Annotated in this window: 367 protein-coding genes, 6 tRNA genes, 1 pseudogene and 4 riboswitches (1 of these 378 running past the window's edge); of the genes and pseudogenes, 201 read left to right on the top strand and 173 right to left on the bottom strand. The window is 34.2% G+C overall.

The genetic code is table 11. The annotated features are described in order from the left end of the window. Positions 1-28 precede the first annotated feature (28 nt). Positions 29-268 carry a NifU family protein gene (locus QLQ94_RS06685; protein WP_213306350.1) on the bottom strand — a complete coding sequence of 80 codons (240 nt, stop codon included), beginning with the start codon at positions 266-268 and terminating at the stop codon, positions 29-31. A 116-nt stretch (positions 269-384) separates the two neighbouring features. After that, complete coding sequence (locus tag QLQ94_RS06690; protein ID WP_271337471.1) at positions 385-1,515, bottom strand: Mrp/NBP35 family ATP-binding protein; 1,131 nt, start codon at positions 1,513-1,515, stop codon at positions 385-387. 426 nt (positions 1,516-1,941) lie between these two features. Between QLQ94_RS06690 and QLQ94_RS06695 the strand changes: the two genes are divergently transcribed. Then, positions 1,942-3,561: a L,D-transpeptidase family protein gene (locus QLQ94_RS06695; RefSeq protein WP_482499399.1), complete on the top strand. Its 1,620-nt coding sequence runs from the start codon at positions 1,942-1,944 to the stop codon at positions 3,559-3,561. 92 nt (positions 3,562-3,653) lie between these two features. Here the strand turns inward: QLQ94_RS06695 and QLQ94_RS06700 are convergent, their stop codons facing one another. The 3 genes from QLQ94_RS06700 to QLQ94_RS06710 all read right to left on the bottom strand — a co-directional run bounded on the left by QLQ94_RS06700 (position 3,654) and on the right by QLQ94_RS06710 (position 8,281). Beyond that, positions 3,654-6,083: an ABC transporter permease gene (locus QLQ94_RS06700; protein ID WP_482499401.1), complete on the bottom strand. Its 2,430-nt coding sequence runs from the start codon at positions 6,081-6,083 to the stop codon at positions 3,654-3,656. 125 nt (positions 6,084-6,208) lie between these two features. Further along, positions 6,209-6,916 (bottom strand): ABC transporter ATP-binding protein, encoded by a 708-nt coding sequence (locus tag QLQ94_RS06705; protein WP_482499403.1) that lies wholly within the window; start codon positions 6,914-6,916, stop codon positions 6,209-6,211. 120 nt (positions 6,917-7,036) lie between these two features. After that, complete coding sequence (locus tag QLQ94_RS06710; RefSeq protein WP_271337475.1) at positions 7,037-8,281, bottom strand: efflux RND transporter periplasmic adaptor subunit; 1,245 nt, start codon at positions 8,279-8,281, stop codon at positions 7,037-7,039. A gap of 158 nt (positions 8,282-8,439) precedes the next feature. Between QLQ94_RS06710 and QLQ94_RS06715 the strand changes: the two genes are divergently transcribed. Both QLQ94_RS06715 and QLQ94_RS06720 read left to right on the top strand, forming a co-directional pair. Next, positions 8,440-9,786: a sigma-54-dependent transcriptional regulator gene (locus QLQ94_RS06715; RefSeq protein ID WP_482499405.1), complete on the top strand. Its 1,347-nt coding sequence runs from the start codon at positions 8,440-8,442 to the stop codon at positions 9,784-9,786. Between the two features lie 162 nt (positions 9,787-9,948). Continuing rightward, positions 9,949-11,274 carry a sensor histidine kinase gene (locus tag QLQ94_RS06720; protein WP_271337477.1) on the top strand — a complete coding sequence of 442 codons (1,326 nt, stop codon included), beginning with the start codon at positions 9,949-9,951 and terminating at the stop codon, positions 11,272-11,274. Between the two features lie 229 nt (positions 11,275-11,503). Here the strand turns inward: QLQ94_RS06720 and QLQ94_RS06725 are convergent, their stop codons facing one another. The 5 genes from QLQ94_RS06725 to QLQ94_RS06745 all read right to left on the bottom strand — a co-directional run bounded on the left by QLQ94_RS06725 (position 11,504) and on the right by QLQ94_RS06745 (position 15,929). Further along, positions 11,504-11,830 carry an MGMT family protein gene (locus QLQ94_RS06725; protein ID WP_271337478.1) on the bottom strand — a complete coding sequence of 109 codons (327 nt, stop codon included), beginning with the start codon at positions 11,828-11,830 and terminating at the stop codon, positions 11,504-11,506. A gap of 171 nt (positions 11,831-12,001) precedes the next feature. Beyond that, entirely contained in the window at positions 12,002-12,637 is a 636-nt protein-coding gene (locus tag QLQ94_RS06730) for a LysE family transporter (protein WP_271337479.1), read from the bottom strand. Between the two features lie 42 nt (positions 12,638-12,679). Next, entirely contained in the window at positions 12,680-13,357 is a 678-nt protein-coding gene (gene trmB / locus QLQ94_RS06735) for a tRNA (guanosine(46)-N7)-methyltransferase TrmB (RefSeq protein ID WP_271337480.1), read from the bottom strand. A gap of 435 nt (positions 13,358-13,792) precedes the next feature. Further along, on the bottom strand, positions 13,793-15,175 hold the full coding sequence (locus QLQ94_RS06740; RefSeq protein WP_271337481.1) for an ammonium transporter: 1,383 nt from the start codon (positions 15,173-15,175) through the stop codon (positions 13,793-13,795). A 262-nt stretch (positions 15,176-15,437) separates the two neighbouring features. Further along, the gene (locus tag QLQ94_RS06745) at positions 15,438-15,929 is read right to left on the bottom strand and encodes a nuclear transport factor 2 family protein (protein WP_271337482.1); all 492 of its coding nucleotides are present in this window, start codon (positions 15,927-15,929) and stop codon (positions 15,438-15,440) included. A 363-nt stretch (positions 15,930-16,292) separates the two neighbouring features. Between QLQ94_RS06745 and QLQ94_RS06750 the strand changes: the two genes are divergently transcribed. Then, the gene (locus QLQ94_RS06750) at positions 16,293-16,943 is read left to right on the top strand and encodes a hypothetical protein (protein WP_271337483.1); all 651 of its coding nucleotides are present in this window, start codon (positions 16,293-16,295) and stop codon (positions 16,941-16,943) included. 868 nt (positions 16,944-17,811) lie between these two features. Here the strand turns inward: QLQ94_RS06750 and wrbA are convergent. Continuing rightward, entirely contained in the window at positions 17,812-18,972 is a 1,161-nt protein-coding gene (gene wrbA, locus QLQ94_RS06755; RefSeq protein WP_482499408.1) for an NAD(P)H:quinone oxidoreductase, read from the bottom strand. A 606-nt stretch (positions 18,973-19,578) separates the two neighbouring features. Here wrbA and QLQ94_RS06760 point away from each other — a divergent pair. Further along, positions 19,579-20,235, top strand: coding sequence for an oxidoreductase (locus tag QLQ94_RS06760; protein WP_271337485.1), 657 nt, complete (start codon positions 19,579-19,581; stop codon positions 20,233-20,235). Between the two features lie 55 nt (positions 20,236-20,290). Here the strand turns inward: QLQ94_RS06760 and QLQ94_RS06765 are convergent, their stop codons facing one another. Next, the gene (locus QLQ94_RS06765) at positions 20,291-20,605 is read right to left on the bottom strand and encodes an HPF/RaiA family ribosome-associated protein (RefSeq protein ID WP_271337486.1); all 315 of its coding nucleotides are present in this window, start codon (positions 20,603-20,605) and stop codon (positions 20,291-20,293) included. A 486-nt stretch (positions 20,606-21,091) separates the two neighbouring features. Here QLQ94_RS06765 and QLQ94_RS06770 point away from each other — a divergent pair, with 486 nt between their 5' ends. After that, positions 21,092-21,325 (top strand): hypothetical protein, encoded by a 234-nt coding sequence (locus tag QLQ94_RS06770; protein ID WP_427402088.1) that lies wholly within the window; start codon positions 21,092-21,094, stop codon positions 21,323-21,325. A gap of 48 nt (positions 21,326-21,373) precedes the next feature. Here QLQ94_RS06770 and QLQ94_RS06775 read toward each other — a convergent pair whose 3' ends face one another. The 5 genes from QLQ94_RS06775 to QLQ94_RS06795 form a co-directional block, all read right to left on the bottom strand. After that, entirely contained in the window at positions 21,374-21,505 is a 132-nt protein-coding gene (locus QLQ94_RS06775; protein WP_482499411.1) for a hypothetical protein, read from the bottom strand. A 151-nt stretch (positions 21,506-21,656) separates the two neighbouring features. Beyond that, positions 21,657-24,806, bottom strand: coding sequence for a DEAD/DEAH box helicase (locus QLQ94_RS06780; protein ID WP_271336284.1), 3,150 nt, complete (start codon positions 24,804-24,806; stop codon positions 21,657-21,659). Further along, positions 24,803-25,198 carry a (deoxy)nucleoside triphosphate pyrophosphohydrolase gene (locus QLQ94_RS06785; RefSeq protein ID WP_276598308.1) on the bottom strand — a complete coding sequence of 132 codons (396 nt, stop codon included), beginning with the start codon at positions 25,196-25,198 and terminating at the stop codon, positions 24,803-24,805. The genes QLQ94_RS06780 and QLQ94_RS06785 overlap by 4 nt, the downstream gene beginning before the upstream one ends. 95 nt (positions 25,199-25,293) lie before the next feature. Then, positions 25,294-25,767 carry a hypothetical protein gene (locus QLQ94_RS06790; RefSeq protein WP_271336286.1) on the bottom strand — a complete coding sequence of 158 codons (474 nt, stop codon included), beginning with the start codon at positions 25,765-25,767 and terminating at the stop codon, positions 25,294-25,296. 555 nt (positions 25,768-26,322) lie between these two features. Continuing rightward, entirely contained in the window at positions 26,323-28,788 is a 2,466-nt protein-coding gene (locus QLQ94_RS06795; protein WP_271336287.1) for an AsmA family protein, read from the bottom strand. A 247-nt stretch (positions 28,789-29,035) separates the two neighbouring features. Here QLQ94_RS06795 and trxA point away from each other — a divergent pair, with 247 nt between their 5' ends. Continuing rightward, positions 29,036-29,353 carry a thioredoxin gene (gene trxA, locus QLQ94_RS06800; protein ID WP_041516662.1) on the top strand — a complete coding sequence of 106 codons (318 nt, stop codon included), beginning with the start codon at positions 29,036-29,038 and terminating at the stop codon, positions 29,351-29,353. A 531-nt stretch (positions 29,354-29,884) separates the two neighbouring features. Here trxA and QLQ94_RS06805 read toward each other — a convergent pair. Together QLQ94_RS06805 and QLQ94_RS06810 are read right to left on the bottom strand one after the other, a co-directional pair. Then, positions 29,885-31,975, bottom strand: a complete 2,091-nt coding sequence (locus tag QLQ94_RS06805) for an ATP-binding protein (RefSeq protein WP_427402086.1) — start codon at positions 31,973-31,975, stop codon at positions 29,885-29,887. Beyond that, the gene (locus QLQ94_RS06810; protein ID WP_271336290.1) at positions 31,972-32,679 is read right to left on the bottom strand and encodes a LytR/AlgR family response regulator transcription factor; all 708 of its coding nucleotides are present in this window, start codon (positions 32,677-32,679) and stop codon (positions 31,972-31,974) included. The genes QLQ94_RS06805 and QLQ94_RS06810 overlap by 4 nt, the downstream gene beginning before the upstream one ends. 205 nt (positions 32,680-32,884) lie before the next feature. Here QLQ94_RS06810 and QLQ94_RS06815 point away from each other — a divergent pair, with 205 nt between their 5' ends. From QLQ94_RS06815 to QLQ94_RS06880, 14 genes are all read left to right on the top strand, one after another. Beyond that, positions 32,885-33,439 (top strand): hypothetical protein, encoded by a 555-nt coding sequence (locus QLQ94_RS06815; protein WP_271336291.1) that lies wholly within the window; start codon positions 32,885-32,887, stop codon positions 33,437-33,439. A gap of 66 nt (positions 33,440-33,505) precedes the next feature. After that, entirely contained in the window at positions 33,506-34,099 is a 594-nt protein-coding gene (locus QLQ94_RS06820) for a hypothetical protein (RefSeq protein WP_271336292.1), read from the top strand. 266 nt (positions 34,100-34,365) lie between these two features. Next, complete coding sequence (locus QLQ94_RS06825) at positions 34,366-36,939, top strand: M1 family metallopeptidase (RefSeq protein WP_271336293.1); 2,574 nt, start codon at positions 34,366-34,368, stop codon at positions 36,937-36,939. Then, positions 36,936-37,862, top strand: coding sequence for a DUF58 domain-containing protein (locus QLQ94_RS06830; RefSeq protein WP_271336294.1), 927 nt, complete (start codon positions 36,936-36,938; stop codon positions 37,860-37,862). The genes QLQ94_RS06825 and QLQ94_RS06830 overlap by 4 nt, the downstream gene beginning before the upstream one ends. A gap of 86 nt (positions 37,863-37,948) precedes the next feature. Then, a tRNA-Asp gene (locus QLQ94_RS06835) sits at positions 37,949-38,022 on the top strand. Positions 38,023-39,725: 1,703 nt separating this feature from the next. After that, positions 39,726-39,799, top strand: a tRNA-Asp gene (locus QLQ94_RS06840). Between the two features lie 288 nt (positions 39,800-40,087). Continuing rightward, positions 40,088-40,909, top strand: a complete 822-nt coding sequence (locus tag QLQ94_RS06845) for an AraC family transcriptional regulator (protein ID WP_271336295.1) — start codon at positions 40,088-40,090, stop codon at positions 40,907-40,909. Between the two features lie 400 nt (positions 40,910-41,309). Then, the gene (locus tag QLQ94_RS06850) at positions 41,310-42,620 is read left to right on the top strand and encodes a TolC family protein (RefSeq protein ID WP_271336296.1); all 1,311 of its coding nucleotides are present in this window, start codon (positions 41,310-41,312) and stop codon (positions 42,618-42,620) included. 72 nt (positions 42,621-42,692) lie between these two features. Then, positions 42,693-43,745 carry an HlyD family secretion protein gene (locus QLQ94_RS06855; RefSeq protein WP_271336297.1) on the top strand — a complete coding sequence of 351 codons (1,053 nt, stop codon included), beginning with the start codon at positions 42,693-42,695 and terminating at the stop codon, positions 43,743-43,745. A 1-nt stretch (position 43,746) separates the two neighbouring features. Next, the gene (locus QLQ94_RS06860; protein WP_271336298.1) at positions 43,747-45,330 is read left to right on the top strand and encodes an MFS transporter; all 1,584 of its coding nucleotides are present in this window, start codon (positions 43,747-43,749) and stop codon (positions 45,328-45,330) included. A gap of 292 nt (positions 45,331-45,622) precedes the next feature. Further along, positions 45,623-46,285 (top strand): HAD family hydrolase, encoded by a 663-nt coding sequence (locus tag QLQ94_RS06865; RefSeq protein ID WP_271336300.1) that lies wholly within the window; start codon positions 45,623-45,625, stop codon positions 46,283-46,285. A 944-nt stretch (positions 46,286-47,229) separates the two neighbouring features. Beyond that, on the top strand, positions 47,230-47,463 hold the full coding sequence (locus tag QLQ94_RS06870; RefSeq protein WP_271336301.1) for a hypothetical protein: 234 nt from the start codon (positions 47,230-47,232) through the stop codon (positions 47,461-47,463). Between the two features lie 131 nt (positions 47,464-47,594). Continuing rightward, entirely contained in the window at positions 47,595-48,329 is a 735-nt protein-coding gene (locus QLQ94_RS06875; protein WP_271336302.1) for a hypothetical protein, read from the top strand. 4 nt (positions 48,330-48,333) lie between these two features. Then, complete coding sequence (locus QLQ94_RS06880) at positions 48,334-48,759, top strand: hypothetical protein (protein WP_271336303.1); 426 nt, start codon at positions 48,334-48,336, stop codon at positions 48,757-48,759. A 474-nt stretch (positions 48,760-49,233) separates the two neighbouring features. Here the strand turns inward: QLQ94_RS06880 and QLQ94_RS06885 are convergent. After that, positions 49,234-49,315 (bottom strand) — tRNA-Leu (locus QLQ94_RS06885). A gap of 108 nt (positions 49,316-49,423) precedes the next feature. On the opposite strand from QLQ94_RS06885, the gene QLQ94_RS06890 reads away from it, so the two are divergent. The 4 genes from QLQ94_RS06890 to QLQ94_RS06905 all read left to right on the top strand — a co-directional run bounded on the left by QLQ94_RS06890 (position 49,424) and on the right by QLQ94_RS06905 (position 53,814). Next, positions 49,424-50,812 carry a dipeptidase gene (locus tag QLQ94_RS06890; RefSeq protein WP_271336304.1) on the top strand — a complete coding sequence of 463 codons (1,389 nt, stop codon included), beginning with the start codon at positions 49,424-49,426 and terminating at the stop codon, positions 50,810-50,812. 605 nt (positions 50,813-51,417) lie between these two features. After that, positions 51,418-51,840, top strand: a complete 423-nt coding sequence (locus tag QLQ94_RS06895; RefSeq protein WP_271336305.1) for a toxin-antitoxin system YwqK family antitoxin — start codon at positions 51,418-51,420, stop codon at positions 51,838-51,840. A 175-nt stretch (positions 51,841-52,015) separates the two neighbouring features. Further along, positions 52,016-52,387, top strand: a complete 372-nt coding sequence (locus tag QLQ94_RS06900) for a BlaI/MecI/CopY family transcriptional regulator (RefSeq protein ID WP_271336306.1) — start codon at positions 52,016-52,018, stop codon at positions 52,385-52,387. Continuing rightward, complete coding sequence (locus QLQ94_RS06905) at positions 52,384-53,814, top strand: energy transducer TonB (protein WP_427402085.1); 1,431 nt, start codon at positions 52,384-52,386, stop codon at positions 53,812-53,814. The genes QLQ94_RS06900 and QLQ94_RS06905 overlap by 4 nt, the downstream gene beginning before the upstream one ends. 108 nt (positions 53,815-53,922) lie before the next feature. Here QLQ94_RS06905 and QLQ94_RS06910 read toward each other — a convergent pair whose 3' ends face one another. After that, positions 53,923-55,287: a saccharopine dehydrogenase family protein gene (locus tag QLQ94_RS06910; protein ID WP_271336308.1), complete on the bottom strand. Its 1,365-nt coding sequence runs from the start codon at positions 55,285-55,287 to the stop codon at positions 53,923-53,925. A gap of 192 nt (positions 55,288-55,479) precedes the next feature. On the opposite strand from QLQ94_RS06910, the gene QLQ94_RS06915 reads away from it, so the two are divergent. Both QLQ94_RS06915 and pckA read left to right on the top strand, forming a co-directional pair. Then, positions 55,480-55,866 carry a DUF423 domain-containing protein gene (locus QLQ94_RS06915; RefSeq protein ID WP_271336309.1) on the top strand — a complete coding sequence of 129 codons (387 nt, stop codon included), beginning with the start codon at positions 55,480-55,482 and terminating at the stop codon, positions 55,864-55,866. Positions 55,867-56,166: 300 nt separating this feature from the next. Further along, the gene (gene pckA, locus QLQ94_RS06920) at positions 56,167-57,771 is read left to right on the top strand and encodes a phosphoenolpyruvate carboxykinase (ATP) (RefSeq protein ID WP_271336310.1); all 1,605 of its coding nucleotides are present in this window, start codon (positions 56,167-56,169) and stop codon (positions 57,769-57,771) included. Between the two features lie 136 nt (positions 57,772-57,907). Here pckA and QLQ94_RS06925 read toward each other — a convergent pair whose 3' ends face one another. Both QLQ94_RS06925 and QLQ94_RS06930 read right to left on the bottom strand, forming a co-directional pair. Next, the gene (locus QLQ94_RS06925; RefSeq protein WP_271336311.1) at positions 57,908-58,966 is read right to left on the bottom strand and encodes a phytase; all 1,059 of its coding nucleotides are present in this window, start codon (positions 58,964-58,966) and stop codon (positions 57,908-57,910) included. A 73-nt stretch (positions 58,967-59,039) separates the two neighbouring features. Then, a complete protein-coding gene (locus QLQ94_RS06930; RefSeq protein WP_482499417.1) occupies positions 59,040-61,850 on the bottom strand; it encodes a TonB-dependent receptor in 2,811 nt (936 codons plus the stop codon). Between the two features lie 234 nt (positions 61,851-62,084). Between QLQ94_RS06930 and QLQ94_RS06935 the strand changes: the two genes are divergently transcribed. Both QLQ94_RS06935 and QLQ94_RS06940 read left to right on the top strand, forming a co-directional pair. Continuing rightward, positions 62,085-63,185 (top strand): DUF4407 domain-containing protein, encoded by a 1,101-nt coding sequence (locus QLQ94_RS06935; protein ID WP_271336313.1) that lies wholly within the window; start codon positions 62,085-62,087, stop codon positions 63,183-63,185. A 138-nt stretch (positions 63,186-63,323) separates the two neighbouring features. Continuing rightward, positions 63,324-64,958: an IS1182 family transposase gene (locus QLQ94_RS06940; RefSeq protein WP_072959494.1), complete on the top strand. Its 1,635-nt coding sequence runs from the start codon at positions 63,324-63,326 to the stop codon at positions 64,956-64,958. Positions 64,959-65,065: 107 nt separating this feature from the next. Here the strand turns inward: QLQ94_RS06940 and QLQ94_RS06945 are convergent, their stop codons facing one another. The 7 genes from QLQ94_RS06945 to ruvC form a co-directional block, all read right to left on the bottom strand. Continuing rightward, complete coding sequence (locus tag QLQ94_RS06945) at positions 65,066-65,791, bottom strand: PH domain-containing protein (protein WP_271336314.1); 726 nt, start codon at positions 65,789-65,791, stop codon at positions 65,066-65,068. A gap of 71 nt (positions 65,792-65,862) precedes the next feature. Further along, positions 65,863-66,234, bottom strand: a complete 372-nt coding sequence (locus QLQ94_RS06950) for an MmcQ/YjbR family DNA-binding protein (RefSeq protein WP_271336315.1) — start codon at positions 66,232-66,234, stop codon at positions 65,863-65,865. An 8-nt stretch (positions 66,235-66,242) separates the two neighbouring features. Next, positions 66,243-66,593, bottom strand: coding sequence for a DUF4260 domain-containing protein (locus QLQ94_RS06955; protein WP_271336362.1), 351 nt, complete (start codon positions 66,591-66,593; stop codon positions 66,243-66,245). Continuing rightward, positions 66,593-66,991 carry a GNAT family N-acetyltransferase gene (locus tag QLQ94_RS06960; protein WP_271336316.1) on the bottom strand — a complete coding sequence of 133 codons (399 nt, stop codon included), beginning with the start codon at positions 66,989-66,991 and terminating at the stop codon, positions 66,593-66,595. Before QLQ94_RS06960 ends, QLQ94_RS06955 begins: the two co-directional genes overlap by 1 nt. A 100-nt stretch (positions 66,992-67,091) precedes the next feature. After that, positions 67,092-67,892, bottom strand: a complete 801-nt coding sequence (locus tag QLQ94_RS06965; protein WP_482499419.1) for a cyclase family protein — start codon at positions 67,890-67,892, stop codon at positions 67,092-67,094. Positions 67,893-67,986: 94 nt separating this feature from the next. Next, the gene (gene hemW / locus QLQ94_RS06970) at positions 67,987-69,123 is read right to left on the bottom strand and encodes a radical SAM family heme chaperone HemW (RefSeq protein ID WP_271336318.1); all 1,137 of its coding nucleotides are present in this window, start codon (positions 69,121-69,123) and stop codon (positions 67,987-67,989) included. A gap of 92 nt (positions 69,124-69,215) precedes the next feature. Continuing rightward, positions 69,216-69,770: a crossover junction endodeoxyribonuclease RuvC gene (gene ruvC / locus QLQ94_RS06975; protein ID WP_271336319.1), complete on the bottom strand. Its 555-nt coding sequence runs from the start codon at positions 69,768-69,770 to the stop codon at positions 69,216-69,218. 114 nt (positions 69,771-69,884) lie between these two features. Here ruvC and QLQ94_RS06980 point away from each other — a divergent pair, with 114 nt between their 5' ends. Then, positions 69,885-70,832, top strand: coding sequence for a lysylphosphatidylglycerol synthase transmembrane domain-containing protein (locus tag QLQ94_RS06980; protein ID WP_271336363.1), 948 nt, complete (start codon positions 69,885-69,887; stop codon positions 70,830-70,832). 14 nt (positions 70,833-70,846) lie between these two features. Here the strand turns inward: QLQ94_RS06980 and QLQ94_RS06985 are convergent, their stop codons facing one another. Further along, complete coding sequence (locus tag QLQ94_RS06985) at positions 70,847-71,326, bottom strand: hypothetical protein (protein ID WP_271336320.1); 480 nt, start codon at positions 71,324-71,326, stop codon at positions 70,847-70,849. 46 nt (positions 71,327-71,372) lie between these two features. Further along, positions 71,373-71,756 carry a hypothetical protein gene (locus QLQ94_RS06990; protein ID WP_271336321.1) on the bottom strand — a complete coding sequence of 128 codons (384 nt, stop codon included), beginning with the start codon at positions 71,754-71,756 and terminating at the stop codon, positions 71,373-71,375. A gap of 48 nt (positions 71,757-71,804) precedes the next feature. Here QLQ94_RS06990 and QLQ94_RS06995 point away from each other — a divergent pair, with 48 nt between their 5' ends. Both QLQ94_RS06995 and QLQ94_RS07000 read left to right on the top strand, forming a co-directional pair. Continuing rightward, entirely contained in the window at positions 71,805-72,305 is a 501-nt protein-coding gene (locus QLQ94_RS06995; RefSeq protein WP_271336322.1) for a DUF456 domain-containing protein, read from the top strand. 262 nt (positions 72,306-72,567) lie between these two features. Further along, positions 72,568-73,164: a DUF937 domain-containing protein gene (locus QLQ94_RS07000; protein ID WP_271336323.1), complete on the top strand. Its 597-nt coding sequence runs from the start codon at positions 72,568-72,570 to the stop codon at positions 73,162-73,164. 74 nt (positions 73,165-73,238) lie between these two features. On the opposite strand, the gene QLQ94_RS07005 is transcribed toward QLQ94_RS07000, so the two are convergent. The 7 genes from QLQ94_RS07005 to QLQ94_RS07035 form a co-directional block, all read right to left on the bottom strand. Further along, positions 73,239-74,147, bottom strand: a complete 909-nt coding sequence (locus QLQ94_RS07005) for a pseudouridine synthase (RefSeq protein WP_271336324.1) — start codon at positions 74,145-74,147, stop codon at positions 73,239-73,241. Between the two features lie 333 nt (positions 74,148-74,480). Beyond that, on the bottom strand, positions 74,481-75,437 hold the full coding sequence (locus tag QLQ94_RS07010) for a geranylgeranylglycerol-phosphate geranylgeranyltransferase (protein WP_271336325.1): 957 nt from the start codon (positions 75,435-75,437) through the stop codon (positions 74,481-74,483). 66 nt (positions 75,438-75,503) lie between these two features. After that, positions 75,504-76,094, bottom strand: a complete 591-nt coding sequence (locus QLQ94_RS07015) for a DUF502 domain-containing protein (protein ID WP_482499422.1) — start codon at positions 76,092-76,094, stop codon at positions 75,504-75,506. 75 nt (positions 76,095-76,169) lie between these two features. After that, complete coding sequence (locus QLQ94_RS07020; protein WP_271336327.1) at positions 76,170-77,108, bottom strand: mevalonate kinase family protein; 939 nt, start codon at positions 77,106-77,108, stop codon at positions 76,170-76,172. Positions 77,109-77,110: 2 nt separating this feature from the next. Further along, positions 77,111-77,416, bottom strand: a complete 306-nt coding sequence (locus tag QLQ94_RS07025; protein WP_427402082.1) for a type II toxin-antitoxin system RelE/ParE family toxin — start codon at positions 77,414-77,416, stop codon at positions 77,111-77,113. After that, on the bottom strand, positions 77,416-77,634 hold the full coding sequence (locus tag QLQ94_RS07030) for a hypothetical protein (RefSeq protein WP_271336328.1): 219 nt from the start codon (positions 77,632-77,634) through the stop codon (positions 77,416-77,418). The genes QLQ94_RS07025 and QLQ94_RS07030 overlap by 1 nt, the downstream gene beginning before the upstream one ends. A 30-nt stretch (positions 77,635-77,664) precedes the next feature. After that, the gene (locus QLQ94_RS07035; protein ID WP_271336329.1) at positions 77,665-78,753 is read right to left on the bottom strand and encodes a diphosphomevalonate decarboxylase; all 1,089 of its coding nucleotides are present in this window, start codon (positions 78,751-78,753) and stop codon (positions 77,665-77,667) included. Between the two features lie 147 nt (positions 78,754-78,900). Here QLQ94_RS07035 and QLQ94_RS07040 point away from each other — a divergent pair, with 147 nt between their 5' ends. Beyond that, a complete protein-coding gene (locus tag QLQ94_RS07040; protein WP_271336330.1) occupies positions 78,901-79,377 on the top strand; it encodes a TspO/MBR family protein in 477 nt (158 codons plus the stop codon). Positions 79,378-79,433: 56 nt separating this feature from the next. Further along, on the top strand, positions 79,434-80,426 hold the full coding sequence (locus tag QLQ94_RS07045; protein ID WP_271336331.1) for a tetratricopeptide repeat protein: 993 nt from the start codon (positions 79,434-79,436) through the stop codon (positions 80,424-80,426). Positions 80,427-80,438: 12 nt separating this feature from the next. On the opposite strand, the gene QLQ94_RS07050 is transcribed toward QLQ94_RS07045, so the two are convergent. The 11 genes from QLQ94_RS07050 to QLQ94_RS07100 all read right to left on the bottom strand — a co-directional run bounded on the left by QLQ94_RS07050 (position 80,439) and on the right by QLQ94_RS07100 (position 96,325). After that, on the bottom strand, positions 80,439-81,182 hold the full coding sequence (locus QLQ94_RS07050; protein WP_271336332.1) for a hypothetical protein: 744 nt from the start codon (positions 81,180-81,182) through the stop codon (positions 80,439-80,441). Positions 81,183-81,329: 147 nt separating this feature from the next. Then, positions 81,330-81,977, bottom strand: coding sequence for an HAD family hydrolase (locus tag QLQ94_RS07055; RefSeq protein ID WP_271336333.1), 648 nt, complete (start codon positions 81,975-81,977; stop codon positions 81,330-81,332). A 4-nt stretch (positions 81,978-81,981) separates the two neighbouring features. After that, positions 81,982-83,190 (bottom strand): BaiN/RdsA family NAD(P)/FAD-dependent oxidoreductase, encoded by a 1,209-nt coding sequence (locus QLQ94_RS07060; protein WP_271336334.1) that lies wholly within the window; start codon positions 83,188-83,190, stop codon positions 81,982-81,984. A gap of 141 nt (positions 83,191-83,331) precedes the next feature. Next, positions 83,332-84,009 carry a glycerophosphodiester phosphodiesterase gene (locus tag QLQ94_RS07065; RefSeq protein ID WP_271336335.1) on the bottom strand — a complete coding sequence of 226 codons (678 nt, stop codon included), beginning with the start codon at positions 84,007-84,009 and terminating at the stop codon, positions 83,332-83,334. Positions 84,010-84,230: 221 nt separating this feature from the next. Next, positions 84,231-85,820 (bottom strand): alpha-amylase family glycosyl hydrolase, encoded by a 1,590-nt coding sequence (locus tag QLQ94_RS07070; protein WP_482499425.1) that lies wholly within the window; start codon positions 85,818-85,820, stop codon positions 84,231-84,233. 522 nt (positions 85,821-86,342) lie between these two features. After that, positions 86,343-88,217: a glycoside hydrolase family 13 protein gene (locus QLQ94_RS07075; protein WP_482499427.1), complete on the bottom strand. Its 1,875-nt coding sequence runs from the start codon at positions 88,215-88,217 to the stop codon at positions 86,343-86,345. A gap of 151 nt (positions 88,218-88,368) precedes the next feature. After that, positions 88,369-90,483 (bottom strand): glycoside hydrolase family 97 protein, encoded by a 2,115-nt coding sequence (locus QLQ94_RS07080; RefSeq protein ID WP_427402079.1) that lies wholly within the window; start codon positions 90,481-90,483, stop codon positions 88,369-88,371. 27 nt (positions 90,484-90,510) lie between these two features. Next, positions 90,511-92,814 carry a glycoside hydrolase family 65 protein gene (locus tag QLQ94_RS07085; protein WP_427402078.1) on the bottom strand — a complete coding sequence of 768 codons (2,304 nt, stop codon included), beginning with the start codon at positions 92,812-92,814 and terminating at the stop codon, positions 90,511-90,513. 272 nt (positions 92,815-93,086) lie between these two features. Further along, positions 93,087-93,740 (bottom strand): beta-phosphoglucomutase, encoded by a 654-nt coding sequence (gene pgmB / locus QLQ94_RS07090; RefSeq protein ID WP_271336340.1) that lies wholly within the window; start codon positions 93,738-93,740, stop codon positions 93,087-93,089. An 18-nt stretch (positions 93,741-93,758) separates the two neighbouring features. Beyond that, positions 93,759-95,114: an MFS transporter gene (locus QLQ94_RS07095; protein ID WP_271336341.1), complete on the bottom strand. Its 1,356-nt coding sequence runs from the start codon at positions 95,112-95,114 to the stop codon at positions 93,759-93,761. Between the two features lie 179 nt (positions 95,115-95,293). After that, on the bottom strand, positions 95,294-96,325 hold the full coding sequence (locus tag QLQ94_RS07100; RefSeq protein ID WP_271336342.1) for a LacI family DNA-binding transcriptional regulator: 1,032 nt from the start codon (positions 96,323-96,325) through the stop codon (positions 95,294-95,296). Positions 96,326-96,560: 235 nt separating this feature from the next. On the opposite strand from QLQ94_RS07100, the gene QLQ94_RS07105 reads away from it, so the two are divergent. The 3 genes from QLQ94_RS07105 to QLQ94_RS07115 are packed head-to-tail and all read left to right on the top strand — an operon-like array spanning position 96,561 to position 102,285. Next, on the top strand, positions 96,561-99,536 hold the full coding sequence (locus tag QLQ94_RS07105; RefSeq protein WP_271336343.1) for a SusC/RagA family TonB-linked outer membrane protein: 2,976 nt from the start codon (positions 96,561-96,563) through the stop codon (positions 99,534-99,536). Positions 99,537-99,571: 35 nt separating this feature from the next. After that, positions 99,572-101,176: a RagB/SusD family nutrient uptake outer membrane protein gene (locus tag QLQ94_RS07110; RefSeq protein WP_271336344.1), complete on the top strand. Its 1,605-nt coding sequence runs from the start codon at positions 99,572-99,574 to the stop codon at positions 101,174-101,176. 20 nt (positions 101,177-101,196) lie between these two features. Then, positions 101,197-102,285, top strand: coding sequence for a SusE domain-containing protein (locus QLQ94_RS07115; RefSeq protein ID WP_271336345.1), 1,089 nt, complete (start codon positions 101,197-101,199; stop codon positions 102,283-102,285). A 179-nt stretch (positions 102,286-102,464) separates the two neighbouring features. On the opposite strand, the gene QLQ94_RS07120 is transcribed toward QLQ94_RS07115, so the two are convergent. Together QLQ94_RS07120 and QLQ94_RS07125 are read right to left on the bottom strand one after the other, a co-directional pair. Then, positions 102,465-102,692 carry a DUF6814 family protein gene (locus tag QLQ94_RS07120; protein ID WP_072954970.1) on the bottom strand — a complete coding sequence of 76 codons (228 nt, stop codon included), beginning with the start codon at positions 102,690-102,692 and terminating at the stop codon, positions 102,465-102,467. 10 nt (positions 102,693-102,702) lie between these two features. Then, positions 102,703-104,199 (bottom strand): MFS transporter, encoded by a 1,497-nt coding sequence (locus QLQ94_RS07125; protein WP_482499429.1) that lies wholly within the window; start codon positions 104,197-104,199, stop codon positions 102,703-102,705. 244 nt (positions 104,200-104,443) lie between these two features. Further along, positions 104,444-104,635: riboswitch (cobalamin riboswitch) on the top strand. A gap of 320 nt (positions 104,636-104,955) precedes the next feature. On the opposite strand from QLQ94_RS07125, the gene QLQ94_RS07130 reads away from it, so the two are divergent. Then, a complete protein-coding gene (locus QLQ94_RS07130; protein WP_271336347.1) occupies positions 104,956-106,275 on the top strand; it encodes a DUF5074 domain-containing protein in 1,320 nt (439 codons plus the stop codon). Positions 106,276-106,512: 237 nt separating this feature from the next. On the opposite strand, the gene QLQ94_RS07135 is transcribed toward QLQ94_RS07130, so the two are convergent. After that, positions 106,513-106,585 (bottom strand) — tRNA-Phe (locus QLQ94_RS07135). A gap of 99 nt (positions 106,586-106,684) precedes the next feature. Here QLQ94_RS07135 and QLQ94_RS07140 point away from each other — a divergent pair. From QLQ94_RS07140 to QLQ94_RS07165, 6 genes are all read left to right on the top strand, one after another. After that, positions 106,685-107,419 (top strand): type III pantothenate kinase, encoded by a 735-nt coding sequence (locus tag QLQ94_RS07140; RefSeq protein WP_271336348.1) that lies wholly within the window; start codon positions 106,685-106,687, stop codon positions 107,417-107,419. Continuing rightward, positions 107,412-108,644 carry a BamG family beta-barrel-assembly machinery protein gene (gene bamG, locus QLQ94_RS07145; RefSeq protein WP_271336349.1) on the top strand — a complete coding sequence of 411 codons (1,233 nt, stop codon included), beginning with the start codon at positions 107,412-107,414 and terminating at the stop codon, positions 108,642-108,644. Before QLQ94_RS07140 ends, bamG begins: the two co-directional genes overlap by 8 nt. Positions 108,645-108,695: 51 nt before the next feature. Beyond that, positions 108,696-109,253 (top strand): LPS export ABC transporter periplasmic protein LptC, encoded by a 558-nt coding sequence (gene lptC, locus QLQ94_RS07150; protein WP_271336350.1) that lies wholly within the window; start codon positions 108,696-108,698, stop codon positions 109,251-109,253. A gap of 2 nt (positions 109,254-109,255) precedes the next feature. Continuing rightward, a complete protein-coding gene (locus tag QLQ94_RS07155; RefSeq protein ID WP_271336351.1) occupies positions 109,256-109,450 on the top strand; it encodes a hypothetical protein in 195 nt (64 codons plus the stop codon). Positions 109,451-109,453: 3 nt separating this feature from the next. Continuing rightward, a complete protein-coding gene (locus QLQ94_RS07160; protein ID WP_271336352.1) occupies positions 109,454-110,716 on the top strand; it encodes a hemolysin family protein in 1,263 nt (420 codons plus the stop codon). Positions 110,717-110,824: 108 nt separating this feature from the next. Continuing rightward, positions 110,825-112,924, top strand: a complete 2,100-nt coding sequence (locus QLQ94_RS07165) for a peptidylprolyl isomerase (protein ID WP_271336353.1) — start codon at positions 110,825-110,827, stop codon at positions 112,922-112,924. A gap of 133 nt (positions 112,925-113,057) precedes the next feature. On the opposite strand, the gene QLQ94_RS07170 is transcribed toward QLQ94_RS07165, so the two are convergent. Both QLQ94_RS07170 and QLQ94_RS07175 read right to left on the bottom strand, forming a co-directional pair. Next, positions 113,058-113,975, bottom strand: a complete 918-nt coding sequence (locus QLQ94_RS07170; RefSeq protein WP_271336354.1) for a GYDIA family GHMP kinase — start codon at positions 113,973-113,975, stop codon at positions 113,058-113,060. A 119-nt stretch (positions 113,976-114,094) separates the two neighbouring features. Next, complete coding sequence (locus QLQ94_RS07175; RefSeq protein ID WP_271336355.1) at positions 114,095-115,408, bottom strand: hydroxymethylglutaryl-CoA reductase, degradative; 1,314 nt, start codon at positions 115,406-115,408, stop codon at positions 114,095-114,097. A 182-nt stretch (positions 115,409-115,590) separates the two neighbouring features. On the opposite strand from QLQ94_RS07175, the gene QLQ94_RS07180 reads away from it, so the two are divergent. The 8 genes from QLQ94_RS07180 (at position 115,591) to QLQ94_RS07215 (ending at position 126,012) form a co-directional block, all read left to right on the top strand. After that, entirely contained in the window at positions 115,591-117,762 is a 2,172-nt protein-coding gene (locus QLQ94_RS07180; protein WP_271336356.1) for a S9 family peptidase, read from the top strand. Positions 117,763-117,798: 36 nt separating this feature from the next. After that, positions 117,799-119,475 (top strand): peptide MFS transporter, encoded by a 1,677-nt coding sequence (locus tag QLQ94_RS07185; RefSeq protein WP_271336357.1) that lies wholly within the window; start codon positions 117,799-117,801, stop codon positions 119,473-119,475. A gap of 78 nt (positions 119,476-119,553) precedes the next feature. Beyond that, entirely contained in the window at positions 119,554-121,212 is a 1,659-nt protein-coding gene (locus tag QLQ94_RS07190) for a peptide MFS transporter (protein WP_271336358.1), read from the top strand. A gap of 14 nt (positions 121,213-121,226) precedes the next feature. Continuing rightward, positions 121,227-122,711 carry a peptide MFS transporter gene (locus tag QLQ94_RS07195; protein WP_427402074.1) on the top strand — a complete coding sequence of 495 codons (1,485 nt, stop codon included), beginning with the start codon at positions 121,227-121,229 and terminating at the stop codon, positions 122,709-122,711. A 53-nt stretch (positions 122,712-122,764) separates the two neighbouring features. Beyond that, a complete protein-coding gene (locus QLQ94_RS07200; protein ID WP_271336360.1) occupies positions 122,765-123,232 on the top strand; it encodes a thioredoxin family protein in 468 nt (155 codons plus the stop codon). Positions 123,233-124,122: 890 nt separating this feature from the next. Then, positions 124,123-124,575 (top strand): thioredoxin family protein, encoded by a 453-nt coding sequence (locus QLQ94_RS07205; protein ID WP_271336937.1) that lies wholly within the window; start codon positions 124,123-124,125, stop codon positions 124,573-124,575. 273 nt (positions 124,576-124,848) lie between these two features. Further along, entirely contained in the window at positions 124,849-125,295 is a 447-nt protein-coding gene (locus QLQ94_RS07210) for a thioredoxin domain-containing protein (RefSeq protein ID WP_271336938.1), read from the top strand. 267 nt (positions 125,296-125,562) lie between these two features. After that, complete coding sequence (locus QLQ94_RS07215; RefSeq protein WP_427402117.1) at positions 125,563-126,012, top strand: thioredoxin family protein; 450 nt, start codon at positions 125,563-125,565, stop codon at positions 126,010-126,012. 14 nt (positions 126,013-126,026) lie between these two features. Here the strand turns inward: QLQ94_RS07215 and QLQ94_RS07220 are convergent, their stop codons facing one another. From QLQ94_RS07220 to surE, 5 genes are all read right to left on the bottom strand, one after another. After that, entirely contained in the window at positions 126,027-128,048 is a 2,022-nt protein-coding gene (locus tag QLQ94_RS07220; RefSeq protein WP_271336940.1) for a ComEC/Rec2 family competence protein, read from the bottom strand. Between the two features lie 58 nt (positions 128,049-128,106). Further along, complete coding sequence (locus QLQ94_RS07225) at positions 128,107-128,592, bottom strand: C40 family peptidase (protein WP_271336941.1); 486 nt, start codon at positions 128,590-128,592, stop codon at positions 128,107-128,109. A gap of 12 nt (positions 128,593-128,604) precedes the next feature. Beyond that, complete coding sequence (gene lpxB, locus QLQ94_RS07230) at positions 128,605-129,723, bottom strand: lipid-A-disaccharide synthase (protein ID WP_271336942.1); 1,119 nt, start codon at positions 129,721-129,723, stop codon at positions 128,605-128,607. 67 nt (positions 129,724-129,790) lie between these two features. After that, a complete protein-coding gene (locus QLQ94_RS07235; RefSeq protein WP_271336943.1) occupies positions 129,791-130,063 on the bottom strand; it encodes a hypothetical protein in 273 nt (90 codons plus the stop codon). Continuing rightward, positions 130,056-130,835 carry a 5'/3'-nucleotidase SurE gene (gene surE / locus QLQ94_RS07240; RefSeq protein WP_271336944.1) on the bottom strand — a complete coding sequence of 260 codons (780 nt, stop codon included), beginning with the start codon at positions 130,833-130,835 and terminating at the stop codon, positions 130,056-130,058. The genes QLQ94_RS07235 and surE overlap by 8 nt, the downstream gene beginning before the upstream one ends. A gap of 212 nt (positions 130,836-131,047) precedes the next feature. Here surE and QLQ94_RS07245 point away from each other — a divergent pair, with 212 nt between their 5' ends. Next, positions 131,048-133,234, top strand: a complete 2,187-nt coding sequence (locus QLQ94_RS07245; protein WP_271336945.1) for a carboxy terminal-processing peptidase — start codon at positions 131,048-131,050, stop codon at positions 133,232-133,234. Positions 133,235-133,330: 96 nt separating this feature from the next. Beyond that, positions 133,331-134,110, top strand: coding sequence for a DNA/RNA non-specific endonuclease (locus QLQ94_RS07250; protein WP_271336946.1), 780 nt, complete (start codon positions 133,331-133,333; stop codon positions 134,108-134,110). Positions 134,111-134,297: 187 nt separating this feature from the next. Here QLQ94_RS07250 and QLQ94_RS07255 read toward each other — a convergent pair whose 3' ends face one another. After that, a complete protein-coding gene (locus tag QLQ94_RS07255) occupies positions 134,298-135,833 on the bottom strand; it encodes an MFS transporter (protein WP_271336947.1) in 1,536 nt (511 codons plus the stop codon). An 88-nt stretch (positions 135,834-135,921) separates the two neighbouring features. On the opposite strand from QLQ94_RS07255, the gene QLQ94_RS07260 reads away from it, so the two are divergent. Beyond that, positions 135,922-136,761 carry an AraC family transcriptional regulator gene (locus QLQ94_RS07260; RefSeq protein ID WP_271336948.1) on the top strand — a complete coding sequence of 280 codons (840 nt, stop codon included), beginning with the start codon at positions 135,922-135,924 and terminating at the stop codon, positions 136,759-136,761. A 73-nt stretch (positions 136,762-136,834) separates the two neighbouring features. Here the strand turns inward: QLQ94_RS07260 and rpe are convergent, their stop codons facing one another. The 14 genes from rpe to QLQ94_RS07330 form a co-directional block, all read right to left on the bottom strand. Beyond that, positions 136,835-137,497 carry a ribulose-phosphate 3-epimerase gene (rpe, locus tag QLQ94_RS07265; protein WP_271336949.1) on the bottom strand — a complete coding sequence of 221 codons (663 nt, stop codon included), beginning with the start codon at positions 137,495-137,497 and terminating at the stop codon, positions 136,835-136,837. Between the two features lie 344 nt (positions 137,498-137,841). Then, positions 137,842-138,705, bottom strand: coding sequence for a sigma-70 family RNA polymerase sigma factor (locus QLQ94_RS07270; protein ID WP_140508168.1), 864 nt, complete (start codon positions 138,703-138,705; stop codon positions 137,842-137,844). Between the two features lie 129 nt (positions 138,706-138,834). Further along, positions 138,835-140,571, bottom strand: coding sequence for a hypothetical protein (locus tag QLQ94_RS07275; RefSeq protein ID WP_271336950.1), 1,737 nt, complete (start codon positions 140,569-140,571; stop codon positions 138,835-138,837). Then, positions 140,559-141,782 (bottom strand): DUF4249 domain-containing protein, encoded by a 1,224-nt coding sequence (locus QLQ94_RS07280; RefSeq protein WP_427402120.1) that lies wholly within the window; start codon positions 141,780-141,782, stop codon positions 140,559-140,561. The genes QLQ94_RS07275 and QLQ94_RS07280 overlap by 13 nt, the downstream gene beginning before the upstream one ends. A gap of 6 nt (positions 141,783-141,788) precedes the next feature. Beyond that, positions 141,789-144,530 carry a TonB-dependent receptor gene (locus QLQ94_RS07285; protein ID WP_271336952.1) on the bottom strand — a complete coding sequence of 914 codons (2,742 nt, stop codon included), beginning with the start codon at positions 144,528-144,530 and terminating at the stop codon, positions 141,789-141,791. A gap of 20 nt (positions 144,531-144,550) precedes the next feature. Further along, entirely contained in the window at positions 144,551-145,270 is a 720-nt protein-coding gene (locus QLQ94_RS07290; RefSeq protein WP_271336953.1) for a hypothetical protein, read from the bottom strand. A 199-nt stretch (positions 145,271-145,469) separates the two neighbouring features. Then, positions 145,470-145,721: a hypothetical protein gene (locus QLQ94_RS07295; RefSeq protein ID WP_271336954.1), complete on the bottom strand. Its 252-nt coding sequence runs from the start codon at positions 145,719-145,721 to the stop codon at positions 145,470-145,472. A gap of 197 nt (positions 145,722-145,918) precedes the next feature. Then, positions 145,919-146,665 (bottom strand): LytR/AlgR family response regulator transcription factor, encoded by a 747-nt coding sequence (locus QLQ94_RS07300; RefSeq protein WP_271336955.1) that lies wholly within the window; start codon positions 146,663-146,665, stop codon positions 145,919-145,921. A 250-nt stretch (positions 146,666-146,915) separates the two neighbouring features. Further along, positions 146,916-147,053 carry a hypothetical protein gene (locus tag QLQ94_RS07305; protein WP_271336956.1) on the bottom strand — a complete coding sequence of 46 codons (138 nt, stop codon included), beginning with the start codon at positions 147,051-147,053 and terminating at the stop codon, positions 146,916-146,918. 27 nt (positions 147,054-147,080) lie between these two features. Next, on the bottom strand, positions 147,081-147,221 hold the full coding sequence (locus QLQ94_RS07310; protein WP_271336957.1) for a hypothetical protein: 141 nt from the start codon (positions 147,219-147,221) through the stop codon (positions 147,081-147,083). A 57-nt stretch (positions 147,222-147,278) separates the two neighbouring features. Beyond that, positions 147,279-147,419, bottom strand: a complete 141-nt coding sequence (locus tag QLQ94_RS07315) for a hypothetical protein (RefSeq protein WP_271336958.1) — start codon at positions 147,417-147,419, stop codon at positions 147,279-147,281. Between the two features lie 372 nt (positions 147,420-147,791). Beyond that, positions 147,792-149,522 (bottom strand): tetratricopeptide repeat-containing sensor histidine kinase, encoded by a 1,731-nt coding sequence (locus QLQ94_RS07320; RefSeq protein ID WP_271336959.1) that lies wholly within the window; start codon positions 149,520-149,522, stop codon positions 147,792-147,794. A gap of 134 nt (positions 149,523-149,656) precedes the next feature. Continuing rightward, complete coding sequence (locus tag QLQ94_RS07325; protein ID WP_271336960.1) at positions 149,657-150,085, bottom strand: hypothetical protein; 429 nt, start codon at positions 150,083-150,085, stop codon at positions 149,657-149,659. A 211-nt stretch (positions 150,086-150,296) separates the two neighbouring features. After that, positions 150,297-151,259 (bottom strand): hypothetical protein, encoded by a 963-nt coding sequence (locus tag QLQ94_RS07330; protein ID WP_271336961.1) that lies wholly within the window; start codon positions 151,257-151,259, stop codon positions 150,297-150,299. Between the two features lie 102 nt (positions 151,260-151,361). On the opposite strand from QLQ94_RS07330, the gene QLQ94_RS07335 reads away from it, so the two are divergent. Next, positions 151,362-152,108 (top strand): LA_2272 family surface repeat-containing protein, encoded by a 747-nt coding sequence (locus tag QLQ94_RS07335; RefSeq protein WP_271336962.1) that lies wholly within the window; start codon positions 151,362-151,364, stop codon positions 152,106-152,108. 3 nt (positions 152,109-152,111) lie between these two features. Next, complete coding sequence (locus QLQ94_RS07340; RefSeq protein WP_427402158.1) at positions 152,112-152,714, top strand: CDP-alcohol phosphatidyltransferase family protein; 603 nt, start codon at positions 152,112-152,114, stop codon at positions 152,712-152,714. 153 nt (positions 152,715-152,867) lie between these two features. Here the strand turns inward: QLQ94_RS07340 and QLQ94_RS07345 are convergent, their stop codons facing one another. The 4 genes from QLQ94_RS07345 to QLQ94_RS07360 form a co-directional block, all read right to left on the bottom strand. Then, positions 152,868-155,003 (bottom strand): polyribonucleotide nucleotidyltransferase, encoded by a 2,136-nt coding sequence (locus QLQ94_RS07345; protein ID WP_271336963.1) that lies wholly within the window; start codon positions 155,001-155,003, stop codon positions 152,868-152,870. A 178-nt stretch (positions 155,004-155,181) separates the two neighbouring features. Then, positions 155,182-155,448 carry a 30S ribosomal protein S15 gene (rpsO, locus tag QLQ94_RS07350; RefSeq protein WP_041516556.1) on the bottom strand — a complete coding sequence of 89 codons (267 nt, stop codon included), beginning with the start codon at positions 155,446-155,448 and terminating at the stop codon, positions 155,182-155,184. Positions 155,449-155,536: 88 nt separating this feature from the next. Beyond that, on the bottom strand, positions 155,537-156,490 hold the full coding sequence (locus QLQ94_RS07355; protein WP_427402123.1) for an energy transducer TonB: 954 nt from the start codon (positions 156,488-156,490) through the stop codon (positions 155,537-155,539). A gap of 38 nt (positions 156,491-156,528) precedes the next feature. After that, positions 156,529-156,984 (bottom strand): GAF domain-containing protein, encoded by a 456-nt coding sequence (locus QLQ94_RS07360; protein ID WP_271336965.1) that lies wholly within the window; start codon positions 156,982-156,984, stop codon positions 156,529-156,531. Positions 156,985-157,160: 176 nt separating this feature from the next. On the opposite strand from QLQ94_RS07360, the gene QLQ94_RS07365 reads away from it, so the two are divergent. From QLQ94_RS07365 to QLQ94_RS07380, 4 genes are all read left to right on the top strand, one after another. Next, positions 157,161-157,559, top strand: a complete 399-nt coding sequence (locus QLQ94_RS07365) for an HYC_CC_PP family protein (RefSeq protein WP_427402124.1) — start codon at positions 157,161-157,163, stop codon at positions 157,557-157,559. A gap of 113 nt (positions 157,560-157,672) precedes the next feature. Then, positions 157,673-159,679: a TonB-dependent receptor plug domain-containing protein gene (locus tag QLQ94_RS07370; protein ID WP_427402125.1), complete on the top strand. Its 2,007-nt coding sequence runs from the start codon at positions 157,673-157,675 to the stop codon at positions 159,677-159,679. 36 nt (positions 159,680-159,715) lie between these two features. Next, on the top strand, positions 159,716-160,057 hold the full coding sequence (locus QLQ94_RS07375) for a heavy-metal-associated domain-containing protein (RefSeq protein WP_427402126.1): 342 nt from the start codon (positions 159,716-159,718) through the stop codon (positions 160,055-160,057). Between the two features lie 130 nt (positions 160,058-160,187). Further along, positions 160,188-160,868, top strand: coding sequence for a DedA family protein (locus QLQ94_RS07380; RefSeq protein ID WP_271336970.1), 681 nt, complete (start codon positions 160,188-160,190; stop codon positions 160,866-160,868). A 532-nt stretch (positions 160,869-161,400) separates the two neighbouring features. Here the strand turns inward: QLQ94_RS07380 and rodA are convergent. The 6 genes from rodA to purH all read right to left on the bottom strand — a co-directional run bounded on the left by rodA (position 161,401) and on the right by purH (position 168,645). Next, positions 161,401-162,636: a rod shape-determining protein RodA gene (rodA, locus tag QLQ94_RS07385; RefSeq protein WP_271336971.1), complete on the bottom strand. Its 1,236-nt coding sequence runs from the start codon at positions 162,634-162,636 to the stop codon at positions 161,401-161,403. Between the two features lie 14 nt (positions 162,637-162,650). Beyond that, positions 162,651-164,606, bottom strand: coding sequence for a penicillin-binding protein 2 (gene mrdA / locus QLQ94_RS07390; protein WP_271336973.1), 1,956 nt, complete (start codon positions 164,604-164,606; stop codon positions 162,651-162,653). Then, a complete protein-coding gene (locus QLQ94_RS07395) occupies positions 164,603-165,109 on the bottom strand; it encodes a rod shape-determining protein MreD (protein ID WP_271336974.1) in 507 nt (168 codons plus the stop codon). Before QLQ94_RS07395 ends, mrdA begins: the two co-directional genes overlap by 4 nt. After that, positions 165,102-165,926 (bottom strand): rod shape-determining protein MreC, encoded by an 825-nt coding sequence (gene mreC / locus QLQ94_RS07400; protein ID WP_271336975.1) that lies wholly within the window; start codon positions 165,924-165,926, stop codon positions 165,102-165,104. The genes QLQ94_RS07395 and mreC overlap by 8 nt, the downstream gene beginning before the upstream one ends. Before the next feature lie 109 nt (positions 165,927-166,035). Further along, positions 166,036-167,064 carry a rod shape-determining protein gene (locus QLQ94_RS07405; protein ID WP_026983887.1) on the bottom strand — a complete coding sequence of 343 codons (1,029 nt, stop codon included), beginning with the start codon at positions 167,062-167,064 and terminating at the stop codon, positions 166,036-166,038. A gap of 54 nt (positions 167,065-167,118) precedes the next feature. Beyond that, the gene (gene purH, locus QLQ94_RS07410; protein ID WP_271336977.1) at positions 167,119-168,645 is read right to left on the bottom strand and encodes a bifunctional phosphoribosylaminoimidazolecarboxamide formyltransferase/IMP cyclohydrolase; all 1,527 of its coding nucleotides are present in this window, start codon (positions 168,643-168,645) and stop codon (positions 167,119-167,121) included. 165 nt (positions 168,646-168,810) lie between these two features. Here purH and QLQ94_RS07415 point away from each other — a divergent pair, with 165 nt between their 5' ends. Then, a complete protein-coding gene (locus tag QLQ94_RS07415; protein ID WP_427402127.1) occupies positions 168,811-170,058 on the top strand; it encodes an ABC transporter permease in 1,248 nt (415 codons plus the stop codon). Positions 170,059-170,157: 99 nt separating this feature from the next. Further along, the gene (locus tag QLQ94_RS07420) at positions 170,158-171,204 is read left to right on the top strand and encodes an NAD(P)-dependent alcohol dehydrogenase (protein ID WP_482499439.1); all 1,047 of its coding nucleotides are present in this window, start codon (positions 170,158-170,160) and stop codon (positions 171,202-171,204) included. A gap of 585 nt (positions 171,205-171,789) precedes the next feature. Here QLQ94_RS07420 and QLQ94_RS07425 read toward each other — a convergent pair. The 5 genes from QLQ94_RS07425 to tamL all read right to left on the bottom strand — a co-directional run bounded on the left by QLQ94_RS07425 (position 171,790) and on the right by tamL (position 177,745). Further along, positions 171,790-172,191 (bottom strand): helix-turn-helix domain-containing protein, encoded by a 402-nt coding sequence (locus QLQ94_RS07425; RefSeq protein ID WP_271336981.1) that lies wholly within the window; start codon positions 172,189-172,191, stop codon positions 171,790-171,792. Between the two features lie 196 nt (positions 172,192-172,387). Further along, a complete protein-coding gene (locus QLQ94_RS07430; protein ID WP_271336982.1) occupies positions 172,388-172,990 on the bottom strand; it encodes a hypothetical protein in 603 nt (200 codons plus the stop codon). An 87-nt stretch (positions 172,991-173,077) separates the two neighbouring features. After that, positions 173,078-173,932 (bottom strand): acetyl-CoA carboxylase, carboxyltransferase subunit beta, encoded by an 855-nt coding sequence (accD, locus tag QLQ94_RS07435; RefSeq protein ID WP_271336984.1) that lies wholly within the window; start codon positions 173,930-173,932, stop codon positions 173,078-173,080. A 113-nt stretch (positions 173,933-174,045) separates the two neighbouring features. Further along, a complete protein-coding gene (gene fbaA / locus QLQ94_RS07440) occupies positions 174,046-175,113 on the bottom strand; it encodes a class II fructose-bisphosphate aldolase (RefSeq protein ID WP_271336987.1) in 1,068 nt (355 codons plus the stop codon). 58 nt (positions 175,114-175,171) lie between these two features. Continuing rightward, positions 175,172-177,745, bottom strand: a complete 2,574-nt coding sequence (gene tamL, locus QLQ94_RS07445) for a translocation and assembly module lipoprotein TamL (protein WP_271336988.1) — start codon at positions 177,743-177,745, stop codon at positions 175,172-175,174. Between the two features lie 34 nt (positions 177,746-177,779). Between tamL and QLQ94_RS07450 the strand changes: the two genes are divergently transcribed. Further along, the gene (locus QLQ94_RS07450) at positions 177,780-178,508 is read left to right on the top strand and encodes a TrmH family RNA methyltransferase (protein WP_271336989.1); all 729 of its coding nucleotides are present in this window, start codon (positions 177,780-177,782) and stop codon (positions 178,506-178,508) included. 9 nt (positions 178,509-178,517) lie between these two features. On the opposite strand, the gene porT is transcribed toward QLQ94_RS07450, so the two are convergent. The 4 genes from porT to QLQ94_RS07470 form a co-directional block, all read right to left on the bottom strand. Beyond that, on the bottom strand, positions 178,518-179,228 hold the full coding sequence (gene porT / locus QLQ94_RS07455; protein WP_271336990.1) for a type IX secretion/gliding motility protein PorT/SprT: 711 nt from the start codon (positions 179,226-179,228) through the stop codon (positions 178,518-178,520). A 1-nt stretch (position 179,229) separates the two neighbouring features. Then, on the bottom strand, positions 179,230-179,961 hold the full coding sequence (ubiE, locus tag QLQ94_RS07460; protein ID WP_271336991.1) for a bifunctional demethylmenaquinone methyltransferase/2-methoxy-6-polyprenyl-1,4-benzoquinol methylase UbiE: 732 nt from the start codon (positions 179,959-179,961) through the stop codon (positions 179,230-179,232). Between the two features lie 572 nt (positions 179,962-180,533). Beyond that, positions 180,534-181,016 carry a dihydrofolate reductase gene (locus QLQ94_RS07465; protein WP_271336992.1) on the bottom strand — a complete coding sequence of 161 codons (483 nt, stop codon included), beginning with the start codon at positions 181,014-181,016 and terminating at the stop codon, positions 180,534-180,536. 13 nt (positions 181,017-181,029) lie between these two features. Continuing rightward, a complete protein-coding gene (locus QLQ94_RS07470; protein WP_271336993.1) occupies positions 181,030-181,374 on the bottom strand; it encodes a 2TM domain-containing protein in 345 nt (114 codons plus the stop codon). Positions 181,375-181,612: 238 nt separating this feature from the next. Between QLQ94_RS07470 and QLQ94_RS07475 the strand changes: the two genes are divergently transcribed. Further along, positions 181,613-181,909, top strand: a complete 297-nt coding sequence (locus tag QLQ94_RS07475) for an isoamylase early set domain-containing protein (RefSeq protein ID WP_271336994.1) — start codon at positions 181,613-181,615, stop codon at positions 181,907-181,909. 51 nt (positions 181,910-181,960) lie between these two features. Here QLQ94_RS07475 and QLQ94_RS07480 read toward each other — a convergent pair whose 3' ends face one another. The 4 genes from QLQ94_RS07480 to QLQ94_RS07495 all read right to left on the bottom strand — a co-directional run bounded on the left by QLQ94_RS07480 (position 181,961) and on the right by QLQ94_RS07495 (position 185,546). Continuing rightward, positions 181,961-182,812 (bottom strand): thymidylate synthase, encoded by an 852-nt coding sequence (locus tag QLQ94_RS07480; protein ID WP_271336995.1) that lies wholly within the window; start codon positions 182,810-182,812, stop codon positions 181,961-181,963. A 113-nt stretch (positions 182,813-182,925) separates the two neighbouring features. Beyond that, positions 182,926-183,549, bottom strand: a complete 624-nt coding sequence (locus QLQ94_RS07485) for a bifunctional nuclease family protein (RefSeq protein ID WP_427402129.1) — start codon at positions 183,547-183,549, stop codon at positions 182,926-182,928. 165 nt (positions 183,550-183,714) lie between these two features. Next, positions 183,715-184,683: an electron transfer flavoprotein subunit alpha/FixB family protein gene (locus QLQ94_RS07490; RefSeq protein ID WP_271336997.1), complete on the bottom strand. Its 969-nt coding sequence runs from the start codon at positions 184,681-184,683 to the stop codon at positions 183,715-183,717. A 116-nt stretch (positions 184,684-184,799) separates the two neighbouring features. Next, positions 184,800-185,546, bottom strand: coding sequence for an electron transfer flavoprotein subunit beta/FixA family protein (locus QLQ94_RS07495; RefSeq protein ID WP_194615919.1), 747 nt, complete (start codon positions 185,544-185,546; stop codon positions 184,800-184,802). Positions 185,547-186,038: 492 nt separating this feature from the next. On the opposite strand from QLQ94_RS07495, the gene QLQ94_RS07500 reads away from it, so the two are divergent. The 6 genes from QLQ94_RS07500 to QLQ94_RS07525 all read left to right on the top strand — a co-directional run bounded on the left by QLQ94_RS07500 (position 186,039) and on the right by QLQ94_RS07525 (position 195,857). Then, on the top strand, positions 186,039-187,016 hold the full coding sequence (locus tag QLQ94_RS07500) for a pyruvate dehydrogenase complex E1 component subunit beta (RefSeq protein WP_173970884.1): 978 nt from the start codon (positions 186,039-186,041) through the stop codon (positions 187,014-187,016). 71 nt (positions 187,017-187,087) lie between these two features. Then, entirely contained in the window at positions 187,088-189,589 is a 2,502-nt protein-coding gene (locus QLQ94_RS07505; RefSeq protein ID WP_482499442.1) for a DUF5686 and carboxypeptidase-like regulatory domain-containing protein, read from the top strand. A gap of 433 nt (positions 189,590-190,022) precedes the next feature. Next, on the top strand, positions 190,023-190,622 hold the full coding sequence (locus QLQ94_RS07510; protein WP_427402131.1) for a DNA-3-methyladenine glycosylase family protein: 600 nt from the start codon (positions 190,023-190,025) through the stop codon (positions 190,620-190,622). 110 nt (positions 190,623-190,732) lie between these two features. Further along, the gene (locus QLQ94_RS07515; protein WP_271337000.1) at positions 190,733-191,263 is read left to right on the top strand and encodes an inorganic diphosphatase; all 531 of its coding nucleotides are present in this window, start codon (positions 190,733-190,735) and stop codon (positions 191,261-191,263) included. Between the two features lie 114 nt (positions 191,264-191,377). Then, positions 191,378-193,927: a sodium-translocating pyrophosphatase gene (locus QLQ94_RS07520; RefSeq protein ID WP_427402132.1), complete on the top strand. Its 2,550-nt coding sequence runs from the start codon at positions 191,378-191,380 to the stop codon at positions 193,925-193,927. Between the two features lie 154 nt (positions 193,928-194,081). Further along, complete coding sequence (locus QLQ94_RS07525; RefSeq protein ID WP_482499444.1) at positions 194,082-195,857, top strand: IS1182 family transposase; 1,776 nt, start codon at positions 194,082-194,084, stop codon at positions 195,855-195,857. A 538-nt stretch (positions 195,858-196,395) separates the two neighbouring features. On the opposite strand, the gene QLQ94_RS07530 is transcribed toward QLQ94_RS07525, so the two are convergent. After that, positions 196,396-197,010 (bottom strand): deoxynucleoside kinase, encoded by a 615-nt coding sequence (locus QLQ94_RS07530; protein ID WP_041516522.1) that lies wholly within the window; start codon positions 197,008-197,010, stop codon positions 196,396-196,398. Between the two features lie 513 nt (positions 197,011-197,523). Between QLQ94_RS07530 and QLQ94_RS07535 the strand changes: the two genes are divergently transcribed. The 3 genes from QLQ94_RS07535 to QLQ94_RS07545 all read left to right on the top strand — a co-directional run bounded on the left by QLQ94_RS07535 (position 197,524) and on the right by QLQ94_RS07545 (position 203,486). Continuing rightward, positions 197,524-198,429, top strand: a complete 906-nt coding sequence (locus QLQ94_RS07535) for a GLPGLI family protein (RefSeq protein WP_271337849.1) — start codon at positions 197,524-197,526, stop codon at positions 198,427-198,429. 42 nt (positions 198,430-198,471) lie between these two features. After that, positions 198,472-201,159: a carboxypeptidase-like regulatory domain-containing protein gene (locus tag QLQ94_RS07540; protein WP_482499445.1), complete on the top strand. Its 2,688-nt coding sequence runs from the start codon at positions 198,472-198,474 to the stop codon at positions 201,157-201,159. Positions 201,160-201,251: 92 nt separating this feature from the next. Then, positions 201,252-203,486: a hypothetical protein gene (locus tag QLQ94_RS07545; protein WP_482499446.1), complete on the top strand. Its 2,235-nt coding sequence runs from the start codon at positions 201,252-201,254 to the stop codon at positions 203,484-203,486. 38 nt (positions 203,487-203,524) lie between these two features. On the opposite strand, the gene QLQ94_RS07550 is transcribed toward QLQ94_RS07545, so the two are convergent. Further along, positions 203,525-205,303 carry a DUF4153 domain-containing protein gene (locus tag QLQ94_RS07550; RefSeq protein ID WP_482499447.1) on the bottom strand — a complete coding sequence of 593 codons (1,779 nt, stop codon included), beginning with the start codon at positions 205,301-205,303 and terminating at the stop codon, positions 203,525-203,527. Between the two features lie 177 nt (positions 205,304-205,480). Between QLQ94_RS07550 and QLQ94_RS07555 the strand changes: the two genes are divergently transcribed. Next, positions 205,481-206,947: a M28 family metallopeptidase gene (locus QLQ94_RS07555; protein WP_271337853.1), complete on the top strand. Its 1,467-nt coding sequence runs from the start codon at positions 205,481-205,483 to the stop codon at positions 206,945-206,947. Between the two features lie 319 nt (positions 206,948-207,266). Here QLQ94_RS07555 and metK read toward each other — a convergent pair whose 3' ends face one another. Then, positions 207,267-208,517 carry a methionine adenosyltransferase gene (gene metK / locus QLQ94_RS07560; RefSeq protein WP_427402137.1) on the bottom strand — a complete coding sequence of 417 codons (1,251 nt, stop codon included), beginning with the start codon at positions 208,515-208,517 and terminating at the stop codon, positions 207,267-207,269. Positions 208,518-209,049: 532 nt separating this feature from the next. Between metK and QLQ94_RS07565 the strand changes: the two genes are divergently transcribed. From QLQ94_RS07565 to QLQ94_RS07615, 11 genes are all read left to right on the top strand, one after another. After that, positions 209,050-211,896: a TonB-dependent receptor plug domain-containing protein gene (locus QLQ94_RS07565; protein ID WP_482499448.1), complete on the top strand. Its 2,847-nt coding sequence runs from the start codon at positions 209,050-209,052 to the stop codon at positions 211,894-211,896. A gap of 572 nt (positions 211,897-212,468) precedes the next feature. After that, complete coding sequence (locus QLQ94_RS07570; protein ID WP_271337859.1) at positions 212,469-212,657, top strand: hypothetical protein; 189 nt, start codon at positions 212,469-212,471, stop codon at positions 212,655-212,657. Positions 212,658-212,776: 119 nt separating this feature from the next. Beyond that, entirely contained in the window at positions 212,777-214,081 is a 1,305-nt protein-coding gene (locus tag QLQ94_RS07575; protein ID WP_271337860.1) for an O-acetylhomoserine aminocarboxypropyltransferase/cysteine synthase family protein, read from the top strand. A gap of 250 nt (positions 214,082-214,331) precedes the next feature. Then, positions 214,332-215,420 carry a homoserine dehydrogenase family protein gene (locus tag QLQ94_RS07580; RefSeq protein WP_271337861.1) on the top strand — a complete coding sequence of 363 codons (1,089 nt, stop codon included), beginning with the start codon at positions 214,332-214,334 and terminating at the stop codon, positions 215,418-215,420. Between the two features lie 611 nt (positions 215,421-216,031). Beyond that, positions 216,032-216,235, top strand: coding sequence for a hypothetical protein (locus QLQ94_RS07585; RefSeq protein ID WP_271337863.1), 204 nt, complete (start codon positions 216,032-216,034; stop codon positions 216,233-216,235). 188 nt (positions 216,236-216,423) lie between these two features. Then, a riboswitch (SAM riboswitch) is annotated at positions 216,424-216,532 on the top strand. Between the two features lie 78 nt (positions 216,533-216,610). After that, positions 216,611-217,594, top strand: coding sequence for an alpha/beta fold hydrolase (locus QLQ94_RS07590; protein WP_482499449.1), 984 nt, complete (start codon positions 216,611-216,613; stop codon positions 217,592-217,594). A 1-nt stretch (position 217,595) separates the two neighbouring features. Continuing rightward, a complete protein-coding gene (thrA, locus tag QLQ94_RS07595; protein WP_482499450.1) occupies positions 217,596-220,010 on the top strand; it encodes a bifunctional aspartate kinase/homoserine dehydrogenase I in 2,415 nt (804 codons plus the stop codon). Between the two features lie 245 nt (positions 220,011-220,255). Continuing rightward, positions 220,256-220,813: a hypothetical protein gene (locus tag QLQ94_RS07600; RefSeq protein WP_427402142.1), complete on the top strand. Its 558-nt coding sequence runs from the start codon at positions 220,256-220,258 to the stop codon at positions 220,811-220,813. Between the two features lie 18 nt (positions 220,814-220,831). Then, positions 220,832-221,257: an OsmC family protein gene (locus QLQ94_RS07605; RefSeq protein ID WP_427402143.1), complete on the top strand. Its 426-nt coding sequence runs from the start codon at positions 220,832-220,834 to the stop codon at positions 221,255-221,257. A gap of 177 nt (positions 221,258-221,434) precedes the next feature. Beyond that, entirely contained in the window at positions 221,435-222,607 is a 1,173-nt protein-coding gene (locus QLQ94_RS07610) for a trans-sulfuration enzyme family protein (RefSeq protein WP_271337873.1), read from the top strand. A gap of 244 nt (positions 222,608-222,851) precedes the next feature. Beyond that, positions 222,852-223,262, top strand: a complete 411-nt coding sequence (locus QLQ94_RS07615) for an RrF2 family transcriptional regulator (RefSeq protein WP_271337874.1) — start codon at positions 222,852-222,854, stop codon at positions 223,260-223,262. A gap of 342 nt (positions 223,263-223,604) precedes the next feature. Here the strand turns inward: QLQ94_RS07615 and QLQ94_RS07620 are convergent, their stop codons facing one another. Further along, positions 223,605-224,387 (bottom strand): sulfite exporter TauE/SafE family protein, encoded by a 783-nt coding sequence (locus QLQ94_RS07620; RefSeq protein WP_482499452.1) that lies wholly within the window; start codon positions 224,385-224,387, stop codon positions 223,605-223,607. Positions 224,388-224,701: 314 nt separating this feature from the next. Between QLQ94_RS07620 and QLQ94_RS07625 the strand changes: the two genes are divergently transcribed. From QLQ94_RS07625 to QLQ94_RS07725, 21 genes and pseudogenes are all read left to right on the top strand, one after another. Then, positions 224,702-225,616, top strand: coding sequence for a sulfite exporter TauE/SafE family protein (locus tag QLQ94_RS07625; RefSeq protein WP_427402145.1), 915 nt, complete (start codon positions 224,702-224,704; stop codon positions 225,614-225,616). Positions 225,617-225,635: 19 nt separating this feature from the next. After that, positions 225,636-226,346: a phosphoadenylyl-sulfate reductase gene (locus tag QLQ94_RS07630; protein ID WP_482499453.1), complete on the top strand. Its 711-nt coding sequence runs from the start codon at positions 225,636-225,638 to the stop codon at positions 226,344-226,346. Between the two features lie 234 nt (positions 226,347-226,580). Beyond that, on the top strand, positions 226,581-227,486 hold the full coding sequence (gene cysD / locus QLQ94_RS07635) for a sulfate adenylyltransferase subunit CysD (RefSeq protein WP_072954699.1): 906 nt from the start codon (positions 226,581-226,583) through the stop codon (positions 227,484-227,486). A 147-nt stretch (positions 227,487-227,633) separates the two neighbouring features. Then, complete coding sequence (locus QLQ94_RS07640) at positions 227,634-228,878, top strand: sulfate adenylyltransferase subunit 1 (RefSeq protein WP_427402147.1); 1,245 nt, start codon at positions 227,634-227,636, stop codon at positions 228,876-228,878. 118 nt (positions 228,879-228,996) lie between these two features. Next, positions 228,997-231,087 carry a nitrite reductase gene (locus QLQ94_RS07645; RefSeq protein WP_427402148.1) on the top strand — a complete coding sequence of 697 codons (2,091 nt, stop codon included), beginning with the start codon at positions 228,997-228,999 and terminating at the stop codon, positions 231,085-231,087. Continuing rightward, positions 231,080-231,856 carry a uroporphyrinogen-III C-methyltransferase gene (gene cobA, locus QLQ94_RS07650; protein WP_427402149.1) on the top strand — a complete coding sequence of 259 codons (777 nt, stop codon included), beginning with the start codon at positions 231,080-231,082 and terminating at the stop codon, positions 231,854-231,856. Before QLQ94_RS07645 ends, cobA begins: the two co-directional genes overlap by 8 nt. A 208-nt stretch (positions 231,857-232,064) precedes the next feature. Beyond that, the gene (locus QLQ94_RS07655; RefSeq protein WP_427402150.1) at positions 232,065-232,646 is read left to right on the top strand and encodes a precorrin-2 dehydrogenase/sirohydrochlorin ferrochelatase family protein; all 582 of its coding nucleotides are present in this window, start codon (positions 232,065-232,067) and stop codon (positions 232,644-232,646) included. Between the two features lie 149 nt (positions 232,647-232,795). Further along, entirely contained in the window at positions 232,796-233,848 is a 1,053-nt protein-coding gene (locus tag QLQ94_RS07660; protein ID WP_427402151.1) for an NAD(P)/FAD-dependent oxidoreductase, read from the top strand. Positions 233,849-233,964: 116 nt separating this feature from the next. Then, on the top strand, positions 233,965-234,192 hold the full coding sequence (locus QLQ94_RS07665) for a hypothetical protein (protein ID WP_213294915.1): 228 nt from the start codon (positions 233,965-233,967) through the stop codon (positions 234,190-234,192). Beyond that, a complete protein-coding gene (locus QLQ94_RS07670; protein WP_427402152.1) occupies positions 234,183-234,476 on the top strand; it encodes a type II toxin-antitoxin system RelE/ParE family toxin in 294 nt (97 codons plus the stop codon). Before QLQ94_RS07665 ends, QLQ94_RS07670 begins: the two co-directional genes overlap by 10 nt. Before the next feature lie 49 nt (positions 234,477-234,525). After that, positions 234,526-234,885: a TfoX/Sxy family protein gene (locus QLQ94_RS07675; protein ID WP_271338529.1), complete on the top strand. Its 360-nt coding sequence runs from the start codon at positions 234,526-234,528 to the stop codon at positions 234,883-234,885. Between the two features lie 339 nt (positions 234,886-235,224). Continuing rightward, positions 235,225-235,338: riboswitch (SAM riboswitch) on the top strand. 391 nt (positions 235,339-235,729) lie between these two features. Continuing rightward, positions 235,730-236,734: a homocysteine S-methyltransferase family protein gene (locus tag QLQ94_RS07680; protein WP_271338530.1), complete on the top strand. Its 1,005-nt coding sequence runs from the start codon at positions 235,730-235,732 to the stop codon at positions 236,732-236,734. Positions 236,735-236,745: 11 nt separating this feature from the next. Then, positions 236,746-237,678, top strand: coding sequence for a tetratricopeptide repeat protein (locus tag QLQ94_RS07685; RefSeq protein WP_271338531.1), 933 nt, complete (start codon positions 236,746-236,748; stop codon positions 237,676-237,678). A gap of 470 nt (positions 237,679-238,148) precedes the next feature. Next, on the top strand, positions 238,149-240,824 hold the full coding sequence (gene metH, locus QLQ94_RS07690; RefSeq protein WP_271338532.1) for a methionine synthase: 2,676 nt from the start codon (positions 238,149-238,151) through the stop codon (positions 240,822-240,824). A gap of 99 nt (positions 240,825-240,923) precedes the next feature. Further along, positions 240,924-241,880, top strand: a complete 957-nt coding sequence (gene metF / locus QLQ94_RS07695; RefSeq protein ID WP_271338533.1) for a methylenetetrahydrofolate reductase [NAD(P)H] — start codon at positions 240,924-240,926, stop codon at positions 241,878-241,880. Positions 241,881-242,123: 243 nt separating this feature from the next. After that, positions 242,124-242,777, top strand: coding sequence for a class I SAM-dependent methyltransferase (locus QLQ94_RS07700; protein WP_271338534.1), 654 nt, complete (start codon positions 242,124-242,126; stop codon positions 242,775-242,777). Positions 242,778-242,959: 182 nt separating this feature from the next. Next, positions 242,960-244,183, top strand: coding sequence for a dicarboxylate/amino acid:cation symporter (locus QLQ94_RS07705; RefSeq protein WP_271338535.1), 1,224 nt, complete (start codon positions 242,960-242,962; stop codon positions 244,181-244,183). Between the two features lie 110 nt (positions 244,184-244,293). Further along, positions 244,294-245,704, top strand: a pseudogene (locus QLQ94_RS07710) (pyridoxal phosphate-dependent decarboxylase family protein). A 287-nt stretch (positions 245,705-245,991) separates the two neighbouring features. After that, positions 245,992-248,340: a TonB-dependent receptor gene (locus tag QLQ94_RS07715; protein ID WP_482499456.1), complete on the top strand. Its 2,349-nt coding sequence runs from the start codon at positions 245,992-245,994 to the stop codon at positions 248,338-248,340. 68 nt (positions 248,341-248,408) lie between these two features. Further along, entirely contained in the window at positions 248,409-249,620 is a 1,212-nt protein-coding gene (locus tag QLQ94_RS07720) for a DUF4374 domain-containing protein (RefSeq protein ID WP_271338538.1), read from the top strand. A 109-nt stretch (positions 249,621-249,729) separates the two neighbouring features. Further along, the gene (locus QLQ94_RS07725) at positions 249,730-250,896 is read left to right on the top strand and encodes a PepSY-associated TM helix domain-containing protein (RefSeq protein WP_271338539.1); all 1,167 of its coding nucleotides are present in this window, start codon (positions 249,730-249,732) and stop codon (positions 250,894-250,896) included. A gap of 374 nt (positions 250,897-251,270) precedes the next feature. Here the strand turns inward: QLQ94_RS07725 and QLQ94_RS07730 are convergent, their stop codons facing one another. Both QLQ94_RS07730 and gldA read right to left on the bottom strand, forming a co-directional pair. Further along, the gene (locus QLQ94_RS07730) at positions 251,271-253,394 is read right to left on the bottom strand and encodes an outer membrane beta-barrel family protein (protein ID WP_271338540.1); all 2,124 of its coding nucleotides are present in this window, start codon (positions 253,392-253,394) and stop codon (positions 251,271-251,273) included. A 514-nt stretch (positions 253,395-253,908) separates the two neighbouring features. Next, positions 253,909-254,805 carry a gliding motility-associated ABC transporter ATP-binding subunit GldA gene (gene gldA, locus QLQ94_RS07735; protein WP_271338541.1) on the bottom strand — a complete coding sequence of 299 codons (897 nt, stop codon included), beginning with the start codon at positions 254,803-254,805 and terminating at the stop codon, positions 253,909-253,911. A gap of 143 nt (positions 254,806-254,948) precedes the next feature. On the opposite strand from gldA, the gene QLQ94_RS07740 reads away from it, so the two are divergent. Then, entirely contained in the window at positions 254,949-255,536 is a 588-nt protein-coding gene (locus QLQ94_RS07740; RefSeq protein WP_271338542.1) for an outer membrane beta-barrel protein, read from the top strand. A 210-nt stretch (positions 255,537-255,746) separates the two neighbouring features. Continuing rightward, the gene (locus QLQ94_RS07745; protein ID WP_271338543.1) at positions 255,747-256,349 is read left to right on the top strand and encodes an outer membrane beta-barrel protein; all 603 of its coding nucleotides are present in this window, start codon (positions 255,747-255,749) and stop codon (positions 256,347-256,349) included. 845 nt (positions 256,350-257,194) lie between these two features. Here QLQ94_RS07745 and QLQ94_RS07750 read toward each other — a convergent pair. Beyond that, positions 257,195-257,380 (bottom strand): hypothetical protein, encoded by a 186-nt coding sequence (locus QLQ94_RS07750; protein WP_271338146.1) that lies wholly within the window; start codon positions 257,378-257,380, stop codon positions 257,195-257,197. A gap of 264 nt (positions 257,381-257,644) precedes the next feature. On the opposite strand from QLQ94_RS07750, the gene pflA reads away from it, so the two are divergent. Together pflA and QLQ94_RS07760 are read left to right on the top strand one after the other, a co-directional pair. After that, positions 257,645-258,427, top strand: coding sequence for a pyruvate formate-lyase-activating protein (gene pflA / locus QLQ94_RS07755; RefSeq protein WP_482499459.1), 783 nt, complete (start codon positions 257,645-257,647; stop codon positions 258,425-258,427). A gap of 158 nt (positions 258,428-258,585) precedes the next feature. Next, positions 258,586-259,932, top strand: a complete 1,347-nt coding sequence (locus QLQ94_RS07760) for a deoxyguanosinetriphosphate triphosphohydrolase (protein ID WP_271338142.1) — start codon at positions 258,586-258,588, stop codon at positions 259,930-259,932. An 88-nt stretch (positions 259,933-260,020) separates the two neighbouring features. Here QLQ94_RS07760 and QLQ94_RS07765 read toward each other — a convergent pair whose 3' ends face one another. From QLQ94_RS07765 to QLQ94_RS07775, 3 genes are all read right to left on the bottom strand, one after another. After that, positions 260,021-261,022 (bottom strand): DUF3078 domain-containing protein, encoded by a 1,002-nt coding sequence (locus tag QLQ94_RS07765; RefSeq protein ID WP_271338140.1) that lies wholly within the window; start codon positions 261,020-261,022, stop codon positions 260,021-260,023. A 34-nt stretch (positions 261,023-261,056) separates the two neighbouring features. Next, the gene (locus QLQ94_RS07770; RefSeq protein ID WP_271338138.1) at positions 261,057-262,844 is read right to left on the bottom strand and encodes a 1-deoxy-D-xylulose-5-phosphate synthase; all 1,788 of its coding nucleotides are present in this window, start codon (positions 262,842-262,844) and stop codon (positions 261,057-261,059) included. 66 nt (positions 262,845-262,910) lie between these two features. Then, complete coding sequence (locus QLQ94_RS07775) at positions 262,911-263,747, bottom strand: energy transducer TonB (RefSeq protein ID WP_271338137.1); 837 nt, start codon at positions 263,745-263,747, stop codon at positions 262,911-262,913. A 132-nt stretch (positions 263,748-263,879) separates the two neighbouring features. Between QLQ94_RS07775 and QLQ94_RS07780 the strand changes: the two genes are divergently transcribed. The 4 genes from QLQ94_RS07780 (at position 263,880) to pbpC (ending at position 273,477) form a co-directional block, all read left to right on the top strand. Then, positions 263,880-264,323 (top strand): nucleoside deaminase, encoded by a 444-nt coding sequence (locus tag QLQ94_RS07780; protein WP_271338136.1) that lies wholly within the window; start codon positions 263,880-263,882, stop codon positions 264,321-264,323. A 202-nt stretch (positions 264,324-264,525) separates the two neighbouring features. Continuing rightward, positions 264,526-270,204, top strand: a complete 5,679-nt coding sequence (locus QLQ94_RS07785; protein WP_482499462.1) for an alpha-2-macroglobulin family protein — start codon at positions 264,526-264,528, stop codon at positions 270,202-270,204. Positions 270,205-270,368: 164 nt separating this feature from the next. After that, the gene (locus QLQ94_RS07790) at positions 270,369-270,959 is read left to right on the top strand and encodes a transposase (protein WP_271338134.1); all 591 of its coding nucleotides are present in this window, start codon (positions 270,369-270,371) and stop codon (positions 270,957-270,959) included. 142 nt (positions 270,960-271,101) lie between these two features. Then, complete coding sequence (gene pbpC / locus QLQ94_RS07795; protein WP_482499464.1) at positions 271,102-273,477, top strand: penicillin-binding protein 1C; 2,376 nt, start codon at positions 271,102-271,104, stop codon at positions 273,475-273,477. Positions 273,478-273,483: 6 nt separating this feature from the next. On the opposite strand, the gene QLQ94_RS07800 is transcribed toward pbpC, so the two are convergent. The 3 genes from QLQ94_RS07800 to QLQ94_RS07810 form a co-directional block, all read right to left on the bottom strand. Continuing rightward, positions 273,484-274,278, bottom strand: a complete 795-nt coding sequence (locus QLQ94_RS07800) for a hypothetical protein (RefSeq protein ID WP_271338133.1) — start codon at positions 274,276-274,278, stop codon at positions 273,484-273,486. A 165-nt stretch (positions 274,279-274,443) separates the two neighbouring features. After that, a complete protein-coding gene (locus QLQ94_RS07805; RefSeq protein ID WP_271338132.1) occupies positions 274,444-275,988 on the bottom strand; it encodes a ribonuclease E/G in 1,545 nt (514 codons plus the stop codon). A 393-nt stretch (positions 275,989-276,381) separates the two neighbouring features. Then, positions 276,382-276,672: an HU family DNA-binding protein gene (locus QLQ94_RS07810; RefSeq protein ID WP_007805026.1), complete on the bottom strand. Its 291-nt coding sequence runs from the start codon at positions 276,670-276,672 to the stop codon at positions 276,382-276,384. Positions 276,673-276,812: 140 nt separating this feature from the next. Between QLQ94_RS07810 and mutY the strand changes: the two genes are divergently transcribed. Continuing rightward, complete coding sequence (mutY, locus tag QLQ94_RS07815) at positions 276,813-277,862, top strand: A/G-specific adenine glycosylase (RefSeq protein ID WP_271338131.1); 1,050 nt, start codon at positions 276,813-276,815, stop codon at positions 277,860-277,862. A 3-nt stretch (positions 277,863-277,865) separates the two neighbouring features. Here mutY and QLQ94_RS07820 read toward each other — a convergent pair whose 3' ends face one another. Continuing rightward, positions 277,866-278,084: a hypothetical protein gene (locus QLQ94_RS07820; protein ID WP_271338130.1), complete on the bottom strand. Its 219-nt coding sequence runs from the start codon at positions 278,082-278,084 to the stop codon at positions 277,866-277,868. Between the two features lie 270 nt (positions 278,085-278,354). Between QLQ94_RS07820 and QLQ94_RS07825 the strand changes: the two genes are divergently transcribed. The 3 genes from QLQ94_RS07825 to gldD are packed head-to-tail and all read left to right on the top strand — an operon-like array spanning position 278,355 to position 280,676. Next, positions 278,355-278,795 carry a single-stranded DNA-binding protein gene (locus tag QLQ94_RS07825; RefSeq protein ID WP_271338129.1) on the top strand — a complete coding sequence of 147 codons (441 nt, stop codon included), beginning with the start codon at positions 278,355-278,357 and terminating at the stop codon, positions 278,793-278,795. Between the two features lie 23 nt (positions 278,796-278,818). Beyond that, on the top strand, positions 278,819-280,114 hold the full coding sequence (locus tag QLQ94_RS07830; protein WP_271338128.1) for a gliding motility-associated protein GldE: 1,296 nt from the start codon (positions 278,819-278,821) through the stop codon (positions 280,112-280,114). Between the two features lies 1 nt (position 280,115). Continuing rightward, a complete protein-coding gene (gene gldD, locus QLQ94_RS07835; RefSeq protein WP_427402415.1) occupies positions 280,116-280,676 on the top strand; it encodes a gliding motility lipoprotein GldD in 561 nt (186 codons plus the stop codon). Positions 280,677-280,858: 182 nt separating this feature from the next. Here gldD and QLQ94_RS07840 read toward each other — a convergent pair whose 3' ends face one another. Then, entirely contained in the window at positions 280,859-281,236 is a 378-nt protein-coding gene (locus tag QLQ94_RS07840) for a heavy-metal-associated domain-containing protein (RefSeq protein WP_271338124.1), read from the bottom strand. 104 nt (positions 281,237-281,340) lie between these two features. Between QLQ94_RS07840 and QLQ94_RS07845 the strand changes: the two genes are divergently transcribed. Further along, positions 281,341-282,207 carry a DMT family transporter gene (locus QLQ94_RS07845; RefSeq protein WP_271338122.1) on the top strand — a complete coding sequence of 289 codons (867 nt, stop codon included), beginning with the start codon at positions 281,341-281,343 and terminating at the stop codon, positions 282,205-282,207. Between the two features lie 651 nt (positions 282,208-282,858). On the opposite strand, the gene QLQ94_RS07850 is transcribed toward QLQ94_RS07845, so the two are convergent. Together QLQ94_RS07850 and QLQ94_RS07855 are read right to left on the bottom strand one after the other, a co-directional pair. Continuing rightward, positions 282,859-284,907: a M16 family metallopeptidase gene (locus QLQ94_RS07850; protein WP_271338120.1), complete on the bottom strand. Its 2,049-nt coding sequence runs from the start codon at positions 284,905-284,907 to the stop codon at positions 282,859-282,861. Positions 284,908-284,919: 12 nt separating this feature from the next. After that, positions 284,920-286,242, bottom strand: coding sequence for a M16 family metallopeptidase (locus QLQ94_RS07855; protein ID WP_271338118.1), 1,323 nt, complete (start codon positions 286,240-286,242; stop codon positions 284,920-284,922). A gap of 274 nt (positions 286,243-286,516) precedes the next feature. Here QLQ94_RS07855 and rplU point away from each other — a divergent pair, with 274 nt between their 5' ends. From rplU to QLQ94_RS07870, 3 genes are all read left to right on the top strand, one after another. After that, on the top strand, positions 286,517-286,957 hold the full coding sequence (rplU, locus tag QLQ94_RS07860) for a 50S ribosomal protein L21 (RefSeq protein WP_271338116.1): 441 nt from the start codon (positions 286,517-286,519) through the stop codon (positions 286,955-286,957). Positions 286,958-286,981: 24 nt separating this feature from the next. Next, a complete protein-coding gene (gene rpmA, locus QLQ94_RS07865; RefSeq protein WP_035685981.1) occupies positions 286,982-287,242 on the top strand; it encodes a 50S ribosomal protein L27 in 261 nt (86 codons plus the stop codon). 154 nt (positions 287,243-287,396) lie between these two features. Further along, a complete protein-coding gene (locus QLQ94_RS07870; protein WP_271338115.1) occupies positions 287,397-288,680 on the top strand; it encodes a hypothetical protein in 1,284 nt (427 codons plus the stop codon). Positions 288,681-288,826: 146 nt separating this feature from the next. On the opposite strand, the gene QLQ94_RS07875 is transcribed toward QLQ94_RS07870, so the two are convergent. Both QLQ94_RS07875 and QLQ94_RS07880 read right to left on the bottom strand, forming a co-directional pair. Further along, positions 288,827-291,586, bottom strand: coding sequence for an AsmA-like C-terminal region-containing protein (locus QLQ94_RS07875; protein ID WP_427402414.1), 2,760 nt, complete (start codon positions 291,584-291,586; stop codon positions 288,827-288,829). A 50-nt stretch (positions 291,587-291,636) separates the two neighbouring features. Then, positions 291,637-292,218, bottom strand: a complete 582-nt coding sequence (locus QLQ94_RS07880; RefSeq protein WP_035685975.1) for a MiaE family protein — start codon at positions 292,216-292,218, stop codon at positions 291,637-291,639. Positions 292,219-292,332: 114 nt separating this feature from the next. On the opposite strand from QLQ94_RS07880, the gene QLQ94_RS07885 reads away from it, so the two are divergent. Next, the gene (locus QLQ94_RS07885; protein WP_271338111.1) at positions 292,333-293,577 is read left to right on the top strand and encodes a glycosyltransferase; all 1,245 of its coding nucleotides are present in this window, start codon (positions 292,333-292,335) and stop codon (positions 293,575-293,577) included. Positions 293,578-293,699: 122 nt separating this feature from the next. Here QLQ94_RS07885 and QLQ94_RS07890 read toward each other — a convergent pair whose 3' ends face one another. From QLQ94_RS07890 to porV, 5 genes are all read right to left on the bottom strand, one after another. Next, positions 293,700-295,547, bottom strand: coding sequence for a hydrolase/aminopeptidase (locus QLQ94_RS07890; protein WP_482499470.1), 1,848 nt, complete (start codon positions 295,545-295,547; stop codon positions 293,700-293,702). Between the two features lie 126 nt (positions 295,548-295,673). Next, on the bottom strand, positions 295,674-297,335 hold the full coding sequence (locus QLQ94_RS07895; protein WP_271337054.1) for a pyruvate dehydrogenase complex dihydrolipoamide acetyltransferase: 1,662 nt from the start codon (positions 297,333-297,335) through the stop codon (positions 295,674-295,676). 7 nt (positions 297,336-297,342) lie between these two features. Further along, entirely contained in the window at positions 297,343-298,341 is a 999-nt protein-coding gene (pdhA, locus tag QLQ94_RS07900; protein ID WP_072954568.1) for a pyruvate dehydrogenase (acetyl-transferring) E1 component subunit alpha, read from the bottom strand. A gap of 158 nt (positions 298,342-298,499) precedes the next feature. Beyond that, positions 298,500-298,982 (bottom strand): cytidine deaminase, encoded by a 483-nt coding sequence (cdd, locus tag QLQ94_RS07905; protein ID WP_271337053.1) that lies wholly within the window; start codon positions 298,980-298,982, stop codon positions 298,500-298,502. A 77-nt stretch (positions 298,983-299,059) separates the two neighbouring features. Next, positions 299,060-300,265, bottom strand: coding sequence for a type IX secretion system outer membrane channel protein PorV (porV, locus tag QLQ94_RS07910; RefSeq protein WP_271337052.1), 1,206 nt, complete (start codon positions 300,263-300,265; stop codon positions 299,060-299,062). Between the two features lie 1,468 nt (positions 300,266-301,733). On the opposite strand from porV, the gene gldJ reads away from it, so the two are divergent. Both gldJ and QLQ94_RS07920 read left to right on the top strand, forming a co-directional pair. Beyond that, positions 301,734-303,419 (top strand): gliding motility lipoprotein GldJ, encoded by a 1,686-nt coding sequence (gene gldJ / locus QLQ94_RS07915; RefSeq protein WP_271337057.1) that lies wholly within the window; start codon positions 301,734-301,736, stop codon positions 303,417-303,419. 109 nt (positions 303,420-303,528) lie between these two features. Continuing rightward, positions 303,529-304,815: a UDP-N-acetylmuramoyl-tripeptide--D-alanyl-D-alanine ligase gene (locus QLQ94_RS07920; protein ID WP_427402413.1), complete on the top strand. Its 1,287-nt coding sequence runs from the start codon at positions 303,529-303,531 to the stop codon at positions 304,813-304,815. A 34-nt stretch (positions 304,816-304,849) separates the two neighbouring features. Here QLQ94_RS07920 and QLQ94_RS07925 read toward each other — a convergent pair whose 3' ends face one another. After that, a complete protein-coding gene (locus tag QLQ94_RS07925) occupies positions 304,850-307,729 on the bottom strand; it encodes a helix-turn-helix and ligand-binding sensor domain-containing protein (RefSeq protein ID WP_271337050.1) in 2,880 nt (959 codons plus the stop codon). Between the two features lie 344 nt (positions 307,730-308,073). On the opposite strand from QLQ94_RS07925, the gene QLQ94_RS07930 reads away from it, so the two are divergent. The 7 genes from QLQ94_RS07930 (at position 308,074) to QLQ94_RS07960 (ending at position 321,115) form a co-directional block, all read left to right on the top strand. After that, positions 308,074-311,205: a SusC/RagA family TonB-linked outer membrane protein gene (locus QLQ94_RS07930; RefSeq protein ID WP_271337049.1), complete on the top strand. Its 3,132-nt coding sequence runs from the start codon at positions 308,074-308,076 to the stop codon at positions 311,203-311,205. Between the two features lie 17 nt (positions 311,206-311,222). Then, on the top strand, positions 311,223-312,743 hold the full coding sequence (locus QLQ94_RS07935) for a RagB/SusD family nutrient uptake outer membrane protein (protein ID WP_271337048.1): 1,521 nt from the start codon (positions 311,223-311,225) through the stop codon (positions 312,741-312,743). 193 nt (positions 312,744-312,936) lie between these two features. Continuing rightward, complete coding sequence (locus tag QLQ94_RS07940; RefSeq protein ID WP_271337047.1) at positions 312,937-314,397, top strand: glycoside hydrolase family 30 protein; 1,461 nt, start codon at positions 312,937-312,939, stop codon at positions 314,395-314,397. Positions 314,398-314,463: 66 nt separating this feature from the next. After that, on the top strand, positions 314,464-315,924 hold the full coding sequence (locus QLQ94_RS07945; protein ID WP_271337046.1) for a glycoside hydrolase family 30 protein: 1,461 nt from the start codon (positions 314,464-314,466) through the stop codon (positions 315,922-315,924). Between the two features lie 120 nt (positions 315,925-316,044). Then, complete coding sequence (locus QLQ94_RS07950; protein WP_482499474.1) at positions 316,045-317,802, top strand: cellulase family glycosylhydrolase; 1,758 nt, start codon at positions 316,045-316,047, stop codon at positions 317,800-317,802. Positions 317,803-318,043: 241 nt separating this feature from the next. Beyond that, a complete protein-coding gene (locus QLQ94_RS07955; RefSeq protein WP_427402411.1) occupies positions 318,044-318,883 on the top strand; it encodes an endonuclease/exonuclease/phosphatase family protein in 840 nt (279 codons plus the stop codon). A gap of 6 nt (positions 318,884-318,889) precedes the next feature. Beyond that, the gene (locus tag QLQ94_RS07960) at positions 318,890-321,115 is read left to right on the top strand and encodes a glycoside hydrolase family 3 N-terminal domain-containing protein (protein ID WP_271337043.1); all 2,226 of its coding nucleotides are present in this window, start codon (positions 318,890-318,892) and stop codon (positions 321,113-321,115) included. 251 nt (positions 321,116-321,366) lie between these two features. Here QLQ94_RS07960 and QLQ94_RS07965 read toward each other — a convergent pair whose 3' ends face one another. Both QLQ94_RS07965 and QLQ94_RS07970 read right to left on the bottom strand, forming a co-directional pair. Then, positions 321,367-323,388, bottom strand: coding sequence for a DUF3857 domain-containing protein (locus tag QLQ94_RS07965; RefSeq protein ID WP_271337042.1), 2,022 nt, complete (start codon positions 323,386-323,388; stop codon positions 321,367-321,369). Positions 323,389-323,609: 221 nt separating this feature from the next. Next, complete coding sequence (locus QLQ94_RS07970; RefSeq protein WP_271337041.1) at positions 323,610-323,867, bottom strand: hypothetical protein; 258 nt, start codon at positions 323,865-323,867, stop codon at positions 323,610-323,612. Positions 323,868-324,226: 359 nt separating this feature from the next. On the opposite strand from QLQ94_RS07970, the gene QLQ94_RS07975 reads away from it, so the two are divergent. Further along, positions 324,227-324,982 (top strand): NUDIX hydrolase, encoded by a 756-nt coding sequence (locus QLQ94_RS07975; protein WP_271337040.1) that lies wholly within the window; start codon positions 324,227-324,229, stop codon positions 324,980-324,982. A 99-nt stretch (positions 324,983-325,081) separates the two neighbouring features. Here QLQ94_RS07975 and QLQ94_RS07980 read toward each other — a convergent pair whose 3' ends face one another. The 13 genes from QLQ94_RS07980 to ahcY all read right to left on the bottom strand — a co-directional run bounded on the left by QLQ94_RS07980 (position 325,082) and on the right by ahcY (position 335,662). Then, positions 325,082-325,693: an alpha-ketoglutarate-dependent dioxygenase AlkB family protein gene (locus QLQ94_RS07980; protein ID WP_271337039.1), complete on the bottom strand. Its 612-nt coding sequence runs from the start codon at positions 325,691-325,693 to the stop codon at positions 325,082-325,084. Continuing rightward, positions 325,680-325,925, bottom strand: coding sequence for an Ada metal-binding domain-containing protein (locus tag QLQ94_RS07985; RefSeq protein WP_271337038.1), 246 nt, complete (start codon positions 325,923-325,925; stop codon positions 325,680-325,682). The genes QLQ94_RS07980 and QLQ94_RS07985 overlap by 14 nt, the downstream gene beginning before the upstream one ends. Before the next feature lie 260 nt (positions 325,926-326,185). Continuing rightward, positions 326,186-326,899: a 2OG-Fe(II) oxygenase gene (locus QLQ94_RS07990; RefSeq protein ID WP_271337037.1), complete on the bottom strand. Its 714-nt coding sequence runs from the start codon at positions 326,897-326,899 to the stop codon at positions 326,186-326,188. Between the two features lie 10 nt (positions 326,900-326,909). After that, entirely contained in the window at positions 326,910-327,761 is an 852-nt protein-coding gene (locus tag QLQ94_RS07995; protein ID WP_271337056.1) for a bifunctional helix-turn-helix domain-containing protein/methylated-DNA--[protein]-cysteine S-methyltransferase, read from the bottom strand. A gap of 139 nt (positions 327,762-327,900) precedes the next feature. Next, complete coding sequence (locus tag QLQ94_RS08000) at positions 327,901-328,368, bottom strand: GNAT family N-acetyltransferase (RefSeq protein ID WP_271337036.1); 468 nt, start codon at positions 328,366-328,368, stop codon at positions 327,901-327,903. Positions 328,369-328,465: 97 nt separating this feature from the next. Beyond that, on the bottom strand, positions 328,466-328,798 hold the full coding sequence (locus QLQ94_RS08005; protein ID WP_271337035.1) for a DMT family transporter: 333 nt from the start codon (positions 328,796-328,798) through the stop codon (positions 328,466-328,468). Between the two features lie 72 nt (positions 328,799-328,870). Then, positions 328,871-329,479, bottom strand: coding sequence for an SMI1/KNR4 family protein (locus tag QLQ94_RS08010; RefSeq protein WP_482499476.1), 609 nt, complete (start codon positions 329,477-329,479; stop codon positions 328,871-328,873). Positions 329,480-329,482: 3 nt separating this feature from the next. Continuing rightward, the gene (locus QLQ94_RS08015) at positions 329,483-329,941 is read right to left on the bottom strand and encodes a hypothetical protein (protein ID WP_427402408.1); all 459 of its coding nucleotides are present in this window, start codon (positions 329,939-329,941) and stop codon (positions 329,483-329,485) included. A gap of 108 nt (positions 329,942-330,049) precedes the next feature. Beyond that, positions 330,050-330,685: a hypothetical protein gene (locus tag QLQ94_RS08020; protein WP_271337032.1), complete on the bottom strand. Its 636-nt coding sequence runs from the start codon at positions 330,683-330,685 to the stop codon at positions 330,050-330,052. Positions 330,686-330,687: 2 nt separating this feature from the next. After that, positions 330,688-330,972, bottom strand: a complete 285-nt coding sequence (locus tag QLQ94_RS08025; protein ID WP_271337031.1) for a hypothetical protein — start codon at positions 330,970-330,972, stop codon at positions 330,688-330,690. Between the two features lie 32 nt (positions 330,973-331,004). Continuing rightward, positions 331,005-331,556 (bottom strand): hypothetical protein, encoded by a 552-nt coding sequence (locus QLQ94_RS08030; protein WP_427402406.1) that lies wholly within the window; start codon positions 331,554-331,556, stop codon positions 331,005-331,007. Positions 331,557-331,801: 245 nt separating this feature from the next. Beyond that, on the bottom strand, positions 331,802-334,120 hold the full coding sequence (locus QLQ94_RS08035; protein ID WP_482499478.1) for a patatin-like phospholipase family protein: 2,319 nt from the start codon (positions 334,118-334,120) through the stop codon (positions 331,802-331,804). Positions 334,121-334,345: 225 nt separating this feature from the next. Next, on the bottom strand, positions 334,346-335,662 hold the full coding sequence (gene ahcY / locus QLQ94_RS08040; protein ID WP_271337028.1) for an adenosylhomocysteinase: 1,317 nt from the start codon (positions 335,660-335,662) through the stop codon (positions 334,346-334,348). Between the two features lie 321 nt (positions 335,663-335,983). Here ahcY and QLQ94_RS08045 point away from each other — a divergent pair, with 321 nt between their 5' ends. Continuing rightward, entirely contained in the window at positions 335,984-336,643 is a 660-nt protein-coding gene (locus tag QLQ94_RS08045; RefSeq protein WP_271337027.1) for a 4'-phosphopantetheinyl transferase family protein, read from the top strand. 172 nt (positions 336,644-336,815) lie between these two features. On the opposite strand, the gene QLQ94_RS08050 is transcribed toward QLQ94_RS08045, so the two are convergent. From QLQ94_RS08050 to QLQ94_RS08060, 3 genes are all read right to left on the bottom strand, one after another. Then, the gene (locus QLQ94_RS08050; RefSeq protein ID WP_271337026.1) at positions 336,816-337,223 is read right to left on the bottom strand and encodes a group III truncated hemoglobin; all 408 of its coding nucleotides are present in this window, start codon (positions 337,221-337,223) and stop codon (positions 336,816-336,818) included. Continuing rightward, a complete protein-coding gene (locus tag QLQ94_RS08055) occupies positions 337,220-337,507 on the bottom strand; it encodes a hypothetical protein (RefSeq protein ID WP_482499480.1) in 288 nt (95 codons plus the stop codon). Before QLQ94_RS08055 ends, QLQ94_RS08050 begins: the two co-directional genes overlap by 4 nt. Positions 337,508-337,587: 80 nt before the next feature. Continuing rightward, positions 337,588-338,184, bottom strand: coding sequence for a Crp/Fnr family transcriptional regulator (locus tag QLQ94_RS08060; RefSeq protein ID WP_482499482.1), 597 nt, complete (start codon positions 338,182-338,184; stop codon positions 337,588-337,590). Between the two features lie 112 nt (positions 338,185-338,296). On the opposite strand from QLQ94_RS08060, the gene pnuC reads away from it, so the two are divergent. The 4 genes from pnuC to QLQ94_RS08080 all read left to right on the top strand — a co-directional run bounded on the left by pnuC (position 338,297) and on the right by QLQ94_RS08080 (position 343,820). Then, positions 338,297-338,920 (top strand): nicotinamide riboside transporter PnuC, encoded by a 624-nt coding sequence (pnuC, locus tag QLQ94_RS08065; RefSeq protein ID WP_271337024.1) that lies wholly within the window; start codon positions 338,297-338,299, stop codon positions 338,918-338,920. Next, positions 338,881-340,995, top strand: coding sequence for a DUF4301 family protein (locus QLQ94_RS08070; RefSeq protein ID WP_482499484.1), 2,115 nt, complete (start codon positions 338,881-338,883; stop codon positions 340,993-340,995). The genes pnuC and QLQ94_RS08070 overlap by 40 nt, the downstream gene beginning before the upstream one ends. After that, a complete protein-coding gene (gene arfB / locus QLQ94_RS08075) occupies positions 340,995-341,399 on the top strand; it encodes an alternative ribosome rescue aminoacyl-tRNA hydrolase ArfB (RefSeq protein ID WP_482499486.1) in 405 nt (134 codons plus the stop codon). Before QLQ94_RS08070 ends, arfB begins: the two co-directional genes overlap by 1 nt. 258 nt (positions 341,400-341,657) lie before the next feature. Next, entirely contained in the window at positions 341,658-343,820 is a 2,163-nt protein-coding gene (locus tag QLQ94_RS08080) for a TonB-dependent receptor (protein ID WP_271337021.1), read from the top strand. Between the two features lie 54 nt (positions 343,821-343,874). Here the strand turns inward: QLQ94_RS08080 and QLQ94_RS08085 are convergent, their stop codons facing one another. Continuing rightward, positions 343,875-344,288 carry a Rieske (2Fe-2S) protein gene (locus QLQ94_RS08085; protein WP_271337020.1) on the bottom strand — a complete coding sequence of 138 codons (414 nt, stop codon included), beginning with the start codon at positions 344,286-344,288 and terminating at the stop codon, positions 343,875-343,877. Between the two features lie 155 nt (positions 344,289-344,443). On the opposite strand from QLQ94_RS08085, the gene greA reads away from it, so the two are divergent. Together greA and QLQ94_RS08095 are read left to right on the top strand one after the other, a co-directional pair. Further along, positions 344,444-344,920: a transcription elongation factor GreA gene (gene greA, locus QLQ94_RS08090; protein WP_039111852.1), complete on the top strand. Its 477-nt coding sequence runs from the start codon at positions 344,444-344,446 to the stop codon at positions 344,918-344,920. Between the two features lie 68 nt (positions 344,921-344,988). After that, positions 344,989-345,375, top strand: coding sequence for an HIT family protein (locus tag QLQ94_RS08095; protein WP_271337019.1), 387 nt, complete (start codon positions 344,989-344,991; stop codon positions 345,373-345,375). Between the two features lie 127 nt (positions 345,376-345,502). On the opposite strand, the gene QLQ94_RS08100 is transcribed toward QLQ94_RS08095, so the two are convergent. Further along, positions 345,503-346,654, bottom strand: a complete 1,152-nt coding sequence (locus QLQ94_RS08100) for a sensor histidine kinase (protein WP_271337018.1) — start codon at positions 346,652-346,654, stop codon at positions 345,503-345,505. 162 nt (positions 346,655-346,816) lie between these two features. Here QLQ94_RS08100 and QLQ94_RS08105 point away from each other — a divergent pair, with 162 nt between their 5' ends. The 3 genes from QLQ94_RS08105 to aat all read left to right on the top strand — a co-directional run bounded on the left by QLQ94_RS08105 (position 346,817) and on the right by aat (position 349,002). After that, a complete protein-coding gene (locus tag QLQ94_RS08105; RefSeq protein ID WP_271337017.1) occupies positions 346,817-347,707 on the top strand; it encodes a flavin reductase family protein in 891 nt (296 codons plus the stop codon). Positions 347,708-347,722: 15 nt separating this feature from the next. Beyond that, the gene (locus QLQ94_RS08110; RefSeq protein ID WP_271337016.1) at positions 347,723-348,094 is read left to right on the top strand and encodes a DUF3127 domain-containing protein; all 372 of its coding nucleotides are present in this window, start codon (positions 347,723-347,725) and stop codon (positions 348,092-348,094) included. Positions 348,095-348,366: 272 nt separating this feature from the next. Next, positions 348,367-349,002, top strand: a complete 636-nt coding sequence (aat, locus tag QLQ94_RS08115) for a leucyl/phenylalanyl-tRNA--protein transferase (RefSeq protein WP_427402403.1) — start codon at positions 348,367-348,369, stop codon at positions 349,000-349,002. A gap of 39 nt (positions 349,003-349,041) precedes the next feature. Here aat and QLQ94_RS08120 read toward each other — a convergent pair whose 3' ends face one another. The 11 genes from QLQ94_RS08120 to QLQ94_RS08170 all read right to left on the bottom strand — a co-directional run bounded on the left by QLQ94_RS08120 (position 349,042) and on the right by QLQ94_RS08170 (position 358,233). Next, on the bottom strand, positions 349,042-349,752 hold the full coding sequence (locus tag QLQ94_RS08120) for a HesA/MoeB/ThiF family protein (protein WP_271337014.1): 711 nt from the start codon (positions 349,750-349,752) through the stop codon (positions 349,042-349,044). A gap of 73 nt (positions 349,753-349,825) precedes the next feature. Next, positions 349,826-350,968, bottom strand: coding sequence for a 2-iminoacetate synthase ThiH (thiH, locus tag QLQ94_RS08125; RefSeq protein ID WP_482499489.1), 1,143 nt, complete (start codon positions 350,966-350,968; stop codon positions 349,826-349,828). Positions 350,969-351,109: 141 nt separating this feature from the next. Then, positions 351,110-351,886: a HisA/HisF-related TIM barrel protein gene (locus QLQ94_RS08130; RefSeq protein WP_482499491.1), complete on the bottom strand. Its 777-nt coding sequence runs from the start codon at positions 351,884-351,886 to the stop codon at positions 351,110-351,112. Continuing rightward, positions 351,867-352,505 (bottom strand): thiamine phosphate synthase, encoded by a 639-nt coding sequence (locus QLQ94_RS08135; RefSeq protein WP_482499492.1) that lies wholly within the window; start codon positions 352,503-352,505, stop codon positions 351,867-351,869. The genes QLQ94_RS08130 and QLQ94_RS08135 overlap by 20 nt, the downstream gene beginning before the upstream one ends. Next, the gene (locus QLQ94_RS08140; RefSeq protein WP_482499493.1) at positions 352,495-353,250 is read right to left on the bottom strand and encodes a hydroxymethylpyrimidine/phosphomethylpyrimidine kinase; all 756 of its coding nucleotides are present in this window, start codon (positions 353,248-353,250) and stop codon (positions 352,495-352,497) included. Before QLQ94_RS08140 ends, QLQ94_RS08135 begins: the two co-directional genes overlap by 11 nt. Beyond that, positions 353,226-353,807: a thiamine phosphate synthase gene (locus QLQ94_RS08145; protein ID WP_271337009.1), complete on the bottom strand. Its 582-nt coding sequence runs from the start codon at positions 353,805-353,807 to the stop codon at positions 353,226-353,228. The genes QLQ94_RS08140 and QLQ94_RS08145 overlap by 25 nt, the downstream gene beginning before the upstream one ends. Positions 353,808-353,900: 93 nt before the next feature. Next, positions 353,901-355,724: a phosphomethylpyrimidine synthase ThiC gene (gene thiC, locus QLQ94_RS08150; RefSeq protein ID WP_271337008.1), complete on the bottom strand. Its 1,824-nt coding sequence runs from the start codon at positions 355,722-355,724 to the stop codon at positions 353,901-353,903. Between the two features lie 141 nt (positions 355,725-355,865). Further along, positions 355,866-356,072 (bottom strand): sulfur carrier protein ThiS, encoded by a 207-nt coding sequence (thiS, locus tag QLQ94_RS08155; RefSeq protein WP_271337007.1) that lies wholly within the window; start codon positions 356,070-356,072, stop codon positions 355,866-355,868. A gap of 86 nt (positions 356,073-356,158) precedes the next feature. After that, a riboswitch (TPP riboswitch) is annotated at positions 356,159-356,255 on the bottom strand. An 84-nt stretch (positions 356,256-356,339) separates the two neighbouring features. Continuing rightward, positions 356,340-356,912 (bottom strand): DNA-3-methyladenine glycosylase I, encoded by a 573-nt coding sequence (locus QLQ94_RS08160; RefSeq protein ID WP_271337006.1) that lies wholly within the window; start codon positions 356,910-356,912, stop codon positions 356,340-356,342. Beyond that, positions 356,912-357,556, bottom strand: coding sequence for a hypothetical protein (locus tag QLQ94_RS08165; protein WP_482499495.1), 645 nt, complete (start codon positions 357,554-357,556; stop codon positions 356,912-356,914). The genes QLQ94_RS08160 and QLQ94_RS08165 overlap by 1 nt, the downstream gene beginning before the upstream one ends. Beyond that, positions 357,553-358,233, bottom strand: coding sequence for a queuosine precursor transporter (locus QLQ94_RS08170; protein WP_271337004.1), 681 nt, complete (start codon positions 358,231-358,233; stop codon positions 357,553-357,555). The genes QLQ94_RS08165 and QLQ94_RS08170 overlap by 4 nt, the downstream gene beginning before the upstream one ends. 169 nt (positions 358,234-358,402) lie before the next feature. On the opposite strand from QLQ94_RS08170, the gene QLQ94_RS08175 reads away from it, so the two are divergent. Continuing rightward, positions 358,403-360,520, top strand: coding sequence for a M3 family metallopeptidase (locus QLQ94_RS08175; protein ID WP_414655399.1), 2,118 nt, complete (start codon positions 358,403-358,405; stop codon positions 360,518-360,520). Between the two features lie 406 nt (positions 360,521-360,926). On the opposite strand, the gene tsf is transcribed toward QLQ94_RS08175, so the two are convergent. From tsf to QLQ94_RS08205, 6 genes are all read right to left on the bottom strand, one after another. Further along, positions 360,927-361,889: a translation elongation factor Ts gene (gene tsf / locus QLQ94_RS08180; RefSeq protein WP_482499496.1), complete on the bottom strand. Its 963-nt coding sequence runs from the start codon at positions 361,887-361,889 to the stop codon at positions 360,927-360,929. A 136-nt stretch (positions 361,890-362,025) separates the two neighbouring features. Next, complete coding sequence (gene rpsB / locus QLQ94_RS08185) at positions 362,026-362,835, bottom strand: 30S ribosomal protein S2 (protein WP_482499497.1); 810 nt, start codon at positions 362,833-362,835, stop codon at positions 362,026-362,028. 176 nt (positions 362,836-363,011) lie between these two features. Continuing rightward, on the bottom strand, positions 363,012-363,398 hold the full coding sequence (gene rpsI / locus QLQ94_RS08190) for a 30S ribosomal protein S9 (RefSeq protein WP_007808909.1): 387 nt from the start codon (positions 363,396-363,398) through the stop codon (positions 363,012-363,014). Beyond that, the gene (gene rplM, locus QLQ94_RS08195) at positions 363,398-363,853 is read right to left on the bottom strand and encodes a 50S ribosomal protein L13 (RefSeq protein WP_089353105.1); all 456 of its coding nucleotides are present in this window, start codon (positions 363,851-363,853) and stop codon (positions 363,398-363,400) included. The genes rpsI and rplM overlap by 1 nt, the downstream gene beginning before the upstream one ends. 194 nt (positions 363,854-364,047) lie before the next feature. Then, positions 364,048-364,860: a ferritin-like domain-containing protein gene (locus tag QLQ94_RS08200; RefSeq protein WP_271337684.1), complete on the bottom strand. Its 813-nt coding sequence runs from the start codon at positions 364,858-364,860 to the stop codon at positions 364,048-364,050. Between the two features lie 26 nt (positions 364,861-364,886). After that, positions 364,887-365,633 (bottom strand): ferritin-like domain-containing protein, encoded by a 747-nt coding sequence (locus tag QLQ94_RS08205; protein ID WP_271337683.1) that lies wholly within the window; start codon positions 365,631-365,633, stop codon positions 364,887-364,889. Positions 365,634-365,829: 196 nt separating this feature from the next. Here QLQ94_RS08205 and QLQ94_RS08210 point away from each other — a divergent pair, with 196 nt between their 5' ends. Continuing rightward, entirely contained in the window at positions 365,830-366,855 is a 1,026-nt protein-coding gene (locus QLQ94_RS08210) for a LacI family DNA-binding transcriptional regulator (protein ID WP_271337681.1), read from the top strand. Between the two features lie 74 nt (positions 366,856-366,929). Here QLQ94_RS08210 and QLQ94_RS08215 read toward each other — a convergent pair whose 3' ends face one another. Together QLQ94_RS08215 and polA are read right to left on the bottom strand one after the other, a co-directional pair. Next, on the bottom strand, positions 366,930-367,283 hold the full coding sequence (locus tag QLQ94_RS08215; RefSeq protein ID WP_271337680.1) for a hypothetical protein: 354 nt from the start codon (positions 367,281-367,283) through the stop codon (positions 366,930-366,932). A 338-nt stretch (positions 367,284-367,621) separates the two neighbouring features. After that, complete coding sequence (gene polA, locus QLQ94_RS08220; RefSeq protein ID WP_427401906.1) at positions 367,622-370,462, bottom strand: DNA polymerase I; 2,841 nt, start codon at positions 370,460-370,462, stop codon at positions 367,622-367,624. Positions 370,463-370,776: 314 nt separating this feature from the next. Between polA and QLQ94_RS08225 the strand changes: the two genes are divergently transcribed. The 9 genes from QLQ94_RS08225 (at position 370,777) to QLQ94_RS08265 (ending at position 376,079) form a co-directional block, all read left to right on the top strand. Continuing rightward, positions 370,777-371,067 carry a hypothetical protein gene (locus tag QLQ94_RS08225; RefSeq protein WP_271337678.1) on the top strand — a complete coding sequence of 97 codons (291 nt, stop codon included), beginning with the start codon at positions 370,777-370,779 and terminating at the stop codon, positions 371,065-371,067. A gap of 50 nt (positions 371,068-371,117) precedes the next feature. Next, complete coding sequence (locus QLQ94_RS08230) at positions 371,118-371,315, top strand: hypothetical protein (RefSeq protein ID WP_271337677.1); 198 nt, start codon at positions 371,118-371,120, stop codon at positions 371,313-371,315. 52 nt (positions 371,316-371,367) lie between these two features. Continuing rightward, complete coding sequence (locus tag QLQ94_RS08235) at positions 371,368-371,550, top strand: hypothetical protein (protein WP_271337676.1); 183 nt, start codon at positions 371,368-371,370, stop codon at positions 371,548-371,550. A gap of 52 nt (positions 371,551-371,602) precedes the next feature. Continuing rightward, positions 371,603-371,785 (top strand): hypothetical protein, encoded by a 183-nt coding sequence (locus tag QLQ94_RS08240; protein ID WP_271337675.1) that lies wholly within the window; start codon positions 371,603-371,605, stop codon positions 371,783-371,785. 187 nt (positions 371,786-371,972) lie between these two features. Continuing rightward, a complete protein-coding gene (locus tag QLQ94_RS08245; protein WP_271337674.1) occupies positions 371,973-372,647 on the top strand; it encodes a response regulator transcription factor in 675 nt (224 codons plus the stop codon). Between the two features lie 10 nt (positions 372,648-372,657). Beyond that, positions 372,658-373,995 carry a sensor histidine kinase gene (locus QLQ94_RS08250; protein ID WP_482499501.1) on the top strand — a complete coding sequence of 446 codons (1,338 nt, stop codon included), beginning with the start codon at positions 372,658-372,660 and terminating at the stop codon, positions 373,993-373,995. Between the two features lie 105 nt (positions 373,996-374,100). Beyond that, the gene (locus tag QLQ94_RS08255; RefSeq protein ID WP_271337672.1) at positions 374,101-374,289 is read left to right on the top strand and encodes a hypothetical protein; all 189 of its coding nucleotides are present in this window, start codon (positions 374,101-374,103) and stop codon (positions 374,287-374,289) included. 177 nt (positions 374,290-374,466) lie between these two features. Beyond that, positions 374,467-375,702, top strand: coding sequence for a metallophosphoesterase (locus tag QLQ94_RS08260; RefSeq protein WP_271337671.1), 1,236 nt, complete (start codon positions 374,467-374,469; stop codon positions 375,700-375,702). Between the two features lie 74 nt (positions 375,703-375,776). Continuing rightward, the gene (locus QLQ94_RS08265) at positions 375,777-376,079 is read left to right on the top strand and encodes a thioredoxin family protein (protein ID WP_271337669.1); all 303 of its coding nucleotides are present in this window, start codon (positions 375,777-375,779) and stop codon (positions 376,077-376,079) included. 28 nt (positions 376,080-376,107) lie between these two features. Here the strand turns inward: QLQ94_RS08265 and QLQ94_RS08270 are convergent, their stop codons facing one another. Beyond that, positions 376,108-376,743 (bottom strand): polysaccharide deacetylase family protein, encoded by a 636-nt coding sequence (locus tag QLQ94_RS08270; protein WP_271337668.1) that lies wholly within the window; start codon positions 376,741-376,743, stop codon positions 376,108-376,110. Positions 376,744-376,835: 92 nt separating this feature from the next. Beyond that, on the bottom strand, positions 376,836-380,117 hold the full coding sequence (locus tag QLQ94_RS08275; protein ID WP_271337667.1) for a glycosyltransferase family 117 protein: 3,282 nt from the start codon (positions 380,115-380,117) through the stop codon (positions 376,836-376,838). Between the two features lie 246 nt (positions 380,118-380,363). Here QLQ94_RS08275 and QLQ94_RS08280 point away from each other — a divergent pair. Then, positions 380,364-380,434: transfer RNA gene (locus tag QLQ94_RS08280), tRNA-Gln, on the top strand. 95 nt (positions 380,435-380,529) lie between these two features. After that, a tRNA-Gln gene (locus tag QLQ94_RS08285) sits at positions 380,530-380,600 on the top strand. A gap of 84 nt (positions 380,601-380,684) precedes the next feature. Here QLQ94_RS08285 and QLQ94_RS08290 read toward each other — a convergent pair. The 3 genes from QLQ94_RS08290 to QLQ94_RS08300 all read right to left on the bottom strand — a co-directional run bounded on the left by QLQ94_RS08290 (position 380,685) and on the right by QLQ94_RS08300 (position 383,984). Then, complete coding sequence (locus QLQ94_RS08290) at positions 380,685-381,491, bottom strand: helix-turn-helix domain-containing protein (RefSeq protein WP_276598381.1); 807 nt, start codon at positions 381,489-381,491, stop codon at positions 380,685-380,687. A gap of 67 nt (positions 381,492-381,558) precedes the next feature. After that, positions 381,559-382,974, bottom strand: coding sequence for an aldehyde dehydrogenase family protein (locus tag QLQ94_RS08295; RefSeq protein WP_482499504.1), 1,416 nt, complete (start codon positions 382,972-382,974; stop codon positions 381,559-381,561). A gap of 185 nt (positions 382,975-383,159) precedes the next feature. Beyond that, positions 383,160-383,984, bottom strand: coding sequence for a universal stress protein (locus tag QLQ94_RS08300; protein ID WP_271337664.1), 825 nt, complete (start codon positions 383,982-383,984; stop codon positions 383,160-383,162). Positions 383,985-384,157: 173 nt separating this feature from the next. Between QLQ94_RS08300 and rimP the strand changes: the two genes are divergently transcribed. The 4 genes from rimP to QLQ94_RS08320 all read left to right on the top strand — a co-directional run bounded on the left by rimP (position 384,158) and on the right by QLQ94_RS08320 (position 390,054). Next, the gene (gene rimP, locus QLQ94_RS08305) at positions 384,158-384,622 is read left to right on the top strand and encodes a ribosome assembly cofactor RimP (RefSeq protein ID WP_271337663.1); all 465 of its coding nucleotides are present in this window, start codon (positions 384,158-384,160) and stop codon (positions 384,620-384,622) included. A 13-nt stretch (positions 384,623-384,635) separates the two neighbouring features. Further along, positions 384,636-385,883: a transcription termination factor NusA gene (gene nusA / locus QLQ94_RS08310; RefSeq protein WP_041516381.1), complete on the top strand. Its 1,248-nt coding sequence runs from the start codon at positions 384,636-384,638 to the stop codon at positions 385,881-385,883. Positions 385,884-385,931: 48 nt separating this feature from the next. Continuing rightward, a complete protein-coding gene (gene infB / locus QLQ94_RS08315) occupies positions 385,932-388,814 on the top strand; it encodes a translation initiation factor IF-2 (RefSeq protein WP_271337662.1) in 2,883 nt (960 codons plus the stop codon). Between the two features lie 625 nt (positions 388,815-389,439). Continuing rightward, positions 389,440-390,054: a phosphatase PAP2 family protein gene (locus QLQ94_RS08320; RefSeq protein ID WP_271337661.1), complete on the top strand. Its 615-nt coding sequence runs from the start codon at positions 389,440-389,442 to the stop codon at positions 390,052-390,054. 183 nt (positions 390,055-390,237) lie between these two features. Here QLQ94_RS08320 and QLQ94_RS08325 read toward each other — a convergent pair whose 3' ends face one another. Beyond that, on the bottom strand, positions 390,238-390,627 hold the full coding sequence (locus QLQ94_RS08325; RefSeq protein WP_271337660.1) for an SPOR domain-containing protein: 390 nt from the start codon (positions 390,625-390,627) through the stop codon (positions 390,238-390,240). Between the two features lie 219 nt (positions 390,628-390,846). Between QLQ94_RS08325 and QLQ94_RS08330 the strand changes: the two genes are divergently transcribed. From QLQ94_RS08330 to QLQ94_RS08395, 14 genes are all read left to right on the top strand, one after another. Next, on the top strand, positions 390,847-392,172 hold the full coding sequence (locus tag QLQ94_RS08330) for a c-type cytochrome (RefSeq protein WP_271337659.1): 1,326 nt from the start codon (positions 390,847-390,849) through the stop codon (positions 392,170-392,172). 32 nt (positions 392,173-392,204) lie between these two features. Continuing rightward, positions 392,205-395,270, top strand: coding sequence for a TAT-variant-translocated molybdopterin oxidoreductase (locus QLQ94_RS08335; protein WP_427401910.1), 3,066 nt, complete (start codon positions 392,205-392,207; stop codon positions 395,268-395,270). A gap of 34 nt (positions 395,271-395,304) precedes the next feature. Next, a complete protein-coding gene (gene nrfD / locus QLQ94_RS08340) occupies positions 395,305-396,705 on the top strand; it encodes an NrfD/PsrC family molybdoenzyme membrane anchor subunit (protein ID WP_271337657.1) in 1,401 nt (466 codons plus the stop codon). Further along, positions 396,698-397,222: a DUF3341 domain-containing protein gene (locus QLQ94_RS08345; RefSeq protein ID WP_041516373.1), complete on the top strand. Its 525-nt coding sequence runs from the start codon at positions 396,698-396,700 to the stop codon at positions 397,220-397,222. Before nrfD ends, QLQ94_RS08345 begins: the two co-directional genes overlap by 8 nt. Positions 397,223-397,230: 8 nt before the next feature. Then, complete coding sequence (locus tag QLQ94_RS08350) at positions 397,231-397,776, top strand: c-type cytochrome (protein ID WP_271337653.1); 546 nt, start codon at positions 397,231-397,233, stop codon at positions 397,774-397,776. 27 nt (positions 397,777-397,803) lie between these two features. Continuing rightward, positions 397,804-399,183, top strand: coding sequence for a cation-translocating P-type ATPase (locus tag QLQ94_RS08355; RefSeq protein ID WP_271337652.1), 1,380 nt, complete (start codon positions 397,804-397,806; stop codon positions 399,181-399,183). Between the two features lie 19 nt (positions 399,184-399,202). Then, positions 399,203-400,387 (top strand): cytochrome c oxidase subunit II, encoded by a 1,185-nt coding sequence (locus QLQ94_RS08360; protein ID WP_427401912.1) that lies wholly within the window; start codon positions 399,203-399,205, stop codon positions 400,385-400,387. 31 nt (positions 400,388-400,418) lie between these two features. Then, complete coding sequence (locus tag QLQ94_RS08365) at positions 400,419-402,221, top strand: cytochrome c oxidase subunit I (RefSeq protein ID WP_271337650.1); 1,803 nt, start codon at positions 400,419-400,421, stop codon at positions 402,219-402,221. 303 nt (positions 402,222-402,524) lie between these two features. After that, positions 402,525-403,547 (top strand): Holliday junction branch migration DNA helicase RuvB, encoded by a 1,023-nt coding sequence (ruvB, locus tag QLQ94_RS08370; protein ID WP_427401913.1) that lies wholly within the window; start codon positions 402,525-402,527, stop codon positions 403,545-403,547. Positions 403,548-403,559: 12 nt separating this feature from the next. Continuing rightward, positions 403,560-404,906, top strand: a complete 1,347-nt coding sequence (locus QLQ94_RS08375; protein ID WP_482499507.1) for a cytochrome P450 — start codon at positions 403,560-403,562, stop codon at positions 404,904-404,906. Continuing rightward, positions 404,903-405,829, top strand: coding sequence for a tRNA epoxyqueuosine(34) reductase QueG (gene queG / locus QLQ94_RS08380; RefSeq protein ID WP_482499509.1), 927 nt, complete (start codon positions 404,903-404,905; stop codon positions 405,827-405,829). The genes QLQ94_RS08375 and queG overlap by 4 nt, the downstream gene beginning before the upstream one ends. Positions 405,830-406,323: 494 nt before the next feature. Continuing rightward, entirely contained in the window at positions 406,324-424,749 is an 18,426-nt protein-coding gene (locus QLQ94_RS08385; protein WP_482499510.1) for an Ig-like domain-containing protein, read from the top strand. Between the two features lie 53 nt (positions 424,750-424,802). Next, a complete protein-coding gene (locus QLQ94_RS08390; RefSeq protein WP_271336815.1) occupies positions 424,803-425,708 on the top strand; it encodes a PorP/SprF family type IX secretion system membrane protein in 906 nt (301 codons plus the stop codon). A 10-nt stretch (positions 425,709-425,718) separates the two neighbouring features. Next, complete coding sequence (locus tag QLQ94_RS08395) at positions 425,719-427,659, top strand: OmpA family protein (RefSeq protein WP_482499511.1); 1,941 nt, start codon at positions 425,719-425,721, stop codon at positions 427,657-427,659. Between the two features lie 392 nt (positions 427,660-428,051). Here QLQ94_RS08395 and QLQ94_RS08400 read toward each other — a convergent pair whose 3' ends face one another. Then, positions 428,052-428,366, bottom strand: a complete 315-nt coding sequence (locus QLQ94_RS08400) for a hypothetical protein (RefSeq protein ID WP_482499512.1) — start codon at positions 428,364-428,366, stop codon at positions 428,052-428,054. 88 nt (positions 428,367-428,454) lie between these two features. Here QLQ94_RS08400 and QLQ94_RS08405 point away from each other — a divergent pair, with 88 nt between their 5' ends. The 17 genes from QLQ94_RS08405 (at position 428,455) to QLQ94_RS08485 (ending at position 447,889) form a co-directional block, all read left to right on the top strand. Further along, a complete protein-coding gene (locus QLQ94_RS08405) occupies positions 428,455-428,697 on the top strand; it encodes a helix-turn-helix domain-containing protein (protein WP_482499513.1) in 243 nt (80 codons plus the stop codon). Positions 428,698-429,144: 447 nt separating this feature from the next. Next, positions 429,145-429,597: an IS200/IS605 family transposase gene (gene tnpA, locus QLQ94_RS08410; protein ID WP_482499514.1), complete on the top strand. Its 453-nt coding sequence runs from the start codon at positions 429,145-429,147 to the stop codon at positions 429,595-429,597. A gap of 435 nt (positions 429,598-430,032) precedes the next feature. After that, positions 430,033-430,458, top strand: coding sequence for a CBS domain-containing protein (locus tag QLQ94_RS08415; RefSeq protein WP_271336812.1), 426 nt, complete (start codon positions 430,033-430,035; stop codon positions 430,456-430,458). A 158-nt stretch (positions 430,459-430,616) separates the two neighbouring features. Beyond that, entirely contained in the window at positions 430,617-432,908 is a 2,292-nt protein-coding gene (locus QLQ94_RS08420; RefSeq protein WP_271336811.1) for an NADP-dependent malic enzyme, read from the top strand. A gap of 78 nt (positions 432,909-432,986) precedes the next feature. Next, positions 432,987-433,568 carry a Holliday junction branch migration protein RuvA gene (gene ruvA / locus QLQ94_RS08425; protein WP_271336810.1) on the top strand — a complete coding sequence of 194 codons (582 nt, stop codon included), beginning with the start codon at positions 432,987-432,989 and terminating at the stop codon, positions 433,566-433,568. Between the two features lie 24 nt (positions 433,569-433,592). Beyond that, on the top strand, positions 433,593-440,792 hold the full coding sequence (gene sov, locus QLQ94_RS08430) for a T9SS outer membrane translocon Sov/SprA (protein ID WP_482499515.1): 7,200 nt from the start codon (positions 433,593-433,595) through the stop codon (positions 440,790-440,792). 87 nt (positions 440,793-440,879) lie between these two features. Further along, positions 440,880-441,260 (top strand): glycine cleavage system protein GcvH, encoded by a 381-nt coding sequence (gcvH, locus tag QLQ94_RS08435; RefSeq protein ID WP_271336808.1) that lies wholly within the window; start codon positions 440,880-440,882, stop codon positions 441,258-441,260. Then, positions 441,253-441,636 carry a VanZ family protein gene (locus QLQ94_RS08440; protein ID WP_271336807.1) on the top strand — a complete coding sequence of 128 codons (384 nt, stop codon included), beginning with the start codon at positions 441,253-441,255 and terminating at the stop codon, positions 441,634-441,636. The genes gcvH and QLQ94_RS08440 overlap by 8 nt, the downstream gene beginning before the upstream one ends. A gap of 109 nt (positions 441,637-441,745) precedes the next feature. Then, on the top strand, positions 441,746-442,489 hold the full coding sequence (gene deoC, locus QLQ94_RS08445; RefSeq protein ID WP_427401921.1) for a deoxyribose-phosphate aldolase: 744 nt from the start codon (positions 441,746-441,748) through the stop codon (positions 442,487-442,489). Between the two features lie 238 nt (positions 442,490-442,727). After that, positions 442,728-443,630, top strand: a complete 903-nt coding sequence (gene cyoE, locus QLQ94_RS08450) for a heme o synthase (RefSeq protein ID WP_271336805.1) — start codon at positions 442,728-442,730, stop codon at positions 443,628-443,630. An 8-nt stretch (positions 443,631-443,638) separates the two neighbouring features. Continuing rightward, a complete protein-coding gene (locus QLQ94_RS08455; RefSeq protein WP_271336817.1) occupies positions 443,639-444,226 on the top strand; it encodes a cytochrome c oxidase subunit 3 in 588 nt (195 codons plus the stop codon). 42 nt (positions 444,227-444,268) lie between these two features. Next, positions 444,269-445,246, top strand: coding sequence for a cytochrome c oxidase subunit 3 (locus QLQ94_RS08460; protein ID WP_271336804.1), 978 nt, complete (start codon positions 444,269-444,271; stop codon positions 445,244-445,246). An 18-nt stretch (positions 445,247-445,264) separates the two neighbouring features. Next, positions 445,265-445,621, top strand: a complete 357-nt coding sequence (locus tag QLQ94_RS08465) for a cytochrome C oxidase subunit IV family protein (RefSeq protein ID WP_271336803.1) — start codon at positions 445,265-445,267, stop codon at positions 445,619-445,621. A 78-nt stretch (positions 445,622-445,699) separates the two neighbouring features. Continuing rightward, entirely contained in the window at positions 445,700-446,341 is a 642-nt protein-coding gene (locus QLQ94_RS08470) for a hypothetical protein (RefSeq protein ID WP_271336802.1), read from the top strand. A gap of 12 nt (positions 446,342-446,353) precedes the next feature. Beyond that, a complete protein-coding gene (locus QLQ94_RS08475; RefSeq protein WP_271336801.1) occupies positions 446,354-447,043 on the top strand; it encodes an SCO family protein in 690 nt (229 codons plus the stop codon). A gap of 2 nt (positions 447,044-447,045) precedes the next feature. Beyond that, complete coding sequence (locus tag QLQ94_RS08480; RefSeq protein WP_271336800.1) at positions 447,046-447,585, top strand: DUF420 domain-containing protein; 540 nt, start codon at positions 447,046-447,048, stop codon at positions 447,583-447,585. A 13-nt stretch (positions 447,586-447,598) separates the two neighbouring features. Then, a complete protein-coding gene (locus tag QLQ94_RS08485) occupies positions 447,599-447,889 on the top strand; it encodes a hypothetical protein (protein ID WP_271336799.1) in 291 nt (96 codons plus the stop codon). A gap of 24 nt (positions 447,890-447,913) precedes the next feature. Here QLQ94_RS08485 and QLQ94_RS08490 read toward each other — a convergent pair whose 3' ends face one another. Continuing rightward, a complete protein-coding gene (locus QLQ94_RS08490; protein ID WP_271336798.1) occupies positions 447,914-449,320 on the bottom strand; it encodes a DUF4403 family protein in 1,407 nt (468 codons plus the stop codon). Positions 449,321-449,496: 176 nt separating this feature from the next. On the opposite strand from QLQ94_RS08490, the gene QLQ94_RS08495 reads away from it, so the two are divergent. From QLQ94_RS08495 to tsaB, 7 genes are all read left to right on the top strand, one after another. Then, positions 449,497-450,198 carry an ABC transporter ATP-binding protein gene (locus QLQ94_RS08495; RefSeq protein WP_271336797.1) on the top strand — a complete coding sequence of 234 codons (702 nt, stop codon included), beginning with the start codon at positions 449,497-449,499 and terminating at the stop codon, positions 450,196-450,198. Beyond that, a complete protein-coding gene (locus QLQ94_RS08500; protein WP_271336796.1) occupies positions 450,191-451,435 on the top strand; it encodes an ABC transporter permease in 1,245 nt (414 codons plus the stop codon). Before QLQ94_RS08495 ends, QLQ94_RS08500 begins: the two co-directional genes overlap by 8 nt. A 2-nt stretch (positions 451,436-451,437) precedes the next feature. Next, positions 451,438-452,706, top strand: a complete 1,269-nt coding sequence (locus QLQ94_RS08505) for an ABC transporter permease (RefSeq protein ID WP_271336795.1) — start codon at positions 451,438-451,440, stop codon at positions 452,704-452,706. A 39-nt stretch (positions 452,707-452,745) separates the two neighbouring features. Then, the gene (locus tag QLQ94_RS08510; protein WP_271336794.1) at positions 452,746-453,861 is read left to right on the top strand and encodes an efflux RND transporter periplasmic adaptor subunit; all 1,116 of its coding nucleotides are present in this window, start codon (positions 452,746-452,748) and stop codon (positions 453,859-453,861) included. Positions 453,862-453,941: 80 nt separating this feature from the next. Continuing rightward, positions 453,942-455,327 carry a TolC family protein gene (locus tag QLQ94_RS08515; RefSeq protein ID WP_271336793.1) on the top strand — a complete coding sequence of 462 codons (1,386 nt, stop codon included), beginning with the start codon at positions 453,942-453,944 and terminating at the stop codon, positions 455,325-455,327. Positions 455,328-455,333: 6 nt separating this feature from the next. Then, positions 455,334-456,626 carry an efflux RND transporter periplasmic adaptor subunit gene (locus QLQ94_RS08520; protein WP_271336792.1) on the top strand — a complete coding sequence of 431 codons (1,293 nt, stop codon included), beginning with the start codon at positions 455,334-455,336 and terminating at the stop codon, positions 456,624-456,626. Between the two features lie 95 nt (positions 456,627-456,721). After that, entirely contained in the window at positions 456,722-457,396 is a 675-nt protein-coding gene (gene tsaB, locus QLQ94_RS08525) for a tRNA (adenosine(37)-N6)-threonylcarbamoyltransferase complex dimerization subunit type 1 TsaB (RefSeq protein ID WP_271336791.1), read from the top strand. A 7-nt stretch (positions 457,397-457,403) separates the two neighbouring features. On the opposite strand, the gene QLQ94_RS08530 is transcribed toward tsaB, so the two are convergent. The 3 genes from QLQ94_RS08530 to QLQ94_RS08540 all read right to left on the bottom strand — a co-directional run bounded on the left by QLQ94_RS08530 (position 457,404) and on the right by QLQ94_RS08540 (position 459,767). Continuing rightward, a complete protein-coding gene (locus QLQ94_RS08530) occupies positions 457,404-458,216 on the bottom strand; it encodes a mechanosensitive ion channel family protein (RefSeq protein WP_271336790.1) in 813 nt (270 codons plus the stop codon). 92 nt (positions 458,217-458,308) lie between these two features. After that, positions 458,309-458,716 carry a YtxH domain-containing protein gene (locus QLQ94_RS08535; protein ID WP_271336789.1) on the bottom strand — a complete coding sequence of 136 codons (408 nt, stop codon included), beginning with the start codon at positions 458,714-458,716 and terminating at the stop codon, positions 458,309-458,311. Between the two features lie 151 nt (positions 458,717-458,867). Beyond that, positions 458,868-459,767: a NifU family protein gene (locus tag QLQ94_RS08540; RefSeq protein ID WP_271336788.1), complete on the bottom strand. Its 900-nt coding sequence runs from the start codon at positions 459,765-459,767 to the stop codon at positions 458,868-458,870. A gap of 143 nt (positions 459,768-459,910) precedes the next feature. Here QLQ94_RS08540 and QLQ94_RS08545 point away from each other — a divergent pair, with 143 nt between their 5' ends. After that, positions 459,911-460,900 carry a PorP/SprF family type IX secretion system membrane protein gene (locus QLQ94_RS08545; protein ID WP_271336787.1) on the top strand — a complete coding sequence of 330 codons (990 nt, stop codon included), beginning with the start codon at positions 459,911-459,913 and terminating at the stop codon, positions 460,898-460,900. A gap of 10 nt (positions 460,901-460,910) precedes the next feature. Next, positions 460,911-461,373, top strand: partial view of a gamma carbonic anhydrase family protein gene (locus tag QLQ94_RS08550; RefSeq protein WP_271336786.1) — the 5' portion only. The gene runs 56 nt beyond the window's last position; 463 of the gene's 519 nt are visible here — the first part of the coding sequence; it begins with the start codon at positions 460,911-460,913; its stop codon lies off the right edge, out of view.

Genomic DNA, 461,373 nt, shown 5'->3' on the forward strand with positions numbered 1-461,373 from the left:
CTAAAAAATAGAAAAAATACTGTTTTTATTACATTATATTAACCACAGTTTCAATTTGTGGTGCATATTTTTTTATTGTAGTTTCAACCCCTGCTTTCAAAGTCATTTGATTAACACTGCAGCTAATGCATGCTCCTTCAAGTCGAACTTTAACGTGTTTGTCGTCGTCTATAGAAATTAGAGTAATGTCTCCACCGTCAGAATTTAAAAAAGGTCTGATTTCTTCTAGAGCTAATAATACGTTGTTTGTTAATTCTTCTGTTGTCATAATTTTATCAATTAGGTAATTAGTCAAATTAGATAATTAGAAAATTCACTTTGAAGTAAAATTGTCTAATTATCTAATTTTCAAATCATCTCATTAGTTGTATCTCAATTATCTAATTATTTCTTAACTGCTGAGCAACCTGCCATAGTTGTAATTTTGATGGCTTCTGTTGCAGGTAAATTGTCATTTCTGTTTACTACTTCCTGAACAACATTTCTGGTTATTTCTTCAAAAACAGTTTCGATTGCTGATGCCGTTTGCATTGCTGCAGGGCGACCAAAATCTCCCGCTTCGCGAATAGATTGTACAATTGGTACTTCTCCTAAAAATGGAACATCAAGATCTTCGGCAAGGTTTTTTGCACCTTCCTGACCAAAGATATAGTATTTATTGTCAGGTAATTCTTCTGGTGTAAAGTACGCCATATTTTCGATAATTCCCAAAACAGGAACATTAATGTTGTCCTGCATAAACATAGCAACACCTTTTTTAGCATCGGCAAGAGCCACAGCCTGAGGTGTACTTACTACAACAGCACCGGTAATTGGTAATGATTGCATGATCGAAAGATGAATATCTCCCGTTCCTGGAGGTAAATCGATTAACATGAAATCTAATTCTCCCCAATCAGCATCAAAAATCATTTGGTTCAAAGCTTTTGCAGCCATTGGACCTCTCCAGATAACCGCCTGACTTGGAGCAGTGAAAAAACCAATAGAAAGTATTTTTATACCATAACTTTCAACAGGTTTCATTTTTGATTTTCCGTCAACAGTAATCGAAATTGGTTTTTCGTTTTCAACATCAAACATAATAGGCATCGAAGGCCCGTAGATATCTGCATCAAGAACACCAACATTAAAACCCATTTTAGCAAGTGTTACAGCAAGATTCGCAGTAACAGTCGATTTTCCAACTCCACCTTTACCAGAAGCAACGGCAATAATATTTTTGATTCCCGGAATAGCTTTTCCTTTTATTTCGTTAGGATTTTCTTTTGCCTCAACTTTAATGTTTACTTTGATTTTTGCCTCAGGAGATACCAATTCAAGAATTGTTTTTTTGATATCGTCTTCAGCTCTTTTTTTAATGTGCATTGCTGGCGTATGCAGAACTAAATCTACTACAACTTCATCACCAAAAGTTATTACATTGGCAACAGCACCACTTTCAACCATATTTTTTCCTTCGCCAGCTATAGTGATTGTCTCTAGAGCTTTAAGAATTTCTTTTCTATCTAATTTCATTTTAATCTACTGTTTTCTATTGAAAGAAATCGATTTAAGCATTGTGTTTATTTAAACTGATTTCAGACTACAAAGATAACAGATTATGTTCGGATTCAAACCCTTTTAAATTGTATTTATTGATATTGAGATTAGTCAAAATGATTCTTATTGTTTGTATTTACTTTCTTATATCAAAAAATTGTTGGCACCATTTCACCTGCTCCTCTATACAAAGAATTCTTTTTGAGCTAAAACATATGAATTTTACGATAAATTTTAAGAATAGGTTGACTAAAATTCCAATAATCTTCGCTATATTTGAGTACCCTAAATTTATAATTTCTACTGTTTTTTAAAAATATCTGAAAACTTGTTAATAGGTAAATTATAGTTTTTCGTTATTTTTTAATAAAATTTATTTGCTAAAATCTAAATCTAAAAAGTATGCGAAATTTTACTTCTTTACCTGTTATTGCGGCCGTTATATTTTTGATGTTTTCCTTTGAATCTTCAGGAAAGGAAATCGAAATAAAAAGTAGAATGACGGGGTCTGAAAATACTTTTATAATCAAAAAGTACGTATCGAAAGTTACTGTTAATGCGGAATCGATTACTGAGTTTTACAAGAAATATCCCAAATTAAAAAAGTACCAAAGTGACGTTTTAGATCTGTATAAAAAGAAAGAATACAGTGCAATCTGGCATGACGATAAAAGAGTCAGCGAATTTGGTTCGTTACTCTATCATAAAGTACGTTTATTGGGTGACCAGGGGATCAAGGCTACTATGCCTTATATGAATTTGGTCGATGATGTTTTTAATGAAAACGTGTCCAATAAACTTCCTCAGATAGATACAGAACTTTTATTATCGAATATGTATGTCTTTTATGCCAGTAATGTATATTCTGGTGTTGATCCCGCAACCTTAAAGAAAATTGGTTGGTTTTTGCCGGCAAAAAGTATTTCGTATGCCAAGATATTAGATTCATTGATAGTTGATCCCGCAAGATTAAATAAAGATGAAAATCTTTTGTTTGGGCAATATTACAAGCTTAAAGCAATGTTGAAAAAATATCGAACTATTGAGCAAAATAAGCAATGGACAAAAATAGATATAGACAGCTTAAATTATAAGGATTTAAAGCCTTTTGATAGTGGAGTTGCTGTAAAACAAATAAGAGCACGATTGTTTGTAGTTGGAGATTTAGCACAAGATTCTAAAAGAGATGTTTACGATGAGGAGATGATGGCTGGTGTTTTAAAATATAAAAAGAGATACGGTCTTAAATTAAATTATACACTTACCAGAGATCATATCAACCAAATGAATGAGCCAATTGGAAATCGTATTAAGACGATAATGCTTAATATGGAACGCTGCAGATGGATACCAACTAACTTGGTACAAGCTAGTGAATACATTATGATTAACATACCATCATTTAGATTGGTGTATGTAAAAAATGGTAAATATGAATTGGTTTCGGATGTTTTTGTTGGAACCAGGATGACTGAAACAGTGATTTTTAGCGGAATGATGGACAGAATCGTATTTAGTCCTTATTGGTATGTGCCGCAGAGTATTATTAAAAATGAATTAAAACTCAAAATGGCCGAAGATAAAAATTATCTGGCAGATCATAATATGGAATGGAATGGCGGAAATGTTCGTCAAAAACCTGGACCTAAAAATTCTTTGGGATTGGTTAAATTTATGTTCCCAAACCCAAATGATATTTATTTGCACGATACCCCGGCTAAGAGTTTATTTGATTTTGAAAAACGTATTTTTAGTCATGGATGTATTAATGTTAAAGAAGCAAAAAATTTGGCTCTTGCTATTTTAAAAGACGATCCGGATTGGCCTGTTGATAAAATAGATCAGGCAATGAGTGGGGAGAAAGAGACAACTTGTAAGCTTAAAACTAAAATCCCAATCTATATTGGTTACTTTACAGCGTGGGTTAATGATGAAGGAGAAATTGGTTTTTATCCGGATGTGTATGACAGAGACGCGCAATTAGATAAATTGCTTTACTCAGATTCTGTTGCTATAAAATAAGTGCGAGCAAAGATTGTATTGTTAAGAATAAAAAAAAACCCGCCAGATTTAAAGGATCTGGCGGGTTTTTTTTAAAAAAATGGTCTACAAGCTTATTCGTATTTTAAATATTTCAAGATGTCTATTTTAGTTACCTGATAGGCTTTTGCTAAAACAATTATTAAGGTCAGAGCCAACAAAGAAATCAGCGCAATACTAAACGGAATAACCGAAACATTGATTCTAAAAGCAAAATCCTCCAGCCACTTTTGCAATAAAATGTAAGCAGGTATGATGCCAATTACAAAACCTATTAGGCAAAAACCAACATATTGTTTTGAAAGATCTTTTAGCAGAGCATCAGTTTCGGCGCCCAATGTTTTTCTAATCGCAATTTCTTTCAATCGTCGCTCCATCGAAAAAGAAGCTAAAGCGAATAGTCCAAAAATGGCAATTATGATTACTACAAGATTCAGAATAAAAAATAAATCTTTCTGTTTTACCTGTTCCTGATAGGTTTTGGCAAATCCCTTATTTACAAATTCATATTGAAAAGGATAATCCTGATTGATGTTTTTCTCCCAGTATGTTTTTAGTTTATCTAAAGTTCCGGTTAAATTATTTGGAGAAACCTTTACATAAATATTGTCAAAATTATTCCATTTTAAGGTTTTTATGCTGATAAAGACCATAGGCGGAACTTTATTTTGAAATCCTGTAATGTGAAAGTCTTTAACAACTCCTACAATTTTAAATTTCAAGTTTCCTTTTTCATTTCCCCAACCGGAACTTATTATCGTGTTTATGGGGTTTTTAAGTCCCAGTGTTTTAGCGAGTGTCTCATTTATGAGCCAATTGCTAATTGTGTCCGAAGCGTATTTTGTAGATAAATCGCGTCCTTTTACAATCTTAATTTTCATCATGTCCAGAAAACCAAAATCCATATCAACGTTTCTAGGTTGTACAAAAACACCATTGTATGTAAATCCGGAACTTGAATTGGTACTATTACCAAAAGAACCTGCAAAAGTAGATACGTCCTGAACACCGGATAGTTTAAGGAGTTCTTGTTTTATAGTCAGATATTGTTGTATTTTTTTATTGCGATCTGGAGATTTTAAAGGAATTTTGATTACCTGATCCCCGGTAAAACCAAGATCTTTATTCATCATATAATTTACCTGCGAGTTGACAATCAAGGCGCCAATGATAAAAAAGGCAGCAATACCAAATTGAAAAATCAACATTGAATTTCGAATCCAGATACCGCTTTTGCTTCTGGAGAAGTTGCCTTTTAAAACCTTTAAAGTTTCAAAATTTGAAATATAAACCGCTGGGAATATACCTGCAAGAACAATTACTAATCCAAAGATAAAAATAAGCTGCAGGTAAAATTCGCTGCCATTCATGGTCAAAGATTTCCTTAGGAAGTTATTGTAGTATGGTAAAGAAAGTTCTACTATTGCCAGAGCAAAAAGAATAGCTAAAACAACAATAATAGCCGTTTCGAATATAAATTGGGCTATGATTTGCGTTTTGCTTGCCCCTACAATTTTACGGACACCTACTTCTTTAGCACGTTTAACAGCAGAAGCGGTTGCCAGATTAATATAGTTTACAAGTGATAAAATTAAAATCAATATAGATAAACCTACCATGATGTAGAGCAATTGCAGATTGCCTTTTCCTTCTGGAAAATTGACTCCTGCAGTAGATTTTGTACCATACAAGCGTGCCTTGTCTAAGGGATCGAGAATAACCTTAACCTCGCCATTTTCCTTCACATATTCTTCAGGTGTCTGACCATTTGCTTTAGCGTCTTTCACGGTTCTGTTAACAAAATTTACATTTTGCATCTTCTTCAAAAGTGATTCCTCACTAGTGCCTTTCCTCACTTTAATCATCAGGGTGTAATTAAAATTTCCCCAGTTGTTAGCGTCACCATCTTCTAATAAACCTCCAAAAACATAATTTGGTTCAATAGAAGAAGGGCTCATAACTTTATAAACAGATTTTATAACATAAGATTTGTTATCATTTATAAGGATTTTGCCAATAGGATCTTCATTTTTAAATATTTTTTTAGCCTCGTCTTCTGAAATGGCTACACTGTTTTTTTCTTTAAGGATGTCTTTTTTTGCCCCTTTTACAATAGGAAAAGGAAAAGCGTCAAAAAAGTCATAATCAGCGACTATAATTTTTTTACCCATCCATTTTTGATTCTGATATTTTATTACCTCCTCATAATACCAGCTATCAAAAAAGCAAATAGATTCGATTTCGGGAATTGTTGCTTTGCAGGTAACTCCAAAAGGAATTGTACTTGATGGCCAGATATCTCCAGTTGCCCCAATTTTATTCAGTACCTGATACACGTTTTCTTTCTCAGGATTCCATTGGTCGTATGTATTTTCGTTATTCCAGTATAAAATGGCGAAAATCACTCCGGCGATTCCAATGCTTAGTCCCAGAATATTCAAAAACGAAAACAATTTGTTTTGTTTTAAATGATATATGAATATTTTAAACCAGTTAAAAATCATGTTGTATTTTTTATATTATTATAGTTGCTTTTAAAACCTGTCGGTTTTATATCGTTGCCAGTACTTTGCAAACAAATCCCACTAGAAATAAGATTGCGGTTACAATAAATTTTATCATTTTGTGATTATTTAGCGTCCATAAAAACATCAACATTTCTCTGATTTAATCGCTCAGAGAATATAACACCATCTTTCATATGAATCGTTCTTTGCGAAAACGAAGCATCATAATCAGAGTGCGTAACCATCAAAATTGTGGCACCTTTTGCATGCAAATCTGTCAAAAGTTCCATTACTTCATTACCATTTTTACTATCCAAATTTCCTGTAGGCTCATCGGCAAGAATGATTTTAGGATCGTTTACCAAAGCTCTTGCAACTGCAACCCTTTGTTGTTGCCCTCCTGAAAGCTGTTGCGGATAATGTTTTAATCGATGTGAGATATTAAGCTTCTCAGCAATCGCTTCAATTTTTTGTTTTCTGTCCGATGCTTTTACATTGTTGTAAAGCAAAGGCAATTCGATATTATCATAAACCGAAAGTTCATCGATTAAGTTGAAGTTTTGAAATATAAAACCAATATTTTCTTTACGAACAACAGCTCTTCCTTTCTCCTTTAAGCCAATCATTTCCTGATCTAATAATTTATAACTTCCGCCATCTGCACTGTCCAAAAGGCCTATGATGTTTAATAAAGTCGATTTTCCGCAACCCGAAGGTCCCATAATAGTAAGGAAATCTCCTTTTTTAATTTCTAAAGTAATCCCGCTTAAAGCTGCCGTTTCTACTTCTTCTGTTCTAAAAACTTTGGTTAAATTTTGAATTGTTATCATAGTTTTAAAATTTTAGTTGTTATTGATTGTATTTTTTGATTGATGATTGAAACTTTATTAATTGTGAATTAAACCCTGACCGTGACTGAAAACTGTGACTGAAACTATTATTGAAAACTATTATTGAGAACTAATCGACAACTCTTCGATATCTTTGTAATCCGTATAAGATGAGGTAATCACAGATTCTCCTTCTTTCAAACCTTCCAGAACTTCGTAATAAGAAGGATTTTCACGTCCTAATTTTATGTTTCTTCTTATAGCTTTGTTTCCTTTTACTACAAATATCCATTTTCCTGCTGTTTCCTGATTAAAACTTCCTTTTTGCACAACAAGAGTTTTATTTTTCTCTGATAAAATTAGTTTTACGCCAAAACTTAATCCGTCTTGTAATGCAATATCTTCTTTAGACGTAAAAGCCAATTCTACTATAAAATGTCCGCCTTTAACCTCTGGGATTACTTTGGTTACCAGAACTTCAAGATTTTTACCTTTAAATTCTACTTGACCTTTTAAGCCTTCGCGTATTTTTTCCAGATAAAATTCATCTACATCTGCTGTTAGCTTATAGCCCTGTTTAGAATCTATTCTTCCGATGCTCTCGCCAGCCTGAAATGTCTTTCCTAAAACCGGTTGAAACGATGTTAATCTACCGGATTCCGGCGCTATAATCAGGAAATTCTTTTTATTGTTTCTCAAAATATCTAAACTTTTTTCCATGGTTTGGATTGAATTATTGATTTGAGAAATCTGAACCTGATTCGTTTGTTTCTCTTTTTGAATACTTTGCTGAATCGTTCTTTTGCGTTCCTCCTGAAAACGTAAGCTTTCTTTGAAATTATTCCAGTCATTTCTCGAAATCACTTCTTTTTCATATAATCGTGCATTCATGTCGTACAACCTTTTAGCATCATTATAATCATGTTCGATCAAAACTAAATCTTTTGTCAAATTTAATTCCTGATTTCTAATGTTTAGTTTTCCGGTGTTCAAATTATTGATTTGCTCAATAATTGCTGTTTCCTGAGTTAGGTAATTCAATTCAGTATTTGGGTTGTATAAACGGGCCAATGATTGACCTTTGGTAACCATCGCACCATTTTCTACAAAAATCTCTTTTACAGATCCACCTTCAGTAACATTTACAAGCATTACATTCAAAGGTTCTACTTTGGCCTGAAAAACAACGAAATCTTCAAAAAAAGCTTTTTCAACTTTCTGAATACTTAGTTCTTCGGCTTTTACATTTAAACTTCTTTTGGTGTTAAACGAAAAAAAGATGATTGTTGCCAAAACTAAAAAAACTCCAATTGCTATTGTGAGATACCTAAATTTTCTATTTTTACGAGGAATTACTTTGTCCATTTCTTTAATAATTTACTGATAGTCAATAGGTAAATACTGTGCCATAAAATTTATTATTTGTAAAGTATTGATTTTAAAGAAGCTTTAGAAACCATTCAAAAAAAGGACTGTTCGATAATGAACAGTTGACCGTTCATTATCGAACAAAAAAAGATATCATGCGAAGAAAACTAGCCCAAATATTAATCGTTGACGATCAGGAAGAAATTCTTTTTTCGGCAAAAATGATTCTCAAAAAACATTTCGAGACGATTTTTACAGCAAATAATCCCAAAAAAATCATTTCTATTTTGAATGAAAATGAAATAAACGTGGTTTTATTAGACATGAATTATCGAATTGGTTTTGAAGATGGGCGAGAAGGCATTCATTGGCTCAAAGAAATTAAAACGCTTTCGCCACAAACAGTAGTGATTCTAATGACCGCTTTTGGTAAAATTGATACTGCCGTTGAAGGCATAAAAATTGGTGCTTTTGATTATGTTTTGAAGCCCTGGAATAACGAAAAGTTGCTCGAAATAATAGACAAGGCTGTCGCCGAAAGCAGAAAAAACAGCAAAAAGGTTGTAATAGAAAAAGTAGAGAAAAATTATTTCGTTGGCAGTTCTCTAAAAATAAAACAATCTTATTCGATTGCTGAAAAAGTTGCAAAAACAGATGTGAATGTCTTGATTTTAGGCGAAAACGGAACGGGAAAATATGTTTTTGCCGAATTTATTCACCAGAATTCAGAACGAAAAACACAGCCTTTTGTTCATGTTGATTTAGGCTCTTTGAGTGACAATTTATTCGAAAGTGAACTTTTTGGTTATGCCAAAGGAGCTTTTACAGATGCGAAATCAGATACGCCAGGAAGATTCGAAACCGCTTCAGGAGGAACTATTTTTTTGGATGAAATAGGTAATATTCCGCTTCATCTGCAATCCAAATTATTGCATGTTTTGCAAACCAAAACCGTTACGCGTTTGGGCGAAAGTAAAGCAAGACCTTTAAACGTTCGTATTATTGCAGCAACAAACAGTGATTTAAAAGCTGAGGTTAAAAACAAAACCTTTCGCGAAGATTTATTGTACCGAATAAATACGATGGAAATTTATTTGCCTTCGTTACGCGAACGAAAAGATGATATTGTACCAATGGCACACTTTATTCTGGATAAAATTGCAGAAAAATACAATCAGGAAAACTGGCATTTTGAAGAAAATGTTGGATCTTATTTAGAGAAATATCCTTGGAAAGGAAACATTCGTGAACTTGAAAATAAAATCGAACGCGCCTTAATCTTAGCAGATAATAATACAATTGCCGTAACCGATTTAGATATTCTTGATTTTGAGGAAATTCAGGAAAATGATGAAAACCCGTTATCTGAAATGGAAAAAAATGCGATCGAAAAAATACTTTTCAAACACAACGGAAATATCAGTAAAACAGCTGAAGAGCTTGGTTTGTCAAGAGCAGCTTTGTACAGAAGAATCGAGAAATACGATTTAAAGAATATTTAAACACAGTGTGATTTAACCGCAGAGCACGCAAAGTATTTTTTTTGCTGTGTTTGCAGTTGGCTTTATTAAGTTCGCAAAGCTGTTGTTGCGAACCTTGCGTAAATCCTTTGCGACCTTTGCGGTTAAATTTTTCAGCATTATTAAGTATAAAAAAATGAAACAATGAAAAACTGGAAATTCTATAATGCTTTGTTTGTAAGGGTTCTGTTTGTTATGATACCCTTTTTCTTTTGTGTTTTTTTGATTTACAAAGGATTGTATTACAATGCTGTTTTAGTTGGTTTCTTTGTTTTGCTAATGCTTTCTGAAATGTATTTTTATATCAAAAAGCAATCCTCGTTTTATGATAAAATTTTGCTTTCGATTTTGCAAAATGATTTTTCAACTAATTTTCCGGAACAACAAAAAAAGGAAAATTTTCAGAATTTATCTCTTTTATACAATAAGTTAAAATTTCAGCAACAAGAGCAAACTTCAAAACAGCTTATTTATCAATCGATTTTAAATAATATTGATACGGCAGCTTTAATTCTAGAGAAAGAAGATGACGATTGGAGTATTTTTTTAATGAATGATTGTTTTTCGAGTTTGTTTAAAGTTCCAAAAGTAAGTCATTGGAATTATCTTAAAAACTATTTGCCATCACTTTGCGATGAAATTGAAAATGTTGGTTTTACAGAGTTAAAATCAGCAATTTCGATTAAAATTGAAGATCAGGATTTGCAGACTTTTATGTTGCAGACTTCCTATACAAAAACATACGAAAAAGAATATTTTATCATTTTATTGGATAGTATTCAGCGTGTGATTGAGAAAAAGGAAAAAGAAGCCTGGATCAATTTAATGAAAATTATTTCGCATGAGCTAATGAATTCGTTGACGCCAATTCGTGCACTTTCGCAGAATCTTCTTCAAATTGTCGATCAGGAACAATTAGAAGAAGATGATTTTGATGACATAAAAAGCAGTATTTCGACCATTATAAATCGAAGTGATCACTTGCAGGTATTTGTAGAAAATTACCGAAAACTCGCCATGTTGCCAACGCCAACGAAACAAATGACGCCAATAAATGTACTTTTTGAAGATTGTATGCGAATCATGAGTCCAATTTTGAAAGCGGAAAATATCGAATTAGTAAATGATATTAATAGTTCAAGATCTATTTTGATTGACAAAAACCAAATGGAACAAGTGATTATTAATTTAATCACAAACAGTATATATGCCTTAAAAGAAAAGGCCGAAAAGAAAATGTTCTTATCAAGTTACACAGAAAATAATCGCTTTTTTATCACCATTTCAGACAACGGAAAAGGAATTGATCAGGAAATTCGAGACAAAGTATTCTTGCCCTTTTTTACCACCAGAAAAGATGGCGCCGGAATTGGTTTAACACTTTCTAAAAACATTATAGAAGCACACGGCGGTTACTTAAGCTACCAAACCGATGAAGATAAAACGAGCTTTGTGATTTGTTTGATTTGATTTTTGAACCATATAAGTGATATAGGTTCATATTAAGCATTGTACATAAATCTCTTGCAAAGTCGTGAAATTATTTTTATTAATCGCGCAAAGTCGCAGAGTCGCAAAGAAAAACTTAAAAAGAATAAAAAACTTTGCGGCTTCGCGACTTTGCGCGATTAAAAAGACAAAGTAAATCAAGCCATACTTTAAATGAACTTATATCACTTATATGGTGAAACTAACCCCATTAAAATTCAATTTCTGGCGCCCAAAAATGTTTTTCTAAATCTATAATCTGATTGTCTTTTATAACAATACCTTCACTTTCGAGAAGTTGCTGCATTAAATTAGTTCCGTCAAAATGGTGTTTTCCAGTCAAAAGCCCTTTTCTGTTTACGACCCTGTGAGCCGGAACATCGTCCATATTATGACAGGCATTCATTGCCCAACCCACCATTCGGGCAGAACGAGCCGTTCCTAAAGCTTTCGCAATAGCGCCATAAGAAGTTACTTTTCCGTACGGAATTTGTCTGGCGATCGTATAAACTCTTTCAAAAAAATTATCTTCAGCCATATGTTTAGATTATTTTACCATTAAGATATTAAGGTTCATTAAGGCAAAGTGTAACTTTTTATTGAAAAAACAATTAAGAAAGTGAAGTTTTATAAAGTCGGGCTTAATTTCTCTTAATCTCTTAATGGTTCAATATTATAAAATCTAAATTTTAATCTTTAGAAAATATTTTTACCCAAAGTAGTAACTCAAGATATTAAAAAGCGTTGCAATAGCAATTAATCCCGTGATGCTTCCTATTATAGTATTCATGTTTCGCATGAGGTAATCAGTTTTCTTTTCGATTCTTCCAAAGAAACCAATATAGCTGTACAAAGCAGCAAACGAACCCAAAACAGATCCGAATACAAAAGTGAAAATAATGTTGTTTTCGAATGCAAAAAGATGATAAGAAGCCAGCGTAACACTCACCACAACATAATAGGGAATCGGGAAAAAGTTCAGGCCTGAAAGTAACATTCCTAAAAAGAAACGGCTTTTTTTGCTGCTCTTTTTGATCTTCGATTTTTTAGCTTTAGGTTCCTTAGCGATAAACAAAAAGTAAATCGTTAGAATCGAAAAAATTGCAAACCCAACTTCGCGTAAAAGCGTTACCACATCCGGGCGATTGTCAATTACCTGAGCAAATAGAACCGCTAGGGAAACCTGAAAAAAGATGACTAAAATCGCACCGGCAACAAACCATAAAGCGTTCTTTTTTCCTTCTTTCATGTTCACTTTAGCTGCTGTCATGTTGATTAAACCTGGCGGAATAATCCCAATGAAAGCGGCAATAAAACCTGAAAGTAATGGGGTAAGTAATGCCATTCAGTTATTTAATGGGTTGGAAAAAACGTTCTTAAAATTAAATTAGTCTTTAATTTTAAAGCGAATATACGTAATTGCCTTGTTAATTTCTAAATATTGTTTCTCGTAAAAAGTCTGAAAAGCAGTAACTTCCTCAGGACTTCCTTCGTTTGTATACACGTTATGATTCGCGTATAAAACCTCATGTCCTTCACCGTGAAGCAATCCAAGAGTATAACCGTGCATGAATTCGCTGTCGGTTTTTAGGTTAACAACACCGTCTTTTTTAAGGATTTTTTTATACAATTTCAAAAACTCTGAGTTTGTCATTCTGTGTTTTGTTCTTTTGTATTTGATTTGTGGATCCGGAAAAGTAATCCAGATTTCATCCACTTCATTTTCATTAAAAATATGGTTGATCAATTCGATTTGAGTACGAATAAAAGCAACATTATGAAGTTCGTTTTCTACAGCAGTTTTAGCACCTCTCCAGAAACGCGCCCCTTTTATATCTATACCAATAAAATTTTTGTCAGGGTATCTTTCTGCTAATCCAACAGAATATTCACCTTTTCCACATCCTAATTCTAAAACTAATGGATTATCATTTTTAAAGAAATCAGAGTTCCATTTTCCTTTCAAAGGCATTAAATCGCCTACAACTTCTTCTCTGGTTGGTTGAAAAACGTTTTGAAATGTTTCGTTTTCTCTGAATCTTTTTAGTTTATTTTTACTTCCCACTTTTACAAAAATTTTCAGCAAAATTAAGGAATATAAACGAATGAAAATAGCGCAATTGGGTTTTAAAGTTTTTTGCCACGAATTTTAATGATGGATGTTCTTTTTTGCCACGAATTACACTAATTTTCGCGAATTCATTTTTGTATGTATTGTGGACAAAATATCGAAATTCCTGGCTGTTTTTTTTTGCCACAGATTTCACAGATTAAAATGATTTTTTAATTATAATTGTCTAATTAGTGTAGCCCCTACGGGACAAACTTACGGTCGTTTTTTTACCAATATTTAATCTCTACGAGATATACTCCGTTAGGAGTTAAATATTGGTAGAAAATAATAGTTACCACGCTAGACATGTCCCGTAGGGACTACACATTCATATTTACGATTAATCAAAAAAATCATTTTAATCTGTGAAATCTGTGGCAAACTTTTTTACCCGTAATGCGCCTCAGTAATAGGTTTTAATTTAGGATCAAGCGTTTCATCGTGTTGCGATAAATCAAGACCGATATGTTCATTTTCTTCAGAGACACGCAACGGAATAATAAAGTTGGTTACTTTAAACAAGAAATAAGCCCCGAAGAAAGTAAAGATAGAAACCAAAACCAATGCCATCATATGGTGTGCAAAAACATTCCAGCCTCCGTGCAATAAACTTGCATCTTCGCCATGAGCAAAGATTGCGGTTAGGATCATTCCCATAATTCCACCAACTCCGTGACAGGCAAAAACGTCGAGCGTATCATCAAATCTTTTAGAGAAACGACAATTTACAACCGAGTTAGAAACCAAAGCCGTAACAAACCCAAAAAACATACTTTCAGGAACTGATACAAATCCTGCAGCTGGCGTTATGGCAACCAAACCTACAACAGCCCCAATACAAGCACCAAGAGCAGAAACTTTTCTTCCGTTCATTCTGTCAAAGAAAACCCAGGTTAACATCGCAGCGGCAGATGAAGTTGTTGTCGTTGCAAAAGCCATTGCGGCAGTTCCGTTGGCAGCAAGAGCAGATCCAGCGTTGAACCCGAACCATCCAAACCATAACATTCCGGTTCCTAATAATACAAACGGAATATTGGTTGGGATATGAGCGCTATTTTTTCTTTTTCCTAAAACAATAACTCCCGCCAAAGCAGCAAATCCGGAACTCATATGTACTACAGTTCCTCCGGCAAAATCTTTCACGCCAAAATAACTTCCTAAAATTCCTGTAGGATACCAAACCGAATGGCACAAAGGAGCATAAATAAAAATGGTAAACAAACTGATGAAAAGTAAATACGATATAAATCGAACACGTTCTGCAAACGAACCCGTAATAATTGCCGGAGCAATAATCGCAAATTTCATTTGAAACAAAGCAAATAACATAAACGGAATTGTACTGGCTAATTTTTTATGAGGCAAAACGCCCACATAATCCATAAAAGCAAATGTTGTTGGATTTCCGAAAAAGCTGTAAAAGTGTTCGCCTGAACCAAATCCTACAGGATCTCCAAAAGCCAAACTAAAACCCACTACAACCCATAAAAGCGTTACAACGCCCAAACAAATAAAACTTTGCAACATGGTTGAGATCACATTTTTTCTGCCCACCATTCCGCCATAGAAAAAAGATAATCCCGGAGTCATGATCAAAACCAGACAACAGGAGGTTAACATCCAGGCAACATCGGCAGGAACAATATGATCCGTTGTTCCAAATTCAGATAATACGTAACTGTTTTGAGTAACAGTTGGCCAAAATGCACCGGTAATACAAACAATACTTATAATAATAAAGGAAATGACCCAGCGTTTTTCTATTTTCATTTTTCAGATACTTTATTGAACCCTATTTTTTTTGGGGTCAAAGTTAAAAAAAAATAAAGATTTTGATTTTCAAGGCTAATAAAATAGAGGTTGATCTTTTATTTTAGTCAATTTTGTAATATTCGATCCATTTTTTTGAGACTATCTTATTTTGAACTTCTAATTTACGGATAAAATTGCCAATTGTATTATAATTAATTTGATATCAGATGTTCTAAACCACTAGAAAAGTTAGGATTATAAAAACAAAACCCAAAATTGTTTATTTTTTCTGAAGCTTCGCAATCAAAACATCTTCGATAGGCGCTTTTATCTTAGTAACAGTGTCTGCTTCTGGATTAGGGATCGTCATCGATAAAACATAATGCTGAATTTTCCATTCTTTCCCCACTTTAACCAAGACACCAGAACCACGGCAAATTTTCATCTGAGTATTTAGCAATTCATCAAACCACGCAATTTTTCCTGATTTGTCAAAAAAGATATGACGTTCCAAAGCTGTAAAATTCCAGGTAGTTCCTTTGTCGAAAAAGGGTTTTGCCCAAACTTTAAAATCTTTTTTAGTCCAGTTTTCTGTAGCGTCAGTTCCTATGAAAATTCCGTCTTCGGCAATTAAATCAAAGTAAGCGTCGAATTTTACATCAGCAGCCGCTTTGTGCCAGGTATCAAGGGTTTGATTGACTTTGTCTTTTTCAGAAGTTTGTGCATTTGCAAAAGTCGCAACGAATAATAGGAGGAGAATTGATTTTTTCATGAGAGGTTTTATTTGGATTTAAAGTTAGCAAAAAATCTTTTGAAAGGAGCAAAGGGACGTAGGTTCAAAGATGCAGAGTTTTTTATTGGGATTCGTTTTAATCGCGCAAAGTCGCAGAGTCGCAAAGTTTTTTCCCTTGCCGATTTTAAAACTTAGCGCCTTTTCGCGAAATTCTAAAAGCAAAAATTTAAAAAACTTAAAATTTAAGTTAAGCCAAGTCTCAAAGAAAATAAAACTTTGCGACTCTGCGCCTTTGCGAGATTATATTACAAAGCAAAGCAAAACTTAAATTATCTTATATCACTTATATGGTGGAAAACTTTACAAAAACCAGTATATTTGAGAGCTTTAAAAATTTACATCATGAATCCAAAAATACTTATCACCTCAATATTTGTTACTTCCTTAGTTTTTACCTCTTGCAAGAAAGAACTGGAACCACAGGAAAATACACCAACATCTGAATTAGTCAAACTAGGATTAGCAAAAGACACCACAAAAATACAGCAACCGGTAGTTCAAAATCCTGCCACGAATCCCAATACCGTAATGGGAGCAACGCAAGGAATAAATCCTGCACACGGACAACCCGGACATCGTTGTGATATTGCCGTTGGTGCGCCATTAAATTCGGCTCCAACGCAAGGGCAAACGACTACGACTCAAACTGCGCAACCTGTACAAGTAAACGCAGGGCAACAAGTAACCACAACAACCGTAACGCCAGCCAAAGTTGCCAAAGGAATGAATCCTGCGCACGGACAACCCGGTCACAGATGCGATATTCCGGTTGGAGCACCTTTAAACTCTCCTGCAGCAAAACAACCTGTTGCTAATACGGCCCAAAGCGGAAGCACTTCGCAAAACTTTACCGTGACGCCACCTGCAAACAATGCGGTTCCGGCCTTATTAAGTACCGAAGAAGTAGCCACAGCAGACGGAATGAATCCTGCTCACGGAAAACCCGGACATCGTTGCGATATCGCCGTTGGAGCTCCGTTGCCAAAATCATAATATTACGTCAATAATAATCTGGGCGTGCCACCAATAAAAAAAGGGGCCAACTATGCAAATCGCTTAGTCGGCCCCTTTTTTTATTGCTGTCGGGCTATCCGCGCTACTTCGGTAGCCAGCTTCTATCCCTCACGCAAAAAACATCGATTGTGTTATAACAAATATACGTGTAGTCCCTTACGGGACATTAATACTTACTATATGTTTTTTTCTACCAATATTTAACTCCTAACGGAGTTATTATTTAAAATATCAATATTTTCAATTATTACCCACAATTTCAGGCGTGGGATAAGGATAGTGAAAAATATATTGTGTTCGAGCGATTGAAAACGTTGGCAATGTTTATAAAATGTGAAGTCTCTTCTATATAATATAGTCACTAAAAAAATATCTCGTAGAGATTACATGTTGGTAGAAAAACAATTTGCGAATCACAATTTTGTCCCGTAGGGACAACACAAAAACGTTCCCAAATTTATTCCCATTTGTAAACCAATAAACCCTTATTCAATTTCAAAAATCGCCTGAATTTCTAAAGCCGAATTGATTGGTAACGCAGTCGCACCAATAGTGGCGCTCTTGCATGTTTTATCCCTATGGGGAATGTCAGAGAGTTAAGCTTTTAAAAAATAAAATCATTGCAAATAAAATCCGTTTTTATCCGCGTTTTTACGAAGTAAATCTGTTTGATCTGCGTCAAAAATTAGACGCTGATTTTACTGATTCGCTAACGCGAAAACGCTGATAAAAACGGATTTTTTCTAATTACTTTGCGATCTCAAAGCAAAGCGTAATTCATAAAGCTTTGTGACTTTGCGTAATCCTTTGCTCCCGATAGCTATCGGGATTGCGGTAAAATTTTCTTTTATTCAATCTCAAAAATCGCCTGAATTTCTACAGCCGAATTGATCGGCAACGAAGCTGCGCCAATCGTTGCTCTCGCATGTTTTCCTTTTTCTCCAAAAACCAAAGCCGTCAAATTCGAAGCCGAATTCATAAGTCCTGCATGTTGCGTATATTCAGGAGTGGTATTAAAATATCCTGTTAGTTGCACACATTGTTTTACTTTGTTCAAGTCGCCTCCGCAAGCTTCTTTTAGAACAGCAAATACATTCAGCATCGTTTGGTATGTTGCTTCCTTTGCCTGATCTTCTGTAACTGTTGCGCCAACTTTACCCGGATTTAGGATCTTTCCGTCTTTCAAAGCCACCTGATTAATATATACCTTATGATCCGAAATCGTAAACGGAACATAATTCCCTACTGGTTTTGGTGCTTCAGGAATAACAATATTATTGTCTTTTAATGTTTTGTTGATATCGCTTTTACTTTCAACCGAAGTTGTTTTTACGGATTTTATATTCTCTGTATTTCTCAATCCAGAAGCTACTCTTGCCAAAGCTTTTCCTTGTTCTTTAGCCAGATTCAATTCGCTTTGCGACGGGCGAATTCCTGTAGATCCGACCAATGAAGTCGCTCCAAAAGGCGTATTTCCCTGAGGAACCGTTTTGTCTAAAGTAGCCGTTCCCATTATTCCGGTTGGTACGATCACCATTCCGTGGGAGGCAAGAATATTCCAGAAAGACAAAATCGCAGCTTCTTTTCCTGCCCCAGATCCTGCCGACATAAATACAGTTGCCGGTTTTCCTTCTAAAGTTCTCGAAGTCCAAAGCGGAATACTCTGGCTGAAAAAGTAATTCATATCAGCGCTAATATTCGCAAAATGCACAGGACTTCCAAAAGCGATTCCGTCATAATTGGCCAATTCTTCGATCGTTGCAACAGGTAATTTCTCTACATCAGCATTTAGTTTCTCTTTTGGATTTATAGATGGAACACGTTTTAAAGTCGCTTTTGTATTTGGATATTCCTGAACTCCATCGGCAATTGCTTTTGCCATTTTGTAAGTTCCGCCGTTTTGAGAATAAATCAAAACCAGCACATTTGTTTCCGATGATTTTGTTTGCGCATTGGAACCAAAACCTATAAATATTGCGATTAATAATACGAGTAGTTGCTTTTTCATAAGTGTAATTTTAAATAATTTGTAATGAATAATCTCAATTAAGAAGCTTGGTTTATCTCAAAAACCAAGTTGCTTTTTTGGGACTGCAAAATTACTTCTTACAATCCCGAAAAGCGTTATTATTATGTTAATCGTACTTTTATTTAAAAACAACAAGAGCATAGATTAGAAATTAAATCTTTTCAATATGCGGGAGAAATATTTAAACACATAGAGACATAGGATTTAGGAATGAACAAAAGAGAATTAAATACAAATCAAGATTTGACACATAGCTATGTGTGTTTAAGCAAATGAAATGTCTTTTCCTAAACTGCTAGAATCTATGTTTCTATGTGTTTAAAAAAAATAGACAATATAGATTAAAAATTAAAATCTGCTCAATCTGCGAGAGGAAAAAAAATAAACACATAGAGACATAGGATTTAGGAATGAACAAAAGAGAATTAAATACAAATCAAGATTTGACACATAGCTATGTGACTTTAAAATAAATGAAATGCCTTTTTTTAAGTTTACAAATCCTATGTTTCTATGTGTTTAAACAACTCAATCCAAAAAGTTAAGTTTTAATTTTCTAACTTCGAGGAAACAAATCGCCTTATTATGAAAAAAGCAATTGTATACGGAGCAAGCGGACTGGTAGGATCGTATATTCTCGAAACGTTGTTGAATAATGCCAATTACGAACAAGTAACAATCGTGGTCAGGGCAGCAATTAACATTCAGCATCCAAAACTAAAAACTCTGATAGGTGATTTTAATTCATTGCCCGAAGTTGTAAAAGGCATTCAAGTTGATGAAGTTTTTATAGCACTTGGAACCACGCAAAAGAAAACACCCGATAAAAAACTATATTATCAAATCGATCATGATTATCCGGTTTTGGCGGCGAAATTGGCCAAAGAAAACGGTGCCAAAGCAGTTTTTCTAGTTTCGGCAATTGGAGCAAACGCAAAGTCGTCGATATTTTACACCAAGATGAAAGGCGAAACCGAACAGGATATTATCAACTTGAATCTTGATCATACGCATATTTTTCGACCATCGATGATTTTAGGAGACAGAAAAGAAAGCAGACCTCTGGAAAAAGTATTTATTGGGATATTCAAATTCATCAATCCTTTGTTTGTGGGTGGAATGAAGAAATACAAAGGAATAGAGGCGAGCGATATCGCCAAAGCAATGGTCAATAGTGCGAACCAACTTAGCGAAAAAGTCAAAATATTGCATTGGGAAGAAATGAACGCTTTATTAAAATAAAAAATGGCATTATCTTAATTAGAGATAATGCCATTTGCATTTGTTTGTATATTGATTAAAACGCTTTCTGTTTTTCGAAAGTCGTCGTAAGAGATTTTTTTGCTTTGGCAAGAGCGCCGCTAAAAGCTTTTTCAAGCGTATCGGCGTGGTCTGTTACGGTTAAAGGTTGCAAATTGGCTACACGAACTTCAATCACGCATTTTTTATCGTTTAAGCTGAATTTTTCTCCGTTTTCATCGCCAAAATGTACTTCAATACGGGTTATTTTTTCCTCAAAACGAGCTAAACCTTTTTCTAATTCTTCAGAAAAATAAGTTGCTAATCTTTCGTGTCCTTCGATGTTCTTGTCGGTGTTGATTTGAATTTTCATAATCGGTTTATATTTAATGATTGTTTCTCAAAGCTATCTTTTTTAGAATGAAAAGCCAAGTGAGTTAATAAAACATTATGAAAAAATGTTGGAAAATTTTAAGCCTTTTTTTGTGAGACCTGGCGATTGTGAAATGTTATTATCGAACGCGGATTTAACGGATTCACTTCGTGAAAACGCGGATAAAAACAGATTTTTTTATTGTATTTTTTGTCATGCTGAGCAAAGTCGATATTTCATGCTGAGCTTAGTCGAAGCCCCGAAGCAACAAGCAAACTAAATTTAATCTTTTATATTCAGATAGAAAAACCATACAAATCCCAAGAGTTTTTTTGGTATCTTCGCAGTCCTAAATGCAAGAACTTATGATCTCAGAAAAACTTTGTGCCCGTGTGGTATGGTGGCGGTATTGGAAACAACTGCAACGCTCTTGCAGCGTAGGACACCTAACCTGCGCGGGTTTTATATTTCCTAAAATGCAAGATTATGAGTGTAAACACCCTTTCAAAAGAAACAGAATTGCGGTTAACCGAATTTTTCAACCAAGCGATTGATCCTGAAAATTTCGCAAAAGCAATTCGAAGAGTAAATTATCTTCTCGCCATGTCTTTAATGCGAGAATGCGAAACTCTGCAAATCGATACAAAATCAGTCGAAGACGGTTTTTATTGGTTGAATGAATTAGCAGAAATTCTAAATCCTTATTTGGATGTTGAATAAGTAAGAATGAGAAAAGCCACTGAAAAGTGGCTTTTTTTATTTTGTGGTTTACTTTGCTTTTTCCGCCTGTTTTGTCATTCCGAAGAATGAGGAATCTCCGCAAGTAACTCCGTTGCAATTAAAGTAATCTACATTTTTAGATTTTCTTAATTCTAAATTTGGTAATGTGTTCGCATCCATCACATTTAAGAAAGCTATTATCATCTACAAACATGTCTATCTCAATTTCGTAATCACAAACAGGACAATTGTAAATAATATCTATAAGTTTAATAGGCGGATTAATTACAGTTGGAGTTTCTAGGATTGAATGTTTTATCATGTTTTTACATTAACCTACCGACATTTTCGCAGACTCTTTCCATAGATAATTTGGCATTGGCTCATTTAACTCCCATTTAATGTTCATTGGTTTTTGGTCTTCATATTCTTTGAAATTGCCTTCTCCAATAAAAACATATCCCATTGTATTTCCCTTTTCATCATTTGCTTTTTCTCTGATGAAAAGTAAAATTTTCTTATCATTTTCTTGTTGTTTAATATAGGATAAACCTCTACCAATATCGGGTCTTGAAGAATTTTGACTTTGCCAATGAAATAAAGTTTCACTTATTGCATAATCGTCATACATTGTAGTCGGAGAAAAGTTTTCTTCTGATTTAATTAAGTTAATAAAAAGTAGTTCAGTGTTTAAATTAACATTCTCTGCCACACCTTCTCGACTGGAAGATTTTTTTTCAAAATTACTTAGTCCAAATGCAACTAAAATTTGATCTCTTGTGTATCTCGCATGTAATCTTAGTGGTTGATCATATGGTAATTTAATTTCTATTTCCTTGAAATCAATTCTATCAATTAATATTTCTAATACTTCAATAATTTCATCAACTAAAATTTTATTTTTCCCAATTGCTTTAATGCTCAATTCTAATGATTTAAATAAATCATGATTTTGCCATACATCATAATGCAACATAAGTAACATTGTTTTTTCGTTAGCACTAAAATCATCAAGATGAATATTAAATCCTTGCTTTGCTATTTTAAGAATAAAGTTGAAATAATTCGTTGAACTTGTAGAAAGCCATTTATTACTTATTGCAGAATAAATTTGTTTTTCATTTATGTTTTCAAAATCATCAGTTATTCCTGCTCGTTGACATAATCTTGACCAGCTATCTTTTTTATAAATCGTTTCAATAGGAATATGATATAATTCAATAAAATTATTTAAAGTTAATGGTAAATTAGTTTGATGTTGAAAATTTATAATTTTAGTAATTAATTGATTTACATTTAATGAAGTAGCTTTTTTAATGTTTTCAAGAATTGTTTCTTTTGTTTTTTTCTCCAAAACAATGGAGCAGCCTAAAGGTAAATGAGGAAAATCATCTTCAATTTCTTTTTGAACGGAAGTTGTTGTTTTGCCAATTAATGCTCTGAATTTACTTTCGAAATCATATTCTGGTCTCGAGTTTCCAACAAAATCTAAAACAGTTAAACAATCCTTTCCTTCTGCTAAACGCAAACCACGACCTAATTGTTGAAGGAAAACGGTTAAACTTTCTGTTGGTCTTAAAAACAAAACAGTATCAATTTCAGGAATATCTACACCTTCATTGAAAATGTCAACTACAAATAAATAATTGAATTCTTTTTTCTTGAATTCTTCTCTAATTCTGTCTCTTTCACTGGCATTTTTAGCGGTTAAATAATTTGCTTTTAATCCTGCCAAATTAAATTTTTCAGTCATAAAAATAGCGTGTTCAATGGTCACACAAAAACCGATCGCACGAATATCATTTATGTCATTTAGATATTTATTAAGATTTGTAATTATTTCCCCAACACGAATATTGTTTTTAGTATATAATGCTGTTAATTCGCTTGCTACATATCTACCTTTTTCCCATTTTACATTTGTCAAATCAATACTATCCGTAATTCCAAAATATTGAAAAGGACTTAACAGTTTTTTGTTTAATGCTTCAGGAAGTCTTATTTCTGCTGCAATACGATTACAGAAATCATCTAGGATATTTTCATTATCCATTCTTTCTGGAGTTGCAGTTAATCCTAATAAAACTTTAGGTTTAAAATAATTTAGAAAAGGTCTATAACTTGAAGCCGATCCGTGGTGCGCTTCATCAAGAATGATGAAGTCGTAATAATCTGGAGAAAGGTTTAGATCTTTTAATCTATTATTTAAAGTTTGTACTGAGACAAAAAGATATTCATTAGAATTCGGCTCAATTCCATCAACCCATAAATCACCAAAGTTATTATCTTTTAAAACTCCTTGAAAAGTTGCTTTTGCTTGTTGTAAAATTTCTTTTCTATGTGCTACGAAAAGCAATTTAGAGGATTTATTATTGTTCCTGAAATTCTTGTAATCAAATGCAGATATTACAGTTTTCCCTGTTCCCGTAGCAGCTACTAAAAGGTTTCTATATCTATTATGAACATTCCTTTCAACTTCTAGTTTTTCAAGAATTTCCTTTTGATAAGGAAAAGGTTTAATATCAAAATAAGCCGTGGTAAAAGTATATTCTTTTGAAAATCGACCTTGTTTGAGAGCATCAACTAATTTTTCAGAATGAATGCTTTCATCGTATAATTCAAAGTCTGCATTTTGCCAATACGCCTCAAATGTTTTTTTAAATTTATCAATGATATGACCAACTTCTTTAGTCGTAACTTTTAGATTCCATTCTAGTCCATCGGTTAAAGCTGAACGAGAAAAATTCGAGGAACCAATATAACCAGTATGAAATCCTGTATTTCTTTGAAATAAATAAGCTTTTGCATGTAAACGCTCATTTCCTGTATTATATGAAACTTTAACTTCTGTATTTTCTAATGATGCCAAGAATTCGACAGCTTTCGAATCTGTTGCACCAATATATGTAGTTGTAATTACTCTTAGTTTTCCTCCTCTTTCTGTAAATTCTCTTAATTCACGTTCAAGAATTCTAATACCTTTCCATTTAATAAATGAAACTAATAAATCAATTTTATCCGATGATAATATTTCTTTTCGTAATTCGCTTTCTAAAGTTGTTCCTGCATTTCCTCCAGTAAAAAGCTCGCTATGAATTAGCCTAGTGTAAGGTGTAATTTCTTTTAAATGTAGATCTAAGTCTTTAAAATGAGCATCGACTTTTGTAAAAACAGCGTTTAATATTTTTCCTTCTGTTTCAATTAAATCACCTTCAAATTCTGCTTTATCTAATTCATCTCTTAAAAATTGAATTATTTTATTCGAAATTTTTATTTGATTATCTATTAAGTCAATTTCTTTTTGTCTAGGTAGATTTTCTAATGCATATTTGATGACTTTGCCAATATGTTGTGATAATAATTGAGAGGCTTCGGCTTTGTCTATTGAAGTTTTTTTTATTTGAAATGTATCTTTATCTAATTCGTTTATTTTGTAGTTTATCAGTTTGGTAACTAATTCTTCATATAATCCTTGGTTCATATTTCAAGTTTTAAAAATTCTTCAACGATTGGTAAATCTGCTTCTGCCCAATCAAGTTTTAATAATTGTGATCTTTCTAGTAATCTGTAATCTTTATGTTCTGCTAATTTTATTTCACCAGAAATATACTGAACTAAGAATGGAATTAAATTGATTTTAAAAGTACCATAATCATGAATATTATTTGTCAATTTTTGTAATACTTCGATGTTGATATTTATTTCTTCTTTTATCTCTCTTTTTATACAGTCTATTTCACTCTCATTAATTTCTAATTTGCCGCCAGGAAATTCCCATTTTAAAGGTAATTTCATTTTTTCATTTCTTTGCGCAACGAGAATTTTTTCATCCTTTAAAATAATTGCACAAGTAACATTTATGATTTTAGACATTTTTTAATAATGCGATAAATGATTTATAAATTCTAATTTGGTAATGAAGCTTAATATTAGTGAAATATAATCACATTAACTATTCTTATTAATTTTTAAGAATTAAGATTTTCAGGATAAGCAATATTGAAATAGTTTTTGAAAGCCTTACAAAGTAATTCTTTATCTACTTCAAATAATTCGTTTCTAACATCCCAATCTTTAATATATTCTTCATCGCTTTCGCTAATTTCTTCTCCATAAAATTTTCGAGTTAAAATGTCACTTAACAAAACGCTGTTGCAATGAGAATACTTTGGATAATATTTCTCAATGAATGCCCAATAATCAAATTTATCATCATCTTCTTTTTCTTCTTTACCATCTTTCTCTTCGAATTCCTTGATTACTTCAAATTCAAGCCAGCCCATTGCTTCGCCAATTCCTTTATAAAATGCATTTCTTTCTACCCAAGTTTCGAAAGTATACTTTTTTAAGTTGATGATTTTTTCAAAATCATCTAAAGGTTCATTATTATGAAATTTCCTAACTTGATCTTTTCCGAAAATTATTTCTGCTAAATATTTCATTTCTTGATAATGGATTTTGTTACTAAAAAATATTTTAAAACATGCTTGATTCAAATGTAGTTTTTAGTCGAAAATTGAGCCGCTTACAATTGTCCTCATTAATAATAATTTAAAATCAATATTATTTTAGTTTTGACTTTCTTCCATAAAAAAAACACCAATTATTTCTGACTGGCGTTAATTAATATTTCTAAACTTCTTATGAAAACAAAAGCCCTAGCCCTGATGGGAACGGCATCCTTTTGTGGCGGGGTTCGCCACAAAAGATATAGTGGACAGCAGGAAATTGCTCCTGAAAATTGAAATTCCAATATTTAAAATTACAAATTCCAAAAAAGCAAATCTTTGGCGAGTTGCTTACGGAGATTCCTCGTTCCTCGGAATGACAAGATTGTGGAGAATTAGTGGTTGTTATCTTAGTTCGTGATAGACAAGATTGGTTGAGTTTTTAGTGTGATTCCTCGTTCCTCGGAATTGACAAAATTGAGTGAATTGACGATTGTTTGCTTGTTTATTTATAATGACAAGATTGTCGGGAAAGTGTTGCAAATAATATTACTTATCCTTCTTTCCCCATTTAATTTTCATTTTTCCATCATCACCATCAAGTGCAATTAAATGCAGAACAATTCCTCGGTCGCGAACGGCGTCGCGTTCGGCTTTGGTGGCGAGTTTGATGTCGTTTTTGGAGTTTCGGAGTGGGATGGTGAGGGCGAGATTGGTGCCTCGGCCAAAGGAATAAATACCTTCGGCATCGAGGTTTAAGACGCTGGAACTAATGGTGAAATTATTGACATCGATTTGTTCTCCGCGCAATTTAAGATTGCCGGATAAATCGCTAAACGTAATATTCTCGACATCGCGGAACGGAAAAGCAAACTTGCCAATTTTTACGATAGGTTCAAAGTTTAACAAAGCGCCCTGATTGACGTTGAACGTTAGATTGCCGTGCATAGAATTGGTGATGAGTTCGCCATTGCTATTGATGAATCCGGTTACATTGGCCTGACTGCTGAGTTTTCCTTTGATGTTTTTAGGGTTAAAAGACGTAACGCCAAAGTTGTTGAACGACTTTAAAAAACTCGCAATATCTACACGATTTACCTGCGCGTTGGAGCTAAAGGCAAAGTTTTTTCCGCTTGGTTTTACTTCGCTGTTAAACGTGATGCTTCCGCCGGAAGTTTGCAGCGAACCGTTTTTTATGACCAATCTCGAATCGATCATTTGCACGGTTGCGGTGGTATTGGTCGCGGTTAGTTTATTATAATTGATGTTATCGGCTTTGATGTCGATTATTACAGAACATTTGTCGATTACGGTTCTTAAATGGTTCGAAATCGTTGGTCTTTTGGCGGTTTTGGCAGTGACTTTTGTGGTTTGAGAAGTCGCCAAAACGCCCAGAAATTGTTTTAAGTCGATATTTGGGCAATAGATTTTCCAGTTTACGATCATTCTTTCGGGTGCATCATAATAGAGGTTCAGGAAATTGTCGATTTTTCCTTCGATGAAAATCGTGTTTTTATTGTGTTTATAAGTAATTTGTTTGATGAGCAAAGCTTTCTCTGTAAAATCAAGATGTATGTTGGTTTTTACGGCATGAACATTTTTTGGTATATAATGAAATGAGGCATCATCGACATCGATTTTACCAATAAAACGGGGTTTTGTAATGTACAAATCGACTATATCAAACTGAAATTTCAGGTTGGCTTTTGCATGACCGGCCGTAAACTGAATCCATTTGTCGTTGCTGATTTGGTTGAGTCTTTCGATATCGAACTCTGAACTTACGTTTCCGGTTGCCAATGGTTTTTCGAGATTGTTAATCGCTAATTGGGGAATCGTAAGCGGAATATTCTCGTATTCGCCCGCAAATCTCGTCAGGATAATAGCCGAATTGGCGTCGTTGTAACCGTCTTTTGGTTTAAAATTATTGGTAAAAATTCCTTTAAAATTACATTTTTTGATTAATCCGTCCGGAATACTCAATTCGTTGTCTTTTATGATCGCCTGAACGACAATTCTGGGATCTCCTTCGGCATTAAAATCGCCTTTTATATCGCAATTTACGTCGATAGGTTTACTTAAATTAAAGCGATTTAGCTTCGAGCTGATATTGGCAGACAGTACATTCGACGCATTTTGCCATAAAATAGAAGTCCCAATATTGATTCCGAAAAGGGCATTTCCTTTGGCAAGATTAAAAAATGCGATAATGTCAAACGAGTCTGTTCCTATTTTTAGATTTCGGGTTACGACATCAATTTTTTCTTTTTTGGAGGAATACGAAACATTAAAAGTTCCTTTGAGTTCTTTTTCTTTGGCAAAACTGCCGTGTACGGTATTAAACGCTAAACTCTTTATTTGCGTATCCAGAAAAACATCGGTTTGCCAATCGCTTCCGTCATAATTTACTTTTGTATTTAAACTCGCAACATCAAAATCAAACAATTTATGCCCAAGCCGATTGTCAAGAATAAAATGAACATCGTTGAGGTCGATTTCATCAATTGTCGTTTCTCGATCAGATTTATTTTCGGGCGTTTTTTTCTTTTTAGGTTTAAAGATATCGGCGTTCGAATAACCGTTTTCGGCTTTATAAACATAAATATCAGCGTCGTTGATGAGGATTTTATGTATGTTGATTTCGTTGTGCAATAAACTCCAAATGTTCAAACGCGCTTCGACTTCGTTAGCTTTCAGTAAAGTATGTTTGTGCGTTGCCCATTGATTGTCTTTGAGCTCGACATCTTTTAAGGCTAAAGTAAAGTTTGGGAAACCGGTTAGAAACTTATAATGAAAATCGCCAATGTGGAATTTTCCGTTGATGTTTTCGTTGATTTTTGTGTTGATCTTGGCGATGATTTCGGTTTTATTTCGGTTGAAATAAATGGATAATCCGCCACACGCAATTAATAGTAATGCAATAAGTCCTAATATAAAAAAGCCAAAACGCTTTGCATATTTTTTAAAGTGGACTGATTGAAAGAAGTTTTTTATATGAAGTAAAGTTGATGCCATCTCGAAGAAATTTTCTGGATCATTAAAGATAAGTTAAAAAACCGACGTTATTTTAAAAATATGGCCTTGGATATGTTGTAAGGTATAACTTATTTTTAAAAAATATGGGAATCGTATAATAAATGACAATACATTTATAATTAAAACTAATTTAATAATGGTGTTTCATTAGTATTTAATTTTTAAATTTGTACTCTAGTTTGAAAACGAAAACAATTCAGACAATAATTTTAAAAGATAAGAAATTATGGCATTAGCAATAACAGATGCTACTTTTGATGAAGTAGTTTTGAAATCAGATAAACCAGTAATGGTAGATTTTTGGGCAGCATGGTGCGGTCCTTGTAGAATGGTTGGTCCAATCATTGACCAAATCAGCGAAGAATACGCAGGTAAAGTAGTTGTTGGTAAAGTCGATGTAGATGCTAACCAGGAATTCGCTGCAAAATATGGTGTGCGTAACATACCTACCGTTTTGGTTTTTCATAACGGTGAAGTAGTAGGAAAACAAGTAGGAGTTGCTCCGAAACAAACCTACGCAGATAGTTTAGACGCTTTGTTGTAATCGTAAGATTATGATTTATATAAAAAAGGTTTGGCGAAAGTCAAGCCTTTTTTATTGGAATAAAATTGAATTGAGCATATTTTAAACACATAAGAACATAGCTTTTCTAATGTAATAAAAAGGCATTTCATTTGTGTGAACACACATAGCTATCTGAAAGAAAGGTGTTTCTTTGTGTATTCTTTTTTTCGGAATGTAAAGCTATGTCCCTATGTGTTTAAATAAATTGGCGTAAACAATAAACAAGAGAAAGTCAAGCCTTTTTTATTTTAAAGGTTTTTTTTTGCCACGAATTTCACGAATTAGCGCGAATTGCTTTGAGCTTAACATTCAATTTTACGAATTAAAATGTGGTATTTTTTTACCACAAATTTCACAAATTTTCGCAAATTATTTATTTGATACTGATGAAATTTTCACGCAGATTTGGCAGATTAAAGCAGATTTATTTTTGATATTAGTTATTAATAAATCTGTTTCCATCTGCTTAAATCTTTTAAAATGGGTGTAAAAAAAAATAATTCGTGAAAATTAGTGTAATTCGTGGCAAACTTTTATCGTAAATGTAGTTCCTGAATCTTGCTGAGAATTTACTTCTATTTTACAATTTATGGCGGTGGCGAGATCGCGAATAAGATGCAATCCCAGACCGGATTTGATACCTATAACTTCTGAGTCGTCGTATAAAGCTTTGAATTGTTCCTGAGTTCCTCCTTTGCCATTATCTGTGATTGAAAGATAAGTTTGGTTGTTTTCTTGCCAGGCTATCCAGATTATTTTTCCGTTTGGGGTTTTATCGAGTGCTTTTATGGCGTTTCCGGTTAGGTTTCTAATGATGGTTTTTAGGTAATTTTCATCGGTATTTAAGATGATGTTTTGAGGATCTTCAAATGAAATATGGATATTTTCTATTCCTGAGAAATGTTTCTGGGTTTCTTCGAATAAAATAGAAATTTGAACTTCTTTAAAATGAGGCTTGAAATTTTCCATTTGGCCTTTGCTCCATAATAAAATATCTTCCATTGAGGTTAATAGATTTTCGGCGCCGGTAATGACTTTGGTTTGCATTCGTAAAGCTGTGGCTTCGTCGATCAATTCCGGACTTTCTTTTTGAAGGTGTAAAAAGTGAATTAAATTTGAAACGGGGCTTCTTAAATCATGATTTAAGATACTAAAGAACCTTGCTTTTATTTTATTGGCTTCGTCAAGTTCCTGATTTAAAAGCTGTAATTTCTGATTGGTTTTTTTACGGTTTTGGTTTTGTCTGAACAATAATAATCCAATAATGCCAACGAGAATTAATCCTGAAATTAAGTAGAAACGCTGCTTTTTGGCTTGCTGAATCTGAATGTTTTTGATGGTATTTTGAGTCGAAAGGTTTTTGATTTTTTGTTGTTTGCTTTTGTTTTGATAATGTGCTTCGGCATTGGCAATACTTTGTTTTGCTGATTCCTGCATCATTTCGTCATTAGATTTGCTGTAGATTTCGTTATAATGAAAAGCCTCTTTCCAAAGCCCTAATGCGGCATAACTTTGAGATAGTTTTTTATTAATATTTACAAAGGATTCCTTATCGTAGGTCAGGGCATTTGTTGAAGCTTTTTTTAAGGTTTCGATAGCTTTTTTGTATTCTCCTTTTTCATACAAAACTGTTCCTAATACGGCATTGGCTTCCATCAAAATTTCTTCATCGTTTGATTTTTGTCCAAGCAAAACCGCTTTTTTAGCATAATTGTAGGCTGTGTTTGTTTTTCTTTCGTTTATGTAATGGTCAGACATACTTCGATTGGCAAAACTCAAATTAAGAAAAAGCGAATCTTTAGCGGTTGGATAAGTGTAAATTAAGTTGTAGTATTTTTGGATACTATCTGGTTTTTTTAATGCGACAAAACTCTGCAAGTAATAATTGCATAAAAAAGCATTTACATAAGGAGAATTTTTAACATAAGGTTTTGCTTCGTTTAAATATTCAATTGCCTTGCTGTACTGCTTCATTCTTGTATAGGAGCTCCCAATTTGCAAATAGGAAATTCCAATATTCTCTAAATTTATTTTGTCTTTTTTAAGGAGTTTTTTATAAGTTATGGCCTTTAATTGATATCCAATAAAAGTTTCATACTTAGAATTATTTTGGTAATATTCGGCTAAACTTCCATTTAACACAGCTTTTGAATAATTACTTTTGGTTGTGTCAAGAATTTGCTTAATGTAATTGATTAAGGCTTTTCCTTTTACAGTATCTCGAATGGAATAATAAATGTAATTAAGGCGCATTAAAGCCGATGTCTCATTTTTTAAATGATGGGATTTTTGAGCATATTTCCACGATTTTTCATAATTGATCAGTGCTTTTTCATATTGGTTATTACTGAATTCATAAGCTGTTCCAGTGTAAAGATAAAACCGACTAAGATAAGCAGGATTGTTTTTAGAAAGTGAAACTCCCTTTTGAGCAGCAGATATAAGTTTCGCATAATCTTCTTTTTCTAAAAGAGTGTCGGTATATTTTAACCATACTTTTAGTTTTTGATCGACAGTTTTATATCGTGCCAAATTAGGTTCTTCCTGCGCAAAAACAGTCAGGCTGATGAGGGACAAAAACAAGAACCCCATTTTTTTCATGAGAACAGGTTTAGGTTTTCCTTATAACTTCTTCCAACCGGAATGGCGACATTGTTGTTTAAAATAATTTCGGTTGAATTGATCTTCTGAATAAATTGTCTCTGAACGGCAAAACTTCTGTGAATTCTAATGAAGGATTGAAAATGGTCTTCTTTCAAAAGATTGCCAATACTCGATAAAACGCAATGTCTTTTTTTATCGGTGATAATCAAGGTATAATCTTTTAAGGCTTCGAGATACAAGATTTCATGCAATTTGACTTTCGTTTGTTCGTGTCCTTCTTTAATATAAATCGTATCACCGCCAATACTGGCTTCAAAAAGAGATGCTTTGAGTTTGATCTCCATAAACTCTTCAATCCTGCTTATGGTTTGTGCAAATCGATCGAGTTTTAATGGTTTTACGATAAAGTCTAATGTTTCGATTTCAAAACTTTCAACAGCGTGTTCAGGATGTGCAGTTATAAAAATACAAACCGGAATTTCGAGCGTTTTTTTTCTGAACTCAATTCCGCTTAAACCAGGCATATCAATATCCAGAAACAAGATGTCGACTTTTTGTTCTTCAATAAATGGAAGCGCATCTTCTGCCGATTCAAAAACACCCAGAATATCCAGAATAGGAAACTTTTTGGCAAACGATAACACCGTAAGTCTGTCTATTTCGTCATCGTCGATAATAATACAAGTGTATTTTTTGGTCATTTGGTTCGGGTTTTATGTCGTCTGTCTATTTAAAATGTTGTTGGTCTATTAGTGGTTTTTCGGTTGATTTTAATCCTGCAAATTTGTCTCGTAATTCAGTCATCATATAAAAAGAAGCTTCTTTAACTATCATTTGACTTTTACAAAAATAACGCTATTGAATTAAATAAGAACCATTTAATGAATTATTAAAACCAAAATTATTATGAAATTTTCAAAAACCATTTTCACACTTTTATTAGTCGCAATTTCTACAATCTCATGCAGCAGCGATGACGGAACAAACGGAATCGACGGAGTTGACGGACTAGCAGGAGCAGCAGGAGCAGCTGGGGCAACAGGAACAGCAAATGTTATTTATAGCGCATGGATAACTGCTCCGGTAGCAATTGCAGAAACTATAGACGGCGCGCCGGGAATGTCTACTTTTATTAATGCGCCACAATTATCAGAAGATATTCTTGCAAAAGGAACCATACTGGTGTATATGTCTTTTGGATCAGGAACTTTTACCTTGCCGTATACATCAAATGCCGGCGGAACTACCAATACTATTACGGCTATTTCTACTGCCAAGAAAATTAAATTGTTCAGATTTACACATAGTGGAGTAGGAACAGTGAATTTGCCAACAAGCCTTAGCTGGCGTTATATCCTAATTCCGGGAGGCGTTGCTGCTGCAACTGCAAAAACGGCAAAACTTGATTATTCTAAAATGAGTTATGAAGAAGTTTGTGCACATTTTAATATTCAACAATAATCTTCGAAACAAGATAAGTAATTCAATCTATTGAACTACAATAAAAACCAACCAAACCAGATTATTATGAAAACGTTAAAAATAATTTTCACACTTTTGACATTTGCAGTTTTAAGCATTTCCTGTAGTAGTGATGATGACAAAGCAGCACCAATTGTATATAATGCCGAAAATCCTCTTGATTTATATTTGTCAGGATCAGGATTTAGCCAAAAAGCAACAGATGTGAAAAACTCAGGAATCTACGAATATGGTTTCAGTTTTAAGCCAACGGTAACGGGTAAAATAACGTCATTTTTTGCAAAAATCCCAGACGCAAACATCAACTTAAGAATTACGTTATGGGATGTGGCGACCAAAACAGTTATAAAATCTGAAACTATGAATGTCTCGATAGCAAATATGCCTTTCGAAAAAACGATCGTTCCCATTCAGTTAGTTAAGGACAAAGAATATTTCTTAACAGTAAATAGTGATGACTGGATTAAAAGAACAAAAACGGACGGATCTGCAACAACTTACCCAATTGTGGCAGGAAATATTACAATAACGGGTTATGCTTATATCTCAAGTACAGCAACAGAAAGTCTTTTTCCTACGAATGCGAGTAATAATTATTATGCTGGAGACACGAGCTTTTCATTTCAACAAACTGAATAATTTTATTTTTGGATAGTTAGAATTAGTATGTTTGGAAAAAGTCTGGCGATGGTCAGACTTTTTTTATGCTTTTTTGCCACTAATTACGCGAATTATTTACTTTGATATTGTTTAAAAAGTTTGCCATAGATTAAATGATTTTCACAGATTTAAAAAAAATCATTTTAATCTGTGTAATCTGTGATAAAAAGAATTTTAATTCGTGCTAATTCGTGAAATTCGTGGCTAACTTTTTTTATTTTTACAAATCTAACATTCCTTTAAAAATGAAAATTTTCTACAGCCTTCTTTGTATTCTTATATTTACCACAATTGGTTTTTCTCAATCGAAACAAAAAGAAAATCTTGTTTTAGAGAACGGCGTTTCAGAACAATTGGCTATTTTCCGAAAACATCAAATCTCTAATGTAATTTATGGACTTTCGTTTGAAATTCCGCAGCAAAAACAGCAGGAAATCAAGTCAGATTTGACTTTGAATCTTACATTGTCTGATTTAAATGAACCTTTATATTTAGATTTTAAAGAAAAAACTTCAAATATAAAATCAATTCAGGGTAATGGCAAAAATATCGCTATTGTTCATGAGAAAGGACATATTGTTATTCCTGCTAAAGACTTGATTTTAGGAAAAAATACAGTTGTAATTTCTTTTATAGCGGGAAACTTATCTCTAAACCGAAATGATGATTTCTTGTACACATTATTAGTTCCGGATCGTGCGAGCACATTATTTCCATGTTTTGATCAGCCCGATATTAAAGCGACTTATAAACTGAGTTTAACGGTTCCTAAAGACTGGACGGTTTTGGCTGGTGCCGATGTGAAAAAGAAAGTTGAAAAAGGAGATTTTATAAGTTATACTTTTGGAGAATCAGATAAAATGAGCACATATTTGTTTTCGTTTGTTGCCGGAAAATTCAAAAGCGTAACTCAGAAACCTGGAAATCGTGAAATGACGATGTTGTATCGCGAAAACAATGCAGATAAATTTCGAGTAAGTGTGGATACTATTTTTAATTTACACCAACAATCAGTAGACTTTTTAGAAAAATATACCAATTATAAATTTCCTTTTCAAAAGTTAGATTTTGCTTCGATTCCGGTTTTTCAATATGGCGGAATGGAACATGTTGGTGCGATTCAGTACAGAGAATCTACCTTGTTTTTGGATAACAGCTCTACAGACAGCGAGAAACTGGATCGTGCAAAACTCATTGCGCATGAAACCTCGCACATGTGGTTTGGTGATTTAGTTACTATGAAATGGTTCGACGATGTCTGGATGAAAGAGGTCTTTGCCAATTTTATGGCAGACAAAATCATGAACCCGATTTTCCCGAAAGTCAATCATAATCTACAATTTTTAACAGCGCATTATCCCAACGCTTACGCGGAAGATCGTTCGTTAGGCACGCATCCTATAAAACAACATTTGGCGAATCTCAAAGATGCCGGATCACTTTATGGAGCTATTATTTATAATAAGGCTCCTATAATGATGCGTCAGTTAGAAGCTTCGATGGGAAAGGAAGCTTTTCAGAAAGGAATCGAAAAATACATTAAAAAATACGCCAACGATAATGCCGACTGGAATAATCTGGTTGAAATTCTGGATGCCGAAACGCCGCTTGATATGCAAAAATGGAGCGAAGTTTGGGTAAATAAATCAGGAAGAGCCATTTTTACCAATAAAATAGAATACGATGCTAAAAACAGAATTTCGAGCTTTGAGATAAATCAACAAGCCGAAGATAAATCAGCAAATGTGTGGCCTCAGATTTTTGATATTGGTTTAGTTTATAAAGATCAGGTAAAAGTGATCAATGTCAATATAAAAGATAAAAACCTGTTGCTAAAAGACGCTCTTGGACTTGAAAAACCGTTGAGTATCATTTATAATTATAATGGTTATGGTTATGGTGTTTTTCCGCTTGACGGAAATATAGAATCTGTTTTGAGTTTGAAAGATGAGGTAGCAAGAGCTTCAACATACATTAATATTTATGAAAATACCTTAACGGGAAATGTTGAGCCAAGTAAAGCTTTTGATTGTTTCTTAAAAGGAATTCAGCAGGAAGAAAACGAATTGGTTCTGAAAATAATTACCAGTCAAACGAGCAATGTCTTTTGGAAATTCCTGACCGAGAAGCAACAAAACAAAACACAAAAACAATTGGAAGACCTTTTATACGAACGTTTGCAGGCTAATTTGCCAAGTAATATCAAAAAGACGTTGTTTAATTTGTTTAGTTCGATTGCGTATTCAGATGCTGGTAAAGCCAAATTGTATGCGATCTGGAATAAAGAAAACGTGATTCAAAGTTTAAAGTTAAACGAAGACGATTACACCAATATGGCAATGAATTTGGCTATATTTAAACATGAAAAAGCAACAGAAATACTGAATAAAGCGAAAACTACAATCACAAATCCTGACAAACAAAAGCGATTTGAATTTTTACTCCCTTCTTTATTCAAAGATGAATTGGTTCGTGATGCTTTTGTGAAGTCATTAAAAGACGACGAAAATAGAGAGAAAGAATCTTGGGTTGCTGTAGGTTTGGCGAATATCAATCATCCTTTACGTCAGGAAAGTGCTCAAAAATATATCCGGTTTTCATTAGATTTGGTCGAAGAAATTCAGAGAACGGGAGATATTTTCTTCCCGAAAGATTGGTTGAATAATACTATTGGGAAATATTCGTCGAAATATGCTTTTGATGAAGTACAGCGATTCTTAAAAGAAAACCCTAATTTTAGTCCGATATTAAAACGAAAGCTGTTGCAGGCGACAGACGGTTTGTACCGCGCACAAAATATTAAAAAAGAAACCGAATGAAAATCGAATCGGAAATAGAGAAAGTATCCAGTTTTCAGCATCTCGAAATGCTGGCAAATCAGGTTGTAGAAGGTTTTATATCCGGAATGCACAAAAGTCCGTTTCATGGATTTTCGGCTGAATTTGCAGAGCATAAAGTCTATAATGCAGGAGAAAGTACCAAACATATCGATTGGAAATTATTTGCAAAAACCGATCGTTTGTACACCAAACGCTACGAAGAGGAAACGAATATGCGTTGTCATCTTATTGTCGATAATTCGTCATCAATGCATTATCCTGAACTAAAATCCGGTCAGCCTTTTTATGAAAAGAAGATTGGTTTTGCAGTTTTAGCGTCGGCAGTTTTAATGAATATCTTAAAGAAACAACGCGATGCCGTTGGTTTGAGTGTTTTCTCAGACAGTTACGAATATTATGCACCGGAAAAAGGAAGCGATCGCCATCATAGAATGCTGCTCAATAAACTGGAGCAATTATTAGAACAGCCAAAAGTCAAAAAAACTACCGATACGATTACGTATCTGCATCAGATTGCAGAGAAAATGCATCGCCGTTCGATGATCATTATATTTACAGATATGTTTCAGGCCGAAGATGATGAAAAGCTCTTTAATGCTTTGCAGCATCTTAAACACAACAAACACAAAGTAGTTTTATTTCATGTTGTAGATAATGAAACAGAGCTGAAATTTGACTTTGATAACACACCAAGAAAGTTCATCGACTTAGAATCTGGCGAAGAAGTATCGATTTTTGCCGATAATGTAAAAGCAGAATATGGAAAAAGGGCAGAGGAGTACTTTAAAAAACTGGCTTTGACTTGTGCAAAGAACCAAATTAAGTACGTTCCGGTCAATGTGGGCGATAATTTTGAAAAAATATTGACTACATATTTAGTTGAAAAACAAAACTTTGGCTAAAGATTTAAAAATATATTTAATTTTTTTTATCAAAACACTTGCAGAAATGAAATTCTGTACTATCTTTGCAACCGCAATAACGCAGAGGTTTGGTAGTTCAGTTGGTTAGAATACATGCCTGTCACGCATGGGGTCGCGGGTTCGAGTCCCGTCCAGACCGCAATATTGGGAAAAGCCTTTCTTAACAGAAAGGCTTTTTTGCCCAAATACGGTATCTAAGATTAGTTGTGTTGTTTTGCTACGACTTTGTAACTCGTAGCTGGTTTAGTAGTTAGACCAATGAAAAGCTTTCCACTTTTGTGGATGGCTTTTTTGATTTAAGACGTTTTTGTTTTTGAGGTTTAACCGCAAAGAGTGCTAAGATTTACGCAAAGTCCGCAAAGTTTTTTTAAAGCTTTGCGGACTTTTTGGTTGTGTGCCCAGCATGGGCGATAACTCTAGGGTGTAAGTCCCGAACACGCCTTTACAGTGGGAAGTGTTAGCTGAATGCAAGGGTGTCCATCGCGAGGTGGAATCTGAAGGAAGCAGTAGGCAAACTCTTGACCTGACGAACAGAAACTATATAAAAGGCCAAAGATGTTGGATAAGGTTGCAACACAAACTGAAGTCCAAAACTGTACGGAAACATCATGGTAAATATAGCAGGTATATGAGAGGAAAGTTGTCGTTCTTACCTGGGGAGGTCTTATAGACATAGGGGGAGTTTTTTTTTTAAGAAAAGCACTTATGGATAACAATTGCTATAAGAAGTCAGCAGAGGTCATAGTAGGTACTGTAAATGAGTACCGAAGGACTGAACTTAATTAAGTGAGTAGTAAATGAATGTTACCTATGAAGGCACGAATGCAGAAAATATCAAGTAATTTGATAACTACCTTGGAAAGGATAGGACGGAATCCGACAGCTACCAGGGAGTGCAGACCTTTATTGGGATAACTGAAAACAACCTCACGGAAGTACTTTAGGTTAGGTATCTATCTTAAAATGTATCGTAAATTAAGAACCGCCTTGGTACGGATCCGTATGCCGGGTGGTGTGGAAGGTCGCCTAGGGAATTAATCCCTAGGCTCCTATCCGATTTGTGCTTTTGGTATTTTAGTCATTGCCCGAGTTTAACCGCAAAGAGCGCTAAGATTTACGGAAAGTCCGCAAAGTTTTTTAAAGCTTTGCGGATTTTTTGGTTTTGTGCTTTTTGGTATTTTAACAATTGCCCGAGTTTAACCGCAAGAGAGCGCTAAGATTTACGCAAAGTCCACAAAGTTTTTTTTAAGCTTTGCTTATTTTTTGGTTTTGTGCTTTTGGTATTTTAGTAATTGCCCGAGTTTAACCGCAAAGAGCGCTAAGATTTACGCAAAGTCCGCAAAGTTTTTTTTTAAGCTTTGCGGATTTTTTGGTTTTGTGCTTATTGGTATTTTAGCAATTGCCCAGGTTTAGCCGCAAAGAGCGCTAAGATTTACGCAAAGGCCGCAAAGTTTTTTTTTAAGCTTTGCGGATTTTTTGGTTTTGTGCTTTTGGTGTTTTAGTCATTGCCCGAGGTTTCAATTTGAATTTCTTCACAGTATTTCAAACATAGCCCAAGGTTTTAACCTTGGGAAACGAATTATTGAGATGGTAAATAATGTATCAAGTTTCAATTGTCGAAACCATTAGTAATGTTTAAAAAGAATATGGATAAATTGTGCGAAAAAACTTTACTAAAAATTCTAGGCTTTCCCAAATTCGTAGATATTCAATTGAAATTTGAAATTTATTAGATTGGAATTTATTTAAAATCAGTTCATTAAAAATATTTTAATTTTAATTCATAAAAACCCTTGTATAATCCAACTTCTGTTGTATTTTTGCACTCACAATAACGCAGTTGGTTTGGTAGTTCAGTTGGTTAGAATACATGCCTGTCACGCATGGGGTCGCGGGTTCGAGTCCCGTCCAGACCGCAATATTGGAAGAAGCCTTTCTTAACGGAAAGGCTTTTTTGTTTTTATAGCTTAACCGCAAAGTTCGCTAAGATTTAATTTTAGTTTACGTATAGAAAACACAAAGTTCGCAAAGCTAGATCAACACAAAGCTTTGCGAACTTTGTATTTTCTAAAAAGCATACTTTAAAAAACTTAGCGTTTTTTGCGGTTGAATCTCATCCAGCTTTGGAATTTTAAAATATTGGGATTTAATTTTTTTAATTTCCCTACATTTATATATCGCAAGAAAGATATTCAATTACTTCAATGGAACATTCCGGTCAGAAACTAGATAAGTATTACATCAAAAAAGTAGATGCCGATAAAAAAAGCATTTACTGCCATCATGATTTGATGGGAGAATTGCTTGTTCCCACACATAAACACGATAAAGCGCAAATGCTATATGCCGAAGGTGATGTCGTATTTGTAACTACAGAAACCAAAACCTATTTTTTGCCGGCAAGACATTTTATCTGGATTCCGGCGGGAGTTGAACATAGTATTCATCCCAAGTCAGAAAGTGTAACAATGCGTAACTTGTATTTTCCCGTTGAAAAAGACGAGGACGTATTTTATAAAAGTGAAGGTATTTATCCTGTGAATAATTTACTATTGCAAATGATGCTTTTTACAAATCGTTGGAATGGTGATCTTAAAAAAGGAACTCCAAACTTTGCCATTGCCAAAGCGATCAAGGCAATATTGCCTCAAATTTGCCTGACCAATTTACCTTTAGAATTACCACAGCCCAAAGATCCGCGTTTGAGTAAAATTTTAAGGCATATAGAGAATAATTTGGGAGAAACAATTTTGTTTGCTGAGGTTGCACATCAATTTGGATATAGCGAACGCTCTTTGTATCGCTTATTCCAGAAAGACCTTAATATGTCATTCATTCAATATTATACTATTCGAAGAATTCTAAAAGCGATCGAACTTTTACTTGACAGAAAACTTTCGGTTAAAGAAGTCGCTCAGGAAGTAGGTTATAGTAGCGTACCGACATTCAGTAATACTTTTTTTAAATTCCTCGGACAAAGACCTTCTGATTACTTTAACGGTGAGAATATTTTAAAAGACAAATAAAATTATTCTCTTGCAGATTTTTTTAATGTATTTTATCTGTTTGATCTGCTAAATCTGCGAGCTAAAAAAAATATTTCACGCAGATTTTGCTGATTTAAGCAGATTTACGCCGATTTACGCCGATTTATTTTTATAATTATCTGCTAGACTCTGCTTAAATCTTTTTTAAATCTGCGTAAAACCTTTAAATCATGCGATATTTTTAATGCGCTGCATTCCAGTGTTTTAATATAACGTTTTCGGAAATTAAAATTTTAACATTTGTCCGAAATGAATATGTTATTGACTTTTTAGAATTATCAGTCACCGAAAAAATGAAGGAACTTTGCAGTATTAAAATCTTAAAATATTCATGTTCCTTAAAACAACAAATTCCACAAAAGATTGTTTTCTCAAAATCGTGTTGATATTTCTAATTGTATTGACATTTAATGGTTTGCAAGCGCAGGAAATTCATTCGGTTTCGTTAAGTGAAGCGGTGAAACTGGCTAAAGAAAACAATAAAAAAATCCTTAGATCTCAATTAGAGACTACGCTTTCAGAGCAAAACATCAAAGAAAGAAAAGAACTTCGTTTACCGGATATCGAATTAAACGGCGAGTACTCCAGAATTACCAATATTACAGAATTCAAAGGAAGCGGTTTCCTGAATGGTAAAGAAGTAACGAAGGCAATTCCTGAAATTTATCAGGTCAATTCTACTTTCAAAATGCCAATTTATGCCGGTAATAAGATCAACAACGCGATTAAAATTGCCAATCAGGAAAACGAAATTGCCAAAATAAAAACCGAAAAGACTCAAAATGACATCGAGCTAGAAGTGGTAGCAAATTATCTGGCGATTTACAAAATGATGGAGCTTCAGAAGATTTTTGAAGAAAACATCAAAGAAGAAAAAAGCCGATTGAAAGAAGTTCAGTCCCTGCAAAAACACGGAACAGTAACTAAAAACGAAGTTATCAGAGCTGAATTACAACTTTCGGACCGTGAATTGAACTCGCTTACAAATTCTAAAAATATAAAGATCGCATTGCACGATTTAAAAACTTTGATTCAGATTCCTGAAAATGAAGAAGTGGCAATCGATACTACGGCTTCTATGGATAAAATGAATGGTATGGATCCGTATGATTTTTATTTAGAAAAAGCTTTTCAGAACGAAGAAATGCGAATCGCAAGTCAGGAATTAAATATCAAAAAAACGGAGCTGAAGTTGGTTAAAGGAAATTATCTGCCAACGGTAAATTTTTTCGGGAATTATGGTTTTTATTATCCTAACTACAAATTTTTTCCGCCAAATCCGTATTTGTACACTTTAGGACAAATTGGTATCGAGGCGCATTTTGATATTTCGGCTTTGTATAAAAACAAAACCAAAGTAGAACAGGCGACTACACAAATTGAATGGCAGAAAATGCAGACTGAAATTACAAAAGATGAAATTCAGGATAAGCTGTTTAAAGAACATACCCAATACCAGGAAATCCTCGAAAAATTTGTGGTGGTAGATAAAGCTTTGGATCTGGCAAATGAAAATTACCGAATCGTAAAACTAAAATACCTCAATCAACTGGTTTTAATAACTGAAATGGTTGATGCTGATAATGCTTTACTACAGGCAAAATACAACAAGATTTCGACCAGATTGGATGCTATTCTTAAACATTACGAATTGCTTCATACTGCGGGAATAATGCCGAATGAGATTTAGAGGTTTTAGAAGAAAGAGAATAGAAGCAAGAGAATAGAGTAAAAGAATAAAGAAAATAGATATTTAAAGTATATGGTTAAGATAAAAAATGAAACTAAGAGAAACAGAACGTTTCATATATTAATAACAATTATCGCCTGCATATTAGTTGCAAGTGGGATTATTTTAGGAATTTGGTTTTATGTATTCAACAGAAATCACGAAGAAACCAATGATGCTCAGGTCGAGCAATATGTAACGCCTATTATGTCCAGAATTACGGGGTATGTTCAGGAAGTTCGTTTTGATGAAAATCAGTTTGTGCATAAAGGAGATACTTTGGTAATCATCGACAACAGAGAATACAAATCAAAACTGAATGTGGCGCTGGCCGATGTTCAAAGCGCGAAACAAAGTAGTGTTGTGGCCGAAAAAAACGTAGCAACAACAGCAAGTTCAACCGCAATTGGAGAATCGCAATTGGCTGCAGCCAAAACCAATCTTTGGAAAACAAAATTAGAATATGAACGTTACCAGGCTTTGGTAAAAGACGAAGCAGCGACCTCGCAACAATTAGAGAAAGTCAAAGCAGATTATGAATCGGCGCAAGCCCATTTTCAGGAAATGCGAGACAGGATTCAGTCTTCTAATTTAAGCACTTCTCAGGCGCAGGCCAATGTTCCTACGATGCAAACCAATATTGCTTCGAAACAAGCTGTGGCAGATAATGCAGCATTGTTTCTTTCTTATACGATAATTACCGCGCCTTATGACGGTTGGGTTGGTAAGAGAACTTTACAGCCCGGACAAATGGTAAAAGAAGGTCAATCGTTGCTTTCGATAGTAAGCAAAGAAAAATGGATTACGGCCAATTTTAAAGAAACACAATTGCAATATTTAACTGTGGGTCAGGAAGTAAGAATTAAGGCCGATGCCTTAAATGATAAAGAATTTACAGGAATCATCACCTCGTTATCGCCTGCAAGTGGAGCGAGATTTTCGTTATTGCCTCCGGATAATGCAACAGGAAACTTCGTAAAAATCGAACAAAGAATTCCGGTTCGTATTCAATTGAAAGAGACTGATAAACACGCTGATTTTTTAAGAGCCGGAATGAATATTACCGTTATTGCTGAGCACAACTAAAATGGAAGATAAAAGTATTTTTAAATCCTGGGTTCCCAGATGGGCAATCATTATTATTTTGTTTGTCTGTTTGCTGCATTCCATGATTTTATTAGGAGTTTATACTTCAAACGTAACCTACGCAGCAAGTTTTCTTGACATTGAGCCTGAGGATTTGCAGTTTGCGATGTGCGTTACGTACGGAACTTTGCTGGCTACGATTTTGATCGAAAGTAGATTTTCGAGTTTTTTCCCTGCAAAAAATTACCTGATGGCGGTATATTCTGTCATTGGGATTACGATTGTTTCATCGGCCTATATTACCAATTTTTATGTATTTTTATTGCTCAGAGTTGCCGAGGGAATCCTTATGGCACTTCCGGTAATTACGATCAGACAGTTGCTAATCGAGCAGTTTCATTCTAAAAATGCCATTATAATAGGTTTCTCCTTTTATTACGGTTCGCTGTTATTGTCAACGCCCTTTATTATGAATATTGCCGTTTGGTTTCTGGATCATTACGACTGGAAATACATGTTGTATGTTTCAGGCGGACTTCAGGTTTTGAATGTCTTTTTGATCCTGGTGACTTTTCGCGGACACAGAATCACAAAGAAAATTCCGTTGTATCAAATCGACTGGATCAGTTATATTTTGGTTCTAACGGCGATTCTCTGTGGCGCTTACTTTTTTGTATATGCCGAAAAAAAATATTGGTTTGAGTCTTCACACATGGTTCTAATGCTCATGATTGCCTTGATAACAGGAGGATTATTTATTTTTAAAGAGCTTTTGGTAAAAAGACCCACTTTTGATTTTGAAGTCTTTAAATATGCCAATCTCCGAATTGGGTTTTTATTGTTCTTCCTCTTTTATATTAGTAGGGCAACGTTGAGTCTTTGTCATTCGGCAATGTTCTCGATCTGGAACTGGGATCCGTCCCGAGTTGCCGGCGTACAATACATCAACGGATTAGGAAATGTAATAGGGCTTATTCTGGCCGCTTATTTCCTAATGAAATCCGTTTCGACCAAGCTTATTTTTATAATGGGTTTTTCGCTTATTGCCATATTTCATTTTTGGTTTACATTTCTTTTTGTGCCAGATGTCGCGCTATCAGATATTATCATTCCGTATATTTTGCAAGGTATTGGGGTTGGTTTTTTGTTTGTACCGTTGATCTTGTTTACCACGTCATCTGTTCCTGCAAAAATGGCGGTTTCTTCGGGAATTGTCGGAGTTTCAGGACGTTTTTGGGGAAGCACGATTGGGTTTTGTGTCATGCAGAATGCCATGGTGTTTTTAAACAAAAAACACTTTCTCAAACTAAGCCAATTCGTAACAGGCGATAATCCGCAAGCTCAGGAAACAATCACCAAAACAGCGCAGACTTTCGCTGCAAAAGGATATTCGCTTGACGAGTCGAATGCCCTTGCCTTAAAAAAAGTCTTCGGAACCATCACCAAACAATCGACTTTACTAGCCGATATGGAAATTTATACCATCGTAGGTTACGGCCTTGTAGTTTTGATTATCCTTATAGCGTGCAATCAACATCTAAGACAAACAATGACATTGGTGAAAAGTAAGGTTTGGATAGGCTGATAAATTAATCGCGCAAATTTTTTTGTTTCACGCAGATTTAAAAAGATTTAAGCAGATATGCGCAGATAATTATTATAATTAATCAAATAATAAATCTGCTTCAATCTGCAGAATCTGCGTGAAAAATCCTTTTAATCTTTTAAATCTGTGGCTATAAATAAAACTTTGCGCCTCTGCGACTTTGCGCGATTTAAAAAAAACTCAGCGAATCTCTGCAAGAAACCTCCGCGAATCTCTGTGAAATAACCCTTTATTGCCCTATCTTGCAACCGTTAAAAAAATAAAATATACAATGAAGCAGCAATGTGTAATTTTTGATATGGATGGCGTGATTTGTCACACCAATCCGCATCATGCAAAAGCTTTCGAGGCATTTTTCGATAAATATCAAATTCCGCACTCAGAACAAGAGTTCGAAGAACATATGTACGGAAAACACAATAGTTATATCCTGTCGCACTTCTTTAAACGTCCTATTGCCGGAGAAGAACTTACAAAGCTTGAGGATGAAAAAGAAGGAATGTTTCGTGAGATTTATAAACACAAAGTCGAAACGATCCCGCATTATTTGGATTTTTTAGGCGAACTGAAATCTCGTGGTTTTAAAACCGCTGTTGCAACATCGGCACCGCGCGCCAATCTTGATTTGATTATGGGAGCACTGAAATTCGAAGGCAAAATGGATTCTATAATGTCAAGCGAAGACGTAAAGTTTCATAAACCAAATCCCGAAGTATATTTGCAATCTGCAAAACGTGTTGGAGTTGCACCGTCTGACTGTCTTGTTTTCGAAGATTCTTTTTCGGGCGTTACAGCGGGACTAAATGCAGGAATGAAAGTCGTTGGCGTTTTGAGTACACATACAAAAGAACAACTTCCGCCATGTAATTTTTATATTAATGATTATAGCGAAGTGAATGTTGATAAGGTAATTCAATTACTAACCGAAGAATAAAATTTCAACTTTTTTTCAGGAGCTAATCCCGCTATCCGTTACAATCTTTTGTGGCGAACCCCGCCACAAAAGGATTTCCACTTCTATCGGGGCTAGGCCAATCATTTCATAATAATATTTTCGTCTAATTTGTCATTTCAACAAAGGAGAGCCTAGCGATAGCGAACAGGCGAAGCAAATCTCCGCAAGTAATCTGCAACGAGAATCTAATCTTTGCCGAGCTTCTTGTCAAGATTTCTCATTCCTCTAAATGACAACATTGTGGTTACTTTACGCTCCAAGGGATTAAAATCCCTCGCTACAAAATAAATCATTCTTGCGGAATTTTATAAAGAGTTCCGGAGGAACGAAACATATTGTAGGGATGGATTTTAATCCATCTTTGCGGTTAGAAATGATAAATTAAATGAATAGCCTCCTGCTTTAGCTGGAGTTTTTTTTATGTTTTGTAGGGAAAGGCTTTAGCCGAAGATTAATCCTTGTCTAAAAATTGCAATTATTAAGGCAATTGCGACGTATAGAAAAACTGATAAGCTTAATAAAAACCATAAAAATTTTGGTAATAGCTTTATTTTTAAATCCCTAAGAACTAAAATAGAATTCGCAAAAGAAAAAAACACAAGAAAAATACATAAAATTAAAGTGCCAAAATTGCCATATTCATATACCCACCGAAATTCGGTAGAAAATCTAAATCGCTCAATATAACGTTTTGTTAAACAGCTTAAGATGAACAAAACAGGAATTGCTATGGCTAATTTTTGTGTTAGATCAAGATTTTTAAGTTTTTCTATTGTGAAGGTTCGTAACATTTCTTTACGGCTAATAAATTATGATGAATTTACGATTTTTGCCTATACAAAAATAATAATTAAAGTTGAAGGCATATATGAGTTCAAATGCAAATAAGTTTTGAAGAATTTTGCTTTTCAAACTTTAAAATTATGAACAAAAATCATCTGTCCAAAGAAGTTGAAACAAGACTAAAAGATTTTTTTATTGATGTTATGGATCCTCAAGATATGGCAAAAAAAATACGAGAAGTAAATTATGCTCTTTCGTTATGCGTAATGCGAGGATGCGAAACGATGGAATCTGAAATAAATAATATCGAAGATAATTTTTATTGGCTCAATAAATTAGCCGAAGCTTTAGATCCTTATTTAGATGTTGAGTGAAATCAGGTTTGTAAAGGCAAATATTAAATTATTATTGAAGAAATTTCTGCATTTAAAAGAATTTCAAAAATCTATGGAGTTAAAAATTAATACATTTGTAAATAATTACTTAAATAAATAATATAAAATTTATGAATAATAGTACTTTTAATACAAAAACTGATTTAGCTCCTTCAGAATATAAGAATTTATTTGGGGATCCTTTTTGGAATGAACAAGGGAGCTCAAAGGCGAGAAATTTCTATCTTGAACAGAATGATAGAGATAAAGCTTTGATGTTAAAAAAGAATTATCTTGAAATGATTGAAAAATCCAGACAAAGAAATTTTAACATGGCGGCAGATTGTTTGCAATGGTGGTTAGATGGTACGGGATTTACAAAAAATATTGATTTTAATTGGCTTAGAGGCAACAATGAAGTTATTGTTGCTGAGAATATAAATATTGAACGTTTTGAGGAAAGACTTGGACTTGAAAATTTTGATAAAAAATTAACAAAAGAAGGAGATTATGTAAAGTACACTAATGAATTGCAGCGTCAATTTACTGGAGGTATTTTTCGTGAATTGTATTATGTTTGTGGTACAAGTACAATAACCTCAAAAGGTAATTTTATAGTTACCAGAAAGAAAGATAATTTTGTATTATCAGGAACAATCATTCATTATTGGTGGGATAGGTACGACTGGCACAAAGGAGCAAATGCTTATATCAATGGTTTTGGATATGTTAACGATTCAGATGCTTTGTTGGTAGAAAAATATTGCGGGGCAAGACCTTATGAAATGAGAAGTCAATGGAAACAAAGTTTTAATAAAACTTTTCAATCTGGATTTTTTGGAGGGTTAAGTATAAAATTGAAATAGAAAAATGAAAAAAAAAATATACATAGGATTAGTAACTATAATTATTTTATGCTCAGCTTATTATTATTGGGAAAACAGGTATGTGGAACTTCGTCCGGTACTTGTAAATGACGATTTGCATGGGCCAGTACTGTTTTCAGAAACATTTCATAATCAATTATTTAAAATTGCAAAGCCAAATGAAATTCCACCAAATTTTTATAAAAATATAAAGTGGGTTTTAGAAAGACAACATCAAGAATATATTGTAAAAAACGGAGTGATTTATATTAGATATAAATACATGAATGATTACGAAATGATCTGGAACCATACCACTAAAACTAACGACCTCGAATGGTTTAAATCACAAAGAGAAATGGATATTTTTAATGGGAAACGCGAAAATAAAGAAGAATTAGATAATATTATTAAGGAGCTTCAACAGTAATTATTTTTTTATTAATAATATTGGCTCAATAAATTAGCCGAAGCTTTAGATTCTTAATTTAGATGTTGATTAGTAACACAGTTTGTCATTTCGAGGAACGAGAAATCACCGCAAGAAATTCGACAACAGTGCGTGCTCAGCGTGTGAAGATTCCTCATTCTTCAGAATGACAAATATTGGGGTTGCTTTGCGTTTCAAGGGATTGATCCCGACGCTTCGGGACCTCGCTACAAAATAAATCATTTATCCGGAATTTTTATAAAGAGTTCAAAGTGTTGGGTTTAATTGCGATCAGTTGCTAAATACAAAAAAGGAAAAGGAAGTTATTCTTCTTTAAAATTATCTTTCAAAAACAGAAACACAAAAATAGAAATATGATATTGTTGTAATCTGTTTATCAACAACTTTAGCAATAAAAAGATAAAAAGTATGTAAAACAAAAAAGCTTCTGATTTCTCAGAAGCTTTTTTTCAGTGCGGATAATAGGACTCGAACCTACACGCCTTGCGGCACCAGATCCTAAGTCTGGCATGTCTACCAATTTCACCATATCCGCTCAATTGTGGGTGCAAAGATAAACATAAGTTCTATATTTCAAAGCATTTTTGAAAAAAAATATTAATTCTCTTTTTTGTATTTTTGAAATTCTATAAAAATAATTGAAATGGAAAATATAAAGTCTTACGTTCAACAACATAAAGATCGGTTTATCAACGAATTGATCGAATTATTAAAAATTCCGTCGGTAAGTGCTGACACCGCTTACTCGCAAGATGTTATCGATACTGCCGAGGCAGTAAAGGAAAGTTTATCAAAAGCAGGTTGCGATTTAGTCGAAATTTGCGATACTCCTGGGTATCCAATTATATATGGAGAGAAAATAATCGACCCAAATCTACCTACAGTTCTAGTTTACGGACATTATGATGTTCAACCACCGGATCCTATCGAATTATGGACATCGCCACCATTCGAACCCGTAATCAAAAAAACCGAAATTCATCCGGAAGGCGCAATCTTTGCTCGTGGAGCTTGCGATGACAAAGGACAAATGTACATGCACGTAAAAGCCTTAGAGCTTATGGTGCAAACCAATACTTTGCCATGTAACGTAAAATTCATGATCGAAGGCGAAGAAGAAGTTGGTTCAGCAAGTTTGGCCTGGTTTGTAGAACGCAATCAGGAAAAACTAAAAAACGACGTAATTCTTATTTCAGATACCGGAATGATCTCGAACCAGCAACCGTCGATCACGACAGGTTTGCGTGGTTTAAGTTATGTAGAGGTTGAAGTTACAGGTCCTAACCGTGATTTACATTCAGGATTATACGGTGGAGCAGTGGCAAACCCAATCAATGTTTTGGCAAAAATGATCGCTTCTTTGCACGACGAAGACAATCATATTACAATTCCTGGTTTCTACGATAACGTACAGGAATTATCACTTGAAGAAAGAGCCGAAATGGCAAAAGCACCTTTCAGCCTGGAAAAATATAAAAAAGCCTTAGACCTAAACGATGTTTACGGCGAAAAAGGATATGTAACCAACGAACGCAACTCAATCCGTCCAACATTAGACGTAAACGGAATTTGGGGCGGATACCAAGGCGAAGGAGCAAAAACGGTGATTGCAAGCAAAGCTTTTGCTAAAATCTCCATGCGTTTGGTTCCAAATCAGGATTGGCATGAAATCACAGAATTGTTTACTAAACATTTCACGAGCATTGCGCCGGCCGGAGTTACCGTAAAAGTAACACCACATCACGGAGGGCAAGGTTATGTTACGCCAATTGACAGTATTGGATATCAAGCAGCAAACAAAGCGTATACAGAAACTTTTGGAGTTCCCGCAATTCCGGTTCGCTCCGGAGGAAGTATTCCTATCGTGGCGTTGTTTGAGAAAGAACTAAAAAGCAAAACCATTCTTATGGGCTTCGGTTTAGATTCTGATGCGATTCACTCGCCAAACGAGCACTTCGGGATCTTCAATTTCTTAAAAGGAATCGAAACTATTCCGTTGTTTTACAAATATTTCGTAGAGCTTTCTAAATAGTTTGCCACGAAGGCACTAAGACACAAAGTTTATTTTCCTAACAGGTTTTAGAAACCTGTTAGGTATCAAAATATAAATCCGTTTATTCTTTATGAGTAAGCGGATTTTTTATGGGCGTTTCCCTCCGGGCCGGGCTATCCGCTATATCTTTTTGTTTTTAAAGAAAAAACAAAAAGGATATCGCTCCTATCCCTAACGCTTAGAGAGGTTCAAAGGTTTAAAAAAAAAAGGTACAAAGGTACAAAGGTTTTTTGTAGAGGCGCACAGCAGTGCGTCTAAAGTTGCAAAGGTTTTAGCATCGTAATTGAATAGGCTCCAAATTTAGCTGGAGTTTTTGTTTTATAAAGGAATTGGCTTTAGCCAAAATATTTTTAATATGTTAGAATTTATTCGGCTAAAGCCATTTTTCTCTATATTCATTCTAAACCCCAGCTAAATCTGGGGTCTATTCAATGTTCATCAAACTTGTAGGGAGATTGAAAGCTCAATTGGCAAGTAGCTTGAAACCTGAAACTTGAAACAAAAAAAACTTTTTTTTGCGCATTAAAAATTAATCTCTACGTTTGTAGAGCAATATACACATTTGTAGAGTTAATTGTAAAAACATGAAAAACCTTCTTTTATTATTTTTTTGCGGAATTATTCTTTACGGTTGCAAAAGCAAACCAGTAAATCAAAAAATTGACAAGAAAAAAGAAGGCACCTGGATTGATATTTATGAGCAGGATAGTATTACGTACAAATCATTCGAGTATTACAAACACGATGAACCAGTAAAAAAGTGGAAATCCTACATCAACGGGAAAATCTACAAGACAGAGAAATACAAAAACGGAATCTGTAAAGTAAAATATTACTATGAAAACGGAAAACTACAATCAAAAGGAAAAACAAAAATAGAAGTTAATGCCGTCGAAACACATTGGTTCTATTTTGGAGATTGGAAGTTTTATTCAGATAAAGGAAAACTAACCGAAATTAGAAACTATAATAACGGCAATTTGATTTCAGAACAAGAAATACAATAGCCCGCGGGTTTTGCGGATTAAACGGATTGGCGCGGATTTTTTTTAAGAATAAAGAATATAGAATATAGATTTGATCTTAATCATACAGGAAAAATTATTTTAATTATTCTAATCAGTGGCAAAAAAACTTAGCAACTTAGTAACTCAGAACCTTAGTGCCTTAAAAATAAAAAACATGCAATTATCAAACTCAGAAGAACAATTAATGGAGCATCTCTGGAAGCTTGAAAAAGCTTTTATGAAAGATTTGCTCGAAGCATATACCGAACCAAAGCCTGCAACAACAACCGTTGCAACGCTTTTGAAACGAATGATCGATAAGAAATTCGTAGCCTATAACGAATTCGGAAATTCGAGAGAATATTATCCTTTGGTCGAAAAGACCGTTTATTTCTCAAAGCATGTCAACGGATTAATCAGCAGTTTCTTTAATAATTCGGCATCGCAGTTTGCTTCTTTTTTTACGAAAGAAACCAATTTGTCGACTTCGGAATTAGAAGAACTTAGAAAAATAATCGATTCAGAAATTCAAAAAAAGAAAAAATGACAGACTTTTTTATAAAATCGACGATTGCTTTAAGCGTTTTCCTGATTTTTTATCATTTGATATTGGAGCGGGAAAAAATGCATCAATTTAATAGGTTCTTTTTACTTTTTTCGATTGTAGTTTCGTTCGTGGTTCCTTTTGTTTCATTCGAAATTATCAAAGAAGTTCCAATGAATTTATCAAGTCAAATCAGTATAGATGAAGCTGGGATTACTAAAATTCAAAGTGAAGAGAAGATTGATTATACAATGATTTTTTTATGGGGTTTGTATGGATTAGTCACATTTTTAATGACAATTAGATTTAGCAGTAATATTTGGAATATTTTGTCAAAATCGAACAGAAATCCAGTTGTAGATTTTAAGAATTCGAAATTGGTTTTGATTGATGAAAAAATCCTGCCGCATACTTTTTTAAATTACATTTTTGTCAATTCTGATGATTATAAAAACCGAAATATTGAAGAAGAATTGTACACACATGAATTGGTTCATGTAACTCAAAAACATACGCTGGATATTTTGTTTGTTGAGTTTTTAAAGATTATTTTTTGGTTTAACCCACTCTTTATCTTTTATAAAAAAGCAATCCAGCTTAATCACGAATTTCTTGCCGATCAGGAAATAGTGAAAGAATATAAGAATGTTTCATTTTATCAAAAACTACTTTTAGAAAAAGGAAATGGAAATCTAACTATTTATCTGGCAAGTAATTTAAATTATCTGGTAACTAAAAAAAGATTAATTATGATGACAAAAAGCACCTCAAAAAACAAGGCGTTCTTCAAAAAAATTGCTATTATTCCTGTATTTACAACTTTAATAGTTCTCTTATGTGTTAAAACTGTGGCACAGGAAGCTAAAACAGAAGTGAAAGCAGTCAGTTCTAATACTGAAACGAATCGTGCTAAAACTGCTGTTTTAAATGATGAAAAAAATGCGATTCCGCTAAATAAAAATCAGGGATCTATGGCGGGGCAAAATGAAAAAGTTTCTCCAAGATCTTCAGTTGATTCCATCAAAACATCGGACGATATAATAAGTGTGGATCCAATCCTGAAAAATCCTGAGTTTCCAGGAGGAATTTCGGAGTTTTATAAATTCATCGGAAAAAATTTTAAAATACCAGAAGAAGCCTCAAAGAATAAAATTGAGGGAAAAATAGTTATAGAATTTATGGTAGAAAAAGACGGTACCCTGTCTGAATTTAAAATTCTAAAAGATTTAGGCTACGGGATAGGAGACGAAGCGATAAAAATTCTAAAACTTTCTCCGGCATGGAATCCCGGCTCTGAAATGGGTAAGCCAGTTCGCGTTCTGTACACTTTGCCTATAACAATTCAAGATAACGAAACACCAAAAAAGTATAAGGTCGTAAAGGGAAGATATCAGAAAATGGATTTCCCGCCAACCATTTTTGGAAATTAAAAACCATCTAAATTGTCTTTTAAATAAAAAAATCCGCTTCTATGCGAGTAGAAGCGGATAAAATTAAAAACTAAAAAATTCTAAAAAAAAAAACAACAAAACCAGAGCTTAAAATAAGTCTGGATTATATCCAAAATAGGGCATATCCTGTTCATTAAAGATCACCCCATATTCTTCTAACTCTTTTAAAATTGGCTGATAAACTTCTTTTCGTATCGGAAGCTGTACGCCCGGAGTTGTAATCTTTCCATTCAAAATCAATAATGTTGCCATGGCTACCGGCAATCCAACGGTTTTTGCCATTGCAGTATAAGTTTGATCGTCGCCAATACAAACCATTTTTGAATCTATTTGCTTTTTTTTGCCGTTTAATATGTATCCAAATTTGTGATACATGACAATCATATCTTTGTCATTAGGTTCCAAAGTCCAACTGTCTGAAAGTATTTTCTCTAATATTTGGGCAGGAGTTGCATTGGGTAAATTCACTTTTTTGTCCGGATTGAACAAATCCAGTTCTAGAAGTTTATCCCACATAATATCGTCCTGATCAATTTTTAAGATCAAGCGCGTTTTAATTTCTACGGAATCTGTTGGGTGATACGGCAAAAATGAATTTACAAACTGGCGGTAACTCATGTTTTCAGAATCTTCCATGATATAACTGTCATCCGTCATCCCTAATTGCACAAACATATTCCATGCTTTCGAATATCCCACTCTTCTAATTGTTCCGCGATACAAAGTCAGGATATCGTCTAAGCCATAAATCGATCTGTATTTGAGGGAATCCCGATTCGAATAGGCTTCAAATTTTCCGTAACCTTCAACCTCGAGAAATTCAGTTCTGCGAAAAACAGTTCCGTATGGAATATATTTATAAGTACCTTCCTGAATAAATTTTGCTGCACCGCCTTGTCCGGCCAAAACTACATTTCTGGGTGCCCAGGTAAATTTATAATTCCAAAGATTGTTATCACATTCCGGAGCGACTAATCCTCCGCAAAAGGATTCAAAAAGCAGCATATTACCACCTTTAGATCTTATTTCATCAATAACCTTCATGGCGCTCATGTGATCGATTCCGGGATCAAGACCAATTTCGTTCATGAAAATAAGATTGCTTTTCTTTGCTTCTTCATCTAGTGCTTGCATGGCATCACTTATATAAGAAGCGGTTACAAGGTGTTTTTTAAACTCAAGACAATCTCTTGCGATTTCGATATGCAAATGAGCAGGCAACATTGATATAACTATTGATGCTTTTTCTATCGCTGATTTTCTTTCTTCGGTATCAAAAATATTCAAAGCAAGTGGAGTCGCATTGGGATGATGCTGTGTCTTTTTTTCGGCTAAGGCCAAAGACAGATCCGCTACAACAATATGCAGGTTTTCGCTCTCTGATTTTGATAGTAAATAACGTATCAGCGAAGAGGCAGATCTACCGGCTCCAATAATTAAAATGCTTCTCATATTTTAAATTTATCACACAAATATATTAAATTGTTAAATATATAACAATTTTAATTTTACATAAATGTTGTATATTTTATTTTAAAGCCAAAATGTAATGAATTTCTTTTTCCTGAAAAGATTTTTGCTAACAAAAATGCTTTTTAAAATGTATTGAGGTATTTTTGTTAGAGAATAAAAAGTATAGAAATTATGAAAAGAAAAATTGTTTTAGCAGCAGCTTTCATGGGAATGTTATCAATCATTTTGGGCGCTTTTGGCGCGCATTTACTGAAAAAATATTTATCTATAGAAGAGTTAAATACTTTTGAAGTTGGAGTTCGCTACCAAATGTACCATGCTCTGTTTTTACTTTTTCTTTCTACAAGAAAAGATATTGCCGAAAAAACCTTAAAAACGATCTATAATTTAGTGGTTGCAGGAGTACTTCTTTTTAGTGGTTCTATCTATTTATTGGCAACAAAAAGTCTTACAGTCTTCGATTTTAAAATTATCGTATTCGCAACTCCTTTAGGAGGTTTTTTATTAATTATTGCTTGGGCGGTATTATTTATTGCGATTTTGAAGAGAAAATCATAAAATCCCGAATAAAAAATTCTATCTGAAAATTAATCTTTAATTTTGTCTCATAAATAACATATAATCTTATTTATGTGAATTTGTCTTGTTTTTTACTTTAATTCGTAAATAATATAACAAATTCATTTAATGGATTATAAGAAAACAAATTAGAGGCGGTTATTTTTTTGTTTAATTGATTTTAAAGATAAAATTTTGCTTTATTGATATAAATAAAAGTGAATTTTAAATATTTTTAGAGGATTGATAATAAATCTGTAATTTTGCTTCTTATAAATTATCACACACAACTAAAAATTTATGGACAGTCACACAGTTTTCTCGCAATCGATTTCGCTAAATGAGTTAGGGATTGAAAATGCAAAAGTTCGTTACCAATTATCTGCTGATGAATTGCATGCGATCACTTTGCAATCAGGTCAAGGTGTTGAGAATTCTACAGGCGCATTGGCAATTAATACAGGTGAATTTACAGGGCGTTCTCCTCAGGATCGCTATATTGTAAGAGATGGTATTACAGAGGATCAAGTTTGGTGGGGAAATGTAAATATTCCTTTTGAACCAGCTGCTTTTGAAAAATTATATAATAAGGTAACACAGTTTTTATCTAACAAAGAAGTCTTTGTTCGCGATTCTTATGTTTGTGCCGATCCTAATTATAGATTAAATGTTCGTGTTGTTACAGAAACGGCCTGGTCGAATTTGTTTTGTTACAATATGTTCTTAAGACCAGAAGATTCAGAGTTGGCTAATTTTACTCCGGAATGGACAGTAATTTGTGCTCCAAGTTTTATGGCAGATCCTGTTGTAGACGGAACACGTCAATCTAATTTTGCCATTTTAGATTTTACTAAAAAAGTAGCTCTTATTGGTGGAACAGGTTATACAGGAGAAATGAAAAAGGGAATTTTCTCTGCTTTAAATTTCATCTTGCCGGTTTTCAAAGATACTTTACCAATGCATTGTAGTGCCAATGTTGGAGAAGCTGGTGACACTGCAATTTTCTTTGGATTATCAGGAACCGGAAAAACAACTTTATCAGCAGATCCTGCACGTAAGTTAATTGGAGACGATGAGCACGGATGGACTGCAGAAAATACGGTTTTTAACTTTGAAGGTGGTTGTTATGCAAAAGTAATCAATCTGACAGAAGAGCATGAACCGGACATTTTTAGAGCGATCAAAAAAGGAGCACTTTTAGAAAATGTAGTTTTCAAACCGGGAACCAATGAAGTTGATTATGATGATGTTTCAATCACTCAGAATACACGTGTAAGTTACCCAATAACACATATCGATAATATTCAGCCTGGTTCTATCGGGCACAATCCTAAAAATATATTTTTCTTAACGGCTGATTCTTTTGGAATCTTGCCTCCAATCTCAAAACTGACTCCTGGACAAGCGGCTTACTATTTTATCTCAGGATATACGGCTAAAGTTGCCGGAACAGAGGCAGGAGTTACAGAACCACAGCCTAATTTTTCGGCTTGTTTTGGAGCGCCGTTTATGCCTTTGCATCCAACACGTTACGCAGAAATGCTAACCAAGAAAATGGAAGATGCTGATGTAAAAGTTTGGTTAATCAATACAGGATGGACAGGTGGTCCTTACGGAACAGGAAGCCGTATGAAACTAAAATATACCCGCGCCATGATTACTGCTGCATTAAACGGAGAACTGGATAATGTAGAATTTAAAAATCATAAAGTATTTGGAATTGCACAACCGGAAAGTTGTCCTAATGTTCCAAGTGAAATTTTAGATCCAAGAAATACTTGGGAAGATCCTGAGCTATACGATAAAAAAGCACTTGAATTGGCCCAGAAATTCAAAGCTAATTTCGCCAAATTTGAAGAGTTTGCCAACGCTGAAATTTTAGCTGGCGCACCGATTACAGAATAAGGAAGATTACTAATTCAAACTAAAAAAAGCTGTTCAGTGATGAACAGCTTTTTTGTTGGTTTCAAGTTTCAAGTTTCAAGTTTCAAGTTTCAAGTTTTAGGTTGAACCTGAAACTTGAAACCTGAAACAAAAAAAACTATTTCTTAGCGTCGTCGATACGTTTCTGGATCAAATCCCATGCGTAATAGTGAAACGTCATTCCGTTGCTCATGGCTACGAAAAGACCATTTTTAAAACTTCCGCCTAAATTGATATTTGTTACATCGGCACCATCGCATTCAATAGTCGATGTTGGAATTTCTGCTAATAAAGGATAATCGTTCGGATTGCCTTTTGCACCTTCTCTTGGATACACCATAAAAGTATTCGCCTGCTGATTTGATACTAAAATATATCCTGTAGAATCTGTTTTTTTGTAAATCGCAATACCTTCGTTATCTGCTTTGAATCCTGTTTTTCCAAAAAGTGCCAATTCTTTGTTGTCGTTTAAGGCGGGATCTGCTTTGTATTTTCTGATTCCGAATTGTTCGTCGCAATACAAAACAGTTCCTAATTCGTTATCAACGGCAATGGCTTCGATTTCTTTCTTTCCGCTGTAAGCGCCAAACTTACGAACCACTTTTGCCGTAGCAAATTTACCGTTTCCAGAAAGTTCATATTGCCATAAGTAACTTCCGGATGGTCCTGATTTTCTGCCTACAATAGCAAATATTTTGTGATCACTTGAACGTGTGTACAAAGCAATTCCCATTGGGTCGCGTAGTTCTTCGCCTTCAAAAACGGAAATTCCGCCATTGTCTATTGCTTTTAAATCAGGTAAACTGAAAACTCTTATTTTGTTTGATTCGCGTTCTGTAGTTACGGCAACGTCTGTTTTTTTTCCGTCGATTATTAAGCCGTAAGCGATATCAACATTGTTGGGACGCTTTAAAACTTCTGATTTTGCAATGATTTTTCCCTTTAAATCAAAAGCATACAAAGCACCATCTGTATCTTTATCAGTTCCAACAATAATACTTTTAGAAGCATCTGTTGGATGAATCCAAATTGCAGGATCATCAGTATCATGCGGCAAAGCTTCAGTAACAACAGTTGGTTTTACAGCATTTGCAGCAGCGGGAGCAAGTTTGTCGTCTTTGCAAGCGATGAATAAGGTACTTAAAAGTAAAAAGGAAAGAATTGATTTATTTTTCATTATGATTTTAGTTGAATGAAATTAGACAGAACCGTTAAGTTCTGCCTAATTTAAGAAATTTATAAATTGATTGTTACAAGTCGAGTTTCAAGCCAAAATTATATCTGGCCTGGTAATATTCTGCTTGTTTAGTGTGGTCTTTAACTCCTTGATAGTAGCGCAAAGGCTGATTGGTTAAATTGTTTGCTTCGGCAAAAAGTCTAAGTTTGCGAGTAATTTTGAAAGAAGCATTTGCATCCAGAAAAAATTGCTTATCGTAGTAACTGTCTTTATAAGATTCAGAACCTAATTCATCTAAATAATCTGAAGTAAAGTTGGTTGAAATTCTGGCAGAAAAACGTTTGTTTTCCCAGGACAATGATGCGTTGAACATGTGGGGAGTTGTTCCCGGAAGACTGATGTTATTTCTTTCGTTTCCGTCTTCATCCGCAATACCTTTTGCTTTCGATTTTGTGTACGTGTAATTCAAATAGATACCAAATCCTTTAAGAAATTTCCCCGGAAGGAAATCTAACTGACGCTGAAAAGCAAATTCAAAGCCATATACGTCAACAGTATCTCCGTTTCTTGATTGCAAGAATGACCAGTTTTCGCCAGCCGGAATTGGGTTGGACTGATTTGGGAAATCAGCAGCAAATTTTGCAGCATCATATTGATTGTCACTATAATTATATATGAAATTGTCTAATTTTTTGTAGAAAACACCTCCTGAAATTAAACCAACAGATTTGAAATAATTCTCGGCCATGAAGTCGTAATTGTATGAATATGTTGCATCAAGATCTGGATTTCCGGCTGTAATTGCTTTATCAGCAGCAATATTGTTTACATACGGAGCCAATGCATAATAATCAGGTCTTGCCAATGCCGTTGTAACAGCAGCTCTTAAGACTAAATCTTTAGTAGCATTATATTGCAAAGAGATACTAGGCAATAAATTAGTATACGAATTTTTAGTATTGATCTCGCTCTCTAATTCTTCTTCGTTTAATACCCGATTTCCGGTATAATCAATATGAGTGTTCTCTACTCTGAAACCTAAAACCATAGACAGTTTATCATTAAAATCCTGATCCCATCTTACATAAGCAGCATAAATACTTTCTTTTGCATTATAGTTTACGGCTAAAAATTCTGAAGGATCTGATGATTTTTTGAATAATGCTGCGTTGTTTAAATCAAGACTTCCTAAGAAACTTGCAGAAGCAAAACTTCCCGGAACATATTTGCTTCCCGGATTAAAGTTTGTACCATCGTAATAACTGGTTGGAACTTGTGATAATAATGCCATGTCACTATTGACTGGCTCATAAGCATAAAAGTTATTTTCTCTTTCTTTTTCTTTCAATCGAAGTCTAAGTCCGGTTCTCAATCTTCCTTTTTCAGAAGGAATAATTGTAAAAGGAAAACGGATATTTAATTTTGCTCCAAATTCGCTTTCGCTGGTTTCATTTGTGTTTTCTGTAGCCGTTTGAAATTTGAACTTATCCAGAGATTCTCCAGTTGTTGTAATTAAAGGAAATCTGATATCTGATAAATCCTGAGTCATTTCTAATCCTTTTTGACGGTATTCGATATAACGTTCTCCAGGGCGATATTCCCTTGCTTTTGCATAATTGGCAGACCAGTCTAGATCAAGTTTAGAATTGATTAAATGTTCTCCGCGAATCGAGTAATTCTGAACGCGTTGATCTTCTAATCTTCTGTTTTTATCACGATCATTATCAATTCCTCCTTTTGTCTGACGTTTTACACGACCTTTAAATCCTGTAATTTCTTCACCATTATAAATAGGGGCAATATCATCATATGTAGTTCTGAAACGATTTTCTCTGTCGTCTCTCCAGTTGTAAATGGCATTAGCGAAAATAGTATTGTTTTCATCAAATTTATAGTCTAAAGCTACAGAACCGCTGCGGCGAATACGTTGTACATCATATTTTCTAATTTCTGAAGCTTGCAGATATTCATTACCAAATTTATCTTTTACCCATTCGTTTTCGATATTGTCAGATCCGTAATTTACGTTATTGTATGATCCGCTAAAAACAGCACCTAATTTATTGTCAAAAAAGCGATTTCCGTAAACTAAACCTGCTGTATAAGTCGCATGTTCGCGAATTGGCATATAACCTCCTGCAAGAGTTGCAGAGATTCTTTCGCCATTAGGAGTTGCTCTTGTTACGAGATTTACAGAACCACCAATTGCATCTGCATCCATGTCAGGAGTCAACGTTTTGTTGACTTCAATAGTCGAAATCATATCAGACGGAATTAAGTCCATTTGTACGTTTCTGTTATCGCCTTCTGCAGAAGGAATTCGGTCGCCATTTAAAGTTACTGAGTTCAGAGATGGAGCTAAACCTCTAATAATAATATTACGAGCTTCACCCTGATCATTTTGCATTGTGATACCCGGAACACGTTTTAAAGCATCTCCAACGTTGGCATCAGGAAAACGCCCCATTTGATCAGATGAAATGATATTTCCGATATTTTTACTGTTCTTTTGTTGGTTTAATGCTTTTGCCTGACCTTTTAAAATGTCTCCAACAACTACTTCGTTCAACTCTGTTCCTGAAGTTTTAAGCGCAAAATCAATCACATTATTTTTACCTTGTTCTACAATGATTTCGTGAGTTGTGGCATTATAACCAATGTATTTTACTTCTACTTTATATGTTCCAACATTAATGTTTAATAATTCGAAACGACCATTGTAATCTGAAACCGTGTATTTGTTTTCACCAACAATCTGGATCATTGCTCCCGGCAGAGGAAGTTTATCGTCAATATCTAATACTTTTCCTGAGATTATCGCTTTTTGAGCATAACCTGAAAAGGCCAATAGCATAAATATTACTACTAAATAAATTTTCTTCATTGTGTTTTAGTTTGTTTTTTGCGAAACTAGAACCTTAATGTTATTAAAGACGTTGAAAAAAATTAACATAATGTTATGGTTTTCTCTAACATTAGAAATAAATTAATGTTAAAATAACATTTAATAAAAAAGGATTTTTTATAGAGTCAAATAAAAAGAAATCAACTATTTAGCTCATTTTTAATTTTTTGGCTCTAAATTTGCCCTATCAATCACAATCAAAAATCATCAATCATGTTGAAACAATTTTTCATCCTATGTTCTGGGGCTGATCGAGACGTACTCGAAAGTTGCTCAGAAGGCGAACAAACCAAATATGTTGGTATTGGCGCCACCGTATTCTTTACAGCAGTTATGGCTTTCTTAGCCAGTGCCTACGCACTTTTTACGGTTTTTGACTCTGTTTATCCAGCTGTAGCTTTTGGGTTTGTATGGAGTTTGTTAATCTTTAATCTAGACCGATTTATCGTTTCGACTATCAAAAAAAGAGATCGCTTTTTTGATGAATTTCTACAAGCGACACCTCGAATTATGTTGGCTGTCATTATTGCCATTGTAATTTCTAAACCTTTGGAAATTAAAATTTTCGAAAAAGAAATCAATACCGTTTTATTAAAAGAGAAAAATGAAATGGAATTGGCGAACAAAAAGCAAGTAGGTAATTACTTCAAATCAGATTTAGATAAAAATAAAGGCGAGATTGCAGCTTTGAAAGGAGATATTCTGAATAAAGAAAAAGAAGTAAATGCACTTTATTCTACTTATATCACAGAAGCCGAAGGAACTACCGGAACTAAAAAACTGGGTAAAGGTCCGGTTTATAAAGAAAAGCGTGAGAAACACGATGCTGCATTAAAAGAATTTGCAACTCTAAAAACGGCTAATGAAGCTAAAATTGCTGAGAAAGAGAAAACAGGTACACAATTACAAGCCGATTTAGATAAAAAAGTATCTCAAACACAACCTATTATTGAAGGTTTTGATGGTTTAATGGCACGTATAAACGCTTTGGATAAATTACCATGGTTGCCGTCATTCTTTATCATGTTATTGTTTTTAGCAATCGAAACTTCTCCCATTATAGCAAAATTACTAGCGCCAAAAGGGGAATTCGATTTTAAACAGGAAGAAGCCGAAACTGCAATGAAAGCGACTTTGGCACAAAATAAATACCAACGTGAATTATTGGTAAAAACTAGTGCAGCGATGCACGATAAAGTATACGCTGATATCGCCGAAGATAAAAATCTGTACGATCTGCAACGAAAAAATGCAACAGAGTTATTAGAATTGCAATCGAATAGTTTTGTAGAAAAGCAGAAAGCAACTTTGTAGAGAGTTTAACCGCAAAGAACGCTAAGTTTTACGCAAAGCACGTGAAGAAAAGCATAAAGAGGCTGTCCGAAAAGTAATTTCGGGCAGTTTTTTTTTGTTTTACACATTGATTTTTCTTATATTTAAGTACTAAAATCAATGATTATGCAGCCAGTTTTTAAGCCTCATTCGGTTCACCAGCAAGATCTTTTTCCATTGAATTTAAATGATCTGATCCCAGAGAATCATTCTGCCCGATTAATAGACAGTGTTGTTGAACAGTTGGAAATTTCCGAGATTATATCACAGTTTAAAGGCGGTGGAAGATCCAGCTACCATCCTAAGATGTTATTGAAAATATTGTTTTACGGATATCTCAATAATACCTATTCCAGCCGAAAGCTGGCTAGAGCCGTGAAGGAGAATATATATTTTATGTGGCTCTCGGGAGGACTTCAGCCGGATTTTAGAACTATCAATGACTTTAGAGGAAAAAAATTAAAAGGGAATATCGAAAAACTTTTCAGCCAGGTCGTTCTGATGATGGTAGATTTAGAGCTCATTAGCCTGGAGAGACAATTTATTGATGGTACTAAAATAGAAGCCAACGCACATAAATACAGCTTTGTGTGGAAGAAAGCAGTTGAAAAACATAAAGACAGGCTTCAGGGAAAAATCGATGCTGTTCTGGCAGATATTGGTCAGGCTATCGAGTCAGATATTATGCATACTGATAACCAAACTGATACCAAGGTAGACAGTAAGAAATTAGAAGAAAAAATACACGAGATCAACCAAAGTGAAAAAAAGCAGAAGCTGAGTAAACAGCAGAACAAATCACTTCAAAAACTCGAGAAAGAACAGCTTGTAAAACTTAAAGAATATGAGAAACATCTCGAAATTCTGGGGGATAGAAACAGTTATTCGAAAACCGATACCGATGCTACTTTTATGCGCATGAAAGAAGATCATATGGGCAACGGACAATTAAAAGCGGGTTATAATATTCAGATTTCTACAGAAAATCAAATTATTACACATTACTCCACCCACCAGACTTCTACTGATTTTACCACATTAAAGACTCACTTAGAAGGATTCAAAAGCAACTACGGCAAACAATCTGCAAAAGTTATAGCCGATGCGGGCTATGGAAGTGAGGAAAATTATCAACTCCTTGAAGACAAAGAAATTGATTTTTTTGTTCCCTACAACATGTACCGTATCGAAGAGACCCGTAAGCATAAAAACAATTTATTCCACGCACAAAACCTGTTTCATAATAATGAGCAAGACTTTTTGGTTTGTCCAATGGGGCAGCAAATGCCTCGTATCTTTACTAAGAAATCAAAAACTACAACTGGTTTTGAACAGTATCATTCGGTATATGAGGCTTTAAATTGCGCAGGATGTCCTCTGCGGGGGCAATGCTTTAAAGCTAAGGGGAACAGACGGATAGAAATTAATCACAATCTTCAAAGACTGAAATTCAAGGCAAGAGAGAATTTAGAAAGTGAATTGGGCAGGGAAATTTATAGTAAAAGATGTATTGAACCAGAGCCGGTTTTTGGTAACATCAAGCAAAACAAAGGATTTAAAAGATTTACACTTACCAAAACAGCCAAAGTAAATACTGAATTTGGCCTGATTGCTATTGCTCACAACTTTTCTAAATGGATCGCTAAAATCCGTTTGGGCAATTTTAACCTCATTTTTGATCTCGTAGAAGCTTTAGAAAAGTTTATAGAAGACCATTTTAGCCCAAATTTACATTTTTCAAGAAACACTCTGTAAATCTACTAGTATAATAAAAGAAAGAGGTCGTCTTTTCAGACAACCTCTTTCTTTTATAATTTTGCGAACCTTGCGTAAAACTTTGCGTTCTTTGCGGTTAGAAAAATTTACATATAACTCAATATTTCTTTTTTGTAAACATCATATTCTCCTTGCATGATCAATCCATTATCAAGCAATTTTTTGTAATTCTGTAATTTATCAAAAAGTTCTTCTTTAGATAAATCACTTAATTTACGATCGCCTGTGGTAGGTTGAGCAGGTTGAATTGGCTCATATGTTTCCGTATACGATGGAGTAGTAGCTGGCATAATTTCAGCAAAATTTGTTACTTCCTCCGTGTCAACTTCTTCAACTTCCTCTTCAACTTCTTCAATATCATCTTCTTCTTCAATAACTTGTGCAGTTTCTACAACTGGTGTTTCGGCAACAATTGGATTTTTTATTAAATCTAACTGCTCTTTCGCGTAAGTATATATTTTTCTGGCCTGAATTTTCGGAATGTAATCAATCGAAATTGATAAATCAGTATTGGTATTAAATGAGAATTCTGAACCTAAAATGTTTTCTTTTACAAAAGCACCGGCAACATTGTCCCAGGTGTAATCTGTAAAATCCATTGAAAGACCTAAATTTTTAGGCTGGCAAATAATGATTCGTTTGTTTGTTAATACAATACTATCAGGAAAAACAGTAATTGCCGGTTTTTTTTGAACGGCAATATATCCAATTTCTTCACCTTTCATCAATAAATCATGGAGTTTCGAAGTGATTTTTTCAATCGCTTTTGGATCTTGTTCTTCGTTCAGAAATTTTTTAAATTGTTCTTTCATGTTCTATAAGTTGCTAAGTTGCAAATTAATTGAGTTGTTAAGTTTTTTATCTTACGATGCAAATGTAATGCCTAATTTTCTAATTCAATAATTTCATTCTGAATTTTCTTTGTCAAACTTTTGAAAACCAATTCATACGAATGATCGATCAATTCTTTGACTAAAGTATTTGATAAATTCCCGTTTAAGGCAATCGTGTTCCAGTGTACTTTGCTCATATGAAATCCGGGTTTTATCTCGTCATATTCCGCTCTTAATTCCTGAGCGCGTTCCGGATCGCACTTTAAATTGACTGATGGTTCGCTTTTCTCCCACTGAGATAAGGAAGATAATGCAAATATTTTTCCGCCAACTTTAAAAACCAAAGTATTTTCGTCAAAAGGAAAATGCTCGCTCGCGCCTTTCTTCGAAAGACAATATTCGTAAAATGTTTCTAGATTCATATCATTTCTTATTTGCCAATTTCACCTAAATGAGTGTATTTAAAACCTTTTTCATATTTCAATCCGTAACCAAAAATCCGATCCATTGCCGAATGCGAAAATAAAATAATCCCGGCTAACTGAATCGTTTCAATACTTAAATAGTATCCTGTAGCATAAACTAAAAGTGCAATTCCTTTATGATGAAATACGTTGTAAAAAAATGCTCCGCTTTTGTTGCCGAAGAGGTAGCCAAGCATTGATAAATCCGGGGTTAAAATTAAAACTAAAAACCACCACCATTCAAAATTTAAACGATTGAATAAAAAAATCCCAAGAATAAATAAACTTAATTCTTCGAGTTTAATAACTGTTTTCATCATAGTTTTTTCTCCATTAATTTTTCAGGATGTTCCAGAGCAGTAAAACCAAATTTACGATATAAAAAATGAGCATCAGTTGTGGCTAATCTCCAAATTTGAATATTTTTAAGAACTGGTTCGTTCATCATATTTTCGATCAAAATAGATGAATATCCTTTTCCGCGATGTTCTTTGGTAATAAAAACATCCATTACATATCCAAAAACGACATAGTCTGTAATGACTCTGGCAAAGCCAATTTGTTTACCATTTAAGTAAATTCCAAAACAAACTGAAGCATCAATAGTAGTTTGAACTTCTTCAATAGTTCTTCCTGCGGCCCAATAAATATTCTTCAAAAAGTTTTGAATGAACGGAACGTCAAGTTTAGTTTTATCTTTAGATACTGTAATCATAGTTGTTTTTTTTGCCACGAATTTCACTAATTTTCATGAATCATTTTTTTTTGCAAGCATGTAAAAAATTAGTACAAATTAGTGAAATTCGTGGCAAACTTTAAATCTTATATAAAATAGGTTTTGACGGGCTTGCGTCATTTTCAAACGATGCGATTTGAAGATTTAGAATATAATCTCCATCTTCGATTTCATCAGAAACATAAATCATTTCGGTAATTGTCGCATTTAATCTGGCATCAGCGTTTAAGTTTAAAGTGTTTTTTACATTCCAGAATGCTTTGTGTGCCAGTAATTTTCCTTCGTCATGTTCTTTGTCTACACTTGGCAAATCGATTAATAAATGCTGAATTTCGCTTTCGCGGATAAAAATCGCTGCTTCTTCAGATAAATAAGGAGGATTTGTATTCGAATATTTTCTTGACTTTTTGTCTTTTTGATTGGGAAGCGTTCTGATAATAATAGCTTCAGGTTTTGCCAGACTGAGCGAAGTCGAAGCATTTGTCACACTGAGCGGAGTCGAAGTATGCATTTCTTTTTCAACTTGACTTTTAGTAATCACCAAATCATCTCCAATCTTTTCCGGTTCAACCGTAATCAATTTTGCAAAAAAGAAAAATTGTATCAACGTTTGATTAATACTATAGAAATCAGTCGTAATATGCCCTAAACATTCCGTGTGCGTTCCATGCCCGTGCGGATTAAAGAAAATATTATTGAAATTCGTCGATGATTTTCCTTCAGAAACTTTACCAATCCAATCTCCAAAAACTACGGGTTCAATAACTGGTTTTTCAATATACCAGGCAATCGGGTTTTCGTCTGTATTCGTTAACGGAATCGAAATATCAATGGGTTTTGATAAGTCTATTTGATATTTGTTGTCAATAAGTGCTAGCATAATGAAACGCGGATTTTACGGATATTCTAACGCGGATTTTTACGGATTTTTACAATCAGCGTTGCTTGCATCCGTTTTATCAGCGTCCTATTTTTTAGTATTCCAAATTTAAGTAAAACAGATCACTTGCAATTCCATCCGTTAAAAATTTTCCTTTTGCGGTTGGTTTTAAGATGTTATTTTCGATAAAAAGCAATTCGTCATCTAAGAATTTCTGACTTTGTTTTTTTAGATAATTCAGATAATCCAAACCAAATTCGGTTTCGATTCTATCTAAAGAAACGCCCCAAATTGTTCTTAAACCCGTCATAATATATTCGTTATAACGATCAGAAATGGTTAGTATTTCAGATTCTATAGGAAGTTCATCGTTCTGAATTGATTTTATATAAAGAGAATTATTGGCAATATTCCAACCTCTTTTCTCACCATCATAACTATGTGCTGAAGGACCAATTCCTATATATTTTTTGCCCAGCCAATATGCGGAATTGTTTTTAGAGAAATATCCCTCTTTCCCGAAATTCGATAATTCGTAGTGAATAAAGCCATTTTTCTCAAGCGTTTCAACCAGAATCATAAAGTGATTCGATGCCACTTCGTCTTGAGGTTCGGCAATTTTTCCAGTATCGATTAGTTTTCTTAAAGCTGTTTTGGGTTCAACTGTCAAAGCATAACTTGAAATATGTGGAATACCAAAACTTAAAGCAGTCTCAATATTTTTTCTCCACATTTCATCTGTCAATCCGGGGATTCCGTAAATTAAATCGAGCGAAATATTATCGAAATATTTAGTTGCTTCGGTTAAACAATTTATGGCTTCCGCCGAGTTATGGGCGCGATTCATCATCTTTAAATCTTCTTCATAAAAAGACTGAATTCCTATACTTAAACGGTTTATATGGCTTTTTGATAATTCGAAAATTCGTTCTGTAGATAAATCATCCGGATTAGCTTCAAGTGTGATTTCCGGATTTTCGACAACATTATAATTTTTGTAAACTTCAGAAATTAGAAAGTTAATTTCGTCATTACTCAGAACAGAAGGTGTTCCTCCTCCAAAATAGATTGTTTCTATAATTTCACCTTTAAATTCATTTTTGCGCAGGACAATTTCTTTGGCTAAAGCCAAAACCATGTCATCTTTCTTCTTCATAGAAGTCGAAAAATGAAAATCGCAATAATGACAAGCCTGCTTGCAAAAAGGAATATGAATGTAGATTCCGCTCATTTTTTTTAATTAGATAATTAGAAAATGAGTCAATTAGAAAATTAAATATCCACAATACAAGAATTATCTAATTTTCTAATTGACACATTTTCTCATTTCCTCACTTTATCTTCGTTTTGTTTTACAAAAGCATCCCAGCCCGTATAACTTTTGCCGGCAACGATTTTGCCTGAATTAAAGAAATGACAAACCGCCGCTGCCAAACCATCAGTTGAATCCAGGTTTTTGGGTAATTCTTTTAAGCCTAGAAGCTGTTGCAGCATTTTGGCTACTTGTTCTTTACTGGCATTTCCGTTTCCGGTAATCGCCATCTTTATCTTTTTAGGTTCGTATTCTGTAATCGGAATATCTCTCGAAAGTCCCGCTGCCATTGCAACACCTTGCGCGCGACCTAACTTTAGCATCGATTGTACGTTTTTACCAAAGAAAGGGGCTTCAATTGCGATTTCGTCAGGATTGTGCGTTTCGATTAACTCGATAGTACGCTCAAAAATAATCTTTAGTTTTTGGTAATGATTGTCGTATTTGGAAAGTTGCAATTCGTTCAATTGCAAAAATTCCATTTTTTTATTAATGACTTTTATCAATCCAAAACCCATAATAGTGGTTCCGGGGTCAATACCTAATATGATGCGTTCTTTTATCAAGGGGTTTTTTGTTTCAAGTTTAAGGTTTCAAGTTTGAAAGTTGTTGAAAAAATGAGTGAAATTCATTTTCTCATTTTCAAATTGCCACATTTCCAAATTGATTACTTTTGCAGCATGATCTCAATTCCTCACAAAGCTAAACAATTCCTAGTTCTTCTGGTCAAACTTTTAATTGTAGGTGGCGCATTTTATTTTATTTATAATCAGTTGGCGAATAACGATAAACTCGATTGGCAAAAGTTTATCACGTTATTTCGTAAAAATCAATCTGTTTTAGGAATTGGGTTTATATTGCTTCTGAGTGTTTTGAATCGCTATTTTGAGATTTTGAAATGGCAGAATTTAGCCAAAGTCATTCAGGAAATTTCATTGGCAGAAGCCACAAAGCAAGTTTTGGCGGCACTTACAGCAGGAATTTTTACTCCAAACGGAGTAGGGGAATATGCCGGAAAAGCATTGTATTACCCGAAAACTGAAACGAAACAAGTAGTTTTTCTGAACTTGATTTGCAACGGAATTCAGATGGTTCTGACTGTTGTTTTTGGAATTTTCGGATTGCTATATTTCAATGCAAAATATGAGGTCATTACCACTCAGACGGTTGCCATTTTATTTGGAGGTTTTGTGTTGGTTTTTGTGATTTTGTTTTCGTTGAAGAAAATAAAAATCAAAGGATATTCCATTGAGAAGTTATTACATAAGATCAATGAAATTCCAAAACCAATTCATCGTAAAAATATTCTTTTTGGAATTTTGCGTTATTTAGTTTTCTCTCATCAATACTATTTTTTGTTTTTAGCTTTTGATGTTGATCTGCCTTATTTTACACTGATTGCCACAATTGCAGTAGTTTACTTTTTAGCCTCATCATTGCCTACTTTTCAGTTTTTGGATTTTGCTGTAAAAGGAAGTGTTGCCATATACTACTTTGGAATTTTAGGCGTAAACGAATGGATTGTCGTTTTTATTAGTACTTTGATGTGGTTTCTTAATGTAGTTTTGCCTGTGTTTATAGGAACATATTACGTCTTGAATTTTAAAACAAAAGCAGCAGAATTATAAAATAGTATTTATTTCTAGTCTTTAGCTTTAAGAATAACGGGTAAAATAAATTGAGTTTTTACCGGAAGTCCACGTTTTAATGCCGGATTTATTTTTGGAAAATCAACAAGACGGGCATGTAAAATGCTGTCTATTTTGATTGTGTCATAAGCTACTGAATCTTTAGGAAATTGTGGTTCGAATTTCATGGTAGAGTTCGGGAAAACGGTAACTTTTACTTCTATCGTGTCAAGTTGGGGATATAGGATTGAAAGTGTATCAATGTCTAATTTTTGCTGAATGAGTTGCGCCATAACTTCAAAAAAACATTGTTGACGTTGTTTCTTATCAGTGATTTTGTCGCAATTAGTGACTGATGGATATTCGTCGACTTCTTTCCAGTTGATTGATTTTAATTCTTTTTGAAGTAACTCTTTTTCAGACGGAACCTTCTTCTCAAAATATTGACAAGAATTGATAGATAAGAGAACTAAAAAAAGGAAAAACTGCTTCAAGATTTTGATGTTGAATTGAATGAACTAATTAGGTGCAAAAATACGATTATTTTTTTTGAGATGCTTTGTATTGAAGATAATCTTCGTAGCTTTCTGAAAGCCATTGTTCTTTGTTTTGCGCTGCAACTTCTTTTTGTTCAGGATATAAGGATGATAAGCGATCTGAGAAAGCAGCAATTTGAACAGTATAGTTGTAAAAATCTTTTTTAGTTAAAACAACATCCGGATCATTTTTGCGACTAAAGTATTCAAAGAAAAGTTTGTCAAAATCTTTCATAGAAAAATTTAAAACTTTTTTCTTATTACTTTTATAAATACTATCCTGAATTAATTGATCTTCGACAGAAAGCTTTTTGTTTTGTGCATATGTAGTATTATTGATCAAAATAATCAATAAAGTAAATAATGCTATTTGCAAAAGTTTACGCATTGGCTGGCTTTACTAAGGATCTTTAGATACAAAATTACAAAAAAATATATGGATTTACTATTGTTGTTACTCGGTTTTATATGTATGATTGTTGGTGTTTTTGGTAGTTTCTTACCTGTTCTTCCGGGTTTATCCAGTTGTTGGGTAGGTTTATTATTGTTGTATATGACAAAAGCGGTTGAAAATAATTATTGGGTTTTAGGGATTACACTTTTGATTACGATAGTCATTACGATTCTGGATTATGTAATTCCTGCAAAAGGAACCAGGAAATTTGGAGGAAGTTCTTATGGAATTTGGGGAACTAATATCGGTTTGATCGTTGGTATTTTGGCCCCTATACCTTTTGGAGTTATTATTGGTCCGTTTGTTGGCGCCTTTGTTGGAGAATTAATTTATGATTCTAAAAATCATCAGCGTGCACTAAAAGCTGCAACAGGATCACTACTAGGGTTTCTTGCCTCCAGCTTTATCAACTTTATGTTTTGTATTATTTTTCTAGGTATATTTCTGCACACGACATGGGAATATCGAACATTATTGTTTTAATTATGTAATACAGATTAAGCTTTTTTCTTATTTTTTTATTTTTGTATAAAATATTTTTTTACTTTGGTTTGATAACGAAAGCGTTATGTTTATTGGCTGAGAACGTTTTTTTTGTTAAATAATTGTTTGCAGAAGCCTTTACTTTTTAACTTATTTTTTGGAAATGTTAAAATATTTTATATTTTTATCCTGATAAACGATAAAAAGCCTCACTTTATCGGTTATTTTTAATGGATTTAAATAATTTTTAAACACTTTAAGTATGACCCCAAACCTACAAATTGAACTTAGACGTTTTATTTCTTCTAATGTTGTTTCAAAATTGAACAAGTTTTATTTTGAAAATGATGCACTTTTAATCAAGGGAATTGATGTTTCGATAGGTACAGTTTTAATGGGTTTGTACAATAGGGCCGAGGAATCGGGTTTTTGCAAAGAAGTTGTTTCGCAAATACAGGAAGGCTCTACATTTTATCAGGAAGTTGATTTTACATCCGGTCGGATTTTATCGGTAGATGATTGTTATCGGATAGAAGGAAACGCTTTACTGAAAGAAATCTTTACCAATAAAAAGGGTAGGATTTCTGAAATGATCTCTAACGAAGTCGGGATCAAAAGCGAGACCGCCAGAGAGATTCTAAACTTTTCAGCGTTATTAGTTGCTTCTTACCTTAAAAATAATGTCCAAATTTTAGATAGTTTAAAATTGCTACTGGACGATCAAAAAAGAGATATTTTAAATAGCATTCCTCCCGGAATCAAAATTATCCTTGGATTTTCATGTTACGAATCAGTTGAAGAAAAAAACCAATCTATCGGCAGATCTATTTTTACACTTTTTGGTCATAACTTTTTTTAACTTCTGAAAAATAAAAAATCCCGTCTTACAAATGTAAAACAGGATTTATATTTAGATCGATTTTGATTCGTTTATTAAACGTTTTTCAAATTGATAACTTCTTGGTCAGTCAAAAAACGCCAGTTACCTCTAGGTAAATTCTTTTTTGTTAAACCTGCAAATGATACACGGTCAATACGTAAAACATCATAATCAAAGTGTTCGAAAATTGCACGAACTACTTTTACATTCGATGAGCGTAATTTAAGGCCTACTTCGCTTTTTGCTTCTTTCTCTATGTAGCTTACTTCTTCAACAAACACACGGTGTCCTTCAAGAACTAAACCTTTGCTGATTTTTTCTAAATCCTCAAATTTCAAGTTTTTATCTAACGAAACCTGATAGATTTTTGATGATTTCTGACTCGGTAAAGTAAATTTACGAATCATATCCGTATCATTAGTAAACAACAACAAACCAGTAGTGTTCTTGTCCATTCTACCAATCGGAGCAATTTTTGAAGTTGTAGAACCACGAACAAGTTCTAATACATTACGAAATTCCTGACCTTCGTCAAGAGCTGTCGTAAAGTTTTTAGGTTTGTTCAATAAGATGTATTCTTTCTTTTCAGGAGTCAAAACAACACCATCAAAATTAATAACATCATTCAATTTTACTAAATAACCCATTTCAGTTACCGGAATACCGTTTACTTTAACGTTTCCAGACTGAATGTATATATCAGCATCACGACGTGAACAAACTCCAGAATTAGAGATGTATTTGTTCAAACGAATTTCGTCTGCAGCTTTTTGTCTTTTTGGAGCCTGATTCTGTTTTTTGATTTTTTCAGCCTTTTCTTCTTCGGCAGCCTTAACAGCAGGTTTCACTTTTTTTGGCCCTTGCGCGCGCTTCGCCATAGGAGGTTTTGGCTTGTTAGAGCTTGGTCTAGAACTATTTGGCCTAGAACCACCTCTTTTATTATTGCCTTCCTTATTGTTCATAAATTCTGTAATTTGTGCAAAGATAGTTTATTCTTGCTAAATAATCCTAAGTTCATTGTCCTTAGATTAATAGCCTTTTATTTTTGGTGTTACTGGAGCCGTACAATTGGCTTTTTTCAGGCAGGTTTCCCGCTTTCGGCTTTATCTTGTTTCATCCCGAAGTTTCAGGACTACAATGATATCGCCTCTATTGGGGCTAGGTTCAAACAATTGGCTTCTTTTATACATTTTGAAAAGAAGTTTTAGCCCAAAGTTTTGCAAAGTTAATGCAGAGATCACAAAACATTAAAATAAAGAAATCTGTGTAATATGCCTAATATGTGGGCTGTTTTCTTAAGACTTTAAAAGCAGATTCTTCCCGTGCCACAAAATACTCGGATTGATCAAAACGATACAGCAAACTCCCGAGACAATTAAAAATTTAAGTACATTATGAAGTAATAAATATTGTTCTTTAGAGTTCGATTTCCATAAATAAATCAGGAAAAATAGTAAAACAGCAAAACAGACATAAAAGTAGATGTCCATATAACCTACATCATAAATGTTGATTAAAACATAAACAGGAACCACTGTTAGTATTGTCAAAGTGGTAATAATTTGCTTAGAAACTGTTTCGTTATAGATGATGGGAATTGTTCTGTAATTATTAGCTAAGTCACCTTTTAGATTCTCTAAATCTTTGATCATCTCCCGAATGAGCAATAGCAAAAACAAGAAAACGGCATGTGCTGAAATTACCATAAAATGGCTCATATGGTCTTCGATTTCTTCGAACGAAACCTTATTGTAGAAATACAGCAAAATTGCGAAAAAAGGTAAAACGGCCAGGAAAGCTGCGGTAAGATTTCCAATAATCGGGTATTTTTTTATTTTGTGAGAGTAAAACCAAATCAGGAAAATATAAGCCGAAAAGAACAAGAATGCACGCCAGGAAACAATCAAAGCCATTAAAGCGGCAATAAAATTTAGCGTAAAATAAACCAAAAGTTTTGTTTTCTGACTTACCAATCTGTCCAACATCGATTTGTTGGGTCTGTTGATTAAGTCTTTTTGGCTGTCATAAAAATTATTAATAATATATCCTGATGCAATAGTAATTGCAGAAGCAAAAACGATTAAAAATAAGTTGAAATCAAGTAAAATGTCAAGGGCTCTTTTCTCTGGAGCTAATATAAAAATAGCAGATAAATATTGTGCCAAAACAATAATAGGAATGTTGTAACCTCTCACTACTGAGAACAAGCTAACAATTTTCATTACTAAAAGTTTATGCTGTCTGCTTAACATTTTTTAAAGTTCGTTTGGGATTTTAATTTAAGGGCTTGTTTTAAAACTTGAATTTGGCTGCGAATGCTAAAGTTTGTTTTTTAGTAACGCGGCTGAACCAAAACCTAATTTCCGAATGCAAGCTAAGGCTTCTTTTTGAGAAATGTCAACTTCTTTGATGTCTTTTTTTTCTACAAAACAAACAGAGCCACTCCATGGGTTTGGTGCAGCCGGAACAAAGACTGAAAAGTTGTTTTCGTTTATTTGCTCTATCAAAAAAGCAAATTGTAATCCTGCATCTGTTGGAACAAGAACGACTTTTAAATTTTCGTTAGATTCTAAACCCATAATATTTTCATTCGTTTTCTTGATGAAAGAATAGCCGGGAACGAAGCTTAATATTCCGTTTTCAAATCTTTGAACGAGTTTTTTTGCATAATCTGTTCTGGCAATTAAACCAGCAGTAATACAAATAATAAATATGATTATTATGGCTGTAATTTCCTCAATAGCCAATCCTAAAATTTTTACTTTAGGGAAATGACTTATGATTGGTAATGTGATTTTCTGGATAATATGATATCCTTTTTCCAGAATGACCAGTAATAAAACCAAGGGGGCTAAAAACAGAATTCCACCTAAAAAAGTTGTTTTGATAATCTTTAAAATACTCTTCATATTAAATAACTTTTAGGGTGATAAATTCTACGAAAGCGTATTCAATAGGCTGGAATTATTTAAAGAAGTTTAAATTTAGAATTGGTAAACAACTTCTAATTTATAATCTTTTAAAGATACTTTAGCACGTTCTAAATCCTCAGTAAATCCAAGAATGTAACCACCTCCGCCAGAACCACAAAGTTTTAAATAATAATCATTTGTATCGATTCCGTTTTGCCAGATTCCGTGAAATTGTTCCGGGATCATTGGCTTAAAGTTGTTTAAAACGACTTTTGATAGTTTTTTAGTATTCGTAAACAATGATTTCATGTCGCCATGTAAAAAGTTTTCTACGCAAGCATCAGTATATTTTACGAATTGATTTTTAAGCATCGCACGGAAACCTTTATCTTTTAGGTTTTCCATAAAAATGTTCACCATTGGAGCAGTTTCACCTACGATTCCTGAATCTAATAAAAAGACAGCACCTTTTCCGTCAAAACTTTGAGTCGGAATACCGGTTGCTTCAATATTGTCTTTAGAGTTAATTAAAATCGGGATACTCAAATAACTGTTTAGAGGATCTAAACCAGAACTTTTTCCATGGAAAAAACTTTCCATTTGAGAAAAAATATTTTTTAGCTGTAACAGTTTTTCACGAGTTAAATTCTCTAAAACCGTTATTTTGTGTGTAGCATATTTGTCATAAATAGCAGCAACAAGGGCACCACTACTACCCACTCCGTATCCTTGTGGGATACTAGAATCGAAATACATTCCGGTTTCGACATCATTTTTTAAACTTGCCAAATCAAAAGTCACCAATTCAGGTTGTTCTGTTTGTAAAGTTTCAAGGTAAGATGCAAAACGTTGTAAACTTGCATTTGATGCAATTGCTTCTGCCGAAGGATCTTCGGTTCTTTTCAATGCACCATTGTAAAAATTATAAGGAATAGAAAGTCCTTTAGAGTCGCGGATGATTCCGTATTCTCCAAAGAGTAATATTTTTGAGTAAAATAATGGTCCTTTCATGTTTATTGTATGTCTTTCTTTATTTTATTTGGGTCTTGTCGTGTGTCAAAAATGGTATGAATTTTAATTTCATTAGAACCAAAACTATACAAGAGACTTGATTGCTTTGTTACAACACATTTTTGATATTTTTTACTTACTGATGATTTAGGGAAAATTTCAGGATTCATACTTATTATTGAAATTGCTTTTTGAAATTTCACTAAAAATATTTCTTTCGATTTCTTAGACCATCTTGCTTCAATAAAATTTAAAACATCATCTAAATTTCTCTCAGCTGTTTTTGAAATATTTACTTTAAGATTCACTACCTGTATTTTTTCATCACATCTTCAAAGCTTTTAAATTCTCCTCTTTCAAATTCTAATTCACTTTGAGCAACATCTTCTTTTTGAATATCAGTCAAATCATCCCACCAATCTTTTTTCTCTTTTCGTAGCAATTTTGCAACAGCCATAATGATTGAAGGATCATTAGTCTCTTTCAACATATTTATCGCTTCGAGTTTTTCTAATTGAATGTCCATAATCAAAATTTTAACTAAAGATACGCAAAATTATAATGCAATTGCACCATCTCCAATTTGGTCGCAAATGTACTGACGATTCTGACAAAATACAACTAATTCGTCCTGAATAAATTGAAGTACTTTATCACTAACATTTTTAGGGTATAAAACGTGAACATTTGCTCCGGCATCAAGCGTAAAACAAACCGGAATTTGTGTCTCATTTCTGAATTTCCAGATTGCATTTATAATCTGCAAAGTATTTGGTTTCATCAAGATAAAATAGGGCATTGAAGTCATCATCATAGCATGCAAAGTCAAAGCTTCGCTTTCGACCACTTTGATAAATTCATCTAAATTTCCATTTTCAAAAATAGCAATCAATTGATCCAGATTTTCATGCGCCTGAGCAAAACGTCTTTCGGCATACGGATGATTGTGCATTAAATCATGTCCAACAGTACTTGAAACTTGTTTTTCGCCTTTGTCAACCAATAAAATAGTATCCTGATAATTCTTGAAATTCTCATGAATAGTATACGGGAATTCAACTCCATATAAATCTGAACTTCCTTCTATGTTTTTTTGATCTCCCCAAGCCACTACACTTCCTTTTACACTTCGGCAAGCGCTTCCAGAACCTAAACGGGCTAAAAACGAAGCTTTTTGATAGAAATAATCCTCTGCCATTTCTGGATTTAGTACTTTTTCTAAACTCATAAAATTCATTGCCAAAGCTGCCATTCCGGATGCGGAAGAAGCAATTCCGGAACTGTGTGGAAACGTATTTTGGGTATCAATCGTAAAATGATAGTCTTTCAAAAAAGGCAAATAGATTTCGATTCTTTCTAGAAACTTCTGAATTTTTGGCTTGAAATCTTCTTTTGGCTTTCCTTCAAAAAGTAAATCAAAAGAAAAATTATTATTTGCCGAAGCATCTTTTTTCTCAAAACGCAATTTCGTGATCGTTTTACAATTGTTAAGCGTAAAACTAACCGATGGATTTGCCGGAATTTGATTGTCTTTTTTCCCCCAATATTTTACTAACGCAATATTGCTGGGTGCGCTCCATTCAAAGTTTCCGTTTTCGATAGTCGAAGTATATTTTTTAGGAATAAAATCAGTTGCTGTAAACATGAATTATAAAATTTTGGCAAAGATAGTTTTTAAATATTTTTACCATATAAGTTATATAAGAAAATGTAAGCAAATCTAAAATGAACTTATATTACTTATATGGTTTAACCTTTCTTTTTAACTATTTTTGGATAAAAATTGAATAGAATGAACAAGATAGTCAAAATCGTCATAGCACTTTTTATTTGTTTAATGGTAGGGTATTCTGCGAGTACTGTAACGAGACCAAGCGTAGAATCTTGGTATCCAACGCTTATAAAACCAATTTTTAACCCGCCTAACTGGATTTTTATGCCGGTTTGGACAATGCTTTATATTTTAATGGCAGTGGCGGCAGGATTGGTTTGGGATAAAATAAAGGAACAAAACCAGGAAGTAAAAGTGGCATTAGGATTCTTTTTAATTCAATTGACATTGAATGCTATTTGGTCGTATATCTTTTTCGGCTTAAAAAACCCGATGTTGGCTTTGATCGAGATTGCACTTTTATGGTTAATGATTTATGAAACGTATTTAAAGTTTACCAAAATCAACAAAACCGCAGGTTATTTATTAATTCCTTATATGGCTTGGGTTGCTTTTGCAGGTATTTTGAATGCCAGTATTTGGTGGTTGAATAAATAGAGTTTTAGGTTTTTTTTGGTTTCAGGTTTCAAGTTTAATCGATACGTTATTATTTTATGAATAAATTCAAGGCTTTCGTTATTGTATTGATTTTAGTATCATTTAAGACTTTTGCTTGTTTGAATGGTGATACTAAAGAACTAAAAAATGGAGTTATAGTTTATGCAGATTATGAAGGACTTGTTCCTCACGGGCACAGTTTTTTTATAGAGAATTTCACAAAATTAATTTCGGAACTTGATCGTTTGTATGAAAAAACGAATAATATAGATTATTTGTCTGATAAAGGATATGTTTTAATCGTTCAAAAAAAGTACGAAGAGGCATTAAAATTATATTTGACTATTGAGCAAATTAAACCCAATCGATATTCTACCGCATCGAATATTGGTACTCTTTATGAGTTAATTGGAGAAAATGAAAAGGCTTATAAATGGATCAAAAAATCAATTCAGATTAATTCGGAATCTCATAGTGGCTCAGAATGGTTGCACTTGAGGATATTAGAAGCGAAGATTAAAAAAATAAAAAATGTTTCAGGAGAGTTTTTAATCAACACCAATTTTGGGGACAGCGTTGTTCCTCAGACAAAATTATCAAAAAAAGAGTTAGCGACATTGAGCAAAGCCGTTTATTATCAGGTAAACGAGCGTATGTCATTTATAAAACCAAAAGACGAAATTATCTCGGTTTTGCTTTTTGAATTGGGAAATATGGTAAGGATTATAGGTGAAAAAGAAAATGCTGTACGAATATATAATCTGTCAAAACAATACGGATTTCAAGATGAGTTAATCAATAGTAGATTAATTTTTTATCATCAAAATGTATTTAAATTCTATGAGAAGGAAAATATTAAATTGTATAATTTGATTGATAAGATAAAAAAAAGTAAACAGGGGGTTGATATTGAACAAGTCAATCAAATGAATACTGCTTTAATAATTTTGTCTATAACTGTTGCAGTCTTATTGATATCCTTGATATTTCTTTATTTTAAATGCAAGAAGTTAAAGGACTATATCATTTTACATGATTTTACTAAATAGATTTTTAACTTTTTATTTTTCTGTTTTTACCTTTTTGAACGCTTCATTTTTAGTATATAAAAAGTCCATTGTAGTTAACACGTTATTGTTTTCCATAAGGTTTTTAGATCTTGGATCGGCGTCGCAGAAATCTAGAAAAAGTTCAACTTCTTCAGGAGGTAATTTTAATTCTTTGGTAAAAAAAGTAGAAGGAATTGATGCTGCGACAAGTTTTCTGAAAACCGTTTCGGATGTTTTCTTTTCCAGTTCTTCTTTTTTATTATTTTTAAATAGATTAAAAACTCCTTTTCCCATTCGGCCAAAATCCATACCATTTGGAATTGTTCCGTCATAAACACCAGTATATTTCTGCAAAGATTGGTTGTCTTTTGCAAACTTTGTTGCGTCCATATCTTGTTGAGAAACTTTAAAAGGGGTGAGTTTCATATTGGTTATTACAACTTCTTTTAATTCTTCGGCTTTGATAACCATATTGATGGTAATATTGCTTTTGTCAATATTTTCCCTGGATATTTTTAATCTTGAAAAATAGTAATCTTGAGCAAAAAACAACAAGCTATCTTTTTCTCTAACCAAAATAGAAAAGTCTCCCATATAATCTGTTGTTGTGCTGGTTTTCGCTGTTTTATTGATAACCTCTACTTTTTTAAGTGGGTAGTTGTTAGATAATACTTTTCCGTGAAGTAATTTTTCTGTTTGGGAAATTGAAAACTGGTAGGTTAACAAAGAAATTGTGGTAAGCAGTTGTATTTTCATTTAATGGTATTTAGCTGAGCGTAAAATTATTAGAATTGTCTTAACGAAAACTTAGCGAATGTGTAAATTCTTGTTAATTCGAATTTTTGTAGTTTCAGTCACAGTCGCAGTTTCAGACTGTGACTTAAACTGCGACTGATTACTTTTTTACAATATTTCGATTAAATCCAAAGGTGTGTTCAATACCACTTTGGCGCCAGTTGCTATCAACTCGTCTTTTGTTCTATATCCCCAGGAAACACCCACAGCAAACATATTGGCATTAATTGCGGTTTGCATATCAATATCAGAATCTCCTACAAAGAGTATTTCTTCTGTTTTCAGGTTCCATTTTTTACTGATTTCTAAAGCTTCAAACGGATTTGGTTTTTTAAGTGCTTCTGTACTTAAACCAATGGCAGCGTCAAAATAATCAGGGAATATTTCTGCCGCTATTTTTTTGGTAAGTTCATCGGCTTTGTTGGAAAAGACAGCTAGTTTGATGTTTCTTGAGACTAACTGATCTAATAATTCGACAATGCCTTCGTACGGTTTTGTTTTTAAGGTGCAAATTTCACGATATTTTGTAATCATGCAATCAAAGCATGTTTCAATTTGTTCCTCAGAATTTTTTGATGTCGGTAAAGCTTTACTGACCAAATTCCGTAAACCACTGCCTATAAAATATTGATAAGTGTCGTAAGTATGAGTAGGGTAGTTTAGACTTGTAAGTACGGTATTCATAGCATCTGAAATGTCTTCTAATGAATTGACTAACGTTCCGTCTAAATCAAAAATAATTCCTTTAAATTTCATTGTATTAAATATTGTTTGCCAAAATAAACCCGCTTGTCCAGGCATTCTGAAAATTAAAACCTCCTGTTATGGCATCGATATTGACGATTTCACCAGCAAAATAAAGGTTCTGATGCAATTTGCTTTCCATGGTTTTGAAGTTGATTTCTTTTAAATCGATTCCGCCGGCGGTTACAAATTCTTCTTTAAAAGTACTTTTTCCGTTGACCTGAAATGTTGCTTTTGTAAGTTGAGCAGCTAAGTTTTGCAATTGAGTTTTAGATAAATCTGCCCATTTCGTTTCGGCTTCAATTCCGGATGCCAGAACTAAACTTTCCCATAAACGATTCGGGAAATCGAAAGGAGATTTTTTAGAAACGGCTTTTTTAGCGTGTTCCTGTTTTAAGTCTTTCAGGATTTTTTCAGCATCTTCGGTATCGACATCGTTTAGCCAATTGACATAAATGGTAAACTGATAATTTTTATCAAATAAAGTTCTTGCGCCCCAAGCTGAAAGTTTTAAAATAGCAGGGCCGCTCATTCCCCAATGTGTTATTAATAGAGGTCCTGTTGATTCGAGTTTGGTATCTTTTACGTTTACGGTAACTTGTGCCGCAACGCCGGGTAATTCTTTTATACGGGAATCTTTTATGTTGAAAGTAAATAGGGAAGGAACAGGACTTACAATTGCGTGTCCTTGTGTTTGCAGCATTTCCCAAATTTTAGGATTACTTCCTGTAGCCAGAACTAATTTTTCGGTAGCATAGTTTTCATCCTGAGTATCAATTTTCCAATGATTATCAGCCTTAAAAATCGATTGTACGCTTTGTCCCGTCAATACTTTTATGCCTAATTTTCCGGTTGCTTCAAGGAAACAATCAATAATGGTTTGTGAGGAGTTAGAGACCGGAAACATTCTTCCGTCATCTTCAATTTTCAATTCAACACCATGTTTTTCGAACCATTCGATCGTATCTCCTGAACAAAATTGGTGGAAAGGCCCGCGAAGCTCTTTTTCGCCACGCGGATAAAATTTGACCAATTCATTTGGTTCAAAACACGCGTGTGTTACGTTGCATCTTCCGCCACCGGAAACACGAACTTTAGAAAGAACTTCTTTTCCTCTTTCTAAAATGGCAATTTTCAGTTTCGGATTTTTCTCTGCAATATTAATCGCTGTAAAAAAACCTGCAGCGCCTCCGCCAACAATGATTATATCGAAATTTTTGATCATATTTATTTAGGTTGCCACGAATTACACGAATTGGCACGAATTTTAAATTTTGGTTTGTATTTTTTTGCCACAGATTACACAGATTAAAAGGATTTTTAAAATCTGTGTAAATCCTTTAATCTGTGGCTAAAATTTTAAACTTTATAGTTTATCCGGAAAATCACTGATAATTCCGTCTACGTTGTAACTTTTTATTTTTTTAATGTCCTTTTCGTCGTCTACTGTCCAGGGGAAAACGAGAAACCCTTTTTCTTGTATCAGTTTTACTTTTTCAGAACTCAATAACTGAAAATCGGGATTAATGGCGAATGCTTTTATCAATTCGGCGAAAGCCAGAGCTTTGTCCAGATCTTCTTCTGTTAAAACTCCAATGAGAATATTTGAATTTAGATTTGATGTTTCTTGCAGTAAATCCCACTCGAAACTTGAAACGATGAAATCTTTATAATTCCAGTTTTTCTCTGCAATATATTCTTCAATTAATGCAACAACTTTACCCGCAGTTCCTAAACCTTTTAGTTCGATATTAATGAGGCATTTTTTGTCTACCAAATCAAAAACTTCTTTTAAAGTTGGTATTTGATATTTGCCATCAATCAAAAACGTCTTTAATTCAGCTAAAGAAAAAGCATTTACAAAACCTTTGCCGTTGGTCGTTCTGTCGATTGTTTCGTCGTGAATGACTATAATATGTCCATCAGAACTAAGGTGAACATCTAGTTCGATTCCGTCAGCATTTAAGTCTAATGCTTTTTGAAAAGACTTTAGCGTATTCTCAGGTTCGTATCCTTTTGCACCGCGATGCGCTATTTTTAGCATGTATGGAGAGTTTAACCGCAAAGGTCGCAAAGTTTTACGCAAAGTGCGTTAAGGATTGGATAAAAAGTTAGCCACAGATTATAGGATTAAAAATGATTTTGTTTCACGCAGATTTTAAAATGATTTTAGCAAATCCGAGCTGATAATCTTTATAATTTAAATCTGCTTAAATCTTTTAAAATCTGCGTGAAACAATTTTGGGACTTTGTAACTGCTTTATATTATCTGAGTTCCAATAAAACAAGTCCAAATTCAGAATGTACAAAAGCTTTTCCGTCCTGAACTTCTATTTCTTGTCCTGAAAAAGAATCTTTTAGTTTGGTTCCATCCTTAAAAATAGAATCAACAGGAAGTTCTTTAACACCAATTCCTAAATCTAAACCTATTACAACTTGGTCCGTATAATTACCATTAGTATAGCTTCTAGAAAATATATACGGTTTTGCCGAAATCATATTATGTATTCCTGCGCCAATTGCTGGATGATTTCTACGAAATTGCCCAAGTTTTTGCCAATGCCAAAGTATTTTTTGTGTTTCTTCGTTCGACTGAATATCTTCCCAATTCATTAAAGATCGTAACGTAGCATCGCCTTCTGTACCTTCGATAACTAGGGAACGACCTGATTCATCACCATAATATACCTGAGAGATTCCGGGAGAAAGCAATAATTTAGTTCCTGATTCATATGTTCGGTTGCGATGTGCATCAAAAGGATCAGGATCATCGTGCGAGGATACGTAATTAAGAACACTGTAACCTTTTAATTCATTATGAAGTTTCTCAGAATATTTAGAGAATATAACTTCATAATCGTTTTGTGTATCTCGTTTAAATTCAAAATTGATCATACAATTAAAACCATGTTGGAAATAATTTACTTTTCGATCTCCAAAATCATAGTCCTGTCCATTGCTTATCTCATAACCGTATACTTCGGCAATGGTATAGAAAGGGTTTTGGTCTAATATTTCTGAGGGATGGTTTTTTTTCCAGGTTTCAAAAGCATAGTCACATTGTTTTCTAAAATCGATCCAGACAATTTCTTCTGTATGTTTTACAGTATCTGCCCTGTAACCGTCAATCCCGAATTCGAGAATATAATCGGTTAACCATTTTATGATGTAATATTTTGGACTTCTGGGATAATTGGTCCTTTTGAAAAACTCCTCTAATGAAGCAATTTCTTTATCATAACGACCTTCGTTTTTCCATTTTTCGAGTAGAAAAGTTGGCAATTCCACATTCTGAGTGCTTTCGGTTCGTACATCCGGCAGATTATCTACCAAAGTGCACATTGTAGTATTTGCGAATGATTTATAGTCACAAACGACTCCTGTTCTTACCCAGTCTTCTGGCCAGATAGGATCTTCAGGAGTTACGGGACCGGTATGATTGATAACGCCGTCAAGCATAATTCTGATACCTTTTGCATGCGCTTTTTTGACCAGATTAGCTAAATCTTCTCTGGTCCCAAAATTTGGATCTAATGCTGTCCAGTCTCTTGCCCAATAGCCATGATAACCATAACTAAGTCCGGTTCCTTCGTCGACACCACCGTGAATTTGTTCTACAATCGGTGTAAGCCAGATGACATTTATGCCTAATTTATCGAAATAACCTTCGTCAATTTTTTTAATAATTCCGATGATATCTCCGCCTTCAAAGCCACGTAATTTTCCCGGATTTTGGGTTCGGTTGAAGTTTAAATCGTTAGAAGTATCTCCGTTATAAAAGCGATCGGTAAGTAAAAAATAAATAGTTGCTCCTTCCCAAACGAAAGGTGTTTTTGAAGTATTGTCGTTATTCATTGAAATTGATTTTGAACATTATTGTAGAGACGCACAATAGTGTATTTCTAAATAAAGAATATTAAAGATAAATAAAGGAAAATGGAGTTCCTTGTTTATTTTAAATTTAACAGAGATTTATAAAAAAAAATCCGCTAGGAATTCACGAATTTCTATTCTTCATAAGAGATTAAATATAATTCGTGAATTCGTAGCGGAAACTTTGTCTTAAATTTTAAACACATAGAGACATAGATTTTATTCCTTTTGAAGAGGTGAAAATAAATGATAAATCATTTACACATACCTATGGCATAAAAAAAATCCGCCACGTATTTACGAATTATTGTTTAATAAAATTCGTGAATTCGTAGCGGAAACTTTGTCTTAAATTTCAAACACATAGAGACATAGATTTTATTCCTTATAAAAAGATTAAAAATAAATGACTAGTCATTTACACATAGCTATGTTTGTTAATGCAAGTGAAACGCCTTTTACTGCACTAAGAAAAGCTATGTTTCTATGTGTTTTATAAAAAAATTATTCCAATTCTAAAACAATTGCCGATTTTGGCTCTAAAGTAATTTCAGAAGCCAGATCGAATGTTTTACCGGTTAGGATATCTTTTCCTGATTTAAAGTTTTTGATGTTTTCTTTAAAACGATTTGTTTTGATGGTTTGTGCTGTAGCATTGTTATTAAAAACCACCATTACCGTTTTAGCATCGGTATATCTGAAATAAACATAAGTGTTGTTTTCCGGAATGTAATGTGTCATTTTTCCAAAATGAACTGCTTCATTCGATTTTCTCCAGTTGAATAATTTTGATGTAAAATCGAAGTATTTAGCTTGTTCCGGAGTTCTTCCTGCTGCAGTTAGAGCGTTGTTTTTATCGCCAGCCCATCCGCCAGGAAAATCTTGTCTTATATCAGCGTCGCCTTTGCTTTTGTCTCCGCCCATTCCAATTTCTGAACCATAATACAATTGTGGGATTCCACGAACGGTTGCCAATAAAGTCATTGCCAGTTTGTATTTTGGAAAATCGTATTTAAACTTATCATTCATACGATCTGTGTCGTGATTTTCGGCAAAAACCAAAATATTATTCGTGTTTGGATACAAATAATCCATTGCAAAATTATTGTAGAATTTAATCAGTCCATTGTCCCAGCTTGGTTCGTCTTCGTTGAAAGCAGAGGTAACCTGACTTTGAAGCGTAAAATCCATTACACTTGGTAAATTCGAATTATAGTTTTCGATTGCACCAATTTTACTGTCTTTTTGCCAATAGGCTAAATTCGCCTGATTGTGCATCCAGATTTCTCCAACAATATTGAAGTTTGGATATTCATTAGTAATTGCTTTTGCCCAATTTGCCATTGCAGCAGGATCAGAATAATTATAAGTATCTACCCTGAATCCATCAAGATCTGCATATTCAATCCACCAGATGGCATTTTGAGTTAAGTATTTTGCTACTAGAGGATTTCTTAAGTTAAGATCCGGCATAGAAGGAACAAACCATCCATCGATACAAATTTCCTGATCTATTTTTGAAGCATGAATATCTGTAATTACTTCACGACGGTGATGTGTTTGTGTAAAGGTTTCAAACTGATTAAACCATGTTTTTGTTGGCATGTCTTTGATCATCCAGTGTGTGATTCCCCAGTGGTTGGTCACATAATCCATAACCAGTTTCATGTCTTTTTTATGCATTTCGGCAGCAAGACGCACGTAGTCTTCATTGGTTCCGTAACGAGGATCTATTTTGTAAACATCAGATTGGCCGTAAGTATGATACGAATGTTGTTTGTCATTGTCTTCTAATAAAGGCGTGTTCCAAATTGTGGTTGCACCCAATGAAGAAATATAATCTAAGTTTTTGATAATTCCTTCGATATCTCCACCGTGACGACCGCTTGGGTCCTGACGATTTCCTTTTTCTGTTAAAGCTGCATTGCTGTCATTTTTAGGATTTCCGTTAACAAAACGATCCGGCATGATCAGGTACATCATATCTGATGCATCGTAACTTTTTCTGTTTGCTGAATTTGCTCTTCTTTCTTTAAGCGAATATTTTTGAGTAAAAGCAACTTTGTTTTTGGTTTTGAAAGAGAAAAGCAATTCAGATGCTTTTAGGTTTTGCGTATCTATTGTAACGAACAGATAGTTTGGATTTTCTGTTTTTTCTACATTTTTAATCACCACATTGTTCGAAACCGAAGTTTCGTATTGTGCAATGTTTTTTCCGTAGAACATAATTTGTAGTTCCGGATTTTGCATTCCTGCGTACCAAAATGGTGGTTCTGTTTTCTGGATTTGCGCTTTCGCGGAAGCAGAAAATAACAAGACCATTAAGATTATTTTATAGAGGAAATGGGTTGTTTGAATTCTTGTTTTTTGGATCTTCATAATCTAATGTGTATTAAATACCTAACAGGTTTGAAAAATCTGTTAGGATATTGTGAGGTTTCCTAACAGGTCTCCAAGACCTGTCAGGTATTATTTAAATCTTAAAAAAAAGACAAGTAATCTTGGGGAAAATCACTTGTCTTTGAAAAAATTATTTGGTTTCGATTATGCTAATAGCATAACCTCCGCCCGGAGCAGACAACTGCGATAATTTTGATTTGTTTGTTACAGCAATTTTCTTGATGGTATAAGCCTGCGGATTTGTTTTGTAATGCGCATCTTTTGCATCAGCATAAATTGTTGCCGTATATTTTTTACCTTTTTCAAGGAAACTGAAATCAATATTTGATGTACGTGGAGTTTCTCCGTTTACATTTCCTACGAACCAATTGTTTGTTCCTTTTGCTTTACGTGCAACAGTAACATAATCTCCAGGTTCAGCTTCGATATATTTACTTTCAGACCAATCGATAGCCACATCTTTAATGAATTGGAAAGCATCCGGGAAACGGTTGTAGTTCTCAGGAGTATCAGCTGCCATTTGCAATGGGCTGTACATGGTAACGTATAATGCCAATTGATTTGCAATGGTACTGTTTACATGCGATTTGTTATCAGGATTCATTTTGCTGATATCCATTTCGAAGATTCCAGGTGTGTAATCCATTGGACCTCCAATTAAACGTGTAAAAGGTAAAACCGTTACGTGATTTGGTTTAGAACCTCCAAAAGCCTGGTATTCTGTTCCTCTTGCAGATTCATTTCCAATTAGGTTAGGATATGTTCTTGCAATTCCTGTTGGACGAACTGCTTCGTGAGCATTCACCATAATTTTATAATCAGCTGCTTTTTCGATTGCATATTGATAGTGGTTTACAATCCATTGATCGTAATGGTTTTCACCGCGAGGCAAAATATCACCAACATATCCGCTTTTTACAGCATCGTATCCGTTGTCTTTCATGAATTGGTAAGCTTTGTCCATGTGACGCTCGTAATTACGAACAGAACCTGAAGTTTCATGGTGCATCATGATTTTTACACCTTTTGATTTAGCATATTCGTGTAAACCTTTTACATCAAAATCAGGATAAGGAGTTACGAAATCAAAAACATAATCTTTTGAATGACCAAACCAGTCTTCCCAACCTTCGTTCCAACCTTCAACTAAAACAGCGTCGAAACCATTTGCAGCAGCAAAATCAATGTATTTTTTTACGTTAGCATTATTTGCTCCGTGAGTTCCGCTTGGTTTTGCTTTTGCGTAATCAGAAACACCCAATTGTACCGTTGGGAAATCGTTTGTGTATGACCAAGAGCTTTTTCCTGTAATCATTTCCCACCAAACACCAATGTATTTTACTGGTTTAATCCAAGACGTATTATCGATTTTCGATGGATCGTTTAAGTTATAAGTCATTTTAGAAGCTAAGATTTCTCTTGCATCATCGCTCACCATAATAGTTCTCCAAGGCGAGTGACTTGGTGCTTGCATATAACCTTTATCTCCTTTTGCATCCGGTGTTAACCAAGATTCGAAAATCATGTTTTTGTCATCAAGATTTAGGTGCATACAAGAATAATTGATCAAAGCTGCTTCGTGCAAGTTGATGTACAAACCATCGTTTGTTTTCATCATAAGTGCAGTCTGAACTCCTGTTGGAGAAAAGTTTTTTTGCGAAACATTAGCTGTATATGCTTTTTCAGATAAACCTCTGATTTCAGATAATTTAGATTTTGTATAATCGTATTCCTGAGTGTCATAATCTCCCGGAATCCAAAATGCTGTGTGGTCGCCCGCCATTGCAAATTGAGATCTCTCTTCTTTGATTACGAAATAGGTAAGGTTTTTTTGAGTTGGAAATTCATATCTAAATCCTAGTCCGTCATCAAATAAACGGAAACGAATTATGATTTGTCTTTCAGTTCCTTTTTGATTAAGAGTAACTGCCAATTCATTATAATGATTTCTAATTTTATCTACTTCTCCCCAAACCGGTTTCCAGGTTTCATCAAAAGTCGAAGTTTTAGTATCGACAACCGTAAAGTCATTCAATAAAGATTTTTTATCATCTTTAAGTTCAAGACCTAATTTACTGGTTTTGATAACCTCTTTATTTTTATATTTCAGATTATAAGTTGGAGTTCCGTCGTTTTGAAGCGAAAATTCCATTACGAACTTGCCTTCGGGTGATTTTAATTGTTGTGCTTCAGCAATCGAGCTAAAAGCAAACAAGATTAAACTTGCGAAAAATAAGTTTTTCATGTTTTTTAGTTTTTAGAGTATTGTAATTTAATTAATTTGTACAAATTTACTTGCAATTACCGGATTTCCGTTCACTACAATTGTTAAATCCTGATCACCATCTACCGTAAAAGTAGTTTCATCGTGATTTACAGATACTTTTAGAATTTGATTTCTAAAGTTTATTTTAAAAGAGTAACCTTTCCATTCTTTCGGAATTTTTGGAGAAAAATGCAATTGATCATTTTTAACTCTCATTCCGCCAAAACCTTCAACAATACTCATCCATGTTCCTGCCATTGAGGTAATATGACAACCTTCTTCAACTTCTTTGTTGTAATCATCAAGATCAAGACGAGAAGTTCTTAAATAAAAGGTGTAAGCCATATCCATTTTGTCTAAATGTGCTGCCTGAATAGAGTGTACGCAAGGCGAAAGTGAACTTTCATGAACCGTAAAGGATTCATAGAATTCGAAATTGCGTTTCAATTCTTCTTTAGAAAAATGATCTTCGAAGAAATAAAAACACTGTAAGACATCGGCTTGTTTGATGTAAGGCGAACGTAAAACACGATCCCAAGACCATTTCTGGTTGATCGGGCGTTGAGATTTATCTAAATCTTTTACCGGAACTAAATCTTTGTCTAAGAAACCATCTTGTTGTAAATAAACCCCCAATTCTTCTGATTTTGGGAAGTACATATTGTCAGCTACTTTTTTCCATGCCTGAATTTCAGCTGCTGCAAGATTTACTTTTTCTAAGATACGTTTGTGATCTGCAGGATATTCTGCCGCTACTTTTTTAATTTGTTCTTCAGTATAATCAATACACCATTTTGCAATATAATTGGTGTAGAAATTATTATTGATATTATTCTCGTATTCATTAGGACCTGTAACTCCAAGAATAACATATTGATTTTTGTCTTTAGAGAAAGAAGCTCTTTGGTGCCAGAAACGCGCAATACCAATTAAAACTTCCAGTCCTTTTTCAGGAATATAAGAGTAATCTCCGGTGAAACGATTGTAGTTGAAAATAGCAAAAGCAATCGCACCATTTCTGTGAATTTCTTCATGGGTGATTTCCCATTCGTTATGGCATTCTTCACCATTCATCGTAACCATTGGGTACAATGCTGCTCCGTCTTTGAAACCTAAATTGTTTTGGGCATTTTCGATCGCTTTATCCAATTGATTAAAACGATAAGTCAATAAGTTTCTCGCAACTTGCTGATCTTTGGTTGCCATGTAAAAAGGAATACAATATGCCTCAGTATCCCAATAAGTAGATCCGCCGTATTTTTCTCCGGTGAAACCTTTTGGCCCGATGTTCAAACGTGAATCTTTTCCTAAATAGGTTTGGTTCAATTGAAAAATATTAAAGCGAATTCCCTGTTGTGCTTTTACATCTCCATCAATTGTAATGTCTGACATTTCCCAAATTTTAGCCCAAGCATCAATTTGGTTTTGAAGTAAAGTATTGTATCCTAAATTAAGGGCCGTTTTAATGCATTTTTCGGCTGCAGCCAAAGTATTATCGTGGTTTAGAGAAACCGTATATCCACCAATTTTCTGGATAGATGAGGTTTGCCCTTTTGCGATAATAGTGCCGTAAGTAAACTGAACTTTATCAGCTGTTGAATCGATTGTAGAAGGAGAAATATTTACATTTTCGCCATTTGCCAGAATCGTATTGTGCATAAAAGTAGTTACTTTAAAATGCGTTTTAAAAGTCTGTGCAGTAACAAAAGCTTCGTTTGTTCCTTTTTTTACTTCAAGAGGTTCCCAGAATTTTTCTTCCCAGTTGGCATCTTCATTGGTAACTCCGGCATCAACATAAGGTCTGTAAACAATTTTTGCATCTTTGTTTAAAGGTGTAATTTCATATTTGATAATTCCCACTTCATCCAGATCCAAAGAAAGAAAACGACGAATGTTTACGGCAATTTCAGTTCCGTTTTTTAGCGTTGCTTCAAAAGAACGATTGTACCATCCTTCTTTCATGTTCAACTCTCTGCGGAAGTTTCTAACTTCAGTACACGTATTTAAATCAAGATTTTCTTCATTGATTTCAACGTCGATTCCAATCCAGTTTGGAGCGTTTAATACTTTTGCAAAATATTTTGGATATCCGTTTTTCCACCATCCCACTTTGGTTTTATCCGGATAATAAATTCCGGCAATATAACTTCCCTGAAAAGTTTCGCCAGAATATGTTTCTTCAAAATTGGCGCGTTGTCCCATAGCACCGTTCCCGATACTAAAAAGACTTTCAGACGACTTTACGCTGCTGGCATCAAATCCTTCTTCAATGATGGACCAGTTGTCTGGTTTTATATAATCTTGATTCATTTTTTTCTTTAATTAGATAGTTGGGCGATTAGAGAATTAGAAAATGTGTCAATTAGATAATTATTTGATTGACGTTTCTAATTTGATCTTTAATTGCTGATTGTTTTACTGTTTTGATTGATGATTTGTAATGATTTATTCATTTGTTTCAATTTGATAATCATTTATTTTCTAATGATCTGATTTGCACATTTTAAATTAGGGAATAGAGAATTAGTCAATTAGATAATTCAGGATTAGGGAATTATCTCATTTTCTAATTGTCACATTTTCTAATTAATTAACTTGTCGATAAAGCTTTCGTCTATTAAAGTGAAATCTTTAAAAATGTAATCGGCTTCATGTAAAATTGTTTCCTCTCCAATTCCCACACTCACCATTCCGCCAATGTTTGCTGCCTGAATTCCTGCGACAGAATCTTCGAATACAATTGAATTTTTTGGATCAATGTTTAATAATTGAGCCGCTTTCAGGAAAACTTCCGGATCTGGTTTGGCATTGGTAACGTCGTTTCCGTCAACAATAACATCGAAATACGAAACGATTCCGGTTTTCTCAAGGATTGGTCTGGCATTTTTACTCGCAGATCCCAAAGCAATTCCCTGATTTTTTTCTTTTAACAGTTGCAACGTTTTAGAAACTCCCGGAAGAATCTCACTTTCATCCATGTCAACTAAATAAGATAGGTAATCTTCATTTTTCTGAATTAGCCATTTGTCTTTGTCTTCCTGAGAAGCCTGAACATTTCCTAATTCAAGAATGATGTCCAACGAACGTACACGACTTACACCTTTAAGTAGTTCGTTATTTTCGTGTGTAAAATTTATATTTAATGCCTGAGCGATTTTCTGCCAGGCTAAAAAATGATATTTGGCGGTATCAACGATTACGCCATCAAGGTCGAATATGAATGCTTTTTTGTTCATTATAAGGGGGATTCTTATTTATGATTTTTGAATAGTGTCGTCTACATCTTTTACTTTGTAGACTAAAAGAGCCGCGATTAAAAAGCTGACTCCGCTTGTGATTAAGGCGTAAATTGCGTCGCCGTTGTAAAGGTATTTTACAATTGGACCTCCAATAAGGGCATTTATAATTTGCGGAATAACAACAAAGAAGTTGAAAATTCCCATGTAAACTCCCATTTTCTTAGGCGCAATTGATCCGGCAAGAATTGCATAAGGCATTGCCAGAATACTTGCCCAGGCAACTCCAATTAAAATCATTGGTAATACAACCCAGTTTTCATTTGGCATGAAATAAATCGAGATTAATCCGATTCCTCCAATGATTAATGAAACTGCGTGAGTTGATTTTCGTCCGATTTTTTTAGCGATGTAAGGCAGGAAAAACAATGCGATTATAGCAGAAACTAAATTGTAAACTCCAAATAGAATTCCAACCCAATCCCCGGCATCCTGATATTGCTGGCTTGAAGTATCGCTTAATGGCAGTCCGTAAATGTGATGTGCAATAGCCGGAGTTGTAAAAACCCACATACCGAATAATCCGAACCAGGAGAAAAATTGTACCCAACTTAGCTGACGCATTGTTGTTGGCATTTTTGCAAAGTCCGTAAAAATGTCAGTAAGTTTTGATTTTTCTTCAGAAGGAGCGTCTTTTTCACTTTGAGGATCTTCAAAATTGGCTAATTCTTCGGGAGAGTATTCTTTTGTTGTAAAAAGTGTTACCAGAATAGAACCTATTAAAACTGCCGCTCCAATAATAAAAGAAAGCGTTAAGTTCAAAGGTACACTTCCCGGAACAGTGCTGTTTGAAACATGAAAATACTTGGTTAAAACATACGGTAAAGCAGAACCAATTACGGCTCCAAAACCAATTAATGAAGTTTGAATACTGAAACCCGCTGTACGCTGATCTGTTCTTAAATTATCACCAACCAAAGCACGAAAAGGCTCCATGGCAATGTTGAAAGAAGCATCCATAATCATCAGCATTCCGGCTCCAACCCATAATGCAGGTAATACTGAAATGAAAATATTAGCTTGCGGCATTAAAATTAATCCAACGGAAGCTAAGATTGCACCAACAAGAAAAAATGGTTTTCGTCTGCCGAATCTTCCCCAGGTTTTGTCGCTGTAATGACCAATAACAGGCTGCACTATTAATCCCATAAGAGGAGCAATAATCCAGAACCATGATAATTCATGTACGTCGGCACCAAAAATTTGAAGAATTCTGCTGGCATTTGCATTCTGAAGTGCAAATCCCATTTGTATTCCCAAGAAACCAAAACTCATGTTCCAAATTTCCCAGAAACTTAATTTACGCTTTTCCATTATCGTAATTAAAGAATTAATTAGACGATAAGCGCTTTGCTTATCAAAACTTACTTATGGTTCGAAGTAAAAGTAAAAGCTTTGAGCAGGTGTAAAAGTATTAATTATTTTTTTAATTCAAATCATAAAAAAACCATAAATAATATTTATGGTTTTAGAATGTGTTGATTTTAAGAAAATTAGTCAGTAGATTCTCTTTCTATTAAGTGGGTTTCAATAACCTCAGTAGTATAATTTTCGTTTTCCTCATCATCGTCATCGTGGTCAGCTTCGAGTCTTTCGATGAGCATTTTAGCTGCTTTATTGCCCATTTTTTCACCACTTTGGCTTACAGTTGTAATACTTGGAGTAGAATATTTAGAGATAATTCCGTCAGTAAAAGCAATTACAGCCAGATCTTCAGGAACTTTAAGTCCCATTTTGTTCGCTGTTTTGATAATGGTTACGGCAAAAAGTTCATTAACAGCAAAAACAGCATCAAAAGCTCTGTCGTGCAAAAGTTGGCTGATGGTTATTTCGCAAGTATCTACATCTTCAATTTTTATAATTAAATCTTCGTTAAACGGTAATCCGTTATCCAGAAGGGCTTTTTCGTAACCATCGGTTCTTAATTTTCCAACACTTACATAATCAACAGTAGTTACAAGAGCTATTTTTTTTCGGCCACTATCAATTAAACTCTGTACAGCTTCATAAGCAGCAGCTTTATCGTCAATAATTACTTTATCACATAAAATATCGTTAGTTACACGGTCAAACATTACCACCGGCATTCCCTGATTGATTACTTCGGTAATGTGGTGAAAATCACCTTTGTATTGCGTTTCCTTAGAGAGAGACATGATAAAACCATCGATACTTCCGTTCGCCAGCATTTCCATATTCAGGACTTCTTTATCAAAAGAATCATCAGACAAACAAATGACAACACTATAGCCATTTTCGTTCGCAACCTGTTCGATTCCGTTGATTACAGTAGAGAAAAAATAATGTACAATTTCCGGAATGATAATCCCAATACTTTTGGTTTTTCGGTTTTTTAGACTAAGGGCAATGTTGTTTGGTTTATAGTTGTAAAACTTTGCGAAAGCCTGCACTTTTAAACGTGTTTCTTCGCCTATTTCTAAACTGTTCCTTAGTGATTTTGAGACAGTTGAAATAGATACGTCAAGTTCCTTTGCAATCTGTTTTAGGGTTATTTTGCGTCTCATAGTAATTGTTGAAAAAAATCTAATTATTAATAAAGGTATCTTTTATTTTCTAAATTGATATTTTTTGACTGAAAAGATTACAAAATATAGAAAGTTTTCAACACTATCACGTTTTCGTAATGTAATATAAATTGTAACTGGTTGGTCATGTTAATAAATTCCTAATTTTGAAATTCGAAGTAAAATTAAAAACTTAAATAACAATCACAAACTCAAACTAATTTAAACAAAAAGTATGAAAACAATTTACAATAAGTTGTTATTTTTATTCCTACTGTTACCATTTACTGTACTCGCTCAAAGTACTGTAACCGGAACAGTTGCCGATCTGGCAACGGGGCAACCAATCCCGGGAGTAAATGTAAATGTACAGGGTGCCCCAGGCGGAGCATCAACAGATTTTGACGGTAAATTTCAGTTATCTAATGTAAAAAATGGAGACAAAATTTTGGTTTCATTTATTGGGTATAAAACGTCAACGATAGTTTTTAATGGTCAAAAAACTTTATCAGTTTCTTTAGAGGAAGATACCAATCAGCTTCAAGAAGTTGTGGTACAGGTAGGTTACGGTACTGTTAAGAAAAAAGATGCTACAGGTTCTGTATCCCAAATTTCTGCAAAAGAATTTAACAAAGGAATCAACGTTACTCCGGAAAGTTTAATCAGCGGTCGTATCGCTGGTGTAAATGTTGTTGGAGGAGGTGCTCCGGGAGCAAAAGCTGATATTAGAATACGTGGAGGATCTTCATTAACAGCTTCTAATGAACCTTTGATTGTATTAGACGGACTTCCGTTAAGTAATGCAGTACCAAGTGGATCAACTAGTATTTTGTCTACAATTGACCCTAATGATATTGAATCTTTTACAGTGCTTAAAGATGCTTCTGCAGCAGCGATCTACGGATCCAGAGCAGCAAATGGTGTAATTGTAATTACGACTAAAAAAGGAAGTAAAGGCGGTGTAAAAGTTAATTTTAGCTCACAAGTTGGTATTAATACAGTGGCTAATACGGTTGATGTGTTAAGTGCTGACCAATTTCGTAATTTAGTAAATACTAAAGGTACTCCTGCTCAACAAGCATTAATGGGGACTGCAAATACAAACTGGCAGGATGAAATTTTTCATACAGCCCTGACAACGAACAATAATATCTCTGTAAGTGGTTCATTATTTAATAAATTACCGGTGCGTTTATCTGTTGGTAATGTTGATAATCCTGGAATCTTAAGAAACACTTCTTTTGAAAGAACTACGACATCGATATCGTTAAATCCGGTATTATTTGATAATCACCTGAAAATTGATATTAGCGGAAATATATCGTTTAATAAAAATCAATTTCAGGATGAAGGAGCTGTTATTGGCGGAGCTATAGGATTTGATCCTACACAATCTGTTTATCAGTCAGGATCTCGTTACGGAGGGTATTTTGAATGGTTAGAACCTAACGGAAATTTACCTTTATTGCCTTCAAGAAACCCGGTTGCCAGATTAAATGAGGAAGACAAAAGATCAACTTCTACCAGAAAATGGGGTAATATTAGAGTAGATTATAAGTTTCATTTCTTCGAAGACTTAAGAATCATCGCTGAAGCCGGTATTGACAGGTTTGATAGCAGCGGATATAACAGACAAAGTACACAAAGTCCTTTAGGATATCAGCCAAATGCTTTTAGTTCGGGAAATTGGGTAAATTTAGGAAACTACAATAGTTACACTAATGATCTTCAAAATAAGAACTTAAACACCTATTTTAATTATACGAAAGACTTAGGTAAATTTAAGATTGATGCAACTGCAGGATATAACTATCAGATGTTTCAAAAACAAAAATACGAATCAGGAGAGACTACACAGCCAACTCGTAATGAATTAACAACAATTGATCCGGACGTTAATTTGCAATCTTTTTTTGGTCGTTTGACATTAAACTATGACAGCCGTTACCTTTTGACACTGAACTACAGAAGAGACGGAACTTCACGTTTTTCTAAAGAAAACAGATGGGGTAATTTTGGGGGAGCAGCTTTTGCATGGAATATTGCCGAAGAATCTTTCTTAAAAGATAATAATACACTTTCTAGTTTAAAATTAAGGGTAGGTTATGGTACAACCGGACAACAGGATATTTTAGCTCAGTACGATTATTTGAGAAGAGTTACACTTGGTACTATTAATTCTCAGTATATTTTTGGGAATACCATTTATAAAACAGCAAGACCTGAAGGATATAATGAAAATATCAAGTGGGAAGAATTAGGAGAGATGAACCTTGGGGTTGATTTTGGATTCCTGAATGACAGAATTACGGGTACAGTAAATTATTTTGATAAAAAATCAACTGATTTATTAGCAGATGTTGTGGTTCCGGATGGAGCAAATATTAGAAATACTGGAACTTATAATGTTGGTAGTGTAAGAACTAAAGGGTTTGAGTTTAATATTCAGTCAGACATCATTAAAGGGGATAAATTGAACTGGAATGTTGCTTTTAATGCTACCTATATTGATCGAAAAATTACAGATTTAGGAGTTACTGTTCCAGGTTTTGACGGATACTTAACCGGAGATAATATTGCCGGAGGTGGTGGAAATAAAATTCAGGTTAATTCTGTAGGATACTCACCAGAATCATTTTTAGTATACGAGCAATTATACGATGCTAATAAAAAACCAATTGCCGGCGCTTATGTAGACAGAAACGGAGATGGTAAAATTGATGATGGAGATCGTTACAGATTTCATAAACCAGCAGCAGATTACTCGTTTGGATTATTTTCTACTTTAAACTATAAAAAGTTTGATTTTACAATGAACTGGAGAGCGAGTTTAGGAAATTATATTTTTGATAATGTGAGTTCTAACCTTGGATATTCTGACGCAGGTTTAAGAAGACAAACAGATTTATCGAATGTGGGTTCTGATTATCTTAATACTGGATTTACGTATGAAGACAATGGTACATCTCGTTACTTATCTGATTATTACATAAAAGATGCTTCTTTTATCAAGTTAGATAATGTTACTCTTGGGTATACTTTTGATAAAACGTTATTAAAATCAGCTAGTTTAAGATTTACTGCCGGTGTTCAGAATGTTTTTGTACTTACAAAATATGGTGGTTTAGATCCTGAGAAATTCAACGGAATAGACAATAATGTTTACCCAAGAGCCAGAACATACTTGTTTGGGGTAAATGCAAGTTTCTAATCGCGCACTGAAAAATAAATTTAAAAAGAAATAAAATGAAAATATCATTTAAACATATATCTTATTTTTTCCTATTGATTTTAGGATTAAATATGACGCTTACTTCGTGTACTGGCGACTTAGATGTGACGCCTCGTGATAAAAACGAATTTTTATCTGAGACCTTTTTTGAGGACCCGGCTTCATACAAACAAGTATTAGCAAAATTATACGCAGGTTTATATGTAGGAGGTAATGACGGAGATGGTAAACCGGATATTGCAGGACTTGGAGGAGACTTTAGTAGTTATTTAAGATTGCTTTTTGTGGTGCAGGAACTTCCTACTGATGAAGCAATTATTGGATGGGCTGATGGTACTTTACCCACTTTAAATACACAAAATTGGGCTCCTGCAAATGAATTTTTGGCAGGAACATACTCAAGAGCATTCTATGAAATTAGTGTTGCGAATGAGTTTTTAAGACAAACTACAGAGGAAAAATTGAAAGCCAGAGGAGTGGATGATAATCTAAAAGCGCAAATTGTGACTTTTAGAGCAGAAGCTCGTTTTTTAAGAGCATTCTCTTACTATAATCTAATGGATTTGTTTGGAGGTGTGCCTATTACAACTGAAGCTGATCCTGTTGGATTATTTTATCCCGTGCAAAAAACAAGAGCAGAAGTTTTTGCTTTTGTTGAAGGGGAGTTAAAAGATATGGATAAAGATTTAGCTGCTTCTGGAGCAAATGAATATGGTAGAATAGATAAAGTTGCTGCTAAATTTTTATTGGCACAAATTTATTTAAATGCTAAGGTATACATAGGAGTAGAAAAAAATAGCGAAGTAGCTTCTTTATGTGGTGAAATTATTAATTCAACATATAAATTTGCAGATGTACCATATCGTTATTTATTCTCTGCAGACAATAATAGAAACGGAGCTCAAAGCGAATTTATTTTTCCAATCATTAGTGATGGTAATGCTATTAGAGCAGTAGGTGGAGGAATGAGTTTTATCATTCACGCTTCTATTGGTGGTAGTATGGATTCTGCAGATCAGGGTATGGATGGTGGATGGCAGGGAACCAGAGCTCGTAAAGAGTTTGTGGCTCTTTTTCCTGATGCTACTGCAACCGGAGATAAAAGAGGGACATTTTATACAGATGGTCAGTCTTTAGATATTAATAACGTATCAACTTTTACAGATGGTTATGCTGTAACAAAATTCATCAATGTAAACTCTGACGGATCAAAAGCGCAAAGACCAGATGTTCCGGATACTGATTTTCCAATGTTCAGATTATCTGATGCTTATTTGATGTATGCTGAAGCTACGGTAAGAGGAGCCAGTACAGGTAATATAGGTACTGCTGTAGGATATATTAACCAAATTAGAAAAAGAGCTGAAGCTAGATCAATAACTAATGGAGATTTGACTCTTGACTTTATTTTGGCAGAAAGAGGACGTGAATTATTTTGGGAATGCCACAGAAGAACAGATTTGATTCGTTTTGGGAAATTTACCGGAGGATCTAAAATCTGGCAATGGAAAGGTGGGGTTATGACTGGTACGTCGACTGAATCATTCAGAGATTTAATGCCTATTCCTGCCAGAACTATTCAGGCAAATCCAACATTGAAGCAAAATCCAGGATACTAACACCTTTATAAAATAGTAAAATGAAAAATATATATAAAATTTTAATCGCATTTATTGGTGTATTGGCGGTATCATGTAATGCTGATGCTGTAGATAACAGGCCAATTGTTGATGCTGTTACAGCGCCTGAAATAACTGCGCCAGTAACAGGAAAAGAATTTGTATTAGATGCAGATCATGCAGGAGATGTAGCTGACAAATTTACATGGTCAAAAGCAGTATATTCTGCTCCTGTAGTGCTAAAATATAAGTTGATAATTGATAAAAAAGGTGGCGATTTTACAAAAGCGATAACCCTTGAAACAACGAGTAATATTGCTGAAGTTTCTGTACTGGTTAAAGATTTAAATCAGGCAGCAATTGATTTAGGAGCAGCAACAGATGTAGTATCTCAGTTTGACGTAAAAGTTTCTTCGGATATTTCAGGAGAAGTTCCTCAGATGTCTAAAGCTATCACAATCAGTGTAACACCTTACTCGGGAAGAGTAGCATATGATTTTACGGATTGGTATTTAGTAGGAGCTGCTGTAGAAGGTGGTTGGGATAACAACCTTGACACGAAGCATCAACCGATGTATAGAGATGGAAAAAATGCAGATCTATATAAATTTACAGGTTTCTTTAAAGCAGGTAATTTTAAGTTGATTTCTGAAAAAGGAAGCTGGGCGACTCAATTAGGGAAAGCCGGAAGTGATGCTATTGAAATAAATAGTAATGCAGGCGAATTTACAATTCCGGCAGATGGATATTATACTTTTCAATTTAACACAAAAGCTTTAACGTATACATTAGTAACTTATAATGATGCTGCTGCAAAAACGAACGCAACGGTTGGAATTATTGGAGACAGTACACCAAAAGGTTGGGATGCTTCTACCCCTATGGTAAACTCTACTTTTAATAAACACGCATGGAGCCTTGGCGTGACTGCCTTAAATGATGGTGGACTTAAGTTTAGAGCAAATGATGGTTGGGATGTTGCCTGGGGTGGAGATACTGCTTTTTCAGGAGGCGGTAATGGAGAAAACATACCAGTAGAAAAATCTAAATATGTTATTTATTTCAATGATTTAGACGGAAGCTATTTAATGATTCCGAATCAAGGATAACTTCCCTGAAATTAATAAGGGCTATCTCTGTAGGTAGCCTTTTTTTAATCGAAGCTATATTTATGGAAGTTGGTAATGAATAAAAACACACTTACAAAGTAAAAATTTTGGTTTGGTTAGTAATGCAAAAGGGCTGTTCTACATAACGTAGACAGCCCTTTTCTCGTGTAATTTATTTTCTATTTCTTCTTATCGTTGTATTCCCCAATTACGGCAAAATAACCAAAAGTTCCCAATCCCAGAACAATTAAAGGAGTAAGAATAAAAAGGATAATGATTCCAAATACTAAATCGTCCTGTTGGTCAGAAAGAAGTTTGGGCAAGCCAAATTCAAAGACACAAAAGTAAGCTGCTGCAGCTGCAAGAATAATCCATAAAACACCTAAAATTTGTTTGATCGTATTCATAATTATAGTATTAAAGGTGATTAGTTTTGTTTTTATTATCAATGTAAATCATTCCAATTACAAAGCAAACAGATGCTATAATAATAGGATACCAGAGTCCGTCAAGATAAAAATCCGGTTTTCCGGCTTGCTTGGCATGTGTTACGAAATAGGTAGAAATGGCAGGCAGTAAACCTCCAAAAATACCATTCCCAACGTGATAAGGCAGAGACATTGATGTGTATCTGATTTTTGTTGGAAACATTTCGACCAAAAATGCGGCAATTGGGCCATAGACCATGGTAACAAACAAAACCTGGATAAAAACCAAGAGAATTAAAGTCCATTCATCGCTTGAATTTATATTGATCGATATATGAGTTTGAGCCTCTTTTTTATCTGCAAAATCTGTTTTCTTTTCGATATACGAAGTTCCGTCAGTATAGGTTTTTGAGATTGACGTTATTTTGTCATTATTTTTGTTTGTGTCAATAGATTGATTTCTTTTATCTGTGATTTCAGTTTTATAACTCACATCTGTGGTCGTATACATCATTTTATAAATAGGTCTGTAAAACAAAATGGCGAGTAACATTCCGCTCATCATGATGTATTTTCGTCCTACTTTATCACTCAGCCATCCAAAAAAGATAAAAAACGGAGTTCCCATTAATAATGCAATTCCAAGTAAAGTGTCAACCTGTGATGAGTCTACATTCATTACAGTTTTCATAAAACTCATGGCGTAAAATTGTCCGGTATACCATACAACACCTTGTCCCATTGTAGCGCCAAATAATGCCAGCAAAACAAATTTTAGATTATATCTGTTTCCAAAACTTTCCTTTAATGGATTTTTACTCGTAGTACCTTCTTTTTTAGCTTTGGCAAATACAGGAGATTCATCCATGTTTTTACGGATTAAATAAGAAACTCCTACCATTACAATAGAAACCCAAAACGGAACGCGCCATCCCCAGGAATCAAAGTCTTCAGGAGAAAGTGCATTTTTTGTCGCTAAGATCACCATTAAAGAAATGAATAAACCAACCGTTGCCGTGGTTTGAATCCAGGAAGTCCAGTATCCTTTCTGTCCCACAGGAGCATGTTCAGCAACATAAGTGGCAGCACCGCCATATTCTCCGCCAAGAGCAAGTCCTTGTAGTAAACGTAAAATCAAAACTAATAACGGAGCCATAAAACCAATCGTTTCATAACTCGGGATACAGCCTATTAAAAAAGTAGAACCGCCCATTAGCAGTAAAGTAGCCATAAAAGTGTATTTACGACCAATGATATCTCCAAGTCTTCCAAAGAATAATGCACCAAAAGGACGCACCACAAATCCTGCTGCAAAAGTGGCTAAAGTGGATAAAAATGCTGCGGTGGGATTGTCGCTTGGAAAGAATTTAGTTGAAATTACAACGGCTAAACTTCCAAAAATATAGAAATCATACCATTCGATCATTGTACCCATTGACGAGGCCGAAATTACTTTCCAAATGCCTTTTGTAGAAGTTTTGTTCATAAGTTGACTTTGTGTACTTGATAATAAATAAAACTATAAAATATTTTTTTACGAATATAAAAGATATTTTTTTATTTATTTGATACTTTTTTAACAAAAGTTATTTAATTGTTAACTCAACATTTATTCGGTAAATCACAGCCTGATAATTCCGTATAAATTATATGTTGAAGAAATGCTGAAACCCTTTAAAGTAAAGAATCTATTGTTTTTTTAAGAAAGAAAACACTAGTTTTGCACCTCAAATTTTGAATCAGGAAATGGTTGTCATATTGAAGAAATATAGACATTAAAAGGGAATTTGGTGTAAATCCAAAACTGTCCCGCAGCTGTAAGCTCATTAACCGAAACCCTTTAATACGTCACTTTTCATTTCGAAAGGGAAGGCTGGGGGTAGGGAGCAAGTCAGAAGACCTGCCATTTTTATAGTAATAAATAGCTTTCGGGGATTGAAGCTTGAATTAAGAACAATACTTTTTCACTTTACGTGATCATGGTATGGTTTGGTTATTCTATTCTCGTAAGCCAAAAATGGAATTTATGAGATTTTTTTTCTGCAAATATAACATCGCAAAAGCAATTTCCTTCTGGAGGTTTTTCATTCCGATATTTTCTTTTTCTTCACAAAAAAAATCATTACAACCTTTCGCTGTACAATATGCTGTGCTTTTACAAAAGTTTGTTTATAGAACTTTTGTTAGAGTAAGCTGTATTTCGATTTAAAGATTTAAGTACTAAAATTTTAAATATTTAATAATGAAAAACCAATTTTTTTCCAGGCAATTAATTGCAATTGCTTCTTTGATGATGCTTACAGTTTCGTGTAATAATGATGATGATTTTACAGCGCCTCCTGTAATAAAAGGCGAGCAGCAATTGAAAGATACTTTGACCATTGGAAAAACACTACAGTTAAACTCGAAATTAGCAGATAGAAAAAATGTGTCCTTTGAATGGGCAGTAAATGGAAGTGTTGTAGGGTCTGATTCTACTTATGTTTTTAAACCGGAAACCAGAGGTGATTTTAAAATTACAATGACAGCCAAAAATGAAGGTGGAAAAGTAGCTCTTACCTATGATATCCATGCATACGGAGCATATGAGAATGGTTTTTATGTAATCAACGAAGGATGGTTTGGTCACGGAACAGGAACGGTAGGGTTTTATAGATACGATACAAAAGCCATAGAAGATAGTGTTTTTGTAAAAGTAAATCCGGACAAAGATTTAAAACCGGCATCCTCTACATTAGAATTTGGAACTATCATTAATAAAAAACTATTTTTAGTTTCTAAAGTTGGCGGACCGGTAGTAGTAGCAGATGCTTATTCTCTAAAAGAAGAGAAAAGAATCCCTGCAAAAGGCGGAAACGACTGGCGTGCGGTAGTAGGTATTGATGAAAATCAAGCTTTGTTAACAGCCAGTAAAGGGATATTTAAGCTTAATCTTAATACGATGGAGGTTAGTGGGCAAATCGAAGGCGTTACAGGTCAGGTAGGAGATGTTGTTAAGGCAAACGGTTATATTTTTGCATTGTCAGCTACAAAAGGTGTTATTGTTATTAATGCTTCAACATTGACAGTCGAAAAAACGATTCCGGGAATAGTTTTAGGATTTGCTGTTACCGATGATAAAAAAGTTTGGGCTGCAGGAGGTAAAAATCTTATCAGTATAGACTCAAATACGCTTGAAGTAAAAGAAATTGCATTAGGTTTTCAGGCTTACGGAAGTTGGGGAGCATGGCATCCGGGATCTATAACGGCTGCTAAAAATGATATTTTTATTGCTAAAAATGGTAGTTTTAGCGGTGGTAAACAAGTGTATAAGTACAGTGGTACTCCAGAGTCTCTTAGTGCGCCTTTTATTACATTAACAAATTCAAATATCTTATATGGGGCAGGAATTGGATATGATCGAAAGAAAAACACTTTGGTGGTAAATACAGTAAATGAAGGTTTTGGTGTGAATTTCGCAATCAATAATCTTTATCTGTTCAATGCTGACTCAGGAGCTAAAACAGAATCCGTAAATTATTCAGGATATTATTTCCCTGCAGTTTCGGTGTTTCATCAATAGTTTTTTTTGGAACCGGATTTTAGAAAAAAAAATTAACTGCAAAGATAGCAAAGTAAAAAACGCAAAGTTCGCAAAGCTTTATCATAAAGCTTTGCGAACTTTGCGTTTTTAAACGTAGTCCTAAATAAAAAATCTTTGCGCTCTTTGCGGTAAAAAAACGGTCAATTTTCGGATTCTTGGCGGTTGAAAAACTATTAAAAACAAAAAACCCGAATATTTCTATTCGGGTTTTAACGGTGGTGCCTCCAGGGATCGAACCAGGGACACATGGATTTTCAGTCCATTGCTCTACCATCTGAGCTAAGGCACCGTGCTGATTGCGGGTGCAAAGATAGAATCATTTTTCATTTATCCAAAACATTTTTTTAAAAAAATCAATTCGTATCTTCGCACTGATAAAAAAGTAAAGATGATTTTAACGGTTGATGTTGGAAATACTCGAATTAAAGCAGCTGTCTTTGAGGGAAATACTGTTCTTGAAAATTTTGTTTTTGAGAAAAATGAGCTTGAAAAAAAAATTGAAAAAATTTTAGAAAAATTTCCAAACTGCTCTGATTTGGTTGTTGCATCAGTTGGAAACATCGATAAGCAATCTTTTTTGACGTTCGAAAACGAATTAAAAATTCATTTTTTAACGAATGAAGATGTTTATCCTTTTGTAAATAAATATGCGACCCCAAAAACGTTAGGGATCGACAGAATGGTTTTGGCTTCGGGAGCAACACTGCAGTTTCCTAAACAAAACAGATTAGTCATCGATGTAGGAACCTGCATTACCTACGATTTTATCGACGAAAATGATAATTATTTGGGAGGAGCCATATCTCCGGGATTACGATTACGTTACGAAGCATTGCATAATTACACCGCTAAACTGCCTTTGCTGGCTTTTGAGGCGCCTGAGTTGTATATAGGAAACTCAACAACACAAGCCATTCATTCCGGCGTTGTAAATGGGTTCGTCTATGAGATTGACGGTTTTATCGATGAATATCGAGCAAACTTTTCAAATTTTATAATAATTTTAACGGGAGGAGATGCAGTTTTTTTGGCTAAACGATTAAAAAATACCATATTTGCCAATTCAAATTTCCTTTTAGAAAGTTTGAACCAAACATTTCAATATAAAATCGACAATGATTAAAAAAATTATAGTAAGCGCTTGTTTGCTTATCTCGTTCGTTTCATTTGCTCAACAGGGTACAGCTTCTCCTTATTCTTTCTTCGGAATTGGAGATGTCAGATTTAGAGGAACTCTTGAAAATAGGTCTATGGCAGGGGTTTCGGTAGAGCAGGATAGTATCCATTTGAATATTGAAAATCCATCCAGTTATGCCAGTTTAAGACAAACTGTTTTTACAGTTGGAGGAACATTTGGTTCATCTACTTTAAAAACTACAGATGAATCTGCAAAAGCACAAAGATCTACTTTTGATTATTTAGCGTTGGGAATCCCAATGGGAAAATTTGGAGCAGCGTTTGGTTTAGTACCTGTAACTTCAGTTGGATATAAAATTCTAAATGACCAGACAGCGATAGTAGACGGAACAAGTTCACAACTTCAGGGAAAAGGTGGAGTTAATAAAGTATTTGCAGGTTTAGGATATAAAATTACACCTAAGTGGAATATTGGAGCTGATGCACAATATAATTTTGGTAAAATTACAACTACAAGTGTTGAGCTTGCTACAGGAGTTCAAAACGGTACTCAGGAAACAAATACTTCTGAGTTGTCCGGGGTTAGTTTTAATATTGGTACTATGTATCAAACAAAAATTGATAAAAAATTAAGTTTGTTTACGAGTTTGAGCTATACTTTTGCAAGTACATTAAACTCAAACAGTACAAGGTTTATTACGGTAGATGGTGATCCGGATCCTTATGAAGGAGCTGCACAGGAAACTAATTTAAAACTGCCAAACAAAATAACATTTGGTGCAGGTATAGGACAGGCAAGAAAATGGTTAGTAGGTACTACACTTGCTTTTCAAGGTAACGGACAACTTGCGAATTATTATAATGCAGCAGATAATGTGCGTTATGAAAAGTATCAGAAATATGCAATTGGTGGATATTATATCCCTAATTACGCTTCATTTACCAGTCATTTAAGCAGGATCACGTACAGAGCCGGATTAAAATACGAGAAACTGGGTCTTGTTGTTAATAACGAATCAATCAATGATGTGGGAATGAGTTTAGGTGCCGGGATTCCTCTTGGTAACGGATCTTTCTCAAATGTAAACGTTGGTGTGGAATTTGGTAAAAGAGGAACAACTTCTGCAGATTTGATTCAGGAGAACTATTTCAACTTTAGTTTGAGTTTTTCTTTCAATGACAGATGGTTCGTGAAAAGTAAATTCAACTAAAGATACACTTTTGCGTTTTTTTAAGCTCGTACAATTTACTACATTTGGCAAATGAATTTACCAAAGAGATATATTATAGCGGTTGTCACAGTTTTTACTGTGACACTGTTTTTTGGATGCGAAAGTAATTTTAAGGAAGTTCAGAAAATTAATTTCTCAGAGTTTGTTCCCGGAAGTGATGCAGATACTGTTAATATCAAATACACTGATTCCGGATTAATTACAGGAGTTCTTAAAAGTCCAAAAATGTTAGATTATTCCAATTTGGATTTCCCTTTTACGGAGTTTCCAAAAGGAATCGATGTTACATTATACGATAAAAAACAAAAGCGTACTTTTATAGTGTCAAATTATGCGGTTTCGTATAAGCCAACCGGCATAATAGATTTACAGGGAAAGGTCAAAATTACATCAGAAACAGGGCAGATACTCGAAACGGAACAATTGTTTTTCGATCAGAAAAATGAATGGTTTTATACTGAAAGAAAGTTTAAGCTTACAGATGCAAAAGGAATTTCTTACGGTCAGGGAATAGATTTTAGTAAAGATTTTAAAGTGATTAATTCGCAACGAGTAAGTGGCGAAATAGAATCAGACGAAAAAATATAATTATGAATTATTTAAAATATACACAGTACGTTTACTTGGCATTTGCCGTTTACTTTATTTATGACGGAGTTATAAAAATAAACGAAGGTAATGATGGTGCTACCCTGAGTTTTATAATTGCGGGTATGGCAGTTTTTATGTTCTTCTTCAGGAGAAAATTTGCCAGGAAATTTGATGATCGTAACAAAAAACAGTAAAAAATGGAAATTGGTATTATAATACTATGTTTAATACTATCAGCATTTTTTTCAGGAATGGAAATAGCTTTTGTTTCCTCGAATAAAATTTATCTTGAAATAGAAAAAAAACAAGATAATTTTTTATCACAAATCTTAACGAAACTTACCGAAAATCCCTCGAAGTTTATCGCTGCAATGCTTATTGGTAACAATGTCGCATTGGTTGTTTATGGTTTTTATATGGGAGATTTGATTCTGGAATGCATTGTCAATTTAGGATTTCATTTCTCTGATTTAACAAGTTTATTGGTTCAAACCATACTTTCGACTTTTATCGTTTTAATAACAGCAGAGTTTTTTCCTAAAGTTTTTTTTCAGATCTATGCCAATTCATTAATTAAGTTTTTTGCAATTCCGGCATATCTGTTTTATAGGCTGTTTTATTACATTTCCACTTTTTTTATCTGGATATCAGATTTTGTATTGCAAAAATTTTTCAAGACAGAGGGCGATCAGGTTCAATTGTATTTTAGTAAAATAGAACTGGGAAATTATATTACAGAGCAAATGAATTCTGTTGAAGATGATGATGAAGTAGATTCCGAAATTCAGATTTTTCAAAATGCTTTAGAATTCTCAGGAGTAAAAGCACGCGATATAATGACACCTCGTACAGAGATAGTCGATATTGATTTGTTTGACAGTATTGCAGAGCTTAAGGAGTTGTTTATAGAAACAGGTTATTCTAAGATAATAGTCAGTCAAAACTCAGTAGATGATATTGTGGGTTATGTGCATTCATTTGATCTGTTTAAAAAGCCCAAAACAATAAAATCAGTTTTAATGACTGTTGAATTTGTTCCTCAGACTATTTTGATAAAAGATGCGCTGAATTTATTGATTAAGAAAAGAAAGAACGTAGCGGTTGTTTTAGATGAATACGGAGGAACCTCAGGGATCATTACAATAGAAGATATAGTTGAAGAGCTTTTTGGAGAGATTGAAGATGAGCACGATTCAGATGAAGAAGAGTTGATCGAACAGGAATTAGGCGAAGGCAGGTATTTATTTTCTGCCAGATTAGATGTTGAGTACTTAAACGAAACTTATAAGTTATCTATTCCTGAAGAAGATTCTTATGGAACATTAGGCGGTTTTATTGTTAATTCTACCAAGGAAATTCCTCAAAAAGGTGACGAAATAGTGATAGACAGCTATCATTTTGTGATTGAGGAAGCTTCAAATAAGAAAATCGAATTGGTGAAATTGACGATAAAAGAGTGATTTTTTAAATTAATGAAAAAAATTGTGTAAAATAAAACCCTAGTTGTATTGTTATTAACTAGATAATTGTATTTTCGCAAACTGAATATAAAATTAACGATAATAAAAATGGCAGTTTTAGCAAAAATTAGACAACGTTCGGCTTTATTGATAGGTGTTATTGCACTTGCATTATTTGCATTTATAATAGAAGGTATCTTTACCTCTAAAGGTGGAGGATCTAGTGCAAAGGATGTAGGAAGCATCGACGGAAAAGATATTTCATTTGAAGACTTTAGAGTTAAAGTTAGTAATGCTGAAAAAAGTGGTCAAGGAATTACTTCCACTGAAGCTGCAAACAGAGTTTGGGATCAAGAGGTTTCGATCGCATTATTATCATCTCAGTTTGATAAATTAGGATTAAGAGTTGGTGAGAAACACTTACTTGAAGTTTTAAAATCAGATCCGAATATTGGTAAAAACCCAATGTTTTTAAATGCAGCCGGAGCTTTTGATGTAGCTAAATTTAAAGAATACTTTAAAGCTAATCCTGAGGCAGCACAATATATCTCTGAAAAAGAAAAAGATGCTGAATTAAATGCAAAATTCCAAATCTACAGCACATTAGTAAAAGCAGGTCTTTATACTACAGCTAGTGAAGGAAAGTTGAAATATGAAATGGAAGCTAACAAAGTAAACTTTGCTTATGCTGCTGCATTATATTCTTCTATAAAAGATAGCGATGTAAAAATTTCTGATTCAGAAATTGTAGATTATATGAAGAAAAACGAGAAGAAATTCAAAGCGGATGCAACTCGTGAAATTCAATATGTTTTAGTAGAAGACAAAGCTTCAAAAGAAGACGAAGCTGAAATTAAAGCAAAAATCACTGCTTTATTAAACGGAAGAGTAGAGTACAACGCAAAAACAGGTAAAAATGATACTTTGCCAGGTTTTAGAAATGCAACTAACATTGCTGAATTTGTAAACTCAAACTCTGATGTTCCTTACGATTCAACTTATGTGCCTAAAAATGCTTTACCTGCTATCGATGCTGATAAATTATTCAGTTTACCTGCCGGAGCAATATACGGACCATACGTTTTTGGAAGATACTATGCTATTTCTAAATCTTTAGGATTTAAAGCAGGTGTTAATGCAAAAGCAAGTCATATCTTAATTGGTTATGAAGGATCTCAAACTCCAAACCAAAAAGAAAAAAGAACAAAAGAAGAAGCTAAAGCTAAAGCAGAAGAAATTCTTGCTCAGGTTCAGGCAAATCCGGATAGTTTCATGATGTTGGCTTTTACAAGCTCTGATGATTCATCTGCACAACAAGGTGGTGATTTAGGATATTTTGGTCCAAACCAAATGGTAAAACCATTCAATGATTTTGTATTCAATAACCCAATAGGAAAAGTTGGTTTAGTAGAAACTCCTTTTGGATTTCACATTATCAAAATTACTGATAAACAAGACGGAATTCGTTTAGCTACAATTGCTCAGAAAATTGAGCCATCTGAAGCTACTTCTGATAAAGTATTTACATTAGCAACTAAATTTGAAATGGATGCTGCAAAGAAAGATTTCAATGCAACAGCAAAAGAATTAGGTTTAAAAGTTGCTCCTCCTGTAACTGCAAAAGCTATGGATGAAGCATTTGGTCCTCTAGGAAACCAACGTAACATCGTGAGATGGGCTTATGATAAAGAAACTAGTGTTGGAGACGTAAAACGTTTTGAGATCGCTAATATTGGACACGTAATTGCTCAATACAAAAGTGAGAACAAATCTGGTTTAGTTTCTGTAACAGTAGCAAGACCATATGTTGAGTCAATCTTGAAAAATAAGAAAAAAGCTGAAATGCTAAAAGCTAAAATGACAGGTGCTACAATAGAAGCTATTGCTAAAAGCGCTGGTGTAGCAGTTCAACAAGCGGCTGATGTTACTATGGAGAATCCTGTTTTATCTGGTGGAGTTGGACAAGAGCCTAGAGTTGTTGGTAATGCATTTGCATTAACTCCAAATAAAATCTCTGCTCCAATTGAAGGAAATACAGGAGTTTATGTGGTAAAAAATATTAGTACTGTAAAAGCACCTGCTCTTACAAACCATGCTGAGTATGTTGCTAAAGTAAAAGCTCAAAGCGCAAATGATGCAAGTAGAATTTTACCGGCTTTAAAAAGCAATGCTAAGATTGAAGATAACAGATTACAATTTAATTACTAGTTTTTAGTAAATAAAGGTTAAATATAAAACCCGAAACGTTCTAATGAATGTTTCGGGTTTTTTTATGAGTTGTATTTTTTGTTAACGCTCTTGAATGTTTTGAAAATTTGAAGAGACAGATAGTTTTTACTGTCTAATTCAATATCATTTCATTATAGGTAAGAATGGTTTCGTATCCTTTTGAAGCAAAATATGTCGTTGGGTTTTCTTTTGAAATTACCATGACAAAATCTCCTCCCCAGGCTCCAAGGCTTTTTATGACGCCATCAAAATCAGGAAAAGCAGCTTCTTTAATCGTTTTCACTTTTAGAATAGTACTCAAATGGATTTCATGTTTTTCCAAAGCATTCGCAAATTCCTTTAGTGTTTTTGCATTTAAAACCGCCTCAGTAATTTTATTGTTGTCAATGATATTGTGCGCTAAATTTTGATTTTTATTGTTGTAATAACCATTTATCGCTGTTTTGCTATTTTGCTTTTTATTAAGGTAAACGAAATAAATGTCTTGGGTAAAATCCGGATTAAAGCTTACAGATTCCACTAGAGGTAAGTTCTCTTCTAAGCGGTATATAATAGGAGTGTCGTTTTGTGCACAGGCAATGTCGTAACCACTGCCTCCAAAACTATTTTTTAAGAGTGTAAACGCATCGATGTTCGTCCATTGAGCAATGTTGTTCAATAAAGTAGAAGACGTTCCTAATCCCCAGTTTTTTGGGAATGTAAGTTGTGTGCTGATTTTATATCCGTCAGACTTGCTTATAAAATCGGGATTTAGAAGATAGGCTTCATGTAGAATTTGTACCAAAGTTGTCTTTACAGTTTCGGCTTTTGTATCTGTATTATTGATGATCTCAGTAAAAGAAATAGTGTCTTCGTACCAAAGGTGTTCATCAAAATCATAGCTTTTCCACTGAATTTCCTCATTTGAGGCATTCTCTACAATTAAATTTTGTCCAAATTTAGTAGGTAATGCAAAAGCTTTGGCGCCATCTAAGACTAAATATTCGCCTGTAATTAAAAGTTTTCCGTTACTGTAAAAGGTTGTTTTCATGCATGTATGTTTCACATAAATTCCAATCCCAAAGCTTCGGGATAAAATTCCAAATTCCACTTATTGTTGGAATTTAGAATTTATTTAAAGATTTAATAATTTGGAATTTATAAATTGTGTTATTTTCTTAGATTCTCAATAAATTCAACTACAGCGCTATGAGATACGGCATTTTTCTTAAAATAAGATTTAATTAAACGACGTTCTTCTTCATTGGCTTCAAATTGGTTAATGATATTGTTTAAGTGCATTTTCATGTGACCTTCCTGAATTCCGGTTGTTGTTAGCGAACGCAAAGCGGCAAAATTTTGTGCCAGACCTGCAACAGCTACAATCTCCATTAATTCTTTTGCTGAAGGTTTTTCGAGTATTTCAAAACAAAGTTTTACTAAAGGATGTAAAGAGGTTAATCCTCCAACAGTTCCTAATGCTAAAGGTATTTCAAGCCAGAAAGTAAAAATTCCGTTTTCGATTTTAGCATGAGATAAACTGGCGTATTGACCATTTTTTGAAGCATACGCATGAACTCCGGCTTCAACTGCTCTAAAATCATTTCCGGTTGCCAGAATTACGGCGTCAACTCCGTTCATGATTCCTTTATTATGAGTTACGGCTCTAAAAGGTTCCACTTCGGCAATCTGAACGGCTTGTAGAAATCGTTCTGCAAATTCTTGTGGATTTGGAATGTGTTTCTCTGTTAAATCTTCAATAGGGCAGGAAACTTCAGCTCTTACAATACAATTTGGGACATAATTTGATAAAATGCTCATGACAATTTTTAAGGTTTCGTCTTCTGAAAATAAATCAGAATTTTGAAATTCATCTTTCAAAGTTGTTGCAAATTGCTCCAGGCAGGAATTTATGAAATTTGCACCCATACTGTCTTTAGTTTCGAAAGTAGCATGGAGCTGAAAGTAATTTTCAAGCAGGCTTCTTTTGTCTTTAAGTTTGATGTCTAAAATGCCACCGCCACGTTGTTGCATGTTTTTGGTAATGCTTTGTGTGTCAGAGAAAAATTTTGGTTTTATTTGCTCAAAGAAAGACTGCAGTTTTTCTGCGTCTCCATTAAAAGTAAAATGCACCTGACCAATTTTTTCAGTGTCAATTACGGTTGCTTTAAAACCTCCTCGTGTAGACCAGTATTTTGCTGCTTTTGATGCTGCAGCAACCACAGAACTCTCCTCAATAGCCATTGGGATAGTTTTATATTTTCCGTTAATTAGGAAATTAGGGGCAACCCCAAGTGGAATATATAAATTTGAAATCGTGTTCTCTATGAATTCATCATGCAATTGTTGTAGCTTCTCGTCTGAATTCCAGTAATTTCTTATAATATTTAGTGCTTCTTCAGGCTTTGAAAAATAAGTATTGGCGATCCAGTTTGTTTTTTCTTTTTTGGATAATTTAGAAAATCCGGCAACAGCGTTGTTCATTCTCAGTATTTTAAATAATAAAGTTGCGGCAAAGATACCATTTTAAGAGTTTTGTTTGCAATGTATTTGAAATTTGGAAAATACGCAAACGTTATTTTTTTTAACATTTAACACTTAAAATGTGTATTATGTTCATTTTTTTTACTAAAATTGGGCTCTTTTTTATATTTAAAATAATTCTAATGAAATCAGGTAAAATTACTGTAATACTTTTGTTTTTAGTTGCTACCGTTTTTGGTCAACAGAAAATTACTGTCGAAAATATTTATAGTGGTGTATTTAGGGCGAAAGGAATGGATGAATTGCAATCGCTAAAAAATACAGATCAATATACGGTTTTAAATGTAGATCAGGCAAGTAGAAGTATGCAGATTGATTTATATGATTTTGCAACCCTCAAAAAAGTGTCTAATTTAATCGATACTAAGAATCATAAGGCGCTTGCTGAAGGAATTGACAGCTATACTTTTGATGCTTCTGAAAAAAAGATCCTGATTGCATGTAATACAAATAAAATCTTTCGTCACTCTTTTACGGCAGATTATTTTTTATACGATATAACGACTAAGTCACTAACGAAACTTTTTGATTTTCAGGTTCAGGAGCCAACGTTCTCTCCTGATGGAACCAAAATTGCATATGCAAGAGAAAATAATTTATATGTTTATGATGTAGCTTCTAAAAAATCGACCGCTGTTACAACTGACGGAAAGAAAAATGCCATCATTAATGGTATCACGGATTGGGTTTATGAAGAAGAATTTGCATTTGTCCGGGCTTTTGACTGGAGTAAAGACAGTAAAAAACTAGCTTATATTCGTTTTGACGAAAGTCAGGTTCCTGAATTTTCGATGTCAATGTTTCATAAAGATTTATATCCAACAATCGAAACCTTTAAATATCCGAAAGCGGGAGAAAAAAATTCAGAAGTTTCATTACATATATATGATGTAGCAGGTAGTGCGGCTAAAAAAGTTAATTTAGGAAATTACAATGACTTTTATATTGCAAGATTACAATGGACAAATGATAATAATGTATTATCAGCTCAGGTTTTAAACCGTCATCAGGATAATCTTGATTTATTATTTGTAGATGGAACTACGGCAACTGCAAAAGTGGTTCTCAATGAAAAAGATAAAGCATATGTCGATGTTACAGACAATTTGACTTTCTTAAAAGATAATAGCTTTATCTGGACAAGCGAAAAAGACGGTTTTAATCATATTTATGTATATGACAAAACCGGAAAACTTAAAAATCAGGTTACAAAAGGAAACTGGGAAGTAGTATCTTACTACGGTTTCGACGAAAAAACAAAAACTATTTTCTATCAATCTACAGAAAATGGTTCGATCAACAGAGATATCTACAGAATTGCTTTAGACGGAAAAAATAAAGTACGTTTAACTTCTAAAACAGGAACTAGTGCTGCGACTTTCAGTCCTAATTTCCAATTTTTTATTACTACTTTCTCAAGTGCATCTCAGCCTACGACTTATACTTTAAATGAGTCAAAAACAGGAAAAGAAATTCAGGTAATCGAAAACAATCAGGCACTTTCAGCTAAATTAGTGGCTTATAATTTACCAACAAAAGAATTTTTCGTTTTAAAAACGGCAAAAGGAAACGAGCTTAATGCGTGGATTTTGAAACCGAAAGACTTTGACCCTTCTAAAAAATATCCTGTTTTCATGTACCAATATTCTGGTCCGGGATCTCAACAAGTAAACAATGATTGGAATAATAGTGATGATTACTGGTTTGCTTCATTAACACAACAAGGTTATATTGTAGCTTGTGTAGATGGTAGAGGAACTGGTTTCAAAGGTGCTGATTTCAAAAAAGTAACTCAAAAAGAATTAGGGAAATACGAAGTAGAAGATCAGATCGATGCTGCAAAAGTAATTGGTGCTTATCCTTATGTTGATGCTTCAAGAATTGGAATCTTCGGATGGAGCTATGGTGGTTTTATGGCTTCAAACTGTATTTTTCAGGGAAATGATGTGTTTAAAATGGCTATTGCTGTTGCTCCGGTAACCAACTGGCGTTTTTATGACAGTGTTTATACAGAAAGATACATGACGACTCCACAGGAAAATGCAAGCGGATACGATCAAAATTCTCCAATAAATCACGTTGATAAATTAAAAGGTAAGTTTTTATTGATTCACGGATCAGGCGATGACAACGTTCATGTACAGAACTCTATGCAAATGATGGAAGCGTTGATTCAGGCGAACAAACAATTTGATTCTCAGATATATCCGGATAAAAATCATGGTATTTACGGGGGGGCAACCAGAATTCAGCTTTACAATAAAATGACTAACTTTATCAAGGAAAATTTATAATCTAAAACTTTAAACCAAAAACAAATAATGAATAAAATGGGAGAAACTCAAGTAAAAACTGCGCATCCAAAAGGGCTTTGGGTATTGTTTGGAACGGAGATGTGGGAGCGATTCAATTTCTATGGAATGCGGGCTTTATTAACTTTATTTCTTGTGAATTCATTATTGATGAAGGAAGAAGAAGCATCTTTGATTTATGGTGGTTTCCTTGGGTTGTGTTATCTAACGCCAATGTTAGGTGGTTTTGTAGCCGATCGTTTTTTAGGTAACAGAAACTGTATTTTATTAGGCGGATTGATGATGGCAGTTGGGCAATTGTTATTGTTTACAAGTGGTAGTCTTTTTGATTCAAATCTTGGTTTGGCAAAAATCATCATGTATTCTGCGTTAGGGGTTATTGTTTTTGGTAACGGATTCTTCAAGCCAAATATTTCCAGTATGGTGGGGAGTTTATATCCTAAACAGGAAAAAACAAAATTAGATAGTGCCTTCACTATTTTCTATATGGGTATTAACATTGGGGCTTTTTTAGGTCAGTCTATTTGTCCTTTGTTAGGTGATGTTAAAGATGTAGGAGGAATTAGAGATATCCATGCTTTTAGATGGGGATTTATGGCGGCTTCTGTTGCGATGTTTTTAGGAACGATCCTTTTTTACTTTTTAAAAAATAAATATGTGGTTACTCCGGAAGGAAAACCATTAGGAGGTTTACCTTCTAAAAACGATGCTTCTGATTTTGAAGAAGGAGAAGCGCAAAAAGCTAATTTTTCTAATAAAGCTTTGGTCATTGCAGGAATTGCATTTATCGCTTTAGGATTCTTTTTTCATTATGTTGTAGGTCAGAATTTAATCTATACACTGATTTACTCAAGTGGTTTATCATTGGCCGGATTAATTATCTCAGATACTTCTTTAACTAAAATCGAAAGAGACAGAATTATAGTTATCTATATCGTTTCATTCTTTATTATCTTCTTCTGGGCAGCTTTTGAACAAGCAGGTTCGTCATTAACTTTTATTGCGGATAATCAAACAGACAGAAATTTCTTTGGCTGGTTGATGCCACCTTCAATGGTTCAGATTTTTAATGGATTGTTCGTAGTTATGTTAGCAGTTCCTTTCAGTATACTTTGGGATACTTTAAGAGCTAAAGGTAAAGAACCTATTTCTCCGGTAAAATTAGCCGTTGGTTTAGTTGTAATTTCTATTAGTTTCTTTATGATCGCTACACAGGTTTCGTATATCGGAACTTCAGGATTATTATTGGTAAAATGGTTGATCTTATTGTATTTCTTAAATACATGTGCTGAGTTGTGTTTATCACCAATTGGTTTATCATTAGTAGGTAAATTATCTCCAAAACGTTTTTCTTCTTTATTATATGGCGTATTCTTCTTGTCGAATGCATCAGGTTATGCTTTAGGAGGAACTTTAGGTTCTATCTTGCCTGCAACTGGTGATAAATTTGCAAAAGCAAAAGAATTAGGAATTGATCTTCAGGGAGTTTTAGATAATAAAATTGTACCAACTGCAGAGCAGTTAGCTTTATTAGATCAGCATCAGATTAGCGCTCACAATCACTTTTTTGCAGGATTTGAAATCCATAATTTATATGAGTTTTTTATGGTATTTGTTGTCCTTACAGGTATCGCGGCAATTGTATTATTTGCTTTAACTCCATTCCTGAAAAAAATGATGCACGGTGTGCGATAAATGATAATAATGATATGTAAAAAATTACCTATAGGTTTAGACTTATAGGTAATTTTAATTTTAAAAGAGTTTATAGTTATGTGGAAAAAACACCCAAAAGCACTGCCTTTTTTGTTTTTATCTGAAATGTGGGAGCGTTTTGGTTACTATTTAATGATCGGAATCTTTACTTTATATCTCAAGGACGTAAAGGATGGTTTTGCCATGACCGAGAAAGAAGCTTCTGATTTATATGGAACTTTTATAGCATTGGTTTTTTTAACTCCTTTTATTGGCGGTCTTGTTGCTGACAGGTATTTAGGTTATAGAAAGTCTATTGTTTTTGGTGGGATTTTAATGGGTATTGGTTACTTCTTAATGGGAGTACATGATATAACGGTGCTTTATATTGCCATGACTTTGGTAATTATAGGAAATGGTTTTTTTAAACCCAATATTTCAACCTTATTAGGAAGTTTTTATTCTAAAGAAGAGTATAAAGATAAAAAAGACGAAGGCTACAATATTTTCTATATGGGAATTAATGTTGGCGCTTTTATTTGTAATTTCTTTGGTGCTGCATTGCAGATCCTTTTAGGGTGGCATTGGGCTTTTATGGCTGCTGGTGTTGGTATGTTCATAGGTGTTATTGTATTTTTATTAGGTACAAAACATTATGTAGGCTACGATCAGAAAAAAGGAGTTCAGGAAGGAGATATGCCGTTTTATAAAATTATCCTGTTTATTTTATTGCCTTCTGTTGTTTTTGGAGTAATAGGCTGGTTGATAAAAGGTGTTGCTTCAGAAACTAATTTAGACAGTTATATCTTTGGTTCAGATAGTACAGATGCTTTTATTTTTGCCTGTATTCCGATTGTTTTCTTTTATGGTTCACTTTATTTTAAAGCCAAAGTAGAAGATAAGAGGCCAATTGGTGCTCTGCTGGCTATTTTTGGCGTAGTGATTTTATTTTGGGCTGTATTTAAGCTCAATGGTTCGGCACTTACTACCTGGGCAGATCGTTATACTGACAGAGAAGTAACCGGGACAGCCGGTCAGGTAGTTGGTAAACTAAAATTAGCAAAAGAAGTCGAATATAAAAAAGAGTCCACAGAGCTTTATGATCATCAGTTTCGTTTACAAAAAGTAAATGGAGTCGTAGAGACAGAGGTAAATTATCCATTATATTTTAGAAATGTTGCTCCGGAGAAATTACCTGAAGAAGGGGCTAAAGTGCATCTTTGGGCAACTAATTTGAGTCAGTCAATCAATCCGGCCTGGGTAATTATATTAACACCTTTGATTGTTGCGTTTTTCTCATTTTTGCGATCCAGAAAAAAAGAACCCTCGACACCTACGAAAATTGCTTTTGGTTTGTTAATTTCGGCGTTGTCTGTTTTGGTCATGGTAGCAGCTGTAGAAATTGGTCATGATGGAGCAGAAAAGGTGAGTGCCTGGTGGCTGGTGGCAAATTATGGAATCATAACAATCGGGGAACTATTCCTGAGTCCAATGGGATTATCAGTAGTCTCAAAGTTAAGCCCTGTTAATATCACTTCCTTAATGATGGGAGGTTGGTTTTTGTCGACTTCGATAGGGAATAAGTTGAGTGGAGTTTTGGCCAGTATGTGGGATACGTACGATAATAAAGCCAACTTCTTCTGGGTAAATTTTGCACTGTTAATGTTTGCAACTGTACTAATGTTTGGTTTGGTGAAACAGCTTAACAAGGTGATGAAAGAAAAAGGAATTAATTAATTATTTATAAATAAATGGAGCAGAAGATCACTTTAGAGGAGATTCAAAATTTTAAAGGCAATTACCCGAAACAATTGTGGTATTTGTTTTTTGTTGAAATGTGGGAGCGTTTTTGTTTTTATGGAATGCGTGGTGTTCTTGTTATTTTTATGGTAGATCAGCTTTTTTTGAAAGAAGATCATGCCAGTGAGCAATATGGAGCTATTCAGGCTTTTGTATATGCTTTTACTTTTATTGGTGGTATTTTTGCTGATAAAGTTCTGGGGTTTAAAAAGTCATTATTTTTTGGTGGAATCGTTATGATTTTAGGGAATCTTTTGATTGCTATTGCCCCTCATGATTTCTTTTATTACGGAATTGCTTTTTCGATTATAGGAACTGGTTTTTTTAAGCCAAATGTTTCTTCGATGGTTGGAGAATTGTATCATGAAAACGACGGTCGTAGAGATGCCGGTTACGGAATGTTCTATGCCGGAATAAATGTAGGCGGACTTTTTGGTGGTGCTTTATGTGTTTATTTAGGGAAATTCTATTCGTGGCAATTGTGCTTTTTATCAGCTGCAATTGTAATGTTTTTAGGTTTGATTACCTTTTTGTTTACTAAAAAGCATTTAGGGCCAATTGGTGATTCTCCATTATTACACTTAGATGTCAATAAGAGAAGAATTCGTGAAATAGCAGTGTATGCTGCGTCGATTTTGAGTTTGCCTTTTATTTTTATAATGGTTAAGAATACTAAGTATACAGATTATTTCATGTATACTATTGGTACAATTGCCGTTTCATATTTCGCATATGAATTGTTTAAATTGGGAGATGCTAAATTACAAAAGAAGCTTTTTGCAGCATTTCTGTTTGTGTTTTTCTATTTCTTGTTTAATTCTATTTACGAACAAAGTGGCGGATCATTGTCGCTTTTTGCAAAAGACAATCTAAATGATCAGTTATTGTTTTTTACAATTGATCCCAATGTTGTCAATAACAGCTCAAATACTTTTTTTGTAGTAGTTTTGAGTCCGCTTATTGGTTTGTTATGGATCTGGTTAGGCAAGCGAAAAATTGAACCTAATACTTTGATTAAATTCGGAATTGGATTTTTGTTCCTCGCGGCTTCTTTCTATATCTTCTATCTTACTAAATTCTTTGCAGACGTAAAAGGTATTACTTCATTGAATGTATTTACGTTTGCCTATTTGATAACTACTATTGGTGAGCTTTGTTTGGGGCCAATCGGAATGTCGATTATTACCAAACTTTCTCCAAAAAGACTCTTTGGGATGATGATGGGATTATGGTTCCTGGCAAGTGCTTTTGGGCAATTGGCTGCAGGTAAACTTGGGGCAGAAATTTCCAGATCAAATACAGGAGATACTTTAGTTTCTAAGCTGCAATCGTATACAGAAGGGTATTATCAACTGGCAATTTATTCGCTTATTGCGGGATTGGTTTTGTTGGCAATTTCGCCATTTATTAGAAAATTAATGCAAGAAGTAAAATAGACGACATTTTACAATTCTTTTTTTGTTTAAATTTGTCAAAAATTAAAAGGATCATGAAAAAGATATACTTAATAACATTGTTTTTAGTTGGAGCTTTTGCAACACAAGCGCAAGAGTTAAAATGGTACACTGATGTAAGAGAGGCGATTACTGTAAGTAATAAAGAGCAAAAGCCAATGTTAATGTTTTTTACCGGAAGTGATTGGTGCGGATGGTGCATTCGTTTGCAGAATGAAGTGTTGAAAACACCGGAATTTACTAAATGGGCCAAAGAAAATGTTATTTTAGTTGAGCTGGATTATCCTAGAAGAACACCGCAAACGCCTGAGATTAAAAATCAAAATAACGAATTGCAGCAAGCTTTCGGAATTCAGGGATTTCCAACCGTTTATTTTACCAGCGCTGAAGCAAAAGATGGTAAAGTCAATTTTAAAGGGCTTGGGCAAACAGGTTATGTTGCGGGAGGTCCATCTGCTTGGTTAACAGTTGCTGAAGGAATTGTTCATCCAAAGAAATCTTAAGAAGTATATTATACAACAATATTTTTGCAAAAGCTCCCTGTGTTCTCACAGGGAGCTTTTTTGTTGTGTGCCCAGCATGGGCGATAACTCTAGGGTGTAAGTCCCGAACACGCCTTTACAGTGGGAAGTGTTAGCTGAATGCAAGGGTGTCCATCGCGAGGTGGAATCTGAAGGAAGCAGTAGGCAAACTCTTGACCTGACGAACAGAAACTATATAAAAGGCCAAAGATGTTTGGATAAGGTTGCAACACAAACTGAAGTCCAAAACTGTACGGAAACATCATGGTAAATATAGCAGGTATATGAGAGGAAAGTTGTCGTTCTTACCTGGGGAGGTCTTATAGACATAGGGGGAGTTTTTTTTTAAGAAAAGCACTTATGGATAACAATTGCTATAAGAAGTCAGCAGAGGTCATAGTAGGTACTGTAAATGAGTACCGAAGGACTGAACTTAATTAAGTGAGTAGTAAATGAATGTTACCTATGAAGGCACGAATGCAGAAAATATCAAGTAATTTGATAACTACCTTGGAAAGGATAGGACGGAATCCGACAGCTACCAGGGAGTGCAGACCTTTATTGGGATAACTGAAAACAACCTCACGGAAGTACTTTAGGTTAGGTATCTATCTTAAAATGTATCGTAAATTAAGAACCGCCTTGGTACGGATCCGTATGCCGGGTGGTGTGGAAGGTCGCCTAGGGAATTAATCCCTAGGCTCCTATCCGATTAGTAAGAAAAGTTATTCAATGTTTTGTGCTGTTTTAGGATTTTAATATTTTATTGTATTAAAAAAAACATATAATATATTTTTTGTATTAATAAAAATTGGAAAATTAAAATAATATGTTAATTTCGTCATGCTATACTAACCAAGACCAATTATATTATGACTAAAAAATTACTTATCCTACTATTTTTTTTAGGTTCATTCTTTCTGCATTCGCAAAACTTAGTTTGGAGAACAAACATGACTGATGCTATTGCAATAAGTAATGAATTAAGAAGACCAATGTTAATTTTATTCACTGCCTCAGGTGTACCCGAAAATCTTCAAAACGAAATCTTTAAAACCCCGGATTTTGCCGTATGGTCCCGTGATAATGTAGTCCTTGTTAAACTGGATTTATCAGATCCTAACGCAGATCAAAGTGATAAAGATCAGAATATCAAATTAAAAAATGCTTTTGGTGTTCAGGACCTGCCGGAAGTTTGTTTTGCAAGTGCTTCGATTCGAAAAAGTAAAACAACATTTAGTGCATTAGGAAAAATTGCTTACAAACCAGGCGGCGCAAAAGCTTGGATAGCAGAATCAAATGCAATTTTGCACCCAAGTGAATAATAAAATTTAAATTAAGTTTCTTAGTTTAATTTGTAGATTCCCTTTTCGTTTTTTAAACGGAAAGGGATATTTTTTTATAGGTCTGTTTCAGCAAGTTAATTAGGAGTTTAGCTATTTAAAACGGATTATTTTTTAGTTTTCTTAAAAAATTAGTGTTTTATTATTGTATTGCTGTTTTTGTTGTTTTTTATGTATTTTGTGTTTGAATATAGCTTGTTTGGTGAGGATATTATGTTAATTTAGTCGCGTAAACCTACTTAAAACCAATTTAATATGACCCAAAAACTACTTATTCTACTCTTATTTTTAGGCTCATTTTTTCTGCATTCACAAAACTTAGTTTGGAAAACAGATATGAATGATGCTATCGTGGCAAGTGATACACAAAAACGACCATTATTGATTTTTTTTACTGCTACCGGTATTTCGACAAGAATCCAGAGCGAAATTTTTGCAACACCGGATTTTGCAGTCTGGTCACGCGACAATGTTATTTTAGTCAAACTGGATTTATCTGATGCTGCAGCATCTGATGTTGTAAAAGAACAAAATGTGAAATTAAAAAATGCTTTGGGTATTGACGAATTGCCACAGGTATGCCTTTTATTGGCTTCTGTCAGAAAGGGAAAGACAACTTTTAATAATATGGGTTTGATTCCTTATAGACAAGGAGGGGCAAAAGTGTGGATAGCAGATGCAAATTCGATCCTGAATCCATAAATAATTTAAGTTAAACTCCTTTAATCTAAAAGACCCCTTTTTGTAGTTTAAGCAAAAAGGGATTTTTTATTTTAATCTCTTTTTTTGATTGTTAGTCAGAACTTTATAAAATAAAGCTTGATTTTTTATTAAACAATTAAAAACCTATGGATTTATTGTTTAATCTGTATTTGTGTGTCTTTTTTAGCATTTTTAATTAATAAATATTAATTTTTAGTATCATTTGTGTTAAATTGGCTAAATAAATGTAATTTAAAAAAGCCTCATATGATTAAAAAATTACTTGTCCTGCTATTTTTTTTAGGTTCATTTTTAGTTCATTCGCAAAATTTGGTTTGGAAAACAAATATGAATGATGCAATCAAAATGAGCGATGAGCAAAGAAAGCCCTTGTTGATTTTTTTTACTGCAAATGGTATTTCTAAAAGCATACAAAGCGAAGTTTTCGAAACATCAGATTTTCTGGACTGGTCAGGTAAAAATGTTGTTTTATTGAGGCTCGATTTGTCAGATTCTTCAATATCTGATGAAGAGAAAGAACAAAATATTAGATTAAAAGAAGCTTTGGGTATCGAAGAGTTGCCGCAAGTGTGTCTTGCTGCAGCATTTATTAGAAAAAACAGGCCAAGAATCGACAAACTGGGACTGCTCAGTTATAAAGTTGGAGGAGTAAAACAATGGATCTCTGACGCTAAAATAATATTGCTTGGCGAATAAAAGCAAATTTCAATTTAGTTTAATTTATAAAATCCCTTTTCATTTGTAGCGTGAAAAGGGGTGTTATTTTTCAGGCAGGTCGTTTTCCATATTTTCTGGATAGCATATGAATTTGAAGCATCGGCAATTATAATTTTGGGATGTAAATCTTCTAAAATGCGTTCTAAGTTTATTTTCGGTGATTGGGTTAGTATCAAAATATCAGGTTGAATTTTACTTTCGTAAGTTCCTGAACTATCGATTACAAAAATCTTTTTTCCGTTGTAGAATAAAGTGTTTTTAATTCTTTTAGTGGATTTTATTTTACTGAAATTTCCAACTAAATAAGAATTCAAAGCGTTATTTTTAGAAAAAGTGTCTTTTGTAAAGACAGTGATTTCTTTGCCTTTTCGTTTTGAAATCAGTGTGTTTTTCTTTGTGTTGTATACAATTAATTCATTTCCGTTTTCGATTTCTTTTTTTGTGCAGATCAAAGAAGCCTGTAACGAAACTATTGTGATTAGTAAGAATACTAATTTGCTGTACGTTGGTTTTTTACTCCAGATTACAGCTGAGATAATCACTAAATAAAGAGTCAGCAGATAATAAGAATTAAAACTAATATCTCGTATAACAAACCATTCAAACGATGCTACAATGTGAATTGTTTTGTTTAAAAGATAAATGCTTTTTTCGAAAATTTCAATTAATAATATTGGCGGAGAACAGTAAATGGCAATAAGCATTACGATGATTCCCGCAATCATTATAAAGGATAAAAGTGGAATTATAATAATATTGGTAACAAAAAATAAGCCCGGAAATTGATGAAAATAGTACAAGCATAACGGCAGAGTGCCTATCTGAGCAGCAAATGAAACGGTAAGTGCATTCCAGATCGTTATTTGGATTTTGTTTTTAGGAGTCCATATTTTTTTTAATACAGGCTGCAGCCAGACAATAAAAAATAACGCAAGATAACTCAGCTGAAAACCAACATCAAATAAAAAATAAGGTTCAAAAAGTAATATTAGCAACATAGAAACTAATAAGGTATGATAAATACTTCCGCTTCGTCGCAAATGGTTGCCTATTGCCAGAAACGAAAACATTACGACAGAACGTAAAACAGACGGAGATAATCCTGAAATTACAGCAAAAGTTGTGAGAGATAATAAAATAGAAAGCAGTTTTATTAGGGAGCCTTTTCGTGTATTTGGAATTGGTTTTAAAATAAAATTGATAAAAATCATGATAAATCCCACATGCAATCCTGAAACCGAAAGTATGTGAGTCGCTCCTGAATATTGGTAATCCTGAATAATATCTGACGCAATTTCTTGTTGCTGTCCCAGGATAAGAGCCAATGCTACATTCATTTCTTCTTTGTTGAATTTGGCCTTTTCAAGATTGCGGACTATTCGGGAATGAAGTTTGCCGGAGTAGTACCAAATATCTTTTTTGAGTTTTTTATTAATTGTAATTTCAGCTTTGTTAATATAAACCTGAGCATAAATTTGCTTGTTGGCCAGATATTTACTGTAGTCAAATTGGTTTGGATTTTTGTTTGAAGTGTTTTGCTGTAATGTAGTTTTTACTTTTATGACGCTTCCTATAATTGGGTTTTTAAGGCTGTCTTTTTGTATGTTGACAATTATTTTGCCGGAATAAGCCTGATTGTTAATCGTGTTTATTACTGCAGTAAAGCGGTCGCTATAGGAGTTGCTTTTGAGTTTTTCCCGTAATGTAAAGGTTATAAATTGTGGCGTTTCGAAGGCTTTTTTGCAATGAATGTAATTGGATTTCTGAAGGGAATTAGTGTGCAGTAATAAAGTTAAAATACCCACGAAGAAAGAAATGAAATAAGTGCTTGAACCAAAAAGGATATTCAGGTTTTTATTTCTTTTAATCGTAAAATAAGAAAGTAAAAAAATAATTAAACCAATACTAAATACTGGAAGGACAACATATATTGACGGTTGACAGTAGTAACAAAATAAAATACCGATAAGAAACCAAATTGTAATTTTTGTTAAAGGAAAATCTAATACTTTCATTTGCTAAAAGTATTAAATATTTTGTAAGAAAAGAATTATATTTTATTTTTAAGGCAATCTATTCGATAACCCTGTTAATCTGTACATATGAATTTTGATAATAGGCTTCTTTAGTAGACGAAATAATGACTCCTTTTGAAGTAGAAGAATGCACAAATTTTATTTCGGTAGAATTGACTTCGACAATAAGGCCAACATGATTGATTTGTTTACTTCTGTTGGTTTTAAAAAAGATCAAATCACCTTTTTGAGCATCGCTGAATTTGATTATTTTTCCAACCTTTGCCTGTTCATAAGAAGGTCTTGGCAATTTAATATTTTCAGACTCAAATGTAGTATATACTAAACCGGAACAATCATAGCCATTTCTTGTTGTTCCGCCAGCTTTATAGCGAACACCAATATTATCTGTGGCTTTGCTGATCAAATTGTTTACCACGTATTTGTTCTCTTTTTTCGACTCTTTTTTGCTCACAGCAGTCGAAGTCGATTTACAAGAAGCAAAAAGCACTGATAAAAGGAGTAAGATGTATATTTTTTTCAAACCAAAAAATCTTTAAACTTGTTTTAAATCAGCAACAATAAGTTTCGCCGTTTTTTTGCTTGCACCAACTCCGCCTAATTTTTGCTCAAGGATATCATAATTCTTAAGCAGTTTTTCGCGATAATTCGGTTCCAGTAATTTTTGTAATTCTTCTTTGATTCGTTTTGTATTGCAATCGCTCTGAATCAATTCAGTTACAACCTCCTCGTCCATGATTAAATTCACCAGAGAGATGTATTTTAGAGTAATAATACGTTTTGCAATTTGATAAGAAATAGTACTTCCTTTATAACAAACTACTTCCGGAACTTTAAAAAGAGCCGTTTCAAGAGTTGCAGTTCCTGAAGTTACCAAAGCCGCAGTCGAAGAACGCAATAAATCATAGGTTTTATTCGAAATGAACTTAATGTTTTTATTGCTGATAAATTGTTGGTAAAACTCAAAATCCTGACTAGGAGCTCCTGCGATTACAAATTCATAATCCTGAAAATCATCGACAACACTTAGCATGACACTCAGCATTTTGGTAATTTCCTGTTTTCGGCTTCCGGGCAAAACCGCAATAATAGGTTTTTCGCCTAACTGGTTTTCTTTTCTAAAAGTAGCTTCATCAAAAGGCGGCTGATTCTGAATAGCATCAATTAATGGATGCCCAACGAATTCTACAGGAAAATGATGTTTGTCCTCATAGAAGCTTTTTTCGAAAGGTAAAATCACAAACATTTTATCAACGTCATGTTTGATCGCTTTAATTCGGTTTTCCTTCCAGGCCCAAATTTGAGGTGAAATATAATAATGAGTTTTATAATTTAATTCCTTGGCCCATTTTGCAATACGCATATTGAATCCCGGATAATCAATAAAAATCAAAACATCAGGTTGAAATTCCAGAATGTCTTTTTTGCAAATTTTGATATTGTTTAAAATGGTTTTCAGATTAAAAATCACTTCAATAAAACCCATAAATGCCAATTCACGATAGTGTTTTACTAAAGTTCCTCCGGCTTTTTGCATTAAATCACCTCCCCAAAATCTAATATCAGCCTGAGGATCTTCCTCATATAAAGCTTTCATTAAATTAGAACCATGCAGATCTCCGGAAGCTTCGCCAGCTATTATGTAATATTTCATATAAATTTTCTTGAAAGTGTGCTCCAATAATCAAACACAACATTTTTTTGCATAGCAAAGATAAGATTTAAATAAATAAAGTAGAAATTGCAAGAACAATCACTGCAAGAACAACACCTCTTGCCATGAGTTCCTCATTTCTTTTTAACAGAATTCCAAAAACCGCAAGATCCAATACTGTTCCTATAGTGATTACTTTTCCCATGTATCCTTGCTGTTTTATGGTTTGAATTCCTGTAGAGATGTCAAACTTTGTAAAAAAAGCAACAAATAAATAACTGCCTAATAATGCAGTAAAAATCCCGATGATAAAACCAATAAGGATGTCTTTCTTACTCATTTAAGTTCCATGTATTAAGGAGTTGCATAGAATGATGTGCCGTTAGGTCAAATTGCACCGGAACTACAGAAATATAACCATTTTCTAAAGCCCATTCATCAGTATCTTCACCTTGGTCTTCGTTAGTAAATTTGCCTGTAAGCCAGTAATAATCTTTACCGTGAGGTGTTTGGCGCTTGTCGAATTTCTGTGCATAGTACGCTTTCGCCTGACGGCAAATTTTGATTCCCTTAATCTCTTCTTCTTTTAGTTTCGGGAAATTAACGTTCAGAACAACACCCGGAGGAAGCTTGTTTTTAAGCGTTTCCAAAGTGATTTTTTTTACGAATGATTTTATTTGTTCAAAATCAGCATTCCAGTCAAAGTCTAAAAGGGAGAATCCAATGGCCTGAATTCCTTCTATTCCTGCCTCGACAGCAGCACTCATGGTTCCGGAATAAATTACATTTATAGAAGAATTTGTACCGTGATTAATACCTGAGACACATAGATCAGGTTTTCTTTTTAGGATTTCATTTACTGCCAGTTTTACACAATCAACAGGAGTTCCTGAGCAGCTGTATTCGGTTATAGGATCTTCTTCTTTCGAAATTTTGTCAAGAAATAAAGTGTTGTTTATGGTAATTGCATGACCCATTGCGCTTTGAGGTTTGTCCGGAGCTACTACAACTACCTCTCCAATAGTTTCCATAACACTTATCAGAGCCCTGATTCCGGGTGCTAAGATACCATCATCATTGGTTACTAATATTAGGGGTTTTTCATTTTTCATGCTGTGATATTTATTCTGATTTGTCAAAATTAAGACTTATAAAAACAAATGTAGTAACAGATTTTAGTAGAATACTAACAAATAAGTAAAAATTGTAAACTAAATTCAAGAAGACTTTTGAGCGTCAAACATTTTTATATCTTTAACAAAAAATTATAGTGAACTTGGCAAGTTGACATAGTTTTTACAGTTAACTTAGATTAAAAAATTTGATGAATGCTATTATTAAGTTTATGAAAAGAAATTATAAAATACTTATAGCCGTATTATGCTTGTCTTTAACCTTATTTGCTTTTAAAATTAATGCAGATAAGTCAGTTGATCCGGACCCGAACAGAGATAAAACACTTTTAGAATTACTTGCATTTGTTATTGAAAAAGGACATTATAGTCCTGCGGAAATAAATGATGAATTTTCTAAAGGAATTTTTAAAGATTACGTAAATGCACTGGATCCTTCAAAAAGATTCTTCTTACAGTCTGATATTGATGAGTTTAAGCAATATGAGCTGCAATTAGATGATCAGTTTTTGAATAAGGATTTAACGTTTTTCAATCTTACTTACACAAGATTGATGAAACGTATGGAAGAAAGCAAAAAACGTTATAAAACGATTTTAGCTCAGCCATTTAATTATGATGTTGATGAAACTTTCAATGCTGATTATGATAAGCTGCCTTATGCAAAAAATGCGACAGAGATTAATGAAAGATGGAGAAAACAAATTAAATTGTCGACACTTTCTTCACTTGTAACGAAGCAAAAACTAGAAGAAGATAAAAAGAAAGCAGATCCTAATTATAAGGAAAAATCTTTCGAGACTCTGGAAAAAGAAACTCGTGATAGTTCTTTAAAATCATTAGATGATAACTTTAGCCTTATTAAAGATCTTAATAAAGAAGATTGGTTTTCTGTATATGTAAACTCAATTATGAGTCGTTTTGATCCGCATACAAGTTATTTTGCTCCGGAAGAAAAAGATCGTTTTGATGTAAATATCAGTGGAAAACTAGAAGGTATCGGAGCAAGATTAACCAAGAAAAATGATTTCACTCAAATAGATGAGTTAATTTCCGGCGGACCAGCCTGGAAAGGAAAACAACTGGAAGCAGGAGATTTAATCTTGAAAGTAGCGCAAGGAAACGAAGAGCCTGTAGATGTTGTAGGGATGCGTCTGGATGATGTTGTGAAAAAAATTAAAGGTCACAAAGGAACAGAAGTAAAACTAACAGTTAAAAAAGTAGACGGAACTATCAAAGTAATTTCGATTGTCAGAGATATTGTCGAAATTGAAGAAACCTATGCTAAATCTAGTATTGTAGAAAGAAACGGATTGAAATATGGTGTGATTTATTTACCTAAATTTTATATCGATTTTGAAAATAAAGACGGTCGTGATGCAGGAAAAGATATCGCTCTTGAAGTTGAGAGATTGAAAAAAGAAGATATCAGCGGTATTGTACTTGACGTTCGTGATGACGGAGGTGGATCTTTATCTACAGTGGTTGATATTGCAGGTTTATTTATTGAAGACGGACCAATTGTTCAGGTAAAATCAGCAGGTAAAAAGAAAGAAGTTTTATACGATAAAGATAAAAAAATCGAGTGGGACGGACCATTAGTAATTATGGTAAACAGCTTCTCAGCTTCGGCATCAGAGATTTTGGCTGCTGCAATTCAGGATTACAAAAGAGGTGTGATCATTGGTAGTAAACAAACTTACGGAAAAGGAACTGTGCAAAATGTTCTGGATTTAAATCAATTCGTTCGTAATGCCAATTATGGTGATTTGGGAGCATTGAAAATTACAGGACAAAAGTTTTACAGAATCAACGGAGGTTCAACTCAATTAGAGGGTGTTCATAGTGATGTTGTTATGCCGGATCGTTATGCTTACCTAAAAATGGGAGAGCGTGATAATGAAAATGCTATGCCATGGGATAAGATTGATCCAGCGGATTATACTACGTGGAAATCGAATGAGAATTTTGCTAAAGCAATTGGCAATAGTAAGAATAGAATCGCTCAAAATGCACAATTCAAATTAATTGAAGACAATGCAAAATGGATCGATGTTAAAAACAAAGAGAACACTTACAGCTTAAATATCAATAGCTTTAAAGCAACTCAGGAGCAAGTTGAAAAAGAAGGTAAAAAATACAAACCAATTTCAGATTATAAAAATGATCTGGTTTTTAAATCTTTGCCATACGAAGAACTTGAAATGAAAAGTGATGCGAGCTTAAAAGAAAAAAGAGATGCATGGCATCAGTCATTGTCTAAAGATATTTATGTAGAAGAGGCATTGAATGTTTTAGATGATTTGCAATCTAAAGGTGGTGTCGCAAAAGGATCTGTTTCTCCTAAAATGAAAAAGGATAAATTAGTAAAATCTTAATTCTTTAAAGGATTAATTTGTTAGAAAACGCTTCAAAAAGTACTGCTTTTTGGAGCGTTTTTTTTGTAAGTTTAACTCAAAATTAAATACGGATAAATGAGGAATTGTATTGTTTTAGGTTTGATGGTCTTTGCATTATTGTCATGCAAAAAAGAAATGAGTGATAATGTTATGATTCAGGAAAAGGAATCTGGTTTTGTTTCCGGTCAAAATAGTACAGACTCACTGTATACATTTGCCTATCTGCCAAGTTCTACAACCAGACAAATTGTAAAACATCAATATTATACACTTTCTTATAATGAAAAGTTTGAGCAGGCTGAATGGGTTGCTTATGAATTAAAGAAAGAATACCTGAAAAATTCAAATTACAAACGTCCTTATTTTATTGAAGATCCAAAGGTAACAACACGTTCTGCAGATTGGAGAAATTACAAAAATTCAGGCTATGATAAAGGACATCTTTGTCCTGCCGGCGACATGGAATTTGATCAGAATGCTTATAATGATACCTTTTATACTTCAAATATTTCACCTCAGGATCATGATTTTAATAGCGGAATCTGGAATAGACTGGAGCAAAAAACACGCTATTGGGCAGATAAATACAATGATATTTATGTAGTAACAGGAGGGATTCTGAAAGATTCAGATAAAAAAATAGGAACAGAAAAAGTAGCTGTTCCTAAATATTTTTATAAAATTGTCCTCGCTAAAACGGGAAAAGAGCATAAAGCGATTGCTTTTTTGATTCCAAATGAGGACAGCAAGAAATCGCTTTATGATTTTGTAGTTCCAATTGAGACTTTAGAAAAAATGACAGGAATTGATTTCTTTCCCAATTTAAAAAACTTAAAAGACAGTAAGGATTTTTAGGATAGCGCTGCTTTCATAAGAACTCATTACTAAAGATATTTAGCGCAAAATAAACACGAATTAGTTGGTAAAATAATGTCACAAACTAAGTTAGCGTAATTAAACTTTGTGCAAGTTCTTACAATTGGTGTTTATAATATTTTTGTCTATAATAGTAGCTATTGGAACAGTCATCAGAATTGGAAAATTACAAGTTTTTTTGTGCTTTTCCCGGGTTAAATAGCATATAACTTAATAAGGCTAAAATCCAGACACCAATTCCTCCGTACAATAATACCATCTCAAAACCATGGGCAAGAGCTGCATGTAAAACAGATCCGGAAGAGTCTAAGATATTCAATTCCGGAAAATCCTGATTCAGGGACGAAAAGTTTCCGGCTGCCACTTTTTCTGCAATAGTGTGCAAGGCTGTTTTATTAAGAGATCCTGCAAAAGCAGCATTCAGATAAGAATAAATTCCCTCGACCAGAATAAAGCCCATTAATGCAATGTTAATAGATAGTGCAATCATTCTTGCGCTCATATCGATACCGGATGCCATACCAGCCCGATTACTCGAAACTGAACCTGTGGTGGTATTGGTCACCGGAGTATTAGTAAAACCAAGTCCAATACCGGCCATCAAAGAACCCGGAAGCATTGTAACCCAACTTGGATTGTCTGCAATCATACCATATCGCATCAAAATAAACCCTAATCCTAATATAAAAAGGCCAAATGGAATTACGATTCCTGAACGATATCGAACCGAAAAATATTCGGCAAATGGAGGAATGATTAAAGTAGGCAGCGTGTAGGCAAGCAAAGAAAGTCCTACTGAGACCACATCATATCCTAAATAGGTTTGAAAATAAATAGGCAAATAAATTATAAAGGGCCAGAAGCTGAAATTCATTCCTATAGAACCCATGATTGCGCCCGAAAAATCACGTATTTTGAATACAGAAAAATCAAACATGGGATATTCATTTGTTTTTTCGACCCATATAAATAAGATAAAACTTATTGCTGCAACAATTATACTGCCCAAAGCTATTGGGCTTGTGAAACCTAGATCCGGTCCTTGTGTAATAAAATAAATTAAGCCAAAAATAGCTGCCGACAAGGTAATCATACCCCAAATGTCGATTTTTTTAGCATGAGAATCCTTAGACTCGTCTACATAACCGTAAACCAAAGCCACGGCAAGAATAGCAATGGGAAAATGAATTAGAAAGACCCATTCCCACGATAATAATGCTATTATTGATCCGCCAATAATAGGTCCGAACCCTAATCCGACACCAAGAATAATTCCCCAGATACTAAATGCCCTGCTGCGTTCCTTTCCTTCCTGAAATTGATGGGATAAAGTGGCTACCTGACAAATTAACATTGCCCCGCCGCTTACTCCCTGAAAAAAACGGCTAATAACCAGAAACGTTATATTTTGAGCGAGACCGCAAGCTAAAGAAGAAATCCCAAATAAAATTAAGGTTATTATAAGAATGCGTTTTCGGCCATATCGATCAGCAAGAGTTCCTGCGGCCATTAGAACCGTAGTACAGCCAATAGTATAAATATTCATGATCCATTGCATGTCTCTAAGGTTCGCTTTTAGTACTTTTTCTAATGTTGGGAGTATTACGGGAACACTTGAGATTTCGAGAGAAAACATTAATGTAGCCAGGCAAATGGCGATTAAGGCAATTGTGTTTTTGGTTGAGGAAATTTTTTGCTCCATTTCTTATGTTGTTTTATGTTTGGCAAAAATAAACTGCTATAAGATGTTATTTCAGTACTATTTTGTTATAAAAAGGTATCTTTGCAGGATGAGAAAAGAAAACATGCATCAATCTGTCGAAGTGCTTTATAAAAAAGTAGATGAATGCCCAATTGTAAATTCACAATTTAGTTTCTTTCAATTGGTATATGTTATTTCAGGAAATGGATTTCTTCATATCAACGGCAATTGTATTTCTTATCAAACAGGGAATCTGATGTTGCTTACTCCAAATGACTATCACACATTTGATATTACAAATACAACTGAGTTTTTGTTGGTAAAGCTTAATAGCGAATATGTAAAAGAGTACAGGTCTAAAAGTATTGATCATATCGAATGTTTGTTGCATTATGCAACGCATTTGTCAGGCTGTATTTTGAATAGAAAAGAAGACGAGTTTCTTGTCAGTTCAATATCAGAATCGTTAGTACATGTTATAAACAGCAAAGATATTTATGATGAGGATTTAATAATTCACTATGTAAATGCGCTAATTGTAATTGCCGCAAGAAACATTGCAAAAATAAAACCACTGGGAATAAAAGAAAGTGCTGATAAAAGAATTCTTGAAATCATCAATTATATTCAGGCTAATATTTTCTGTCCTCAAAAAATAAAGGTCTCCGTTATAGCAGAGAAATTTGATATATCAGATTCCTATTTAGGAAGTTATTTTAAAAATCATTGTGGCGAAACGATCCAGTCTTTTGTCTCCAATTATAAAATAAGATTAATAGAGCACCGCTTAAGTTTTAGCGATATGAGGATCAATGAAATTGTAGATGAATTTGGTTTTTCTGACGAAAGCCATCTCAATAAATTTTTCAAGAAACATAGAAATATAAGCCTCACAGGATATCGAAAAGCTAAGATTCTGTTGGCTTAATTTTCGCTCTAAATGGATACAAAAAAAGCCGAAGATTACTCTTCGGCTTCTGTTATTTTTATCAGTTTTGAGCTTAGAAAGCAGTCAAAGCTTTTAATTCTGCAATAGTCTGAGTTGGATTCTCTGCTTTAAAAACAAAGCTTCCTGCAACTAATACATCAGCACCGGCTTCTACCAATTGTTTGGCATTTTTGCTCGTTACACCACCATCAATTTCGATAATTGTAGAAGCATTTTTGCGGGTAATTAAAGCTTTTAGCTTTTTAACTTTATCATAAGTGTTTTCTATAAATGATTGTCCTCCAAAACCTGGATTCACGCTCATAATGCAAACTAAGTCAATATCGTTTATTACGTCTTCCAGCAAATCAATATTAGTATGAGGATTAATCGCTACTCCGGCTTTCATTCCTTCTGCTTTGATTGCCTGAAGAGTTCTGTGAAGGTGAGTACACGCTTCATAATGAACAGTTAGGTTATTTGCACCTAAATCTGCAAAAGTTTTGATATATCTGTCCGGATCAACAATCATCAAATGAACGTCGATTGTTTTTTTTGCATGTCTTGAAATTGCTTCTAAAACCGGCATTCCAAAAGAAATATTAGGAACAAAAACACCATCCATAATATCAATATGAAACCAATCAGCCTGACTGTTATTGATCATTTCGATATCACGTTGTAAATTGGCAAAATCAGCTGCAAGAACAGAAGGAGCAATAAGTGTATTCTTCATTGTGTAGTTGTGTGTAGTGTTATTTTTGCAAAAGTAAGACTTTAGTTTTTGTTTACAATGAAATTAGATTTCATTTTTTATGAACCATTAAGAGATTAAGCTAATTAAGTTTAGTTTGCTTAATTAGCTTATTTTAAATTCATTGATAATTTAACTTTATGAAGCTTAATATGTTAATGGTTAAAATAAACACAATAAAAAACTCCGGTAATCAGCCGGAGTTTCAATCATCAATCAAAAAACGAACAGTCAATCAAACTGTTGTTTGCGTTAAAAAAATTCCAAGTTTTAAGTTTCAAGTTACTCAAAGTAGCCTGAAACCTGAAACCTGAAACAAATATTTTTTATCCTAAGTAAGTTTTAAGAATTTTACTTCTTGAAGTATGTTTTAATCTACGGATTGCTTTTTCTTTAATCTGACGAACACGCTCACGAGTAAGGTCGAAAGTTTCTCCAATTTCTTCTAAAGTCATTGGGTGCTGATCGCCAAGACCAAAATACAAACGAACAACATCTGCCTCTCTTGGAGTTAATGTTTCTAATGAGCGCTCGATTTCAGTACGTAATGATTCGTGAATTAACTCTCTGTCCGGGTTTGGAGATTCTCCAGAACGTAAAACGTCATAAAGGTTAGAATCTTCACCTTCAACAAGAGGTGCATCCATTGATAAGTGACGACCGGAGTTTTTCATAGACTCTTTTACGTCATTTACAGTCATGTCAAGTTCTTTTGCAATTTCTTCAGCAGAAGGCGGACGCTCGTTAGATTGCTCTAATAAAGCATACATCTTGTTAATTTTATTGATAGAACCAATTTTGTTTAATGGTAAACGAACAATACGGGATTGTTCAGCCAAAGCCTGAAGGATCGATTGACGAATCCACCATACAGCATAAGAGATGAATTTGAAACCACGAGTTTCATCAAAACGCTGAGCAGCTTTGATCAAACCTAAGTTTCCTTCATTAATTAAATCCGGAAGAGTTAATCCTTGATTTTGATATTGTTTAGCAACCGATACAACGAAACGCAGGTTGGCTTTTGTTAATTTTTCTAAAGCTTTTTGATCACCAGCCTTTATTCTTTGTGCTAATTCTACCTCTTCATCAGCGGTAATTAGGTCAACTTTTCCAATTTCTTGTAGGTATTTGTCTAACGATGCAGTTTCACGATTGGTTACCTGCTTGGTGATTTTAAGTTGTCTCATGTTTTTTGTCTCCTCAATTTTTAAGTGTACAAGTAGTTATACGTAAAGAGATGCGAAAAGGTTACAATATTTTTTATTTTTTTATTTTTCTAATAAAAAGAAAGCTCTTATTTGAGAATTGTTAAAGTTCTAATTCAGGCTTGAGCCCTTTATATCGATGATTTCTTTGATGAAAACGGGTTTTCCGGTGGACGAAAATCCTTCTAAAATTATTTCGAATTTACCTGAAACATCAGATGCGTAAAACTTTATTTTTGAATCAGCGGCACTTAAATCTACTTTTGGCAACCATAATAACTGATGTCTGTAATCAGGAATTCTGGCATTTTTAGGAGTGGCATAATCAGGACTGAAATATTCTTTTTTAGACTGAGGTCTCAAAAGCTCCGGTCTTATGATAAAACTTCCTTTAAGTTTTGTTTCATAATCTCCGTTTTTGGTAGTAAACGCAACCACACCATTAAAAGATTTTGAGCCATAATAGTAGATTCCTTTTACAACATTGATTTTATAAATATTTTTAGGATTATAGGCAAAGAGTTCATTCAGGTCTTCTATTATTAATCCGTCAACAATGATTAGTGGAGGCAGCTCAGATTCGTAATTTTGGTCGAAGTCGTAAACATGAATCGCATAGTTGTTTTTGTTCTTTGTATAGTACGTACCGTAGACAACCTCAGTTATAGTTTCCTGTACCGTTGGAAATCTTGTATAATCATCTAGTTTGTATTCTTTTGATAAATTACTGTAAAAAGGAATCGTATCGTTTGAAGATAATATGCTGTCTTTTTTGATGTTGTAATAAGCATTCTCTATTTGACTCGCGATTAACCTTTCGGAAATGTTTTGTTTGAATTCTGAATTGAAGGAAAGAGTAGGGAATGTCAGGCTTGAGAAATCGAGATCTTTTGGTTTGTCTATTTCAATAGTATAATCCTGTTTGTTGTCTTCGATGATTTGAACAACGAGATTTGAACCGGTATTGGATTTTCCCAGATTAAAAATGAATCTGCTTTCAGCATCAGTTTTGGTTAATTTTAAAACATAATTTTTGCCTACTATAGACAGGGCAACTTTTTTATTTTTAGTGTCTGAACTGGCGGAGGATATTTTTCCTGAAATTATTTCACCACGTAATTCCGGTAGAATATAATTGGTATTGTGTATTGCATTATCAGAGTTTTTATTGAGATTGCTTATTTGCAATTCTTTGAAGTTGGTTTTGTTTTGAGATAAAAAACCATCCGCTTTTTTTATTGAAAGGCTATAGTTGCCCTTGGTAAAATCATCAGAATTTGTTTTTATTTTAAAAGCTATTAAATCCCTGTTTGTATATGTTTTGCTTGTTAAGTCAAAAGATATATTTTCATCAGTTGCATTTTCTGAAAGATTTGATTCTTTCTGAGAAATTGTGTTTGTTACTTTTTCTTTATAGGGATTTACAATATAGAGATCGATATTGCAATATTCCGCAGCTCTTTTGTTTAGCATCCAATTGGTATAACCAATTAGTTTATAGTTTCCTGTTTCGAGCGTTGTAGGAATAAAAAAATCACTATTAGCCGTGCCGTCTTCAAGAAATAACTTATGAGTAAAAACGGTTTTTTTATTGCTGTCGATCAGTTGTAGGTAGGCAATCTTGCTGTATTTCGAAACTTGATTTGTTGATTTGTCGATACAGAAAACCTTGTACAATAAAGTTTCTCCCGTAAGATACGCATTAGCATTTGTGCTGATATAAAGCGACTCGTTTAGCGTTTTGTCTATCTCATTGAGTTCAGTAATAGAATTGGTTTTTTGAGCAAACGAACTTTGCTGTAAACTAATTGCCAGAGCTACGAGTAATATGTATTTTAATCTATCCAAAATAATGGTTTTATATTTGATGAAAATGAAGTGCAGTCTCCGCATTCTATAGGATATAATATATAGTCTCCGCTTTCGTCAGGAAAGTATGTTCTTAGTCCGCTTGCCAATAAGTTTAGAATTACATCTCCTTGGCAAGGCGGTTCATCAAAGCAATATTTATAAATATAGCTGTCCTTATCTGCTACAGGAATTGGAGCCGGACAATCATACTGATATTTTGGGATAAACTGCCCGGGAAGAACATCAATAAAATTGAAAAATAATCTCTTTTCTGAATAAGAAGATACCTCAAAATAACCAATTACTTTTTCTCCGGGGTTGTCAACCGGATTAATGTTTCCGTAAAAGAAACCGGGCTGGGTTTGTGATAAAATACTTCCGTTATTTGATATTTCTTTCAATGTTTCAAAGAAAGTATGAGCAGCAAGACTCTGAACATATTGTTTGACTAATATGCTATATCTGCTTCTGATAATAGGATCTTTACTGCTAATGAATCTCACAGGAAAATTAATTACTCTGTCCTCGCTCAGCTGGTTGGTATTTGTTAAGATTAATTCATTTGATTTCTGGCTTAAATAACAAATTCGGGCTTCTGAGGTTCTGTCTTCAAAAACGACTTTTCCTCTTGGTTTTGTACCGGGAGTAAAAAGAACCGGAACAGCTTTTTGATAATACCATTTAGGGGCAACAACCCTATAGGTTTCTTCGTATTCGTACCTGTAATATCTTGATTTATTGGTAGGATCTGCACTGTTTACGGTAATTTCGACACCAAGTTCACCATTTTTTGTTACCGCTTTAGATTCTAAACTGTTAATCTGGGTTTGTTGCGGCAATTTTTCTGTAGTCGAAACATAAGATCTTCCATTGCTTGTGCGAACATGCAATTGATATTGTCTGTCCGGACTTGCCTGAAATTGATCTGAAGAAACATACAAATCTTTAGTTTCCTGAAAATCATATTTAGTGCCAAGATCATCCGTTATAAACACTGTTGCTTTAGTCTCGAAGGTTGGTGTTTTTTCTTCAAGTTTATAGGTTCGGGATAATTTTATTTCCTGATGCTTATATTCATTAGTAATTGTTGCTTCTATCACAATAGCATCTTCAAACCCATTGGTCTGATACTGATAAGGTGTCGTACAGCCCAATACCGAAGAAAGAACTAATAGTACAAGAAATCTATATAGGAAGATTTTTTTCATAACCTTTTAAAATTTAAAATTATAGGTAATAGTTGGTATCGGCACCGAGAAAATAGAAGTCTGGTAGGCTTTTACCTGGCCTTCTTTAGTCACAAAAAAGATAGAGTACGGATTGTTTCGGCCTAATACATTATAAACAGAAATATTCCAGAAACTGTGAGCCAGTTTTTTTATTTTGTGATTCCCCTCAATATTTAATCCAATATCTAATCTGTAATAATCCGGTATTCTGTATCTGTTACGATCACTATACATCGTGTATTCTGCTCCGTTATACGTATATTTTCCAATAGGATATGTAATTGGACGTCCGGTTTGATAAACAAAATTCGAAGAAAAACTATAGCGATGAGTGATCTTATAATTCATTACGATACTCACATCATGAGGTTTATCAAAATTCGTTGGAAAGAAAGCACCATTGTTTACTTTTTCATCATTAAACTGACTGTCCAGTTTTATAAATGTTCTGGAATAAGTGTATCCAATCCAGCCATTAAGTCTTCCTGTTGATTTTTTTAGTAAAAACTCAATACCATACGCCTTACCATTTCCTTGTAATAATTCTGTTTCTAAATTTTCATTTAAAAGAATGTTTGCACCCACCTTATAATCTAATATGTTTTTAGATGTTTTATAATAACCCTCCAGGCTCAACTCAATATCTTTATAGTCTAGTTTTTTAAAGATCCCCAGAGAATACTGCAAGCCGCTTTCAGGTTTTACATTCAGGTCAGACAGTTTCCAGGTGTCAGTAGGCGATTGGGTTGTATTGTTCGTCAGGAGATGAATGTATTGATAGTTTTTATCAAAACCGGCTTTAACGAACAGGCTTTCATCAAAAATATAACGTAATCCTATTCGGGGTTCAAACCCTCCGGAAGAATTTATGACTTCATTATTCGCATAAACTTTTTCTTCTGTTACAGTCGACGGAGTTTTGGGAACGCCCTCTTGATAAATTTTTTGAGTAGAAGGGCCAAGAGCTGCATAATAAGAATATCGGGCACCAATGTCTAACAATAATTTTTCGGTGATTTTATATTTGTCAGAGAAAAACAAAGCCGATTCCAGACCTTTTTCATCGTCAATTTTTATAGAATTCACTAAGGATGATGCTCCGTTTGGATTAATTTCTCCCGGATTGACTTTGTATAATTTACTGGCTATTCCGTAAGTTAATCTGTGTTTGCTGTTCAACTCACTATTGAATTTCAGGCTTGCCTGAGTTTCGTTTATTTTATATTTAAAAATAAAAGATTCAGGATTCGCTGATTCATAATCAATGCTAAATTTATATTCACTGTTCGTCACATTAAGCTCACTGTTGTTTTTCTCGTTAAAAGAATGTTTCCATTTCAAAGAAACAAGACTGTTGCTGTACCTGTACAAAGAGTCAGGCGTTATGCTGTATTTGTCTTTACTATAATAACCCGTAGCCTCAACTGAATTGTTTTTATTTATTTTGTGACTGTATTTTGCAAATAAATCATAGAATGATGCCTGGCTATTTTTCAGGTTCTCATCGTCTAATGATTTTAAAATCCAATCAGAGTATGTGGCTCTTCCGCCCACTAACAAACTCGCTTTTCCTTTTACAACAGGAATAGAAGCAGTAAGATTACTCGTTACAGGACCAATACCTCCTTCTCCGGAAAATTTTTCAGTGTTGCCGTTTTTAGAAGTGATATCAAAAACAGAAGACAATCGGCCTCCAAATTCTGATGGTATGCCGCCTTTATAAATATCAACTTTATTTATCGTGTAGGGATTAAGAGAAGAGAAAAATCCAAAAAGATGAGCAGGATTGTAAATGGTTCCGTTATCCAGCAACATCAAGTTTTGATCTTCTTTTCCGCCTCGTACATTAAATCCTGAAGAACCTTCTCCAGCCGTTTTTATTCCCGGAATGGTTAAGGCAATTTTTAGTACATCTCTTTCTCCCAGAACCAACGGAACGGTTTTTATGCCCTCGGCTTCAATTGTTGTAACGCCTGTTATGGCAGTTCTGATGTTCTGACTGTTCTTTCCTTTTACAATAACCTCTTTTAATTGATTTATTTTTTCGATTATAGAAAAATCTAACGTTCCGTTACTATAGATCATTATTTTTCGGGAAGTATTATTGTACAAAATCGACTGAATTTCGATCGTAGCCAAACCTACCGGAAGTTTTAAACTATAAAATCCTTCACTATTAGTTATCGTTGATATTTCCGTATTTTTTACCTTAACAGTTACATCTCCTAATTTTTTGTCATCTTTTAGATCTGTTATATGACCGGAAAGCGTATAAAAATCAATCTCAGCATCTATCGTTTCCTTACCGATTAATGCGATTGGAGCTGTTTTTTCGGCTTTGTTTTTGGTAACCGAGTCGTATTGCTGAAAAAACACCGGGACATTTATATCCTTTGTTTTAGTATTCTGAAACGTATTATAAATGATGCTGTTTTTTGTTAAGATGATCCTGTTCTTATCCATAAAGAAGTTAAGGTCAGTATCTTCAAAAACTTTAGTCAAAACATCCTGGAACGGTTTGTTCGAAAAATTTCCTGACACTAATATCGTCGTATCAAACCAATCGTCCTGAAAATAGAACCTGTAATCAGTAGAAGCTTCTATTTTTTTTAAAACATCTATCCTGTTGATGTTGCTGTAACTAAGGTTGATATTGTTTTTTTGATCTTGTGAATAGAGCAATGGATTAAAACCGAAAAATAATAAAAAGATGATAAATATTCTCATTTGGCTAATTTCTACTGATTTTAATTATTGATATATTTTAAAAGATTCTTTGTGAATAGCGGAATATTCTCTTTTTTTAAGTTTCTATAAGTAAGGTAGAAATCATTTATTTTTCTTTTGCTGTCAGGGAACAATGCTATGATTTCTTTTTTATCATTGGCGGGGTAAAATTTGCCTTCTTTAAGTATGATAAATTCATGTTTGGGTATGAATTCTATTAAATCAATTTCTTGGTTGCTGTTTTTCTTCCTGTCTTTATAATATTTTATATAAAGAACAATGTTATTTCCTGCCGGAACCTCCTGATAGTATCCTTTTCTAAAAATGGCAGAATTAAATTCTTTAAGGTTGACAAATTTTTCAGTTCCTATTTTAAAAGAGCTGATGTTATTTTTAATAAGATTGATTTTTGTGGTGTTTTGGTCACCATACGGTTTTAGAACCAGTTCATCGCTATAAGTGTCAAGATTTAGAAGCAAATCAAAATATTCCTGATCGTTATAACGAATGCTTCCTTTTATAAAATCCTGCGAAATATAATAGCGATTGTGACCACTGATGGCCCTGTCAAAGTTTAAATGGGCAGGTCCGTTTTCAAATTCCAGCGATTCTACACCAAGGTTTTTATCGAACCAATTGTAGGCAGTGATTTCATTGCTGGTTTGGCAATAAATGGCGGGAGTATTTAATAATATTCCAAATAGAATAAAAGAAAGAGACTTTTTTTGAAGTTTTTTCAAAGGATTGGTGGTTTGAATGTTTTGGTATAGCTTTCCAAAAATATCAAAAAAATGTTAATATTTGATTTATTTTTATTAATATTTGTTATTTTAATGTGAATTTTGAGTAAAATAAGGGCTTGGTCTAAAATAAAAAAAACACCCAGACTTAAAAAAATTAAGCTGTAGTGTTTTTTAGCGAAAAAAGGGGCAAACTTTTTTATTCGGATAAGTCATCATATGCATCAAGCATATCATCGAATATTTTTTTTAATGATTTTATATAAATCGGAAATGCAATGAATAATAATATATATTCCTTTCTGAAAACAGTAACGTCATCAAGAATTTCATATAAGCTAGGAATAATTAATGTTAATGAAACCGCAACACCAACCCACGGATTATCTTTTATTTTTTTTAAAATGTCTAAAATTTTCATGTCTGCTTGTTTGGTTATTGCAATTTTCATTTTAGGCTATCTTGATTTTGGGGTTTCTAAGGGTAAATGTAATTTTGATTTCCCCGTTTGGTATAAAAAATGTCACGAAAGCCTTTTTTTATGTCATGAAATCTGGAGAACTTCTTTTGGATTGGGATATTTCTTTCAAAACAAAAAATCCTCCCGGGATGGAGAGGATTTTTAGAAATGTTTTTCGGATTGGTTTTTTAAGATAAAATATTCATTTTCTTTAAAAAATCTTTATACGTATCGCTAAGATTTATTTTATGATCGCCTTTCAGGATAATCAGATTATCTGCCAGAATAATCTCTTCGATTTTATCTGTATTGACAATCGTATTGCGGTGTGTTTTTACGAATTTATTCTTATCTAATAAATTACTGATTTTAGTCAGTGAGATCTGAATGACAAATTTTTCCTTTTCAGTAATGATATTGCAATAACGTTCTTCGACTTCAATATAGATAATGTCATTTAAGGCTACTTTTTTCAGAGAGCTTTTTTTCTTTATAAACAAGTAATCATTGCTAATCACGGTATCTTGTTCTTCGCTCATGAAAACATTTGTTTGAGCATAGAATTTTTCTACAGCCATTTCGATCGCATATAGAATTTCAAGTTCATTAAATGGTTTCATCAAAAAGCTAAAAGGTCTTGTGAGTTTAGCCCTTTCAAAAATTTGACGGTCTTGCGAACTGGTCAAAAACACGAATGGTTTCGAAGCATTAGGAATAATATTGATGGATTCTGCAAAAGTTATTCCGTCTGGTTTCCCGTCCAGAAAAACATCGATGATAATAATGTCTACAGGACTTTCGTAAAAAAGTTTTAATGCGTCTGTAAAATTTGCAGCAACTCCCGCAACGTTATAATTGTTTTCAAGTAAAACCTTGATAAGGGCATCACTTTGTTCAGGAGTATCTTCTATGATTAATACATTGATATTATCCATTGTTTATTGTTTTTGGAAGGCAAGCAGGTATGTGGTATTTTAAAGAAGTAAAGTAAAGAATTATTATAGAGAAAATGATTGTTTAAAAAAGGATTTTTTCAGGATGTTTGTTTCAAACAAAAAGACATATAGTTTTTTTTAAGATCAGTCAGGCTTATTTATGTTAGAGCATGCGCTAAAATGAAACCCCAATGTTTCTATTTAAAGAAAGATTGGGGTTTGTAAATATTAGTTTTTTAAATTCAATGAATTAATCTGATATACTTGTTTTTGTACCTCTAGATGTTTTAGGATCTTCCCCTCCCGCAATAACTTGTAATTGTTTTCTGGAAAGAGCAGTAAAGTTTTTAAGGCTCGATGTTTTTGCCGTGTTTGTTTTATTTTTCATGGTCTGTCTTATTGATTTGGTTTTAAATTAATCAGCTACACTCGTCTTTGTACCTCTAGATAGTTTTGGATCATCTCCTCCTGTGATAACTTGTAATTGTTTTCTGGAAAGAGCAGTGAAGTCTTTTAGGTTTGATGTTTTTGTAATTGCTGTGGTTTTGTTTTTCATAGGTTTATATTCTTTTTAGTTATCTAATGTTTCAATTTGTCTTAAATCATTTTTGAATTAATCATTTACACTCGTCTTTGTTCCTCTAGATGTTTTAGGATCGTCTCCTCCTGTAATAACTTGTAGTTGTTTTCTGGAAAGAGGAGTGAAGTCTTTTAGGTTTGATGTTTTTGCCGTTGCTGTGATTTTGTTTTTCATGGTATTTTATTTTTTTGATTATAGCAATAAAAATAAACAAAAAAATAAGGCGAGTACATAAAAAAATGTAGGATAATTTAGAGTGAAATAAGTTTATTGATTTGTTTAGTAGATTATTACGAGAAACCCGTTGGGTGAAATGCCTAAATATTTTAATTGGCACCCATAGAAATATAGCATTTATGATTGTGAAAAAAGTAAAATAAAAAGAAACTCGTTTCTCACACATAGTCCAGATAGCTATCGGGATGTGTTAATGCTGGTGAAACGCCTTTTTTAAGTTCAATAATTCTATGTTTCTATGTGTTAAAAATAATTACACCCAACGAACGGGTTATGAGAAATAAAAAAGATTGCCCAATAGAAAGATTTTTAAGCAATCGTTTTTGGGAAAGTCAATATCATTTTAGTTCCTTTTCCAATTTGACTTTCTATGGCTAGCGTGCCACTATTTTTTCGGATCATTTGTTTGCATAGTTGCAAGCCTAAACCAGTTCCTATAATCTCTGAGTTTTCTTTTTTTGCCAACAATTCGTTCTCAGTAAGCAATTCTTGAATAGTTTGCTGGCTCATTCCAATTCCGTTGTCCTCAATGATAAGGGTGCAGAAATCGGGATTAATTTCCTGAGTATAAAAACTTATTTTTCCATCTCTATTAGAGAATTTAATGGCATTGTCTAGTAAATTCCTAAGCACAATCTTTAGGGAATCAAGATCTACATAAATAAAAATATTTTTCGAAACCGAATTATCAAAAGTAATCGATTTGTCCAGAAGCAAAGGTTTGTAGTTGTATTCGATTTGCTGAACGATAGAATACAAATGAATAGATTCCTTATGAAAATACAATTGTTTCGTTTGCAGCATCGCCCAATGCAGTAAATTGTCTAGTAAGCTATAAGCGCCATTGGCAATAGTGCTATTCTGGATGATAAGTTGATGAAGTTCATCATAGTTTTTAGTTTCGAGTGTAGCAGATAATTTAGCGTTACTCGTTTTTAGTGCATTTACAGACGATCTCAAATCATGACTAACAATAGAGAACAATTGATCTTTAGTAGCATTGAGTTCATCGAGTTTGTTTTTTTGGAGTAAAATGGTCTTCGCGTTTTTTACTTTTTGACCGTATAAGTAAACGCCTCCGGTTAAAATTAAAAGTAAGCCTATTGAGGCAAAAAACAGACTGTTGCGTTGAGTATCTTTTAGCTTGTTCTCGACTTCTAGTACTTTAATTTGTTTTTGTTTTTGAGCAACAGTAAACTTTTTCTCAAAATCAGCGACTGCCCATATTTTGTTTTGGTTGTTTAGAGAGTCCTTCCAATCTTCTGCTTCTTTTCTGTAATCTATAGCTTTTTTATAATTGCCTCTATTTTCTTCTACAACAGCCATGTTGAAGGCTGTGGTTTGTTTAAGGTCGAAATCTTTTATGTCTTTAGATAAATTATAAGCTTTTTGAAAATAGTATATGGCTTGTTGGTCTTTATATTGTGCATAATAGAAATTGGCGATGTTTATGTTAGCTCGTACAACACTTTTTGTAATATGTTTTGGATTTAAAAAAATATCGTTTGTTAAATAAAACTCCGCTTTATCAAACTGTTTTAAGTGTAAATAACAGATCCCAATATTTCTGTATAAATCGGCTATTTCAGTTTCGTCTTTATGATTTAATATTTCTTTTTGAGCCTTTAAAAAATAAATAATTGCTTTTTCAAAATTTTTCTCAAAATAAAATAACAATCCAATATTATTATCAACTAAATAATAATATTGGAATGATTTACTTATTAAGTCAAATTCAATACGTGATTGTTGGTAGAGCCCTTTCATCATCAATGAGTACCCTCTGAAATAATGACAATATTGTTTAGTTGCTAAATCGGTATTAGAGTTTAATTGTTTTACAGAATATACTAATGTAGAGTCCCATTCTTTTCTTAAAAAAAAAAACTGTGCCTTGCTGAAGTTTTTTTCGCTTTTTATGGTAGCTGCTTTTTTTTGAACAGCAATATCAAAATACTTCGAGTTCTTTTCTTGTTGAGAGAAAATTATTGAGGGTAAAAAAAGAAACAATAAAAGAAAGGTGTGTATTTTTTTTGTCATTATTAGTATTTAATAAAATCAATAATGTTCAATTGTATTTATGATTTATGGATTGTAAACTTAATAATTGTCAAATATTTACTGCAATGTATATACAGATGATGAAAATGTGATAGAGATGCCTTTCTTTTATATTAAGTTGATGCACTTGTTTTTGTGCCTCTAGATATTTTTGGATCTTCTCCTAAACCACCTCCAACATGAGTTGTTGAATTTAAATTTTTCAAATAAGAAACAACTTCTGTGATGTTTCCAACGGTTTTAGAAGTGTAGTCGATCTCTACGTACCAAACATCATAAGTTTCTGGTGAGGCATCATCCCAATCGTAATCGAAAAAAATTTCGAAAACATTCTCATCTTCTGATAGGCTTCCCACAACCGGGGTTTTTGAATCTTTAGAATTAATGTAGATCGTAGCACAGATTTTTAATGTGTCTACGCCATTGTCTGAAAAATGGTTTGCCGAAGCTAGGGGAGGAACAGGAAAGGTAAGATTCTCTGTGTCTGTGAATTTGAAATCGATGTTGTTGATTTTGGTAATCTGGATAACTTTAAATTCCATAAAAGGGGTTTTAGGGTTAATATGTTTATTTTTGGTGGGTTAAAGTTATTTTTTTTCTTCGAATAAAGAGTGAATTTGGTGTGTTTTTTTTGGTTGTATTCTTGTTAAAAATGTTTTTTATTGTGATTGCCGTTTTAAGATAAAAACGAAAAACCCCAATTCAACTAAATGAACTGGGGTTTGTGTGAATAAACTTTTAGTAAAAGATGCTTCAAAAAAATAAATCAACTTGAGCATTTATTTTTTCGACATAATACTCTATTTTTCTAATCGCTCTGTTAAAGAATAGATTTTGTTCTTTAATCCCGGACTGTCCTAAAGGCTTAGAATTGGAGATTTGCTGTTTGAAAAACCGATATACATTTTTGCAGCTCTCTTCATTATCAGTAATAAAGTAACCTAAAAGTGTATAAGGTACAAACATCGTTAGTTTTTCGTTTGCTTCTATAAGCATGTTATTATTCAGTAATATTAGCTCATTATAATAGATAGAGAAGTTGTTATTGGGGTCGTTGCATTTTTCTTTAATCAAATTGATGATTCTCTTTAAGTCAGTGCATAATGCGTTGGCATTTTTCAGATTAAGCAAGCCAGCTTCATAGAAGTATAAGATTTGCTGTAAACTGCTGTTTATCGTAGTGTCGTTCCAGATTTCATTTACCGTTCTGTTTTCGTAGGCATTTTTTAGTTTTTGCATGTATTCTGTAAAAGATTCTTCGATTACAAAGTTTTCAAAGGCAACTTTATTCTGATTTGTATTCAAAAGATTCAACCATACGAAAGCTTTAAATTTTGATAAAATAGTGCCGTCCATAAAATAGAATAACGGAATATCCTTAGCAGAATAGAAAAGTGTGGTTTGCGGGTTTTTAGTCAGTAGTTCAATTTGCTCCGCCGATGTTTTGAAATAGTGGTGCATGTCTTTCAGTGTCTCAATTTCGATTGTTTTCTCTACAATTACTTTTTCCTTTTTTGAAAATAAATTATCAAGAGAAATATTGAAATGATCCGCCAGCGTAATAGTTTCATCAATAGAAAATTTACTTTTTCCCGATATCCTGCGATGCGATGCATCGTAACTGATTTCTAAAACAGTTGCAATTTCATCTATTAGAGAAATTGAGGTTTGAATTTTATTTCTGATTGCTTTTAAAAACGTTTCCTGATATTTCATAATTTGCGATAATCGCAAATATACAAAATACCATTATTGATTTCTGCAAAATTATATGTGATAATTGCAATAGGTTTGTCCTGTAATTTTAAAACTATAATTATGAAAACATCATTTTTAGTGCTCTTGTTATTTGTCTTTGGAGTAATGCGCGCTCAGGATACAATTAAAAATCAGGCCATTGATTCTGTTGAGCAGCATTCGAGAATTTTTAGTCTTTCGCCCATTTCTAAAAAAACAGACAAAGTAAACGGATTGGTTCTGGGGGTTGGACATGTTGAAAATAAACGCATAAGTTCTCAGACAATTAATGGTATAAATATAGAGGCAAATCCGGCGCCGGCAGCAGGAGTTTTATATGCTTTTATGTGTTTAATGTATATGGAAAAAATAATCGAAAATTATAAAAAGGAAGTGATTGTAAAAGCGACCGAAGAAGATTATAAGATTAAAAACATGAATTATACGCCCTATTTAAAATTAAATGGTCTAAATGTTAGTTCCGGGTGTTTTTTTACAACCACAAGTATGAACGGGCTGAATATTTCTGCTGGAAACAAATTCAAAAATTTCAACGGACTTTCAGTTACTGTTTTGGGAACTATTGCTGATCAGCAAAACGGAATTTCAATTGGATTGTATAGTGCAAATAATAATTTGACAGGTTCAGCGATTGGTGTTTACAATAGATCGTATCAATTGAGCGGTTTGCATATAGGAGTTTTTAATCAAGCCAGAATTAATAAGGGGTTGCAGATTGGTGTTTTTAATAAATCAGACTCTAAGGGTTTTCAACTGGGTTTTTGGAATGTAAATAACAAAAGGGCAATGCCTTTTTTAAATTTTTAAATGATGAAAAAAGTTCCTTTTATACTTATTGCTATTCGATTAGTGCTAGGTTTTGTGATGATTGTGATAGCAAATAACAATTTTACTTATGCCAGATTAATTTTAGTGGCACTAATGATATTGGGATTATTAACCGATATTCTCGATGGTATCATTGCGCGAAGAGTAGGTGTGTCATCAGAAAAATTAAGAAGGATGGACAGTCAGGTCGATTTGGTTTTTTGGCTTTGTGTTGGTTGGTGCGCCTGGTTGTTAAATCCCGAAATTATTATAGAACATAAATATGCTATTTATTTAATTTTTGTGATGGAAGGACTAACCTATGTTTTCAGTTTTTTAAAATTCAAAAAAGAAACCTGTACACATGCTCTTTTGTCTAAATTGTGGGGAGTAACATTGTTGCTTGCATTTGTCTCTATGATTGGTTTTGGTCACGCTGGAATTCCTTTTTTTCTGGCTGTTTTTTTTGGTGTAGTGGGGCATATTGATGTATATCTGATAATCTATTTTCTTCCTAAATGGACACATGACGTTCCTAGTTCTTATCATGCATATTTAATCCGTAACGGAAAATCAATTAAAAGACATAAATGGTTCAATGGATGATTGTTCAATAATTACTCAATTAATGGTTGGAACTTGACTAAATGAGTGTAATGTTGTAATTATTTAGCAGTAGGCATAAAAAACGAAAAACCCCAATTCAACTAAATGAACTGGGGTTTTCTATGAATAAACCTTTAGTAAACTAAGATCTGATTACTCTTTTTTCTCCTCACGTGGAGGTCTTGGTAAAAGTGCTTTTCTTGACACTTTTTCTTTTCTTGTTTTAGGATCAAGTCCTAAATATTTCACCTGGAATACATCTCCCATGTTTACTACATCAGTAACATTTTCTGTACGTTCCCAAGCAAGTTCAGATACGTGAAGCAATACTTCGTTTCCTGGTGCAGCAGTATATTCTACTACAGCTCCAAAATCAAGCATTTTGATTACTTTAACTTCGTAAGCTTCTCCCATTTGAGGTTTGAAAGTGATAGATTGGATTTTTGCCAATACCGCTTCAATTCCAGCAGGATCTGTACCTAAGATTTCGATAACACCTTCTTCGTTTACTTCGTTGATCACGATAGTTGTACCTGTAGCTTTTTGTAATTCCTGAATTACTTTTCCACCAGGTCCAATTAATGCTCCAATAAAGTTTCCAGGAATAGTTCTGGTAATGATTTTTGGAGAATGCGCTTTAACATCTGCATTTGGTTTTGCAAGTGTTTCAAGTAATTTTCCTAAAATATGCAAACGTCCATCACGAGCCTGAGCCAAAGCCTGCTCCATGATTTCGTATTTCAATCCGTCAATTTTGATATCCATTTGACAAGCTGTGATACCTTCAGAAGTTCCAGTTACCTTGAAATCCATATCTCCTAAATGATCTTCATCACCTAAAATATCAGATAAAACTGCAAAACGGTCACCATCAGTAATTAATCCCATTGCAATTCCAGAAACTGGGCGAATCATTTGAATACCAGCATCCATTAATGCTAATGTTCCTGCACAAACTGTAGCCATAGAAGATGAACCATTTGATTCCAATACTTCAGAAACAACTCTGATTGTATAAGGATTTTCAGCAGGGATCATGTTTTTCAATGCTCTTTGTGCTAAGTTTCCGTGACCAACTTCTCTTCTTGAAGTTCCTCTTAACGGACGAGCTTCTCCTGTAGAAAATGGAGGGAAGTTATAGTGCAAATAGAATTTTTCTTCTCCTTGTTCAGATGGTGAATCAATTTGGTTTGCTTCTCTGGATGTTCCTAAAGTTGCAGTTGCCAATGCTTGAGTTTCTCCACGTGTAAACAATGCAGAACCGTGTACAGATGGTAAATAATCTACTTCACACCAGATAGGTCTGATTTCTGTAGTTTTTCTTCCGTCAAGACGAGTTCCTAAGTCTAAAGTTACGTTACGAACAGCTTCTTTATTGGTTTTGTAGAAGTATTTAGAAACTAAATCTCCGTTTTCTGCCAATTCTTCTTCTGTAAATAATGCTTTTACTTCCTCTTTTACAGCATCAAATGCAGCAGAACGTTCGTGTTTAGCCGAACCAACTTTTGCAATGTTGTAAATTTTATCATAAGCCGCTGCTTTTACTTTTGCGTAAATAGCATCGTCAGTTTTTTCAGTTTCATAAGTACGAACTTCTTTTTTTCCAAAAGCAGCCTGTAAACGTTCTTGAGCAGCAATTTGGTTTTTAATATGTTCGTGAGCAAATTTAATTGCTTCTAACATTTCAGCTTCTGAGATTTCTTTCATTTCTCCTTCTACCATTGCGATAGAATCAGTCGAAGCTCCAATCATCATATCTATATCAGATAATTCTAATTGTGCGCGAGATGGATTGATGATAAATTTACCGTCAATTCTTCCAACTCTTGCTTCAGAAATTAAAGTTTCAAAAGGAATGTCAGACAATGCAAGAGCTGCCGAAGCTGCTAATCCTGCTAATGCATCCGGCATCACTTCTTCGTCATGAGACATTAACTGAATCATAACCTGAACTTCTGCGTGATAATCACTTGGGAAAAGCGGACGTAAAACACGGTCAACTAATCTCATTGTTAATACTTCGCTATCGCTTGGGCGAGCTTCTCTTTTGAAGAAACCACCTGGAAAACGACCTGCTGCTGCAAATTTCTCGCGGTAATCTACCGTTAACGGTAAAAAGTCAATACCCGGACTTGCTTTTCTTGATGATACAACTGTTCCTAAAATAACAGTTTTACCAATTCTTACTACTACAGAACCATCAGCTTGTTTGGCTAAACGTCCTGTCTCGATTGTGATGCTTCTGCCATCACCTAAATCGATACTTTCTACAAATAATTGTGGAATCATAATTTTTTCCTTATTGGTTATACAATGGGTTTTAGTTGTGTTGTAGTTGTTGTGTGTAGTTGTTGTTTATTCTAAAACCCAATGAAAAACCAAACTTTTTTTCTTTTTAAAAATGCTTGTAATATATATAATCTGTAAAAACAAAAAGAGGCACTTTCGCACCTCTTTTCTATATTGATTATTTTCTGATATTCAATACTTTGATAATCTCACGATATCTGTTGATCTCTTTCTTTTTCAAGTAATCAAGCAACGATCTTCTTTTACCTACTAATAGTACTAATGAACGCTCAGTATTATAATCGTGACGATTTTTTTTCAAGTGCTCAGTCAAGTGACTAATTCTGTAAGTAAACAATGCGATTTGAGCTTCTGCTTTTCCAGTGTTTGTTGCTTCACCGTGTTGTGCAAAAATCTCTTCTTTTTTCTCTTTAGTTAAATACATTCCAATATTATTTAATGATTTTTATGTATGTCATACATCTTTTGTAAGACGGGTGCAAAATTAGAACTTTTTTTTGGAAAAAAGAATTTTACGACCTGTTTTTTACAATTGTTATAGGTAACGAGTAACGAGCTCTTACCGGGATACCTCTTTTTGTGCCCGGATTCCAGTCTTTAGCATTTTTTATAGCCAGGATTGCAATTTCATCCAATCCGTATCCAACTCCTTTTAATATCTTAGGATCAACTAAACTTCCGTCTTTATCGACGATAAAAGTCAGGTATATTTTTCCATATGCTTTATTTCTGGCTTCTAACGGTATGTACATTGCTTTACTAATATAACTATAAAAGGACTTAATACCTTTTTTAGGACTAGGGCGCTGTTCGGCAATAGTATAAGGATGTTCAATATTTAAAGAATCTAGGGTTATTCCGGAAACCAGTTTGCCGTTTTCATGATTCTCTGTAAAACTATATTTTGATTTTAGAAACTTACCTTTCCAGATTCCATCTCGTAAACCGTTTTTTACTTTTCCATTTTCTTCTATATATTCATCTTTATAGTCGAGATCTCCATTGCCCGAAATTACTTTTTGCTCCTTTTGATCGTTCCAGTAATTATTTAATTTATAATCTGTGTTATCATCATTAGTAGTAAAATATTCAAATTCAGATTTTATGTTGCCGTTTTCATACCAGTTAAATTCTTTTCCGGTCTTTTTTCCGTTCAAATAATTAACAGTCGATTTTTTGTTTCCGTTTTCATAATAGTAAACAAACTGGCCTTCACGCTTGATAACATCTTTATCTGCAGAAGTCCCAATCATTTTTAAAACTTTGGATTTGTAGTACTCTTTTAAAACGTAAGCCTTCTTGTCTAAAAAATATTCTTCAACAATTCTAATGTATTTATAGTTGTCCTCCGTACTTTCGACCCAACTGGAGTCCAGATAAGTGATCTTGCTCGCTGGAATTGTAGTTTGAGAAAATAGTTTTGTCGAAATTGTGAAGAAAATAAAAACGCGTAAAATTAGTTTCATATTAATAGTTAAAAGTAAGTTAGGCGAATGTGTTATTTTTAGTACAATTTAGCAACTTCCTGATTTACAAATTCTAAAAATCTTTCATCAGCTTCTGTAAATGGATCTATCACATGACTGTCAATATCAATTTGACCAATGTTTTGCCCGTTGACAAATAAAGGAACAACGATTTCAGATTTTACCGTAAAGCTACAGGCGATGTAATTGTCCTGAGCGGCAACATCCGGCACCACAAAATTGGCGTTACTTTCGGCTACTTGTCCGCAAATTCCTTTTCCAAATGGGATAACGGTATGATCTGTTTCTGCTCCTATATATGGACCTAAATGTAATGTTTTGGTTTCGTGATTGGCAAAATAAAAACCAACCCAGTTGTAGTATTCGATTTCTGCATTTAAAAGCTGGCAGATCGATAATAATTTTTCGTCTCTAAGAGTTTTAGTGTCAGCAACAATAGCGCTTATTTTTGGTTGTAATTCCTGAAATGTCATGATGTGAAAATTTTATACAAAAGTATTTAAAGCTAATCTCAAAAAACATATAAATCTCAAAATTTTTTCTTTAAAAAATACCTGCTAAAATTTAAGTCTTACTGGGATACTATATATTGCATTTTTTCCTGTATAGATAAATTAGTTTATATTCTTTTTTTAGGTAATTTTGCAGCATGAATTTAAAAAAGTGCACAGGACTATTTTTAGCATTGCTCTTGTTGGTTTCCAACATAGGGTTTGCTTTTGATGTGCATTATTGCGGAGGTAGAATCGCTTCGGTTTCATTAAATACTTCCGTTTCTGCATCTCACGGAAAGAAATGTTGTGGAGTGTCTGAAAAAGAATCTTCTTGTTGTAAGGACAAAGTGGTTCATTTTGAAAAAAAATCAGACGATGCTACTCTTAAGTTTTTCTTTTTTCAATTTGCTTTTGCACCTGTAGTACAGGAATTCAAATCAATTGTTTTTGTAACAATTCCAATTTTTAAAAGCAGTCAGATCATTTCGTATTATTCTGATGCGAATGCTCCTCCTTTATTTAAATTATATCACCAGTATATTTTTTATTCCTGATTTTGATAGTTTAGAGTCAAGCCATCTTTTGGTTTGCAATACGCTGTTTGCTTATTTCTCAATTGAGGATATGCTTAAAAACAGCTTTTCTAATTACTATTAAAATCTTTTTCATGAAAAAAAATATGATGCTTTTGGGCGTGATTTTACTTTCTTTTTCTGCTTTTTCACAAGAGAATTTAGAGGAAGTGAAAATTACCAAAAAGCAAAAAGGAATCAAAAAATCCTATACGCTTACTGCCAATACAACTGTTATTACAAGCAAAGAACTGTTAAAAGCCGCTTGCTGTAATCTGGCCGAAAGTTTTGAGACAAATCCTTCAATCGATGTGAATTTTTCTGATGCTTTAACAGGAACCAAGCAAATAAAAATGCTTGGTCTGACAAGTCCTTATTTAATGATTACAGAAGAAAATATTCCTTCGGTTCATGGCGCTTCCCAGGCTTACGGTTTGTCATTTACACCCGGAACATGGATCGAGAGTGTTCAGATTACCAAAGGTGCCGGTAGTGTTGTAAACGGTTACGAGAGTATTTCAGGACAAATAAATACAGAACTTCTAAAACCTTTAAGCGACATTCCGTTCTTCCTGAATGTTTATGGTTCTACCGATGCCCGTTTTGAGGTAAATACTCATTTTAATAAAAAACTGTCTGATAAATGGGCAACAAGTTTATTTGTTCACGGGAATGCCCGTGTTGCAAAAAATGATATGAATGATGATGGTTTTCTGGATAATCCGTTAGGGAAACAAATCAATGTCCTGAACCGTTATCAATATTATAATCCCGAAAGCGGTATTGTGAGTTTTATCAATTTTAGATATATGAATGATAAAAAACAAACGGGAGAAGTTGATTTTGATAAAGACAGAGATCGCGGTACTACAAATCATTGGGGATCTGAAATTAATACAGAACGTTTTGATGTGTCTACAAAAGTAGGTTACGTTTTTAAGGATATGCCATATCAGAGTATTGGTTTTCAGAATGCTTTCAACAGTCACAATCAAAACTCTTATTTTGGGTTGAATTTATATGATATCAGACAGAATAGTTTTTATTCTAATTTAATTTTCAATTCGATTATCAATAATACAAAACACAAGTTTTCGACCGGTTTAAATTTTACTTACGATCAGTATCAGGAATTTGTTAATGTAACGGATTACAGTAGAATTGATAATTCGGTTGGAGCATTCTTTGAATATACATATGATAATAATGATAATTTCAGTTTGATTTTAGGAGGCAGAGTTGACAATCATAATCGTCTGGGGTTCTTCGCGACACCTCGTTTGCATATGAGATATAATCCCTGGAAAGATGGAGTACTTCGTTTTTCTGCAGGAAGGGGAAAACGCTCAGCGAATATTTTTGCTGAGAATCAACAGCTTTTTGCTAGTTCCAGAACGTTCTCCATTTTAGATACCGGAGGAAAGATTTATGGATTGAATCCTGAAATTGCATGGAACTACGGTGTGAGTTTTTCTCAGAAATTTAAACTTTTCAGTAAAAATGCTGAGGTAGGATTTGATTTCTATCGTACCGATTTTAAGAATCAGGCAATTGTAGATTTGATGCAAAGCCCGCAAGAGGTTTCGTTCTATAATTTAAGAGGAAGCTCTTTTGCAAATAGCTTTCAGTTCGAGTTTAATTATGAGCTGATTCATAACTTGAATTTAAGAACTGCTTATAAATATTATGATGTTCAAACGGATTATTTAACGGGTACTTTTCAGCGTCCGTTGCAGGCAAAGCTTCGTTTTTTAGGAAATCTGGAATATGAAACCCAATTGAAAGATGAAAAACAATGGAAGTTTGATTTTACCTTTAACTGGTCCGGAAAACAACAGCTGCCTTATACAGCATCAAATCCTGTGGAGGATCAGTTTCCTGATTTTTCGCCATCATATGCCGTTATGAATGTTCAGGTAACAAGAGTTTTTTCGTCAGTTTTAGAAGTATATGCAGGAGGGGAGAACATTGGAAATTACAAACAGAAGAAAGCTATTTTGGGTGCCGGAGATCCTTTTGGTCCTAACTTTGATGCTTCTATTGCATATGCTCCAATTTTTGGTCAAATGTATTACGCAGGATTACGATTTAAAATAAAATAAAGAATTCAATTTCAAAAATCAATAACAAATAATAAAATGAAAAATTTAATTTTAATTGCAATGATCACTTTTTTAGGATTTTCGGCTCAGGCTCAAACTAAAAAAAATAAGAATTTAAAATACACAACAGAAGTAAACGGTAATTGTGAGCAATGTAAAAAGCGTATCGAAAAAGCAGCATTTAGTGTTCCTGGAGTAAAATCAGCTATCTGGGATATTAGTTCGCATCAATTGGCAGTAATTTTAAATGAAGAGAAATCGTCTCCGGAAGATTTGAATAAAGCCGTTGCTAAAGTAGGGCATGATACTAAGGATGTTAAAGCAACTGAAGCTGATTATGAGAATTTGCATTCTTGTTGTAAATATGTAAGAGAATAATTATTTTGAGAGCCCATGTTTTTGTCAGGGCTTTTTAATAGTTAATTTATCTTTAAAATAGAGCAAATTATTGGTGTTGAAGCAAATTATTGTTAATTTCACGAACTTATAAATATAACCAAACGCATTTATGAATAATTTTGATTGGAGTCAATTAATTAACCCTGAATTTTATATTACATTAAGTATAGGAGGTGTTCAAATTGGTTTGTTTATTGTTTTGTTTATTGTTTTTGCAGAGACAGGACTTTTTGCAGGTTTCTTTCTTCCGGGAGACAGTTTACTTTTTTTAGCGGGTATTTATAGTCGTGACTTAATGCTGAATGTTGTTGATATTCCGGCAGATTTCATAAATGTATTTGTCCTTTCTACTCTTGTTGCAATAATGGGAGTTTTGGGTAATATGACAGGATATTGGTTTGGTGCCAAAAGTGGCTATTATTTGTTTAAAAAAGAAGATTCATTTTGGTTCAAAAAGAAGTACTTGTTACAATCTAAGGATTTCTTTGAGAAGTATGGCGGTAAGGCGATTATCTATGCGCGTTTTCTTCCAATTTTCAGAACATTTGCACCAATCATTGCAGGGATCGTTTCTATGGATAAAAAGAAATTTATGTTCTTTAATGTTTTAAGTTCATTTTTATGGTCGTTCATCCTGATTTTTGCAGGTCATTATTTGTATGGAATTTTTCTAAGACAAGGAATTGATCTAAAGCACCATATTGAATATATCATTATCATAATTGTTATCATATCTACATTTCCGGTTTTGGTAAAGCTTTTAAAGAAAAGACCAAGCGAAAAGATATAATTAAATATACAAATACAAAAAAGTCCGAAGTTTAAAGCTTCGGACTTTTTTTATGCTTGATAGTTTTTTTAAGTATGGCGATGATTTAAACGTTGGAGCACAATATGAATCAATGCTAAATCTTGTGGAAAGTATAAAAAAATATACAAAGTGACTATTTTTTACCGCAGAGAAAGCAAAGATTTTTCGCAGAGTTCACTAAGATTTAAGTTGTGTTTACATAATCTAAGTGTACAAAGCTTTGTGTCTCGAGGCTTTGGGCAGTATCATTAAGTTAACGAATGGGTAATAGACAGAGAAGTAACCACAAAGTTTGTCATCTCGACGAAGGAGAGATCACACTAGTATTTCCGTTCAGCTATTCGCTAATCTTTGTCGATTTTTTTGTATGATCTCTCCTGCGTCGAGATGACAAGATTACGGATTCTGAAAGAGTTAATTCGCATTAAAAAATTTCTTAACTTAATGACATTGTCCGAGCGATAGCGAACAGGTGCAGCAATTTTTTAAATTTAGAATTTATCCCAAAGGATTACCATTCATTTACTTTATTGGCATCCATTTTCAAGAAGATAAACAATAAAATAGTGAATCCCCAAAGTCCGGAACCGCCATATGAAAAGAACGGCAGGGGAACCCCAATTGTTGGGAAAATTCCAATAACCATTGCAATGTTTACAAAAAAGTGAGTGAATAAAATTCCGGCAACACAATAGCCATAAACTCTGCTGAATTTTGTTTTTTGTCTTTCAGCCAGATAGATTACTCTTAATAATAAACCAACAAAAAGTGCGATCACAACCATTGATCCTGCAAAACCCCATTCTTCGCCTACAGTTGTAAAAATGTAATCGGTGTGTTGTTCCGGAACGAATCCTCCTTTTGTCTGAGTTCCTTCCAGAAAACCTTTTCCAATCCAGCCTCCTGATCCAATGGCAATTTCTGATTGGTTGGTATTATATCCGATCCCTTTCATATCGACAGTTTTACCTAGTAATATGTTAAAACGGTCACGGTGGTGTTGTTTGAAGATATTGTCAAAAACATAATCTACAGATAAAACAAAAGCCGAAATAACAGCTAATAAAATACTGCTTAAAATTATATTTCGATCAACGGCCCTGCCTTTAAAATGTATAATAATTAATACACCCAAGGCAATTAAAATAACTGCGTAAGGTTCTAAAACAAGCGTTAAGACAAATAATACTATGGTGATAAAACCAGTCCAGACATACCATGAAGGCAGCCCTTCGCGATACAAAACAACAATAAAAATACTGTAAATTAAGGCACTCCCGGGATCCGGTTGTGGTAAAATCAATAATACAGGCAAAAATACAATGGCTAAAGCCTGAACTTGCCTGTTTACATCTTTCAGATTGATTTGTGTATCACTTAGATATTTGGCCAGCGCTAATGATGTGGCAGCTTTTGCAAACTCAGAAGGCTGTATGGTAAAACTTCCAATAGCGTACCAGCATCTTTGTCCTGCGATGGTTTTTCCAAAAAGAAATAAACCGGCTAAAGACAAAAGGGAAACCCCGAAAATAATACTGGCATATTTTTCATAAAACTTTCCATCAACAAAAAGTACGATAAAAATCAAAGGAATTGTACAACCAATAAAAATTAATTGCTTTTGATAAGTTCCGTCCGTAGATAATAATGATGAGGAATAGATGTTGAGCCACCCCAGTATTACCAACGCAGTGTAAATAAAAACACTTATCCAGTCAATGTTATTTTTTATACTTTGGTTTTTCATTTGAAATAATGGTATTAATTTTCTTGGGTGGTGTCTAAACGTACTTTTTTTACTTCTACTTGTGGTTGCTTTACCATTTTAGCTCTCATAACAGAGTCTTTTGGAGTAGATTCAATAGCGCTCGCTGCAGTCATTCCTCCTAATTTTGCATATTCGCTTACAAGACTTTTGTTTAATACCCTAATTTCTAAATCATTTCTAGTAATTTTCTTTCTTAGGTATTTTTCTATCATCAAACTTGCAATTGGTCCGGCAACTGCAGCACCAAAACCTCCATTTTCAATCATAATTGCGATTGCGATCTTAGGATTGTCTTTTGGCGCAAAGGCTACAAATATTGAGTGATCTTTAAGCTGTGTTCTTTTTCCGTTTATTTTAGCAAAATTCTCCGCTGTCCCGGTTTTTCCACAAATATCAATACCTTCAACTCTTAATGCACGCGCAGTACCAAGGTTGTAAACATCAAACAAACCGCTGATAACCGGAGGGAAATATTTTTGATCTACCGTAGTAACGTGTTTTGTGGTAAACTTAGCATCAATTTTTTTGCCCTCAATTTTTTTTATGATATGAGGTGTATAATAATAACCTTGATTCGCTACAGTAGCCATCATATTCGCTAACTGAATAGGCGTCATTAAAACCTCTCCCTGACCAATAGCATTCGATACAATTGTGGTACTTCGCCATCCTCCGTTAGGATATATTTTTTTGTACGTTTTAGATGTTGGTATATTTCCTCTTTTACCGGTTGGTAAATCATATCCCATAAACTGACCTAGCCCAAAACTTTTTACGTGATCACTCCATACATCTACAGCTTTAGCCGGATCTGCATATTTATTTATAGTTAGCATATAAGTCTGTGCGAAATAAGTATTACATGAATTGTAAATACCATTATGTAACTGTTGGTTTGGTGCGTGACTATGGCATTTCATAAAACGACCTCTTCCATAACTGAATCCATTATGACAAAAAAACGTGGTGTTTTCGTTTATTACCTGTTCCTGTAAGCCAATTAAACCTGTTAAAATTTTGAAAGGTGAACCTGGCGGGTATTCTGCAAGTAATCCACGGTCATATAATGGTTTTGCTATAGAATCATGATATAATAAAGTATAGTTTTTAGAGCGTTGTCTTCCTACCAAGATACCCGGATCATAAGACGGTGCAGTAACTAGCGCTAAAATTTCTCCTGATTTAGGTTCAATAGCGACAATTCCTCCTCTTTTATTGATCATTAATTCTTCTCCGTACTTTTGAAGTTCAGCATCAATAGTCAGATTAATGTCTTCTCCGGCAACAGCGATAGTGTCGTATTTACCTTCTTTATAAGAACCAATTTCTCTATTATATTTATCTTTCTGGATGTATTTTACGCCTTTTATTCCGCGTAAAACTTCTTCGTAGCTTTCTTCAACACCTTGTCTTCCAATCAAGTCACCGCTATTGTAATAAGGGTTTTTAGCAATTAATTTTTCATTTACCTGTAAAATAGAGCCAAAAATATTGGCGCCATAATCTACTTCGTAATCACGAAGTGATCTTTTTTGGAAATAGAAACCTTCATATTTTCTGATCTTTTCCTGAAAAGCGGCAAATTCAGATTTATTTAATTGCGGTAAAAATACAGAAGGTAATCGTGGGCTGTATACTTTGGCTTTTGCAATGCGCTTATCGTAGTCTTCTTTGGTGATATTCAGTAATGCACAGAATTCAGTGATATTTAAGTCATCTTTGATTTCTCTCGGAATAACCATGATATCGTAAGAAGCCTGATTGGCTACTAATAATTTCCCGTATCGATCATAGATATATCCCCTTTCAGGATAGTCGTACTGTTTCTTTATTGCGTTATTATCTGATTTTAACTTGAAAGAATCATCTATAATTTGCAAATAAAATACCCTCATCACAAGCAAAGATGCTGCGATAATAATTAAAGAGGGCAGCAGAACTTTTCTCATCGTTTATTGGGCTTAATAAGGTAAATTATTATAATTGAGGTGATTATTGTAAATATAGAACTAAATAAAGTTCGGAGCAAAATGTCTCCAATAAATCTAAATTCAAAAGCTTCCAGTATAAATAATACAATATGATGTATTACAACAGAGACCAGAATAAATGAGAATCGTTCAGGAGTTAATGAATCGTTCAGCTTTATAGTTTGGTATTCATAACTAAGCCCAAATGAGAACTTAAAAATATAAGGTCTGTAATAGGCGAGAATAACACATGCCGTAGCATGAATTCCTCCGGAATTGCAAAACATATCCATTGTTAGACCAAGTAAAAAGCTCGAGAAAATTAATCCCGCCTTGTTGCCGTTTACCGGATACAAAATAATGTATAGGATGTATGGGAAGGGACTTATGTACCCTAAAAAATTCATATTATTGAAAATAACAATTTGAATTGTTAGTAACATAATAAAACGAAGAATATTGACTAACAAAGCGCTATTCATTTTTTTTCTTGTTTTCTAAATTAATAAGTTCCTCTCTGTCCCTGCTCTTAATAATATAAACGTGTCCTAAGTTGGTCATATCGTTAAATAGTTTAACGTTTATGACATAGGAACTAGTGTTCGCTTTTGTTGAAATCTTATCGACAGTACCAATGTTGATTCCTTCAGGGAAAATTACAGATTGGCCACCTGTAACAATTGTATCTCCTTTTCTGATAGAAGCTAATCTTGGCACATCTTCTAATTGAACAAATCCGGTGCTTTTTCCGTCCCAGGTTAAAGAACCAAAGTGATTTGATTTTTTAAGTTTTGCATTAATATGCGATCTCATATTCAAAATACTAACTACTGTAGAGTATCTTGGCGAAGTATTATCAATTATACCAATAATTCCTAAGCTGTTGATTACTCCCATATCCGGCTTGATTCCTTCGTTTGCTCCGGAATTTAGCGTGATAAAGTTCTCATGCGTATTGTATGAGTTATGAATTACTTTTGAAACAATAATATCTGCAGGTTTTACGCCTTTGATAGTATCCGGTGGAGGAAGTTTTGTGGTATCTTCTTTATTAAATAACAGGCTTTTTAATCTTGCATTTTCAAGTACAAGTTCGTCATTTTCAGTTTTTAAATTCAAATATTCGTTTACACGATTAATTTTTTCATAAACACCGCCGCTTAAAAAATTAGCAGAACTGATTACTTTACTTCTATGATAAGAATGGGATTGAATTGTGAGAGCCAACGAAATGCCTAAAAGCAGCAAAAACAGCAATCGATTACTGTTTCTTATAATAAAATTAAAAATTTGCTGCATTTCTTGTTCGATTATTTTGTTTCAGGATATGCTTTTGGGTTCAAGTTTTACAAGAGTCAGATTAATCGAACCTGACTCTTGTAAGGATATGTTTTATTTGTTTAGTGTCTTATTTGATTAAGATACTTTTGAATTTTGCAATGTTTTTAAGTGCCATTCCGGTTCCACGAACTACAGCTCTTAACGGATCTTCGGCAATATAAACAGGTAAATCTGTTTTTAGCGAAATACGTTTGTCAAGACCTCTTAGCATAGATCCACCACCAGCTAAATAAATACCGGTGTTATAGATATCTGCAGCTAATTCAGGAGGAGTTTGCGATAATGTTTCCATTACAGCATCTTCAATACGTTGAATCGATTTGTCTAATGCTTTAGCGATTTCACGGTAAGAAACATCAACCTGTTTTGGTTTACCCGTAAGTAAATCTCTACCTTGAACTGACATATCTTCCGGAGGTCCGTCTAAATCTTCGATAGCAGCCCCAATTTGAATTTTTATTTTTTCAGCAGTACTTTCTCCCACAAAAAGATTGTGTTGTGTACGCATGTAATAAACAATATCGTTTGTAAAAACGTCACCTGCAATTTTTACAGATTTGTCACATACAATACCACCTAAAGCAATAACTGCAATTTCAGTAGTACCACCACCAATATCTACAATCATATTACCTTTTGGCTGCATAATATCGATACCAATACCAATTGCTGCTGCCATTGGCTCATGAATCAGGTAAACTTCTTTTCCGTTTACTCTTTCACAAGATTCTTTTACAGCTCGCATTTCAACTTCAGTAATACCGGAAGGAATACAAACTACCATTCTTAAAGCTGGAGTAAACATTCTTTTTTTCAAAGCAGGAATACTTTTGATGAACATATTGATCATCTTTTCCGAAGCATCAAAATCAGCAATTACACCATCCTTCAAAGGCCTTATGGTTTTGATATTTTCATGCGTTTTACCTTGCATCATATTGGCTTCCTTACCAACAGCAATGATTTTGCCTGATATTCTATCACGTGCAACGATTGACGGACTATCAATAACAACTTTATCATTATGTATGATTAAAGTGTTTGCGGTACCAAGGTCTATCGCAATATCCTCGGTCATGAAATCAAAAAATCCCATAAGTTTTTTAGGGGTTTAAAATGTTATAAATTATTTTGAACAAAGTTAAACAAATTAATGTTTAAAATGACGTGTTCCTGTAAATACCATTGCAACATTATTTTCATTGCAATAATTTATGCTTAATTCGTCTTTTATTGAACCTCCCGGCTGAATTACTGCTGTAATTCCTGCATTTTTAGCTAATTCTACACAATCCGGAAATGGGAAAAATGCATCACTCGCCATAGAAGCGCCGGTTAAATCAAATCCAAAAGCTTTAGCTTTATCTACAGCTTGTACCAAAGCATCAACTCTTGACGTCTGGCCTGTACCTGAAGAAATTAATGTTCCGTTTTTTGCAAAAACAATCGTGTTCGATTTTGTGTTTTTACAAATCTTAGAAGCAAATATTAAATCTTCTATTTCCTGAGCGGTAGGCTCTGTAATTGTAACGGTTTTTAAATGCTCTTTAGTATCTGTAATATTATTTCTGTCCTGAATTAACAAACCATTAAGACATGTTCTTACTTGTCTTGAAGGCAATTCAACTTCATTTTGAACTAATATGATTCTGTTTTTCTTTTCTTGTAAAACTGCAATTGCATCGTCATCATAACTTGGTGCGATTACTACTTCACAAAACAATTTGTTGATTTCCTGTGCAGTAGCCAAATCAATTTTAGTGTTTGCAATCAAAACTCCGCCAAAAGCAGAAGTTGGATCACAAGCCAAAGCTGCTAAATAAGCTTCGCTAATTGTTTTTCTGGAAGCCAGGCCACAAGCATTATTATGTTTTAAAATTGCAAACGTTGGACCATCAGTTTTAAACTCATTGATTAAGTTTACTGCAGCATCAACATCTAATAAGTTATTGTATGATAATTCTTTTCCGTGAACTTTTTTGAACATTGCGTCAAAATCGCCAAAGAAGAAACCTTTTTGATGAGGATTTTCTCCATATCTTAAAATCTGACCACCTTCGATACTTTCTTTGTAGATTGTTTCGTCAGTATTGAAATAATTAAAAATAGCACCATCATAATGAGATGAAACGTGGAATGCTTTTGTAGCAAGCAATCTTCTGTTTTCAAGAGTTGTTGCTCCGTTTTGTTCTGTGATCAAATCTAGAAGCAAACTATATTCGTTTACCGAAGCTACGATTACAGTGTCTTTGAAATTTTTTGCACCGGCACGAATCAATGAAATTCCGCCAATATCAATTTTTTCAATAATATCCTGCTCACTTGCACCTGAAGCAACTGTTTTTTCAAACGGGTACAAATCAACAATTACCAAGTCAATCTGAGGGATATCAAATTCCTTCATTTGCTGAACGTCACCTTCGTTATCCTGACGGTTTAAGATTCCACCAAAAATTTTCGGGTGCAATGTTTTTACTCTTCCACCAAGAATTTCAGGGAATGAAGTAATATCCTCAACCGGAACTACAGGAATTCCAAGGTTTTTAATAAAATCTTCTGTTCCTCCAGTCGAATAAAGTGTTACGTTTTGTTCGTGTAATTTTCTAACGATTGGCTCAAGTCCGTCTTTTGAAAAAACAGAAATTAATGCCGATTGTATTGTTTTAGTTGTGCTCATTGTGTAGTTATGATTTTCAGACTGCAAAAGTAGTTTTTTTAAATATTATTTTAAAGAAAATTAATGTAACATTATGCTAAAAAAAACTACTGATGAGTAAGTTAACTTTTATTAGGTTTTTGTTTTTAAATTATTGAATTTTACTTTAATGAAAAATACACATACATGCTTGTTTATCTAAGGTTATTAAAAGAAAGTTTTCGCTTTGCCATAAACGCTTTGCGAAATAATAAATTACGTACCTTATTGTCACTGTTGGGAGTTACGATTGGTATTTTTTCGATTATAGCAGTATTGGCTGCTGTAGATTCCTTAGATCGAAAAATTTCAAAAGATTTAAGCAGCTTAGATAAAAACACGATTTATTTGATGAAATATTGTTTCGGGCCTTCTGAAATTCCGCAATGGAAAAGAGAGCAGTTTCCAAATGTGAAATATGATGAATATATCAGTCTGAAAAATTCTCTTAATAATACAGAGCAAGTGGCGTATCAGCTTTTTGTAAATCATGAAACTTTAAAATACGATTCAAAAACCGTTAGCGATGTTAATGTAGTTCCTTCGTCAAGCGAAATGGTCGATATCGAAGGATTGAGTTTTGATAAGGGAAGATTTTATAATGAATCCGAATCAAATTCAGGAAGTCCTGTTATTGTTTTAGGATATGATATTGCCGAAGGCCTTTTTGGAACAAGTGATCCCATCGGAAAAAATATTCGTTTGTATGGGCAGCGTTTTACTGTAATTGGAGTAATAGCAAAACAGGGTGCCGGTTTTTTTGGGAATAGTAATGATACATCTGTTTATTTGCCAACTAATTTTTTACGTCGCATGTATGGTGATAGTGATTCAATGACTCCGGTAATTGTACTAAAACCTGTAAAGGGTGTAGATATGGAGGCGTATAAGGCTGAAGTTGCCCAAAAACTAAGAGCAATTCGCGGAATGAAAGCAGGGGAGGCAGATAATTTCTTTATTAATGTGCTTTCTGGTTTTACTGATTTTGTTGACGGAATTTTAGGGAGTTTAAGGTTTGGAGGAATTTTTATAAGTTTCTTCTCTTTCCTTGTTGGAGGTTTTGGAGTGGCAAATATTATGTTTGTTTCGGTAAAAGAGCGTACGAACTTAATTGGAATTCAGAAATCCTTAGGGGCAAAAAATAGATTTATATTGTTTCAGTTTTTGTTTGAAGCCGTTATACTTTGTTTAATTGGCGGAATAATTGGTTTGTTGATTGTTTGGCTAATGTCTATTCTTTTAACCAATTTGTTAGATTTTGAATTTGTGTTAAGTTTCTGGAATGTTATTATTGGGGCAGGATTGTCAATTATGGTTGGCGTGATTTCAGGAATTTTGCCTGCAATTTCAGCATCGAAACTTGATCCTGTTGAAGCAATCAGAACCGGAATGTAAAGTCAATCCTTGAAAATTTCATCTTTTTACAACTTCAAATTTTGATTTGTTATCTTATTTTGTCGTAATTTTAATAGCTTAAATTAAAAATACAACAATATGATACCAGTAAAAGCGTATGCAGCCTATGATGCCGAAAATCCCTTAAAACCTTATACGTTTGAAAGAAAAGAAGTAGGTGCTCATCAGGTTCAGATAGAAATTTTATATAGTGGCGTTTGCCATTCTGATATTCACACCGCAAAAGGAGATTGGGGACCTGTAGATTATCCTTTGGTTCCGGGACATGAAATTGTAGGCCGAATCGTTGCTGTTGGAAGCGAAGTTTCTAAATTTAAAGTTGGAGAGTTAGCCGGAGTAGGTTGTTTCGTAGATTCGTGCAGAGTTTGCCCAAGTTGCCAATCTGGCGAAGAGCAATTTTGTGACGAAGGAATGACGGGAACTTACAACAGTGTCGAAAGAGGAACAAATATCCCAACTCGCGGAGGATATTCAACCAGCATGATTGTCGATGAAAGTTATACGCTTCATGTATCTGAAAAATTAGATATAAAAGGAGTGGCGCCATTATTATGTGCAGGAATCACCACTTATTCGCCATTACGTTATCTAAAAGTAGGTAAGGGGCATAAAGTTGGTGTTTTAGGCCTTGGTGGTTTAGGGCATATGGCAGTGAAATTTGCTGTTTCGTTTGGTGCAGAAGTTACTATGTTAAGCCATTCGCCATCTAAGGAAGCTGATGCTAAAAAATTAGGCGCACATAAATTTGCATTAACTTCAAATCCTGAAACTATGGAATCTATGGCCAATAGTTTCGATTTTATCTTAAATACGGTTTCAGCAAAACACGATCATAATGCCTATTTGAATTTATTAAAAACTAACGGAACCATGATTGTAGTAGGAGCTCCGCCAGCGCCTGCTGAAATTCCTGTTTTTACTTTAATCATGAAACGTAGAAGTATTATGGGAAGTTTAATTGGTGGAATCAAAGAAACTCAGGAAATGTTAGATTATTGTGCTGAACACAATATTACATCAGATGTTGAAATCATCGATATGTCATACATTAATGAAGCATATGATCGTATGAATAAAAGCGATGTAAAATATCGATTCGTAATTGATATGGCTTCACTTAAATAGGTTCAAAGGAACAGAGTTGCAAAGGTTCAAAGGTTTTTCCAGTATTGGGCTACAACTTTGTGATTTTAAAATTAATAATAAAGTTCCGGAGGAACGATTTATATTGTAGGGATGGATTTTAATCCATTCTTCTCCATCCATATTGCAATCTATCACTATCACAATTGATATCGCATTTTTGTCATTTCGACCAAAGGGAGAAATCACATAAAGTGGCTCGACAAAGATTGTCGCTAATTTGTACGGAGTTACTTGATGAGATTCCTCGTTCTTCTCAATGATGTCGCATTTTTGTTATTTCGACCAAAGGGAGAAATCACATAAAGTGGCTCGGCAAAGATTATCGCTAATCTGTGTGGAGTTATTTGATGAGATTCCTCGTTCTTCTCAATGATGTCGCATTTTTGTCATTTCGACCAAAGGGAGAAATCACATAAAGTGGCTCGATAAAGATTATCGCTAATTTGTACGGAGTTACTTGGTTAGATTCCTCGTTCCTCGGAATGACAAAAATACTCACATAAAAAAAATCCTGAGAAAATATTTCTCAGGATTTTTTTATAGCAATCAATGTATTTTAGAATCTTATTTTTCTTTTAATAATTTTTCTAAATACTCTACTTTTTCTTTTTCTGCCTGAAGCATACGCTCATAAAGTTCAATTACTTTGTCTAATGGGTTGAATGAACAATGACTAGGACTGAATATTCCATTTACACCATTACTAATGCTGTTGTCGTAAAAATTATTAAAATAACTTATCATGTTTTCTTCAGTAAAGTTTTTTATAGCTTCAACACTTACGCCAAGGGCTTTTGCTATATCAGCAAGTTTTCCATCATCTATTGTTTCGCTGTTTTCAATAGCCGAAATTGCCTGTTGGTTTGTTCCTAAAGCTTGTGCCAATGCTTCTTGCTTCATGTCTTTCAGTTCACGAATACGGCTAATTTTTCGCCCTATATGGTTTGGTTTTGTTGCTGCGCTCATAATTCAAAGATATTTATATTCCTTTAAAGAAAAATGCTTTTGGTAAAAAACAAGTTAGTTTATGTAAGTTACATTTTTTTTGTAAGGCCATTATTTACTTTTTTAAAAAAGTAAAAGTACAATTTTTCAGACAAGTATTGATCAGCGATAGAATATTTAGATATAAAAACAAAAAGCGAATCTTGTCTTTCTGTTTTTACTTTCTATTAGAGAACTTGATTTTAGTTCGATCCCATTTAATAGAATCAGAGTAATAATAATCGTTATTCATTTTGTATTTCAAAACAGTATCTTCTTCTTGAGTGGTTCTTCTAATTTCGTAAGCTTGTAATTGATTCTTGTTTATAAACTGCATAAAGAAAGTGTTCTTTATGGTGTCGTTTTGGGAAGCGACAATTAATATTCGTCTGTTTTTTTCTTTGCTAAGAATATTTTCTGATAAAAAATCAACTAAGCTTGTTTCTGGAATCTTAACAATGTCTTTTGGCTGTAGGTCAAGAAAATGTGGAAGTGTATCTTTTTCGCTACCATAACTACAGAATTCAAGAAAATATCTTTTTTGATAAAAATATAGATTTCCTTTTTTGTCAATTATTAATTGGCTTTCTGCATAGAAAATTTTTCTTGGCGGCAGAGCAACTCTGCTAGTATTTGTTTTTATGGAATCGTAATATTTTTCAAGTTTCTTGTCTTCATAGGAGATTATATAAGGTTTATTTTTTGCAATAAGTTTTTCTTCTTTCTTGGCACAATTCAAAAGAAAGAGACAAATTATAAAGCCAATAAAAACTCTTTTCATAAAAACTAAGATTTAAAATAAAGATATAAAAAAATCTCACCTGCAATTAAGCTGATGAGATTTTATATGTTTTAGAAGTTTAAAAAACTATCTAATTGTATTATTCTGAATCAAATCGATATATAAGTTAATCTTATCTTTCAATTCTTTTCTTGGCGTGATAAAGTCTAAGAAACCGTGCTCTAATAAGAACTCAGCAGTCTGGAAACCTTCCGGTAAATCTTTTCCTGTAGTGTCACGAACAACACGAGGACCAGCAAAACCAATCAAAGCTCCGGGCTCAGAGATATTGATATCTCCTAACATGGCATATGATGCAGTTGTTCCTCCGGTTGTAGGATCTGTACATAAAGAGATGTAAGGTAATCCTGCTTCTGCAAGTTGAGCAAGTTTTACAGATGTTTTGGCTAATTGCATTAATGAATAAGCCGCTTCCATCATACGAGCTCCACCTGATTTAGAAATCATTAAAAAAGGCATTTTGTTTTTGATCGCGTGATCAATACCTCTGGCAATTTTTTCTCCAACAACAGCTCCCATAGATCCACCAATAAAGGCAAAATCCATACAACAAATAACAAGTTCTTTTCCTTTAGATTTTCCCACTCCTGTACGCACAGCGTCCTTTAGGTGGGTTTTTTCCATTACATCTTTAAGGCGATCAGCATATTTTTTTGTATCAACAAAATGCAATGGATCTTTTGATGTCATGTTTTTATCTAATTCAACAAATTCGTTATTGTCAAATAAAATTTCAAAATAGGTTGCGCTTCCAATTCTAACGTGAAAATCATCTTCAGGGCTTACAAATAAGTTTCTGGCTAATTCGTCAGCATCAATAATTTTTCCCGTAGGAGATTTGTACCACAATCCTTTCGGAACGTCCATTTTATCTTCAGTCGCAGTGGTAATCCCTTTTTCTTGTCTTTTAAACCAAGCCATTTGTCTAGTATTCAGTGTTCAGTAATCCGTTTTCAGTATTCAGCTTTTAATAATCAGTTTTTAAGTATTCAGCATTTGAGAACTGAATACTTAAAACTGTAAACTGAATACTTTTATAGTGTATTCACATTATTCAAGTCAGCAAAAGCTTGCTCAAGTCTTGTGTTGAATGTTACTTCACTTTCACGTACCCATCTTCTTGGGTCATAATATTTTTTGTTAGGAACATCAGCACCTTCTGGGTTACCAATTTGAGATTTTAAATAGTCAATGTTTTTAACCATATAATCACGAATTCCTTCAGTATATGCAAATTGCAAATCAGTATCGATGTTCATTTTGATAACTCCGTAGCTAATTCCTTCTCTGATTTCTTCAAGTGTAGAACCTGAACCTCCGTGAAAAACGAAATCTACCGGGTTAGCACCAGTGTTGAATTTGTTTTGAACGTAATCCTGAGAATTTTTTAAGATTTTTGGAGTTAATTTTACGTTTCCTGGTTTGTAAACACCGTGAACGTTTCCAAAAGCAGCAGCAATTGTAAATTTAGGGCTTATTTTAGATAATTCTTCATAAGCATAAGCTACTTCTTCTGGTTGAGTATATAATTTTGAACTATCAATGTCAGAGTTGTCAACGCCATCTTCTTCACCACCTGTAATACCAAGTTCGATTTCTAATGTCATTCCCATTTTGCTCATTCTAGCCAAGTACTCTTTACAGATTTCGATATTTTCTTCGATTGGCTCTTCAGACAAATCGATCATATGAGAACTGAATAATGGTTTTCCTGTTTCTGCAAAATGTTTTTCAGAAGCATCTAATAAACCATCGATCCAAGGTAATAATTTTTTTGCACAGTGGTCAGTATGTAAGATTACAGTTGCACCGTAAGCTTCTGCCAAAGTATGAATATGTTTTGCTCCGGCGATTCCACCAGCGATTGCTGCTTTTTCACCTGCATTAGATAAACCTTTTCCAGCGTTAAATTGTGCTCCTCCGTTAGAAAATTGAATGATAACCGGTGCATTAAGTTTTGCTGCAGTTTCAAGAACTCCATTGATTGTGCTTGATCCAGTAACATTTACTGCAGGTAAAGCAAATCCTTTTTCTTTTGCATAATTAAAAATTTCCTGTACTTGATCTCCTGTAGCTACTCCGGGTTTAATATTGTGTGCCATTGTAATTTTTTTTAGTTGTTTTTAGTTTTTAGGTTGCAAAAATAAGAATTAATTAGCATTAGAATGGATAATTTATCCCAAAATTTAAAACCGAATGACCAAAATTGTATTCTTTGAACCAGCGATCTCCTTTCTCATGTGCTGGGTTATAGGTCTTAAAGCCTAAATCTAAACGAATAACAAAAAAGCTTAAATCGTAACGTAAACCGAATCCTGAACCTAAAGCAATTTCAGCTAAATCGTTTAAGTTGTTGAATCTTGCCTTCTCGTCAATCACATTATCGAGCACATTCCAGATATTTCCGGCATCTGCAAAGATAGCTCCCTTCACGTCACCAAAAAGTTTGAATCGGAATTCAGCACTCATCGCAATTTTCATGTTTGCCTCGTTAAAATCGTTCGCTGCATTCGTACTGCCCGGACCCAATTTGTAGGGTTGCCATGCACGGTTATCGTTTGATCCTCCGGCGTAATAACTTCGTGAAAACGGAATGTAATTTGAATTGCCAAACGGAACTGCTATCCCAAAAAAGCTTCTTACTGCTAATACTTTTTCTTTACCAAAGTCCCAGTGTTTGATATAATCAAATTCTGTTTTTATGTATTCTGAATATTCTAAGTTGAATATTTCATAGTTGCCATTTGTGTTTTTAGGTAATTTTGCAATGTCAGATATTGCAGTTAATAAAGTTCCTGCAGATTCTATTTTTGTTCTAAACTGATAAAATGTATTGTCAGCAAGATCTTTTTTAGTGGTTTTGCTAAAAGTATAACTTGTAGCTAAGATAAAATCATTTTCAGTCAGACGAACTCTTCTTTCTTCTATACTTTGTACATCCTTATATTGAGGATCTCCGGGAAGTAGAGCAGTTTTATTTGTTAAGACATCACTAGTAAAGCCTGTAGTTCCTGTAGGAATAGTCAGGTCTTTTCTCGCTTGCTCCTCAGGTGTATCTCCCCAATTTAGAGGTGTAGTATTGTAGTCTTTACCAATACCATTTAACTCGTTGTAAGAAGAAGTATAGACTTTGAAATAGTTGCCCGGATTTAAGTTTCGTACAAATTGAGCATTAAGTAATTCAAGCTTTGCAGTATTGTTTCGTTTAGGAGACCAGTTGTAAGCAAGTCCGCCGGTAAAGTTTTCCTTGTCCAGACCAATATTCCTTTGCTTAGAGAAACCTGCTGTAATACTGGTAGAAGGAATCATTCTTTTCGGGATAATTTTTTCAGTCCCAAAAGGCATCAGGATTCTTGGGAAGTTTAATTTTAAATCGACACCATATTCTGAAACATTAAAGAAATTATCATTAGGGTTGGCCATATCTTTAGAGGAACCCAAATTTAGACGAGTAGAGATTTCGAGAGTTTCAGCTCTGTTAAATACGTTTCTAATAGTTTCAGATATACTTGCTCCAATACCAAAATCCTGAATATTAGAATGCGTCACATCAAAAGTAGTCCCAAAACTATATTTTTTTCTTGGGGTTAAATAAATATTAGCAATTAAGGATTGTGCAGTCGAGTCGCGTTTGTCAACCTGATATTGGATTGAAGGGTAATTAAAAATTTTCAGATTATTTAAATACCTTGATGAAAGAGTTGTTCTGGTATCAGAAAAAGTGCTTCCTTTATTAATAAAAATCGCATCAGTAATAGCGCGGGGTTTGTATTTTAGTTTTTTGTAGCTATACAGGTTAAAGTTGTTGTAGCTTATACTATCAGTTATTTTCTTTTTTGCATTTGCAGCAGAATAATCGGTGTAAATATTAACATCACTTATTTTGTAAAGCTTGAAAGGTTCTGTTCTGCTCGAATCTCTTTCCTGAATATTGTTGTTGTTTACAATTAAAGTAACATCAGCTTTGTTCTTCTTTCCAATCGTATCAATGTCGAAAGTAACATAAGTAGGCTGGAAAAAATAGGCGCCATGATTTCTGAAATAAGTAGTAAGTCGGTTTTTTTCTTCTTCAAAATCAGCAGTTTTGTACTGATTGCCAGATTTTAAAAATGAAGGTTCATTGTTGTTTTTGTATAATGAATCTAACGCCGGAGTCATAATATTAGTTCTGATAGTGTCTAATTTATAAGCTGGTCCGGTAGTAATGATATAATTTATTTTTGCTTTTTTTCTTGCAACGCTATCAATGCTGTAATCTGTTGCAACATTAAAATATCCAGTATTAAAATAGTAGAATTTTAAACGTAAAAGAGATTTTTTTGTTTTTGCGGTATCAATAACTACAGGCGCTTCGCCAGTGTTTTTCAGGAATTCACTAAGACCCTTGTTTAAAAAAGATTGTCCAAGTCTGTCAACTTGTTTTGCAGATAATATTTTTGCCTGACGCTCATATAGACCAGGATGTTTTTTAAATTTTGCCTGATAAGTAGAGTCCGGATTCAGGTTCGCCAAATTATATAAATTCAAGCGTAAGCGATATCCTAACAAAGTACCATTTGGTTTTTGATACATCTGGTTAGATGCTATTTCGTCATTTGTCGCCTTTCCGTTTACAAGAATAGTATTTTTAACAAGAAGGTTTTTTCCATCAGGAACTCTTTTTACAGCATTACAACCGCAAATAAATATTGCTATTAGAATAAATGCTGTTATTTTTGTGGAACTATTTTTCAAGTGTTAAATATTTAATTCAAAAGTACATTATTTTATGGTTAGTAAAAACCAAATAAAGCTTATCTCAGGCTTACATCAAAAAAAGCAACGTTTTGCAAATCAATTATTTTTCGCCGAAGGAGTAAAAGTAATTCAAGAATTGTTGCTTTCCAATTTTGAATTAGAGCATTTGTATACGACTCTAAATGATTTTGAAGAAGTTTCTTCTTCAAAACGCACGCTCATTACTGATCAGGAACTTAAAAAAATTAGTGCTTTATCAACTCCAAATTCATGTCTGGCAGTGTTTAAAATGCCAGCCGAAAATAAAATAATCAATTCAGGATTGATCGTAGCTTTAGACGATATTCGTGATCCTGGAAATTTAGGAACGATTTTGCGCCTTTGTGACTGGTTTGGTATCAAACAAATAATTTGTTCAAAAGAAACCGTCGATATTTATAATCCAAAAGTAGTACAGGCAACAATGGGGTCTATTGCGAGAGTAAATGTGAATTATATTGATTTAAAGACTTTTATTGCACAAACGGATCTACCGGTTTTTGGAACCTTTATGGATGGTGAGAATATTTATCAATCAAGTTTACCTCAAAACGGAATCATTATTATGGGTAATGAAGCCAATGGGATTTCATTAGAGATTGAAAAAATGGTGACAAGCCGACTCACAATTCCAAGGTTTGGAGAACTACAAAAAACCGAAAGTTTAAATGTAGCTACCGCAACAGCAATTATTCTTAGTGAATTTAAACGAAATAGTTAGAGTTTTGTTTTAATGAAAAGTAAAATTAATTAAAAGAGCTCTGGATTTCATCGAATCGATATTGTCCGTCCACGGGCTAGGTCCGTTTGAAGGATTATCACGAATTAATTCATTAGTAATACCAAACATACCTCTGATAGAAGGAGAGAAGATAAAATACTCTGAGAAAATATCAATTCCAAAACCTACCTCATAAGCCGCAGTCCATTGCTTAACCCTGAACTTTCCTTCAAAGTTATCGTCTTTGGATTTTGCGTTGCTGGAGAGATTTAATGTAGTCGACATTCCGCCAACTAAATACGGACGGATATTTCCGGTACGTAATGCAGAGAATTTTAATAATAAAGGAAAGTGAATATAAGTACTGTTTACTTCTCTTAAATAATCTTTCTCTAATGGTTGATTTGGATAATATAAATCACGTTTTGTGTAATACAAACCTGGTTCGAAACGTAAGTTTATGTATTCCTGTAATCTTAGATCGGCAACAACACCAACATTAAAACCGGTAGTTTTTTTAATCTGAATATCCGGACCGGGAGTTTTGTAGTCAAATTTAAAATCGAAACTATTAAAACCCAGGTAATATCCAAAATAGAGACGTTGTTTTTGCCAGTTTTCCAGATTAATAATAGGATCTTTACTAAACATGCTTTTGGCAAATTGAGAGTATCCGTTTGTCGTTAAGACTAATAAAAGTAAGACTACAATTTTTTTCATACTATTTTTTAGAGGCAGAATAAATGGTTGCAACACCAAAAGTTTGAGGCATAGCTATAACATCTATAAACCCAATTTTTCTTAAAATATTGTTTAAGGCTTCTCCGTATGGAAAAACAGCAGCAGATTCAGACAAATAACCATAAGCAGAATTATCTTTAGAAAATAATTTTCCGATGATTGGAAGTATGTTTTTGCTGTAGAATTTATATCCTTGTTTATAAGGTGTTTTATCAGGAACCGATGTTTCTAAAATTACAAATACACCATTTGGTTTTAAAACCCTTAAAATCTCAGCAAAACCTTTCTCCAGATTCTCGAAATTTCGAACACCAAAACCTACCGTTATAGCATCAAAATGATTGTCTTCAAAAGGTATTTTTTCAGAGTCCCCTAAAACTAAGTCAATAATATTGGATAGTTTTTTTTCTTCGACTTTCCTTTTTCCAACTTCAAGCATTCCGGCAGAAATATCCAGGCCAATTATTTTTTCGGCATTCGTTTGTGTCATTAAAATAGCCAGATCACCAGTTCCTGTTGCAATATCAAGAATGATTTTTGGTTTTTTGTCGGACACTATTTTTAAAACTTTTTTACGCCACTTAATGTCAATTCCAAATGAAATTACGCGGTTTAAATTATCGTAGTTCCCCGAGATGTTATCAAACATTTGGGCAACTTGTTCTTTTTTACCTAAAGAAGAGTCTTTATATGGGGTTATTTTTTCAGACATTTTTTTTATTTACGCAAATATAATACAATCTGACTTAACTGTAATTGAGTTTTTTTATTTGTAAATTAAATGTTGTCAGTAAAAGGCTTTTAATTGTTGTTTAACTGCTAATTTCTGCCCATCACTAAAAGTGGGTATTTTGAAAAAATCACTAAAAGTGGGTATTGTGGAGTATGAATTTTAGAGCCAACTTTGCTACAGTTAAAAGATAAAATTTTAATGATTGAAATAATGACTTAAGTCAGATGAAGGCTTTTTTTGCACTGGTATTTCATTTGTTCTTGTAAGCAGTTTTGAAAGTATTTTTCTTGGGACCAATATTCTTTTTAAAGTGCGAAATACGTTCTTAGGATTAAATTTGTTTTTGGAAATTTTAATTTTCTTGCCTTTAATATCTTAGTGGTATTTGTTATTAAAGGCTCTTTGAGACTCGTTCTCATTTAACATTATGTTATTCAGTTATTCAAATGTTTCTTAACATTTGAGTTTTTTTACCAAAACTATTACTTGAATTAGTCAGATTAAAAAATCAATCGTTTTTTAAAAAACATCCTTCACAAGAGGATGTTTTTTTATTTTCTTATGTATGTTTCATAAGTGTAATCGTAAAGATGTTTCTCGTCTTTCAGGTTTTCTTCAGATTCGACAATTTGCCATTCATTTTTATTAATTTTTGGAAAAAAAGCATCCGCGTCAAAAGTGTGATGAACTTTGGTTATTTCTATGATATCTGTATAAGGTAAACCCAGATTGTAAATTTCACCTCCGCCAATAATATACGAATCTTCGTCTTCAGGACATACCGCGATCGCTTTTTCGATACTGTCAACTACAATGCAGCCTTCCGGATGATAGTCTTTTTGACGTGTAATTACAACATGAACTCTGTTTGGAAGTGGTTTTGGGAAACTCTCAAAGGTTTTTCTTCCCATAATAATATGATGATTCGTAGTAAGTGTTTTAAATCTTTTAAAATCATTTGGTAAATGCCAAACTAATTCATTGTTTTTTCCAAGTGCATTATTTTCGGCTACTGCCGCTATCATTATAATCATAGCAATTTAATAACTAAATTTTATTTTCAGTATCATCATTTATTCTCGACTCTAATTGAGTAATTCTTTTTTGTTGCAATCCAACAAGTCGGTCAATTTGTTCTCTTTCCCATTTTTTATTCATAAATCGATCTGTTATGTACACTTTTATAAAGTGTAGAATAAAGATAAAGAACCATATAGTAACGCCCCAAATGCACCAGTTTTGCTCTGTGTTAGCGCCAAAACCAAAAAATCTATTGGCAATAAATAAAAATAAACTTCCTAGTAGAAAAAGTACAAAATGAAAATATAGAATTTTTTTTTGTCTAAGTCTTCTTCTGGCGTATTCGTATTGTTCGTGCACTTCTTTTTCCATAAGATATAAATGAGGTCATAAAGTTAAAATTTATTTTGTAATCACCCTATTTAGATTCGGGAATATTTCTTCTAAAGTGAGCTGAGAGTTTGAATTCCAAAATTTTATGCGGGTTAAATTATTGATACAGCTAAAATAATATTCTGTTTTTGATATTATCACAAATCGGATGTGAAGGTATCGAAAGTTCGTGTGAATTTATGTAATTTTAATTTATGAATCTAAAAACTAAATAGTTATGTCCTTAAAGAAACAATTTATTAAAACAAAGCCTGTAGTTAAAGTTACATTTTCTATAGTTGCCAAAGATGCTGATTCGGCAGCGGTTGTTGGTGATTTTAACAACTGGAATATTGAAGAAGGAGCTTTAAGTAAGTTGAAAAACGGAACGTTTAAAGCGACTTACGACCTGGTTAAAGATGCGATTTACGAGTTTAAGTACGTGATTGATGGAAGTTATGTTAATGATCCTGAGGCAGATTCATACAAGTGGAATGATTTTGCAGGAAGCGAAAACAGTGTTTTGGTAATATGAAAAATGATATAAAAAAATCCGCTTAATCGATTAAGCGGATTTTTTTATATTTTATACAGCAACACTGCCTTTTATACCGGCATGTGGTTCGTAATCTACAAGTGTAAAGTCATTATAATCAAAATCAAAAATATTCTTAATCTCTGGATTCAGGATCATTTTTGGCAATGGCTTTGGTTCACGGGTTAATTGCAGTTCTAATTGTTCAAAATGGTTGTTGTAGATGTGTGCGTCTCCAAAAGTGTGAATAAAGTCGCCAGCTTCCAGATCGCAAACCTGAGCAATCATCATTGTTAACAAAGCATAAGATGCAATATTAAAAGGAACTCCTAAAAAGATATCAGCGCTTCGCTGGTACAACTGGCAGGATAATTTTCCTTTTGTTTCTCCTTTTTCAAGATCAGGACTACTTACATAAAACTGAAAAAAAGCATGACAAGGAGGTAAAGCAGCTTTGTTATTAGCTACGTTTTCTTCAAATGATTTTTTAGTATCTGGCAAAACAGACGGATTCCATGCAGAAACCAGCATTCTTCGGCTATTTGGGTTTGTTTTAAGTTCTGTAATCAACTCAGAGATCTGATCAATTTCTTCACTATTCCAATTGCGCCATTGATGTCCGTAAACAGGTCCTAAATCACCATTAGAATCTGCCCATGCATCCCAGATTTTCACTCCGTTTTCCTGAAGGTATTTAATATTTGTATCACCTTTTAGAAACCAAAGCAATTCGTAAATAATAGATTTTAAATGTAATTTTTTGGTTGTGACCATTGGGAAACCTTCACTTAAATCAAAACGCATTTGGTAGCCAAAAACACTTTTGGTTCCCGTTCCTGTTCTATCTCCCTTTTGACAACCGTTTTCTAAAACATGTTGTACTAAATCTAAGTATTGCTTCATGGTGCTTTAAGCTTTAGGCTTTAAGCTTTAGGCTTTCTCCTAATGCTTATAAGCTTGATTTTTATGTTGACGCTTAAGCTTACAGCCTAACGCCTATGGCTTATAGCCTTAAATTATCTTTTTGAGATTTCGTCTCTAATCTTAGCTGCTTTTTCATAATCTTCCTGAGAAACAGCCTGATCTAAAAGCTCGTTTAGTTCCTGCAAACTATGTTTAGCATAAAGATCGCCGGATTGATTGCTTTCTTCCTCGCGGCCAAAAGTTTCAGGATTAGAAAGTACATCATCAATTTCCTGAGAACCCTGATCAGTTTCTGCAGTATTCGATTTTAAATATATACCAGCTTTGTCCAAAATGTTTTTATAAGTAAAGATTGGTGCGTTAAAACGTAAAGCCAATGCAATTGCATCAGATGTTCTCGCGTCAATAATTTCTTCGATTTTGTCTCTTTCACAAATTAAACTCGAATAAAAAACACCATCAACTAACTTGTGGATAATTACTTGTTTTACAACAATATCAAACCTTTCTGCAAAGTTTTTGAATAAGTCGTGCGTAAGCGGACGTGGAGGTTTAATTTCTTTCTCTAACGCAATAGCGATTGACTGGGCTTCGAAAGCTCCAATAACTATTGGTAATTTTCTTTCGCCATCAACTTCATTCAAAATTAAGGCATAAGCGCCATTTTGAGTTTGACTGTATGAAATTCCTTTTATGGATAATTTTACTAGACTCATATATGTGGGTAAAAAAGGGCAATTAATGCCTCATTTTAAGACTTTTTTTGATTGAAAAATAAAGGTGCAATTTTAATCAAAAAATATGGAACAAAAAAGCCACCTAAAACAAAGATACGATTATCTTGTTTTTAGGCAGCTATATTTTTATAGAGAATTTTTAAATTAAGAATGTTGAGCTTTAAAAGCTTTCAATTTCTCAATTAATTTTGGTACAATTTCGAATGCATCTCCAACAACTCCATAATCTGCAACTTTAAAGAAAGGAGCTTCAGGATCGTTATTGATAACCAACTTTACTTTTGATGAATTAATACCTGCAATATGCTGGATTGCTCCGGAGATTCCAATAGCGATATACAAGTTTGTCGCAACAGGTTTTCCTGTTTGACCAACGTGTTCACTGTGAGGTCTCCATCCTAAATCAGAAACTGGTTTAGAACATGCAGTTGCAGCGCCTAAAACAGCCGCAAGATCTTCGATTAATCCCCAGTTTTCAGGACCTTTTAATCCACGTCCGCCAGAAACTACGATATCAGCGTCAGCGATAGATACTTTTCCACTTACTTTTTCTACAGATTCTACTTTTACTCCAAAGTCATTGTCGCCAATTGATGGATTAAAATCTTCTTCGGTCGCAGATCCTGCGCTTTCGAAGATTCCGTAAGAGTTTTTAGCTAAGCCAAGAACTTTTACATCTGTATTAATTTCTGTAATGTTGAACGCTTTGTTTGAGAAAGCATTTCTTTTTACCTGAAAAGGAGAAGTGCTTACCGGTAATCCAACAACATTTGATGCAAAACCAGCATTTAAAGCCACAGCAACCAATGATGAAAGATAAATACTATCTGTAGAAGAAGAAAGTAAAACTACTTTTGTTCCTTCTTTTTCAGCAGCTTGTTTGATAACATCGGCGTAAGCCTTAGCAGTAAAACCAGCTAATTTATCGTTAGTTACTTTTAATACTTTGTCAACTCCGTATTTAGCTAATTCGCTAACATCGCTGTTATTTATAGTTAGAGCTGTAACAGTTGTTCCAAGTGATTCTGCTATTTTTTTAGCATAAGAAGCTAATTCAAAAGCAACTTTTTTAAATTTTCCTTCTGCAGATTCTGCATATATTAATATTGACATAATTTTTTGTTTAGAGGTTGTAAGTTTCAGGTTTCAGGTTTGCTTCGCCTGTTCGAGCATAGCTCTCGGGTTAAGTTCATAAACTGAGACTGAAAACCGAGACTGAAAACTGATTACTAGATTACTTTAGCTTCGTTGTGTAATAAATTGATTAACTCATCTAAATTATCAGGAGAAACTAATTTTACTGCTGATTTTGGAGCTGGTTTTTCAAATTTCACTGCTTTTGTATTTACAGGAGCGTCAACTGGCTCAAGAATAGTAAGTGCTTTTGTTCTTGCAGTCATGATTCCTCTCATGTTAGGGATACGAAGATCTTTTTCTTCAACAAGACCTTTTTGACCACCAATGATTAAGGGTAAAGAAGTGCTTACAGTTTCTTTTCCACCATCGATTTCACGAACTGCTTTTACGTTATTCCCGTCAACGGTAATTGCAGTACATGAATTTAAAAAATTAGAACCTAAAATTCCTGCAATCATTCCGGGAACCATTCCGCCATTATAATCCAAAGATTCTTTTCCTGCAATTACAAGATCATAACCACCGTTTTTAATTACTTCAGCTAATTGTTTTGCAACAAAAAAACCATCAGTTGGGTTGGCATTTACGCGAATTGCTTCGTTTGCACCAATTGCTAATGCTTTACGTAAAGTTGGTTCAGTATCCGGTCCTCCAACATTTACTACAGTTACAGTAGCGCCTTGTTGTTCCTGGAACCAAATTGCACGTGTCAAACCAAACTCGTCATTAGGATTAATTACATATTGTACACCATTGGTATCGAATTCTGAGTCACCATTAGAGAAGTTAATTTTGGAAGTAGTATCAGGCACGTGGCTGATGCAAACTAATATTTTCATAAGTATATATTTTATAATTTATAATATGCTTTTACAAATTTAGAATATTATTTGGAATAATTATACTATGCATGCATAATAATTTTAAAAACTATTACGATTTCGCGGATTGTGAAATTTAGAAGCTGTTTCGTTGTAATCGAAAAGAGATTATGTATTCATTTCTGTTGATTCTTAGCAATTTTGCAATTTAGCCAACTTGTGCAACTGTTAAATTTTGTTTGGTTTATACTACTTTTTGAATTGTTGCGTTTTAGAAAAAGAATTTCGTGCACAGTAGAATTAAACAAAAAGAGCTGAATTTGTATGATAAGCGTTTTTATGAACGAAATAATTGCAATTATATCGATTTCGTAAATGTCACAATTTTTTTTAAAAAGTTAAAAGCGCAAGGCTGGAGGAAGATGATGTGATTTTAAATCTAATTTATGCTTTTAAGTTATTTAAAATAATTATTTTTGCTCTTCAGAAAATTCAACATACAATATAAATATGAGAACAATACAATTTAGAGAGGCCATTTGCGAAGCGATGAGCGAAGAAATGCGTCACGATGAATCCATATATTTAATGGGCGAAGAAGTTGCAGAATACAACGGGGCATACAAAGCTTCAAAAGGAATGCTTGCTGAGTTTGGCGAAAAAAGAGTAATTGATACTCCAATTGCTGAGCTTGGTTTTACAGGAATTGCAGTAGGATCAGCTATGAATGGTTGTCGTCCTATTGTCGAGTACATGACTTTCAACTTCTGTTTAGTAGGTATTGATCAAATTATAAATAATGCTGCTAAAATGCGTCAAATGACAGGGGGACAATTTAATGTGCCTATCGTTTTTCGTGGACCAACTGCTTCTGCAGGTCAATTAGGAGCTACACACTCACAAGCTTTAGAAAACTGGTTTGCTAATACTCCGGGTCTTAAAGTAGTTGTGCCATCAACTCCTTATGATGCAAAAGGACTTTTGAAAGCTGCCATTCGTGATAATGATCCTGTAATTTTTATGGAGTCTGAGCAAATGTACGGTGACAAAGGCGAAGTGCCGGACGGAGAATATACAATTCCTCTAGGAGTTGCTGATATCAAACGTGAAGGAACAGATGTTACTATTGTATCTTTTGGTAAAATTATCAAAGAAGCTTTTATTGCTGCTGATGAATTAGCTAAAGAAGGTATTTCTTGTGAAATTATCGATTTAAGAACAGTTCGTCCTATGGATAAAGATGCTATCTTGAAATCTGTTAAAAAAACAAACCGTTTAGTAATTTTAGAAGAAGCATGGCCGTTTGCAAGTATTTCATCTGAAATCACTTATATTGTTCAGGAACAAGCTTTTGATTTTCTTGATGCGCCAATTCAACGTATTACAACAGCAGATACTCCTGCACCTTATTCTCCAGTATTATTAAAAGACTGGTTGCCAAATGCAGGTGATGTAGTAAAAGCAGTTAAAAAAGTGTTATACAAATAATACACATTCAAAATACTCACAAAACTTCATCATTCATAGTTAATTGATGAAGTTTTTTTTTTGCTCAGACAATGAAAAAAATAATTTTACTCAGCCTGTTTTTTGTATTCGCATTTGCGGCTATTGCTACTGCACAAACGAAAGTGAGTGGAATTGTTTTGGATAAAACGAATCAGCCTGTTCCGTTTGCAAATGTTGTTTTTAAAGGATCAAACACAGGAATCGTTTCAAATGAAGACGGTCGTTTCTATCTTGAATCTCCAGTTACTTACACAGCATTATTAATAAGTTCTGCAGGATTTTCAGACAAGGAAGTTCCTTTGGAGAAAGCTGTGAATTATGATTTCAAAATTATTTTAAGTGAAGCCGAAGCACTTAATGAAGTCGTAATTTATACCGGAAAAACTTCTAAAAAGAATAATCCGGCATTAGATATATTGAGAAAAATATGGGAACGAAAGCGTAAAAACGGTTTGTACCAGTTCAATCAGTATCAAATGCAAAAGTACGAGAAAGTAGAGTTCGATATGAACACAATCGACAGTGCTTTTATGAAAAATAAACTCTTTAAAGGAATGGAGTTTGTGTTTAAGCATGTTGACACGTCTGATGTTACAGGTAAAACTTATCTGCCAATTTTCATCAACGAATCAGTTTATGATGTTTATGGAGATAATAAATTAAAGAAAGTAAAAGAAAACATTACAGGGAATAAAATGTCTGGTTTCAACGGAAATCAACAGATTTTATCCTTCGTAAAAGATCTTTATTCAGATTATAATATTTACGATAATCACCTTAAGTTTTTCGATAAAAGTTTTACAAGTCCGCTTTCGGGAACCGGAATAGACGTGTATAATTATGTACTAAAAGACAGCGCTTATATTGACAAAAAATGGTGTTACAATATTGTTTTTTATCCAAGGCGTAAAAATGAATTAACCTTTAAAGGAGATTTTTGGGTAAATGATACCACTTTTGCAATCAAAAAAATTAATATGGGCGTTACTAAAAGTGCCAATATTAACTGGGTAAAAGATATTTATATCGAACAGGAATTTGAAGTAGAGAATGATTCGACTTTTTTGCTGACCAGGGATTATATGATGTCTGATTTTGCGTTGAATAAAAAAGAAAAATCAAAAGGAGTTTACGGAAAAAGAACCACTTTATATCGAAATCATAAATTTAATATTCCAAAGCCGGAGAAATTTTATAAAGAAGAAGTCAATTATATAGACAACGCTGTTTATGACCGACCGCCTGAGTTTTGGGAAGAAAATCGTTTTGAAAAATTAAATAAAGACGAAGCGGGTATTTATAAAATGCTCGATACATTACAGACTGTCAAAAGATTCAAACAGCTTTATAGCCTGGTTTCTATATTAGGAAGTGGTTATGTAGAATTTAAGAATTTTGATTTCGGGCCTATATTTTCGACATTTGGTTATAACGAAGTCGAAGGTGTAAGAATCCGTGCAGGAGGAAGAACCTATTTTGGACCAAATGATCCCTGGCGTATTCAAGCGTATACAGCTTACGGTTTTAATGATAATAAGTTTAAATACGGTGTTTCCGGAAAATGGATGCTCGATAAAAAAAATCGGGTTATTATCTCTGGAGGAAACAGGAGAGACATTGAACAAATTGGTGCCAGTTTAACCACAACAAATGATATTTTAGGGCGAAGTTTTGCATCTTCGGCATTGTTTACAACGAGCAGCAACGGAAAATTAACCAACATTAATCTGAGTAACGTTTCTGTTGAAATAGAACCTATAAAGAACTTTGTTGTTCAGGCAGGGGTTTCGTATCGAACATTAGAATCAGCTTCACCAACATTTAGTTTAGATTATTATACCACTATGCCAACTGCAGCAAATCCTGCAGGTGTTATTGCAAGTGCTGTAAAACAATCAGAAGCCAATATTCAGTTCGAATATATGCCAAATCGAAAAACAATTGGTTTTGGAGTAGAAAGAGATCTTGTTGACAGTCCGTTCAGTCATTTCTTTGTGAATTTTAGTTATGGATTGAAAGGAGTATTAGATAGTGATTTTGCTTATGAAAAAGTGCAATTATTCTACAAACAGCCTATTATAATAGGGCCATTAGGAAGATCGAATATTATACTTGAAACCGGAAAAACTTTTGGTACAATTCCGTTAGGGTTAATGAGCGTAATTCCTGGTAACCAGACTTATTTTACAATCGAAAATACGTTTAGTAATTTGAATTTCTATGAATTCGTAACCGATCAGTATACAACTCTACAATGGAATCATGATTTTGGCGGAAGGTTATTTGCCAGAATTCCGTTTATGAGAAAACTGAACTGGAGAGAATTTGTTGGTGTAAAAGGTGTTTACGGAACTATCTCAAATGCAAACAGAGCGATCAATGCATCTGGACAACCTTATAATGCGCCTGAAAACGTATATTGGGAATACAACGCCGGAATAGGAAACATTTTTAAAGTATTCCGTATCGATTTCTCCTGGAGAGGAAGTTATTTAGATGATCCGGGCGCCAATAAATTTGCAGTAAAAGGATCTTTCGGATTCTATTTCTAAGTTTTTTGTCCGGTTGAGCGAAGTCGAAACTTATTTGATAATCTCCCAAAAACGCCAAGTTGCTAAGTTTTATTTCTTGCAGCTTGGCGTTTTTGCTTGAGATAAATACATAATATTGTCATTGCCTGTTCGCAAAACCCGACAGGTTTTTAAAACCTGTCGGGTTTACTATGCGTTAAGGTTGGGATATGATTTTTCTTTTGTAATTACAAATTGAAGCGTTTCTGTTTTTTTATCATAAGAAAGATCAAAAAAAATCTGCTTAATCTGCAAAATCTGCGTGAGAAAAAAACTTTGCGTTTACGAGTCATTGCGAGATTTTTAATTAATTTTAGGAGCTAATCCCGCTATTCGTTCCAATCTTTTGTGTCTCCCGAAGCCTCGGGTCGACACAAAAGGATTTCCACTGCTATCGGGGCTAAAAAAACATATTATGCAAGAAGCCATTGATTTTCTATCAGCTAAAAATCTAATTTTTCTGGAAATCATCGAGAAATATGGATTACCACCAATCCCGAAACGTCCGCAAGGTTTCGAAACTTTAGTTTTATTGATTCTCGAGCAACAAGTTTCTATAGACTCAGCAAAAGCCACATTCTTAAAAATAAAGGCTTATGCCACTTGTAATCCGGAAACGATGTCTGTCTTGCCAGACGAAGAATTTCGTGCTCTTGGAGTAAGCAGGCAGAAAACAAAATATATTAAAATCCTTGCTGATGCTGTTTTAAATAAAGAATTAGATATCGAAAGTTTAGCCAGTAAATCAGCAAAAGAGGTTAGGGAAGAGCTCATCAAATTGAAAGGAATTGGAAACTGGACAATTGATATTTACTTAATGTTTTGTCTTGAGGAACCGGATTTGATTCCGTTAGGAGATATTGCAGTTGTAAATACGATCAAGGAATTACTCAATATTCACGACAAACAAGAAATGGAAATCCATGCCCAACAATGGAGTCCGTACCGATCTTATGCAACATATTTGCTGTGGCATTATTACTTAAACAAGCGAAACAGGAAAATTACCTATTAACTGTCTGTTATTTAAAAGAAATGTAAGTAGATTAATGCCGTTTTGTATTGTAAAAAAGGATTCTTTAGTTACTTTTGCAATCGAAATTATAGAAATAATAAAAAACGAAAATGACCGCAGACAAACTAACAACTTTCGATGTATTAATCGAAATACCAAGAGGAAGCAGAAATAAATACGAGTACGATTTTGAAATCAAAAGAATGCGTTTCGACAGAATGTTATTCTCTTCAATGATGTATCCGGCTGATTACGGATTTATTCCGGAAACTTTAGCACTTGACGGAGATCCTCTTGATGTATTGGTTTTGGTAAACGAGCCAACTTTTCCAGGATGTGTTATGGAAGTAAAACCAATTGGTGTTTTCCATATGGCAGATGATAAAGGACCGGACGAAAAAATTATTTGTGTACCTGTTTCTGATCCAATCTGGAATTCTTTGACTGATCTTTCAGATATGAATCCACACTTAGTAAAAGAGATCGAACATTTCTTTCAGGTTTATAAAGATCTTGAAAATAAAAAAGTAGATGTTGGAGGTTGGGGAGACGTAAAAGAAGCATTTGCAATTATTGCTGAGTGCACGAAGCGTTTTGATGATATCGAAAACAAACCGGAAGGATTATTTAGTATTAAATAATTTTAACCCTATTCTATTATAAAAAAAGCAATATTACGGTCAGTAGTATTGCTTTTTTGTTTAAATTCGTTTTAGTTAGTTTATTGAATATTAACCAATAACCATTAAAATATTATGAACGAATTTATGATTTACTTGCCAATTGTTATGGCAATTATAGGTTTACTTTTCATGGCAATAAAAAGAACTTGGGTTTTAAAGCAAGATGCCGGGGATGGTAAGATGAAAGAGATTTCAGATTACATTTATGAAGGCGCATTAGCATTTTTAAAGGCCGAATATCGATTGCTGACCTTTTTTGTAATTGGTGCAAGTTTAGTTTTAGCCGGAATATCTTTTATTGTTCCTACTACACATATATTAATAGTGGTGGCGTTTATTTTTGGAGCATTTTTCTCGGCTTTGGCCGGAAATATGGGAATGAAAATAGCGACTAAAACAAATGTCAGAACAACTCAGGCTGCTCGTACGAGTTTGCCACAAGCCCTGAAGGTTTCTTTTGGCGGTGGAACTGTAATGGGATTAGGAGTTGCTGGTTTGGCTGTTTTAGGATTGACAGGATTCTTTATTATTTTCTTTCAAATATTCATGCATGGGGTTTGGACTTCATCCGAAGATATGACTAAGGTTTTAGAAACTTTAGCAGGATTTTCATTGGGTGCAGAGTCAATTGCTTTGTTTGCCAGAGTTGGTGGCGGAATCTACACAAAAGCTGCCGATGTTGGAGCCGATTTAGTGGGGAAAGTTGAAGCCGGAATTCCGGAAGATGACCCTCGTAATCCGGCAACAATTGCAGATAACGTTGGAGACAATGTTGGAGATGTTGCAGGAATGGGAGCTGATTTATTTGGTTCTTATGTGGCAACAGTTTTGGCAGCGATGGTTTTAGGAAACTACGTAATCAAAGATATGGGTGGAAATATTCAGGATATTTTTGGCGGAATTGGTCCAATTTTATTGCCAATGGCGATTGCCGGTTTCGGAATCTTATTTTCGATTATTGGAACTACTCTGGTAAAAATTACCGATGATAACGCCAAAGAAGCACAAGTACAAAAAGCATTAAATATAGGAAACTGGGTTTCGATTGTCTTAACTGCAATTGCGTGTTTCTTTTTAGTAAGATATATGTTGCCGGAAACTATGCAGATGAGCTTTTTTGGAGAAGGTTTTAAGGATATCTCATCAATGCGTGTTTTCTATGCGACTTTAGTTGGTTTAGTAGTTGGTGGAGCTATCTCATCAGTAACAGAATATTATACAGGATTAGGTACAAAACCCGTTATGGCAATTGTGCAAAAATCATCTACAGGAGCAGGGACAAACGTTATTGCAGGATTGGCAACCGGAATGATTTCTACTTTTCCAACCGTATTATTGTTTGCAGCTGCAATCTGGATTTCATATGCATTAGCAGGATTTTACGGAGTGGCGCTGGCAGCTTCAGCAATGATGGCAACTACAGCGATGCAATTGGCAATTGATGCTTTTGGACCAATATCTGACAACGCAGGTGGAATTGCAGAAATGAGCGAATTACCAAAAGAAGTTCGTACCAGAACAGATATTTTAGATTCAGTAGGAAATACAACTGCAGCAACCGGAAAAGGTTTTGCAATTGCTTCAGCAGCATTAACATCATTGGCTTTATTTGCTGCTTATGTAACGTTTACAGGAATTGATGGAATTAATATTTTTAAAGCACCTGTTTTAGCGATGTTATTTGTGGGCGGAATGATTCCGGTAGTTTTCTCGGCTTTGGCTATGAATTCAGTAGGGAAAGCAGCTATGGATATGGTTTACGAAGTTCGTCGCCAGTTTAGAGAGATTCCGGGAATTATGGAAGGAACAGGGAAACCTGAATACGCAAAATGTGTAGATATTTCGACCAAAGCAGCTTTACGCGAAATGATGTTGCCGGGAATTTTAACGATTGGTTTCCCAATTGCAATTGTGCTTTTAGGTAAATTAGTTTACGCAGATAACAATCAGTTAATTGCCGAAATGCTAGGCGGATATATGGCCGGAGTAACTGTTTCAGGAGTACTTTGGGCAGTTTTTCAAAACAATGCCGGAGGTGCCTGGGATAATGCTAAAAAATCTTTTGAAGCAGGAGTTCTTATCAACGGAGAAATGACGTACAAAGGTTCTGATGCACATAAAGCGGCCGTAACTGGAGATACAGTAGGAGATCCGTTTAAAGATACTTCTGGGCCATCAATGAATATTTTAATCAAATTAACTTGTTTGATTGGTTTGGTAATTGCACCTATTTTAGGCGAAGGACATTCAGCTCCAGGTTTGACAGAAAAAGGTTCATGTTGTACCAAAACAGAAATGCATGCAGCTGGTGTTTCTAAATGCGGAGACATGGCAGGTATGACCAAAGAAGAGTGCATTAAAATGTGCAAAGACAAAGGTTGTACACCAGAAGAAACAGCAAAATGTTTAGCGCATTATGATGCAAAGGGAAAATATCTGTACCAAAAAACAGATTGTTTTGATACAACTAAATACAGTAAAAACAGGCTTGAGGTTAACCTAGCAACTGTAAACGGTATTACAGTAGGAACGGTAACCAAAACTGTAAACGGTACAACAACAATCGAAGTTTATGAAGGTACAGAAGCTGAAGTAAAAGCGAAAATCGAAGCAGCGAAATAAAAAATATCCTATCCTGACAGGTTTTAAAAACCTGTTAGGTTTAGTTAAGTTAATTCAAATAAACAGAATAAAAAGAGGCTGTCCGAAAAGTAATTTCGGGCAGTTTTTTTTTGTTTTACACATTGATTTTTCTTATATTTAAGTACTAAAATCAATGATTATGCAGCCAGTTTTTAAGCCTCATTCGGTTCACCAGCAAGATCTTTTTCCATTGAATTTAAATGATCTGATCCCAGAGAATCATTCTGCCCGATTAATAGACAGTGTTGTTGAACAGTTGGAAATTTCCGAGATTATATCACAGTTTAAAGGCGGTGGAAGATCCAGCTACCATCCTAAGATGTTATTGAAAATATTGTTTTACGGATATCTCAATAATACCTATTCCAGCCGAAAGCTGGCTAGAGCCGTGAAGGAGAATATATATTTTATGTGGCTCTCGGGAGGACTTCAGCCGGATTTTAGAACTATCAATGACTTTAGAGGAAAAAAATTAAAAGGGAATATCGAAAAACTTTTCAGCCAGGTCGTTCTGATGATGGTAGATTTAGAGCTCATTAGCCTGGAGAGACAATTTATTGATGGTACTAAAATAGAAGCCAACGCACATAAATACAGCTTTGTGTGGAAGAAAGCAGTTGAAAAACATAAAGACAGGCTTCAGGGAAAAATCGATGCTGTTCTGGCAGATATTGGTCAGGCTATCGAGTCAGACATTATGCATACTGATAACCAAACTGATACCAAGGTAGACAGTAAGAAATTAGAAGAAAAAATACACGAGATCAACCAAAGTGAAAAAAAGCAGAAGCTGAGTAAACAGCAGAACAAATCACTTCAAAAACTCGAGAAAGAACAGCTTGTAAAACTTAAAGAATATGAGAAACATCTCGAAATTCTGGGGGATAGAAACAGTTATTCGAAAACCGATACCGATGCTACTTTTATGCGCATGAAAGAAGATCATATGGGCAACGGACAATTAAAAGCGGGTTATAATATTCAGATTTCTACAGAAAATCAAATTATTACACATTACTCCACCCACCAGACTTCTACTGATTTTACCACATTAAAGACTCACTTAGAAGGATTCAAAAGCAACTACGGCAAACAATCTGCAAAAGTTATAGCCGATGCGGGCTATGGAAGTGAGGAAAATTATCAACTCCTTGAAGACAAAGAAATTGATTTTTTTGTTCCCTACAACATGTACCGTATCGAAGAGACCCGTAAGCATAAAAACAATTTATTCCACGCACAAAACCTGTTTCATAATAATGAGCAAGACTTTTTGGTTTGTCCAATGGGGCAGCAAATGCCTCGTATCTTTACTAAGAAATCAAAAACTACAACTGGTTTTGAACAGTATCATTCGGTATATGAGGCTTTAAATTGCGCAGGATGTCCTCTGCGGGGGCAATGCTTTAAAGCTAAGGGGAACAGACGGATAGAAATTAATCACAATCTTCAAAGACTGAAATTCAAGGCAAGAGAGAATTTAGAAAGTGAATTGGGCAGGGAAATTTATAGTAAAAGATGTATTGAACCAGAGCCGGTTTTTGGTAACATCAAGCAAAACAAAGGATTTAAAAGATTTACACTTACCAAAACAGCCAAAGTAAATACTGAATTTGGCCTGATTGCTATTGCTCACAACTTTTCTAAATGGATCGCTAAAATCCGTTTGGGCAATTTTAACCTCATTTTTGATCTCGTAGAAGCTTTAGAAAAGTTTATAGAAGACCCCATTTTAGCCCAAATTTACATTTTTCAAGAAACACTCTGTAAATCTACTAGTATAATAAAAGAAAGAGGTCGTCTTTTCAGACAACCTCTTTTGTTATTACAATTTTTTAATTCTAAGTATATCTGTTTTATTATTCTCCAGGCAATGAATTTCGATAGGCATCCCGACATAAACTTCTGAAAAGATAAAAATAGGGTTATTGACCAAGGATCAATCCTTCTATATTCGGTTTGTATTACATATTGGCGTGATCCATTGTAAATCCATCCTGATTCTATATTGGTAACAAATGTAGATATGATCAATTTATTTACCTCTTTAAGATTTTTGTATGATCTTCTGTAAAATGGTATTACATATTTAAATACTAAAAAACAGATTAGGCTAATTAACGCGATAGGAAAAAATGATAGCTCAAAATCATAATATGGAGAAGTAACATAATCAATAATAAAGAACAATACTGGGGAAACGAGTAAAATCGAAAAAATCAAACGAATTTTAAATGCTCTTCGGAGTAGTTTTTTTTCATTATCTGATAAAGGCTGAGTTGTAATCGTCATCTGACTTCAAAATTAAATTCGGATCAAATGTAATCTTTTTCTTTAAAACGATGTGTTTGATCAAAGTATTAGACAAACTGTAAAGTTATGTAACTAAAAATGCCTCTAAATTTAGAGGCATTTTTTATTCTATAAGTCTGTAAAATTTTTGTTTTCTAAAACAATCCGTTCAATTCAGCATCGATTCTATTAATGATATTTCCTAAATCTTCAGGATTATCCACAAAATTGATATTGTCAACATCGATAATTAATAATTTTCCTTTCGTATAAGTTTGTACCCAGGCTTCATATCTTTCGTTCAGACGACTTAAATAATCGATAGAAATGGAGTTTTCGTAATCACGTCCGCGTTTGTGAATTTGTCCGACAAGATTAGGAATCGAGCTTCTTAAATAAATCAATAAATCAGGAGCTTTTACCAATGATTCCATTAATTCAAAAAGAGAAGTATAATTTTCGAAATCGCGGCTGGTCATTAATCCCATCGAATATAAGTTGGGAGCAAAAATATACGCATCTTCATAAATCGTTCTGTCCTGAATGATTTTCTTACCGCTTTCGCGAATTTGTAATACCTGACGGAAACGACTGTTCAAGAAATAAATTTGCAAATTAAACGACCAACGTTCCATTTGGTGGTAAAAATCATCCAAATACGGATTATCAACTACATCTTCATAATGAGGTTCCCATTTGAAATGTTTGGCTAATAATTTAGTTAAAGTTGTTTTGCCTGCTCCTATATTTCCTGCTATTGCTATGTGCATTACCGTGTTACGATTTTATAATTTGTTATTTCTTAATCTGTAAAAATAGATAAAATTTGGTGTTTGCAGCAGAATTTGTTAAACGATTTTTTTAAAATTTCAATTTCAGAAAATCTGCTTCAATTTCTAGCCGTAATGTCTTTAAAATACAACAAATTAGCTTTGCTGAAAAAATGTGGATTGATTGGTAGTTATTTCAATTGAATTAAAATCAGACACCTTCCGTAAAGTAATTGCTTTTCTAAAAAAAATACACAATAATATAGAAGAACAAGCAAAGTTTGTTTATGAGATCCAGATCATTTTAGAGCCAAAATAGAAAAAACTGCAATAAGCATTACTTCAATAATCGAGATGTAATCTATAAACCTTATTTTGATGTAATGGTCTAATTAATAGCCTATTTTGTCTATGTCTTAGAGGTGTTGATATATTTAATTTTTTGTATTTTAAAATAAACAATACATTTGAGTGTAGGTATTATGGGATTTATCCAAATTTAAAAAAAATGTAATGAAAAAAACAATCTATTATATGTTCATGATGCTTGTATTTACTCAAATGCAGGCTCAGAAAGATTTTCAGGGAATGGCAGTTTACGAATCCAAAACACAACCGCCAAAGTTGGATGGTATGCGTGGTCCTCGTGATATCACACCAGAAATGCAAAAGAGTATGGAAGAGCGAATGAAAAAAATGCTGGAAAAAACATTTATCCTGAATTTTGACAAATCGGCTTCGATTTATAAAGAAGAAGAAAGATTAGAAAATCCGGGACAACAAGGAGGTGGAATGCGTGTGATGATGAACTCATTTATGGGCGGTGGAGGAACTTTTTATAAAGATGTAAAAAACAAATCCTATACTGTTGATAAAGAATTTATGGGGAAAGAATTTCTGGTAGTAGATTCTTTGCCGAAGTTGAATTGGAAAATGGAATCTGAAACCAAACAAATTGGTGGTTATACCTGTTATAAAGCAACGGCCGTTAAAGAAGCCAGCAAAACTGATTTTAGAAACTTCAGACCTAAAAACAACGATGATAAAAAACCGGAAGAGAAAAAAGAGGATGTAAAGAAAACTTCGGGAGTAACGAAAACCAACTTTGAGGATAATTTCGAAATGCCAAAAGAAGTAACTATTACTGCTTGGTATACACCAGAAATTCCCGTAAATCAGGGACCTGAGAATTATTGGGGATTGCCGGGTTTAATTCTCGAAGTAAATGATGGGAGAACTACTATTTTGTGTTCAAAGATAGTCTTGAATGCTAAAGAAAAAGTAGAAATAAAACCATCTAAAAGAGGAAAAGTAATTTCTCAGAAAGATTATGACGAAACAGTGATCAAAAAGATGGAAGAATTTAGAGAAACGAATCGTGGTCGTACACTAAGTGCCCCTCCAATGATGGGAAGATAAAACGTCAGTCTAAAATTATTTTATCCTAAATCATTTTTTTTAATGAACAAGTCTCTTTTTATACTCGCCTTTTTGTTTACTTCTATATGTTTTTCTCAAAGTGTCCGTTTTGATGGTTTTATTCAGGATGAGCAAAAAAATCCCTTAGAAATGGCCAACATTATGGCTGTAAACATTACTACAAAAGCAATGGATTCTTACGGGATTACCAATGACAAAGGAAAATTTCAACTTACATTAAAGCCTAATACGTCTTATTCAATAAAAGTCAGTTATCTGGGAATGAAATCGAAAGAGATTTCAGTTGTGACTCAAAGTGCAAATATTGTTCAGAACATTGTTATGGATGATGCCGGAATTGAACTTCAAGGCGTTGAGATTGTGCGTGAAATGCCTGTTTCTATAAAAGGGGATACCATTGTATATAATGCTGATTCGTTTAAATCAGGAACAGAAAAAAAGCTCGAAGATGTATTGAAAAAACTACCGGGAGTTGAGGTAAATGCTGACGGAGAAATTGAAGTTGAAGGTAAAAAAGTTACCAAATTAATGGTTGAAGGCAAAGATTTTTTTGACGGAGATACAAAACTTGGTGTTAAAAATATTCCTGCAGATGCCATTGATAAAATTCAGGTTTTAAGAAATTATAACGAAGTTAAGGCTCTAAAAGGATTGGAAAATGATCAGGATAATGTGGCGATGAATATTAAACTGAAAGAAGGTAAAAAGAATTTTTGGTTTGGTGATGTGACCGCCGGAACTGGAGTTGGAGAACTTGACAGCAGGTATATTATTAATCCAAAACTGTTCTATTACAGTCCAAAATATAGCATTAATCTAATCACTAATTTTAATAATATTGGTGAATTACCTTTAACAGCGCAGGATTATTTTAAGTTTACAGGAGGGTTTAAAAACCTGATGAAAAAAGGCGGAAGTAATTTTAATGTTTCCTCAAATGATTTAGGAATTTCGATATTGAGAAACAATCGCGCAAAAGAAATTGAAACAAAATTTGGAGCAACAAATTTTGCTTATTCCGTTACTAAAAAATGGAATATTAGCGGTTTCGGAATATTGTCGACTTCAAAAACAGACTTGGAAACAAAATCTCAAACTACCATTTTAGACTCTGGAGATGAGCAAAAAAGGGAGGAAGAAACACATCAAAAAAATAATCTGGGACTTTTTAAATTAAGTTCGACTTATAAGCCAAATGACAAATTTCAGTTTGATTATGATATTTTGACGAAGATATCCAGACAAAATGAAAATACTGATCTGTTGCGTGAATCTGTTGTGAATAATGTATCTGCTTTAGAAACAATTTTAACCAATAAAAAGCAAGATCCTACATCTATCAATCAAAATTTGAGTTTGTATTATACACAAAGTGACAAGAATATTTTTGCTTTTGAAATGCAACATTTGTATCAGGAAGAAAATCCATTTTACAATGCCAATCTAAAAACACAACCTTTTGATCTTTCAGGTTATACTTCAGGGCAAAACAGGAACGATCTTAATCAGGATAGATTTGTAAAAACCAATAAAGTAGATGCCAAGCTAGATTATTACTACATGGTAACGCCAAAAAGCAATATCAATATTACGTTAGGAAACACATATTCGTATCAGGATTTTAACTCTCATATTTTTCAGATGCTGGATAATGGAGATAAAAATGATTTGAATGATCCTGAAAATAATAATAAAGTCAACTACGATTTTAATGATGTTTTTTTGGGTTTTCATTACAAGATTTTATCCGGAAAATTTACCTTAACTCCCGGAGTCAGCGTGCATTCATATACAATGAAAAACACACAATTAGGAACTGATTATTCGCAGAATTTCATGAAGGTATTACCTGATTTTTTTGCTTTGTATCAAATTAAAAAATCAGAAACACTAACGTATAATTTCTCATTGTCAAATGATTTTACAGATATCAATCAATTGGCTTCGGGTTATGTTTTGTCAGATTACAGTAGTTTGTTCCGCGGAAATCGTTTCTTGGAAAACGCTACGTCGCAAGTACATTCGTTACGTTATTTTAAATATAATATGTTCAATTTTGAGAACATTTTTGCCAATGCAACGTATACCAAAAAAGTAGACGCCATTAAAACCAAAGCTGATTTCGAAGGAATTAATCAATCATCATCACCTTATAATTCTAATTTAGCCGATGAAACTTTTTCAGGAATGGGAAATTACGGACGTTCTTTTTTAAAGAATTACAAAGCTTCCGTAAATGCAACTTTCAATTGGTCAAAATTCAATAATATCCAAAATGATGTATTGGCAACAACAGAAAGTTTTAGTCAAAGTTATACCGTAAAAGCTTCAACAAACTATAAAAACTTTCCCAATATCGAGTTTGGTTATAATGCGCTTATTAATAAATATAGCGGCTCTACTTATTACACAGATAAGCCCTTTGCGAGATTGGATTATTATTTTCTGGAAAGCTTTTCGTTTGTTTCAGAGTATGAATTCTATCATTATTACAATGGCAATAAAACAGTCGATAACGAATATGATTTTTTAAGTGCCAGTTTAATCTATCAGAAAAAGAACAGCAAATGGGAGTATAAAATAGCGGCAACTAACTTACTCAATACAAAATATCTCAATGATGACAGCTTCTCTCAGTTTTCTACAAGGGTTTCACAATATACTGTGCAGCCTCGCTACATCATGTTTTCGATGAAATATAATTTATAGTATTTTGGTTACAAATTTTTGTATCTTTTGGTGCTTTTTTAAATAAGAAAGAAATACCTTTGCGCTAATTAGTAACAACTAAAATAATAGTTATGCGTAATTTTATATGGAGTTTCTTAGCGTTCTTTTGTTTAATATCCAGCGCTTTTTGTCAAACAACAAATATTGAAAAAGGATCTTATTTGTCTACAGGCCAAAGTCAAAAAATCAAATTGAATTTATTAGATAATAATAAATACGAATTGGTTTTTTACTCCGGCGATTATGAGATAAAAGGAGATTCATTATTATTTACTCCAAGCGTAAAAGCAGAGAATATGTTTGATCTTACCTTTAAAAATGATAAAAAGGCAAAGAAAATTAAGGTAAAATTCGTAAATCCTAACTACAATTCTTTTTATATAGGGACACAAAAAAAATCAGATCCAATTCAGTATGAAAGATTAGCTGACATAGGAGCCAGAGTTAATCCTAATTATGACAAAATAGATGTAGATTTTGAAATTGATCGTGCTGATTACTTGTATTTAATTTATGAACTATATGGAGGAGACAGCAAAGTTTCGAAATTTGCTTTACCAAAAGATGTTTCAGAAGTTACAATCCAATTTAATTTAGATGCTACAGCTGATTTGAATATTACCGGTTTTTATGATCAAAAAACAAAGGATTTAATGATCTTAGAACAATCAGTACCAACCCCATTGATTTTTCGTAATGCAAAGGATGTTCAGCCTGAAAAAGTTTCAAAAGTAATTGCTTTAGAAAATAAAACAATTACCAATTGGACTTATCCTGGAAAAGAACCTTTGGTTAGTGACGATTTTGGGACAGCAGTTGATTCTACCGTCGTCGTAGCTGATACTACTTCTGTAGCAACATATGATTTTAAATTAAAAATCGAAAACAATTTAAAAAGTGCTATTTCATTTAATAAAACTGCTAAAACTAAATTTTTGGTAGTGGAACTTGATAGTAAAAATGCTTCGGCAAAAACTGACTTCGATGCTTTTATTAAAGATCAGGAAACGCAGATTGGTTATGCCATGAGTGATTCATACAAAGCTGAATATGACTTATATAATTTTTATTTGGCTACAGCCGATGATGCAAAATGGTTAAAAGCAAATAAAATTACACATATACCAAGTTTAGCAATTTTGAACGCAGATGGAAATATTATAGCAACTGTAAAGTCTAATTTAGACGATAAAAAATATGAGTTAAATTATTACGATCCCTTTTACAAAAAATTACAAAGTGTAAGTGGATTATATGATTTTGATAGAACAATAAAAGATAAGAAAGCAAAAGATACAGATTTAGTTCTTGCTTTTAATAAAGTAGCTCTTCTTGAAATACCATACGATTATTATGCGGATACTGGTGAAACACCTGTTGAAACCCCTATGGATTTTAAGTATGTAAGTACGGTTTTAGATAAAAAAGAAGTTGCTCAAATCTGGAAGAAACTAATAGAAGCACATCAAAAAGATGCTAAACCAAATATGTATTTGGTAGAAACTATTGTAAAAGAAATTAAAAATCAGGGATTCTCGAAACAGTTTATTAAAGATGATAAAGTTTTAAACGATACTGATTATCTGGCGATAGATTATTTGATCAGGCATTATGATGCTATTGATGCTCAACGTTTAGAATTTAATAGTAAAGAAGGTGAAACACATTCAATAGAAAGCCTGAATACTGAAATTGCGGCAGCATTACAGCAAAATAAAGATGTTGAACAAAATGACATTTCAGGAAGCAAAAATAAAAATCAAAACAAAACAATTTCAATTTATAAAAAATTAATTGCCCTCGGGAAAGGAAACTTTGACTGTTACCAGAATTACTTTATCTATCTCGCAGAATTGGAAGATAAAGATGGATCTAACACCACCTACTTAAAAGAATTCAGTACTTATTTTGATAGTTACTTAACAACAGATAGAGTAAATCCTATTGTACGATTAGATGAATTGTTTACTTTGTTAGATGAGAATTCAGGTTACTCTAGTTGGAATTACTTCAAAGAATATCATTCTAATTTGGCCAATTCCGCCGCATGGACCGTAGTTTCAAAACCCGGAAATACCGCTTTTATAAAATCAGCAATTATCTGGTCTGAATATAGTCTGGTAGTAACGAAAAATAATCCTTATTACTTAGATACTCTGGCTCAGTTGTATTATAAAGATGGGCAAAAACAAAAAGCAATCGAAACACAAACTCTCGCGGTTAAGTATTTAACTGATTATGTAGAAGAAGAAACAGCAACAGAAATAAAAGAGACGTTAAGCAAAATGCAAAACGGAACGTATTAAAATGAGAAAGCCTTTGAAGTAGTTCAAAGGCTTTCTTTTTAGTTCTTAATTTTTACCAGAAGCTTTATATTGTAACTGTTTAATACTCTTTTATTGTTTTTAATTTTGCCATTGGCATTCAGATAAGTGATCAAAATTTTATACTTAGGGGTTTCAAGTTCCTGAGTTATTTTTTTATTTAGATTGTTGTTTTGATCAAAATCAGAATTTTTATTCACAAAATTACTAATTTCCAGCGGAATACTATCTTGATTAATCTGTAGCTTGATACCGTAATCTTCAACGGTAGCTTTAATCGAATAGCTCTTATTTTCAATCTTTACACAATCTTTGCATTCAAAATTTTTATCATAAAAAGACAGCGTAAATGCCATATCATATCCGTGAATGTTTTCTATAGTGTTTTGGTCATTTTCATAATAATAGTAGTAAAATTCGTTTTTATATTTTTCTGGTCTATCATAGGATGTTTTGTAATTATAACCCAAAGCTTCCATTATTTTATAATCACTGGGAGACTTGTCTTTTTTAATCAGCGCTTCTAACTTGGTTTTCGCATAAGGAACCATAATTTCTACACCATAATTATTTTGGAGAAAAGAAACAATACTGCTTAAATCCTGTTCTTGTTCGAAAGTTAGTTTTTTATGATTTGAATTTTGCACATAAGCTTCAAATCGGGATAACTGGCTGTGTTTTGAGATAGAATTCGCACTTTGCGGGCCAGCAATCGAAAACAATCCGGCCAGACACATACTTATTGGAATAAACTTAATTTTAGGATTCTTTTGAATTAAAAAATATCCTACAACAATAGAAAGCCATATCGATAACAAGAGAACATAATAACGTTCATGAGTAAATCCGTAAAGATTGATTCTGTATAAAATTGCCCAAAAAAGTAATCCAAGTAGTGGAATCAATAGAAAGTAAAACCAACGATTGAAGGTTCGCATCCAAAGATTATTGGTTTCAGTCGCAATAGGATGAACCAATAAAAAGGAAAGAATCCCAAAAATAGCAAACACCAAAACAAGATACGAAACCCAACCAACAGGCAAGGAAAGCGTAACAAGAATTTTAACTTCATAACAGATTAAAATCACCAGATAAAGGCTTATCAAAGGCAACAAAACATATTGAGTAAAGTTTTTAAGCCCTTTTGGATAATTTAAAACCAACGGAACCTCGTTATTATTGGTTTCCGGAACTCCGCTTAAAAAGAAAATGGTATTAAAAATGCCGGCAATGACAAAAAAGATGTGAAAGTAAATATGATCATAGAATTCAACCTTAAACAGCTTATCAACGGCTAATATAGCCAATGCCAAACCCGAATAAAGTACAATGCTGTACAATGCTGCCGTTAAAATTCGAAGAAAAAGCTGTTTATTGAACTCCCAGAATTCATCCTGATTATATTTCCTTGGTAAGAAACCCGCAAATGAAACCAACAAATGCAGAGCAATATTAAGAACTAAAAATTGTTGTATTTCAATTTCTGTAATGTATTCATGAAAATTAAAAATAAAAAGAACGATAAAACTGCCAAGAACTAAACTGGTTATGAAACGTAAAAGAATGCCCTTTTTTGAAGCTAAAAAAAATAAACTGACAGAAAGAAATAAGACCAAACATAAAGAACAGCTCATTATTGCTTTTTGATAAAGCTCTCTATTAGGATCATTATATTCTTTCTCGTTAAGAATTATTGCCAGAATAGTACCCAAAATCACAGTTATAGTTTCTAACGGAAATCTAAGAACTGTTTTTAGTGTTGCACTTAGAACATTTTGTAACGAAGGAAGTCTGCCCATTTTTTATCAGTTATTTTGTATAAAGTAAACTAAATTGCAAGGGATAACCAAATAAAATAATGATACAAAAAAAAGGAGACCATCATTTTGTCAAATTTACATTTCAGTACTATTTCAAATGCAAACAGGCTTTTTTTCTCTATAAATTACTAAGTTTGGGTTATTAAATTAAAACGTATGAAAAATAAAATGATTCTCGTTTTGATTGCCTGTGGAGGAGTAGCTTTTTCGCAAGCAATTAAAAAACCGCTAGTTTCAGCAATTACAGATAAAGACCTGAGAACGGATATGTATCAAATGGCCGGTGATCATTTTAATGGTCGTGAAGCAGGAACTTTAGATGAATTAAAGGTCTCGATGTGGCTGGCAAATAAAGCAAAAGAAGCAGGAATGGCTCCAGCGGGTGATGATGGAACTTATTTTCAGTTTTTTGATTTGTACAGGCATCAGGTAACTCCAAATACAAAATTCAAAATTGGGCAAAAAGAATATAAACTGTGGAAAGATGTTCTGGTAGCAGAAACGACAAACATAAAAGTTGATGCGCCATTAGTATATCTAGGAGCAGCAACAAAAGAAGAAATCGAAAAAGCAGATATCAAAGGAAAAGCAGTAGTCATATTAGCTTCTAAAGAAGGAATTGCAGATGATATTTCGCTTTTTGACAGACGTTATCCGGGTCTTGTACGAAATAAATATTATGATGTTGTAGTCAAAAAAGGCGCTGTAGCAATGATTATGGTAGCAGACCAATTAGGAGAGGAAAGCTGGTCTCAGGTTGAACCACAAATGACAAGAGGTATTTACGGAATCGAAGGTGTTCGCGATAAAATTGGTGCTACAATGCCGGTTTTTTGGCTACACAACGATCAATTAGCATATCTTAAAACTACGAAAGATCTTTTATCAACAGAGGTAATTTCTGAAACCTATAAATATCCTTCAGTAAATGTTGTAGGTAAGATAGATGGAACTGATGCTAAATTAAAAAACGAATATGTTCTTTTTAGCGGACATCAGGATCATGATGGTGTGAGACAAAAATACGGGCAGGATTCTATTTATAACGGAGCCGATGATAATGCAAGTACTTGTGTAGCAATGTTAGCCATTGCAAGAGCTTACAAGAAACAACCCGGAAAAAGATCTGCCTTATTTGTATTTCATGGTTCAGAGGAGCGCGGATTGTTAGGGTCAAGATGGTATGCGTCGCATCCTACAGTTCCGGAAAAGGATATTATTGCGGTACTAAACGGTGATATGATTGGTAGAAATAATGTAAATCAGGCTGCTTTACTGGGTTCCAGTTCACCTCATGAAAACTCTTCAGATTTAGTGGCTATTGCCAAAAGAGCAAATGATGAAGGCCCTAAATTCGATTTAGATAAACTTTGGGACAGACCAGAGCATCCGGAATATTTTTATTTCCGTTCAGATCACTTGCCATATGCAAAAAGAGGAATTCCAGCTGTTTTTTATACCAGTGTTTTACACAGTCAATACCATACGCCAATGGATGAATCTGAAAATATTGATTTCGTAAAATTGCATAAAATGACTGAATGGATCTACCGTACAGGCTGGATTTTATCTAACGATGCCAATCGTCCTAAAACATTACCAAATGTACAATTAGAGCGATAAAGGATTTACAGATTATATTATATTTGGATTGAAATTTAGACGCGGATGAAACGGATTCGCTACCGCGAAAACGCAGATAAAAACAGATTTTTTTCTTTCTTTATTTTCTACTTTAAGCAGGATATAAATAAAATCCGTTTTTATCCGCGTCTTTACGAAGTAAATCCGTTTCATCCGTGTTCAAATAAACACACAGAATATTGCAAAATCTACTAAATAAAAGAGGCTGTCCAAATAAATAGACAGCCTCTTTTTTATGTTTAAGAGTAACTAGTTTGTCAAAAAATCTAACAATCTAAGTTAGTCTAATAATCTATATTTACAATCCAAATTCAGCTTTTACTTTGTCTACGAAATCAAGTTTTTCCCATGTAAATAACTCAACAGTAACAGTTTTTACATTTCCTCCCGGAGCAGAAAAAGTTTTAGTTACCACTTCCGGCGTACGTCCCATATGTCCATAAGCAGCAGTTTCGCTATAAATAGGATTTCTTAATTTCAAACGTTGCTCAATAAAGTAAGGACGCATATCAAAGATAGCTTCTACTTTTTTAGCAATTTCACCATTAGTCAAGTTTACTTTAGAAGTTCCGTAAGTATCAATGAAGATTCCCATTGGTTGAGCAACTCCAATTGCGTAAGAAACCTGTACTAAAATCTCGTCAGCAACACCAGCTGCAACTAAATTTTTAGCGATATGACGTGTAGCATAAGCAGCACTTCTGTCTACTTTACTTGGATCTTTTCCAGAGAATGCACCACCACCGTGAGCACCTTTTCCACCGTAAGTATCCACAATGATTTTTCTTCCTGTTAAACCAGTATCTCCGTGAGGTCCTCCAATAACGAATTTTCCTGTTGGGTTAATATGATAGTTGATCTTGTCATTGAATAAATGCGCGTGACTTGGATTTTTAGCAATGATTCTTGGAATCAGGATTTCGATAATATCTTTTTTGATTTTAGCCAGCATTGTAGCTTCTTCATCAAAATCATCGTGTTGAGTCGAGATTACAATCGCATCAATACGAGTTGGTTTGTTATCGTCGCTATATTCTAAAGTTACCTGCGATTTTGCATCAGGACGTAAATAAGTGATTTCTTTATTCTCACGTCTTAAGATTGCTAATTCCTGCAATAAACTATGAGATAAATCAAGTGCCAATGGCATGTAGTTTTCAGTCTCGTTAGTTGCGTAACCAAACATCATTCCCTGGTCTCCTGCACCTTGCTCCTCTGGCTTAGCTCTGTCAACACCTTGATTAATATCTGCAGATTGCTCATGAATTGCAGAAAGAATCCCACAAGAATTTGCTTCAAACATATATTCACTCTTAGTATATCCAATTTTACGGATTACGTCACGAGCAATTTGCTGAACATCAAGATAGGTATTCGATTTTACTTCACCAGCTAAAATTACCTGACCTGTAGTAACAAGAGTTTCACAAGCTACTTTTGAGTCAGCATCAAATGCCAAAAAGTTATCAATTAATGCATCCGAAATTTGATCTGCAACTTTGTCTGGATGCCCTTCACTAACAGATTCTGACGTAAATAAATAAGCCATAATAATTTATTAAATTAAAATTAAGTGAGGAAAAAAATTGCTAAAAAGGGCTAAAGGAGAATGTCTGCTTTAGCATTTTTTACTACCGAAATTAAAAACTTTCAGTATTCATAACGAACCATTTCATTATGAAGAGGTTGCAATCAGTTCAAATTTTTCCTCTGTATTAGGGTGCAAAGGTATAAAACCATTTTGATTTGCAAATTAAAGTTTTGATTTTTTTGATTTTATAAGTAGAAATTTAACATAACATACTATTTTGATAGGGTAATAGAAATTATTTCTGTTTTTGTTTGGTCGATTAAAAAATAGTTTGCAAATTTGCCCCATCAAAATAATAGAAAAGATGAAATTAACAGTTTGCAATATGTCTTGTAAGATGCCGGAGCCTTCCGCAGAGACGATATTGTAGTTTTATTTCAAAAATACATATAGAGCCTCTGCCAACTGCAGGGGCTTTTTTTTATTTCAAAAAGTACCAAATTGTAAATAACTTCTTAACTTTAAATAGTAATTAATCAAAGAAAACCAAATGAAAAAAAATGTACTATTAGCATTGGGTCTTTTAACATTTTCTGGAATCTATGCTCAGAATAATAAAAAAGAGCAAGATACTTTAAAGAACAATGAACTGTCTGAAATAACGATAGTAGGATCCAGAAGTAAAAACCGGGTAAAAACTGATGTTCCTGTTCCTGTAGATGTTTTTAATATCTCAGAGATTACAAAAGGTTCGCCGCAAACAAGTGTTACTCAGATCTTAAATTATGTTGCGCCTTCTTTTACCAGTAACGCAACTTCTACAGCAGATGCTACAGATCACGTCGATCCGGCACAATTAAGAGGTTTAGGACCGGATCAGGTTTTGATTTTGGTAAACGGAAAAAGAAGACATTCAAGTGCATTAGTAAATATTAACGGATCTCCGGGAAGAGGATCTGTTGGAACAGATTTAAATGCAATTCCATCATTCGCTATCGAAAGAATCGAAGTATTGCGTGATGGTGCAGCAGCTCAATATGGTTCAGACGCCATCGCGGGAGTTATCAATATTGTATTAAAAAAAGATGCTAATTTTATTTCGGGAGGTATTCAATATGGATCGAATTTATCTTCAGGGTCTAATAATTTTAAAGGCGGATCTGATGGACAGAATTTACAAGTAGATTTAAACTACGGTACATCATTAGGTAAAGCAGGAAGTTTCCTGAATGTTACCGGAAGTGCCGTAACCAGACAAGCAACAAGCAGAGCGGGAATTAGAAATAATGGTATTTTTAATGCTTACAATGCTGTAGAGAATAGAGCAGCCCAAAATGGTGTAGCTATTAATTCATTGTTTAGTAATATCAATAACACGCCAAACTCAGCACAAATTCTTACTTCATTAAAGCAATATGCACCGCAGGTAGGTTATTTTACACCGGCACAGCAAACTGCAATTTCATCTGCCGGAACACTAGCCCAAATGCAGACAGCTTTGAACTTTGATGTAACCAATAACGAGATTGCTTATAGAGGTCAGGAAAGAAGCGATTATAATATGAGTGTAGGTCAGTCAGAATTGGCTTCAGGACAATTGTACTATAACGCTAAATATCCTATAAGTGATATTACATCTTTGTACTCTTTTGGTGGAGTTTCGTATAGAAATGGTAAATCGTATGCATTCAACAGACTTCCTAATGGTTCAGGAACTTTTACGCAAGTGTATCAAAACGGATTCCTGCCAGAAATACAATCTAATATTTTAGATGCATCTTCTGCAGTTGGAGTAACAACAGAATTATTTGGTTTTGATACTGATCTTAGTACAAACCTGGGAACAAACTCTTTTCAATATGATGTGAACAATACTATTAATGCTACTTTAGGAGCTAATTCGGCTACAAGTTTTGATGCCGGAAAAGTTTCATTTTTACAAAGTACAACCAATCTTGATTTCAGTAAAAAGTTAGATGTTTTAGAAGGACTAAACGTTGCTTTTGGTGGAGAATTCAGATATGAAAACTATCAAATTAAAGCAGGAGAAGAAGCTTCTTATGGATTATATGATATAAACGGAAATTTGGTTTCAGGAATTCTGCCAAGTAATTCACCATTAATTGTTACAGACTTTTTTGGAAACAAACGTGGAGCAGGAGCACAGGGTTTTTCCGGGTTTCAACCAACAGATGCTAAAGAAAAAGACAGAAAAAGTGGCGCTGCTTATATTGATTTAGAATTAAATGCGACGAAAAACTGGCTTTTGAACGGAGCAGTCCGTTATGAAAATTATTCTGATTTTGGAAGTACGGTGATCTTTAAACTAGCCTCTCTTTTAAAATTAAACGATAATATCAATTGGAGAATTTCCGGACAAACAGGATTTAGAGCACCATCATTACAGCAAAAATATTTTGAAGCGAGTTCAACCCAGTTCATAAATGGTTCACCTTATCAGGTAGGTTATTTTACAAATGATTCTCAGGCAGCAAAAAGTATAGGAGTTGAAAGTCTGAAACCTGAAAAATCTAAAAGCATCAGTACAGGATTTACATTCAAAATTCCTGCAGCAAATATTACCATTGCAACAGATGCGTATTTTACAAGAATCAATGATCGAGTTGTGTTAACAGGGCAATATGCAAGGCCAACAGATGCGCAGATAAATGCGGCAACAACGCCACAACAAAAAGATGCATTGACATTGTTTCAACAAGCATTTGATTTAAAAGGAGTAGAAAGAGCTTCGTTCTGGACCAACGGAATTGATTCTGAAACAAAAGGTATAGATGTGGTAATTTCTCAAAAATACAATGTAATCCAGGATTTTACCATCAGAAACGATTTTGCATTAAGTTATAACACTACAAAAAGAGTAGGTAAGCTAAATGTACCTCAATCTATTATTGATGCAGGTGGAGATCCTTATGTATATTCGTTTTTCCCGGAATCAAGCAGAATTTATTTAGAAGAAGCAATTCCTAAATTGAAAGCAAATTTAATGACCACTTTCAATATTAAAAAACTGGATATTTATTTAAGAAACAGTTATTTTGGAAAAGTTACTGATCCGGGAGCAACAGATGTAAATTTAGACGGATCATCTTCAGTTTACGAACATCCTGAATACAGTTCAAAAATAGTTACAGATTTATCTTTCGGATATCAAATCAACGAAAAGTTCAGATTCACACTTGGATTTAATAATATAGGAGACGTTTATCCGGATAGAAATAATCCTGCAACTCCTGCATTTACCAATACAACCCCAACATTGTCTCCTGCACCAAGTACAGATTTAACCAATGCAAATCAGTTTGCTTATTCAAGAGCAGTATCACAATTTGGATTAAACGGAAGATTTGGTTTTGCCAGATTAAGTTTCAAATTCTAAAAGTAAAAGATTTGCCCACGGATTGTACGGATCAAACGGATTTGCACAGATTTTTTAATCCTTTTAATCTTTTATCCCGATAGCTATCGGGAGCGGCTAATTTTAGAAGTAGATAAAGGAGAATAAAAAAAATAATCCGTATTCATCAGTTTAAATCTGTTCAATCCGCGTGCTAAATTTTTTAGTCAGGAGAGAAAAATAAAAAAATCCGCGTAAACCGGTTTAAACCAGTACAATCCGTGGGCTAATATTTTTAAGATATTCCCTGTATTTGCAGGCTAATAAAAAAATAATGTTAAATGTTCTTTTTTGATTTGGTAGATCTAAAAATAGTTTCTATATTTACTCTATCAAATTAGTCGAGTTTAAAAAAGAGAATTAATTTAAATAAAATGATAATGAAAACAATAGCGAATAATATGATGATATGTTGTGAGATGATGCAAATGTGCATCCAAAATCGCTGTTGCCAAAAGTGAAAGAGTAAATCTTTGTTATAGTTAGAACTATAAGCCCTTTTGGTAGCCATCCGAAAGGGCTTTTTTTATTTCAACACTTTTAAATCAAAAATCATGAAAACATTAAATTCAATAGCAATAGAATATTTATTAAGAAACGATTCTCAGAAAAACAACAATAAATCAGAAGACATAACCAGAGAGGTTATAAGGATAAATGCAGAGCAACTTATAAAAAGTCAAAAATCCTTATTGTTTCACATGTATGATCTTGAAGAAGAAGGAGAAGAGTTTTTTGTTTAAATCAAATTCATTCCTCTTTCAAAACTAATTGCATGAAGATGAAAATCTTTTTGTATAACTTAGAAACATTTTTATAAAAAAATATAAACGAATTAACAACATTAAAAAACTAAGAAATCATGAGTACAAAAAAATTCGCCACCAACGCATTACACGCAGGACACGATGTTACTAAAAATGCAGGAACCAGAGCAGTGCCAATTTATCAGACATCGTCATATGTTTTTAACGATTCAGATCACGCTGCTAATTTATTTGGTCTTGCCGAAGCCGGATTTATCTATACGAGATTAAATAATCCAACAAACGACATTCTTGAACAACGACTTGCAGCGCTTGAAGGCGGAATTGGAGCTGTTGTTACTGCATCAGGAGCATCAGCAATTTCTACAGCTTTATTGACTTTATTAAAAGCGGGTGATCACATTGTAGCTTCAAACAGCTTATACGGAGGAACTTATAATTTACTAAATGTAACTTTACCTCGTTTAGGGATTACAACCACGTTTGTAGATCCGTCTCAACCGGAAAACTTTACAAAAGCTGCTAAAGAAAATACAAGAGCCTTTTTTGTAGAATCTTTAGGGAATCCAAAATTAGATGTATTAGACTTAAAAGGAATTTCGGCAGAAGCCAAAAACTTCAAAGTTCCTTTTATTGTAGACAATACGGTTGCTACACCTTATTTATTGAACCCAATTGAATATGGAGCAGATATCGTAATTCATTCCTTGACCAAATATATTTCAGGAAACGGAACTTCATTAGGAGGTGCTATTATTGACGCTGGAAAATTTGACTGGTCTAACGGAAAATTTCCTGAATTTACAGAACCTTCTGCAGGATATCACGGATTAGTATATCATGAAGCTCTAGGAAATGCAGCTTTCATAGCAAAAGCAAGAATCGAAGGTTTGCGTGATTTTGGCGCAGCTTTAAGTCCTTTTAATGCTTTTCAGATTATTCAGGGATTAGAAACATTACCAATTAGAATCCAGAAACATAGCGAAAATGCTTTGGCTTTAGCCTCTTGGTTAGAAAAACAAGATGAGGTAGTCTGGGTAAATTATCCAGGTCTAAAAACTAATAAATATTATGATTTAGCACAGCAATATTTACCAAAAGGTCAAAGCGGTGTAATTACTTTTGGACTAAAAGGTGGTTTTGATGCTGCTAAAAAAGTGGTTGATAGCACGAAGTTATTCTCGCTTTTGGCGAATATTGGTGATACAAAATCATTAATTATTCATCCGGCAAGCACAACGCACCAACAATTGTCAGATGCAGACCAACTAGAAACAGGAGTTTCTAAAGATCTGGTGCGACTTTCTGTCGGGATAGAAGATATCGAAGATTTAATAGCTGATTTGAAGGCTGCATTCGCAAGCGTGGTCCAATCGCAATACAGCGTTAATAAAAATTAGGTTTTTTTGTTTTTTGTTTGAAAAATTGCCTTTAGTAGCGTGAGTTCTGCTAGAGGTGATTTTTTATAAAAAGCATTCCATATAAAAGTTTTTTCACCATATAAGTGATAGGAGTTCATTTTAGTAGAGGCGCACATTAGTAGAGACGCACAGCAGTGCGTTTAACATTGGATGACGATTATACGTTGATAATTAAAATGAACTTATATCACTTATATGGTTTAATTAACCCCCCAATAAATTAAAAATTATGTCAAAGCTTAAAATAAATATCATCCTTTTTGGAATTGGAAATATCGGAAGTACTTTGATCAATCAAATCATCGAAAGTCAGGAGTTTTTTCTTGAAAGTAAAAATGTCGACTTTCATTTTCCGATAATCACAAATTCAACAGTAGCTTTTTTCGAGAAAGAAGGCGTAGGATATGCTTGGGAAACCAATTTTTTAGAATTGGCAGTTCCGTTTAAAGTGCAGGATATTATTGAATTTGCCAAAGAAAATGAATTTGAAAATCTAATTGCAGTTGATGCAACGGCAAGCGACGAGCTAATTCATCATTATAATACCCTGATCGAAAACGGATTTAATATTGTAGCGGTAAATAAAAAAGCCAATACATTACCTATTGATTTATATAAAGAAATTAGGGTAAATCTTAAAAAATACGACAAAGAGTTTTTGTACGAGACATCAGTAGATACAGGATTTCCGGTTTTGCAAACCTTAAGAGATTTGTATTATTCCGGAGAGAAAATCACCAAAATACGAGGTGTTTTCTCTGATAATCTAAGTTACGTATTTAATAGATTTGCAAATGAAGAAGCTACTTTTTCGTCACTTCTAAAAGATGCCAGTTTACTCGGATTAATGCGTTCTACTTTTAAGGAAGATTTATCCGGAAATGATACAGCAAGAAAACTATTGATTCTGACCAGGGAAATAGGAAAGGATTTTGATCTTTCGGATATTAAAATCAACTCTCTTATTACAGAAGAACATCTGGAGAAAAACGGAATACTGAACAAAGATGCAATCGACAAATCATTTAAAATTGCAAAAATAACCCAAAAAGACAATCACGTATTAAGATATGTGGGAGAATTTGATGTCGAGAAAAACACGCTGGAAGTCAAATTGGTTTCAGAACCGGTTACATCAGCAATTGGTCAGTTAAAAGGATCAGATACCATTTTCGAAATTTACACACAATCATACGCAGATGTTCCAATAGCAATTCAAAGCGCTTCGGCATGTAAACAAGCTATTTCAAGAGGGATAATAACTGACATTTTGAAAGTAGCAGAAAAAATTAAAAATAAAGAAGCAGTTTGGTCGTAAGTGGTTTTAATAGTAGTTAGTTGTTCTTTGATATAATGAAACAGGAAAATTATTAGATATTTTTTTGTAGGTTTTTACGTTAATTTTTTTAAATCTTAAATTTGTAAGATGTTTTTTAACGTTAAAAAGGTAATTTTTAACGTTTTTTAAGATTAATTTGCTGATCCTCACTTGCGTAATTGAAAAAATATTCGCACATTTGTAATACCTCAAAACTACCAAAAGTAAATTTTCAATTCTGAAGAATTGTTATGTCGATTGGAACAAATGTTGAATGACTTTATTTCTTATTTAATTAAAAAAAAACAAGGATAAAAGTAAAAACAGTCAATAGTTTCGAGAAGTTAAATAAAATAAAAAAATGCAAGAATTTTTTCAAATAGCAAGTAAATCACAGATGAATAAATCCCTACAGATGAACAAGATGTTTAACGTCGCACGTATTTGTGTATGCGTCTGTTGATACTAAAAGTATATATAAGTTGTAAAAAACTTAAACCCTTTTGGTATTCAAATCCAAAAGGGTTTTTTTATTCCATTTGGTTGCCATAACAAAAAATTAAACAAATAATAAAGATTATAAAACATAAACTAACGTAAACTTAAATATCATGAGCACATTAAACTACTTAACAAAGACTTTTTCTACATTGAAAAACTTAAGAGCAAAAAGAAACAATCCGCCACCGCCAACAAATGAATTAGTACACCCGAGATTCGGAATTACTGAGGCAGATAAAACAGCGGAGAAAAAAGAGCCAAACTCATTATTGTTTTTGATGTATTCAAAAGAAAATGAAACACTTTTTATCTAAATCAAAAAGTATCATAAAATAGGGGAATACCTGCTTAAATTTACTGGGCTGATAGTTCGGTAATTTTTTGCGTACAAGAGTTTGTGTTTGAATTATCTTTAAGAAATTGCAGAATCAGTTTCGATAAAATTTGTTTGTTTAAGAAATTAGTAGTTAATTTGCACCTTTAAGTTCAAAAACGTATTGAAATGTTATAAAGAAAGGACGAGGGATTAGACCCGATGAATCCTTAGCAACCCTTCGTTAATTCGAAGAAGGTGCTGCATTCTACCACGCCCAAACGTGGAAAGATAACAACAAGAATTTTTCTAGTTTCACTCTAGTACTTTCTTTCTAATATTTCCACATACAAATCAATAATAAAAAGATTTGAAATTGGAAAATATACCAAGTCCCATCATAATTCACGATTTCATCACAGAAAGTGGTGCATCATATCATTCATTACCATTAAGCTTTACCCTTTCTGGTTTGCCATTGTATAGCGCGCCTATAGTTTTGGTCAATCATGCATTGACCGGAAATTCTGAGGTTACAGGTAAAAATGGCTGGTGGAATGACCTGATTGGCGACGAAAAAACAATCGATACCCAGAGATATACCATATTGGCATTCGACGTTCCCGGAAACGGAAACGATTCGTTTATAGTAGAAAACTATCAGGACTTCACGACAAGAGATATTGCCCGAATTTTTATAAAAGGATTAGAATCCTTAGATATCGCACAATTACACACAATTATTGGCGGTTCTGTTGGTGGAGGAATTGCCTGGGAAATTCTTGCATTAGAACCCAACATTACTCAAAACTTGATTCCAATTGCAACAGACTGGAAATCGACAGACTGGATGATCGCTAATTGTTACTTACAAGAGCAAATACTCAACAATTCTTCAAAACCTATAGAAGATGCCAGAATCCATGCCATGTTGTGTTATCGCTCTCCTGAATCATTCAAAGAAAAATTTCAACGTACAATCAACAACGAGCAGCTCATTTTTAATATCGAAAGCTGGTTGGCGCATCACGGACAAAAATTACAAAAGAGATATCAATTGGCATCATATAAACTGATGAACCAATTGCTTAAAACCATAGATATTACCAGACATAGTCAAGATTTCGAGACTTTATTGTCCAGAACAAATGCAGCGATTCATATTATAGGAATCAACTCAGATTTGTTTTTTACACCAAAAGAAAATCGCGAAACTTATAATGAATTAAAAAAGTTCAAAAACAATGTCTTTTACAGCGAAATAGATTCGGTACACGGACATGACGCTTTTTTAATCGAGTACAAACAATTAGATCATTTACTTGCCGATATTTTTAAGGCAGAAACAATAGAAAAATAAAATGAAAATATTAAAATTTGGAGGTAAATCGTTATCAAACGGAGAAGGACTTAATAAAGTAGTTTCAATCATTTCTGATAAAGTAAATCAAGGAGAACAAATTGCAGTTGTCGTTTCGGCCCGAGGAAAAGCTACCGATGAGTTAGATTATATTTTGAAGCTTGCCGCTAAAAATGGTAATTACAAACCATTATTTGAAAATTTCAAAACCTATCAGATTTCAGATTATCCTCAGGTAGATTTTTCTGAAGAATTTAATATTTTAGAAAAACTTTTTGAAGGCGTAAGCTTAATTGGAGATTACAGCAATAAAATCAAAGATCAGATTTTGTCAAAAGGAGAATTGCTTTCGGCTAAATTATTGACCGCAATTTTAATAGAAAAAGGAATTCCGGCAAATTTTGTTGATTCAAGATTATTATTAAAAACGGATTCGAAATTTGGAGATGCACAACCGTTAGAACAGCTTTCTAAGAAAAATGTTGTCAACTATTTCAAAGAACACAACGGTAAAACTGTAAATATTGTAACCGGTTTTATTGGTTCAAACAATAATAACGATACTACAACTTTAGGTAGAAACGGCAGTAATTATACAGCATCTTTAATCGCCAATTACTTAAATGCCGAAGAGCTTCAAAACTTTACCCACGTTGACGGAATTTACACAGCAAATCCAGATTTAGTTGCCGATGCTAAAAAGATCGAATTTTTGTCTTTTAATGAAGCAAACGAATTGGCTAATTTTGGCGCGACAATTCTGCACGCTAAAACGATAATTCCACTATTAGAAAAAAATATTCCGCTTCGTATTTTAAATACATTCAATCACGAAAATCGCGGAACTTTAATCACTTCAGATTCGGCTAAAGAAGGAATCAAAACCCTTTCGGTTTTAGAGAATTTATCATTGGTAAATCTTGAAGGACGCGGATTACTTGGAAAATCAGGTGTTGATGCCAGAATTTTTAAAGTAATGGGAGATCACAATATCAGTGTAAGTATCATTTCGCAAGGTTCTTCAGAAAGAGGAATCGGGTTGGTTGTCGCTACAGATAAAGCTACAACAGCCATGATCGAATTAGAAAAAGAGTTCGAAAACGACTTTTATTCTAAAGATGTAAATCAGATTACGGTAACAGATAATGTTTCGGTAATTTCGATTATTGGTCAGGATTTGAGCACTTTCCACAAACCATATACAGCATTAATCAAAAATAAAATAGTTCCAATTTTGTTTAATAACACCGTTACGGGTAAAAACGTGAGTTTGGTGGTTAAAAAATCGGAACTTAACAAAGCATTAAACGTAATTCACGGAGAAATTTTTGGAGTTTCCAAGAAAATCAACATTGCTATTTTTGGTCACGGATTAGTGGGAGGAACTTTAATCAATCAAATTTTAGAATCGGCTGCAGCAATCGAAAAACGGAAAGACATTAAACTGAATGTTTTCGCAATTGCCAATTCTAAAAAAATACTTTTAAACAAAAATGGCGTAACATCAAACTGGAAAAATGACATCCAGCAAGAGGGCCTTGAATATACCATCAATGACGTAATTGCTTACGCGAATCAACATCATTTAGAAAATTTAATTGCGATTGACAACACCGCAAGCGCGACTTTTGTTGAGAATTATATTTCGCTGATTGAGAGTAGTTTCGACTTGATTTCATCTAACAAAGTTGCCAATACATTAAGCTATGGTTTTTATAAAGAACTGAGAAAATCTTTAGCAGAAAATCAGAAGAATTATTTGTACGAAACCAATGTTGGTGCAGGATTACCATTAATTGATACCATAAAATTATTACACCTTTCGGGTGAAAATATCACAAAAATAAAAGGAGTTTTCTCAGGAACATTAAGTTATTTATTCAATAATTTCTCTGCAAAAGATGCTCCGTTTAGCGAAATTCTAAAAGAAGCAATTGATAACGGATATACAGAACCAGACCCGCGTGAGGATTTATGTGGAAATGATGTAGGAAGAAAATTATTGATTTTGGCAAGAGAATTAGATCTGCAAAATGAGTTTGAAGAAATATCAATTCAGAATTTAATTCCGGAACATTTACGTGAAGGAAATGTATCCGATTTCTTAACCAAGCTAAAAGAATTCGATCCGATTTACGATAAAATAAAAGCAGATCAAAAGCCAAATCACGTATTAAGATACATTGGCGAATTGTCCGGAGATTTGCAAAATGACAAAGGAATTCTGGAAGTAAAATTAGTTTCTGTACCTTCTGATACAGCTTTAGGCGGATTGAAGGGATCTGATTCTTTCTTCGAAATTTATACAGAATCTTACGGAGACAGACCTATCGTAATTCAGGGAGCCGGTGCAGGTTCTGCAGTAACGGCAAGAGGAGTTTTTGGAGATATTTTGAGATTATCAGATAAAGGATAAGAGGATTTTGGATTATGGAGTGTAGATTTTAGATTGCAGCGAGTATAATCTGTATTGTTTGTCATTTCGACGAAGGAGACTCGAGCGATAGCGAACAGGCGAAGCAAATCACACACTAAGCTCTACAAACAAAAGTCTCCGTCTTTATCAACAATCGATTGTGATAATTTAATTGAACAAAAACAAAAAAGGAAAGTTACTTTAAACAGAAAATGAAGATTCTAAATTAAAGCTATAAGATACGAATGAAAAAAATACTGATTTTACTATTGTTCTCAAATATTCTAACGGCTCAGGTTTCTAATGTTATTAGAAATAAAGACAGTTATACGCAAGATGTTTTTCCTTATAAAGGAGTCAGGGCGATTCAGATAGATGAAGTAAGCTCTCCAGGAAACGAGGACAACGTATTTATTTTTTCTAAAATTGAAAAAAACGCTAATCCGGATAAAATGTATTTTCAGCGGTTTACAAAAATGAACAATAAATGGATTGTAAAATCTATTCTTGAGGTAAATCATAACGGAATTATTTCGGCTTGGGGAAGCAGAAAAGCTTTTGGGGATTATAATAAAGATAAAAGTATCGATGCTCTTTTTATTTACGGACTATATGATGCTGATTTCAAAGAGCAATCAGTTCATTTGATATTTTCGCAAAAAGATCAATTTTATACTATAGAATCTAGTGTTTCTGATGATTTTAGGACAGATAAATTCTCGGATAATTTCAATTCTTTAGACTCGGAATCTAAAAAACAGGTTTTAGAATATTGGAGTAAATTAGATAAAAAAGACAAATAACTTAGGAAAACAAAAAACATGAAAGTAACCTTAAACAGAGTAAACGACGCGTTTCATTTTAAACTCAAAAATGAGCGTGGTCATGTAGTTGATGTTGATAGCAGAACCGAATTTGGCGGAAGCGATTTAGGGGCAAGTCCGATGGAATTGGTATTAATGGGAGTTGCAGGTTGCAGCGCTATTGATATGATTTCGATATTAAAGAAACAACGTCAGGAAATAAGTTCTTTTAATGCTGAGGTAGAAGGAGAACGCGTAAAAGTTGGAGAAGCAACACCATTTAAAGAAATCAATGTGGTTTTTTATTTAGAAGGCGATATCAATCCTGAAAAAGCAAAAAAAGCGGCACAGCTTTCTTTTGAGAAATATTGTTCAGTAGCCAAAACGGTTGAGCCAACAGCGATGATCAAATACAAAGTTGTATTAAACAACGAAGAATTATAGAATTAGAAAATAGGTCAATTAGAAAATTAGATAATTTTTTAGACTATCTATCACGTAATAAATATTCGCATCAAATTCCTTAGTGAGTCTCTGTGTTTCTTTTGCGAGTCTTTGTGAAATTAAAAATAAGTGACGAATTAGTGCTAATCAGTGCAATTCGTGTTAAAACAAAAAAAAATGAACGAAGAAGAATTTGGCTTTGAAACTTTAGCCATAAGAACACATTTAGAAAAAACGCAATTTCAGGAACATTCTACTCCCTTATATTTATCATCAAGTTTTGTGTTTGATGATGCAGAGGATATGAGAGCATCTTTCACTGAAGAAAAAGTACGTAATATCTATTCACGATTTAGCAACCCAAATACAACCGAGTTTGTAGATAAGGTTTGCGCCATGGAAGGTGCTGAAGCAGGTTATGCTTTTGCAACCGGAATGGCAGCAATATATTCGACTTTTGCAGCTTTGCTTGAATCAGGCGATCACATAGTTTCTGCAGGAAGTGTTTTTGGGTCGACGCATGCGTTGTTTATGACTTATTTTCCAAAATGGAAAATTGAAACCTCTTATTTTGATATTAATAAACCGGAAACAATAGAGAGTTTTATTAAACCAAACACTAAAATTTTATACGCTGAAACACCTACAAATCCGGGTGTAGATGTAGTTGATTTAGAATTGTTGGGTCAAATTGCAAAAAAACACAATTTGATTTTAATAATTGACAACTGTTTTGCAACACCATATATTCAGCAGCCTATTAAATATGGTGCGCATTTAGTAATTCACTCAGCAACAAAATTAATAGACGGACAAGGTCGTGTTTTAGGAGGAGTTGCAGTTGGAGAAGCGGAATTGATTCGTAAAATATATTTGTTTTCAAGAAATACAGGACCGGCAATGTCACCGTTTAATGCATGGGTTTTGTCAAAAAGTTTAGAGACTTTGGCAGTTCGTGTTGACAAGCATTGCGAAAATGCTTTAAAAGTAGCTGAGTTTTTAGAAAATCATCCTAATGTAGAAAGCGTAAAATATCCGTTTTTAAAATCGCATCCAAAGTATGAAATTGCCAAAAAACAAATGCTTTTAGGCGGTAACATAATTGCAATTGAAATTAAAGGCGGAATCGAAGCAGGAAGAAAATTTTTGGATAAGATTAAATTATGTTCGCTTTCGGCAAATATTGGAGACGTAAAAACGATTGTAACACACCCGGCATCAACAACACACAGCAAATTATCTGTTGAAGAAAAACTTGCTGTTGGAATTACAGAAGGATTAGTACGAGTTTCTGTAGGTCTGGAAACCGTAAAAGATATTATTGCAGATTTAGATCAGGCGCTTTCTTAAGTAATTTTATATTTAAGAGTTTAGATTATAATGTAAATGGCGATTTTTGACTGTAAATTATTTACCGTTAAAAATCGCTTTTTAGTTGTAATTTATTAAACTATACTAATTTAGTAGAACTTAGTTTTTCATTGTGTTATTTTTCTCATTCAAAAAGCTTATTTTTGTTGCAGAAAAATATTTAGCTGTTGTTTTTTGAAGAAATCTAAAAAAAACAACAATCTAAAATCTAAAATATATATAAGTGCTTTCAAAGAAAACAAAATACGGAATTAAAGCTTTAACTTACTTAGCCAGACGTGAAAATAATGATCCTGTACAAATTGCTGAAATTGCGAAAAGCGAACATATTTCGATAAAATTTTTAGAAAGTATATTATTGCTTCTTAGAAATTCGGGTTTCCTTGGTGCTAAAAAAGGAAAAGGCGGAGGTTATTACCTGATAAAAGATCCAAAAGAGATCAGCATGGCCAAAGTATATCGTATTCTGGAAGGTCCTATTGCTTTACTGCCTTGCGCAAGTCATAATTTTTATGAAAGATGCGATGATTGCGATGATGAAACTACTTGTGCAGCAAGACGTTTGATGATGGAAGTACGTGATAATACACTTAAAATATTAGAAAGTAACTCTCTGGCAGATATCGCATTTTAAAGAGAATTTTAAAACATATAAGTTATGGATCAATTGAGTATAAATTAGGGATGAATTTTTACCGCAAAGCACGCTAAGATTTAATTTTACTTTACAAATAGAAAAACAAAGTTCGCAAAGCTTGATCGACACAAAGCTTTGCGAACTTTGTGTTTTTTGCACCTACTATTAGATAAAATCTTAGCGTGCTTTGCGGTAAAATTATTTACAAAACAAAATCTTTTGTATTTCTCCACAGGTTTTTGTGTTGCCTCTAAGCCATGTAAGGCAATATAAGTGTTGCTTTAATTAAGGAATGTAAGTTTTATTAAATGAACTTATGTTACTTATATGGTGGATAAATTAAAAAATCAATTTATATCCTGCTAGAAAAAGCATTATTGCAATAGCATTTCTAAGGAATGCATCTGGTACTTTTCCGCTTAACATACTTCCTATAAAAATTCCGGGTAGCGAGCCTAATAATAGCTGACCTAGTAAAGCCAAATCTAAATTCCCCATTGAGGCATGCCCAATTCCGGCAACAAGAGTTAAGGGAACGGCATGAGCAATTTCAGTTCCTACCAAGCGAGGTGTTGGTAAAAGAGGGTAAAGGAAAAATAAAGTAACGGTTCCTAAAGCTCCGGCACCAATAGAAGTCAAAGTAACGGTTGTTCCCAATAATACCCCAATTCCAATTGTTAACATATTTTGAGTATGACTTTCAGTATGAAATCTGTCACCGGCATGTTTTTGAGAGTATACTAATAATTTCTTTTTAAATAAAATGGCAATAGAGGTAAAAAGCAGTGCCCAGCCTAAACTGTATTTTATTACAGCATTTATTGTAGAGATATCTGTTTTAATGCTATGCAATATCCATAAAGTCAATAAAGCTGCAGGAACACTTCCTAAAGTCAACCATCCGGTAATTGTCCAATTAATATTGCCCTTTTTATGGTGTACAAATACACCACCCATTTTGGTGAAAGCTGCATATAATAAATCGGTGCCAACTGCTGTCGTTGGAGGAATACCAAACCATAACAAAATTGGAGTCATTAAAGAACCACCGCCAACACCTGTTAGCCCAACTACGAAACCTACAACTAAACCAGCAATTACAAGACCTATCTGAAAATCCATGAAAAAATATTTACTGTAAAAATAAGAACAATTTTATAATAATCCTATGGATTTGGTAGACTTTAAAATACTATATTTGCAAAAGAATATCTTTAATGTTTTTATCTTGTTGGAATACAGTCTGATACGGTTTTTAACTTATGAAGCCAATTTGTTATATTCTTCGAAATTGGTAGTTGCTTGATCAAAAGAGGATTAGAGTTGTAAAAAAATAGAATAATGTTTTGATATTTAGAAATAAGTACTAATTTTGCATAGTAATCTATTAAGCCGATAGGGCAATAGTTTTCTGGGCTAAAAACCAAGCCATTAAGATGGAAAAAGAATTAAAAATAAATAGTGTTGGAGTAAAGGCTTATGCCGCAATAAATGAGAAATTATGGGTTGTAATACCTGTTGTTTTATTGACAGGTTTATTACTTACATTGATGTACAATCATCATGCTGAATTTTCCTGGAATGCATTTATTGAAGGCTTTGATCAGGAATTTTTAGTCTTTTTTGCTATTGGTCTTTTTGCTCAACTAGTTGATGGTACTTTAGGAATGGGATATGGAGCGACTTCTACCTCATTTTTATTGGCTTATGGAGTTCCTCCGGTTATAAGTAGTACAGGAGTTCACGTTGCAGAAATGTTTACTACCGGAGCATCGGCTATTTCGCATCATAAATTTGGAAATATCAATAAAAAGCTAGTGAAGCATTTGTTGATTCCAGGAGTTTTAGGTTCGATTACGGGAGCATATTTATTGTCTGATGTTATTAGTGGAGATGTTATAAAGCCTTTTATTGCTATTTATATGATTGTTTTGGCAGTTATTATAATTAAAAAAGCATTGGCAAAAACGATTGTTAAAAAGAAAACAAAGAAATTAGGAATTCTTGCCACATTTGGAGGTTTTATGGATGCTGTTGGTGGTGGCGGATGGGGACCAATCGTAACGTCTACATTATTAGGACGCGGAAGAAACCCAAGATATACTATAGGTTCTGTAAATGCTGCTGAGTTTGCTATTTCATTTGCAAGTGGAATTACTTTCATGCTTTTTGGAGGAATTCACGGCTGGCAAGTAATTATAGGTTTGATTTTAGGAGGCGTAATTGCAGCACCAATTGGAGCTTATCTTGTAAACAAAATTAAAAGAAAGCCAATGATGGTGGCAGTTGGAATATTAATTATATTATTAAGTTTGAAAACATTATCTAAAATTATTGTAAATATTTTTTAGAAAAGGAAAGAAAGAGATTATGAGTGCGACGAGTATACAATCATTATTAGATAGAACAAAAGATTTTTCGCTGGATGAGACCTTGGTTTTTTTAGCAAATGAATATCCCGGAAAAGTAATTTTTTCGACTTCTTTTGGTCAGGAAGATCAGGTAATTACTGATTTTATTGCAAAAAGTAATACTGATATTACCATTTTTACATTAGATACAGGAAGATTATTTCAGGAGACTTATGATGTTTTTCACAAGACATTAAAAAAATACAAAAAACAAATAGAGGTTTACTTTCCTGAAGCAGCTTCTGTAGAAAACTTATTGAAACAAAAAGGACCAAACAGCTTTTATGATTCGGTTGAAAACAGAAAAGAATGTTGTTTCATCCGTAAAGTAGTTCCGTTAAGGAAAGCTTTAGCAGGAAACTCAGTTTGGATTACCGGATTAAGAGCCGAGCAATCTGAAAATAGAAATGATTTGCAATTGTTTGAATACGACGGAGGTTTCGAAATCATCAAATTCAACCCATTATTAAAATGGAGTTTAGAAGAAGTTGAAACGTATCTGTCAGAAAATAATGTTCCTCAAAACGCCTTACACAAACAAGGCTTCGTAAGTATAGGTTGTGCTCCATGTACAAGAGCAATTTTTCCTGGCGAAGATATCAGAGCCGGAAGATGGTGGTGGGAATCAAGCCATAAAGAATGTGGTTTGCATAGTGCGAAGAAAGAGTAGAGGAGTGAGAGGATAGAATCAAGAGACAAGAGAATAGAATAAAGAATATAGATTTTGAGTTCTGGAGGAACGGTTCATATTGTAGCGTCGGGTTTTAACCTGATGGAAAATGAAGATTTTAATCCGTTGAATAAATAAAAACAAAAAACACAGAATAACGATAGGTAATAAGTTTTAGATTAAACTCACAACGATCTGAAACTAAAAACTATCAAGCATTAAACAAAATATCAAATGAGTTCAAGTTCAGTATTAAAAACAAACGCTTTAGAGAGTGAAGCGATATACATTTTCAGAGAAGTAATTTCACAATTTGACAAGCCTGTTTTACTTTTTTCTGGAGGAAAAGATTCTATAACATTAGTGCGTTTGGCACAAAAAGCATTTTTTCCTGCTAAGATTCCGTTTCCTCTTTTGCATGTTGATACAGGACACAATTTTCCTGAAACAATTGCTTTTAGAGATAAATTGGTTGAGGAATTAGGATTGGAATTAATTGTTCGTAATGTTCAGGATGCTATTGACGAAGGAAAAGTAGTTGAAGAAACCGGAAAATATTCTAGTAGAAACAGCTTGCAAACGATCACACTTTTAGATGCTATCGAAGAATTTAAGTTTGATGCTTGTATTGGTGGTGCACGTCGTGATGAAGAAAAAGCAAGAGCAAAGGAACGCATTTTTTCAGTTCGTGATGATTTCGGTCAATGGGATGAAAAAAACCAACGTCCTGAGTTATTTGATATTTTGAATGGAAAAATAGAAAATGGACAAAACGTTCGTGTGTTTCCAATTTCAAACTGGACAGAATTAGATGTTTGGAGTTATATCGAAAAAGAACACATTGAGATTCCATCTATTTATTTTTCACATAAAAGAAAAGTTTTTTTGAGAGACGGTTTAATCTGGTCACATTCTCCTTTTGTGTATCAGGAAGAAGACGAGCAAATCGAAGAAAGAATTGTTCGCTTCAGAACCGTTGGAGATATGACTTGTACAGCGGCGGTTGATTCGTATGCTGCAACAATTAAAGAAGTTGTTGGAGAAATCAGAGAGTCAACTATTTCTGAAAGAGGAGCCAGAATTGATGACAAACGTTCTGAAGCCGCAATGGAAAAAAGAAAACAACAAGGATATTTTTAATAATTGTAAATTATTAATTATGAATGCAATTCAGAAAGTGAAAATCAGAAACAAAAAAACATACAGCTTTAAATTTTAGTTCAAAGGGAATCAACTTTAAACTTGAAACCGGAAATAAAAATTTTAAACCTGAAACAAAATAATAGAATGGAAGTTTTAAAAATAGCAACAGCAGGAAGTGTAGATGACGGAAAGAGTACTTTGATCGGGAGATTATTGTATGACACAAAATCATTGACGACTGATAAAATAGAGGCAATCGAAAAAAGCAGTAAACAAAAAGGTTACGATTATCTTGATTTCTCTTTGGCAACTGACGGATTGGTGGCAGAAAGAGAACAAGGAATTACGATTGATGTTGCACACATTTATTTTTCGACTGCAAAGAAAAGTTACATTATTGCAGATACTCCGGGACACGTAGAATATACCAGAAACATGGTTACAGGAGCATCGACTTCTCAGGTTTCTATTATTTTAATTGACGCAAGAAAAGGTGTAATTGAGCAAACATATCGTCACTTTTTTATCAATAATTTATTAAGAGTAAAAGAGGTAATTGTAGCGATTAACAAAATGGATTTAGTTGATTATTCTGAAGAAGTTTACAATAAAATCAAAGCAGATTTTCAGGCATTAAATGCTAAAAGTACTTTCAAAGAGCAAAACGTAAGTTACATTCCGTTAAGTGCTATCAACGGTGGAAACGTAGTGGAACAATCGAAAGATATGCCTTGGTATACTGGTCAAACCGTTTTAGAGCATTTAGAAGGATTAGACTCTGCGGATGTTTTTGAAACAGGAAAAGCGCGTTTTCCGGTTCAGACTGTTATTCGTCCAAAGACAGAAGAATACCATGATTTTAGAGGTTACGCAGGAAAATTATACGGAAACTCTATTAAAGTTGGGGATGCTGTAACAGTTTTGCCTTCTTTAACTGAATCTAAAGTAGCAAAAATTCACTTTTTCGATAAAACATTTGATGAAGCCGTTGCAGGTTCTTCGATTACTATCGAATTAGAAAACGATATCAATGTAACAAGAGGTGATATGATTGTAAAATCATCAGAACTTCCAAAAATTGAAAAAGAAATAACTACAACAGTTTGCTGGATGGATAGCAAAAAACTGGTTGCCGGTACAAAATATATTGTACAACACAACACAAACTCAGTTTTGGCAAAAGTAGAAAGTATCAAAAATACCATCTCAACTGATTATTCAGGAACAACAGAAGCATCACAATTAGCTATAAATGAGATTGGAGAAGTAAGCATTAAATTAAGCAAGCCTTTATATTTTGATGCCTATAACGATAATAAATCAAACGGAGCTTTTATCTTAATTGATACAGCAACAAATACCACAGCAGGAGTAGGATTTATTAGGTAAACCTGCTATAAGCTTTAGGCTGTAAGCTTTAAGCGAAAATGTATAACGAGTTATTTAAAAAAGCTTATGGCATAGCCTAAAGCTTAAAGCTAAAAAAAAGCCTAAAGCCAAAAAACAAATGGAAAGTTTTAGAACAGAAATAGAAAATCCGATCGTTCAGAAAGAGATCATCGATTTAGAAAAAAAGATTCATTTATTCCGTGGAGGAAAAATTGATGATGAGCGTTTTCGTAGTCTTCGTTTAGCACGTGGAATTTACGGACAACGTCAGGAAGGCGTTCAAATGATTCGTATTAAATTGCCTTACGGAAAAGTAACCAGCGAGCAATTGGTACGTATTACTAAGGTTTCTGATGAATATTCTACAGGACGTTTGCACATTACAACACGTCAGGATATTCAGATTCACTATGTAAGTTTAGACAGAACCCCGGAACTTTGGGCAAATTTGGCTAAAGACGATGTTACTTTGCGTGAAGCTTGTGGTAACACCGTAAGAAATATTACAGGAAGCGAATTAGCAGGTGTAGACGTAAACGAACCATTTGATGTTTCGCCTTATGCACATGCTTTGTTTCAATACCTATTAAGAAACCCAATTTGTCAGGAAATGGGACGTAAATTTAAAATTTCGTTCTCATCATCAGATGAAGATACCGCTTTGAGTTATTTGCATGATTTAGGATTTATTCCAAAAATTGTTGATGGAGTTCGTGGTTTCAAAATCATGTTAGGAGGAGGTTTAGGATCTCAACCGGCACATGCTGAATTACTTTCAGAATTTGTTCCGGCAAACCAAATCATTCCAACAGCAGAAGGTGTAATTCGTATTTTTGACCGATACGGAGAACGTGCAAAAAGAATGAAAGCGCGTTTGAAATTTTTAATCAAAGAAATAGGAAGAGACACTTTCATGGATTTGGTTGAAAAAGAGAAAAAAGCAATAGCTTTTGAATCTTACGAAATAGATACAACAGCTTTTGAAGCTCCAATTCCGGAAACATTATTACCAGTTCCATCAGTAACAATTGATGATACGGCAGCTTATGAAACGTGGAAAAAATCTAACGTAATTGCTCAAAAGCAAGCAGGTTATTCAGCTATTGGAATCAAAGTTTTATTAGGGGATTTTTATACTGATAAAGCAAGATTATTAGCTGATTTAATAAAAAATTACGCCGCAAATGAATTGCGTTTTACATTGCGTCAGAATATTGTAATTCGTCACGTAAAAAATGAAAATTTACCATTCTTTTATCAGGAATTGGAAAAACTGGGATTTGTTGATTTAGGATATAATTCTACAGCAGATATTACAGCTTGTCCAGGAACAGATACTTGTAATTTAGGAATTGCAAGTAGTACAGGAATTGCAGAAGAATTAGAAAAAGTGCTGAATGCAGAATATCCGCAATACTTAAACAACCGCGAAATCGAGATTAAAATCTCGGGTTGTATGAATGCTTGTGGGCAACATAATATGTCTGCAATAGGTTTTCAGGGAATGTCAATCAATTCAGGAAAATTAGTAGCTCCGGCATTGCAGGTTTTATTAGGTGGAGGAAGATTAGGAAACGGTTCAGGACGTTTTGCAGATAAAGTAATTAAAATCCCAAGCCGTAGAGGACCAGATGCATTGCGTACGATCTTAAATGATTTTGATGCGAATGCAAACGGAGAAAAATTCCTTAATTATTATGACGCAAAAGGAGAGAAATATTTCTATGAAATTTTAAAACCTTTCGCAGATGTAACCAATTTAACCGAAGCTGATTTTGTAGACTGGGGAAATGCTGACAACTACGTAAAAGCAGTTGGAGTAGGAGAATGTGCGGGAGTTGTGATCGACTTGGTTGCTACTTTATTATTAGAAGCAAAAGACAAATTGACATTCGCACAAGAATCATTCGACGAAGGAAAATGGTCAGATGCAATTTATCACGCTTACGCAGGATTTGTAAATGGTGCAAAAGCATTATTACTTTCCGAAAACGAAAAAACAAATAATCACGCAGGAATTGTAGATTTATTCGACACCGTTTTCATTGCAACTGATAAAATTCAATTATCAACATCATTTAGAGAATTAGTATATCAAATCAATACAACGGAGCCTTCAGAAGCATTTGCGAAAGCATACATTCAACAAGGGATTTCATTTTTTTATACTATAGAAAAATACAGAGCTCAAGAATTAGCAAATGCATAATATAATAAAACCCAAAGTAACTTTAGTTGGCGCAGGTCCCGGAGATCCTGATTTGCTTACGCTGAAAGCCGTAAAAGCCCTTGCTGAAGCGAATGTGGTTTTGTACGATGCATTGGCCAATGACGAAATATTAGCACACGCACCTAAAAATGCCATCAAAATTTTTGTTGGAAAAAAGATAGGAAATCACGCTTATACGCAGGATCAAATCAATCAGTTAATTGTGGATAATGCATTGACTTATGGAAATGTAGTGCGTTTAAAAGGCGGAGATCCGTTTATTTTTGGGCGTGGAAGCGAAGAAATAGAATTCATAGAAAGTTTCGGAATACCAACGGCAGTTGTTCCAGGAATATCTTCGGTAGTGGCAGTTCCGGCAAGTCAGGGAATTTCGATTACCAAAAGAGGAGTTTCAGAAAGTTTTTGGGCGATTACAGGCACAACTTCAGATAGAAAATTATCTTCAGATGTAGCTTTGGCAGCACAATCATCTGCAACAGTAGTTATCTTGATGGGAATGCACAAATTGCCTCAGATTATAGATTTATTTCAAAAAGAAAATAAAGGCAATTTACCCGTTGCGATCATTCAAAACGGAACAACATCCGAAGAAAAAGTAGGCGTTGGAACAGTAAATTCGATTTTAGAAGTTGTAAAACAAAAGAAATTGAGTTCACCAGCAATTATTGTTCTAGGAGAAGTTGTCCGCGAAAGCAACAAATTAAAGGGCTTTTACGAAGAATTTCTATCAAAAGAAATTGCAAGATAAAGTTCCGGCGGAACGATCCATATTGTAGCGTGGGGTTTCAACCCGATGTTGACAAAGATGATCAATCAGTCAATAAAGTTCCGGAGGAACGATTCATATTGTAGCGTCGGGTTTTAACCCGATGTACGCAAAAACATATCGACATGGTAATTAAAATCATGTAATAAATATGTAAATTGGATTTTTTATCCAATGAAATTAAATTAAAATGGAACAGAACGAATTATATCCAATATTCTTAAAACTTCACAATCTGAATGTTTTAATTGTTGGGGGAGGAAATGTAGGATTAGAAAAGCTTTCTTTTTTACTAAAGTCGAGTCCAAATGCAAATGTTGAGGTTGTAGCAGCTGATTTTCATTTAGAAATTAAAGTTTTAGCAGAAAATCATCCTTCAATCAAATTGACGGAAGCGAAGTTTAAGAAAAAGATGCTCAAAAAACGCCACATGGTAATCGCTTGTACCGATGATTTGGAAGTCAATAAAAGGGTATATGATTTATCCAGAAAACGTTATTTAATTTGCAATATTGCCGATACGCCAGATTTATGTGATTATTATTTAGGCGGAATTGTAACAAAAGGAAATGTAAAAATTGCCATTTCGACCAACGGAAAATCACCAACAACAGCAAAAAGACTTCGTGAGTTTTTTGAAGATGTAATTCCGGAGGATATCAACAAAATGGTCGAAAACCTCAATGAATACAGGAAGACACTAAAAGGTGATTTTGAAGACAAGGTTAAAAAGATGAACGAGATTACGGATTCATTGAAAAATAAAGAATAACAAAAAGTCCGGGGGGACGATTCATATTGTAGCTTCGTGTTTAACCCGATGAAAAATTACACAAAGAAATCAATGACAAAAATCATTGGCAGAAGAATAAATTATTTGTTTCTTTGTATTATTAAGAATGATTATAAACAACAACCATAATGATTAAAACAGATATACTTATAATTGGAGCAGGACCAACAGGTTTATTTGCCGTTTTCGAGGCAGGATTATTAAAATTAAAATGTCATATTTTAGATGCTTTACCACAAGCAGGAGGACAACTTTCAGAATTGTATCCAAAAAAACCTATTTATGATATTCCTGGTTTCCCGGAAGTTTTAGCAGGAGATTTAATAGATAACTTACAAGAGCAAATTAAGCAATTTGAGCCAGGTTATACATTAGGAGAACGTGCTGAAACAATCGAAAAACAAGAAGACGGAAGTTTCATTGTAACCTCAAATAAAGGAACTAAATTTCACGCACCGGTAATTGCTATCGCTGGAGGTTTAGGAAGTTTTGAACCACGCAAACCACTTATAGAAGATATCGACTTTTATGAAGATAAAGGAGTAAAATACTTCATCAAAAATCCGGAGAAATTCAGAGACAAAAGGGTTGTAATTGCCGGAGGAGGAGATTCAGCTTTAGACTGGAGTATTTTCCTTGCCAATGTAGCTTCAGAAGTAACTTTAATTCACCGTAGAAACGAATTTAGAGGAGCTCTTGATTCAGTAGAAAAAGTACAGGAATTAAAAACATCCGGAAAAATTAAACTAATTACTCCTGCAGAAGTAATCGGAATCAATGGTGCTGAGCACGTTGAATCGTTAGATATCGAAGAAAACGGAGCACACCGCAAAATCGAGACAGATTTCTTTATTCCACTTTTCGGATTAACGCCAAAATTAGGTCCAATCGGCGACTGGGGATTAGAAATCGAGAAAAATGCGATCAAAGTAAACAATGCATTAGATTACCAAACGAACATTCCTGGAATCTTCGCCATTGGAGACATCAATACATATCCTGGAAAATTAAAATTAATCCTTTGTGGATTCCACGAAGCGACTTTAATGTGTCAGGCAGCATACGGAATCATCAATCCGGGTAAAAAATACGTACTTAAATATACCACAGTTTCTGGTGTAGATGGTTTCGACGGAACTCGTAAAGAAGCGCCAAAAGCGGTTGTTAAGGCGATAGTCTAAGTTGCTAAGGTTCTAAGATACTAAGACGCTAAGATTTTTATATATTAAGCTCAAACTTGTAATACAGTTTGAGCTTTTTTTATTTGTATCTTTGTAATATATAAATTTTGAGTATCATGAATTTAGAAGCTAGAAAATATCAATTTATTCAAGAGCTGGTTAAGGTTGAGGATGAAAGCGTTTTAGAAAAACTGGAATTAATTCTGAAAGAAAATCAAAACAATTGGTATGATGAGTTATCAGAATCTGAGAAAGCTGAAATTCAAATTGGACTAGATCAGGCTGAAAAAGGCGAATTTACAAGCCATGAAGATGTTATGAAAAGATTTTCTAAATGGCACTAAAATTTATATGGACAGCGCAAGCAGTTAAAGGTTTTAATAAAGTTGTTGATTATTTGGAAGCAAAATGGACGATAAAGGAAATTTTAAACTTAGAGAATAAAATTCAGCAAGTTATTAATCAAATTAACCTTAATCCCGAACAATTCCCAAGATCCAAAAAAAGCGAATCTTTGTATAAAGCAATTGTAGACAAAAACAACTATTTGGTTTATAGAATAAATAAGGAATCCAATCTTATTGAGATTATCAATTTTAGAGGAACAAAACAAAAGCCGAAACACTAAAGTTGAATTCTAGACTTAGAATCTTAGCAACTCAGAACCTTCAAAAAAAATGGCTTTTGACGAAAATAACGCACAAAGAATAAGAACATTTCTCCAGCACAAAGAAGCTGACTTTTTCGAAAAGAAAATGTTTGGTGGCCTTGTTTTCATGGTAGATAAAAAATTATGCTGCGGAACTCGACTTGACAAACAAACAGGAGAAAATCTTTTACTCTGCAGAATCGATGATAAAGCTTACCAAGATGCTTTAGAAAGAGATGATATTATACCAATGCCAAATGCCGAAAGGCCAATGAAAAACTATATTTTTGTCACAGAAAATGGCTGGCAGAGAAATCCGGATTTAGAGTTTTGGCTACAGATTTGTTTAGAGTTTAATCCCATTGCAAAAGCAAGTAAGAAAAAGTAACAACCGAAATTGTTTATAATATAAATAAATCCCGGCGGGATGTAATATTTATAGAATTAACGATATTTATGGAAATAAACCCCATCGGGGTGATATATTGATACGACAATAACATATCGCGGTAGCTTTGGTTGAATGAAGAATCTAAAGCTAGAAATATTACATTCTTCCAGAGCTTAATACACCTAAAGTAGTAAACTCAGCACCTTAAAATCTTAGAACTTTAGCCACTTAAAAAAAAACTTAGAACCTCACAATCTTAGCACCTTAGAAACTTTAAAAAACACTTGCAATTGTTGAGTCTATGTCTTTACTTTGCACTGTTCTTAAATTTATTGAAAGTTATCACGAAAGGCGGAGGGAAAGACCCAATGAAACCTTAGCAACCCTTTATCATAAAGAAGGTGCTACATTCTACTTTATACTATTCTTAGTATCAAAGATAGATAACACAAATACATAAAAGTATTTCTCAAAACACTTCCTGACAACCATACAATATTATTTTACTGAATTCAGTATCATGAGCGAATCATTGACGCATTTTTTCTGTCAATCGTTCCCGATTTTCGTTGCAATCTTTTGCTTTTTAAAGAAAAAAGCAAAAGGATTTCCACTTCAAACGGAGTTCAGTGAACTCCTATGAAAATAGAAATTAAGTGAAGTAATCGGGGCTAGATAGTCATCAATAGTGAATTCTTGGAATTAATGTGAATAAAAACAGCGTATCCTAACAGGTTTCAAAAACCTGTTAGGTATTATATATTCAAGATAAAGATTATAATTAAATAAAAAACTTAGCATCTCAGCGCCTTAGCGTCTTAGTAGCTAAAAGATGAAAGTCATGGCAATAACAATTCAGGAAGCAATTAAAAAAAATATCCTAATCCTTGACGGAGCAATGGGAACCATGTTGCAGCGCTATAATTTCTCCGAAGAAGATTTTCGTGGAGAGCGTTTCAAAGATTTTCCGCATCCGTTAAAAGGAAACAACGATTTACTATCCATAACACAACCACAAGCCATTCGCGATGTCCACGCCGCTTATTACGAAGCGGGTGCAGACATCGTAGAAACCAACACATTCTCAGGAACCACAATTGGTATGGCCGATTATTTCCTTGAAGAGTACGTTTACGAATTAAACTACGAATCGGCTAAACTTGCCCGTGAAGTAGCTGATGAATTTACAGCCAAAAACCCAAACAAACCACGTTTCGTTGCGGGATCAATTGGGCCAACAAACAGAACCGCAAGTATGTCCCCGGATGTAAACGATCCGGGTTATAGAGCCGTAACGTTTGATGATTTGCGAATTGCTTACAAACAACAAGTAGAAGCTTTAATGGATGGTGGTTGCGATTTACTATTGGTAGAAACCATCTTTGATACTTTAAATGCCAAAGCAGCACTTTTTGCAATTGAAGAAGTAAAAGACGACCGAAATATTGATATTCCAATCATGGTTTCAGGAACGATTACAGATGCTTCAGGAAGAACACTTTCCGGGCAAACGGTAGAAGCGTTTTTGATTTCAGTATCGCATATTCCGTTATTAAGCGTAGGATTCAATTGTGCTCTTGGAGCCGATTTATTGAAACCATACTTAAAAACATTGGCACAACATACTAGTTTTAATGTTTCGGCACACCCAAATGCAGGTTTACCAAACGCATTCGGACAATATGATGAAACCCCGGAACAAACTCAGGCTTTCATTAAAGAATATTTAGATGATAATTTAATCAACATTATAGGTGGTTGTTGCGGAACAACTCCGGATCATATTCGATTAATTGCTGAAGTTGCGAAGGATTATAAGCCACGTGTGGCGCCGGTATTTGAATAATAATTATAACTATGAGAGTATTTCTATTTCTATTAGTCTTCTTTTCTTTTGCTGCAACTGAGAAATTTTATGCGCAAACTGCAGAGATACATTTTGAAAAAGGAAAGGAAAGCTACGAAAGAGAGGACTATGTAAATGCTCTTATTGAATATAATAAAGCAATAGAAATTAATCCGAATTATTCAAGAGCATATTGTGGGATTGGTATTATAAAAGCGAAAAAAGAGCAATATAAAGAAGCTATTGTTGATTATAATAAGGCAATTGAACTTAATTCCAAATATATAAATGCATATTTTAATAGAGGAATAGCAAATAAATTTCTAAAGAATTATAAAGAAGCAATAAATGATTTAAATAAAGCTATACAATTAAATAATGATGATTTAACCAATTTTCCTGATATGTATTATTCTGAAAGAGCTTCAGCCAAAGCTGAGTTTAATGATTACGGTGGGGCGATAACTGATTATAATAAAGCAATTGGGTTTAGTAATAAAGACGCTGATTTATATTATAGCAGAGCAATTGTAAAGTATAATGCCAGTGATGCTACAGGATCAATAGCAGATTATGATAAAGCAATTGAACTTAATCCAGATTTTACCAATGCATATTATAATAGAGGGCTGATTAAATATAATAATTTAGATTATAAAGGAGCTATTAGTGATTTTAGTAAAGCGAGTGAATTAAGACCTGACTTTTCAAGACCTTATTCTGCTAAAGGAGATGCACTTTCTAAATTAGAAAAATACGATGATGCAATTGTTTATTATGATATAGCGATTAAACAAAGTCCGGATCGTGCAGAGTTTTATCATAATAGAGGGTTGAGTAAATTAAAATTAAATAAAAAAGAGGAAGCTTGTTCTGATTTTCAAAAAGGAAAAAAATTAGGAGGAAAATCTTCAAGTGAAGCAGTAAAAGCAATTTGTAATTGAATAAATTACTAAACCAATAGGTGAATGTAATATAATTAATTACTGTTTGTTCAATATTTATTTTCTCCAAGAATTTTGAGAAATATATATTGAAACCAAAAAACTTCTGCTAGCGCGAGCTTCTAGCTCGTGCACGCAAAGAAAGATATTATTATAAGATTTTAAAATTTACAATTGAAATGTGCACGAGCGTGACGCTCGCGCTAGCAAAAGAAAAAAGACAATTAAAATCTCGGAGAATCATAATTTTTTTATGAAACCGAGATTGCGTGAGGGATAGAAGTGAAAAGCCCAAAGATCAATGTAGTGATAACGAAATTGGTCGAGGACTTGTAACGGATAGCCCGGTTCGCCGCGGCGAAACACGCCCAAAAAGATATAATGAAGATAAAAGGCCTTAAAACCTTATAAAAATAGAATTGAAAAACTCAGAACCTAAGCAACTTAGGAACTCAGTAACTTAAAAAGAAATGGCAGAAAAAAGAAGAGACCTTGTATTAGCAGGATTAGAACCGTTGATTATTACGCCAACTAGTGTTTTTGTAAACATTGGAGAACGTACGAATGTTACGGGTTCAAGAAAATTCCTTCGCTTAATCAAGGAAGAGAAGTATGACGAGGCACTTGATATTGCAAGACAACAAGTAGAAGGTGGAGCACAAATCATCGATATTAATATGGATGAGGGAATGCTTGATGGTGTTCAGGCAATGACAAAATTCCTGAATTTAATAGCATCAGAACCGGATATTTCGAGAGTGCCGATTATGATCGATAGCTCGAAATGGGAAATCATTGAAGCAGGTCTAAAAGTAGTACAAGGAAAAAGCGTTGTAAACTCGATCTCTTTGAAAGAAGGAGAAGAAGCCTTTATTCATCACGCAAAATTAATCAAGCGCTACGGAGCTGCGGCTATTATCATGGCTTTTGATGAAGTAGGTCAGGCCGATAATTTTGAGCGTAGAGTTGAAATCTGTCAGCGGTCGTATGATATATTAGTCGATAAAGTTGGATTTCCACCTCAGGATATTATTTTCGATTTGAACATTTTTCCAGTTGCGACCGGAATGGATGAACATCGTTTGAATGCGATTGATTTTTTTAGAGGTACAAAATGGGTTCGTGATAACTTGCCACATGCACATATTAGCGGTGGAGTAAGTAACGTTTCGTTCTCTTTTAGAGGAAACGATCACGTTCGTGAAGCGATGCACTCCGTGTTTTTATACCATGCAATTCAGAACGGAATGACAATGGGAATCGTGAATCCGGAAATGCTTTCGATTTACGATGATATCCCAAAAGATTTATTAGAACACGTTGAAGATGTAATCTTAAACAGACGTGATGATGCGACAGAACGTTTATTAGACTTTGCTGAAAACGTAAAAGGCGAAGTAAAATCAGATGAAAAAGCGATTCAGGAATGGCGTTTAGGAACGGTTCAGGAACGTATAACACATTCATTGGTAAAAGGAGTTGATGCTTTTATTGAAGAAGATGTTGAAGAAGCGCGTTTGGCTGCCGTAAAACCTATTGAAGTTATCGAAATCAATTTGATGACAGGAATGAATGTCGTTGGAGATTTATTCGGAAGCGGGAAAATGTTCTTGCCTCAGGTAGTAAAATCGGCACGTGTAATGAAAAAAGCCGTGGCGTATTTGTTACCTTACATTGAAGCAAGCAAACAAGCCGGTGACAAATCTGGAAATGGAAAAATATTGATGGCAACCGTAAAAGGTGACGTTCACGATATTGGTAAAAACATTGTTTCGGTAGTTTTGGCCTGTAACAATTATGAGATTGTAGATCTTGGTGTTATGGTGCCTCCGGAAAAAATTATTGCGGCAGCTATTGAACATAATGTTGACATTATTGGTTTAAGCGGACTAATTACGCCTTCGCTTGACGAAATGGTGTATCTGGCCAAAGAATTAGACAAACAAGGAATTAAAATTCCGATTATGATTGGTGGAGCAACCACTTCGCGTGCGCATACTGCCGTGAAAATTGCGCCTCAATATAGAGAAACTGTAATTCACGTAAACGATGCTTCGCGTGCCGTTACGGTTGCAGGAAATCTATTAGATCATAACCGAAAAATATATGCAAGTGATATTCGTGCTGACTATGATGCGTTTAGAGAAACGTTTTTGAATCGTTCGAGAGATAAAAACTTCCTGACGATCGAACAAGCACGTAAAAACAAATTACAATTGGATTGGGCTGAATACACGCCAACAAAACCAAAATTTATTGGTAAACAAATTGTTGAAGTAGAGTTAGATGTTTTGGTTCCGTATATCGACTGGACACCCTTTTTTAGAACATGGGAATTGTTTGGGAAATATCCGGCAATCTTAACGGATGAGGTTGTGGGTGAAGAAGCAACTTCGGTTTTTGCAGATGCACAGGAAATGTTGAAAGTGATTTTAGCAGAGAAAAAACTAACTGCAAAAGGTATCTACGGAATTTTCCCTGCGAATCAAATCGATGATGACGATATCGAATTGCGTGATGAAAACGGAAAAGTGTTGGAGAAATTCTTAACGCTTCGTCAGCAATCACAAAAAACAAAAGGAGCACCAAATATCGCTTTGTCTGATTTTATCTTACCAAAAGATTCAGGAATTACAGATTATATAGGAGCATTTTGTGTTACAACCGGTTTTGGTGTTGACGAATGGGCAGCCGAATTCGAAAAAGATCTGGATGATTACAATTCGATTATGGTAAAAGCATTAGCGGATCGTTTTGCTGAGGCTTTCGCGGAATATCTGCACGAAAAAGTACGTCAGGATTTCTGGGGTTATGATCCTCAAGAATCACTTTCGACAGAAGATTTGATCGAAGAAAATTACAAAGGAATTCGTCCTGCGCCAGGTTATCCCGCATGTCCGGATCACTTAGAGAAACCAACAATCTGGAAACTCTTAGATGTAGACAAGGAAATTGGAGTAACCTTAACAGAAAGTATGGCAATGTGGCCGGCATCTTCAGTTTCAGGATATTATTTCGGGAATCCAAAAAGTAAATACTTCGGACTTGGGAAAATAAAAGAAGATCAAGTAGTAGATTACGCCAAACGCAGAAGCATTTCAACAGATAAAGCCATGAAATGGCTAAACCCTAATATAGCAGATTAGCCCCCTAACCCCGAAGGGGGAAGAGAAAGGCAGAATAAAATAACACAAACCTGATGACCCCTTTCAGGAATTCCCCCTTCGGGGGTTAGGGGGCTGACTATGAAAGTAACACAACATATAGAAAACGCCAAAGGAAATACATTATTCTCATTTGAAATTATTCCGCCTCAAAAGGGGAAAAGCATTCAGGAATTATACGATAATATAGATCCGTTGATGGAGTTTAAACCACCGTTTATTGATGTAACGACTTCTCGCGAGGAGTATATTTATATAGATAAAGGCAACGGACTTTTGGACAAAAAGCTAACTCGTATGCGTCCTGGAACGCTTGGAATTTGCGCTTCTATAAAACATAAATATAACGTAGATACCGTTCCTCACGTACTTTGCGGAGGTTTTACCAAAGAAGAAACTGAATATCTTTTGGTAGATTGTAACTACTTAGGAATCGACAATATTATGGCTTTGCGTGGTGACGCTATGAAAGACGAACAATATTTTATTCCAAAAGCTGGAGGAAATGACTATGCGATTGATTTGGTAAAACAAATCAGTTTATTGAATCAGGGAAAATACCTTCACGAAGTCATGGATGCTGATAACAAAGCTGATTTTTGCATTGGGGTTGCAGGTTATCCTGAGAAACATTTAGAATCTCCATCATTACAATCAGATTTAAAAAGACTTAAAGAGAAAGTAGATGCCGGAGCTGATTATGTGGTAACACAAATGTTTTTCGACAACTCAAAATATTTCAAGTTTGTAGAAAAAGCCAGAGAAATGGGAATCACAATTCCTATTATTCCAGGAATCAAGCCAATTGCGGTTCAAAGGCATTTACAGGTTTTACCTCAAATTTTCCGTATTGATTTACCAGAAGATTTAATTCATGCTGTTGATTCATGCAAGAATAATGCAGAAATCAGACAAGTAGGAATCGAATGGGCAATCCAACAATCATTAGAATTAAAAGCTGCCGGAGTTCCTGTTTTGCACTATTATTCAATGGGGAAATCAGAGAATATTCGTCAGATTGCGAGCCATCTTTTTTAAGAGTTTTTGTGTGATATTTCCACAATATTGTCATTTCGACGAAGGAGAAATCACACTAGAAGATCGACAAAGATTGGTGATTCTAGGTACGGAGTTTCGTGTGTGATTTCTCCTTCGTCGAAATGACAAAACTTTGAGAATAACGGGATTTATTATCAATGCGGTTGCTTCGTTCCTCGCAATGACATACAGTTTGGAATTTGGTCCCGATAGCTATCGGGATTAATTGGAATTTAAAATTTTATGAAACAAGAAGAATTACAAGCAATAGCTTCTCAATTCAAGCATCCAACGGGAGAAAAGGGAATCGAAATGGCAAACATGATGAATGAAACCAACATCAACATGACGCATCATTCGATTCAGAATCTACATATAGAAGAAGCAAATACAATTCTGGAATTAGGTCACGGTAACGCTGGACACGTAGAATTCATTTTCGAACAGGCTGAAAACATTAAATATTACGGACTTGAAATGTCTGAATTAATGTTTCAGGAAGCACGCCAGATCAACAGAAATTATGTTTCTCAAAAACAAGCTTTCTTTTCGATTTATGACGGAAATCTAATTCCGTTTGAAGAAAATTTATTCAATAAAGTATTTACAGTAAACACCATTTATTTCTGGCAGGAACCTGAAAAATTGCTTTCGGAAATCTACAGGGTTTTACAGCCAAAAGGAATCTTGTGTATCACTTTTGCCGAAGAAAGTTTTATGAAACAACTTCCTTTTACTCAATTTGAATTTGAACTTTACAGCACAGAAAAAGCTGAAATTTTAATTGAGAAAACATCTTTCAAAATCATCAACAAAGAAACGCTCACAGAGAAAGTAAAAAGCAAAACCGGCGAATTGGTCGATAGGGCTTTTACAACTTTGGTTTTAGAAAAGTAGTGATCATACGAATCAAGGATCAAAGCCTTTTCTTTGTGCAGTTAGGCACTAAATGTTGGTAGAAATCATGAATTGAAATCCTTTTAATCTGTGGCAAAAAAAAAATAGTACTCTTTTTTTTTAGTAATTTAATTGATTTTTATTTTGCGTTTCTTTATTCCAAATTATAATACGATTAAATTATGGAGGTTAAAAAAATCAATTTTCTAAAAAGTTATAGTAGTGTATTATTGCTTTTAGGCGGTATCATAATAGGAAGCATTTTCGGATTAGTTTTTAAAGAAAAAGTTGCTGTTATAAAGCCTGTTGGAGATATATTTCTGAACTTACTTTTTACAGCAATTATTCCGCTTGTCTTTTTTACTATAACTTCTTCAATTGCTAATTTGGAGAAAACAGAAAAACTAGGAAGATTGTTTGTTGTAATGATTGCCGTTTTTTTAGGTACACTTCTTATTTCAGCAATCGTAATGATTATAGCTGTTTCCCTATTTCCTATTCATGAAAATATTATAATTACTAAAATCCCGTTGGAGAATATCCAATCCGGAAGTGTTGGTGATCAAATTGCCCAATTGCTTACGACCAATGATTTCTATGAATTGTTATCGCGAAAAAGTATGTTGGCACTTATTATCTTTTCATTTTTGATTGGATTTGCAACTTTGCAATCTGGAGAAAAAGGCAATACTTTCAAAAGTTTTCTGGATTCAGGAAATGAGGTCATGAAACAGCTTTTGAACATGATTATGAAATTAGCACCAATTGGCCTTGGAGCTTATTTTGCTTATCAGGTTAGTTATTACGGACCACAATTATTTGGAGTTTACGCCAAGCCGTTAGGTGTTTATTATGTTGCTTGTATTTTTTACTTCTTTGTGTTTTTTAGTTTGTATGCTTTATTAGCAGGAGGTAAAAAAGCTTTTGTCGTTTTCTGGAGCAATAACATTACGCCTTCATTAACCGCAATAGGTACTTGCAGCAGCATTGCTACAATTCCGGCGAACCTCGATGCAGCTGAAAAAATGGGTATCCCAAAACATGTCCGCAATTTGGTTATTCCACTAGGGGCGCCTTTGCATAAAGACGGTTCAAGCATGTCTTCTATCTTAAAAATTACGTTTCTTTTTGCCATGTTTGGCAAAGATTTTACAGAACCTTCAACTATACTTTTAGCATTAGGAATTACGATAATTGTTTCGATTGTCGAAGGAGGAATCCCAAATGGCGGATATATTGGAGAAGTTTTAGCCATTACCGTTTACGGATTACCAATGGAACAAGCTTTGCCTGTAGCTATGATCCTTGGAACTCTCGTTGACCCAATTGCTACTTTATTAAATGCTAATGGCGATGTGATTTCTTCTATGATGGTCTCTCGGTTCTCGGAAAAAACGAAGTGGTAAAAAACTAATTATACCTCAACAATAAAAATCAGTATTAATCCGCTTAATCTGTATCATCTGTGGGCAATTTCTACAGGTGGTTTGAAGTAAGCATATATAATTTATTTAAAATGAATTCAATACTTCAACATGATCTAAATGATCTTGAAAACATACTTAATCAGGCCAAACAACAAGGATTAGATTTCCTTAATAATCTTGAAAATATTCCTACTTCAAGTAAAAATAGAATTGACCCTACTCGAAATTTAAGCGAATTAGGTTTAGGATCTTTGGCTGCTCTAGAAGAATTTAAAGAAAGATTATTGCCTTTGATAGTTGCTTCTCCTGGGCCTAGATATTTAGGATTTGTAACTGGAGGTTCAACACCAGCGTCGATTGTGGGCGATTGGCTGGCAACAGTATATGATCAAAATACGCAGGCTGTACATGCTCAGGGAGGAGTTTCGGCCTTGATAGAATTTGAAACTATAAATTTATTATTACAATTGTTAGACTTGCCAAAAACATTTTCAGGTGGTTTTGTAACAGGGGCAACAATGTCAAATTTTACTTGTTTAGGAACAGCAAGACAATGGGTTTGGAGCACAATTAGGAAAAGATTTTGCAAAAAACGGAATAACTGAAACCATAAATATCCTGACTGCTACACCACATTCTTCTTCTATAAAAACATTGTCGATGTTAGGTATTGGAAGTAATAATTATACAACAATTAAAACTATTGAAGGCAATCGTGAAGCAATTGATATAGCTGATTTAGAACATAATATTCAAAATTTAAACGGAAAACCTTTTATTCTGATTTCAAGTGCCGGAACGGTTAATACTGCAGATTTTGATGATTTTGAAGCCATTGCAAAACTAAAGGAGAAATATACTTTTTGGTGGCATATTGATGCTGCTTTTGGTGGATTTGCTGCTGTTTCAAACAAATTCAAACATCTTGTCGAAGGCTGGGAAGGTGCAGATAGCATCACTATCGATTGTCATAAATGGCTCAATGTACCTTATGAAAGTGCTTTTTATCTGATTAAGGAAAAACATATGAATCTTCAAATAGAAACTTTCCAAAATTCAAATGCGCCTTATTTAGGAAATCCGTTAGAGAATTTTAATTACTTAAATGTACTGCCTGAAAATTCTCGTCGTTTACGAGCTTTGCCTGTTTGGTTTTCGTTATTAGCCTACGGAAAAGAAGGGTTTCAGGATATTGTCGAGGATAGTGCAGCATTGGCATTACATTTTGCAAATGAACTTATTGAAGAGGATAATTTTGAACTTCTGGCTCCAATTCGGCTGAATAATGTTTGTTTTACTTTGAAAGGAGATCATAATCAGCAAAATGTAAGTCAGTTTTTGACCAGTTTAAATGATAAGGGAAAAGTTTTTATGACCCCAACTGTATATCAAAATCGTAAAGGTATCAGGGCTTCTTTTGTAAACTGGCGTACGACAGAAAATGACATAAAAATTATAATAGAAGAACTCAAAGAGACTATTTTAGATTTAGACATATAAAATAGACCAAATTTTTTGAAGCCCGCTTATACTGTAAGCGGGCTTTTTTTATGTTTTTTTATCTTTTTGCATTTAGTGATGCATTGAGATTTAACTTCATTAATAATAAAAATTAAGCAAATGTTAAGTTTAATTTAATTATTTATTAAGATTGTCAATTTTTTTTACAAATATCTCTCTTTTAAAGTTAATTAATATTCTTATTTAGAATAATTAAAAATAGTTAGGAAAAACTATTCTGAGTAGCTAATTTTGTTGCAAATTTAATTTTCAAATCAAAAATTTAAATGATGCAAATAAGCAGATTATTACTCTTGATCACGATTGTCTTTACTTCGCTTCAAGGATATTCACAAAAAAATAAAGTAAACCTAACCGGAGTTGTTTTAACAAATCTTGGCAAACCTGCTGAAGGTGTTTCAGTATCGTTTAAAGGAACAACTTATGCTACGCTAACAAATAGTAAAGGGGAATATAGGATTAGTGCAGAAACAGGTGATTACATTTTATTAATTACCAATGTTGGTTTTAAAACAACAGCAGCAGCAGTTTCTTTGAAACAAGGTGGAAAACCTACTCAGAATATTACAATGGAAGAGGATATGGCCGCTTTAAGTGAAGTTGCTGTAACAGGAAAATCTAAAGTTCAGAGAGCCCGCGAACAGGCTTATAATATTACTTCGGTAGATCTGAAAAAAATCTACAATACCTCAGCCGATTTAAATCAGGTTTTGAATAAAACAACAGGAGTTCGTATTCGTGAATACGGAGGATTGGGATCTGCCTTTAATTTTTCATTAAATGGATTTTCAGGAAATCAGGTTAAATTTTTTCTGGATGGAGTGCCAATGGATAGTTATGGCTCAGCTCTTACACTGAATAATATTCCGGTAAATATGGCTGAAAGAATCGATGTTTACAAAGGGGTCATTCCTATTGAGTTAGGTGCAGATGCTCTTGGTGGTGCAGTTAATATTGTAACCAACAAAAATGTGAATCGTTATATCGACGCATCATATAGTTATGGTTCATTTAATACGCACAGAGCTGCAATTAATACGAGGTTTTCTGGTCGCGACGGATTTATTGCCAACATTAATGCTTTCGCTAATTACTCAGACAATGATTATAAAGTAGATGTGAGTATTGTAGATAAAAACACATCGAAGTTTTTACCGGAACAAAAATACAAACACTTTCACGATGCTTATAAGTCGGGAACTATAATGGCAGAAGCAGGATTCAAGAACAGAAGTTTTGCAGATTATTTGCTTGTTGGTTTTGCTATGGCGGGTAACAAAAAAGATATTCAGCAAGGAAGAACCATGCAAAAAGTCGTTGGACAAGCCTTTACAGATAGTAACAGTTTTATTACCTCTTTAAAATATAAAAAAGACAACCTTTTTGCAAAAGGATTATCGGTAAATATTAATTCGACTTACGCTTTAGTAAACAGTCGTTCTATAGATACTTCTTCCCGGGTTTATGACTGGACAGGAAATTATGTCTACAGACAATTTGCAGGAACAAATGATAAAGGAGAATTAGGAAATAAAACAATGTACGTCTACGATGAAGAAAATGCACAAGTAAATACAAACCTGAAATACCAATTAAATGACCAGCATTCTCTGGCAATAAATTATTCCTATTTGGGATATAAGCGTAAAGCAACGAATGAGTATTTAACAATAGTTGATCTTGGCGAGCCAACAATTAATAAAAACATTTTAGGATTAGGCTACAATTTTAGTGGTTTAGACAATCGATTAGCGATTACGGCTTTTGGAAAAATGTTTGGTTTAACTACTGAAATGATTGCTAATAATGTAACTCAATCTACTTCATCGACAAATTATGGTTACGGATCTACAGCAGCTTATCGTTTATCAGACAAATTTCAGATAAAAGGATCTTATGAACATGCTTATCGTTTGCCGTCGGCTGTAGAGATGTTGGGAGATGGGTTGACCGTAAACAGTAATATAGGATTAAAACCTGAAAGTAGTGATAATGCTAATTTAGGTTTGGCATTTTTGACTCAGAAAAACAAGAATCAGTTTAGTGCAGAAACGAGTTTAATCTATAGAGAAGCAAAAGATTTTATCAGAGAAAAACAAGACGGAGACAGAACGGTTTATGAAAATCTTCAAAATGTACAAATTACAGGTATTGATGGAGTTTTAAGATATGGATATAAAGATTTAGTGACTTTTGAAGTAAATGGTACCTACCAAAAAAGTCTGAACAAAAACAAGTACAAAACAGGAACAAATAGTCCTGATGCTCTTTATGACGCGCAGTTACCAAACGTTCCAATCTTCTACGGAAATGCAGATTTGACTTTTAATTTTAAAAATATCAAGTACAAAGACGATAGGCTTTCTCTTAATGTGAGTGCCAATTATATAGATGCATTTTACCTGACCTGGCCGGTATTAGGTTCATTGGAAACTAAAAGAGCAATTCCTGAACAATTTACAGAAAACGCGATGGTGTCTTATTCTTTTTTAAATGGGAAATACAATCTGGCTTTTGAGTGCAGAAATATTACAGACGTAAAAGTGTACGACTATTTTAAAGTTCAAAAACCAGGACGTGCTTTCTCTGTTAAGTTCAGATACTTTCTTCAGTAATTAAATTTTAATAATAACCCTTAATACATATAATGATGTTTACAAACAAATTTCAAAAATGCTTTGCGTTGGCAATATTAGCATTAACTACTTTTTCTTGTAGCAGTGATGATAATGCAACAAAAGAAGAACCAACTACAACTAATTCTAAATATATTGCTTCATATTGGCTAGACGATTACACTCAGTACATCTTAGATTTTAATTCTATAGATAAGTTAATGACCGGAGAAATCAGTGCAAAAGGTGTGGGAATTGAGCAAGGAGGAAGTTGTTTTCCTGCAAATAATACTTTTTTTGCCTTAAGTACAGAAGATGAAGGATCAGTTTCATTTCATCTTAATAGCGCAGGAAAATTGGTGCAGGGCGGTAAACTTGCTTTCGAATCCTCATATGCTGTTGGGTATACTGATGACAAAAAAATGATCAATATTGGAGCAACCTGGGATGGTAGTTCATCTGATTATGAATTGATGATTTACAATCCAAATACAATTTCTATAGATGCTCGTAAGTTTAATGATTTTGTAGTATCTCCTGAAAATAAAAAAGTGTTATACTGGCCAACAGGAGCTGCGGTTTCAGGAGATAAGCTTTTTGTTCCGGTATATATCAAGGATGTTACGGACGGGACAAATAAAATTTTATCATCTGACGCTACAGTACGAGTTTACAAATATCCTTCTTTAGAATATGTAACTACAATAAAAGACGCCAGAACAAATGCAATTGGGCTTTATTATACCAATACAGGAATTGTTCAGACAGAGTCAGGAGACATCTATACTTTTTCTTCTAATGCGAACGCAGGTGGTTATCCGCCAACAGCTGTTTCTTCTGGAGTTTTACGTATCAAAAAAGGAGATGCTAAGTTTGATCCGGGTTACTTTTTTGATATTGAATCAAGTACTCTAAAAGGAAAAGTTCTTGCTGCATACCCATTAGGAGGAGAAAAAGTTTTTATTTCTTATATTCCTAATTCTGTTGATACTAAAGATACTTATTACAGTTTCTTAAGTACACAAACAATCTTTAAATCTGCAATTCTTGATCTGGCAGCAAAAACAATCATACCAGTTACAGATTTACCTGATCACGGTGGAGATGAATTTTTTGGGTTAGGAAGTATGTATGTAGAAAACGGAAAAGCATACAAAAGTTTTGTAACAGGTAAAGAAGCTCGTGTTTATCAAATAGATATTGCAACTGGTACAGCAAAAGCCGGAGCACTTATCAAAGAAGGTCTTTACTTGCCTGCAATTGCTAAACTTACTTTCTAAGTAACTATATTTTTTATGGCTTGAGGTATTATTTAATTAATGCCCAAGCCATTTTTTTTAATTTTTGTTGCCTGTCTAAAAAGCATTACTTTCCAAAATTACAATTACAATGAATATTTTTAAAAGTCGTACCAGTAAACCACCTAATAAAGGAAAATCCCGTTTTAGTAAAATTAATGCCTGGCTGCATTTGTGGCTAGGATTAGCGTCAGGAATAATCGTGGTCATTATGGGAATTACCGGTTGTGTCTTGGTTTTCGAACACGAGATCAAAGAATTGACATCGCCGTATTTAAGTGTCGAAGCCCAAAGTCCGGATAAATTATTGCCACCTTCAAAAATCTATGCAGCTGTTCATAAAGCATTACCCAATAAAGAAATTCATGGAGTTTGGTATAATGGTTTAGATAAATCAATTAAGGTCGATATAGAATCGGATTCGTTGATTTATGTAAATCCGTATAACGGCAAAATTACCGGAATGGTGGATCATGAAGATTTCTTTCATATTATGGATGAAGGGCATCGCAATCTTTGGCTGGAGCGCAATATAGGATCACAAATTACAGCCTGGGCAACTTTTATTTTCTTCTTTTTATTGATAAGCGGCTTGATACTTTGGTTTCCTAAAAAGTGGAACAAAACCACCAGAAATACTAGTTTTAAAATAAAATGGGATGCGAAGTTCAAACGTCTGAACTATGATTTGCATAATGTTATGGGATTTTATACGCTGATCTTAGCAATGCTTATTGCTTTTACAGGAATGTTGATGAGTTTTCATTGGCTAAGAGAAAGCACGTACTGGATCAGTGGTGGCTGGGCAGACGAAAAAGAGAAAAAGGAGCAAGTCATTGCCGTTAAAAAAGATACTTTATCCCGGCAACAATTAGATAAATTGGCTGCTGCTGATTTTATATGGAAAAAAGTTCGAACAGAAATTGCTACAGAGAATAAGGAAGCCGTAATCATTCATTTTCCGGATGATCCTCAAGAAGATATTTATGCCTGTACAGATATGAATAAAGGCGTTTGGAGAGATTTATACTTTGATGCTAAAACACTCGAGCTACTCCCAAAGTCTCATAAATATATTGGAGATGAACGTTTCTCAAATTGGTTAATGCGTTCTAATTACAGCCTACATATTGGTGCGATAGGAGGATGGCCAACAAAGATTATTTATTTTGCGGCTAGTTTAATTTGTGCCAGTTTGCCTATTACGGGTTTTTATATCTGGTGGGGCAGAAAGAAAAAGCAGAAACCCAGAGTTTAATTTGGGATCTATTTTACTTGTTATTGTTAGTTAGTTTAAAAGTCTTTTGTGAGAAGTAATCTTCTTCAAAAGACTTTTTTGGGTTTAAAAAGTAAAGGGGAAAGTATCAATTCAAAACTAATATGATTGTCAGACTCAGCGAAGTCCCACATGCTGCATCACTTTGCGGGACTTCGACTTCGCTCAGTCTGACAATATTGTGTATAAACCAATAACATAAAAACAGTGTAAACCCATTTAAATCCGTGTCATCCGCGGCCCATGTTCACTAACATGGGTTAAATTTATTAAAACAGAAAGAGCCTGCTAACTACAACAGGCTCTATTCCATCAAAAAAAAAACAAAAACAAGGGGAAACTAAAGATTCAAAATATTAGATTCTATAAGTAAAGGCTATTGTTGCAATACGATTATCAAGATCATATCTTTTATCGATGCTTGTTTGTGCAATAACCGAATTGATATGGAAATTATTAGTGTTAAAAATGTCAGTAATATTAAGTTTGATGTTGCCTTTTTTAGCTAGTACTTGTTTTGAGATCCCGATACTGAAATCAAAAAATGGATCTCTTTGATAAATACCAAGATTTGATTTTGATTGGTACTGCGCGTTTGCTTCGGCTTTCCAGCTTTCTGTGATTGTAAAGGAGTTTTGCACGCTAAGATTCAAAGTAACAATTGGTTCAATTTTGTCTGTATTAACCACATTGCCCATAAATTTATTTTCGAAAATATTGAAAAGTGTATTTACAGACCACCATTTATAAATTTCGGCAGTATTGGTGATGTTAACTCCGTAATTATACGATTTGTCAACATTTATTTGAGAAGTTACCGTAGTATTGTTATCCGGATTATAGACATAGACCTCAGTAAATATATCTTTGGTCTTGCTGAAATACAACGACGCCATAAAGGCACTTTTCCAGGCATAGCCAATTTCTGCCGAATGTGTGATCTCAGGAACTAAATTTGGATTTCCCTGAGAGTAGTTAAACGAATCATCATAAAAACGAAACGGGTTCAGATCGAACTGGCTTGGTCTGTTGATTCTTTTGCTGTAGGAAGCATGCATCGAATGATTGCTGCTCAATTCATACTTCATAGAAACACTCGGAAACCATTTTAGATAATCGTCCTTATGTTCTTCATTCAGCGTTTTTTGTAAAATATTTATCGCAGTATATTCAGAACGTAAACCAGCCTGAATATTGAACTTTTCCATTTGGTATTTATAATTGGCATAAGCCGCATAAATTTGTTCCTTATATTCAAAATGATTGGTCGAATTAAGGTCAACAATCCATTGGTTGTTGTCATTGTATTCGTAAACAGATGGATTGTCATTGTTCTTTACGCTGGCTTTAAAACCCCATTCAACAGATTGTTTTTCGTTAAGCGGATTTGTAAAATCAACTTTTCCTGTAAAAACTTTTAATTGAGACGGAATAAAACCTCTCCTGTCATTAATATTATTTGTGCTTAGAGGATCTATATTCTTTGCACTCTGAAACTGATTCGATCTGAATTTTGAAGTTTCATATTCAAAATCAAAAGACATATTTTTTCCCTCGGTATTAAATTTATGAACTCCGGAAAAAGCATATGTATAATCATTCCATTTCTCTTTGCTGTCATTATAAGTCGCGGCATCAAATTGTACCTGATCCATAGCATTTATTAAAGTATTTCTACCATTGGCAATATTTTGATAGCGTCCCAATTTTGCATCAACATAAAATTCTAAATTGGTTTTAGCAAAAACTTCATAAGTAGTTCCTATTTTAAAATTGTTAGAAGTCAGTGGCTCATCCGTAGTTGAAGTTTGATGATTATTTGTCAAAAGCGTTTGACGGGTTGCATCAGTATATTGATTCTGGTTGAATTCTTTGCGTTCTTCTTCACCCCTAAAAGTATAGCTGTAGTTTCCGTAAACGCCAAATTTATCTTTATTGTAGCTTAAGTTGGCACCGGAGTTGGTTCTGTTTTTTCTGCCTCTTCCGTAATTGGTAAAAACAGTTCCTTTAAGCCCGCCCGCATTTGGTTTCTTTAAAATAATATTGATAATTCCGGCTTTTCCCGTTGCATCATATTTAGAAGACGGATTCGTAATTACCTCGATTTGTTTGATGTTTGATGAGGTTGTTGATTTTAAATAATTAGCAAGTTCCTTTTGCGAAAGCTGCGTCAATTTGCCGTTGATCATTACGCCAACACCTTGTTGTCCGCGAATCGATAATTCGCCATCCTGAGAGACTACAACGCCCGGAGCACGGGATAAAACATCTAATGCTGTTCCGCCTTCAGACACAATGCTATTTTCTACATTAAAAACCAATCGATCTGATTTTTGAGTATATAAAACTTTCTTTTTTGTAATTACAATCTCGTCTAATGCATTAATCGAAGTTTCGACAATACTATCAGTTTCTTTTTCTGTCTGCGAGTAACCGTAGACCGAAAAGGCAAGCATAAGAGATGTTATAAAATTCTTCATGATATGTGGATTTGTTTTTGGAGTAAGGGTTTTAATGTGATTTTAAATAGAAAAGAATCAATACAATCGTCAAGGTTTTAAATAGAATCTCTACTTTAAAACAATTTGTTCCAGTTTATCAGAAAATATTTTTCGAACATGTGCCAGGCCTTTAAATAGCTTATGAAATTTGATTTTGATAAGGCTGAGTATAGAGAACATTAGAGTGGTATTTTTGAAGTTTCAGTTTTCAAATATAACACTATTTATATTAAGTCTAAATAAATATAGTTAAAATTTACAACGAAAAACCTAAATAGTTGATAATTAAGGATTCGTGATATGGCGAAAAAAGAATAAATTGTAGACAAACAGTGTAATTGGGGCGAAAACCCTAAGAAAATAAGGTGCTGAGGTTTTAAGGAAAAGGAGGGATACTAAACAATATTTAACACAAAAAGCCAATTCTTTTAAATAAAAAGAATTGGCTTTTGATGTAAACTGAGACCGTAAACTGAGACCGTAAACTGAAAACTTACTTAGTAATTTCTCTAAAAACAGCTTCCAGATTTTTATTTTTCTGATTGAGTTGTAATGTTTTTAAGCCATTTGCATTTGCAAAGTCAAAAATTGCAGGACGCATATCTTTTTCGGCAACAAATGTCAATTCCCAAGTCATATCGTGGATATTTTTGTATGAAGTAATGTTTTCCAGCCTTGCTAACAGTTGTTCTTCGATCTGATAATCAAATTCTACTTCGATTACTTGTTCTTTGTTTTCAGATACCAAATGATCCAGTTTTTTATCGGCAACAATTTGTCCTTTGTCAATAATAATGACACGATCGCAAATCGCTTCGACTTCCTGCATAATATGAGTAGATAAAAAAACCGTTTTATCTTTTCCCACGTTTTTAATTACATTTCGAATTTCCATTAACTGATTCGGGTCGAGCCCAGTAGTTGGCTCATCCAGGATCAAAACATCAGGATTATGCAATAAAGCATTGGCAAGTCCCACACGCTGGCGATATCCTTTAGACAATTGCCCTATTTTTTTATGACTTTCGGCTGACAGTCCTGTCAGTTCAATAACTTCTTCGATTCTTAATTTAGGAACCTTATAAACATCGGCATTAAAAGCCAAATACTCACGAACATACAAATCAAGATACAATGGATTATGTTCCGGTAAATAGCCAATAGAACGTTGAACCGCCTTGGTATCCGTCATGACATCATGACCATTTACAAGGGCCGAGCCGCCATCTGCAAGTAAATACGTAGTCAAAATTTTCATCAGGGTAGATTTTCCTGCTCCGTTTGGACCAAGAAATCCAACAATTTCGCCTTTTTGAATCGAGAACGAAATCGAATTTAGTGCTTTCTGAGTTCCGTAACTTTTTGATATGTTGTTTACTTCTATCGACATGACTTTTTATTTGCTACAAAAGTAAACAGAAATAGTTTTGATTACTAAATTTTGTCTTTCAAAGAATTGAATTTAAAATTGAATTCTCAGTAAACAGTGGCATCTTTATTGTTAAAGGACTATTAAAATTAATAAATATCACAATGAAAAAAATGTTAGTCGTTCTTGCATTGGCTATGGTAAGCTTTGCAAATGCTCAAAAAGGGTCTATTTTAGTAATGGGAAGTATTGAGTACAATTCTCAAAATGTATCAAATTCAGGTTCTGAAACTAAAGCGAATTCTTTTGGTTTTGCTCCTAAAGTAGGATACCAATTTCACCAAAACTGGACTGCAGGTATCGAGGCAGGTGTTGGAACTACAAAAAGAGAATTTGGTAATACGGAGAACAAAGTAAATAATTTCTCATTAGGTGGTTTTTTACGTTATTCTATGCCTTTAAATCAAACTTTTTCTGCTTATGCTGATTTAGGAGTTGGTTACCAAGACAGAAAAATAACGAATACTGTTGGGAATACTTCTACTATTAATAAAGGAGACGGATTTTATGTTGGAGTTACGCCGGCAATTTTCATCAATGTTAATAAAGGATTTGGTTTAAACTTCAATATTGGAGGTTTAGGTTATAATAACTTAAATTATGACGGAAATAACGGAAACGGAGATAACGTTAAAAACTTTAATTTCACTTTCGGAAAAGCATTTTCTGTAGGGATTTCAAAGAATTTCTAAGTTTTAGAAATATATTTCAATTTCGAAAAAGCATCCGCCGCGGCGGATGCTTTTTTTGTTTTAAACTATTTTGTATACAGAAGTTAAGTCATTGTTTTTGACTTGTTTCGTTGAGGGTGATTGTTTTAACAAATTGTTAATAAATGTGTTGCAGTTCGATACTGGTATTTTAGTTGTTGTGTTTAAGTAAAATTTAAACACATATTACATATGAAAAAAATGCTACTTATTCTTGCATTGGCTATGTTTAGCTTTGCAAATGCCCAAAAGGGAACTGTTTTAGTGGGCGGAAATATTGGTTATTCCTCTGAAAATATTGATCAGGAAGTCGAGAGCAGAAAATCAAATTTATTTAGTTTTTCTCCAAAAGTGGGTTATCAGTTTCATGATAACTGGACAGTTGGTGTTGAATTTGGATTGTCTTCATCAAAATCTTCACTTTCTTTACTAAATAATAATTTAGGAGAATCAGAATCAAAATTTAATACTTTAAAAGTGGGAGCATTTTTGCGTTATACCATTCCTTTGAGTGAAACTTTTTCAGTATTTGCCGATTTGGGAGTTGGTTTCCAGAATCAAAAAGACAAAAGTTATAATACTGGGGCGCTTGTTTCAACTAGTAAAGCAGACGGTATATATGCCGGAATAACTCCGTCTCTTTTTATTAATATGAAAAAAGGTTTTGGCCTAAACTTTAGTATTGGTGGTTTAGGGTATGAAACATTAAGCTTTGATACTAGTGATACTAATGTTCGCACATTCTATTTCAATTTTGGAAAAACAGTTAATATTGGAGTTTCTAAAAACTTCTAGTATTAGCTAGATATTCTATTGCAAAAAAGCATCCGCCGCCGCGGATGCTTTTTTTGTTGTGTGCCCAGCATGGGCGATAACTCTAGGGTGTAAGTCCCGAACACGCCTTTACAGTGGGAAGTGTTAGCTGAATGCAAGGGTGTCCATCGCGAGGTGGAATCTGAAGGAAGCAGTAGGCAAACTCTTGACCTGACGAACAGAAACTATATAAAAGGCCAAAGATGTTTGGATAAGGTTGCAACACAAACTGAAGTCCAAAACTGTACGGAAACATCATGGTAAATATAGCAGGTATATGAGAGGAAAGTTGTCGTTCTTACCTGGGGAGGTCTTATAGACATAGGGGGAGTTTTTTTTTAAGAAAAGCACTTATGGATAACAATTGCTATAAGAAGTCAGCAGAGGTCATAGTAGGTACTGTAAATGAGTACCGAAGGACTGAACTTAATTAAGTGAGTAGTAAATGAATGTTACCTATGAAGGCACGAATGCAGAAAATATCAAGTAATTTGATAACTACCTTGGAAAGGATAGGACGGAATCCGACAGCTACCAGGGAGTGCAGACCTTTATTGGGATAACTGAAAACAACCTCACGGAAGTACTTTAGGTTAGGTATCTATCTTAAAATGTATCGTAAATTAAGAACCGCCTTGGTACGGATCCGTATGCCGGGTGGTGTGGAAGGTCGCCTAGGGAATTAATCCCTAGGCTCCTATCCGATTTTATGGCTCTTATGAAAAGCGCTTTAATTTGATTCTTGTTTAATTCACATTAACCTCAAAAATTTCTGTATAAGTAATAGAGGTTTTTTCTTTGTCATTAAATTCATAATTAACAACTGCTTATATCGTGTTAATTCCACTTTTGATTAATACTTCTTTTACATCGATACCTATCTGAGATGTTTTTTTTAATGTTCGTTTAACTTTTGTGTTATCGGCATCTGTATTTTCAATTTTAAAATTACGTTTAGCATAAGGTACATTGGCTACTAAATAGTGATATTTTACGGTGTCTCCAACTTTCAAATATTGCTTGACATCTTCTTTAAGTCGCCTTTGTTTATTATTTGATTTTGATACGTTTCTATATTAATGGATGTCCTTTAAAGTTTTCTACATTTCCTTTCTTAGTATCATGCGTTAATTACCTCATTTCTTTTACATAGATAGCTTATGTGTGTTTCAAATAAGTGAAACGCCTTTTTTAAGCAAACAAAAAGCTATGTTTCTATGTGTTAAAAACAATTATACCAAGCGTGTTATTATTATTTAAATTTCATTTAAGAAACTATGTATTTTCAATTACAAGATATTGAAGCCGCAAAATTGAATATTGATGATCCCGATCATTTAAGAATACATTCTCTTGAAACATTTGGTACTCATGACGGGCCAGGAATCAGGATGGTAGTATTTGTACAAGGATGTCAGTTTAGGTGTTTGTATTGTCAGAATCCAGATACACTAGATGTCAAAGGAGGTTCTTTGGTCGAAATAGAAGAATTGGTAAAAAGAGCTGTTCTTCAGAAAAGTTATTTTGGTAAAACCGGAGGAGTTACAGTTTCCGGCGGAGAACCTTTGCTTCAAAGAAACAAACTACTTCATTTTTTTAAATTACTGCAGGAACAAGGCATTAATACATGTCTGGACACCAACGGAAGACTAAATAATCATCAGGCACAGGAACTTTTTGATAATACAGATCTTTTATTGTTGGATGTAAAGCATATTAATGACGAGATACATCACAAATTAACCGGTTTAACCAATAAAAATACCTTAGAAGTTGCTGCCTATAGAGAATCTACCGGAAAACCAATGTGGTTAAGATATGTTTTAGTTCCCGGCTGGACAGATCAACCTGAATATCTGGAAGAATGGGGACAACATTTTATCCATTATAAAACTGTTGAACGTGTTGAAATTATTCCTTTTCATCAATTAGGATCACAAAAATGGGAATTACTAAATATGCCGTATTTACTAAAAGATACTGCACCGCCAACAGCAGAAAGTAAAACAGAAGCATTTACTATTTTTGGTAAATATTTTAAAAATGTAATCCGCAAATAAAGCATTGTGTTTTAAAATAATAATAGGAATGTTCAAAAATTTATCTTTTAATTATGCAGGGATAGTCTATTTTGTTTGGATAAAATCCTAAAATAAAATGTATTTTTGACGTTTTAGATCATCAATCTAAAATAGTTAATCTACAATCTAAAATTACAATGAACTGGGAACAACTTTTATCACTCAAACGCCAAGGCGATACGAGCAAGAGATTACGTGTCGAACAAGATGATACCCGACTGGGTTTTGAGGTAGATTATGACAGAATTATCTTTTCGGCAGCATTTCGATCACTACAGGATAAAACACAGGTTATTCCGCTTTCTAAAACAGATTTTGTACATACAAGACTTACCCATAGTTTAGAAGTTTCGGTTGTTGGACGTTCGTTAGGACGTTTGGTTGGAAAAAAAATAATAGAAAAATATCCGCATCTAAAAGAAGTTCACGGTTATCATATGAATGATTTTGGGGCCATTGTTGCTGCGGCTTCTTTGGCACACGATATTGGAAATCCGCCTTTTGGACATTCTGGCGAAAAGGCAATTGGAGAATATTTCTCAATAGGAAACGGACTAAAATACAAGGATCAGTTAACGGCCAAAGAATGGCAGGATTTAATTGATTTTGAAGGAAACGCAAACGGTTTTTCGGTTCTTACAGCAAGTCGTCCAGGAATCGAAGGAGGGCTTCGAATTTCATACGCCACTTTAGGTGCTTTTATGAAATATCCTAAAGAGAGTTTGCCTAAAAAGCCAACAAATGCAATTGCAGATAAAAAATACGGTTTCTTTCAGACTGATAAGGCATTTTTTGGCGAAGTAGCCAAAGATATGGGAATGATCACCAATAAATCAGGAGAGGATATTGGTTTTGAAAGACATCCTTTAGCTTATTTAGTAGAAGCTGCAGATGATATTTGCTACACAATTATCGACTTTGAAGACGGAATAAATCTAGGCTTGGTATCTGAAGATTATGCTTTAGAATATTTAATCAAATTAGTAAAAGACAATATTGGTGTTGCGAAATACAAAACTTTAACAACAAAAGAAGACAGAATCAGTTATTTGCGTGCTCTGGCAATAGGAACTCTGATCAATGATGCTGTAAATGTATTTATTGAGAACGAAGAAGCCATTCTTGCCGGAAAATTCCCTTTTGCCTTAACAGATAAAAGTAAATACAAAGCTCAGATGAATGATATTATCAATTTAAGCGTAGATAAAATCTATCAAAGCCGCGAGGTTATCGAGAAAGAAATTGTGGGTTATCAAATCATCCAGACTTTATTGGATAAATTTATAACTGCTTTTAATAATAAATACGAAGGAACAGCTTCAAATTACGATAAACTGATTTTGAAAATGTTGCCGGAAAAACATCAGTTAGACAAAGATAATTTATACGAACGTTTATTGCATATCTGCCATTATGTTTCATTACTAACAGATGGAAATGCACTAGAATTATTCGAAACAATAAACGGACGAAAAAAGAATTAAAACGACTTTGTTTGATCTAAAAAAAATAACACATAAAAACGATGTTTCTATGTGTTATTTTTTTGTTTAGTATAGAGTGCTATTTTTATTATTGAAAAGCATATACAAGACCAACACCGAGAACTTGTCTTAGCTGTGCTCTTGGTCCGTTATTTACCTGAGAAGTAGATCCCGTTGTTGGATCAATAACATCTTTTTTAGTTTTGATATCGTCATCATAAACCAAATGAATACCAATGTTTGCTTTTACATAGGCATTAACTACAAGATCTAAACGAGTATCATAATCAATATCGACATTCCCGAATTTGTTAAGATAATCAGTGTATAAACTCAGTCTGTTCTCATAAAAAATGTTTTTATAAATTTCATTTTTCATATATCCGGTCAATAAAATACCAAATTCAGCTTTTATTTTCTGTCCGTTTTCAATTAAAATCTGGCTGTTAGGATCCATCGGATCAGGAGCGTAAATGGCTTTTTTAACACCAAAAGATCCCTGATTAGCTAAGTCCTGATCTAATACCAAAGTAGTCTTTAAAGTAATAGGAGAGAAATAAAATACTCTGTTCTTCTTTTTATTTGAGTTTTCTGCCCCTGCTCCTAAAAATACATACGCTGGTGCAAAAGGTTTCGAAATCGCAATGTCTCTGTTAGGGTAGTTGTACCCATTTGTAAATTGCGTATTGAAGTTGAATTTAGCCGAATAATACCAATTTGAAGCTGTGTCTTTTCTGAATCCATAAGTAGAATTCAGCATAAGAGCGTCATCTGTTTTTCTAAGTTCAGTACCGTCCTGTTTATTCAAACCATATTTCACAATAAGTTCATTCACCCATTTGTGATTTCCTATTACATAAGTTCTGTTAAATTCACCTTTGAATAAACCGGAAATCGAACTTGTTCCCCCTGCACTCCAATTCACAAAGGCAATTTCTGAAATGTCAAATCCCAATTGATTTTTTTTAGTCCAATTAGAAGGCGGTGGAGGTGTTTCATTAGGAGCTAAAGTCGTTTGTATGATTTGAGCAAAGTTATGTGAGGTACACAAAAGCAATAAAAGCAAAAGGGTAGAACGCAATAATTTCATTATGATTTCAGTTTTTTTTGGTAGTGCAAAATAATTATTTTGTGCCGTTAGAAAAAAGATTTATCAAACTTTTAACGTCTATTTTGCATAATTGTTGTAATTGGTTTACAGTACCATGTTCAATAAACGTATCAGGAATGCCCAAAATGGTCACTTTATTCTTAAAATTATGCGAGGCTGCAAACTCCAGAATCGCACTTCCAAACCCACCATTTACTGTGCCGTCTTCGATCGTAATTATGTTCTCAAAACTAGAAAAAATAGTTGTTAATACGTTGGTATCTATGGGTTTTATGAATGGAAAGTCATAGTGCGCAATTGTTTCAGAATTGTTACATTCGCTAAGTGCTAAAGTCACGTTATTTCCAATGGTTCCAGTAGATAAAACAGCCGTTTTAGTTCCGGATTTTAGTTGGCTAGCCTGTCCTATAATAATTTTTTGATAATGTCCGAAATTTTCTACTTCCCAATTTGGTAAAACTCCCCGACCTCTTGGATATCGAATTGCGATGGGATGATTTAAGCCCAATTGAGCGGTGTATAAAATGTTTTGTAACGCAATTTCGTTAATTGGTGCGTAGATAATCATATTGGGAATCGCTCGTAAATAAGCAATATCAAAAACACCGTGGTGTGTTGCGCCATCTTCACCAACCAAACCAGCTCTGTCTAAACAAAAAATAACCGGCAAATTTTGTAGTGCCACATCATGAATCACCTGATCGTAGGCGCGTTGCAGGAAAGTCGAATAAATAGTACAATACACAATCATACCTTGCGTCGCCATTCCGGCAGCAAGCGTTACAGCGTGTTGCTCTGCAATCCCAACATCAAAAGCACGTTCCGGAATTTCGTCCATCATAAACTTTAGAGAACTACCCGATGGCATAGCCGGAGTAATTCCTATAATTTTTTTGTTCTTTCTGGCCAGATCTAAAATAGTCAAACCAAAAACATCCTGATATTTAGGAGGAAGATTGGCCTCAGATTTTAAATGAATTTCCCCGGTCGAAGCATCGAATTTTCCTGGAGCATGGTATTTTACCTGATTTTCTTCAGCTTGTTGAAGGCCTTTTCCTTTTGTGGTTACAATATGAAGAAATTTAGGGCCTTTTATCTTTTTTAAACGGTTTAATTCTTTGATTAAAGTTGGAAGATCATGACCGTCAATAGGTCCTGAATAGTCAAAATTCAGAGACTTAATCATGTTATTCTGTCTCGGGTTTTTTCCTTGTTTTACAGCAGTAAGATATTTTTTAAGTGCACCAACACTTGGGTCAATTCCAATAGCATTATCATTTAAGATCACCAATAAGTTAGCATCAGTAACACCGGCATGATTCAAACCTTCAAATGCCATTCCTGATGCAATAGAAGCATCGCCAATAACTGCAATATGCTGCTTGTCGAAATCACCTTTTAATTGAGATGCAATTGCCATTCCCAGTGCTGCCGAAATAGAAGTAGAAGAATGCCCAACGCCAAAAGTATCGTAAATACTTTCGCTTCTTTTAGGAAAACCAGAAATACCATCAATTTGTCTGTTGGTATGAAAAATTTCTCTTCTTTCAGTCAAAATTTTATGTCCGTACGCCTGATGTCCAACATCCCAAACCAATAAATCTTCAGGAGTGTTAAAAACATAATGCAACGCGATTGTCAATTCGATTACACCTAAACTGGAGCCTAAATGTCCTTCTTTTACAGAAACGACATCGATAATAAAATCACGTAATTCCTGAGCTACCTCAGGAAGTTGCGCTTCAGAAAGTAAGCGTAAATCAGCGGGATTGTGTATGTCTGAAAGTAAATTGCTTTTCATTGTAAGGTAAAAAGCAAATTTACGGTTTTAAATTTAATTTGTACGTAGGGTTCAATTAGTACTATTTTAATTTTTAACTGTAATCGGTAAAACATAAGTTGATCGAACGACTTTATTTTTTAGTTTTCCGGGAATCCAGTTTGGAGCTTTTCTCAAAACTCTAATAGCTTCTTCTCCTATTTTTATTGGGGTATTTTTGGGGATATTAAAATTACTCAAACTGCCATCTTCTTCGACTACAAATAAGATATTTAATTTTTCCTGAAATTTTTCTGGTTTGTTTGGAGCAATATAATTTTTGCTAAAAAAATCATAGAATTTTTTCATTCCATTTTCTGGAACTGGTAAAACATCTAAATCAGTTGAATTGTATATAATATTATACTTAAAACTTCCTGTTTCAATAGCATTAGCAGGAAGCAAAACGCCTATTGTAATCCCACTTCTATTTTTTTTTGTTTTTTCTTTTTTAGATTCGATCTCATGTCCATAACATGAAGAATGAGCCTCGCTTTCATCCTGATTTTGCTTGGTATTGTCAATAATTTCGATTTTATCAATCTTATTTTTGTTCCCATCTTTATCCGCACAGCTAAATAAAGTAGTTCCCATAGCAATAAATAAAGCCAGTAAAAATATTTTATGATACTTCGTTTGTGTATATAAAACCTGACTTGGTATTTGAATAATTATAGTTTCTAATTGTTCATTTTTAAATCTTCCGCAGATTTTCTTATTTTGATTTTGAATAAAAAAATGCTGAATTTCATTTGGCAATATTGAAGTAAAGTCCACAACAGTTTTAGAACAACTTAAACAAAAACGACCATTATCTTTTGGCTCCATTTTATTCCAGTCTTCTTGACAAGGTTCGGGAATCGATATTTTAAAATTTCTTTCCATATTTGAATATCAGCATTTAAATATAATAAAAAATAAGTATGAAATAAATCATTTTTTTGAGGCAATTGCTTTTTTAAATTGCCCCAAAGTTGTAGTTGATGTTTTATTTCAAAAATCCCTATTTTTGCAACTATGATAAATCCCTTCACCGACGAATATTTTATGAAAAAGGCTTTGCAGGAAGCTGAGGTAGCTTTTGAGAAAGGCGAAATTCCTGTTGGAGCCATTATTGTTGTGGCAGACAGAGTAATTGCAAGCAGTCATAATTTAACTGAATTACTCAATGATGTTACGGCGCATGCTGAAATGCAATCCATAACAGCAGCAGCTAATTTTCTAGGCGGGAAATATCTTAAAGATTGTACACTTTACGTTACGCTCGAACCTTGTCAAATGTGTGCCGGTGCTTTGTACTGGAGTCAGATTTCGAAAATTGTTTTTGGAGCCCGGGACGAACAACGTGGTTTTATAACCATGGGTACTAAACTACATCCTAAAACTACCGTAGTTGCTGGAATTATGGCGAATGAAGCTGCTGATTTAATGAAACGTTTCTTTTTAGAAAGACGAAAATAACATTATGAAATCTAATAAACTCCTTATTTTCTCTTTAAGAATTTAAATAATTATCTTCGGAGAATTTTCCTCTTAAATTATTTAGAAAAATAATCTATATTTACTACAATATAATTGACAGTACAGCAGTTATGCATTTGATTCGAAAAATTTAAAATGTTCTGTCAATTTTAAATTTGTAACCTTATAATTCTAAATAAAAGTGAAAGCAAAAGGATTAGTTCTCGTGTTTTGTGTGTTCTTTATTTTTCAATCTTGCGGTAGAAAATCAGCTGCTGATTTTAATTCCGATTTTTCACTATTTAAAGAGTATATCGTCAGTTTTACGGGAGGAATCGTCTCGTCGGAATCTGATATTCGGGTAGTTTTAGCCTTTGATAAAAAAGACTGGAAAGTCAATCAGGTTTTAGACAGTGATTTGTTAGATATTTCACCAAGTGTCGACGGAAAAGTAGTAGCACTTTCCACCAACACACTTGCCTTTATTCCTGAAAAAAAATTAAAACCCGGAACAGAATATCAGGTTACTTTAAACTTAGATAAACTAACCGCAATTCCGAAAGAAAAAGAGGCGGCACTTTCGAAATTCAACTTCACGGTAAAAACAATCAAACAGGATTTTACGATAAATACGGCAGATCTTCAGTCGTATAGCAAACAATATCAGTATTTAAACTGTGTCTTAAAAACAGCAGATAATATTGATCTTGAAACTGCTGTAAAGCTAGTTTCGGCCAATCAAAAAGGAAATAATCTAAAGATTAAATTTGAAAAAAAATCAGGTTCTGCTAAAGAATTCCATTTTGTAATTGATAGTATTCAGCGTTATGATGAGGCTACAAATCTTGAGATTAAATATGACGGAAGTGATTTTGATATTGACAAGAAAGGACAATTAGATTACGCGATTACAAGTATAAATGAATTTAAAATCGTAAAAGTTGATATTCCGGAAGGAAGCAATCAATCCCTTTTAATCAATTTTTCGGAACCATTAGAAAAAGCACAGGATTTTAAAGGATTGGTCTCAATTCAGAACACTAATAATTTAAAATTTTCGACACAAGGAAACGTGCTGAAAGTTTATTTTAGTAATGAAGCTGCAGCCAAAAAAGAAGTTCCCGCTCCGGTTGCGGTACAAGAGCCGGCATATGTTACTGTCGATTCTGCCTCAGTAGCGGTCGATTCTGCAGCAGTTGCAGTAGACACTGTTTCTGAAGTTGTGGAGGTTGTTCCTGATGAGCAGCCCGAAACGGTTATAACAGGAGAATTATTATTAGAAGTTTTTGAGGGAATCGAAAGCCAGTATGGTAAAAAAATGGACTCGAATTATACCGAGAAAATAACTTTTGGACAAATAAAACCAAGTGTTCGTTTTATTAAAAACGGAACAATTCTGCCAAGTTCAAATAATTTAAAGTTAAATTTTGAAGCTGTAAATTTAAGTGCAGTTGATGTAAAAGTATATAAGATTTATAAAAACAATATTCTTCAATTTCTTCAGTATAACCAATTAAACGGAAGTCAGAATCTTAAAAAAGTAGCGCAGCCAATTGCAAAAACAACACTAAAATTAAATGAAAACGGATTAATAAACCCAAGTAGATGGAATACGTTTGCCTTAGATTTATCTAAAATAATTACACCGGAACCGGGAGCAATTTATAGAGTAGAATTTGTTTATAAAAAGAAATATTCTCTATATAAATGTGAAACCTCTGAGCCAGACCAAAATGATGAAGACGAAGATGAAGTTGATGAAAATGATGTAAACTACAGTGGCAACTCCTACGATGATTATGACTATGATTATGAGAGTTATGACTGGAGAGAAAGTGAAGATCCTTGTACAGGCTCGTATTATTACAACGCCAAAATAGGAACTAATATTTTAGCAACTGATTTGGGGGTTATTGCCAAAAGAGGAGAAAATAAATCATACTTATTTGCCGTAAATAATATAGTAACAACAGAGCCAGTATCAAATGCAAGAGTTGATTTGTATACCTATCAGCAGCAAAAAATAGCTACTGCTGCAACAAGCAGTGAAGGGATTGCTTCATTTCAATTAGATAAATTCGCTTATTTTGCCATCGTTACTTTAGGCGATCAATCGACCTATGTCAAACTGGACGACGGACTTTCTTTGTCTGTAAGTAATTTTGATGTTGCTGGAGAAACTTTGCAAAAAGGGCTAAAAGGATACATTTATGGAGAGCGTGGCGTTTGGCGTCCGGGAGATAATTTATATTTATCGTTTATCTTAAATGATGAGTCGAATAAACTGCCAAAATCACATCCAATAAAGTTTAGACTGAATGATCCAAATGGAAAAACTACCTATCAGACAATTCAGAAAACAAATGAATTAAACCATTATTCATTTGTAGTTCCTACCAGTGCAGAAGCGCCAACAGGAAATTGGGAAGCGATGATAAGCGTTGGTGGTGCTAAGTTCTATAAAAGCATTAAAATTGAGACAATTAAACCAAACCGATTAAAAATAAAGAATAATTTTTCAAGAAAAACACTTTCGTCCTCTTATCCAAATACTAGTAATCTTGAAGTTACGTGGCTTCATGGTGCAATTGCGAAAAATCTGAATGTAGAAATGCAGGCTAAATTTTCGCAGCAAACGACAACGTTTAAAGGATATGATAAATTTACTTTTGATGATTTGGTACGCAAATTTAGTACAGAGGAAATCAATGTTTTTTCAGGAAAATTAAACGAAAACGGAAAAGCTACAGTAAATATAGAGCCTAAATTGCAAGGTCAGGCGCCGGGAATGCTTCGTGCGTCATTCATTACAAAAGTATATGAAGAAGGAGGAGATTTTAGTACAGATGTTATCTCGACTACTTATTCTCCCTATAAAACATATGTAGGAGTAAAAGCACCTGAGCTTAACAAATACAATATGCTTGAAACAAGAGCAAATAATCGCTTTGAGGTGGTTACTGTTGATGAAAACGGAAGGCCAAAAGCAGTTCGAAATCTTGAAGTCAGAATTTATAAGGTAGACTGGAGATGGTGGTGGGATTCTTCAAGCGATAATTTATCTAATTATAACTCATCGAACTCAACAACAGCTTATAAAACGACCATAATTGATACAGATTCTAACGGAAAAGGAAGTTTTCAATTTACTTTGACAGATGAAGAATGGGGACGTTATATGATTCGGGTTTCAGATCAGGACAACGGACATGCAACTGCATTGACAGTAAATATTGACTGGCCAATTTGGTCCGGAAAAACACGTAACAGAGATGCTTCAACAGCAAATATGTTGGTATTCTCAACAGATAAAAAGAATTATGCAGTGGGCGAAAAAGCCCAAATCTCTTTTCCTTCAAGCGAAGGCGGACGTGCTTTAATTTCGATCGAAAACGGATCAAGAGTAGTGCATACACTTTGGGCAAAAACAAAACAAGGAGAAACCAAAGTCGAGATTCCAATTACGGCGGCAATGGCTCCAAATGTGTATTTTAATATTACACTTTTACAACCGCATGCTTCGACCAAAAACGATTCGCCTATTCGTATGTACGGAATTGTTCCAATAGAAGTTGTCGACAAAAATACCATTTTGGCTCCAACACTTTCAATGCCGGATGTATTAAAACCAGAGCAGACGTTTACAGTAAAAGTGGGAGAGAAAACAGACAAAGAAATGACTTATACTATTGCTGTTGTAGATGAAGGTTTACTGGATTTAACTCGTTTTAAAACGCCAAATGCATGGGATAGTTTTTATGTTCGTGAAGCTTTAGGCGTGAAAACCTGGGATATTTATGATGATGTTATTGGAGCATATGGCGGAAAAATAAATCAGATTTTCAGTATTGGTGGAGATCAGGATTTAGGCGGAGGAAAAGCCAAAAAAGCCAACCGGTTCAAACCTGTTGTATTGTATTATGGTCCATTTAAATTAGAAAAAGGGCAAACCAAATCACATGAACTGAAATTACCTAAATATATTGGCTCTGTTCGAACAATGGTGGTTGCCGGTGATGCAAATACAAGTGCTTATGGAAGTGTAGAGAAAGCAACTCCTGTTCGCAGTCCTTTAATGGTATTGGCTTCATTGCCAAGAAAAATTTCACCATCGGAGAAAGTAACAATTCCTGTTACAGTTTTTGCAACCGAAAGTAAAATTAAAAATGTTTCCATTCAGATAAAAACAAGTGCCGGACTAAAAGTAATGGGAAGTGCAGTTCAAAGATTGACTTTTGCACAACCTGACGAAAAAATGGCATATTTTAACTTAGTGGTGGGGGCTGCAACAGGAATTGCGAAAGTTCAGGTTATTGCGACTTCAGGAAGCGAAAAATCAGTTTATGATGTCGAGATTGATATGACAAATCCTAATCCGGTTACAAGCACTTATACTGATGTGATTTTGCCGCCAAACAGTACAAAAACTATTGCATGGCAAACCTTTGGTGTATCCGGAAGTAATAAAGCGAGACTAGAAGTTTCATCAATGCCAACTATTAATCTGAACGGGAGATTGCAATTTCTTATTCAGTATCCGCATGGATGTGTAGAGCAAACAACCTCGTCTGTTTTTCCACAATTGTTTTTAAATGATGTAGTCGATTTAGACGCAACCAGAAAAGGACTAATCCAAAAGAATATTACTGCAGGAATTGCCAGATTGGGAAGTTTTCAGTTATCAAACGGAGGATTGCTTTACTGGCAGGGCAATACAATTGCAGACGATTGGGGAACTTCATACGCCGGACATTTCCTGATAGAAGCAGAGAAAAAGGGATATGTTTTACCAATAAACTTTAAATCAAAATGGATTTCGTATCAACAAAAAGAGGCGAAACAATGGCGTTTTGAACCAAAGTATGGTAATGATATGGCGCAGGCTTACAGGTTATATACATTAGCCTTAGCCGGAAATGCCGATTTATCATCAATGAACAGATTGCGTGAAATAAAAGGTATTTCGAACGAAAGTAAGCTTCGTTTGGCTGCAACTTATGTTTTAGCCGGTCAAAAGGCGGCGGGACAAAATCTGTTATTGCGTACAAGTGTTGATAATGAATCAAGTGATTACAATTATTACTATTACGGTTCAAGCGAAAGAAACAGAGCAATGGCTTTAGAAACGATGTTGCTTTTAGACCAAAAACAAAAAGCATTTACTATGGCCTCAAAATTAGCCAAAGAAATGTCTAATAATCAATGGATGAGCACGCAAACAACAGCTTATTGTTTGTATGCGATGTCGAAATTTGCAGCAAGTAATGGTCCTAAAGGAATCAATATTCAGTTTAGCAAAAGCGGTAAAAGCGAAACTATAAATACACAAAAAACAATTGCCGACAGAAGTTTAGTAGTTCAAACAGGATCTAATAGCATTACACTCAAAAACAATAAAAACAATACGATTTATGTTCGTGTTTTAAACACGGGAATATTGCCAATTGGACAAGAAAATGTAGTTCAGAGTGATGTTGCTGCTGCTATTGTTTTCAAAAATAGAAAAGGCAGTGTAATCAACGTTTCTAAAATTAATCAGGGAACCGAATTTATTGCTGAGGTAACGGTTAAAAACCAAAGAAATGAAAGCATTGAAAATGTAGCTTTAACCCAAATTCTGCCTTCAGGATTCGAAATTGTAAATACTCGTTTTACTGATTATGGTGATGCAACAAATAATATTGCCGATTATATAGATATTCGTGACGACAGAACTAATTTCTATTTTGGAATGAAATCCAGAGAAACAAAAGTATTCCGCATTTTGCTGAATGCATCTTACTTAGGGAATTATTACTTACCTGGATTACAATGTGAAGCCATGTATGATAATACATTCCTTGCCAGAACAAAAGGATTCTGGGTTGAGGTGGTGAAATAAAATTCACATAGGATTACGTATCCTAACAGGTTTTTAAAACCTGTTAGGTATTTATATGAATTCTAAGAATAAAAATAAAGTTAAAAAAAAAAGATACCTAATAGGTTTTAAAAACCTGTTAGGATAATAAAAAGTTAAAGAAATAATTTAAAAGTTCATTGAAGGTGAAGAAGGATATTTTTGAAGCGGGACAATATTATCATATTTATAACAGAGGAAATAACAAAGAGAATATTTTTATTGAAGAAAAGAACTATAATTATTTTCTGGAAAAAGTAAAGAAATACATTTTACCCATCGCAGATATTTATGCGTATTGCTTGCTTAAGAATCATTTTCATATCGTGTTAAGGATAAAAGATAAAGTGGACATTTCTGAAAAATTAAAAGAGAAAATTCATCTGCCATTTTCGAATTTGTTTAATGCCTATTCAAAAAGTATTAATGAAGCTTACAATAGAACCGGAAGTTTATTTCAGGAGCATTTACAAAGAAACAGAATAGAAGATGAAAATTATTTAAGGCAATTAATTGTATATGTTCATTTAAATCCTGTTAAACATAAATTTACGGAACATTTTGCAAGTTATTTACATTCATCATATCGTTCTTATTTGTCTGAAAGAAGGACGAGTATTGATAGAGATTTTATTTTGAATTTATTTGGAGGATTAGAAAATTTTGAATTCTGTCATGATGAAAGGAGAATTATGTACGAAGGATTAATGAATGATATTTATTTAATGGACGAATAGAAAATCCTTAAGGTTATTTATTCTAGCAGGTTTCCAAAACCTGTTAAGTATGTTATAGAAAAGGATATTTTTTTTGGGGATTGAAAATAGATGCCTAACAGATTTTGGAAACCTGTTAGGATATGAAAATGATAATATTATTTTGAAAAATAAATTAATAGCGTTCTCACAACGCATTATAAATTGGATTAAAAAAAATAGGATAAAATCAGTAATTGCATTTTTGCTCTTGCTGATTTATTATTTCTCATTACCCCGAACTTTATTTCAGGAGCCTTATTCTACGGTAATCGAGAGTAAAGAAGGCGAATTATTAGGAGCTAAAATAGCAAGAGACGGACAATGGCGTTTTCCTGCCCAAGACAGCGTTCCCGATAAATTCAAGAAATGTATTGTTTATTTTGAAGACGAATACTTTTATAAACATCTGGGGTTTAATCCTGTGGCGGTGGTAAATGCTATCAAGCAAAACCGAAAAGCCGGAAAAGTAGTCAGAGGAGGAAGTACATTAACGCAGCAAGTTATCCGATTGTCCCGAAAAGGTAAAGGAAGAACTTATTTTGAAAAATTTATCGAAATTATTCTCGCAACACGATTAGAATTAGGATATTCTAAAAATGAAATTCTTGAGTTGTATGCTGCTCATGCGCCCTTTGGAGGAAATGTTGTTGGACTTGAAATGGCTGCATGGCGTTATTTTGGTGTGCAATCCAATCAATTGTCCTGGGCAGAAAATGCAACTTTGGCCGTTTTGCCAAATGCTCCAAGTTTAATTTATCCGGGTAAAAATCAGATTAAGTTATTAGACAAACGAAACCGACTTTTACTAAAACTACATAAGGAAGGAATAATTGATAAACAAACGTACGAATTGGCTGTTGAAGAACCATTACCTCAAAAACCGTATGATCTTCCGCAAATTGCACCACATTTATTGCAAAGAGTTGCAAAAGGAGAAGAAGGAACACGTGTAAAAACAACTATTGATTATTCATTACAGAATAGAGTAAATCAAATTGCAAAATATTACTACAATCAATACAAGCAAAATGAAGTCAATAATTTAGCAATTTTGGTGATCGATGTTTCAAATAGAAGCGTCATGAGTTATGTGGGAAATGCCCCAACAGATAAAGACCACCAAAAAGATGTTGATATTATTGATGCGCCACGTAGTACCGGAAGTATCCTGAAACCTCTTTTATATGCTGCGATGTTAGACGATGGCGAGTTGTTGCCCAATACTTTGGTAGCAGATATTCCAACGCAGATTGCAGGATATACACCTCAAAATTTTAATCTGACTTTTGATGGTGCTGTGCCTGCGCATCGTGCTTTGTCACGATCATTGAATATTCCGGCTGTTTTGATGCTGCAGGATTTTGGCGTGAATAAATTCTATGAAGAATTACAGAAATTCAAATTAAGAGATATCAATAAAACGCCTGATCATTATGGATTATCTCTTATTTTAGGTGGTGCCGAAAGTAATTTATGGGATTTGTGCAGAACGTATGCAAGTTTGTCTTCAACGGTTAATTATTATACTAAAAATCAAGCAAAATACAGAACCAAAGAATTTACAGAGCTCAATTACAGAAATGATTTTGAGCCTGATTTTGGATCAGAAACAGACCAGAAGAATATAATAGGCGCCGGATCAATTTGGTTGACATATAATGCAATGGAAGAAGTGAACCGACCTGAAGGAGATGAAGCCTGGAAGTTTTATGACAGTTCCCTGAAAATTGCCTGGAAAACAGGAACCAGTTTCGGGAACAGAGATGCCTGGGCAATTGGAACAAATTCGAAATATGTAGTGGGAATTTGGGTGGGAAATGCAACAGGCGAGGGAAGGCCAACCTTGACCGGTGTAACTAGTGCAGCGCCTGTTTTATTTGATATTTTTAATTTATTGCCAAGACAAAGATGGTTCGAAACACCTTATAAAGATTTAGATGAAGTAGAGGTTTGTCGCCTGAGTGGTTATCTGGTAAAAGAGGAATGTCCTAAAATCAAGCAATGGGTTCCCAAAAAAGGAAAATCTACAGCAGTTTGTCCATATCATAAAACAGTTCATTTAGACAAAACAGAGAAATTTCAGGTTAACAGCAGTTGTGAAAGTATCGATAATATAGTAACTAAAAATTGGTTTGTTTTACCGCCCGTTATGGCTTGGTATTACAAAAGCCAGCATATTGAGTATTTGCCTTTGCCTCCTTTTAAAGAAGATTGTCAGGGAACACAAACGACAACGATGGATTTTATTTACCCAAAGTCGAATAGCAAAATTTATTTAACGAAGAATTTTAATAGCGAAGTTCAGCCTGTAATTCTTAAAGTAGCCTATTCAGAGAGGGATAAAGAATTATTTTGGTATGTTGATAATGTTTACAAAGCAACAACAAAAACGTTTCACGAACTGCCAATTACACCAACATCAGGAATACATCATATTACGGTGGTGGATGCTTTTGGTAATGAAATAAGAAGAAAAATAGAAATTGTTAGAGAATAGATTTTATTACATGACTCTGATTTGCGTGTATGCTTTTTGATTTCTTGAAAATCTGAAAGTAGTCCCAAAAGTAAAGCCTTTGATTACCGGAATCTTATCGTTATTAAATGGCTGTGAATAACCAAAGCCTAAATCTATAATATTTAGCAGCGTTACTCCGGCCAGGGCATAGGCATGTTTGTCTGAAAGGCCGCTCTTGACAAATAGAATCTCCCTGTTATAGGATAAATGGAAATCAGGTAAGCCATAGTAAGTATGGTTATAAGAAGTTACTCCGAATCCTACTCCTAAAAACAATTTATTTTTGTTTTCACAATCTAAACAAAATTCAAGCCCGCCGGTAAATTGACTTTTTACGGCAATTTTATAATCTACAAATAGAATTGGCCATTCTGGAATTTTAAAACCAGGACTGTCTCCATTTTGCTTGTAAGTGAAATCTCTGGATTCAATAAGATTGCCATCTTCGCTAAACCATTTAGCATTTCCTATTAAGTGCTCTCCTTCGGGATCTTTTGAATATCCTTCAAATTGTAGTGTGTTGTCTTTTAGGTAATAATCCTTAATTATATAAAGAGAACGGTATTTTTTACTTTGCAGCCAGCAGCCGGGTTTGTCTTTGTTTTGCAGTGGTTTAATTCGATAATAAAGCGCAGTTTCTTTGTTGGTTTTTTTCCAATTCTGATCAAAGAAAATAGTGTCATTCTGAGCAGATATTTTTGATGAGATTAAAAGTATAGTGATAAGCAGAAAATTAATAGTGATATTTCTGCGTAGGTTATTGATTTTATTTGTTTGCATTTTGTGTCTTTTAGCTTTAAGAAAATATTAGGCAAGGTACTTTTAAAGTTGTATTGTAATGACCATTATAAGTTTTCTTTGTAATGTTAAAAGCCATAAGGCGTATAAATGAAAAACTTTAAGGCATAAAAAAACCGCCAATCTTTCGAGAGGCGGTTTCTGTTTTTATTCTGAAATAACATTTCCTTTTTTATCATAGAAATGATATTCTAAGTACGTGTAAGCGTCACGAGGTATGATTTTCACCCATTTCTTATGTTCAAAAAACCATTTTGAACGTAATGATGGAAAACCTTGACTGAGGTATGCAGCCACAAACGGATGTACATTAAGCACAACATTTTTGTGGGTTTTTAAAATTCTGTCCAGATCAGATTTGATTCTGTCAATGATTAAAATTGGCGCTTCAATTTCGCCATGTTCATTGTTAGGATCTTCTTCTCTGGTCTTAATATTAACTTCTGGTCTTACGCGTTGTCTGGTAATCTGAACTAAGCCAAATTTACTAGGCGGTAAGATTTTATGCTTTGCTTTATCGTCGCTCATTTCTTCTCGCAAGAAGTCGAACAGAACCTTCCTGTTTTCAGGATTAGACATATCGATAAAATCTACTACAATTATTCCGCCCATATCACGCAAACGAAGTTGTCTGGCAATTTCAGCGGCAGCAATCATATTTACTTCCATGGCGGTATCTTCTTGATTCGTCGCCTTATTCGAACGATTCCCGCTGTTTACGTCTATAACGTGAAGAGCTTCAGTGTGTTCGATGATAAGATAAGCGCCTTTGCTCATAGAAACCGTTCTTCCAAATGAAGTTTTGATTTGTCTCTCTATATTGTATTTCTCGAAAATTGGAGTGTCATTTGATTGATAAAACTTAACAATCGATTGTTTTGAAGGTGCAATTTCTTGCAGATATTCCTTCGTTTGATGGTACAACTCTTCGTCATCTATCTGAATACCACTAAAGGTATCATTGAATACATCTCTTAATATCGAAGAAGCCCTGTTGAGCTCTCCTAATACTTTTGATGGATGATGAGCAGTTGGTAATTTTTTACACATTGCAGTCCATCTGCCAAGCAGGTTCTGCAAATCTTTTTCTAATTCGGCTACGTTTTTGCCTTCGGCTACTGTGCGAACAATAACACCAAATCCTTTTGGTTTGATAGATAATACAAGTTTTTTTAGACGATCCTTTTCCTTTTTGTCTTCTATCTTTTGTGAAATAGAAACGCGGTCAGAAAACGGAACGAGAACAATAAATCTTCCTGCCAATGAAAGCTCAGCGCTTATTCTTGGACCTTTGGTAGATATAGGTTCTTTTACAACTTGGACTAAAACAGATTGATTGGCACTTAAAATATCAGTAATGATGCCATCTTTGTCAATCTCTTTTTCAAACTGAAAGGTTTTTAGGGAGAAATCTTTTATTTTACCTGCGCTTACAAGTTTTATGAATTTCAGTTGAGAAGCTAAGTTAGGTCCTAAATCATGATAATGTAAAAAGGCATCTTTTTCGAAGCCTACATTTACAAAAGCAGCATTAAGTCCGGCAACGGGTTTTCGTATTTTGGCAATAAAAATATCACCAACCTGAAAGTTGCTTTTCTCTTCTTCCTTGTGTAATTCAATTAGTTTTCCATCTTTTAATAAGGCAAAATCTACGGCTTCAGAACTAGATCTAATGATTAATTCTTTATTCACACTGTAAATTTTTATCCGTGAATTGGTTGTCGGTTGTTTGTTGATAGTTGTTGGTAAAATAACCAAAAACCAAAAACCAAAAACCATCAACTTCTACAAGGATGGATTAAACAATATTTTTTTAACAGGTATTGAACCCGGGGAAAAGAAGATTAATAGAGAATAGAGTAAAGAACATAGATTTTTACGTCTATATTCTATAATTCTTTTCTCTTTCATCTTTTTTTTCAATTTCAATGAACGTTTAAAAAGAAAAAAGTAGTTTAAAACTACTTTTTCTTTTTGTGACGGTTAGCTCTCGCTCTTTTCTTTCTTTTGTGCGTAGCTACCTTATGTCTCTTTCTTTTTTTACCACTTGGCATATCGTGTCGATTTTATGATTAATTAATAGTATTATTTTGCTTCGTTATTCGTTTTTACTCCTTCTACAAAAACTTTTGCAGGTTTGAATGCAGGAATGTTGTGTGCTGGAATTTTGATAGTGGTGTTTTTAGAAATGTTTCTACCTGTTTTTTCAGCTCTTGTTTTTACAATAAAACTTCCAAAACCTCTTAGGTAAACATTGTCTCCAGTTTCTAATGAAGTTTTAACTTCTTCCATAAAAGTTTCTACTGTTGCTTGAACATCTCCTTTTTCAAGACCTAGTTTCTCTGAAATTTTCGCTACGATATCTGCTTTCGTCATTTTCTTTCCTATTTTATTTTATAAATGGTGTACTATTTTTTTGAGTTTGCAAATATAGGAATTAAAAAAATAATTAATCAAGCTAATTCGTTAAATTTTAATTACATAAACATTTACTTTTGTATTCTAAGTATTTTGCAATGAATTTTTCTAACATATTGATAAAATGGTATTTACAAAACAAACGTGATTTGCCATGGCGAAAAACCACCAATCCGTACCATATTTGGCTATCAGAAATTATGTTGCAGCAGACAAGAGTTGCGCAGGGAACGCCCTATTTTTTCGCTTTTACCGAGGAATTTCCTACCGTATTTGATTTGGCAAATGCCTCTGAAGAGCAGGTTTTGAAACTCTGGCAGGGATTAGGCTATTATTCACGCGCCAGAAATTTGCATAAAACAGCGCAATATGTCGCAAATGATCTCAAAGGAGTTTTTCCTGATGCTTATAAAGAGTTATTGAAATTAAAAGGTGTTGGCGAATACACGGCAGCAGCAATAGCTTCTTTCTCTTATAATGAAGCCGTTCCTGTAGTTGATGGGAATGTGTTTAGAGTACTTTCCCGTTATTTTGATGTTGAATCTGATATTTCTCTGCCAGCCACTAAAAAAGAGTTTACAGAGTTAGCACACGAATTAATGCCAAAAGATAATCCTGCGATTTTTAATCAGGCAATTATGGAGTTTGGCGCTTTGCAATGTGTTCCTAAAAGTCCGGATTGCCCGGTTTGTGTTTTTAATGATAGTTGTGCGGCACTTCAAAAAAAGAAAGTTGCTGTTTTGCCGGTAAAGTCGAAAAAATTAAAAGTCACAAATCGTTTCTTTAATTATTTAATTTTAGAAGATGTTTTAGGAAATACTTCAATTCAAAAAAGAACAGCAAAAGGAATTTGGCATAACCTGTATGAGTTTCCTCTTTTAGAAACGACAGAAATTGTTGGCTTTGATGTTGTTTCAAAAGCAGTTCAAAATGATGTTTTTCCGTCCTATAGTATATTAAGTATAGAGGAGTGTATAGAAACAACTGTTATTCATAAACTTTCGCACCAGCATCTTCATATTCAGTTTTGGAAAGTCAAGATTGCAGAAGTAATAGAAAGCGGATTGAATACCAGTGAATTGAAAACTTTTCCCTTTCCAATTGTAATTTATAATTTTATTGAAAAGAAATTTGAATTAGAAGTTTAAGTATTATCGTTGATAAGCATACAGGAAAAGTTTGATAGAAATTCCAATGAAAATCCCGGCGATTGCCATTTCACAAGCCGAAGTAGCAGCTTTGGGTTCTGAGTTTTTCTTTTTGGCATAAATAAGAAACCCTAGTATTGGTAAACAAAGCGAAAATATCTTTAAAATAAAATGCAGATCTTTATTTGAGGTTTGACTGTATCCTGATTTGTTTTCAAACATAGGAGTGGTTTTAAAAGCGAGATTAATGAGTAAGTAATTTATTACGAAAGTATATTGTTTTTATGGTTTTACAATCAATTTGTATATTTTTAATACAGTGACTTTAAATTCAGTTACGGAAAGATAAGATCCGATAAATAATTTAAAATAGATTGAATACCAGTGATTTAAAAAATTTTTGTTTTCCAATTGTAATTTGTAATTTTATTGAAAAGCAAGAAATAAATTGCTAAAAAAATGTATCTTTGGGATAAATACCACGAATAAATTATGAACGGAACATTAAATAAGGTTATGCTAATTGGTCATTTAGGAGATGATGTAAAAATGCATTATTTTGATGGAGGAAATTGCATTGGACGTTTTCAATTAGCTACAAATGAGGTTTATATTAATAAAACTACCAACGAAAAAATAACTTCGACGGAGTGGCATAATTTAGTTGTACGTAATAAAGCAGCTGAAATTTGCGAAAAATATCTTTCTAAAGGAGATAAAATATATGTCGAAGGACGCATAAAATCGCGCCAATGGCAAGCCGAAGATGGTACTACAAAATATACAACAGAAATTCAGGTAACTGAGTTTACTTTCTTGACTACCAAAAAAGAAACTGGAAATCAGAAGCCAAACCACGATTCAGAACCAGTAAAAAATACTAACTTTGATGCGACGAGTGAAGGCCTGCCTATAAACGACCTGCCTTTTTGATTGTTTAACTAATCTTTTTTAATTTGGACCCGGAGCCCAGTTTATTTTTTAATACCACTTTAGACATCAATTTAATAATTGGTTTTGTCGGAATATTTGTTTTGCTGTTTTTATCAGCAATTGTATCAGGTGCTGAAATAGCGCTTTTTTCTTTGTCTCAAAAAGATATCGACGAGACTGTACAGGAAAGCCAGACTAAAGGAAAAATTATTTCTAATCTTTTAGACAAACCCAAAAAACTTCTGGCAACCCTGCTTGTAGCCAATAATTTCTTTAACATTGGAGTCGTTATTTTATTCTCTTTTGTAGGACAGAATGTTTTTGCAAATGTTAGTTCTCCTGCGTTAAAATTTATTCTTGAGATTGTTGTAGTTACTTTTTTTATTTTATTGTTTGGAGAAGTCTTGCCTAAAGTTTACGCAAGTAGAAATAATATAAAATTCGCAAAACAAATTGCATATCCAATTGCTATTTTAGACAAATTACTCTCGCCAATAAGTTTACCAATGCGCAGTGTTACGCTATATTTGCATAATAAATTAGGAAAGCAAAAGAATAGTTTTTCGATCAATCAGCTTTCTCAGGCGCTGGAATTAACAGATTCTGAAGGAACATCAAGCGAAGAACAAAAAATACTGGAAGGAATTGTTTCGTTTGGAAACACAGATACCAAGCAGGTAATGAGTCCCAGGATTGATATTTTTGCATTAGAAGTATCTGAGTCATTTAGTGCCATTTGCCCTAAAATAATTGAGAAAGGATTTTCGAGAATTCCGGTTTACCGAGATAATATCGACCAGATCGAAGGCATTTTATTTGTAAAGGATTTATTGCCTCATATAGATAAGGAAGAGTTTGAGTGGACCTCTTTAGTAAGAGAAGCTTTTTTTGTTCCTGAAAATAAGAAACTCGATAATTTATTAAAGGATTTTCAAAGCCTTAAAAGCCATTTGGCGATTGTGGTCGACGAATATGGAGGAACTTCAGGATTAGTATCTCTGGAAGATGTTATAGAAGAAATAGTAGGAGATATTAGTGATGAGTTTGATGATGAAAATTTGAATTTCTCGCAGATAGATGAAAAGAATTTTCTGTTTGAAGGAAAAATAAACATGAAAGATTTTTATAGAATCGTTGATGTTAATGAAGACGTTTTTGAATCGCGTAAAGGAGAAGCCGAAACATTGGCAGGATTTATTCTTGAAATTTTGGGTAATTTTCCTAAAAAAGATCAAAAAGTAGCTTTCGAAAACTGTGTTTTTACAATAGAAACAGTTGATAAAAAGCGTGTAAAACAAATAAAAGTAACAATAGATTAGAATGTTTAAAAAGACGATTTCAATAGCAACAATTTTACTGGCATTGACTGTTTTAAGTTGTAAAGATGATGTCGTGCCCAAGCCGGCGGGTTATCTTCGTTTAGATTATCCTGAAGCAAAATACGTTGGTTTTGAAAATAATTGTCCGTTTTCTTTTGAGATGAATGAAGCAGCTATAATTAAAGGAGAAAAAGATTGTGGATTTGCAATTACATATCCTAAAATGAAGGCCACTATTTACCTGACATACAAACCAGTAAATGGTGATATCAATAAATTGCTTAAAGATGCCCAAAAATTAACGTATGAACATGTTATTAAGGCAGATGATATATTAGAACAACCGTATTTAAACCCTCAAAAAAAGGTTTATGGTATGTTTTATCAAGTTGACGGGAATGCGGCTACAAACTCTCAGTTTTACGTTACAGATAGTACAAAGCATTTTATAACAGGATCAGTTTATTTTTATGCCAAGCCTAATTTTGATTCTATTATGCCAGCGGCAAGTTATATAAAAAATGATATGCAAAGGCTAATGGAAACTTTGAAATGGAAGTAGAAAACTAAGACATAAAAAAGGGCGTTCAAAAATTTGATCGCCCTTTTTTATGTCTTAAAATTAAGAAAAATATCCAATGTCAATTTAAGAAAATAACCCAACAAAAATTCTAAATCACAATTGTTGTTGGGATTTGGAATTTAAAAATATTGGGATTTTTAAAAAAAAATATTAGATTTTTTTTAAGATTTAGTATTCAAAACTTTGTATGTTTTTCCGTCTCCGGTTGCCTGAACCACTTTAGTTAATTTTTCTTGATTTTGAACCGTTTTGTCAAAAACAACAGTAGCCGTTTTTTTGTCAAAATCAACCGTAGCTTTTTCTACACCATCTAAATCAGCCAATTCTTTTTCGATAGTTTTTGCACATCCCATTGCACAAGTCATTCCTTCGATTTCAAAACTTGCAGTCTGAACATTTTCGGCAGCAATTGCTTTGTGTTCTTTTACCACTGTAGTTTCAGATTTTATATTTGCTAGGTTTTTGTCTTCTTCTTTTTTGCAGCTTACTAATACTAAACTTGCGATTGCGAAAGTGGCAACGATTTTTGTAAATTTCATTATATATGATTTTTAATTAGATAAAGTTGTGTTCTTTGCAAAATTAATAAAAAGGAGGAGGTCAGTTCATAAAATTATTACAAATTTGCATCAAAATCGTATTTATGGATGCAAAGCAATTAAAGTGGGCTTACTTACTTATTCTTTCTCTTATTTGGGGAAGTTCTTTTATTTTAATAAAGAGAGGTCTGGTTGGTTTGACAGCTGTTCAGGTGGGTTCGTTCCGAATTATTTTTGCTGCTTTGTTTTTATTAATTGTAGGCTTTAAGAGTCTAAAGAAAATTTCGCGCCGTCAATGGAAATTTGTTGCCATAACTTCTGTTTTTGGCACTTTTATGCCAGCTTTTCTTTTTGCTATTGCAGAAACTCAGGTTGATAGTTCGATTGTGGCGATTTTAAATTCGCTGACACCTTTGAATACACTCGTTTTAGGAATAATTATTTTTGGAATTCAGTTTCAAAAACGACAGGTTCTTGGGGTTTTTGTTGGTTTAGTAGGTTGTTTATTGTTGGTTTTTAGTGGCGCGTCAGCTCATTCGGGGCAAAACTACTATTATGTGATTCTCGTTGTCATTGCGACACTTTGTTATGCTATAAATGTCAATTTAATCAAGAAATACTTGTCTGATTTGAATTCGGTTAGTATTACAACAGGAAATTTTGCTGTTTTGCTTTTGCCTGCATTAATCATTTTAAGTACAACTGATATTTCGCAAAGAATAAATATAGATATCACGCAGCATTCGATTTATTTTGTAATGGTTCTGGGAGTTTTAGGAACCGGAATCGCGAATGTTTTGTTCTTTAAATTAATACAAATGTCGTCGCCGGTATTTGCAACATCGGTAACGTATTTGATTCCGATAGTGGCATTTTTCTGGGGATTATTAGATAATGAAATGCTAACGTCAATTCAGTTTTTTGGAGCATTTATTATTTTGATTGGGGTTTATTTGTCTGCGAAGAAATAAAAGCTTTGAATTGAATATCTTTGTTGTGAAAGAAGGTTCAGAGATGTAAGGGTTCAAAGGTTCAAAGGCTTTTGAAAATTAGAACTTAAAAATATTTCACAAAGTAACCACAATTATTGTATGCGTATTTTTTGTCATTTCTGACGAAGCAGAAATTACATCAGATATTCTGCAAGGATTGGAGATTTTAGGGGTGGAGTTTCTCATGTGATTTACTTCGTCCGTTCTCCTTTGTCGAAATGACAAAATTGTGTTATAGCCATGTAATTTAGTCCCTACGGGACATTTTTTTATTTTTCATGTTCATTTTTCTACCAACATTAAACTCCTAATGGAGTAAGGTTTTGATTTCTAAACATTCAATGTTTATTCTTTATTTCAAAAAAGAGATTATAAATTGACATTTTTTATTCTATCAAATATTTAATTCCTGCTTTTCTATCTCGGAGAGATTGCATATTGGTAGAAATATCATTAAACCACCAAGTGTTTTATCCCGTAGGGATTATACTGCGCGATCTAATAGGGTCAGGCTTCTACTCCGTTCAGCCAGACAAATAAGAGCGCATAAAAAAAGCTTTGTCAAAGTTCTTAAACTTTGACAAAGCTTCTAAAATCTTAGAACCTTAGCAACTTAGTACCTCAGAACCTTTATAAAAAATCTTTCTCAGAAACCCCTTCATTAATCTTAATTTCAGATATTTTAATATCCAATTCAAAACCAACATTCTGAATCAAATTAAAAGGAACTTTGATGCCTTTTACTTCTCTGTAATCGTTAAAGTTTGTTATTTGAGCAGATGATTTTCCGTCTTGTTCGCGAACTTTGCCTTTTGCTGTTTTTAAGCCTGATTTTACATCGTAGTAATACGTTGTTTTACTATCTTTTATTACATAAGCATCGCTGCCGTTTATAGGTTCAATTCCTTCTACTTTTAGGTCTGTTCTTTTTACAAGTTGCAATTCTTCAAAAGGAGCAGCGCTAGCTTTCATGTCGGCAAGATCTGCACCTTCAAGGTTTTTGCGTTGTCCTTGTTGTTCGATATAAGCACCTTTTTCGTTTACTACTTGTTTCATTAAGTTCATATTTCCCATAGCAAGAGAAACCATCATTTTTCCTTTCGAATCCAGTTTAGATGTAAAAGTCAAAGGTCCTGGTGCTTGCGGAACGGTTGTAGTTCCTGTCATTGCCAATGTTTTTACTGAAGAAACCGCTTTTTCTCCGCCAATTGCATTAAGGTAATTCTCGAAAACTGTTTTTGCAGTAATTCCAGCCGGGGCATCTTTTTTGGTTGCCGGTTTTTCAACAGGATTTCCGTATCTGTCAAAATAGAAAATCGGAATTTGCAATTTTTCTAAACCAGTCAGAACATCCGAGCCTTTTCCTGCAATTACAATTCGCATATTGTCTAGCAGGAAGTATTTGTTGGCAACACGATAAATGTCGTCTGCGGTAACATTATTGATGGTCTGAATGTATTTTTCGTAGAAATCAGCAGGAAGTTTTTCTGTTTCAATATTCAGGGCGTATCTGGCAACAGCTTGTGGTTTTTCGACCTGCATTACAAATCGTCCAATATATCCTGCTTTTACATTTTTTAAAACATCTGAAGAAACTTTCTCTGTTCTGATTCTTTTTATTTCTTTAATAAACTGAACTACTGCACTATCAGTAACAGCATTTCTAACGGCTGATGAAGCCTTGAATTTAGTTACATATTTCCCAGCTCCAATATTTGAGCTTGCGCCATATGTCCAGGCATGCTGCTCGCGTAAATTCATGTTCAGGTAACTGTTAAAATCTCCTCCCAGAATTTGATTTGCAATTACTGCAGGGAAAAAATCAGGATCGCTCATTTTTAAAGTTACAGTATTAACTAACGAAATTTCAGATTGAACCGCATTTGGAACATCTACAAAATCAATTTGAAGTTTAGAAACGTTTTCAGGATTTGGATAAGTGTTTTTTGGTGCAGCTTGTTTTTTCCATCCGCCAAAAAGTTTGTCTACGGCTGCCTTTGTTTCTTTGAATTTAATGTCTCCAATAATTACTAAATAAGCATTTTCAGGAACAAAATAAGTAGCGTAGTTTTTCTGAACATCTTCCAGAGTTACGTTTTTTACTGTTTCTTCTGAAATGTATTCTCCCGAAGGATGATTTTTTCCATAAGCCAAAACATCAACAACTCTGCTGGCAATTGCAGGAACGCTTTTTTCATCGGCTTTAAGTCCTTCAATTAGTTTTGCTTTTTCTTTATCAAATTCAGCTTGAGTAAAATTAGGTTGTAGCGCACCTTCGGCCAGAAGTTCTAAAACGCGTCCTGAATATTTAGAAAGAGAACTTGCATAAGCGCCTGATGATGTAAAATTAAGGCTAGCTCCGTAAAAGTCAATTTCTTCGTTAAAAGCTTCTTTGGTTGTTTTTTTGCTTCCGTTGCCAATTAAGCTGCTCGTTAATTCATCTACACCTTTTTTGTTTCCTTCGGTAAAAGGAGCGTTGTCCAGGGTTAGGTTAAAACTTACTCTTGGTAATTTATGATTTTCAACCACCAAAACTTTCATACCGTTTGCCAAAACAAAAGTTTGTGGTTTTTTGATGTTGACTACTGGCGATGGGCCTGGTTTTGGTTGTGGGCGATCTTGTGCTTGCATAATTCCAGTCAGGAATAAAAGGATTAAAAATGTATGTATTTTTTTCATGATTCGATAGACTTAGTTTTGAACTTTAGTTGAAGGAATGTAATCTAAAATTAAACGCTGATTAGGATTTAAGTACTTCTTAGCCACTTCTCTAATTTCTTCTCTTGTAATAGAGTGGTAAAGGTCGATCTCAGTGTTAATAAGATTTACATCGCCGTAAAGCAAATAATAAGAAGCAAGGTTTTCAGCAATTCCTTCTACGCTTGCATTGGCGTTCACAAAATTGTTATCGAATTTATTTTGTAGTTTTTCATAGTCTTTTTCAGAAATCAAGTCAGTTTGGATTTTTACAATTTCTTCATCCATTTCTTTCAAGATATCGGCTGTTGTATAAGGAGCCATTGGTAAGCCGTATAAAATGTACATTCCGTAATCTTCCTGACTAAAACCTACAGCACCAATCTGAAGAGCCATTTTTTTGTCGTCAACTATTTTTTTATACAGTTTAGAGCTTTTTCCATCACTTAAATAAGAAGAGATCAAATCTAAAACCCTTGCATCTCTGGTTTTCATCGAAGGTGTTCTGTAAGAAGCAACAATCATTGGAATCTGAATATTGGGATCTTCATAAGTTGCTTTTATCGTTTGAGTAATTGGCTCTTCGACAAAAGTTTGTTTTTTTACTTCTTCTCCACGCGGAATTGGACCAAAATATTTCTGAATCCATTCTTTGGTTTTAGCTTTGTCAAAATCTCCTGCCACCACTAAAACAGCATTGTTTGGGGTGTAGAATTTTTTATTAAATGCCTGAAACTCTTCCAGCGTTGCTGCATCCAAATCTTTCATAGAACCGATAGTTGTCCAGCGGTACGGATGATTTTTGAACATGTTTTTCTTAACCTCAGGAAGTATGTTTCCGTAAGGCTGATTGTCGTAACGCATTCTTTTTTCTTCTTTTACAACTTCGTTTTGCGTGGCAACACCAATTTTATTAATAATAGGATGCATTAATCTTTCAGATTCCATCCACAAACCAAGTTCTAAACTGTTTGACGGGAAAACTTCGTAGTAATAAGTTCTGTCGTCAGAAGTGTTGGCGTTGTTTACCCCGCCATTTGCAGTGACGATCTTCATCCATTCGCCACGTTTTATATTTTGTGTTCCTTCAAATAATAAATGTTCAAAGAAATGTGCAAAACCGGTTCGGTCAGGACGCTCATCTTTTGATCCTACATGGTACATTACTGAGGTAATTACAACGGGAGCCGATGGGTCGTTGTGCAAAATAACATGCATTCCGTTATCTAAATTATATTCTTCAAAAGCTACCTTTTGAGCATGAGCCACTCCGCCGAGCATTAGTGCTGCACTTAACATCATTATTGATTTTTTCATAAAGATTAATAATTTTTATTTGCCTATAACTTATAGGTAGCCAAGAGTTGATTATCGTTACGCCAAAAATAACTTTTTTTAATTATCAATTAAGGGTTTGGCTCTGTTTTGACGATAATTTAACAGTATTTTACCGCTAAATGTTTTGTTTTAAGACGTGAAATGTCTTTAAAAACAGTATTTTATGCAAAATAATTATTTTTAGAATAAGAGATTGCATACTAAATTATTAATTGTATATTTGCAACCTTAAAAATCAATAAATCAATTTGGTATGTATGCAATCGTAGAGATAGCAGGGCAACAATTCAAAGTAAGCAAAGACTTAAAGGTTTATGTTAACCGTTTGACTAATGAAGAAGGTTCAAAAGTTTCTTTTGACAAAGTTCTTTTATTAGACGATAATGGTAACGTAACTTTAGGCGCCCCAGCTATAGAAGGTGCTTCAGTAGAAGCTAAAGTGTTACAACACTTAAAAGGAGATAAAGTTATCGTTTTCAAAAAGAAAAGAAGAAAAGGATACAAAAAGAGAAATGGTCACAGACAATATCTTACTCAAATTGTAATTGAAGGTATTACTGCAGCAGGCGGAACTAAAAAAGCAGCAGCTAAAAAAGCAGTTGTGGCAGAAGATGCAGCTACTGAGGAAGTTGAAGCTCCTAAAGTAAAGAAAGCAGCAGCTCCAAAAGCAAAAAAAGAAGCTACTAAAGAATAATAACAATATTTAAACTCATACGTCATGGCTCACAAGAAAGGTGTCGGTAGTTCGAAGAATGGTAGAGAATCAGAATCAAAACGTTTAGGCGTTAAGATTTTTGGAGGTCAAGCTGCTATTGCTGGAAACATCATCGTTAGACAAAGAGGTTCAAAACATAATCCAGGTGAAAATGTTTACATCAGTAAAGATCACACACTACACGCAAGAGTAGCTGGAGTTGTTAAGTTCCAAAAGAAAAGAGATAACAAATCTTATGTATCTATCCTTCCATTCGAAGCATAATCATTAGATTACTTATTACAAAACCCGTTCTGAAAAGAGCGGGTTTTTTGTTTTTGTGCCAATCGTATGTCTTATTTTGACAGGATACTAATTTATTGAGGTGTACATTGAGTTATATTATTTGTATTTTTGGAGGAATTAATCTACTTGAATTTTGAAAAAAATAGTTTTTCTTTTATTTCTTTTCTGTACAAGCCTATTTGCAAAAGAAATTGATTCTACTGAGCAAATCGTGTCGTTAAACGATAATCAAAAAAAGATTTTGTATGAATTTGCCGTTTTACAAAAAAGTGGTTATGATGCTAATGCTTATTGGCAGCAACATAAAAACCAGTTTTCAATAATAAATGATACGGTAAGAAATCAACTGGCAAGCGAAGTTTACGCCAACTCGCGTATTTTATATACTCCGGTAAAAAATTCTGCGGTCCAGTTATGGATGCAGACGCAATCACTGACTAATTGGATGTTATATCTTGCTGCATTTATTGGCGTATGCGCAGTTATAGGTTTAATGCGCAATTACTGGGGTCTGATTATTGGTCTGCTTATAAGGCAGTTTGCGCCTTTGTTCAAAGTTTTGTTTTCTCAGATTTTATTGACATATGAATTGTTATTAATTGGTGCAGCTTGTATTTTCTTTGGATGCTACATAGAAGAAATGACATTGCGAACGGTAGTGATTCATATAGGTTTGTTTTTGTTATGGAGTCAGTCAACGGCTATTTTTACGCAGCAATATTTAGTCAAGAGGTATGTTTATGTGGTAAAAAATAATTTTTGGGAAGCTAGTCGATGGGAAGTAGTAAAAACGATCTGTCTTCCTGCGCTTATTGTTACTGCGGCTCTTTTTTATGTATTGAGTAAAGTTCCGGAAGATACATTGTATAATTATGAAATTGTTGTTTCTGGTATGGCGTTTATTTGTGCTTTACCATTTTGGCGTAATTTAGAAAAATACATTTCTCCAATCTTAATTCCTTTTAAGGATAACGCTGTCGAAAGAAGTATTTATTCGCTCGCCGCTTGTGTTGTGTTGGCTTTAGTTATTGCTGGTATTCTTATAGAGAAATTTGATCCGCTTTTTTCGTATTTTATAACTGCTTTGACTGGTTTGTTGATTGTTTCCTTTTTGCTTTTATCGCTCAAAGAAAATTTTAGGTATAATTATAAGAATTATTATTATTTGCAATTTGTTACAATTCTTTTTCTTTCGTCAGTTTTGTTTTATAGTTTTTATATTCATTCCGGCGAGATGATTTGGGCTTCTTTAATTGGGGCAAGTATTTATATTGTCATCAAATATTGGGAGATTCCAACCTTTTTTATAAGCTGGAGAAGAGATAGAAATTCTACTTGGGGATTTTTAGGAATGGCAGTTTTGTTGTGGTTATTGGCGAAGGGCATTTTGTATGTTTCCGCAATGTTGTATGTTTAAGCTGTAGGTTGAGCTAATACAAAGTGACCCCTGTATTAATTTCGGTCGAAATGGCAAGATTGCAAAAAAAAACCTTTGTCAAAGTTTTAAAATTTGACAAAGGCCGATATCGTTAAATTGGAATTTCCAAAATTGGAATTTAGTTTTTACTCAGAATCTTTAGTTTCTTCAAGGTCTTCACCTTTTCTTCCTAGCTTTATTTTCGGGTTATCCTGTGTTCCGGTAACGGTTAGGGGAATTCCGAATATGCCAAGAGGAGGTAGGCCTAAGCGCATTTTTAAGTTTAGTTTTCCGTCCAGGCTTGTTGTTCCTTCAATTCTTGGTCTAAAGCCGGAAAACTTAAATTTAAAGCGCTCTACAGTCATGATATTGTTCTTGATTGTAGTTTTAATATCAACTTTAGAAAGGTCGGGATTTTGCATAGATTCAGAGTTTGTTGCTTTGCTTACGGCATTAAACATTTTTAATCCTCTTACTTTTACATCTTTTACAGAAAGTGTTCCTCCACCCGTAAGCGATGGATAAACCGGATCCATGTTCCCGTTTAGTCTTCCTTTTAACTGATAATCTACAGAAACAATTCCTTGTGCTTTTTCAGCAGCACTGGCCATTTTTCTAAATACTTCAATTTCGTTGTAGGCTTTCTTAATGTCAAAATCTTCTGCTTTAATGCTAAAATCAAAATTTGCTTTTTGTGGAGTTATTGCCTGATAATTGGCATTCATACCAACATTGCAGCCAATTAAGTTAAAACCGGTATTTTGCATGCTTAGCTTGCCTTTGTTCATGTTTAAGTTTCCAACTGCATTAAGAAGGTTTAACTTGTCGAAATTTACTTTTTGCGCATTTGCTGTAAATTGTAAATTTAAATTAGTCGGAATTATAATTACTCCCGTTTTTGCTGCGGTTTGTGGCGCCGGAGTTTCAGTTTTGGTTTGTGTTACAGAAGTATTTGCCGGAGTATTTGACATAAATTCATCAACGTTGATGTATCGGGATGTGGCCTTAAAAGAGCCTCTTAAAACGCCTGTATTTGTGGTTACATAATTGAAAACGTTTTGCAGGTATCCATTCATTTTAAAATCTGATTCGCCATAAGCAGCCAAAAAGTTATTGAACGACATTTTGTCCTGATTGATTTTGAAAATTCCTTCTTTGATGATGAATTTTTTTGGTAAATATTCTGATGTAATGCCAATATTTCTAAGTTCGAGAGTTCCCTTGTTGTAAAGTTTGCTGTATCTCCCTTTTTCTGCATCGCTTTGTTTTCCTTTCAAAACTAAATCAGCTTTTACGAAACCATCCAGATCAAGTCCTTTTTGAGAGAAAACTTTATATATTTTATTAATGTCAAGTTCGCCTTTCGCTTTAATATCGTACGTTAAATCATTAAAGTTGCTCAGGTCAGCTTCTACAAAAACAGGTTTGCCTTCAAATGTAAATTGAGTTGGTTTTAGGCTTACTTTCAAATCATCAAAAGTTCCTTTTTGATTGTTGATTGTAGATTTGATAATAATATTTGTAATAGGATTTGGGTAGTATGGTGTTTTTAGATATCCATTTTCCAAATTAATAGTTCCGTTTGTAACCGGGAAAAGTTTGTTTTTCAGATCAAACTTTCCATTTGCTTTTGCGTCTCCTTCAAGGTTTCCTTTTAGAACTATGGCAGGAATTCCTAATGCTTTGGTTAGTTTTTCCAGATCTATCTTAGCTTTAAAATCAGCATTGATATTTGGGGTATTTATACCTTCAACATAGAATTTCGATTTTAAATAATCCTTGTTGATGTTTAAAGATAAGTTTTTAGCGTCAACGATAACAAGATCCGGATTTAAGGACGGCACTTTGGTTTTTACCTCTAAATTAAGATTAGAAACCGGAAATGCACTTTTGTTATAATTTACAAATCCGCTGTCTATTTTTACGTCCAGATCAAGATCAGGAGCGATATTTTGTGATGCAATATAGTTTCCTTTTAAAGTTAAAAGTAGATTGGTATTCCCTTTTAATTCGGTCTTAGAAAGCCAGGTAATGTATTTGGGAGGAAAAGCTGTAAAAACGTCATACAGCTTACTATTATCTGATTTAATGACAAAATCCATGTTGTAGCCGTCTTTCAGGAAATCAAATTTCCCTTTGAAATCTACCAAAAGCTGGTTGATTTTAAGGTTGTTTTGTTGAAAATAGAAAGATAACGAGTTTACATTTACTTTAGTAATTAAATCGGCATCAATCTTTTTGTTCATTAAATAAGGTTCGCCTTCATAAACGATATTTAGTTTTTCGATTTTGGCTTTTGAGTATAAATCGAAAACAGCTTTGGTTAAATCCCCTTTTCCTAAATAATTAAATCCAAAAGCATCAAAATGAATTTTAGTTGACAAGTCGTCGTAAATTATTTTACTGTTTAGAATTTCAATTTTTTCGAGTTTTAGTGATGCATCGGCGTCAGTGCTGTCTTTAGGATCGGTTGCATTCGCAGATGATTTGTAAACATTGTAGTTTGCTTCTCCTTTTGCATTTACTTTTACATTAATAAATGAGTCGGATAAATAAATCTGATCAATTTTTACTTCTTTGCTAAATACAAGGCTGGCTACGTCAATTCCAAAAGAAACCTCTTTTGCTGTGATGAATTTTTCGCTTGTATAAGGCGCTGATCCGTTAAGGCTTAAATCGCTTAAAGTTAGGGTTAGGGAAGGGAAATGCTGAAAAAAGGAAACAGAAACGTCAGAATAATTCAATTCTGCAGTCAATTTTTCGTTAGCTGTTTTTTTAATCTGCTCTTTGATTTTGTCAGCAAAAATAATAGGGGTTAAGAATAACAAACCTATAATTACCACAAAAGTAATTCCCAGGTATTTAGCCGTTTTTAATAAAATAGACTTCGTTTTATTTGTTGACATAACAAATTATGGTATTTATAGGTAAGATTAAAATCGAATGTTGAAGATTATTATCCGTGTACGGTTTCGCTTTTTCCGTAATTAGTAATAATTGAACCTTCATATTCAATCCATTCTTTCCAGCGTTTATCAATATCTATGTTGTCTGTATATTTTCTTGCAAATCCTAGAAAAGTAGTATAATGACCGGCTTCAGAAATCATTAAATCGCGATAGAATTTAGCTAATTCTTCATCTTTTATATTTTCCGAAAGTACTTTAAAACGCTCGCAGCTTCTGGCTTCGATCATTGCTGAAAATAATAAACGATCGCAAAGTGCATCTTTTCGGCTGCCATCTTTTTTCATGAATTTAAAAAGTTCATTTACATAATGATCCTTTCTTTCGCGCCCTAATGTCAAGCCTCTTTTTTTAATAATGTCATGAACCATTTGCAAATGCTCTAATTCTTCTCTGGCAATCACGAGCATTTCGGTTACTAATTCTTCTAATTCAGAATTGTAAGTAACTAAACTTATTGCATTCGAAGCTGCTTTTTGTTCACACCACGCATGGTCTGTCAAAATTTCTTCGATATTCGATTCTACTATATTTACCCAACGAGGGTCTGTGGCTAATTTTAATCCTAACATAATTTCCCGGCATTTTAGTTCTTGCAAAATTAGTGTTTTTTATTACTAAAAATCAGGAAATATTGTATGATTACGCTCAAAAAAGCATTATTTTGTAGCTTGAAATATTTTAAAATGAATCAGATAAAAAAACTTTTAATCATTGGCTTTGTGTGGCCTGAACCCAATTCGTCTGCAGCGGGCCGAAGAATGATGCAATTGATTTCTATTTTTAAACAAAACGGATTTGAGATTACATTTGCGAGCCCTGCTTTAGACAGTGATTTTATGGTCGATTTATCTGAATTTGGAGTAAAGAAAGTATCCATAGAACTCAATAATTCCAGTTTTGATGATTTCATTATCGAATTGAATCCGGATGTTGTTTTGTTTGATCGTTTTATGATCGAAGAACAATTTGGATGGCGGGTTTCTGAAAATTGTCCAAAAGCAATTCGGTTATTGGATACCGAAGATTTACATTGTTTAAGAACGGCAAGACAAAAAGCTTTTAAGGAAAACAGGGCTTTCGAACTTCTGGATTTGTTGTCTGAGGAAGTTGCTAAACGTGAAGTTGCCAGTATTTTAAGATGCGATCTGTCTTTTATTATTTCTGAATTTGAAATGAAAATTTTAAATGAGGTTTTTAAAATTAATTCTGATTTGCTTTACTACTTGCCATTTCTGGTATATGAAATGTCTGAATTGGATCTTCTGAAATTGCCTTTGTTTGAGGAGCGTAAAAATTTTGTATTCATTGGTAATTTCCTTCATGAGCCCAATTGGAATACGGTTCAGTATTTGAAAGAAACGATTTGGCCATTGATCAAAAAGCAATTTCCGGAAGCTATTTTGGAGGTTTTTGGTGCTTATCCTTCGCAAAAAGTATTGCAATTGCATCAGCCTAAAAACGGTTTTTTTATCATGGGAAGAGCTGAAAATGCAAATGAGATTGTTAAGAAATCACGTATTGTTCTTGCGCCAATTCGGTTTGGTGCCGGTTTAAAAGGTAAACTATTAGAAGCAATGCAATGTGGAACGCCAAGCATAACTTCGGCTATTGGTTCTGAAGCAATGCATGCAAATTTACCGTGGAATGGTTTTATTACGGATGATGTCGAACTGTTTGCAAAAAAAGCAGTTGAGTTATATCATGATGAAAACTTGTGGAAACAATCTCAAAAAAATGGAGTTGCAATTGTGAATGAATGTTATCAATTGAGTAAGTATTCAACGGCTTTGGTGACAAAAATTAATTCGCTTTTGAATGATTCTGAGAATCATCGTCTGCATAATTTCATGGGGAGTTTGTTGCAACATCATACTCTAAAAAGTACCAAATACATGGCAAAGTGGATAGAAGCTAAAAATAAAAATTAAGCATAAAAAAATCCCCGATTACAGCTTGTAATCGGGGATTTTTTTTTCAGTCTCAGTTTCAGTCTCAGTTTTCGGCTTGCGCTCCACTGAATGCTGAAGCTGTAAACGGAGAATGAACACAGCTATTTCAAAATGCCTTCAACAGCCTGAACAGTTGTAGCGTGATAACCAGATTTTGCTTTGTCAAAAATCTTTTTCGCCCAGGCTTTTCCTTCCGGTGTTTTTGCCATTTCTTTATAAAGCATCATAACTGATCCTGTTCTGCTCGTTGCAATTAAGAATTGTTCAATTGCAGGATATGCTGCTGCATATTTATAACGAATAGATGGAATAAACCATTGACGTTTGATGATGAAATTACCGCCTTTTGTAAAGTTAAATTCAGTATCTATTGCTTCCATCTCTTTTGGTGTAATATCTGTTGGAAGGTGATCTATAAAATACTGTTTTTCTGTAGTGGTAGTTATTTTTTGACTTAATCCTTTAACGCCTGTTTCTCTCCAGCTTTTTTGAAGTTTGTCAATAGCATCAAAATCTACTGAATTTACCGGAGTAATATTAGATGGAATTCCCGGTTTGTAAATCCAGTCTTCTGCTTTTATTTTATCTGCAAGTGCTTTGTCTCCTTTTATAAGGTTTTCATTGTAGTATTTAATGAAATCTTCTGTGGTGATGGACTGAAAAGCGTGTGCGTCGAAATAATTTTTAATGAAAACATCAAATTTTTCGCGTCCAACTGCATTTTCAATTATTCTTAAAAATGCGTAACCTTTTACATATGGAATCATGCTTATTCCGTCGTCAGGATTTCTTCCTGTCAAAGATACTTTCAGTCTTGTGTCGGGATTTGTATTTCCTAGCTCAGCGATATTGTCAACTAATTCTTTGCGAACAATAACATTTTGCATTTCAAATTCTTTTTCCCCAAAGATAGCTTCTCCAATTCTGTGTTCTACATAAGTAGTGAAGCCTTCGTTTAACCAAATGTCGTCCCATGTTGCATTGGTTACTAAGTTTCCACTCCAGCTGTGTCCTAATTCGTGTGCCAGTAAACTGGTTAAAGAACGATCTTCTGCAATAACTCCCGGAGTTAGGAAAGTTAGATTAGGGTTCTCCATTCCGCCATAAGGAAAACTTGGAGGTAGAACTAATACGTCATAACGTCCCCAACGATAAGGACCGTACAATTTTTCGGCAGCCACAACCATTTTTCCAAGTTCGGCAAATTCCCAGGCAGCTTTTTTGATTAATGATGGTTCTGCATAGACTCCGGTTCTGTTGTCTATAGATTGAAATTCGAGATCTCCTACGGCAATTGCCATTAAGTACGACGGAATTGCTTTGTCTTGTTTGAAGGTATAAACTCCGGTGTCGTTTTTCTTCTGTGGATTTACGGCACTCATTACAGCTAATAAATCTTTAGGAACGGTAACTTTTGCATTGTAAGTAAAACGGATTCCCGGCGAATCCTGGCAAGGAATCCAGGTGCGTGACCATACACTTTCTCCTTGAGAGAAAAGGAAAGGTTTCTTTTTATCTGCTGTTTGTTCTGGTGTTAACCATTGCAAGGCAATAGCCTCTTTTGTGGTGCTGTAGTAAATGTTGACCTTCGTAGTATTAGGTTCGATTGTAATATGAAGTGGTTTTCCGTGGAATTCTACATCCTTTCCTAATTCAAATTTGGTTTCTTTTTCGTCGTCGCCTAAAGTTACTTTGGTAATATTAAGTGTGTTTTCGTCGAATATAATTTCATTTCCTTTACTGATGTTGTCAATTAACCAGGAAGCTTTTCCGGAAATAGTTTGTGTATCAAAATCGACTTTTATGTCAAGATCAAGATGTTTTACAACGGCAAGTTCTGGTTTAGAATAACTGTGTTCATCTGTAACGGCAGTTGTCTTTTCTGTTTGGTCCTTTTTCTGACAGGCAATTATGGTCAGGAATAAAGTGGCAAGGATTAGTTTTTTCATTTTACGAAGTATTGAATTTGAGGATGAAAATTAAACAAAAAATCCCGTTTTGAATAAACAAAACGGGATTTTATTATAAATAACCTTCTCCCGAAGCTTCGGGATGCTCGGGTTGACATGAAAAAATTATGCCAACATTGTAACCGGGCTTTCGATATATTGTTTTAATGTTTGTAAAAATTGAGCGCCTGTTGCACCGTCAATTGTTCTGTGGTCACACGCTAATGATAACATCATTGTGTTTCCTACTACAATCTGACCGTTTTTAACTACTGGTTTCTCAACAATTGCACCTACAGAAAGAATTGCAGAGTTTGGTTGGTTGATAATTGAATTGAATTCAGTGATACCAAACATTCCAAGGTTAGATACTGTAAAAGTACTTCCTTCCATTTCTTGTGGTCCAAGTTTTTTGTTTTTAGCTCTTCCTGCAAGATCTCTTACCGAAGCTCCAATTTGAGATAAACTCATAGCATCTGTAAATTTCAATACAGGAACTACTAATCCGTCTTCAACAGCTACGGCAACACCAATATTAACATGGTGGTTGATGATGATAACATCTTCTTTCCACTGAGAGTTAATTTTTGGATGTTTTTTCAAGGCCAAAGCACAAGCTTTAATTACCATATCGTTAAAAGATACTTTTGTATCCGGAACACTATTGATTGTTGCTCTTGCGGCCATTGCATCATCCATGGTTACTTCGATCACTAAATTGTAGTGAGGAGCTGTAAACAATGATTCTGCAAGACGTTTTGCGATAATTTTTCGCATCTGAGAGTTTTTGATCTCTTCTGTGAAAACTTCTCCGGCAGGAACAAATACTTTTGGTGCAGCAGGAGCGGCGTCAGCTTTTGGTGCAGCAGCGGTTGCTGTTGCAGCTGGTGCTTGCGCAGCTGGAGAGAAGTTTTCGATATCGCTTTTTACGATACGTCCGTTTTCTCCGGAACCTTTAACCTGATTTAATTGGATTCCTTTGTCAGAAGCGATTTTCTTCGCTAATGGCGAAGCTAAAATTCTTCCTCCGTTTGAAGTTTCAGCAGCAGCTTCAGTTGCTTTTTCAGCAGCGGGAGCAGATTTTGTTTCTTCAGCAGCAGGAGCACTTGCAGTTGCAGTACCTCCGGCAGTATAATTATCAGCAATTCCTGAAATGTCAGTTCCTGCAGGCCCGATAATAGCTAGTAAACTATCAACAGGGGCGCTGTTTCCTTCTTGAATTCCTATGTATAATAATGTTCCTTCATTGAAAGACTCAAACTCCATAGTTGCTTTGTCAGTTTCAATTTCGGCTAAAATATCACCTTCTGCAACAGCGTCGCCTACTTTTTTCAACCAGGTTGCTACTGTTCCTTCTGTCATTGTATCACTCAAACGTGGCATAGTTACAACTACAACACCTTTAGGAAGTTCAGTTGCAGCTTTTGCAGCTGGAGCAGGAGTTTCTGATTTTGTTTCTGCAGCAGGAGCAGCGTCAGCTTTTGGTTCCGAAGCTTCGGAACTGGCAGCAGGAGCTTCACCACCAGCTAAAAGAGCAGAAATATCTTCTCCTTCTTTACCAATGATCGCTAATAATGAATCAACCGGAGCAGTTTGCCCTTCTTGAATTCCAATATGTAAAAGAGTTCCTTCGTTGAAAGACTCAAATTCCATTGTTGCTTTATCTGTTTCAATTTCAGCAAGGATATCACCTTCGCTAATTTTGTCGCCTACTTTTTTTAACCAAGTCGCTACCGTTCCTTCCGTCATAGTATCGCTCAAACGAGGCATTGTTACTTTTATCGCCATAATATTGTTATAGTTTATGAGGTGTAAATGGATAGTCTTCTTGTGCGTAAACTACATCATACAATTGCTGTAATTCAGGATATGGAGATTCTTCAGCGAATTTCACACATTCTTCAACCAAATCTTTAACTCTTTGGTCAATTGCTTCGATTTCCTCTTCTGTAGCATATTTTTGATCCTTAATTACATCTAAAACCTGAGTAATTGGGTCAATTTTTTTGTACTCTTCAACCTCTTCTTTAGAGCGGTATAATTGTGCATCAGACATTGAGTGTCCTCTGTAACGGTACGTTTTCATTTCAAGGAAAGTTGGTCCGTCTCCGCGACGTGCTCTGTCAATTGCTTCAGTCATAGCTTCAGCAACTTTTACAGGATTCATTCCGTCAACAGGTCCGCAAGGCATTTCATATCCTAAACCAAGTTTCCAGATATCAGTATGGTTTGCAGTTCTTTCTACAGAAGTTCCCATTGCATAACCGTTGTTTTCAACGATAAAAACAACTGGCAATTTCCATAGCATAGCCATGTTGAAAGCTTCGTGTAGTGAACCTTGTCTTGCTGCACCATCACCAAAATAGGTCATAGTAACTCCGCCAGTTTCAAAATATTTATCAGCAAAAGCTAAACCAGCTCCTACCGGAATTTGTCCACCTACGATTCCGTGTCCTCCGTAAAAACGGTGTTCTTTAGAGAAAATGTGCATAGAACCTCCCATACCTTTAGAAGTTCCTGTTGCTTTTCCTAAAAGCTCAGCCATTACTCGTCTAGGATCAACACCCATACCAATTGGCTGAACGTGATTTCTGTAAGCAGTAATCATTTTATCTTTAGTCAGGTCCATAGCGTGCAAGGCACCTGCTAGTACAGCTTCCTGACCATTATATAGGTGTAAAAAACCTCTAACTTTTTGTTGAATGTATAATGCTGCAAGTTTGTCTTCAAACTTTCTCCAAAGTAGCATGTCTTCGTACCACTTTAAATATACTTCTTTTGTAACTTCTTTCATCTGAATTCTTTCTTTTGCTAAAGTTTGTTTGTGTTATCAATTGTTGCCTATAACGCAAAATAGTTTCCTCCCACAAATTTGCGCCCGAAAGGTCGGGATGCAAAAATAAGACATTCCTATTAAGAAGTAAAATTTAAACGTCACTTTTTGGCTTTTTTTTACAAGAACTTTTTATCAAACATAAAAGGGAGCAGATTTTTTAGGGATGCTGATTTGTAAACTTCGCCAATTTCTCCCATAAAAAAGATTTCTATAGGGGTCTCTTGCCTGATTTCGTATTCTGCAATAGATTGGCGGCATGAACCGCAAGGTGGGATTGGTGCTGTAGTTTGATTGGTGTCTGAAGCTGCTGTTATGGCAATTTTTAAAATTTTGGCTTCAGGGTAAATGGCTCCTGCGTGGAAAATGGCTACACGTTCTGCGCAAAGTCCGGAAGGATAAGCTGCATTTTCCTGATTTGATCCTAAAACTATTTTTCCGTTATCTAATAATAATGCTGCCCCAACCCTAAATTGAGAATAGGGTGCGTATGCTTTTTTGCGAACTTCGACAGCCTGATTCATTAAATCCTGAATGTCTGCTGAAAGTTCTTGCAGTGTGTCGTAAACTATAAATGATGATGTAATGCTTATGTTTTTCATTTGTTTTTATGGGAAAAAAAATCCAAATTTCTAAGAAATAGAAATTTGGATTGTTATTGAATTTTTATTTTTTCTGTTTAATAAACTTCGTATTTGTCACCAAAGTTAAAGGTTAAAGAAAAACGAAGTGTGTTTTCTAACGGATTTTTTATTTTTGATGTCGAAAATAAGTAGGAAACATCGACTTTAACAACATTGTATTTAAATCCGGCTCCTAAAGAAAAGAATTGTCTTGCTCCTTTTTGTGGGCTTTCATGAAAATATCCTGCTCGTAATGCAAATGCATCCTGATACATGTATTCTGCTGCTACACTGTAGGTAATTTCTTTTAATTCTTCGCTGAAACCTCCCGGTGCATCTCCAAATGATTTAAAAATCCCTGAAACCCAACCGATGTCATTATAGTTTTTGAAGTTTGTGGCATTTGCCTTCTCCTGAGAGATGTCTCCCGGGTCATCATAATCGCCATCTCCATTTGCGTCAACAGGAGTTCCCGGTCCTGGAGGTGTTGGCACTAAAAGTTTAGTAAACTCAACACTAAGTGCTACCTTATTAGAATCATCGAAAATAAAATCGAAACCTCCGCCCAGTCTAAGATTAGCCGGTAAAAAGTTTGAGCTTAAATCATCATTGTCATAGCTTATTTTTTGACCCAGATTTTGCATGTTGAAACCTGCTCTCCATCTTCCGTTAAAATTTGAGTAAGCAATTTCTTCAGATTGATAGAACCCTGCAATGTCTACTGCAAAAGTACTGGCGGGTGAAGCATCAACATCTTCTGAGGCAATTTTTAAATTGGAACGAATGTATCTTGCGGCAACTGCCATCGAGAATGTTTCGCTTAACTTCAAAGAATATGATCCGTCTAATGCGAACTCGTTTGGTGATACTATTCTTGCGGCTTCATTAGGATCGCCTGTTGTTCTTAATTCAATATCTCCAAAACCAAAATAACGAAGACTGCCGGCAAAGGCACTTCTGTCATTTATTTTGTTGTAGTACGTGACCTGTCCAAGAGAAATGTCATTGGCTAAATCCGTTAGGTAAGGGGTATAGCTAATTGAGAAGCCCTGCTTGTCGACTGCAAAAGCATATTTTGCAGGGTTCCATTGCTGAGAGAAAGCATCTGATGATGTCGCTACACCCTGATCAGCTAAACCGGCTGCTCTGGCATCTGCTGCAACTAACAAAAATGGGACTCCAGTCGTAATAGGTCGATTTTCCTGAGCCTGTGCTTTAAAAAGAATAAAAGAACAAATTAAAAGTAGTGATATTTTTTTCATTTAGGGAACTTAACTTATTTATGATACAAATATATATATAATTATAAGATGACAAGCTTTTCGTACTTTTCTGCCTTTTTATTTCTCAAATTAGATTTGACCGTAAGTTTATAAAGATAAACTTCTTTATGATTTAGTGGGTAAAATCGCCTTTTTGTGTCTCAGATTGTTTTGCTGAATAAAAAGCTTTGTATTGTAATGATCTTGATTTTCGTCCAGACTATTTTTCTGTAATTATCATGGTCAGAGCCTGGACAACCAAAGGTTTGCAGGGATTGTGTGAAAGTCAGAATCGAAGTTTAGGTAGAAAATAGATTAAGATAATTAAGAACGGGAGCAAATGGTTTGTATTCTGTAAAGATAAAAAATGTTTTAATTGTAACGGGATTGTTGTAAATATCCTGACTTGTAAGCTAATGTTGTATGTGCCGGTAAAACTTCAGATCTTGTTTTATTCGATTCCGCTTTTTGTATTGATTCCGTTTTATCTTCAGGAAGTGCCAGTAAAATGGGGAATTTGTTTTCATTCTATCTGGTACAAAAGTTTTGTCGTTAGTATATAACTTAACTTTTGGTCTAATATTGTTCTGAGGCTTATTTTTATACGTTTCTCCTGTTTAATCAGTGTTGCGTCTTTATTCGTTTTTTTAGGAATTTAAAATGACATTGCAGGGCTATATCTAATTATTAGGTTAGAGCAGAGATTGTTTTTAATTTATTGAAGAGTAAAGTCGACGAAATTCTTGCCGTCGATCGATAAAAATAATTTTTAAAACCAAAATCGCTACATATATATATATAAGGTGCATTTTGTTGGTCTGATGAAATTGATAGTCGCCAGAAGTGTTTGGCTCTAAAGAGCGGTTTGCTTCCTTATTATAGGTGTCGGTAAGAGGAAAGATTGTCTTGTGTCTCCTGAAGCAGTTGTTTTTAATCTGTTATTTAGTTTTAGAAGGATGTTTTCGGGTAATAAATCATCTAACTCAGGAGCTGAAATAGGTTCTTGTAAAATGGATGTTATTTGTGCGGAACTGGCGTTTATGTAGGTTGATTCGTTCAGGTTAAACGGTAAAGTTATGTTTTTTTTAGTAGTATCGCGTCAAAAGCTACTGCTTGAAAAGTAAAAGATCATTATTTTTAAGTAACGAAAAAATAGTTCTTTTTTATTTTGCTAATCTCGTGCGAAGCTACTGTTTATCTGATGAAATTAGATAAGTGGTGCTAAGAAAAAAAGGAGGATTATGGATTGTTTCAGAGGTGAATCAGAGGGTTTTGGATTAAAAAAAAATTAGTAAGTAAAAATATAGTGTTTCATGTTATAGTAAATAATAAAAAGTATATTTTTGCGTTCGTAATTATAGGTTATTTTCTGGTAAAAAACAGTTAAATAAAATTATTAGAACAGATGTTGCTAATTAAACGTTAATTATTATATTGCAGCACCTAAATTTATCACCTAAGAATGAGTATGAAAGTAAACAAAATTGTAGTCTTGCAATTAATGATGTCAATGATATTGATGTTAGGCACGGCTAGTTGTAGCAAAAAATCGAGTTCCAGTCGTGCTTCCAGAGCTACTGGTTGGGATGTAGATAGTCAGAATGGAACTGCTGCCAGAAATGCAGGAAAAAAACAACAGGCTGGTCCTGGTTTGGTTTTTGTTGAAGGGGGTACATTTACAATGGGTAAAGTACAAGATGATGTTATGCATGATTGGAATAACACAGCGACCCAACAGCACGTTCAGTCATTTTATATGGATGAAACAGAAGTTACCAATGGTATGTACTTAGAATACCTGGAATGGTTAAAGAAAGTTTTTCCTCCAACAGAAGAAAACTATAAAAATATCTATGAAGGAGCATCTCCGGATACTTTAGTATGGAGAAATCGTTTAGGATATAATGAAACGATGACTAATAACTATTTAAGACATCCTTCATATGCTAACTATCCTGTAGTAGGTGTTAACTGGATTCAGGCTGTTGAATTTAGTAAATGGAGAACTGATCGTGTAAACGAAGCAGTTTTAGAGAAAAATGGTTATCTTAAAAAAGGTGCAAAAACACAAGATGTTACTGCAGAAAGTATTTTTAATACAGAAGCTTACCTGGCTTCACCTTCTACTACTTATGGTGGTAATGAAGAACTGGTATTAAAGAAAAACCCTAACGGAAAAAGACCAAAAGCAGGAAAAGACGGTGTGGTTCCAGAAGAAAAGAATGTTTACGCACAACGTTCTTCAGGAGTTATCTTGCCGGAATACAGACTTCCTACAGAAGCAGAATGGGAATATGCAGCAGCAGCAGATGTTGGGCAAAGAGAATACAATATAATAAAAGGACAAAAGAAATATCCTTGGTCCGGAGATTATACACGTTCATCTAAACGTAAAAACAGAGGAGATCAATTGGCTAACTTTAAACAAGGAAACGGTGATTACGGTGGAATTGCAGGTTGGTCTGATGATGGTGCAGATATTACTAATGCAGTAAAAAGCTATGCTCCTAATGATTTTGGATTATACGATATGGCTGGGAACGTAGCCGAATGGGTTGCCGATGTTTACAGACCTATTATTGATAATGAAGCAAATGATTTTAACTACTTTAGAGGAAATCAATACGCTAAAAATAAAATTGGTAAAGACGGTAAAATTGAAATTATCACTAAAGATAATATTCAATACAAAACGTTAAGTAACGGTAAAAAAGTTGCAACAAATTTACCAGGAGAAATTGCTCAGGTACCAGTTGATGAAAATGAAACTTATTTGAGGCAAAATTTTAGTACAAGTGATAATATCAACTATAGAGATGGTGACAAACAATCATCTAAATATTTTGATTTTGGAGATGCTGAAGCAGGAGCTAAAGCAGATCAGTCAATGTATAACTCTCCTAAGCATAATGTAACAACAGACAGTTTAGGTCAGATGGTAAGAAAATATGACAACACTAGTAAACGTACGACACTTATCGATGATAACGTAAGAGTTTACAAAGGTGGTTCTTGGAGAGACAGAGCATATTGGTTAGATCCGGCTCAAAGAAGATATTTCCCTCAGGATATGGCAACAGACTACATCGGATTTAGATGTGCGATGTCTAGAGTAGGTGCTAAAACTGAAAAAAGAAGATCACCTAGAAACTAAATTTCAGAAAACCAAAAAAAAAATTCCAAATTCCATACTGAAAACATTCAGATTTTGGAATTTGGAATTTTTTTATGGTTAATTTTATAAAATGTAAATATTTTTTTAAATGAATATTCAGGACATTCATAACTTATTTTTGAAGTGCAAATCAGTTTCAATTGATACAAGAAAAATTGAAAAGGATTCTATGTTTTTTGCTATTAAAGGCGAAAATTTCGATGCCAATACCTTTGCTGTTTCTGCGCTGGAATTAGGGGCTTCATTTGTTATTATTGATAATGCGTCTTATGCTATTGATGAAAGAACCATTCTTGTTGAAAATAGTTTGGAAACGTTGCAGGCATTAGCAAAATTTCATCGTTCCTATTTAAAATTACCTATAATAGCTTTGACAGGAAGTAACGGAAAAACAACAACCAAAGAACTTATTAATGTTGTTTTGGCCAAAAAATACAATACTAAGGCTACCATAGGAAATCTAAACAATCATATTGGCGTGCCGTTGACTTTGTTGTCTTTTACGGAGGAAACGGAAATTGGAATTGTTGAAATGGGGGCCAATCATAAAAAAGAAATTGAATTTTTATGCGAAATTGCCCAGCCTGATTATGGCTATATCACCAATTTTGGTAAAGCGCATTTAGAAGGTTTTGGCGGTGTTGAAGGTGTAATTGAAGGGAAAAGCGAGATGTACCGATTTCTGGCAAACAATGATAAAATAGCCTTTGTAAACCTTGAAGATCCCATTCAGATGGAGAAATCTGCGGGTATTAAACTATTTACTTTCGGAGTAAATAATAATGAAGCCAATACAAATATCAGAAAAATTCAGGCAAATCCTTTTGTAGTTATAGAATATGATAATTTTAGTATAGAATCGCATTTAATTGGTCTTTACAATGCTAATAATATCAATGCAGCAGTTGCAATAGGACATTATTTTAAAGTTGATGAAAATGACATTAAACATGCGATCGAAAACTATATACCGGAGAATAACAGGTCGCAATTGTTAAGAATTGAATCGAATCAAATTATTTTAGACGCCTATAATGCAAATCCAAGCAGTATGGCCGTGGCAATAACTAATTTTTTGCAATTAGAAAATCAGAATAAAATCATGATTTTGGGCGACATGTTTGAATTGGGAAATGAAAGTCATCAGGAGCATAAAATACTTGTTGATTCTTTAGCTGCTCAGGATAATTCTATTTGTTATCTGATCGGGAAATCATTTTATGAAAATAGAATTTCTAAAAAGAATCTCCAGTTTTTTGAAACGTTTGATTCTTTTACAGAATATTTAGAAACAATTCACTTTAATGAAAATACAATTCTAATAAAAGGTTCCAGAGGAATGGCCCTGGAAAGAATATTGCAATACATAAAATAACAAAAAGCCATTCGTTAGCGAATGGCTTTTTAATTTAAATACTCATCAGGAAACCAATAAGGTTTTCTTTTTTGTTTAAGCCTAGTTTTTTCCTTAATCGATAACGCGCCAGTTCAACACCTCCGGTTGAAATATTCATAATTTCGGCTATTTCTTTTGTAGACATATTCATTAATAAGTAAGTGGATAAATCGAGTTCTCGTGGCGAAATTGTAGGGTACTTTTCTTTTAATCGTTTTAAGAATTCAAAATGTACGTTTTTGATGTGTTTCTCCAGATCTTTCCAGCTCTTATCTGTGTTGACTTCCTTTACAATACTTTTATGTAATTTGTTGAATTCGAATTTGGTAGAATCATCTAAAATATTCGTATCAATATCTTTCAATTTGTAAATGATACCGTTTAGAATTTTGTTTTTCTTTACGACTTGCAAAGAGTTGTTTACCAATTCTTTGTCTTTTGCCAGAATTTTTATCTGCAGTTTATCATTCTTTAGTTTTTCAATCTCCTTTTCAAGTTCATGTTGTTCATGGCGTATTTTCGATTCTTTTTCAAGATATAATCTTCTTTGTTCAATCGTTTCGTAATACCTGTTTTTTCTGATTTTGAGCTTAATTCTATTCGAAATGATATATATCGCTGTAATAAGTAAAATGAAGTAAACAAGGTACGCTAAAAAATGCCTGTACCACGGAGGTGAAACTGTAAAGGTGATTTCTGAAATATTAGATTCGACACCATAACTATTTTTGGCTTTGAGTTTCATTGCATAAGTACCTTCCCTTAAGTTGGTGTATTCTTTTATTGATAGCGTCGACCAGGCACGCCAATTTTCTTCAAAAGGTTCCAGTTTATAGGAGTACGTCACGTTTTCCTGATTTTCATATGTAGGTGATGAAAAAGTAAACTTAACATGGTTCGAGCTGTAAGGAACCGTGTATATCTGATGATTTTCAGGTATGTTACCTGTTAAGATGGTATCTCCCGGAAAAGTAAAACTTTCTATAAATACTTTAGGTTTTGTTATAAATGAGTTCGGAAATTTAGAGTCGTAATGTGTTAATCCGTCCGTTTGTCCTATAAAAATATTTTCAGGATCTATCGTGTTTACAGAAATATAGTTATTGACCAGATTACCGGATAAATTTGAAAACGGCGCCTGTTTTTTGGTAAAGGTTCCGTTTTGATTTTTCGTTAAAACACCTAAAGATTCGTTGTGGGCATACCATAAATTTCCCTGAGAATCTTCGATCAGAGTTGTTATGGCTGGTATTCCATTAAAAAGAGCTGTTATTTTTTTGTCTTCAAAAAATGTTCCCTGCTCTCTGGAGAACCTGAAAAAATGGTTTTTTGTTTGAAAATAAACTATATTATTGATGTTCTGCAAGCTTCCGATTCCGGTATAGGCTCCTGAAATGTTTTTATGCTTTTTTATATAATCAAACTTTTTTAAATCTCCGGATAATTTCATTTGGTATAAAAAAGGGTCTTTCTTAAGCCATAAATAGTCTTGGTCCAGTTCGATCGAAAAAGTATTTGTTGTTTCATCAAACCCTGCAACCTGATGTGAATATTCGAATCCGTCTGCTGATTTTTTAAAAATACTAAAACCATTATAGCTTTCTCCTATAATATAGCCTTCGTGATTAGGTATTGTCTTAAATCCAAAATATCCTCTTGAATCCAGTTTTTTAGATACCTTATTATGATCAATAACTAACGCCCCGCTGTTGCTGGCACAAATAAGTACGTTGTTTATTACCTGAATATTCCATGCTTGCGAAATCGTTCCTTCGACTCTGGTAAACGGACTGTCTTTAAATGGTGTATTCCAGGAATGATAAAATAATCCCTGATTTGTTGCTACATACAAATTTCCATTAAAAACTGTCGATGCATATACAGTACCTATATTATAACTATAGTCAAAATAAGAAAAAGGAGAATTCTCATTAACAAAGGTAATTCCGTTGTCAAGCCCCAACCAGATGTTGTCCTTATTATCAATAAAAGAGGTAAGTATAGTATTGTTCTGAAGGCCTTTTTGACGATTTAAATGTTGAATTATTTTACCATTGAGATCACAGACTATAACGCCGTCTAAAACAGAATTAAGCACAATAAATTTACCTTTTATCATAGAGCCGCCAAGGGATGTGTTTTTCTTAATAAAAGCATTTGCTTCAGTTTCCCATGGTTTTACAGTAGTATTGTCAGATATAAAAAGACCTTTCTCTAAGGTTGCTAAAAGCATTTTGTTGTTAGGAAGCGGGAATACGGACCAAATTTCTTTATCATTAAAAAATGTTGTTCCCTGTATTTGTTTGAGTTTTTTGTTTTTATATTCCAGAATTCCCAATGATTTATCCTGAAAATAAAGGCGGTTATTTACTAAAAAAGAAAACTGAAATTTTGAAGGCGCATTTATAAATCGCAGCTTATTATTTTTGAGGAAAAATACTTTTGTAAAAGATTGAAAAATCACTTCTCCATTAAAAAGATGAATTCTCCATATTAAGTTTATATTTTGTTTGTCCTTCTTATCTATCATATCGGATAAGGAATGGTACTTTAAAATTCCTTTTGTATCATTTTGAAAATAACCAAATTCATTATTTCCTCCCACAAAGATTTTACCTGACGAATCTATTTTTAAACTCCTTATTTCATTTTGGGATGGAAGAGAATATTTGTGCCAGCTTGTGCCATCAAATTGTATAAGTCCATTATTGTTGGCAAAGTACATATTGCCATTTTTATCCTGATCAATGCTCCAATTTTGGGTTCCGCCTCGATAATCAGACCTTTTATAGTTTTTGATACTTGGTATTCCTATGCCTTTAACCTGGGCACAAACAGGTGTATGTAAGAAAATGTATATAAATGGTATTAAAATTGAATTTATGAATTTCATAAAATTTGGAATGTATTTTTATTAGAAATGTTTTATAAAGGGTTTTAATTTTTAATTAATTATTTGCAATGTTGTGTTTTCATGCAATTATTTTGAATAAATGATCAATTTGGTATTATTTTATAAATGTAGTGTTTATTTTTTTACTTAACATTTTTATAACAATATATTATTTTGTATAAACTATTGATAATTAGAGGTATTAAAAATAATTTGATGTGTTTTTGTAGAGTATTAAATTACGCTTTGATGTGTTTTTGTAATGAATTTTTATTGTTGATAGTAAAAATTTAACTTTATTATTGCATCAAATTACTAATTAATTAACCAAAATTTTTAGAAAAATGAAATTAACAAAATTACTTATTTTTTGTGTTTCGTCTCTACTGTTTTCAGTTATCGCAATGGCTCAAGATGTTACGGTAACCGGGACAATTAATGATGAAAGTGGAATGCCCGTCCCTGGGGCTACAATTTTAATTAAAGGCACGAGCAAAGCGACAGCTTCTGACTTTGATGGTAAATTTCAGATTACTGCTCCTTCTAATGGAACTTTAAGCATCAGCTTTGTTGGATACGTTACTGTACAAGAAGCAATAAGCGGAAGAACAAAACTTGAAATCAAATTGAGACCTGAATCTCAAAGTTTAAATGAGGTTGTAGTGGTAGGATACGGTACTCAAAAAAGAAGTGTAGTAACAGGTGCTATTTCCAGCGTTAAAGCAAAGGATTTAGAAAACCTTCCTATTACAAGAGTAGAGCAAGCTTTACAAGGTAGAGTTTCAGGGGTATCTATTGCTTCAAATGCAGGACAACCGGGATCTGCTTCTACAATACGTGTTCGTGGTTTTACTACCTTGAATAATAATGATCCTTTATGGGTTGTTGATGGTGTAGTAGTAGACAATGGAGGTATAGGTTATTTGAACCAGTCTGATATTGAGTCTATCGAGGTATTAAAAGATGGTGCTTCGGGTGCTATTTACGGTTCTCGTGCTGCGGCTGGGGTAATCCTTGTTACTACCAAAAAAGGAAAAGCAGGAAAGATCAATGTAAATTATAATGGTTTTTCAGGAACTTCGGCTCCAGCAAAAAAATTAGATTTACTTAATGGCTCTCAGTATGCAATGATTATGAACGAGTCTGCTGTAAATGCTGGACAAGCTCCAAAATATACTCCTGCTCAGGTTGCAGGATTTGGAAAAGGAACAGATTGGCAAGATGTTATTTTTGATAAACATGCTCAACGTACTTCTCAGGAATTAAGTCTTAGTGGAGGTAATGATGTATCTACTTTTTATATGTCTTTTGGTTTAATCGACCAGGAAGGTATCGTTACACCGGAAATTTCTAATTACAACAGAAAAAATATCCGATTAAACTCTACTCATAAAATTGGAAATTATATTAAAGTTGGACAAACTTTAGGTTATTCTCACGAAAAAACTATTGGTATTGGTAATACAAATAATGAATTTGGCGGGCCATTAGCTTCAGCAATCAACTTAGATCCATTAACTCCGGTTATTGAGACTAATCCTGATGTTTACAAAACATTTCCTGCAAATGCTCTTAAAGATGCAAATGGTAATTATTATGGTATTTCTACTAATGTTATTCAGGAGAATACAAACCCTCTTGCTTATGCACAAACAAGATTAGGTAATAATGATTTTGCTGATAATTTTGTTGGAAACATTTATGTTGAAGCAGAAGTATTAAAAGGATTAAAATTTAAATCAGTGGCTGGTGGAAAATTAGCTTTTTACGGATCTGACAATTTTACTCCGGTATCTTACTTGAATAATGCTACAGTAAAAAATACTAATGAGCTTTTCAGATCTTACAAAAGATCATTTAGCTGGAACTGGGAAAACACATTAAACTATGATAAAAAAATTGGAGAACACCATTTCAATGTTTTATTAGGAGTTGGTACTTATGTAGACAATATTACTTCTGGTAACGATATTACTTACAGAGGCGTTCCTGCTACAAATCATAAAGATGCATCTTTTAATGTTGATATTCCAATTAAAGACAAAATTGCAAATGCTTATAATAGCCAAGCTGTAGAACACAGAGTACAATCAGTGTTTTCAAGAGTAAACTATGATTACAAAGAAAAATATATTGTTTCAGGTATTATTCGCCGTGATGGTTCTACAAGATTTGGACCAACGCATAAATACGGAACTTTCCCTTCTGCTTCGTTAGGTTGGGTACCATCAAAAGAAGAATTCTGGAAAGATAACAATGTTGTAAACACATTGAAAATTAGAGGAGGTTATGGTGTAACTGGTAATGATTCTTCACCAGATTTCTTATACTTGTCTACTATCGGAATCCAAAGAAATTATACTGTTGGTGCTGATGGATTGCCAATTCCTGGACAAAGTCCAAATGCAATTCCTAATCCTGACTTAAAATGGGAAGAAACAAAACAAGCAAATATTGGTTTTGAAACTACTTTATTTCATGACTTTAATTTAAGCGTGGATTTTTTCAACAAAAAAACATCTGGTATTATTATGAAAGTGCCAATTCCTGGATTTGTAGGAGTTACAGGAGATACTTATGCAAACTTAGCTGATATGCAAAACAAAGGTTTTGATATTGAACTGGGATACCGTAAAAAAATTGGAGCATTGAACCTTTCTGTAAATGGTAACTTCTCTTATATCCAAAACGAAGTGACATACATCGACAAAGGAGTTGACTTTGTAGTAGGTACTGAAAAAGTTCAATCTACAACTTATGAAATCAACAGAACTCAGGTAGGTCATGCTTACAACTCATTCTACGGATTTAAAACAGCTGGTATCTTTCAGAATCAGGCAGAAATTGATTCTTACAAAAGTTCGACAGGCGCGATAATTCAGCCAAATGCTAAACCAGGAGATTTCCGTTGGGAAGACCTTAATGGTGATGGTAAAATTACAGCAGATGACAGAACGTTCTTAGGAAGTTCATTACCTAAATTTACTTACGGTTTAACATTGAACTTAGATTACCGTGGATTTGACTTATTAGTTTTTGGTCAGGGAGCAGGTGGAAATAAAATTTATCAGGGATTAAGAAGGTTAGATGTTTTGAATGCTAACTATCAAACAGAAGTTTTAGGACGTTGGACAGGAGAAGGAACTTCAAATACATATCCTAGAGTTACTAATGCTGATACAAATAATAACTTTAACAACCCGTCAACTTTTCATTTACAAAATGGTGATTTCTTTAGATTCAAAACAATTCAGTTTGGATATTCATTCCCAAAAGAATGGATAGAAAGTATTTCATTACAAAAAGTTAGACTTTATGTAACAGGTGAAAACTTGTTTACAATTACAAAATATACTGGTTTTGATCCTGAAATTGGAGGAGCGACTACTGCAGGTGTAAACAATGTGCAAGGTGTAGATAGAGGTTTCTATCCTCAGGCTAAGACATACATGTTGGGAGTTAATTTACAATTTTAATTAAAAAATAAAATATTATGAAACTTATAAGTTTTAAACATTCATTTATAGCATTGGCGACAGTGTTGTCACTTGCATCGTGTGATAACGATGAAAAGCTGGAAGTAAAAGGAGATGGAGTTGTTCTGGAAAAAGATTTTTATAAAACTGAAAAAGATGCTTACTCCGGATTAATAGCTGCTTATGATAAATTAGGAAAATATGCCGGAGCGATGGAAAATGCACCATTGTTATTACTTAATTCTGCATCTGATGATTTTTATGCAGGAGGTGGTAATAATGCAGATCAGCCAGGACTTCAGGTTATGAATAATTATACAGTAAGTCCTACTAACATTCCGCCGGCAGTATGGTCAAATTATTTTCAGGGAGTTGCAAGATGTAACATCATGGTCGTAAAATTACCGGAAATTGATATGGATGCTGCTAAAAAAGCACGTTTCATGGCAGAGGTTAAAGCATTACGCGCTTATTACTATTTTGATTTAGTGAGACTTTTTGGACATGTTCCGTTAAAATTAACGCCATATACAAGAGAAGAAATTTCAGTAACAGTACAAGCAACTCCAGCAATGGTTTATGCACAAATCGAAAAAGATTTGACAGAAGCAATTGCAGATTTACCAATTACTTTAGCTCCTGATGAGTTAGGTCGTTTTTCAAAAGGTGCTGCAACGGCACTTTTAGGAAAGGTATATTTATATGATAACAAAAAAACAGAAGCTGCTGCAGAATTAGCTAAAGTGAATGGTACACCAGGATCAACAAGCAGCTACGGATATAAATTGTTGGATAAGTTTTCGGATTTATGGAATCACAAAAATGAGTTCAATACAGAATCAATTTTCGAAATTAGTTATTCAAGTGAAGGAAACACAAAATGGGATAATTTTGAAAGAGGTGATGACGAAGGGAACCTTGTAAGCCAGTTAAGCGGAATGCGTAACTTTAAAAGAACACCAGCAGGTATAGCAGCAGGAATTCCTGATTATATCAACGGATGGGGATTTATGGTTATTACAAGTGATTTGGGGAATACTTTAAAAACAGATCCTCGTTTTGCATCTACAATTTTTGATGCAGCGGCGCAACAAGCAGCAGGTAACATGACATATGATCCAAGTTACCAGGAAACAGGATACCATTTTATCAAATACTCACCGGTTAATAGTGATATAGGAACTTCTGAGGGAGCATTGAACTTTGGAATTAATACTTACATCATTCGTTTAGCTGATACATATTTAATGGAAGCAGAAGCTTTAGGAGGAACAGGAGCAAGAGCTCAGGCACTTTTAGATGCTGTTAGAAACAGAGTTGGTTTGCCATCTGTACCAGTTTCAATTCCGGCTATTCTGGCTGAAAGAAGATTAGAACTTGCAGGAGAAGGACACCGTTGGTATGACTTAGTAAGAACTGGAGAAGCAGCATCTAAGCTTGCTTTTAAAGGATTTACTGCTAATAAAAATGAACTTTGGCCAATACCTTACAGTGAATTCAATAACACTAAAATGGTTCAAAATCCAGGTTACAATTAATCTATAAGAATAAAAAATAGTTTTTGTTTTTTAAGGCTGGGATTACAGTCCCGGTCTTTCTAAAAACAGAAATACAAAAGGAAGTTTAAGTTAAGTTAAGTTTGGTTGCCAAATAGCCCATGTTCACCAGGATATTGGGCTATTTTTTAAATCAATTATTTGCAAAAAAGTTTTAATTATTAAAACAGATACAATGAAAAAAAACGGCTTTATTATTACTTGTTTGTGTTTTTCTCTAGCTGTTTTTGCACAGCAGAAAAATCAGAAGCAACAACAAGCATTTACTACAACCAATAAAAAGATCACAGTGTATACCACTGCTGATAATACAAAATTAAGGTTAACCCCTACAGATAATTTATCTTTTACAGCATCAAAACAACCAGTAGAAACTGAGGTTTCTGTTTTTGTTGAGCCATCAAAAAGATTCCAGACTTTTATGGGAATTGGAGGAGCTGTTACTGACGCAAGTGCCGAAATTTTTGCTAAACTATCAAAAGAAAAACAAACAGAATTTTTAAATGCTTATTACGATACTCAAAAAGGAATTGGCTACTCATTACTAAGAACCACGATTCAAAGTTCAGATTTTAGTAGTGCGAGTTATTCTTATATTGAAGAAGGCGATAAGGATTTAAAAACTTTCTCGATTGAACATGATAGGCAATATCGCATTCCGTTAATAAAGCAAGCCATCAAAACTGCCGGAGGAAAATTAGTTACTTATGCAACTCCATGGTCACCAAATGCTTTTATGAAAAGCAATAAAAATGTACTAAAGGGCGGTACACTGCTTCCTGAGTTTTATCAGCCTTGGGCAAATATGTATGTCAAATTTATTAAGGCATATGAAAAAGAAGGAATTCCAATGTGGGGAACTTCAGTACAAAATGAACCAATGGCAACGCAAACCTGGGAATCTTGTTTGTATACAGCAGAAGAGGAAAGAGATTTTCTTAAAAATTATTTAGGACCAACTCTTAAAAAAGAAGGTTTAGAAAGAATAAAAATTATTGCCTGGGATCACAATCGTGATTTAATGGTACAAAGAGCAAATGTTATATTCTCAGATCCGGAGGCTTCAAAATATGTTTGGGGAATTGGATTTCACTGGTATGAAACCTGGACAGGCGCGCAGCCATTGTTTGAAAATGTAGCAAGAGTTCACGAAGCATATCCGGATAAAAAACTAATGTTTACAGAAGGATGTGTAGAGAAATTTGATGCTGCCAGATATCAATTTTGGCCAAATGCCGAAAGATACGGAACTTCGATGATCAATGATTTTAATAACGGAACCGTTGGCTGGACAGATTGGAACATCCTTTTAGACCAATACGGAGGTCCTAATCACGTTGGTAATTTCTGTTTTGCCCCAATACACGCAGACACCACAACGGGAGAATTAATCTATACACCGTCTTATTATTATATCGGACATTTTTCAAAATTCATACGTCCAAATGCTGTTCGTGTAAGTACTGCAGTAAGCAGAAGCTATTTGCAAAGTACTTCATTTTTGAATACAGATGGTACAATGTCAACAGTTGTCATGAATCATACAGACAATGAAATAACTTATAATTTAATAATTGCTACTCAAAAAACAGTAGTGAAAATACCGGCACACGCCATACAAACTTTAGTTTATTAATATTTTGTTTAGTAGTTAAGGGCTATTTATTTAGCCCTTATTTTTTTTAATAGTATCTAAAACACAATGAAATCAACCCATAAAAACTTAATAATTCCAATATTAATTCTGCAATTAAGTTGTTTTTCATCAGCTATAGCCCAATCCGGTGTTGGAAAATCCAAATCGAATTCAAAAATTAACGTTTATACTACTGCTGAAAACACCAATTTAAGATTATCATTATCAAATGATTTAATCTCAACTTCACAACAAACAAACTCAACAGTTTCTATTATTGTAGATCCGGCAAAAACGTACCAGACTTTTTTGGGAATTGGCGGAGCAATTACAGACGCAAGTGCCGAAGTTTTTGCCAAATTATCTCCAAAAAATCAACAAAAATTTCTAACCGCATACTATGATAAAAAGAAAGGTATTGGCTATTCTTTAGCCAGAACCAATATTCACAGTTGCGATTTTAGCAGCGAAAGTTATACCTATGTTCAGGAAGGAGACAAAGAGCTGAAAACCTTCAATATTGATCATGATAGAAAATATAGAATTCCATTAATCAAAAAAGCAATTGAAACAGCCGGCGGAAAATTAACCTTATTTGTTAGTCCATGGAGTCCCCCAGCTTTCATGAAAGACAATAATGATATTTTGCACGGCGGCGTTTTATTGCCTGAATTTGCTCAGTCGTGGGCAAACTATTATGCTAAATTTATAAAAGCATATGAAAAAGAAGGAATTCCAATTTGGGGATTAACCATTCAAAATGAGCCAATGGCGACTCAAAGATGGGAATCCTGTATTTATACACCCGAAGCAGAAAGAGATTTTTTGAAAAACTTTTTGGGACCAACTTTAGAAAAAGAAAATCTGGGAGCTAAAAAAATAATTATCTGGGATCATAATCGCGGAGACATGTTAGTAACAAGAGCGAATCTTGTTTTCTCAGATCCTGAAGTTTCAAAATATGCCTGGGGAATTGGATTTCACTGGTATGAAACCTGGAATGGCGGAACACCAAAATTCGAATCAGTAGCAGAAGTACACAAAGCTTTTCCTGACAAAAATTTAATCTTTACTGAAGGCTGTATCGAAAAATTTGATGCCACCAAGTTTCAGTTTTGGGGAAATGCAGAACGTTACGGACTTAATATGATCAATGATTTCAACAATGGAACTGTCGCGTGGACAGATTGGAATATCCTGCTAGATCAAAACGGAGGACCAAATCATGTGGGGAATTTTTGTTTTGCCCCAATTCACGGAGACACTGAAAAAGATGAATTGATATTTACGCCAATGTATTATTATATAGGTCACTTATCTAAATTTATCAGACCAAATGCAAAACGAATCGAAGCAACCCTTAGCGATAAAAACCTGCTAAGTACATCGTTTAAAAATACAGACGGAAAAATTGCTACAATTATAATGAATTCATCAGATAAAGAAGTGGTTTACAGCATAACAAGCGGAACTGCAAAAACAACTATCAGAATACCGGCGCATGCTATGCAAACTTTGGAATATTAGAGTTAAGATTAATGAAATAAGACGTTGAAATTTTAAAATGAACTTGTAAATAATCATTGAACTTGCAGATTTTAAAAATAGATTTTCTCTTGAAATAAATATTTAAGTTTAAAAAGCAGCATGAAAAAATTAATTATCACATTACAATTATTGCTTTCAATTACCGCTTTTGGGCAGGGATTCCTGCACAGGGACGGACAAAATATTGTGGATGGCAACGGCAAAAATATAATACTAAGAGGTCTTGGAATTGGCGGCTGGATGGTGCAGGAGGGTTATATGATGCAGACACAACCTTTTGCAAGTCCGCAATATGTCATCAAACAAAAGATAGAAGAAGTTATTGGAGCACAAGGGACAAAAGAGTTTTATGCCGCTTATAAAGCAAACGGACTCACAAAGCGTGATGTTGATTCGCTTGCAGCATGGGGTTTCAATTCGATTCGTTTGCCAATGCATTATAATTTGTACACGCCATCTATTCAGGAAGAAAAGAATGGCGAAATAACCTGGATCGAAGAAGGTTTTACAATGACAGATAATCTTTTGAAATGGTGTGCTGAAAATAAGATCTATCTGATTTTAGATTTGCATGCTGCTCCGGGCGGGCAAGGAAATGATGCTGCAATCTCTGATTACGATAATACAAAACCATCTCTTTGGGAAAGCGAAGCCAATCAGAAAAAAATGATTGCATTATGGAAAAAATTAGCTTCTCGTTACAGAGACAATCCCTGGATTGGTGCCTATGATATCATCAATGAACCCAACTGGAATTTTACCGGAACCAATAAAAATGGTTGTGATGAAAACTCAAACGGACCATTGAGGGAATTACTGGTACAGGTTACAAAAGCAATTCGCGAAGTCGATACGAACCATTTAATTTTTATTGAAGGAAATTGCTGGGGAAATAATTACAACGGAATTTTCCCGTTATGGGATGAAAATATGGCGTTGAGCTTTCATAAATACTGGAACTATAATACCAAAGAATCAATCCAGAAAATGCTGGATTACAGAACACAATACAATGTGCCGATTTGGTTGGGAGAAAGTGGAGAAAACTCAAATGTCTGGTTCAAAGATGCATTGACATTAGTAGAAAGCAATAATATTGGATGGGCATTCTGGCCAATGAAAAAAATCGAAAATATTGCCGGTGTAACTTCAGTAACTAAAATTCCGGAATATGATGTTTTATTAAAGTATTGGAAAGATGGCGGACAAAAACCGACTGCTGATTTTGCGAAAAAAACATTGATGAAAATGGCAGACAATTATAAAATGGAAAACCTAACCGTTAAACCGGATGTAATCGATGCAATGTTCAGACAAGTACAAACTAACGATACTAAACCTTACAAGAAACATTTGATTCCGGGAAAAATTGCCGCAACTCAATATGATCTCGGAACAAATGGTTACGCATATCTGGATAAAGATTTTATCAATTACAGAGTAGAAACCGGAAAATTTGATGAGTGGAATAAAGGAAATACCATGAGAAATGATGGTGTTGATATTTTATCCTGCAAAGATACCGGATCAAATGATTACCAGGTTTCATTTATCGAAGATGGAGAATGGTTACAGTTTACTACCGAAGTTGCTAAACAAAACAGATACAAAGTTGCCATTCGTTACTCAAGTGAAAATTCAGAAGGGAAACTTTATCTGGAAACTGAAAGCGGAAAGAGATCTGAAACAATTACACTTCCTACAACAGGAGGAAATGAAAAATGGAAAACTGTTGTCTTGTCAGGTATTGATTTGAATGCAGGCACAAACAAAATCAAGGTAGTGTTTGAAAAAGGAGGTTTTAATCTTAATTATTTGGATTTTTCAGAAGCTAAAAAATCAAATTCAAAAAAATAAATACGTTACAAAAGTCTAACGTGTGGAAACAAATAGTACTAATTATGAACACGAATTTCACAAACTAATTAGTGAAAATTAGTAAGATTCGTGTTTATCTTGTACTTGTGGCAACATGGCAGCACTAAAAACAAATTTTTATGATATATCTAATATTGATTGTCGAAGAGTACATAATTAACATTCTTTTTTTTCATTAAGGCTAGTGAAATGCTAGCTTTACCGGATTAAAATTTTTAACATGAAAAAGAGAAATTCATTTTTTTTAGTAGTAATGCTGCTTTTTGTCAATGCGTCATTTTATGGTCAGAATGTAAAAATTATGTCCTACAACATTCGTTTAGATGTTGCTTCAGATGGAGAAAATGCCTGGCCAAACAGAAAAGATTATTTTGCATCGCAAATTCAATTTTACAGTCCCGATATTTTTGGAGTCCAGGAAGCAACTCCCAATCAGGTTACAGACATCGCTTTGGCTTTGCCAAATTATAACAAATTCGGGATAGGCAGAGAAGAAGACGGAAAAGGAGAAGCCTGTACGATTTACTATAAAAAAGACCGTTTTCAGGTAGAACAATCCAATACGTTTTGGTTGTCAGAAACACCCAACGTAGTTTCAAGAGGTTGGGATGCAGCCTGTAATAGAATTTGTACTTATGCATTGTTTAAAGATGTGAAAACAAAAAAAACGTTTTGGGTTTTTAATCTTCACCTCGATCACATGGGCGAAGTAGCAAGAGTAAAAGGAGTAGAACTGGTTCTTTCGAAAATAGCCGAAATAAACAAAAAAAAATATCCTGTTTTTCTGATGGGAGATTTTAATTCAGAACCGGATACAAAACAAATTGTAACCATAAAAAAAGTAATGGATGATACCAAAGATGTTTCTAAAGAAAAACCTTTTGGACCATCAGGGACATTCAATGATTTTAAACATAATGAACCAGTAACCTTATTATTAGATTATATTTTTATTTCTAAAAATAGCGGGCTTACGGTACAAAAGCATGCAGTTTTAAGTGACTCCAAGGATTTAAAATATCCATCAGATCACTTACCAGTTTATATAGAAATTAATTAAATGAGAATGAAAAAACTAACCACATTTACCTTGTTGATGGTGTCTTTTTTTGCCGTCGCCCAACAAGAAACAATAGACCAGAAAGTAAATGCTCTATTGAAGAAAATGACCATAGAAGAAAAAATAGGTCAGCTTAATCAGTACACAGGAGATAATTCTGCAACAGGACCAATTACCATTAATCCAAACAAACAAGCCGAGATAAAGGCAGGAATTGTAGGTTCGATGTTAAATATTATTGGAACAAAATACACCAGACAATATCAGGAATTGGCGATGCAATCCCGACTAAAAATCCCGTTGTTATTTGGTCAGGATGTTATTCACGGTTACAAAACCACTTTTCCAATTCCGTTAGCCGAAGCTGCAAGTTGGGATTTAACAGCAATTGAACTGGCAGCCAGAGTTGCTGCTACAGAAGCTTCTGCAAGCGGAATACACTGGACATTTGCACCAATGGTAGATATTGGCCGTGACCCGCGTTGGGGAAGAGTTATGGAAGGTGCCGGAGAAGATACATATCTGGGATCTAAAATTGCGTATGCAAGAGTAAAAGGATTTCAGGGAAACAAACTGGGCGATTTAAACTCAGTTATGGCTTGTGTCAAACACTTTGCAGCTTATGGTGCAGCTGTTGGCGGAAGAGATTACAACTCTGTAGACATGAGCGAAAGAATGTTGTGGGAAACCTATTTGCCACCATTCAAAGCGGCTCTTGATGCCGGTGCAGCTACTTTTATGAATTCATTTAATGACTTAAACGGAATTCCGGCGACAGGAAATGCACATTTACAACGTGATATTTTGAAAGGAAAATGGGACTTTCAGGGATTTGTAGTGTCAGATTGGGGTTCGATAGGAGAAATGGTAGCACACGGATATTCAAAAGATCTTAAAGCTGCTGCGCTTTCTGCCATTACAGCCGGAAGTGATATGGATATGGAAAGTAATGCCTACAGATATCATTTAGCCGAATTGGTTAAAGAAGGAAAAGTTTCTGTTGATTTGATTGATGATGCAGTAAAAAGAATTCTTCGCAAGAAATTTGAATTGGGTTTATTTGATGATCCTTACCGATATTCAGATCAAAAGAGAGCCGATAAAGCGTTGAATAATCCTGAGCATAGAAAAGCAGCTCTAGATGTAGCACAAAAAAGTATCGTTTTATTAAAGAATGAAAATGAAACTTTACCACTTTCTAAAAACCTGAAAACAATTGCTTTCATTGGTCCAATGGTAAAGGAGTATAAAGAAAACATGGGATTTTGGTCTGTAGAATTACCAGAGGTAGACTACAATAAATGGGTAGTTTCGCAATGGGACGGTTTACAAAATAAAGTAGGTAAAAATACCAAGTTGCTTTACGCCAAAGGTTGTGAAGTCGATGGAGATAACAAAGATGGTTTTGCTGAAGCAGTCGCTACTGCGAAACAAGCGGATGTTGTTATTTTGAGTATTGGCGAAAGCCGCGACATGAGCGGTGAAGCAAAAAGCCGAAGCAACCTGCATTTGCCGGGTGTTCAGGAAGATTTGGTAAAAGCAATTCAGGCTACCGGAAAACCGGTTGTAGTTTTGGTAAATGCCGGAAGACCTTTAATTTTTAACTGGACGGCTGATAATGTTCCGGCAATTGTATATACCTGGTGGTTGGGTACAGAAGCAGGAAATGCAATCGCAAATGTATTATTTGGAGATTATAATCCTTCTGGAAAATTGCCAATGACTTTTCCTAGAGAAGTAGGGCAAGTGCCAATTTATTACAATCATTACAGTACAGGAAGACCAGCTAAAGATGAGGATTCAAAAAATTATGTTTCAGCTTATATTGATCTGAAAAACTCCCCTAAATTTCCTTTCGGATATGGTTTGAGTTATACCAAATTCAATTATTCTGATTTGAAACTGTCTTCGACTAAGATGAAAAATAATGAAACAATCAAAGTTTCTTTCCAATTATCAAATGTTGGAAAAGTAGCCGGAGAAGAAGTAGTGCAATTGTACTTAAAAGATAAATTTGGATCTGTTGTAAGACCAGTTTTAGAATTAAGAGATTTCCAAAAGGTTAAATTAAATGTGGGAGAATCTAAAACAATCGAATTTACAATCGACAAAGAGAAACTTTCTTTCTACAATGATAAATTAGAATTTATTGCAGAAGCAGGAGACTTCGAAGTAATGATTGGAGCATCATCAGCAGATATCAAATTGAAATCTGATTTTGAATTGCTTTAAATTTTTTTAAACTAGTAGAAACTTTTTTTTAAATAATACAAATCGATGTTTCTATATGTTGAAAATTATCGCAACAACAATTCACAATAACAAAAACGGGGCTAAATTTTAGCCCCGTTTTTTATTATATAGTGCAGACAAAGTGCAAAACAAAACACGAATTTCACAAACTATTTAGTGTCAATTAGTGAAATTCGTGTTCAAAATTAAGTAACAATATTTACGTCCAGACTGTCGATTTTTTATTGTAGTTACTTTACCAGTTTCTTGAAATTAAACTTCATTAAATTCATAAAACCCTGTTCTATAATATCGATTCCCAGTCCAAAATTACTATCTGCAACTTCGTGATGTGCATTTCTGAATTCTTCAAAATCAGCTGGCGGAATTTCTAAATTTACCAATGGTTTAAAATCGATGTAAACCGATGCGCCATTTTTTGTGATTTTTTTGCGGCTTGTATAATCAAAGTATGGATTTTTGATTGTGCTTTCCTGAACCGTAAATTTTTCTTCTACATCGATTCTTTGGTCTGTATAAAGATTGATTTCATATTTTTCATTATCAAAATTATGCCAGAACGTGATATCTGTGTGCAAAAAGTCCCTTGCATTATTTTTAATCACATTGCGGTCAAAATACATGACAAAACGATTTTTTTGTGCGTCTGCAAAATACGGATCTTCAATCGTAGCTTTGTATTGAATCGTATACTCGTTCAGTTTTTTGTCATCGCTTAACGTTTCGATCGTTGTATCTTTGAATATATTTCGAACGTCAGTTCCGTTCCTGTCATTGTTGTAATTCAATGTATAAAAAAAGAAATTATTCCAGCTGTCTATGATTTCTCTTTTGTTGGTGTTCTTAAAATACTTGCGCATATAATTAGCACGATTTCCTTTGTAAGTCGTCGTTAAGGTAAGTTTACCGATGTTTTTTTCAATGTTAAAATCAGCTTTTTCATTGATACCATAATATGGGAATCGATGAGAACTTTTTATTTGCAAATCCTGATTTGGTTTAACCTCAAGATAGTGCATGAAATAAATGAACCCACGATTTTCTATCAATCCAAATTCATCGCGACTCGTTGCATCAATAAAATACGTTTGCTCTTTATAATCGATTTTTACTATTACATGATTAAAAGTAAGTAAAGAGGGCAAATAATATTTCAGGTAATGATCAGTATTAAAATTCACCAAAACCACAGACGAATCAACCTTGATATAATCCAGGATTACCTTCAGTAAAACGCATTTTGCTTTACAATCTCCCTGTTTATTCTGATATGTTACAGATGGTTCCTGCGGTTTATGACCGTTCATCTCATCCGCATTAAAAACATAGTAAACATGATTTTGTACATAATCAATGGCAAATTGCAATTGCTCATCTTTGTTAGTAATAGCATCTATTTTTTCAACCAAGTTTGGGGCAAATTCCTGTAAAAATGATTTATTATAAACCTCTTCATATAACGGAGAAATATAATTAGACAAATCGGCCCAGTTACTATCAGTAGCAAAATCTATAAAAGGAGCAATCTCGCGATTAGTATCTACAAAGTTGATATAGTTTTCTTTTTCAATAGTAAACTTTTCACCTTTCTCTAAATAGTTGATTTCCGGAGCCAATACATTCCCATCCTCATCTCTGAAAAAAGTTTTTTTGTAAGCAATCCTGTTTTTACGGTCATTGATAAAAGTATAATTATAACTTCCGTAAGCCCAATAAGTACTTGGACTTACCCAAACAAACTTAGAAAATTCCTTGCGTAAAAAGTCACGTTCCGTAAAGACCTTCACTCTCGAATCCTCCATGATCAAAACATCATAAAGGCGTAAATCTTTTATGGTAATATTGATTTTTTTATTACTGCTCAAAACCCCGCCATCACTTTGGTTTTCGCTATCAAGAACTTTAATTTTAGTATCAGGAATTTTATTAATCAAAACACCTTCTCTCAAAACGCTTATTCTATGTATGATATAAGTTTCATTTTCTTCGACCACGACATCCATTACAGAGGCATTTTCCAGATTTGCAGGTTCGTTTAGAGTATAAGCTACGCAGGCATATTCACTATTTTCTTCATCACTGGTGTAATAGATTTTATCTAAAAAATAGCAATAATCACGCCCTTCGTCTATTTGCTTAGTTGCAAAATCTGATTCTTTAATGTATTCAATAAGTTGACCGTCATTTGTATTGGAAGCCCATTCGGCAGGCTTTTGAATTTTATAATTCTCTGATTGAATTAGATTTTCCATCGCTGTGTTTTTAATATTTTAAATAATTAACATAAGTATAATCTTATATTTGTCAATGGGCAAAAATATAGAATTTTGACAATACTTTACCGATATTAAATTTAATATTCTTATTAAAATGGTATTATTTTATTGACAATTGAAAATTTAAAAATGAGACCAAATAAAAAAACCTCGCTTTGTAGCAAGGTTCAGTATGTTGTAGAAGGATATTTTAAGAATTATTTCAGAACAGTATTTATAAAATCCATAGCGCCAATTCCTTTATAGGATGCAAATAATGCTTTATCAAATGCTTCGCGTTTTATTTTTTTATCTTTCGCTTCACTTATAGTAATCATTTCATTGAAAATCCTTTCCTGTTCTTCACTATATTTTAAAGAAGCTTCTAAAAGGTCAGTTTTAGAAACAAATCCAAAAGAGAAACATATTTTTTTAATAAGCCCCTTGTTTCGTTTTTCTGGATTAGGAATTCTCATGTTTAAATCAATTTATATGTGCTATATAAGAATAGACGTCTTTCTTTATTTTTTGTTACAGTAATTACAATATTAAGCTGTTTTTGAGTTTGTTATCTTCTTTAAAGTTTCTTTTTGAAGATGCTTTTTTGTTGTAGAAACAACAAGTTAAGCGCTTAATGTGTTATTATGACGCAATGTACTTATTTTTTTAATTCGATTTTAATTTTAAGTAAAAATTGTGATTTACACACTTCTGCTGTTGGTTTTTTGTTTTTCAATAATATTGCATGCGAATTTTAAAAAAGAGTCTCAATTTTATTAAAATGAATTAAATTGCGTGATCCCTGAGATAAGAAATTGTAATTAATAAAAATTGAATGGCGAAAGGAATACTAGAAAATAACGAAAATTACCAACCCGGACTTTCTATAGATTGTGTCATTTTTGGTTTTCATGATAATCAGCTGAAAGTTTTATTAATTAAAACTCCTTATGAAGACAAGTGGTCATTACCAGGCGGTTTTGTTCCCATTGATCAGGATATTGATACCGCGGCGGTTACTGTTTTAAATAAACGTACAGGAATTGAAGGAATTTTTCTAAGACAATTTGCTACGTTTGGACGTGTAAAACGAAATGATAAGCATTTTGAAAATAAAATTTTAGAACATCTTAAAATTCCGGAAAAAGCCAGAAAATGGTTTACACAGCGTTTTGTAACTATTGGGTATTATGCCTTGGTTGATTTTCTAAAAGCGATTCCACAAAAGGAAAATAATAAGGGAAGCATTGAATGGATTGACCATAAAGAAGTTCCTGAACTTATTTTAGATCACAAAGAAATTTTGGATAAAGCGCTGCATACGCTCCGAATCGAATTGAATTTAATGCCAATTGGTTACAATTTATTACCCGAAAAATTTACCATGCCTGAACTTCAGAAATTGTATGAGACCATTTTGGATAAAAAATTGGACAGAAGAAACTTTTTGCGCAAGATTAACAACATTGGAATTCTCAATAAATTGGAAGAAAAGAAAAGCAACGTCGCACATAAAGCTCCAAATTTATATGTCTTTGATAAAGATAAATATGAAGAAGTCCTTAAAAATGGTTTGAATCAGGGATGGTAAAACTTATTAGAGTTTTTTAAATTTACCATTAAGATATTCAGATTCATTGAAGTCAGAATTCTTAATCTTCCTTAATCTCTTAATGGTTAAATAAAATTTTTATTGAGAAACAATCGTTCTAAAAGTCAAATTTACTCTTGGTTTAGAAGTTGTTTTTGTTGGCGGTAAGCGATGTAACCAATGTGTTTGAGTAGTATCTTTCATAACCAATAAACTGCCGTGTTCTAATATTAACGCAACAGTTTCTTTAGAGTCTTTATGTTTAAAAGCAAACTTTCTTTCAGCACCAAAACTTACAGAACCAATAGCACCATTCTTTTTTAGGTCTTTTTCGGCATCGCTGTGCCAGGCCATTCCTTCATCACCGGAATGATACAGATTAAGTAAACAAGAGTTGAAGGTTTCTCCTGTTTTTTCTTCAATAACAGCTTTTAGTTCTAATAATTCCTTCGTCCACGGAAGCGCTTTTTTTGTCGTATTCGAATACGTATATTCAAAACCTGAATCGCCATACCATGCTACTTTTCGTTTCGTAATAATTAATTTTCCAAAGATGATAGCTTCATCGTTTTTCCATTCAATATTATTTAATAATACATCCAAATAGTGATTGGCATTTTCTCTTGAAAAAAGTTTACCGTAATAATTTACAGTTCCGTCTTTAGGAAGCAGATTAGTCGTCTCGTCAGTTTCGGGATTAAATAAGTCCATTTTTCCAGTTTTGATATTCGGTTTTCATACAATGTCCGCAAGGTCTGAAACCATTTTGTCTGGCTTCATTTTCAGATAAAAAGAAGACACGATTTTCACGTTTCATTCTTTTACCCGAAGAACATTTTAGTGTTCCGTAAATTTTTAGTTTTCGGTTTCCCCCAAAACAAATTTCCGAATTTTTAATTTTAATTCGGAGATCTGAATCGGAAATCTTATTGTGCTCAATCATAATGTTTGTAAAGTTTTTTTGCCACCGATTAAAAGGATTAAAATGATTAAAAAATCTGCCATATCTGCTAAATCTGCGTGAAAAAAATTATGTATTATATTTTACCGTAATTTTTATCCTGTAGAGACGCACCGCAGTGCGTCTACGCAAAGATTGTTCTCATAGATTAATTACGTGACGTTAGACGCACTGCGGTGCGTCTCTACAGATATACTGTGTGTTAAAACCTTTGTGCCTTAGTACCTCAGCACCTTTGTGCCTTAACTTAACGCATCATGAAAAATAATTCCCAACGTATGTCGTTCGCCGGAATGAATTTCGCTCACACCATGTTTCATATTTACCCGATAATACCCTTTTGTACCTTTTACAGGTCTGAAATTGGTGGTAAAAATCAGAACATCTCCTTTTTTAGGTTTCAAAACAATCGCTTTAGATTGTGCTCTGGGCGTTTGTTCTGTTAAAACAAATTCGCCACCGGCAAAATCCTCGTCAGGTTCATTTAGAAAAAGCACGATCTGAATGGGGAAATAAACATCGCCATATAAATCCTGATGTAAAGTATTAAAGCCACTTTTACCATATTTTAAGATTAAAACAGTTGCTTTAAACTGATTATTGGCGTGACATTGTTCGAGTAATTTTTCATGCGTTTCAGGAAAAATAGTATTTATATTCAGCGCTTTCATCCACGCATTTGCAATAAGAGACAGTTTAGGATAGATAGAAGTCCGGATCGTCTGGATTAAATCAGGCAACGGATAATTAAAATATTTATATTCGCCCAGACCAAAACGATAACGCTCCATTACAACCGTTTTTCGGTATAAAGCCGGGTTATCATAATCGAATTTTAAATCTTCGCATTGTTCGTTATCCAGCAGATTTGGAATAATGACAAATCCGCTTTCGTGCATAGATTCAGTGATGCTTTCCCAGTTTTGAGAAGCAATTTTTGATTGTATATTTTGCATGAGATTAGTTTTAGAGATCTGAATTAGTTTGAACACCTTCCCAGCCAATAATAGCTGTTTTACGGGTGTTTCCCCACATATAACCGCCAAAGGTTCCGGAAGATTGAATCACACGATGACACGGAATCAGAAATGCTACAGGATTACTCCCAATGGCAGTTCCAACAGCACGGGAAGCATTTGGTTTCTCGATTTGGTGTGCGATTGATCCATAAGTAGAAAGTTGTCCCATTGGAATCTTAAGCAGTGTTTCCCAAACTTTCAATTGAAAGTCAGTTCCTTTTAAGTGCAATTTAATTTCAGATAATTTGCTCCAGTCATTCTGAAAAATAAATAAAGCGTTTTGCTGCAATAAGTCTAGTTTTCGTAAGAATGCTGCATTTGGAAATTTGTTTTTCAGATCTTGAAATCCTGTTTCTTCATCTTCTGCGAAAGCCATAAAACAAACCCCCTTATTGGTCGAAGCCACTATAATATTACCAAACGGACTTTCGGCAAAACTGAAATTAATGGCTAAGTTTTTACCGCCATTTTTATATTCAGCCGGCGTCATGCCTTCGATATTTACAAATAAATCATGCAAACGGCTTGTTCCCGATAGTCCGGTATCAAAAGCGGCATCAGACAATGTAGTTTTATTATTTTCTTTGAGGATTTTTTTGGCGTGTTCGACACTTATATATTGCAAAAATTTCTTCGGACTTGTTCCTGCCCATTCCGTAAACAAGCGCTGAAAGTGAAACGGACTTAAATGCACTTTTTCGGCAACCTCATCTAAGTTAGGCTGATCCTTAAAGTTGGCTTTGATATAATCGATCGCATCGGCAATGCGATTATAATTGATGTTTTCCTGTGTGTTCATTTTCATTCATTTTTATAATGCAAATATCGACAGGGTTTTGCGAGGATAAAATCCGAAACTTGCGGAAGTTTTTTGATTAGTTTTTTTATTTCAGGTTTCAGGTTCTCCAACAACTTGAACCCTGAAACTGAACCTGTTTTTACTTTTTGAGTTCCTTTTCCATTTTATAGTTGATAAGCTCAACGCCCAATCGTATGTTTTTTTGTTCGGCTTTTGTATTAAAACCTTTTTTCTCAAAAAATGGTTTTGCCGTTATGCTTACGTCTGCAGAGATTGTTTTTGCGTTTTCTTTTTTGGCTTCAATTTCTAATTCGCTGAATATTTTATCCGCAATTCCCTGTCGTTGAAAATCTTTGTGAACACAGAAAAAATCAATATAATTTCCATCTTTCAAAGTTCCGTACCCCACAATTTTATCATCGACAAGAGCCAGTAAAACATATTGACTGTGTATAACCTTCAGCCAGCGTTCAGTGTCATTAAGTCCGGAAACCCAGGCATTAATTTGCAACGGATTGTAATCGTTTTTGCAAATCCATTGAATGGTTTCGATATACATTTCCTGCATTTCTTTTAAGTCTGAAATAGTAGCTTTTTTGAAATCCATTGTTTTATATTTGAAATGAATAAGTTGAGAATTGATGTCTTATTTTTTCAGGTTGCTTTGGCTTGAAACTTAAAATTTGGAACGATTTATTTACAGTTTAATGCGCTGTAGTTTTAGAAAAAACATTAATTACAATAACACCAGCCATAATCAAAGCTAGTCCTATAATAGCAGGTAAATCTGGTATTTGCTTAAAGAAAACAGCACCAATAATAGTAATTAAAACAATTCCAACGCCGGACCAAATGGCATAAGCAATCCCAACCGGAATGGTTCTAATAGCAAAACTCAAAAAGTAAAATGCAGCAAAATATCCCACAATTGTTATTATACTTGGGATCAGCTGTGTAAATTGCTCTGATTTCTTTAAGGCCGAAGTGGCAATAATTTCGAACATAATGGCAATACCTAAAAAGAAAAAGTTTTTCATGGTTAGCGTTTTTACAAAGTTAGTTTTATTGAGATGAAATCAAGAGAATGGGGGTGTTATTAGAAATTAGCATTATAAACTTTGTATGAAAAACCTTAATTGTTTAATTTGGCTTTCGAGTTGTCGTTTTGCTAATAAATAACTTTTGGTGTCAATACTATTTCGATTTGCGTTTAAATAAGCAAGCTGTTTACGAAGTTCAATTATTTGTTTTTCATCTTCTGTAAATAAAATCGGGGTGCGAATTTTGTCCAATTCTTCAACAATATCATTTGTTTTGCTTAAAACTTCATCCAGCGTCTCTCCAATAACGATTGAACTTTCATATTCTAAATCTCCTGCGTCTGCAGCAACAATACGAATGTTTTTTGGATCTCTAAAATCATAGGCATAAAATATCCCACCTCCATTAAATGCAACAGGTAAAAATAATGGTGTATATTTTGAAAGTTTGTAATCAAAATAATAGTTTCTCATATCAATTAATGAGAAATAGCCAAAGTCGCGGTTTCCGTTTATTATTCCTCCTCCGTTAGAAAATTGTAATAATTCAAGTAATTCATCAGGCAAGAAAAAGTCAGTTGGAAGTTTATTACTCCATATTTGCTGAAGGTTTATTTCAGGATATTCATCTATTAATCTTTTTTGTTTTTTGTAGAAAGTATATTTATCGTACCACATGGTTTAAGATTTATTAATCGTATTTAAATCTACTTTATGAAGAAGTTTTTCAGTATTTGAATCATAATAACGATAGGGAATACTAGGGCCTGAACCACGAAAAGGACCATCTTTGTGATTTAGAAAAGCCGAATATCTTCCGCAGCATTCTAATGTTATGTAACTAAAATTAGCATCACAACTACTAACCTGAACATTGATCCATTGCGGAACTTTGCCATTGCGCCATAGATAATCAATTGCAGTAGATTTTGTAGCAGGATTAATTGAATTTGTTTCATTGATTTTATCATCAGGATAAATTTCTTCATCATTTTCTAATTCATTCCCATCGTAAGAACAATTGGTTTTAATTATGAATTTATAATCGTGAGGTAATTTGTTCGTTACCATTTCCTGAGTAAAATCAAGAAGTCCTTTAAGAGCTTTTTCCAGATTGATTTTAAAATCTTCTTTTGTCATAATTAAAGTCTGCTATTTTATTATAAAGAACTAAAGCGTAATTGTATAATTTCGGATTTTACTTTAATTTTTCTTTGCTTACCAAGACATTTATTACTTAAAAGAATTTTATTTAAAATCGTATTCATAATCTATTTCCTTTAAATCGTCTTCCAGCAATTGCCAATCTTCAATTTCGTCAACAATAGATAATACCATTTCTTTTGTCAAGATTTGACCTTGATAAATTTTGGTAACAGTTTCTAACGGAATTCCGGTTTCCTTATAAGAATCTTCAAAATATTCGGTTGCCCAGTCAATATAAGTTTGTGGGGTGTTGTCAAAAACAGAAAGCAATTCTTCTGAATTGTCATTATAATCTTCGATTATTCCGGTTTCCCAATTTCCCGTTTGATTTGTCCACAAACAAAATGTAGTACCGAAAGAAGCAACAGGTTCACCAAAAATAAAATCATTATAAATTTCAGGTAAGTTTTTAGTCAGGTCACTTTTTTGATTGTGTTGAAATTCGTGAGCAAAACCATTTATTACACAATTGTTTTCAAGAAATAGAATATTCATTAAATCTCCGGATCCATACCTCATTTCGCAATATTCTTCACCTTCTCCCCATTTAGAGTTGTACGAATAATATCGATATTCCCATTCGGGACAAATAATAGCATCTAGAACTGAGATTGCTTTACAGATGCTTTGTAATGAATTTCTATTGGGTAATGATGTAAAGTTTTTTGTAGAAATCATATTTATCTTAGATGAATCTCTGGTTCATTGTTTTTTGCTTCTTCAAAACAATCTGAACATAATATTTTAAAATCGGCATTAGCCTGAAAAACGTCAGTCCATTCTTCTCCGTTATCCAATAACCATTGCTCGCATGCGCCACACCAGGCAATTTCAGGAAGATCTTCTTCGGCTTCTGAATAAAAAAAGCCAACTTTTTCTTTTTTGTCTATTGCCATTGCAATATGAATGCAGGCAAAAGACATATCTTTTGAACCATGTAGGTCACATAAAATTTTTTCGATCATATTTTTATTGTGTGAATTATAGAAAGAGATTTTTATTTTTTCTTGTCTTGCTTTTCTTGTTGTTTTTTTGCTTTTTCCTCTTCCTTTAATCTTTTTTCCTCTTCTTTTAATTTCTTCTCTTCTTCGTGTTGTTTCTCTAATTCTGCTTTTTTGATTTTATCGGCTAGTATCTGGTTTTGCAAATCCTGAATTTTATTCGAACTTTTTTCAATAGCTGTTTTAGATTTACTTATTTTTTCTTCAGACTTTGCAACTTCTTTTTTAGCTTTTTCAATATCTCTTATAATGTCAGAATTATTGTTTTGTGAGCTAATTTCAAGACTTTTTAATTCATCGTTTTTTGTCGTTAAGTCAGCTTCTTTTTGTTTTATTTTTTCCTGAATTTTTTTGAATTTTTTTTCTTCCTTGGCTAATTTGGATTCTTTTGTTTCGATGTTGTTCATCATGCTTGCCATCATACGTTGTTGTTGCTGTTGTTGCAAAAACATTTGATTTTGTTGTCGCACCATTGAATTTGATGCTTGCATTTGCCTTTGCAGACTAGATTGAGCATTAGTAAAAAAAGGCAACAATATTATTAACATTAAAAATAGGCGTGTTCTCATAATTAGGTTTTAGATATTGGGGATTTGAATTTCAAAAGTAAAACTTAAACTTAAGAAACATATATAATATCTGATTAAAATGATGTTATTGGTTTGCGCTAGTACGAGGCATAGGAGCCAATGTCATTAAGTCAGGAGATTTTAGATTGAAGATTAACAATCAAAGATTTCTGATTTGGCGTGATGAATAACTAAATTTGTCGATTTTTTGAGGCTTATCGTTTTTAAGGATTGAATGAGAATCCGACACTAAAAAATAATCTCACTTTGTCTATATTATTAATCCAGGAAGTATCAAAATGAATTGGGCCTAAAATGGACTGATAAGAAATAGCGGCTCCTCCGGATAATACAAGGCTTGGTTCAATGTTATTGTCCCACTTTCCTTTAGGACTAAATGCATCCTTAATGTATTCGTCAAAAGCGTCAAAACCTACAGTTGCAATATTAAAATGAGGAGTCATATATATTTTTCCCATAAGATTTATTTGAGAGGCAAGATTTAAGCCTATATATTGTGTAACATTGAGTTCGTCTTCTTTCAGGCCGGGAAAAGAAAAACGATTACTGCCAGAACTCGGTATAATTCCTCCTAAGAAATATTTTGAAGCATACCCAAGTTCCGAAAATGAGATTTGACTGTCCTTAAGTCTGTCCTGAAAAATAAAATAAGAATCAAAACCAATGATTCCTGTAATCTTCTTATTTATGAGCGCTCTTTTTTCAAAACTAAAACCAAGTTTTGTATATCCATTAGTTGCGCCTGAGGTAGTTGTTTTATCTGGATCATTAAAAGAAGTGTAGACATCTGATAACAATGATCGGGTTACATTTGCCTTTATAATTGTTCCATGTTCAGCAAAGAAAACTTTATCCATATTATTATATGAATAATGCATGTTTACTTCTATGCTGTTTAAAGAGTAATCCTTGATATTGATTGAGTTAGGATTGTATTCTCTGTTGTATTTAGGCTTTAAATTGGTGTAGTGATAATTTAAGCCATAACCAAAATAACTTTTAAGGGAATTTATGTTTCTATTGATTTCATTATTGAACTCAAAAGAGTTATAAAGAATGTTATCTGAGGCTTTGCCATTGATATAAATTTCTTGCCTTAAAAAAGCCCCGTACATTTCAGATGCCCACCACCAGTCTCTGTTTTTTCCAAAATTTTTCTGAAAATTAATTCTTGCTTTTGGCTGCTCTGCAATATCTATTGTTGCAAGAAGCCGGGATGCTCTGGCAAGAACATTTCTGGCGGTATAATTAAAAATGATTCCAACACCTCTGTAAGTATCGTAATGTAATGATGTGTTGAGTTGGTTTTTGGCGCGCTCATATCCAATTATTGTTACCCCAAGTTTGTCGCCATCTTTGATGAAAAAACTGTGCGAGATCTCGTCAAAAAGATTCGTACCCATGGCTCTGTTAATGCCCGCTATTAAATCTTTGGTGGTATATTTTATATTTGTTTTAAGATTTATTCTTCCCAATACCAGAGCAAGATTTTCCGGACTGATTCTTTTGTAAACAATTGTGTCAAGAGTAAAATCTCCGGGTATGTTAGGCAATCGATGAGTTCGTTGCTTAAATCCTTTCAATTGTTCTGATAATGCGATTAAAGCCGGAAGGTTTTCTGTTGTGGCAATTTTACCGTCTTTGTAGATTTCTTCGCTATCTGCAAAATCAGCAGTAGAAAAACGCAAGTTTGGCAAATGATCGACCAAGATCGTGCAGAGTTTTCGGTTTTCAGGATTTTTGATATTACTAGGAAACATACTGGTTTGCGTCAATATAGTCACAAGATTGTTCAGTTTATCTATTGGTTCCAATCCGCCCCCAACATCACTGCCAATGATAATATCCGCGCCCATTTGTTTGGCAACATCTGTAGGGAAATTATTCATAACACCGCCATCAACCAATACTGTTTTTTCGTAGGCCATGGGCTTGAAAATAGCGGGCAATGACATACTCGCTCTCATGGCATAAGCAAGACTGCCTTTGCTTAAAATGACCTCTTTTCCTTCAGACAAATCGGTAGCCATGGCTCTAAATGGTATTGGCAGGCTGTCAAAATCTTTAATATTGTATACAGGATAAGTTAATTCAGAAAGAAGTTCTCTTAAATTTTGATCATTCAAAAGAGAGCCAACGCTGTTTAGTTTTTTGTCCTTAACACCTATTCCGACTAAGTATCTCTGAAATTCTCTTTTTTCTTCTACACTGGCAGATTTTAATGATTGACCTCCGCCAAGCAATTTATCCCAGATAATGTTTTTGGTTAATTTTTCGATGCTATCACCAGAATATCCCATCGCATACAAGCCACCTATAATACTGCCCATACTATTGCCAACAATAAGATCAGGAACAATGTGCAAAGAATCTAGTTTTTGTAAAAGCGGAATATGTGCAATTCCTTTCGCCCCGCCGCCACTTAAAACTAAAACGACTTTGGGTTTCTTTTCCTGAGAAAAAATAATTTGCGGGAGGCTAAATAAAAACAAGAAGAGGAACAAATAAGATGTTTTTTTCAAGATTACAAGGTTTATGTGTTTGATAAATAGGGACTTGTTTTTATTTTTAAAATTAAGAACTTATTTTTTAAAAATATATTTTTTTGTAAGAAATGTGTTTATTTGTAAAAATAAACGATTTGTTGATTCTGGACAAGACAGAGTTGAAATAAAAAACCCTCACATTTCTGCAAGGGTTTCTATAAATCTAAAATCTTAGATCGTTTATCTACAATCTAAAATAGATTAGTATCTGTAATACTCTGGTTTGAATGGACCTTCAACCGGAACACCAATATAAGCAGCCTGATCGTCACGTAAAGTTTCCAATTCAACTCCTAATTTAGCAAGGTGCAAAGCAGCAACTTTTTCATCTAAATGTTTAGGTAACATATAAACGTCATTGTTGTAAGCCGCACTGTTTTTCCATAATTCGATTTGAGCAAGAGTTTGGTTGGTAAATGAGTTACTCATTACAAAACTTGGGTGACCTGTAGCACAACCAAGGTTTACCAAACGACCTTCAGCAAGAATGATGATGTCTTTTCCAGCGATAGTATATTTGTCAACTTGTGGTTTGATTTCGATTTTAGATGCACCGTGAGTTTTGTTCAACCAAGCCATATCAATTTCGTTATCAAAGTGCCCAATGTTACAAACAACAGTTTTGTCTTTCATTTGTTCGAAATGAGATCCAAGAACGATATCTTTATTTCCTGTAGTTGTAATGATGATATCAGCATTAGCAACAACAGTGTTTAATTTTTTAACTTCATAACCGTCCATTGCAGCTTGTAAAGCACAAATTGGGTCAATTTCAGTAACTGTTACAATAGATCCTGCACCTCTGAAAGAAGCAGCGGTTCCTTTTCCAACATCACCGTATCCACAAACGATAACTCTTTTTCCAGCTAACATTAAGTCAGTTGCACGACGAACAGCATCTACAGCAGATTCTTTACAACCGTATTTGTTATCAAATTTAGATTTAGTAACAGAGTCATTAATGTTGATTGCAGGCATTGGCAAAGTTCCGGCTTTTACTCTTTCGTAAAGTCTGTGAACTCCAGTTGTAGTTTCTTCAGACAATCCTTTGATTCCAGGAACCAATTCCGGGAAACGATCAATAACCATGTTTGTTAAATCTCCACCATCATCTAAGATCATGTTCAATGGTTTTCTGTCTTCACCAAAGAATAAAGTTTGCTCAATACACCAGTCAAATGATTGCTCATCAAGACCTTTCCATGCATAAACCTGAATTCCTGCAGCAGCAATAGCAGCAGCAGCCTGATCCTGAGTAGAGAAAATGTTACAAGAAGACCAAGTAACCTCTGCACCAAGAGCGATTAAAGTTTCGATCAAAACTGCAGTCTGGATAGTCATGTGCAAACATCCTGCGATACGAGCACCTGCAAGAGGTTGTTCGTCTTTATATTCAGCGCGAAGAGCCATTAAACCTGGCATTTCAGCTTCAGCTAATTCAATTTCTTTTCTTCCCCAAGCCGCTAGAGAGATGTCTTTTACTTTGAAAGCCACAAAAGGCGTAGTTGTAGTACTCATTTATAGTATATTTGTAATTGTAAAATTTTTGCAAATTTACGGAATAGGTTTTTAATTCTGACTACTTTCCATAAGATTTGTGAAATGTTTAATTTCTTAATCTTTTGAACTTTAGCTAAATAATTTACTTATTATAAGATGATATTAAAAGTTAGGAGCTATTTCCTGCTGTCCGCTATATCTTTTCCTTCCGCCGCGGCGGAAGAAAAAGGATGCCGCTCCCATCAGGGCTAGAAACACCAGACGTTAAATAAGAAGTTCAGTTTTCAAATCCGGAAAATAATTCATAACTTAAAACTCATAATTCATAATTAAAAAAGAATGCCTTTATTTCAAACCATACAATTCAACGCAACTACCAAAATCTTAGTTTGGCACATAACAGAATCATTTGAGGAGTTATTGGGCAAAGTAGTGTTAAAAGAAAAAACGCAGCAAAGACTTAACGGAATGAAGTCTCAAATGCACCAGCGTGCTTTTTTGAGCGTTCGTATGTTGATACAGGAAATGGGTTTTACAGACCACGAAATGCATTATGACGAATTTGGGAAACCTTATTTTAATTGTCACAATCATATTTCGATTACACATTCCCACGATTTTGCAGCAATTATAATTAGTGACGAAACCGTAGGAATCGACATGGAATTGCAACGCGAGAAAATCTTAAGAATCGCTGATAAATTTGTAGATACTGAAAATAGTTATCTCAATACTCAAAACACAACCAATTATATTAAGGAGCTTACTGTAATTTGGGGAGCAAAAGAAGCGATCTTTAAAATCAGAAACGAAAAAGGAATCAGTTTCAAGGATCATATCAGAGTAAATGCTTTTTCGTTAGATAAAAATCAAACAGAAGCAAGTTTGCATTTTAATGATTTGGTAGTAGATTTTGATGTGCATTACAAAGAGATTAAATCAGATACTTCAGGACAGGACTTTACTTTAGTGTATGCTTTTGAAAAACAGGTTTTTTAAATCCCAATAAATAAATTCCAAATTACTCGACGAGTTAGGTAAAACACAATCTTGTCATTTCGATCGAAGGGAGAAATCACACGTGTAATTCTGTACCTAAATTTACTAATCTTTGTCGAATTTCCAGTGTGATTTCTCCTTGCGTCGAAATGACAAACAGTTTGTTAATGTTTTATTCCGTTGAGGCTTCCGCGATCTTCTTTCTGTGTTCAAACATACTCATAAACAAAAAAGTTCCCATTTTTCTGGCACGACGTTTTAGCGTTTCTACATTCTCACCTTCAAAATGTTCGTTAAGAGTCTGGAACCAATAGTTCAGCCATATCCCAAATTCGTTAGAGGTAATTTTGCTCTCAAAATGAGCATCAACTTCATTGTGTACCGCATGCGGATTGCCTTTGTATTTTTTTACTGCAAATAGATTAGTTTCCCAAAAATCAGTCAGCTTTTCAAGATGGGCATCCCAATCCTTAATCATGGTATTAAAATAAAAGCCAATTTCTTCATCGGCTCTTATTTTAGCATAAAACTGATGGACTAAAAATGAGATATCAGCTCTGTTTTCTATTTGTTTTCTCATAGTACAAAACTATTCAGAAATATAAGTAAAACACTTAATAAAGCACTTAAAATAATAAGGTTAAAAACCACTTTGTGTTTCATCTGTGCTAAAATTGAAGTGTTGGCAAAAACACAAGCCAATACGATAATTGCCAATTGAATCATTTGTCCAATAGAGGTTCCATGAGAAAGGATATACATTGCAGCGGTGCCACCTAAACAGCTTTGACCAATAACAGCCATTGCTGCAGAACCCATATAGTTTTTATTGAAATTTTCGAATGTTGTTTGATAAAGTGTCATAATATTTGTTTTTAGAGTAACAAAGGTACAAGCACTTTAGAGCTCCTATTTATGATTAAAATCATAAAACAAGAACTTTTTTATCGGTATACTTTTCTGTTTATAATTTTAAGAACACCCTTTTTTTCTAAAGATTTAATCGTTCTGATCACCGTTTCAACACGTAAACCCGTTAAGTCTCCAATTTGTTGTCTGGTAAAATTGATGAGGTAACCGTTTTCCTCTTTTTTAAAATTAAAAAAAGCAATTCCGTGGTCAATTAATTTTAAAACCCGATGCTCCGGTTCTTGCGTAGACATTTCGGCGGCCATAACTGATTTATAATACAATCGCTGCGCTAAATTCTCTATTATCTTAATGCTGACTTTTGGATTTTCTTCCAGCAATTTCATGAACTTATTTTTGGGCAATAAAAGAACCTCTGAATTTTCAACAGCAATAGCATTGGCCGGATAATTTTGATTTAAGAATAATGGTGGTTCACCAAAAGACTGGTCTTTATAAAAAATACCCTGAATAAATTCACGGCCATCATCATTATAATTACTCATTTTGATTTCGCCGGAAATAATTTGGTAATAGTGCGTTGGAAGATTGCCTTCTTCAAAAATAATCTCACTTTTATCGAAAGATTTTTTCAGGGCTCCATATTTTTCCAACACCTCAATTGCAATCATAATTTGGTTTTAGCGTTAGTACAAATATAATTTATTCAAAATAGTTCTTCGGGATTAAAAAACTTTTACTTTTACGGCCACTATAAGAACAAACCAAAAACGACGAAATCCAATGATAGATTTTTTTCTTGAAAGTTACAAAAATGCTCCTTTATGGCATATTGCTTTAGAGTTCTTAGTTTTTGTTTGTGGAATTTTGAGTGTCTGGTTTGCTAAAAAAGAAAATATTTGGGTATATCCAACAGGTTTAATTGCCACGGTAATATCTGTTTATCTATTATATATTGCGGGTTATATTGGTGATATGATTATTAATGGATACTTCTCGATTATGAGTATTTACGGTTGGTATATGTGGTCAAAAGGAGGAGCTCTAGAAGATAATTTACCGATTACGAGAACTAATTTTAATGAAAAAATAATCGGAATTTTACTGTTCTTTGTAACCGTTTTTGTAGTTTTCGGAATTTATAAATATTTTGATTACGAGATCCACAAAGACAATTATGTAGACATGATTTCGTCAGGAATATTTTTTGCAGGAATGTGGTACATGGCCAAGAAAAAAATCGAAAACTGGACACTTTGGATTATTGGCGATATTATTGTAGTGCCTCTTTATGCGTATCGCGGCTTAGGGATGTTGTCGCTACAATATTTAATTTTTACAATTTTGGCTATTTCAGCTTATTTAGAATGGAGAAAAATCTTAGACAGCAAAAAACAGCTATCATAAAAATTGCTTTGTTTGGTCCTGAAAGTACAGGAAAAACGACATTGGCAAAACAACTTGCAGAATATTATGTGACGGAATGGGTTCCTGAATTTGCACGTGATTATTTGCAGGAAAAATGGGAAGAGAATCAGCATATTTGTGTTGCTGATGATATGATGCCTATTGCCTATGGTCAGGTTGCATTAGAAAACAGAAAACTTGCTTCAGCAAAAAAATATTTGTTTTCTGATACTAATTTAATGGTTACCAAAGTTTTTTCTGAGATGTATTATGGTTTCTGTGATCCACTTTTAAACGAAGCCGCACTAGAACATGATTACGATTTGTTTTTCCTTACAGATATTGATGTTCCTTGGGAAAAAGACGATATCAGAGATACTTCGGATGGCAGGGAAACTGTTTTTTCAGTTTTTAAACAATCTTTAATTGATGCAAAAAAGCCATTTATAACACTTTCAGGTAATAAAGAAAGCCGTTTGGCAAAAGCGACAGCAATTATCGATAATTTGTCGATTGCAAAACAGCATGGTATTTCGTCAGCTGATTTTGTTCAGATATACAATCATGGAATTCCTTATGATAAAATAGTGAGTCAGTTAGAAATTTTTAAAAACGGAATTGCAAAAGCTAATTTAATAAGTCCGGCAACTATTAATAACGGAATTTTGAGTTTGTCAGAAGCTGAATTCAAAGAAAAGGCTCATTTTTTTGATCTTCAGAAAGAGAAACTTAAACTAAAAAAGTTTGTGCCGGCCTCTGGTGCAGCAAGTAGAATGTTTAAGTTTTTAACTGCTTTTCTGAAGGATTTCGACATTGAAAAAGAAACAATAAATGCTTATATCAATAGAAAAAAAGACAGCAATCTGTCTATTTTTATCGTAGCGCTCGATAAATTTCCATTTTTTGAAAGTATAGATAAAAAGCTTAGAGAAATTTATCCCGATTTTGAAACTTTAGACAGAGATTATAAAAACTATTATTTTATAAAAACTTTATTGTCACCAGATTATTTTGATTTTGCAAATAAGCCAAAAGCAGTATTGCCATTTCATAAATATAAAACACATATAGCAAACCCAATCGAAGAACATTTGAATGAATGTGTGCATTATGCAACATCAAATCAAGTTTCTAATTTGCATTTTACAGTCTCAGAAGCACATCAGAGTCTATTTGAAAATGAAGTTAAGGTACTTAAGAAAAAAGTAGAAAAAGCATCAGGGACTCAGATAAATATTAGTTATTCCTATCAAAATAAAAGTACAGATTCTATTTCTGTAGATGAAAAAAACAGACCAATTAGAGATAAAAACAATAATTTGGTATTTAGGCCCGGAGGTCATGGAGCCCTAATTGAGAATTTGAAAGAACTCGATTCAGATATTATTTTTATAAAAAATATAGACAATGTAATTCAAAATCATATTGATAAAATCGAGTTATATAAAAAAGCTTTAGCAGGAGTTTTGCTTGAAGTACAGCAACAGGTTTTTAGTTATTTGAATGCTATTGAAAAGCAGGAAATAAAAGAAAAAAATATCGAAGAAATTGTTACTTTTTTAATGCAGAAGCTCAACATTGAATTAAATAGTGATTTTAATAAGTTTACTGTTGAAAACAAAATCAGTAAGATAAAAGAATTGTTAGACAGACCAATCAGGGTTTGCGGAATGGTAAAAAATGAAGGAGAACCGGGGGGAGGCCCATTTTGGGTAAGGAATTCTAAAGGCGCGGTTTCATTGCAGATAGTAGAAACTTCCCAGGTCGATTTATCAAATAAAAAGCAGCAGGACATTTTATCCGAAGCAACCCATTTTAATCCGGTTGATTTGGTTTGCGGTATTAAAAATTATAAAAATGAGAAGTTTGATTTACTGCAATTTGTAGATCAGAAAGCAGGTTTTATAGTGGAGAAAAGTGTTGACGGAGAAATAGTAAAAAGCTATGAATTGCCTGGATTATGGAATGGTGCAATGGCAAATTGGTTAACCATTTTTGTGGCAGTACCATTGATTACTTTTAATCCGGTGAAAACAGTAAACGATTTATTAAAAGCAGCACATCAACCACAATAATGGATATCGAAAAAATCATATCAGAGTTAAGTTTTAAAGCCGTTAGAAGTAGTGGTGCAGGCGGACAAAACGTAAACAAGGTTTCATCAAAAGTAGTTTTGACTTTTGATATAAATACTTCGCAAGCTTTATCTGAAGAAGAAAAATTGCTTTTGCTAACTAATATTGCATCGCGTTTGACAACGGAAAATATCCTTATCTTAAATTGTGATGAAGACAGGAGCCAGCTAAAAAACAAAGATATTGTCATAAAGCGTTTTCTGGAAATAATCAAAAAAGGATTATTTGTTCCTAAAGTCCGTAAAGCAACTAAGATTCCCAAATCAGTTATCAAAAAACGAATCAAAGACAAAAAGAATATTTCTGATAGAAAACAATCTCGTAAGAAACCTGATTTAGATTAAAATTGTGATTATAAGGTGTTTAAAATGAAGTTTTGGAATTTGGAATTTAATTTTTAGAATTTGTTTTTTAACACTACATTTGCACTGTCTCAAAGGGGTGCTCTAAATAACGAGCTGAGATCATACCCAACGAACCTGAGCGAGTAATGTCGCTAAGGGAAATAAACGACAATTTTAGCGTGCACACTATATTTTGTCGTGAAACATTTATTAATTTAACAAAGAATAATTCCCCCTTTTATTCGTAATTCTTTACGAATGAAAACTATTATTAAAGGTACTGAGGTACTAAGTTGCAAAGGTTCTAAGGTTCAAAAAATGGACAGAACCAAATCTATTTTCTTTATTCTATTTTCTTTCCTCTATTCTCTTTCTTCTATTTCACAGGAACAAGATTCAACCAAAGTCAATAAACTTGATGATGTGTTAGTTTCAGCAGTTCGTGTTACTGCAAAAACTCCGGTTACATTTAGTAATATGGATAAAAAAGAAATTAAATTTAGAAATCTCGGACAGGATATCCCTGTTCTAATGAATTATTTACCATCTGTTGTTACTACTTCTGATGCGGGAGGCGGAATAGGGTATACCGGGATCAGAGTTCGTGGTAGTGATGCTACAAGAGTAAACGTAACGATCAACGGAATTCCTTATAACGATTCTGAAAGTCAGGGAACATTTTGGGTAAATATGCCGGATTTTGCCTCATCTGTAGAAAGTCTGCAGTTACAGCGCGGTGTAGGAACTTCGACAAATGGTTCCGGAGCGTTTGGTGCGAGTTTAAATATGCTTACAGATAGTTATGCTTCAAAACCAACAGGAGAAATTTCCAGTTCTTATGGTAGTTTCAATTCAAATAAAAATACGGTAAAATTCAGTACAGGTTTATTAAACGATCATTTTGAGTTGGCAGGACGTTTGTCTACCATTAAGTCTGATGGTTATGTAGATCGCGCCAGTTCAGACCTGAAATCCTATTTTCTGCAAGGAACTTATGTTGGAAAAACTACCTTAATTAAAGCCTTGGTTTTTGGCGGAACACAAAAAACATATCAATCCTGGAACGGAATTGATGCTGAAAAACTAAATTCAGATCGTACTTATAATTCTGCAGGAGAATATACAGACGAAGCAGGAAATATTCGTTATTATGATAATGAAACGGATAATTATGATCAGAACCATTATCAGTTGCATTGGAGCGAATCATTTTCTGATAAATGGAGCACAAATTTAGCCCTTCATTATACAAAAGGAAAAGGTTACTTTGAAAACTACAAAGAAGATGCTGTTATGTCTGAGTACAATTTAGCTCCGGTTGGAACTATTTCAGAAACAGATTTAATTCGTCAGAAATGGTTAGACAATGATTTCTACGGAACGACTTTTTCAGTAAAGTATAAAGACGAAAAACTAGACGTTATCTTAGGCGGAGGCTGGAATAAATACGAAGGCGATCATTACGGAAAAGTAATCTGGGCCAGATATGCTTCTCAGTCTGAATTAGGAGATCATTATTACGATGATTATTCGACAAAAACAGATGGAAATATTTTTGCAAAAGCAAATTATCAGTTTACTGAAAAATTAAGTTTTTACGGTGATTTGCAATACAGAAGAGTACAATATAAAGCCAATAGTAAAGAAACAGGAATAGTTGATGATACATTCAATTTCTTTAATCCAAAAGCAGGTTTAAATTACGAAATCAATCAAAAGAACACACTTTACTTTTCTTACGCACGTGCTAATCGTGAACCTAACAGAACCGATTATGAAGGCGGAAATGTGAAACCTGAAAAATTAAATGATTTTGAATTAGGCTGGAGATTCAATTCAGAGAAATTTCAATTGAATTCTAATTTCTACTATATGGGCTATAAAGATCAGTTGATTTTAACCGGAAGATTAGATGATGTTGGAGCTCCAATACGTGCTAATACTGAAAAAAGTTACCGTTTAGGATTTGAAGTTGATGCGACAATAAAACTTTCTGAAAAATTCCTTCTTAGACCAAACTTCACTTTAAGCAGTAATAAAAATGTTGATCTTGCTGTCGAAGGACAATACTACGGAACAACGGATATTGCTTATTCGCCAAATGTTATTGCCGGAAATATTATTGTGTATAGTCCAATGGAGAATTTTCATATTTCTTTATTACAAAAATATGTTGGAGAACAATACATGAACAATATCGAATTGCCTGCAGCTAAACTAGCAGATTACTTTGTAAACGATTTGAATATATCTTACGAAATAAAACCAAAATCTATTTTTAAATCAATTATGATTACCGGTTTAGTAAATAATATTCTGGATAAAAAATATGTTTCAAACGGAGCAATGTGGGATATTTATCCGTCCTATTATCCGCAGGCAGGAATTAATTTCCTGGCAGGATTGACTTTGAAGTTTTAAGGATATGTGATATAAAAAAAGCCTGAAAATTAAATTTTTCAGGCTTTTTTTATATTAATTATAAACGTGAATCACGGTTCCGCTTACTTCGACACGATATTGTTTCAATGGATATTCCTTACCTCCAAGTCCGGTAAACAAGCTATATTCTGATTTGTCGCAAGAACATAAAGCATTTATTCCGTTTATTGTCATTGCAACGCATGAATTTACGGCTTGATTAGGACACGCAGCATCAAAGGCATTATAACCACTTCCGGCATTAAAAATAATAATTCCTTTTGCACCATAATTAGGAATTATAATACCATTGCTCACAAACTTAAGATTAGAGTAAGCAGGTAGATTCATATCAATTGATAAGTTAACCGGATAACTGGGTATGTTAGGATTTTTGTTGCTTAAGTTATTATCGCTACAAGAGAAAAGCACAGAAATAAACAGGGTTAAGAGCCAGAATTTTTTCATTATTTTAATAAGAATTAGTGAAACAAAAATAATTTATTTAGATTTGATTTTTATATGATTAACATATAATTATGTACTATTAAAAATAATAGTATATTTGTAATACAAAATCCCGTCCCGATGGGATTTTTTGTATTTATATAAACGACGAAGTTATGAGTAAAGTATCTTATTATACAGCAGAAGGATTAAAAAAATTAAAAGATGAGTTGGAGCATTTAAAAAGTGTAATGCGACCAAAGGCATCTCAAGATATAGCAGAAGCAAGAGACAAAGGTGATTTATCTGAAAACGCCGAATATGATGCAGCAAAAGAAGCACAAGGTTTATTAGAAATGAGAATTTCTAAAATGGAAGAAGTGTATTCTAATGCAAGATTAATAGACGAATCACAACTTGATGTTTCGAAAGCATTGGTACTCTCTAATGTGAAAATTAAGAACCAAAGCAACGGAATGGAAATGAAGTACACGCTTGTTGCGGAAAGTGAAGCCGATTTGAAAACGGGAAAAATCTCTGTAACTTCTCCTATTGGAAAAGGTTTACTAGGGAAATCTGTTGGAGAAGTAGCAGAAATCACAGTTCCAAACGGAGTTTTGAAATTTGAAATATTAGAAATTACAAGAGACTAAATAGTTTAACCGTCTATTTGTTTAATTGGTTAACCGATTAAACGATTTACCAAATTAACGATTACGCAATGAGCATATTTACCAAAATAGTAAACGGAGAAATTCCTGCATATAAAATTGCTGAAGACGATAATTATTTGGCTTTTTTAGATGTAAACCCAAATGCTAAAGGACATACGCTGTGCATTCCAAAACAAGAAATCGATAAGATTTTTGATATGGATGATGAGTTGTATTTAGGATTAATGAAGTTTTCTAAGAAAATTGCAATTGCTATAGAGAAAACCGTTCCTTGCAAAAGAGTAGGTATGGCAGTTGTAGGATTAGAAGTTCCCCATGCGCACGTTCATTTGATTCCGTTAAACGAAATGGATGAAATGCGTTTTCATAATAAAGTATCACTTTCTAAAGAAGAATTTGAAGCTTTGGCTAAAAGTATTCAGGCAAATTTGTAAGTGTAAGATTTTTGTTTTGACGGATGTCAGGCTGAGCGAAGTCGAAGCCAAGTCCTGATTGAACATAAAGGGTTTCGGATCTACTTGATTTGACAAAGTAAAAATAGGAAAAGTGCAGTAAATTGTTTTACTGCACTTTTTTATTTAATGAAATTTGAAAAGTAGTTCCTTTTCCAATTTCAGAATGTAGCACTTTTATTTTTCCGGCATGGTATTCTTCAACAATTCGTTTGGTTAAGGAAAGCCCTAATCCCCAGCCGCGTTTTTTAGTGGTAAAACCAGGTTCAAAAATCGATTTGAATTGACTCTTCGGAATTCCGGTTCCGGAATCTTTTACATTTATTTTTACATGATGCGCATCCTGTTCGATTTGAAGATCCAGGGTTCCCTTTCCCTTCATGGCATCAATGGCATTTTTTACTAAATTTTCGATCGTCCAACTGTGCAATGTTGGATTTATCATCACTAATATTGGTTCTTTTGAACCGTGATAAGAAAAAGCAACTTGTTTAGAAAAACGAGATTGCAAATATTCATAAGTATTCAGGGTTTCGGCAATAATATCATGTTCTTCTAAGACAGGAACAGAACCAATTTTAGAAAAACGATCTGTGATAGTCTGCAAACGTTCAATATCTTTTTCGATCTCTGTTGTTATGGATGGATCAATGTCTTCAGTCTTTAAAATCTCAACCCAGCCTATTAAAGAAGATAAAGGCGTCCCGATCTGGTGCGCTGTTTCTTTTGCCATTCCTGCCCAAAGTTTGTTTTGAGTGGCCATTTTAGTGCTTTTATAAAAGTTATAAATTAAAGCACCAAATAAAAATATAATCAGCAATAACGCAACCGGATAATATTTAAGCTTATTGATTAAAGCCGAATTTCCATAATAAACTCGCTGATGTTTTCCGGGAGCATATTCAATAATGATAGGTTCGTTTTCATTCTTTAGATTTTTTAAATACGACATAGATTTCTTTTTGTCTGCAAGGATTTCTTCAGGAACATTCACAGAACTAATCACCTTGTCGTACATCGTGAGCATAACAGGAACAGATGTATTGTTGTTTAAAATATCAAGTGGTAAATCCAGATCAGTATTCTCATCCGCATTCACTAATGTTTTTTGAGCATTGGCCCAAAGGTTCATCTTAAGTCTTTCTTCGTTTTTAAAAATTTGAAAAAAAGTATAAGTGTTCCAGAGAATCAAAGAAATGATTAAAAAGGAAATGAAAACAATAATCCACCGGGTTGTATTTCTTCTTTCGGAAAAAGACATAAAATATTTTTTGAGGTATAAATATAACGAAATAAACACATTTAATATTTTGTAAGCCTCTAAAGATTTTTTGTTTTTAAATCTAAAACTATTTCTTTGGCAGAAACGATTTCTATACTTTTGCAGTTGCGGAAATGAGATTCGGTTAAAAAGAAAAATTCTATGATTAGCATCGATCCTAAAGAAATTACAACGGTAAAACTGCAAGGTTATCTGCAAAGTGCAGTTGGGCCAAGGCCTATTGCTTTTGCAAGTACAATAAGTACAAAAGGAATCCCGAATTTGTCGCCTTTTAGTTTTTTTAATGTGTTCAGTGCCAATCCGCCAATTTTGGTTTTTTCGCCAGCGCGTCGTGTTCGTGATAATACCATAAAACATACTTTGATCAATGCCGAAGCAACTCGCGAAGTGGTAATCAATGTAGTCAATTATGATATGGTACAGCAAACATCATTAGCCAGTACTGAATATGGAGAAGGAGTAAACGAATTTATCAAAGCCGGATTAACACAAATTCCGTCAGATTTTGTAAAACCGTATCGTGTAAAAGAGTCTCCCGTGCAGTTTGAGTGCAAAGTCACGCAGATTATTCCGTTAGGAGATCAGGGCGGAGCAGGGAATTTGATTCTTTGTGAAGTGGTGAAAATTCATATTCACGAAGCTGTTTTAGATGAAAATGGTGCTATCGATCAACATAAAATAGACCTGGTTTCGAGATTAGGAAGTAATTGGTATTCAAGATCTAATGCGGGACTTTTTGAAGTCCCAAAACCCTTGACAACATTAGGCGTTGGAGTAGATGTAATCCCGAATTATATCAGGAAAAGCACCGTTTTTGACGGAAATGATCTCGGGAAATTAGGTAACATTGAAGCCTTGCCTACAACAGAAGAAGTTAGTATATTTGTGAAAGAAAACTTTTCGGTCAAAGGAGTATTAAGTTCCGACGATCAGGAAAAGCTACATTTAGAAGCTAAAAAATATTTGAATAACGATGATATTTCATCGGCATGGAAAGTGCTTTTAGCAAAAAAAATAGAAAAGAAACAATAATTAATATAGAAGAAGATGGAAGTTACAGGAAAAGTAAAAGTGGTGAACCCAGAGCAACAAGTTAGTGCTGCATTCAAAAAAAGAGAGTTGGTTGTTACCACAGATGAGCAGTATCCACAGCATATTTTGATCGAATTTACACAAGATAAATGCGATTTATTAAGTAGCTACAAACAAGGTGAGGCAGTAAAAGTTTCTATCAATTTAAGAGGAAGAGAATGGGTTAATCCACAAGGAGAAACCAGATATTTCAATAGTATTCAAGGTTGGAGAATCGAAAGAGTAGCGCCAGAAGGTCCTGGACAGACTCCGGCAATGCCTACAGCAGAGACTTTTGCTCCGGCTACAAACTTAAACGAAGACGAACCGGACGATTTACCTTTCTAAAAAGGTTTAAAGTCAGAAAGTCAAATTCCAAATTCCAATTCATAAATATGCAATTGGAGTTTGGAATTTTTTGTATTAGAAACTCAACGCATTTTATGTCATTTCGACCGAAGGGAGAAATCACACACAAAACTCGTCAAAGAATACAGACAATTGTTGTTGACCAGCTAGTGTGATTTCTCCTTCGTCGAAATGACAAGATTGTAGAAGTCAGGTGTTTGTAATTTGGAATTTATCCCGAAGCCTCAGGATTGGAATTTTTATTTTAAAAGATGTATTACGTATTCAACGATTTGTTTTTTCCCCCGGTTTCAGAAGCCGATGAAGAAGGTATTCTTGCCATTGGCGGCGATTTAGATCCGGAACGATTGAAGTTAGCTTACAAAAGTGGAATTTTCCCCTGGTTTAATGAAGGAGATCCAATACTTTGGTGGTCTCCGGATCCCAGAATGGTTTTATTTTTAGATGAATTAATTGTGTCTAAAAGCATGCGTAATATCCTGAATCGAAATCAGTTTAAAATTACTTTTAATCAAAACTTTGAAGCTGTGATTTCAAATTGCCAAAACATAAAACGTGATGGTCAGGACGGAACATGGATTTCAAACGAAATGATCGATGCTTATTGTAAACTGAATCAGCAGGGAATTGCAAAATCTGTTGAGGTTTGGCAAGATGAGGTTTTGGTAGGAGGTTTGTACGGAATCGATCTGGGTCATGTATTTTGTGGCGAAAGTATGTTCTCGAAAGTATCAAATGCTTCGAAAGTTGCTTTTATAGCTTTGGCAAATTATTTAAAAAAAGAGAATTATAAACTTTTAGATTGTCAGGTTTATAATCCACATTTAGAGAGTTTAGGTTGTCGGGAAATCGATCGTGAAGAGTTTATGTCTATTTTAGAAAAATAAAGGAGTGTAATTTATACTCTATTGTAAATATATTTTTTTTTAAAAATTCAATTTTGTAAAACTATAATTCAGCGTATTAAAAAGTACTAATTCATTTTTTAAAGTAGGTAGATCCAAAATTAACTTTAGGGTTTCGTGCGCCATCATTGTTCCTATAATTCCCGGCAAAGTACCCAAAACACCATTTAAATTGCAATTTGGAACATCCTTTGGATCCGGCATTTCAGGAAATATGTCACGCAGATTTTTACTTCCGTTATGATTAAAAACGGCAATCTGACCTTCAAATTTTAAAATACTCCCGTAAACCAATGGTTTTTGCAAAGTAACACAAGTATCGTTTACTAAATAACGTGTTGCAAAATTATCTGAACCGTCTACAACAATATCATACTGTTGAATAATTTGATTGGCATTTTCAATCGTTAGTTTTTCAGTTATTGCGAGTACTTCTATTAAGGGATTTAGTTTTGAAACCACTTCTGTAGCAACAAGAGTTTTTTGCTGACCAATTTCTTTTTCAGTATATAAAATCTGTCGGTGTAAATTGTGAATTTCAATTGTATCATAATCCATAATTCCAATAAAACCGACACCAGCTGTGGCTATATATTGCAAGATGGGACAACCCAAACCACCGGCGCCAATAACCAAAACTTTTGCTTTTTTCAGTTTTTCCTGGCCTTCGTCTCCAATTTCAGGTAAGATTGTTTGTCTGTTGTAACGTAAAAATTCTTGTATAATGCTCATTTAATTTAAGTCTTAAAGTGTAAAGTCGAAGATCAAAAGTCCAAGAGAAAGGCCGGAATCAAAGTAAAGTATTTTACTCTAAGACTTTATAACTTTCGACTTTATGACTGTATATTTTGTCCCAATCTTTCCAAACAGGTTCGTAACCTGTGTTTGTTATAATTTGTGCAATTTCTCTGGCGGAACGTTCATCGCTGATTTCAAATTGTTCCAGAGATTGCTGATCAACCACATAACCACCTGGATTTGTTTTAGATCCTGCGCTCATACTCGTTACCCCAATTGGAATAATGTTGTTTCTGAATTTCTCATTTTCTCTTGTCGAAATTGAAATTTCAAGATCTTCATTCCACAAACGATACGCACAAATAAGCTGTGTTAGATCTTTATCATCCATAATAAAGTTAGGTTCAATAATGCCTTCAGCCGGACGAAGTCTCGGAAAAGAAACCGAATATTTGGTCTGCCAATATTTCTTTTGAAGATAATCGAGATGTAAAGCATTAAAGAAACTATCGGTACGCCAGTCTTCCAAACCTAATAAAACACCTAAACCTATTTTATGAATTCCTGCAGTTCCAATTCTATCAGGAGTTTCTAATCTATAATCGAAATTTGATTTTTTGCCTTTAGTATGGTATTTTTTGTATACTTCCTGATGATAGGTTTCCTGATACACTAAAACCGAATACACGCCGGCGTCATGCAAACGTTCATAATCTTCGGTTGAAAGTGGCTGAACTTCAACCGAAATAATCGAAAATTGCTCTCTTATTAAGGCAATTGCATTCAGAAAATAATTAATATTTACGGTGTAATTTGCTTCGCCGGTTACCAATAAAACATGATCAAAGCCAAGACTTTTTAAAGCTTCGACTTCGAGTTTTATTTCAGAATCTAAAAGTGTTTTTCGTTTGATTTTATTGTCTAAACTAAAACCGCAATATGTGCAAATGTTCTGGCATTCATTGCTTAGATAAAGTGGCGCATACATTTGAATGGTTCTGCCGAAACGTTTTTTAGTAATTTCATGGCATTCTTGAGCCATTTGCTCCAAATAATTTTGAGCAGCAGGAGAAATTAGAATTAGAAAATCATCGAGATTGCGTTTGGTTTTAGACAAAGAACGTTCTACATCTTTTGATGTAGTGTGGTATATTTTTGATTGAATAGTGTCCCAATCGTATTGCTGAAAAATGGCTTTAAAAGTATTCATTGGCTTGATTTTTTTTACCGCAAAGAGCGCTAAGAATTACGCAAAGGCCGCTAAGCTTTGTCTTTTTTACGTCTGATTAAAAAGTCTGCAAAGCTTAGCGGCCTTTGCGAAAAAACCTTGCGAACTTTGCGGTTAAATATTTTAATCATAAAGAAAAGATGTCAAAGGACTAGAAGCAATCGCATAATTCTGTTGATTAGCGATTTTAGCTTCAAAAGCTTTTCTACCAGCAATGACAGCCTCCTTAAAAGCTTCTGCCATTAATTTAGGATTTCCGGCGACGGCAATTGCGGTATTCACCAAAACAGCATCGGCACCAATTTCCATTGCTTTTGCAGCATCAGACGGTGCACCAATTCCGGCATCTATAATTACGGGAACATTGCTTTGTTCGATAATAATCTCTAGAAAATCGATAGTTTTCAAACCTTTATTGCTTCCAATTGGTGAACCTAGCGGCATCACGGCCGAAGTTCCTGCGTTCTCTAAGTGTTTGCACAAAACAGGATCAGCATGTATGTATGGTAAAACAAAAAAGCCAAGTTTAGCTAATTCTTCTGTTGCTTTGAGCGTTTCAATTGGGTCCGGCATTAAGTATTTTGGATCCGGATGAATTTCTAGTTTCAGCCAATTTGTTTCTAACGCTTCTCTGGCTAATTGAGCGGCAAAAACAGCTTCTTTTGCATTTCTTGCACCAGATGTATTAGGTAATAAATGAATGTTTGGATGTTGTAGATGCGATAAAATAGCATCGGTTTCAGTTTCTAAATCGATGCGTTTTAGAGCAACGGTAACCAATTCACTTCCTGATGCTAAAATGGCTTCTTCCATTTCACGATTAGAACCAAATTTCCCGGTTCCTAAAAACAGGCGGGAGGTTAAGGTTTTATCTCCAATTTTAAACAATGACGTTTGCATATAACTTTTCGTTTAGTTGTTGAATTAATTTCTTTTTTTGATTGCTATTGGTGATCATTCCTGATACTGCAATACCATGAATTCCGGTTTCCATTAAGGGATTTATATCTTCTAAAGTAATTCCTCCAATGGCATAAACAGGAATCTGTATTTTATTGGTTATTAGTCTTTGAAGAATTTCGTGATAACCTGACAGACCTAAAATTGGACTTAATTTTTCTTTAGTATTAGTAAATCGAAAAGGTCCCAATCCAATATAATCGCAACCATTTTTGACGTGATTTTCAATGTCTTCAAATGTATTTGCAGTTGCGCCAATAATTTTCGTATTGCCTAAAATTGCTCTTGCTTCATCGATTCTCATGTCTGATAATCCTAAATGTACCCCGTCAGCGGCAATTTGCTGAGCGAGATAAAGATTGTCGTTTACAATGAAATTCGCCAGATATTCGTCGCATAAAAATTTTACAGCTTCAGCTAAAGCAAAAGTATCTTTGGCAGTTTGATCTTTGAATCGCATTTGTATCCAATCGCATCCTGCGTCAAGTGCCTGATGAATATTATACAATTGTTCTTCGATTGTTTTTCCTTGTGAAATGTATTGCAGTTTATGGTACATAATGATATCCGATTAAAGTTGAAGTTGAACTCAGGTATTTTTCGATATAGGTTTTGGCATTTTTGCAGGCCTCTTTTATATTTTGATTCAATGCCAGATTGGCGGAAATTGCTGATGATAATACACAACCGGAACCATGTTTTTCAAAACAGTTATTGTCAGAAGGCAGTAAATCAACAACTTCATTTTTCAGGAATAAACGGTCAGTTCCAATTTCAGAAAGATTGTGTCCGCCTTTTAATAAAATGTTTGTTTGAATTTCATTTTGCAATCCAAGATGATCTGGAATAAAACCTGGAAATAAAACTTCGATTTCATTATAATTAGGAGTGATCAAATCTATTTTGGATAAAATTGTATTTAAATCCAGTTGATCTTCCATATTCATGAATTCGAATTTTGTAGTCGATTTTAAAACCGGATCCCAAACAATTTTAACGTCGGGAGTAAGTGTTTTTATTCTCGAAAGAATTTGGTTCAGATAATGTAATGAGGGAACAATCCCAATTTTTACAGTTGCAATTTTATAGTTTTGAAATAAAGTATCAATCGAACGAATTACAAAGTTTAAATCTGTCCATTCAATAGCATGAAATTCATTTTCAGTCTGGATGGTATTGCCTGTTATAATGGCAAATCCAGTAACCTCATGCTGTTCAAATGTTTTGATATCTGCCAAAACACCTGCGCCACCAGTTGGGTCAAAACCTGCTATACTGACTACGAATGGGCGATTTTTTGACATAATTTGAATTGTTTTATTGGATTTTCGTTATTCCAGATACTTCCTAAAAGTGCAACATCATCAAAACCATTTTCAAGTGTTTTTTGGATATTTTCAGAATCAATTCCGCCTAAAGCGACAACTTTAGTTTGATGATTTTTTCGTGATTTTAAAGCTTCAAAAAGGTTTTCTCCTGGATGGTAGTTCTCTTTAGAAATACTTGTAAAAACAGGACTTAGAAAAGCGTAATCAAAATTCTCTTCCAAGGCATTGAAATCTTCTATGGAATGTGTTGATGTCGAAGATGTCCTTCTGTTATGACTCATTGTTAAATTATTTTTCCTTTCTTTTTCAGAAAAGTGTACCCTGTAAATTTCAAAATTTTCAGCTAATTGGTGATGATTGTGCAAAACTAGATTAGAACGAAAGTCAAGTTTTATCTGATGGATAAATTCCGCCATCTCAATCTCAGAAAAATAAGGTTTCCTAACATGAAGCAAAGACAATCCTTCTTCAAACAAAGAATCTATAATGCTGATTTCATTTGCAATAGCAGAAGGATTTGTAATTACAATCATAGTCTTTATTCTTTTCTCTTTGTTCTATTCTCTCTAATCTATTCTCTTTGTTCTATTTTCTTTATTCTTTTCTCTCTAATCAATTCTCTCTTCCTAAATATAAATTTCTTTCCCTTGCTCAATAAACTCTTCTGATTTCTCCTGCATCCCTTTTTCGGCAGCAGCGACATCGCGTATTTCCTGAGATATTTTCATAGAACAGAATTTAGGTCCGCACATTGAGCAGAAATGAGCCACTTTTGCACCATCAGCAGGAAGAGTTTCATCATGAAATTCTCTGGCTGTATCTGGATCTAAGGATAGATTAAACTGATCTTCCCAACGAAATTCGAAACGTGCTTTACTCAAGGCGTTATCACGATATTGTGCTCCCGGATGACCTTTGGCTAAATCAGCAGCATGAGCAGATATTTTATAAGTGATCACGCCATCTTTTACATCTTTTTTGTTGGGTAAGCCCAGATGTTCTTTTGGCGTGACATAGCACAACATTGCGCAACCATACCAGCCAATCATTGCAGCTCCAATGGCAGATGTAATATGATCGTAACCTGGGGCAATATCAGTAGTTAAAGGGCCTAAAGTATAAAACGGAGCTTCATGGCAATGTTCTAATTGTTTGTCCATGTTTTCTTTGATCATGTGCATTGGTACGTGACCAGGACCTTCAATAAAAACCTGAACATCATGTTTCCATGCGATTTTTGTCAGTTCTCCCAATGTTTCTAATTCGGCAAATTGTGCAGCATCGTTAGCATCTGCAATAGAGCCCGGACGCAAACCATCGCCCAAAGAAAAAGCGACATCATATTGTTTCATGATTTCGCAGATTTCTTCGAAATGGGTATATAAAAAGTTTTCTTTATGATGAAATAAACACCATTTTGCCATGATTGATCCGCCACGAGAAACGATTCCGGTAACACGATCAGCAGTTAAATGTATATAGCGCAATAAAACTCCGGCATGAATAGTGAAATACGAAACGCCTTGTTCTGCCTGTTCGATTAAAGTATCTCGGAAAACTTCCCAGGTTAAATCTTCGGCGATTCCTTTTACTTTTTCTAAAGCTTGATAAATAGGAACCGTACCAATTGGAACCGGTGAATTACGTATAATCCATTCTCGGGTTTCATGAATATTTTTTCCCGTAGATAAATCCATAATCGTGTCTGCGCCCCAACGGCAAGCCCAAACAGCTTTTTCGACTTCTTCCTCGATGCTTGAAGTTACAGCACTATTCCCGATATTGGCATTTATCTTTACCAGAAAATTACGTCCAACAATCATGGGTTCACTTTCGGGATGGTTGATGTTGTTTGGGATAATCGCTCTTCCGCAAGCAACTTCGCTGCGAACAAATTCCGGAGTGATTTTACTTTTTGGAGTATTTGCACCAAAGCTATGTCCGCTGTGTTGGCATTTCATCGCTTTAGTCTGCTCGTTCAAAAGTTCGATGCGTTGGTTTTCGCGAATGGCGATATATTCCATTTCCGGAGTTATAATGCCCTGTTTTGCGTAATACAATTGGGTAACGTTCGCGCCATTTTTTGCTTTTTTTGGCTGATGTAAATATTCGAATCTAAGGTGATCTAAACTTTCATCTTTCAATCTGGTTTGACCGTAATCTGAAGATATTTCATTTAGAATTTCTACGTCATTTCTATTCAGGATCCAACTTTCGCGTAAGCGTGGTAATCCTTTTCGAATATCAATTTCGATGTTTGGATCTGTGTATGGGCCAGAAGTATCGTAAATAGTTACTGGTGGATTTTTTTCGATTCCGCCATTAGAGAGTTTTGTATCGCTAAGAATAACTTCGCGCATGGCAACTTCTATTGGGTGAATTTCACCTTTTACATATATTTTTTTGGAGTTTGGAAAAGGAGTTCTGGAAATTTTTTCTTCGTTAGTCATATGGAGAAGTTTAAAAGTTTTTCTTGTTTAAGGTTTCAGGTTTTCCGTAGAGGCGCACAGCAGTGCGTCTACGTTATGTATGTCAATTGGAATTTGGAATTTGGTCCCGATGGTTATCGGAATTGAATTGGGATTTTAATTTTATCCTCCCTGCGTTGCTGAAATAATAAGAATTTCGTCAGTTTCGCGTACAAGATGTTGGTTCCAATTGGTTTTTGGAACAACGGTATTATTAATGGCAACGGCGATTCCGTTTTGTTTGTGTGGAATTTCGAGATCGAGCAATGACTGAACGCTTAACGATTCAGCATTGAATTGTTTGATTTGTTGGTTGATTTTTAGTTCCATTCCTTAAGTTTTTAGGTTACCGTAAAAATTCACTACAGTGAATAGGTACCTTAGGAATGGCTACAATTACGCATAAAAATGCGCGCAGAAGTCATCTTACTTTTCCCTACGCTAGTATGAACTAGATCAGGTTCAGAGGGTAAAATCTCAGCCTACAAGTTGTAGACACCCCTAAAGTCTGAAGCAAATATATGTAATTTTGTTTAAAAGTTTCAATTTTCAGGTTTCAAGTTTTTGAAAAACTAAAAATGGAGACTGTGAATGAGGCTATTTTTCCTTTCGGGTAAAGCAATCTTCAATATGATCATTGACCATTCCGGTGGCTTGCATATGTGCGTAAATCACGGTTGAACCTACGAATTTAAAACCTCGTTTTTTTAAATCTTTACTGATCTCGTCTGAAAGTGGAGTAGTGGCCGGAACGTCTTTTAGGGATTTTGGATTGTTATTGATGGGTTTTCCGTTCGTGAATTTCCAAATATAATCAGAGAAACTCCCAAATTCGTCTTGCACTTTCATAAAAGCATGTGCATTTGAAATGGTTGCACGAATTTTAAGTTTATTTCGAATAATCCCGGAGTCTTGCAATAAGGACTCGATTTTTTCTTCAGTATAATTGGCTATTTTTTTATAATCGAAACGATCAAAAGCTACCCTGAAATTTTCCCTTTTGTTTAAAATAGTGATCCAGCTTAATCCGGCTTGAAAAGTTTCCAGAATTAGAAATTCGAATAAAGATGCATCATCATAAACAGGAATGCCCCATTCTTCGTCATGGTATTTTTTGTATAAATCGCTGGAAGAACACCAGCCGCATCGAATTAAATTTTCCTTTTCCATTATTTTCCTATTTTCCAATGATACCCTTTTACAGAAGGAATATATGCAGAAGTTCCTATGATGATTAGATCATTATAGATCTTTTTATTGTATTTAATTCCGATTGCTTTTCCTGATGTATACATTTTATTAGCTTCGAATTTGATTTTCATTCTGGCATCCGTGAACTTGGCGTCTGATACTTTTTCAATGAACCAGGTAGATTTCCATTTGATGTCAATTTCATCTTCAGCAGTTTTCGTAATGCTTTTTATCAGTTTAACACCTTCTTTTGGAATGTTATGATTTTCGATTAATTCTTTTTGGGTTAATGTTTCACCTGTTTTACAAGTCGAAAGTAGTTTTCTAAAGTAGTTAAAGCCTCTTATCTTTTCATTGTTTAATGTTCCTATTTCTGTACTGTCTTTTGTAATGCTGGCTTCTCCGGTAATACTTTTATCATTTTTTATTTTGTTTGGCAATATCGTTTTTGCAATAGAATCTTTAACTGCCGTTATCGTTTCTACTGTATTTTTTGATATGTCTTTTATCTTTTCGGAAATTGTGCTGGTAGATTTTAGTAATTTCTCCCGATCATTTTTATTACAGCTAAAAATGCTTAATGATAGTAAAATTGATAGTAAGATTATATTTTCTTTTTTCATTCGTTAACATCTTCTTTTTGCTCTGAAACATTGTCTTTTTCGAGATATTTTTTAATCATATGATGTCCTGCATAAATTAGCGGAGTCAATAAGATGGCTATTGATAATTTAAAAATATATCCAATTAAAGCTGACGAAAGAAAGGTGTCAAAATTAATTTTTCCCGGTAACCAAAATGCAATACCAAGAACAATAAAAGAATCAAATAATTGCGAGATTACAGTTGATCCTGTGGTTCTAAGCCATATTTTTCTTTCTCCGGTACGTCGTTTAAAGAACCAAAATATCCAGACATCGATTAGCTGAGATACCATAAATGCAATCAAACTACCAATAATGATCCACATACTTTGTCCGAATACGGCTTGAAATTGTTCGTCATTTACAGGACTAATTCCTTTTGCGGCTGGAATTACAATAGCCATAAACAATATTAAAAAAGCGTATGCTATTAAACAGGCTGTTATAAAAGATAATTTTTTAACACCTTTTTCTCCAAAATATTCATTGATCAAATCCGTAGTTAAAAAAACTACTGGCCAGGGCAAAATACCAATACTCATTACAAACGGGCCAACTTGAATTAATTTTCCGCCAATAAGTTCAGCGACAACAGCATTAGTAATAAAGATGCCTGCCAGAACTACAAAAACAATTTCTTTTCGGGTTTTAAACATGTGAGTGGTAAATGATGTGCCAAATTTAAACTATTTCTATATAACTTCTAAAGGATAGCTTTAAATTAAACTTGGATTTGAGGTTGATTTGAAAGTTAAAATTTTCTTTCGAATGCTGATTTTTAGTTACATTTGGAACAATATTCTATTAAAAATCAAATTAATGATAATGAAAAAATTAATGACAATTTTTCTCATGGGAACAACTTTATTTGCGGCAAACGCACAAACTAATTCCAACAATCCATTGCTTAAAAAATGGACAGGACCTTACGGAGGAGTTCCTGCATTTAATGAGTACAAAGTATCGGATTTTAAGCCTGCGCTTCAATTTGCGATTCAGGAAAAACTAAACGAGGTTGATGCTATTGCAAATAGTACAAAAGCACCAACTTTTGATAATACGATTGCGGCTTTAGAGCGCTCAGGTAAAACAATGTCTCGAATTTATACTGTTTACGGGATTTATGGTTCTACATTAAGCACTCCGGAATTCGATGCTGTAGAAACAGAAATGTCTCCAAAATTATCTGCGTTCAATGACAAAGTTTTACAAAACAAAAAACTATTTACCAGAATAGAAACTTTGTACAACTCAAAAGAAAGCAAGAAACTAACGAGCGAGCAGCAACGTTTAATTTGGTTGTATTATACTGATTTTGTTCGTGAAGGTGCTAAATTGAATGAAAAAGACAAAGAAAAAGTTGCTAAGATCAATCAGGAACTGGCAAGTCTTTTTACGAAATTTAGTCAAAATTTATTAGCAGAAGAGCACAATCAATATGTAGCATTAAACGTAGAAAGTGATTTTGATGGTTTGCCGGCTGAAGTAAAAAATGCAGCAATTGCTGAGGCAAAAAGCAGAAAATTAGATGTTATGGGATGTGTTGCAAATACACGTTCGTCTATTGAGCCATTTTTGACTTTTTCTACTCGTAGGGATTTAAGAGAAAAAGCATTTGATATTTTCGTGAAACGTGGTGATAATGGTAATGCAAATGATAACAATTCAACTCTTGTTACTATTTTGCAATTGCGTACTGAAAAAGCAAAATTATTAGGTTTTCCTACTTTTGCTGATTGGAGTTTGTCTAACAAAATGGCAAAAGATCCTAAGAAAACATTAGATTTAATGTTGTCAGTATGGGAGCCTGCTGTAGAAAAAGTGCATCAGGATGTTGCCGAAATGCAGAAAATTGTAGATGCTGAAGGTGGTAAATTTAAAATTCAGCCTTGGGATTATCGTTTCTATGCTGAAAAAGTTAGAAAAGCAAAATACGATTTAGATCAAAACGAAGTGAAGCCTTATTTGCAATTAGAAAACTTACGTGAAGGTATGTTTTGGGTTGCCGGTGAATTGTTTAATTTAAGTTTCAAACAAATTACAAACGTTCCTGTATATCATCCAGATGTACGTGTTTGGGAGGTAAGTAATAAGATTACAGGTAAAGTTGTAGGATTGTGGTATTTTGATCCTTATGCACGCGCAGGAAAGCGTTCTGGTGCATGGATGAATGCTTACCGTGATCAGCAAAAAATGGATGGCGAAGTTCTTACTATCGTATCTAATAACTGTAATTTTATAAAAGGTACTGCAAATGAGCCAGTTTTAATTTCCTGGGAAGACGCTACAACTTTGTTTCATGAATTTGGACATGCGCTTCATGGTTTATGTTCTAATGTAACGTATCCTAGTTTATCAGGAACTAATGTTGCGAGAGATTATGTAGAGTTTCCGTCACAATTGTTAGAGCACTGGTTGGCTACTCCTGAGGTATTGAATAAGTTTGCTTTGCATTACAAAACAAATCAACCTTTGCCACAATCTTTGGTAGACAGAATTGAAAAAGCGGCTAATTTTAATGAAGGTTTCTCAACTGTAGAAACAATTTCAAGTTCATTAATTGATATGAAACTTCACTTGGCAACAGAAACTATTGATCCTCATAAATTCGAAAAAGAGACTTTAGATGCGCTTCATATGCCATCAGAAATTGTAATGCGTCATAGAATTCCTCAATTCGGACATATTTTCTCTGGAGATGGATATGCTGCCGGATACTATAGCTATTTATGGGCAGATGTTATTAATGCAGATGCTTATGAGGCTTTTACAGAAGGAAAAGGACCTTATGATAAAGAAGTTGCAAAACGACTTTATGATGATATTTTTAGTGTAGGAAATACTATTGATCAGGAGAAAGCTTATGAAAACTTTAGAGGAAGAGCTCCTAAGTCTGACGCTTTAATGCGCGCAAGAAACTTTCCTATTATAAATAAAAAATAGTAAAATTAGATTTTTATTGAAATCCCCGGATAATATAATTATTCGGGGATTTTTTTTATGAAGTTTAGAGCTGAGTTTTTAGTTACAGATTTTAAGGATTAAAAAGACTTATAGTGTCTTTATTTTACAGAAAGTAACCACATTCTTTGTCATCTCGACGAAGGAGAGATCACGGTAGTATTTCCGTTCAAATATTCGCCAATCTTTGTCTAGTTTCTTTTGTGATCTCTCCTTTGTCGAGATGACAAAATATGCAAATGAACTTAAAAAAAAACACACTCTTCTGGTATAAGCTTTAAATATAAATTCTTGAGTGATCTTGTAAATCTAAGTGAGGACAAGAAAATATTAAAACAAAAAAAGCCCGAATAAATAAATATTCGGGCTTTTTAATTGAAATAATATATTAACCTAAAGAAACTCTTTTGAAACCTGTGATTTCAACGTTGAATCCTTTAACATGGTCACTTACTTTTTTACTGTCATCTTTGATGAAGTTTTGATCTAATAAAGCTTTCTCCTGATCTAAAGTAGTATTGTCAGAGATGAAACGTTGAACTTTTCCTGGAATAATTTTATCCCAAATTTGTTCTGGTTTACCTTCAGCTTTTAATTCAGCTTTAGCATCTTCTTCCGCTTGTTTTAAAACTTCTTCAGTTAATTGAGAGAAAGAAATATATTTAGGAACATTTTTTAAAGTTTTTCCTAAACGTTTTGCTTCTTCATTTTCTTTTTCGATTACAGCAATACGAGCTGCAAGCTCAGAAGCAATGAAAGCTGGGTCAAAATCTTTGTAAGATAATGTATCAGCTCCCATAGAAGCAACTTGCATAGAGATATCTTTAGTTAAAACGTCACCATTAGCAATTGGTGCAGAAATTGCAGTTAATGCAGCAATTTTGTTAACGTGAACATAAGATCCTACGAAAGCACCTTCTAAAATTTCAAAACCACCGATTTCGATTTTTTCACCGATAACACCAGTTTGCTCGATTAATTTTTCAGCAACAGTAATTCCGTTGAAATCTGAAGCTAAGAATTCTTCTTTAGAAGAAAAGTTGATTGCTTTTTCAACTAATTCTTTAGCTAAAGTTACGAAAGCCTCATTTTTACCTACGAAATCTGTTTCGCAGTTTAAAGTTATGATAGCTCCTTTAGTTTTGTCAGCATTAACAAAAGAAACAGCAGCTCCTTCAGAAGACTCACGGTCAGAACGATTAGCAGCAACTTTTTGACCTTTTTCTCTAAGGTTTTGTATCGCTTTATCGAAATCTCCATCAGCTTCAACTAAAGCTTTTTTACAGTCCATCATTCCGGCGCCTGTAGTTTGTCTTAATTTATTTACGTCTGCAGCAGTAATTGTTGCCATAATATTTTGAATTTTAATGTTAAAAGTAAAAATTCCATCTTCTAAATCCCAAACTCCAATTTTATTAAATTATCAACATAACGTTTTTAATTTGTATTTGGAATTTGGAATTTAAAATTTGGAATTTAAATTTGATTTATTCTTCAGTTGCAGCAGGAGCAGCAGCTTCAACAGCTGGTGCAGCAGGAGCAGCTTCTACAGCAGCAGCAGCAGCCGGAGCTTCTTCTGTTGTTGCAGCTTCAGTTTCCTTGTCAGAACCTCTGTCAGAAAGACCTTCGATTACAGCAGCAGTCACTAAAGATAAAATTTTGTCAATTGATTTAGAAGCATCATCATTTGCAGGAATAACGTAATCAACCTCTCTTGGGTCAGAATTCGTATCAACCATTGCGAAAACTGGAATGTTTAATTTTTGTGCTTCTTTTATTGCGATATGTTCAGCTTTGATATCTACTACGAACAATGCAGCTGGTAGTCTAGACATGTCAGCGATTGAACCTAAGTTTTTCTCTAATTTAGCACGTAGACGATCAACTTGCAAACGCTCTTTTTTAGATAACGTCATGAAAGTACCATCTTTCTTCATTTTATCAATAGAAGACATTTTTTTAACGGCTTTTCTGATAGTTACAAAGTTAGTTAGCATTCCACCAGGCCATCTTTCAGTGATGTAAGGCATGTTTGCAGCTTTTGCTTTTTCAGCAACGATGTCTTTTGCTTGTTTTTTTGTAGCTACGAATAAGATTTTTCTACCTGATGCAGCGATTTTTTTCATCGCTTCACTAGCTTCTTCAATTTTCGCTGCAGTTTTATATAGATTGATAATGTGAATACCATTACGCTCCATATAAATGTAAGGGGCCATATTTGGGTCCCATTTTCTAGTCATGTGTCCAAAGTGAACACCTGCTTCTAGTAAGTCTTTTACTTCTATTTTGTTTGCCATTTTTGTACTAGTTTACGTTCTGTTGATTAGCAATGTATAAATGGCGGTTTCCCAGGCTTTATACATTTAGATGCTAAACTATTTCCTACCTCGGTAGGAGAGCAACAACAACTGTGTTTTTTAATTTCAATAAATAATTGATCATGTCTTGTCCTAATTGAACAAGACAGGTAATATTAACGTTTAGAGAATTGGAATCTCTTACGAGCTTTCTTCTGACCGAATTTCTTACGTTCAACCATTCTTGGATCTCTTGTTAATAAACCTTCTGGTTTTAAGATAGCTCTGTTTTCAGCATTTACTTCACACATAACGCGTGCTAATGCCATTCTTACAGCTTCTGCCTGACCAGTTGACCCACCTCCGTAAACATTTACTTTTACATCAAAGTTATTTACATTTTCTGTCATAGACATTGGTTGTAAAACTTTGTATTGTAAAGTTGCAGTTGGAAAGTAAGTTGCGAATTCTTTTTTGTTTACAGTGATTTTTCCTGTTCCTTCAGAAACATATACACGTGCAACAGCGGTTTTTCTTCTACCGATTTTGTGAATAACTCCCATTACTTAAGATCGTTTAGGTTAACAGTTCTAGGTTTTTGAGCTCCTTGTTTGTGCTCAGATCCTACAACAACATTTAGATTTCTAAAAAGTTCAGCTCCTAATTTATTTTTAGGTAACATTCCTTTTACAGCTTTTTCTACTAGTAATGCAGGGTTTTTAGATTGCAATACTTTAGCAGTTAAAGTTCTTTGTCCTCCTGGGTAACCTGTATGACGTACGTAAACTTTGTCATCCATTTTTCTACCTGTAAGGTTAATTTTTTCTGAGTTGATAACAATTACGTTATCTCCACAGTCAACGTGTGGTGTGTAACTTGGTTTGTACTTACCTCTTAAGATCATCGCAACCTTTGAAGCAAGACGACCTAAGTTATGACCCTCAGCATCTACAACAATCCACTCTTTAGTAACAGTGGCTTTGCTTGCTGAAATTGTCTTGTAGCTTAATGCGTCCATAATATTATTTTAATTAAACATTCCATCCCCAATAAAGGGGATGCAAAAGTACAATTAATTATTTTAAAACCAAATACCTGAAAAGAATATTTTATCTGCTGAAAATCAGGGTTTCAGTTTTATATTTAAAACAATAAAAAAAAACCACCTTCACAATAACGCGAAGGTGGTTCAATATTTAGAATTATTTGTTGTTAAACAATAAATAAATTTGCAATATCAACGACTTGTTGTGTCGTAAGTGGTTCATCATAAGCTTCTGATCCTGCGGAGGCTCCAAATGCAGTCGAGGTATTAAATCCTGCCTGAGTTATTACTCCTTCGCCGTCATAAACAGCTTGTGTGGCAGCAGGCATTCCTGCGCCTCTTTCACTATTCGAAATCCATCCTTTTAATCCGCGTAAACGTCGAACTTCTGAAGCGTGACGTGCTTCTACAGAATGAATTTGTAATGCGGCAGTTAATAAATCAGGGGCACTAATTAAATTTGCTGCCTGACCTTTGTAAGCTCTTACACCTGTATCTTCAAAAGCCTGGGCCAATGCTAAGAAGGTAGGATAGTCGTGAAACGGATCAAATGCGCCGCCTACAGTAAAGTCAAAAGTGGGTTTAGGTACAAAGTTTGCACTTGCTGTTCCGCCCAAACCTGCAATCAAAAATTTAACATGACTTGATTCGTGTGCTGCAATTTGTTGAAAAACTTTTAGATCACGACCTCCATTTTCTGATGCCGGGATTACTCCGGAGTCTAATGCCATTGCGTAAAATTCGTTTTCCAGGTATTCTAATGTTAATGCAAATTGTAAAGCTCCAATAGGTGTTGCCGGTGTTGCAGTAATATCTTTTGCGAATGCCTTATTTGCCATAGCTGATAATCCAAATGGGATTGATGCATATGCCAGTGTTTTTCCTATGTTTCCAAACTGATTAAAACTGTCTCTTCTCGAGCCAGTGCTTCTCATTAAGCTATCATCAGTAAATGTTTCTATAAATTTTAAAATATTCATAATTTCTAAGTTTTAGCTAGTTAAGATTAAGGTAAATATTTGGCAGTAAATTTTGTAGTAATAAATCCTCCTGCAATTGGCAGAATTTTAGATGGATCTTTTGCAACATCCAATCCGGTTGACACACTAACAATATCATCACCGGCAAAATCCTTAGAATTAGGATTGATCAAACTTCTAATAGCAGATGCGTGTCTGGCTTCTACCGAAACAATTTTTCCGGCTAATAGTAAATAATCAGGGCTTTTAATTAGTTTTCCGGCACCATTATAAGCTGCAACGCCAGTGTCTTCAAGGGCTTTTGCAGTTGCAAGAACATCATTACGGCTATTAAAATTAAGAGACCCGTAATTAAAGGCTAAAGAAGGGAGTAATTGAGAATTGGGATCAGGAAGTGCTCCGGTTAAAGCAGCTTTAAAAAAATCTCTGTGAATTACTTCATGATGATATAAATCAGTTAATACCTGACGTTCAATATCATTAAATGTGCTATTAAAGCTTGTAGAATTTACAACTTTAGTATAAAAATCAGCTTCTAGTTGTTCCAGAGCATAAGCATAAGTCAATACTCCAAAGTCACCAGAGCCTAAGTCAAATACGCCATTTCTAATTCCTGGTAACGATGTGTCCTCCATATCGTTATCATTGTCATTATCGCTGCAGCCAGCAAAAACCAAACCTGCAGTAACTAGTGTTAAGCCGCTGAGCTTCAGAAAGCTCCTTCTATTATTCAATGAAGGGTCAACTTCATGAATTTTAACTTCGTTTTTCATAATCTAGGTTTTTTAAAAAGGTTAATAACATGTATTAAGGTATTAACGTAATTTTTGTAGGTGCGGTTTTGAAAAATCACACTTTTTTATTTTTATTTTCAAAAATGCCCTATAATTTCAAATACTGGTAGGTGTTTTTTGTTTTATTTTCGCTAATTCTACTATATTTGTATTAATTACATAAAATTATTTTTAAATGAAAGCTAAAGCAACTCTAAAACAAATTGCGAAAGAACTAGGTGTTTCTGTGTCTACGGTTTCTAAGGCGTTAAATGACAGTCCGGAAATCAGTGAGCAAACGAAGGTGAAGATTAAGGAGTATGCCAAACTCAAAAATTATAAACCGAATGTTATTGGTCTGAATTTAAAGAATCGTAAAACCAAAACAATTGGTGTAATTATACCTAATATATTAAACTCCTTTTTTGCAAAGGTTTTTAGTGGTATCGAAAAAGTAGCCGATAAAAAAGGATATAATGTAATTACGTGTATTTCGAATGAATCTTTAGAGAAAGAAATTCATACCCTTGAAATGTTGAGCAACGGAACAATTGACGGATTCATTCTATCAGTTTCTGAAGAAGCACAAAAATTACAGGATTACACACATTTTTCAGCAATTATAAATGATGGAACTCCTATTGTAATGTTTGATCGTATTGCAGATGAAGTAGAATGTGATAAAGTTGTAGTTGATGATTTTGATTCAGCTTTAAATTCTACGCAGCATTTAATTAATTTGGGATGTAAAAACATTGCCTTAATTTCTTCAGTAGATAATTTAAGTGTCGGAAAATTAAGAGCAGATGGATATTTGAAAGCTTTAGCGGATAATAATATTCCGGTAAACGAAAAAATTATTCTTCGTACCGATTCTGAAGATGATATGAAGAGTAAGATTGATGCAATTTTTGATCATAAAATCGATGCAATTTTTGCTTTGGATGAAAATGATTCAGTTGCCGCTTTACGTGTAAGTTTGAAAAAAGGATATAAAGTTCCGGAAGATATATCTATAATAGGTTTTGCTGACGGAATTTTGGCTTCAAGACGTTTGTCGCCAAGTTTGACAACAGTTAGTCAACATGGAATTGAAATTGGAGAAGTCGCCGCTAAGTTATTGATCAAACGTTTAGAGGAATCAGAAGAAGAAACTTCAGATTACGAAACCATCGTCATCAAAACAAAATTGAAAGAACGGGAATCGACAAGAAAAGTTTAAATAAACAAAAACCATTCGCTGCGGCGAATGGTTTTTTGTTTATTTTAATAGGTAAGGAAGTATCTGGATTTTATTTAAGAATTTCTTGCAATTACAATTAGTCCCAATATAAAAGGAAGAGTATAAAGAGCTAATATAACATAATTGGTATTTCTTAAATATATTTTATTCTTCTTGTTAAGGTTAGAGGCCTCAATTAAAAGTGCAATGATTATTAAAAAAAGGATAAATAATGAGAAGAAAAAAGCTAGATATGCTATTCCTATATTGCCTGAATGTTCTACAAGCGAGTATAGCAGAAAAAAAATAAAAATTGGAATTATTATTCTAATCAGGAGGTGAACAGTTATATCGAATAAATCCGAGTCTGTACTTTCTTCTGATTGAGTATTTTTAATTTCAAAAAGTTTATTTAATTCTTCATTCATAATAACTTTTATTTATTGTTTTTTGTATAATGTCACAAAAAAAGGTAATAATGCAGCGTACGCCAGAAATTCTAGAAATCCCATAATTTGTGATACCTTATAAGATATTTCCTGATCCATTGATATTGATGCAGTAGATCTTACAATCCAAAATAAATTTACTGTAGCAAGTATGCAAATTGATATTATTGCTAATAAGGTGTTTCTTTTCATTTTGATTTTTAGGGAAGATTAGTCTTGTTATTTTAAATTTTCAGCAAGATATAGATTTTCTCATTCATAATTTTAATTTTTTAATGAAGAGACGCAATTGAGAAATAAATCTATTAAACTTTCTTTTAATGTGCTTCTAACCAATCTTTACCTAAGCCTAGTTCAACATCCAGAGGAACGCTCATCATAAAAGCATTTTCCATTTCGTGTTTGATCATAGGCTGAATTTTTTCGAGTTCATCGTTGTGAACATCGAACACAAGCTCATCATGAACCTGAAGTAACATTCTTGATTTCCAGTTTTCTTCTTTTAGTTTTTTATGAATGTTGATCATCGCGATTTTAATCACATCGGCAGCACTTCCCTGAATTGGTGCGTTTACGGCATTTCTTTCGGCAGCACTACGAACTACAGCATTCGCGGAGTTGATGTCTTTTAAATAACGACGACGTCCCAGAATAGTTTGTACATATCCTTTTTCGCGGGCAAATTCTATTTGTTCCTGAATATATGATTTTAATCTAGGGTATGTTTTGTAATACGCTTCGATCAAAGCGGCACTTTCGCTGCGGGATAATGACGTTTGGTTGCTTAATCCAAAAGCAGAAACACCGTATATAATCCCGAAGTTTACTGTTTTTGCATTACTCCTTTGTTCACGTGAAACTTCATCTAAAGGCACATCAAAAACTTTTGCAGCAGTTGCTTTGTGAATGTCTTCTCCGTTTTTAAATGCAGCAATCATATTTTCTTCGCCACTCAAAGCAGCAATAATTCTTAATTCTATTTGCGAGTAATCGGCAGAAATTAAAGTATGGTTTTCATCGCGGGCAACAAAAGCTTTACGAATCTGACGTCCTCTTTCAGTACGAATCGGGATATTCTGCAAGTTCGGATTATTAGAACTCAAACGTCCGGTTGCCGCAACAGTTTGCATATAATCCGTATGAACACGTAATGTTTTTTTGTCTACTTGTTCCGGTAAAGCCAATATATAGGTGCTTTGTAATTTCACCATTTGACGCCAGTCTAAAATTTGTTTTACGATTGGATTATCGTTGGCTAAATAAGTCAAAACCTCTTCGCCAGTTGCATATTGACCCGTTTTGGTCTTCTTTTGTTTTGCTCCGCCAATTTTTAATTTGTCAAATAAAATATCTCCTAATTGTTTTGGAGATGCTAAATTGAATTTCTCACCGGCAGTTTCGTATATTTTTTGTTCTAAAGATTTAATCTCAACATCCATTTCTTTAGACATTGCGCTTAAGAATTCGACATCTAAACGGATTCCTTCTGTTTCCATAGCTGCTAAAACACTTACCAGCGGAATTTCGATTTCGTCAAATAATTTTTTAGTTTCTGTTTTGTCTAATTCAGCAGTAAAAATTTCTTTTAACTGTAATGTTATATCCGCATCTTCAGCAGCATATTCCTTGATTTCTTCAAGAGCTACGTCACGCATTGTGATTTGGTTTTTTCCTTTTTTACCAATTAAAGTTTCGATTGATTTTGGAGAATATTTCAAATACGTTTCAGCCAGAATATCCATATTATGACGCATATCCGGATTAATCAAATAATGCGCAATCATCGTGTCAAAAAGTTTTCCTTTTACAACAACGCCGTAATTAGAAAGGATTTTTAAATCATATTTTAAATTCTGACCAATTTTTTCGATGTTCTCATTCTCAAAGAAAGGCCTGAATTTATCTACTAAAACCTGAGCTTCTTCCTGACTTTCCGGAAACGGAACATAAAATGCTTTTCCTTTTTCGTATGCAAAGGATATTCCTACCAATTCAGCGTGCAAAGCATCTAAGCCGGTAGTTTCAGTATCAAAACAAACAGATGTTTGTTTTTGTAAATTTTGTATCAATAATTTTATTCCTAAATCGCCTTCAACAGCTTGATAGGAGTGCGGTGTGTTTTCCAGGGTGTTGTAAAATGAAGTTCTTTCTTCTGAGCTTTCATCTATAGTTGCGCCGCCGCCAAAAAGATCAAATTGATCGTCGTTCTTTGGTTGTGGTTTTTTATATAGTTTAGCTTCATCACCTTTGTTTGCCAATTCGTTTCCACCGCCAACTTTAAATAAGTTGTCAAATTGCTCTGCCATTCTTCTAAACTCCAATTCCTGAAAAATAGCATCTGTTTTCTCGATATCAGGACGTGAAAGCTCGTAATCATTTTCATTGAAAACCACATCGCAATCACATATAATAGTTGCTAGTTTTTTAGATAAAATTCCTTTTTCCTTATTAGCTTCGATGTTTTCTTTCATCTTGCCTTTTAGTAAATGAGTGTTTTCTAAAAGATTTTCCATTGAACCAAACTCTTTTAGGAATTTTTTGGCAGTAACCTCACCAACACCCGGTAATCCTGGAATATTATCGACAGCATCTCCCATCATTCCAAGAAAATCGATTACCTGTTCCGGTTTTTCAATTTCAAATTTTGCCAAAACTTCGGGAACACCCCAAATTTCGATACCATTTCCCATACGGGCTGGTTTGTACATGAATATATTTTCAGAAACTAATTGTGCAAAATCCTTATCTGGTGTTACCATAAAGACTTTGTAGTTTTCTTTTTCGGCTTGTTTAGCGATTGTTCCAATTAAATCATCGGCTTCGCATCCTTCTATTTCAATAATAGGAATATGCATTGCTCTTAATAATTCCTGAATATAAGGTACGGCAATTTTTATAGCTTCTGGTGTAGCATCGCGATTGGCTTTGTATTCTGTAAACATCTCGGTTCTTACATGACTTCCGCCTTTGTCAAAAGCTACAGCTAAGTGGTCTGGCTTCTCACGTTTTATAACATCTAAAAGAGAGTTCATGAAACCCATAATCGCTGATGTATCCATTCCTTTTGAATTGATTCGTGGATTTTTTATAAAAGCATAATAACCACGAAAAATTAAAGCGTAAGCATCGAGAAGAAAAAGGCGTTTTTGAGTAGACATAAAAAAAATATTAGTCTGTAAAAATAAACAATTGGGTCTCAAAAAATAATCAAAAAAGAAATTTTTTACCATATAAGTAATATAAGTCCATTTTGGCAGTGTGCACCGCCTGGAGATGCACCACAGTTCATATGATTATTATGGATATTATAAATATTTAAAAAGACCTTATATAGGTTATATGATAGAAAAACCGACAAATAGTTAATATCAAGTTAATTTTTTTTATTCAGGGTTTTCTTCATTTTGTCTTCATATTACAGAGGTACATTTGATCTATAAAATAAGAGATACCAATTTAAATATTAGAAATCATGAGAAATTCATTAATGTTATTAGCAGCAGTTTTAGGAACAAGTATAATGGTTTCAGCAGCTCCGGCTCCAGTAAAAAAAGCACCGGTAAAAGAAGTTAAAGCAACTCCTGCAAAAGAAATAAAAACGGCTCCTGTAAAAGAATCTAAAGCAACTCAGGCAAAAGAAGTTAAAACAACTCCGGTAAAAGAAGCTAAAGCTACAAAAAATACTAAAAGCAAATCTGATAAAAAAGTGAAATCAGAAAAAACAGAGGCTCCAAAAGCAGAAACTGCTAAAGTGAAAAAATAAGACAAAGGTCATTATAAAATAAAAGTTATTAATTCAAAATATTAGAAATCATGAGACATTTCTTAATGTTATTAGTAGCAGTTTTAGGAACAAGTGCAATGGTAAGTGCGTTTCCTGCAAAAGACGTGAAGCCGGCTCCTGCAAAAGAGGTTAAAGCGACAAAACACCCTAAAACAAAATCTGATAAAAAAGTAAAATCAGAAAAAACACTAGCTCCGAAAACGGAAGCTCCACAAGTAAAAAAATAAGGAAAAAGAGTATTATAAAATAAAAGGTTAATTAATTTAAAACTTAAAAGTCATGAAAAATTTATTTATTGTATTAGCAGCAGTTTTAGGAACAAGTGCAATGGTTAGCGCTCAAACAACTCCAACGCAGGCAGCGCCGGCAAAAGAAGTAAAAGCCACAAAACATCACAAAAACAAAGCAGATAAAAAAGTGAAGTCAGAAGCTCCAAAAGCGGAAACTCCAAAGGCAAAATAAGAAAAAAGGTTATTGTAAAATAAAAGTTTAAATAATTTAAAATTTAGAAATCATGAGAAATTTATTTATAGTATTAGCAGCAGTTTTAGGAACAACCGCAATGGTAAGTGCACAAACAACTCCAACACAGGCAGCACCTGCAAAAGAGGTTAAGGCTACAAAACATCACAAAAACAAAGCGGATAAAAAAGTAAAAGCAGAAGCACCAAAAGCTGATGCTACTAAAATGAAATAATAAAATTGTTTTTCTTTTGCTTTCAAACAATTGTAAGGGAGGCAAAACAGAAGTAATGATTATGAGGATGCAGGGGGAAAGCTGGTAAAGAAATTTATCAGCTTTTTTTGATTCGTTATTTTTTTTATAATTTGCAACAAGGCTTTTTATAATTGCTTAAATTTAGTTGCGCTTAAATGCTGTGTTTATGAATATTTTAATTGTTGAAGATAATAAAGAGCTTGCTGTCGAGGTTTATGATTTTTTGTGCAACGTAGGTTATGTTTGCAAAATTGCTCATAATTGCAGTGATGCTTTAGAAGAAGTTAGTAGTAATGATTATGATGCAATGCTTCTTGATCTTGGTTTGCCGGATGGAGATGGTTTTGATATTTTGAAAACCGTTAGAAAAACAAAATCAAAAATGGCTGTAATTGTACTTACGGCCCGAGGTGAACTGGATGACAGAATAAATGGTTTGCACCTTGGTGCAGATGATTATTTGACTAAACCATTTGCATTAACTGAACTTAGTGCGAGATTGTTTGCTGTTATTCGCAGGATTCACGGTTTTACTTTGAATAACTTAAGTATTCATGGATTTTTGTTACAGCTTCAGGATTATAAAGTAAGTTATGATGATGTGCCGATTAATTTAACTAAAAAAGAATTTGATATTTTTCAATATTTAGTACTCAATAAAAATAGGGTAATTACCAGATTGCAACTCACAGAACATATTTGGGGAGACATTCTTGAAGTAAATTCAGATTCTAATTTTATAGATGTTCATGTTCGAAATCTTCGAAAAAAATTGGATAAACATACGGCCATCGATTGGTTTGAAACTGTTAGAAATGTAGGTTATCGTATTAATGAATAAATAAATTATTGTGAAGATAAAGCATCAATTAGCTATTTTTAATGCGCTGACGAGATTGTTAGTGATTGTAGTTTTATGGCTAATGCTGCCTATTTTGGTCGAAAATGTTGTTTACAGACATATTAATAATGGACTTCTGGAAAAAAAGAAGAAATTCATTGATCATTTAGACCGAAATGAAATAAATGATTTTATAGAAAACTCTGATGATTCGACAGAAACCTATTCCCAGTTTTCTACACTTCATAGTGAGTTTTTGGTGCTTTCAAAATCTCCAATAAAACACAATCAAAAGAAAGCTGTTTTTACGAATGAATATCGCATTATCGAAGGAGAAGAAAATGAATACAGGATCCTTCAGTATCATTTTACGTTCGACAAGCAAGGATATCAGTTAGAAATTGGCAGCAGTCTTAATGAAGTAAAAGACCTAACTTTTATCATTAAGTTTTTTATTATAATTGTTTTCGTAGTCATACTATTCATTACTTTTTTGGCAGACACTTTTTATATCGAATATTTGCTTAAGCCTTTTTATAAAATTATTGATACAAAAATAAGGCGAGTCAATGAACCGGAAGCCTTTGATCATACACCAATAAAAGCAAGATCGAGAGATTTTAGAGAACTTGATTTTGTATTGAATCAAATGATGGATCGTATTGCGGAGCTTTTCAAAAAAGAAAAACAATTTATTTCTAACGTTTCGCATGAATTGCTTACGCCAATTGCGTTGCTTAAAAGTAAATTCGAAAATTTACTCCAAAATGATTCTTTAGATGATAATGCTTTTGATAAAATAGCGGGTTCGCTCAGGACATTAGATATGCTGAAAAAAATCATCAATAATTTATTGTTGATTTCAAGAATTGAAAACAATCAGTATCAGGCGAATGAAATTATAAATTTTCATGAAATAATTACAGATCTTCAGGAGGATCTACAAGACAGGATTGATGACAGGGAACTTCAGTTTTTGAATAAAATGGAACATGATTTTATGTTTACAGGAAATAAAACACTGATTCATATTCTGATTTATAATCTAGTAACAAATGCTATAAAATACAATAGGCCAAAAGGAACTATTCTGGTTACGGATGGTTTTTTAGAAGATAAATATTTTATTTCTATAACAGATTCTGGTATTGGAATGAATGCTTCTCAAATAGAAAATATATTTAACAGGTTTGCGAGAATTAGTTCAGATCAGGATGGTCAGGGTTTAGGGCTTGCAATAGCGGATAGTATCGCTTCTTTCCATCATATCGAAATTAAAGTTACTTCTGAGATAAATGTAGGTACAGTCTTTATGTTGCTGTTTCCCGAAGTTACAAAGCATAATTAAAAGTTAATTTTTTTCAGGTAGTACAATCTTCATTTAATCTTCATTTAGTGATTATATCTTTGAGGTATAATAAATGAAAATAATAATAATCATAAATCAACAATCATGAAAAAATTAGTAATGTTAGCAGTAGCTGTTTTAGGAACAACTGCAATGGTAAGCGCTCAAACAACTCCAGCTCAAACAACTCCGGTAAAAGAAGCAAAAGCTCCTAAAAAAGAGAAAAAAGCAGACAAAAAAACTAAAAAAGCAGAAGTTAAAGCAGAAGCTGCTAAACCAGAAGCTAAAAAATAAAACGACATAGGTTTGCGAATGTAAACCGTGTTGTGGATTATAAAGGTTTTAAAAAATTTGGTAGAGAAAAAGCTGGTAGAGAAATCTATCAGCTTTTTGTGTTATTTGAGTTAAATTTTTGATAATAAAAAGCTATAAAATTTCCATTCTTTGTTACTTTGTTTAAAACTATAAATAATGATCTTACGTTTTGTACTTCTATGTGCTCTTTTTTTATTTATTGAGTTCTATTCTTATCAAGCCTTCCGCACTTTAATCAGATTAAGATGGGTTTTGGTGAGTTATCAGGTTATAAGCTTATTGCTTTTAATTTTTATTATTTACTCTTTTACGCAATTTGATCGTTCTGTTGGGCAAACCAGACAAACCATGTTTACAATGGGATTAATGTTATTGGTTTATGTGCCAAAAATAGTTTTAACGCTTGTAATGTTCGGAGAAGATATTTTTAGAATAGGAGCAAGTATCCTGAATTACTTCATGTACAATGCGCCTCGTTCAGAAATGATGCCTAACAGGCGAAGGTTTGTTAGTCAGATAGCATTAGGTTTGGCTGCGGTTCCTTTTTTATCCTTGATTTACGGGATTTTTGAAGGCAAATATAATTTTAAAGTATTTAGGCAAACAATATATTTTCCTGATTTACCGGATGCTTTTGATGGTTTTAAGATCACACAGATCTCAGATGTTCATAGCGGAAGTTTTGATAATCCGGAAAAGATAAATTATGCTATTGATTTGATTAATCAGCAAGAAGCGGATATGATATTGTTTACCGGAGATATTGTAAATACCCATGCTACAGAAATGCATCCGTGGTTAGAGACTTTTAATAGAATAAAAGAATATCAATACGGGAAGTTTTCAGTTTTAGGGAACCATGATTATGGTGAATATGTGACATGGCCATCTGAAAAGGAAAAAGACGAGAATTTTAAGGCAATTAAGGATCTTTACGGGCAAATTGGATTTGAGCTTTTGTTAAACGAACATACTTATATTCAGAAAGGCGACGATAAAATCGCTTTAATCGGAGTAGAGAACTGGGGTCAGAATTTTAAAAAGGCGGGAGATTTAAATAAAGCTTCTCAAAATGTGCATCAGGACGATTTTAAGGTATTAATGAGCCATGATCCGAGTCATTGGGAATATGAGATAAAAAATCACCCTAAGAACTTTCATTTAACGTTAGCAGGCCATACACACGGCATGCAATTTGGAATCGAAATTCCGGGATATTTTAAATGGAGTTTAGCACAATATATTTACAAGCAATGGGCTGGACTTTATGAAAATGTTGGCCGCTATGTATATGTAAATCGAGGATTTGGTTTTCATGCTTATCCGGGACGAGTGGGTATCATGCCTGAAATAACAGTGATTGAACTAAAAAAAGGGAACAATGTGGCTTAATTCGTTAAAAATGCTACATTTGTATATCATTATCTCTTTTTAACAGAATAATAAAGAATTAAATTTTTGGTTTTATGTCAAAATTTGGAGAACTTATAAATGCTCAAGTTCCAGTGTTGATCGATTTTTACACTGATTGGAACGAATCATCCGTATCTATGCATCCTGTAATTAAGGATGTTGCTGCTGCACTTGGCGATAAAGCCAAAGTGATTAAGATTGATGTGGATAAAAATCAGGAATTAGCAGAAGCACTTCGTATTAAGGGGCTTCCTACATTAATGATATATAAAGAAGGGCAAATGATCTGGAGGCAGTCAGGAGAGTTAGATGCAAATACTATTATTGGAATTGTCCAGGAACAATTCGATTTATAAAATACTACTTCTTCGTTGGTATTATTGTTTAGTGAATAATATCAAACGTATATCCGTTTTCCTTTAAAAAGTGTAAAGTTTTAGGCAAGGCAAATTTTAAATTTGGCGAAGCTTTAATGCTGTCATGAAATACAATTACACTTCCGGATTTTACATTTTTAGTAACGTTTTCAAGACATTTTTCAGGAGTAATGGTCTGATCAAAATCAGCACTCAAAACATCCCACATAATTATTTTGTAACCTAATTTTCTTAGGATTTTAGATTGTGCCTTTTTTATTTTTCCATAAGGTGGACGAAATATAAGATTGCATGTTTTTTCTTTTTCCAGAACAGCGGCACAATTTTTTACATTTTCTATATAATCGTTATTGTTGCTTTTCCAGCCATTAACATGATTCATCGTATGATTTCCTATGGAGTGTCCATCAGTAATTAATTTCTCGAATAAGGATAAATTGGCTTTTATGTTTTTTCCAATACAGAAGAAAGTAGCCTTTGCATCGAACTTTTTCAATTCAGATAAAACCCAGTCTGTAATTTCCGGAGTTGGGCCATCATCAAATGTTAGGTATATTTTCTTTTCATTGTTTGGAATGTCCCAACAATATTTAGAAAACACCCTTTTTATGAATGAATTTGTTTTTACCCAATAAAAGCTCATTTTAAATTGATTTACAGATATGTAAAAATAAAAAATGCAGCGCTATTTATCAAATAGTGCTGCATTTTTTTAATTGCTATGTTTTTCGTATATTATTCTTTTTCTCTCCCAAAACGTTCAAAAACATTCACATAAGTGTTGAATGTGGTTTTGTGTTTTTCGTAGAAAGCAAGATCTTTATTGTCTTTCATAACTTGCAATAAACTTCTGTAACGTTCAATATCAGTAATGATATCAATTGCTAAATCAGTTTGATCGCCAGGTGTTAAAGTGGCATAATAGTTTAGTTCTTCTTTGTATTTCTGAACCAGTTTATTTAGTAAATCCTGTGCTTTTGCAGTTTCTCCAACTTTGTAATATCCTCCTGCAAATGGTTCTACCAGAGAATAGTAGCCAAATTTATCTAAAGGCATTTTTGTCATCGCTAAGTTGATAATGTTTTTAGCTTTGTCAATTTTTCCCTCTTTAATAAGCTGGTTCATTAAACGAGATAAATTTGTTCTGTAGGTAATGCTGTTTCTTCTGGTTTCAGGATCATGATAAATTTTATCGCTATCGCTATTGCCCCAATCCCATTTCATTACGATATTATACATTTTATCTGCGTCAATTTGTCCCATGTCCATTGGTCCGCCATCTTTTGAATATTTATTTCTGATAGGAACTAATTTATAGACCATTCCGTCTAATTGTAAATAATCTTTTAACCATAAGTAATCTTCATCGTCAAAAGCACCACCACTAAAGTAGATTGGTCTTTTCCAATTGTTATTGGCTAAGATATCCAACATTATTAAGCGGTTTTTATATATTGCATTTCCTTTGATGTCAATATCCATATAAGGAACGATAGAATCGTTGTATTTTGGATTGACAACCTTATTTTTGATGATAACATCTTTGTCAACAGGAACCCTGATTTTATTTGTTGGATAAAAATGGATTGTTTGTCCGTTTTGTAATCCTACAGTTGATTTTGGATTTTTAATAAAATCAATAAAGTCGATAATGTTCCAACGAGTTTGAATTTTTGGAATATGAGCAACGTAATCCAGGTTATCACCTACATATTGATCGTGTGTAAATGAAATTGGTAAAGGATCAGATTCGTATGCTTTTGTTTTCATTTGATCGATATACCAGTCAGTGTTGACTAAGCTTGTATTTACGATTTTAACATCTGTCCTGATGCCTTCAATTTCCTGAGCATACCATAATGGGAACGTGTCATTGTCTCCAATAGTAAATAAAATGGCATTTTTATCACAAGAATTCAGGTAAGCTTTTGCCATTGCAACTGCAGTATATCTTCCTGATCTGTCATGGTCGTCCCAGTTTTGGGAAGCCATTAAAACAGGTGCAGCTAGTAAACTTGCGGCAATTATAACCGGACCGGCTATTTTAGGCGCTATATATTTCTGCAGGCTTTCGTAGAGCGAATAAACTCCAAAACCTATCCAGATGGCAAACACATAAAAAGATCCTACTAGTGCATAATCTCTTTCCCGAGGTTCAAAAGGTCGCTCATTCAGGTAAATTTTTAATGCAATTCCGGTAAAAAGGAATAATGCTAAAAGCACGTAAAAACTTTTAAGGTCTTTATTGGCGTGATACATTATACCAATAATACCTAGGATAAACGGCAAGAAATAGTAAACGTTTCTTCCTTTATTGTTTAAAACATCAGATGGTAAGTTATCCTGAGACCCAAGGTGTACAGAGTCAAGAGCCTTGATTCCGCTGATCCAGTTTCCATCAAGATTATCGTATTTTCCCTGAACGTCACTTTGTCGTCCAACAAAATTCCACATTAAATACCTCCAGTACATATACCCAAATTGATATTCGAACATAAAACTGAAATTATCTACGGTAGTTGGTTTTTCAATAATTAAATAATCGCCATAGCTTTTTAGGAACTTAACGTAACCCTCATTATCAATTTGTTTTTGGGCATAAGCATTTCTAAACTCAGAAATGGTTTTTTCGACTTCATTACGCAGTTGCGCAGTTGCTTTATTGTATTCGTCCTCGCTTAGCTGGCTTGCGTCAATTCCGTATTTCCCTAAATCCTGCTCGTAATCGTAGTTAGGGTTTATTTTGAATTTTGGAGGATTTGTAAAGCTGATATAGTTTTGAATATGTCCCGTTTCTGTACTCCACATTCTAGGTAGAAACGCTTTTTGATTATCATCTGTATTTTGACTGGCGTTTTTGTAATTATTGGTAATGATATATTTACCGGTTTTATAATCTCTTTCGTAGTTAGGTTTTTTGTCTGAATACGGGTTTTTTGCGTCAATTCCAGCAAAAACTTCGGTATACTGAGGTCCGTAAAACAAAGGGTTTACCCCGTACTGTTCACGATTGTAATATGCTAGTACTTCCGCCGCATCTGATGGTTTATTCTCGTTAATTACAGGATTGGCATTAGCACGAATAGGCAGCATCATCCAGGTTGAGAAACCAATAAAAATAAATAAAATGCAAAGTATTATAGTGTTATAGAAAATCAATCCTTTTTGTTTGGTAAGTTTTAATCCAAAATAAAAGAAAGCAATTAGAACTAAAGCGACAAAAATGGTTCCTGAGTTAAATGGTAATCCCATGTTGTTTACCATGAAAACTTCAGTATAAGCAAAAGCTTCCATTGTTAAAGGCAGTAATAGGATAAAGATAAAAAGCAAAATACCAATTACGGAAATATTAGCAATAAGAAAGTTTTTGATGGTAACTTTTTCATAATGCTTAAAGTAGTAAAGAAATCCTATTGAAGGAATTGTTAGTAAAGCCATAAAGTGAACCCCAAAAGAAAGCCCGATAACTAGCGAAATAACAAGTAGCCATTTGTTTCCTTTAGGTTTGTCCATGTCCTGCTCCCAGCGAAGACCCAGCCAGAGAAGTAATGCAATTAATAAAGAAGCCATTGCATAAACTTCGGCTTCAACAGCATTAAACCAAAAACTATCTGAGAAAGTATAGGCAAGAGCTCCTACTAAAGAACTTCCTAATATAACAATTGAATTGTTTTGATTAATTTCTGAAAAACGTTCTATGATCTTTTTTAAAATCATTGAAGAAGACCAAAACATAAACAAAATAGTAAAAGCACTTGAGAATACGGACATCATATTAACCATCACGGCTACATGTTGTGCATCTATAGCAAACATGGCAAAAAAAGCACCCATCATCTGGAATAAAGGAGCTCCGGGTGGGTGGCCAACTTCTAATTTAGCGGCTGTGGCAATATATTCGCCACAATCCCAAAAACTCATGGTAGGTTCGACAGTAAGTGTGTAGGTAATTAAAGCGATTGCAAATGCAAACCAACCAATAATTGTATTCCATTTATTGAAATTGAATTGTGCCATATTTAGGTGTTAAAATTTTGTATGTTTTTAATCTTACAAAGAAAATGTTTTTTTGCTTAAAGAGAAGAGCATTAACATAAAATTCTATAAAAGTATTTATTAATGGTAACGTGTTGTTTGTAAAATACTTGTAAAATCATTACGGATTGGAAAGAAAAAAAAATGAAGAAAAATGATTTTTTTTCATCAAAAAGTTTGCGCAAACTAAAAAAAGCTTTAAATTTGCACTCGCTTAACCGCTTTTACTGGTCTATGGTGTAATGGTAACACAACTGTTTTTGGTGCAGTCTTTCAAGGTTCGAGTCCTTGTAGACCAACAAAAAAGCCTCTCAATCGAGAGGTTTTTTTTTATAAAAAAAAGTTGTGTAAACTAAAAAAAGCTTTAAATTTGCACTCGCTTAAGCATTTTTACTGGTCTATGGTGTAATGGTAACACAACTGTTTTTGGTGCAGTCTTTCAAGGTTCGAGTCCTTGTAGACCAACAAAAAAGCCTCTCATTCGGGAGGCTTTTTTATGCGGTATATTTTGGTGCTGATATTTTTGTTTTCTAGGTTTTTTTTTAAGCCCTATTTCGCAAATAAAGAAGAAGGGACAATCCCAAATTTCTTTTTAAATGAAAAAGAAAAATGAGACAGGTCTTCAAAGCCAACTCCTATATAAACTTCCGATGGCGTTTTTCCTTGATTAATTAGATAATGTGCCTCTTGCAATCTTTTGTTTAATAACCATTTTCCGGGAGTTTCCTGAAAAACTTTTTGAAAATCTCTTTTAAAAGTGGCTAAACTTCTGCCGGTGAGATAAGCAAAACGGGTAAGATGTACATTAAAGTGGAAGTTTTTATTCATGAATGCTTCCAGGTCAATTTTGCCAGGTTCGTTAAAATCAAACAAAATATCTTTTAATTCAGGATTTACTTTTAGTAAAAGATGAACAGCTTCTTTTATTTTTAAATGAAATAAAGCTTCGTTGTTTTCTTCCTCTACGTCGAGATAAGATATAAGTGAATCCATAAAAGATTTATAAAGTGCGTTTGGCGCCAAAGAAATCATGGCTTGAGAATCTGATTTTTTATTGATTTTAAAATTATATTCAGCACTTATTTCTCGTAAAATTTCCTGATCTAAAAAAATAGAAATCGTTTTAAATTCTCCTCCTTCTGGCGGGATTTTAACGAATTTAGCTAAATGGTTTCTTCTGCTAAAACGAAAATCACCTTCGTTAGAGTGGTACGTGTTTTTGCTGTCTGAAACGACTATCTCTCCTGAAATTTGATAGCTAAACACATGTTCTGGGATGAAATTTTCTCCTTCTCGACTACGTGTAAAATAGCAGGAGTAAAGTATTTTGGATTTTATAGATGATTTTGTTGTCATAAAGTAGAGTTACTAAAAGATCCGGAAAGTCTTTTGGATAAAGCTTTCCGGATCTGTTTGCGTTGGTTTAGCGAATCAGGGCTCTTGGTTCTAGATAAGCTTCTAGTCCTATTGTGCCAAATTCCCTGCCTATTCCTGATTGTTTAAATCCTCCAAAAGGGGCCATCGGATCATGTCCAATTCCGTTTATTTGTATACGTCCTGCATTTATTTGTGAAGCAACTTTGTGAGCTCTTTTTTCGTCCGATGAGCTCACATAAGCTTGTAGCCCGTATGTAGTGTCATTGGCAATTTCGATTGCTTCTTCTTCGGTTTTGTATGTTATAACAGATAGAACGGGACCAAAAATTTCTTCCCTTGCAATTCGCATTTGGTTGTTTGCGTTTATGAAAACAGTAGGTTTTACGAAGTTTCCTTTTTCCAGTCCTTTGGGTTTTCCTAATCCTCCAACTAATACCTGAGCGCCTTCGTCAATTCCGATCTGAATGTAGTTTTGAACACGTTCATATTGTTTTTTGCTGACCATTGGACCAACAGTGGTTGTCTCATTTTTTGGATCACCAACAATTGTGTTTGATAGTGTTTGCTCCAATAGTTTTGTTGCTTCTTCTAATCTGTTTTTAGGAACTAAAAGACGGGTTCCGGCAATACATGCTTGTCCGTTATTCATATAAGCGGCAATTACAGCAAGAGGAATTGCTTGTGCGAAATTAGCGTCGTCAAGAATGATATTTGGCGATTTTCCTCCCAGTTCAAGTGTGATGCGTTTCATTGTTTCGACCGCTTCTTTTGCGATAATCTTGCCAACACTTGTAGATCCTGTGAAGGAAATTTTCGCGATATCCGGATTGCGGCTTATTTCTGCGCCAACTATTTCTCCCAGACCGTTAACAATATTAAAAACGCCTTTTGGTAAGTTTGCTTCATGAAGACATTCGGTAATTAATTGTGTTTGCTGAGCGCTCATTTCGCTCGGTTTTATTACAGTAGTACATCCAGCGGCTATCGCAGTTGATAATTTACTGCAAATAAAACCATTGCTTGAGTTCCACGGAATGATAATTCCAATAACGCCAATTGGTGTCATTTGAACTTCGGATTCTCCCATTGTATTGGTAAAATCATATGTGTTTAATAGGTTAATTGCAGAGTCAAAACTCTTTAGCATGTAATCGTAACTCATTGTTGAAAATTGCAATGTTCCCCCGTATTCTTCAACCATTATGTCAATGAATTCTTCTTTTCGTTTTTCTATAGAGGTTTGAATATTTTGCAGGTATTGAATTCTTTCAGAAATAGTTGTTTTAGAAAAAGTCTTAAAAGCGTCTTTAGCTGCGGCTATGGCATTTTGAGTATCTTTTTGGTTTCCTAAAAGTACTTTTCCTAGTTTCTCGTTTGTTGTAGGGCTTATTAAGTCGAAATATTCTGTTCCTTGTGGGGTAATGAATTCTCCATTAATGTAAATTTTGTCTATCGTTTTCATGTTGTATTGATTATGAAATTATTTGACAAAGATCTGGATTAAGTATTCTTTTGGCTTTGTTGTAAAGCTCAAATCAGCTTTGTTAAAAAGCTCATGAAGAGTTGTTTTTGTCGTGAAATTTGATTTTTAAAATGTATAAAAAAACCTCTCGTTGAGAGGTTTTTGCATGTGATAAGTTGAAATTATTAAATTTTAAACGTGAGGACAGGTTTTATGGAATGATTTACTAATCCTTCGCTAATACTTCCGTTAAAGAAATGCGCGAAGCCAGTTCTTCCGTGTGTACACATTCCAATAATATCGGCGTTTATGCTATTTGAAAAGTTGATTATTCCTTTTTCAATGTTGGTGTCGTTGTAAATGTGAGTTTGAAAATTGGTGAGATTAAATTCAGAAATAAATTCATTCATGGCTTTTTCGGCCATATGAGTTGGTTTAAAACTGTTTGGTGTGCAAATTGTAACTAGGTGTATTTTTGATTCAAAGAATTGGGTCAGGTTTACCAATTTTTTGAAAGGTTTTTTAGTTTCGTCAGAAAAATCCGATGCGAAAACAATGTTTGATGCATTAAAGTTTGGGATGTCTTTTTTTATTACTAAAACCGGTATATCTGAGTTGCGAACCACTTTTTCTGTATTCGATCCTATCAGTAGTTCTTCAATTCCAGAAGTGCCATGAGATCCCATAACAATCAAATCTACATCATAGTCTTTGCTTACTTGTGTTATTCCGTGAATTGGTTTATCGATTTTTACAATTTCAGTTATTGAAATTCCGTCCAGATAAGGTCTTGATGAGACTTCATCGAGCATTTCGTTGGCTTTTTTCATGAAAAGCATGGTTTCAGGAATGCTTGCTCCTCCTAATACTGCATCATTCATTTGGCTTGGCAGTTCAAACATGTGTAGAATGATGATTTCGGAGTTGTTTTTTTTAGCAATTTGGGCAGCGACTTTTAAGGCATTTTCCGCATGTTCAGAGAAGTCGGTCGGAACTAGAATTTGTTTCATGGTTTTTTGAATTATAATGTAAAATTCTGTTATTTTGATGCACTTATAAAGATAAGAAATATTTTTAGAGCAATCTATTATTTTTGGTTTATAAAAAAAACACTATATTTGCACCGTTATTTATTAAAATCTAAATAATGAGGGGACTAAGTGTCCCCTCTTTTTATAAAATTATGACATTTAAAGAAAAAGTAAACGGATTAATAGCGGAGGCTCTTTTAGAAAAGCCATCAATCTTTTTGATTGATCTGGCTATCTCAGACTCTTTCAAGATTAGTGTAGGTTTAGATGGGGATAATGGAGTGGCGTTGCAGGATTGTATTGATGTAAGTCGTGCAGTCGAGAATAATCTGGATCGTGAAGAACAGGATTTTTCGCTTGAAGTAGCATCGGTTGGAGTAGGATCACCATTGAAATTTACAAGACAATACATCAAAAATATTGGTAGAACATTGATTGTTACTACAAATACTGAAAAAATTGAAGCAGAATTAGTGGAAGCTAACGATGTTTTTATAATTTTGTCTTGGAAAGCAAGAGAACCGAAAAAAGTAGGAAAAGGAAAAGAAACAGTTCAAAAAGAGCAACAAATACCTTATACAGAAATTAAAGAGGCAATTGTTACAGTAACATTTTAATTAAAGAATTCGCATGGAAAATTTAGCATTAATCGATTCATTCTCAGAGTTTAAAGATAATAAACTTATTGATCGTGTAACGCTTATGGCAATTTTAGAGGACGTGTTTAGAAATGCATTAAAGAAAAAATACGGTTCTGATGATAACTTTGACATCATTATAAATCCTGATAAAGGAGATATGGAGATATGGAGAAGAAGGGTAATCGTTGCTGATGAAGATCTTGACTTTGAGAACGAAGAAATTACCTTGACTGAAGCAAGAATGATTGAAGCGGATTTTGAAATTGGTGAAGAAGTTTCTGAAGAAGTTAAATTGATTGATCTGGGAAGGAGAGCTATTTTAGCTTTGCGTCAAAACTTAATATCTAAAATTCACGAACACGACAATACAAATCTTTACAAGCAATTTAAAGATATTATTGGTGATATTTATACTGCCGAAGTGCACCATGTTCGTCCAAGAGTTGTAATTTTGGTCGATGATGAAGGAAATGAAATTGTGCTTCCAAAAGAAAAACAAATTCCATCTGACTTTTTCCGTAAAGGAGATAACGTTCGTGGAATCATTGAAAGTGTTGAATTAAAAGGAAATAAACCTCAAATTATTATGTCCAGAACTTCTGAGAAGTTTTTGGAAAAATTATTTGAACAAGAAATTCCTGAAGTATTTGACGGTTTGATCACGGTTAAAAATGTAGTGCGTATTCCGGGTGAAAAAGCAAAAGTAGCCGTGGATTCTTACGATGATAGAATTGATCCTGTTGGAGCTTGTGTTGGTATGAAAGGATCTCGTATTCACGGAATCGTTCGTGAATTAGGGAACGAAAATATTGACGTAATCAACTATACAAGTAATATCCAATTGTTTATTACAAGAGCATTAAGCCCTGCAAAAGTTTCTTCAATCAAAATTGACGAAGAAAATAAAAGAGCTGAAGTATTCTTGAAATTAGAAGAAGTTTCTAAAGCAATTGGTAGAGGAGGTCATAATATAAAATTAGCGGGTCAGCTAACAGGTTACGAGCTAGATGTTATCAGAGAAGGTGATGTTGCTAGTGGTGAAGATGATGACGTTGAATTAACTGAGTTTTCAGATGAAATTGAAGGCTGGGTTATCGAGGAATTTGCAAAAATTGGTTTAGATACAGCTAGAAGTATCTTAAAACAAGAAGTAGAAGATTTAGTAAGAAGAACAGATTTAGAAGAGGAAACGATTCTTGATGTTATGAAAATACTAAAAGAAGAGTTTGATAGCTAGTTATCTGCTCTAACAACACAACGAAAAAGGTAATAATAAAAAGGTTATATGTCTGAAGAGAGAGTAATAAGAATAAACAAGGTTTTAAGGGAATTAAATATTTCGTTAGAAAGAGCTGTTGATTATCTAAAAGATAAGGGCATTGCTATTGATGCAAATCCAAATGCAAAAATTTCTGACAGCGAATTTAATATCTTACAAAGCCAATTTGCGGGCGATAAGGGGAACAAAGAAGCTTCTAAAGAAGTAGGGGAAGAGAAAAGAAAAGAAAAAGAAGCTTTGCGTGTAGAGCGTGAAAAAGAAATTGAAGACAAACGCAGACAAGACGAGGAACGCCAAAAACAACAAGAAGTTATAAAAGCGAGAGCTGTTGTAACCGGACCTGTTCAGGTTGGTAAAATTGATTTAAATCCGAAGAAACCTGCTGTTGTTTCTCCTCCTGTTGAAGAACCGGCTAAAGTTGAAGAACCAAAAGTTGTTGTTGCTCCTGCTCAGCCAGAGAAACCTGTTCAAAAAGAAATTGTACAGCCTGATCCAGTGGTTCCTGTGGTTTCTGAAGAGAAAAAGGTAGAAAAACCTATTATTACAGAGAAAAAAGAAGTAAAAGAAGTGAAAGCGGAAACTCCAAAAGTCGTTCAGGAACCAGTTGTTTCAACTGATCCGGCAACTGCAGAGGAAACGATCACTACACAATATCAAAAATTATCAGGAACTACTCTTACTGGTCAAACAATTGATTTATCTCAATTTAATAAGCCTAAGAAAAAGAAAGAAGATCCAAAGATAACTCCTAATAAACCAGGAGCTCCGGGAGCCGGAAATAACGCTAACAAAAATAAGCGTAAAAGAATTGCTCCTAAACCGGGAACGCCGGGTGCACCAAAACCTGCTACCCATGCTCCGGGAACTCCAAATCCTAATAAAATCACGCCAAATACTGGTGGTGGAGGTTTTAATGCTAACAGAAGTGCAAGGCCAGGTTTTGTAAAAGGAAACCGTCCTGCAATTGTTGCTAAAGTTGAGCCTACTGAAGAGGAAGTAAAAAACCAAATTAGAGAGACTCTTGAAAAACTTCAGGGTAAAGGTGGAAAATCAAAAGCTGCTAAATACAGAAGAGATAAAAGAGATACGCACCGTCAGAAATCTGATGAAGAGCAAAGAGCTATCGACGAAGGAAGTAAAACTATTAAAGTTACAGAATTCGTTACTGTTGGTGAAATTGCAATCATGATGGATGTGCCGATTACTAAAGTAATTGGAACTTGTATGTCTCTAGGTATCATGGTTACCATGAACCAACGTTTAGATGCTGAAACATTAACTATTGTAGCTGATGAATTTGGTTACGAAGTTGAGTTTATTACAGTTGATATCGAAGAAGCTATTGAGGTAGTTGCAGACAGAGAAGAAGATTTAGTGGTGAGAGCGCCAATTGTTACTGTAATGGGTCACGTCGATCACGGTAAAACATCTTTACTGGATTACATCCGTAAAGAAAATGTTATCGCTGGTGAGTCTGGAGGTATTACACAACACATTGGAGCGTATGGAGTAACTTTAGATAATGGTCAAAAGATCGCATTCTTAGATACACCAGGTCACGAGGCGTTTACCGCAATGCGTGCACGTGGAGCTCAGGTTACAGATATCGCTATTATTGTAATTGCTGCAGATGATGATATCATGCCGCAAACAAAAGAGGCAATTTCTCACGCACAAGCTGCTGGAGTGCCAATTATCTTCGCTATCAATAAAGTGGATAAGCCAAATGCCAATCCGGAGAAAATAAAAGAAAGATTAGCAAGTATGAATTTACTTGTAGAAGATTGGGGAGGAAAAATCCAATCGCATGATATTTCTGCAAAAACAGGATTAGGTGTTAAAGAATTATTAGAAAAAGTATTATTAGAGGCAGAGATTTTAGATCTAAAATCAAACCCGAATAAAGCGGCTCAAGGAACAGTTGTTGAGGCTTTCTTAGATAAAGGAAAAGGATATGTTTCTACAATTTTAGTTCAACACGGAACTTTAAAAATTGGAGATTACATGTTGGCTGGAAAGCATCATGGTAAGATCAAAGCGATGCATGATGAAAGAGGGCATATTGTTCTGGAAGCAGGACCTTCTACTCCGGTATCAGTTTTAGGTTTAGACGGAGCTGCAACAGCAGGAGATAAGTTTAACGTTTTTGAAGATGAAAAAGAAGCAAAACAAATTGCATCTAAACGTTCTCAATTAATGCGTGAACAATCTGTACGTACACAAAGACATATCACACTTGATGAGATTGGTCGTCGTATTGCTCTTGGTCAGTTTAAAGAATTGAACGTAATCCTTAAAGGAGATGTTGATGGATCTGTTGAAGCATTATCAGATTCGTTCTCTAAACTTTCTACTGAAGAAATTCAAATTAATATCATACATAAAGGTGTTGGAGCAATTACTGAAACTGACGTTATGTTGGCTTCTGCTTCTGATGCGATCATTATTGGATTTAACGTTCGTCCTGCTGGAAATGCAAGACAACTTGCAGATAAAGAAGAAATCGATATCCGTTACTACTCTATTATCTATGCAGCTATCGATGACTTGAAAGATGCGATGGAAGGAATGTTAGCTCCTGAGATGAAAGAAGAGATTTTAGGAACAGCTGAAATTCGTGAGATTTTCAAAATTTCTAAAGTTGGTTCTATTGCAGGATGTATGGTGATGGATGGTAAAATTATGAGAACTTCTAAAATTAGAGTTATCAGAGATGGAGTAGTGGTGCATACAGGAGAACTTGTTGCATTGAAGCGTTTCAAAGATGATGTTAGAGAAGTTTCTAAAGGTTATGATTGTGGTATTCAAATCAAAGGTTACAACGACATTGAAGAAAGAGATGTTATTGAAGCATACCATGAAGTTGCAATTAAAAAGAAATTGAAATAAAATTCAATAATTATATTTTAAAGTCCCAATGAAAATTGGGACTTTTTTTTGTTTAATATGTTTTAAGAATCTTATCTAAGTGACTTTTTTTCAAGCGTGTTGTTTTTGAAATTATTTTGTCTTAGGTATTGAGATTTGTTCTTATTGATTTTAAAAATGCTCTCAGTTTTATTCTAAATTAGAATTTTAAGTCAATATAATTCGTAGAATTTTCTGGTTTGTATTTTTTGGTTTAAAGTGTTTTATGTCTTATTTAAGTAATTAGATAATTTCATCGGCAGGTTTTAATTTCAATTGAATTAATTCAATAGTTAGATATTTAGGGCTTTGGTGTTGCAATTTGTAATATGGAACAAAAAATTAGAAAAGCCTTGAGCTTTATAGGAGGTTTGTTGGTTTCTTTGTACAGTGTTAATTGTTCTCTTTCTTAGATTGAAAGTTAAATGCAGTATTTAGTTCTTGAAAATAATAATTTTGTTCTGTGAATGATTTTGCTAATGAGGACAATTTGGTTATTGTGTAATTTGATAAAAAAAAGATTTTCTTGAGAGGATATATCGGCATTTTATTGTTGCTGAAATCTTGTTGAAAGAAATGAATAAATAAGTTTTTAATCAGGGCTAATATGAAATTAAAAATAATTCATATTATTAATGCGTTTTTGAATAATCGTTTTAGATCTAATAAAGCCATTCTTGCGTTTACAAACATTGAGGAGTTAAGGATGGTACTTCCGGACTTGCTTCAGGGGTATTTGTCTGAAGAGGAAATGCCAAACAGTTTGCTTTTATTGTCTCCTCCGCCAGGATTTGGAACGGAGATCTTTGCGCTTGATTTAGAGTGTGCAAGAAGGGCGGTGAGATCGAGTGATGGTATTCGTTTTGTGCAGGCCGCTAATGATGCTAATTTGTCGTTTCCAGGAGCAGTTAGGTCCTTTGATGCAACTTTAGGTATTGAGATTAGCGAAGTAAAAACTCCGAAGCTGTATGTTTTTATGCGTAGAGTAATGACTGAAGCGGGTTTATCTACTTATGCGGCTAAAAATCATTATAATCGTGAGCGTCCATTTGTGGTTAATAAAAAGAAAACGTGTACTCCGGAACAAGAAGATATGGTAATGGGGCAAGCGACTGTAGACTGTCTTTATTGTAACCCGGATTTTCAAGTTGATTTAGCCTTATTTAGAGAGGAGTTGCTTGAGGTTTTTGGAGCTATTGTATTTAGAAAGGCAAATAAATAGTAGGATTTATGCTGGATAAGGTGTTATAGTTGAAAATTAGATGATTTTCTATAAGTGCCGTGAAAACCAATATGTATTTTATTGGGTATTATTTCCGGCGTAACCATGCTATTAATTATGAATAAATAAAAAAGCAGCCCAATTGAGCTGCTTTTTTGTTGTTCGATGTTCTGCTTTTTCCGATTACTTGCTCGGTTTTATTAGAAAAACACTTTTGTATTTTTTTCTAATATCAGCTAAATTTCGTTCTGCTTCTATTCTTGTTTTGAAATTCCCAACCATTACTTTGTAATTAGGCGTGTTGAAAATTATTGTGCCGTCTATATTGGTATATTCTCTTTTAAAATCAGATAATGTTTTTTTTGCCTCCTCGCTTTTACCGCTGAAGATTTGAATTTTGTAAGTGTCGTTTGTATTTATTGACGTGTTAATTTTGCGTTTGTCGTTCAGTAATTGCTCAAATTTGGGATCTTGATTTAGTGTTAAATTTTGGTCTTGAGCATGAATATTATATGCTAAAGTGAACATTGTGAATGTTAATAAAACTCTTTTCGAGGGGGCTAAAATTCTCATAATGTGGTGTTTTTTGTGTAAAAATAGTATTTTAATTTTGTGCGTAAAAATTTAATATTATTTAGAATTGATATAAATTGATATTTAAGACTATTTTAAGGTTTTGAGAATAGTTCATAAGTCGTATTTTTGTGCAAGTTTTAAAAGAAGGTATTAGTTTTTAGTTGATTTATTACAGAAAAAATCATACCAAAAATTAGTAGATAATTATTATACTATATGAAAAAGGTGGGTAACCATAATTCGATCTCAAGAAAATTACTACTTAGCTTATCGCTAACGTTAATTTTCTCCCTAACTTCATTTGCTCAAGAAGCTGCTGCTCCGGCGGCGCCTGAAGCTGCTGCTCCGGTTGCTGCTGCAGGTGGTGATCCAGTAAAAGGGAAAGAACTTTTTAATGCAAATTGCGCTGCATGTCACAAATTAGATGCTAAGTCAACAGGTCCGGCCCTAAGAGGGGTTGCTTCCAAACACGACATGGCTTGGATTTACAAGTGGGTGCACAACAGTTCAGAAATGATTAAATCAGGGGATCCTGTTGCTGTTAAATTATTTGAAGAGCACAACAAGTCAGTAATGACTTCTTTTCCTCAATTGTCAACAGGTGATATTGATAATATTATCGCTTATACTTCTGAAGTAAAAGCTGAGCCTGCTGCTGGTACTGCTGCTACTCCTCCGGGAACTAACGTTGAAGGTGGTGGAGTTTCAAATAATATTATTTTAGGAGCTCTTGCTCTTGTAATGGCAATTTTAGTTGTTATGTTGTTCATGGTGAACAAAGTGTTGACTAAAGTAGCAAGTAATAATGGTATTGTAGTTGCTCCTAGAGAAGCTAGAACTCCAATATGGAAAGCTTTTGCTAAAAATCAGTTCCTGGTTTTAGTTACTTCTATATTTTTGCTTTTAGCAAGTGGTTATTTTGTGTATGCTTACTTAATGCAAGTTGGTGTTGATCAAAATTATCAACCAATTCAGCCAATTCACTATTCTCATAAAATACACGCTGGAGATAACGAAATCAATTGTAAATATTGTCACTCTGCTGCTCGTGTGAGTAAGACTGCTGGTATTCCTTCTTTGAATGTTTGTATGAACTGTCATAAAAATATTTCTGAAGTTGCTGAAACTACTGCTACTCCTGAGTACAGCAAAGCATTTTACGATGGTGAAATCCAAAAATTATATGATGCTGTTGGTTGGGATAAAACTAAGCAAGAGTATACTGGAAAAACGCAGCCTGTAAAATGGGTTCGTATTCATAATCTTCCTGATTTTGTTTACTTCAATCACTCTCAACACGTAACTGTTGCAGGAATTGAATGTCAAACTTGTCACGGTCCTGTGCAGGAATTTGAGATCATGAAGCAATATTCTAAATTAACAATGGGATGGTGTATTGATTGCCATAGAAAAACTGATGTTAAGATGGAAGGCAATGCTTACTATGATAAAATTCATGCTGAACTTTCTAAAAAATACGGTGTAGAGAAATTGACTGCAGCGCAAATGGGAGGTTTAGAATGCGGTAAATGCCACTATTAATCGAATTATTAAGATTTTAATATTTATATACAATGTCATCAAACAAAAAATACTGGAAAAGTGTTGAAGAACTAGAGAATAGTTCTATTGTTGAGGCGCTTAGAAATAACGAATTTGTTGAAGAAATTCCTACTGAAGAATTTTTAGGAAATGCAGATGCTTTAGCTACATCTGGAACTTCACGTCGTGACTTTTTAAAGTACGTAGGATTTAGTACTGCAGCGGTTACACTTGCTGCCTGCGAAGGTCCTGTTCACAAGTCTATACCATATGTTTTACAACCAGAACAAATCATTCCTGGTGTTGCTGATTATTATGCAACTACTGTTTTTGATGGTTTTGATTTTGCTAACTTATTAGTAAAAACTCGTGAGGGTCGTCCAATTAAAATTGATAACAATACTATTTCTGGAGCTAAGTTTTCAGCCAATGCTAGAATTCATGCGTCTATCTTATCTTTATACGATAGCATGCGTTTGAAAGAACCTAAATTGGATGGAAAAAATAGTAGCTGGTCTGCTGTTGATTTGAAAATTAAATCAAGTCTGGCTGATGCAAAAGCAAAAGGTGGGCAAGTGGTATTGTTGACAAATACTTTAGCAAGTCCTTCTACTGAGAAATTAATAGGTGAATTTATCGCTAAAAATCCAAATGCAAAACACGTTGTTTACGATGCGGTTTCTTCATCAGACGCGTTAGATGCATTCGAGACAGTTTACGGTGAAAGAGCTCTTGTTGATTACGATTTCTCAAAAGCTGCTGTAATTGTTTCTGTTGGAGCTGATTTCTTAGGAGATTGGCAAGGTGGTGGATACGATGCGGGTTATGCACAAGGTAGAATTCCGTCTGGGTCTACAGGTTCTAAGAAAATGTCTCGTCATTTTCAGTTTGAATCAAATATGACATTGTCAGGAGCTGCTGCTGATAAACGTATTCCTATGAATGCTGCGAATCAAAAACAAGCTCTAGTAGAGATTTATAATAATATTACAGGTTCTTCTGTAGCCAATTCTTTAGATTCTAAGTTTAAACCTGAAGTAGCTAAAGCTATTCATGATTTAAAACTTGCAGGTTCTAAAGGAGTTTTGGTTTCTGGACTTGAAGATAAAAATGCTCAATTATTGGTTTTGGCTATCAACCAGGTGTTGGCTAGTGAAGCTTTTAATACTGTAGGGACAAGACAAATTAGAAAAGGTTCTAATGCAATTGTATCTCAATTGGTGAAAGATATGAATGCAGGAAGTATTCATACTTTAATCATGAGCGGAATTAATCCGGTTTATACATTAGCTGATTCAGCTTCTTTTGTAACTGGATTGAAAAAAGTACAAACATCAGTTGCATTTTCTTTAAAAGAAGATGAGACTGCATCTATAACTACAATTGCTGCTCCGGTACCTCATTATTTAGAGGCTTGGGGAGATGTTGTAATTACAAAAGGAACTTATAGTTTGACTCAGCCAACTATTCGTCCAATATTTGATACTAAACAATTTCAAGATGTTTTACTATCATTAAACGGAACTCCTGGAAATTTCTATGATTACATAAAAGCTAATTCAGCTTCTGTAGTTGCAGGTTCTTCTTGGAATAAAGTTTTACATGATGGTGTTTCTGTAATTGGTTCATCGGCTTTATCTGCGGGTTCTGTTGATTATGCTTCTGCTGCAAATGCTGTTGCAAAATCAAAAACTGCCGGAGACTTTGAATTGGTATTGTATACAAAAACAGGTTTAGGAGATGGTCAACAAGCAAACAATCCTTGGTTGCAGGAATTTCCGGATCCAATCACAAGAGTTTCTTGGGATAACTATGTAACTGTTTCGAATGCTGATGCTAAAAAATTAAACTTAACAAATGAAATTGTTGCAAACGGAGGTTTAAACGGAAGTTATGCTACAGTTACTACTGCTGATGGTTTGAAATTAGAAAACGTTCCAGTAATTGTTCAGCCAGGACAAGCTGTTGGTACAGTTGGTTTGGCTTTAGGTTACGGTCGTAAGGCAGCTTTAAAAGATGAAATGCAGGTAGGTTTAAATGCTTACACTTTATATAAAAATTTCAGTAGTGTTCAATCTGTTTCTATTGCGAAAGCAAATGGTGTTCATGAGTTTGCTTGTGTTCAGGGACAGAAAACATTAATGGGAAGAGGAGATATTATTAAAGAAACTTCTCTTGAAATCTTTAATACTAAAGATCCTGAACATTGGAACGAACAACCAATGGTATCTTTAGATCACGAAGAAGTTAAAGCTACAACTGTTGATTTATGGGAATCATTTGATCGTTCTACAGGACATCACTTTAATCTCTCGATTGACTTAAACGCTTGTACAGGTTGTGGAGCATGTGTTATTGCTTGTCACGCTGAAAACAACGTACCTGTTGTAGGTAAAGCAGAAGTAAGAAGAAGCCGTGATATGCACTGGTTGCGTATTGACAGATATTATTCTTCTGAAAGTACTTTTGAAGGTGATAACAAAAGAAAGGATGAAATCGCTGGTTTATCTAGTTCATTATCTACATTTAATGAAATGGAAAAAGCAGGAGATAATCCACAAGTTTCTTTCCAACCAGTAATGTGTCAGCACTGTAATCACGCACCGTGTGAAACAGTTTGTCCGGTTGCTGCAACTTCTCACGGTCGTGAAGGTCAAAATCATATGGCATACAACAGATGTGTTGGTACTCGTTATTGTGCAAACAACTGTCCGTATAAAGTACGTCGTTTCAACTGGTTCTTGTACAACAAAAACAGTGAATTCGATTACCACATGAATGATGATTTAGGACGTATGGTATTAAACCCAGACGTAAACGTTCGTTCACGTGGAGTTATGGAAAAATGTTCTATGTGTATTCAAATGACACAGGCGACTAAATTGAAAGCAAAAAATGAAGGTCGTCCGGTTGCTGATGGTGAATTCCAAACAGCTTGTTCAAATGCTTGTTCTTCTGGAGCAATGATATTTGGTGATGTTAATGATACTGAAAGTAAAGTTGCTAAATTAGCTGCTGACGATAGATCATACCATTTATTGGAGCATGTTGGAACAAAACCTAATGTGGTTTACCATGTTAAAGTTAGAAATACTTAGAATAAATTATTAATTAAGAAACATATAAAGGATTATGTCGTCTCACTACGAAGCACCCATTAGAAAACCTTTAGTTATAGGTGATAAATCTTATCACGATGTAACTGTAGATGTAGCTGCACCTGTTGAGGGGCCTGCAAACAAACAATGGTGGATTGTATTTTCTATCGCATTAATAGCCTTCCTTTGGGGGTTAGGTTGTATAATTTACACTGTATCTACCGGTATCGGAACATGGGGATTAAATAAAACAGTTGGTTGGGCTTGGGATATCACGAACTTTGTTTGGTGGGTTGGTATTGGTCACGCCGGAACATTAATTTCTGCGGTATTATTACTTTTCCGTCAACGCTGGAGAATGGCGATTAACCGTTCTGCAGAAGCAATGACTATCTTTTCGGTAGTTCAGGCAGGTTTATTTCCAATTATTCACATGGGACGTCCATGGTTAGCATACTGGGTTTTACCTATTCCAAATCAATTTGGATCTTTATGGGTAAACTTTAACTCACCATTGCTTTGGGACGTTTTCGCAATTTCAACGTACCTTTCAGTATCATTAGTTTTCTGGTGGACTGGTTTATTACCTGATTTTGCAATGCTACGTGATAGAGCGATAACACCTTTTAATAAAAGAGTATATTCTATCCTAAGTTTTGGATGGAGTGGTAGAGCTAAAGATTGGCAGCGTTTTGAAGAAGTATCATTAGTATTGGCTGGTTTAGCTACTCCTCTTGTACTTTCTGTACACACGATTGTATCGATGGACTTTGCTACATCTGTAATACCAGGATGGCATACAACAATTTTCCCTCCGTACTTCGTTGCCGGAGCGGTTTTCTCAGGATTTGCAATGGTAAACACATTGTTGATCGTTATGAGAAAAGTTTCTAACCTTGAAGCATATATTACGGTACAACATATCGAGTTAATGAATATTGTAATTATGATTACAGGTTCTATCGTTGGAGTAGCGTATATCACTGAGTTATTCGTAGCTTGGTACTCAGGAGTAGAGTATGAGCAATATGCGTTCTTAAACAGAGCAACCGGACCTTACTGGTGGGCATATTGGTCGATGATGACTTGTAACGTTTTCTCTCCACAATTTATGTGGTTCAAGAAATTAAGAACAAGTATCATGTTTTCATTTATTATTTCGATCGTAGTAAACATCGGAATGTGGTTTGAAAGATTCGTAATTATTGTTACTTCTTTACATAGAGATTACCTTCCATCTTCTTGGACAATGTTCTCACCAACATTTGTTGATATTGGAATTTTCATCGGAACGATTGGTTTCTTCTTCGTATTGTTTTTATTATACTCTAGAACATTCCCTGTAATTGCTCAGGCAGAGGTTAAAACAATTTTGAAAGGAACAGGAGATAATTACATTAGAGAAAGAGCAAAAAAAGATACACATCATGAGTAATAAAGTAATATACGCCATTTATAATGACGATGATATTTTGATGGATGCAGTAAAGAAAACCAGAGCTGCTCATCATCATATTGAAGAAGTTTTTACTCCATTCCCAGTTCACGGATTGGATAAGGCTATGGGTTTAGCGCCAACAAGATTAGCAATTTGTGCATTTTTATATGGATGTGTTGGTATTTCTGTTGCAACGACTATGATGAGTTATATCATGATTCATGATTGGCCGCAGGACATTGGAGGAAAACCAAGTTTTAGTTTCATTCAGAATATGCCTGCATTTGTACCAATTATGTTTGAAATGACAGTATTTTTTGCTGCTCACTTAATGGTTATCACTTTTTATATGAGAAGTAGATTATGGCCATTTAAAGAAGCTGAGAATCCTGATGTAAGAACAACAGATGACCATTTTTTAATGGAAGTTGCTGTAAATGATAACGAAGCAGAACTAGTTTCTTTTTTCGAAGGTACAGGAGCAGTTGAAGTTAAAGTAATTGAAAAGAATTAATTGTAGCTATGAAAAGGATATATAAAATAACACTTTTAGTTGGTATAACTATTTTAGTTTCATCATGCCACAATACTTCGGCACCAAACTATCAGTATTTCCCTAATATGTATGAATCTTTAGCATATGAACCATATGCAGAAGCAAAAATATTTAAAGGTGGAAAAGAAGGACAGCTTCCTGCACAAGGAAGTATCAATAGAGGTTTTGAACCTTATGAATATGAAAATTCAACTGCAGGTTATGAATTGGCAAAAGCTAATTTAAAATCGCCTTTGGATTCTATCGAAAGAAATTCCGGAAAAGGAAAAGAACTTTTCGATATTTACTGTATCAGTTGTCATGGTGCAACTGGAAACGGTAAAGGTAAATTGGTTGAAAGAGAAAAATTTCTTGGAGTACCTAGCTATAAAGACAGAGAAATCACTGAAGGAAGTATCTTTCACGTTGAAACTTATGGTTTAAATGCAATGGGTTCACATGCAAATCAATTAAGTGCCCACGAACGTTGGTTAGTTGCTGACTATGTTCTAAAACTAAAAAGCCAATTATAATTGTTGAACAAACTGATCGTAATAGATATGTATACATTTTCAAGTAAATTAAAAACTTTTTCTATCATCCTAATGGCCCTTGGTATATTAGGAATTGGATATGGTTTTTTAACTGCTCCTAAAGATATTCAAGAAGTTGAAAAAATTCTAGCTGCAGATGCACATGGATCTCATGGTGCTGCACATGAAGCAACAGCAGAAGCTGGACATCACGAAGCTGCTGAAGCTTCGCATGACTCACATAAAGGTGGAGAGCATGCAAAAGTTAATGCTGCTGATGAGCACGAAAAACATTTAAAACATGTATTGAACCAATTGCAAAATAAGCCTTGGTCAGCTTTATATGTTGCTTGTATTTTCTTCTTACTACTTTCTATGGGAACTTTAGCATTTTATGCTATTCAACAAGTTGCTCAGGCAGGTTGGTCTCCGGTTTTGTTTAGAGTTATGCAGGGAATTACTGCTTATTTGCCAGTTGGTTCTGTTATTTTCTTTATCATATTAATTCTTTGCGGATTACACTTTAATCACATATTTGTATGGTTAGGTGAAGGAGTTACAGATCCTACTAGTCCAAACTATGATAAAATTATTGCTGGTAAAGCAGGTTACTTAAACTTTCCTTTCTGGCTTATTAGAGCTGCCATATTTTTAATTGGATGGAATTTATATAATTATTTTTCAAGAAAAAATTGTTTGGCACAGGATGAGGCTAATGATGATCTATACTACAAAAAGAACTTTAAGTTAACTGCTGGTTTCTTAGTATTCTTTATCGTTTCTGAGTCTATCATGTCTTGGGACTGGATTATGTCAATTGATCCACACTGGTTCAGTACATTATTTGGATGGTATGTATTCGCTTCTTTCTTTGTAAGTGGTATTACTGCAATTGCATTAGTAACTGTTTACTTAAAATCTAAAGGATATTTAGAGTACGTAAATACAAGTCATATTCACGATTTAGCTAAATTTATGTTTGGTATTAGTGTTTTCTGGACTTATTTATGGTTCTCTCAATTCATGTTGATCTGGTATGCTAATATTCCGGAAGAGGTAACTTACTTCATAACAAGAATTCAATTATACAATTTACCATTCTTTGGTGCTGTGGTTATGAACTTCGTATTCCCTTTATTAATATTAATCAACACAGATTTCAAACGTCTTAGCTGGGTTATTGTTATGGCTGGTGTTGTTATCTTATTAGGTCACTATGTAGATTTCTTTAATATGATTATGCCTGGTACAGTTGGAGATAAATGGTTTATTGGAATTCCTGAAATTGCATCTATACTTTTCTTCTTAGGTTTATTTATTTTTGTTGTATTTACTGCATTAACTAAAGCTCCTTTGTTAGCAAAAAGAAATCCTTTCATTGAAGAAAGTAAACATTTTCATTATTAATATTTAAAGAAGTAAACAGATGACAAGTTTGTTGGTAATTGTAGTTTTAGTTTTATTAGCAATTGCATTGTGGCAATTGACCAAGATATTTGATCTTACTCAAGTGGGATCTTCTTCGGACGATACTCAAGTTGCATCAGATAATGATAATAATATTCAGGGATATATTATGTTTGGCTTTTTGGCTTTCATTTATATATTTACGATTTACGGTTTACTAAAATGGGGTAATTTAGCACTTCATACTCCTGCTTCAGAGCATGGGCTTTTAGTAGATAATTTAATGAATATTACATGGGTTTTAATTTTTGTAGTTCAATTTATTACACAAGGTTTACTTTATTGGTTTTCTTTCAAAAATAGAGGACATAAAGACAAAAAAGCATTATTCTTTGCTGATAGTAACAAATTAGAAGCAATCTGGAGTATTATTCCATCTGTAGTTTTGGCTTGTTTGATCCTTTACGGATTGTATGCATGGAACAACATTATGTTTGTTGATAAAGACGAAGATGTAATTGAAATCGAATTATATGCACAACAGTTCAAATGGACTGCAAGATATGCTGGTAATGATAATGTTTTAGGAAAAGCAAACGTACGTTTGATTGAAGGAATCAATACTTTAGGTGTTGATATGTCTGATCCTAATTCTCAAGATGATATTGTAGTTTCTGAGTTGCATATTCCAAAAGGTAAAAAAGTACACTTTAAGATGCGTTCTCAAGATGTATTACACTCAGCTTATATGCCTCACTTTAGAGCGCAGATGAACTGTGTTCCTGGTATGGTTACTGAATTTGCTTTTGTGCCTACTTATACAACTTCTGAATACAGAGAGTTACCATTTATGGTAGAGAAGGTTTCAAACATCAATAAATTGAGAGCTGAAAAAAGTGTTGAGTTAGTTGCTAAAGGCGGTACAGCTTTAGATCCTTATACATTTGATTATTTATTGTTATGTAATAAAATTTGTGGAGCTTCTCACTACAACATGCAAATGAAAGTAGTTGTTGATACTCCGGAAGACTATAAAAAATGGTTAAGTGAAAAAACTACTTTAGCTCAGGATATTAAAGCGGCAGCAGCTGCTAAAGCACCAGCTGAAGGAGCAAAAGCGACTACAGATAGTACAGCAAAAGATACTGTTAAAGCGGTCATTGATACTGTTAAAGCAGCTATTGCTAAAGTTGCTATGAAATAATATTTATTAAGAAAATTTAAAGTACACATATATGTCAGCAGAAGCGCACGATCACGATCACGGACACGATCACGAGCACGAACACCATCATAAAGAAACGTTCATTACTAAATACATTTTTAGTATTGATCACAAAATGATTGCGAAGCAATACTTAATTACCGGTATTTTCATGGGAATTATTGGTATTGCAATGTCCTTGCTTTTTAGAATGCAATTAGCATGGCCGGAAGAGTCTTTCAAAATCTTTAATGTTTTATTAGGAGATAAATTTGCACCTGATGGTGTAATGGCAAATGATATTTATTTGGCTTTAGTAACAATTCACGGTACCATCATGGTATTCTTTGTACTAACAGCTGGTTTAAGTGGTACATTTAGTAACTTACTTATTCCACTTCAAATTGGAGCAAGAGATATGGCTTCCGGATTTATGAACATGGTTTCATACTGGTTGTTTTTCTTGTCTGCTGTGATTATGTTGTCTTCATTATTTGTTGAAGCTGGACCAGCTTCTGCAGGTTGGACAATCTACCCTCCATTAAGTGCTTTACCACAAGCGATTCCAGGTTCTGGAACAGGTATGACTTTATGGTTAGTTTCTATGGCTATCTTTATTGCATCTTCTTTAATGGGATCTTTAAACTACATCGTAACTGTTATCAACTTAAGAACTAAAGGAATGTCTATGACCAGACTTCCGCTTACAATCTGGACATTTTTTGTAACAGCTATTATTGGTGTTATCTCATTCCCTGTATTGTTATCTGCAGCTTTATTATTGATTTTTGACAGAAGTTTTGGTACTTCATTCTTCTTATCTGATATCTATATTGCTGGAGAGGTTTTACATTACCAAGGTGGTTCTCCGGTTTTATTCGAACACTTATTCTGGTTCTTAGGACACCCGGAGGTTTATATTGTAATCTTACCAGCGATGGGTCTTGTTTCTGAAATTATGGCTACGAATTCTCGTAAACCAATTTTTGGGTACAGAGCGATGATTATGTCAGTTCTTGCAATTGCATTTTTATCAACAATCGTTTGGGGTCACCATATGTTTATTTCAGGTATGAATCCTTTCTTAGGATCTGTATTTACCTTTACTACTTTATTGATTGCAATTCCATCTGCTGTAAAAGCATTCAACTGGATTACAACTTTATGGAAAGGTAACCTGCAATTCAACCCTGCAATGTTATTCTCTATCGGAATGGTTTCTACTTTCATCACTGGAGGTTTAACTGGAATCATCTTAGGAGATAGTACTTTGGATATTAACGTTCACGATACTTACTTTGTAATTGCTCACTTTCACTTAGTAATGGGTATCTCTGCACTTTACGGAATGTTTGCTGGTATTTACCACTGGTTCCCTAAGATGTACGGAAGAATGTTAAATAAAAACTTAGGTTATATTCACTTTTGGGTAACAGCGGTTTGTGCTTACGGAGTTTTCTTCCCAATGCACTTTATCGGATTAGCTGGTTTACCAAGACGTTATTATACAAACACAAACTTCCCATTATTTGATGATTTACAAAATGTGAATGTTTTAATTACAACATTTGCTCTTGTAGGAGGTGCGTTCCAGTTAGTATTCTTATACAATTTCTTTGTTAGTATTTTCTACGGTAAGAAAGCAGTTCAGAATCCTTGGAGATCTACAACATTAGAGTGGACTACTCCGGTAGAACATATTCACGGTAACTGGCCAGGAGAAATTCCTCATGTATACCGTTGGCCATATGACTATAGTAACCCAAATCATGATGTAGATTTTGTACCGCAAAATGTACCAATGAAAGAAGGTGAAGAAGTTTTACACCACTAAAATATTATAAGAGAGACCATCTGAGAAGATGGTCTTTTTTTTGTTTTATTCCGTTTTATATAAATTCCAGGAATGTTAGTAGGTGAAACGAACCATGTATTTTTTATCAATTTAAATTGAAGGTAAACTGTATAGCAATTTGGCTTCTTATTATTATTTGATTAAGTAACTCTGCAAATGATTAAAGAAAGTAATAAGTTGGAATTCGGAATTTAAAATATTAGAATTTTAATAATGAATTTTCCTTTTTTTATTTGAAATTTATCTGTTTTACAAACTGATTACTTTGTCTATCTTTGTAAAATGAATGAAAACCTAGATCCCACTACAAATGGGTACAATCCAGAAGAATTAGATCTCGAAAAAAGATTACGTCCGCTGTCATTTGATGATTTTGCCGGACAAGATCAGGTTTTAGAGAATTTAAAAGTTTTTGTTGCGGCAGCCAATCAGCGTGGTGAAGCTCTTGATCATACACTTTTTCATGGACCCCCGGGATTAGGAAAAACGACTTTGGCGAATATTTTGGCCAATGAACTTGAAGTCGGGATAAAAATTACTTCCGGTCCTGTTTTAGATAAACCTGGAGATCTGGCCGGGTTATTGACCAATCTTGATGAGAGAGATGTTTTGTTCATTGACGAAATTCATCGTCTAAGTCCAATTGTTGAAGAATATTTATATTCGGCAATGGAAGATTTTAAAATTGATATTATGATCGAGTCGGGGCCAAATGCCAGAACGGTACAAATCAATCTAAATCCTTTTACTCTAATCGGGGCTACAACCCGTTCAGGATTACTGACGGCGCCAATGCGTGCACGTTTTGGAATTTCATCACGATTACAATACTATACTACTGAACTTTTGACTTCTATTGTCGAAAGAAGTTCTTCTATACTTAAGATGCCAATTTCATTAAATGCTGCGATAGAAATCGCGGGCAGGAGCCGTGGTACACCTCGTATTGCAAATGCACTGTTGCGAAGAGTACGTGATTTTGCACAGATAAAAGGAAATGGAACTATCGATCTTGAAATTGCACGTTATGCGCTAAAAGCATTGAATGTCGATGCTCACGGTCTTGATGAAATGGATAATAAAATTTTATTAACGATTATCAATAAATTCAAAGGTGGACCTGTTGGGCTTTCAACTTTGGCAACTGCAGTTTCTGAAAGCAGTGAAACTATTGAGGAAGTTTATGAGCCATTTTTGATTCAGGAAGGTTTTATCATGCGTACGCCACGTGGTCGTGAAGTTACAGATAAAGCTTATAAACACTTAGGTAAAATAAACACGAACATTCAGGGCGGATTGTTTTAATTCTATTATAAGATGTCTGATAATCGAAAATATATTTATCCCAACAGACTTTCAATAGTGAGATTTTTTCTTGATGCTGAAGGAGTACGACGAAATCCGATCCCTTTTCATGCCAGATATTTTGATCAGTTGGGAGATTCTTTTTCCCTTAAAATTGGCTGGTCAAAACATATCATCTTATCGAGGGACAATGAAATTGCTCAGTATATCCTGCAGAAGAATCAAAAGAATTATCATAAGTCTAAATTTCAATCTGTCTACCTTTCGAAATATTTAGGCAAAGGACTTTTGACTGTTGATGGTGATTTTTGGCTGAAACAAAGAAGACTGATTCAGCCTGCTTTTCATAAGCAAAAGATGAATCAGCTGGTAGAAAACATGAATGATACCATTGCTGTAGAATTGAAAGATTTAGAAGAAGAAAAAGCAATTGATCTTTTTCCTGTAATGAGCCAATTGGCATTTAATGTTGTGGCGAAGTCATTATTTCAACTTTCAATTTCAGACGAAAAATTGAATAGGATAAAATTCATTATCGAAGAAGTACAGAATTTCTTAATTAAGGAAATCAGGCTTCCGCATAAAGCATGGTGGTTTTCGTTAAGCGGCCAGGTAAAGAATCATCTTGAACTGGCCAAGGAGAATAATAGTATTATTCAGGAAATTATTGAGGATAGAATGGCTTCGAAAGAAGAAATTAATGACCTTCTGAACATGCTTTTGGAGACCCGATATGAGGATACGGGAGAAGGGATGACTGTAAGTCAATTGGTTGATGAAATTAAAGTGCTGTTTATTGCCGGGCATGAAACTACAGCCAATGCCCTGACTTTTACTTTGCATCTTTTAGGAAGGAATCCTGAGATTCAACAAAGAGTTTTTGATGAGATTACTGAGATTCAATTCCAAACGAATGATATTGTTGAACAGCTTCAGAAAATGACATATACCAATGCCGTTTTAAACGAGTCGATGCGTTTGTATCCACCGGCCTGGATTACCGACAGGCAGAATGTTGCTGATGATACTCTAGCCGGTTATCATATCAAAAAGGGAACACTGATTGGTGTTTCTTTTTATGAGTTACATCGAAATCCTAAATATTGGGTAAACCCGGAACAATTTGATCCGGAACGATTTCTTGGAGAACAAAAAAAGCAATCGATGCAATACTTTTATCCGTTTGGAGCGGGTCCAAGAATGTGCATAGGTGCAGGGTTTGCTATTTATGAAATGTGTCTGGCTATTTCTCAGATTGTAAAAAAATACGTGATTAAATCCAGTACAGATACTGTTCAGTTTAATCCTCTAATAACATTAAAACCTGTTGGTGTAGAAGTTTCATTCTCTAAAAGATGAGTATTAATGCAAAAGAAACATATTCGGAATTTATAAAATCTGAAGCAAAACGTCTGGGTTTTCTTTCTTGTGGAATTTCTAAAGCAGGATTTCTGGAAGAGGAAGCGCCACGTCTTGAAAAATGGCTTAACAATAACCATCACGGGCAAATGGCCTATATGGAGAACTATTTTGACAAGCGTTTAGATCCTACCTTATTGGTTGATGATGCCAAAAGTGTTGTTTCGCTTTTGCTAAATTATTATCCCGAAGAAACCCAAAGTCAGGACAGTTTTAAAATCTCGAAATATGCCTACGGGCAGGATTATCATTTTGTAATCAAAGATAAACTCAAGGAATTTCTGCATGCTATCCAGGAAAATATAGGCGATGTTTCCGGTCGTGCTTTTGTTGATTCGGCGCCTGTTTTAGACAGGGCATGGGCGGCAAAAAGTGGTTTGGGATGGATTGGTAAAAGCGGGAATCTATTGACCCAAAAGGTAGGTTCTTTTTACTTTATTGCCGAGCTGATACTCGATTTAGAATTAGAATACGATCATGCTACTACAGATCATTGCGGTTCTTGTACTGCTTGTATCGACGCTTGTCCCACGCAGGCAATTGTTGCTCCGCATGTTGTTGACGGAAGCAAATGTATTTCTTATTACACCATTGAACTCAAAGAGAATATTCCTTATGAAATGAAAGGGAAATTTGACGAATGGATGTTTGGCTGTGATACTTGCCAGGATGTTTGCCCCTGGAACCGGTTCTCGAAACCCCATTCAGAACCTTTATTTAATCCGAATCCGGAACTGCTTTCTTTTTCTAAAAAGGACTGGATCGAGATTACAGAAGAAACTTTTCGTGCCGTTTTCAGAAACTCGCCAATCAAAAGAACCAAGTTTAATGGTTTGAAGCGAAATGTTAAATTTTTAGAGTAATTTTCTCTATTTTTTAATTTTTTGTCTTTTTCGAGGCTATCCTTCCCTATTCTATATTTCTCGCAGTTTGTAAGATTTTTACATTTTTATCCCATATTTGTCTAAAAATCAATAATACTTTAAAAAATTAAGAAATTTCTGTTGTTTTATTACCGAATAGTTAAGTTTTTCACAACTTGATGTTAATTTTTATCGTCAAAAAGTGTCGTTCAACGTTTATCCGTGTAGTTTGTCGACTAAAGTAGTTAGTAAATAGGTGTTTGTATACTTTCGCGACTCCAAAACTACTAATTTAACCTAAAGGCAACTTTTATGCCTTGAACGACATACATTTATGGTGCAAAAACTACTTTATTTTTGTGACGATCCTGAAAAAACTTTTTCGGGATTTGCAAAAACCATTTCCTTTATTTTATCGTATTTACCCTATATGCTGAAAACCACAATTGGTTCTTCGGCTTTCCATTCTTCTATTCTTAATACCACAATTGTCTATGCGTAACTTTACTCTTAGTCAGTCTAAATTTTTTAGACTAATCTCTTTAGTTTTATTATTTATAACATCTATATCTTCATTCGCACAAATTTGTGGTACGCCCGGAGCTGATGGTCCTGTTGCGATAACAGGTTCTGTAAATACTTATTATCCAATTGCTGGTAATAGAACATTGCCTGAAGGCTCTTTATCTATTGTATTAGGTGCTGTACCAGCTACAGATCAGCATAAAAACAATTTTGGGACAACACCAATTTCTGTAGGAGATTTGATTTTGATCATCCAGATGCAAGATGCAACAATAAACTCTTCAAATGATGCTAGTTATGGTTCAGGTACGACGTATAGTGGCCCTGATGGTAAAGGAGGTACAGGATTTACCGATATTGGTAATTCGGGTATTTTTGAGTATGTTATTGCTACTAGTAATGTACCATTGACAGGTGGGAATTTGACCTTTAAAGGTACAGGTCCCAATGGCGGTGCTTTTAATAGTTTTTATAATGCAGATGCGACAGGATTAAGAGGAAAGAGAACATTTCAAATTATTAGAGTCCCACAATACTCTAACTTAACTTTAAAATCAGATATTACAACACCGCCATTTAATGGTGTTGCCGGAGGAGTTATTGCTTTTAATGTTTCTGGATTTTTCGATTTTGGTGGAATGAAAATTGATGGAAATGCAAGAGGATTTAGAGGAGGGTTTAGTCCGAAAGCTGCTTCAGGTGCAAATAATGCAACAACTTATGTTGGAGTTGCTACAAATACCGCAATTTCTTGTAAAGGAGAAGGAATTGCAGGGACACCCAAATATATGTGGGATGGCTTTAACCAGGTGATTAATGCTACCGAAGGTTTACCTGTTGGTTCCTCTGGAAGAGGGGCAGCTGCCAATGCTGGTGGAGGTGGTAATGATCACAATACCGGTGGTGGTGGTGGCGGTAATGGTGGTTATGGTGGTTTAGGTGGTTATGGCTGGCAGGGATATGCTGGAGGAGATCGCTATGATAATGGTGGTCTTACCGGAGGAGGACGACCAGGTTTTAAATCTTTTCCTATGCTTACTTCTACATCTACACCATCGTTGACGAGGCTTATAATGGGTGGCGGAGGTGGAGCCGGAGATGCAAATGATGCTGTTGATGGTGTAAAAGGCGGTGTTGGAGGTGCTATTGTACTCATTAATGCCGGTGTTGTTCAAGGGGTTGGATTAATTGAAGCCAATGGTGGAGATGGAGCTCCAGGTATTTATGGAAGTTCACCTGATGGTGCCGGAGGTGCCGGAGCTGGAGGAACTGTATTATTAAATATTTCTAATAGTAGTTCTGGAACAATTACAATTAGTGCAAAAGGAGGAAAGGGAGGAAATACAGAAAGAGATACTAACAACGAACACGGACCTGGTGGTGGTGGTGGTGGTGGTATCATTAGACATAATCTTGTAGGAACAGTAATAACTAAAACCGATGTAAGCAAAGGCTTATCAGGAATGACAACAGGAGCAAACAGTGGTAATACTACAGCACATGGGGCGATGCCTGGATCAGATGGACATGTATCCACTTTTGTTACATCAGATTTACCAGCAAACCTGCAGGTTAATTCAAGTTGTTTTCCACGTCTTGAAATTACAGTAAAATCTTCGTCTAATAAAACTGTTTGTAATTCGGTAGGAGAAAAGGTTTCTTATGAAATTCAAATAAAAAATGCAGGAGTAGGAAATGCGGCTGGAGTTGTTTTGGATTTTACTTTTCCAAATGGAATTGAATTTGATTCAGCTATAGCAGCATATTCAGTTGATGCTTCGGGACCTGCTGGAACTTTGACTAATACTGCTACAGGTAATAATCCAATTTTTGGTGGTTTTAATATTGCTAAAGATGGAGTAGTTACAATAACTTTAACAGGTAAGATCGTAACATCAATTGCAGCGGGTACATATGATTCTAAGGCACAGGCTTTATATCTTGATCCAACACGTACTAGTGTAAACAGACAAATAACGGCATCTACAAATGCCTCCATCAGTGCAAATAAAAATTATGAGGGAGCTAGTCAAGCACCTGTCCCTGGATTTAATTTTAATGGTGCTGGGACAGAAGATGATATAATAATTTTAGCTTTACCAAACGCTCCGACTGCTTCGGTAACAACACAAGCAAGTTGTACTACACCAACAGGAACGATTAAAGTAAGTAGTCCTGCCAACGGAACAAATATAAGGTATACGTTAACGGGAACAAATCCTGTAACGGCTCCAATTAATAATTCGACAGGTACTTTTTCTGGACTAGTTGCAGGGAAATACAAAGTAACTACAACCGATCCACAAGGATGTACTTCACTTCCTAGTAATGAAATGACTGTAGATGCAATTTCAGGAGCACCAACTACCATAGGAGTTTCAATTTGTCAAGGAGATCCGAGTGCAGCATTAACTGCAACATCTACATCATGCAACTCTAATGATATAGAATGGTTTGCGAATGCTCTTGGAGGAGAGGCATTATTTAAAGGTTCTTCGTTTATTCCAACTTTAACAGATAGAACTACAGTACGAACTATAATTTATTATGCAAGTTGTCCTCTTTCGACTTGCAGGGCAGCGGCAAATTTTGTTATTAAGCCAAAACCAACTATAACAAACACAGTACCAGCTTCACGATGTGATGCAGGAACTTTAACTTTAGGAGCCACAGCTTCTTCAGGAACAATCAATTGGTATACAGCAGCAACAGGTGGTACATTTTTGACAACAGGAACGACTTATGATACGCCAAATTTATCAACAACAACGAGTTATTATGTTGATGCGACTGATAATGGATGTACTACAGGAGCCAGAACTGAAGTTAAAGCAACAATCAATACTACACCAACAATAAATTCTACTACAGAAGGTTCTAATTGTGGCCCAGGAACAGTACAGCTACTTGCGACAGCATCAGCTGGAGCAACTATATATTGGTACAATAGTTTGACTGGCGGCACATTATTAAAAACAGGTGGGGATTTTACAACTCCTAATTTAACAGCTACTACTACTTATTATGTAGGTGCTACTATTACGTCTTCTGGCTGTACCAGTACATCAAGAATTGCAGTTACTGCAGTTATAAATAATCCTTCTACAATTTCATTAACCAGCGGTACACAAAACTCGGCAGTTTGTGCAGGATCAGCAATCCCAACTACAGTTTATACTTTTGGAGGAAGTGCGACCAATGCTATCGTAAAAAATTTGCCAACCGGATTAGATTTTAAAGTTGATCCAGATGCAAAAACAGTTACGATTTCAGGAATTCCAACAACAAATGGCACCTCCTATAGTATAACAACGGTTGGTCATACAACACCATGTTCGGCTGTAACAATAATGGGGAAGGTAACGGTTAATTCGTTGCCAGCAACACCAACACTAACAATTAAACAACCAACTTGTGGTGTTTCCGGAACGTTGACCATTAATAATTATAATGCTACAACTCAATATTCTGTAGATAATGCAACTTTTGCTGTGCTTACTTCAGCTACTTTTAATGTAAGCGCTGGAACGCATACTGTTGTAGCTAAAGATGCTACTTCATTGTGTAGTTCGGTTACGGCTACTTCAGGATCGATCAATGCGACTCCTGCAGTTCCATCAGCTCCAACAGTTGTTGTAACAGCAGAGAGCTGTAGTGCAGCAGCAAGAAATATTTTAAGTGTATACGATGCTAACTTAACGTATACTTCAACTCCATTAGGATTAGCAGTAGGAACAGGCGGAGTTATCACAGGCGGTAGTACAGGAACATCTTACACGATTACAGCTAAGAACAGTTCACAATGTTCTGCTACATCAGCAAGTTTTACCTATAACGGAAACGCACAATTAGCAGTTCCATCAGCTCCAACAGTTGTTGTAACAGCAGAGAGCTGTAGTGCAGCAGCAAGAAATATTTTAAGTGTATACGATGCTAACTTAACGTATACTTCAACTCCATTAGGATTAGCAGTAGGAACAGGCGGAGTTATCACAGGCGGTAGTACAGGAACATCTTACACGATTACAGCTAAGAACAGTTCACAATGTTCTGCTACATCAGCAAGTTTTACCTATAACGGAAACGCACAATTAGCAGTTCCATCAGCTCCAACAGTTGTTGTAACAGCAGAGAGCTGTAGTGCAGCAGCAAGAAATATTTTAAGTGTATACGATGCTAACTTAACGTATACTTCAACTCCATTAGGATTAGCAGTAGGAACAGGCGGAGTTATCACAGGCGGTAGTACAGGAACATCTTACACGATTACAGCTAAGAACAGTTCACAATGTTCTGCTACATCAGCAAGTTTTACCTATAACGGAAACGCACAATTAGCAGTTCCATCAGCTCCAACAGTTGTTGTAACAGCAGAGAGCTGTAGTGCAGCAGCAAGAAATATTTTAAGTGTATACGATGCTAACTTAACGTATACTTCAACTCCATTAGGATTAGCAGTAGGAACAGGCGGAGTTATCACAGGCGGTAGTACAGGAACATCTTACACGATTACAGCTAAGAACAGTTCACAATGTTCTGCTACATCAGCAAGTTTTACCTATAACGGAAACGCACAATTAGCAGTTCCATCAGCTCCAACAGTTGCTGTAACAGCAGAGAGCTGTAGTGCAGCAGCAAGAAATATTTTAAGTGTATACGATGCTAACTTAACGTATACTTCAACTCCATTAGGATTAGCAGTAGGAACAGGCGGAGTTATCACAGGCGGTAGTACAGGAACATCTTACACGATTACAGCTAAGAACAGTTCACAATGTTCTGCTACATCAGCAAGTTTTACCTATAACGGAAACGCACAATTAGCAGTTCCATCAGCTCCAACAGTTGTTGTAACAGCAGAGAGCTGTAGTGCAGCAGCAAGAAATATTTTAAGTGTATACGATGCTAACTTAACGTATACTTCAACTCCATTAGGATTAGCAGTAGGAACAGGCGGAGTTATCACAGGCGGTAGTACAGGAACATCTTACACGATTACAGCTAAGAACAGTTCACAATGTTCTGCTACATCAGCAAGTTTTACCTATAACGGAAACGCACAATTAGCAGTTCCATCAGCTCCAACAGTTGCTGTAACAGCAGAGAGCTGTAGTGCAGCAGCAAGAAATATTTTAAGTGTATACGATGCTAACTTAACGTATACTTCAACTCCATTAGGATTAGCAGTAGGAACAGGCGGAGTTATCACAGGCGGTAGTACAGGAACATCTTACACGATTACAGCTAAGAACAGTTCACAATGTTCTGCTACATCAGCAAGTTTTACCTATAACGGAAACGCACAATTAGCAGTTCCATCAGCTCCAACAGTTGTTGTAACAGCAGAGAGCTGTAGTGCAGCAGCAAGAAATATTTTAAGTGTATACGATGCTAACTTAACGTATACTTCAACTCCATTAGGATTAGCAGTAGGAACAGGCGGAGTTATCACAGGCGGTAGTACAGGAACATCTTACACGATTACAGCTAAGAACAGTTCACAATGTTCTGCTACATCAGCAAGTTTTACCTATAACGGAAACGCACAATTAGCAGTTCCATCAGCTCCAACAGTTGTTGTAACAGCAGAGAGCTGTAGTGCAGCAGCAAGAAATATTTTAAGTGTATACGATGCTAACTTAACGTATACTTCAACTCCATTAGGATTAGCAGTAGGAACAGGCGGAGTTATCACAGGCGGTAGTACAGGAACATCTTACACGATTACAGCTAAGAACAGTTCACAATGTTCTGCTACATCAGCAAGTTTTACCTATAACGGAAACGCACAATTAGCAGTTCCATCAGCTCCAACAGTTGTTGTAACAGCAGAGAGCTGTAGTGCAGCAGCAAGAAATATTTTAAGTGTATACGATGCTAACTTAACGTATACTTCAACTCCATTAGGATTAGCAGTAGGAACAGGCGGAGTTATCACAGGCGGTAGTACAGGAACATCTTACACGATTACAGCTAAGAACAGTTCACAATGTTCTGCTACATCAGCAAGTTTTACCTATAACGGAAACGCACAATTAGCAGTTCCATCAGCTCCAACAGTTGTTGTAACAGCAGAGAGCTGTAGTGCAGCAGCAAGAAATATTTTAAGTGTATACGATGCTAACTTAACGTATACTTCAACTCCATTAGGATTAGCAGTAGGAACAGGCGGAGTTATCACAGGCGGTAGTACAGGAACATCTTACACGATTACAGCTAAAAACAGTTCACAATGTTCTGCTACATCAGCAAGTTTTACCTATAACGGAAACGCACAATTAGCAGTTCCATCAGCTCCAACAGTTGTTGTAACAGCAGAGAGCTGTAGTGCAGCAGCAAGAAATATTTTAAGTGTATACGATGCTAACTTAACGTATACTTCAACTCCATTAGGATTAGCAGTAGGAACAGGCGGAGTTATCACAGGCGGTAGTACAGGAACATCTTACACGATTACAGCTAAGAACAGTTCACAATGTTCTGCTACATCAGCAAGTTTTACCTATAACGGAAACGCACAATTAGCAGTTCCATCAGCTCCAACAGTTGTTGTAACAGCAGAGAGCTGTAGTGCAGCAGCAAGAAATATTTTAAGTGTATACGATGCTAACTTAACGTATACTTCAACTCCATTAGGATTAGCAGTAGGAACAGGCGGAGTTATCACAGGCGGTAGTACAGGAACATCTTACACGATTACAGCTAAGAACAGTTCACAATGTTCTGCTACATCAGCAAGTTTTACCTATAACGGAAACGCACAATTAGCAGTTCCATCAGCTCCAACAGTTGCTGTAACAGCAGAGAGCTGTAGTGCAGCAGCAAGAAATATTTTAAGTGTATACGATGCTAACTTAACGTATACTTCAACTCCATTAGGATTAGCAGTAGGAACAGGCGGAGTTATCACAGGCGGTAGTACAGGAACATCTTACACGATTACAGCTAAGAACAGTTCACAATGTTCTGCTACATCAGCAAGTTTTACCTATAACGGAAACGCACAATTAGCAGTTCCATCAGCTCCAACAGTTGTTGTAACAGCAGAGAGCTGTAGTGCAGCAGCAAGAAATATTTTAAGTGTATACGATGCTAACTTAACGTATACTTCAACTCCATTAGGATTAGCAGTAGGAACAGGCGGAGTTATCACAGGCGGTAGTACAGGAACATCTTACACGATTACAGCTAAGAACAGTTCACAATGTTCTGCTACATCAGCAAGTTTTACCTATAACGGAAACGCACAATTAGCAGTTCCATCAGCTCCAACAGTTGTTGTAACAGCAGAGAGCTGTAGTGCAGCAGCAAGAAATATTTTAAGTGTATACGATGCTAACTTAACGTATACTTCAACTCCATTAGGATTAGCAGTAGGAACAGGCGGAGTTATCACAGGCGGTAGTACAGGAACATCTTACACGATTACAGCTAAGAACAGTTCACAATGTTCTGCTACATCAGCAAGTTTTACCTATAACGGAAACGCACAATTAGCAGTTCCATCAGCTCCAACAGTTGTTGTAACAGCAGAGAGCTGTAGTGCAGCAGCAAGAAATATTTTAAGTGTATACGATGCTAACTTAACGTATACTTCAACTCCATTAGGATTAGCAGTAGGAACAGGCGGAGTTATCACAGGCGGTAGTACAGGAACATCTTACACGATTACAGCTAAGAACAGTTCACAATGTTCTGCTACATCAGCAAGTTTTACCTATAACGGAAACGCACAATTAGCAGTTCCATCAGCTCCAACAGTTGTTGTAACAGCAGAGAGCTGTAGTGCAGCAGCAAGAAATATTTTAAGTGTATACGATGCTAACTTAACGTATACTTCAACTCCATTAGGATTAGCAGTAGGAACAGGCGGAGTTATCACAGGCGGTAGTACAGGAACATCTTACACGATTACAGCTAAGAACAGTTCACAATGTTCTGCTACATCAGCAAGTTTTACCTATAACGGAAACGCACAATTAGCAGTTCCATCAGCTCCAACAGTTGCTGTAACAGCAGAGAGCTGTAGTGCAGCAGCAAGAAATATTTTAAGTGTATACGATGCTAACTTAACGTATACTTCAACTCCATTAGGATTAGCAGTAGGAACAGGCGGAGTTATCACAGGCGGTAGTACAGGAACATCTTACACGATTACAGCTAAAAACAGTTCACAATGTTCTGCTACATCAGCAAGTTTTACCTATAACGGAAACGCACAATTAGCAGTTCCATCAGCTCCAACAGTTGTTGTAACAGCAGAGAGCTGTAGTGCAGCAGCAAGAAATATTTTAAGTGTATACGATGCTAACTTAACGTATACTTCAACTCCATTAGGATTAGCAGTAGGAACAGGCGGAGTTATCACAGGCGGTAGTACAGGAACATCTTACACGATTACAGCTAAGAACAGTTCACAATGTTCTGCTACATCAGCAAGTTTTACCTATAACGGAAACGCACAATTAGCAGTTCCATCAGCTCCAACAGTTGTTGTAACAGCAGAGAGCTGTAGTGCAGCAGCAAGAAATATTTTAAGTGTATACGATGCTAACTTAACGTATACTTCAACTCCATTAGGATTAGCAGTAGGAACAGGCGGAGTTATCACAGGCGGTAGTACAGGAACATCTTACACGATTACAGCTAAGAACAGTTCACAATGTTCTGCTACATCAGCAAGTTTTACCTATAACGGAAACGCACAATTAGCAGTTCCATCAGCTCCAACAGTTGCTGTAACAGCAGAGAGCTGTAGTGCAGCAGCAAGAAATATTTTAAGTGTATACGATGCTAACTTAACGTATACTTCAACTCCATTAGGATTAGCAGTAGGAACAGGCGGAGTTATCACAGGCGGTAGTACAGGAACATCTTACACGATTACAGCTAAGAACAGTTCACAATGTTCTGCTACATCAGCAAGTTTTACCTATAACGGAAACGCACAATTAGCAGTTCCATCAGCTCCAACAGTTGTTGTAACAGCAGAGAGCTGTAGTGCAGCAGCAAGAAATATTTTAAGTGTATACGATGCTAACTTAACGTATACTTCAACTCCATTAGGATTAGCAGTAGGAACAGGCGGAGTTATCACAGGCGGTAGTACAGGAACATCTTACACGATTACAGCTAAGAACAGTTCACAATGTTCTGCTACATCAGCAAGTTTTACCTATAACGGAAACGCACAATTAGCAGTTCCATCAGCTCCAACAGTTGTTGTAACAGCAGAGAGCTGTAGTGCAGCAGCAAGAAATATTTTAAGTGTATACGATGCTAACTTAACGTATACTTCAACTCCATTAGGATTAGCAGTAGGAACAGGCGGAGTTATCACAGGCGGTAGTACAGGAACATCTTACACGATTACAGCTAAGAACAGTTCACAATGTTCTGCTACATCAGCAAGTTTTACCTATAACGGAAACGCACAATTAGCAGTTCCATCAGCTCCAACAGTTGTTGTAACAGCAGAGAGCTGTAGTGCAGCAGCAAGAAATATTTTAAGTGTATACGATGCTAACTTAACGTATACTTCAACTCCATTAGGATTAGCAGTAGGAACAGGCGGAGTTATCACAGGCGGTAGTACAGGAACATCTTACACGATTACAGCTAAGAACAGTTCACAATGTTCTGCTACATCAGCAAGTTTTACCTATAACGGAAACGCACAATTAGCAGTTCCATCAGCTCCAACAGTTGTTGTAACAGCAGAGAGCTGTAGTGCAGCAGCAAGAAATATTTTAAGTGTATACGATGCTAACTTAACGTATACTTCAACTCCATTAGGATTAGCAGTAGGAACAGGCGGAGTTATCACAGGCGGTAGTACAGGAACATCTTACACGATTACAGCTAAGAACAGTTCACAATGTTCTGCTACATCAGCAAGTTTTACCTATAACGGAAACGCACAATTAGCAGTTCCATCAGCTCCAACAGTTGTTGTAACAGCAGAGAGCTGTAGTGCAGCAGCAAGAAATATTTTAAGTGTATACGATGCTAACTTAACGTATACTTCAACTCCATTAGGATTAGCAGTAGGAACAGGCGGAGTTATCACAGGCGGTAGTACAGGAACATCTTACACGATTACAGCTAAGAACAGTTCACAATGTTCTGCTACATCAGCAAGTTTTACCTATAACGGAAACGCACAATTAGCAGTTCCATCAGCTCCAACAGTTGCTGTAACAGCAGAGAGCTGTAGTGCAGCAGCAAGAAATATTTTAAGTGTATACGATGCTAACTTAACGTATACTTCAACTCCATTAGGATTAGCAGTAGGAACAGGCGGAGTTATCACAGGCGGTAGTACAGGAACATCTTACACGATTACAGCTAAGAACAGTTCACAATGTTCTGCTACATCAGCAAGTTTTACCTATAACGGAAACGCACAATTAGCAGTTCCATCAGCTCCAACAGTTGTTGTAACAGCAGAGAGCTGTAGTGCAGCAGCAAGAAATATTTTAAGTGTATACGATGCTAACTTAACGTATACTTCAACTCCATTAGGATTAGCAGTAGGAACAGGCGGAGTTATCACAGGCGGTAGTACAGGAACATCTTACACGATTACAGCTAAGAACAGTTCACAATGTTCTGCTACATCAGCAAGTTTTACCTATAACGGAAACGCACAATTAGCAGTTCCATCAGCTCCAACAGTTGCTGTAACAGCAGAGAGCTGTAGTGCAGCAGCAAGAAATATTTTAAGTGTATACGATGCTAACTTAACGTATACTTCAACTCCATTAGGATTAGCAGTAGGAACAGGCGGAGTTATCACAGGCGGTAGTACAGGAACATCTTACACGATTACAGCTAAGAACAGTTCACAATGTTCTGCTACATCAGCAAGTTTTACCTATAACGGAAACGCACAATTAGCAGTTCCATCAGCTCCAACAGTTGTTGTAACAGCAGAGAGCTGTAGTGCAGCAGCAAGAAATATTTTAAGTGTATACGATGCTAACTTAACGTATACTTCAACTCCATTAGGATTAGCAGTAGGAACAGGCGGAGTTATCACAGGCGGTAGTACAGGAACATCTTACACGATTACAGCTAAGAACAGTTCACAATGTTCTGCTACATCAGCAAGTTTTACCTATAACGGAAACGCACAATTAGCAGTTCCATCAGCTCCAACAGTTGCTGTAACAGCAGAGAGCTGTAGTGCAGCAGCAAGAAATATTTTAAGTGTATACGATGCTAACTTAACGTATACTTCAACTCCATTAGGATTAGCAGTAGGAACAGGCGGAGTTATCACAGGCGGTAGTACAGGAACATCTTACACGATTACAGCTAAGAACAGTTCACAATGTTCTGCTACATCAGCAAGTTTTACCTATAACGGAAACGCACAATTAGCAGTTCCATCAGCTCCAACAGTTGTTGTAACAGCAGAGAGCTGTAGTGCAGCAGCAAGAAATATTTTAAGTGTATACGATGCTAACTTAACGTATACTTCAACTCCATTAGGATTAGCAGTAGGAACAGGCGGAGTTATCACAGGCGGTAGTACAGGAACATCTTACACGATTACAGCTAAGAACAGTTCACAATGTTCTGCTACATCAGCAAGTTTTACCTATAACGGAAACGCACAATTAGCAGTTCCATCAGCTCCAACAGTTGTTGTAACAGCAGAGAGCTGTAGTGCAGCAGCAAGAAATATTTTAAGTGTATACGATGCTAACTTAACGTATACTTCAACTCCATTAGGATTAGCAGTAGGAACAGGCGGAGTTATCACAGGCGGTAGTACAGGAACATCTTACACGATTACAGCTAAGAACAGTTCACAATGTTCTGCTACATCAGCAAGTTTTACCTATAACGGAAACGCACAATTAGCAGTTCCATCAGCTCCAACAGTTGTTGTAACAGCAGAGAGCTGTAGTGCAGCAGCAAGAAATATTTTAAGTGTATACGATGCTAACTTAACGTATACTTCAACTCCATTAGGATTAGCAGTAGGAACAGGCGGAGTTATCACAGGCGGTAGTACAGGAACATCTTACACGATTACAGCTAAGAACAGTTCACAATGTTCTGCTACATCAGCAAGTTTTACCTATAACGGAAACGCACAATTAGCAGTTCCATCAGCTCCAACAGTTGTTGTAACAGCAGAGAGCTGTAGTGCAGCAGCAAGAAATATTTTAAGTGTATACGATGCTAACTTAACGTATACTTCAACTCCATTAGGATTAGCAGTAGGAACAGGCGGAGTTATCACAGGCGGTAGTACAGGAACATCTTACACGATTACAGCTAAGAACAGTTCACAATGTTCTGCTACATCAGCAAGTTTTACCTATAACGGAAACGCACAATTAGCAGTTCCATCAGCTCCAACAGTTGTTGTAACAGCAGAGAGCTGTAGTGCAGCAGCAAGAAATATTTTAAGTGTATACGATGCTAACTTAACGTATACTTCAACTCCATTAGGATTAGCAGTAGGAACAGGCGGAGTTATCACAGGCGGTAGTACAGGAACATCTTACACGATTACAGCTAAGAACAGTTCACAATGTTCTGCTACATCAGCAAGTTTTACCTATAACGGAAACGCACAATTAGCAGTTCCATCAGCTCCAACAGTTGCTGTAACAGCAGAGAGCTGTAGTGCAGCAGCAAGAAATATTTTAAGTGTATACGATGCTAACTTAACGTATACTTCAACTCCATTAGGATTAGCAGTAGGAACAGGCGGAGTTATCACAGGCGGTAGTACAGGAACATCTTACACGATTACAGCTAAGAACAGTTCACAATGTTCTGCTACATCAGCAAGTTTTACCTATAACGGAAACGCACAATTAGCAGTTCCATCAGCTCCAACAGTTGTTGTAACAGCAGAGAGCTGTAGTGCAGCAGCAAGAAATATTTTAAGTGTATACGATGCTAACTTAACGTATACTTCAACTCCATTAGGATTAGCAGTAGGAACAGGCGGAGTTATCACAGGCGGTAGTACAGGAACATCTTACACGATTACAGCTAAGAACAGTTCACAATGTTCTGCTACATCAGCAAGTTTTACCTATAACGGAAACGCACAATTAGCAGTTCCATCAGCTCCAACAGTTGCTGTAACAGCAGAGAGCTGTAGTGCAGCAGCAAGAAATATTTTAAGTGTATACGATGCTAACTTAACGTATACTTCAACTCCATTAGGATTAGCAGTAGGAACAGGCGGAGTTATCACAGGCGGTAGTACAGGAACATCTTACACGATTACAGCTAAAAACAGTTCACAATGTTCTGCTACATCAGCAAGTTTTACCTATAACGGAAACGCACAATTAGCAGTTCCATCAGCTCCAACAGTTGTTGTAACAGCAGAGAGCTGTAGTGCAGCAGCAAGAAATATTTTAAGTGTATACGATGCTAACTTAACGTATACTTCAACTCCATTAGGATTAGCAGTAGGAACAGGCGGAGTTATCACAGGCGGTAGTACAGGAACATCTTACACGATTACAGCTAAGAACAGTTCACAATGTTCTGCTACATCAGCAAGTTTTACCTATAACGGAAACGCACAATTAGCAGTTCCATCAGCTCCAACAGTTGTTGTAACAGCAGAGAGCTGTAGTGCAGCAGCAAGAAATATTTTAAGTGTATACGATGCTAACTTAACGTATACTTCAACTCCATTAGGATTAGCAGTAGGAACAGGCGGAGTTATCACAGGCGGTAGTACAGGAACATCTTACACGATTACAGCTAAGAACAGTTCACAATGTTCTGCTACATCAGCAAGTTTTACCTATAACGGAAACGCACAATTAGCAGTTCCATCAGCTCCAACAGTTGTTGTAACAGCAGAGAGCTGTAGTGCAGCAGCAAGAAATATTTTAAGTGTATACGATGCTAACTTAACGTATACTTCAACTCCATTAGGATTAGCAGTAGGAACAGGCGGAGTTATCACAGGCGGTAGTACAGGAACATCTTACACGATTACAGCTAAGAACAGTTCACAATGTTCTGCTACATCAGCAAGTTTTACCTATAACGGAAACGCACAATTAGCAGTTCCATCAGCTCCAACAGTTGTTGTAACAGCAGAGAGCTGTAGTGCAGCAGCAAGAAATATTTTAAGTGTATACGATGCTAACTTAACGTATACTTCAACTCCATTAGGATTAGCAGTAGGAACAGGCGGAGTTATCACAGGCGGTAGTACAGGAACATCTTACACGATTACAGCTAAAAACAGTTCACAATGTTCTGCTACATCAGCAAGTTTTACCTATAACGGAAACGCACAATTAGCAGTTCCATCAGCTCCAACAGTTGTTGTAACAGCAGAGAGCTGTAGTGCAGCAGCAAGAAATATTTTAAGTGTATACGATGCTAACTTAACGTATACTTCAACTCCATTAGGATTAGCAGTAGGAACAGGCGGAGTTATCACAGGCGGTAGTACAGGAACATCTTACACGATTACAGCTAAGAACAGTTCACAATGTTCTGCTACATCAGCAAGTTTTACCTATAACGGAAACGCACAATTAGCAGTTCCATCAGCTCCAACAGTTGTTGTAACAGCAGAGAGCTGTAGTGCAGCAGCAAGAAATATTTTAAGTGTATACGATGCTAACTTAACGTATACTTCAACTCCATTAGGATTAGCAGTAGGAACAGGCGGAGTTATCACAGGCGGTAGTACAGGAACATCTTACACGATTACAGCTAAGAACAGTTCACAATGTTCTGCTACATCAGCAAGTTTTACCTATAACGGAAACGCACAATTAGCAGTTCCATCAGCTCCAACAGTCGGAACCATCACGCAGTCTACTTGTACTTTGTCAACAGGAAGTGTAGTATTGAATGGCTTACCTGCAGGAAATTGGATAATCAATCCAGGAAATATTTCAGGAAACACTGCTTCTAGAACTATTTCAGGATTGGCAGCAGGAACGACTTTTAACTATACCGTAACAAATTCCTTTGGATGTGAATCAGGAGTTTCGGAAAATGTTGATATTTGGAAAGTTATTTGTGCTATGGATGATACCTCAGAAATGATTAATGGAAAAGATGGAGGAACAACAACAGTTTCTGTTTTAGATAACGATACTCTAAAAGGTGATCCGGTAAATCCATCTAATGTTACTGTGGCCGAAAAAGGAACATATCCAACAGGGATTACTTTAAATGTTGATGGTTCTATTACGGTCGATGCAAACACTCCAGCAGGAAGTTATGAGTTAGAATATTCTATTTGCGAGAAGTTGAATTTAATAAATTGTGATTCAGCTATAGTAACAGTTGTAGTAGGCCAGCCAACAATTGATGCCGTAACCGAGAAAACAGTTGAGATCAATGGTCTTACAGGAGGTAAAACCCCAGCGTTAACCGCCAATGATAAATTAAACGGACTTGATGTTGTAATTGGAAGCAATGCAGGACAAGTGACACTAACACCGGTAACCGTACCAACAGGTTTAACCCTTAATACAGACGGAACCGTAACAGTAGCACCAAACACCCCGGCAGGCGAATACAATCTGACATACAAAATATGCGAAGTAACCAATCCGGACAATTGCGATCAGGTAACTTCAATTATAGTAGTAGGCCAGCCAACAATTGATGCCGTAACCGAGAAAACAGTTGAGATCAATGGTCTTACAGGAGGTAAAACCCCAGCGTTAACCGCCAATGATAAATTAAACGGACTTGATGTTGTAATTGGAAGCAATGCAGGACAAGTGACACTAACACCGGTAACCGTACCAACAGGTTTAACCCTTAACACAGACGGAACCGTAACAGTAGCACCAAACACCCCGGCAGGCGAATACAATCTGACATACAAAATATGCGAAGTAACCAATCCGGACAATTGCGATCAGGTAACTTCAATTATCGTAGTAGGCCAGCCAACAATTGATGCCGTAACCGAGAAAACAGCCGAGATCAATGGTCTTACAGGAGGTAAAACCCCAGCTTTAACCGCCAATGACAAATTAAACGGACTTGATGTTGTAATTGGAAGCAATGCAGGACAAGTGACACTAACACCGGTAACCGTACCAACAGGTTTAACCCTTAACACAGACGGAACCGTAACAGTAGCACCAAACACCCCAGCAGGCGAATACAATTTAACATACAAAATATGCGAAGTAACCAATCCGGACAATTGCGATCAGGTAACTTCAATTATCGTAGTAGGCCAGCCAACAATTGATGCCGTAACCGAGAAAACAGCCGAGATCAATGGTCTTACAGGAGGTAAAACCCCAGCTTTAACCGCCAATGACAAATTAAACGGACTTGATGTTGTAATTGGAAGCAATGCAGGACAAGTGACACTAACACCGGTAACCGTACCAACAGGTTTAACCCTTAACACAGACGGAACCGTAACAGTAGCACCAAACACCCCGGCAGGCGAATACAATTTAACATACAAAATATGCGAAGTAACCAATCCGGACAATTGCGATCAGGTAACTTCAATTATCGTAGTTAGTGCTGCAGAAATAAAAGCGGTAGCTGAAACTACAATAGAAATCAATGGAAATGTTGGCGGTAAAACCCCAGCCTTAACATCGAATGACACCTTAAACGGAGTTGCTGTAGTAATAGGAACGAATCCTGGAAACATAATCCTTACAGGAGTAACCGTACCAGCAGGTTTCACCTTAAATGCAGACGGAACAGTAACGATAGCTCCAAATATACCGGTAGGTAATTATAACCTGACTTATAGTATTTGTGAAGTAACCAATCCAACAAATTGTGATCAGGTAACTTCAGTAATTGTAGTGGGGCAGTCAGCAATCAAAGCTCTAACAGAGAACACTCTTCCTATTAATGGAAGCATTGGAGGAACAACATTACCATTAATAAATAATGTTACATTAAACGGAAATTCAGCTGTTATTAAGAATAGTAATGGAGGAATAGTCCTGACAGTTGTAAAAGTTCCAACAGGATTAACTTTAAATCCGGACGGAACGGTAACAGTAAAACCAGGAACTCCAATAGGAAACTATGAGATTGAATATACTATTTGCGAATATTTAAATCCTGCAAATTGTGTTACTGTAAAAAGTTATGTTCCTGTAACGGGAGCAGTTTTACAGGCGAATAATGATAATGCAGGAACTGTAGATACTAATAAAGGACACAGTTCAACAACAAGTATATTTGATAATGATAGTATAAACGGATCAGTAATTAATCTTGCAGATGTTATTTTGACTACTGTTGTTTCGAATCCTAACTTAACTTTAAAGGCAGACGGAACAATCGAAATAAAGTCTGGAACGCCAACTGGAAATTATGAATTGACGTATCAGATTTGTGAAGTCTTAAATCCATCTAATTGTAGTCAGGCAGTTGCGAAGATTTCGGTAATAAATACTCCGCCAATCACGCCATTGATACAGCTTATCATTAATAATGATGGATTAGTAAATGTTGACGGAATAAATGGTTCACTTGAGTTTATCAATGTTTTAGACAATGATTTATTAAAAGGTTTACCAATAAATCCTGCAGATGTGAATTTAAGTATGTCGCAAAGTGCATACTTCGAATTAAATCAGGACGGAACTGTAAATGTGAAACCAAATACTCCGGGAGGAAATTACACATTAACCTACCAGGTTTGTGAAAAAGCAAATCCAACTAATTGTGGAATGGCAACGTTAAGTGTTTTTGTAGAATTCCCTGCCATTGCGATTATCAAAACAGCAGTGTTTAATGATGAAAACAATAACGGAGTTGCAAATGCAGGTGAGACAATTACATATAAATTTAAAGTAACAAACACAGGAAATGTTTCATTGACGGGAGTTATGATTTCAGATCCTTTACCAGGTGTTGTAGTTTCAGGACTAGCGATAAATTTAGGTGTAAACGAATCAGATGAATACAACTTTACAGCTACTTACAAGATTACGCAAAATGATATTAATAAAGGTAGCGTAAGCAATCAGGCAAGTGTTCAGGCACGAAGCAATAAAGGAGTTGTTGTAGATGACTTGTCAGATGATGGCAGTAATACAGGAGATAAACCTACAGTCTTAGACTTACATGGTTGTGTGATAAAAGTCTTTAATGCATTCTCTCCAAACGGAGACGAAAAGAATAAGAGATTCTATATCCAGGGATTAGAATGTTATCCTGATAATACGGTAGAAATTTACAACCGTTGGGGTATTTTAGTTTACGATGTAGACAATTACAACAACGAAGACCGTGCTTTTGTAGGTTACTCTCAAGGACGTACAACAGTAAAACAGTCTGAAGGATTGCCGGAAGGAACTTATTTCTATATTCTAAAATACAAAGACAGCAGTTCAGGCTCGCACCAGCTTTCAGGTTATTTATATATCAACAAATAAAAAAATACAAGCGGCTTAGTTATTAGCTAAGCCGCTTTTTAAAAGCCCTTTTAATGAAAAAGATAGTTTTAATTTTCATGTTTTTTACCGTTGTGTGTTCAGCGCAGCAAGATTCTCAATACACACAATATATGTACAATACCATTACGATCAATCCGGCTTATGCGGGTTCACGTGGTGCATTAAGTGTTTTTGGGTTATATCGTACACAATGGGTTGGACTTGATGGTGCGCCGGAAACCAGTACGTTCTCGGTAAATACACCTTTAAATAATAGCGATTTAGGACTTGGGGTTTCTTTAGTAAACGATAAAATTGGGCCAACAAACGAAAACACGTTATCTACGGATTTATCATATACTGTTCCAACTTCCGAGACCTTTAAACTTTCCTTCGGAATTAAAGCAACAGCGAATCTTTTTAATCTAGATGTAAATAAATTAACTTTTGAAGATCAGGGCGATCCCCAATTTCAAGATTTAAGAAATAAAATTTCACCCAACATCGGGGCAGGTGTTTACTGGCATTCAGATAAAGCTTATGTAGGATTGTCTATTCCTAATTTTATCGAAACAAACAGATATAGTAATAATGATAATGCTATTTTCAAAGATAAAATAAACTACTATTTCATGGCAGGTTATGTTTTTGATATCGATTATTACGTCAAATTCAAACCGGCAGTATTGACAAAAATGGTACAAGGAGCTCCTTTACAAGTCGATCTTTCGGGTAATTTTATGTTCAATGATAAATTTGTATTAGGACTTGCCTACCGTTGGAGTGCATCGGTAAGTGCGCTGGCAGGTTTTCAGGTATCAGATGGTTTATATATAGGGTATGGTTATGATCATGAAACAACCAAATTAAGAAAATACAATTCCGGATCGCATGAAATTTTCCTGCGTTTTGAATTTTTTAATAATTATAACAGAATTACATCTCCAAGATTCTTCTAAAAAATGATACATGAAAATCAAAAACCTGAATTATACCGCTTTATTTTTACTCTTTTTCCTTAATACAATAGCACAAACAAGTGGTATAAAGTATGCCAATGATCAATACGAGAAATACGCTTATATAGATGCAATAAAAGTTTACGAAAGTGTTGCAAATAAAGGATATAAAGATGAAAAGATGTTTCAGCGTCTTGGTAATTCCTATTATTTTAATGGCGAATTGCTAAAAGCCTTAAAATGGTACAATGAATTGTTTGCCATCAATGAGCAGCAGGATCCTGAATATTTATATAGATATGCACAATGTTTAAAATCTGACGGAAATTATGCTAAAGCAGATACGATTTTAGAAAAATTCAATCAAAAAATAACCACTGATAAAAGAGGAGTTTTATTTGAAGCCAATAAAAATTATTTAGAAGAAATAAAATCTAATTCCGGAAGATTCGAAATTGCCGATGCAGGAATTAATTCGAAACTTTCTGATTACGGAAGCACTATTTATGATAATAAATTAGTATTTACTTCTGCACGTGATACAGGCGGAATCGTAAAGAAAAACTTTAAATGGACAAACAAGTCTTTTACCAACTTATATACAGCCGAATTAGCTTCTGATGGAAGTATTGGAATTCCACAGCGTTTTCAGAAAAAAGTAAATACAAAATTTAATGAGTCAACACCTGTTTTTACAAAAGATGGGCGAACCATGTATTTTACCCGAAACAACTTTTTAGGCGGAAAAAGAGGAAGAGACAAAAATAAAGTTACTTTATTAAAATTATACAAAGCTAATTTGGTTAATGGCGAATGGAAAAACATTGAAGAACTTCCGTTCAGTAGTGATCAATATAGTGTGGCACATCCTACATTAAGCGTCGATGAAAAAACATTGTATTTTGCATCAGATATGCCGGGAACGTTAGGACAATCAGATTTGTTTAAAGTAAAAATAAATGAGGACGGAACCTTTGGGAAACCCGAAAATTTAGGTGCAACAATAAATACCGAAGGAAGAGAAACATTTCCTTTTATTTCCGGCGATAACGAACTTTATTTTGCCACTGACGGAAGACCCGGATTAGGCGGACTTGATATTTTTGTTTCTAAAATAAATAATGACGGTTCTTTCGAACAAATACAAAATGTTGGTGAACCCATAAATAGTAAACAAGACGATTTTGCTTTTATAATTGACAGTAAAAAAAGAAACGGATTTTTCTCTTCAAACAGAGATAACGGATTGGGACTTGACGATATTTACCGTTTTACCGAAAAACGAAAACTTAGTTGCGAACAAGAATTAACGGGAACAATTACAGATGTTGAAACAAACGCAATTCTTTCAGATACCAAAATAACTTTGTTAGATGAAAGTTTTAATCCTGTAGCAGAAGTTGTTTCGGACGAAAAAGGAAATTATGTTTTTGCTAATGTAAATTGTGGTAAAAATTATTTTGTCAGAACATCAAAGACTAATTATGAAAGTAAAGAAACTTCAATAACAATTAAAAAATTATCCGGAAAAACAACCTTGCCAATTCAGTTAGAAAAAAGATTTAAAACAATAACGGTAGGAACAGATTTGGCAAAAACACTAGATATTCCTATTATTTATTTCGATTTGGATAAAGCGGTTATAAAGAAAGAATCAGTCTTTCAATTAGAGAAAATCATCGAAATATTAAAACAATATCCAGACCTAAAACTCGATATTCGTTCGCATACAGATAGCCGACAAACAGCAAAATACAATCAGATTTTGTCTGATAAAAGAGCAAAGGCAACAATGAAATGGTTAGTAGACAAAGGAATTAATCCTAATAGATTAACATCGAAAGGTTACGGAGAATCACAACTTGTAAATCAATGTTCTGATGGCGTAAAATGTTCAGAAGAAGAACATCAGCAAAACAGAAGAAGTGAGTTTGTGATTACCAATTTGTAATTTTCGTATTGCAATCCTATATTTTGGCTGGACATTCATAAATATCCATCGGTTTGATTTATATTTCTGCTGGACTAAAGTCCAGCTCTACAATATACTTTGTTCCTCCGGAACTTATGCTGTATTTTAGGCTTGTTTTATAAAACACCATTCATAAATATCTATCGGCTTGATTTTTCTGCTGGACTAAAGTCCAGCTCTACAATATATTTTGTTCCTCCGGAACTTGTGCTGTATTTGGTACTTGTTTTTATAAAACACCATCCAGAAAGTTCCAAAAGAACAAAGTATATTTCAGGTTTGCTTTATAAAACACCACTCATAAAGAGCCATCGGCTCGATTTATATTGTAGGGCTGGACTTTAGTCCAGTTTACAAAAACACCCAATATTTTAATTATCCCCAACAACGATCTGGTTAATTTCATCTAACAATTCAAATTCATCCAAAGGAAACATTTCCAGCACGGTTTCTAAAATAAGCGAAACATTTATAGGAGTTTTATTTGTTTCCGAAATCTTATGTTCTTCATGATCTAATGCCAAAATACACATTTTTAGGAGATTTGTAATCACACAACCAAGCTCATAATAATGAGTTTGTGCTTTTGGAGCTTCTGATTGATTGTCATCCGATTTTGCAGTATTGAAATATAGGGCAATTAATTTTCTGAGGTTCTCTAATTTTGTAGTTTCGGTTGTTTCCATTTGTACTATTTTTTAGCAAATGTAGTCTTATTTCCGTATGCGACATATATGTCGTATGATTTTTTTCTACAGTTTAATAGATTTGATTGTGGAAAATAATAAGTACGAGTTAGAGATTGTCCGATTAGGTCTATTGATAAAAGGACTCAGAGGAAAAGAAAAAATTACACAGGAACAATTATCAAGATTATGTAATGTTGATATAAGAACTATTCAACGAATTGAAAAAGGGAAACAGAATATTACTGTTAGTTTGCTTTTTTCAATAGCGGATGCATTAAAAATAAAATCCAGTATTTTAATCAGTGAAATATTTTCAGAAAATCTATAATTTATTTTTGCGATCATTATTTTTAGCAATCTTTTAAATGGGCTGAAAGCCCAAAACCACTAGCGTAGTGCAACGCACTACGAACTAAGTAAGGGTAGATATTGCCCTGAAAGGGCAAAAGCCAATAGACAATATAAATTAAGGAAAGAATAGATTGTTTTCTTATAAAAATACCACTTAACATTATAATGAGCGCTGCTTTTGATTAGGCGTTCGTCCTAACAAGGCTTAGGGTAACAATGAATTTGCATTCATATTGCTCTGTCTTATGCTATTGCTAAGATTTTTTCAGTGCGGGTTTTGAATGGTAGTAGCGTAGTTTTATGATCATTAATTTTAGCAATCTTTTAAATGGGCTGAAAGCCTAAAATCATTAGCGTAGTGCAGCGCACTACGAACTAAATTAAGGGCAATAGCAAACAAATAACATTAATTAAAAAGAATTATATGTCACAATCACGATCAAAAGTCTATGTCCACTTGACATTTAGTACCAAAGGTCGTTATCCATTTATTGATGATAAGATACAAGAAAGGTTGTGGCAATACTTTGGTGGAATTTGTAAAGGATTAGAATGCAATCCAATTCAGATAGGAGGGTATAGAGATCATATACACATACTATGTTTGTTATCTAAAAAGATAATTCAAATGAAATTGGTAGAAGAAGTAAAAAAGCAATCTTCGAAATGGATAAAAACCATAGATAGAAATTATGCGAAATTTTATTGGCAAGATGGCTATGGTATATTTTCTGTCAATCCATCAGAAATTGAAAGAGTAGTACAATATATTAAGAATCAGGAAGAGCATCATAAAAAACGTAAATTCAAAGAAGAATTGATGGCATTTTTAAATAAATACAATGTGATCTATGATGAGCGTTTCCTTTGGGATTAAGCTTTTGCCCTTACAGGGCATAGAATAAATGAGATTTATATTCATGGCGCTTTGCACCATGCTATTTCCAAAGCTCTTTCAGAGCAGTTTATTGAATGCTTATGATTTAATCCGCATCAGAAACAATAAGAGAAAGCATTTATAAATTGATGCTTTGAATCTTCAATAGGAATCTGATTTAATGCTTTATTGAAAAAGACTATTTTCAATTTTTTACAAACCCTCATTTTATTTAGAATAAATCTTCTGACAATCAAAACCCTGCATTTTTCGTAATAACATCATAAAATTCATTCATTTCTTTGAGGTAATATTTCTGAAATATAAAATATTAGTTATTATGTTTAAAATGAATTGATTAAGTTTTAAAAAATCGATTTCGTTGTGGTGTGTATTCATTTTTTTCTAACTTTATAGATCTAAATTTTTTCAGATATGACTGTAAATCAAATACTAAACGCAAAAGGAAAAAATGTTTATTCGGTTCTTTCAACAACAACGGTTTATGAAGCCTTAAAAGTGATGGGAGAGAAAAACATAGGAGCTATTCTTGTTATTGATAATAGCGATTTAAAAGGAATATTATCTGAAAGGGATTATGCCCGAAAAATTGTTTTAAAAGACAAATCTTCAAAAGAAACTTTTGTTCATGAAATTATGGAAAGCAATGTTTTTTCGGTAAACCTTTCAAACAATATCGAGGATTGTATGGAGCTCATGAGTACCAAAAGAATCAGACATCTACCGGTTCTGGAAGATGGAATTGTAGTAGGAATAATTTCTATAAGCGATGTTGTAAAAGCGATTATAGAAATTCAAAAAGACACAATAAATCATTTAAACTCTTATATTTCACAATAAAAGAAATTAATAAAATAAGCTTGATAAAATAGTCCAAATAATAGCGGACTATTTTTTTTGGGGGTAATAAATGCTATTTTGACAAAAGAAAATAATAAAAATACCCCAATTTAAACCAAGACTTATATCTTTGTAAGCTAGAATAAAAGCTAAAATAAATGAACAAAGAGAGTAAAAGAAGAGAAGCGTTACTGTACCATTCAGAACCAACTCCAGGAAAAATTCAGGTAGTTCCAACAAAAAAATATGCAACCCAAAGAGACTTATCTTTGGCTTATTCGCCAGGAGTTGCAGAACCGTGTTTAGAAATTGCAGCAAACGTAGATGACGTTTACAAATATACAGCAAAAGGAAATTTAGTTGCCGTTATCTCAAACGGTACAGCTGTTTTAGGACTTGGGGATATTGGCCCGGAAGCTTCTAAACCAGTAATGGAAGGAAAAGGTTTATTGTTTAAAATATTCTCTGATATCGATGTTTTTGATATTGAAATTGGAACTAAGGATATTGAAGAATTTATTCAGACCGTAAAAAATATTGCTCCAACCTTTGGAGGAATTAACTTAGAAGATATCAAAGCGCCGGAATCTTTCGAAATCGAAAGAAGATTGGTAGAAGAATTAGATATCCCGGTAATGCACGATGATCAGCATGGTACGGCAATTATTTCTTCGGCAGCTTTGATCAATGCGCTTGAATTAGCAGGAAAAAAAGCAGAAGATGTAAAAGTAGTAGTTTCAGGTGCAGGATCTGCAGCAATAGCTTGTACTGATTTATATGTTTTGTTAGGCGTACAAGTTAAGAATATTTTAATGTTTAATAGTAAAGGACTTTTAACAAAAGACAATCCTTCATTATCAGAACTACAATTGAAATATGCTATAGATGGTCCTAAAATTGATTTAGCCGAAGCCGTAAAAGGTGCAGATGTTTTTATAGGATTATCATCAGGAGATATTTTGTCTGCTGAAATGTTATTGACAATGAAAGAAAACCCGATTGTTTTTGCAATGGCAAATCCAAATCCGGAAATCGATTATAATTTAGCTACAGAAACTCGTAAAGATGTTATTATGGCTACAGGGCGTTCAGATTTTCCTAATCAGGTAAATAACGTTCTTGGTTTTCCATATATTTTTAGAGGAGCATTAGACGTACGAGCTACAAAAATTAACGAAGCGATGAAAATGGCTGCCGTAAAAGCTTTGGCTATTTTGGCAAAAGAGCCAGTTCCAGAGCAGGTTAATGTTGCTTACGGAGCAATGAAACTAGGTTTTGGGCAAGAATATATTATCCCTAAACCATTCGATCCAAGATTAATTACAGTAGTAGCGCCGGCAGTTGCAAGAGCAGCAATGGAATCTGGTGTTGCAAAAAATCCTATTACAGACTGGGCAGCTTATGAAGATGCACTTCGCGAACGTATGGGTAACGATAATAAAATGGTGCGTTTGATTACGAATCGTGCAAAAATGGATCCTAAAAGAATCGTTTTTGCTGAGGCAGATCAGTTAAATGTATTAAAAGCAGCACAAATCGTTCATGAAGACGGAATTGGTTTTCCAATTTTATTAGGTAATAAAGAAGTAATTTTAGAATTAAAAGCTGAATTAGGTTTTGATGCTGATTTAGAAATTATTGATCCTAAAACAAACGAAGAAGAAGCAAGACGTAATAGATTTGCTGCTTCATACTGGGACACAAGAGAACGCAGAGGAGTTTCATTACTTGATGCACAAAAATACATGCGCGAAAGAAACTATTTCGCAGCAATGATGGTCAACGAAGGCGAAGCAGACGCTTTGGTTACAGGACATACAAGAAGTTACCCAACGGTTGTAAAACCAATGTTACAATTAATAGAGAAAGCTCCCGGAGCTTCACTTGTTGCAACAGCAAACATGATGATGACTTCTCGTGGACCAATGTTCTTGTCAGATACGGCAATTAATATCAATCCATCAGCCGAAGATCTTGTAAATATTGCGATCATGACAGCAAAAACGGCAAAAATGTTTGGTGTTGAGCCGGTTATTGCAATGGTTTCATTCTCGAACTTTGGTTCATCTACAAGTCCTAGTGCGTCAAAAGTGAGAGAAGCAGTTGCTTTCTTGCATAAAAATCACCCGGAATTAATTGTTGATGGAGAAATTCAGGCAGATTTTGCTTTAAATCAAGAAATGCTTGCAGAGAAATTTCCTTTCTCTAAATTAGCCGGAAAAAAGGTAAATACCCTGATATTCCCTAATTTAGATTCAGCTAATATTACTTATAAACTATTGAAAGAGTTGTATAAAGTAAATTCTATTGGTCCAATTATGATGGGAATGGGTAAACCGGTTCACATTTTTCAATTAGGAGCAAGTGTTGAGGAAATGGTTAATATGGCAGCAATTGCAGTAATTGACGCTCAGGCAAAAGAAAATAAAAAAAATAAACTGGCGAAATAGTATAAATCATTAAGAGGCAAATAATAATGTCGTATTTTTATTGCATTTTTGTTATATTTGGCCTTTATAAAATATACTATGATAGCACATTTGCAAGGGAAATTAGTTGAAAAAAATCCTACAGACGTCATAATTGACTGTGGAGGAGTTGGGTATCAGGTAAATATATCTTTACATACCTTTTCATTAATCCCTAATGCTGAAAATATAAAACTGTATACGCATCTTCTAATCAAGGAAGATGCGCATACTTTATTTGGTTTTGCTGAAAAATCAGAACGCGAAATATTCAGAATGTTATTATCTGTTTCAGGAATTGGAGCCAATATTGCCAGAACAATGTTATCTTCAATAGAACCCAGACAAATTATTAATGCGATTGCATCCGGAGATGTTGGTGTTATACAGTCAATTAAAGGAATTGGAAACAAAACAGCACAAAGAGTTATACTCGATTTGAAGGAAAAAGTGTTAAAGTTGTACGATTTAGATGAAGTTTCGGTAGTTCAAAACAATACAAATCGAGATGAAGCGTTATCTGCTTTGGAAGTTTTAGGTTTTGTTAGAAAAACTTCAGAAAAAGTAGTAGAAAAAATAGTAAAAGAAGATCCGGAAGCTACTGTTGAAACAATCATCAAAAAAGCGTTAAAAAGCCTATAAACTCAATTTTATATCAAGAATTGTATGCGTAAAATTTGTATTTTTTTACTGTTTTTATTTTGCGGTAATGTTTTGCGTGCGCAAGTAAATCCGACAGTTAAAGATACAACTAAGACTCAATTCTCAGTTGGTAAAGTAGAGATAGACAATCCGCCAAGTATACTTTCTGCTTACAGATATGATCCCATTACAGATCGATATATTTATACCAGTTCTGTTAATGGCTTCTCAATCAATTATCCTATTATATTAACCCCTAAAGAATACGAAGATTTAGTCCTGAAAGAATCCAGAAGAGATTACTTCAGAAAGAAATCAGACGCTATCGATGGTAAAAAAATAGGAAGCGAAGCCGCAAAAAAAGATTTATTACCTCGATATTATATTAATTCAGGTCTTTTTGAAAGTATTTTCGGGAGTAATACAATCGATGTAAAGCCCACAGGATCAGTAGAGATGGATTTGGGAGTTCGATATACCAAACAAGATAATCCTTCTTTCTCTCCAAGAAACAGGTCAAGTATGACCTTCGATTTTGATCAGCGAATCAGTATGAGTCTTATGGGAAAAGTAGGAACCAGATTAGAGGTAAATGCTAATTATGATACCCAGTCTACATTTGCTTTTCAGAATTTATTTAAACTCGCATACACCCCTTCAGAAGATGATATTATTCAAAAAGTAGAAGTTGGTAACGTCAGTATGCCATTAAATAGTACGCTTATTCGTGGTGCTCAAAGTTTGTTTGGGGTCAAGACACAACTCCAGTTTGGTAAGACAACAGTTACCGGAGTTTTCTCGGAACAGAAATCGCAAACCAAGAGTATAGTTGCAGAAGGTGGAGGAACAGTTCAAAACTTTGATTTGTATGCTTTAGACTACGATAATGACAGACACTTTTTCTTATCCCAATATTTTAGAAATAAATACGATGCTTCGTTAACTAAATATCCATTTATTGATAGCCGTGTTCAGATAACAAGAATAGAAGTTTGGGTAACCAATAAACAAAATAGAGTAAGCACAAACAATAATAATCTTAGAAATATTATTGCACTTCAGGATTTAGGTGAAGGACAAGTTACAGGTATTTCTGATAATCAGGTTGTAGTTATTAGTTCTACTGCAGGTTTTTTTAATAATCCGATCGATTCACCAACAGATAATAAAAACAATAAATACGATCCGGCTACAATTGGTCAGGCAGGAGCTTTCTTAAATTCGAACATTAGAGAAATTGTAACTGCAAAATCAGGATTTAATAATCCTAATACGAGCGAAGCCACAGATTATTCCGTACTTGAGAATGCAAGAAAATTAACGGCAAACGAATTTACTTTTAATGCACAATTAGGATATATCTCGTTGCAGCAGCGTTTAGCAAATGATGAGATTCTGGCAGTAGCTTTCGAGTATACCGTTGGGGGTAAAGTGTATCAGGTAGGAGAATTTGGTAGTGATGGAGTTGACGGTACGGTGGTTACCGGAAATAATAATGCAAATCAGGCTATTATTACACAAAGTTTAGTTTTGAAAATGCTGAAAAGTAATTTGACAAATGTTCAAAATCCGGTTTGGAACCTGATGATGAAAAACGTTTATCAAATTCCTCAGGCGTATCAGATCAAACAAGATGACTTTAGATTAAACATACTTTATACAGATCCTTCGCCAATAAATTATATTACGCCCGTTCAGGGAACTACCTTCCCCACAAACCCAACGCCGGACAATAAAGTCGATCAGACACCATTATTAAATGTGTTCAATTTAGATCGACTCAATTATAATAATGATCCGCAAACTGGCGGAGATGGTTTCTTTGATTATATTCCCGGTATAACGGTAGATGTTCAAAATGGCCGAATTATTTTTACGACCAAAGAACCTTTTGGAGAGCTTTTATTTAAAAAATTACAAAATACAGGTTCAGGCGAAAACTATGACGATGCCAATTCATACAATGCCAATCAGCAAAAATATGTTTTTAGAAACATGTATCGCAACACGCAATCCGGAGCATTGCAGGATAGTGATAAAAATAAATTCTTATTAAGAGGTAAATACAAATCATCAGGAAGCAACGGTATTCCAATTGGGGCGTTCAATGTGCCGCAGGGTTCTGTTGTGGTTATGGCTGCCGGACGAAGATTGGTAGAAGGTATCGATTATAGTGTCGATTATCAATTAGGCCGTGTTCAGATTTTAGATCCTTCGCTTCAGGCTTCGAATACGCCAATTGAAGTTTCGTTAGAAAACAACTCCATTTTTGGTCAGCAAACCCGTAGATTCATGGGTTTCAATATAGAGCATAAAATTTCAGATAATTTTGTTATTGGTGGTACTTATCTAAAAATGACAGAAAAACCATTTACTCAAAAATCGAGTTATGGACAGGAATCAGTAAACAATACAATCTTTGGTTTTAATGGAAATTACTCTACAGAAGTTCCGTTTTTTACCAGATTAGTAAATAAGTTACCTAATATTGATACAGATGTTCCGTCGAATCTTTCTATTCGAGGAGAAGTAGCATTTTTAAGACCGGATGCACCAAAAGCAAGTGATTTTGAAGGAGAAGCAACCATATATGTAGATGATTTCGAGGGATCACAATCGACAATCGATATGCGCTCTGCTTATGCTTGGAGTTTAGCTTCTACGCCATTTGTGAATTCTATAAATGACAATACTTTTAATGCAAATTCAAATACATTAGAGTATGGTTATAAACGAGCAAAATTATCCTGGTATACTATTGACCCAATATTTTATTCTTCGAAACCATCCGGAATTTCAAATGATGATTTGTCATTAAATACAACCAGAAGAATTTATAGTAGAGAGTTATATCCTAATACAGATATTGCCCAAGGACAAATTCAGGTAATCAATACACTTGATTTAACTTATTATCCATCTGATAGAGGACCATATAATAATAATCCAAATTTTGGTACGAACCCTGCAAATTCTAATTTTGGGGGAATCATGAGAGCTTTAAATTCAACAAATTTTGAGCAGGGAAATGTCGAATATATTCAGTTTTGGGTTTTAGATCCTTATGTTGGTAATTCGCAGGCACCAACGGGTAATACAGGAAAAATATATTTCAATTTAGGTGAAATTTCTGAAGATGTATTAAAAGACGGAAGAAAACAATACGAAAACGGATTAGGGCCAGGACAGATAATGGTAAATCCGCAACCACTTTGGGGAGATGTTCCGGCATCGCAATCCCTGATTTATGCTTTTGATACAAACCCGGAAAACCGTAGAAACCAAGATGTTGGTTTAGATGGTTTGCCAAGTTCAAAAGAAGGTTCGGTATATACTAATTATGCCGGAGAAAAAGATCCTGCAGCAGATGATTACATCTATTATTTAAATACCGATGGAGGAGTATTAGATCGTTATAAAAACTATAATGGTACAGAAAACAACTCAGCTGTAAGTATCGATGATCCTAATCGTGGTTCGACAACTTTGCCGGATGTAGAAGATATTAACCGTGATAATACAATGAGCACAATCAATGCTTATTATGAATATAGTATCGATGTAAAACCTGGAATGCAGGTTGGTCAAAATTTCATTACAGATATCCGCGAGGTAAGTAATGTCGAATTGCCTAATGGGGGAACAACAACAGCCAGATGGATTCAGTTTAAAATTCCGGTTTCACAACCTCAAAATACAATTGGTAATATTACAGATTTCAGATCGATTCGATTCATGCGTATGTTCATGACCGGTTTTAATAACCAAATGACAGTTCGTTTTGGAGCGCTGGATTTAGTACGAGGAGAGTGGAGAAGGTATACAGGAACGTTGGATGCAAATGATACAAATCCGGATGACGATGGTACTGAGTTTGATGTTTCGGCGGTTAATATTCAGGAAAACAGTACAAAATGTCCTGTAAATTATGTAATGCCTCCGGGAGTTCAAAGAGAACAATTGTACAACAACAATACCATCATCAATCAAAATGAGCAAGCATTAGCAGTGCGTATTGGTGGGGCAGGTTTACAGTATCAGGATTCAAGAGCAGTTTTTAAAAATGTAAGTGTTGATATGCGTCAGTACAAAAAATTAAAAATGTACCTGCACGCAGAATCTTTGCCTAACGAAAATAGTTTGCAAGATGATGAAATGATTGGTTTTATTCGTTTTGGAAATGACTTTACACAAAACTTTTATCAGGTCGAAATTCCATTAAAAGTAACCAGAACAGGAGGGTCTTGTGCAATAAGTCCTGATCAGGTCTGGATGGAAGATAATAATATCGATTTGGTTCTGGAATTATTGACCAGAATGAAAATTAAAGCCATGAGTATTGATATCAACTCTAATAAGCGAGACATTAACGGAATCTATTATCCGGACGATGATTTAAGTATAGGCGGAGGCGATGGCGATAGTAAATTAAGATTAGGTATAAAAGGAAATCCTAATTTTGGTTTAGTTCGAAATCTAATGGTTGGGGTAAAAAGCAGGGCAGATCACAAAAGCATTAAAGGAGAGGTTTGGTTCAATGAGCTTCGTTTGGCAGATTTAGAGAATAAAGGCGGAATGGCGGCAATATTGAATATTGATACCAATATGGCAGATTTTGCTACAGTTTCTGCTACCGGTAGAAAAAGTACAATTGGTTTTGGGTCTTTAGAGCAAGGCGCAAACGAGAGAGATCGTGAAGATATTCAGCAATATAATATTGTGACCAATCTTAATTTGGGTAAATTATTACCTCCAAAATGGGGAATCAACTTACCTTTTAATTATGCGATTGGTGAAGAAGTAATTACACCGGAATATGATCCTTTTAATCAGGATATCAAATTAGATCAGTTATTAAGAGAAACTACAGATCCGGCAGAAAAAGAAAATATCAGAACACGTGCTGTCGATTATACAAAACGAAGAAGTATTAACTTTATCGGAGTAAGAAAAGACAGAGCGCCCGAGCAAAAACCACACGTGTATGATGTCGAAAATTTAACATTTTCACAATCGTATAATCAGGTAGAACGACATGATTATGAGGTCGAAAGTTATCTGGATGAACAATCGAATACAGCAGTGAATTATGCCTATACTTTTCAGCCAAAAGAAATAGTTCCTTTTAAGCAGACCAAATTCATGAAAAAAAGTGATTATTGGAAGATGTTGAGTGACTTTAATTTTAATTACTTACCGTCTAATATCTCTTTTAATACTAATATTTTAAGACAAAGTAACCGTCAGCAATTTAGAGAAGTTGAAGTTCAGGGAATTGGTCTGGATCCTTTATACAGAAGAAATTTTGCATTTAATTATCAATATGGTTTCGGTTATAATTTGACAAAATCATTAAAATTAAATTACACGGCAGCATCAAATAATATCGTTCGAAACTTTTTGAATGATGATAATTCGCCAAAGCAGGATTTTAATATCTGGGATGATTATTTAGATATAGGAACGCCAAATCAACACTTACAGCAATTGGTTTTGAATTATGATATTCCAATCAATAAGATTCCTGTTTTTGGATTCGTAAAAGCATCGTATTCTTATACTGCAGATTATAGCTGGCAGCGTTCATCAACAGCATTCTCTGAGTATGTTGACCCTAGTGGTAATCAGTTCGATTTAGGAAATACCATTCAGAATGCAAATTCGAATACGCTGACTACAACTTTTAGTATGAATACGCTGTATAAATATTTAGGATTAACACCTGGTGCAAAATCAGGAGCCAAGCCTAAACCAACGGCGCCGCCTAAACCGGGAGAAAAAATTGTAAATACAGCGAAACCTGTTACAAGCAGTAGTCCGTTTTATGATGGTATGATTGGAATCTTAACCAGTGTAAAAAACATTCAGGTTAATTATACTAAAAATAGCGGAACCGTTTTACCGGGTTATACGCCAAGTGTTGGTTTCTTTGGAACATCAAGACCAACTTTAGGATTTATTTTTGGAAGTCAGGATGATGTACGTTACGAAGCGGCTAAAAGAGGATGGTTGACAGATTATCAGGATTTTAATCAAAGCTTTACCCAAGTAACTAACAAGCTTTTAAAAGTTACGGCAAATATTGACTTATTGCCTGATTTAAAGATTGATTTAGCGATGGACCGTGCGTATTCTGAAAATTCATCAGAGCAGTTTAGTGTTGTAAATGGAGAATATTTGCCTTTGTCTCCTTATACTTATGGAATGTTCTCGATTTCGACAGTTTTAATCAAAACGGCATTCTCTACCAGCAGCGCAACTGAGTCAGCGGCGTTTGATGATTTTAGAAACAATCGTTTGATTATTGCAGATCGTCTGGCAGGAGAGCATTATGGAGGAGCTGATATTCCGAGATATGGAGATGTAAATAATCCTATTCCGGCAGAAACAGATCCTAATTATAAAGTATATGTAGCGAATCAAGGATATCCAATAGGATTTACAAAAAGCAATCAGGCTGTTTTATTGCCAGCATTTTTGGCAGCTTATTCAGGAGGAAATGCTTCAAGCAGTTCGACAGATATTTTTAAAAGTTTTCCTATTCCAAACTGGAGTATAAAATACAATGGTCTGATGCGCTATAAATTTTTCAAGGATAAATTCAAGCGTTTCTCATTGCAGCATAATTACAGAGCATCCTATACGATTAATCAATTCAGGTCGAATTTTGATTTTACTGAAAAACCAAACGGGCAAGATGTAAATACCAATTTCTATAATAAGACTATTATGTCCAATGTCAATTTGGTAGAGCAGTTTAGTCCGCTTATCCGTGTAGATTTTGAATTAAAAGGTTCTTTAAGAATACTTACAGAAATCAAAAAAGACAGGGCATTATCAATGAGTTTTGATAATAATCTATTGACAGAAGTAAAAGGCATGGAGTATATAGTAGGTATGGGATATCGTTTTAAGGATGTTATTTTCTCATCAAGACTGGCAGATAGTCCAACCGGAATTATAAAAAGTGATATCAATATTAAAGCTGACTTTTCTCTTAGAAAGAATGAAACACTCGTACGTTATTTAGATTATGATAACAATCAACTGGCGGCGGGTCAGAATATATGGGCGTTAAAATTAACTGCTGATTATTCGTTTAGTAAAAACCTAACGGCTATATTCTATTACGATCATTCGTTCTCTAAAGCTGTAATTTCGACATCATTTCCTTTAACTAACATCAGGTCAGGATTTACACTTCGATATAATTTCGGAAATTAATTTTTTTAGTTTCTAAACAGGATTTCATTAGAAGATTGTTACATTTGTGGCTTAATTATTAAATTATCAATTTACAAACATAGTATTATGAGCATACCAGCAAATTTAAAGTACACAAAAGATCACGAATGGGTTAGCATCGAAGGAGATGTTGCAACTGTAGGAATTACTCATTTTGCACAAAAAGAGTTAGGAGATATCGTGTATGTTGAAGTAGAAACTTTAGATCAGACACTTGATAAAGATGAAGTTTTTGGAACAGTTGAAGCTGTAAAAACAGTATCTGATTTATTTTTGCCTTTAACAGGAGAAATTATTGCTTTTAATGAGAGCTTGGAAAGTGCACCTGAAACAGTAAATTCTGATCCTTACGGAGCTGGATGGATGATCAAAATAAAAATTGCAGATGCATCAGAAATAGATGGTTTGTTATCTGATGAAGCTTACAAACAACTTATCGGTGCCTAAACAATTATTATTACTCTGGGCCCTGATTTGCTCAGGTGTTATTACTTATTTTTGTTTAACAGATGCAAGTAATATCCCTGCTGTAAATTTTCCGAGCATAGATAAAATTGTACATTTTTGTTTTCATTTTGGATTTACAATTTCATGGATTTTGTTTTTCAAAAAAGAACTTAAAGGAAAAGCGCCTGATGATTATAAAGCTTATTTGATTTCGTTTATATTTTCTGTTTTTTTCGGAATTACAATCGAAATTTTACAAAGTGTGCTGACAACTACAAGAGCTGCTGATGTGACGGATATTTTAGCAAATGCGCTTGGAGCTTTATTTGGTGTTTTTGCAGCAATAGCTTTTAAGAAGCAAATCGATAAAATATAAAAAAATAATGACCCACTTCGGTGGGTTTTTTATTGTCTGAAAATCAAGGTTTGAAAAGTGTATTTTCTTATGTATTTAAAATGTATTTTTGTTTCAATTCTATATAATCATGAACGTTAAACAATATTTAGATTCGACCTATTTAAAAACTGCCTCGCAAGCCGGACTTTCAGAAGCAGAAAATGATATTGTAGTCAAAAATGCAATCGAAGAAGCAATTCTTGAAAGTTTTAAGCTAATCATGATCCGACCGGAACATGTAGCTTTGGCTAAAGAAATGATTTCGAATGCAAATTCGGGCGTGCTTGTTGGTACCGTAATAGATTTTCCGGAAGGCAAATCGAGTTTAGAGAATAAAATCAAAGAAGCAAATAAAGCAATCGAAGATGGTGCAGACGATTTGGATTTTGTTTGCAATTATGAAGCTTTCAAAAACGGAGATATTGCTTTAGTAAAGCAGGAAATTTTAATTGGAACCCAAATTGGTCTCGCAAACAATAAAACGGTAAAATGGATTATTGAAGTAGCGGCTCTTACTGATAAAGAAATTATCCAGCTTTCGGCATTAATAAAAAATGTTGTGATCTCAAATTTTAAAGAAGAAGATTATGCTTCTGTTTTTGTAAAATCATCGACAGGTTTTTATAAAACCGAAAATGATTTACCAAACGGAGCTACCATCCCAACCATAATAATGATGTTAGAAAATGCATCGCCATTACCGGTAAAAGCTGCAGGAGGAGTTCGCTCTTATGAAGACGCAGTTGAGATGATTCGTTTAGGCGTTAAGCGCATCGGAACGTCGGCTGCAAAAGCCATAGCAAACGGAGAAAATACTGCAAATCAATATTAAGTGTAAATCTGCGTTTGTACCTAAAAAGTGTAATAAACCTGGATTTGATAATCAATTGAATATTCCTGTCTTTGTGTACTTGTTTTAATAAGATTTTTCGAAATAATTGTGTTAAAGATTTGCAACACCTCGATTTATAAAGGTTTTATTGAAAAAAATCTAATTTTATAGGTCAGTATTCTACAATCTAATTTGTACATTTGCACCACTCAAAAAAAACATACAAACAAATACCGTATTGAACGCTACTAAACATACATTTTCACTAAAATCAATATTCAACGATTTCAAAGAGATTACAAAGGCTGGTTTAGCGATCAGTGTATTGTTTTCTTCAATTGCTGGTTACTTGTTAGGTGTAAATGCTGAAAATCCTTTTAAATGGAGTGTTTTGGCTGTTTTGATGATTGGTGGATATTGTATGGTAGGGGCTTCAAATGCCTTCAATCAGGTAATCGAAAAAGATATCGATTTATTGATGGATCGTACTAAAAATCGTCCCGTTCCTTCAGGGCGAATGTCTCCAAAAGTAGCTTTGTTAGTAGCAAGTTTGCTTACTATTATAGGTATTGCATTATTGTATACTATCAATGCTAAATCAGCAATGTTTGCGGCGATTTCAATATTTTTATACACGAGTATTTATACACCTTTAAAAACAGTAACTTCGTTGTCAGTTTTTGTAGGAGCTTTTCCGGGAGCAATTCCGTTTATGTTAGGTTGGGTTGCGGCAACAGGAGAATTTGGTATCGAAGCGGGAACACTTTTTTTAATTCAGTTTTTCTGGCAATTTCCTCATTTTTGGGCAATCGGTTGGTTTTTATATGACGATTATGCAAAAGCAGGAATCTTTATGCTGCCAACAGGAAAAAAAGACAGAAAGACTGCTTTGCAGATTATTTTATATACGGTTTGGCTTATCATAGCGTCATTATTGCCTTCTTTAGGATTTACAGGGCAATTGTTTATTACGCCAATTGCAGCGATTATTGTGTTTTTGTTAGGATTGTGGATGTTGTTTTATGCAGTGCGTTTGTACAAATTACGAACAGCAAAAGCAGCAAGAACATTGATGCTGGTAAGTGTTTCGTATATTTCGTTACTGCAAATAGTATTTATAGTAGATAAATTTTTAAGATAGTTATGGAAATGACAATGACAATGACACAAGGTGAAGAGCAATTAAGAAAAGCAAAATCGGCTAAATTGATTTTGTTATTTGCAATGGTAAGCATGACAATGATGTTTGCCGGACTTACAAGCGCATTTGTAGTGAGTAAATCCAGGGCCGATTGGTTGAAGAATTTTGAATTACCAACTGCTTTTTATTACAGTACAGCAGTAATTATTGGTTGTAGTGTTACTTTTTATCTGGCAAAAAAAGCCATTCAAAAAGACAATAGAACTGCAACAACAGCGTTTCTTTTAGGAACATTGGCTTTAGGTGTTTTGTTTATCGTTTTACAGTTTGTAGGTTTTGGACAAATTGTAAAAAGCGGTTATTATTTTACAGGAGAAGGTAGTTCAATTACTACAACTTTTCTTTATGTAGTTACCGTAACTCACTTATTACACTTGGCTGGAGGGTTGATTTCACTTTTAATTATAATTTATAATCATTTTAAACAAAAATACAATTCGACTCAAACTCTTGGTATAGAACTAGGTGCGATGTATTGGCACTTTTTGGATTTATTATGGGTATATTTATTTTTATTTTTATATTTCTTTAAATAAGAAAAAAACGTAAATTTGGGAACTTTTTAACGAATATCTTTTATGGAAGCGACAGTTACTACTGCAAACAACGAAAAAACTTGGGGAGGCGGCAATGAGCCATTAGGAGCAAGTTATGGTAAAATGATGATGTGGTTTTTTATCGTATCAGATGCCCTGACATTCTCTGGATTTCTGGCAGCTTATGGTTTTTCTAGATTTAAATTTATCGAAACCTGGCCTTTGGCTGATGAAGTGTTTACTCACTTCCCATTTATGCACGGTGTTTCGGCTCCGATGTATTATGTAGCCTTAATGACTTTTATTTTGATTTTCTCATCTGTAACAATGGTTTTAGCTGTTGATGCTGGTCATCAATTAAAGAAAACAAAGGTTGCGATCTATATGTTCTTAACAATTATTGGAGGTATGATTTTCGTTGGTTCTCAGGCATGGGAATGGAAAAACTTCATTAAAGGTGAATATGGAGCTGTTGAAACAGTAGGTGGAAGCTTATTGCAGTTTGTTGATAAGGATGGTAAAAGAGTAGCGCTTGCAGATTTTGCTGTAACACTGCCAAACCAACCGGAAGAACTTACAAGAGCAAAAGGAAAATGGTTTATGGAAAGTGCTGAAACAGTGCCAACATATTCAGTAGCTGATATTCAGGCTGGTTTTAAAGCACACCCTGAATTATTGATAAGAACAGAGCATCTTACAGCTGAAAAGAAAAAAACAGTTTTGTCAAGGGAAGAATCTGAAGCTCGTTTAAGTACAGCAAAATATGTTGTAGAAGGTGCAAACCTGACAAGAAACGAATACGGAAGTAAATTGTTTGCTGATTTCTTTTTCTTTATTACAGGATTCCACGGATTTCACGTAATTTCAGGAATTATCATTAATATCATTATTTTCTTTAATGTATTATTAGGTACTTACGAAAAAAGAAGAAGCTACGAAATGGTAGAGAAAGTTGGTTTATACTGGCACTTTGTCGATTTAGTTTGGGTATTTGTATTTACAGTTTTCTACTTAGTTTAATTTTTAAGATTTATCATTATGTCACACGATCACGAATACGTATCAAATACAAAAAGAATCTGGTTTGTTTTTGCTCTATTATCAGCAGTAACTACAGTAGAAGTTATTTTGGGTATTATTAAACCTGGATTTCTTGAATTCAATCATTTTGTAGGTTTGAATTTGTTGAACTGGATATTTTATATCTTAACAATATTCAAAGCATATTATATAGTATGGGCATTTATGCACATGGAAGGTGAAAAAAGCAGCCTTAGATGGTCAGTTGTTTCACCAGTTATTTTCCTAGTTTTATATTTATTGTTTATTCTGCTAACAGAAGGACATTATATTTATGGGGTTTTTAAAGATTCTACTATTAAATGGAATTTTTAACATGATATTAATTCGAAAAGAGGCTCCGTTTAACGGAGCTTTTTTTATTTTTGTACCTCAATAATTTCCGTTAATACAATGAAAAAAAATATAGTTCTCTTTGTACTTTTTGTTTTGCCAATTGTAGCCTATTTGTTTTTTGCTTCAGGTGTAAATAGTTTTACTAAACTTCCAACAATCACTCCTAAAATTGCCGACTTTGGTAATTGGAAATCCCTTAAAGGAGAAAAAGTAACTTTAAATAATAAAATTACTATTCTTGGTTTTTCAGGAACTGAGATTTTAAAAAACAGAGGAAATTTTTTCAATCTAAATGAGAAAATCTATCAGCGTTATAATGGTTTTACAGATTTGCAATTTGTAGTGGTTTGCCCTTTAGGAACTGAAAAAGATGCTGAGAAAATTTTAGAATCATTAGGTGCTTTTACAGATGTTTCAGGTTGGCATTTTGTTTTTGCTTCTCCGGAAGAAATCAGCGTGTTTTATGATCAATTGCATCTTAGAGAAAAATTAGATAAGAATCTTGGAACTTCGAATGTTTACATCGTTGATAAAGAAAGAAATTTAAGAGGACGAAAAGATAAAGATGAATACAAGGAAGGATACAATACTTTTCATCCGTCAGAATTAAGCAACGAAATGTTAGATGATTTTAAAATCATTTTATATGAATATCGCGCAGCTTTGAAAAAGAATCACAACGCAACAAAAGAACTTTAATCTTTATATATTATGTTTAAAAATAAATCATATATCGGAATTTCGTTTATTATTTTAATCTTCGGAATTTATGCAGTGCCTAAAATTGTAGACAGAATAAAAAATGGAGATGTCGTTAAAGGAAATCGCTTGGATAATGTTGGATTAAAAAATTCTACAGCAGATGCGAAACTAATAACAATTGGTCCGGCTCCTAAATTTGAATTGACAAATCAGGATAACATTAAAGTTTCTAATGAAACCTATAAAGGAAAAGTGTATGTTTTGGAATTTTTCTTTACAACTTGTCCGTCAATTTGTCCTAAGATGAATTTAAGCATGTTGGAGATTGAGAAAACTTTTTTTGGTAATCCAAATTTCGGTCTTGTTTCTATTACGATCGATCCTAAACATGATACTCCACAGGTTTTAAAAGATCATGCTAAATTATTGGGTGTAAAATCTTCTAACTGGAATTTTCTAACAGGCGATAAAGCTACTATTATGGATTTGTCTAACAAAGGATTTAATCTTTATGCCGGTGAAAATGATAAAGTAAGTGGTGGTTTTGAGCATTCAGGTTTATTTGCCTTAATTGATAAAGACGGAAACATACGTTGCAGAAAAGATGAATTTGGAAATCCGAATATTTATTATGACGGACTGGACAAAAAAGGAGTTAGGGATATTCAGGAAGATATTAAAATATTATTAGCAGAATAGAAATGGAAGATCATTCATTAGAAAAAAAATACAGCAAGCTTATTGTTGCGGTTTCAATTATTATTCCGGTTGTAGTAGCAATCTTATTCGGAATCAAATTAAAAGATTTTGGTATTAATGTAGAACCACTTTCGTTCTTGCCGCCAATTTATGCTACAACAAATGGTATTACAGCTATAGTTTTAGTTTGGGCAGTAATTGCTGTTAAAAATGGAAAATTAAAGCTTCACGAACGTTTAATGACTTTTGCTATTGCATTGTCAGTTGCTTTTTTAGTAATGTATGTGGCGTATCATATGACTGCAGATTCTACTAAATTTGGTGGAGAAGGCGCGATACGATATGTTTATTTCTTTATTTTAATAACACATATTTTATTATCGATTGCTATAATTCCATTAGTATTAATAACGTATGTAAGAGCACTTGCAAAACGTTTCGACAGACATAAAAAAATAGCTAAAATAACTTTTCCGCTTTGGTTGTACGTGGCGGTTACAGGTGTTGTAGTTTACTTAATGATTTCTCCTTATTATGCTTAAATTAGAAAACAGAATGAAGAATATAGAAAATAGATTGGAAAATAAGATGGAAGACAGAAGCGGATTAGTGAATTTTTTCTCAACAAAATGCTTCTACGTTCTTTTGACTATTTTCTGTTCTCTTGCAGCAAATGCTCAATGCGCCATGTGTCGTGCAGCACTTGGAGGAGATTCAAACATAAAAAAAGCAGAAGCAGTAAATAACGGTATAGTTTATTTGATGGTCGTCCCTTATTTGCTTGTAGCAGTAATTGGTTATTTGATTTATAGAATGTACCAGTCAAAAAAGAAAAAAGCAGAATAATTTTATTCTGCTTTTTTCTTTGTTCTATTTCAATCCATCTACGGAAACATTCACAGTTCCGTTTATTTTAATAAAAGCGATAATCGCCTGATTGGTTAGTTGGATCTTATCAAACTGAATGTCTTCCATTTTTCCATTTACAAAAACACCAGGCATTGGAGAGTAGTTTTTAAGATAAGTTGCCATGCTTTTTTTACCTTCCTCTAAATTAGGCTGTATCGAGTAACGACAGCTTTCTTCCATTTTTCTTAATATGTAGCCTTGTCCAAGCCAGCTTGCAGTTCTCATTAATCTGCTTTTTGTATCTAAAACGTAATCAAGTTTTTCGAAATAAATTTCTTTAGTCTGAGGATTGTATTGTGGAAACCCGTTTAAATAAAGAGTTCCGTTTATAGAGCCCAAAACATCAAGCGCAATTACCATTTTTCCGTTTTTATGCCAGATAGATACATTTTTGACCGTTATTTTTTTGGTTCCTGATCCAAATTCCTGTCCGGCAAAATTTTTGGTCATAATTTTCGAAGCATCAATATAAGTTGAAATTGCAGCAATATTAGCCGAAATCTGATTAGGGATTTTAGTAACAGGTTTCAAAATAATTTTACTGGCGCTGAATTTGGATTCCGGTTGTTTGCCTACAATAGTTTCCATATTGCATTTCATTCCCATATCCAATAAAAACGAATCATTTTTAAGCTTTGCGTTTGTAGAATAGATTTCAACAGGAACAATTCGTAACCAGCTTTCATACGTATCGCTCATCTGAAAAGGAGTACAGATTTTTTCTAAAGCCGTTAAAACATTCGGTTTAAAATCCATCGATTTTTCGATCGCTTCATCTATTTTCTTTTCAATCTTAGATTTAAAAATAGAAATTGCCGGATTAACAAGATAAGTTATTGGCATACTTTTTCCAAAGACTAGCATTGTCGGGCTTTCGCTCCAGTCTAATGATTTGAAAGCAGTTTTAGTATTTAATTTCCAGTTCGTCAGCGCTACATCGCTTGATAAAGTAATTACTCCATTCAGGTTAAATTCTCTGACATCATAAAGTTCAACGCCCAATTGTTTAGTACCAATTCTATATTTGATTGTTGCTTTTAATGGCAAAATTGTTTTTATTTTTTTATCCGGATTCGCTGGGTCATTTAGAATTTTTATAGGTGCTTGTTTCCAGATCTTCATTTCGATATCATCGTCCTCGATGTTGTTATCTTCATATATCAAACCATTCAGTAAAGAATTGGTTTGGTTTTCAATATCCCTGAGTTTTATTGTTATGGGTAAATTGATAAACGAAGGATTTGCTTCGTATACTAAAGGACTTGCGTCGTCCGGTTCCGGTTTTAAGGTTTCTAATTTTTGAGATGTAGAACAGCTGCTTATAGCAGTAAGTACCGTGAATAAAGAGATAATTGAAAAAAACTTCATTGTTAAGATTTTTTTTAGTGATGCAAAATTAAGAAAACAATTATATTATCTTAAAAAAGTGTAACATTTGATAAATAATTGAGTCTTATTGTAATAACTAAACGAAATTATTAACGTTTTCTTATCATATTTTACTTAATAAAAATGTTATTATTGTTTTAAAATTTAACAATACCATGATCGAAATAAAAGATTTACATAAGTCCTATAAAATGGGAAATTCAAAATTGCATGTCTTAAAAGGGATTAACTTTAATATCGCAGAAGGTGAATTAGTTGCGATTATGGGATCTTCAGGATCTGGGAAATCGACACTTTTAAATATTTTAGGAATTCTCGATGAAGCAGATTCTGGTAGTTATATTTTAGATAATACACCAATTAAAAATCTAAATGAAACGATAGCTTCGAGATATAGAAATAAATTTTTAGGATTTGTATTTCAATCGTTCAACTTAATAAATTATAAAACTGCCCTTGATAACGTTGCTATGCCCTTGTATTATCAAGGTGTAAAGAGAAAAGAACGTTATGATATTGCGATGAAATATCTAGAAAAAGTGGGTCTGGGAACACATTCTCATCATTTACCAAATGAACTTTCCGGAGGTCAAAAACAACGTGTTGCAATCGCAAGAGCTTTAGCTTCGAACCCTAAAGTTTTATTGGCAGATGAGCCAACAGGAGCTTTGGATACTAAAACTTCGTATGAAGTTATGGAGCTTATCCAGGGAATTAATGATGAGGGCAAAACAATTTTGATTGTTACCCATGAACCGGATATTGCTGCAATGTGCAAAAGAAATGTAGTCCTGAAAGACGGATTGATTATCGATGATAAAATGGTAGAACAAGTTAGAGCTTCATCTTATGTTTAATATTGAGCGTTGGCAGGAAATATTTGAGGCAATCTCCAAAAACAGGTTAAGAACATTTCTTACCGGAGTTTCTGTAGCTTCAGGTATATTTATTTTGGTAATCTTGCTTGGTGCAGGTCAGGGACTTCAAAACGGAATTCAAAAACAATTCGAACAGGATGCTGTTGGGATTATTATCGTTTGGTCCGGTACTACAACAAAAGCATACAAAGGATTAAATCCGGGGAGACAAGTTCAGTTTAGAGATGGTGATTATAAAGAATCTGTACAAAAATTTGAAGATAAATTAGATTTGAGAGCCGCGACCTATAACTTTTGGGGTGGTGCGTTTTCTTATGGTAAAGAATCTGGAAGTTATCAGTTCAGAGGAGTTGATCCTGATTTTGCAGGTGTAGAAAATATTACTATTGTTCAGGGAAGGTTTGTCAATAGTAAAGATCTTGCTAATAATGAGAAAGTAGCTGCTATTGGGATGAAAGTGAAAACAGATTTGTTTAAAGATGCTGACCCTTTAGGAAAAGAGATTTTAATTAATAATGTCAATTTCAAAGTAGTAGGGGTTTTTACAGATCCCGGCGGAGAAAGAGAGGAAGCAAGAGCTTATTTACCCAAAACGACCGTGCAAAGAGCTTTTGGAGTAGGAGATAAGATAAGTAATCTGTTTTTTACTTTAAAAAAGACAGATAACTATGATGCGGCATTAGCACAATCTCAAAAATTCACCCAGGATTTAAAGGACTTACTTAAGAGTAGAAACACAGTTGCTCCCACTGATGATGGCGGAGTTGGTGTTTACAACTCTGTAGAAGAAGGAAAAAAGTTTTATGATTTAAATCTTTATATCAGATTATTTTTCTGGTGGGTTGGTATTTGCACTATTATTGCCGGAGTTGTAGGAGTAAGTAATATCATGCTTATTATAGTAAAAGAAAGAACGAAGGAAATTGGAATCAGAAAAGCGTTGGGAGCTTCGCCGATTTCTATTATTTCGATGATACTTCACGAATCTATTTTTATTACCACTATTGCTGGTTTTGTTGGATTATTGGCAAGTTTGTTATTGTTAGAATTTGTAGGCCCAATGATTAAAAGTGAATATTTTGTAAATCCTTCGGTAGATTTCGGTGTTGCATTAACAACATTGGCATTACTTGTCTTTGCAGGGGCACTTGCTGGATTTTTCCCAGCATACAGAGCGGCCAAAATAAAACCTATTGTAGCACTTAGAGACGAATAATTATGTTTAAGAAAGATAATTGGGACGAGATTTTAGAGGCTTTAACAGCCAACGTATTCAGAACGGTCCTAACTGCATTTGGAGTATTTTGGGGAATTTTTATTCTGGTAATATTACTTGCTGTGGGAAAAGGGCTTGAGAATGGAGTGAAAAAAGATTTTGACGGAATAGCAACTAATACAATGTTTATGTGGAGTCAGACCACATCAAAAGCATATAAAGGTTTGCCTAAAACACGCCGTTATGATTTTAGAAATAGTGATGTTGCGGCCTTGAGAGCTGCTTTTCCGGATTTATTATATGTTTCGCCAAGAAACCAATTGGGAAATTCTAATAGCGGAACCAATAATGTGGTACGTGGTACAAAAACATCTGCCTTTGCTGTTTATGGGGATTACCCTGAACTGATCAAGCAACAGCCAATGGATATTATAAAAGGACGTTTTGTAAATCAACAGGATATTCTCGAAAGACGAAAAGTAGCGGTGATTGGAAAAGGGGTTATCAGTGACCTTTATGGAAAAGAAGAAGAAGCTGTTGGCACTTATATAAAAATTAACGGAATCAATTTTATGGTTGTGGGAGTTTATAATTCTAAACAAACCGGTGGGAATGCAGAGGAAGAGCAAAAGAATATATTTGTGCCCTTTACTACTTTTCAGCAAGCTTTTAATTATGGAGACAAAGTAGGCTGGATGGCTCTTACAGCCATAGATGAAGTTTCGATTACAGATTTGAAACCAAAAATTTTAGATCAGATGAAAGTGCTTCATTCCATACATCCAAAGGACGATCGTGCTATTGGAAATTATGATATGTACGAACAATTTGGAAAAGTACAAAGTTTGTTTGATATCTTAAATTTCATTGCTTATTTTGTAGGATCTTTAGTTTTGATTTCTGGTGTAATCGGAATCTCCAATATTATGCTGATTGTAGTTAAAGAACGTACCAAAGAAATCGGAATCCGCAGAGCATTAGGAGCTACCCCCGGAGCAATTCGTGGTCAGATTTTATCTGAATCTATTTTTTTGACTATTATCTCAGGAATGTTTGGTGTTGCTGTAGCAACTGGAGTTGTAGCTGTCCTGAATATGTTCTTAGATTCAATGCCTGCAGGAAATAATACCATGTTTGCTAACCCAAGCGTAGATTTAAGAGTAGTATTTGTTGCATTATTAATATTAGTAGGGTCTGGTTTGCTGGCAGGATTTATTCCGGCACAGACCGCAATTAATGTAAAGCCCGTAGATGCTTTACGAACAGAATAAATTATCAATCAAAATATAATCGATTAAACCAAAAACAAAATGAAAAAAGGAGTAACCGTAACCATTTTAATCTTCATTGCTATAGTTTTCTTTGGCGCACTATATTATTTGTACGCTAAAAATCAACAATCTCCAATTGTTTTTCAAACTGAAAAAGCAGAGGTTAAAACGATCGTAAAAACGGCAATTGCAACCGGAAACATTCAGCCTGATGAAGAAGTTCTCATCAAACCTAATATCTCAGGTATTATCGAAGAAGTGTATATCAAAGCAGGAGAAAAAATCAAAGCTGGCGATATGATTGCCAAAATTAGAGTTGTGGCTAATGTGTCTAATGTAAGCAGTACACAAAATCAGGTACAAACGGCTAAAATTGCTTTAGACAATCAGGAAAAAATCTACAAAAGACAAAAAACCTTATTTGATAAAGATGTAATTTCTGCAAATGATTTTGATGCAGCCCAATTGTCTTATACACAGGCAAAACAAAACTATCTGGCTGCGAAACAAAGTTTAGATATCGTAAAAACAGGTACAACAACCTCACTGGGAAATTATGCAAATACCTTAATTCGTTCTACAGTAACAGGAATGGTTTTAGCAGTTCCTGTAAAAGTAGGAAATCAGGTTATTGAAAGTAATAACTTTAATGAAGGAACTACAATTGCAAGTGTTGCAGATGTTGGAAGAATGATTTTTATTGGAAAAATTGATGAATCTGAAGTAGGTAAAATCAAAGAAAAAATGCCAATTGAGATTACAGTTGGAGCGATCGAAAATAAAAAGTTCGAAGCAGTTTTGACTGATATAGCTCCAAAAGGAGTAGTAGAAAATGGTGCTATTCAGTTTGAAATAAAAGCCAAATTAGAAAATAGAGACGCAACTTTTATCAGAGCCGGTTTGAGTGCAAATGCTTCTATTATTTTAGAGAAAGCGGATAAGGTTTTAGCAATAAAAGAATCATTAGTTCAATTTGATAAAAAAACTCAAAAGCCATATGTTGAAATTGAAACCGCTTCGAAGAAATTTCAAAGAAGAGATTTAGTTTTAGGTGTTAGCGACGGAATTTATGTTCAGGTTAAAAGCGGAATTACATCTTCGGATAAAATTAAGATCTGGAATCAGGGATTGATTAATGAAGGAGAGAAAAAATAATTTGAAAGTATAAAAGAGTTTTTGGGGTTTAAAATGTTAAATTTGCGTAGCATCTTCTGCTATGCTTTCATTCAAAATATATGAAAATAAATAAATATAATAGTCTTGTTTTTGCCCTCTTGTTTGGGCTTGGTTTATCAGCTCAGGTACAATCGAAAAAATGGACATTAGAGGAATGTGTGCGTTATGCATTAGATAATAATATTACTATAAAATTATCAGAGTTAGATGTTAAAAATGCTGCGATTGATAAAAAAGGAGCATTGGGAAGTTTTCTTCCAGCAGTAAGCGGAACTGCTTCTCATTCCTGGAATATTGGTTTGAACGTTAATCCCGTGACCAATATTGCTACCACTCAAACGACACAATATTCTTCATTAGGAGCTAATGCAGGTATTGATATTTACAAAGGTTTGCAAAATCAAAACACTTATAGAAGAGCAAAACTTTCCATTATAGCATCGCAATATCAATTGCTGAAAATGCAGGAAGATATTTCGCTAAATGTGGCCAATGCATTTTTGGAAATCCTTTTTAATAAAGAAAACTTAAAAGTAAAAAAAGAACAATTATTGATTGATCAGAAACGTTTGGCACGTTCTCAGGAAATGGTGAATGCAGGAACAATTCCGCGTGGTGATCTATATGATTTGAAAGCTACTGAAGCTACTGATCAACAAGGTATAATTATTGCTGAAAACAGTTTGTTAATTTCTAAATTAAGTTTGGCACAGCTTTTACAATTAAAAGAGTTTACGGATTTTGATGTTGTAGATGATACAACTGCCAAGGATGAAAATAATATTCTGGCACAAACTCCAACTGATATTTACAATAAGGCAAAAGAAATAAGAACAGAATTGAAGCTGGCACAAACGAATCTTGAAATTGCAGAGAAAAGTGTTGCTATTGCAAAAGGTGCTTTTCAGCCAACACTTAGGGGTTTTTATCAATTTAGTACAAGTGCAAGTTACAGCGATAGACTTATCGGAACTGATGGGAGTGGAAACCCAGTTTATGCAGGACCACATTCTGTTTTAGATCAGTTTAGTGATAACAAAGGACACAATTTTGGTTTTCAGCTAAATGTTCCTATTTTTAATGGCTTTTCAGTTAGAAATAATGTAGAAAGAAACAAGGTAAGTTTAGATAAATCTAAAATAGATTTAGAACAAAAAAGTTTAGATTTGCAACGTAACGTTTACACTGCTTTTACAGATGCAAAAGGAGCATTGAATACTTACGAATCATCAACTGTAACTTTAGAAGCAAGACAACAAGCTTACAACTATGCAAAAGAAAAGTACGATGTAGGTTTGATGAATTCATTCGATTTTACACAAGCTCAGACATTGTTAACCAATGCACAGTCAGATGTTATCAGAACAAAATACGATTACATGTTTAAAATAAAAATACTTGAATTCTATTTTGGAATTCCAATTGTCCCAATTATCACAAAATAATTTATTATGTCAAAAAAAACAATTTATTTCTTACTTGGTGGTGCTTTAGTTCTTATTATAGCATTAGTTAGTCTTTCGAAAGCAGGTGTAATAGGAAATAAAGATGAAGGGAAAGAAGTAGAAGTATCGAAAGTAATAGCTTCAACTATTGTGGAGACCGTTTCTGCAACAGGAAAAATTCAACCTGAAATCGAAGTAAAACTTTCTTCTATGGTTTCAGGCGAAATTATTGCCTTGAATGTAAAAGAAGGCCAGGTGGTTAAAAAAGGTGATTTGCTGGTTAAAATAAACCCGGATTTGTATACTTCAGGTTTAGACAGATCTCTTGCTAATTTATCAGGAACCAAAGCTGGTTTGACACAGTCTGAGGCTAGTTACAAGGAAGCGAAAGCAAGTTATGAGCGTAATAAAACATTATACGATAAAGGCGTAATCTCAAAATCAGATTGGGATAAAGCAATTTCTACTTATGAAGTAGCAAAAGCGACAAAACAAAATGCTTATTTTAATGTTCAAAGTGCTTCGGCATCTGTTACTGAAGCAAAAGATAATTTAGGACGTACCTTAATTTATGCACCTGCTGATGGAACAATTTCAGTATTAAATGTAGAATTAGGAGAGCGCGTTTTAGGAACGCAACAAATGGCAGGAACAGAGCTTTTAAGAGTAGCGAACCTAAACAACATGGAAGTTGAAGTTGATGTTAACGAAAATGATATTGTAAAAGTTAAAATTGGTGATGAAGCAAATGTCGAAGTTGATGCCTATTTAAAAAAGAAGTTTAAAGGTACTGTAACCAGTATTTCGAACTCAGCAAGTACAACCCTGACATCAGATCAGGTAACCAATTTTAAAGTTAAAGTTCGTATTTTAAAAGAATCATATCAGGATTTATTAGAAGGTAAACCTGATACATATTCGCCTTTTAGGCCTGGGATGACAGCAACTGTTGATATTATTACAAAAACAAAAGATAATGTTCTGGCAGTGCCTATTAGTGCCGTTGTTGTAAAATCTGATACCACCGCTGTGAAGAATGTTAAGATTGAAGAACCAAGCGATGATAAAAAAGTAACACCCAAAAGCGATAAGAAATTTGAGTGTGTTTTTGTAAAAGAAGGTGATAAGGCTAAAATTAGAATCATTAAGACAGGTATTCAGGATGATACCAATATTGAAGTGATGTCAGGATTAAAACCTGGAGATGTCGTGATTACCGGACCTTATACAACAGTTTCTAAAGAACTGAATTCCGGCGATAAAGTGAAGCTTAGAAAAGCAGATTTACCTAAGAAATAAATAAAAAATATCTTTAAGATAGTATCATCCTAAGAGTTCCGAGATTATGGAACACTTAGGATGATACAAATAATTAATTAAAAAAAATAAATACTTTGTCTTTTATTCTCAATATAGAAACTGCTACCAAAAATTGCTCCGTGTCCATTGCCAAAAACGGAGAAACAATTATATGTAAAGAAATTGCCGAAGAAGGATATTCTCATGCTGAAAAATTGCATGTTTTTATTGAAGAAGTAATTGCAGAGGCAGAAATTACAGTTCAGGATCTGGTTGCTGTTGCAGTAAGTCAGGGACCGGGTTCTTACACCGGTTTACGTATTGGAGTATCTGCAGCAAAAGGATTATGTTATGCATTAAATATTCCTTTGATCGCAATTGATACTTTGCAGACATTAGCTTCTCAGGCAAATGTTGCCGAAGGTAAAATTATTCCGATGATTGATGCAAGAAGAATGGAAGTGTATAGTGAAATTTTTACTGCAGATTTAGAAATTGAAAGACCAATTGAGGCTGAAATTATTACAGAAGATTCTTTTAAGGATTTTACCGAAACAATCTATTTTGTGGGTGATTGTGCTGAGAAATGTAAAACTGTTTTAACTAGAGAAAACTTTGTATTTTTAGAAGAAATCAAATATCCCTCTGCTGCTGCAATGAGTAAAATCAGTTACAATAAATACCAAAAAAGCGACACTGTAGATGTCGCTTATTTTGAACCTTATTATTTAAAAGATTTTATGATGGCACCTCCATCAAAAAAACAATAATCCAATTTTATTTTTCAATTGTAAACGGCTGAAATGAAATTCCGGCTTCGTCTAAAGCTATTTTGCAATTTTCTAAAGTATCAGAAAAGACAGATCCGTAATCTGCTTTTTTTGCCCACGGGCGCACTGCAAAATCAACAGAATTTGCCGTTAGGTTTTTTACAAAAACTTCCGGTGCCGGATTTTTAAGCACTTTAGGATTACTGTTTAAAACACCCAGAAGGACTTCTTTTGCTTTTTTGATATCAGATTCGTATGAAACTGAAAATGTAAAATCGGCTCTTCGTTCTCCCTGCATAGAATAATTGATGATAGTTCCGTTTGATAAAGCGCCATTGGGCACAAATACGGTTTGATTGTTACCCATAAGCATCTTGGTAACAAAGATCTGAATTTCTACTACTGTTCCTGCAATACCTTGGGCTTCGATCGTATCTCCAACTTTAAAAGGTTTGAAAACGATAATTAGCATTCCTCCGGCAAAATTAGAAAGGGAACCCTGCAATGATAAACCTACCGCAAGTCCCATTGCTCCTAAAATGGCAACAAATGAGGAAGTTCCGATTCCAAGTTTGTCAATAACTGTTACAAATAATAAAATTCGGAGTGCCCATATTAAGATGTCCGAAAGAAACCTTGTTAAGGTAGGATCTAAATTTCTTTTGACCATCACTTTCGTGATAATTCTGTTTATTAATCTGATGGCATAGATACCAACAAATAAAATAATAAAAGCCGAAATTAATTTAGGCGAATAATCCACCAGTACGTCAATAAATTTAGTGAGGTAGCTGCTAACCTGATCAGGATTCATGTTCATGTTTTTTCGAATAAAAAAAACCTTCCCAAAGGAGAAGGCATATTAATACTGCAAATATAGAACTATTTATTTTTATAAGAAAAAATGAGCTTCTATTCCTTAACAGGGATAGGATCAATAATTTGGTCAGCTGTAGTTTCAGTTTTTGCGCTAATATCAGCTACCGTTTCAGAAGCAACTGCTTTAGTATCACTGGTTAGTTCACTTGCCTTTTCTTTTACAGAATCGATTACATCACTTAATGAATCTGATGCTTTTTCGACATATTCACTTACAATTTCTTTAGCATTATGTGCATATTCTGATGCATTGTCAAGAATTGGTTCAGAAGCTTCTTTTACTTTTGCGATAGTTTCTTCTGCAAAAGTTTCTGCCTTCTCGATGTAAGGAGTAGCAGCTTCCTTAACTTGTTCAAATGTAGTTTCGGCTTGTGTTGCCAAATCAGAAGCAGAATCTTTGGCCGTGCCAAATAAATTCTTAAAAAATGAAGATAATCCCATGGTTTTATATTGATTAGTTTAGAATACAATATTAACTGTTTTTATAATAAGAATGAGATAATAATTTATTGATAATTAGGCAGATATACGTTTAACGAAAAAAGCGCCTGCCAAATGGCAAACGCTTTTCCTATTTTACTAAAATAAATTTTTATGCATTTATAGCTTCCACTTTAATAGCCTCATCGTTTAACATACTTTTCAGCATATTTTCGATTCCGCTTTTTAAAGTAAAAGTAGAAGACGGACAACCGCTGCAAGCACCTTGTAGAATTACTTTTACCGTTTTGTCATCTTCATTATAAGAGTCAAAAGCAATATTTCCACCATCAGCCGCAACTGCCGGTTTTACATATTCTTCCAGAATATTAATGATTTGCTGCGATGTAGTATCTAGTTTGTCAAATGCTTCATCTTTAGTAATATCATTTTTAGTTGCCACTTCGATTAAGTTTTCATCCAAAACAGTTCCTCCGTTTTCGATAAATTGCTTAATAAAAGTTCTTACTTCCAATGTAATTTCATCCCAGTCGTTGATGTCATATTTAGTTACCGAAATATAGTTCTCATCAATAAAAACTTCTTTTACATAAGGAAATTTAAACAATTCCTTAGCCAATGGCGAAGAAGCAGTCTGATCTATGTTTTTATATTCAATAGCATTTTTAGTCAACATTCTGCTAACCACAAATTTTAATGCAGCAGGATTTGGTGTTGTTTCCCCGTAAACAGTAATAGGTTGTTTTTTAGGTTGGTTTTCATCCACTTTTATAATAACACCGCCTTTATCTACAAATGAAGTAATTTGCTCAGCAACAGCATCTTTTACATCATCCCATTCAACAATACTATATCTTTCGATAGCGATAAAATTTCCTGAGATATAGACTGTTTTTACAAATGGAAGATAAAATAATTGTTGTGCTAATGGTGATGCCTCGGCTTCATCAATATTTTTAAATTCGAAGTTTTGATTTTTTGTAATGAAATCTTCAAATTCAAACTTTAGTATAGCTGGATTTTGAGTTTCTTTTATGGTGATTTTTGTCATGATTTGTAATTTTTCACAAATTTAGTAAAGTTATTTTCTACTAATACCTATATTTGATTTTTTAATAAAATAATTAAGACTCTTTTCAAATAAATCGTATTAAATTATGAGAGTCTAAAAAATATTTAAACAAAATTGCCTTTATGGAATTTAAAATCAGGGTTTTATTTATTTTTCTCATAACAACATTTTATTCATATTCGCAAGAAGGAATTCCAGTTTACTCTGATTATTTATCAGATAACTACTACCTGATTCACCCCTCGATGGCGGGCGCTGCCAATTGTGCAAAAATAAGATTGACAGCCAGAAAACAATGGTTTGGTCAGGATGATGCACCGGCATTGCAAACCTTAACTTTTAACGGAAAAGTGGGAGAACGCTCAGGAGCCGGAATTATTATTTTTAATGATAAAAATGGTTACCATTCGCAAAAAGGAGTAAAGCTTACTTATGCTCATCATATCATGTTTTCGAGAGATGAACTCGATTTAAATCAGCTGTCTTTTGGTATTAGCGGGGGATTAATTCAAAGCCAGCTGGATGAAACCAAATTTGGAGGGACTTTTGATCCAATCGTTTTTGGTTCTATTCAAAAAGATTCCTATTTCAATGTTGATTTTGGAGCATCCTATAATTATCTTGATTTTTATGCCCATGCTACTGTACAGGGATTATTGGAAACCAGAAGAGAGTTGTATACGGATTATGAAAGTGATAACTTAAGAAAGTTTCTTTTTAGTGCCGGATATGTTTTTGGTAAAAGAGAGAATATTACCTGGGAACCATCGATTTTGCTTCAGATATTTGATAAAACGAAGCAGAAAACAATTGATTTCAACATGAAAGCTTACAAAAATATGGATTTTGGAAGTTTGTGGGCAGCATTGTCTTACAGAAGAAGTTTTGATGGTGCACAATACAGTACAGCAAGTGGTGTATCGGGTCAGAAATTGCAATACATTACACCTATAATAGGTTTAAATTATAATAATTTTATGTTTGCTTACACGTATTCACAAGTGACAGGCAATGTGAAATTTGATACTGGAGGATACCATCAAATTACTTTAGGAATCAATTTATTTTGTAAAAAGGAACGTTACGATTGTAATTGTCCCGCCATTAACTAAAATTTTTATTATGCTGATTAAATCTGTAAACGGAAAAACACCTTCTATTCCTGAGGATTGTTATGTTGCTGAAAATGCCACAATTGTTGGTGATGTTGTATTTGGGGATTCTTGCAGTGTTTGGTTTAATGCTGTTATCCGCGGAGATGTTAATTTTATATCGATAGGAAATAAGGTTAATATTCAGGACGGAGCTATTATTCATTGTACCTATCAAAAACATCCTACGATTATTGGTAATAATGTTTCTATAGGACATAATGCAATTGTGCACGGATGTACTATTCATGACAATGTTCTGATAGGAATGGGCGCCATCGTAATGGATAATTGTGTTGTAGAAAGTAATTCGATTATAGCTGCCGGTGCAGTTGTTACACAAAATACAGTTGTAGCTTCCGGGACTATTTATGCGGGCGTTCCGGCAAAGAAAGTAAAAGACATTGATCAATCAGATTTTGCAGGCGAAATTG

The organism is Flavobacterium sp. B114r, from assembly GCF_056824125.1.

Coding starts and splice junctions, on each gene's coding strand:
- QLQ94_RS06695 (WP_482499399.1), top strand. CDS start 1,942: ATGCGAAATTTTACTTCTTTACCTGTTATTGCGGCCGTTATATTTTTG.
- QLQ94_RS06865 (WP_271336300.1), top strand. CDS start 45,623: ATGAAGCAGCAATGTGTAATTTTTGATATGGATGGCGTGATTTGTCAC.
- QLQ94_RS07935 (WP_271337048.1), top strand. CDS start 311,223: ATGAAACTTATAAGTTTTAAACATTCATTTATAGCATTGGCGACAGTG.
- QLQ94_RS07545 (WP_482499446.1), top strand. CDS start 201,252: ATGCGTAATTTTATATGGAGTTTCTTAGCGTTCTTTTGTTTAATATCC.
- QLQ94_RS07660 (WP_427402151.1), top strand. CDS start 232,796: ATGATTAAAACAGATATACTTATAATTGGAGCAGGACCAACAGGTTTA.
- QLQ94_RS07095 (WP_271336341.1), bottom strand. CDS start 95,114: ATGGAAAAGCGTAAATTAAGTTTCTGGGAAATTTGGAACATGAGTTTT.
- QLQ94_RS08175 (WP_414655399.1), top strand. CDS start 358,403: ATGAAAAAATTAATGACAATTTTTCTCATGGGAACAACTTTATTTGCG.
- pdhA (WP_072954568.1), bottom strand. CDS start 298,341: ATGAAAGAAGTTACAAAAGAAGTATATTTAAAGTGGTACGAAGACATG.
- QLQ94_RS06830 (WP_271336294.1), top strand. CDS start 36,936: ATGAAAATCGAATCGGAAATAGAGAAAGTATCCAGTTTTCAGCATCTC.
- rpmA (WP_035685981.1), top strand. CDS start 286,982: ATGGCTCACAAGAAAGGTGTCGGTAGTTCGAAGAATGGTAGAGAATCA.
- QLQ94_RS07215 (WP_427402117.1), top strand. CDS start 125,563: ATGATTAAAAAATTACTTGTCCTGCTATTTTTTTTAGGTTCATTTTTA.
- QLQ94_RS07035 (WP_271336329.1), bottom strand. CDS start 78,753: ATGTTTACAGCAACTGATTTTATTCCTAAAAAATATACTTCGACTATC.
- QLQ94_RS07415 (WP_427402127.1), top strand. CDS start 168,811: ATGCTTGTTTATCTAAGGTTATTAAAAGAAAGTTTTCGCTTTGCCATA.
- QLQ94_RS08530 (WP_271336790.1), bottom strand. CDS start 458,216: ATGAACATGAATCCTGATCAGGTTAGCAGCTACCTCACTAAATTTATT.
- nrfD (WP_271337657.1), top strand. CDS start 395,305: ATGTCGTCTCACTACGAAGCACCCATTAGAAAACCTTTAGTTATAGGT.
- rpsO (WP_041516556.1), bottom strand. CDS start 155,448: ATGTATTTAACTAAAGAGAAAAAAGAAGAGATTTTTGCACAACACGGT.
- QLQ94_RS07725 (WP_271338539.1), top strand. CDS start 249,730: ATGAATATTTTTAAAAGTCGTACCAGTAAACCACCTAATAAAGGAAAA.
- QLQ94_RS07845 (WP_271338122.1), top strand. CDS start 281,341: ATGGATGCAAAGCAATTAAAGTGGGCTTACTTACTTATTCTTTCTCTT.
- QLQ94_RS06785 (WP_276598308.1), bottom strand. CDS start 25,198: ATGTCTAAAATCATAAATGTTACTTGTGCAATTATTTTAAAGGATGAA.
- QLQ94_RS06880 (WP_271336303.1), top strand. CDS start 48,334: ATGAAAAAAAAAATATACATAGGATTAGTAACTATAATTATTTTATGC.
- QLQ94_RS07450 (WP_271336989.1), top strand. CDS start 177,780: ATGGTTAGTAAAAACCAAATAAAGCTTATCTCAGGCTTACATCAAAAA.
- pnuC (WP_271337024.1), top strand. CDS start 338,297: ATGATAGATTTTTTTCTTGAAAGTTACAAAAATGCTCCTTTATGGCAT.
- polA (WP_427401906.1), bottom strand. CDS start 370,462: ATGTCTACTCAAAAACGCCTTTTTCTTCTCGATGCTTACGCTTTAATT.
- QLQ94_RS06845 (WP_271336295.1), top strand. CDS start 40,088: ATGGAACATTCCGGTCAGAAACTAGATAAGTATTACATCAAAAAAGTA.
- QLQ94_RS07120 (WP_072954970.1), bottom strand. CDS start 102,692: ATGAATACGATCAAACAAATTTTAGGTGTTTTATGGATTATTCTTGCA.
- QLQ94_RS07970 (WP_271337041.1), bottom strand. CDS start 323,867: ATGAGAATTCCTAATCCAGAAAAACGAAACAAGGGGCTTATTAAAAAA.
- QLQ94_RS07780 (WP_271338136.1), top strand. CDS start 263,880: ATGATAAATCCCTTCACCGACGAATATTTTATGAAAAAGGCTTTGCAG.
- QLQ94_RS07420 (WP_482499439.1), top strand. CDS start 170,158: ATGATACCAGTAAAAGCGTATGCAGCCTATGATGCCGAAAATCCCTTA.
- QLQ94_RS06905 (WP_427402085.1), top strand. CDS start 52,384: ATGACAGACTTTTTTATAAAATCGACGATTGCTTTAAGCGTTTTCCTG.
- QLQ94_RS07430 (WP_271336982.1), bottom strand. CDS start 172,990: ATGAAAAGAGTTTTTATTGGCTTTATAATTTGTCTCTTTCTTTTGAAT.
- QLQ94_RS07580 (WP_271337861.1), top strand. CDS start 214,332: ATGTCAAAGCTTAAAATAAATATCATCCTTTTTGGAATTGGAAATATC.
- ubiE (WP_271336991.1), bottom strand. CDS start 179,961: ATGTCTGAAAAAATAACCCCATATAAAGACTCTTCTTTAGGTAAAAAA.
- QLQ94_RS07640 (WP_427402147.1), top strand. CDS start 227,634: ATGGAAGTTTTAAAAATAGCAACAGCAGGAAGTGTAGATGACGGAAAG.
- sov (WP_482499515.1), top strand. CDS start 433,593: ATGCGTAAAATTTGTATTTTTTTACTGTTTTTATTTTGCGGTAATGTT.
- QLQ94_RS06780 (WP_271336284.1), bottom strand. CDS start 24,806: ATGAACCAAGGATTATATGAAGAATTAGTTACCAAACTGATAAACTAC.
- gldA (WP_271338541.1), bottom strand. CDS start 254,805: ATGTCGATAGAAGTAAACAACATATCAAAAAGTTACGGAACTCAGAAA.
- QLQ94_RS07480 (WP_271336995.1), bottom strand. CDS start 182,812: ATGAAGCAATACTTAGATTTAGTACAACATGTTTTAGAAAACGGTTGT.
- QLQ94_RS08145 (WP_271337009.1), bottom strand. CDS start 353,807: ATGATTGTAATTACAAATCCTTCTGCTATTGCAAATGAAATCAGCATT.
- pflA (WP_482499459.1), top strand. CDS start 257,645: ATGTATTTTCAATTACAAGATATTGAAGCCGCAAAATTGAATATTGAT.
- QLQ94_RS07770 (WP_271338138.1), bottom strand. CDS start 262,844: ATGAAAAGCAATTTACTTTCAGACATACACAATCCCGCTGATTTACGC.
- QLQ94_RS06990 (WP_271336321.1), bottom strand. CDS start 71,756: ATGCGTAAACTTTTGCAAATAGCATTATTTACTTTATTGATTATTTTG.
- QLQ94_RS08100 (WP_271337018.1), bottom strand. CDS start 346,654: ATGTCTTTTTCCGAAAGAAGAAATACAACCCGGTGGATTATTGTTTTC.
- QLQ94_RS07930 (WP_271337049.1), top strand. CDS start 308,074: ATGAAATTAACAAAATTACTTATTTTTTGTGTTTCGTCTCTACTGTTT.
- QLQ94_RS07245 (WP_271336945.1), top strand. CDS start 131,048: ATGAATGCTATTATTAAGTTTATGAAAAGAAATTATAAAATACTTATA.
- QLQ94_RS07190 (WP_271336358.1), top strand. CDS start 119,554: ATGTGGAAAAAACACCCAAAAGCACTGCCTTTTTTGTTTTTATCTGAA.
- QLQ94_RS06685 (WP_213306350.1), bottom strand. CDS start 268: ATGACAACAGAAGAATTAACAAACAACGTATTATTAGCTCTAGAAGAA.
- QLQ94_RS07170 (WP_271336354.1), bottom strand. CDS start 113,975: ATGAAAACAACCTTTTACAGTAACGGAAAACTTTTAATTACAGGCGAA.
- QLQ94_RS08375 (WP_482499507.1), top strand. CDS start 403,560: ATGTCTGATAATCGAAAATATATTTATCCCAACAGACTTTCAATAGTG.
- QLQ94_RS07380 (WP_271336970.1), top strand. CDS start 160,188: ATGAATAATTTTGATTGGAGTCAATTAATTAACCCTGAATTTTATATT.
- QLQ94_RS06900 (WP_271336306.1), top strand. CDS start 52,016: ATGCAATTATCAAACTCAGAAGAACAATTAATGGAGCATCTCTGGAAG.
- QLQ94_RS06775 (WP_482499411.1), bottom strand. CDS start 21,505: ATGGATGCGAACACATTACCAAATTTAGAATTAAGAAAATCTAAAAAT.
- QLQ94_RS07485 (WP_427402129.1), bottom strand. CDS start 183,549: ATGAGTCTAGTAAAATTATCCATAAAAGGAATTTCATACAGTCAAACT.
- QLQ94_RS07270 (WP_140508168.1), bottom strand. CDS start 138,705: ATGAGACAACTTAAAATCACCAAGCAGGTAACCAATCGTGAAACTGCA.
- QLQ94_RS08010 (WP_482499476.1), bottom strand. CDS start 329,479: ATGTGGTACGATAAATATACTTTCTACAAAAAACAAAAAAGATTAATA.
- QLQ94_RS08520 (WP_271336792.1), top strand. CDS start 455,334: ATGTCAAAAAAAACAATTTATTTCTTACTTGGTGGTGCTTTAGTTCTT.
- QLQ94_RS06995 (WP_271336322.1), top strand. CDS start 71,805: ATGGATTTACTATTGTTGTTACTCGGTTTTATATGTATGATTGTTGGT.
- rimP (WP_271337663.1), top strand. CDS start 384,158: ATGACATTTAAAGAAAAAGTAAACGGATTAATAGCGGAGGCTCTTTTA.
- QLQ94_RS07985 (WP_271337038.1), bottom strand. CDS start 325,925: ATGATTGAGCACAATAAGATTTCCGATTCAGATCTCCGAATTAAAATT.
- QLQ94_RS07340 (WP_427402158.1), top strand. CDS start 152,112: ATGAAAAAAGTTCCTTTTATACTTATTGCTATTCGATTAGTGCTAGGT.
- QLQ94_RS07670 (WP_427402152.1), top strand. CDS start 234,183: ATGGCACTAAAATTTATATGGACAGCGCAAGCAGTTAAAGGTTTTAAT.
- QLQ94_RS07325 (WP_271336960.1), bottom strand. CDS start 150,085: ATGGAATTTAAAGTTATCCAGATTACCAAAATCAACAACATCGATTTC.
- QLQ94_RS06750 (WP_271337483.1), top strand. CDS start 16,293: ATGAATCCAAAAATACTTATCACCTCAATATTTGTTACTTCCTTAGTT.
- QLQ94_RS06860 (WP_271336298.1), top strand. CDS start 43,747: ATGGAAGATAAAAGTATTTTTAAATCCTGGGTTCCCAGATGGGCAATC.
- QLQ94_RS07155 (WP_271336351.1), top strand. CDS start 109,256: ATGAATTATTTAAAATATACACAGTACGTTTACTTGGCATTTGCCGTT.
- QLQ94_RS06765 (WP_271337486.1), bottom strand. CDS start 20,605: ATGAAAATTCAAATCAACACCGACAAGAACATCGAAGGACACGAAAGA.
- QLQ94_RS07195 (WP_427402074.1), top strand. CDS start 121,227: ATGGAGCAGAAGATCACTTTAGAGGAGATTCAAAATTTTAAAGGCAAT.
- QLQ94_RS06805 (WP_427402086.1), bottom strand. CDS start 31,975: ATGAAAAAAATGGGGTTCTTGTTTTTGTCCCTCATCAGCCTGACTGTT.
- QLQ94_RS07395 (WP_271336974.1), bottom strand. CDS start 165,109: ATGAATAGCGCTTTGTTAGTCAATATTCTTCGTTTTATTATGTTACTA.
- QLQ94_RS08015 (WP_427402408.1), bottom strand. CDS start 329,941: ATGACAAAAGAAGATTTTAAAATCAATCTGGAAAAAGCTCTTAAAGGA.
- thiH (WP_482499489.1), bottom strand. CDS start 350,968: ATGAATACTTTTAAAGCCATTTTTCAGCAATACGATTGGGACACTATT.
- QLQ94_RS07890 (WP_482499470.1), bottom strand. CDS start 295,547: ATGAAAAAACTAATCCTTGCCACTTTATTCCTGACCATAATTGCCTGT.
- QLQ94_RS07765 (WP_271338140.1), bottom strand. CDS start 261,022: ATGAAATTATTGCGTTCTACCCTTTTGCTTTTATTGCTTTTGTGTACC.
- QLQ94_RS07605 (WP_427402143.1), top strand. CDS start 220,832: ATGAAAGTAACCTTAAACAGAGTAAACGACGCGTTTCATTTTAAACTC.
- QLQ94_RS07515 (WP_271337000.1), top strand. CDS start 190,733: ATGACCGCAGACAAACTAACAACTTTCGATGTATTAATCGAAATACCA.
- QLQ94_RS07180 (WP_271336356.1), top strand. CDS start 115,591: ATGAAATCAGGTAAAATTACTGTAATACTTTTGTTTTTAGTTGCTACC.
- QLQ94_RS07105 (WP_271336343.1), top strand. CDS start 96,561: ATGAAAACAATTTACAATAAGTTGTTATTTTTATTCCTACTGTTACCA.
- QLQ94_RS07990 (WP_271337037.1), bottom strand. CDS start 326,899: ATGCAAAATATACAATCAAAAATTGCTTCTCAAAACTGGGAAAGCATC.
- QLQ94_RS07360 (WP_271336965.1), bottom strand. CDS start 156,984: ATGACATTTCAGGAATTACAACCAAAAATAAGCGCTATTGTTGCTGAC.
- porT (WP_271336990.1), bottom strand. CDS start 179,228: ATGAAAAAAATTGTAGTCTTACTTTTATTAGTCTTAACGACAAACGGA.
- QLQ94_RS07840 (WP_271338124.1), bottom strand. CDS start 281,236: ATGAAATTTACAAAAATCGTTGCCACTTTCGCAATCGCAAGTTTAGTA.
- QLQ94_RS08275 (WP_271337667.1), bottom strand. CDS start 380,117: ATGGCACAATTCAATTTCAATAAATGGAATACAATTATTGGTTGGTTT.
- QLQ94_RS06810 (WP_271336290.1), bottom strand. CDS start 32,679: ATGACCAAAAAATACACTTGTATTATTATCGACGATGACGAAATAGAC.
- QLQ94_RS08485 (WP_271336799.1), top strand. CDS start 447,599: ATGAAGAATATAGAAAATAGATTGGAAAATAAGATGGAAGACAGAAGC.
- QLQ94_RS08335 (WP_427401910.1), top strand. CDS start 392,205: ATGTCATCAAACAAAAAATACTGGAAAAGTGTTGAAGAACTAGAGAAT.
- QLQ94_RS07070 (WP_482499425.1), bottom strand. CDS start 85,820: ATGAATAACGACAATACTTCAAAAACACCTTTCGTTTGGGAAGGAGCA.
- QLQ94_RS08130 (WP_482499491.1), bottom strand. CDS start 351,886: ATGCAAACGTCATTGTTTAAAATTGGAGATAAAACCTTAACCTCCCGC.
- QLQ94_RS08365 (WP_271337650.1), top strand. CDS start 400,419: ATGTCAGCAGAAGCGCACGATCACGATCACGGACACGATCACGAGCAC.
- QLQ94_RS07185 (WP_271336357.1), top strand. CDS start 117,799: ATGGGAGAAACTCAAGTAAAAACTGCGCATCCAAAAGGGCTTTGGGTA.
- QLQ94_RS07980 (WP_271337039.1), bottom strand. CDS start 325,693: ATGGACTTATTTAATCCCGAAACTGACGAGACGACTAATCTGCTTCCT.
- QLQ94_RS07975 (WP_271337040.1), top strand. CDS start 324,227: ATGGCGAAAGGAATACTAGAAAATAACGAAAATTACCAACCCGGACTT.
- QLQ94_RS07950 (WP_482499474.1), top strand. CDS start 316,045: ATGAAAAAATTAATTATCACATTACAATTATTGCTTTCAATTACCGCT.
- QLQ94_RS07535 (WP_271337849.1), top strand. CDS start 197,524: ATGAAAAAAACAATCTATTATATGTTCATGATGCTTGTATTTACTCAA.
- QLQ94_RS07600 (WP_427402142.1), top strand. CDS start 220,256: ATGAAAAAAATACTGATTTTACTATTGTTCTCAAATATTCTAACGGCT.
- QLQ94_RS06715 (WP_482499405.1), top strand. CDS start 8,440: ATGCGAAGAAAACTAGCCCAAATATTAATCGTTGACGATCAGGAAGAA.
- QLQ94_RS07175 (WP_271336355.1), bottom strand. CDS start 115,408: ATGAACAACGCTGTTGCCGGATTTTCTAAATTATCCAAAAAAGAAAAA.
- QLQ94_RS07045 (WP_271336331.1), top strand. CDS start 79,434: ATGAATAAATTCAAGGCTTTCGTTATTGTATTGATTTTAGTATCATTT.
- QLQ94_RS07425 (WP_271336981.1), bottom strand. CDS start 172,191: ATGAGCGCAGCAACAAAACCAAACCATATAGGGCGAAAAATTAGCCGT.
- QLQ94_RS07065 (WP_271336335.1), bottom strand. CDS start 84,009: ATGCTAAAAATAGCGCATCGCGGTGCAAAAGGATACGAACCTGAGAAT.
- QLQ94_RS06730 (WP_271337479.1), bottom strand. CDS start 12,637: ATGGCATTACTTACCCCATTACTTTCAGGTTTTATTGCCGCTTTCATT.
- QLQ94_RS07665 (WP_213294915.1), top strand. CDS start 233,965: ATGAATTTAGAAGCTAGAAAATATCAATTTATTCAAGAGCTGGTTAAG.
- QLQ94_RS07260 (WP_271336948.1), top strand. CDS start 135,922: ATGAGAAAAGAAAACATGCATCAATCTGTCGAAGTGCTTTATAAAAAA.
- QLQ94_RS08235 (WP_271337676.1), top strand. CDS start 371,368: ATGAAAAATTTATTTATTGTATTAGCAGCAGTTTTAGGAACAAGTGCA.
- QLQ94_RS07140 (WP_271336348.1), top strand. CDS start 106,685: ATGATTTTAACGGTTGATGTTGGAAATACTCGAATTAAAGCAGCTGTC.
- QLQ94_RS08510 (WP_271336794.1), top strand. CDS start 452,746: ATGAAAAAAGGAGTAACCGTAACCATTTTAATCTTCATTGCTATAGTT.
- QLQ94_RS07505 (WP_482499442.1), top strand. CDS start 187,088: ATGAAAAAAATAATTTTACTCAGCCTGTTTTTTGTATTCGCATTTGCG.
- QLQ94_RS06930 (WP_482499417.1), bottom strand. CDS start 61,850: ATGAAGAAAATTTATTTAGTAGTAATATTTATGCTATTGGCCTTTTCA.
- QLQ94_RS06875 (WP_271336302.1), top strand. CDS start 47,595: ATGAATAATAGTACTTTTAATACAAAAACTGATTTAGCTCCTTCAGAA.
- rodA (WP_271336971.1), bottom strand. CDS start 162,636: ATGAAAAACCAAAGTATAAAAAATAACATTGACTGGATAAGTGTTTTT.
- QLQ94_RS07885 (WP_271338111.1), top strand. CDS start 292,333: ATGAATCAGATAAAAAAACTTTTAATCATTGGCTTTGTGTGGCCTGAA.
- QLQ94_RS07165 (WP_271336353.1), top strand. CDS start 110,825: ATGGCAGTTTTAGCAAAAATTAGACAACGTTCGGCTTTATTGATAGGT.
- rpsI (WP_007808909.1), bottom strand. CDS start 363,398: ATGGGAGTTATTCACAAAATCGGTAGAAGAAAAACCGCTGTTGCACGT.
- QLQ94_RS07500 (WP_173970884.1), top strand. CDS start 186,039: ATGAGAACAATACAATTTAGAGAGGCCATTTGCGAAGCGATGAGCGAA.
- QLQ94_RS07115 (WP_271336345.1), top strand. CDS start 101,197: ATGAAAAATATATATAAAATTTTAATCGCATTTATTGGTGTATTGGCG.
- QLQ94_RS07855 (WP_271338118.1), bottom strand. CDS start 286,242: ATGAAAAAATCAATAATGATGTTAAGTGCAGCACTAATGCTCGGCGGA.
- QLQ94_RS06890 (WP_271336304.1), top strand. CDS start 49,424: ATGGAAAATATAAAGTCTTACGTTCAACAACATAAAGATCGGTTTATC.
- QLQ94_RS06870 (WP_271336301.1), top strand. CDS start 47,230: ATGAACAAAAATCATCTGTCCAAAGAAGTTGAAACAAGACTAAAAGAT.
- QLQ94_RS07920 (WP_427402413.1), top strand. CDS start 303,529: ATGAATATTCAGGACATTCATAACTTATTTTTGAAGTGCAAATCAGTT.
- aat (WP_427402403.1), top strand. CDS start 348,367: ATGTATTACGTATTCAACGATTTGTTTTTTCCCCCGGTTTCAGAAGCC.
- QLQ94_RS08400 (WP_482499512.1), bottom strand. CDS start 428,366: ATGGAAACAACCGAAACTACAAAATTAGAGAACCTCAGAAAATTAATT.
- QLQ94_RS08210 (WP_271337681.1), top strand. CDS start 365,830: ATGAAAGCTAAAGCAACTCTAAAACAAATTGCGAAAGAACTAGGTGTT.
- QLQ94_RS07345 (WP_271336963.1), bottom strand. CDS start 155,003: ATGATTCCACAATTATTTGTAGAAAGTATCGATTTAGGTGATGGCAGA.
- QLQ94_RS07005 (WP_271336324.1), bottom strand. CDS start 74,147: ATGAACAATAAGGAAGGCAATAATAAAAGAGGTGGTTCTAGGCCAAAT.
- QLQ94_RS06690 (WP_271337471.1), bottom strand. CDS start 1,515: ATGAAATTAGATAGAAAAGAAATTCTTAAAGCTCTAGAGACAATCACT.
- QLQ94_RS08005 (WP_271337035.1), bottom strand. CDS start 328,798: ATGAAAAACTTTTTCTTTTTAGGTATTGCCATTATGTTCGAAATTATT.
- lpxB (WP_271336942.1), bottom strand. CDS start 129,723: ATGAAATATTACATAATAGCTGGCGAAGCTTCCGGAGATCTGCATGGT.
- QLQ94_RS07330 (WP_271336961.1), bottom strand. CDS start 151,259: ATGAAATATCAGGAAACGTTTTTAAAAGCAATCAGAAATAAAATTCAA.
- QLQ94_RS07160 (WP_271336352.1), top strand. CDS start 109,454: ATGGAAATTGGTATTATAATACTATGTTTAATACTATCAGCATTTTTT.
- QLQ94_RS06915 (WP_271336309.1), top strand. CDS start 55,480: ATGAAAAGAAAAATTGTTTTAGCAGCAGCTTTCATGGGAATGTTATCA.
- QLQ94_RS07040 (WP_271336330.1), top strand. CDS start 78,901: ATGAACAAGATAGTCAAAATCGTCATAGCACTTTTTATTTGTTTAATG.
- QLQ94_RS08270 (WP_271337668.1), bottom strand. CDS start 376,743: ATGAGCTTTTATTGGGTAAAAACAAATTCATTCATAAAAAGGGTGTTT.
- QLQ94_RS06955 (WP_271336362.1), bottom strand. CDS start 66,593: ATGAAAACAGTTATTAAACTCGAAGAATTAAGTTTATTTATTCTTGGG.
- QLQ94_RS07940 (WP_271337047.1), top strand. CDS start 312,937: ATGAAAAAAAACGGCTTTATTATTACTTGTTTGTGTTTTTCTCTAGCT.
- nusA (WP_041516381.1), top strand. CDS start 384,636: ATGGAAAATTTAGCATTAATCGATTCATTCTCAGAGTTTAAAGATAAT.
- QLQ94_RS08000 (WP_271337036.1), bottom strand. CDS start 328,368: ATGGATTTCAAAAAAGCTACTATTTCAGACTTAAAAGAAATGCAGGAA.
- QLQ94_RS08295 (WP_482499504.1), bottom strand. CDS start 382,974: ATGAAAACGATAGACAAAATTTACATTAATGGAGAATTCATTACCCCA.
- QLQ94_RS07280 (WP_427402120.1), bottom strand. CDS start 141,782: ATGAAAAAAATCTTCCTATATAGATTTCTTGTACTATTAGTTCTTTCT.
- greA (WP_039111852.1), top strand. CDS start 344,444: ATGAGTAAAGTATCTTATTATACAGCAGAAGGATTAAAAAAATTAAAA.
- QLQ94_RS08205 (WP_271337683.1), bottom strand. CDS start 365,633: ATGAAAAACGAAGTTAAAATTCATGAAGTTGACCCTTCATTGAATAAT.
- QLQ94_RS08215 (WP_271337680.1), bottom strand. CDS start 367,283: ATGAATGAAGAATTAAATAAACTTTTTGAAATTAAAAATACTCAATCA.
- QLQ94_RS07030 (WP_271336328.1), bottom strand. CDS start 77,634: ATGGACATTCAATTAGAAAAACTCGAAGCGATAAATATGTTGAAAGAG.
- QLQ94_RS06745 (WP_271337482.1), bottom strand. CDS start 15,929: ATGAAAAAATCAATTCTCCTCCTATTATTCGTTGCGACTTTTGCAAAT.
- QLQ94_RS07575 (WP_271337860.1), top strand. CDS start 212,777: ATGAGTACAAAAAAATTCGCCACCAACGCATTACACGCAGGACACGAT.
- cdd (WP_271337053.1), bottom strand. CDS start 298,982: ATGAAAAACATAAGCATTACATCATCATTTATAGTTTACGACACACTG.
- QLQ94_RS08245 (WP_271337674.1), top strand. CDS start 371,973: ATGAATATTTTAATTGTTGAAGATAATAAAGAGCTTGCTGTCGAGGTT.
- porV (WP_271337052.1), bottom strand. CDS start 300,265: ATGAAAAAAATATCACTACTTTTAATTTGTTCTTTTATTCTTTTTAAA.
- QLQ94_RS08025 (WP_271337031.1), bottom strand. CDS start 330,972: ATGATCGAAAAAATTTTATGTGACCTACATGGTTCAAAAGATATGTCT.
- bamG (WP_271336349.1), top strand. CDS start 107,412: ATGATTAAAAAAATTATAGTAAGCGCTTGTTTGCTTATCTCGTTCGTT.
- tsf (WP_482499496.1), bottom strand. CDS start 361,889: ATGGCAACAATTACTGCTGCAGACGTAAATAAATTAAGACAAACTACA.
- QLQ94_RS07895 (WP_271337054.1), bottom strand. CDS start 297,335: ATGGCGATAAAAGTAACAATGCCTCGTTTGAGCGATACTATGACGGAA.
- QLQ94_RS07700 (WP_271338534.1), top strand. CDS start 242,124: ATGAAACAAGAAGAATTACAAGCAATAGCTTCTCAATTCAAGCATCCA.
- QLQ94_RS08095 (WP_271337019.1), top strand. CDS start 344,989: ATGAGCATATTTACCAAAATAGTAAACGGAGAAATTCCTGCATATAAA.
- QLQ94_RS07555 (WP_271337853.1), top strand. CDS start 205,481: ATGAAAAATAAAATGATTCTCGTTTTGATTGCCTGTGGAGGAGTAGCT.
- QLQ94_RS06960 (WP_271336316.1), bottom strand. CDS start 66,991: ATGATTACAGTATCTAAAGATAAAACTAAACTTGACGTTCCGTTCATT.
- QLQ94_RS06740 (WP_271337481.1), bottom strand. CDS start 15,175: ATGAAAATAGAAAAACGCTGGGTCATTTCCTTTATTATTATAAGTATT.
- QLQ94_RS08540 (WP_271336788.1), bottom strand. CDS start 459,767: ATGACAAAAATCACCATAAAAGAAACTCAAAATCCAGCTATACTAAAG.
- QLQ94_RS08030 (WP_427402406.1), bottom strand. CDS start 331,556: ATGTTAATAATATTGTTGCCTTTTTTTACTAATGCTCAATCTAGTCTG.
- QLQ94_RS07300 (WP_271336955.1), bottom strand. CDS start 146,665: ATGGATAATATCAATGTATTAATCATAGAAGATACTCCTGAACAAAGT.
- QLQ94_RS08240 (WP_271337675.1), top strand. CDS start 371,603: ATGAGAAATTTATTTATAGTATTAGCAGCAGTTTTAGGAACAACCGCA.
- QLQ94_RS07745 (WP_271338543.1), top strand. CDS start 255,747: ATGAAAAAAATGCTACTTATTCTTGCATTGGCTATGTTTAGCTTTGCA.
- QLQ94_RS07570 (WP_271337859.1), top strand. CDS start 212,469: ATGAAAACATTAAATTCAATAGCAATAGAATATTTATTAAGAAACGAT.
- QLQ94_RS08290 (WP_276598381.1), bottom strand. CDS start 381,491: ATGACAACAAAATCATCTATAAAATCCAAAATACTTTACTCCTGCTAT.
- QLQ94_RS06940 (WP_072959494.1), top strand. CDS start 63,324: ATGATTATGCAGCCAGTTTTTAAGCCTCATTCGGTTCACCAGCAAGAT.
- tnpA (WP_482499514.1), top strand. CDS start 429,145: ATGTCACAATCACGATCAAAAGTCTATGTCCACTTGACATTTAGTACC.
- QLQ94_RS07945 (WP_271337046.1), top strand. CDS start 314,464: ATGAAATCAACCCATAAAAACTTAATAATTCCAATATTAATTCTGCAA.
- QLQ94_RS08355 (WP_271337652.1), top strand. CDS start 397,804: ATGTATACATTTTCAAGTAAATTAAAAACTTTTTCTATCATCCTAATG.
- QLQ94_RS06855 (WP_271336297.1), top strand. CDS start 42,693: ATGGTTAAGATAAAAAATGAAACTAAGAGAAACAGAACGTTTCATATA.
- QLQ94_RS07960 (WP_271337043.1), top strand. CDS start 318,890: ATGAAAAAACTAACCACATTTACCTTGTTGATGGTGTCTTTTTTTGCC.
- QLQ94_RS06825 (WP_271336293.1), top strand. CDS start 34,366: ATGAAAATTTTCTACAGCCTTCTTTGTATTCTTATATTTACCACAATT.
- QLQ94_RS08135 (WP_482499492.1), bottom strand. CDS start 352,505: ATGTACCATAAACTGCAATACATTTCACAAGGAAAAACAATCGAAGAA.
- QLQ94_RS08255 (WP_271337672.1), top strand. CDS start 374,101: ATGAAAAAATTAGTAATGTTAGCAGTAGCTGTTTTAGGAACAACTGCA.
- QLQ94_RS08170 (WP_271337004.1), bottom strand. CDS start 358,233: ATGTTTAAAACCCGAAAAGAAATTGTTTTTGTAGTTCTGGCAGGCATC.
- QLQ94_RS07525 (WP_482499444.1), top strand. CDS start 194,082: ATGATTATGCAGCCAGTTTTTAAGCCTCATTCGGTTCACCAGCAAGAT.
- QLQ94_RS07475 (WP_271336994.1), top strand. CDS start 181,613: ATGTCCTTAAAGAAACAATTTATTAAAACAAAGCCTGTAGTTAAAGTT.
- thiS (WP_271337007.1), bottom strand. CDS start 356,072: ATGGAACTAAAAATCAACCAACAAATCAAACAATTCAATGCTGAATCG.
- QLQ94_RS07465 (WP_271336992.1), bottom strand. CDS start 181,016: ATGATTATAATGATAGCGGCAGTAGCCGAAAATAATGCACTTGGAAAA.
- QLQ94_RS08350 (WP_271337653.1), top strand. CDS start 397,231: ATGAAAAGGATATATAAAATAACACTTTTAGTTGGTATAACTATTTTA.
- QLQ94_RS07085 (WP_427402078.1), bottom strand. CDS start 92,814: ATGAATCAAGATTATATAAAACCAGACAACTGGTCCATCATTGAAGAA.
- QLQ94_RS06895 (WP_271336305.1), top strand. CDS start 51,418: ATGAAAAACCTTCTTTTATTATTTTTTTGCGGAATTATTCTTTACGGT.
- QLQ94_RS07080 (WP_427402079.1), bottom strand. CDS start 90,483: ATGAAAAACTTATTTTTCGCAAGTTTAATCTTGTTTGCTTTTAGCTCG.
- cysD (WP_072954699.1), top strand. CDS start 226,581: ATGAGTTCAAGTTCAGTATTAAAAACAAACGCTTTAGAGAGTGAAGCG.
- rplU (WP_271338116.1), top strand. CDS start 286,517: ATGTATGCAATCGTAGAGATAGCAGGGCAACAATTCAAAGTAAGCAAA.
- QLQ94_RS07050 (WP_271336332.1), bottom strand. CDS start 81,182: ATGAAAATACAACTGCTTACCACAATTTCTTTGTTAACCTACCAGTTT.
- QLQ94_RS08325 (WP_271337660.1), bottom strand. CDS start 390,627: ATGAGAATTTTAGCCCCCTCGAAAAGAGTTTTATTAACATTCACAATG.
- QLQ94_RS06935 (WP_271336313.1), top strand. CDS start 62,085: ATGTTGAAACAATTTTTCATCCTATGTTCTGGGGCTGATCGAGACGTA.
- QLQ94_RS07625 (WP_427402145.1), top strand. CDS start 224,702: ATGGAAAAAGAATTAAAAATAAATAGTGTTGGAGTAAAGGCTTATGCC.
- QLQ94_RS06965 (WP_482499419.1), bottom strand. CDS start 67,892: ATGCTAGCACTTATTGACAACAAATATCAAATAGACTTATCAAAACCC.
- QLQ94_RS07530 (WP_041516522.1), bottom strand. CDS start 197,010: ATGCACATAGCAATAGCAGGAAATATAGGAGCAGGCAAAACAACTTTA.
- metH (WP_271338532.1), top strand. CDS start 238,149: ATGGCAGAAAAAAGAAGAGACCTTGTATTAGCAGGATTAGAACCGTTG.
- QLQ94_RS08200 (WP_271337684.1), bottom strand. CDS start 364,860: ATGAATATTTTAAAATTTATAGAAACATTTACTGATGATAGCTTAATG.
- QLQ94_RS06725 (WP_271337478.1), bottom strand. CDS start 11,830: ATGGCTGAAGATAATTTTTTTGAAAGAGTTTATACGATCGCCAGACAA.
- QLQ94_RS08085 (WP_271337020.1), bottom strand. CDS start 344,288: ATGAAAAAATTCTGGCTCTTAACCCTGTTTATTTCTGTGCTTTTCTCT.
- QLQ94_RS07495 (WP_194615919.1), bottom strand. CDS start 185,546: ATGAAAATATTAGTTTGCATCAGCCACGTGCCTGATACTACTTCCAAA.
- QLQ94_RS08360 (WP_427401912.1), top strand. CDS start 399,203: ATGACAAGTTTGTTGGTAATTGTAGTTTTAGTTTTATTAGCAATTGCA.
- QLQ94_RS07550 (WP_482499447.1), bottom strand. CDS start 205,303: ATGGGCAGACTTCCTTCGTTACAAAATGTTCTAAGTGCAACACTAAAA.
- rpe (WP_271336949.1), bottom strand. CDS start 137,497: ATGAAGAATACACTTATTGCTCCTTCTGTTCTTGCAGCTGATTTTGCC.
- QLQ94_RS07730 (WP_271338540.1), bottom strand. CDS start 253,394: ATGAAGAATTTTATAACATCTCTTATGCTTGCCTTTTCGGTCTACGGT.
- QLQ94_RS06705 (WP_482499403.1), bottom strand. CDS start 6,916: ATGATAACAATTCAAAATTTAACCAAAGTTTTTAGAACAGAAGAAGTA.
- QLQ94_RS07355 (WP_427402123.1), bottom strand. CDS start 156,490: ATGAAACTAATTTTACGCGTTTTTATTTTCTTCACAATTTCGACAAAA.
- QLQ94_RS07305 (WP_271336956.1), bottom strand. CDS start 147,053: ATGAAAAATAAAACAAACACGGCAAAAACATCGAGCCTTAAAAACTTT.
- QLQ94_RS07375 (WP_427402126.1), top strand. CDS start 159,716: ATGAAAAATTTAATTTTAATTGCAATGATCACTTTTTTAGGATTTTCG.
- QLQ94_RS08055 (WP_482499480.1), bottom strand. CDS start 337,507: ATGACACTTTATCAAACAACATTCGAAAATTTCAATAAAAACTATATG.
- QLQ94_RS07060 (WP_271336334.1), bottom strand. CDS start 83,190: ATGATCAAAAATTTCGATATAATCATTGTTGGCGGAGGCGCTGCAGGT.
- QLQ94_RS07585 (WP_271337863.1), top strand. CDS start 216,032: ATGAGCACATTAAACTACTTAACAAAGACTTTTTCTACATTGAAAAAC.
- gldJ (WP_271337057.1), top strand. CDS start 301,734: ATGAAAGTAAACAAAATTGTAGTCTTGCAATTAATGATGTCAATGATA.
- QLQ94_RS08160 (WP_271337006.1), bottom strand. CDS start 356,912: ATGGAAAAGGAAAATTTAATTCGATGCGGCTGGTGTTCTTCCAGCGAT.
- QLQ94_RS07875 (WP_427402414.1), bottom strand. CDS start 291,586: ATGTCAACAAATAAAACGAAGTCTATTTTATTAAAAACGGCTAAATAC.
- QLQ94_RS08500 (WP_271336796.1), top strand. CDS start 450,191: ATGTTTAATATTGAGCGTTGGCAGGAAATATTTGAGGCAATCTCCAAA.
- QLQ94_RS06720 (WP_271337477.1), top strand. CDS start 9,949: ATGAAAAACTGGAAATTCTATAATGCTTTGTTTGTAAGGGTTCTGTTT.
- QLQ94_RS07000 (WP_271336323.1), top strand. CDS start 72,568: ATGACCCCAAACCTACAAATTGAACTTAGACGTTTTATTTCTTCTAAT.
- QLQ94_RS08105 (WP_271337017.1), top strand. CDS start 346,817: ATGATTAGCATCGATCCTAAAGAAATTACAACGGTAAAACTGCAAGGT.
- QLQ94_RS08465 (WP_271336803.1), top strand. CDS start 445,265: ATGTCACACGATCACGAATACGTATCAAATACAAAAAGAATCTGGTTT.
- accD (WP_271336984.1), bottom strand. CDS start 173,932: ATGGCTTGGTTTAAAAGACAAGAAAAAGGGATTACCACTGCGACTGAA.
- QLQ94_RS08260 (WP_271337671.1), top strand. CDS start 374,467: ATGATCTTACGTTTTGTACTTCTATGTGCTCTTTTTTTATTTATTGAG.
- QLQ94_RS08110 (WP_271337016.1), top strand. CDS start 347,723: ATGGAAGTTACAGGAAAAGTAAAAGTGGTGAACCCAGAGCAACAAGTT.
- QLQ94_RS07645 (WP_427402148.1), top strand. CDS start 228,997: ATGGAAAGTTTTAGAACAGAAATAGAAAATCCGATCGTTCAGAAAGAG.
- QLQ94_RS07630 (WP_482499453.1), top strand. CDS start 225,636: ATGAGTGCGACGAGTATACAATCATTATTAGATAGAACAAAAGATTTT.
- metF (WP_271338533.1), top strand. CDS start 240,924: ATGAAAGTAACACAACATATAGAAAACGCCAAAGGAAATACATTATTC.
- wrbA (WP_482499408.1), bottom strand. CDS start 18,972: ATGAAAAAGCAACTACTCGTATTATTAATCGCAATATTTATAGGTTTT.
- cobA (WP_427402149.1), top strand. CDS start 231,080: ATGCATAATATAATAAAACCCAAAGTAACTTTAGTTGGCGCAGGTCCC.
- QLQ94_RS07470 (WP_271336993.1), bottom strand. CDS start 181,374: ATGGAAAAAGAAGTGCACGAACAATACGAATACGCCAGAAGAAGACTT.
- ruvA (WP_271336810.1), top strand. CDS start 432,987: ATGATAGCACATTTGCAAGGGAAATTAGTTGAAAAAAATCCTACAGAC.
- QLQ94_RS07130 (WP_271336347.1), top strand. CDS start 104,956: ATGAAAAACCAATTTTTTTCCAGGCAATTAATTGCAATTGCTTCTTTG.
- QLQ94_RS06710 (WP_271337475.1), bottom strand. CDS start 8,281: ATGGACAAAGTAATTCCTCGTAAAAATAGAAAATTTAGGTATCTCACA.
- QLQ94_RS07010 (WP_271336325.1), bottom strand. CDS start 75,437: ATGTTAAGCAGACAGCATAAACTTTTAGTAATGAAAATTGTTAGCTTG.
- QLQ94_RS07255 (WP_271336947.1), bottom strand. CDS start 135,833: ATGGAGCAAAAAATTTCCTCAACCAAAAACACAATTGCCTTAATCGCC.
- QLQ94_RS07295 (WP_271336954.1), bottom strand. CDS start 145,721: ATGAAAATTGCAATAACCAAACAAGCAGACATGAAAATTTTAGACATT.
- QLQ94_RS08070 (WP_482499484.1), top strand. CDS start 338,881: ATGGAGAAAAATCTTAGACAGCAAAAAACAGCTATCATAAAAATTGCT.
- QLQ94_RS08045 (WP_271337027.1), top strand. CDS start 335,984: ATGCCTTTATTTCAAACCATACAATTCAACGCAACTACCAAAATCTTA.
- QLQ94_RS07520 (WP_427402132.1), top strand. CDS start 191,378: ATGAACGAATTTATGATTTACTTGCCAATTGTTATGGCAATTATAGGT.
- lptC (WP_271336350.1), top strand. CDS start 108,696: ATGAATTTACCAAAGAGATATATTATAGCGGTTGTCACAGTTTTTACT.
- QLQ94_RS08475 (WP_271336801.1), top strand. CDS start 446,354: ATGTTTAAAAATAAATCATATATCGGAATTTCGTTTATTATTTTAATC.
- QLQ94_RS08080 (WP_271337021.1), top strand. CDS start 341,658: ATGAAAACTATTATTAAAGGTACTGAGGTACTAAGTTGCAAAGGTTCT.
- QLQ94_RS08390 (WP_271336815.1), top strand. CDS start 424,803: ATGAAAAAGATAGTTTTAATTTTCATGTTTTTTACCGTTGTGTGTTCA.
- QLQ94_RS08385 (WP_482499510.1), top strand. CDS start 406,324: ATGCGTAACTTTACTCTTAGTCAGTCTAAATTTTTTAGACTAATCTCT.
- ruvB (WP_427401913.1), top strand. CDS start 402,525: ATGAATGAAAACCTAGATCCCACTACAAATGGGTACAATCCAGAAGAA.
- QLQ94_RS08480 (WP_271336800.1), top strand. CDS start 447,046: ATGGAAGATCATTCATTAGAAAAAAAATACAGCAAGCTTATTGTTGCG.
- mreC (WP_271336975.1), bottom strand. CDS start 165,926: ATGCAGCAAATTTTTAATTTTATTATAAGAAACAGTAATCGATTGCTG.
- QLQ94_RS07680 (WP_271338530.1), top strand. CDS start 235,730: ATGGCAATAACAATTCAGGAAGCAATTAAAAAAAATATCCTAATCCTT.
- QLQ94_RS07820 (WP_271338130.1), bottom strand. CDS start 278,084: ATGTTTGAAAACAAATCAGGATACAGTCAAACCTCAAATAAAGATCTG.
- deoC (WP_427401921.1), top strand. CDS start 441,746: ATGAACGTTAAACAATATTTAGATTCGACCTATTTAAAAACTGCCTCG.
- QLQ94_RS07075 (WP_482499427.1), bottom strand. CDS start 88,217: ATGAAGATCCAAAAAACAAGAATTCAAACAACCCATTTCCTCTATAAA.
- QLQ94_RS08470 (WP_271336802.1), top strand. CDS start 445,700: ATGAAAAAAAATATAGTTCTCTTTGTACTTTTTGTTTTGCCAATTGTA.
- QLQ94_RS07205 (WP_271336937.1), top strand. CDS start 124,123: ATGACTAAAAAATTACTTATCCTACTATTTTTTTTAGGTTCATTCTTT.
- QLQ94_RS07825 (WP_271338129.1), top strand. CDS start 278,355: ATGAACGGAACATTAAATAAGGTTATGCTAATTGGTCATTTAGGAGAT.
- arfB (WP_482499486.1), top strand. CDS start 340,995: ATGGATATCGAAAAAATCATATCAGAGTTAAGTTTTAAAGCCGTTAGA.
- QLQ94_RS06980 (WP_271336363.1), top strand. CDS start 69,885: ATGATCTCAATTCCTCACAAAGCTAAACAATTCCTAGTTCTTCTGGTC.
- queG (WP_482499509.1), top strand. CDS start 404,903: ATGAGTATTAATGCAAAAGAAACATATTCGGAATTTATAAAATCTGAA.
- QLQ94_RS07620 (WP_482499452.1), bottom strand. CDS start 224,387: ATGGATTTTCAGATAGGTCTTGTAATTGCTGGTTTAGTTGTAGGTTTC.
- QLQ94_RS07675 (WP_271338529.1), top strand. CDS start 234,526: ATGGCTTTTGACGAAAATAACGCACAAAGAATAAGAACATTTCTCCAG.
- QLQ94_RS06925 (WP_271336311.1), bottom strand. CDS start 58,966: ATGAAAAATAAATCAATTCTTTCCTTTTTACTTTTAAGTACCTTATTC.
- QLQ94_RS06945 (WP_271336314.1), bottom strand. CDS start 65,791: ATGAAAGAACAATTTAAAAAATTTCTGAACGAAGAACAAGATCCAAAA.
- QLQ94_RS07210 (WP_271336938.1), top strand. CDS start 124,849: ATGACCCAAAAACTACTTATTCTACTCTTATTTTTAGGCTCATTTTTT.
- QLQ94_RS07220 (WP_271336940.1), bottom strand. CDS start 128,048: ATGAAAGTATTAGATTTTCCTTTAACAAAAATTACAATTTGGTTTCTT.
- QLQ94_RS06795 (WP_271336287.1), bottom strand. CDS start 28,788: ATGGCATCAACTTTACTTCATATAAAAAACTTCTTTCAATCAGTCCAC.
- QLQ94_RS06910 (WP_271336308.1), bottom strand. CDS start 55,287: ATGAGAAGCATTTTAATTATTGGAGCCGGTAGATCTGCCTCTTCGCTG.
- QLQ94_RS07110 (WP_271336344.1), top strand. CDS start 99,572: ATGAAAATATCATTTAAACATATATCTTATTTTTTCCTATTGATTTTA.
- QLQ94_RS06820 (WP_271336292.1), top strand. CDS start 33,506: ATGAAAACGTTAAAAATAATTTTCACACTTTTGACATTTGCAGTTTTA.
- thiC (WP_271337008.1), bottom strand. CDS start 355,724: ATGACTAACGAAGAAAAAATTTCCAGAACTCCTTTTCCAAACTCCAAA.
- QLQ94_RS07055 (WP_271336333.1), bottom strand. CDS start 81,977: ATGAAATTTAAAGGAATTATTTTTGATTTAGACGGAACGTTAGTCAAT.
- QLQ94_RS06815 (WP_271336291.1), top strand. CDS start 32,885: ATGAAATTTTCAAAAACCATTTTCACACTTTTATTAGTCGCAATTTCT.
- mrdA (WP_271336973.1), bottom strand. CDS start 164,606: ATGAGAAAAGTTCTGCTGCCCTCTTTAATTATTATCGCAGCATCTTTG.
- QLQ94_RS07740 (WP_271338542.1), top strand. CDS start 254,949: ATGAAAAAAATGTTAGTCGTTCTTGCATTGGCTATGGTAAGCTTTGCA.
- QLQ94_RS07490 (WP_271336997.1), bottom strand. CDS start 184,683: ATGTCAATATTAATATATGCAGAATCTGCAGAAGGAAAATTTAAAAAA.
- QLQ94_RS08165 (WP_482499495.1), bottom strand. CDS start 357,556: ATGAAAAAAGAAAATATAATCTTACTATCAATTTTACTATCATTAAGC.
- mutY (WP_271338131.1), top strand. CDS start 276,813: ATGAATTTTTCTAACATATTGATAAAATGGTATTTACAAAACAAACGT.
- QLQ94_RS08140 (WP_482499493.1), bottom strand. CDS start 353,250: ATGTCAAAAAATCGCCCATTCGTAGTCAGTATAGCAGGTTTTGACCCA.
- QLQ94_RS07540 (WP_482499445.1), top strand. CDS start 198,472: ATGAACAAGTCTCTTTTTATACTCGCCTTTTTGTTTACTTCTATATGT.
- QLQ94_RS08265 (WP_271337669.1), top strand. CDS start 375,777: ATGTCAAAATTTGGAGAACTTATAAATGCTCAAGTTCCAGTGTTGATC.
- fbaA (WP_271336987.1), bottom strand. CDS start 175,113: ATGGCACACAATATTAAACCCGGAGTAGCTACAGGAGATCAAGTACAG.
- QLQ94_RS08120 (WP_271337014.1), bottom strand. CDS start 349,752: ATGAGCATTATACAAGAATTTTTACGTTACAACAGACAAACAATCTTA.
- trxA (WP_041516662.1), top strand. CDS start 29,036: ATGGCATTAGCAATAACAGATGCTACTTTTGATGAAGTAGTTTTGAAA.
- QLQ94_RS07705 (WP_271338535.1), top strand. CDS start 242,960: ATGGAGGTTAAAAAAATCAATTTTCTAAAAAGTTATAGTAGTGTATTA.
- QLQ94_RS07955 (WP_427402411.1), top strand. CDS start 318,044: ATGAAAAAGAGAAATTCATTTTTTTTAGTAGTAATGCTGCTTTTTGTC.
- QLQ94_RS08415 (WP_271336812.1), top strand. CDS start 430,033: ATGACTGTAAATCAAATACTAAACGCAAAAGGAAAAAATGTTTATTCG.
- QLQ94_RS08050 (WP_271337026.1), bottom strand. CDS start 337,223: ATGAGAAAACAAATAGAAAACAGAGCTGATATCTCATTTTTAGTCCAT.
- QLQ94_RS07850 (WP_271338120.1), bottom strand. CDS start 284,907: ATGAAAAAAATACATACATTTTTAATCCTTTTATTCCTGACTGGAATT.
- QLQ94_RS07365 (WP_427402124.1), top strand. CDS start 157,161: ATGAATTTAAAAAAGTGCACAGGACTATTTTTAGCATTGCTCTTGTTG.
- QLQ94_RS06790 (WP_271336286.1), bottom strand. CDS start 25,767: ATGAAATATTTAGCAGAAATAATTTTCGGAAAAGATCAAGTTAGGAAA.
- QLQ94_RS07880 (WP_035685975.1), bottom strand. CDS start 292,218: ATGTTAGGATTAAAATTAGCCACAGACCCTCGTTGGGTAAATATAGTA.
- QLQ94_RS08455 (WP_271336817.1), top strand. CDS start 443,639: ATGACAATGACAATGACACAAGGTGAAGAGCAATTAAGAAAAGCAAAA.
- purH (WP_271336977.1), bottom strand. CDS start 168,645: ATGAGCACAACTAAAACAATACAATCGGCATTAATTTCTGTTTTTTCA.
- QLQ94_RS08460 (WP_271336804.1), top strand. CDS start 444,269: ATGGAAGCGACAGTTACTACTGCAAACAACGAAAAAACTTGGGGAGGC.
- QLQ94_RS08345 (WP_041516373.1), top strand. CDS start 396,698: ATGAGTAATAAAGTAATATACGCCATTTATAATGACGATGATATTTTG.
- QLQ94_RS06950 (WP_271336315.1), bottom strand. CDS start 66,234: ATGAATCTAGAAACATTTTACGAATATTGTCTTTCGAAGAAAGGCGCG.
- QLQ94_RS07250 (WP_271336946.1), top strand. CDS start 133,331: ATGAGGAATTGTATTGTTTTAGGTTTGATGGTCTTTGCATTATTGTCA.
- QLQ94_RS07125 (WP_482499429.1), bottom strand. CDS start 104,199: ATGAACAAAACTTCTACAAAAGGCATTTGGAAAGTAATTTCGGCCTCG.
- QLQ94_RS07020 (WP_271336327.1), bottom strand. CDS start 77,108: ATGAAAGGACCATTATTTTACTCAAAAATATTACTCTTTGGAGAATAC.
- QLQ94_RS08330 (WP_271337659.1), top strand. CDS start 390,847: ATGAAAAAGGTGGGTAACCATAATTCGATCTCAAGAAAATTACTACTT.
- QLQ94_RS08420 (WP_271336811.1), top strand. CDS start 430,617: ATGAACAAAGAGAGTAAAAGAAGAGAAGCGTTACTGTACCATTCAGAA.
- QLQ94_RS07655 (WP_427402150.1), top strand. CDS start 232,065: ATGGAACAGAACGAATTATATCCAATATTCTTAAAACTTCACAATCTG.
- QLQ94_RS07925 (WP_271337050.1), bottom strand. CDS start 307,729: ATGAAATTCATAAATTCAATTTTAATACCATTTATATACATTTTCTTA.
- rpsB (WP_482499497.1), bottom strand. CDS start 362,835: ATGGCAAACAAAATAGAAGTAAAAGACTTACTAGAAGCAGGTGTTCAC.
- QLQ94_RS07370 (WP_427402125.1), top strand. CDS start 157,673: ATGAAAAAAAATATGATGCTTTTGGGCGTGATTTTACTTTCTTTTTCT.
- QLQ94_RS07320 (WP_271336959.1), bottom strand. CDS start 149,522: ATGACAAAAAAAATACACACCTTTCTTTTATTGTTTCTTTTTTTACCC.
- QLQ94_RS08515 (WP_271336793.1), top strand. CDS start 453,942: ATGAAAATAAATAAATATAATAGTCTTGTTTTTGCCCTCTTGTTTGGG.
- gldD (WP_427402415.1), top strand. CDS start 280,116: ATGTTTAAAAAGACGATTTCAATAGCAACAATTTTACTGGCATTGACT.
- QLQ94_RS07510 (WP_427402131.1), top strand. CDS start 190,023: ATGCAAGAAGCCATTGATTTTCTATCAGCTAAAAATCTAATTTTTCTG.
- QLQ94_RS07285 (WP_271336952.1), bottom strand. CDS start 144,530: ATGAGAATATTTATCATCTTTTTATTATTTTTCGGTTTTAATCCATTG.
- QLQ94_RS08230 (WP_271337677.1), top strand. CDS start 371,118: ATGAGACATTTCTTAATGTTATTAGTAGCAGTTTTAGGAACAAGTGCA.
- QLQ94_RS06760 (WP_271337485.1), top strand. CDS start 19,579: ATGAAAAAAGCAATTGTATACGGAGCAAGCGGACTGGTAGGATCGTAT.
- QLQ94_RS07100 (WP_271336342.1), bottom strand. CDS start 96,325: ATGAGACGCAAAATAACCCTAAAACAGATTGCAAAGGAACTTGACGTA.
- infB (WP_271337662.1), top strand. CDS start 385,932: ATGTCTGAAGAGAGAGTAATAAGAATAAACAAGGTTTTAAGGGAATTA.
- surE (WP_271336944.1), bottom strand. CDS start 130,835: ATGAAAAATGAAAAACCCCTAATATTAGTAACCAATGATGATGGTATC.
- QLQ94_RS07310 (WP_271336957.1), bottom strand. CDS start 147,221: ATGAAAAACAAAACCACAGCAATTACAAAAACATCAAACCTAAAAGAC.
- QLQ94_RS07995 (WP_271337056.1), bottom strand. CDS start 327,761: ATGAACACACAGGAAAACATCAATTATAATCGCATTGCCGATGCGATC.
- QLQ94_RS07715 (WP_482499456.1), top strand. CDS start 245,992: ATGATGCAAATAAGCAGATTATTACTCTTGATCACGATTGTCTTTACT.
- QLQ94_RS07405 (WP_026983887.1), bottom strand. CDS start 167,064: ATGGGATTTTTTGATTTCATGACCGAGGATATTGCGATAGACCTTGGT.
- QLQ94_RS08060 (WP_482499482.1), bottom strand. CDS start 338,184: ATGATTGCAATTGAGGTGTTGGAAAAATATGGAGCCCTGAAAAAATCT.
- QLQ94_RS06700 (WP_482499401.1), bottom strand. CDS start 6,083: ATGATTTTTAACTGGTTTAAAATATTCATATATCATTTAAAACAAAAC.
- QLQ94_RS08490 (WP_271336798.1), bottom strand. CDS start 449,320: ATGAAGTTTTTTTCAATTATCTCTTTATTCACGGTACTTACTGCTATA.
- hemW (WP_271336318.1), bottom strand. CDS start 69,123: ATGAGCGGAATCTACATTCATATTCCTTTTTGCAAGCAGGCTTGTCAT.
- thrA (WP_482499450.1), top strand. CDS start 217,596: ATGAAAATATTAAAATTTGGAGGTAAATCGTTATCAAACGGAGAAGGA.
- QLQ94_RS07335 (WP_271336962.1), top strand. CDS start 151,362: ATGAAAACATCATTTTTAGTGCTCTTGTTATTTGTCTTTGGAGTAATG.
- pckA (WP_271336310.1), top strand. CDS start 56,167: ATGGACAGTCACACAGTTTTCTCGCAATCGATTTCGCTAAATGAGTTA.
- QLQ94_RS08545 (WP_271336787.1), top strand. CDS start 459,911: ATGGAATTTAAAATCAGGGTTTTATTTATTTTTCTCATAACAACATTT.
- QLQ94_RS08225 (WP_271337678.1), top strand. CDS start 370,777: ATGAGAAATTCATTAATGTTATTAGCAGCAGTTTTAGGAACAAGTATA.
- QLQ94_RS08320 (WP_271337661.1), top strand. CDS start 389,440: ATGAAATTAAAAATAATTCATATTATTAATGCGTTTTTGAATAATCGT.
- QLQ94_RS07015 (WP_482499422.1), bottom strand. CDS start 76,094: ATGAAGAGTATTTTAAAGATTATCAAAACAACTTTTTTAGGTGGAATT.
- QLQ94_RS08300 (WP_271337664.1), bottom strand. CDS start 383,984: ATGAAACAAATTCTAGTTCCGACCGACTTCTCTGAACATGCGGAAAAT.
- QLQ94_RS07565 (WP_482499448.1), top strand. CDS start 209,050: ATGAAAAAAAATGTACTATTAGCATTGGGTCTTTTAACATTTTCTGGA.
- QLQ94_RS07775 (WP_271338137.1), bottom strand. CDS start 263,747: ATGGAAAGAAATTTTAAAATATCGATTCCCGAACCTTGTCAAGAAGAC.
- metK (WP_427402137.1), bottom strand. CDS start 208,517: ATGGCTTATTTATTTACGTCAGAATCTGTTAGTGAAGGGCATCCAGAC.
- QLQ94_RS06770 (WP_427402088.1), top strand. CDS start 21,092: ATGAGTGTAAACACCCTTTCAAAAGAAACAGAATTGCGGTTAACCGAA.
- QLQ94_RS07610 (WP_271337873.1), top strand. CDS start 221,435: ATGAACGAAGAAGAATTTGGCTTTGAAACTTTAGCCATAAGAACACAT.
- QLQ94_RS07760 (WP_271338142.1), top strand. CDS start 258,586: ATGAACTGGGAACAACTTTTATCACTCAAACGCCAAGGCGATACGAGC.
- ahcY (WP_271337028.1), bottom strand. CDS start 335,662: ATGAGTACTACAACTACGCCTTTTGTGGCTTTCAAAGTAAAAGACATC.
- QLQ94_RS07810 (WP_007805026.1), bottom strand. CDS start 276,672: ATGACGAAAGCAGATATCGTAGCGAAAATTTCAGAGAAACTAGGTCTT.
- gcvH (WP_271336808.1), top strand. CDS start 440,880: ATGAGCATACCAGCAAATTTAAAGTACACAAAAGATCACGAATGGGTT.
- QLQ94_RS07315 (WP_271336958.1), bottom strand. CDS start 147,419: ATGAAAAACAAAATCACAGCAACGGCAAAAACATCAAACCTAAAAGAC.
- rplM (WP_089353105.1), bottom strand. CDS start 363,853: ATGGACGCATTAAGCTACAAGACAATTTCAGCAAGCAAAGCCACTGTT.
- QLQ94_RS07965 (WP_271337042.1), bottom strand. CDS start 323,388: ATGGAAAATCTAATTCAATCAGAGAATTATAAAATTCAAAAGCCTGCC.
- QLQ94_RS08535 (WP_271336789.1), bottom strand. CDS start 458,716: ATGGGATTATCTTCATTTTTTAAGAATTTATTTGGCACGGCCAAAGAT.
- QLQ94_RS08395 (WP_482499511.1), top strand. CDS start 425,719: ATGAAAATCAAAAACCTGAATTATACCGCTTTATTTTTACTCTTTTTC.
- QLQ94_RS07685 (WP_271338531.1), top strand. CDS start 236,746: ATGAGAGTATTTCTATTTCTATTAGTCTTCTTTTCTTTTGCTGCAACT.
- QLQ94_RS07235 (WP_271336943.1), bottom strand. CDS start 130,063: ATGAGTAAGAAAGACATCCTTATTGGTTTTATCATCGGGATTTTTACT.
- pgmB (WP_271336340.1), bottom strand. CDS start 93,740: ATGAACAAAAAAGCATTCATATTCGACCTTGATGGCGTAATCGTTGAT.
- QLQ94_RS08020 (WP_271337032.1), bottom strand. CDS start 330,685: ATGATTTCTACAAAAAACTTTACATCATTACCCAATAGAAATTCATTA.
- QLQ94_RS08505 (WP_271336795.1), top strand. CDS start 451,438: ATGTTTAAGAAAGATAATTGGGACGAGATTTTAGAGGCTTTAACAGCC.
- QLQ94_RS07800 (WP_271338133.1), bottom strand. CDS start 274,278: ATGCAAACAAATAAAATCAATAACCTACGCAGAAATATCACTATTAAT.
- QLQ94_RS08495 (WP_271336797.1), top strand. CDS start 449,497: ATGATCGAAATAAAAGATTTACATAAGTCCTATAAAATGGGAAATTCA.
- QLQ94_RS07200 (WP_271336360.1), top strand. CDS start 122,765: ATGAAAAAGATATACTTAATAACATTGTTTTTAGTTGGAGCTTTTGCA.